This is a genomic window from Bacillus sp. RAR_M1_44 (assembly GCF_020165935.1).
Lineage (GTDB): Bacteria > Bacillota > Bacilli > Bacillales > Bacillaceae > Bacillus > Bacillus altitudinis.
In genome coordinates, this window is the sequence record NZ_JAIUKX010000001.1 from 514,432 (window position 1) to 975,804 (window position 461,373).

At 41.3% G+C, this 461,373-nt stretch carries 465 protein-coding genes, 22 tRNA genes, 3 rRNA genes, 1 other RNA gene, 5 pseudogenes, 4 riboswitches and 9 other annotated features (2 of these 509 cut by a window edge); of the genes and pseudogenes, 107 read left to right on the forward strand and 389 right to left on the reverse strand.

The window, feature by feature from the left end; genetic code table 11:
• The 3 genes in view from LCD34_RS02790 to LCD34_RS02800 are tightly spaced (at most 12 nt apart) and all read left to right on the forward strand, a layout consistent with a single transcriptional unit that may run on beyond the window.
• A protein-coding gene (locus LCD34_RS02790; protein WP_056705373.1) for an amino acid ABC transporter substrate-binding protein crosses the window boundary here: on the forward strand, window positions 1-243 show its 3' end. Its footprint begins 618 nt before the window's first position; only the last 243 of its 861 coding nucleotides appear in the window; its start codon lies beyond the left edge, outside the window; it ends in the stop codon at window positions 241-243.
• Entirely contained in the window at window positions 240-938 is a 699-nt protein-coding gene (locus LCD34_RS02795) for an amino acid ABC transporter permease (protein WP_041506838.1), read from the forward strand. The genes LCD34_RS02790 and LCD34_RS02795 overlap by 4 nt, the downstream gene beginning before the upstream one ends.
• Before the next feature lie 12 nt (window positions 939-950).
• Entirely contained in the window at window positions 951-1,664 is a 714-nt protein-coding gene (locus tag LCD34_RS02800) for an amino acid ABC transporter permease (protein WP_008342619.1), read from the forward strand.
• A gap of 39 nt (window positions 1,665-1,703) precedes the next feature.
• Here the strand turns inward: LCD34_RS02800 and LCD34_RS02805 are convergent, their stop codons facing one another.
• From LCD34_RS02805 to LCD34_RS02825, 5 genes are all read right to left on the reverse strand, one after another.
• Window positions 1,704-2,744, reverse strand: coding sequence for a 2,3-butanediol dehydrogenase (locus LCD34_RS02805; RefSeq protein WP_125589851.1), 1,041 nt, complete (start codon window positions 2,742-2,744; stop codon window positions 1,704-1,706).
• A 70-nt stretch (window positions 2,745-2,814) separates the two neighbouring features.
• A complete protein-coding gene (locus LCD34_RS02810; RefSeq protein ID WP_224558484.1) occupies window positions 2,815-4,035 on the reverse strand; it encodes an MFS transporter in 1,221 nt (406 codons plus the stop codon).
• Between the two features lie 371 nt (window positions 4,036-4,406).
• Window positions 4,407-5,156: an SDR family oxidoreductase gene (locus LCD34_RS02815; RefSeq protein ID WP_224558485.1), complete on the reverse strand. Its 750-nt coding sequence runs from the start codon at window positions 5,154-5,156 to the stop codon at window positions 4,407-4,409.
• Window positions 5,157-5,350: 194 nt separating this feature from the next.
• Entirely contained in the window at window positions 5,351-6,550 is a 1,200-nt protein-coding gene (locus LCD34_RS02820) for an iron-containing alcohol dehydrogenase (protein ID WP_224558486.1), read from the reverse strand.
• A complete protein-coding gene (locus LCD34_RS02825) occupies window positions 6,547-7,989 on the reverse strand; it encodes an alanine/glycine:cation symporter family protein (RefSeq protein WP_182489298.1) in 1,443 nt (480 codons plus the stop codon). Before LCD34_RS02825 ends, LCD34_RS02820 begins: the two co-directional genes overlap by 4 nt.
• Before the next feature lie 130 nt (window positions 7,990-8,119).
• Between LCD34_RS02825 and LCD34_RS02830 the strand changes: the two genes are divergently transcribed.
• Complete coding sequence (locus LCD34_RS02830; RefSeq protein WP_008342630.1) at window positions 8,120-9,013, forward strand: LysR family transcriptional regulator; 894 nt, start codon at window positions 8,120-8,122, stop codon at window positions 9,011-9,013.
• Between the two features lie 138 nt (window positions 9,014-9,151).
• On the opposite strand, the gene LCD34_RS02835 is transcribed toward LCD34_RS02830, so the two are convergent.
• The 5 genes from LCD34_RS02835 to LCD34_RS02855 form a co-directional block, all read right to left on the reverse strand.
• Window positions 9,152-10,273: an ABC transporter permease gene (locus LCD34_RS02835; RefSeq protein WP_099496632.1), complete on the reverse strand. Its 1,122-nt coding sequence runs from the start codon at window positions 10,271-10,273 to the stop codon at window positions 9,152-9,154.
• Window positions 10,266-11,432, reverse strand: coding sequence for an ABC transporter permease (locus LCD34_RS02840; protein ID WP_099496633.1), 1,167 nt, complete (start codon window positions 11,430-11,432; stop codon window positions 10,266-10,268). The genes LCD34_RS02835 and LCD34_RS02840 overlap by 8 nt, the downstream gene beginning before the upstream one ends.
• Before the next feature lie 19 nt (window positions 11,433-11,451).
• On the reverse strand, window positions 11,452-12,396 hold the full coding sequence (locus tag LCD34_RS02845; protein ID WP_046526826.1) for an ABC transporter ATP-binding protein: 945 nt from the start codon (window positions 12,394-12,396) through the stop codon (window positions 11,452-11,454).
• 209 nt (window positions 12,397-12,605) lie between these two features.
• The gene (gene fdhA / locus LCD34_RS02850; protein WP_017358089.1) at window positions 12,606-13,820 is read right to left on the reverse strand and encodes a formaldehyde dehydrogenase, glutathione-independent; all 1,215 of its coding nucleotides are present in this window, start codon (window positions 13,818-13,820) and stop codon (window positions 12,606-12,608) included.
• A 428-nt stretch (window positions 13,821-14,248) separates the two neighbouring features.
• A complete protein-coding gene (locus tag LCD34_RS02855; RefSeq protein WP_017367683.1) occupies window positions 14,249-14,851 on the reverse strand; it encodes a class I SAM-dependent methyltransferase in 603 nt (200 codons plus the stop codon).
• Window positions 14,852-15,118: 267 nt separating this feature from the next.
• Here LCD34_RS02855 and LCD34_RS19665 point away from each other — a divergent pair, with 267 nt between their 5' ends.
• Window positions 15,119-15,244, forward strand: a complete 126-nt coding sequence (locus tag LCD34_RS19665) for a YjcZ family sporulation protein (protein ID WP_008342643.1) — start codon at window positions 15,119-15,121, stop codon at window positions 15,242-15,244.
• 43 nt (window positions 15,245-15,287) lie between these two features.
• On the opposite strand, the gene LCD34_RS02865 is transcribed toward LCD34_RS19665, so the two are convergent.
• The 7 genes from LCD34_RS02865 to LCD34_RS02895 all read right to left on the reverse strand — a co-directional run bounded on the left by LCD34_RS02865 (window position 15,288) and on the right by LCD34_RS02895 (window position 19,964).
• The gene (locus tag LCD34_RS02865; RefSeq protein WP_154666048.1) at window positions 15,288-15,449 is read right to left on the reverse strand and encodes a hypothetical protein; all 162 of its coding nucleotides are present in this window, start codon (window positions 15,447-15,449) and stop codon (window positions 15,288-15,290) included.
• Window positions 15,450-15,608: 159 nt separating this feature from the next.
• On the reverse strand, window positions 15,609-15,743 hold the full coding sequence (locus LCD34_RS02870; RefSeq protein ID WP_008342648.1) for a YrzI family small protein: 135 nt from the start codon (window positions 15,741-15,743) through the stop codon (window positions 15,609-15,611).
• A 445-nt stretch (window positions 15,744-16,188) separates the two neighbouring features.
• On the reverse strand, window positions 16,189-16,419 hold the full coding sequence (locus tag LCD34_RS02875; RefSeq protein WP_017358091.1) for a YrhC family protein: 231 nt from the start codon (window positions 16,417-16,419) through the stop codon (window positions 16,189-16,191).
• A 72-nt stretch (window positions 16,420-16,491) separates the two neighbouring features.
• Window positions 16,492-17,640, reverse strand: coding sequence for a bifunctional cystathionine gamma-lyase/homocysteine desulfhydrase (locus LCD34_RS02880; RefSeq protein ID WP_224558487.1), 1,149 nt, complete (start codon window positions 17,638-17,640; stop codon window positions 16,492-16,494).
• A 1-nt stretch (window position 17,641) separates the two neighbouring features.
• Window positions 17,642-18,565, reverse strand: coding sequence for a PLP-dependent cysteine synthase family protein (locus LCD34_RS02885; RefSeq protein WP_224558488.1), 924 nt, complete (start codon window positions 18,563-18,565; stop codon window positions 17,642-17,644).
• A 46-nt stretch (window positions 18,566-18,611) separates the two neighbouring features.
• Complete coding sequence (mtnN, locus tag LCD34_RS02890; protein WP_019743016.1) at window positions 18,612-19,307, reverse strand: 5'-methylthioadenosine/S-adenosylhomocysteine nucleosidase; 696 nt, start codon at window positions 19,305-19,307, stop codon at window positions 18,612-18,614.
• A gap of 15 nt (window positions 19,308-19,322) precedes the next feature.
• Entirely contained in the window at window positions 19,323-19,964 is a 642-nt protein-coding gene (locus LCD34_RS02895) for a class I SAM-dependent DNA methyltransferase (RefSeq protein ID WP_041506826.1), read from the reverse strand.
• A 187-nt stretch (window positions 19,965-20,151) separates the two neighbouring features.
• Here LCD34_RS02895 and LCD34_RS02900 point away from each other — a divergent pair, with 187 nt between their 5' ends.
• The gene (locus tag LCD34_RS02900) at window positions 20,152-20,358 is read left to right on the forward strand and encodes a DUF2536 family protein (protein ID WP_046344992.1); all 207 of its coding nucleotides are present in this window, start codon (window positions 20,152-20,154) and stop codon (window positions 20,356-20,358) included.
• A gap of 115 nt (window positions 20,359-20,473) precedes the next feature.
• Here the strand turns inward: LCD34_RS02900 and LCD34_RS02905 are convergent, their stop codons facing one another.
• The 11 genes from LCD34_RS02905 to LCD34_RS02955 form a co-directional block, all read right to left on the reverse strand.
• Window positions 20,474-21,136, reverse strand: coding sequence for a YrrS family protein (locus tag LCD34_RS02905; protein WP_007501430.1), 663 nt, complete (start codon window positions 21,134-21,136; stop codon window positions 20,474-20,476).
• A gap of 67 nt (window positions 21,137-21,203) precedes the next feature.
• Entirely contained in the window at window positions 21,204-22,946 is a 1,743-nt protein-coding gene (locus LCD34_RS02910; protein ID WP_224558489.1) for a peptidoglycan D,D-transpeptidase FtsI family protein, read from the reverse strand.
• A 50-nt stretch (window positions 22,947-22,996) separates the two neighbouring features.
• On the reverse strand, window positions 22,997-23,470 hold the full coding sequence (gene greA, locus LCD34_RS02915) for a transcription elongation factor GreA (RefSeq protein WP_007501433.1): 474 nt from the start codon (window positions 23,468-23,470) through the stop codon (window positions 22,997-22,999).
• Window positions 23,471-24,118: 648 nt separating this feature from the next.
• Window positions 24,119-24,751: a uridine kinase gene (gene udk, locus LCD34_RS02920; RefSeq protein ID WP_007501435.1), complete on the reverse strand. Its 633-nt coding sequence runs from the start codon at window positions 24,749-24,751 to the stop codon at window positions 24,119-24,121.
• 7 nt (window positions 24,752-24,758) lie between these two features.
• Complete coding sequence (locus LCD34_RS02925; protein WP_159144954.1) at window positions 24,759-26,027, reverse strand: peptidase U32 family protein; 1,269 nt, start codon at window positions 26,025-26,027, stop codon at window positions 24,759-24,761.
• 20 nt (window positions 26,028-26,047) lie between these two features.
• Window positions 26,048-26,977: a peptidase U32 family protein gene (locus tag LCD34_RS02930; RefSeq protein ID WP_224558490.1), complete on the reverse strand. Its 930-nt coding sequence runs from the start codon at window positions 26,975-26,977 to the stop codon at window positions 26,048-26,050.
• Window positions 26,974-27,639, reverse strand: coding sequence for an O-methyltransferase (locus LCD34_RS02935; RefSeq protein ID WP_008342672.1), 666 nt, complete (start codon window positions 27,637-27,639; stop codon window positions 26,974-26,976). The genes LCD34_RS02930 and LCD34_RS02935 overlap by 4 nt, the downstream gene beginning before the upstream one ends.
• 212 nt (window positions 27,640-27,851) lie before the next feature.
• Complete coding sequence (gene mltG, locus LCD34_RS02940; protein WP_224558491.1) at window positions 27,852-28,934, reverse strand: endolytic transglycosylase MltG; 1,083 nt, start codon at window positions 28,932-28,934, stop codon at window positions 27,852-27,854.
• Between the two features lie 73 nt (window positions 28,935-29,007).
• The gene (locus LCD34_RS02945) at window positions 29,008-30,096 is read right to left on the reverse strand and encodes an acetyl-CoA C-acyltransferase (RefSeq protein ID WP_224558492.1); all 1,089 of its coding nucleotides are present in this window, start codon (window positions 30,094-30,096) and stop codon (window positions 29,008-29,010) included.
• The gene (locus LCD34_RS02950) at window positions 30,084-31,541 is read right to left on the reverse strand and encodes an acyl-CoA synthetase (RefSeq protein WP_224558493.1); all 1,458 of its coding nucleotides are present in this window, start codon (window positions 31,539-31,541) and stop codon (window positions 30,084-30,086) included. Before LCD34_RS02950 ends, LCD34_RS02945 begins: the two co-directional genes overlap by 13 nt.
• The gene (locus LCD34_RS02955; RefSeq protein WP_224558494.1) at window positions 31,541-32,107 is read right to left on the reverse strand and encodes a biotin transporter BioY; all 567 of its coding nucleotides are present in this window, start codon (window positions 32,105-32,107) and stop codon (window positions 31,541-31,543) included. Before LCD34_RS02955 ends, LCD34_RS02950 begins: the two co-directional genes overlap by 1 nt.
• 302 nt (window positions 32,108-32,409) lie before the next feature.
• Here LCD34_RS02955 and LCD34_RS02960 point away from each other — a divergent pair, with 302 nt between their 5' ends.
• Window positions 32,410-33,498, forward strand: a complete 1,089-nt coding sequence (locus LCD34_RS02960) for a hypothetical protein (protein ID WP_224558495.1) — start codon at window positions 32,410-32,412, stop codon at window positions 33,496-33,498.
• Between the two features lie 60 nt (window positions 33,499-33,558).
• Here LCD34_RS02960 and LCD34_RS02965 read toward each other — a convergent pair whose 3' ends face one another.
• From LCD34_RS02965 to LCD34_RS02985, 5 genes are all read right to left on the reverse strand, one after another.
• The gene (locus tag LCD34_RS02965) at window positions 33,559-33,843 is read right to left on the reverse strand and encodes a DUF1292 domain-containing protein (RefSeq protein WP_017358102.1); all 285 of its coding nucleotides are present in this window, start codon (window positions 33,841-33,843) and stop codon (window positions 33,559-33,561) included.
• A gap of 15 nt (window positions 33,844-33,858) precedes the next feature.
• Window positions 33,859-34,275 carry a Holliday junction resolvase RuvX gene (gene ruvX / locus LCD34_RS02970; protein ID WP_003216519.1) on the reverse strand — a complete coding sequence of 139 codons (417 nt, stop codon included), beginning with the start codon at window positions 34,273-34,275 and terminating at the stop codon, window positions 33,859-33,861.
• Window positions 34,276-34,278: 3 nt separating this feature from the next.
• The gene (locus LCD34_RS02975) at window positions 34,279-34,545 is read right to left on the reverse strand and encodes an IreB family regulatory phosphoprotein (protein ID WP_024718370.1); all 267 of its coding nucleotides are present in this window, start codon (window positions 34,543-34,545) and stop codon (window positions 34,279-34,281) included.
• Between the two features lie 89 nt (window positions 34,546-34,634).
• On the reverse strand, window positions 34,635-37,271 hold the full coding sequence (alaS, locus tag LCD34_RS02980; RefSeq protein ID WP_017358103.1) for an alanine--tRNA ligase: 2,637 nt from the start codon (window positions 37,269-37,271) through the stop codon (window positions 34,635-34,637).
• 79 nt (window positions 37,272-37,350) lie between these two features.
• Window positions 37,351-37,558 (reverse strand) — a binding site (T-box leader).
• A 43-nt stretch (window positions 37,559-37,601) separates the two neighbouring features.
• The gene (locus LCD34_RS02985; protein WP_076822327.1) at window positions 37,602-38,666 is read right to left on the reverse strand and encodes an AI-2E family transporter; all 1,065 of its coding nucleotides are present in this window, start codon (window positions 38,664-38,666) and stop codon (window positions 37,602-37,604) included.
• A gap of 225 nt (window positions 38,667-38,891) precedes the next feature.
• Here LCD34_RS02985 and LCD34_RS02990 point away from each other — a divergent pair, with 225 nt between their 5' ends.
• The 4 genes from LCD34_RS02990 (at window position 38,892) to LCD34_RS03005 (ending at window position 41,844) form a co-directional block, all read left to right on the forward strand.
• Window positions 38,892-39,620, forward strand: coding sequence for an amino acid ABC transporter ATP-binding protein (locus LCD34_RS02990; RefSeq protein ID WP_007501456.1), 729 nt, complete (start codon window positions 38,892-38,894; stop codon window positions 39,618-39,620).
• A gap of 14 nt (window positions 39,621-39,634) precedes the next feature.
• The gene (locus tag LCD34_RS02995) at window positions 39,635-40,444 is read left to right on the forward strand and encodes a transporter substrate-binding domain-containing protein (RefSeq protein WP_224558496.1); all 810 of its coding nucleotides are present in this window, start codon (window positions 39,635-39,637) and stop codon (window positions 40,442-40,444) included.
• 80 nt (window positions 40,445-40,524) lie between these two features.
• A complete protein-coding gene (locus LCD34_RS03000) occupies window positions 40,525-41,178 on the forward strand; it encodes an amino acid ABC transporter permease (RefSeq protein WP_007501460.1) in 654 nt (217 codons plus the stop codon).
• Between the two features lie 15 nt (window positions 41,179-41,193).
• Complete coding sequence (locus LCD34_RS03005; RefSeq protein ID WP_017367699.1) at window positions 41,194-41,844, forward strand: amino acid ABC transporter permease; 651 nt, start codon at window positions 41,194-41,196, stop codon at window positions 41,842-41,844.
• 38 nt (window positions 41,845-41,882) lie between these two features.
• Here the strand turns inward: LCD34_RS03005 and LCD34_RS03010 are convergent, their stop codons facing one another.
• The 8 genes from LCD34_RS03010 to cymR form a co-directional block, all read right to left on the reverse strand.
• A complete protein-coding gene (locus LCD34_RS03010) occupies window positions 41,883-42,014 on the reverse strand; it encodes a YrzQ family protein (RefSeq protein WP_008362324.1) in 132 nt (43 codons plus the stop codon).
• A 20-nt stretch (window positions 42,015-42,034) separates the two neighbouring features.
• Window positions 42,035-42,226 (reverse strand): hypothetical protein, encoded by a 192-nt coding sequence (locus LCD34_RS03015; protein ID WP_003216308.1) that lies wholly within the window; start codon window positions 42,224-42,226, stop codon window positions 42,035-42,037.
• Window positions 42,227-42,239: 13 nt separating this feature from the next.
• Entirely contained in the window at window positions 42,240-42,698 is a 459-nt protein-coding gene (locus LCD34_RS03020; protein WP_224558497.1) for a PRC-barrel domain-containing protein, read from the reverse strand.
• A 287-nt stretch (window positions 42,699-42,985) separates the two neighbouring features.
• Window positions 42,986-45,370, reverse strand: a complete 2,385-nt coding sequence (locus LCD34_RS03025) for an ATP-dependent RecD-like DNA helicase (RefSeq protein ID WP_224558498.1) — start codon at window positions 45,368-45,370, stop codon at window positions 42,986-42,988.
• Window positions 45,371-45,389: 19 nt separating this feature from the next.
• Window positions 45,390-46,043 carry a tetratricopeptide repeat protein gene (locus tag LCD34_RS03030; RefSeq protein ID WP_048001807.1) on the reverse strand — a complete coding sequence of 218 codons (654 nt, stop codon included), beginning with the start codon at window positions 46,041-46,043 and terminating at the stop codon, window positions 45,390-45,392.
• Window positions 46,044-46,104: 61 nt separating this feature from the next.
• Window positions 46,105-47,223, reverse strand: a complete 1,119-nt coding sequence (gene mnmA / locus LCD34_RS03035) for a tRNA 2-thiouridine(34) synthase MnmA (RefSeq protein WP_008342709.1) — start codon at window positions 47,221-47,223, stop codon at window positions 46,105-46,107.
• Between the two features lie 94 nt (window positions 47,224-47,317).
• On the reverse strand, window positions 47,318-48,460 hold the full coding sequence (locus LCD34_RS03040; protein WP_224558499.1) for a cysteine desulfurase family protein: 1,143 nt from the start codon (window positions 48,458-48,460) through the stop codon (window positions 47,318-47,320).
• 18 nt (window positions 48,461-48,478) lie between these two features.
• A complete protein-coding gene (gene cymR, locus LCD34_RS03045; RefSeq protein WP_008342713.1) occupies window positions 48,479-48,898 on the reverse strand; it encodes a cysteine metabolism transcriptional regulator CymR in 420 nt (139 codons plus the stop codon).
• Between the two features lie 207 nt (window positions 48,899-49,105).
• Between cymR and LCD34_RS03050 the strand changes: the two genes are divergently transcribed.
• Window positions 49,106-50,371 (forward strand): replication-associated recombination protein A, encoded by a 1,266-nt coding sequence (locus tag LCD34_RS03050; protein ID WP_224558500.1) that lies wholly within the window; start codon window positions 49,106-49,108, stop codon window positions 50,369-50,371.
• A gap of 32 nt (window positions 50,372-50,403) precedes the next feature.
• Here the strand turns inward: LCD34_RS03050 and LCD34_RS03055 are convergent, their stop codons facing one another.
• From LCD34_RS03055 to LCD34_RS03075, 5 genes are all read right to left on the reverse strand, one after another.
• Window positions 50,404-51,168 (reverse strand): ThiF family adenylyltransferase, encoded by a 765-nt coding sequence (locus LCD34_RS03055; protein ID WP_008342718.1) that lies wholly within the window; start codon window positions 51,166-51,168, stop codon window positions 50,404-50,406.
• 92 nt (window positions 51,169-51,260) lie between these two features.
• Window positions 51,261-51,441: non-coding RNA, 6S RNA (ssrS, locus tag LCD34_RS03060), on the reverse strand.
• A gap of 77 nt (window positions 51,442-51,518) precedes the next feature.
• Window positions 51,519-53,297 (reverse strand): aspartate--tRNA ligase, encoded by a 1,779-nt coding sequence (gene aspS, locus LCD34_RS03065; protein ID WP_224558501.1) that lies wholly within the window; start codon window positions 53,295-53,297, stop codon window positions 51,519-51,521.
• 18 nt (window positions 53,298-53,315) lie between these two features.
• Window positions 53,316-54,590, reverse strand: coding sequence for a histidine--tRNA ligase (gene hisS / locus LCD34_RS03070; protein ID WP_017358112.1), 1,275 nt, complete (start codon window positions 54,588-54,590; stop codon window positions 53,316-53,318).
• Window positions 54,591-54,663: 73 nt separating this feature from the next.
• Window positions 54,664-54,903 (reverse strand) — a binding site (T-box leader).
• A gap of 58 nt (window positions 54,904-54,961) precedes the next feature.
• Window positions 54,962-55,132, reverse strand: coding sequence for a YrzK family protein (locus tag LCD34_RS03075; protein ID WP_003216250.1), 171 nt, complete (start codon window positions 55,130-55,132; stop codon window positions 54,962-54,964).
• A 137-nt stretch (window positions 55,133-55,269) separates the two neighbouring features.
• On the opposite strand from LCD34_RS03075, the gene LCD34_RS03080 reads away from it, so the two are divergent.
• A complete protein-coding gene (locus LCD34_RS03080) occupies window positions 55,270-56,850 on the forward strand; it encodes an SH3 domain-containing protein (protein ID WP_224558502.1) in 1,581 nt (526 codons plus the stop codon).
• Between the two features lie 97 nt (window positions 56,851-56,947).
• Here the strand turns inward: LCD34_RS03080 and dtd are convergent, their stop codons facing one another.
• From dtd to LCD34_RS03120, 8 genes are all read right to left on the reverse strand, one after another.
• Window positions 56,948-57,391: a D-aminoacyl-tRNA deacylase gene (gene dtd / locus LCD34_RS03085; RefSeq protein ID WP_008342725.1), complete on the reverse strand. Its 444-nt coding sequence runs from the start codon at window positions 57,389-57,391 to the stop codon at window positions 56,948-56,950.
• Window positions 57,392-57,409: 18 nt separating this feature from the next.
• Complete coding sequence (locus LCD34_RS03090) at window positions 57,410-59,620, reverse strand: RelA/SpoT family protein (protein ID WP_008342726.1); 2,211 nt, start codon at window positions 59,618-59,620, stop codon at window positions 57,410-57,412.
• 142 nt (window positions 59,621-59,762) lie between these two features.
• Window positions 59,763-60,275 (reverse strand): adenine phosphoribosyltransferase, encoded by a 513-nt coding sequence (locus tag LCD34_RS03095; RefSeq protein WP_008342729.1) that lies wholly within the window; start codon window positions 60,273-60,275, stop codon window positions 59,763-59,765.
• Between the two features lie 23 nt (window positions 60,276-60,298).
• Window positions 60,299-62,632: a single-stranded-DNA-specific exonuclease RecJ gene (gene recJ / locus LCD34_RS03100; protein WP_224558503.1), complete on the reverse strand. Its 2,334-nt coding sequence runs from the start codon at window positions 62,630-62,632 to the stop codon at window positions 60,299-60,301.
• Window positions 62,633-62,713: 81 nt separating this feature from the next.
• Window positions 62,714-63,070 carry a lipopolysaccharide assembly LapA domain-containing protein gene (locus LCD34_RS03105; protein ID WP_017367707.1) on the reverse strand — a complete coding sequence of 119 codons (357 nt, stop codon included), beginning with the start codon at window positions 63,068-63,070 and terminating at the stop codon, window positions 62,714-62,716.
• A gap of 99 nt (window positions 63,071-63,169) precedes the next feature.
• Window positions 63,170-63,658 (reverse strand): cation:proton antiporter regulatory subunit, encoded by a 489-nt coding sequence (locus tag LCD34_RS03110; RefSeq protein ID WP_008342734.1) that lies wholly within the window; start codon window positions 63,656-63,658, stop codon window positions 63,170-63,172.
• 200 nt (window positions 63,659-63,858) lie between these two features.
• A complete protein-coding gene (secDF, locus tag LCD34_RS03115) occupies window positions 63,859-66,087 on the reverse strand; it encodes a protein translocase subunit SecDF (RefSeq protein ID WP_017358118.1) in 2,229 nt (742 codons plus the stop codon).
• A gap of 41 nt (window positions 66,088-66,128) precedes the next feature.
• Window positions 66,129-66,425, reverse strand: a complete 297-nt coding sequence (locus tag LCD34_RS03120) for a post-transcriptional regulator (protein WP_003216788.1) — start codon at window positions 66,423-66,425, stop codon at window positions 66,129-66,131.
• Between the two features lie 116 nt (window positions 66,426-66,541).
• Here LCD34_RS03120 and spoVB point away from each other — a divergent pair, with 116 nt between their 5' ends.
• Window positions 66,542-68,092, forward strand: a complete 1,551-nt coding sequence (gene spoVB / locus LCD34_RS03125) for a stage V sporulation protein B (protein ID WP_056705836.1) — start codon at window positions 66,542-66,544, stop codon at window positions 68,090-68,092.
• A 1-nt stretch (window position 68,093) separates the two neighbouring features.
• Here spoVB and LCD34_RS03130 read toward each other — a convergent pair whose 3' ends face one another.
• Window positions 68,094-68,756 carry a DUF421 domain-containing protein gene (locus LCD34_RS03130; RefSeq protein ID WP_056705838.1) on the reverse strand — a complete coding sequence of 221 codons (663 nt, stop codon included), beginning with the start codon at window positions 68,754-68,756 and terminating at the stop codon, window positions 68,094-68,096.
• Between the two features lie 165 nt (window positions 68,757-68,921).
• Here LCD34_RS03130 and LCD34_RS03135 point away from each other — a divergent pair, with 165 nt between their 5' ends.
• The gene (locus LCD34_RS03135; protein WP_007501492.1) at window positions 68,922-69,299 is read left to right on the forward strand and encodes a TIGR04086 family membrane protein; all 378 of its coding nucleotides are present in this window, start codon (window positions 68,922-68,924) and stop codon (window positions 69,297-69,299) included.
• A 49-nt stretch (window positions 69,300-69,348) separates the two neighbouring features.
• On the opposite strand, the gene yajC is transcribed toward LCD34_RS03135, so the two are convergent.
• The 7 genes from yajC to LCD34_RS03170 form a co-directional block, all read right to left on the reverse strand.
• Window positions 69,349-69,615, reverse strand: a complete 267-nt coding sequence (yajC, locus tag LCD34_RS03140) for a preprotein translocase subunit YajC (RefSeq protein ID WP_003216659.1) — start codon at window positions 69,613-69,615, stop codon at window positions 69,349-69,351.
• A gap of 47 nt (window positions 69,616-69,662) precedes the next feature.
• Window positions 69,663-70,808: a tRNA guanosine(34) transglycosylase Tgt gene (gene tgt, locus LCD34_RS03145; RefSeq protein WP_008342748.1), complete on the reverse strand. Its 1,146-nt coding sequence runs from the start codon at window positions 70,806-70,808 to the stop codon at window positions 69,663-69,665.
• Window positions 70,809-70,839: 31 nt separating this feature from the next.
• Complete coding sequence (queA, locus tag LCD34_RS03150; RefSeq protein ID WP_007501498.1) at window positions 70,840-71,868, reverse strand: tRNA preQ1(34) S-adenosylmethionine ribosyltransferase-isomerase QueA; 1,029 nt, start codon at window positions 71,866-71,868, stop codon at window positions 70,840-70,842.
• A 34-nt stretch (window positions 71,869-71,902) separates the two neighbouring features.
• Window positions 71,903-72,103: a DUF2905 domain-containing protein gene (locus tag LCD34_RS03155; protein ID WP_008342752.1), complete on the reverse strand. Its 201-nt coding sequence runs from the start codon at window positions 72,101-72,103 to the stop codon at window positions 71,903-71,905.
• Window positions 72,096-73,100, reverse strand: coding sequence for a Holliday junction branch migration DNA helicase RuvB (gene ruvB, locus LCD34_RS03160; protein WP_007501501.1), 1,005 nt, complete (start codon window positions 73,098-73,100; stop codon window positions 72,096-72,098). The genes LCD34_RS03155 and ruvB overlap by 8 nt, the downstream gene beginning before the upstream one ends.
• 11 nt (window positions 73,101-73,111) lie before the next feature.
• Window positions 73,112-73,717 (reverse strand): Holliday junction branch migration protein RuvA, encoded by a 606-nt coding sequence (gene ruvA, locus LCD34_RS03165; protein WP_017358123.1) that lies wholly within the window; start codon window positions 73,715-73,717, stop codon window positions 73,112-73,114.
• Between the two features lie 147 nt (window positions 73,718-73,864).
• Window positions 73,865-74,377 (reverse strand): intercompartmental signaling factor BofC, encoded by a 513-nt coding sequence (locus LCD34_RS03170; protein ID WP_025207711.1) that lies wholly within the window; start codon window positions 74,375-74,377, stop codon window positions 73,865-73,867.
• A 226-nt stretch (window positions 74,378-74,603) separates the two neighbouring features.
• Here LCD34_RS03170 and LCD34_RS03175 point away from each other — a divergent pair, with 226 nt between their 5' ends.
• Window positions 74,604-75,248, forward strand: coding sequence for a protein kinase family protein (locus tag LCD34_RS03175; RefSeq protein WP_224558504.1), 645 nt, complete (start codon window positions 74,604-74,606; stop codon window positions 75,246-75,248).
• 233 nt (window positions 75,249-75,481) lie between these two features.
• Here LCD34_RS03175 and LCD34_RS03180 read toward each other — a convergent pair whose 3' ends face one another.
• Window positions 75,482-75,664, reverse strand: a complete 183-nt coding sequence (locus tag LCD34_RS03180; RefSeq protein ID WP_008342761.1) for a hypothetical protein — start codon at window positions 75,662-75,664, stop codon at window positions 75,482-75,484.
• Between the two features lie 192 nt (window positions 75,665-75,856).
• On the opposite strand from LCD34_RS03180, the gene LCD34_RS03185 reads away from it, so the two are divergent.
• Complete coding sequence (locus LCD34_RS03185) at window positions 75,857-76,006, forward strand: hypothetical protein (protein WP_164704278.1); 150 nt, start codon at window positions 75,857-75,859, stop codon at window positions 76,004-76,006.
• Window positions 76,007-76,036: 30 nt separating this feature from the next.
• On the opposite strand, the gene thiC is transcribed toward LCD34_RS03185, so the two are convergent.
• Window positions 76,037-77,797, reverse strand: a complete 1,761-nt coding sequence (gene thiC / locus LCD34_RS03190) for a phosphomethylpyrimidine synthase ThiC (RefSeq protein WP_224558505.1) — start codon at window positions 77,795-77,797, stop codon at window positions 76,037-76,039.
• A 126-nt stretch (window positions 77,798-77,923) separates the two neighbouring features.
• A riboswitch (TPP riboswitch) is annotated at window positions 77,924-78,033 on the reverse strand.
• Window positions 78,034-78,271: 238 nt separating this feature from the next.
• Here thiC and LCD34_RS03195 point away from each other — a divergent pair.
• Window positions 78,272-78,904: a LysE family transporter gene (locus tag LCD34_RS03195; RefSeq protein ID WP_008342767.1), complete on the forward strand. Its 633-nt coding sequence runs from the start codon at window positions 78,272-78,274 to the stop codon at window positions 78,902-78,904.
• 46 nt (window positions 78,905-78,950) lie between these two features.
• Here the strand turns inward: LCD34_RS03195 and LCD34_RS03200 are convergent, their stop codons facing one another.
• From LCD34_RS03200 to nadB, 5 genes are all read right to left on the reverse strand, one after another.
• Window positions 78,951-79,571 (reverse strand): YhcN/YlaJ family sporulation lipoprotein, encoded by a 621-nt coding sequence (locus LCD34_RS03200; RefSeq protein WP_017358126.1) that lies wholly within the window; start codon window positions 79,569-79,571, stop codon window positions 78,951-78,953.
• 133 nt (window positions 79,572-79,704) lie between these two features.
• Window positions 79,705-80,895 (reverse strand): SafA/ExsA family spore coat assembly protein, encoded by a 1,191-nt coding sequence (safA, locus tag LCD34_RS03205; protein ID WP_224558506.1) that lies wholly within the window; start codon window positions 80,893-80,895, stop codon window positions 79,705-79,707.
• Window positions 80,896-81,026: 131 nt separating this feature from the next.
• Window positions 81,027-82,136 (reverse strand): quinolinate synthase NadA, encoded by a 1,110-nt coding sequence (gene nadA, locus LCD34_RS03210; protein WP_052320804.1) that lies wholly within the window; start codon window positions 82,134-82,136, stop codon window positions 81,027-81,029.
• On the reverse strand, window positions 82,123-82,986 hold the full coding sequence (nadC, locus tag LCD34_RS03215; RefSeq protein WP_171465627.1) for a carboxylating nicotinate-nucleotide diphosphorylase: 864 nt from the start codon (window positions 82,984-82,986) through the stop codon (window positions 82,123-82,125). Before nadC ends, nadA begins: the two co-directional genes overlap by 14 nt.
• The gene (nadB, locus tag LCD34_RS03220) at window positions 82,968-84,539 is read right to left on the reverse strand and encodes an L-aspartate oxidase (protein WP_224558507.1); all 1,572 of its coding nucleotides are present in this window, start codon (window positions 84,537-84,539) and stop codon (window positions 82,968-82,970) included. Before nadB ends, nadC begins: the two co-directional genes overlap by 19 nt.
• Window positions 84,540-84,631: 92 nt before the next feature.
• Here nadB and LCD34_RS03225 point away from each other — a divergent pair, with 92 nt between their 5' ends.
• Both LCD34_RS03225 and LCD34_RS03230 read left to right on the forward strand, forming a co-directional pair.
• Window positions 84,632-85,780: an IscS subfamily cysteine desulfurase gene (locus tag LCD34_RS03225; protein ID WP_318010716.1), complete on the forward strand. Its 1,149-nt coding sequence runs from the start codon at window positions 84,632-84,634 to the stop codon at window positions 85,778-85,780.
• A 3-nt stretch (window positions 85,781-85,783) separates the two neighbouring features.
• Window positions 85,784-86,323, forward strand: a complete 540-nt coding sequence (locus tag LCD34_RS03230; protein ID WP_065460808.1) for a transcription repressor NadR — start codon at window positions 85,784-85,786, stop codon at window positions 86,321-86,323.
• Between the two features lie 24 nt (window positions 86,324-86,347).
• On the opposite strand, the gene pheA is transcribed toward LCD34_RS03230, so the two are convergent.
• The 20 genes from pheA to LCD34_RS03330 form a co-directional block, all read right to left on the reverse strand.
• Window positions 86,348-87,226, reverse strand: a complete 879-nt coding sequence (gene pheA / locus LCD34_RS03235; protein ID WP_017358133.1) for a prephenate dehydratase — start codon at window positions 87,224-87,226, stop codon at window positions 86,348-86,350.
• An 18-nt stretch (window positions 87,227-87,244) separates the two neighbouring features.
• Window positions 87,245-87,688, reverse strand: a complete 444-nt coding sequence (locus tag LCD34_RS03240) for an ACT domain-containing protein (RefSeq protein ID WP_008342790.1) — start codon at window positions 87,686-87,688, stop codon at window positions 87,245-87,247.
• Between the two features lie 55 nt (window positions 87,689-87,743).
• A complete protein-coding gene (gene obgE, locus LCD34_RS03245) occupies window positions 87,744-89,030 on the reverse strand; it encodes a GTPase ObgE (protein ID WP_007501521.1) in 1,287 nt (428 codons plus the stop codon).
• A gap of 21 nt (window positions 89,031-89,051) precedes the next feature.
• Window positions 89,052-89,645: a sporulation initiation phosphotransferase B gene (locus tag LCD34_RS03250; RefSeq protein ID WP_007501522.1), complete on the reverse strand. Its 594-nt coding sequence runs from the start codon at window positions 89,643-89,645 to the stop codon at window positions 89,052-89,054.
• Window positions 89,646-89,922: 277 nt separating this feature from the next.
• Window positions 89,923-90,207 carry a 50S ribosomal protein L27 gene (gene rpmA / locus LCD34_RS03255; RefSeq protein WP_003216586.1) on the reverse strand — a complete coding sequence of 95 codons (285 nt, stop codon included), beginning with the start codon at window positions 90,205-90,207 and terminating at the stop codon, window positions 89,923-89,925.
• A 12-nt stretch (window positions 90,208-90,219) separates the two neighbouring features.
• The gene (locus LCD34_RS03260; RefSeq protein WP_007501524.1) at window positions 90,220-90,558 is read right to left on the reverse strand and encodes a ribosomal-processing cysteine protease Prp; all 339 of its coding nucleotides are present in this window, start codon (window positions 90,556-90,558) and stop codon (window positions 90,220-90,222) included.
• A gap of 14 nt (window positions 90,559-90,572) precedes the next feature.
• Entirely contained in the window at window positions 90,573-90,881 is a 309-nt protein-coding gene (rplU, locus tag LCD34_RS03265) for a 50S ribosomal protein L21 (RefSeq protein WP_003216781.1), read from the reverse strand.
• Window positions 90,882-90,893: 12 nt separating this feature from the next.
• Window positions 90,894-90,967: a sequence feature (ribosomal protein L21 leader region), on the reverse strand.
• A 66-nt stretch (window positions 90,968-91,033) separates the two neighbouring features.
• Complete coding sequence (locus LCD34_RS03270; protein WP_041506793.1) at window positions 91,034-91,903, reverse strand: M50 family metallopeptidase; 870 nt, start codon at window positions 91,901-91,903, stop codon at window positions 91,034-91,036.
• A complete protein-coding gene (locus tag LCD34_RS03275) occupies window positions 91,896-92,687 on the reverse strand; it encodes a M23 family metallopeptidase (protein WP_008342800.1) in 792 nt (263 codons plus the stop codon). Before LCD34_RS03275 ends, LCD34_RS03270 begins: the two co-directional genes overlap by 8 nt.
• A 109-nt stretch (window positions 92,688-92,796) precedes the next feature.
• Window positions 92,797-93,600 carry a septum site-determining protein MinD gene (gene minD, locus LCD34_RS03280; RefSeq protein ID WP_017358134.1) on the reverse strand — a complete coding sequence of 268 codons (804 nt, stop codon included), beginning with the start codon at window positions 93,598-93,600 and terminating at the stop codon, window positions 92,797-92,799.
• Window positions 93,601-93,602: 2 nt separating this feature from the next.
• The gene (gene minC, locus LCD34_RS03285) at window positions 93,603-94,286 is read right to left on the reverse strand and encodes a septum site-determining protein MinC (RefSeq protein ID WP_224558509.1); all 684 of its coding nucleotides are present in this window, start codon (window positions 94,284-94,286) and stop codon (window positions 93,603-93,605) included.
• A 54-nt stretch (window positions 94,287-94,340) separates the two neighbouring features.
• A complete protein-coding gene (mreD, locus tag LCD34_RS03290) occupies window positions 94,341-94,859 on the reverse strand; it encodes a rod shape-determining protein MreD (protein WP_048002775.1) in 519 nt (172 codons plus the stop codon).
• Complete coding sequence (gene mreC, locus LCD34_RS03295; protein WP_007501536.1) at window positions 94,856-95,755, reverse strand: rod shape-determining protein MreC; 900 nt, start codon at window positions 95,753-95,755, stop codon at window positions 94,856-94,858. The genes mreD and mreC overlap by 4 nt, the downstream gene beginning before the upstream one ends.
• A 27-nt stretch (window positions 95,756-95,782) precedes the next feature.
• On the reverse strand, window positions 95,783-96,802 hold the full coding sequence (locus LCD34_RS03300) for a rod shape-determining protein (RefSeq protein WP_007501538.1): 1,020 nt from the start codon (window positions 96,800-96,802) through the stop codon (window positions 95,783-95,785).
• Between the two features lie 90 nt (window positions 96,803-96,892).
• Window positions 96,893-97,567 carry a RadC family protein gene (gene radC / locus LCD34_RS03305; RefSeq protein WP_026050121.1) on the reverse strand — a complete coding sequence of 225 codons (675 nt, stop codon included), beginning with the start codon at window positions 97,565-97,567 and terminating at the stop codon, window positions 96,893-96,895.
• A 48-nt stretch (window positions 97,568-97,615) separates the two neighbouring features.
• Window positions 97,616-98,185 (reverse strand): Maf family protein, encoded by a 570-nt coding sequence (locus LCD34_RS03310; RefSeq protein ID WP_224558510.1) that lies wholly within the window; start codon window positions 98,183-98,185, stop codon window positions 97,616-97,618.
• A gap of 177 nt (window positions 98,186-98,362) precedes the next feature.
• A complete protein-coding gene (locus LCD34_RS03315) occupies window positions 98,363-99,379 on the reverse strand; it encodes an SPOR domain-containing protein (protein WP_224558511.1) in 1,017 nt (338 codons plus the stop codon).
• Window positions 99,380-99,536: 157 nt separating this feature from the next.
• Window positions 99,537-100,268: a prepilin peptidase gene (locus LCD34_RS03320; RefSeq protein WP_025207723.1), complete on the reverse strand. Its 732-nt coding sequence runs from the start codon at window positions 100,266-100,268 to the stop codon at window positions 99,537-99,539.
• Window positions 100,269-100,417: 149 nt separating this feature from the next.
• Window positions 100,418-101,722 carry a bifunctional folylpolyglutamate synthase/dihydrofolate synthase gene (locus tag LCD34_RS03325; RefSeq protein WP_224558512.1) on the reverse strand — a complete coding sequence of 435 codons (1,305 nt, stop codon included), beginning with the start codon at window positions 101,720-101,722 and terminating at the stop codon, window positions 100,418-100,420.
• 65 nt (window positions 101,723-101,787) lie between these two features.
• On the reverse strand, window positions 101,788-104,430 hold the full coding sequence (locus LCD34_RS03330) for a valine--tRNA ligase (RefSeq protein ID WP_224558513.1): 2,643 nt from the start codon (window positions 104,428-104,430) through the stop codon (window positions 101,788-101,790).
• A gap of 59 nt (window positions 104,431-104,489) precedes the next feature.
• Window positions 104,490-104,719: a binding site (T-box leader), on the reverse strand.
• A gap of 169 nt (window positions 104,720-104,888) precedes the next feature.
• Here LCD34_RS03330 and LCD34_RS03335 point away from each other — a divergent pair.
• The gene (locus tag LCD34_RS03335) at window positions 104,889-105,077 is read left to right on the forward strand and encodes a hypothetical protein (RefSeq protein WP_003216497.1); all 189 of its coding nucleotides are present in this window, start codon (window positions 104,889-104,891) and stop codon (window positions 105,075-105,077) included.
• An 82-nt stretch (window positions 105,078-105,159) separates the two neighbouring features.
• On the opposite strand, the gene ysxE is transcribed toward LCD34_RS03335, so the two are convergent.
• The 8 genes from ysxE to hemA form a co-directional block, all read right to left on the reverse strand.
• On the reverse strand, window positions 105,160-106,191 hold the full coding sequence (gene ysxE / locus LCD34_RS03340; protein ID WP_008342818.1) for a spore coat protein YsxE: 1,032 nt from the start codon (window positions 106,189-106,191) through the stop codon (window positions 105,160-105,162).
• Between the two features lie 37 nt (window positions 106,192-106,228).
• Complete coding sequence (locus tag LCD34_RS03345) at window positions 106,229-107,473, reverse strand: LysM peptidoglycan-binding domain-containing protein (protein ID WP_213406891.1); 1,245 nt, start codon at window positions 107,471-107,473, stop codon at window positions 106,229-106,231.
• A gap of 331 nt (window positions 107,474-107,804) precedes the next feature.
• Complete coding sequence (gene hemL / locus LCD34_RS03350; RefSeq protein ID WP_017358142.1) at window positions 107,805-109,097, reverse strand: glutamate-1-semialdehyde 2,1-aminomutase; 1,293 nt, start codon at window positions 109,095-109,097, stop codon at window positions 107,805-107,807.
• A 27-nt stretch (window positions 109,098-109,124) separates the two neighbouring features.
• Window positions 109,125-110,096, reverse strand: a complete 972-nt coding sequence (gene hemB, locus LCD34_RS03355) for a porphobilinogen synthase (protein WP_217815995.1) — start codon at window positions 110,094-110,096, stop codon at window positions 109,125-109,127.
• Window positions 110,093-110,884, reverse strand: a complete 792-nt coding sequence (locus LCD34_RS03360; RefSeq protein WP_007501556.1) for a uroporphyrinogen-III synthase — start codon at window positions 110,882-110,884, stop codon at window positions 110,093-110,095. The genes hemB and LCD34_RS03360 overlap by 4 nt, the downstream gene beginning before the upstream one ends.
• Complete coding sequence (hemC, locus tag LCD34_RS03365; protein WP_061419821.1) at window positions 110,881-111,816, reverse strand: hydroxymethylbilane synthase; 936 nt, start codon at window positions 111,814-111,816, stop codon at window positions 110,881-110,883. The genes LCD34_RS03360 and hemC overlap by 4 nt, the downstream gene beginning before the upstream one ends.
• A 37-nt stretch (window positions 111,817-111,853) precedes the next feature.
• Complete coding sequence (locus LCD34_RS03370; protein WP_217815996.1) at window positions 111,854-112,684, reverse strand: cytochrome c biogenesis protein; 831 nt, start codon at window positions 112,682-112,684, stop codon at window positions 111,854-111,856.
• A gap of 7 nt (window positions 112,685-112,691) precedes the next feature.
• The gene (gene hemA, locus LCD34_RS03375; protein WP_008342832.1) at window positions 112,692-114,059 is read right to left on the reverse strand and encodes a glutamyl-tRNA reductase; all 1,368 of its coding nucleotides are present in this window, start codon (window positions 114,057-114,059) and stop codon (window positions 112,692-112,694) included.
• Between the two features lie 240 nt (window positions 114,060-114,299).
• Here hemA and LCD34_RS03380 point away from each other — a divergent pair, with 240 nt between their 5' ends.
• Entirely contained in the window at window positions 114,300-114,785 is a 486-nt protein-coding gene (locus LCD34_RS03380; RefSeq protein ID WP_008342834.1) for a hypothetical protein, read from the forward strand.
• A 43-nt stretch (window positions 114,786-114,828) separates the two neighbouring features.
• Here the strand turns inward: LCD34_RS03380 and yihA are convergent, their stop codons facing one another.
• The 14 genes from yihA to ilvE form a co-directional block, all read right to left on the reverse strand.
• Window positions 114,829-115,416, reverse strand: a complete 588-nt coding sequence (gene yihA / locus LCD34_RS03385) for a ribosome biogenesis GTP-binding protein YihA/YsxC (RefSeq protein WP_007501562.1) — start codon at window positions 115,414-115,416, stop codon at window positions 114,829-114,831.
• Window positions 115,413-117,737, reverse strand: coding sequence for an endopeptidase La (gene lon / locus LCD34_RS03390; RefSeq protein WP_007501564.1), 2,325 nt, complete (start codon window positions 117,735-117,737; stop codon window positions 115,413-115,415). Before lon ends, yihA begins: the two co-directional genes overlap by 4 nt.
• Before the next feature lie 171 nt (window positions 117,738-117,908).
• A complete protein-coding gene (gene lonB / locus LCD34_RS03395; protein ID WP_113747119.1) occupies window positions 117,909-119,570 on the reverse strand; it encodes an ATP-dependent protease LonB in 1,662 nt (553 codons plus the stop codon).
• 139 nt (window positions 119,571-119,709) lie between these two features.
• Window positions 119,710-120,975 carry an ATP-dependent protease ATP-binding subunit ClpX gene (gene clpX, locus LCD34_RS03400; protein WP_007501568.1) on the reverse strand — a complete coding sequence of 422 codons (1,266 nt, stop codon included), beginning with the start codon at window positions 120,973-120,975 and terminating at the stop codon, window positions 119,710-119,712.
• A 251-nt stretch (window positions 120,976-121,226) separates the two neighbouring features.
• Window positions 121,227-122,501 carry a trigger factor gene (gene tig, locus LCD34_RS03405; RefSeq protein WP_008342839.1) on the reverse strand — a complete coding sequence of 425 codons (1,275 nt, stop codon included), beginning with the start codon at window positions 122,499-122,501 and terminating at the stop codon, window positions 121,227-121,229.
• Window positions 122,502-122,741: 240 nt separating this feature from the next.
• Window positions 122,742-123,749 carry a DNA damage checkpoint antagonist DdcA gene (ddcA, locus tag LCD34_RS03410; RefSeq protein ID WP_008342841.1) on the reverse strand — a complete coding sequence of 336 codons (1,008 nt, stop codon included), beginning with the start codon at window positions 123,747-123,749 and terminating at the stop codon, window positions 122,742-122,744.
• Between the two features lie 123 nt (window positions 123,750-123,872).
• Window positions 123,873-124,472, reverse strand: coding sequence for a 3-isopropylmalate dehydratase small subunit (leuD, locus tag LCD34_RS03415; protein ID WP_060781249.1), 600 nt, complete (start codon window positions 124,470-124,472; stop codon window positions 123,873-123,875).
• 15 nt (window positions 124,473-124,487) lie between these two features.
• Entirely contained in the window at window positions 124,488-125,903 is a 1,416-nt protein-coding gene (gene leuC / locus LCD34_RS03420; RefSeq protein WP_007501575.1) for a 3-isopropylmalate dehydratase large subunit, read from the reverse strand.
• Window positions 125,904-125,945: 42 nt separating this feature from the next.
• Window positions 125,946-127,043, reverse strand: coding sequence for a 3-isopropylmalate dehydrogenase (gene leuB, locus LCD34_RS03425; RefSeq protein WP_224558514.1), 1,098 nt, complete (start codon window positions 127,041-127,043; stop codon window positions 125,946-125,948).
• Window positions 127,044-127,061: 18 nt separating this feature from the next.
• A complete protein-coding gene (locus tag LCD34_RS03430; protein WP_008342850.1) occupies window positions 127,062-128,615 on the reverse strand; it encodes a 2-isopropylmalate synthase in 1,554 nt (517 codons plus the stop codon).
• Complete coding sequence (gene ilvC, locus LCD34_RS03435; RefSeq protein WP_007501581.1) at window positions 128,602-129,630, reverse strand: ketol-acid reductoisomerase; 1,029 nt, start codon at window positions 129,628-129,630, stop codon at window positions 128,602-128,604. The genes LCD34_RS03430 and ilvC overlap by 14 nt, the downstream gene beginning before the upstream one ends.
• Window positions 129,631-129,648: 18 nt before the next feature.
• Window positions 129,649-130,167 (reverse strand): acetolactate synthase small subunit, encoded by a 519-nt coding sequence (gene ilvN / locus LCD34_RS03440; protein ID WP_007501584.1) that lies wholly within the window; start codon window positions 130,165-130,167, stop codon window positions 129,649-129,651.
• A complete protein-coding gene (ilvB, locus tag LCD34_RS03445; protein ID WP_008342854.1) occupies window positions 130,164-131,888 on the reverse strand; it encodes an acetolactate synthase large subunit in 1,725 nt (574 codons plus the stop codon). Before ilvB ends, ilvN begins: the two co-directional genes overlap by 4 nt.
• Window positions 131,889-132,010: 122 nt before the next feature.
• Window positions 132,011-132,258 (reverse strand) — a binding site (T-box leader).
• An 8-nt stretch (window positions 132,259-132,266) separates the two neighbouring features.
• Window positions 132,267-133,181, reverse strand: a complete 915-nt coding sequence (ilvE, locus tag LCD34_RS03450; RefSeq protein ID WP_060781250.1) for a branched-chain-amino-acid transaminase — start codon at window positions 133,179-133,181, stop codon at window positions 132,267-132,269.
• Between the two features lie 432 nt (window positions 133,182-133,613).
• Here ilvE and LCD34_RS03455 point away from each other — a divergent pair, with 432 nt between their 5' ends.
• Entirely contained in the window at window positions 133,614-134,657 is a 1,044-nt protein-coding gene (locus LCD34_RS03455; RefSeq protein WP_008342861.1) for a lactonase family protein, read from the forward strand.
• A 195-nt stretch (window positions 134,658-134,852) separates the two neighbouring features.
• Here LCD34_RS03455 and LCD34_RS03460 read toward each other — a convergent pair whose 3' ends face one another.
• The 7 genes and pseudogenes from LCD34_RS03460 to LCD34_RS03490 all read right to left on the reverse strand — a co-directional run.
• Entirely contained in the window at window positions 134,853-135,272 is a 420-nt protein-coding gene (locus LCD34_RS03460; RefSeq protein ID WP_058213892.1) for a YkvA family protein, read from the reverse strand.
• Between the two features lie 95 nt (window positions 135,273-135,367).
• Window positions 135,368-136,534 carry a D-alanyl-lipoteichoic acid biosynthesis protein DltD gene (dltD, locus tag LCD34_RS03465; RefSeq protein WP_017358151.1) on the reverse strand — a complete coding sequence of 389 codons (1,167 nt, stop codon included), beginning with the start codon at window positions 136,532-136,534 and terminating at the stop codon, window positions 135,368-135,370.
• Window positions 136,534-136,770, reverse strand: a complete 237-nt coding sequence (gene dltC / locus LCD34_RS03470) for a D-alanine--poly(phosphoribitol) ligase subunit 2 (protein WP_003216498.1) — start codon at window positions 136,768-136,770, stop codon at window positions 136,534-136,536. The genes dltD and dltC overlap by 1 nt, the downstream gene beginning before the upstream one ends.
• 21 nt (window positions 136,771-136,791) lie before the next feature.
• The gene (gene dltB / locus LCD34_RS03475) at window positions 136,792-137,976 is read right to left on the reverse strand and encodes a D-alanyl-lipoteichoic acid biosynthesis protein DltB (protein ID WP_224558515.1); all 1,185 of its coding nucleotides are present in this window, start codon (window positions 137,974-137,976) and stop codon (window positions 136,792-136,794) included.
• On the reverse strand, window positions 137,973-139,478 hold the full coding sequence (gene dltA / locus LCD34_RS03480; protein ID WP_224558516.1) for a D-alanine--poly(phosphoribitol) ligase subunit DltA: 1,506 nt from the start codon (window positions 139,476-139,478) through the stop codon (window positions 137,973-137,975). The genes dltB and dltA overlap by 4 nt, the downstream gene beginning before the upstream one ends.
• A 14-nt stretch (window positions 139,479-139,492) precedes the next feature.
• Window positions 139,493-139,642 (reverse strand): teichoic acid D-Ala incorporation-associated protein DltX, encoded by a 150-nt coding sequence (locus LCD34_RS03485; RefSeq protein WP_024427820.1) that lies wholly within the window; start codon window positions 139,640-139,642, stop codon window positions 139,493-139,495.
• A 254-nt stretch (window positions 139,643-139,896) separates the two neighbouring features.
• Window positions 139,897-140,037: pseudogene (locus LCD34_RS03490) on the reverse strand (DUF1668 domain-containing protein); the annotation flags it as partial.
• Between the two features lie 185 nt (window positions 140,038-140,222).
• Between LCD34_RS03490 and LCD34_RS03495 the strand changes: the two are divergent.
• Together LCD34_RS03495 and LCD34_RS03500 are read left to right on the forward strand one after the other, a co-directional pair.
• On the forward strand, window positions 140,223-141,794 hold the full coding sequence (locus LCD34_RS03495; RefSeq protein ID WP_411910424.1) for a T7SS effector LXG polymorphic toxin: 1,572 nt from the start codon (window positions 140,223-140,225) through the stop codon (window positions 141,792-141,794).
• Between the two features lie 20 nt (window positions 141,795-141,814).
• Window positions 141,815-142,204, forward strand: a complete 390-nt coding sequence (locus LCD34_RS03500) for an immunity 50 family protein (RefSeq protein ID WP_224558517.1) — start codon at window positions 141,815-141,817, stop codon at window positions 142,202-142,204.
• 154 nt (window positions 142,205-142,358) lie between these two features.
• Here the strand turns inward: LCD34_RS03500 and LCD34_RS03505 are convergent, their stop codons facing one another.
• From LCD34_RS03505 to LCD34_RS03570, 14 genes and pseudogenes are all read right to left on the reverse strand, one after another.
• Window positions 142,359-143,765: a restriction endonuclease subunit S gene (locus LCD34_RS03505; protein ID WP_224558518.1), complete on the reverse strand. Its 1,407-nt coding sequence runs from the start codon at window positions 143,763-143,765 to the stop codon at window positions 142,359-142,361.
• The gene (locus tag LCD34_RS03510; protein ID WP_224559329.1) at window positions 143,762-145,192 is read right to left on the reverse strand and encodes an N-6 DNA methylase; all 1,431 of its coding nucleotides are present in this window, start codon (window positions 145,190-145,192) and stop codon (window positions 143,762-143,764) included. The genes LCD34_RS03505 and LCD34_RS03510 overlap by 4 nt, the downstream gene beginning before the upstream one ends.
• A 113-nt stretch (window positions 145,193-145,305) precedes the next feature.
• The gene (gene hsdR, locus LCD34_RS03515; RefSeq protein ID WP_224559341.1) at window positions 145,306-148,512 is read right to left on the reverse strand and encodes a type I restriction-modification system endonuclease; all 3,207 of its coding nucleotides are present in this window, start codon (window positions 148,510-148,512) and stop codon (window positions 145,306-145,308) included.
• A 312-nt stretch (window positions 148,513-148,824) separates the two neighbouring features.
• Entirely contained in the window at window positions 148,825-148,929 is a 105-nt protein-coding gene (locus LCD34_RS03520) for a DUF4241 domain-containing protein (RefSeq protein ID WP_224558519.1), read from the reverse strand.
• 76 nt (window positions 148,930-149,005) lie between these two features.
• On the reverse strand, window positions 149,006-149,809 hold the full coding sequence (locus LCD34_RS03525) for a hypothetical protein (RefSeq protein ID WP_224558520.1): 804 nt from the start codon (window positions 149,807-149,809) through the stop codon (window positions 149,006-149,008).
• Window positions 149,810-150,037: 228 nt separating this feature from the next.
• Window positions 150,038-150,111 (reverse strand) — tRNA-Arg (locus LCD34_RS03530).
• 120 nt (window positions 150,112-150,231) lie between these two features.
• Window positions 150,232-150,756, reverse strand: a complete 525-nt coding sequence (locus LCD34_RS03535; RefSeq protein WP_144716602.1) for a YfcE family phosphodiesterase — start codon at window positions 150,754-150,756, stop codon at window positions 150,232-150,234.
• A gap of 14 nt (window positions 150,757-150,770) precedes the next feature.
• Window positions 150,771-151,373, reverse strand: coding sequence for an XTP/dITP diphosphatase (locus LCD34_RS03540; protein ID WP_144716601.1), 603 nt, complete (start codon window positions 151,371-151,373; stop codon window positions 150,771-150,773).
• A gap of 10 nt (window positions 151,374-151,383) precedes the next feature.
• The gene (gene rph, locus LCD34_RS03545; RefSeq protein WP_007501599.1) at window positions 151,384-152,112 is read right to left on the reverse strand and encodes a ribonuclease PH; all 729 of its coding nucleotides are present in this window, start codon (window positions 152,110-152,112) and stop codon (window positions 151,384-151,386) included.
• 151 nt (window positions 152,113-152,263) lie between these two features.
• On the reverse strand, window positions 152,264-153,325 hold the full coding sequence (locus LCD34_RS03550; protein ID WP_017358166.1) for a GerMN domain-containing protein: 1,062 nt from the start codon (window positions 153,323-153,325) through the stop codon (window positions 152,264-152,266).
• Between the two features lie 101 nt (window positions 153,326-153,426).
• Window positions 153,427-154,245, reverse strand: coding sequence for a glutamate racemase (gene racE / locus LCD34_RS03555; RefSeq protein WP_206677428.1), 819 nt, complete (start codon window positions 154,243-154,245; stop codon window positions 153,427-153,429).
• Window positions 154,246-154,252: 7 nt separating this feature from the next.
• Window positions 154,253-154,693 (reverse strand): MarR family winged helix-turn-helix transcriptional regulator, encoded by a 441-nt coding sequence (locus LCD34_RS03560; protein WP_007501606.1) that lies wholly within the window; start codon window positions 154,691-154,693, stop codon window positions 154,253-154,255.
• Between the two features lie 149 nt (window positions 154,694-154,842).
• Window positions 154,843-154,929, reverse strand: a pseudogene (locus tag LCD34_RS03565) (hypothetical protein); the annotation flags it as partial.
• A gap of 31 nt (window positions 154,930-154,960) precedes the next feature.
• On the reverse strand, window positions 154,961-156,484 hold the full coding sequence (locus tag LCD34_RS03570) for a recombinase family protein (RefSeq protein WP_224558521.1): 1,524 nt from the start codon (window positions 156,482-156,484) through the stop codon (window positions 154,961-154,963).
• Between the two features lie 158 nt (window positions 156,485-156,642).
• On the opposite strand from LCD34_RS03570, the gene LCD34_RS03575 reads away from it, so the two are divergent.
• The 5 genes from LCD34_RS03575 (at window position 156,643) to LCD34_RS03595 (ending at window position 159,346) form a co-directional block, all read left to right on the forward strand.
• A complete protein-coding gene (locus LCD34_RS03575) occupies window positions 156,643-157,617 on the forward strand; it encodes a hypothetical protein (RefSeq protein ID WP_224558522.1) in 975 nt (324 codons plus the stop codon).
• Window positions 157,618-157,689: 72 nt separating this feature from the next.
• Entirely contained in the window at window positions 157,690-157,881 is a 192-nt protein-coding gene (locus tag LCD34_RS19620; RefSeq protein WP_224558523.1) for a hypothetical protein, read from the forward strand.
• Between the two features lie 187 nt (window positions 157,882-158,068).
• A complete protein-coding gene (locus LCD34_RS03585) occupies window positions 158,069-158,311 on the forward strand; it encodes a hypothetical protein (protein ID WP_224558524.1) in 243 nt (80 codons plus the stop codon).
• 2 nt (window positions 158,312-158,313) lie between these two features.
• On the forward strand, window positions 158,314-158,934 hold the full coding sequence (locus LCD34_RS03590; RefSeq protein ID WP_224558525.1) for a type II toxin-antitoxin system HicB family antitoxin: 621 nt from the start codon (window positions 158,314-158,316) through the stop codon (window positions 158,932-158,934).
• Window positions 158,924-159,346, forward strand: coding sequence for a hypothetical protein (locus LCD34_RS03595; RefSeq protein WP_224558526.1), 423 nt, complete (start codon window positions 158,924-158,926; stop codon window positions 159,344-159,346). The genes LCD34_RS03590 and LCD34_RS03595 overlap by 11 nt, the downstream gene beginning before the upstream one ends.
• Before the next feature lie 4 nt (window positions 159,347-159,350).
• Here the strand turns inward: LCD34_RS03595 and LCD34_RS03600 are convergent, their stop codons facing one another.
• The 45 genes from LCD34_RS03600 to LCD34_RS03820 all read right to left on the reverse strand — a co-directional run bounded on the left by LCD34_RS03600 (window position 159,351) and on the right by LCD34_RS03820 (window position 193,421).
• Window positions 159,351-160,172 (reverse strand): N-acetylmuramoyl-L-alanine amidase, encoded by an 822-nt coding sequence (locus LCD34_RS03600; protein ID WP_224558527.1) that lies wholly within the window; start codon window positions 160,170-160,172, stop codon window positions 159,351-159,353.
• A 45-nt stretch (window positions 160,173-160,217) separates the two neighbouring features.
• Complete coding sequence (locus LCD34_RS03605) at window positions 160,218-160,637, reverse strand: holin family protein (protein WP_224558528.1); 420 nt, start codon at window positions 160,635-160,637, stop codon at window positions 160,218-160,220.
• Window positions 160,638-160,681: 44 nt separating this feature from the next.
• Window positions 160,682-160,861, reverse strand: coding sequence for an XkdX family protein (locus tag LCD34_RS03610; protein ID WP_224558529.1), 180 nt, complete (start codon window positions 160,859-160,861; stop codon window positions 160,682-160,684).
• Entirely contained in the window at window positions 160,858-161,157 is a 300-nt protein-coding gene (locus LCD34_RS03615) for a hypothetical protein (RefSeq protein WP_224558530.1), read from the reverse strand. Before LCD34_RS03615 ends, LCD34_RS03610 begins: the two co-directional genes overlap by 4 nt.
• A gap of 17 nt (window positions 161,158-161,174) precedes the next feature.
• Complete coding sequence (locus LCD34_RS03620; RefSeq protein WP_224558531.1) at window positions 161,175-162,533, reverse strand: phage baseplate upper protein; 1,359 nt, start codon at window positions 162,531-162,533, stop codon at window positions 161,175-161,177.
• Between the two features lie 13 nt (window positions 162,534-162,546).
• On the reverse strand, window positions 162,547-164,421 hold the full coding sequence (locus LCD34_RS03625; protein ID WP_224558532.1) for a right-handed parallel beta-helix repeat-containing protein: 1,875 nt from the start codon (window positions 164,419-164,421) through the stop codon (window positions 162,547-162,549).
• A gap of 37 nt (window positions 164,422-164,458) precedes the next feature.
• The gene (locus LCD34_RS03630; protein WP_224558533.1) at window positions 164,459-166,207 is read right to left on the reverse strand and encodes a phage tail protein; all 1,749 of its coding nucleotides are present in this window, start codon (window positions 166,205-166,207) and stop codon (window positions 164,459-164,461) included.
• Between the two features lie 11 nt (window positions 166,208-166,218).
• Window positions 166,219-167,055: a phage tail domain-containing protein gene (locus LCD34_RS03635; RefSeq protein WP_135226629.1), complete on the reverse strand. Its 837-nt coding sequence runs from the start codon at window positions 167,053-167,055 to the stop codon at window positions 166,219-166,221.
• Window positions 167,055-171,503, reverse strand: a complete 4,449-nt coding sequence (locus tag LCD34_RS03640) for a phage tail tape measure protein (protein WP_224558534.1) — start codon at window positions 171,501-171,503, stop codon at window positions 167,055-167,057. Before LCD34_RS03640 ends, LCD34_RS03635 begins: the two co-directional genes overlap by 1 nt.
• A gap of 212 nt (window positions 171,504-171,715) precedes the next feature.
• Window positions 171,716-172,060: a phage tail assembly chaperone G gene (gene gpG / locus LCD34_RS03645; protein WP_057079045.1), complete on the reverse strand. Its 345-nt coding sequence runs from the start codon at window positions 172,058-172,060 to the stop codon at window positions 171,716-171,718.
• Window positions 172,061-172,116: 56 nt separating this feature from the next.
• Window positions 172,117-172,731, reverse strand: coding sequence for a major tail protein (locus LCD34_RS03650; RefSeq protein WP_057079044.1), 615 nt, complete (start codon window positions 172,729-172,731; stop codon window positions 172,117-172,119).
• 2 nt (window positions 172,732-172,733) lie between these two features.
• A complete protein-coding gene (locus tag LCD34_RS03655; protein ID WP_224558535.1) occupies window positions 172,734-173,132 on the reverse strand; it encodes a DUF3168 domain-containing protein in 399 nt (132 codons plus the stop codon).
• Window positions 173,129-173,533 carry an HK97-gp10 family putative phage morphogenesis protein gene (locus LCD34_RS03660; RefSeq protein ID WP_156060418.1) on the reverse strand — a complete coding sequence of 135 codons (405 nt, stop codon included), beginning with the start codon at window positions 173,531-173,533 and terminating at the stop codon, window positions 173,129-173,131. The genes LCD34_RS03655 and LCD34_RS03660 overlap by 4 nt, the downstream gene beginning before the upstream one ends.
• Complete coding sequence (locus LCD34_RS03665; protein ID WP_213406906.1) at window positions 173,533-173,847, reverse strand: phage head closure protein; 315 nt, start codon at window positions 173,845-173,847, stop codon at window positions 173,533-173,535. Before LCD34_RS03665 ends, LCD34_RS03660 begins: the two co-directional genes overlap by 1 nt.
• Window positions 173,837-174,139, reverse strand: a complete 303-nt coding sequence (locus LCD34_RS03670) for a head-tail connector protein (protein ID WP_213406907.1) — start codon at window positions 174,137-174,139, stop codon at window positions 173,837-173,839. Before LCD34_RS03670 ends, LCD34_RS03665 begins: the two co-directional genes overlap by 11 nt.
• A 12-nt stretch (window positions 174,140-174,151) precedes the next feature.
• Window positions 174,152-174,559, reverse strand: coding sequence for a collagen-like protein (locus tag LCD34_RS03675; protein ID WP_224558536.1), 408 nt, complete (start codon window positions 174,557-174,559; stop codon window positions 174,152-174,154).
• 26 nt (window positions 174,560-174,585) lie between these two features.
• On the reverse strand, window positions 174,586-175,881 hold the full coding sequence (locus LCD34_RS03680) for a phage major capsid protein (protein ID WP_224558537.1): 1,296 nt from the start codon (window positions 175,879-175,881) through the stop codon (window positions 174,586-174,588).
• A gap of 39 nt (window positions 175,882-175,920) precedes the next feature.
• Window positions 175,921-176,544 (reverse strand): HK97 family phage prohead protease, encoded by a 624-nt coding sequence (locus tag LCD34_RS03685; RefSeq protein ID WP_213406910.1) that lies wholly within the window; start codon window positions 176,542-176,544, stop codon window positions 175,921-175,923.
• Window positions 176,507-177,787, reverse strand: a complete 1,281-nt coding sequence (locus LCD34_RS03690; RefSeq protein WP_224558538.1) for a phage portal protein — start codon at window positions 177,785-177,787, stop codon at window positions 176,507-176,509. Before LCD34_RS03690 ends, LCD34_RS03685 begins: the two co-directional genes overlap by 38 nt.
• A 183-nt stretch (window positions 177,788-177,970) precedes the next feature.
• Window positions 177,971-179,662 (reverse strand): terminase large subunit, encoded by a 1,692-nt coding sequence (locus tag LCD34_RS03700; RefSeq protein ID WP_224559344.1) that lies wholly within the window; start codon window positions 179,660-179,662, stop codon window positions 177,971-177,973.
• Window positions 179,663-179,676: 14 nt separating this feature from the next.
• Window positions 179,677-180,192, reverse strand: a complete 516-nt coding sequence (locus LCD34_RS03705) for a phage terminase small subunit P27 family (protein WP_224558540.1) — start codon at window positions 180,190-180,192, stop codon at window positions 179,677-179,679.
• A 227-nt stretch (window positions 180,193-180,419) separates the two neighbouring features.
• Window positions 180,420-180,785 carry an HNH endonuclease gene (locus tag LCD34_RS03710; protein ID WP_057079035.1) on the reverse strand — a complete coding sequence of 122 codons (366 nt, stop codon included), beginning with the start codon at window positions 180,783-180,785 and terminating at the stop codon, window positions 180,420-180,422.
• The gene (locus LCD34_RS03715) at window positions 180,775-181,131 is read right to left on the reverse strand and encodes a hypothetical protein (RefSeq protein WP_057079034.1); all 357 of its coding nucleotides are present in this window, start codon (window positions 181,129-181,131) and stop codon (window positions 180,775-180,777) included. Before LCD34_RS03715 ends, LCD34_RS03710 begins: the two co-directional genes overlap by 11 nt.
• 84 nt (window positions 181,132-181,215) lie before the next feature.
• On the reverse strand, window positions 181,216-182,430 hold the full coding sequence (locus tag LCD34_RS03720; protein WP_057079033.1) for a PIN-like domain-containing protein: 1,215 nt from the start codon (window positions 182,428-182,430) through the stop codon (window positions 181,216-181,218).
• A gap of 194 nt (window positions 182,431-182,624) precedes the next feature.
• Window positions 182,625-183,170: a hypothetical protein gene (locus LCD34_RS03725; protein ID WP_224558541.1), complete on the reverse strand. Its 546-nt coding sequence runs from the start codon at window positions 183,168-183,170 to the stop codon at window positions 182,625-182,627.
• A 231-nt stretch (window positions 183,171-183,401) separates the two neighbouring features.
• On the reverse strand, window positions 183,402-183,683 hold the full coding sequence (locus LCD34_RS03730; protein WP_057079032.1) for a hypothetical protein: 282 nt from the start codon (window positions 183,681-183,683) through the stop codon (window positions 183,402-183,404).
• A 322-nt stretch (window positions 183,684-184,005) separates the two neighbouring features.
• A complete protein-coding gene (locus tag LCD34_RS03735; RefSeq protein WP_057079031.1) occupies window positions 184,006-184,482 on the reverse strand; it encodes a hypothetical protein in 477 nt (158 codons plus the stop codon).
• A 326-nt stretch (window positions 184,483-184,808) separates the two neighbouring features.
• Complete coding sequence (locus LCD34_RS03740; protein ID WP_224558542.1) at window positions 184,809-185,351, reverse strand: site-specific integrase; 543 nt, start codon at window positions 185,349-185,351, stop codon at window positions 184,809-184,811.
• Complete coding sequence (locus LCD34_RS03745; protein ID WP_224558543.1) at window positions 185,348-185,794, reverse strand: ArpU family phage packaging/lysis transcriptional regulator; 447 nt, start codon at window positions 185,792-185,794, stop codon at window positions 185,348-185,350. The genes LCD34_RS03740 and LCD34_RS03745 overlap by 4 nt, the downstream gene beginning before the upstream one ends.
• A 13-nt stretch (window positions 185,795-185,807) precedes the next feature.
• The gene (locus LCD34_RS19535) at window positions 185,808-185,930 is read right to left on the reverse strand and encodes a hypothetical protein (protein WP_260857579.1); all 123 of its coding nucleotides are present in this window, start codon (window positions 185,928-185,930) and stop codon (window positions 185,808-185,810) included.
• Window positions 185,931-186,019: 89 nt separating this feature from the next.
• Complete coding sequence (locus LCD34_RS03750) at window positions 186,020-186,457, reverse strand: hypothetical protein (RefSeq protein WP_151284814.1); 438 nt, start codon at window positions 186,455-186,457, stop codon at window positions 186,020-186,022.
• An 89-nt stretch (window positions 186,458-186,546) separates the two neighbouring features.
• Window positions 186,547-186,972 carry a hypothetical protein gene (locus LCD34_RS03755; protein WP_224558544.1) on the reverse strand — a complete coding sequence of 142 codons (426 nt, stop codon included), beginning with the start codon at window positions 186,970-186,972 and terminating at the stop codon, window positions 186,547-186,549.
• Window positions 186,969-187,241, reverse strand: a complete 273-nt coding sequence (locus LCD34_RS03760; protein ID WP_224558545.1) for a hypothetical protein — start codon at window positions 187,239-187,241, stop codon at window positions 186,969-186,971. The genes LCD34_RS03755 and LCD34_RS03760 overlap by 4 nt, the downstream gene beginning before the upstream one ends.
• Window positions 187,238-187,414 carry a hypothetical protein gene (locus LCD34_RS03765; RefSeq protein WP_224558546.1) on the reverse strand — a complete coding sequence of 59 codons (177 nt, stop codon included), beginning with the start codon at window positions 187,412-187,414 and terminating at the stop codon, window positions 187,238-187,240. Before LCD34_RS03765 ends, LCD34_RS03760 begins: the two co-directional genes overlap by 4 nt.
• 10 nt (window positions 187,415-187,424) lie before the next feature.
• Entirely contained in the window at window positions 187,425-188,165 is a 741-nt protein-coding gene (locus LCD34_RS03770; protein WP_224558547.1) for a hypothetical protein, read from the reverse strand.
• Between the two features lie 28 nt (window positions 188,166-188,193).
• Window positions 188,194-189,450 (reverse strand): DNA cytosine methyltransferase, encoded by a 1,257-nt coding sequence (locus LCD34_RS03775; protein WP_224558548.1) that lies wholly within the window; start codon window positions 189,448-189,450, stop codon window positions 188,194-188,196.
• Window positions 189,447-189,695, reverse strand: a complete 249-nt coding sequence (locus LCD34_RS03780) for a hypothetical protein (protein WP_224558549.1) — start codon at window positions 189,693-189,695, stop codon at window positions 189,447-189,449. Before LCD34_RS03780 ends, LCD34_RS03775 begins: the two co-directional genes overlap by 4 nt.
• Window positions 189,696-189,728: 33 nt before the next feature.
• Window positions 189,729-189,947, reverse strand: coding sequence for an XtrA/YqaO family protein (locus LCD34_RS03785; protein ID WP_411910425.1), 219 nt, complete (start codon window positions 189,945-189,947; stop codon window positions 189,729-189,731).
• Between the two features lie 61 nt (window positions 189,948-190,008).
• On the reverse strand, window positions 190,009-190,182 hold the full coding sequence (locus LCD34_RS03790) for a hypothetical protein (RefSeq protein WP_186306829.1): 174 nt from the start codon (window positions 190,180-190,182) through the stop codon (window positions 190,009-190,011).
• Between the two features lie 15 nt (window positions 190,183-190,197).
• Complete coding sequence (locus tag LCD34_RS03795; protein ID WP_224558551.1) at window positions 190,198-190,338, reverse strand: BH0509 family protein; 141 nt, start codon at window positions 190,336-190,338, stop codon at window positions 190,198-190,200.
• A gap of 108 nt (window positions 190,339-190,446) precedes the next feature.
• Entirely contained in the window at window positions 190,447-190,977 is a 531-nt protein-coding gene (locus LCD34_RS03800; protein ID WP_224558552.1) for a hypothetical protein, read from the reverse strand.
• On the reverse strand, window positions 190,974-191,129 hold the full coding sequence (locus LCD34_RS03805) for a DUF6906 family protein (RefSeq protein ID WP_162837042.1): 156 nt from the start codon (window positions 191,127-191,129) through the stop codon (window positions 190,974-190,976). Before LCD34_RS03805 ends, LCD34_RS03800 begins: the two co-directional genes overlap by 4 nt.
• A gap of 108 nt (window positions 191,130-191,237) precedes the next feature.
• Window positions 191,238-192,104, reverse strand: a complete 867-nt coding sequence (locus tag LCD34_RS03810) for an AAA family ATPase (RefSeq protein ID WP_224558553.1) — start codon at window positions 192,102-192,104, stop codon at window positions 191,238-191,240.
• Window positions 192,043-192,888 carry a conserved phage C-terminal domain-containing protein gene (locus tag LCD34_RS03815; protein WP_224558554.1) on the reverse strand — a complete coding sequence of 282 codons (846 nt, stop codon included), beginning with the start codon at window positions 192,886-192,888 and terminating at the stop codon, window positions 192,043-192,045. The genes LCD34_RS03810 and LCD34_RS03815 overlap by 62 nt, the downstream gene beginning before the upstream one ends.
• Window positions 192,889-193,217: 329 nt before the next feature.
• Window positions 193,218-193,421: a helix-turn-helix domain-containing protein gene (locus LCD34_RS03820; protein WP_224558555.1), complete on the reverse strand. Its 204-nt coding sequence runs from the start codon at window positions 193,419-193,421 to the stop codon at window positions 193,218-193,220.
• A 156-nt stretch (window positions 193,422-193,577) separates the two neighbouring features.
• On the opposite strand from LCD34_RS03820, the gene LCD34_RS03825 reads away from it, so the two are divergent.
• On the forward strand, window positions 193,578-193,976 hold the full coding sequence (locus LCD34_RS03825; protein ID WP_058015859.1) for a helix-turn-helix domain-containing protein: 399 nt from the start codon (window positions 193,578-193,580) through the stop codon (window positions 193,974-193,976).
• A 197-nt stretch (window positions 193,977-194,173) separates the two neighbouring features.
• Here the strand turns inward: LCD34_RS03825 and LCD34_RS19540 are convergent, their stop codons facing one another.
• A complete protein-coding gene (locus LCD34_RS19540) occupies window positions 194,174-194,299 on the reverse strand; it encodes a hypothetical protein (RefSeq protein WP_263490599.1) in 126 nt (41 codons plus the stop codon).
• A 20-nt stretch (window positions 194,300-194,319) separates the two neighbouring features.
• Window positions 194,320-195,414: an AimR family lysis-lysogeny pheromone receptor gene (locus tag LCD34_RS03830; protein ID WP_109718376.1), complete on the reverse strand. Its 1,095-nt coding sequence runs from the start codon at window positions 195,412-195,414 to the stop codon at window positions 194,320-194,322.
• Between the two features lie 282 nt (window positions 195,415-195,696).
• On the opposite strand from LCD34_RS03830, the gene LCD34_RS03835 reads away from it, so the two are divergent.
• Entirely contained in the window at window positions 195,697-196,131 is a 435-nt protein-coding gene (locus LCD34_RS03835) for a helix-turn-helix domain-containing protein (protein ID WP_224558556.1), read from the forward strand.
• Here LCD34_RS03835 and LCD34_RS03840 read toward each other — a convergent pair.
• From LCD34_RS03840 to LCD34_RS03850, 3 genes are all read right to left on the reverse strand, one after another.
• Entirely contained in the window at window positions 196,114-196,383 is a 270-nt protein-coding gene (locus LCD34_RS03840; protein WP_224558557.1) for a LuxR C-terminal-related transcriptional regulator, read from the reverse strand. The two genes, LCD34_RS03835 and LCD34_RS03840, sit on opposite strands and share 18 nt — an antisense overlap.
• Before the next feature lie 206 nt (window positions 196,384-196,589).
• On the reverse strand, window positions 196,590-197,906 hold the full coding sequence (locus LCD34_RS03845; protein WP_017358236.1) for a CitMHS family transporter: 1,317 nt from the start codon (window positions 197,904-197,906) through the stop codon (window positions 196,590-196,592).
• 155 nt (window positions 197,907-198,061) lie between these two features.
• The gene (locus tag LCD34_RS03850) at window positions 198,062-198,922 is read right to left on the reverse strand and encodes a LysR family transcriptional regulator (protein ID WP_007501609.1); all 861 of its coding nucleotides are present in this window, start codon (window positions 198,920-198,922) and stop codon (window positions 198,062-198,064) included.
• A 135-nt stretch (window positions 198,923-199,057) separates the two neighbouring features.
• Between LCD34_RS03850 and LCD34_RS03855 the strand changes: the two genes are divergently transcribed.
• A complete protein-coding gene (locus LCD34_RS03855; RefSeq protein WP_144716600.1) occupies window positions 199,058-200,188 on the forward strand; it encodes a 2-methylaconitate cis-trans isomerase PrpF family protein in 1,131 nt (376 codons plus the stop codon).
• 139 nt (window positions 200,189-200,327) lie between these two features.
• Here LCD34_RS03855 and LCD34_RS03860 read toward each other — a convergent pair whose 3' ends face one another.
• The 5 genes from LCD34_RS03860 to LCD34_RS03880 form a co-directional block, all read right to left on the reverse strand.
• A complete protein-coding gene (locus LCD34_RS03860) occupies window positions 200,328-201,044 on the reverse strand; it encodes a biotin--[acetyl-CoA-carboxylase] ligase (protein ID WP_224558558.1) in 717 nt (238 codons plus the stop codon).
• Window positions 201,045-201,115: 71 nt separating this feature from the next.
• Window positions 201,116-201,574 carry an acyl-CoA thioesterase gene (locus LCD34_RS03865; RefSeq protein WP_007501614.1) on the reverse strand — a complete coding sequence of 153 codons (459 nt, stop codon included), beginning with the start codon at window positions 201,572-201,574 and terminating at the stop codon, window positions 201,116-201,118.
• A 123-nt stretch (window positions 201,575-201,697) separates the two neighbouring features.
• The gene (gene sdhB, locus LCD34_RS03870; RefSeq protein WP_072367454.1) at window positions 201,698-202,462 is read right to left on the reverse strand and encodes a succinate dehydrogenase iron-sulfur subunit; all 765 of its coding nucleotides are present in this window, start codon (window positions 202,460-202,462) and stop codon (window positions 201,698-201,700) included.
• 1 nt (window position 202,463) lies between these two features.
• Window positions 202,464-204,224: a succinate dehydrogenase flavoprotein subunit gene (gene sdhA, locus LCD34_RS03875; RefSeq protein ID WP_008345971.1), complete on the reverse strand. Its 1,761-nt coding sequence runs from the start codon at window positions 204,222-204,224 to the stop codon at window positions 202,464-202,466.
• A gap of 37 nt (window positions 204,225-204,261) precedes the next feature.
• Window positions 204,262-204,870 (reverse strand): succinate dehydrogenase cytochrome b558 subunit, encoded by a 609-nt coding sequence (locus LCD34_RS03880; protein WP_007501622.1) that lies wholly within the window; start codon window positions 204,868-204,870, stop codon window positions 204,262-204,264.
• Window positions 204,871-205,153: 283 nt separating this feature from the next.
• Here LCD34_RS03880 and LCD34_RS03885 point away from each other — a divergent pair, with 283 nt between their 5' ends.
• Window positions 205,154-205,597 carry a YslB family protein gene (locus LCD34_RS03885; RefSeq protein ID WP_008345974.1) on the forward strand — a complete coding sequence of 148 codons (444 nt, stop codon included), beginning with the start codon at window positions 205,154-205,156 and terminating at the stop codon, window positions 205,595-205,597.
• 168 nt (window positions 205,598-205,765) lie between these two features.
• On the opposite strand, the gene LCD34_RS03890 is transcribed toward LCD34_RS03885, so the two are convergent.
• The 15 genes from LCD34_RS03890 to zapA all read right to left on the reverse strand — a co-directional run bounded on the left by LCD34_RS03890 (window position 205,766) and on the right by zapA (window position 222,641).
• Window positions 205,766-207,001: an aspartate kinase gene (locus LCD34_RS03890; RefSeq protein WP_113747106.1), complete on the reverse strand. Its 1,236-nt coding sequence runs from the start codon at window positions 206,999-207,001 to the stop codon at window positions 205,766-205,768.
• A gap of 131 nt (window positions 207,002-207,132) precedes the next feature.
• Window positions 207,133-207,310, reverse strand: a riboswitch (Lysine riboswitch).
• Between the two features lie 61 nt (window positions 207,311-207,371).
• A complete protein-coding gene (uvrC, locus tag LCD34_RS03895) occupies window positions 207,372-209,144 on the reverse strand; it encodes an excinuclease ABC subunit UvrC (RefSeq protein ID WP_007501627.1) in 1,773 nt (590 codons plus the stop codon).
• Between the two features lie 139 nt (window positions 209,145-209,283).
• Complete coding sequence (gene trxA, locus LCD34_RS03900) at window positions 209,284-209,598, reverse strand: thioredoxin (protein ID WP_007501629.1); 315 nt, start codon at window positions 209,596-209,598, stop codon at window positions 209,284-209,286.
• Between the two features lie 246 nt (window positions 209,599-209,844).
• A complete protein-coding gene (locus LCD34_RS03905; RefSeq protein ID WP_224558559.1) occupies window positions 209,845-211,323 on the reverse strand; it encodes an alpha-N-arabinofuranosidase in 1,479 nt (492 codons plus the stop codon).
• A 75-nt stretch (window positions 211,324-211,398) separates the two neighbouring features.
• The gene (locus LCD34_RS03910; protein WP_224558560.1) at window positions 211,399-212,376 is read right to left on the reverse strand and encodes an electron transfer flavoprotein subunit alpha/FixB family protein; all 978 of its coding nucleotides are present in this window, start codon (window positions 212,374-212,376) and stop codon (window positions 211,399-211,401) included.
• A gap of 44 nt (window positions 212,377-212,420) precedes the next feature.
• Window positions 212,421-213,194: an electron transfer flavoprotein subunit beta/FixA family protein gene (locus LCD34_RS03915; protein ID WP_146270705.1), complete on the reverse strand. Its 774-nt coding sequence runs from the start codon at window positions 213,192-213,194 to the stop codon at window positions 212,421-212,423.
• A 31-nt stretch (window positions 213,195-213,225) separates the two neighbouring features.
• The gene (locus tag LCD34_RS03920) at window positions 213,226-214,005 is read right to left on the reverse strand and encodes an enoyl-CoA hydratase (RefSeq protein WP_017358245.1); all 780 of its coding nucleotides are present in this window, start codon (window positions 214,003-214,005) and stop codon (window positions 213,226-213,228) included.
• A 25-nt stretch (window positions 214,006-214,030) separates the two neighbouring features.
• Window positions 214,031-214,615, reverse strand: a complete 585-nt coding sequence (locus LCD34_RS03925; protein WP_017367816.1) for a TetR/AcrR family transcriptional regulator — start codon at window positions 214,613-214,615, stop codon at window positions 214,031-214,033.
• 174 nt (window positions 214,616-214,789) lie between these two features.
• Window positions 214,790-216,499, reverse strand: coding sequence for an AMP-binding protein (locus LCD34_RS03930; protein WP_171465651.1), 1,710 nt, complete (start codon window positions 216,497-216,499; stop codon window positions 214,790-214,792).
• Between the two features lie 100 nt (window positions 216,500-216,599).
• Window positions 216,600-217,055 (reverse strand): Imm63 family immunity protein, encoded by a 456-nt coding sequence (locus LCD34_RS03935; protein WP_156060306.1) that lies wholly within the window; start codon window positions 217,053-217,055, stop codon window positions 216,600-216,602.
• Between the two features lie 162 nt (window positions 217,056-217,217).
• Window positions 217,218-217,622, reverse strand: a complete 405-nt coding sequence (locus LCD34_RS03940; protein ID WP_007501637.1) for a DUF350 domain-containing protein — start codon at window positions 217,620-217,622, stop codon at window positions 217,218-217,220.
• Between the two features lie 14 nt (window positions 217,623-217,636).
• A complete protein-coding gene (locus LCD34_RS03945; protein ID WP_224559346.1) occupies window positions 217,637-219,994 on the reverse strand; it encodes an endonuclease MutS2 in 2,358 nt (785 codons plus the stop codon).
• A gap of 21 nt (window positions 219,995-220,015) precedes the next feature.
• Window positions 220,016-221,728 carry a DNA polymerase/3'-5' exonuclease PolX gene (polX, locus tag LCD34_RS03950; protein WP_146270707.1) on the reverse strand — a complete coding sequence of 571 codons (1,713 nt, stop codon included), beginning with the start codon at window positions 221,726-221,728 and terminating at the stop codon, window positions 220,016-220,018.
• A 114-nt stretch (window positions 221,729-221,842) separates the two neighbouring features.
• Window positions 221,843-222,376, reverse strand: coding sequence for a CvpA family protein (locus LCD34_RS03955; protein WP_025207758.1), 534 nt, complete (start codon window positions 222,374-222,376; stop codon window positions 221,843-221,845).
• Window positions 222,377-222,383: 7 nt separating this feature from the next.
• Window positions 222,384-222,641 carry a cell division protein ZapA gene (gene zapA / locus LCD34_RS03960; RefSeq protein WP_008345998.1) on the reverse strand — a complete coding sequence of 86 codons (258 nt, stop codon included), beginning with the start codon at window positions 222,639-222,641 and terminating at the stop codon, window positions 222,384-222,386.
• Between the two features lie 134 nt (window positions 222,642-222,775).
• Here zapA and rnhC point away from each other — a divergent pair, with 134 nt between their 5' ends.
• The gene (gene rnhC, locus LCD34_RS03965) at window positions 222,776-223,699 is read left to right on the forward strand and encodes a ribonuclease HIII (RefSeq protein ID WP_008346000.1); all 924 of its coding nucleotides are present in this window, start codon (window positions 222,776-222,778) and stop codon (window positions 223,697-223,699) included.
• A 41-nt stretch (window positions 223,700-223,740) separates the two neighbouring features.
• Here the strand turns inward: rnhC and pheT are convergent, their stop codons facing one another.
• The 3 genes from pheT to LCD34_RS03980 all read right to left on the reverse strand — a co-directional run bounded on the left by pheT (window position 223,741) and on the right by LCD34_RS03980 (window position 228,325).
• Entirely contained in the window at window positions 223,741-226,155 is a 2,415-nt protein-coding gene (gene pheT / locus LCD34_RS03970) for a phenylalanine--tRNA ligase subunit beta (protein WP_224558561.1), read from the reverse strand.
• A 15-nt stretch (window positions 226,156-226,170) separates the two neighbouring features.
• A complete protein-coding gene (pheS, locus tag LCD34_RS03975; RefSeq protein WP_224558562.1) occupies window positions 226,171-227,205 on the reverse strand; it encodes a phenylalanine--tRNA ligase subunit alpha in 1,035 nt (344 codons plus the stop codon).
• A gap of 376 nt (window positions 227,206-227,581) precedes the next feature.
• Window positions 227,582-228,325, reverse strand: a complete 744-nt coding sequence (locus tag LCD34_RS03980) for a TrmH family RNA methyltransferase (protein ID WP_224558563.1) — start codon at window positions 228,323-228,325, stop codon at window positions 227,582-227,584.
• 113 nt (window positions 228,326-228,438) lie between these two features.
• On the opposite strand from LCD34_RS03980, the gene sspI reads away from it, so the two are divergent.
• Complete coding sequence (gene sspI, locus LCD34_RS03985) at window positions 228,439-228,660, forward strand: small acid-soluble spore protein SspI (protein ID WP_008346010.1); 222 nt, start codon at window positions 228,439-228,441, stop codon at window positions 228,658-228,660.
• Between the two features lie 45 nt (window positions 228,661-228,705).
• Here sspI and cstA read toward each other — a convergent pair whose 3' ends face one another.
• Both cstA and LCD34_RS03995 read right to left on the reverse strand, forming a co-directional pair.
• Window positions 228,706-230,502 (reverse strand): carbon starvation protein CstA, encoded by a 1,797-nt coding sequence (cstA, locus tag LCD34_RS03990; RefSeq protein WP_039168858.1) that lies wholly within the window; start codon window positions 230,500-230,502, stop codon window positions 228,706-228,708.
• Window positions 230,503-230,851: 349 nt separating this feature from the next.
• Window positions 230,852-231,940, reverse strand: a complete 1,089-nt coding sequence (locus LCD34_RS03995) for a M42 family metallopeptidase (protein WP_017358255.1) — start codon at window positions 231,938-231,940, stop codon at window positions 230,852-230,854.
• A gap of 179 nt (window positions 231,941-232,119) precedes the next feature.
• On the opposite strand from LCD34_RS03995, the gene LCD34_RS04000 reads away from it, so the two are divergent.
• The gene (locus tag LCD34_RS04000) at window positions 232,120-232,524 is read left to right on the forward strand and encodes a hypothetical protein (RefSeq protein ID WP_008346017.1); all 405 of its coding nucleotides are present in this window, start codon (window positions 232,120-232,122) and stop codon (window positions 232,522-232,524) included.
• A 17-nt stretch (window positions 232,525-232,541) separates the two neighbouring features.
• Here LCD34_RS04000 and LCD34_RS04005 read toward each other — a convergent pair whose 3' ends face one another.
• The 4 genes from LCD34_RS04005 to infC all read right to left on the reverse strand — a co-directional run bounded on the left by LCD34_RS04005 (window position 232,542) and on the right by infC (window position 234,004).
• On the reverse strand, window positions 232,542-232,808 hold the full coding sequence (locus LCD34_RS04005) for a DUF1294 domain-containing protein (protein ID WP_008346019.1): 267 nt from the start codon (window positions 232,806-232,808) through the stop codon (window positions 232,542-232,544).
• 63 nt (window positions 232,809-232,871) lie between these two features.
• Window positions 232,872-233,231 carry a 50S ribosomal protein L20 gene (rplT, locus tag LCD34_RS04010; protein ID WP_007501659.1) on the reverse strand — a complete coding sequence of 120 codons (360 nt, stop codon included), beginning with the start codon at window positions 233,229-233,231 and terminating at the stop codon, window positions 232,872-232,874.
• Between the two features lie 31 nt (window positions 233,232-233,262).
• On the reverse strand, window positions 233,263-233,463 hold the full coding sequence (gene rpmI / locus LCD34_RS04015; RefSeq protein WP_003216324.1) for a 50S ribosomal protein L35: 201 nt from the start codon (window positions 233,461-233,463) through the stop codon (window positions 233,263-233,265).
• Between the two features lie 25 nt (window positions 233,464-233,488).
• Window positions 233,489-234,004: a translation initiation factor IF-3 gene (gene infC, locus LCD34_RS04020; RefSeq protein WP_024718649.1), complete on the reverse strand. Its 516-nt coding sequence runs from the start codon at window positions 234,002-234,004 to the stop codon at window positions 233,489-233,491.
• A gap of 71 nt (window positions 234,005-234,075) precedes the next feature.
• Window positions 234,076-234,207, reverse strand: a sequence feature (ribosomal protein L20 leader region).
• A gap of 337 nt (window positions 234,208-234,544) precedes the next feature.
• On the opposite strand from infC, the gene LCD34_RS04025 reads away from it, so the two are divergent.
• Window positions 234,545-235,120: a DUF4352 domain-containing protein gene (locus tag LCD34_RS04025; protein WP_217816500.1), complete on the forward strand. Its 576-nt coding sequence runs from the start codon at window positions 234,545-234,547 to the stop codon at window positions 235,118-235,120.
• A 136-nt stretch (window positions 235,121-235,256) separates the two neighbouring features.
• Complete coding sequence (locus LCD34_RS04030) at window positions 235,257-236,036, forward strand: HAD family hydrolase (protein WP_217816499.1); 780 nt, start codon at window positions 235,257-235,259, stop codon at window positions 236,034-236,036.
• Window positions 236,037-236,090: 54 nt separating this feature from the next.
• Here LCD34_RS04030 and LCD34_RS04035 read toward each other — a convergent pair whose 3' ends face one another.
• From LCD34_RS04035 to LCD34_RS04130, 20 genes are all read right to left on the reverse strand, one after another.
• Complete coding sequence (locus LCD34_RS04035) at window positions 236,091-237,011, reverse strand: methyl-accepting chemotaxis protein (RefSeq protein WP_224558564.1); 921 nt, start codon at window positions 237,009-237,011, stop codon at window positions 236,091-236,093.
• A 170-nt stretch (window positions 237,012-237,181) separates the two neighbouring features.
• On the reverse strand, window positions 237,182-239,122 hold the full coding sequence (gene thrS, locus LCD34_RS04040; RefSeq protein WP_007501674.1) for a threonine--tRNA ligase: 1,941 nt from the start codon (window positions 239,120-239,122) through the stop codon (window positions 237,182-237,184).
• Between the two features lie 45 nt (window positions 239,123-239,167).
• Window positions 239,168-239,415, reverse strand: a binding site (T-box leader).
• A gap of 43 nt (window positions 239,416-239,458) precedes the next feature.
• Window positions 239,459-240,328 carry a putative sporulation protein YtxC gene (ytxC, locus tag LCD34_RS04045; RefSeq protein WP_008346029.1) on the reverse strand — a complete coding sequence of 290 codons (870 nt, stop codon included), beginning with the start codon at window positions 240,326-240,328 and terminating at the stop codon, window positions 239,459-239,461.
• A gap of 60 nt (window positions 240,329-240,388) precedes the next feature.
• A complete protein-coding gene (locus tag LCD34_RS04050; RefSeq protein ID WP_017358261.1) occupies window positions 240,389-241,027 on the reverse strand; it encodes a TVP38/TMEM64 family protein in 639 nt (212 codons plus the stop codon).
• A gap of 32 nt (window positions 241,028-241,059) precedes the next feature.
• Window positions 241,060-241,989, reverse strand: coding sequence for a primosomal protein DnaI (gene dnaI / locus LCD34_RS04055; protein ID WP_008346034.1), 930 nt, complete (start codon window positions 241,987-241,989; stop codon window positions 241,060-241,062).
• A gap of 17 nt (window positions 241,990-242,006) precedes the next feature.
• Window positions 242,007-243,428 carry a replication initiation and membrane attachment family protein gene (locus tag LCD34_RS04060; protein ID WP_017367826.1) on the reverse strand — a complete coding sequence of 474 codons (1,422 nt, stop codon included), beginning with the start codon at window positions 243,426-243,428 and terminating at the stop codon, window positions 242,007-242,009.
• Window positions 243,429-243,527: 99 nt separating this feature from the next.
• Window positions 243,528-243,986, reverse strand: coding sequence for a transcriptional regulator NrdR (gene nrdR / locus LCD34_RS04065; RefSeq protein ID WP_003216720.1), 459 nt, complete (start codon window positions 243,984-243,986; stop codon window positions 243,528-243,530).
• Between the two features lie 4 nt (window positions 243,987-243,990).
• Entirely contained in the window at window positions 243,991-244,377 is a 387-nt protein-coding gene (locus LCD34_RS04070) for a hypothetical protein (RefSeq protein WP_017358264.1), read from the reverse strand.
• Between the two features lie 185 nt (window positions 244,378-244,562).
• Window positions 244,563-244,943, reverse strand: a complete 381-nt coding sequence (gene speD, locus LCD34_RS04075; RefSeq protein WP_003216492.1) for an adenosylmethionine decarboxylase — start codon at window positions 244,941-244,943, stop codon at window positions 244,563-244,565.
• A 235-nt stretch (window positions 244,944-245,178) separates the two neighbouring features.
• The gene (locus tag LCD34_RS04080) at window positions 245,179-246,201 is read right to left on the reverse strand and encodes a glyceraldehyde-3-phosphate dehydrogenase (RefSeq protein WP_008346043.1); all 1,023 of its coding nucleotides are present in this window, start codon (window positions 246,199-246,201) and stop codon (window positions 245,179-245,181) included.
• A gap of 172 nt (window positions 246,202-246,373) precedes the next feature.
• Entirely contained in the window at window positions 246,374-246,979 is a 606-nt protein-coding gene (gene coaE, locus LCD34_RS04085; protein WP_224558565.1) for a dephospho-CoA kinase, read from the reverse strand.
• A 13-nt stretch (window positions 246,980-246,992) separates the two neighbouring features.
• Window positions 246,993-247,625: a sporulation membrane protein YtaF gene (gene ytaF / locus LCD34_RS04090; RefSeq protein ID WP_007501684.1), complete on the reverse strand. Its 633-nt coding sequence runs from the start codon at window positions 247,623-247,625 to the stop codon at window positions 246,993-246,995.
• A 174-nt stretch (window positions 247,626-247,799) separates the two neighbouring features.
• On the reverse strand, window positions 247,800-248,633 hold the full coding sequence (gene mutM, locus LCD34_RS04095) for a DNA-formamidopyrimidine glycosylase (protein WP_224558566.1): 834 nt from the start codon (window positions 248,631-248,633) through the stop codon (window positions 247,800-247,802).
• 25 nt (window positions 248,634-248,658) lie between these two features.
• Window positions 248,659-251,298 carry a DNA polymerase I gene (gene polA / locus LCD34_RS04100; RefSeq protein WP_224558567.1) on the reverse strand — a complete coding sequence of 880 codons (2,640 nt, stop codon included), beginning with the start codon at window positions 251,296-251,298 and terminating at the stop codon, window positions 248,659-248,661.
• 254 nt (window positions 251,299-251,552) lie between these two features.
• Entirely contained in the window at window positions 251,553-253,295 is a 1,743-nt protein-coding gene (gene pnpS / locus LCD34_RS04105; protein ID WP_224558568.1) for a two-component system histidine kinase PnpS, read from the reverse strand.
• Window positions 253,288-254,016: a response regulator transcription factor gene (locus LCD34_RS04110; protein ID WP_007501691.1), complete on the reverse strand. Its 729-nt coding sequence runs from the start codon at window positions 254,014-254,016 to the stop codon at window positions 253,288-253,290. Before LCD34_RS04110 ends, pnpS begins: the two co-directional genes overlap by 8 nt.
• A 392-nt stretch (window positions 254,017-254,408) precedes the next feature.
• Window positions 254,409-255,347 (reverse strand): malate dehydrogenase, encoded by a 939-nt coding sequence (gene mdh, locus LCD34_RS04115; RefSeq protein WP_008346058.1) that lies wholly within the window; start codon window positions 255,345-255,347, stop codon window positions 254,409-254,411.
• Window positions 255,348-255,381: 34 nt separating this feature from the next.
• Complete coding sequence (gene icd, locus LCD34_RS04120) at window positions 255,382-256,653, reverse strand: NADP-dependent isocitrate dehydrogenase (RefSeq protein ID WP_008346060.1); 1,272 nt, start codon at window positions 256,651-256,653, stop codon at window positions 255,382-255,384.
• A gap of 149 nt (window positions 256,654-256,802) precedes the next feature.
• The gene (gene citZ, locus LCD34_RS04125) at window positions 256,803-257,921 is read right to left on the reverse strand and encodes a citrate synthase (RefSeq protein WP_008346063.1); all 1,119 of its coding nucleotides are present in this window, start codon (window positions 257,919-257,921) and stop codon (window positions 256,803-256,805) included.
• 375 nt (window positions 257,922-258,296) lie between these two features.
• Entirely contained in the window at window positions 258,297-258,761 is a 465-nt protein-coding gene (locus LCD34_RS04130; protein ID WP_017367832.1) for a DUF441 domain-containing protein, read from the reverse strand.
• 100 nt (window positions 258,762-258,861) lie between these two features.
• Here LCD34_RS04130 and ytvI point away from each other — a divergent pair, with 100 nt between their 5' ends.
• Complete coding sequence (gene ytvI, locus LCD34_RS04135) at window positions 258,862-259,980, forward strand: sporulation integral membrane protein YtvI (RefSeq protein WP_025207772.1); 1,119 nt, start codon at window positions 258,862-258,864, stop codon at window positions 259,978-259,980.
• A 24-nt stretch (window positions 259,981-260,004) separates the two neighbouring features.
• On the opposite strand, the gene LCD34_RS04140 is transcribed toward ytvI, so the two are convergent.
• The 7 genes from LCD34_RS04140 to dnaE all read right to left on the reverse strand — a co-directional run bounded on the left by LCD34_RS04140 (window position 260,005) and on the right by dnaE (window position 270,434).
• Window positions 260,005-260,394 carry an FxsA family protein gene (locus tag LCD34_RS04140; protein WP_007501703.1) on the reverse strand — a complete coding sequence of 130 codons (390 nt, stop codon included), beginning with the start codon at window positions 260,392-260,394 and terminating at the stop codon, window positions 260,005-260,007.
• A gap of 100 nt (window positions 260,395-260,494) precedes the next feature.
• On the reverse strand, window positions 260,495-262,255 hold the full coding sequence (gene pyk / locus LCD34_RS04145) for a pyruvate kinase (RefSeq protein WP_008346071.1): 1,761 nt from the start codon (window positions 262,253-262,255) through the stop codon (window positions 260,495-260,497).
• Between the two features lie 27 nt (window positions 262,256-262,282).
• Window positions 262,283-263,242, reverse strand: coding sequence for a 6-phosphofructokinase (pfkA, locus tag LCD34_RS04150; protein WP_017358271.1), 960 nt, complete (start codon window positions 263,240-263,242; stop codon window positions 262,283-262,285).
• Window positions 263,243-263,581: 339 nt separating this feature from the next.
• Entirely contained in the window at window positions 263,582-264,559 is a 978-nt protein-coding gene (accA, locus tag LCD34_RS04155; protein WP_008346075.1) for an acetyl-CoA carboxylase carboxyl transferase subunit alpha, read from the reverse strand.
• Window positions 264,544-265,419 (reverse strand): acetyl-CoA carboxylase, carboxyltransferase subunit beta, encoded by an 876-nt coding sequence (accD, locus tag LCD34_RS04160; RefSeq protein ID WP_008346077.1) that lies wholly within the window; start codon window positions 265,417-265,419, stop codon window positions 264,544-264,546. The genes accA and accD overlap by 16 nt, the downstream gene beginning before the upstream one ends.
• A 305-nt stretch (window positions 265,420-265,724) precedes the next feature.
• Window positions 265,725-266,957 carry an NADP-dependent malic enzyme gene (locus tag LCD34_RS04165; protein WP_007501712.1) on the reverse strand — a complete coding sequence of 411 codons (1,233 nt, stop codon included), beginning with the start codon at window positions 266,955-266,957 and terminating at the stop codon, window positions 265,725-265,727.
• Between the two features lie 141 nt (window positions 266,958-267,098).
• The gene (gene dnaE / locus LCD34_RS04170) at window positions 267,099-270,434 is read right to left on the reverse strand and encodes a DNA polymerase III subunit alpha (protein WP_224558569.1); all 3,336 of its coding nucleotides are present in this window, start codon (window positions 270,432-270,434) and stop codon (window positions 267,099-267,101) included.
• 137 nt (window positions 270,435-270,571) lie between these two features.
• Between dnaE and LCD34_RS04175 the strand changes: the two genes are divergently transcribed.
• The 3 genes from LCD34_RS04175 (at window position 270,572) to LCD34_RS04185 (ending at window position 271,708) form a co-directional block, all read left to right on the forward strand.
• A complete protein-coding gene (locus tag LCD34_RS04175) occupies window positions 270,572-270,913 on the forward strand; it encodes a YtrH family sporulation protein (protein ID WP_007501717.1) in 342 nt (113 codons plus the stop codon).
• Window positions 270,910-271,413, forward strand: coding sequence for a sporulation membrane protein YtrI (gene ytrI, locus LCD34_RS04180; protein ID WP_007501718.1), 504 nt, complete (start codon window positions 270,910-270,912; stop codon window positions 271,411-271,413). The genes LCD34_RS04175 and ytrI overlap by 4 nt, the downstream gene beginning before the upstream one ends.
• Before the next feature lie 109 nt (window positions 271,414-271,522).
• Window positions 271,523-271,708, forward strand: a complete 186-nt coding sequence (locus LCD34_RS04185; RefSeq protein WP_008346082.1) for a hypothetical protein — start codon at window positions 271,523-271,525, stop codon at window positions 271,706-271,708.
• A 49-nt stretch (window positions 271,709-271,757) separates the two neighbouring features.
• On the opposite strand, the gene LCD34_RS04190 is transcribed toward LCD34_RS04185, so the two are convergent.
• On the reverse strand, window positions 271,758-272,699 hold the full coding sequence (locus LCD34_RS04190; RefSeq protein WP_007501719.1) for a DHH family phosphoesterase: 942 nt from the start codon (window positions 272,697-272,699) through the stop codon (window positions 271,758-271,760).
• 147 nt (window positions 272,700-272,846) lie between these two features.
• Between LCD34_RS04190 and LCD34_RS04195 the strand changes: the two genes are divergently transcribed.
• Window positions 272,847-273,149 (forward strand): YtpI family protein, encoded by a 303-nt coding sequence (locus tag LCD34_RS04195; RefSeq protein ID WP_008343164.1) that lies wholly within the window; start codon window positions 272,847-272,849, stop codon window positions 273,147-273,149.
• A gap of 55 nt (window positions 273,150-273,204) precedes the next feature.
• Here the strand turns inward: LCD34_RS04195 and LCD34_RS04200 are convergent, their stop codons facing one another.
• The 15 genes and pseudogenes from LCD34_RS04200 to sppA form a co-directional block, all read right to left on the reverse strand.
• Window positions 273,205-273,351, reverse strand: a complete 147-nt coding sequence (locus LCD34_RS04200) for a hypothetical protein (protein WP_224558570.1) — start codon at window positions 273,349-273,351, stop codon at window positions 273,205-273,207.
• Window positions 273,352-274,674: a CBS domain-containing protein gene (locus LCD34_RS04205; RefSeq protein ID WP_017358275.1), complete on the reverse strand. Its 1,323-nt coding sequence runs from the start codon at window positions 274,672-274,674 to the stop codon at window positions 273,352-273,354. It lies immediately after the preceding gene.
• A 144-nt stretch (window positions 274,675-274,818) separates the two neighbouring features.
• Complete coding sequence (locus tag LCD34_RS04210; RefSeq protein ID WP_035391153.1) at window positions 274,819-275,502, reverse strand: metal-dependent hydrolase; 684 nt, start codon at window positions 275,500-275,502, stop codon at window positions 274,819-274,821.
• A 66-nt stretch (window positions 275,503-275,568) separates the two neighbouring features.
• Window positions 275,569-276,324, reverse strand: coding sequence for an SDR family oxidoreductase (locus LCD34_RS04215; protein ID WP_008343153.1), 756 nt, complete (start codon window positions 276,322-276,324; stop codon window positions 275,569-275,571).
• Between the two features lie 95 nt (window positions 276,325-276,419).
• A complete protein-coding gene (locus LCD34_RS04220) occupies window positions 276,420-277,325 on the reverse strand; it encodes a phosphotransferase (RefSeq protein WP_224558571.1) in 906 nt (301 codons plus the stop codon).
• A gap of 119 nt (window positions 277,326-277,444) precedes the next feature.
• Window positions 277,445-278,818, reverse strand: coding sequence for an argininosuccinate lyase (gene argH / locus LCD34_RS04225; protein ID WP_224558572.1), 1,374 nt, complete (start codon window positions 278,816-278,818; stop codon window positions 277,445-277,447).
• Window positions 278,815-280,028, reverse strand: a pseudogene (locus LCD34_RS04230) (argininosuccinate synthase). Before LCD34_RS04230 ends, argH begins: the two are co-directional and overlap by 4 nt.
• 172 nt (window positions 280,029-280,200) lie before the next feature.
• Complete coding sequence (locus tag LCD34_RS04235) at window positions 280,201-280,716, reverse strand: molybdenum cofactor biosynthesis protein B (RefSeq protein ID WP_144684145.1); 516 nt, start codon at window positions 280,714-280,716, stop codon at window positions 280,201-280,203.
• A gap of 99 nt (window positions 280,717-280,815) precedes the next feature.
• On the reverse strand, window positions 280,816-282,000 hold the full coding sequence (locus LCD34_RS04240; protein WP_007501728.1) for an acetate kinase: 1,185 nt from the start codon (window positions 281,998-282,000) through the stop codon (window positions 280,816-280,818).
• Between the two features lie 229 nt (window positions 282,001-282,229).
• On the reverse strand, window positions 282,230-283,204 hold the full coding sequence (locus LCD34_RS04245; RefSeq protein ID WP_224558573.1) for a class I SAM-dependent methyltransferase: 975 nt from the start codon (window positions 283,202-283,204) through the stop codon (window positions 282,230-282,232).
• Between the two features lie 88 nt (window positions 283,205-283,292).
• A complete protein-coding gene (gene tpx / locus LCD34_RS04250) occupies window positions 283,293-283,793 on the reverse strand; it encodes a thiol peroxidase (protein WP_007501731.1) in 501 nt (166 codons plus the stop codon).
• Between the two features lie 112 nt (window positions 283,794-283,905).
• Window positions 283,906-284,358 (reverse strand): GerW family sporulation protein, encoded by a 453-nt coding sequence (ytfJ, locus tag LCD34_RS04255; RefSeq protein WP_007501733.1) that lies wholly within the window; start codon window positions 284,356-284,358, stop codon window positions 283,906-283,908.
• A 14-nt stretch (window positions 284,359-284,372) separates the two neighbouring features.
• Window positions 284,373-285,080 (reverse strand): DUF2953 domain-containing protein, encoded by a 708-nt coding sequence (locus LCD34_RS04260; protein ID WP_017358280.1) that lies wholly within the window; start codon window positions 285,078-285,080, stop codon window positions 284,373-284,375.
• Window positions 285,081-285,181: 101 nt separating this feature from the next.
• Window positions 285,182-285,706 carry an RDD family protein gene (locus LCD34_RS04265; protein WP_008343136.1) on the reverse strand — a complete coding sequence of 175 codons (525 nt, stop codon included), beginning with the start codon at window positions 285,704-285,706 and terminating at the stop codon, window positions 285,182-285,184.
• Window positions 285,707-285,720: 14 nt separating this feature from the next.
• Window positions 285,721-286,722 (reverse strand): signal peptide peptidase SppA, encoded by a 1,002-nt coding sequence (gene sppA / locus LCD34_RS04270; RefSeq protein WP_135009397.1) that lies wholly within the window; start codon window positions 286,720-286,722, stop codon window positions 285,721-285,723.
• 447 nt (window positions 286,723-287,169) lie between these two features.
• Between sppA and LCD34_RS04275 the strand changes: the two genes are divergently transcribed.
• The 8 genes from LCD34_RS04275 to LCD34_RS04310 all read left to right on the forward strand — a co-directional run bounded on the left by LCD34_RS04275 (window position 287,170) and on the right by LCD34_RS04310 (window position 295,543).
• Window positions 287,170-287,973 (forward strand): NAD kinase, encoded by an 804-nt coding sequence (locus LCD34_RS04275; RefSeq protein ID WP_017358281.1) that lies wholly within the window; start codon window positions 287,170-287,172, stop codon window positions 287,971-287,973.
• 117 nt (window positions 287,974-288,090) lie between these two features.
• Entirely contained in the window at window positions 288,091-289,533 is a 1,443-nt protein-coding gene (locus tag LCD34_RS04280) for a DEAD/DEAH box helicase (RefSeq protein ID WP_224558574.1), read from the forward strand.
• A gap of 189 nt (window positions 289,534-289,722) precedes the next feature.
• Complete coding sequence (locus tag LCD34_RS04285; protein WP_050827552.1) at window positions 289,723-290,778, forward strand: fatty acid desaturase; 1,056 nt, start codon at window positions 289,723-289,725, stop codon at window positions 290,776-290,778.
• A gap of 117 nt (window positions 290,779-290,895) precedes the next feature.
• Window positions 290,896-292,032, forward strand: coding sequence for a sensor histidine kinase (locus LCD34_RS04290; protein WP_108611312.1), 1,137 nt, complete (start codon window positions 290,896-290,898; stop codon window positions 292,030-292,032).
• Window positions 292,029-292,628, forward strand: a complete 600-nt coding sequence (locus tag LCD34_RS04295) for a response regulator transcription factor (protein ID WP_035391139.1) — start codon at window positions 292,029-292,031, stop codon at window positions 292,626-292,628. Before LCD34_RS04290 ends, LCD34_RS04295 begins: the two co-directional genes overlap by 4 nt.
• Window positions 292,629-292,819: 191 nt before the next feature.
• Window positions 292,820-293,740 (forward strand): iron-hydroxamate ABC transporter substrate-binding protein, encoded by a 921-nt coding sequence (locus LCD34_RS04300; protein ID WP_017367846.1) that lies wholly within the window; start codon window positions 292,820-292,822, stop codon window positions 293,738-293,740.
• A gap of 109 nt (window positions 293,741-293,849) precedes the next feature.
• Window positions 293,850-294,539 (forward strand): response regulator transcription factor, encoded by a 690-nt coding sequence (locus LCD34_RS04305; protein WP_017358287.1) that lies wholly within the window; start codon window positions 293,850-293,852, stop codon window positions 294,537-294,539.
• On the forward strand, window positions 294,539-295,543 hold the full coding sequence (locus tag LCD34_RS04310; protein ID WP_224558575.1) for a sensor histidine kinase: 1,005 nt from the start codon (window positions 294,539-294,541) through the stop codon (window positions 295,541-295,543). The genes LCD34_RS04305 and LCD34_RS04310 overlap by 1 nt, the downstream gene beginning before the upstream one ends.
• Before the next feature lie 74 nt (window positions 295,544-295,617).
• Here the strand turns inward: LCD34_RS04310 and LCD34_RS04315 are convergent, their stop codons facing one another.
• Complete coding sequence (locus tag LCD34_RS04315) at window positions 295,618-296,862, reverse strand: FtsW/RodA/SpoVE family cell cycle protein (protein ID WP_224558576.1); 1,245 nt, start codon at window positions 296,860-296,862, stop codon at window positions 295,618-295,620.
• Window positions 296,853-297,197, reverse strand: coding sequence for a PadR family transcriptional regulator (locus tag LCD34_RS04320; protein WP_035391131.1), 345 nt, complete (start codon window positions 297,195-297,197; stop codon window positions 296,853-296,855). The genes LCD34_RS04315 and LCD34_RS04320 overlap by 10 nt, the downstream gene beginning before the upstream one ends.
• A gap of 298 nt (window positions 297,198-297,495) precedes the next feature.
• On the opposite strand from LCD34_RS04320, the gene LCD34_RS04325 reads away from it, so the two are divergent.
• Together LCD34_RS04325 and LCD34_RS04330 are read left to right on the forward strand one after the other, a co-directional pair.
• Window positions 297,496-298,257, forward strand: a complete 762-nt coding sequence (locus tag LCD34_RS04325; RefSeq protein WP_017358290.1) for an ABC transporter ATP-binding protein — start codon at window positions 297,496-297,498, stop codon at window positions 298,255-298,257.
• Window positions 298,247-300,184, forward strand: a complete 1,938-nt coding sequence (locus tag LCD34_RS04330) for an ABC transporter permease (RefSeq protein ID WP_039168900.1) — start codon at window positions 298,247-298,249, stop codon at window positions 300,182-300,184. The genes LCD34_RS04325 and LCD34_RS04330 overlap by 11 nt, the downstream gene beginning before the upstream one ends.
• 39 nt (window positions 300,185-300,223) lie before the next feature.
• Here the strand turns inward: LCD34_RS04330 and LCD34_RS04335 are convergent, their stop codons facing one another.
• On the reverse strand, window positions 300,224-301,576 hold the full coding sequence (locus tag LCD34_RS04335; RefSeq protein ID WP_108611313.1) for an amidohydrolase family protein: 1,353 nt from the start codon (window positions 301,574-301,576) through the stop codon (window positions 300,224-300,226).
• Window positions 301,577-301,681: 105 nt separating this feature from the next.
• The gene (locus LCD34_RS04340; protein WP_017358293.1) at window positions 301,682-302,269 is read right to left on the reverse strand and encodes an NAD(P)H-dependent oxidoreductase; all 588 of its coding nucleotides are present in this window, start codon (window positions 302,267-302,269) and stop codon (window positions 301,682-301,684) included.
• A 119-nt stretch (window positions 302,270-302,388) separates the two neighbouring features.
• Between LCD34_RS04340 and LCD34_RS04345 the strand changes: the two genes are divergently transcribed.
• Window positions 302,389-302,820 carry a MarR family winged helix-turn-helix transcriptional regulator gene (locus tag LCD34_RS04345; protein WP_008343103.1) on the forward strand — a complete coding sequence of 144 codons (432 nt, stop codon included), beginning with the start codon at window positions 302,389-302,391 and terminating at the stop codon, window positions 302,818-302,820.
• Between the two features lie 419 nt (window positions 302,821-303,239).
• Here the strand turns inward: LCD34_RS04345 and LCD34_RS04350 are convergent, their stop codons facing one another.
• The 5 genes from LCD34_RS04350 to LCD34_RS04370 all read right to left on the reverse strand — a co-directional run bounded on the left by LCD34_RS04350 (window position 303,240) and on the right by LCD34_RS04370 (window position 308,446).
• Window positions 303,240-303,854, reverse strand: a complete 615-nt coding sequence (locus tag LCD34_RS04350) for a LysE/ArgO family amino acid transporter (RefSeq protein WP_046526495.1) — start codon at window positions 303,852-303,854, stop codon at window positions 303,240-303,242.
• A gap of 136 nt (window positions 303,855-303,990) precedes the next feature.
• A complete protein-coding gene (mbcS, locus tag LCD34_RS04355; RefSeq protein WP_017367855.1) occupies window positions 303,991-305,571 on the reverse strand; it encodes an acyl-CoA synthetase MbcS in 1,581 nt (526 codons plus the stop codon).
• A 220-nt stretch (window positions 305,572-305,791) separates the two neighbouring features.
• The gene (locus LCD34_RS04360) at window positions 305,792-306,004 is read right to left on the reverse strand and encodes an alpha/beta-type small acid-soluble spore protein (RefSeq protein ID WP_003216385.1); all 213 of its coding nucleotides are present in this window, start codon (window positions 306,002-306,004) and stop codon (window positions 305,792-305,794) included.
• An 89-nt stretch (window positions 306,005-306,093) separates the two neighbouring features.
• Window positions 306,094-307,299 carry a tRNA uracil 4-sulfurtransferase ThiI gene (gene thiI, locus LCD34_RS04365; protein ID WP_008343092.1) on the reverse strand — a complete coding sequence of 402 codons (1,206 nt, stop codon included), beginning with the start codon at window positions 307,297-307,299 and terminating at the stop codon, window positions 306,094-306,096.
• Window positions 307,300-307,303: 4 nt separating this feature from the next.
• Complete coding sequence (locus LCD34_RS04370; protein WP_046526496.1) at window positions 307,304-308,446, reverse strand: cysteine desulfurase family protein; 1,143 nt, start codon at window positions 308,444-308,446, stop codon at window positions 307,304-307,306.
• A 202-nt stretch (window positions 308,447-308,648) separates the two neighbouring features.
• On the opposite strand from LCD34_RS04370, the gene brnQ (LCD34_RS04375) reads away from it, so the two are divergent.
• A complete protein-coding gene (gene brnQ / locus LCD34_RS04375; protein WP_008343088.1) occupies window positions 308,649-309,992 on the forward strand; it encodes a branched-chain amino acid transport system II carrier protein in 1,344 nt (447 codons plus the stop codon).
• Window positions 309,993-310,206: 214 nt separating this feature from the next.
• Complete coding sequence (brnQ, locus tag LCD34_RS04380) at window positions 310,207-311,550, forward strand: branched-chain amino acid transport system II carrier protein (protein WP_224558577.1); 1,344 nt, start codon at window positions 310,207-310,209, stop codon at window positions 311,548-311,550.
• Between the two features lie 40 nt (window positions 311,551-311,590).
• Here brnQ (LCD34_RS04380) and ezrA read toward each other — a convergent pair whose 3' ends face one another.
• Entirely contained in the window at window positions 311,591-313,294 is a 1,704-nt protein-coding gene (gene ezrA / locus LCD34_RS04385) for a septation ring formation regulator EzrA (RefSeq protein ID WP_007501773.1), read from the reverse strand.
• Window positions 313,295-313,630: 336 nt separating this feature from the next.
• Between ezrA and hisJ the strand changes: the two genes are divergently transcribed.
• On the forward strand, window positions 313,631-314,446 hold the full coding sequence (gene hisJ, locus LCD34_RS04390; protein WP_046344221.1) for a histidinol-phosphatase HisJ: 816 nt from the start codon (window positions 313,631-313,633) through the stop codon (window positions 314,444-314,446).
• On the opposite strand, the gene refZ is transcribed toward hisJ, so the two are convergent.
• On the reverse strand, window positions 314,416-315,081 hold the full coding sequence (refZ, locus tag LCD34_RS04395; protein WP_008343081.1) for a forespore capture DNA-binding protein RefZ: 666 nt from the start codon (window positions 315,079-315,081) through the stop codon (window positions 314,416-314,418). The genes hisJ and refZ overlap by 31 nt on opposite strands.
• A gap of 126 nt (window positions 315,082-315,207) precedes the next feature.
• On the opposite strand from refZ, the gene LCD34_RS04400 reads away from it, so the two are divergent.
• The 3 genes from LCD34_RS04400 to LCD34_RS04410 all read left to right on the forward strand — a co-directional run bounded on the left by LCD34_RS04400 (window position 315,208) and on the right by LCD34_RS04410 (window position 317,418).
• Window positions 315,208-315,708: a GAF domain-containing protein gene (locus tag LCD34_RS04400; RefSeq protein WP_041092574.1), complete on the forward strand. Its 501-nt coding sequence runs from the start codon at window positions 315,208-315,210 to the stop codon at window positions 315,706-315,708.
• 310 nt (window positions 315,709-316,018) lie between these two features.
• Window positions 316,019-316,621 carry a 30S ribosomal protein S4 gene (gene rpsD, locus LCD34_RS04405; RefSeq protein WP_007501777.1) on the forward strand — a complete coding sequence of 201 codons (603 nt, stop codon included), beginning with the start codon at window positions 316,019-316,021 and terminating at the stop codon, window positions 316,619-316,621.
• 236 nt (window positions 316,622-316,857) lie between these two features.
• On the forward strand, window positions 316,858-317,418 hold the full coding sequence (locus LCD34_RS04410; protein WP_008343075.1) for a hypothetical protein: 561 nt from the start codon (window positions 316,858-316,860) through the stop codon (window positions 317,416-317,418).
• Between the two features lie 8 nt (window positions 317,419-317,426).
• Here the strand turns inward: LCD34_RS04410 and LCD34_RS04415 are convergent, their stop codons facing one another.
• The 3 genes from LCD34_RS04415 to LCD34_RS04425 all read right to left on the reverse strand — a co-directional run bounded on the left by LCD34_RS04415 (window position 317,427) and on the right by LCD34_RS04425 (window position 319,931).
• Complete coding sequence (locus tag LCD34_RS04415) at window positions 317,427-318,026, reverse strand: cysteine hydrolase family protein (RefSeq protein WP_224558578.1); 600 nt, start codon at window positions 318,024-318,026, stop codon at window positions 317,427-317,429.
• Between the two features lie 361 nt (window positions 318,027-318,387).
• The gene (locus LCD34_RS04420) at window positions 318,388-318,936 is read right to left on the reverse strand and encodes a hypothetical protein (protein WP_163116459.1); all 549 of its coding nucleotides are present in this window, start codon (window positions 318,934-318,936) and stop codon (window positions 318,388-318,390) included.
• A gap of 416 nt (window positions 318,937-319,352) precedes the next feature.
• Window positions 319,353-319,931: an esterase/lipase family protein gene (locus LCD34_RS04425; RefSeq protein ID WP_373368006.1), complete on the reverse strand. Its 579-nt coding sequence runs from the start codon at window positions 319,929-319,931 to the stop codon at window positions 319,353-319,355.
• A gap of 271 nt (window positions 319,932-320,202) precedes the next feature.
• On the opposite strand from LCD34_RS04425, the gene LCD34_RS04430 reads away from it, so the two are divergent.
• Window positions 320,203-320,544 (forward strand): antibiotic biosynthesis monooxygenase family protein, encoded by a 342-nt coding sequence (locus LCD34_RS04430; protein WP_017358308.1) that lies wholly within the window; start codon window positions 320,203-320,205, stop codon window positions 320,542-320,544.
• Window positions 320,545-320,672: 128 nt separating this feature from the next.
• On the opposite strand, the gene tyrS is transcribed toward LCD34_RS04430, so the two are convergent.
• Both tyrS and acsA read right to left on the reverse strand, forming a co-directional pair.
• On the reverse strand, window positions 320,673-321,941 hold the full coding sequence (tyrS, locus tag LCD34_RS04435) for a tyrosine--tRNA ligase (RefSeq protein ID WP_025207805.1): 1,269 nt from the start codon (window positions 321,939-321,941) through the stop codon (window positions 320,673-320,675).
• Window positions 321,942-321,994: 53 nt separating this feature from the next.
• Window positions 321,995-322,230, reverse strand: a binding site (T-box leader).
• A 59-nt stretch (window positions 322,231-322,289) separates the two neighbouring features.
• On the reverse strand, window positions 322,290-324,014 hold the full coding sequence (acsA, locus tag LCD34_RS04440) for an acetate--CoA ligase (protein ID WP_113747090.1): 1,725 nt from the start codon (window positions 324,012-324,014) through the stop codon (window positions 322,290-322,292).
• 155 nt (window positions 324,015-324,169) lie between these two features.
• Here acsA and LCD34_RS04445 point away from each other — a divergent pair, with 155 nt between their 5' ends.
• Genes LCD34_RS04445 through LCD34_RS04455 form a run of 3 tightly spaced genes read left to right on the forward strand, consistent with a single transcriptional unit; the run spans window position 324,170 to window position 326,639 of the window.
• Window positions 324,170-324,802, forward strand: coding sequence for a GNAT family N-acetyltransferase (locus LCD34_RS04445; RefSeq protein WP_008343062.1), 633 nt, complete (start codon window positions 324,170-324,172; stop codon window positions 324,800-324,802).
• A gap of 38 nt (window positions 324,803-324,840) precedes the next feature.
• On the forward strand, window positions 324,841-325,482 hold the full coding sequence (locus LCD34_RS04450) for a CBS and ACT domain-containing protein (RefSeq protein WP_171465672.1): 642 nt from the start codon (window positions 324,841-324,843) through the stop codon (window positions 325,480-325,482).
• Window positions 325,479-326,639, forward strand: coding sequence for an acetoin utilization protein AcuC (locus tag LCD34_RS04455; RefSeq protein WP_024718705.1), 1,161 nt, complete (start codon window positions 325,479-325,481; stop codon window positions 326,637-326,639). The genes LCD34_RS04450 and LCD34_RS04455 overlap by 4 nt, the downstream gene beginning before the upstream one ends.
• A gap of 43 nt (window positions 326,640-326,682) precedes the next feature.
• Here the strand turns inward: LCD34_RS04455 and ccpA are convergent, their stop codons facing one another.
• The 11 genes from ccpA to LCD34_RS04510 form a co-directional block, all read right to left on the reverse strand.
• Window positions 326,683-327,684 (reverse strand): catabolite control protein A, encoded by a 1,002-nt coding sequence (ccpA, locus tag LCD34_RS04460; RefSeq protein ID WP_224558579.1) that lies wholly within the window; start codon window positions 327,682-327,684, stop codon window positions 326,683-326,685.
• Between the two features lie 450 nt (window positions 327,685-328,134).
• Complete coding sequence (locus tag LCD34_RS04465) at window positions 328,135-329,211, reverse strand: bifunctional 3-deoxy-7-phosphoheptulonate synthase/chorismate mutase (protein ID WP_017358315.1); 1,077 nt, start codon at window positions 329,209-329,211, stop codon at window positions 328,135-328,137.
• A 214-nt stretch (window positions 329,212-329,425) separates the two neighbouring features.
• Window positions 329,426-329,749: a bacillithiol system redox-active protein YtxJ gene (gene ytxJ, locus LCD34_RS04470; RefSeq protein WP_224558580.1), complete on the reverse strand. Its 324-nt coding sequence runs from the start codon at window positions 329,747-329,749 to the stop codon at window positions 329,426-329,428.
• Between the two features lie 30 nt (window positions 329,750-329,779).
• Complete coding sequence (locus LCD34_RS04475; protein ID WP_007501807.1) at window positions 329,780-330,250, reverse strand: YtxH domain-containing protein; 471 nt, start codon at window positions 330,248-330,250, stop codon at window positions 329,780-329,782.
• 29 nt (window positions 330,251-330,279) lie between these two features.
• Complete coding sequence (locus LCD34_RS04480; protein ID WP_008343048.1) at window positions 330,280-330,696, reverse strand: DUF948 domain-containing protein; 417 nt, start codon at window positions 330,694-330,696, stop codon at window positions 330,280-330,282.
• 223 nt (window positions 330,697-330,919) lie between these two features.
• On the reverse strand, window positions 330,920-332,218 hold the full coding sequence (gene murC, locus LCD34_RS04485; RefSeq protein WP_008343047.1) for a UDP-N-acetylmuramate--L-alanine ligase: 1,299 nt from the start codon (window positions 332,216-332,218) through the stop codon (window positions 330,920-330,922).
• Window positions 332,219-332,520: 302 nt separating this feature from the next.
• The gene (locus tag LCD34_RS04490; RefSeq protein WP_318010717.1) at window positions 332,521-335,277 is read right to left on the reverse strand and encodes a DNA translocase FtsK; all 2,757 of its coding nucleotides are present in this window, start codon (window positions 335,275-335,277) and stop codon (window positions 332,521-332,523) included.
• Between the two features lie 196 nt (window positions 335,278-335,473).
• Window positions 335,474-336,079 (reverse strand): YtpR family tRNA-binding protein, encoded by a 606-nt coding sequence (gene ytpR / locus LCD34_RS04495; RefSeq protein WP_050827573.1) that lies wholly within the window; start codon window positions 336,077-336,079, stop codon window positions 335,474-335,476.
• Between the two features lie 16 nt (window positions 336,080-336,095).
• Window positions 336,096-336,908 carry a DUF1444 domain-containing protein gene (locus tag LCD34_RS04500; protein WP_007501814.1) on the reverse strand — a complete coding sequence of 271 codons (813 nt, stop codon included), beginning with the start codon at window positions 336,906-336,908 and terminating at the stop codon, window positions 336,096-336,098.
• Between the two features lie 18 nt (window positions 336,909-336,926).
• The gene (locus LCD34_RS04505; protein ID WP_003217665.1) at window positions 336,927-337,247 is read right to left on the reverse strand and encodes a thioredoxin family protein; all 321 of its coding nucleotides are present in this window, start codon (window positions 337,245-337,247) and stop codon (window positions 336,927-336,929) included.
• On the reverse strand, window positions 337,234-338,262 hold the full coding sequence (locus tag LCD34_RS04510) for a PTS transporter subunit IIC (RefSeq protein ID WP_019743715.1): 1,029 nt from the start codon (window positions 338,260-338,262) through the stop codon (window positions 337,234-337,236). Before LCD34_RS04510 ends, LCD34_RS04505 begins: the two co-directional genes overlap by 14 nt.
• A 200-nt stretch (window positions 338,263-338,462) precedes the next feature.
• Between LCD34_RS04510 and LCD34_RS04515 the strand changes: the two genes are divergently transcribed.
• On the forward strand, window positions 338,463-338,909 hold the full coding sequence (locus LCD34_RS04515) for a YtoQ family protein (RefSeq protein ID WP_007501817.1): 447 nt from the start codon (window positions 338,463-338,465) through the stop codon (window positions 338,907-338,909).
• Window positions 338,910-339,127: 218 nt separating this feature from the next.
• On the opposite strand, the gene LCD34_RS04520 is transcribed toward LCD34_RS04515, so the two are convergent.
• Window positions 339,128-340,201: a M42 family metallopeptidase gene (locus LCD34_RS04520; protein WP_159159894.1), complete on the reverse strand. Its 1,074-nt coding sequence runs from the start codon at window positions 340,199-340,201 to the stop codon at window positions 339,128-339,130.
• A gap of 199 nt (window positions 340,202-340,400) precedes the next feature.
• Between LCD34_RS04520 and LCD34_RS04525 the strand changes: the two genes are divergently transcribed.
• Complete coding sequence (locus tag LCD34_RS04525; RefSeq protein ID WP_003217759.1) at window positions 340,401-340,715, forward strand: PepSY domain-containing protein; 315 nt, start codon at window positions 340,401-340,403, stop codon at window positions 340,713-340,715.
• Window positions 340,716-340,756: 41 nt separating this feature from the next.
• Here the strand turns inward: LCD34_RS04525 and LCD34_RS04530 are convergent, their stop codons facing one another.
• From LCD34_RS04530 to trmB, 3 genes are all read right to left on the reverse strand, one after another.
• A complete protein-coding gene (locus LCD34_RS04530; RefSeq protein WP_008343042.1) occupies window positions 340,757-342,454 on the reverse strand; it encodes an NAD-dependent malic enzyme in 1,698 nt (565 codons plus the stop codon).
• Between the two features lie 73 nt (window positions 342,455-342,527).
• Window positions 342,528-343,376: a YtnP family quorum-quenching lactonase gene (locus LCD34_RS04535; protein WP_008343041.1), complete on the reverse strand. Its 849-nt coding sequence runs from the start codon at window positions 343,374-343,376 to the stop codon at window positions 342,528-342,530.
• A gap of 115 nt (window positions 343,377-343,491) precedes the next feature.
• Entirely contained in the window at window positions 343,492-344,133 is a 642-nt protein-coding gene (gene trmB / locus LCD34_RS04540) for a tRNA (guanosine(46)-N7)-methyltransferase TrmB (RefSeq protein WP_025207815.1), read from the reverse strand.
• 188 nt (window positions 344,134-344,321) lie between these two features.
• Here trmB and LCD34_RS04545 point away from each other — a divergent pair, with 188 nt between their 5' ends.
• The gene (locus LCD34_RS04545; protein ID WP_024719286.1) at window positions 344,322-344,597 is read left to right on the forward strand and encodes a YtzH-like family protein; all 276 of its coding nucleotides are present in this window, start codon (window positions 344,322-344,324) and stop codon (window positions 344,595-344,597) included.
• Here the strand turns inward: LCD34_RS04545 and LCD34_RS04550 are convergent.
• The 4 genes from LCD34_RS04550 to thpR all read right to left on the reverse strand — a co-directional run bounded on the left by LCD34_RS04550 (window position 344,594) and on the right by thpR (window position 348,168).
• Window positions 344,594-345,394 carry a phosphotransferase family protein gene (locus LCD34_RS04550; protein WP_205627782.1) on the reverse strand — a complete coding sequence of 267 codons (801 nt, stop codon included), beginning with the start codon at window positions 345,392-345,394 and terminating at the stop codon, window positions 344,594-344,596. The genes LCD34_RS04545 and LCD34_RS04550 overlap by 4 nt on opposite strands.
• Before the next feature lie 284 nt (window positions 345,395-345,678).
• Window positions 345,679-346,608 (reverse strand): YegS/Rv2252/BmrU family lipid kinase, encoded by a 930-nt coding sequence (locus tag LCD34_RS04555; protein ID WP_057079190.1) that lies wholly within the window; start codon window positions 346,606-346,608, stop codon window positions 345,679-345,681.
• A gap of 47 nt (window positions 346,609-346,655) precedes the next feature.
• A complete protein-coding gene (locus LCD34_RS04560; RefSeq protein ID WP_008343036.1) occupies window positions 346,656-347,591 on the reverse strand; it encodes a hypothetical protein in 936 nt (311 codons plus the stop codon).
• 25 nt (window positions 347,592-347,616) lie between these two features.
• Entirely contained in the window at window positions 347,617-348,168 is a 552-nt protein-coding gene (gene thpR, locus LCD34_RS04565; RefSeq protein ID WP_060781647.1) for an RNA 2',3'-cyclic phosphodiesterase, read from the reverse strand.
• 93 nt (window positions 348,169-348,261) lie between these two features.
• On the opposite strand from thpR, the gene cysK reads away from it, so the two are divergent.
• Window positions 348,262-349,191 (forward strand): cysteine synthase A, encoded by a 930-nt coding sequence (gene cysK, locus LCD34_RS04570; protein WP_411238087.1) that lies wholly within the window; start codon window positions 348,262-348,264, stop codon window positions 349,189-349,191.
• Between the two features lie 52 nt (window positions 349,192-349,243).
• Here the strand turns inward: cysK and LCD34_RS04575 are convergent, their stop codons facing one another.
• Both LCD34_RS04575 and pepV read right to left on the reverse strand, forming a co-directional pair.
• Window positions 349,244-349,861: a Type 1 glutamine amidotransferase-like domain-containing protein gene (locus LCD34_RS04575; protein WP_017367872.1), complete on the reverse strand. Its 618-nt coding sequence runs from the start codon at window positions 349,859-349,861 to the stop codon at window positions 349,244-349,246.
• Window positions 349,862-349,888: 27 nt separating this feature from the next.
• Window positions 349,889-351,289 (reverse strand): dipeptidase PepV, encoded by a 1,401-nt coding sequence (gene pepV / locus LCD34_RS04580; RefSeq protein WP_212338386.1) that lies wholly within the window; start codon window positions 351,287-351,289, stop codon window positions 349,889-349,891.
• 94 nt (window positions 351,290-351,383) lie between these two features.
• Between pepV and LCD34_RS04585 the strand changes: the two genes are divergently transcribed.
• Window positions 351,384-352,682, forward strand: a complete 1,299-nt coding sequence (locus LCD34_RS04585) for an NCS2 family permease (RefSeq protein WP_017358329.1) — start codon at window positions 351,384-351,386, stop codon at window positions 352,680-352,682.
• 369 nt (window positions 352,683-353,051) lie between these two features.
• Complete coding sequence (locus LCD34_RS04590) at window positions 353,052-353,273, forward strand: DeoR family transcriptional regulator (protein ID WP_008356419.1); 222 nt, start codon at window positions 353,052-353,054, stop codon at window positions 353,271-353,273.
• A gap of 264 nt (window positions 353,274-353,537) precedes the next feature.
• On the opposite strand, the gene LCD34_RS04595 is transcribed toward LCD34_RS04590, so the two are convergent.
• Entirely contained in the window at window positions 353,538-354,254 is a 717-nt protein-coding gene (locus LCD34_RS04595; protein WP_224558584.1) for a pseudouridine synthase, read from the reverse strand.
• Between the two features lie 16 nt (window positions 354,255-354,270).
• Window positions 354,271-355,893, reverse strand: coding sequence for a polysaccharide biosynthesis protein (locus LCD34_RS04600; RefSeq protein WP_224558585.1), 1,623 nt, complete (start codon window positions 355,891-355,893; stop codon window positions 354,271-354,273).
• A 175-nt stretch (window positions 355,894-356,068) separates the two neighbouring features.
• On the opposite strand from LCD34_RS04600, the gene LCD34_RS04605 reads away from it, so the two are divergent.
• From LCD34_RS04605 to LCD34_RS04620, 4 genes are all read left to right on the forward strand, one after another.
• The gene (locus LCD34_RS04605; protein WP_224558586.1) at window positions 356,069-357,340 is read left to right on the forward strand and encodes an NAD(P)/FAD-dependent oxidoreductase; all 1,272 of its coding nucleotides are present in this window, start codon (window positions 356,069-356,071) and stop codon (window positions 357,338-357,340) included.
• On the forward strand, window positions 357,337-357,534 hold the full coding sequence (locus tag LCD34_RS04610) for a hypothetical protein (RefSeq protein ID WP_019743705.1): 198 nt from the start codon (window positions 357,337-357,339) through the stop codon (window positions 357,532-357,534). Before LCD34_RS04605 ends, LCD34_RS04610 begins: the two co-directional genes overlap by 4 nt.
• A 140-nt stretch (window positions 357,535-357,674) precedes the next feature.
• A complete protein-coding gene (locus LCD34_RS04615; protein WP_224558587.1) occupies window positions 357,675-359,207 on the forward strand; it encodes a BCCT family transporter in 1,533 nt (510 codons plus the stop codon).
• A 134-nt stretch (window positions 359,208-359,341) separates the two neighbouring features.
• Complete coding sequence (locus tag LCD34_RS04620) at window positions 359,342-359,866, forward strand: CbrC family protein (protein ID WP_224558588.1); 525 nt, start codon at window positions 359,342-359,344, stop codon at window positions 359,864-359,866.
• 31 nt (window positions 359,867-359,897) lie between these two features.
• Here LCD34_RS04620 and LCD34_RS04625 read toward each other — a convergent pair whose 3' ends face one another.
• The 7 genes from LCD34_RS04625 to LCD34_RS04655 all read right to left on the reverse strand — a co-directional run bounded on the left by LCD34_RS04625 (window position 359,898) and on the right by LCD34_RS04655 (window position 365,181).
• Entirely contained in the window at window positions 359,898-360,080 is a 183-nt protein-coding gene (locus LCD34_RS04625) for a sporulation protein Cse60 (RefSeq protein WP_003217582.1), read from the reverse strand.
• A gap of 101 nt (window positions 360,081-360,181) precedes the next feature.
• Window positions 360,182-360,493 carry a rhodanese-like domain-containing protein gene (locus LCD34_RS04630; protein ID WP_061419953.1) on the reverse strand — a complete coding sequence of 104 codons (312 nt, stop codon included), beginning with the start codon at window positions 360,491-360,493 and terminating at the stop codon, window positions 360,182-360,184.
• Window positions 360,494-360,547: 54 nt separating this feature from the next.
• Complete coding sequence (locus tag LCD34_RS04635; RefSeq protein WP_144610529.1) at window positions 360,548-361,231, reverse strand: YesL family protein; 684 nt, start codon at window positions 361,229-361,231, stop codon at window positions 360,548-360,550.
• Window positions 361,232-361,255: 24 nt separating this feature from the next.
• Window positions 361,256-362,545, reverse strand: a complete 1,290-nt coding sequence (locus LCD34_RS04640; protein WP_144610527.1) for a Gfo/Idh/MocA family protein — start codon at window positions 362,543-362,545, stop codon at window positions 361,256-361,258.
• 18 nt (window positions 362,546-362,563) lie between these two features.
• On the reverse strand, window positions 362,564-363,088 hold the full coding sequence (locus LCD34_RS04645) for a hypothetical protein (RefSeq protein ID WP_025207829.1): 525 nt from the start codon (window positions 363,086-363,088) through the stop codon (window positions 362,564-362,566).
• Window positions 363,085-364,197 (reverse strand): glycoside hydrolase family 88 protein, encoded by a 1,113-nt coding sequence (locus LCD34_RS04650; protein WP_076822457.1) that lies wholly within the window; start codon window positions 364,195-364,197, stop codon window positions 363,085-363,087. Before LCD34_RS04650 ends, LCD34_RS04645 begins: the two co-directional genes overlap by 4 nt.
• A gap of 18 nt (window positions 364,198-364,215) precedes the next feature.
• A complete protein-coding gene (locus LCD34_RS04655; protein WP_008343019.1) occupies window positions 364,216-365,181 on the reverse strand; it encodes an ABC transporter permease in 966 nt (321 codons plus the stop codon).
• Between the two features lie 231 nt (window positions 365,182-365,412).
• Between LCD34_RS04655 and LCD34_RS04660 the strand changes: the two genes are divergently transcribed.
• Complete coding sequence (locus LCD34_RS04660; protein ID WP_019743703.1) at window positions 365,413-367,713, forward strand: helix-turn-helix domain-containing protein; 2,301 nt, start codon at window positions 365,413-365,415, stop codon at window positions 367,711-367,713.
• Window positions 367,714-367,748: 35 nt separating this feature from the next.
• On the opposite strand, the gene LCD34_RS04665 is transcribed toward LCD34_RS04660, so the two are convergent.
• Window positions 367,749-368,120, reverse strand: a complete 372-nt coding sequence (locus tag LCD34_RS04665) for a winged helix-turn-helix transcriptional regulator (RefSeq protein ID WP_008343017.1) — start codon at window positions 368,118-368,120, stop codon at window positions 367,749-367,751.
• 148 nt (window positions 368,121-368,268) lie between these two features.
• On the opposite strand from LCD34_RS04665, the gene LCD34_RS04670 reads away from it, so the two are divergent.
• Together LCD34_RS04670 and LCD34_RS04675 are read left to right on the forward strand one after the other, a co-directional pair.
• Window positions 368,269-369,462, forward strand: a complete 1,194-nt coding sequence (locus tag LCD34_RS04670; RefSeq protein WP_411910431.1) for an MFS transporter — start codon at window positions 368,269-368,271, stop codon at window positions 369,460-369,462.
• A gap of 13 nt (window positions 369,463-369,475) precedes the next feature.
• Window positions 369,476-370,315 carry an aldo/keto reductase gene (locus LCD34_RS04675; RefSeq protein WP_046527555.1) on the forward strand — a complete coding sequence of 280 codons (840 nt, stop codon included), beginning with the start codon at window positions 369,476-369,478 and terminating at the stop codon, window positions 370,313-370,315.
• A gap of 44 nt (window positions 370,316-370,359) precedes the next feature.
• On the opposite strand, the gene LCD34_RS04680 is transcribed toward LCD34_RS04675, so the two are convergent.
• From LCD34_RS04680 to LCD34_RS04705, 6 genes are all read right to left on the reverse strand, one after another.
• The gene (locus LCD34_RS04680) at window positions 370,360-371,859 is read right to left on the reverse strand and encodes an extracellular solute-binding protein (protein WP_007501870.1); all 1,500 of its coding nucleotides are present in this window, start codon (window positions 371,857-371,859) and stop codon (window positions 370,360-370,362) included.
• Between the two features lie 25 nt (window positions 371,860-371,884).
• A complete protein-coding gene (locus tag LCD34_RS04685) occupies window positions 371,885-372,745 on the reverse strand; it encodes a carbohydrate ABC transporter permease (protein WP_224559348.1) in 861 nt (286 codons plus the stop codon).
• 218 nt (window positions 372,746-372,963) lie between these two features.
• Complete coding sequence (locus LCD34_RS04690; RefSeq protein WP_224558590.1) at window positions 372,964-373,716, reverse strand: NAD-dependent epimerase/dehydratase family protein; 753 nt, start codon at window positions 373,714-373,716, stop codon at window positions 372,964-372,966.
• A 52-nt stretch (window positions 373,717-373,768) separates the two neighbouring features.
• Complete coding sequence (locus tag LCD34_RS04695) at window positions 373,769-374,671, reverse strand: dienelactone hydrolase family protein (protein ID WP_007501875.1); 903 nt, start codon at window positions 374,669-374,671, stop codon at window positions 373,769-373,771.
• Between the two features lie 130 nt (window positions 374,672-374,801).
• Window positions 374,802-377,216: a leucine--tRNA ligase gene (gene leuS / locus LCD34_RS04700; RefSeq protein ID WP_058213933.1), complete on the reverse strand. Its 2,415-nt coding sequence runs from the start codon at window positions 377,214-377,216 to the stop codon at window positions 374,802-374,804.
• Between the two features lie 97 nt (window positions 377,217-377,313).
• Window positions 377,314-377,535: a binding site (T-box leader), on the reverse strand.
• 102 nt (window positions 377,536-377,637) lie between these two features.
• On the reverse strand, window positions 377,638-377,967 hold the full coding sequence (locus LCD34_RS04705) for a DUF4257 domain-containing protein (RefSeq protein WP_008343006.1): 330 nt from the start codon (window positions 377,965-377,967) through the stop codon (window positions 377,638-377,640).
• 425 nt (window positions 377,968-378,392) lie between these two features.
• Between LCD34_RS04705 and LCD34_RS04710 the strand changes: the two genes are divergently transcribed.
• Both LCD34_RS04710 and LCD34_RS04715 read left to right on the forward strand, forming a co-directional pair.
• Window positions 378,393-379,196, forward strand: a complete 804-nt coding sequence (locus tag LCD34_RS04710; RefSeq protein ID WP_041093392.1) for a PAS domain-containing protein — start codon at window positions 378,393-378,395, stop codon at window positions 379,194-379,196.
• An 84-nt stretch (window positions 379,197-379,280) separates the two neighbouring features.
• Entirely contained in the window at window positions 379,281-379,979 is a 699-nt protein-coding gene (locus LCD34_RS04715; RefSeq protein WP_136944721.1) for a hypothetical protein, read from the forward strand.
• A gap of 60 nt (window positions 379,980-380,039) precedes the next feature.
• Here LCD34_RS04715 and LCD34_RS04720 read toward each other — a convergent pair whose 3' ends face one another.
• From LCD34_RS04720 to LCD34_RS04745, 6 genes are read right to left on the reverse strand one after another with little or no spacing between them, the layout of a single operon-like run.
• Window positions 380,040-381,350, reverse strand: coding sequence for an ABC transporter permease (locus tag LCD34_RS04720; RefSeq protein WP_008342997.1), 1,311 nt, complete (start codon window positions 381,348-381,350; stop codon window positions 380,040-380,042).
• Window positions 381,340-382,038 (reverse strand): ABC transporter ATP-binding protein, encoded by a 699-nt coding sequence (locus LCD34_RS04725; RefSeq protein WP_007501890.1) that lies wholly within the window; start codon window positions 382,036-382,038, stop codon window positions 381,340-381,342. The genes LCD34_RS04720 and LCD34_RS04725 overlap by 11 nt, the downstream gene beginning before the upstream one ends.
• Before the next feature lie 21 nt (window positions 382,039-382,059).
• A complete protein-coding gene (locus LCD34_RS04730; protein ID WP_017358352.1) occupies window positions 382,060-383,055 on the reverse strand; it encodes an ABC-2 transporter permease in 996 nt (331 codons plus the stop codon).
• Window positions 383,049-383,927 (reverse strand): ATP-binding cassette domain-containing protein, encoded by an 879-nt coding sequence (locus tag LCD34_RS04735; RefSeq protein ID WP_007501894.1) that lies wholly within the window; start codon window positions 383,925-383,927, stop codon window positions 383,049-383,051. The genes LCD34_RS04730 and LCD34_RS04735 overlap by 7 nt, the downstream gene beginning before the upstream one ends.
• Window positions 383,920-384,312 carry a GntR family transcriptional regulator gene (locus tag LCD34_RS04740; RefSeq protein ID WP_017358353.1) on the reverse strand — a complete coding sequence of 131 codons (393 nt, stop codon included), beginning with the start codon at window positions 384,310-384,312 and terminating at the stop codon, window positions 383,920-383,922. Before LCD34_RS04740 ends, LCD34_RS04735 begins: the two co-directional genes overlap by 8 nt.
• Before the next feature lie 17 nt (window positions 384,313-384,329).
• A complete protein-coding gene (locus LCD34_RS04745) occupies window positions 384,330-384,509 on the reverse strand; it encodes a hypothetical protein (RefSeq protein WP_008342991.1) in 180 nt (59 codons plus the stop codon).
• A gap of 204 nt (window positions 384,510-384,713) precedes the next feature.
• Between LCD34_RS04745 and LCD34_RS04750 the strand changes: the two are divergent.
• Window positions 384,714-384,874 (forward strand): annotated as a pseudogene (locus LCD34_RS04750) (IS1595 family transposase); the annotation flags it as partial.
• A 35-nt stretch (window positions 384,875-384,909) separates the two neighbouring features.
• Here the strand turns inward: LCD34_RS04750 and LCD34_RS04755 are convergent.
• Together LCD34_RS04755 and LCD34_RS04760 are read right to left on the reverse strand one after the other, a co-directional pair.
• On the reverse strand, window positions 384,910-385,242 hold the full coding sequence (locus LCD34_RS04755; protein ID WP_224558591.1) for a hypothetical protein: 333 nt from the start codon (window positions 385,240-385,242) through the stop codon (window positions 384,910-384,912).
• A gap of 150 nt (window positions 385,243-385,392) precedes the next feature.
• Window positions 385,393-385,668, reverse strand: a complete 276-nt coding sequence (locus tag LCD34_RS04760; RefSeq protein WP_019743687.1) for a YtzC family protein — start codon at window positions 385,666-385,668, stop codon at window positions 385,393-385,395.
• 152 nt (window positions 385,669-385,820) lie between these two features.
• Here LCD34_RS04760 and LCD34_RS04765 point away from each other — a divergent pair, with 152 nt between their 5' ends.
• Entirely contained in the window at window positions 385,821-386,786 is a 966-nt protein-coding gene (locus tag LCD34_RS04765) for a TIGR01212 family radical SAM protein (protein WP_224558592.1), read from the forward strand.
• Window positions 386,783-387,361 (forward strand): tRNA (mnm(5)s(2)U34)-methyltransferase, encoded by a 579-nt coding sequence (locus tag LCD34_RS04770; RefSeq protein WP_224558593.1) that lies wholly within the window; start codon window positions 386,783-386,785, stop codon window positions 387,359-387,361. Before LCD34_RS04765 ends, LCD34_RS04770 begins: the two co-directional genes overlap by 4 nt.
• Window positions 387,362-387,380: 19 nt before the next feature.
• Here the strand turns inward: LCD34_RS04770 and LCD34_RS04775 are convergent, their stop codons facing one another.
• The 3 genes from LCD34_RS04775 to LCD34_RS04785 form a co-directional block, all read right to left on the reverse strand.
• Window positions 387,381-388,157: a sporulation protein gene (locus LCD34_RS04775; protein ID WP_035702113.1), complete on the reverse strand. Its 777-nt coding sequence runs from the start codon at window positions 388,155-388,157 to the stop codon at window positions 387,381-387,383.
• A 265-nt stretch (window positions 388,158-388,422) separates the two neighbouring features.
• Window positions 388,423-389,502 carry a tetraprenyl-beta-curcumene synthase family protein gene (locus tag LCD34_RS04780; RefSeq protein WP_224558594.1) on the reverse strand — a complete coding sequence of 360 codons (1,080 nt, stop codon included), beginning with the start codon at window positions 389,500-389,502 and terminating at the stop codon, window positions 388,423-388,425.
• Between the two features lie 29 nt (window positions 389,503-389,531).
• Window positions 389,532-390,311, reverse strand: coding sequence for an alpha/beta hydrolase (locus LCD34_RS04785; RefSeq protein ID WP_019743683.1), 780 nt, complete (start codon window positions 390,309-390,311; stop codon window positions 389,532-389,534).
• A 45-nt stretch (window positions 390,312-390,356) separates the two neighbouring features.
• Here LCD34_RS04785 and LCD34_RS04790 point away from each other — a divergent pair, with 45 nt between their 5' ends.
• A complete protein-coding gene (locus tag LCD34_RS04790) occupies window positions 390,357-390,872 on the forward strand; it encodes a gamma carbonic anhydrase family protein (protein WP_224558595.1) in 516 nt (171 codons plus the stop codon).
• A gap of 141 nt (window positions 390,873-391,013) precedes the next feature.
• Here the strand turns inward: LCD34_RS04790 and asnB are convergent, their stop codons facing one another.
• Together asnB and metK are read right to left on the reverse strand one after the other, a co-directional pair.
• Window positions 391,014-392,912, reverse strand: coding sequence for an asparagine synthase (glutamine-hydrolyzing) (gene asnB / locus LCD34_RS04795; RefSeq protein WP_017358361.1), 1,899 nt, complete (start codon window positions 392,910-392,912; stop codon window positions 391,014-391,016).
• 148 nt (window positions 392,913-393,060) lie between these two features.
• Window positions 393,061-394,263 carry a methionine adenosyltransferase gene (metK, locus tag LCD34_RS04800; protein WP_008342973.1) on the reverse strand — a complete coding sequence of 401 codons (1,203 nt, stop codon included), beginning with the start codon at window positions 394,261-394,263 and terminating at the stop codon, window positions 393,061-393,063.
• A gap of 195 nt (window positions 394,264-394,458) precedes the next feature.
• Window positions 394,459-394,593, reverse strand: a riboswitch (SAM riboswitch).
• 226 nt (window positions 394,594-394,819) lie between these two features.
• Between metK and pckA the strand changes: the two genes are divergently transcribed.
• The gene (gene pckA / locus LCD34_RS04805) at window positions 394,820-396,406 is read left to right on the forward strand and encodes a phosphoenolpyruvate carboxykinase (ATP) (protein ID WP_007501908.1); all 1,587 of its coding nucleotides are present in this window, start codon (window positions 394,820-394,822) and stop codon (window positions 396,404-396,406) included.
• A 40-nt stretch (window positions 396,407-396,446) separates the two neighbouring features.
• Here the strand turns inward: pckA and LCD34_RS04810 are convergent, their stop codons facing one another.
• From LCD34_RS04810 to LCD34_RS04835, 6 genes are read right to left on the reverse strand one after another with little or no spacing between them, the layout of a single operon-like run.
• A complete protein-coding gene (locus LCD34_RS04810) occupies window positions 396,447-396,689 on the reverse strand; it encodes a DUF2584 domain-containing protein (RefSeq protein ID WP_017358362.1) in 243 nt (80 codons plus the stop codon).
• A gap of 39 nt (window positions 396,690-396,728) precedes the next feature.
• Window positions 396,729-397,523, reverse strand: a complete 795-nt coding sequence (locus tag LCD34_RS04815) for an alpha/beta hydrolase family protein (protein WP_017367901.1) — start codon at window positions 397,521-397,523, stop codon at window positions 396,729-396,731.
• A 26-nt stretch (window positions 397,524-397,549) separates the two neighbouring features.
• Window positions 397,550-399,031 (reverse strand): phytoene desaturase family protein, encoded by a 1,482-nt coding sequence (locus LCD34_RS04820; RefSeq protein ID WP_224558596.1) that lies wholly within the window; start codon window positions 399,029-399,031, stop codon window positions 397,550-397,552.
• The gene (locus LCD34_RS04825) at window positions 399,028-400,155 is read right to left on the reverse strand and encodes a glycosyltransferase (protein WP_224558597.1); all 1,128 of its coding nucleotides are present in this window, start codon (window positions 400,153-400,155) and stop codon (window positions 399,028-399,030) included. Before LCD34_RS04825 ends, LCD34_RS04820 begins: the two co-directional genes overlap by 4 nt.
• Window positions 400,140-400,886, reverse strand: a complete 747-nt coding sequence (locus LCD34_RS04830) for a lysophospholipid acyltransferase family protein (RefSeq protein ID WP_224558598.1) — start codon at window positions 400,884-400,886, stop codon at window positions 400,140-400,142. The genes LCD34_RS04825 and LCD34_RS04830 overlap by 16 nt, the downstream gene beginning before the upstream one ends.
• Complete coding sequence (locus tag LCD34_RS04835; RefSeq protein WP_052320820.1) at window positions 400,855-401,583, reverse strand: carotenoid biosynthesis protein; 729 nt, start codon at window positions 401,581-401,583, stop codon at window positions 400,855-400,857. The genes LCD34_RS04830 and LCD34_RS04835 overlap by 32 nt, the downstream gene beginning before the upstream one ends.
• A gap of 173 nt (window positions 401,584-401,756) precedes the next feature.
• Here LCD34_RS04835 and LCD34_RS04840 point away from each other — a divergent pair, with 173 nt between their 5' ends.
• From LCD34_RS04840 to LCD34_RS04850, 3 genes are read left to right on the forward strand one after another with little or no spacing between them, the layout of a single operon-like run.
• On the forward strand, window positions 401,757-402,758 hold the full coding sequence (locus LCD34_RS04840) for an ABC transporter substrate-binding protein (RefSeq protein ID WP_046527566.1): 1,002 nt from the start codon (window positions 401,757-401,759) through the stop codon (window positions 402,756-402,758).
• 15 nt (window positions 402,759-402,773) lie between these two features.
• Window positions 402,774-403,544: an ABC transporter ATP-binding protein gene (locus LCD34_RS04845; protein WP_046527567.1), complete on the forward strand. Its 771-nt coding sequence runs from the start codon at window positions 402,774-402,776 to the stop codon at window positions 403,542-403,544.
• A 34-nt stretch (window positions 403,545-403,578) separates the two neighbouring features.
• Window positions 403,579-404,325, forward strand: a complete 747-nt coding sequence (locus LCD34_RS04850; protein WP_370648334.1) for an ABC transporter permease — start codon at window positions 403,579-403,581, stop codon at window positions 404,323-404,325.
• Between the two features lie 30 nt (window positions 404,326-404,355).
• Here LCD34_RS04850 and ytkD read toward each other — a convergent pair whose 3' ends face one another.
• Complete coding sequence (ytkD, locus tag LCD34_RS04855; protein ID WP_008342951.1) at window positions 404,356-404,832, reverse strand: RNA deprotection pyrophosphohydrolase; 477 nt, start codon at window positions 404,830-404,832, stop codon at window positions 404,356-404,358.
• A gap of 246 nt (window positions 404,833-405,078) precedes the next feature.
• Between ytkD and LCD34_RS04860 the strand changes: the two genes are divergently transcribed.
• Together LCD34_RS04860 and LCD34_RS04865 are read left to right on the forward strand one after the other, a co-directional pair.
• The gene (locus LCD34_RS04860; RefSeq protein WP_138826312.1) at window positions 405,079-405,732 is read left to right on the forward strand and encodes a TerD family protein; all 654 of its coding nucleotides are present in this window, start codon (window positions 405,079-405,081) and stop codon (window positions 405,730-405,732) included.
• Between the two features lie 22 nt (window positions 405,733-405,754).
• A complete protein-coding gene (locus LCD34_RS04865) occupies window positions 405,755-406,537 on the forward strand; it encodes an AIM24 family protein (RefSeq protein ID WP_008342947.1) in 783 nt (260 codons plus the stop codon).
• A 205-nt stretch (window positions 406,538-406,742) separates the two neighbouring features.
• On the opposite strand, the gene LCD34_RS04870 is transcribed toward LCD34_RS04865, so the two are convergent.
• The 4 genes from LCD34_RS04870 to LCD34_RS04885 form a co-directional block, all read right to left on the reverse strand.
• On the reverse strand, window positions 406,743-407,051 hold the full coding sequence (locus tag LCD34_RS04870) for a hypothetical protein (RefSeq protein WP_017358369.1): 309 nt from the start codon (window positions 407,049-407,051) through the stop codon (window positions 406,743-406,745).
• Window positions 407,052-407,094: 43 nt separating this feature from the next.
• Entirely contained in the window at window positions 407,095-407,499 is a 405-nt protein-coding gene (locus LCD34_RS04875) for a holin family protein (protein WP_008342944.1), read from the reverse strand.
• Between the two features lie 157 nt (window positions 407,500-407,656).
• Window positions 407,657-407,848, reverse strand: a complete 192-nt coding sequence (locus LCD34_RS04880; protein ID WP_008342942.1) for a hypothetical protein — start codon at window positions 407,846-407,848, stop codon at window positions 407,657-407,659.
• A gap of 124 nt (window positions 407,849-407,972) precedes the next feature.
• Entirely contained in the window at window positions 407,973-408,410 is a 438-nt protein-coding gene (locus LCD34_RS04885; protein WP_007501934.1) for a Dps family protein, read from the reverse strand.
• A 131-nt stretch (window positions 408,411-408,541) separates the two neighbouring features.
• Between LCD34_RS04885 and ytzI the strand changes: the two genes are divergently transcribed.
• Complete coding sequence (gene ytzI / locus LCD34_RS04890) at window positions 408,542-408,688, forward strand: YtzI protein (RefSeq protein ID WP_017358370.1); 147 nt, start codon at window positions 408,542-408,544, stop codon at window positions 408,686-408,688.
• 8 nt (window positions 408,689-408,696) lie between these two features.
• On the opposite strand, the gene LCD34_RS04895 is transcribed toward ytzI, so the two are convergent.
• Together LCD34_RS04895 and LCD34_RS04900 are read right to left on the reverse strand one after the other, a co-directional pair.
• Entirely contained in the window at window positions 408,697-409,134 is a 438-nt protein-coding gene (locus tag LCD34_RS04895; RefSeq protein WP_017358371.1) for a FixH family protein, read from the reverse strand.
• 122 nt (window positions 409,135-409,256) lie between these two features.
• Window positions 409,257-409,730 (reverse strand): S-ribosylhomocysteine lyase, encoded by a 474-nt coding sequence (locus LCD34_RS04900; RefSeq protein ID WP_008342935.1) that lies wholly within the window; start codon window positions 409,728-409,730, stop codon window positions 409,257-409,259.
• A gap of 128 nt (window positions 409,731-409,858) precedes the next feature.
• Here LCD34_RS04900 and yidD point away from each other — a divergent pair, with 128 nt between their 5' ends.
• Complete coding sequence (yidD, locus tag LCD34_RS04905) at window positions 409,859-410,083, forward strand: membrane protein insertion efficiency factor YidD (RefSeq protein WP_008342933.1); 225 nt, start codon at window positions 409,859-409,861, stop codon at window positions 410,081-410,083.
• A 1-nt stretch (window position 410,084) separates the two neighbouring features.
• Here the strand turns inward: yidD and LCD34_RS04910 are convergent, their stop codons facing one another.
• Window positions 410,085-410,651 carry a beta-class carbonic anhydrase gene (locus LCD34_RS04910; RefSeq protein ID WP_017358372.1) on the reverse strand — a complete coding sequence of 189 codons (567 nt, stop codon included), beginning with the start codon at window positions 410,649-410,651 and terminating at the stop codon, window positions 410,085-410,087.
• Window positions 410,652-410,864: 213 nt separating this feature from the next.
• Here LCD34_RS04910 and LCD34_RS04915 point away from each other — a divergent pair, with 213 nt between their 5' ends.
• Complete coding sequence (locus LCD34_RS04915) at window positions 410,865-411,857, forward strand: metal ABC transporter solute-binding protein, Zn/Mn family (RefSeq protein WP_224558599.1); 993 nt, start codon at window positions 410,865-410,867, stop codon at window positions 411,855-411,857.
• A gap of 77 nt (window positions 411,858-411,934) precedes the next feature.
• On the opposite strand, the gene LCD34_RS04920 is transcribed toward LCD34_RS04915, so the two are convergent.
• A complete protein-coding gene (locus LCD34_RS04920) occupies window positions 411,935-412,177 on the reverse strand; it encodes a type B 50S ribosomal protein L31 (RefSeq protein ID WP_017358374.1) in 243 nt (80 codons plus the stop codon).
• A gap of 175 nt (window positions 412,178-412,352) precedes the next feature.
• Between LCD34_RS04920 and LCD34_RS04925 the strand changes: the two genes are divergently transcribed.
• The 4 genes from LCD34_RS04925 to LCD34_RS04940 all read left to right on the forward strand — a co-directional run bounded on the left by LCD34_RS04925 (window position 412,353) and on the right by LCD34_RS04940 (window position 415,197).
• Window positions 412,353-413,684, forward strand: a complete 1,332-nt coding sequence (locus LCD34_RS04925) for a cytochrome ubiquinol oxidase subunit I (RefSeq protein WP_035391038.1) — start codon at window positions 412,353-412,355, stop codon at window positions 413,682-413,684.
• A gap of 22 nt (window positions 413,685-413,706) precedes the next feature.
• Complete coding sequence (locus tag LCD34_RS04930; protein WP_169476099.1) at window positions 413,707-414,753, forward strand: cytochrome d ubiquinol oxidase subunit II; 1,047 nt, start codon at window positions 413,707-413,709, stop codon at window positions 414,751-414,753.
• Between the two features lie 68 nt (window positions 414,754-414,821).
• Window positions 414,822-414,980, forward strand: a complete 159-nt coding sequence (locus LCD34_RS04935) for a DUF1540 domain-containing protein (protein ID WP_008360682.1) — start codon at window positions 414,822-414,824, stop codon at window positions 414,978-414,980.
• 25 nt (window positions 414,981-415,005) lie between these two features.
• Complete coding sequence (locus LCD34_RS04940) at window positions 415,006-415,197, forward strand: hypothetical protein (RefSeq protein ID WP_017358376.1); 192 nt, start codon at window positions 415,006-415,008, stop codon at window positions 415,195-415,197.
• Between the two features lie 105 nt (window positions 415,198-415,302).
• Here the strand turns inward: LCD34_RS04940 and menC are convergent, their stop codons facing one another.
• From menC to LCD34_RS04970, 6 genes are all read right to left on the reverse strand, one after another.
• On the reverse strand, window positions 415,303-416,427 hold the full coding sequence (gene menC / locus LCD34_RS04945) for an o-succinylbenzoate synthase (protein WP_224558600.1): 1,125 nt from the start codon (window positions 416,425-416,427) through the stop codon (window positions 415,303-415,305).
• The gene (locus LCD34_RS04950; protein WP_224558601.1) at window positions 416,414-417,874 is read right to left on the reverse strand and encodes an o-succinylbenzoate--CoA ligase; all 1,461 of its coding nucleotides are present in this window, start codon (window positions 417,872-417,874) and stop codon (window positions 416,414-416,416) included. Before LCD34_RS04950 ends, menC begins: the two co-directional genes overlap by 14 nt.
• 70 nt (window positions 417,875-417,944) lie before the next feature.
• Entirely contained in the window at window positions 417,945-418,763 is an 819-nt protein-coding gene (gene menB, locus LCD34_RS04955; protein ID WP_039168312.1) for a 1,4-dihydroxy-2-naphthoyl-CoA synthase, read from the reverse strand.
• A 14-nt stretch (window positions 418,764-418,777) separates the two neighbouring features.
• Window positions 418,778-419,608, reverse strand: coding sequence for a 2-succinyl-6-hydroxy-2,4-cyclohexadiene-1-carboxylate synthase (gene menH / locus LCD34_RS04960; protein ID WP_216099474.1), 831 nt, complete (start codon window positions 419,606-419,608; stop codon window positions 418,778-418,780).
• Window positions 419,593-421,335: a 2-succinyl-5-enolpyruvyl-6-hydroxy-3-cyclohexene-1-carboxylic-acid synthase gene (gene menD, locus LCD34_RS04965; RefSeq protein WP_224558602.1), complete on the reverse strand. Its 1,743-nt coding sequence runs from the start codon at window positions 421,333-421,335 to the stop codon at window positions 419,593-419,595. Before menD ends, menH begins: the two co-directional genes overlap by 16 nt.
• On the reverse strand, window positions 421,328-422,746 hold the full coding sequence (locus LCD34_RS04970) for an isochorismate synthase MenF (RefSeq protein WP_224558603.1): 1,419 nt from the start codon (window positions 422,744-422,746) through the stop codon (window positions 421,328-421,330). The genes menD and LCD34_RS04970 overlap by 8 nt, the downstream gene beginning before the upstream one ends.
• 383 nt (window positions 422,747-423,129) lie before the next feature.
• Between LCD34_RS04970 and LCD34_RS04975 the strand changes: the two genes are divergently transcribed.
• The 3 genes from LCD34_RS04975 to LCD34_RS04985 all read left to right on the forward strand — a co-directional run bounded on the left by LCD34_RS04975 (window position 423,130) and on the right by LCD34_RS04985 (window position 425,484).
• On the forward strand, window positions 423,130-424,068 hold the full coding sequence (locus tag LCD34_RS04975) for a 1,4-dihydroxy-2-naphthoate polyprenyltransferase (RefSeq protein WP_017358382.1): 939 nt from the start codon (window positions 423,130-423,132) through the stop codon (window positions 424,066-424,068).
• A gap of 117 nt (window positions 424,069-424,185) precedes the next feature.
• Window positions 424,186-424,920, forward strand: a complete 735-nt coding sequence (locus LCD34_RS04980) for a TraR/DksA C4-type zinc finger protein (protein WP_017367914.1) — start codon at window positions 424,186-424,188, stop codon at window positions 424,918-424,920.
• Between the two features lie 87 nt (window positions 424,921-425,007).
• The gene (locus LCD34_RS04985; RefSeq protein WP_008342900.1) at window positions 425,008-425,484 is read left to right on the forward strand and encodes a TspO/MBR family protein; all 477 of its coding nucleotides are present in this window, start codon (window positions 425,008-425,010) and stop codon (window positions 425,482-425,484) included.
• A 76-nt stretch (window positions 425,485-425,560) separates the two neighbouring features.
• Here LCD34_RS04985 and LCD34_RS04990 read toward each other — a convergent pair.
• The 24 genes from LCD34_RS04990 to LCD34_RS05105 all read right to left on the reverse strand — a co-directional run bounded on the left by LCD34_RS04990 (window position 425,561) and on the right by LCD34_RS05105 (window position 432,891).
• Window positions 425,561-425,632, reverse strand: a tRNA-Glu gene (locus LCD34_RS04990).
• Between the two features lie 7 nt (window positions 425,633-425,639).
• A tRNA-Ser gene (locus LCD34_RS04995) sits at window positions 425,640-425,730 on the reverse strand.
• A 3-nt stretch (window positions 425,731-425,733) separates the two neighbouring features.
• Window positions 425,734-425,808, reverse strand: a tRNA-Asn gene (locus tag LCD34_RS05000).
• 6 nt (window positions 425,809-425,814) lie between these two features.
• A tRNA-Ile gene (locus LCD34_RS05005) sits at window positions 425,815-425,891 on the reverse strand.
• 16 nt (window positions 425,892-425,907) lie between these two features.
• Window positions 425,908-425,981 (reverse strand) — tRNA-Gly (locus tag LCD34_RS05010).
• An 11-nt stretch (window positions 425,982-425,992) separates the two neighbouring features.
• Window positions 425,993-426,068 (reverse strand) — tRNA-His (locus tag LCD34_RS05015).
• A gap of 24 nt (window positions 426,069-426,092) precedes the next feature.
• A tRNA-Phe gene (locus LCD34_RS05020) sits at window positions 426,093-426,165 on the reverse strand.
• Between the two features lie 16 nt (window positions 426,166-426,181).
• Window positions 426,182-426,258: transfer RNA gene (locus LCD34_RS05025), tRNA-Asp, on the reverse strand.
• A 15-nt stretch (window positions 426,259-426,273) separates the two neighbouring features.
• A tRNA-Met gene (locus tag LCD34_RS05030) sits at window positions 426,274-426,350 on the reverse strand.
• 22 nt (window positions 426,351-426,372) lie between these two features.
• Window positions 426,373-426,465: transfer RNA gene (locus LCD34_RS05035), tRNA-Ser, on the reverse strand.
• 7 nt (window positions 426,466-426,472) lie between these two features.
• A tRNA-Ile gene (locus tag LCD34_RS05040) sits at window positions 426,473-426,549 on the reverse strand.
• A gap of 4 nt (window positions 426,550-426,553) precedes the next feature.
• Window positions 426,554-426,627: transfer RNA gene (locus LCD34_RS05045), tRNA-Met, on the reverse strand.
• 26 nt (window positions 426,628-426,653) lie between these two features.
• Window positions 426,654-426,726, reverse strand: a tRNA-Ala gene (locus tag LCD34_RS05050).
• A gap of 8 nt (window positions 426,727-426,734) precedes the next feature.
• Window positions 426,735-426,811: transfer RNA gene (locus LCD34_RS05055), tRNA-Pro, on the reverse strand.
• Window positions 426,812-426,818: 7 nt separating this feature from the next.
• A tRNA-Arg gene (locus tag LCD34_RS05060) sits at window positions 426,819-426,895 on the reverse strand.
• An 11-nt stretch (window positions 426,896-426,906) separates the two neighbouring features.
• Window positions 426,907-426,992, reverse strand: a tRNA-Leu gene (locus LCD34_RS05065).
• Window positions 426,993-427,004: 12 nt separating this feature from the next.
• Window positions 427,005-427,076: transfer RNA gene (locus LCD34_RS05070), tRNA-Gly, on the reverse strand.
• 30 nt (window positions 427,077-427,106) lie between these two features.
• Window positions 427,107-427,189, reverse strand: a tRNA-Leu gene (locus tag LCD34_RS05075).
• Between the two features lie 7 nt (window positions 427,190-427,196).
• Window positions 427,197-427,272, reverse strand: a tRNA-Lys gene (locus LCD34_RS05080).
• A gap of 37 nt (window positions 427,273-427,309) precedes the next feature.
• Window positions 427,310-427,385: transfer RNA gene (locus tag LCD34_RS05085), tRNA-Thr, on the reverse strand.
• Between the two features lie 33 nt (window positions 427,386-427,418).
• Window positions 427,419-427,494 (reverse strand) — tRNA-Val (locus LCD34_RS05090).
• A gap of 558 nt (window positions 427,495-428,052) precedes the next feature.
• Window positions 428,053-428,168: ribosomal RNA gene (gene rrf, locus LCD34_RS05095) — 5S ribosomal RNA — on the reverse strand.
• A 61-nt stretch (window positions 428,169-428,229) separates the two neighbouring features.
• Window positions 428,230-431,160 (reverse strand): 23S ribosomal RNA (locus LCD34_RS05100).
• A 182-nt stretch (window positions 431,161-431,342) separates the two neighbouring features.
• Window positions 431,343-432,891: ribosomal RNA gene (locus LCD34_RS05105) — 16S ribosomal RNA — on the reverse strand.
• Together the 16S, 23S and 5S rRNA genes form the textbook arrangement of a ribosomal RNA operon.
• Before the next feature lie 438 nt (window positions 432,892-433,329).
• Window positions 433,330-433,432: riboswitch (TPP riboswitch) on the forward strand.
• A gap of 96 nt (window positions 433,433-433,528) precedes the next feature.
• On the opposite strand from LCD34_RS05105, the gene thiT reads away from it, so the two are divergent.
• On the forward strand, window positions 433,529-434,104 hold the full coding sequence (thiT, locus tag LCD34_RS05110) for an energy-coupled thiamine transporter ThiT (RefSeq protein ID WP_007500615.1): 576 nt from the start codon (window positions 433,529-433,531) through the stop codon (window positions 434,102-434,104).
• 240 nt (window positions 434,105-434,344) lie between these two features.
• Here thiT and LCD34_RS05115 read toward each other — a convergent pair whose 3' ends face one another.
• Window positions 434,345-434,899: a GNAT family N-acetyltransferase gene (locus LCD34_RS05115; RefSeq protein ID WP_017367915.1), complete on the reverse strand. Its 555-nt coding sequence runs from the start codon at window positions 434,897-434,899 to the stop codon at window positions 434,345-434,347.
• Between the two features lie 169 nt (window positions 434,900-435,068).
• On the opposite strand from LCD34_RS05115, the gene LCD34_RS05120 reads away from it, so the two are divergent.
• The 3 genes from LCD34_RS05120 to ftsW are packed head-to-tail and all read left to right on the forward strand — an operon-like array spanning window position 435,069 to window position 438,015.
• The gene (locus LCD34_RS05120) at window positions 435,069-435,707 is read left to right on the forward strand and encodes a DUF1232 domain-containing protein (RefSeq protein ID WP_017367916.1); all 639 of its coding nucleotides are present in this window, start codon (window positions 435,069-435,071) and stop codon (window positions 435,705-435,707) included.
• 14 nt (window positions 435,708-435,721) lie between these two features.
• On the forward strand, window positions 435,722-436,876 hold the full coding sequence (gene rodA / locus LCD34_RS05125; RefSeq protein WP_017367917.1) for a rod shape-determining protein RodA: 1,155 nt from the start codon (window positions 435,722-435,724) through the stop codon (window positions 436,874-436,876).
• A gap of 5 nt (window positions 436,877-436,881) precedes the next feature.
• Window positions 436,882-438,015 carry a putative lipid II flippase FtsW gene (gene ftsW, locus LCD34_RS05130; RefSeq protein WP_411910426.1) on the forward strand — a complete coding sequence of 378 codons (1,134 nt, stop codon included), beginning with the start codon at window positions 436,882-436,884 and terminating at the stop codon, window positions 438,013-438,015.
• Between the two features lie 31 nt (window positions 438,016-438,046).
• Here the strand turns inward: ftsW and LCD34_RS05135 are convergent, their stop codons facing one another.
• Window positions 438,047-439,594 (reverse strand): flotillin family protein, encoded by a 1,548-nt coding sequence (locus tag LCD34_RS05135; protein WP_007500611.1) that lies wholly within the window; start codon window positions 439,592-439,594, stop codon window positions 438,047-438,049.
• Between the two features lie 11 nt (window positions 439,595-439,605).
• Complete coding sequence (locus tag LCD34_RS05140) at window positions 439,606-440,136, reverse strand: hypothetical protein (protein ID WP_017359006.1); 531 nt, start codon at window positions 440,134-440,136, stop codon at window positions 439,606-439,608.
• 205 nt (window positions 440,137-440,341) lie between these two features.
• Between LCD34_RS05140 and LCD34_RS05145 the strand changes: the two genes are divergently transcribed.
• A complete protein-coding gene (locus tag LCD34_RS05145; protein ID WP_224558605.1) occupies window positions 440,342-440,821 on the forward strand; it encodes a DinB family protein in 480 nt (159 codons plus the stop codon).
• Between the two features lie 239 nt (window positions 440,822-441,060).
• Here LCD34_RS05145 and LCD34_RS05150 read toward each other — a convergent pair whose 3' ends face one another.
• Both LCD34_RS05150 and betB read right to left on the reverse strand, forming a co-directional pair.
• Window positions 441,061-442,269, reverse strand: coding sequence for an iron-containing alcohol dehydrogenase (locus LCD34_RS05150; protein WP_008344050.1), 1,209 nt, complete (start codon window positions 442,267-442,269; stop codon window positions 441,061-441,063).
• Between the two features lie 27 nt (window positions 442,270-442,296).
• A complete protein-coding gene (betB, locus tag LCD34_RS05155; protein WP_224558606.1) occupies window positions 442,297-443,766 on the reverse strand; it encodes a betaine-aldehyde dehydrogenase in 1,470 nt (489 codons plus the stop codon).
• Window positions 443,767-443,972: 206 nt separating this feature from the next.
• Between betB and cudC the strand changes: the two genes are divergently transcribed.
• Window positions 443,973-444,530: a choline uptake/conversion transcriptional regulator CudC gene (cudC, locus tag LCD34_RS05160; RefSeq protein ID WP_072368320.1), complete on the forward strand. Its 558-nt coding sequence runs from the start codon at window positions 443,973-443,975 to the stop codon at window positions 444,528-444,530.
• A 284-nt stretch (window positions 444,531-444,814) separates the two neighbouring features.
• Here cudC and LCD34_RS05165 read toward each other — a convergent pair whose 3' ends face one another.
• Window positions 444,815-444,976 carry a RapH phosphatase inhibitor gene (locus LCD34_RS05165; protein WP_117616612.1) on the reverse strand — a complete coding sequence of 54 codons (162 nt, stop codon included), beginning with the start codon at window positions 444,974-444,976 and terminating at the stop codon, window positions 444,815-444,817.
• Window positions 444,966-446,084: a tetratricopeptide repeat protein gene (locus LCD34_RS05170; RefSeq protein WP_224558607.1), complete on the reverse strand. Its 1,119-nt coding sequence runs from the start codon at window positions 446,082-446,084 to the stop codon at window positions 444,966-444,968. Before LCD34_RS05170 ends, LCD34_RS05165 begins: the two co-directional genes overlap by 11 nt.
• 288 nt (window positions 446,085-446,372) lie before the next feature.
• On the opposite strand from LCD34_RS05170, the gene LCD34_RS05175 reads away from it, so the two are divergent.
• A complete protein-coding gene (locus tag LCD34_RS05175; RefSeq protein ID WP_224558608.1) occupies window positions 446,373-446,708 on the forward strand; it encodes a YolD-like family protein in 336 nt (111 codons plus the stop codon).
• A 32-nt stretch (window positions 446,709-446,740) separates the two neighbouring features.
• Here LCD34_RS05175 and LCD34_RS05180 read toward each other — a convergent pair whose 3' ends face one another.
• From LCD34_RS05180 to LCD34_RS05265, 17 genes and pseudogenes are all read right to left on the reverse strand, one after another.
• A complete protein-coding gene (locus LCD34_RS05180; RefSeq protein WP_138278013.1) occupies window positions 446,741-447,241 on the reverse strand; it encodes a hypothetical protein in 501 nt (166 codons plus the stop codon).
• Between the two features lie 602 nt (window positions 447,242-447,843).
• Window positions 447,844-448,656, reverse strand: coding sequence for an N-acetylmuramoyl-L-alanine amidase (locus LCD34_RS05190; RefSeq protein ID WP_224558609.1), 813 nt, complete (start codon window positions 448,654-448,656; stop codon window positions 447,844-447,846).
• Window positions 448,657-448,714: 58 nt separating this feature from the next.
• The gene (locus tag LCD34_RS05195; protein ID WP_224558610.1) at window positions 448,715-448,978 is read right to left on the reverse strand and encodes a phage holin; all 264 of its coding nucleotides are present in this window, start codon (window positions 448,976-448,978) and stop codon (window positions 448,715-448,717) included.
• A 12-nt stretch (window positions 448,979-448,990) separates the two neighbouring features.
• Window positions 448,991-449,203, reverse strand: coding sequence for a BhlA/UviB family holin-like peptide (locus tag LCD34_RS05200; protein ID WP_025092921.1), 213 nt, complete (start codon window positions 449,201-449,203; stop codon window positions 448,991-448,993).
• A gap of 64 nt (window positions 449,204-449,267) precedes the next feature.
• Entirely contained in the window at window positions 449,268-449,456 is a 189-nt protein-coding gene (locus LCD34_RS05205) for an XkdX family protein (protein WP_224558611.1), read from the reverse strand.
• Window positions 449,446-449,793, reverse strand: a complete 348-nt coding sequence (locus LCD34_RS05210) for an XkdW family protein (RefSeq protein ID WP_224558612.1) — start codon at window positions 449,791-449,793, stop codon at window positions 449,446-449,448. The genes LCD34_RS05205 and LCD34_RS05210 overlap by 11 nt, the downstream gene beginning before the upstream one ends.
• Window positions 449,794-449,812: 19 nt before the next feature.
• A complete protein-coding gene (locus tag LCD34_RS05215) occupies window positions 449,813-451,006 on the reverse strand; it encodes a hypothetical protein (RefSeq protein WP_224558613.1) in 1,194 nt (397 codons plus the stop codon).
• Window positions 451,007-451,023: 17 nt separating this feature from the next.
• A complete protein-coding gene (locus LCD34_RS05220) occupies window positions 451,024-451,407 on the reverse strand; it encodes a phage tail protein (protein ID WP_096881285.1) in 384 nt (127 codons plus the stop codon).
• A 495-nt stretch (window positions 451,408-451,902) separates the two neighbouring features.
• A pseudogene (locus LCD34_RS19625) lies at window positions 451,903-452,343 on the reverse strand (YmfQ family protein); the annotation flags it as partial.
• Window positions 452,330-453,376 (reverse strand): baseplate J/gp47 family protein, encoded by a 1,047-nt coding sequence (locus LCD34_RS05230; RefSeq protein ID WP_224558614.1) that lies wholly within the window; start codon window positions 453,374-453,376, stop codon window positions 452,330-452,332. The gene LCD34_RS05230 and the pseudogene LCD34_RS19625, both read right to left, overlap by 14 nt.
• A complete protein-coding gene (locus LCD34_RS05235) occupies window positions 453,369-453,797 on the reverse strand; it encodes a DUF2634 domain-containing protein (RefSeq protein ID WP_216099064.1) in 429 nt (142 codons plus the stop codon). The genes LCD34_RS05230 and LCD34_RS05235 overlap by 8 nt, the downstream gene beginning before the upstream one ends.
• Window positions 453,797-454,078, reverse strand: coding sequence for a DUF2577 family protein (locus tag LCD34_RS05240; RefSeq protein WP_003212795.1), 282 nt, complete (start codon window positions 454,076-454,078; stop codon window positions 453,797-453,799). Before LCD34_RS05240 ends, LCD34_RS05235 begins: the two co-directional genes overlap by 1 nt.
• On the reverse strand, window positions 454,075-455,172 hold the full coding sequence (locus LCD34_RS05245) for a phage portal protein (RefSeq protein WP_224558615.1): 1,098 nt from the start codon (window positions 455,170-455,172) through the stop codon (window positions 454,075-454,077). Before LCD34_RS05245 ends, LCD34_RS05240 begins: the two co-directional genes overlap by 4 nt.
• Before the next feature lie 12 nt (window positions 455,173-455,184).
• Window positions 455,185-455,847, reverse strand: coding sequence for a LysM peptidoglycan-binding domain-containing protein (locus LCD34_RS05250; RefSeq protein ID WP_224558616.1), 663 nt, complete (start codon window positions 455,845-455,847; stop codon window positions 455,185-455,187).
• Window positions 455,840-460,816, reverse strand: coding sequence for a transglycosylase SLT domain-containing protein (locus LCD34_RS05255; RefSeq protein WP_224558617.1), 4,977 nt, complete (start codon window positions 460,814-460,816; stop codon window positions 455,840-455,842). Before LCD34_RS05255 ends, LCD34_RS05250 begins: the two co-directional genes overlap by 8 nt.
• Before the next feature lie 3 nt (window positions 460,817-460,819).
• Window positions 460,820-460,966, reverse strand: a complete 147-nt coding sequence (locus LCD34_RS05260) for a hypothetical protein (protein WP_106156954.1) — start codon at window positions 460,964-460,966, stop codon at window positions 460,820-460,822.
• A 29-nt stretch (window positions 460,967-460,995) separates the two neighbouring features.
• Window positions 460,996-461,373 carry the 3' portion of a phage tail assembly chaperone gene (locus tag LCD34_RS05265; protein ID WP_056702424.1) on the reverse strand. It continues 72 nt past the right edge of the window, so 378 of the gene's 450 nt are visible here — the last part of the coding sequence; its start codon lies off the right edge, out of view — the gene reads right to left on this strand; it ends in the stop codon at window positions 460,996-460,998.

The window sequence follows — 461,373 nt, forward strand, 5'->3', positions numbered from 1 at the left end:
CAAAAACATCTTCACCTGAAAGTCAAAGTGGGCGGCATTGTCTCAAAGGAACCTATTTATCTTGTCTTACAGCCTAGTCAAAAGAAACTAGCATCACAATTGGATCGAGTGACACAAGAGATGATCGAAGACGGAACATTACCTGACCTTGCGAAGAAATGGTTTGGCGTTGATTTCTTTCAAGATATTGACTATATATCAGAGCAAGGCTATCAATATGAAGAAAGGAAGGAAGCGCCATGACGTTTACAGCTGGAGATTGGCTAAGAATCTTTTTACAGGTGGTTGATCGCCTGCCACTCACATTTCTTATGATTGTGGTGTCGTTGTTTTTTGCCATCATCATCGGATTGCTGTTTGCTTGCATTCGAATCAAACAAATTCCAGTGCTGAAACAATTGGCGGTCATTTATTTGTCATTTACACGAAGTACGCCGCTCATTGTTCAGTTATTCCTCATTTATTTTGGCCTGCCTCAGCTTTTACTCATGGCCGGAATTCAAATCAATCATTGGGATCGTGTGTTATTTGTGATGATCACATTCTCGTTACATACGGGCGCTTATTTATCTGAAGTCTTTCGCAGTGCATATTCCTCTGTTGGGAAAGATCAGCTTGAAGCAGCTTACATTGTTGGGATGACAGATTCGCAGGCATTAATGAGGATCATTATTCCGCAAGCCTTTCTCATTGCACTTCCGAACCTCGGAAATTACACCATTGATCTCGTGAAAGATACCGCCATTGCATTTACAATCGGACTCATTGATATGATGGGGCAGGTCAAAATCATCCTAGGCAATAACTACGGGATAGGGATGTTTGAAGTGTACGTCATCATTGCAATTGTGTATTGGCTGATTTGCATCAGTATTGAACTGATCACGATGCTACTGGAAAGAAAATTTGTGAAAGGCCGCACCAGCCTGTCACGCTAAGGAGGCGATTTGATGCAAACCATTGATATATCATTTGCGATTGACCAAATACCACATATTCTAAAAGGCGTTCCCTTTACCTTATTGATTGCACTTGTTTCAATGGCTGTGAGCCTTTTGATTGGATCTGTTTTTGCTTTCATTCGCCTCTTTCGTATCCCTGTGCTCCGCCAGCTGGTCACGCTCTATGTCTCATTTTTTAGAGGAACACCTCTCATTGTTCAGTTGTTTGCTTTCTTTTATGGCATTCCATTTGTTCTGACCAAAATGAATAGCACTTTTGGGTTGACCTTTCACCCGGATATGGTCTCCCCGCTTACCGTTGCCCTTATCACCTTCAGCCTGCATTCAGCCGCACATTTAACAGAAGTGGTCCGCAGCGCACTCCTTGCGGTAGATAGAGGGCAGCTTGAAGCGGCGAAAATCGTTGGCATGACCACCAGACAGGCGATGATTCGCATTATTTTACCGCAAGCGTTTGTGGTTGCCCTGCCAAACCTAGGGAATCAGCTCATTCAGCTGTTAAAAGCCACATCCCTTTCGTTTACAATTGGTGTACTGGAAATCATGGGAATCTCTCGCATCATTGCAAATGACGGCTACAAATTTTTAGAAACGTATCTGGTCTCTGCTTTGATCTATTGGATGCTTAGTATTTTCTTTGAACTCGCTTTTGCTTTGTTAGAGAAACGAGTCAGCGTGTACGGAAAATCTCTTGGACGTTAAAAAAGAGAACGGCATCTGCCATTCTCTTTATCGTCCTACTTATTCAGCACTGACTAAAATTTTCACTTGATCTTTTTCATTGATTAATGCATGGAAGCCATCTTCGATCACATCGTCCAGCTTGATTTTCTTCGTGACGAGTGTATCTGCAGAGAAATAGCCTTTTCTCATTAAGTTTAATACAGATGGGAAAACATCTCTGTAGCCGATGATTCCTTTGACTGTACGTTCTTTAATGACAATGTCATTCGGCATAATTTCTGCGCCTTTTTCCCAAATGCTCACAATGACTGTTTCACCTGAAATTCTAGTTGATTGGATTGCTTGCTTCAATACAACAGGTACACCTGTCACTTCAAAAGAAACATCGACTCCACCATTTGTACGGTGTGCGATTTCTTGAACAACATCTTCATACTGAGAAGGATCTACAATGATCGCTCCAAGTTCTTTTGCTTTTTCTTGGCGCTCTTTTGATAATTCCACTGCATAAATGTCAGTAGCACCAGCTGCTTTTAATGCTTCAATGACAAGTAAACCGATTGGCCCACAGCCAAACACAGCTGCTGTATCCCCAGCTTGCACTTTACTAGAACGAACCGCATATAAAGCAACTGCAGAAGGTTCAACAAGTGCACCTTGCTCATATGAAATTTCGTCTGGTAACAAATGAAGTAATTCTTCATCGACAGATACATATTCAGAGAATCCTCCACCGCCACCAGCAAGTCCTAAGAAGCCCATGTTTTCATCTAAGTTGTAAGCACCTTGGTGCCCGTGAGTTGCAAAAATAGGTTCAACAACCACTCGATCGCCTACTTTGTAATTACTCACGCCTTCTCCAACTTCTACAACTTCACCAGAGAACTCGTGTCCCAGTGTAATGGGTGCTTTTTCTTTTGTAAGTGGATGAGGTTCATTCACAGGAATAAAGATCGGTCCGCCTAAATATTCATGTAAATCACTACCGCAAATGCCGCACCATTTTACTTTCAGTTTCACTTTTCCTGGAGCAACTGTTGGTTCATCAATTTCCTCTAGTCGAATGTCCTTTTGATCGTGCCAGCGTAGTGCTTTCATTTGTAAGACTCCTTTTCTCATCAATTTAATTAACTTACTTAAATAATGATAACATAATTTTTTTAATTTTCTAAGTAAGATGCACTATTTTTTTGACAGTCAATGGACGAAAAATGACAAAACATAGCAACAGACAAATAAGAAGCATACATAGGCAGCCAATTATGACAGAAGTACGTATCGATAAAACATGCGCCAATGCGCCGCATATTCCTGTCATCATCATCGTCAGAACTGCTTCACATAACGCATAAAAACTTGCCACTCTCCCCATAACCTCTACCGGGATATTCGTTTGATAAAAAGTCATAAAACCGGTGTTTGCAAATGCTAAAAAGAAAGCGAGAACAAAAAAGCCAGCTGCTGCGACAGTCAATGTGCTTGAAAAAGCATAGATCAAGTATCCAAAAGCCACAAACAAACTTCCCGCACCAAGCATCACTGAAATAGGCAGCCTTTCGACAATGACTGTATTGAGACATGCCCCTGCGATAATCCCTGCTCCAGCTACACTGACAAGAAACCCATATTCGGTATTGGTCAACATCAGCACTTCCTTTGCAAAAGCTGCTTCAAGTGAGTCAATTGCAGTCGGCAGCACCGTGATGGCGGCACTAAATAATAAATACACGGCCATCACTTGACGGGATGTGAGACTGAAACGAAAGACAAGTTTTGCATCTTCCTTTAATACCGAGAGAGAAAAGCCCTTTTGTGCCCCGTCTGCTTTTGACAAAATCGGTAAACACATCGTCAAAACAGCAGATATCAAAAGGCAGATTGCATTTACATAAATTGAAAGGACTGGTGTACCAATGAGAAAAAGCAACCCTGCTACGGCGGGTCCGAGTAAAAATCCACCAGACTGAAGCAAAGATCGAATGGCATTAAACCGTTTTCGTTTATCCGCCGGGATTAGTGCTGTCATATACACCATCGAAGCTGGATGAAACATGGCTTGTGCCATATGAATGAGAAATAGCATCACATATACGATCAATAAGTGGCCTGAAAATAAGGCAAAGGGTAAACAAGCAATCAGAACGGCCCGGCATAGATCTAGACTGATCATGACATTCCGCTGATTCAGTCTATCTACTAAACTACCAGACCAGCTATTTGTTAAAAGAGCCGAGACAGGTTTTAACATATAGACGGCTGTTACAGCAAGAACGGAGCCCGTTTCCTGAAAAATCAGTAGATGGAGAGCAATCAAATAAATCCATTCTCCTATATTCGCAATACCAATCGCTCCAAGTAACATGCTCATATCCCGCCAATGTTTTTTCATCGTGGTGCCCTCCTTTTTGTCATAAAAAAATCCCGCCCCCAAGACATTTCTGTCTTGAGGACGGGATTGACTCCGCGTTGCCACCTCAGTTCATTCACCTGTTACCAGATGAACCTTAGCAGGTTATCGCTAACCCTTCTCTATAACGGGAGAATGCCGCTTCACCACCATCACAATGAATCCGGTGCAGAGCTAAGAGGCTTGGTTCTGTAACGCTTCCCAGCTCCTTCTCAGCTTCACGGAGTTCTCTGTGTGAGGCAGCCATTACATACTCTTCTCTATTTGCGCTTTATCTTTTTTTCATCACGATCTTCAGCTGAATTGTTCTATATTGTACTGCGCCTCCGTCAAGACGTCAATGTTTTTTCATGTTAATCCGCATAAATCATTTTTCTAGTCATGCCGCCATCAACAACCAAATCGGTTCCTGTCACAAATTGATTGTCTTCATCTGTTAAATAAAAACAAGCTTTGACAATATCCTTTGGCGTTCCTACTCGATTGGAAAGGTGCTGCTGATGGTCAATTTCTCGCAAATTTTTCTCATCCTTCGTTTCAATCCACCCAGGGGAAATGCTGTTTACTGTTATGTGATCCTGACTAAAAGAAGCAGCCAGCGCATGAGTAAGTGCTGATATCCCGCCTTTTGATGCAGCATACGCTTCTGTATGAGGCTCTGACATGGTCGCACGGGTAGATGAAATATTCACAATGGAACCGCCGTTTGGATTCTCTTTGATATAACGTGCCGCTTCCCTTGCACATAAAAAAGCACCTCGTAGGTTTGTATGCAGCACATGATCAAACTCATCAACCGTTAGCTCATAGGGCGATTTTGTACACATAACCCCTGCATTATTGATGAGAATATCGATCGTTTGATAACGAGCCACAGCAGCCGACATGATGTCTTGAATATCCTTCTCTTGTTTCACATCCGTTTTTTTAAAAAAAGCCTCAAAGGACTCCTTTTTCAGCTGATCTTCCAAGCGCTTGCCCTTCTCTTCGTCAATATCCGCAAGCACAACAAGCGCCCCTTCTTTCGCATAGCCATACGCGATCGACTCACCAATTCCATTGGTTGCGCCAGTGATTACGACTGTTTTATTGTGAAAATTCATCGTTTATCCTATCCTTTCTCTCATGAGATGTTGTCGTCTATCATACCACTCATGTATACACGATACCTAGTCAAATGGGACATAGAAAAACCACCACCTAAATCATACATTAGGAGGGTGGTATATTTGTAATTCTCCATATTGACGACATAGTCGTTTGCTTCTTGTGTAAAGTCTGGGAAAGTTTGTGTTTATCATTCAGTCAGTCTATTCGGCTCTTTATCTGTATGACTATATGAAAAAGCAGCCTTTAGTATATCTAAGTAGTCCGCTTTCGTAACGGCACGAACATTGCTTTTTGTAGAGTTATTTTGTTCTGCTAGTTCAGCCATTTTTTCAAAATCCTCTACTTTTACATAAGATAATTCTTTTAGTGATGGAATACCTAAATTCTTTGTGAATGTATACATACCATCCATTAATTTTTGAATCGCCACATCATCTGCATCCGTTTTATCTGCAAAGCCCATAATGTTTGCAAGCTCTATGTGCAATGATTTGTTTTCAGCTGCATTAAATTGTATGACATAAGGTAAAAACACAGCATTTGCGATACCATGAGGCGTATCATAAAGACTGCCGAGCGCTTCGGCTAAACAATGTACGGCTGCTACATCAGCGGAACCGAAGCATAAGCCAGCGAGTAAACTGCCTTCCTGCATTTTGTATCTTGCTTCTAAATCAGAACCGTCTTCATACGCCTTCGGTAAATAGGTCACAATGGTTTTCATTGCGCTTGCCCCCATCGCCTTAGAAATAGGGTTTGTTTCTTTACATGTATAGCCTTCAATCGCATGGACCAGTGCATCAACACCTGTTGCCGCTGTTATACTTTTTGGCACCGTAGAAGTAAGAGCAGGATCCAAAATCGCAATAGTTGGCCGAAGCAAGGCATGTTTTAAGGTGATTTTTTTATGTGAAGTAGCTAACGTAATCACAGATGAACGGGTCACCTCAGAGCCAGTTCCAGCAGTGGTTGGAATACAAATTAAGGGTGATACATTTGTATACGCCTTCTTCCCTGCAATATACTCTTCAGGATTACCGCCATTTGGACCTAATAAAGCAATGGCTTTTGCCGTATCCATTGGGCTTCCTCCACCAATCGCAATTACCGCTGATGCTTGTACTTTTCTAAAGAGCTCTGCACCCGTTAGACATTCATGATCTCTTGGGTTGGGAGATACTTGATCAAAGACAACAACGGAATAACCAGCTTCTTGCAAATATGCTTCAATAGGCGTCACCAATCCTGCGCTTTTTACACCAGGGTCAGTCACAATCATAATTGTAGCACTAGGCAATACAATGTCCTCTACAATAGAGGCAATATCTTTAGATTTTCCAGTCCCCATGATCATTTTCGTATGACAATCATATTCAAAATTTATCATAGATTTTCTACCCCTTCATTTGTTGATTTAATCGCTTGTTTTTCTGCTCCCCACCATTCTATTCCTTTTAAACCAGGAATGGTAGAAGCGTAAAAAACAGGGTTTTTTCCTACCTTTCTTTGTCCCATGTAATCATTAAGAGCCGCAAAAGCAAATTTGCCTAAAATCGCAATGGCAACCAAGTTAACAATAGCCATAATCGCCATCGACAAGTCCGCTAACGTCCAAACGATTTGTAAGTTGGCGAGAGCACCAAACATGATCATCATTAAAACAGTGATTCGATACACGAATAGCGCGGTTACACTGTGATGAATAAAACCGATATTGGCTTCACCGTAATAGTAGCCACCTACAATGGAGCTAAATGCAAAAGTAAAGATCGCAAATGCTAAGAAAATACTAGCCCAAGAACCGAAATGCTGCGCCATTGCAGCTTGAGTAATTTCAATACCTGACAAATCACCTGCTGTTTCTACTGTTGATAGCATAATAATAAATGCTGTACAACTACAAACAACTAATGTATCAAAAAATACGCCTAATAATTGAACAAACCCTTGTTTTACTGGGTGTGAAACATGGGCAGCAGCAGCTGCATTTGGCGCACTTCCCATCCCTGCTTCATTGGAAAATAAACCGCGTTTGACACCGTTCATTATTGCAGCGCCGATTCCGCCTCCAACCATTTGCTCTAATCCAAACGCGCTTTTCATAATACTTGCTAATGCTGCGGGTACATCAGCGATATTTGTGACAATCACATAAAGTGCTAAGATAATATAAAACGAGGACATGATTGGCACAATGATTTGGGTAAAGCGGGCAATTCTCTTTACACCACCAAAAATGATGAGAGCCGTAAGAATGGTTACGAATACCCCCATGCCAATTGGACTGATACCAAATGAATATCGAAAGGCATTTGTGATGGTGTTCGTTTGTACTGCATTAAAAATTAAGCCAAAACTAAGAATAACAGAAAAGGCAAAGATCCTACTTGGCCATTTCAGTCCAAATTGCTTTTGTATATAATAGCCTGGCCCCCCTTTAAAACCATCACTTGTTCTCACTTTATATATTTGAGCGAGTGTACTTTCGACAAATGCAGAAGCTCCCCCTAAAACTGCTGCAAACCACATCCAGAAAATAGCTCCAGGACCACCAACTGTGATGGCAATAGCAACACCTGCCATATTTCCAGTTCCAATCCTCGTCGCTGCTCCGATAAAGAAAGCTTGCATTGAAGAAATATCTTGACTCCCTTTTATTTTTGGAGCTTTTTCAAAAATAGAACGGAAGATCTCTTTTAGTAAGACAATTTGCATAAACTTCATTCTCACCGTAAAGTAGATTCCTATTCCTATTAACATAATGACTAAAATATATGTCCATAAAAAGTCATTTATTGAATTGACAATCGTTTCAAACAAAGCCATCCCCCCTATAAAATCTGAACATTCTAAATAATGAAAGCGCCTACTTTTATCATAGTAAAAATGATATGATCTATCTATAGAAGTTTTCTGATTGCATCAATCGGCTCATCCGATTTAGGAGGGATTGACGTTGGAAATAAAGCAACTGATGATGTTCCAAACAGCATCAAAAGTATTAAACTTTACAAAAACAGCACAAATACTTGGCTATGCTCAATCTAGTATCACGGCAAATATCGCTGCATTAGAAGAAGAGTTAGGAACCCCTCTATTTGAAAGGCTTGGAAAAAGGGTCATTTTAACTGAAGCTGGCATGAAGTTTCAAGATTATACGGATAAGATTTTAGGTTTAACAGGAGAAGCATTAGAGGCTGTTGGCGGGATGAGTGAGCCAAGCGGCATTTTGAGAATATGTGCATCTGAAACACAATGTACCTATCGACTTCCTCATATTTTAACGGACTTTCAAACAACGTATCCTAAAGTAGAACTGATTTTCCGTCCCGGAATAGCTGAAAAGGATGTTTTAAATCTATTACTGGAAGGACAAATTGATGTCGCCCTATTATCGATGAATCCTGTCGTATCCTCACATTTAATTGTAAAAGAATTAAAAGATGAACCGATGGCCATTGTATGCTGTCCAACAAATCCATTGAGCAAAAAACAAAAAGTATATCCTATCGATTTAGACGAGCAAAGATTGTTGTTAACCGAAGACTGCGATTATCGTTATGCCTTCGAACACTCTTTGACACAGGCAGGAGCAAAACCGAGAAGTAAACTAGAACTAGCAGATGTAGAAGCCATAAAAAAATGTGTAATGGCTGGTTTAGGAATTGCTGTACTTCCCGAAATTTCTATAAAAAGGGAAATAACAGAAGGCCATATGATTAAAATCAATTGGATGGGACCCTGTCTCACAACGAAAATCCAACTATTCTGGCATAAAAATAAATGGATGTCTCCTGCTTTGAAGGCGTTTGTTGATTTAACAGAGGAATATATCCTTCTCAATGGGTAATGTGAAATATTTACTTGGGCAGCCTTCAATTTCTTTCACCATTAAATATTAACGAGTTATCCAATCATTTAAAGTAAATCACGTGTATACAAAAAGCCCTCTACATAGCTATAGAGGGCTTTTTAGAAGAACAAAGGATTAATAGGATCTGATACTCTTCAAACCAATGATCATAAAGACCACCGTAAAAGCAATTAAAACCGTCGCATCTAATAATAAGATAGAAAGATTAACATTGCCGCTCATGATCTCACCAAAACCAGACATCATCCATGTTTGCGGTATAGTCAAAGAAATCTTCTTCATAATGTCTGGAACGATATCTAAAGGCCAATAAATACCACCCAGCATGCACGATCCTACAATGACAATTGCACTAAAGATTTCAGCTTGTTTTTTTGTTTGTGATAAAGTAGCTATCATAAATCCTAAACTTACGACAAGGCCTATAACAAATGATCCGAACAATAAGATAAGAAACAGGTTGCCTAAGTAGACATTAAAGAAAATAGATAAGATGGTCAAAAGAACACCCAATTGTATCCATCCAAGAAGGAAATATGCCATTAAATAGCCCAGAAGTACATATATTTTATGGATTGGACTCGAAAGCAATCTTTGCCATGTATAATTTTTATACTCCGAATGTATAGATGACAAAGAGCTTGAAATCGCAAACATCATAAACATAATGGTAAAGCCAAGCGGTATCAAATTTGGTTGTTGGCTTGCTTGACCATTTTGATTTTTTTCGGCCAATGAAATCGTACCAGATTCATTTAACTTGTTCAATGCATTGGTGAGAGAAACACTTTTCTGCTCTTTCACACCCTGATTGATTTGATAAATGATGGCAGCTGTCTCTTTTAAATAGGGAGATAAGACTGCATATTCTTCAGTTTTTTTATAAACTGTCACATCAAAAATCTCTTTATTTTCTTTTAAATGGGACTCTAATTGATCAGAGACTTTAACCGACGCAATTACCTTTTCATCAGATACTAATTCTTCCGCTTCAATTTCAGACGCCTTTATCCAAAGAAATGTCGTGTTCTTTTTGAGCAGTTTTAATATTTCCTGATTGAGTTCGTTTTGTTGAGGATTTTGAACAAAAGCAACTGTGGGTTTCTTTGTATCTGATGCCGTGCTGCCAAAGATAAAACTAAATATGATTGGCATAACAAATAAAAAAATGAGAGCCAATGGAGACTTTAATGTTTCTTTTAACTTTAACGTGATAATGGCTAATATTTTATGCATAGCGATGCTTCCTTTCAAAAGACATTCTTAATAAAGCAATGATGAAGAAAGCTAGTCCCATCCCGCAGCTAATTAATAATCCGCTTTGAATTTCACTAAAATCAGCACCTGCCATACTTTTCAAAAACATTTGAAGTGCAAGAGAATTAGGTAAAAAATAGCTGATATCAATCACCCATTGTGGGAATAAGTATAAGGGCACCATACTCCCGCCTAAAGCAGCTAACACTTGAGTGCCTAAAATCCCCACACTATTAAACGTTTTTTCTCTTTTGATAAAAGAACCAATCAGCACCCCGAAACCCGCAGCATTTAATATAAAACTACATCCGATCATAACAACAGTAAAAGGCTCTCCCCAGTTCACCTTAAAGACAAAGCTAGTAAATAAAATAATGACCGCAAGTTGAATCATACTCATTAAAATAATGCCCAATAACTTTCCAATGATATAACTAGTATTGTTTAATTTTGATACTAGTAGTCTTTTATAAACTTCTTCTTCTTTTTCCTCTATCATACTGCCAACCAAGAAAACAACAGTCATTAATAAAAAAAGCACACCCATCCCGCCTGCGTAGTATTGGAAGGATGTAATCGGCTGGCTGTTGATATGAATATTCCTTTCGTTCACTAGTTCTTTTTTCAGTTGATCAGACACGACCTCCACTTCTTTACCTTGATTCAACGGCACCAGAATACGATTCATATGATAATTTTGAAAGAATTGCAAAATCACATTTTCTAGGACCATTTCCTGTAAGCTTGAATTAGGTCCTTTCAAAATATTCAATTGCACATGATCATGATTTAATAGGCTTTTTTCAAAATTCGGCTTGATGATTATACCCATTGTAATGTCTCTACTATTTAAATCTTTCTCTAGCTGATTTTTCGAGGTGACCTTCACTTCAAATATGTCACTGAGTTCACTCTTAGACAATGTTGAAAGAAACATTTTACTTGTAGCGGACTTATCTTGATCTGTTATTCCTACTCGAAATGAATTGATCCTAATTTCGCTATCTTTCTTCATGTTATCTCCAAATGCTGCACCTAAAATAGCAATTAATATGATAGGCATAAAAAAAAGTGTAAAAAAGCTTTTCTTATCCCTAAAAAACAATAATAGATCTTTCAGTACAACCCAAATACTCATATACTTACCTCTATTCGGTCTAGTCTCGTAATTTCTTACCTGTTAAATACAAGAATACATTTTCTAAATTTGGTTCTACAACTTCTGCTGAAATTAATTGAACATGTAATGCGGTTACACCTTGAATAAGTTGACTTAGTAAATGCTGAGGATTGTCATCAAATAATTTGATTTGATTTTCCTGCACCGTAAAGTCATTCAATGGGTGGTATTCATTTATATATCGGCACACTCGCTCCATATCCTTTTGTCCTTGTTCACATTTAATCGTAAAAATGATTTCTCTCTTTTCTCCAACAAGCTCAGCCAATTCACTTAAATCACCTACCTTAATGAAAGAACCTTGATCCATAATAGCTATTTTTTCACATAGATATTCGACTTCCTCCATGTAATGACTCGTATAAATAATCGTCATTCCTTCACCATTTAACGTTTTAACTGTTTCTAATATATGATTTCTGGATTGCGGGTCTATACCCACTGTAGGTTCATCCATTATTAATAGTTTTGGCCGATGCAAAATCGCACATCCGATATTCACTCTTCTTTTCATCCCTCCTGAGAATACTTTCACCTTATCATTCGCTCTATTGCCCAGACCAATTAATTCAAGGATTTCTTGTACTCTGCTTTTTAATTCTTCTCCTTTAAGTCCATACATTTTCCCCCAAAACGTTAAATTTTCTTTTGCTGACATATCTAAATATAAAGCGATCTCTTGTGGAACAATACCAATCAATTGCTGTGCATGCTTTGTTTCTTTATGTAGATCAATGCCTCCAATCGTAACAGTCCCGCTCGTTGCATGTATAAGTCCTGTCATGATACCGATTAAGGTTGATTTCCCTGCACCATTAGGGCCCAAAAGCCCAAATGATTCACCAGGTTTCAAGTGGAAGTTAACCCCTTTTAATACTTGTTTACCCTCATAATTTTTGATGATGTTCTGTACTTTTAGCAATTGTAATCTCTCCTCTATTCTTCCTATCTATCATAATCCTGTCCAATCATTGCCAACTGTTTTATGGTATGTCTTTCAACTAAAGATCATTTTTTCCAATTTACTCATTTTACCACGTTATGAAATGTAGAAGAACAGTATAGGTCTTTTTATATTTATAAACAAAAAAACTTACAGGAAAAATCCTGTAAGTTTTTTTCGATGGATCATTATTTAGAAATCATGCCATGCGGGTCAATCACAAATTTCTTCGCCACACCCGAATCAAAATCGCTATATCCTTTAGGGGCTTGATCAAGGGAAATGACGGTCGCATTAACGGCTTTGGCGATTTGTGCCCTTCCGCTTAAAATAGATTTCATCAAGCTGCGGTGATATTGCATGACAGGGGTTTGGCCTGTCACAAAGGTATGGGCTTTGGCCCAGCCAAGTCCAATTCGCACTTTCAGAGATCCAACTTTTGCATCTTCATCCACAGCACCTGGATCTTCTGTGACGTAAAGTCCTGGAATTCCAAGTTTACCGCCAACTTTGGTAATATCCATAATTGTATTTAAAACGGTGGCTGGTGCTTCTCCTTGATCTCCATGACCCGAAGCTTCAAAGCCGACACAATCGACCGCACAGTCGACTTCTGGCTCTCCAAGGATGTTAGTCATTTGTTCACCGATTCGATCATGTTTTCGTAAATTAATCGTTTCGCAGCCAAAGCTTCTCGCCTGCTCGAGCCTTTGTTCATTAAGATCGCCGACGATGACAGCAGATGCGCCAAGGAGCTGAGCGGAATGCGCTGCTGCAAGACCTACTGGCCCTGCACCAGCAATATAGACGGTAGAGCCCGGCTTTACGCCAGCCGTATAAGCACCATGAAAACCTGTCGGGAATATATCAGAAAGCATCGTCAAATCAAGTATTTTTTCCATCGCCTGATCTTTGTCCGGAAATTTGAGTAGCTGGAAATCAGCATATGGCACCATGACGTACTCCGATTGGCCGCCAACCCATCCGCCCATATCTACATATCCATAAGCTGAGCCAGGTCGATCGGGGTTCACATTTAAACACACATGGGTTTTTTGTTCTTTACACATGACGCAGCGACCACAGGCAATATTAAATGGAACTGATACGAGATCACCCTTTTGGATAAACTCTACATCTCGTCCAACTTCAACGACTTCACCAGTAATTTCATGACCAAGGACAAGTCCTTCAGGCGCAGTTGTACGCCCTCTTACCATGTGCTGGTCGCTCCCGCAAATGTTTGTTGTCACCACTTTTAAAATGACGCCATGCTCACACTTACGTCCAACATTGGCTTTAGGTACACCAGGGCCATCTCTTAAAACCAAATCAGGGTATCCAATATCCTCAACTGCTACATTTCCTGCTCCTTTGTAAACGACACCTTTGTTTCCCGACATGTTTTCATTCCTCCCTTTTTGTTTAAAAATGAAGTCTCTCCAAAATTCTCTCTTTCTCGGGCTTTTTCCTTCTTTTAACCGCACATTGACTCAAAAAGTAAGTGACAAATGTCTATCTAGGAGAGAAAAATGTACTTTCCAGTCAAATAAAAAAGAAAATATTGAAAAAAAAGCTAAACATTTGCAGAACATTGTCGATATAAGGAATAAGCCAGACAGGTATCCTTAATCGACAAACAAATTCCTTATATATACTATCATTCCTTACACACCTGGCTGGCCCCTACATATGAAATGAATGCAAAAGACTCTTCTTGTGAAGAGTCTTTTTTATTGACGAATGGTCCATTTCATCGCATGCAAAAAGGCTCCTCTGACGAAGAGCCTTTTTTAATTGCTTGTTCATTACCTGGGAAATATTTTCATCATCATTTTAAGGCTTTGATACAGATGTATGTATCATAATGGTAAACAGAGACGTCTCTAAAGTGATACGCTGAAAAAAGACAGCTGATGTCTTCTTCACTGTACGTTGAAAGAGACTGTGAGCGTTTTTGTTCCTTCATTAGTTCCTGCTTTTGAAAAGATAAGAATACTTCTCCATCCACTTGAAGAACACGATATACCTCTTTCATAACTTGTTCGATATCTGGCAAGTAATAGATGGTCTGCACTGTGAACAATTTATTGAATGATCTGTCTTCAAAAGGTAATTGCTCAGCTTTTCCAAGTGTGATAACGGCTTTTTCCTGCTCGACAAGCCTCTTATGTTTTCTTTTCGCGTATTTTACCATATGACGCGAAGCATCGATTCCATATACTTTTCCTCGATCAAGTTTTTCCGCTACTTTAGATAATGTCATACCTCTTCCAGTACCAATTTCTAAAATCCGGTCATTTTCTTGTATATTTAAGAGTTGAATCGTCCATTGATTGATATTATGATGATTTTTTTCCATATAGCGGGCAACCCATTTTGAGAACAAGCCTTTTGGTTCCCTCATTTGTTTTCCAATCCAGCTTTGAATCAATGTCAACACCTGCTTTGCACCAGTAAATAAAACTATTTACGAATTTTCTTACTTTTCATATCGGCTCTCGCCTAACAAAAGTTAAGACCTAGTCCTAATTTCTTTGTCTTTTATTAGACGGCACCTTTTCTGAAAATGTTTCGCACGTCATGAAAAATATTTAAACAAATAGGCATTTTCATTAATTGTGCTCAGATTGATTTCGTTTTCCGCATGAGCTGCATATTTTATGAATGTATCTTGATTAGATAAAGGTGGTGCTAGATTATGGGCTTTGGCGGTTATTCTGGAGGCTACTGCGGTGGCTACGGTGGCGGTTTTGCAGGCGGATTCGCATTGCTTGTTGTACTGTTCATTTTGTTAATCATCATCGGTGCAAGCTGGATTTGCTAATGTAAAAGGAGCAGGAAACGATAACGTTTCCTGCTCCTTTTCTTTAATACCAATAGGTTGGATAATTGTACATATAGCGTCTGAGCATTTCTTCTTGCTCTCTTTGCATTCTGTATGGATTGCCGTACCCGTGCTTTAAAGAATGCGGAATAGACGCATACCCGTGCCCCACTGACGGAAACCTCATATATGGTGACATTGACATTCATTGATCACCTCACAATCTCCTTTTACGGTTATCATATGTGCAGGTGATCAATGTGGAGCGTGTCTAAACCTGGTCCTTCTCCCTTGTATAACAATCAAGCATTGCAAGCATCATAAACATGTCAATCTCCTCCTTTTCATGTTTTTATTGTCCTTTTTAGTTCATGTACTTTAGTTGTTTCTGCTTCATTTCTTCATAAAACGTTTCGACTTGTTGTTCATAAAGAACGGTTTCAATGTCTTTGTATTTACGTTGGATCGTCAAAGTAATAAAAAATAAATGGATTGTCATATACGCTCACCTCCCTTCAGTTCGCAGCACGCGAAATAGCCCGCAGATCTTCTTTATCAGTTGACCTGCGGGCACACAAAAATGCAGATCAAAAGACAGTGTCTTCTAACCTGCGATGGATGATACGTGAAATCCTCGTTTACTTAAACAGTTTTGTAGCGTGAACCGTAAAAGGTAAAGGAAGGACACGAGCTCTTCCACAGGCTGATGACATGATGAAATTGGTTGTTGAATTGATCACAAGTAGATACGAATAACATATTCTTCAGCCTCCTTTACGTTTTTTATTACTTTGTAAGTATATCCAGCAAGCACCATTTTGTAAACCTGTTTTTAGTAAATTAGATGATTTTTGTGTGTTTGACTAAATTTCTACAGTAATTCTTGTCCGATTATCCAGTGCAATTTAAAAAAGTCTCCTCATCACATGAGGAGACTTTTCGACTTAATCTTCATCTAGTTCTTGTAGCTTTTTTTGAAAAAAGATCGCACGTTTCACGCAAAGGAAAGCAGCCAATAGGAAAACACAATCAACTGCCAGCATCAGCATTTTTGGTGATGCTTCTATGTGCTGATTCGGTAAAATCGTACCAATATATAAAAAGGTGCTGACAGCAAGCAAAATAAAAGCGTATTGCTTGTAATCTGTCACTAAACCATCCCACTTTTTCTTCACTTGATTCACCTTCCCGTTATCAATGTCTATTGATAGCTTACCATAGTGAGAGAAAGCGGGGGGCATGTAAATCTATCCATTCGTTACTGCGTCGAGCCCTTGTTCAATATCATGTAATAAGTCATCAATATCTTCAATACCGACAGAAATACGGATTAAACCATCTGTGATGCCAAGCTCTTCTCTGCGCTCTTTTGGAATGGATGCATGGGTCATGCGAGCAGGAACAGAGATTAAACTTTCAACCGCCCCTAGGCTTTCTGCGATTGTAAACAATTTCAATTGGCTTAAAAACACGTCGACGTTTTCTTCTTTTCCAATATCAAAAGAAATCATACCGCCAAAGCCTGTTGCTTGAGTTTTTGCAAGCTCATGACCTGGGTGAGCGCTTAAACCTGGGTAATAGACACGTGTAATCGCAGGATGTTGTTCTAAAAACTCAGCGATTTTCTGCGCGTTTTGTTGATGTGCTTCCATTCTTAGTCCGAGCGTTTTCATCCCTCGCATTAGAAGCCACGCATCTTGCGGTCCAAGAATACCGCCTGTAGAGTTTTGAACAAAGTGCAGTTCTTCACCAAGCTCTTCAGTAGCTGTCACGACAAGTCCGCCCACCACATCACTATGGCCGCCTAAATATTTTGTGGCACTGTGCAAGACAATGTCAGCCCCATATGAAATCGGCTTTTGAAAATATGGGGTAAAAAACGTATTATCGACAATCATCCAGATGCCAGCTTCTTTTGTGATCCGGCTTATGGCTTGTAGATCGGTCATTTTCAGCAATGGATTGGTTGGTGATTCAATATAGACGGCTTTTGTTTCTGGTAAAATTGCTTTTTTCACCGCTTCAGGATCACTTGTGTCTACAAATGTGGCTTTAATGCCAATCCGGTTGAGCACCTTTGTCATCACACGATAGGTTCCGCCGTACACGTCATCAGTCAGTACGATATGATCTCCGCTGTTAAACAGCATCATCACGGCTGCAATTGCAGCCATCCCTGAACCGAATGCATAGCCGTTTGCCCCGCCTTCAAGATCACGAATGACTGTTTCCAGTGCTGTTCTTGTTGGATTCGCAGTTCTGGAATATTCATATCCAGTGTGCTCGCCTGCTTTAGGCTGCTTATAGGTGCTGACTTGATAAATAGGAACAGACACGGCTCCTGTTTTTTCATCACCAGTGATTCCACTATGAATCATCATTGTTTTTGGCTTCATTTTATTTTCCTCCCTCATAAATACCTTTACTTAGATAACGCTCACTGCTATCAGGAAAAATGGTCACGATCACCGTCCCAGGTGATGCCTTTTTCGCTTCCTCTAAAGCGGCAAATAGAGCGGCTCCAGACGAGCTTCCGATCAGAACACCTTCCTTTTCAGCTGCTTCTTTCACCATTCGGAAAGCATCATCGTCACTGACGGTATAAATTTCGTCAAATAAAGTCGATTCCATATAATCTGGAATAAATTCAAGGCCAATTCCTTCCGTTCTATGCGGTCCCGGCTTTCCGCCATTTAAAATAGATCCTTCTGGTTCCACGATCACTGTTTTTATCGCTTCTTTTTGCTCTTTTAAATAGGTAGCACAGCCTTGAAACGTTCCGCCAGAGCCCGCTCCTGCTACAAACACGTCTATGTTCCCCTGGAGGTCAGACCATATTTCTGGCCCGAGTGTTTTATAGTAAGTCAATGGATTTACTTGGTTTTTAAATTGTAAGACACAATAAGCATTGTCAAGGCTTGCCTCTAGTTCAAGGGCTCGATCAATCGCACCCTTCATCCCATCTTTTCTTGGTGTATGAATAATTTCTGCACCAAGCGCCTTCATGAGCTGTTGTTTCTCTTGACTAAAATGTTCTGGTACACAGAAGATCGGATGCAATTGATGTTTTCTTGCACTTAGCGCAAGCCCGATGCCTGTGTTTCCTGCAGTTGCTTCAATAATGGTTCCGCCTGGGCGCAGTTTGCCCGATGCCAGCGCTTCTTTAATCAGCATATCACCTAAGCGATCCTTAATACTTCCGCCTGGGTTCATCATTTCAAGTTTTGCATAAACATCAACACCTGCCGGCACACCCATCCCTGACAGTTTTAAAAGCGGTGTGTGGCCAATTAATTCCGTAATATCATGTATGACAGCCATATAAATCCCTTCCTTTGTATGGAAAAGAAGGGGGAAACCCCTTCTTTTATTGTGTTTGCTTTATCATACGCAGGACAAGGTCTGTTGAGTGAATCGCTGCTTGCTCTAGAAATTGATCAAAAGAGATATTGGATTCTTTCCCAGCAATATCTGACAACGCTCGAACGACCACAAATGGCGTTTCAAATAGATGGCAAACTTGCGCAACTGCAGCTGCCTCCATTTCCACTGCATACAGCTCTGGGAATTTCTCTCTCACAAACGCGACACGACCAGGATCATCCATAAATGAATCTCCTGTTGCAATCGTTCCTTTTGCCACTTGAATATGATCGATTTCTGAAGCAGATTCCTCTGCCAGCTTCACAAGCTGATCATCTGCGATGAAAGCAGCTGGTAATCCTGGCACTTGTCCATATTCGTAATTAAAGATCGTCACGTCCACATCATGATGTCTAACATCAGTAGAGATGACAATATCACCTACATTTAATGAGTGATGGAAACCGCCAGCTGATCCTGTATTGATCACATAATCTGGCTGAAAGCGGTCAAGCAGAAGTGTTGTGCTGACCGCTGCATTCACTTTTCCAATCCCTGATTTTAATAAAATCACTTCTTTATCTTCATAAACACCTGTTGTAAATTCACACCCAGCGATGTTTTCTTGTGTGGCATTCTTTAGTTGGTCTCTTAAAATCGTCACTTCTTCTTCCATTGCACCTATCACTGCGATTTTCAAATCAAAAACATCCTTTCATTCCCTTTTCTTCGCTTCTACGATCCACACAAAATCATTCATTTGATGAAAAGATGTGCTAAAACCTTCTTCTTCAAAGATTTGCTTTAACACACCTATGGATGGATAGTATTCCGTTTCTAAATCCTCTGCAAGCTGATCGAATCCAGCGGCTTTCGCTTTGTTCGTTGCAGCTTGATGTGCTGCTTGATTTTGAAACATTGTATCAGCAAAGACTATTTTACCACCTGAGGGAAGGATGTTGCCATAGGTGTGGATGGCTTGTTTTTTTTCTTCGTCCGTTAAATGATGGAAAGCATATGAACTGACGATCGTATCAGGCTCAAAAGGTGGAGCTGGAAACGATAAAAAATCTCCGTCATGAAATACATTTGGTATTCCTTTTTGAAGAGCCGCTTTCTTCATGGCCTCTGAAGGTTCAACGCCAAACACTTTCTTATCTGCTTGAAGCAGTGCCGCCGTTAGGTTTCCTGTGCCGCTTCCAAACTCAATGACATGTTGACCTGCACGGCGAGTAATCTCTTTTAGAATGGCCGGATACCGGCGAAATACTTCTTTATACTGCTCGTCATGACCACTTACAGTGTCATCATAAGATTCAGCCCAATGATCAAATAAAGAAAGAAACTCACGTCCCATTTTTCTTTCCCTCCACTTTATCTATTTATTCCTATCCGTATAGTATGTTTTATTCCGTCGAACAGTTCCTATCCTACCACATCTTCTGATTCTTTCCTACTAAAAAATACTGGGCGGGGTAGAAAAATATTTGCCCTTTTGAATGGGAGAGATTATGATGAATCTAGAGCATGGAGGGATGAATGAAATGGATTTTCAACTGGATTTTTTAAAGGACAAAATTGAATTTTTTGAAGCAACGTCTTTAAAAAAACTTGAACAAAAGATCCAAAAACAAATTGAACATAATCAGGCGATCTTGCTGACTGTTCATTCTGTGAGTCATCAAACGACTGTCATTGATGATAAGATTTTGTATACAGCAGTTGTTCATTTTAAAGCGAATGTCTCATAAAAAAGATCAGCGTGTAGGCAGTCAGGTCTGTGCGCCCGGTGCTAGTCCTTCCTAGACTGAAAAGAAGAAAAAGGCTAAAATGAAGTTCATTTTAGCCTTTTTGCATGCATCTTTTTTATTTTAATTTTTCAACCTTCACAGGTTTCCAGCCTTTTTCGTCCACCCACGTAATTTCTACACGGTAGCGTTCACCTGTTGATTTATCACGGATGGTTCCTTTTGCATCTTGAGGTCCTCCGTTATTTCCTAACCAAATAACAGTCATTTGATCTTCTGAGATTCCTGTCGCATAGGACATGGCTTTGATCATTTCTTTCCAGTCTTTTGAGTTAGCATCATAGGTTGCTGTATGTGATCCCGATTGCTCTGTTCCTACAGGCTCCCAGTTATCGTTTTCATATGTTTTGTCTACGTCACTTGTTTTACCGCCATCTGTTTCTGTGGCATCTTTTAACGCATCTTTGTTTGGCTCTTCTTCATCATCTGTTTTCTTTGTATCATCTTTTTTGTCAGATGAATCGTCTTTTTTCGCATCCGCATCATCGGATGTATCTTTCTTTTGATCTTTCACATCTTCTTCTGAGTTTTGTTTATTTTCACTCGATGCAGGTGCTGTTTTGGATGGTTCGTTGGCTACATCTTTCGGTGGTCTATTAAAAATTAACAAACTCGATGCGACAACCAAAATAAGCACCACAACGATACCAATTAATATGTTAAGCACCATATTCGCCTTTCTGCGCTTATCACGATGTTCAAATCGAGAATTTCTACTCAAAATCTCTGCACTCCTTTGCCTCTGTTCCCTAAGTCGTTACTATTCTAACATGACATGAAGGGATGTTCTATGTCTGTTTCTTTTCAATTTCATTGACCTTTTTTACAATATCATAAAACGCTTCATTTGTCTTAGCCCGGCCACTTGCCTCATCAAGGTGAACAACGACGAGAGCGTATTTTGGTTTCTCTGCCGGAAAGTATCCGGCAAACCACTTGTGATAAAGTGGATTCCCCTGTTTATCTTTGCTGCCGGTTTGGGCAGTGCCTGATTTCCCTGCTATATGGAACGGCAGGTCTTGAAATCTTCTTCCTGTTCCTTTGTCAGACGTCACCACCTGCCTTAAGTACTTTTGCAAGGTTTGAGCTGTATAGCGGTCAATACTGTCACCATCAGGTCGTTTGTTTTGAAAGGATAGCATCGTTGTTCCGTTTTGATACATCACTTTATCTGCAATCCTCACTTCTTTTCGTTCTCCGCCCCTTGCAATCGTTGCCATCATATTGGCAATTTGTAAGGGGGTTGTTTTGACATTTTTTTGACCAATCGCCGTTTGCGCAATGGCTTTTTTGACATGCTTGTCTCTTTTATCTCCCCACACACTGCCTGTTTCTTCACGATCAAACTGTTTGAATTGTTGCTTATGGTATACATCCCCTTCCCAGCCGGCTCGATCCACAAGCCCAAGCTTTGAAGCTGTCTTTTCAAGAATTTGATCATCTGTTTGGATGAGCTGCTCAGCGAGTGTCGCAAATGTATAATTACAGCTTTGTGCAAAGCTTTCAGACAGATTCAGTACTTCCTGCTTTCCTTCTGGCTCTCCATATAAATTCTTTCGACAATCATACATCGTTTGTGGCTGGTTCAAGTTTTTTTCAATCGCTGCGGTAAGTACGACCGTTTTAAATACAGAACCGGGAGCCATTGCGGTCAGCATGTAATTTCTTGCCTCATGCCGGTTTTTGCTGGTCACATTTGGAACACTCGCCATCGCCAGCACACTGCTATTTTGAATGTCGAGCAGAACCGCTCCGCCTTTTTCAACACCTTGTGCTTTGAGAACATTCTCCATTTCCCTCTGCATGTCTTCGTCCATAGTTGTCTGCACTTGCAGCGGATAAAACGAATGAGCTTCTGCTGTATATTTGACGTCCATCCCAAACAAAGGGTTTCCCCTTCCGTCCACATGATATAACAATTTTGTGTCTTGCTCTGGTAATAGAAATTCGTCAAATGTACTTTCCAAACCAAATGTACCGATCTCAGTGCGAATCGAAAGCTCTTTTTTGTCCGGATAACGTTTTCTCAAGAGTTCTGGATTCTCGCTTGTGAAACCTAATGTGTGGAGGGCAAGTCTTTTTTTGTCCTTCTCTTTCATATATACGCCGTAAACACCTGAATATTTCATATCATTGATGTCTTTCAGCTTTTTTTTCGTGATATCATCTTTTAAAATGAGTGGTTTCTTCGTTTCTGTCAGCTGGCTCTTCAATTCATCTTCTTCCATCTCAAGTATAGAAGCGGTTTGTTTTAAGTGAGGGAGGTCATATTGCAGGAAAGGAAATATGATGACTGCAGGCTCTTCTTTTGTGAGAAGTGCCTTCCCGTTTCGATCTAAAAATTCGCCACGTCCGTCTGAAATGACTACTTCTTCTGTCCGCTGCCTGACACTTTCTTGGATCAAATTAATATCAAGCTTTGAAAAAGATTCTGTGAAAAACAACTGAATTTCCGCTAGTCTAAATAGGAGACCGAGCAATAAGATAAAAATAATGACACCTGTCCATTGGATTCTTCTTGTTTTCAGCATAAAAACACCTCGTCCCTATTGTGGACGAGGTGTTTATCGTATAAACGTAATTATGAAATTTTTACAATTTGGACGAACATTTCTCCGCCAGGTGTTTGAACCGTGACTTTGTCGTCTACTTGTTTGCCTAAAAGGCTTTTTGCAATTGGTGAATCGTTTGAAATTTTGCCTTCAAACGGATCAGCTTCTGCACTTCCTACAATCGTATAAGACTCTTCTTCACCGTCCGGTAATTCAACGAATGTCACCGTTTTACCGAGTGAAACAATATTTGAGTTACCTTCATCTTCAATAATTTTGGCATTACGAATCATATTATCAAGCGTTGTAATACGACCTTCTACAAACGCTTGCTCTTCTTTAGCAGAATCATATTCCGAGTTTTCAGAGAGGTCTCCAAAACTTCTAGCGATTTTAATACGCTCTACAACCTCTTTACGTTTAACCGTTTTCAAATATTCAAGCTCTTCTTCTAATTTGCGCTTTCCTTCTTCTGTCATTGGAAATACTTTCTCTTGTGCCATGAATCATTCACTCCTTCTATTAATCCTCATCATACAAGCTTTCTGCATGTGAGTGACGACTGAAATATACAAGAATGAGGACATATTCCGGCCCTCATTCCTTCTGTCCCATATTCGTAAAAGTCCATCTTACATGGCGTCCCTTTTAGATGCAACTATTATGCCTTTTTATTAGGCAGGAACAGCAGCGGTCTCATGATGATGTATTATCTTCATCGCACAAACTGTGGAAAGGCACAGGAAGCTCCTGTACCTCGTTCGGCCATTTCGATCATATGTAGAAGAATAGCTTATCCATTCTCCATCTTCCAATACATAATATGGTCAGTGTACGATATGTCTATGCTATATTATTACAAAATTGCATTTTGATCAAGAATTGTTTGAAAATTTGTGATGATTTGTTTGTCGTTTTTTTAATATACTTTTACAAAGCAGGAATAACTGAAACTTTCAGCATCCCATCGTGATTTTCCTGTCTTCATTTCGCAGCATTGTTTTCCTATCATATCAAATCTTTTATTCAGAGGGCTGCTTCTTACAATGCTCACCGATGATTTCGGACTAGCCATTACTAAAGTATTGACTACAAGAGCATGATGTTGAAAAGACCTTTACGTCGTAAAGGTCTTTGTTCTTCTCCACCATTTACTCTCCGCGGTTTTGAAGAATCGTTTGAATTTTTGTCACCATGAGATCAATGGCCACATGATTTTGACCGCCTTCTGGGATGATGATATCCGCGTATCGTTTTGACGGTTCAATGAATTGATTGTGCATCGGTCTGACGACAGATACATATTGTTCAATCACGGAATCAATCGATCTGCCTCTTTCTTTCGTATCACGTAAAATACGGCGAATGATCCGAAGATCTGCATCTGTATCCACATACAGTTTAATATCCATTAAGTTTCTTAGACGTTCGTTTTCAAGAGCAAAGATTCCTTCAACGATGATGACATCTTTGGGTTCAACATGTACCGTCTCTTCTGAACGTGTGTTTAGTTTAAAATCATAAATCGGTTTTTCAATGGACTCGTACTTTAGCAGCGCTTCTACATGCTCAATCATCAGGTCATTGTCAAAAGCAAGCGGATGATCATAATTGGTCAGCAGGCGCTCTTCAAATGGCATATGACTTTGATTTTTGTAATATAAATCTTGCTGAAGCATGAGGATTGAATGCCCTTTAAATTTTTCGTAAATGGAATTGGTGACGCTCGTTTTACCTGAACCCGAGCCGCCAGCGATTCCAATCACCACTGGTTTTTTCCCCATGTGCCGGTTATTTCCCCTTTCTCATCATGTTGCTAGGGTATACTTTTTGATCAAGCTTAAATTTCACAATTTGCAGTGGATGACGAGCGGCATCGAGTTCGTTCCCTTTTTCGTCCCAAATCGTCTCAATCTTGCATGTGAAATTTTCGATTTCTGGACCGAAAAATTCAACTTCGTCGCCAGCTTTAAAGAAATTACGCTGCTGTAATGTGACAATTTGTTCTTGTTCATCATAATGAAGTACAAGTCCGACGAAATCAAAGGTCGTTTTCTTTCCGTGAATGCCAAACATTTGTTCATCCGTCCCTGGTACACCTTCAAAAAAGGCAGGAGCCGTGTCACGGTTGGCACATTTGTCTAATTCATCGAGCCATTCTTGTTGAATGACGAAATTGTCTGGATCCGCACAGTAAGCATCAATGACTTTACGATAGACACTGACAACTGTTGCTACATAATGAATGGACTTCATTCGTCCTTCGATCTTTAAGCTATCAATTCCCATTTCGATCATTTGCGGTATGGATTCGATGAGTTTTAAATCTTTTGGACTCATCGCAAATGGTGCATCTTCTTCACCGAATAAAGGCGCTTCCTCAGAGCCTTCTAGTTTATAAAGATCATAATCCCAGCGGCAAGATTGGCAGCAGCCTCCGCGGTTTGAATCTCTCGCTGTCATATGGTTACTGAGCACGCAGCGGCCAGAATAAGCAATACACATGGCCCCGTGAATGAACGTTTCGATTTCAATATCCACTTTTTCTTTCATTTCTTTAATCTCTAGGGCGCTTGTTTCACGTGCAAGGACCACACGCTCAAGCCCTTCTTCCTTCCAAAACTGCACCGCTTTCCAATTTGAAAGAGACTGCTGTGTGCTTAAGTGAACTTCAAGCTTTGGAGCTACTCGTTTGCATGTTTCAATAATGAGTGGATCAGCGACAATAATTCCCGCAACACCGGCTCCTTCAATCCCTTGAAGATATTCTTCCAGCCCGTCCATGTTTTCGTTGTGGGCGAAAATATTCGTTGTCACATAAATGCGAGCACCGTATTTGTTCGCAAATGCGACACCTTCTGCCATTTCTTCGATTGAAAAGTTATCTGCATTTGAACGAAGTCCAAATTCTTTCCCGCCAATAAAAACAGCGTCCGCTCCATAATGCACAGCAATTTTTAGTTTTTCTAAGTTTCCTGCTGGCGCTAGCAGTTCTGGTTTTTTTGTAATGACACGTTTTCCATCGATCATTTCAGAAATTCCATCTTTTAAAAGTGCCATTTCCTCTGCCTCCTTTTATCTTAATAAACCGTTTCTTTAAAGAAGAACCCTGTATCGATTGAGCGGTTGACAGGCTGGATCTGTTCAATACGCTCCAGCCATTCATCTTTCTGATCTTCATAGGCTTCCTTATCAGTCACTAGTAAATCAATGGCTTTTCGATAGAGGGATGTCACCTCTGTCATATAAGAAAGTGACTTTAAAATTCCGTCAATTTTAAATGAGTCAATGCCTGCGTCGACAAATTCTTCTAATTCATCAATCATACATACATCATTTGGACTCATAATGTGTGTGCCATTTTCATCCTCAAAAATAGGATATTTGTTTTGACGCTCCTGGTCGTGAAGGAATAGACCTTCTTCCATATTTCTGCCTTCCACGTCCATTTGTTTGCCTTGATATTCAAAATAGTTGCCAACAAGTGTCCGTTTCGATTGGAACATACAGGTCATGCCGTGGACTTGAATTTCAATCTCCACTTCAGCGTTTTCTTTGATATCAATCACGCTATCCATATTGAGTTCTTTGGCAAGAACAGCACGTGTTGCGCCTTTTCTGCCCCAGTAGTTACAAGTGTAATAGTTTGTCCCAGTTGTTTCTGTACTCCAGTGCAGATTCAAGTTGACACCTGTTTCTTTTGCGGCCATGATCACTGCCGGATCTCCAAAAACGACACAATCCACGTTTAATCCATCGAGAAAGGTTAAATAATCTCCAAGCAGTGCCACACGGTCATTATGAAAAATCGCATTCATGGCGACATATACTTTTTTGTGATGTGCATGTGCGAGTTGAACCGTTTGTTTCACATCTTCTCTTGAAAATTCACCTGCAAGACGGATTCCATATGTTTGTTCACCTATTAAAAATGCGTCAGCACCCGCTTCAATGAGCGGCAGTACATCCGACACCTTGCTTGGTGTCACAAGCAATTCTGGTTTTTTCATGATTGGTCACCTCTTTTTGTACTAATAGCGATCCCATCTCCAACCGGAATGATACACGTTTGGTAGTCAGGGTTTGACATCAGCCATTGATTGTATCGATCAATTTTTCCTATTAATTGTTTTTTTCGTTTATCTTCAATTTCTTCTTCATAATTTGTCGCAACTAAGCCTTTAAATAATACGTTGTCTGTAATAATCATTCCGTCATCGGACAGCATCGGTTCAAACAGCTCAAAAAAGCGTTGATACTGACCTTTTGCCGCATCAATGAAGATCACATCATAGGGCGCCATCGTCTGAACCGTTTTAGCTGATTCGATCGCATCGCCAAAAAACACGTGAATTCTATCTTTGAAATGTAATTCTTCAATATTTCGTGTCGCTTCCTCATAACGTTTTGCATTTCGCTCAATCGTATAGATTTCAGCATCTGGCAGAGCTTCTGCCATTCGAATCGCTGAATAGCCAATCGCTGTCCCAACCTCAAGAATCTTCTTCGGTTTTTTCAAAGAAAGCAGCTGCAATAACAGTTCAATGCTCACCTTTTCCATGATTGGCACATGATGCTCTTTCGCATACTCCTCTAATTGAGCGATGGCATCAGGACTCGGCTCAATTAAATCTTCAATATAATCATTTATTTGATCATCTTCGATTGTCATTATATGTCTAGCTCCTTCATGACCTGAAAAAGAAGAGTCCTGCCTGCTGCAGCTCTCTTTCTCGTCAATCTTTCGTTCATCTAAGTAAAAACAACCCGATATATTTTACCACAAAGATGTGGTAATTGCGAACCTATAAAATGGATATAACAACGAAAAAAACTGCAGGCAATTTCACCATTGTCTACAGTCTTTTTCCTCTCACATGGGCGTTAGTTGCTGCCTGTGATGTATTTCGCTTTTGCTTTGTTGTGATCATTTAACGTTTTCGTAAAGACGACTTCGCCATTTTTCTTTGCTAGGAAGTAAACAAAATCTGTTTTCTCTGGATGGAGTGCTGCTTTCCAAGAAGATTCTCCAGCATTGGCAATAGGTCCAGGCGGAAGCCCTTTGTTTGTATACGTATTATAAGGTGATTTCACTTTTAAATCTTTGTAATAAACACGGGACTTATGCTCGCCAAGCGCATAAAGAACGGTTGGATCTGTTTGAAGCGGCATGTCCTTTTTCAACCGGTTATAAAACACACTTGAGATTTTTGCCCGGTCTGTTTTTTCGGTTGCTTCCATTTCTATTAGGGATGCCATCGTTAGGACATCATGGATGGACATCTTTCTCTTTTTCATGTCCTTTTCGTACGTTTTCACATATTGATCTGTTTGTTTAATCATCGTGTCAATGATTGTTTCAAGTGATTCATCCTCACGATAAAACGGATACGTCGCCGGGAATAAATATCCCTCTAACGGATGCTTGACTTGTTTCCCGTTCACTTGTGATGTCACCGTTTTCGGGTATTTTTTCATCAATTTTTTAATAAAGGCTGGATCATCCAGCTTCGCTTCAACTTCTTTCGCTGAAAAATTCGTCTGGTTTGCAATAATAGCTGCAATATCAGACAACTGTTTCCCTTCAGGTATCACAAGCTGAAATGCGTAATCTGTCCCGCCAGATGTCAGCTTTTGAATCAGCTGATCCGCATCCATTGTTTGTTTGAGATGAAAATAGCCCGCTTTAAAGCCTGACGCTTTTTTGTACTTTGCATAGTAAGTGAAAATCGTGTCATTTGAAATCAGCTCATTTTCTTTTAAAATGCTCGCAATTCCACTGACAGATGTTCCATTTGGAATATGAATATTAATGGTTTGTTTGCTTTTTTGATCGACCGGCCCGAGTGCTGATTTTACATATAAAAAACCTGATAATGCTGCAATGATGATCACAGCAAGTACAGATAACAGGACGATCCCCATTTTTCGTTTAAAAAATGGTCGTTTCTTTTGTTCTGAAAACATGCATGGCCCTCCTCACATCTAGCTTTTATAGTACATGATTCGACGGAGTTCGGCAATTACTTGCTCATGCATGTCATGACAGAACTTGCCATAGTGTGGCTAAACCGACACCGCCTCCACTTCCAATTGCAGCCATGACATAGCTTCCATTCGGTAGGGCGCGGGCTTCGTAAAACAGTCTCACCATCATAGCAGCTCCCGAGGCGCTATATGGATGCCCAAGACAAAGCGCACCGCCTCTTTTATTGATACGGTCATAAGGAATACCTAGTGTCCGGGCAATGAGCACTACTTTGAGCGCAAACGCTTCATTGATTTCAAAAAGTGCAACATCTTCTATCTTCACCTGTTCTTTATGTAAAAGTTTCTTGATTGCATCAATTGGTGAAGCAGCAGGATAATGCGGGTCTATAGCGGTCACGGCACTCCCGATATACCGCAGCATAGGGCTGAAGCCTTTTGCCTCCGCTTCCGCTCTTTCCATCACAACGACGGCAGCTGCACCATCTGCTTCTTTACAGCTATTGGTCACAGTCACAGTACCTTTGCCTGGTAAAAAGACAGGTTTTGCCCGCTTTATCAAGCTTGCAATCGGTCTTATTTTAGCTGCCGCTTCATCTGTACTCATCCCGCCAATCGGAACAATTTCTTCTGAATACGTTCCTTGCTTGAATGCGGTTATACTTCGTTCCCAGCTTAAAAGTGCATAGTCATCTTGCTCTTGTCTCGCAACTGAAAATTTCGACGCCGTCAGCTCTGCCGCTTCCCCCATATGAGGGTCCCCTATCCACTCTGGAGAAAAGCGGGCCCTTTCTTTCATTGGTGACCGAGAAATGCTTTCCGTTCCACCAGCGATATACATTGATCCCTCCCCCGACTGAATCATGATGCACGCTGTTCTAATGGCTTCAAGACCGGAAGCACACTGCCTATCAATGGTCATACCCGGAGTATGTAATGAAAGCCCTGCTTCTAACGAGGACAGACGGGCAATGTTGCCACCACCCCCGACGACATTGCCTAAAATGATGTCATCTGGCTTGGTCACGTTTGAAAAATGCTGGATCAAGGGCGCAGCTAGATGCTCTGACCGGTAATCCTTCAACATTCCATTTTTCTCACCGAAGGGCGTCCGCTTCGCTTGTACAATCACGGCTTGCATGATAATTGTTCCTCCGCCCACTTTTTCATACTGGCACGAGCGATTTTCCCTCCTGATGTTTCGATCATTTTGTCCGTGACGAGCCATTTTTTTGGTACTTTGTATGCCGCTAATGTTTCTTTTACAGCTTGCCGAATAGTTTTTGTTTGTTGTACATTCTCAATAATGGCAACAGGGATTTCCCCCCAATATGGATCAGGAAGTCCAATCACGATTGACCGATTCACCTCTGGCTGTTCATTCAGCACACGCTCAATTTCCTCTGGAAAAATATTCAGTCCCCCATAGACAATCATGCCATTCTCGCGGCCGCTCATATACAAGTAACCATCCTCGTCAAGCCACCCCATGTCATATACGGTCAGCCACTCTGCGGGCGGCTTTTCATCTTGTAAATAGCCTGAAAAAGACATTGGGCTTTTCACATAAATTCTCCCGATTTCATTTGGCTTGCAAACGGTTTGATCTGCCCTCCTGATTTCAACCTGAATAGAAGGAAAAGGCTTTCCGACAGAAGTAGGCTTTTGCAAAAAATCATCTGAAGATAAATAGGAGACAAAGCTCAATTCTGATGTTCCATAAAAATCAAAAAATGTGATGTGGGGATTGCGGTTGACGAGCTGTTTTTTTGAAGAGTTTCCCCAATCTGCACCAGAAGACAGGACAAGAAGCGGATGTTTTCCGAAGGCATCCATTTGCAGTAACGATTCTGTCATGGTCGGAACCGTATAAATAGCCGTGATGTCTCCTCTTTCTAAGATGTTCTTTGCTTTCTCTGGCACAAATTTTTCTAACAATGTCACGGTGCCCCCGAAATAAAGTGTGCTGATCGCACCGTATAAAAAATGAGAGGATAAAAGTGTGCCCAAAATCAGTACATGATCTTGATGTGTGATCCCAAAGACGGAAGCTGTCATTTGAAAGCTCTCGATCCATGACTGCTGGCGTCTTATAAAGGCTTTGGGCGATCCCGTTGATCCTGAAGTAAATCCCATATAAAAAGCAGGATCTTCCTCCGTATTACTTTTGTTTGATTGAACGATTATGCTGAGACTGATTCTTTCTTTCCATTCAGATAAAGAGAGCACTGGCATGTCCAGCTTGTACTTTTCAATCCTTTTGATAAATCGATCTTCCACAATGACAAAGTCCGCGTCGCTTAATAAGAGCTTTTCTGCGCATTCCTTGTCACTCCACCGCGGATCAAGAGGCACCGCTGTCCATCCTGCAGAAGCTGCGCCAGCAAATAGTTGGAGAAACGGAACACCATTTGATACTAAAAAAGCGACTCTTTTTTGCTGATGAGGCGTTTCTTTTAACCATTGTGCAGATGACTGCACACGCTCATGCCAATCTTCATAAGTGATCTTCTCTTTTTCATCTATGATCGCCATCTGACCTGGCTTCACTTTTGCATGAGCTGCATAGCTTTCCGTCATTCTCATCAAACTGCTCGCCTCCCTCCATGTAAGTCCCTTTTTCGATATGACATCGCTTGAATGATTTTCACCGTGAAGACGGCACATATCCCTGCTTTGATCAGATCACCCGGTAAATAAATGACGCTGAACAGAGCTGCTTGCGTGATCTTTATATGCATCATCATAGCTTGAAAGGGAATTCCGCCTATATATAATATCCCGATACTGCATACCGCATAGATCAAAAATAGTCGTAAGGCCGTCACTTTCTTCAGCCGGTTCAGCCACAGGCTGATCATAAAGGCAGCCACTGGATAAGCAAGTAAAAAACCACCGCTTGGCCCAAAAAAGACCCCTATTCCGCCTCTCCCTCCAGATAAAAGAGGTGCGCCTGCTGCCACTATTAGAAGAAACAGAAGTAAACTAATCAGCGCTTGCTTTGGTTTTAACAGCCCTCCAGCAAGCAAAAGACCTGCGGTTTGTAAGGTGATTGGTACAGGTGTAAACGCAAGAAAAATAGGCGGAATCAATCCTAACATCCCAATAACTGCTGTCATTAATGCCATTTGCATCATATCGTGAATTTTCAATTTTCATACCCCTCACTCGATTCATTGTTAAAAATAGAGTAAAAGGTACAGATCATTATGTCAACTTAAAATAATTTAAAGTTTACATAATGAATGTAAAAAAGAATTAACTTAATATAAAACTTTAATTCCTCTAGGCTTGAAATTGAATGTCGGCATTAACATCATGTCTTTAAATTAAACTTAAATTAACTGTAGATCTATTTATTTCCTGATTAACTAAATGCTATTATTTTCTTGATAAGGATATATTTCATTAATACCTATATCTTAGTGAAAGTACATACTGGAGGAAACACATTTTGCGTAAAATCTTTTATATTTTAATGATACTAATTGGTTCAGTAACTCTTTTATATCTAGGCGGATGTAGTCAAAAAAAGACCGTTTCAGAAGATCATAAAATAGAGTTTAAAATTGAGGACAAAGAATTTGGTCATACAACTATGCTCAACTATCTTGTGACAAACTCTGTTTCAGCCATTGGTGATCGTTTAATTTTAAGTGTAGATGACCATAGTCCTTCAAAGATGGCAAATAAAGTAGTTGAATTTAATAGAAAGACACAGAAAAGCAACATACTATTTACAACCACTTTCGAGCGTTCTTCCATTCAAGGTTTAAAAGCTAATAAAGACTGGGTCGTTTGGATTGACAGTGATGAATTAGGCGGACAGATGAATTATTACGTCATGAATTTGAGCACACAAGAGATAGAGTCGATCAAAAAGAATAACACTTCGGAGACATTAAGTGACACTCTTGAATTAACAGGTCATCGTGCAGTGTGGATATCTCATGATGAAGAAAAGGATGCTACTCACATTTATATGAAAGATCTCAAAAAAAAGCAGACAAAAAAGCTCTTTAAACTAGACTCAATGAATAACGCCCATCTCTCTGTTCACAATGATAAGCTTCTCTTTTTTAATAAAGACAATGGAAAGCAGCAAGCATACATTTACAATCTGACTACTGAGTCGCTTAAAAAAATCCCATTAAATCAAAGTTTAATCAATAATAGTCAACTCATTAACGACCATCAATTTGTTTACGAGAAGGCTTTTACTGACTCGGAAGGAACAATCAATAAAAGCCAATTAATCTTTTATGACATAAACACAAAACAATCTAAACTAATTAAGAACACTGACTCGGGTATCGGATCGATCGTGATTGATGATCATAATCGATTTTTCGTCGAAACAGATGAACCTAAAAAGAGTGGTTACACGATACTTAAAGAGAAGAACGATTCCATCAAAAAAATTGGTTCCATAAAGAAAGAAAATTATTTTCATTTAACATTTGATCATGGTCTTTATTTACTTAACTTTCAAAATGCACAACGAAATAATCAAAAGTTAACCATCACTTCAAAGCTTCCATAAATAAAAAGGCCTGTGATCATGCAGATAACTCTCATCTGCTTCACAGGCCTTTTGTTCGTTCTATTCTTCTTCGTCTTCTTGATCTAAGAACGTATTTAACGTTTCTTCAATCATGTCCCACTCTTCATCCGTTTCAATTGGCTCTAATTCGCCATCTTCACCGTCTTCGTTTGGTGTGAAGCTTGATGCATGAATTTCAATTTCTTCGTTATCTTGTTCAGAAATTGGGTAGTAAAGAACATATGATTTGTTAAAATGGTCGCTTTCAAAAGTAAATAGTACTTCGCAAAGCTGCTCATTTCCATTATCATCAACGATTGTAATTTGCTTTTCTCCGTGTTCCATTTGATTCACCTCATTTTAATTTAAGCTGTCTAAGTACCCTTGAAGGATCATAACAGCCGCCATTTTATCAATGACTTTTTTACGCTTTTGTCTGCTCACATCTGCAGAGATGAGCATTTTTTCTGCTGCCATCGTTGACAGACGCTCGTCCCAAAGCACAACAGGAACATTGTAAGTGTTTTCTAACACTTTCGCAAATGATTGGCTGGCCTCGCCTCTTGGACCGACCGTACCGTTCATATTTTTTGGAAAACCAAGGACAATTTTATCCGTTCCATATTGCGAGACGATCTCAGACAGGCGGCTGAGACCAAAGTCTCCGCCTGCTTCATCAATTTTAATGGTTTCAATCCCTTGAGCTGTCCATCCCATTTCATCACTGATTGCCACACCAAGGGTTTTCGTGCCTAAATCTAAGCCTAAAATTCTCATGTTTTACGCCTCTTTATGTGTCTCTAAGTACGATTTAACCAATTCCTCAATTAATTCGTCTCGTTCTAGTTTACGAATTAGGTTGCGTGCATCCTGATGTCTTGGAATATAAGCAGGGTCGCCTGACAGCAAGTATCCGACAATTTGATTGATCGGGTTGTATCCTTTTTCTTGGAGTGCGTCATAAACTGTTATGAGCACTTCATTCACATTGGTTTCAGCTGAATCATCAGAGAAGTTAAACTTCATTGTCTTATCAAATGAACTCACTGCTTCTTGCACCTCTCTTCCAACATTCTACTAGCAAGCTTTTTTCTAACCGCTCATCTAATACCATTATTCTACACTACATTGACTGATTATAAAACGGATTTGACAGATTCTTCGACAGTTGCCAGTGCTTCTTCAAGCTTTTCTGGCTGTTTCCCGCCTGCTTGTGCCATATCTGGGCGTCCGCCTCCGCCTCCGCCGCAAATTTCAGCTGCCTGCTTCACAAGTTTTCCTGCATGAAGACCTTTTTCAATGACGTCTTTTGTCACACCGGCTGAAATGTTGACTTTTCCATTTTGAACGGCACCAAGTACGATGACAGCTGAACCTAATTTCGCTTTTAAGTCATCAACCATCGTTCTTAAATGGTTCATGTCTTTGGCGTTTACTTTTTCAGTTAACACGTTCACTCCGCCAACTTCGATGACTTTTTCTAAAATAGAGCCAGCTTCTGCTTGACTTAATTTCGCAAGAAGTGATTCGTTTTCTCTTTGAACTTCTTTTAAATCAGCCTGCAAGGAAGCGATGCGTTTTGGTACATCTTTTGTATTTGATTTCAGTTCATTAGCTGCCTTTTCTAAAATCGCAAGCTGATCATTTAATTCTTCATAAGCACCTTTACCTGTTACAGCCTCAATACGGCGTGTTCCAGCACCAATACCCGATTCAGATGCAATTTTAAACAATCCGATCTCCGCAGTGTTTTGAACGTGACAGCCTCCGCATAACTCGATGCTGTAATCACCCACTTGCACCACACGGACAATATCGCCATACTTCTCGCCAAACAGCGCCATTGCGCCCATTTCTTTTGCTTCAGCAATTGGTTTCAGGTCAATGGCAACCGAAATGCCTTCCCAAATCTTTTCGTTGACGATTTTTTCAATTTGTGACAATTCTTCTTTTGTTACTTGTCCAAAGTGAGAAAAGTCAAAGCGAAGTCTGTTTTCATTCACAAGTGAACCCGCTTGGTTAACGTGGCTACCCAATACATCTTTTAGCGCTTGGTGCAAAAGATGTGTCGCTGTGTGATTTTTCACAATGCCTTTTCGAAGCGCTGATTCGACTTCTGCAGTGACTTCAATGCCTTTTTGAACCGTACCACTTACGACGACTCCTTCGTGGACATGCTGGCCGTTTGGCGCCTTTTTCACATCTTTGATATCAATGATCGCTTCGGCACTTTTTAACGTTCCTTTATCCGCCACTTGTCCGCCGCTTTCCGCATAGAAAGGTGTTTCATCTAATAAAATTTGCACCGTTTCCCCTTCGTGTGCTTCTGTGACAATTTCACCGTTTTGAAGCAATTCGATAATACGAGCATCTGCAGTTAAATTTTCGTAGCCCACAAACGTACTTTCTGCTTTTATATCGCCTAAAGCCCCGCCTTGAACCTGCATACTGCCCACATCTTGTCTGGCATTTCTTGCACGTTCACGCTGCTTCTCCATTTCTAGCTGGAAGCCTTCACGATCGACTGTCATGTTCTCATCTTCAGCATATTCTTCTGTGAGTTCGACCGGGAATCCATATGTGTCATAAAGCTTAAACACATCTTTACCGGAAATTTGTGAGCTGCCATTGTCTCGTTCTTTTTTGATCACTTCTGATAAAATGGCTAACCCTTCATTCAGTGTCTCATGGAAACGCTCTTCTTCATTTTTGATCACTTTTGCAATAAATTCTTCTTTTGCTTGAACATCTGGATAGAAATCCTTCATGATCTCCGCAACAACTGGAACTAGATCATACATGAATGGACGGTGGATATGGATCGTTTTTGCATAACGCACAGCACGGCGCAGCAAACGTCTTAACACATAACCTCGGCCTTCATTAGAAGGAAGTGCTCCGTCACTGACGGCAAAGGCAACAGTACGAATATGGTCAGCAATGACTTTAAATGCTGTGTCTTTTTCTTTTGACTCCCCATAGCTTTCTCCAGAAATCGTTTCTACTGCACGAATAATCGGCATGAACAGGTCTGTATCAAAGTTCGTCGGTACGTTTTGAATCACAGAGACCATACGCTCAAGACCCATTCCTGTATCAATGTTTTTCTTCGGAAGCGGTGTATATGTACCATCTGGATTATGGTTAAATTCAGAAAAAACAAGATTCCATACTTCTAGATAACGTTCATTTTCTCCGCCTGGATATAATTCAGGGTCGTTCATGTCGTTGCCATATGCTTCGCCGCGATCATAGAAAATTTCTGTATTCGGACCACTTGGCCCCTCGCCAATATCCCAGAAGTTGCCCTCTAGACGAATAATTCGTTCCTCAGGGACACCCATTTTATCTCTCCAAAGAACATATGCTTCTTCATCCTCTGGATGCACTGTTACAGATAACAGATTCGGATCAAAGCCAATCCACTCGTCACTTGTGAGGAATTCCCAAGCCCATTCGATTGCCTCTTCTTTGAAATAGTCTCCAATAGAGAAGTTGCCCAGCATTTCAAAAAACGTATGATGACGTGCTGTTTTCCCTACATTTTCAATGTCATTTGTACGAATTGATTTTTGTGCGTTGCAAATACGCGGATTCTCAGGCACGACGCGGCCATCGAAGTATTTCTTTAATGTTGCCACCCCGCTGTTAATCCATAAAAGTGTTGGATCGTCATGCGGTACGAGGGACGCACTCGGTTCGACAGCATGTCCTTTTTCTTTGAAAAAATCTAAAAACATTTGACGTACTTGAGCTGAAGTTAAAGTTTTCATCATAAATCCTCCCTTTTTTATTCTCAATCTTCACACAAACGAAAAAACATCCCGCCCTATGCAAGCAAAAAACTACTTACACAGGGACGAGATGCTCTCGCGGTACCACCCTGATTATAGACATATGCGTCTATCACCTTCACATCCGATAACGCCGGAAGAGAGCGGCAGTGTTTATCTGCACTCGGGACTAGCTTCCGTTAAAGGTCTGATAAGGCTTTTCTCAGCAAACAAAGCCTCTCTCTGCAACAGCTTTTTAACGTACTCGGGTCCGTCATTGAATTCAATATGTATGAATCGAAATTATTATAGACAACTCGGCTCGTCTTGTCAATGAACGCTTCGTCTCATGAGAATATATTGCACAATGATGACCCTCATAATGGCTGCGGACGGCACGGCTAAAATCATCCCAATCAAGCCAAACAACTCACCTCCAGCGAGTAACACCAGCATGATTACGACAGGATGCATATGCAGGCTTCTCCCGACAATGATCGGACTCAGTACATTGCTTTCTAAAAATTGAAGCACGGCTACTGTAATTAGCACAATGATCACTGACTTCACTGAGATGGTAAAAGCGATAAAGACAGCTGGAATCGCTCCAATAATCGGGCCAAAATACGGAATGACATTCGTTGCGCCGATTAACATACCTAGTACAAGCGGATATGGAATATGAAACAGCCAAAGAACAATGGCAGCAGCACCTCCAATTAAAGAACAGACAAGCAATTGCCCTCTAATATAATCCCCAAGTGAGTCATCCACTGCTTTCACAAAGGCATGTCCCCTTTTTCGAAAGCTTGGCGGGGTTAAATACCATGCTGCCCGCTTCATCGTGTTCATATCTTTCACCATATAAAAGACAAGAAAAGGAATAAGTGCAGCAACTAAGGCGTAATCAAGCAATACTTTACAGCTAAGAATCATCCGCTCTGCCCCATTTGCGGCATACGTCTCAGATTGGACAATAAAACGATCCAGCCGTTCATGTAGTCCATCAGGCCAGTGGCTTGTATGACGATGAACATGTGATAAAGCACCATTATACGTTTCGGCAAGCATGGGAATTTGCTCCGACAATTCATTTAATTGAGCGATTAAAACCGGTGCCCCTTTATACACAGCCAAACCAATGCCGCCAAAAAACAGCACATATATCAATAAGAGACTGACCGTCCTTGGCAAACCTCGCTTATGTAGTCTTTCAACAATTGGATAAAGAAGATAAGAAATAAAAATAGCGATAAGAAGCGGGATCAAAACCGCTTTAAGCAATAAAAAAATAGGCATCCATAACTCGTCGAGCTGAACCAAAATGAGTAAAGACGCAAGGACAAGCAGTACACCTGCAGCATATATTAGAAACTCGATCGGACGTTTCTTCACCTTTTTCACCTCTCTTCTTATTGTTTAACCAACTTCTGCAATTATCCATGTAAATAAAATTTGTCCTAACTTTGTTAAAAATGAATACACATGAAACATACGGCTCCATCCAAAGTCACTGTTTGCTGTAAAAATCTCGTTAGAAAATATTCCATTATTTTCTTATTTTCGCCTCATTTATGCTAGAATCCGCTTTAGCTCAATCATTAGAAGAGGAGGTTCTTCATGATCACATTCGAAGAAGTCAACAAGCATTACGGCCAGTTCCATGTACTTAAGGACATTAACCTACATATTCAAAAAGGTGAGGTTGTTGTGATCATCGGTCCTTCAGGGTCTGGAAAAAGCACGATGCTCAGGTGTATCAATCGTCTTGAAAGCATTGATGAAGGAAAAGTCCTTGTCAATCAAGTGTCTGTTCAGCATCCGAAAACAAACATCAATCTCATCAGGCAAAATATCGGGATGGTGTTTCAGCACTTCCATCTTTATCCGCATAAGACGGTGCTTGAAAACATTATGCTTGCGCCGATGAAGGTTAAAAAAGTGAGCAAAGAAGAAGCAAAGGAAACAGCTGAATTTTATTTAAATAAAGTTGGCATTCCTGAAAAAGCAGACACCTACCCTTCTAGACTCTCAGGAGGACAGCAGCAGCGTGTGGCAATCGCAAGGGGACTTGCAATGAAACCTGAGGTCATGCTTTTCGATGAACCAACATCAGCTCTTGATCCAGAGATGATTGGTGAGGTGCTAGATGTGATGAAACAGCTGGCAAGGGAAGGAATGACAATGGTCGTTGTCACGCACGAGATGGGGTTTGCCCGTGAAGTCGCAGACCGTATTGTGTTTATTGATGAAGGAAGAATTCTTGAAGAATCTACACCAGCTGCCTTTTATGAAAAACCGCGCGAGAAACGCGCTCAGCTCTTTTTAAGCCGTATTTTAAATCACTAGGGGGAATGAATTTGATGAAAAAAATGAAACGCTTTGGCCTATTACTGTTGATGACTTGCTGTATGATCGCTCTCGCTGCCTGCGGCTCTGCCGAGAAAGGCTCAACCGATGCAAAACAAGGCAGCTCATTAGAAGCCATTAAGAAAGACAAAAAAATCGTTTTCGGTGTGAAAAATGATACTCGTTTATTTGGTCTAAAAAATCCTAGCAGTGGGGATATCGAAGGGTTTGATATTGATATAGCAAAAGCGATCACTAAAGAAATGCTCGGTGATGAAGGAAAAGCAGAATTCAAAGAAGTGACATCTAAAACAAGGATTCCTTTACTGCAAAAAGGAGATATTCATGCCATTGTTGCCACAATGACGATCACAGAAGAGCGTAAAAAAGAGGTCAATTTCTCAGATGTATACTTTGAAGCAGGACAATCACTGCTTGTGAAAAAAGGCAGCGACATTCAATCGATTGATGATCTTAAAAAAGGTACGAAGGTGCTTGCAGTGAAAGGGTCCACTTCTTCTCAAAACATTCGCGAAAAAGCACCAAAAGCATCCGTTTTAGAATTTGAAAATTATCAAGAAGCCTTTACAGCCTTAAAATCAAATCAAGGGCAAGTTCTGACAACTGATAATGCAATTTTATTTGGCATGGCAGACGAAGATTCAAATTATGAAGTCGTTGGCGGAACATTTACCGATGAGCCTTATGGCATCGCTGTGAAAAAAGGCGATGAAGAATTGACAGAAGTCATTAATAAAGCGTTAAAGGCATTAAAAGACAATGGAGAGTATGACAAGATTCATAAAAAATGGATCAAAGAATAATCAATTGACTCGATCAACCTCAACACCCTCAGGAGAGCCGCTTGCCGGCTCCTCTGTTGATTAGGAAGGAAGTGAACTGATTGCTGCGGTTTTCCATTTTAACTGAGAACTTCCATCTTTATTTAGAAGGGTTTAAATATACGATTGGTGCAAGTGTCATTGCGTTGATTGGAAGCTTTTTCATCGGTACACTCATTGCCATTATGAGAATTGCGCCACTAAGGCCGCTCAACTGGTTAGGGACGGCTTACGTGGAATTTATTCGGAATATTCCGTTATTATTGATCACCTTTGTGTTCTTCTTTGGTTTACCGGTACTTGGCATTGTGGCAGATGGCTTTACAGCAGGAACCATTGCCCTCTCCATTTATACGTCTGCTTTTATCGCTGAAGCCATTCGTGCAGGTATACAAGCTGTACCGCTTGGACAAATGGAAGCAGCTAGAGCTTCTGGCCTGTCATATGGCGGAACGATGCGATATATTATTCTGCCGCAGGCAATCAAAATTGTCATTCCCCCACTTGGGAATCAATTTATCAATCTTGTGAAAAACTCGTCTATTTTAGGTGTCATTGCAGGGTTTGATCTGATGTACCAAGGAGACCTTATCGCTTCGAGAACGTTTGTGACATTTGATGTATACATCTTTGTTGCCATGTTCTATCTTCTATTGACCATTCCGCTTAGTCTAGGCGTTGGTTATTTAGAAAAAAGATTAGCCCGAAGCCACTAGAAAGGAGGAAACACAATGGATTTTATAGGTGCCTACCAGCCCGATCATCTCGCCTTTTTACTTGAAGGATTTGCTGTCACCTTAAAAGTGGCTTTTATCTCCATCATTTTAAGCTTTATCATCGGATTAGTCGTTGGCACATTGAGGTTCGCACAAATCCCTATTTTATCAAAGGTGCTTGCGGTCATTGTTGAAACCGTCCGGAACCTGCCGCTTTTGCTGATCATCTTTTTTACGTATTTCGCCCTGCCTGAAATCGGTATTAAGCTGAGCATCACCGCCTCTGCCATTGCGGCTTTAACCGTGTTTGAATCCGCCATGCTGTCAGAAATCATTCGCAGTGGGTTAAAATCAATTGATAAAGGACAAATCGAAGCGGCCAGGTCCTCTGGCTTAACGTATATTCAAACGTTAAAAATGATTATCATGCCACAGGCGTTACGCCGAATGGTACCGCCGATTGTCAGCCAATTTATTTCTCTTTTAAAAGATACATCGCTTGCCGTTGTGATTGCCCTTCCAGAATTATTGCATCACGCACAGATTTTAAATGGTCAAAGCCAATCTTATTTACTTCCTATTTTCCTCTTGGCGGCCATGATGTATTTTGTTGTTAACTTCAGCTTGTCCTTACTTGCACGGAGATTAGAGTACAGGCAGGCATAAAAAAAGGACATCCGCTCATGGTGGATGTCCCTTTTTGTTTAAAACATTCGCATAACTCGTTTTCTCATCTTTTTCATATCCCGCTTAGATGGCATATCATATCGACTTGCAAAGTGATATGCGAGTGCACCTGCACCAAGCGTTAATAGTGAAGAAGTCATTTTGCCCATTCGAAATTCCCCCTTAACACTTATAGTTGAATTGAACGTTCATCATCACTAAACAGGTCGTCTAAACTGCTTAGTGTACCGTCTTCCTCCACTTGGTGAGTAGATATTTTGCCTTTTGACAGCGTCAATTCAATAAAACAGCCCCAGCAATAATATTGATTGACCCCAATTTTTCCGATGTCTTTACATTTGCAATTTGGGCAAATGAGCATATTCAGCACCTCTTTACGTTCGGTTTAGAACAAGTGCTTCCTTTTGAACGTCCATCAAGGTTCCGGCAGCATGCAGCTGCTTTCGAATCCCTGATAGCTCTGTAAAGAAGCCGTCCGAGAGTTCATATGCTACGATTGTGCCCGAATTCATGCAAAAGTATACATCTTCCAAAACACCTAATGTTTCACCATCTGGCGTATGGATCATTTTCTTTTTTAATTTCGAAAAGAAGAAGGATGGGGCGGAGGCATCTATTTCGACTCCCTTCTGGCAGCTCACATATAGACCTTCGTCTGTCAGTTTGTCGCCAGCTGAGAATGGAATGAAAGCACAGTCTTTCTTTTTCCCATCTAATACATATCCTCCGCAGCTGCCGCCGGCTAAAAAGCAAATATCTTTGATCGCCCCAAGTGAATGAGACAGCTCGTCTGTATAGATCGTCAGTCCTTCAAGCTCTCGACATGTTCTCAAAATGTGATCAACCACCTTTTCGGAACAGTCTTATCGTGTGCGTTTCCTCTATGACTCATACGAAGAAATGGCTTCCATGAAGGAAGCCATCAGCGTGTAGACAAACCCTCGCATTCTTTGTCAGTCCTGCGTGCTGGTGCTCACGAATGACAAATTCGCTCCACGCCAGTACTCGTCCTTCTTAGGGCTGCAAAGGTTTTCTTTCACGCTGAAAAAAAAACAAAGGGCTAAAATCAAGTTCATTTTAGCCCTTTGTTTAACAATATGATGGCTTCCATGGAAGCCATTTACTCTTGCATAAAATCAAACGGAGTGATTCCCTCCATGCCAATATTGGCATCGTGTACGCTGAAAGGAAGTTCTTTTTGGAGGGCTGCTAGCTCAGCATCCATGACTTCTTCCGTTTCAGTAAGACGCATGGTTAAAGACGTTTGTCTGAGGGAGTCTTCATTATTTTTCACGCCCCACTCTAATGCTGATTCCTCGCCGCACAAAATTAAAAACTTTTTACTTCGTGTAATGGCCGTGTAGAGCAAATTTCTTCGAAGCATTCGATAATAACTTCTCACGACTGGCAGCACCACGATTGGGAATTCACTGCCCTGGGATTTATGAATTGAGCAACAATAAGCGTGTGTAAATTGATGAAAATCTTTTTTCGTAAACGTGATTTCATTTCCATCAAAGGAGATGACCGCCATATCTTCTTTTTCTGTGTTTTCTTTCGCATAAAAGATCGAGACAATTTCGCCAATATCTCCATTAAAAATGTTATTCTCGGGCTGATTGACAAGCTGAAGTACCTTATCACCTGTCCGGTAGACGACATCACCAAAAGGAATTTCTCTTCCTTTTGGCTTTTTAGGATTCAGAATTTGCTGAAGCATTTTATTCAGTTCATTAATGCCTGCTTTTCCTTTATACATCGGGGCAAGCACTTGAATGTCCTTTGCTGAATAACCCTTTTGAGCAGCATTACTGACCACTTTCTCGATGACTTCTTTCATTTGGTCACTAGAGCATTGAATAAAGGATCGATCCTTCGAGCGTGCAGTAATATCCTTTGGCAAAACACCATTTTTCATATCATGCGCAAGCTCAACAATTGTTGAACCGTCTGCCTGCCGGTAAATATCAGTTAATGTAACTGCCGGTATAGCTTGTGACGCAAGCAGGTCTCTTAACACTTGACCAGGCCCGACAGATGGAAGTTGATGTTCGTCTCCAACCATAATGACTTGAATATGATCTGGGATCGCCTTAAACAAATGGTTCGCCAGCCAAATATCCAGCATACTCGATTCATCAATGATAACAAGCTTTCCTTCAATCGGCTGGTCTTCATCATGTGAGAAGCCTTCTGATCCATTCCAGCCTAGCAACCGGTGAATGGTCACAGCAGGAAGTCCAGTGGATTCTGTCATTCGTTTCGCAGCACGTCCAGTTGGTGCGGCAAGCACGAACGGAAATGCTTCATCCTTTTTATAATCACCCGGGTCAAGAGATACGCCGTGAAGATCGCTGTAAAGCTCGACAATCCCTTTAATGACCGTCGTTTTCCCTGTACCCGGTCCGCCTGTTAAAAGCAGCATTGGAGACATGAGTGCCTTTTGAATGGCTTCTTTTTGGGTTGGTGCATACTGGACACCAAGCCGTTCCTCCAGTTCACCGAGTGCAAGCAGAAATTCTGATTCAGGAAATTGATCTGCATATTCCGTTTGAGCGACAATTTTTTGAATGCGTTTTGCCACACTTTGCTCCGCATAAAAGAGCGACGGATGATAACAGCGCTCATCTTCAATGATCATGTCTTTCCCTTCACCAAGTGCAATAATCTGATTGGCAACGTCCATTTCAGTCACTTTGTAGTCATTGCCGGTTTGATTCAGTAGTTTACGGGTTTCGACGATCAGATCTTTCGTTTGTATGTACGTATGACCGTCTTGCAGGCTTGCTGTCTCAACGGTATACAAAAGGGCTGCACGAATGCGGTCTGGATCATTTCCAGATATCCCTGTTCTAGCGCCGAGTTCATCTGCTTTAATAAATCCAATCCCCTCTACGTCTTTGACGAGCTGATAAGGATTTTCTTCAATTTTCTGCAACGTTTCACTCTCGTACGCTTGGTAAATCTTCATGCTAAGCTGAGGACCAAAGCCATATTGATTCAGGCTGATCATGATTTGCTCAAGCCCTTGATGCTCCTGAAGTGTGGCAGCCAGCTTATCTGCCTTCTTTTTTGACAGGCGAGGGACGTCATACAAAACAGACGGATCACGCATAATTTGATGAAGCGTCTGATTGCCAAGCTTGCCGACGATTTCTTCCGCCGTCTTTTTTCCAATCCCTTCAAACAAGTCACTAGAGAGATAATGAATGATGCCTTGCTTTGTTGTAGGGACTTCCTTTTGAAAATGAGTGGCTTGAAACTGCTCGCCAAACTTCGGATGACTTGTGACCTTGCCATAGAAGGTGTAGGTTTCCTCCTCATGAAGCGCTGGGAAGTAGCCTGTGACAGATGCTGTTTTTTCCTCTAAATTCTCTGATGTTTCAATGACTTTTACTTTTAACACCGAGTATAAATTACTTTCGTTATGGAAAATAACGGCTTGAACCGTCCCTTTTAAAAACGGTTCGTCTTCAAGCTTCATTTGATCTGGATGTTCCTGCACAGGTCTTCCCTCCTTCCGGTTATTCTGCCTCTTGAATTAGCTTTTGCGCATGCAATGCAAGCATATGATCAGGCTGCACGTCAATGGCTTTTCCTAGCATTTCAAGCGCTTCATCTTTTTTTTCTAAATACGCATACGCAACGCCTGCATTATAAAAGGCGTCTGCATGCTGCGGATCTCGCGCAATCACTTCAGTAAAGACTGCGACCGCTTCCTCCAGCAGATGTTCATTCGCTAAGCACATACCAAATTGAAATCTTGCTTCGTTATCTTCTTCGTTTAGCTCAACTGCACGCTGAAGATAAGGCATCGCAAGCTTCGGCTGCTCTAATTTCATCAGTGTCTGCCCTAACATATAAAACAAATCACTGTTTTCCATTCCAGCTTGTAGCGCTTGCTCAAAATAGTCTTTCGCTTTCATAAAGTCTTCTTTCATCGTGTAGACATTTCCTGCTCCGTAATAGGCTGCAGCTGCTGTATGATCAAGTTCAATGGCTTTTTGAAAGAAGTTCAAAGCACGTTCAAATTCATGAACACTTGAAAGTAAATTCGCAAAGTTAATATATGGAACCGGGTCCTTTGGGCTTTCTTCAATGGCTTTCGTAAAAGCTTCAGCTGCCTGTTCGATGTTCCCTTGATTTAAAGCTTCAATACCGATTTCGTTATGATTCATTCGCTCTCTTCATCCTTTCATTAAAAAACCTCAACAGCGACGTTGAGGTTTTTAACACATGTTACACATACGACAGCTTTTGGCCATCTTTAAAGACATCGTCAATGGTCCCGCCGCCAAGACATTCTTCGCCATCATAAAAAACAACAGCTTGTCCTGGAGTGACAGCACGAACGGGTTCATCAAAGATCACCATTGCTTCCTGCTCACCTGTCATTTTGACTTTTACATGATGGTCTTCTTGACGGTATCGGAATTTTGCTGTGCATGTGAGTTCACCGTTTTCGCCGACAATATGAGGACGAGTCCAGCTGATGTTAACAGCTGAAATACTTTCAGAGTATAAAAGCGGATTGTGGAAGCCTTGTTCAACAAATAAGATATTTTTCTCTAAGTCCTTCCCAACAACGAACCACGGATCACCGCTTCCGCCAATGCCAAGTCCTTGGCGTTGACCGATCGTGTAATACATGAGTCCATCATGTTCACCTTTTACTTCTCCGTCCATTGTCTGCATCACACCGGGCTGTGCAGGCAAATATTGGCTAAGGAACGTTTTAAAGTTTCTTTCCCCAATAAAGCAGATGCCCGTAGAATCTTTTTTCGTTGCTGTTGCGAGCTCTGCTTCTTTCGCTAATTCACGCACTCTTTTTTTCTCTAAATCGCCGATTGGGAACAACACTTTATCAAGTTGTTCTTGAGTCAGCTGATTCAAGAAATAAGTTTGGTCTTTGTTTGTATCAAGACCTCTTAGCATTTTGACTTCATCGCCGGTTCTGTCGACACGGGCATAGTGGCCTGTTGCCAAATAATCCGCTCCAAGCGACAATGCATGCTCAAGAAATGCTTTGAACTTAATTTCTTTGTTACACATGACATCTGGGTTCGGCGTTCTGCCTGCTTTATATTCATCAAGAAAATATTGAAACACTTTGTCCCAATACTGTTTCTCGAAATTCACTGCATAATATGGGATTCCAATCTGGTTACAAACACGAATGACATCCTCATAGTCCTCCGTTGCTGTACATACACCATTTTCATCTGTGTCATCCCAGTTTTTCATAAATATGCCGATCACATCATAGCCTTGCTCCTTTAACATGAGCGCAGCAACTGATGAATCGACGCCTCCGGACATACCGACCACAACTCTTGTGTCTTCAGGTCTTTTTGTCATCTTCATCAACTCCAATTTCAATGAAACAACGTGCGCGTTTCGTTCTTCAGGTGCCTAGCTGTTTCATTTTTCACACACGAACAAAAGGGAGCATTTATTTGGCTAGGCGTTTCACGACAGCCGCTATCTTATGCGCCGCCTGCTTCACATGTTCCTCTTCATTTCCAAGACCGAAGCTTATTCTGACTGAGGATGTCAGCTCTTTTGCTTCTTCACCATACATGGCGCTTAATACGTGCGAAGGAAGGACAGATCCAGCCGTACATGCTGACCCGCTTGAAACAGCAATCCCTTCCATATCTAAGTTCACAAGTAACGATTCAATAGAAACGCCCGGGAAGTGGACATTTAAAATATGCGGCAATGTCTCTTTCGGGTGTCCATTGATAGAGAAATTGAGTGATTCCTCTTCGAATACTTGCAGCATCGCTTCTTTGAGCTTACCATAATGCACTGCTTTTTCTCTTCTATTTTGCTTTGTTAATTGAACTGCTTCTGCAAGCCCAATGATTCCCGCCACATTTTCAGTGCCAGCACGGCGTTTTCTTTCTTGTTCTCCTCCGAATAGCTGCGGAGAAAGTTTTACACGCTCATTGACGTATAAAAAGCCTGTTCCCATAGGGCCATTTAGTTTATGACCGGACGCAGATAAGAGGTCGATATGAAGTTCTGTGACATCAATTGATATTGTCCCAAATGCCTGTACTGCGTCTGTATGAAAATAAGCAGTGTGTTCGTGTAAAAGTTGACCAATTTCTTTGATTTTCTGAATCACACCCGTTTCATTATTGCCATACATGATGGTCACAAGAATTGTATCGTCTCTTAGTGCTTGTTTTAATTGATCAAGATGAATCAATCCAGTGTGATCCACATCTAAATACGTCACATCAAAACCAAGCTTCTCTAAGCGTTCGCATGTATGCAGCACTGCATGATGCTCAGTTTTTGTTGTGATGATATGTTTTCCTTCATGCTGCCTTGCCATTGCAACACCTGTAATGGCCAAGTTGTCTGCCTCTGTTCCCCCGCTTGTGAGGATGATCTCCTGCTGCTTACAGTGTAATTCTCCTGCAATGACTTCCCTTGCTTCATCGAGCCACTTTCTTGCCTCGCGCCCATATGAATGAATACTAGAGGGATTGCCAAATATCTCTGTAAAGTAGGGCATCATCTTGTCCACAATTCGCTGATCCATCGGCGTTGTGGCTGCATGATCTAAATAGATACGTTCCATTTCCGGTACACCTCTGATCTAAATATAGAACATATACGCCTCTTGATCCTCGTCATCTTTATAGCTTGCCAAGTCTTCAAGAGTTGTATTGTCTAGTACGTCTTTTACTGCATCACGAATACGAATCCAAAGTGCACGCTTTGCTGGCTCTTCGTTTTCGATCACTTCTACAGGACTAATAGGTCCTTCTAATACTCGAATAATATCACCGGCTGTAATCTCGTTTGGCTCATGGGCAAGCACATAGCCGCCATACGCTCCACGGATACTTTTCACAAGACGTGCATTGCGAAGTGGTGATACAAGCTGCTCTAAATAATGCTCAGACAAATCATTGTTTTGAGCGATTGATTTTAATGATGTAGGGCCTTCGCCATGTTTTTTGGCTAATTCGATCATGATCGTCAGACCATATCTGCCTTTAGTAGAAATTTTCAAGTTAAACACCTCTGCGTTTTCTATTTCTATGTCATCAATTATTTTTCTGATTTCATATACGCTTATATAGACCAAAAGCAATTATATCATACTTTTAGCCAACTTTCATTTGCGGGTTCTGAGCTCAAAACGAGGACGCATCCCTTTTCTATTTGAAGAAATTTCGGTACTCTATACAAACAAGACATTGCTTTAGGAGAGATAATCATGAAACCTTTAGCGTATCGGATGCGCCCAAGTCATATTGGAGACATTATTGGGCAGGAGCATCTCGTTGGAGAAGGTCAAATTATTAGACGAATGGTCGAGGCAAAACATTTGTCCTCGATGATTTTATACGGACCGCCGGGAATCGGCAAAACATCCATTGCCACTGCAATCGCTGGCAGTACAAGCATTGCCTTCCGTACATTGAATGCGGTGATTCATAACAAAAAAGATATGGAAGCTGTCGCCGCTGAAGCGAAAATGAGTGGTCAAGTCATCTTGATTTTAGACGAAGTCCACAGACTCGATAAAGGGAAGCAGGATTTCCTTCTTCCGTATTTAGAAAATGGCATGATTATTTTAATTGGCGCGACAACAGCTAATCCGTATCATGCGATTAACCCAGCCATCCGTAGCCGGACACAAATATTTGAGCTGAAGCCGCTGGAAACAGAACAAATCAAAGCTGCATTATCTCGAGCTTTACAGGATGAACATCGCGGGCTTGGCGGTTATTCGGTCAAAGTTGATGAGGAGGCAATGAATCATTTTGCAAATGGATGCGGAGGAGATGTGCGTTCCGCTTTAAATGCGCTTGAACTAGCCGTTTTATCGACAAAATCGGATGAATCTGGACAGATCACGATCACTCTAGCTGCAGCAGAAGAATGTTTACAAAAAAAGAGCTTCTCGCATGATAAAAACGGTGATGCCCATTATGATGTCCTCTCGGCTTTTCAAAAATCCATTAGAGGGTCTGACGCAGATGCGGCACTTCATTACCTTGCAAGACTCATTGAAGCGGGAGACCTTGAAAGCATTTCGAGACGATTACTTGTGATGGCTTATGAAGATATTGGCTTAGCCAGCCCGCAGGCAGGGCCACGTGTGTTAAGCGCTGTTCAAACAGCTGAGAGAGTTGGTTTCCCAGAAGCACGAATTCCACTCGCTAATGCCGTGATTGAACTGTGTCTTTCTCCAAAGTCAAACTCCGCTTACCAAGCGATTGATGCGGCACTGCATGATATTCGCACGGGGAAAATTGGTGAAATTCCCGTTCATTTAAAAGATGCCCACTATAAAGGAGCAGCAGCACTTGGAAGGGGCGCCGATTACTTATATCCGCACGATTATGAAAATGGCTGGGTGAAGCAGCAATATTTACCTGATCCGCTGAAAAACAAACAATATTATGAACCAAAGCAAACTGGAAAATTTGAAGGTGCACTAAAGCAAGTGTATGAAAATTTAAGACGGCAAAAATAAAAAAAGCCCCCTGCTCTAAGCAGGCGGGCTGTTTATTTATCTTTCACACGTGTAATCGGAATATCTTTTAACAGTTTCATAATGACATGACCACCCATGATCAGTCCAGCCACAGATGGAACAAACGCATTGGATGAAGGCGGCATTTGCGCCTTACGAATTTTCGCTTCATCATTTCCAACTTCTTTTCTCACATCTTCACGAATGACAATCGGACTTTCATCAGAGAAAATAACTTCAATTCCCTTACGAATGCCTTCCTTCCGCAGGCGTGTTCTGACGACTTTCGCAATTGGGTCTGTATGTGTTTTCGAGATGTCATCAATTTTAAAACGTGTCGGATCTGTTTTATTTGCAGCACCCATACTCGAAATAATGTTCACATCGCGTTTCAGGCACTCTTTCATTAAATGAATTTTATAATGAATTGTATCTGATGCATCAATAACATAATCAAGTGGATACTCAAAGAATTGTTCATATGTTTCTTCTGTATAGAACATTTTGAGCGCAACAACTTCACATTCTGGGTTGATGTCAGCAATTCTTGCCTGCATTAAGTCAACTTTAGGCTGACCAACCGTTGATAGCAAAGCTGGTAGCTGCCTATTTACATTTGTAATATCAATATCATCTTTATCAACAAGAACAATACGGCCAACACCTGAACGAGCAAGGGCTTCTACTGCAAAAGAACCTACGCCGCCTACTCCAAGCACTGCAACTGTACTGTTTTTTAATATATTTAAGCCTTCCTTGCCAATGGCAAGCTCGTTTCTTGAAAACTGATGTAACAAGTGCCTCACTCCACCTTTATTTAAAATGAATCGAAAGAATCATATCATATTCAGCGTTCTCCGTCATCCTTCTCAAATAGAAAAAAACACAAAAAAGTCCCGATCACGCCGCCAGCTTTTCCTTCGTTTTGAACCCCGCACCATGCAGGTGGGTGCTTTCTTCCTCACTTTATAAGTCCTCAGAAGAGGCATTTATGCAGAAAGGAAAGGCAAGCTCCCGTAGAAAAAAATGTTCGGTCAAAACTAGGTAACCACCGTACGTATCAGGACTTTATTTATTGGTTGATGAAAGCATATCATAGGCATGTCCCTTTTTCAAGCGTTTACATGCCTATAAACATGCGCCTATTTTACTGTTTTACTTTTGTTTTAATCGCCAAACTCAGTTCATCTAGCTGCGCTTCGCTTACAGTGCCAGGAGCATCTGTGAGAACACAGCTTGCACTTGCCGTTTTCGGGAACGCAATGGTATCTCTTAGGTTAGATCGGCCGGCAAGCAGCATCACTAAGCGGTCAAGTCCAAGCGCAATTCCGCCGTGCGGAGGCACACCATGCTCAAATGCATCAAGAAGGAAGCCGAACTGATCGTACGCTTCTTCTTTAGAAAAGCCAAGTAAACCAAACATTTTCTCTTGAATGTCCTTTTCAAAAATACGAATAGAACCTCCGCCAAGCTCATAGCCGTTCAGCACAAGATCATACGCTTGAGCTTTCATATCTTCTGGACTTGTTTCAATTAATTCAAGATCATCACGAACTGGCATTGTGAAAGGATGGTGGGCAGCATAGAAGCGGCCTTCTTCTTCATCTTTTTCAAGCAGCGGCCAATCGACAACCCATAAGAAATTGAAGACAGACTCATCGATGAGTTTAAGCTCTTTGCCAAGTTTTAAGCGAAGTGCGCCAAGCGCATCATGGACAACAGACGTCTTATCTGCAACAAAGAGTAAAAGGTCGCCTTCTTCAACTTGAAGCTGTTCTTTTAATTCTGCTTGTTTTGACTCATCAAAGAATTTAGCGATTGGTCCTTTTAACTCTGTCCCTTCAGCTTTTAGCCAAGCAAGACCTTTTGCACCATAGTTCGCTGCAAATGCACCAAGTGCATCGATGTCTTTTCTTGAGTAGTTTGCTGCAGCCCCTTTGACATTAATCGCTTTGACAGCTCCACCATTGTTTACAGCACCGCTGAAGACTTTGAAATCTGAGTCTTTTACCGTGTCTGAAATGTTGACAAGCTTCATGTCAAATCGGGTATCTGGCTTGTCAGAACCATAGGAATTCATCGCTTCATCATACGTCATACGAGGTAATGGCAATGTCAGGTCAACACCTTTGACATCTTTCATCACCTTTGCCATCATCTCTTCAGCAAGCGTCATGATGTCTTCTTGGCTCATAAAGGACATTTCAATATCGACTTGTGTAAATTCCGGCTGACGGTCAGCACGTAAGTCTTCATCTCTAAAGCAGCGAGCGATTTGATAGTAGCGGTCCATCCCAGACACCATGAGCATTTGCTTAAATAATTGCGGAGACTGCGGCAGCGCATAGAATTCTCCTTCGTGTACACGGCTTGGCACAAGATAGTCACGAGCACCTTCTGGCGTACTTTTTGTTAAAATTGGCGTTTCAATGTCTAGAAAGCCGTGATCATCTAAGAAATGGCGGAATGCTTTTGTGACTTCATGTCGCATTTTCATCGTTTCAAACATCGCAGGGCGGCGAAGATCTAGGTAGCGGTATTTTAAGCGCACATCTTCTGATACCTCATCTGCTTGATCAGAAATCACAAATGGAGGCGTCTTGGCTTCATTTAAAACAGTGACCGTGTCGACTTGAATTTCAATTTTGCCTGTTTTTAAATTTGGGTTGATCGTGGCTTCTTCTCTTGCGACCACTGTCCCTTTAATATCAAGGACATATTCATTCCGAATCGATTCTGCTGTCTCAAGAGCCTCTTTTGATTGGTCTGGATGAAAGACAACTTGCACAATGCCTGTACGATCACGCAGGTCAATAAAGATTAATCCACCAAGGTCACGACGTTTTTGTACCCATCCTTTTAATACAACTGTTTGACCGATTTGGTCTTCTGTTACTTCTCCACAATAAAAAGTTCTACCAAACACAAACATTCCACTCCTTCTTTACGCTTTCTGGTGGGCTTTCATCATTTGAATCAGCTCATCAAGCTTCACTTCAATTTGTTCACCCGTTGTCGTATCTTTTACATTTACAATTTGCTGCGCCAGCTCATCTTCACCAAGAACTGCAATAAACTTGGCTTTCGAGCGGTCTGCGGCTTTAAATTGTGCTTTTAGCTTTTTCCCTGTATAGTCCATTTCACTTGAAATGCCTTCTTTTCTTAGGCGATTCAATAAGCCAACAGCATAATCTTTTGCTTGATCTCCTAATGCCGCAATATATAAATCAATGCCGTCTTGAACAGGAAGCTCAATCTTCTCTGCATCAATCGCTGATAGGAAACGTTCAATACTCATCGCAAAGCCGATACCTGGTGATTCAGGACCGCCAATTCCTTCAACGAGTCCATCATAACGGCCGCCGCCGGCTAATGTTGTGATCGCGCCAAAGCCTTCTGCATTACTCATAATCTCAAAGGCAGTGTGATTGTAATAATCAAGACCGCGCACTAAGTTCGGATCGACGACATATTCAATGCCTAGATCGGTTAAGTACTGTTTTACTTTTTCAAAATAAGTCCGTGATTCTTCATTTAAGTAATCTTGAATGGATGGTGCCGTTGCCATCAGTTCGTGGTCGCGGTCCTTTTTACAATCAAGAATACGCAATGGATTTTGATGCAAACGAATTTGGCAGTCATGACAGAATTCATCAATTCTTGGTTCAAAGTGCTCGACAAGTGCTTGACGGTAATCTGCACGGCTTTCTTTGTCACCAAGGCTGTTAATGACGAGTTTTAAGTTGGAAAGACCCGCTTTCTCATACACACTCATCGCTAATGAAATGACCTCTGCATCAATGGCAGGATCTTTTGAACCGATCGCTTCAATTCCGAATTGATAAAATTGACGATATCTTCCCGTTTGCGGACGCTCATAGCGGAACATTGGTCCAATGTAGTACAGCTTTGTAGGCTGTGCAGGCTGTGCAAACAGTTTATTTTCAACATAAGAACGGACAGTTGAAGCTGTTCCTTCTGGGCGAAGTGTGATGCTACGTCCTTTTTTGTCTTCAAATGTGTACATCTCTTTTTGAACGATATCTGTTGACTCGCCTACTCCTCGTGCAAACAGTTCCGTATGCTCAAAAATCGGTGTGCGGATTTCTTTGTATTGAAAGGCTGCACATGTATCTCTCGCAATTTGTTCAACATACTGCCAGCGTTCTGATTCTCCCGGTAAAATATCCTGTGTGCCTCTTGGAATATTAAAACTCATTTTTCGTCCTCCTACGACCATCATTCATTTTTTATGTGGACATATAAAAAACCCCCGCCTCTACTATGTGTATAGTAGGGACGAGAGTTATACCCGTGGTGCCACCCTAGTTGGAACATGATCTAGCCATGTTCCCGCTCAAATCCTTAACGCAGATTCACGTTCTCCGCCTAATGACTCATTTTTTGAGTGTTCAGCAGGAAACCTACAGAGTGTTCTTTCGTGATAAATGCCATGCGGATTCGCTTTCAGCCTAAGGCGATTCCTCTCTGCTCACGCAATTTACCCTACTATTCTCTATCATCAGTTCCACATTTTAAATTTTCAAGTGTGTTGATTTATATTATAATAAGGTCGGTGCTGCCACTCTGTCAACCCTTGCCGTGTCTCTTTTTCTTTTCCAGCTCTTCTTTTGACGTGCATCCGTACTCAGATGCCGTTTCTTCAAGGAAGCCTGGTTGATCCATTTCGTCGTGCTGCCAGCGATCGATATCACGATGTCCATTATATTGCACTCGTCCTAATTTTCTGCTTAATCTCATGTTTGTACATCCTTTTATCACATTTTTATCTAGTATAAACAGATTGATTCATTTTTATTAGGGAAACCGCAAGGAATTCATCCATTACATAACGAATTAACATTCATCGGTTTTACAAGGGAGGGGAAAACACCGTTTTGAATCTGAAAACACACCATCACATGATGTTGCTGCTCACCTGTTTTGTCCTCATTGCCAGCACTTGGCCAATGACACATGCGACGGCTCAAACAGATCGAGCTGTCGTTGCAACAGATGAAATCAATGTGCGAACCGGACCTGGTTTAAGCTACGGGATCGCAGCAGTTGTGAAACGAGGAGAAAGCTACCCGATTCTCACTGAACAAGGAGAATGGGTACAGATCGGGCTATCGAACGGACAAAAAGGCTGGGTCGTCTCATGGCTGATTACTAAGTCATCTGATGCACAAAAGCCTGCTAAGCAAAAGACGCAAGGTCAAAGTACGCAAGGAAGCAGTTCGATTACGTCAACAGCCTCCGACCTTCGCATTCGGACAGGCCCAGGGACTTCCTATCAAGTCATTGGCACTTTTCCGCAGGGCGCTTCCGCTAAAAAGCTGGACACAAGCGGCGAATGGACAAAAATATCGTACAAACAAGCGGAAGGCTGGGTCCACTCTGATTATATTTCTGGCGGACAAAACGCTTCTTCATCCAGTTCAGCTGAGCCCGCTCGTTCTAAACAGTCCGGCACAGTTGGCGTATCAAGCTTGAATGTTCGAAAATCGGCGGCACCAAACGCACAAGTGGCCGCTTCACTTTCCCGCAACACTCAAGTCACCATTTTACGGGAGCAAAATGGCTGGTATGAAATCGAAGCAAAAGGCGTTAAAGGCTGGGTTGCAAGTTATTATATTGTCTCAAACCAAGGAACAAGTGCAGCACCTGAAAAGAATTCTTCCTCTTCGTCATCTCATCAGAAAGCGTACATCGTTTATGATGGAACGAATATTAGAAAAAGCGCTTCTACCTCTGCTGGAATTGCAGAAAGAGCAACAAAAGGAGCTGCTTATCAAATTGTTCGTACACAAGGTGACTGGTACGAGGTGACATTATCAAACGGCGGAACAGGCTACGTGGCGAGCTGGGTCGTTCAAACAAAGAAAAATAGCAGCGAAGCACCAAGACCTCAGCAGGATTCATCGTCTAGCACTGGATCTTTAAAAGGCAAAACAATTGTTCTTGATCCTGGGCATGGCGGAAAAGACAGCGGCACGATCGGCGCAGACGGTGCATTTGAAAAGAATATCACGATCAAAACCGCTCATTTGCTGGCGGGTAAGTTAAGAGCTTCTGGAGCAAATGTCTATTTAACAAGAAGTGATGATACATTCATCAGCCTTCAATCGAGGGTTGCCACTTCACATTACCGAAATGCAGATGCATTTATTAGTCTTCATTATGATAGTTTTATGGACCCAAGTATCAGAGGGAGCACCGCATATTATTATCAGGCATCCAAAGATCAAAGCCTGGCGACAAGCGTTCATACGGAAGTCGCAAAACGATCACAGATCCCTGATAAAGGAGTCAAATTTGGAGATTATTTTGTTTTAAGAGAAAACAAGCGCCCTTCCCTTTTATATGAACTCGGCTATTTAAGCAATCCTCAAGAAGAAGCGATCATTTATAGCGCCTCTTACCAAGAACGAGTGACAGAAGGAATGACAGAAGGATTAAAACAATATTTCCGATAGAAAAAAGAGGCCGCTGCGCCTCTTTTTTGTTTGATCGCAAAAGAAAAAGACTCTAAACAAACTCTCAGCAAGAGTTTATCTACAGTCTAATGTCTTTCTATTCTTTGCTGTCCATCAACATGGTGACAGGCCCCGAATTGGTCAATGAGACGTCCATCATCGCCCCAAAACGTCCTGTTTCAACATGGATGCCTTTTTCTCTAAGCGTTTCATTGAAGCATTCGTAAAGTGAATTCGCCACATCCGGTTTGGCAGCTTTCATAAAGTTCGGCCGTCTGCCTTTTCTCGTATCACCATAAAGGGTAAATTGAGACACAGACAGTACACTTCCTTTTACATCTAACAAAGAATGATTCATTTTCCCGTTTTCATCTTCAAAAATACGCAAGTGTGCGAGCTTTTCAGCTAAGTAATGCACATCTTCTTCTGTGTCTTCATGTGTAACCCCAACGAGCACCATATAGCCTTCATTGATGGCACCTGTGATCTCTTCTTCTACTTTCACAGATGCACTCGTCACACGCTGAACAACAAGCCTCATAGACGATATACTTCCTTTCTAATTCATGAATCGGCGAACAGAGTAAATGTCTTTGATTTGTTTAATGCGTTCTACCACTTTGTGCAAATGGTTAATATTTTGGATAAAGATCGCCATATGGATCGTCGCCACTTTGTTACGATCAGACTTCCCAGAAACAGAGGAGATGTTCGTTTTGGTTTCGTTGACTGCTTGAAGCACTTCATTAAGTAAGCCGCGCCTGTCATATCCTAATATTTCAATTTCCACATTGTATTCTTTACGGTTTCGAGCAGGCTGTTCATGCTCCCACTCAACCGGGATTAACCGTTCCTGCGCTTCTCCTGTCTTCACGTTCGGACAGTCATCACGGTGAACAGATACGCCACGGCCTTTTGTAATAAAGCCAACAATGCTATCACCAGGAACTGGATTACAACACTTAGATAAACGGACAAGCAAGTTATCAATGCCTTTCACTCGCACGCCAGCTTCCCGTTTTTTCCCGTGATATGGTTTTGACTCTACAGACACTTCTTGAACGGTTTTCTCTTGTTCTTCCTGATCTCTTTGTTTTCTTTCTTTTTCCGTTAAACGATTCGCCACTTGGAGTGCCGTAATTCCGTTATAACCGACAGCTGCATACATGTCCTCTTCATTTGAGAAATTAAACTTATCGGCCACTTTTTGCAGATTTTCAGCGGTCAAAATGTCTTTGACATCGAACTCAAGGTTTTTGATTTCTTTCTCCACAAGTTCTCGGCCTTTTTCGACATTTTCTTCACGGCGCTGTTTCTTGAAAAACTGTCTGATCTTGTGCTTCGCTTGGGAGGTTTGGGCAAGTTTGACCCAATCCTGGCTTGGTCCATAGCTATGCTTAGATGTCAGAATTTCAATAATGTCACCTGTTTTTAGCTTATGATCAAGTGTGACCATTTTACCGTTGACCTTGGCTCCGATTGTTTTATTCCCAATTTCCGAATGAATCCGGTATGAGAAATCAATTGGAACAGAACCAGACGGCAGCTCTATGACGTCTCCTTTTGGTGTAAATACAAACACCATATCAGAGAAAAGATCAATTTTTAACGATTCCATAAATTCTTCCGCATCTGTGGATTCATTTTGGAATTCAAGGATTTCTCTAAACCAAGACAGCTTCTTCTGGAAAACGGCTTCTTCCGTCGATTCTGCTGACTCTTTGCCTTCTTTATACGCCCAGTGTGCGGCAATTCCGTATTCCGCAATTTCGTGCATTTCCACTGTACGAATCTGAACTTCAAGCGGGTCCCCTTTTGGACCAATCACCGTTGTATGAAGAGACTGATACATGTTCGGCTTTGGCATCGCAATATAATCCTTAAATCTGCCTGGCATCGGCTTCCAGCACGTATGAATAATACCAAGTACCGCATAGCAGTCTTTAATGCTGTCAACCAAAATACGTACAGCCAGCAAATCATATATTTCATTAAACTGCTTATTTTGCATGACCATTTTGCGATAAATACTATAAATATGTTTCGGTCTGCCGGAGAATTCAGCCTTAATGTTCACCTCAGACACGCGGTCTTTCACTTCATTGACAACCTCGTCCAAGTATTCTTCACGTTCCGCTCGTTTACGCTTCATGAGATTCACAATCCGGTAGTATTGCTGCGGATTTAAATAGCGGAGGGCTGTATCTTCAAGCTCCCACTTAATCTTTGAAATCCCTAATCTGTGCGCAAGCGGTGCAAAGATCTCAAGGGTTTCATTTGAAATTCTTCGCTGCTTTTCCTGCGGAAGATGTTTGAGTGTTCTCATATTGTGAAGACGGTCTGCCAGCTTAATTAAGATGACGCGTATATCCTGCGCCATTGCAACAAACATTTTACGATGGTTTTCAGCCTGTTGTTCTTCTTGTGATTTATATTTAATCTTTCCGAGCTTTGTCACACCATCAACAAGCATGGCCACTTCTTCGTTAAAATGCTCTTTTAAATCTTCTAATGTCACATCCGTGTCTTCGACAACATCATGCAAGAAGCCGCCTGCAATGGTCGAAGGGTCCATTTCAAGATCAACAAGAATTCCCGCCACTTGAATAGGATGGATAATATAGGGCTCACCGGATTTCCGGTATTGTTCCTTGTGAGCATTTTCAGCATATTCGTATGCACGCTCTATAAATTGAATATGTTCAGCGGACAGGTATTCTCTTGCCTTATCAATGACCTGCTGCGCCGTTAAAACTTGTTCGTTCGCCATGGAATCACCTTTTTAAATGAAAACTGTATTGTAGTTTATTATCAAGAAAAATTCGATAGATGTAAAGAGAAGAAGTCCGCTAAAAGATTTTTGATAGGAAAAAAGCACCCTTCTTACTGAGTGCTTTTTGCGTAAAACTCCATTAGTATTGCATTAACGTCAAGATGTCGTAACCGTCAAGCTTCTTTCTACCATCAAGATACGTCAGCTCAATTAAAAATGCAATCCCTGCCACAACGCCGCCTAATTCCTCAACCAGCTTGATGGACGCTTCAATCGTTCCACCTGTCGCAAGCAAATCATCTGTGATCAGTACACGCTGACCAGGACGAATTGCATCTTTATGAATCGTTAATACATCTTTACCGTATTCCAAACCGTAATCGACTTTGATGACTTCACGAGGAAGCTTTCCTTCTTTACGAACTGGGGCAAAACCTACACCAAGTGCGTATGCTACAGGGCAGCCAATAATGAATCCACGCGCTTCAGGTCCAACAATGAGATCAATGTCTCTTTCCTTCGCGTATTCAACGATTTGATCCGTTGCATAACGGTACACTTCGCCTTTATCCATTAACGTTGTAATATCTTTAAATTGTACACCTTCCTTTGGGTAGTCAGGTACAACTGTCACATATTGTTTTAAATCCATCTTTTCCTTTTCCTCCTCGTACGTCAAAGCACAGGTGAGACTTCGCTCATCATGCTATTCAGCCATTCCTTCAGCTCTTTGGCTGAAGAATATGTTAGTGTTTGATCGAGTTCCATCAATCGTTGTTTTGCTGTATAAGACGATGATGCGGTTAAATCTTTTTTAGGGGCATCACGCACTATTGACAGCACACCATTCTCTATTTTAACAAAACCGAGTTCAAAAAACACCTTTGTCATAAAAATGATTGTATCTTTTGTCCAACCTCTATGTTTGGCAAGCTCCATGCCTTGTTCTTTAATAGGAAAACTTCCCCGTTTGAACAAGAACCCATAAAACCATTTGAATTGATCACGGCTCGGGAATGAGGACATAAAGTGATCTTCTTTCCGCTGAAACACCGTATAAATTCTTGCTGGTTGTTGATTTTCTAAAAGCAGCTTGAGCAAGTGTTCATCGGCAGGAACATCGGCAAAGATCACATACTTTTCCTGCACATCAAACGTGGATACATTTTCTGCATCAATAAGGTGAATCGGAATATCCACCAGCTCCGATTGCTTTTTTGTTTCTTCGTCAAAACAGAAGACCATTGTTTTTGCTGGATCAAGTGTTGATACTTTCTTTTCCCAATCTTTTTTCCCGCGTAAATCAAACAGCTGCCATTCATCGACTCTAGCGTCTTTTAGCATGAGCTGAGGTTTCTTTCGGTTATTCCATTCATTAATCGAGACCTCGCCAACGACAGAGATTTGACTCCCTGGGACAAGTTCTTCTTTTAGCTTGCCTTGGTGAAAACCGACACAGTCGAGCAGCTTGTCTTCGTCTTTTAGTGACATTTTAATGTGATTTTGATTGGCCCCGATCGTTCGGATGTCTTCAAGCTGGGCGTCTTCAATCATAATGAACGGCTTAGGATTCTGCATGCCAAACGGGGACAGCAGTCCCACTTCTTCAATGGCTTGCACCGTCATTTCGTCCACTTTACATACTGCATCGACCCGTTGAATTGGAATGAAATCTTCTTCTGTCAATGTTTCATTTGCATATTGATTCAATCTTTCCCTAAGTAAAGGAACATCATCCGCTTGAAGTGTCATTCCTGCTGCCATCGGGTGTCCACCGAAATGCGGCAGGATGTCACGGCACTTGCTCAAATGGAAAAATAAATCAAAACCAGGAATACTTCGAGCTGACCCTTTCGCCATCTGCGTTTCTTCATCTATTCCAAGCACAATCGCCGGACGAGAAAATGTATCCGTCAATTTTGAGGCAACAATGCCGACAACGCCTGGATTCCAGCCAGCTTTTGCTACGACGATAGCAGACTGGTCAGCGCCTGTCTCTTCAACCATTTGAATGGCTTCTTCCGTGATCGTACTCACAATTTTCTGCCGTTCTTTGTTCAATTCTTGTACAAAACGAGCGAGTTCTTCTGCTTCATCCATATCCTCAGTCATGAGAAGATGAACAGCCGGATCTGCCTGCTCAATTCGTCCAACAGCATTCAGCCTTGGCGCAATTTGAAAGCCGACCGTTTCCTCATTTGCTTCTTCAAGAGTGGCGCCTGCTTCTTTTAATAACGCTTTTAACCCAAGCCGTCTAGATTGACGAAGCTGCAGAAGACCTTTTTTGGCAATCCATCTATTTTCATCATGCAGCGGGACAAGATCCGCAATTGTACCGATTGCAGCAAGATCTAATAATTCTACTGGGAGTTTACCGAGGAGTGCATGTGCCACTTTAAACGCAACACCGACACCCGCCAGCTCTTTAAACGGATACTCACACCCAGGCTGCTTAGGATGTACAATTGCAAGTGCCTCAGGCAGTTCCTCGCTTGGTTCATGGTGATCTGTGATGATCAGGTCTAATCCTATTTCTTTTGCAATACGTGCTTCATTTACAGCAGCGATCCCTGTATCCACGGTGATAACAAGCGATGCTCCTTGCTCTTTGATATATCGGAAAGCCTGTTCGTTTGGCCCATATCCTTCTTTAAATCGATCTGGAATATAAAAGTCTACCTTCGCAGATCGTTCTTTAAGTGTATGTAAAAGTACAGACGTACTTGTCACACCATCTGCATCATAATCTCCGAAGATCACAATCGATTCCTGCTCTTCGATCGCTTTGTTGATGCGCTCTACTGCTTCTTTCATTCCTTTTAATAAGAATGGATCATGAAATTCGGCTTTTTGATCAAATAAAAAAGACCTCGCTTCTTCTACTTCTTCGAGCCCTCTTTGTACAAGAAGTGATGCAGTCAGCGCTGAAATATTCAGATTTTCAGAGAGTGATTTCACTTTTTCTTCGCTAGGATGTTCATATTCCCAACGCATTTTGGATAATAACATAAATTCACCCCTCAACCACACTATTATACTAGAGTGGACTGAGGGGTTTCAATTTTTATTTTATGAAATTGTACTGGAAGATTATTTTTCCTTCCGGTCAAAAGACGCTGGCTGTTCTTTTAAAGGTGTGACATTCGTTTTCTTTTGAACGTCTTTGTCCGCCTTTTTATGAGAAGAAGCAGGGCTTGCTTTAGCGGCTGCATGTTCAGCTTTTAATGTTTTTAATTCACGTTTTAGTTTCACAATTTGGAAAATCCCCGCAAAAGCCACAATGAGTCCGCCCATAAGAACAGAACCGATAATGACAAGGATCAGCGGCCATTCAGCCGTTCCAAATAAGTAGTCTACCTGTACAGGCCGCACGTTAATAACAGCAAATACTGAGACAATTAATACGAAAATAAATGCGAGTATGATGGTCCATTGTTGTTTATTCATCTACAAATCCCCCAAGCTTTTTCTTTTATTCTTCCCTCTTTCTTGTCCTTTTTAAACACCGAAAGAACATGGCGGAAGGTTTTCTATCAGCATGGGCGCTTAGCTGCTGAGTTTTTCTTTAATGAGGCTCTTTAATTCTTTTCTTTCTCCAGAGATGACAAGGGTGTCTCCTTCTTCAATCACCGTATCTGGTCCTGGATTTAAAATTTTCTCATGTGATTTTCTCACAATGGCGATGACTGTTACTTGATAGTTTTGGCGAACACTCAGGTCTCCGATCGTCTGGTTAACAGCCGGTGCGTTCTTTTCAATCTTAAACCATTCAATGATGAGTTCATCAATGGCCACCTCCACTGTCTCAAGCGCTTTTGGTTTATAGACCATGCCGCCTAAAATAGCCGAGATTTGTCTTGCTTCTTCATCGCTAAGCAAGATACCAGAAATACATTCTTCGTGATCATCTTCTTGAAAATGATACATCTCTCTTCTGCCGTCATCATGTGTGATAATGGCAAGCTTCTCATTATTTCTTGTGATCATTTCGGCTTTGTGACCGATACCTGGCAGTTCAGTTTCCCGAACCTTCATAACAGCCCCTCCAATGAATAAAAGCCAAATGCCCCAAACGGACACTTGCTTTCTATACTGATCTAAACGTATGTCATTATAGCAAAAGACCATTTCAAGATCAATGAAACCCGAAATGTTTTTACATATCATCTTATTGTTGTGACGATGACAAGTATGATGCATGAAAAAAAGACTGCCAAGCTGGCAGTCTTTCTTGTTTAAATATCTTGTTCTGTGTCGATTTTAGCCGGCTTTTTCAGCTCACGACCTTTCCATATCAGCCAAATTTGTGCCGCAATGTAAAGGGATGAATACACCCCTGTTAATAGGCCGACAAGTAAGGCAATAGAGAAGTTTGTAATAGATGCTGAACCGAAAATGAGAAGTGCAATCACCACTACAAGTACAGTGAGTACAGTGTTCACAGAACGCGTAAAGGTTTGCTGTAAACTTAAATTCACAATGTACGATAAATCTTCGATCGTTTTCGGTTTGCGTTTCTTCATTTGCTCACGCACCCTGTCGAAGGTGACAATCGTGTCATTGATTGAGTACCCAATGACCGTGAGTATCGCTGCAATGAAGGTGACATCCACCTCTAAGCGCGTAATACTAAAGAAGGCAACGATAAAGAATGCATCGTAAAGCAGAGAGACAATGGCTGCAATCGCCATTTTATACTCAAATCGGACGGATACATATAAGATAATCCCGATAGAAGCAATGATGACAGCGTATAATGCGTTACGCGCAAGCTCTTTTCCAACCGTCGGAGACACTGTACTTACGTTAGGCTCCGTTCCGTATTTATCTTTGAAGTAATCTTTCACTTCAGCAATTTTTTCTTTATTCGGAACACCGACAAATCGAGCTGCTGCTTGATTTTCTTTTTGCCCCGATAACACAACACTGTCTGTCTCAAGGTCTAGCTTTTTAAAATCTTGCTCCACCTGTTCTGTTGACAGTTTATGGTCACTTTGAATATCAACTCTAGTACCACTTGCAAAGTCAATACCTGCATTGAGCTTGAAGATCGACAGCACAATGATTCCAGCAATGGTAATGGCTGCTGAGAAAATCATAAAGCCTTTACGTTTGCTGACGAAATCCCATTTATCAAATGGTGTTTTCGGTTCAGTATTTTCAGTTGTTTCATGAATATCAATGATGTCTTTCTGACGAACACCAAACCAGCCTTTTCTGCGATCGAGATAACGGCTTTCTACAAGTAAGCCAAGAAGGAATCTTGATAGGAAGACAGCCGTGATAAAGCTTGTCAAAATTGATAGGATAAGCATGGTTGCAAACCCTTTGACAGAGCTTGTTCCAAAGAAGAATAGAACCCCGCCGGCAATAATACTTGTTAAGTTTGCATCAAAGATCGTGGCAAACGATCTGCGGTTACCCGATCTGAAAGCAGAACGGACAGATTTACCGAGCTTAAGCTCTTCTTTAATCCGCTCATACGTAATAATGTTGGCATCGACAGCCATCCCTACCCCAAGAATCAATGCAGCGATTCCAGGCAGTGTCATGACCGCCCCCATCCAGTCAAAGACTTGCAGTGTGATATAGATATAAGCTGACAGTGTAATGACAGCAACAAGACCTGGTAATCGGTAATAAAACAGCATGAATAAGAAGATAAATGCTATTCCTACAATTCCTGCGAAGACTGTTTCGTTTAGTGCTTGCTCACCAAACTGTGCACTCACAGATGTTGAATATTTTTCGGTTAATTTTACTGGCAATGCGCCGGCATTTAAAATGCTCGCAAGGTCTTTTGCCTCTTGAACCGTAAAGTTTCCTTCGATTTGTACGTCACTGCTGTTAATTTCTTGGTTTACATTCGGCGCAGATACATACTTATGATTTGATTTAGAGACTTCTTTTTTGAAGGAATCTCCCTTATGATAATCAAGCCAAATGACAAGCTGATTGTTTGGTGCCATCGCCGCTACTTTTTTAGTCACGTCACCAAACTTTTTCGCATCCTTTAGTTTGACCGTCACAATCGGCTCATTCGTTTGATTGAATGTTTGTTTTGCACCATTTTCAACAAGATCAGATCCGTTTAGAAGCTCTTTGTCATTCGTATCTCTGAAGGAAAGCTGTGCTTCAGTCGATAGAATCTCCCGTGCTCTGTTTTGATCTTTTACACCCGCAAGCTGTACGCGAATACGGTTGTTTCCTTCAATCGAAATGTTCGGCTCACTGACCCCAAGCACGTTGGCTCTTCGGTTTAAAGCCTCTACTGTACTGACGAGAACACCATTTGTGATCTTGTCTTCTTTTTTCACTGGGTGTACATCATACAGAACCTCAAATCCACCCTGTAAGTCCAGCCCTAGCGTCATATCTTTCGCAACAGGCTTCGTTAATAAGCCCACACCAGTTCCGATTAACAGAACCACTAAGAAAAACGCAAGTATGCGCCCTTTTTTCATTATGTATTTCCTCCTTAAACACCTGAATCCATTTAGATGGCTTATTTCAACAGTTCGTCCAGCATATTCTTGCCATCTTCACTGTCCAAAAAAGCAGACGTTTTAAACGACTGAACGGTTGCATAGTTCATAAATTCGCCAATTTTCACAGATAAAATATCTGCAACCATTTCATGAATCGGATACTCTTGTTTTTTCTTCCACTTCTTATTCTCTAAGTATGACCATAATTCCTCTAAATCTACATCTTTATAGCCCAAAACGATGAATTCTTCAAGCTTACTGAACAGAAAAGGCTTTAAATGGTCTTTGTATATAGCAGCCGGATGTTGTGTCAATGTGAGGCTCCCCCTTTTCAGTTTTTTATCGAGAGACTTGTCATGCTTGGACGATATACACGCATATCTTATTGTATATGATTCTATGTCGTTTGAGAAGGCAGGTGATCTGTGATTTGACGAAGCAAACGTTTTTAAAAGGGACGATTATTTTAATTTTAGCAGGTTTTATTACAAGAATATTGGGTTTTGTCAATCGAATTGTGATTGCAAGGTTCATTGGTGAAGAAGGCGTAGGGCTTTATATGATGGCAGCGCCTACCTTTTTTCTCGCCGTGACGCTGACACAATTCGGACTTCCTGTTGCGATTAGTAAGCTAGTCGCAGAAGCAGAAGCCCGTGGTGACAAACAGAAAACAAAACGCATTCTAGTGATGTCCCTTGCAATAACAGGAACACTCAGTCTGATTTTCACGCCGCTCTTTTTATGGTTTGCCCCTATTATGGCCGAAAATATGCTGACAGATCCTAGAACGGTCTATCCTCTGCTTGCCATTACACCAGTCGTACCCGTTATTGCAATCTCAAGTGTGTTAAGGGGCTATTTCCAAGGAAGACAGCAAATGAGCCCGCTTGCGATGTCGCAAGTACTAGAACAGGTCGCAAGAATTTCACTCGTGGCAGTATGTACAACAGCGTTCCTGCCTTATGGAATTGAATACGCAGCAGCAGGCGCCATGATTTCATCTGTCATCGGGGAAATGATTTCACTTGCTTACTTACTGATTGCCTTTCGTTATAAAAAGACCATCCGTATCCGAAAACGTTTTTTCAAGGCAATTCATGATGGGAAGGATACGTTTAAGCAGCTCATGAGTATTGCCCTGCCAACGACAGGCAGCCGTTTCATCGGCAATATCTCTTGGTTTTTAGAACCGATTGTCGTCGCGCAAAGCCTTGCGATTGCCGGTTATGCAGCTGTGGAAGCAACAAGGCAGTACGGAGAATTGACAGGACTTGCGCTCACCCTTTTGACACTTCCTAGTTTTATCACGTATTCTCTCTCCACCGCACTAGTTCCAGCGATTAGTGAGGGGATGGAACAGAACAAACGCAAAACGGTCGAATACCGGCTCAAGCAGGCGATGCGCCTTTGTTTATTAAGCGGGGGCATTTCATGTATTATCCTTTTCGTGTATGCAGAAAATTTAACCCTCTTCATGTATGGTTCATCTCATGCCGCTGTCTATGTAAAATTCATGGCCCCTTTCTTTTTGCTCTATTACTTTCAAGGGCCGTTGCAGGCTGTCCTTCAAGCATTAAATTTAGCTGGGGCAGCGATGACCAACAGCTTGATAGGAGCTGTTGTGAAAACAGGCATGATCTTTGTTCTTGCTTCACAGCCAAGCTTTGGCATTATGGGCGCAGCGCTTGCGATACTCATCGGCATCGTTCTTGTCACGTTGCTCCATGCGGCAACTGTCGGTAAAGTACTGCCTATTCATTTACCATTAAAAGAATATGGACTTTGCGTCCTTGTGATCATCGGTACTGGGGCGGTCAGCTTATGGATGAAACATCAAGCGAGCGGACTCTTTTCCGCACCTTTAGAGCTTGTCATGATGATCTTTTTGACGTGCATGCTGTATGTCATTCTATTAATCTGTCTTGGGCTAGTGAAACGAGAAGAGCTACGCCGCATCCCGTTTATTGGGAAGCTGCTTTAGCTCATTCTTTCTTGATCACTTCATCTTTCAAATCAATATAAAAATCCTTCTGATTAAAGCTGCAGTAAGAGATTTGCTCGATGTCATGATAGCCTCTTTTGACAAGCTCCTTTATCAGCCACTGTTCATCATGGTTGATCTGCTTGAGATGATCATGCTGAACCACACCGTCTGCAATAAGCGGGAGCTCAAGCGCTGCATGTTTGCGCTTGTTTTCTTTTTCAACAACGGCGAGCTTTCCTGAAGGCTCCAAGATGGCATATGAGACATCCTGGATACTATCGATGTTATTTTCTCTTAATTGAATCAGCAAATCATCAAAATTGTATCGCTGTTTTCTCATCGCACCCTCATCTATTTTTCCGTTGATGATGAGCAGGGCCGGTTTACCGTCGAGAAAACGCCGGACACCTTGAAATTTTAATGACAAATAGGCAAGGGTGATTTGAATGAAGGTTAACAGCAGGATCGGCCATACTGTATGTAACATGTGATCCTCTACTTCTTCTATGGCGAGCACCGCAATTTCAGCGATCATCATAAAAATAACAAGATCTAAAATACTCAGTTCCCCAATCTCCCTTTTGCCCATTAAACGAAAGATAAACCAAATGAGAAAATATAAAATGATCGTTCTCATGGAGATAATTAAGATGTCCTGCATATGATGTAACCCCTCCTTCTCCACCATAGCTTGTGTCAAAACACTTTATTTATGTAGAAAAGAAAGCCTCGGTTTTTATCACGAGAAACATGTCTATTTTTTCTTCTCCGTGAATACATTTTAGTAAAAGACAAGCTTCGGTCAATTGGAGAGGAGACGAATCACATGCAGGAAACGAAACAAATAGGAAAAGGCATTTTATCTGGCTTAATTGCTATTTTTGTCGTGATGATTGTCACAAGCTTACTTGTATCACTGATGCTTACCTTCACAAGTATGCAGGAATCATCGTTTAAATGGATGATCATGATCTTGTCCTTTGCGGCACTTTTTCTAGGAGGAATGATTTCTGGAGGGAAAGCAAAGGAACGGGGCTGGCTCATTGGCGCCATGACCTCTTTTATCTTTTCACTCACTGTTTTTTTATTTCAATATTTAGGGTTTGGAGAAACCTTTTCACCAGAACAATTCATCTATCATGCAGCCTTTTTGGGAATTTGTATGCTAGGGGGAATGATTGGCGTTAATCTTCGGGGCAAATAAAAAAAGAGCGAATGATATCGCTCTTTTTTTATCGCTATGTATTGGAGGATTAACCTTTGTCAGCTAATTCTCTAATAGCACGTCGGTCGAAAGTTAAACGGTTGTTTTCGCTTGTTTTGATGACCACTTTTGATTCATCAATGTAGTCGATTTCACCGTGTAAACCACCGATTGTGACGATTTTATCGCCTTTTGATAAAGATTGCTGCATCTGACGCACAGCTTTTTGTTGCTTTTGCTGTGGACGGATTAACAAGAAGTAAAGCACAGCAAACATGACAACAATCATAATGATTGAACCCATACCACCATCCATTCTATCTCACCCCTTTCTAAAGCATTGTAAAGCTTTTCGTTTATGCGTTAAAAGTTTTTCGCATTCGGCTTGTTAAAGCCATAACGCTCAAAAAACTCTTCTCTAAAATCACCTAAACGATCCTCACGGATAGCTTCTCTCACTTGCTCCATTAATTTTAACAGAAAATGAAGATTATGATAAGTTGTTAATCGAATTCCGAACGTCTCATTTGTACGGATTAAATGTCTAATATAAGCACGTGTGTAGTTTTTACATGTGTAGCAGTCACAGTTTTCATCGATTGGTCTGAAATCACGCTCATATTTAGCATTTTTCACAACAAGGCGTCCTTCACTTGTCATCAGCGTACCGTTTCTTGCAATTCGCGTTGGCAGTACACAGTCAAACATATCGACACCGCGGATCGCACCGTCAATTAATGAATCTGGTGAGCCAACACCCATTAAGTATCTTGGCTTGTCATCCGGTAAAAATGGCGTTGTGAACTCCAGCACACGGTTCATCACATCTTTTGGTTCACCAACAGATAAACCTCCAATGGCGTAGCCTGGGAAATCAAGTGAAACAAGATCTTTTGCACTTTGTTTACGAAGCTCTTCGTATTCTCCGCCCTGCACAATGCCAAACAGCCCTTGATCCTCTGGACGCTGGTGCGCTGTTAAGCAGCGCTCTGCCCATCTGCTTGTCCGTTCTACAGACCGTTTCATATAATCGTACTCTGCTGGGTACGGAGGGCATTCGTCAAATGCCATCATAATATCTGAGCCGAGCGCATTTTGAATCTCCATCGCTTTTTCAGGAGAAAGGAACAACTTATCTCCATTTAAGTGATTACGGAAGTGAACGCCTTCTTCTTCAATTTTTCTAAATTCACTTAAAGAAAACACTTGGAAACCGCCTGAATCTGTTAGAATCGCTCGATCCCAGTTCATAAATTTGTGTAGGCCGCCTGCTTCTTTGACAATGTCATGCCCCGGGCGCAGCCATAGATGATACGTATTGCTTAAAATGATGCCTGCTTCCATTGCTTTTAACTCTTCAGGCGCCATTGTTTTCACTGTAGCCAGTGTACCAACTGGCATAAATACAGGTGTTTCAAAGGAGCCGTGCGGTGTATGAACGCGTCCAAGACGTGCACCTGTTTGTTTGCATGATTTAATGAACTCATAACGTATCGGTAATTGCGACAAAAATGAGCCCTCCTGTCTTTGTTGTATGATGTTATTGAATCAGCATGGCATCGCCAAAACTGAAGAATCGATATTCCTCTTTTACAGCCTCATTGTACGCTTTTAGGACGTGTTCTCGTCCAGCTAATGCACTGACAAGCATAATTAAAGACGATTTTGGCAAGTGGAAATTCGTGATCATGCCATCAATTGCCTTAAATGTGTAGCCTGGGTAAATAAAAATCGATGTCCAGCCGCTTGACGCTTTGAATTCACCATCATAAGCACTTGCAATGGTTTCAAGCGTTCTTGTCGAAGTTGTTCCGACTGAAATAATTCGCCCGCCTTCTTTGCGCACTCGATTAAGCTCTTCTGCCGTTTCTTCATTCATTTCGTAAAACTCTGCGTGCATTTCATGTTCTTCAATGCGTTCAGCACTGACCGGTCGAAATGTGCCAAGTCCTACATGGAGCGTAATAAACGCAATATGCACTCCTTTTGCTTTCAGTGCATCCAGCAGTTCATTTGTAAAGTGAAGACCGGCAGTAGGCGCAGCAGCGGAACCAACCTCTTTGGAATAGACGGTTTGATAACGCTCACGATCGTCAAGCTGCTCTTTAATGTACGGAGGCAGCGGCATTTCACCTAAGGATTCAAGTACTTCATAAAAAATGCCTGTATACTGAAACTCAACTTTTCTTCCGCCATGTTCCAGTTCTTCTGTACATACCGCTTTTAATCGTCCATCACCAAATGTAATGACTGTTCCGTTTTTCACACGTTTTGCTGGTTTCACGAGCGTTTCCCATTTGTCTCCTTCTTCTTGTTTCAAAAGAAGCAGCTCCACTTTAGCACCCGTATCCTCTTTCGTTCCAAACAGACGTGCAGGCAATACACGTGTATTGTTTAAAACGAGACAATCACCCTTTTGAAAGTAATCTGTGATTTGCGAGAATGTATCATGTGTGATGTCACCTGTTTGTTTATTTAAGACCATCAGTCTTGATGCATCTCGTTTTTCAAGCGGCACTTGTGCAATCAATCTTTCTGGTAAATCAAAATCAAATAGTTCTAACTTCATTTCCTTCACCTATTCTGTAGTTAACTAGTTAACGTTATTTCATCCGTCCGAAGACATTGAGTAAAATGGTTAGGACGATGCTAATGACAATGCATGTAATCACAGGAAAAAAGAACGTTACATTCCCTTTTTTCACGAAAATATCGCCTGGAAGTTTCCCAACCAATTGAAACACTAAACCTGCGGCAAAAAGGACACCACCTAAAATCATCAACATTTTAGGGAATTCAGTCACGAATCGGAACCTCCATATGAAAATGTTCATACGCTTCTCTTGTGACGACCCGCCCTCTTGGTGTTCTTTGCAGAAAACCAATTTGCAGTAAATACGGTTCGTACACATCTTCAATCGTATGTGATTCTTCTCCAATTGTCGCTGAGATCGTATCAAGTCCAACAGGACCGCCTCTAAATTTTTCAATCATACTTAAAAGCAGCTTATGATCGATATGATCAAGTCCGAGTCTGTCAACTTGCAGACGCTCAAGAGCATCTTCTGCAATGTCTTGTGTGATCGCATGATTTCCAAGCACCTGCGCAAAATCTCTTACTCTTCTGAGCAGACGATTGGCGACCCTCGGTGTGCCTCTAGATCTTCTTGCAATCTCTTCAGCTGAACGAATGTCGATCCCAATCTCAAACAGCTCGGCTGTTCTTGCTACAATGTGAGCCAAATCTCTTTGCTCATAGTATTCCAATCTTGCATGAACCCCAAACCTATCACGAAGCGGCGCTGTTAAAAGCCCAACACGGGTTGTAGCACCTACAAGCGTAAATGGCGGTAAATCAAGCCGCACAGAGCGTGCTGTATCTCCTTTTCCAATCACGATATCTAGACAAAAGTCCTCCATCGCTGGATATAGCACTTCCTCTATTGAACGCTGCAAGCGATGAATTTCATCAATAAACAGAACATCGCCAGGTTCAAGAGATGTTAAGATCGCCGCCAAATCGCCAGGGCGTTCAATCGCTGGTCCAGACGTTGTACGCAGCTGAACATTCATTTCATTGGCAATGATCGACGCAAGCGTTGTTTTCCCAAGTCCCGGCGGCCCATATAAAAGAACGTGATCCAGCGTTTCCTGCCTCATTCGGGCAGCTTCAATAAATACGCTGAGATTATCCTTTACTTTCTGCTGGCCAATATATTGACTAAGCGTCTGTGGACGCAGACTTTGCTCAATGGCTGATTCATGGTTGTCTGCTTCAGTTGAGACGAGCCGTTCATCCATGAGACATCACCCTATTTCAACATTTTTTGTAAAGCTTTTTTCACATATTGATCGGTTGTAAGATTCTTCTCTTCTTTTAATAAAGGAAGAACCTTTTTGATTTCACGATCACCATACCCAAGGACACTTAAGGCTTCAACCGCTTCATCTAAAGCGCTTTGCTGCGTTTCAATCTGGATATGATCCTCGTGGTTAAATAAGTTTCCTATCATTTCAGGCACCACATCTGCGAGCTTCCCTTTCAGATCTAGAATGATCTGTCGTGCTGTTTTTTTGCCAACACCCGGGAATTTAATGAGAAAAGCTTCATCCTCTCGTTCGATCGCTGAAATGACAGCGCCAGGGTCACCGGAAGCAAGAATCGCAAGCGCACCCTTCGGTCCAATCCCTGTGACATTTAACAGTTTTGTGAACAACGCTTTTTCTTCTCGTGTTTGGAATCCATATAACGAAAAAGCGTCTTCCTTTATGTAATGATACGTATAAATCGTTTCTTGTTTTGTTACTCGATAGATAAACGGATTTGGGGTATAGACTTGATATCCCACTCCGCCGTTTTCAATGACAACATATTGCGGGCACACATAATCAATGGTCCCTTTTACAAACTCTATCACCGTTTTCACCTCTTTGACTGTTCTCCATTGTAACATAAATCGAAGAGAAAACCGTAATAAAAGTTAACATACGTTCGCTCAGCCTTTTTTCATCGTCAACCCATGAAAAAGAGCTTGCGGTCTTCACACCAGCAAGCTGTCATACGATTAAAACGATTGTTCATTTCGGTAAGGTTTCATGACTTCAAGCACATGCTCAAATTCATCTTTTGTTCGAAACGGAATGCCTTGTGCAAGCTGCTGCTCTACATGACTTTCCAAGCGGGACGTATCAATTTGAAAAAAGAGATGAATAGGCTCCGCCCACCCGTCAGGCCTTCCATGAAACGTAGAAATCACGCCGTCTTCTGATAATCCGATATATCCATTTGCTTTACTCAAAGGCGATATATCGTCAATTTGCTTTCTAAAAAGGGCAAAATCCTCTCGCTGTTCTACCAATGTCCAGCCCTTATACTGGGCCCAAAATGTGTCTTTGTCTTCTAATGATGCCCGCTGTCTTTCAATACTTACATCGCCGTCTAGATAGACCTTTTCAAGCTGAACGTTGATGGTTTTTGACTCTTTTTGCAAGTGTTCTGCTGCTTCCATATCAAGAGCGAAAAAGAGTACACTTGTCATGATAAGTCCTGTAACGAAATACTTTATTTTCACTTTCACTATTTACACCTCTTTAGAACATAAGATCGATGCATGACATATGTAGTTTGACCCATTTTGCTCCACATTAACCAAATCGATGTCTTGACACATATTGAGCGTCTTTCGTTGTATCCTTCGTGCGTAAATGTTATGTTTTATACAATCCATTGCTCTACCGAATCACATGGTTTTTTCATCATTCGTTTTTCAGCCGCATAAACTGAAACCAAAGAAGGTGAAGTCAATGTCAGATGTCAAAAGATTAGCCGAATCGATTCAATATCAAGAAGAAAAGCGTTTTAATAAGCTCGTCTTTAAACCGGCTGAGCTTGAGCTGTGCGGCAAAGGAAGAAGTGCCTATGTATTTTCATACAAAAAAGACGACAAGAAAATGGCGTTAAAAGTCTTTTTTCCTTCTTATCGAAACATCGCCCGCAAAGAGGCTGCAATTTATGAAAAACTTTCCGGCTCCTCATATTATCCTGAGATTTACGAGTCTGGAGATCAGTATATTTTAATGGAATATATTAAAGGTTATACTTTCTATGAATGCCTGACAAAAGGAATTCCGATCAAAAAACAAATGATTGAACAAGTAGATGATGCATTGGAAGAAGCACGCGCGAAAGGTTTAAATCCTTCTGATATTCATCTGCGAAATTTAATTTTAACAAAGGATGGCCGCGTCAGGGTCATTGACGTCGCCCGCTTCACGCAAACGAAAACATGTCATCAATGGGATGATTTAAAAGCTGCATACGTCTATTATCAAAAACCTTTTTTCCCTAAAAAAGCGCCGCGTCTGTGGCTTGAAGTGATTGCCTATTTGTATAAGAAAAACTGGCTGTCTCGAGGTCAGCTGAACAATCGAAATGATTTTACTGCATAATGAAAGCCGCTCGAAAAGAGCGGCTTTCAGATTGTTGACAAAGGGCTAAAATGAACTTTATTTTAGCCCTTTGTCTTCTTTTCAGCGTGATAGAAAACCTTTGCAGCCCTAGGAAGGACGAGTACCGGCGCGGAGCGAATTTGACATTCGTGAGCACCGGCACGCAGGACTGACACCGAATGCGAGGGTTTGTCTACACGCTGAAAGCCGCTCTCTTTGAGCGGCTTTCTGTTTTATTCTGTTTCTACATGGATACTATTCACATTTAATAGGTTAATGATTTCATTATTCAGCTTAAACCAATGATTGGCTTCCTCAATTTTTTTATACACATCATAGGTAGCTGGACGTTTCAGCTCGAAATCGAGCACTTCCCCATTGTTCATATGAAATGTTACCTTAAATACTTTCATCATAAGATCACCTTCCACTCTGTCTTGTTCACTAACCGAATCGGTCAGCTCTTTTCATTCATTCTCTATTCAATCCGTTTCCCCTGCTTCTTTCCTTCTAAACACAAGAAGTTTAAATTTTGTTTAAATTCGCACAACATATCTATCTAGATACGCTTCAAAAGAAGTATATTGAATGAAAAGGAGGCTGTCTTTATGAAACAAAAGAAAAAACGAATATCTCCAGAGAGACAAACAGTTCTATTTCATTTAACAGATGCCTTCATCCCAAGTGTTGAAACGATGGCGATTGCAGTAAGAGCATTTTTGCACCTCGTAAGAAAAGCCATTTCAGCCGTTTTATAAAACCCCGCACTAGAGGAGTGCGAGGTTTTTTTAGGATTGATAGATTTGGCTGCCTTGATTGATAAACTCTTTTGCCTTCTTCTCCATCTCTCTTTTCACTTCTTCTGATTGGTTGCGGATGTCATGGGATATTTTCATACTGCAAAACTTTGGTCCACACATGGAACAGAAATGAGCGGTTTTAGCACCTTCAGCAGGCAATGTTTCATCATGGAATGCCAGCGCTCGTTCTGGGTCAAGTGACAGATGAAATTGATCCCGCCATCTGAATTCAAATCTCGCTTTTGATAAGGCATCATCACGCTTTTGAGCAGCAGCATGTCCTTTTGCTACATCAGCTGCATGTGCGGCGATTTTATAGGCGATGACGCCTTCTCTTACATCTTCTTTGTTCGGCAGACCTAAATGCTCTTTTGGTGTCACATAGCACAGCATGGCTGTTCCGTACCAGCCGATCATCGCCGCACCGATCGCGGATGTAATATGATCATATCCCGGTGCAATATCTGTTGTTAGAGGACCTAACGTATAAAAAGGTGCCTCTTTGCATATCTCCATCTGCTTATCGACATTCTCTTTGATTTTATCCATAGGAACATGACCAGGTCCTTCAATCATGACCTGTACATCATGTTTCCAAGCGATCTCTGTCAATTCCCCTAACGTTTCCAGCTCTGCAAACTGCGCTTCGTCATTTGCGTCCGCAATGGATCCAGGTCTGAGCCCGTCCCCAAGCGAAAAGGCAATGTCATACGTTTTCATGATTTCACAAATTTCTTCAAAATGGGTATACAGAAAGTTCTCTTGATGATGAGCGAGACACCATCTTGCCATAATGGCTCCGCCTCTTGAAACAATTCCTGTGACACGGTCGACTGTGAGCGGAATATACCTTAACAGGACGCCCGCATGAATGGTGAAGTAGTCAACCCCTTGCTCTGCCTGTTCAATTAATGTGTCTCGGTATACTTCCCACGTCAAATTTTCTGCGATTCCATTCACTTTTTCAAGTGCCTGATAAATTGGGACCGTTCCTACTGGGACTGGGCAATTGCGGATAATCCATTCTCTCGTTGTATGAATGTCCTTTCCTGTAGACAGGTCCATCATCGTATCTGCCCCCCATCTAATTGCCCATGTCATCTTCTCCACCTCTTCTTCAATGGACGACGTCACAGCTGAATTGCCAATATTCGCATTAATTTTCACGTGAAAATTCTTTCCGATGATCATCGGCTCACTTTCAGGATGGTTGATATTCGCTGGAATGACCGCTCTTCCACTAGCCACTTCCTCTCTAACAAACTCAGGACTTAGCTGTTCTCTCAAAGCGATAAACTCCATTTCAGGCGTAATGATGCCCTTTTTCGCATAATGCATTTGCGTCACACAAGCACCTTGTTTCCCGCGGAGCGGCACATGATGAAAATCTGTATGGGCCGCTTGATAGGATTCTTTCCCATTCAAGCGATATCCATTATCTTCTGGCTTTACTTGACGCCCTTCATAACTTTCAGTATCTTCTCTTTCTTTAATCCATTTTGATCTCAGGCGCTTTAATCCCTTTGTGACATCAATATGAGCCTCCTCATCTGTATACGGTCCACTTGTATCGTACACACGAATCGGTTCATTTTGGATATCACCTGCTTGTGTCACTGTATTTGTGAGCACAATTTCTCTTTTTGGCACCAAAATGTCAGGTCTTGAGCCTTGTTCATATACCTTTCGACTACCTTCAAAGTTTGATAATAAAGATTGCGTTGATGGAACATTTGTCTTTTCATTCATTTGCTGTTCTCTCCTTCTTTTCGTGTGACCGGTCAGGATGGAATCAGCACCAGCAAAAAACCAGATTCTATGTAAAGAACCTGGTTTCGTCGTCAGAAAAAAACATGTATGCCATTCATATGGCACATGTATCATCTTCAACTTCCCCACGCTGGTACGAGCCAGATCAGGTCCAAAGGGTTAAGAAGCTTGTCTTCTCTCTCAGCCCGCATTTCCGGGCACCCCTAGTCACTTATATTGATTTCCACAACAGTGTAGCATAGCTGAGAAATGAAAAAAAGAAGTTTTAGGAAAATAGTTCCTTTCCCCTACAATGAATACACGATCTTCACGATATACATCTTTCTATACACGATTTATCTCTCTCATTTCGATTAAATAAGAAATAATCATTGATCCTTTTCTCCTAATATGTATAATTAATCTAAACGGAGAATTTTTATACAAACATGATTCAAAGGAAGTTCTAGTCGATTGCAAACATTTCTTACATTTATCGTCGTTGGATTCTCAATTGCTCTACCTGTTGGAGCGATCACGGTTGAAATGACAAAGCAGGGATTGAAAAACGGATTCTTTCATGGATTAACTGTAGGCGCTGGTGGTATGACCATCGATATATTGCTCATCTTGGCTTTATATGCTGGATTTGCTCAATTTTTATCTTTGCCCTTTATCCAAATTCCGCTCTGGCTGATCGGTGCCATCTTTTTAATGATTCTTGCCTACGATTCGATTAAAAATGCGGATCAAGACATCCATTTAGCAGGAGAAAAAGTGAATAAATCATTCGCTAAAACATACCGAAATGGGCTGCTCGTCGCAGTATCCCCTGGAAACCTTGTGTTCTGGGTATCTGTGTTTGGTGCTGTACTGGCAGATGCTTATACGAATACAAATTCATCTGAATTTATATTGGCTGCTGCGGGTATTTTGGCAGGGATTCTTCTTCATGACATCGGTCTTCTCACGATTGTTTCCCTAACAAGAAAAGTGATGAATCGAACAATGATCAAGTGGACATCCATTATTGCCGGTATTTTATTACTTGGGTTTGGCTGTTATTTCTTTTATGAATTTTATATCGGGATCAAAGTTTATTTTTAAAGAAAGGCTAAAGTTCGTCATGAACTTTAGCCTTTTTTATTCCCGCCTAGCGGGTCATGCCTGTCTGACCTGTTTCAAATTGCGTTTTTCTCATATCTCTGAAGCGTGTAAATACGCCTTCGTCTTTAATGACTTGGACAGCTCTACCATCTGCATAACGAGTCGCTGCTTCTTCTACTTGTGATACACCCTCTGATGTCAAGCGCCCATCTGTTTTAAGAGCAATATACACATTTTCATCCGTCACCATGACTTGTGAGTCTGTCACATGGTTCATTTTGTTCACTCGGTTGGCGATTTTTCTTGAACGCTGGATGTTCTCTTGTTTATCGTAGCCAGAGAACGACATTTGATTATGATAGTTCATATCTCCATGACTGTAGCGTCCATCTCCACCAGTCAGCGGCATTCTCACTTGATCCTGTGTAGGGCGTGAACGATAATCAACATTCGTTGTATTTCTTCCGTTCATTCCCTCCATAAGCTCAGAAACCGGTCCTTGATGATCTTGATTGTTGTCTGTTGCCTGTTGATTGGAGTGGTATCCAACTGGCTGGCCTGATTGATTATGACGTGTATCTACACCCGCATTGTTATTTGTACCACATGCCGTTAATCCAATAGGTAGAAGCACTAAGGCGATTGCTTTTTGCCATTTTTGTCTCAAACGAAAAACCCCCTGTACAAATTGAATCTCATGAGCACAAAACAGGCTCTGTTTTAGCATGTACAGTTGAGGACAAAAACAAGCTGTCAGTTATAAACAAAAAAAGGAACGATTGAGATCGTCCCTTGTGTCATTAATCTTCTTCGTCTTCTTCTGGTCTTGCAAAGACAGATGGGTTTTGATAAGGCTGCTGCATATAAGGCTGAGCTGGATAAGCACCCATTTGACCATATGGAACAGGGTTTGGATAATGTCCAGGCCATGGCTGATGATGCTTCATCCCATCATCGCATCCGCAGTCTTCCTTGCCATATGCTTCATTTGGAGCGTTTGGATAAAAGCCTTGATTGGCATTCGCATTCGCTCCTGCATTTGGATGCATATGGTGGTGCCAGTGATGCCCATCGTTTGCATGATGCTCATGATGTTCACCGTAATAAGCCGGTGCTTGATACGCAGGATAATACGGCTGAGCCGCCGGGTAAGGGTACGGCATCATGTGATGGTGATAATACGGCTGTACCGGATAACAAAGGCCTGATCCCGGTAAAATAGGAGAAACGGGTACCATTTGTTGCGGATATGGATACATTGCTGGCATGTAATGACCATAACCATAATAAGGATCATATGACTCTTGATGATGGTGGTGATGCTCTTTATTTTCAGCCATGCCCCCTACTGCTGCCCCTCCAACATTCGGCATTTGCGGGAAATTAGGAAGGTTTGGGTAATTACTATGCTCCATTTCTTTTCCCTCCTCTTTTTGATGTGGGATATGAATGAATGGATCATATCCCTTTGCCACTTCATCTTTGAAATGATCCTTATTTTCATGATGAAAATGGTCCTTGTGATCTTTATGATCCTTTTTCTCATGAACATGATCTTTCTTTTCATGAACGTGATCTTTTTTCTCATGATGTTCTTTTTTGGGAGGAGGCGTGAATGGCTGGTAGAGATTCGTCTGATAATAGTTTACATCAACTTGTGGAAAAACTGGCTGCTCAATCTTTGGTACTGGTGGCACATAAGGTACCGGTTCATTCGGTTTTTCCTTCGGCTTCGTATCTTGAACTTGCACGACATCCTTTGGCTTTTCTTTTACATACGGGTGTTCTTTTGCTTTTGGCATTTCTTTTGCTTTGTGATGATCGGTTTTTACAGGAACACCACTAGATGGAATTTTGATTTTCATTCCTGGCATGATCAAATCTGGATTACTGAGCTGTGAATTTAATTTTTTCAATTCTTGAAAGTCGACTCCGTACTTCTTTGAAATTTTCCAAAGGGAGTCTCCTTTTTGCACAATATGAATTTTCAACGTTTTCCCCTCCTATGCAAAACGTGAACGTAGCGGTTATGTCAGAAGTACAATATGTTTCAACATAAATTTATGCCTATTTACAAGCCGATATGATAAAAACTTGTTTTCTGATAGGAGGGGACACTTCATTATTTAATGGTCAGCATCTTATTTAAAGCGAGCAATGCCTCTTTTGTCGTCTCTTCATTCACTTGAATCAAACCGACCGGCTCCCCTTTTTCAATGCTTTCAAGTGACCATAGTAGATGAGGCAGGTCAATACGGTTCATTGTCAAACATGGACACATATCTGGATTGAGGGATTCAATTTGTTTGTCAGGGTGCTGGTCAATGATGCGTTTCACTAAATTCATTTCTGTTCCAATGGCCCACTTGCTTCCTGCTGGTGCCTGCTTGATCGTATCAATAATAAATTTTGTTGAACCAGCTAGATCAGATGCCTTTACGACTTCATGCGTACACTCTGGATGAACAAGAATCTGTATGTCACGGTCACGTTTTCTCATTTGTTCAATATTCTCAATGGTAAATTTCTCATGAACAGAGCAATGACCTTTCCATAAAATCATTTTGATTCGATGAAGCGGTTGGTCGGTGATGAGCTTTTCTTCTATTTGATCCCAGACAGCCATTTCCTCTAGCGGAATCCCTAAATCATAGGCCGTGTTACGCCCTAAATGCTGATCAGGAAGAAAAAGAATCCGCTCTTTTTGGGTCAGCGCCCACTCCAATACTTTTTTAGCGTTTGAAGATGTGACAGTCGATCCGCCATGTTTGCCGACAAATGCTTTAATATCAGCCGTTGAGTTTACATAAGTCAGCGGAAGGATCGTATCTCCAAACAGCTCAGTGAGCTGATCCCACGCCCTGTCTGTTTGTTTCATATTCGCCATATCTGCCATTGAACAACCTGCTCTCATATCTGGCAAAAAGACGTGCTGATTCTTTTTTGATAGCATATCGGCCGTTTCTGCCATAAAATGAACCCCGCAAAATACAATGTATTCTGCTTCGTGATTGTCAGCAGCAATTTGTGCAAGCTGCAATGAATCACCTGTCACATCAGCAAATTGGATGACTTCATCTTTTTGATAATGATGACCCGGTATAAAAAGCTTTGATCCAAAGGCGCGTTTAATCTCTAATACTCTCTCTTTCATTTCATCATAAGAGCGCTGTTTATATTCATCTGGCATCATGGCTGTATGCTGCGCTGCTAACACATCAAGCATGGACATGAGTCGTTCCCCCTTTATGGCTGAATTCCATATTCATACTAAAATCGAATGATGGAGCAGAATGTGTGAGGAATCCAAGTGAAATAAGGTCTACACCTGTCCCCCGGTAGTTAGCCACATTCTCTAACGTGATGCCGCCTGATGCCTCTGTCAATATAGTTTCAGGGGTCATTTGTTTAAAGCGCTTCACTTCGTCTGGAGAGCAGTTGTCAAACATGATGACATCTGCTTTGGCTTCAATGGCTTCCATCAGCTGTGCTTCTGATTCAATTTCCACTTCAATTTTCACCATATGACCAGCGTATGCTCTTGCTTTTTCCACAGCTTCCCTGATAGAACCACAAGCCGCAATATGATTATCTTTAATCATCACCCCATCGGATAAGCCAAAACGATGATTCTTTCCGCCTCCGACTTTTACTGCGTACTTCTCCAGCATGCGCAAACCGGGTGTCGTCTTTCTCGTATCACATATCGTAATAGATGGATCAGCTAATCGCTCTACTGCTTCATTCGTTAGTGTAGCAATCCCTGTCATTCTTTGCAGGATATTCAACACCACCCGCTCCCCTTTCAGCAAGTCGTTGACGGGGCCTGTTATTTGTGCCAGTACAGCCCCTTCCTGAATCCAATCACCTTCCTGGAAAAACAGCTCAGTTTGAACTTGTTCATTCAGCAGTTTGTATCCCATATCAATGACTTGTGTCCCGGCCAATACGCCTGATTGTTTCGCCATGATGTAAGCTGTTCCTTTCTTGTCTCCAAAGATGGCATCAGCGGATACATCTCCAAACCCAATATCTTCTTTTAAAAAATGAGTGAGCATTTGCTTTAACTGTAAACGTTCCATTTGGCACCAATCCTTTCATTTTTTACGGTATAAATATGGCCCTGTTCATGTACAATCTGTTTTGCTCGCCACGAAGCATCGTGCCGATTTGGATAATCGGTGCGATAATGACCGCCCCTGCTTTCTGTTCGGAGTAATGCGGATTTGACAAGGCATATGGCTAAAGCCCATTGATTCGTTATTTCGATCTGTTCATTTGTGATATTCTTCACATTGATTTGCTGAAAAGAGACTTGTTCTAAATGATCGAGCAAAGTCTGTAAGCCTTTCTCATCTCTCACAATTGCGGCATATGCTGTCATCCATTTTCTGAGCTGAGCCTGTGACACCGTTGGGACAGACCATACTTCTTGAATGGAAAGAGCAGGGTTTTTATCTTGCTGGGCTTGCAACCGCTCAACATACCGTGCCGCCTTGTTTCCTAAAACGAGACCTTCTAAGAGCGAATTACTTGCCAGTCGATTGGCGCCGTGTAAACCTGTACAAGCTGCTTCACCAATGGCGAAAAGTGATGGAACTGTTGTTTCTCCATGTTCATTCACCTTAATTCCACCCATTAAAAAGTGCATACCGGGTGAAACTGGCAGCCTTCCGCTTGCCATATCAACTCCCGCACGCTGACACATCGAAGCAATCGCAGGAAAACGTGAAGAAAAATGCGGAATATCACGGATGTTCAGATAAATGGAATGACCGAGTTGCTGCTCATGGAAAATGGTCCTTGCCACCACATCTCTAGGCGCTAAATCGCTCTGCGGGTGGATTCCTTCCATGATCCGCCTGCCTGATTCATCTTCTAAATAGGCGCCCTCTCCCCTGACTGCCTCTGATACGAGACCGATCGCTTTACCTGAAGTGGTCAAAAGGGTCGGATGGAATTGCACAAATTCGAGATCTACTAGCTGTGCCCCTGCGCGATAGGCCATCATCAGACCATCTCCTGTCACAGACGGATCATTTGTGTTTGTTTCATATAAGGATCCACAGCCGCCAGTGGATAATACAACTGCATCTGCGGTCATTGTATGTACATGACCTTTTTCGTCTTTCCACACAACACCGGTACATATCCCTTCATGAACTAATAGATCCATGACATGCTGGTTTTCGTATACATGAATGTGTGAGCCGAGCTTCTCTTTCAAAAACTGCACGAGGGTTTTTCCCGTTTGATCTCCTCCTGCATGCAGAATACGATGGGTCGTATGGGCTCCCTCTTTACCTAACTGCGGAATTCCCGTTTCATCTCGATCAAATGGGCAGCCCTCTTCTACGAGCTTCTTTACAAGATCTTTTCCATGACGGACGATCTCCTGTACAGTTTTGTCATCATTGTGACCACACCCCGCAGCTAAAGTGTCTTGCACATGCTGATCGACAGAATCATGTACGGAAAAGGCTGCAGCGATTCCCCCTTGTGCAAGCATGGAATTACTAGAGGAAAATTGTTTTTTTGTCATCATGATGACTTGGCAGTTCTCTGAGATCGTATTCACAAAGGAAAGAGCCGCAATGCCCGACCCCACCACAATGACTTTTTTGATAGATGACACAATCGCCCCTCCTGTCATTTACACCTGTCTTGACACATATCATTACATAACACTACAATAAATACAAGAAAAAATTTTCACACAGGAGATGGATGGATTTGATTTATTTAGATTATGCAGCTTCTACACCTGTTTCTGAGGAATCACTGCATGTATTTCAGCAGTTGAGCAAAGAATGTTACGGAAATGCGAGCAGCCTGCATGATGCAGGAGGAAGAGCAAATGAAATCTTGGCTTACAGCAGACAATCACTTGCAGCGATTCTTGGAGGCGAACCTGATGGTATTTACTTTACAAGTGGCGGAACTGAATCCAATATCCTTGCGATTCAATCGATCATAAATGGGCTACCTCCACATAAACAGCATGTCATTACCACATCAGTAGAGCACCCTTCCGTTCATCATGCGGTCAATGCCTTGCAGCGTCTCGGTGTGAAGGTGACGTTCATAGAACCGAATCAAGAAGGAATCATCACAAAGGAGATTCTCAAACAGGCTCTATTGCCTGAAACCGGACTAGTATCCATCCAGCATGCCAACTCAGAAACTGGGATTATTCAGCCATTAGCTGAATTAGCAACGCTCTTAAAAGAAAGAGATATTCTTTTTCATACAGATGCAGTGCAGACATTCGGAAAAATGCATGTGTCGATTAAAGACCTTGGGGTTGATGCCCTCTCCATTTCGAGTCATAAAGTGTATGCACCTAAGGGCGCCGGTGCTGTCTATATGGGGGCACATGTCCCTTGGAAGCCTATATATCAAGATACTGTACAGGAAAATGGTCTACGCCCAGGGACAGTGAACGTTCCATGCATCGGTGCTTTTGTTGCCGCGAGCGAGCAAATCATGTTGAAAATAGATCAACAGCAGCAGCTGGATATTCAGCTTCGTGATTATTTTCTTCAGCAGCTAAAAAAACGGAAGCTGCCTGTCCGCATGCTGCAAGAAAGTGACCAGCGCCGCATGCTGTCTCATATTATTGGTTGTTTTTTTGAAGGGTTTGAAGGACAATATGTAATGTTAGCTTGTAACCGGCATGGGATTTGTATATCCACAGGAAGTGCGTGCGCTTCTGGTTATCACCACCCTTCCCCTGCTGTGAAGGCATTACATGTATCAGATCGTGATGCCCTTCAATTTATTCGACTATCATTTGGACGAGGATCATCAAAGGATGACATCGATCAGCTTTTGCATACATTTGAGCGCTTGCAAAAGGAGAAGAAAGGAGCATAAAACGTGGAACGAGAGAGAAAACTCATTGGCGAAGAAAGAAGAACCGCCATTTTAAAGTGGCTACAAGAGACTGATACACCACTCACCGGAAGTTTTTTAGCTAAAAAAGCCGCTGTCTCACGACAAGTCATTGTACAAGATATTTCATTACTAAAAGCAAAAAACGAACCCATTATTGCTACAAGCCAAGGCTATGTGTATATGGCACAGCATACACCGGAAACTGAAATTGAACAGATTATCGCTTGCAAGCACGATCCTCATCGTACAGAAGAGGAGCTGACACTGATTGTAGACTACGGTGTAACGGTGAAAGACGTGATCATTGAGCACCCTGTCTACGGGGAGCTGACGGCCTCTATTCGAGTGAGTACGCGCAAACAAGTGGCTGACTTCGTTCATCATATTTCTAATACGGGCGCCTCCTACTTATCAGAGCTGACAGACGGCGTACACTTACATACCCTTACTTCATACAGCCAAAAGCAGCTTGACCAAGCCATTCAAGCGCTTGATGACGCTGGATTTCTCATTAAAGACTAAAAAAATAGTGTCCCCAAGAGGACACTATTTTTCATTCGTTAATTCATATGTTTGATAGCTGCCGAGTAATTTCACTTCACAGCCAATCGCTTCTAATTCTTGAATGGCGCCAGGGACAAGTACATCATCCATCTCTTTTTCGATATCAATGATAAATAAATAGTGTCCAAGGCCTGTTTTTGTCGGACGCGATTCAATTTTGGACAAATTGAGATTCCGCCATGAAAAAGCTGATAACACGCGGTGCAATGCACCTGACTGATCATCCTTTGGCAGGCTGACAACAATGGTCGTTTTTGGCTTTGAAGAAAAACCTGAATTCATTGGGAACGATGCCTTCGCCTCTTTATGTAAAATGACAAAACGTGTATGATTGTGCGGATAATCATGAATGTCTTTTTTCGCAATCGTCAATCCGTACGTTTTTGCGGCGATTTCATTCGCAATCGCACCAACAGCTTCATCTGGATGCTCACTGATGTATTTCGCTGCATAGCCTGTTGATTCCACTGGCCGATGCGGGATATTAGGAAACTGTCTCTTCAAAAATTGATGACACTGCGCAATGGCGTGCGGATGTGACTGAATCACATCTAATGTCTCCCAGCTCTCCGCTCTCGATGGATGGACAAGCAGGTGCTGGCGAATTGGTGCTGTCATTTCGCCCACAATGGACAAAGCGTCCTCATGAATTAAATAATCAATCGTTAAGTTCACAGATCCTTCGAGTGCATTTTCAAGTGGAACGACCGCCAAATCTACTTCTCCCTTTGACACGGCATCCATACATTGCGGAATGGTTGCATAAGCCCGCTGCTCTGCATCTTTTGGAAAACAAGAACAGACAGCCAAATGAGTAAATGTGGCCTCTGGTCCAAAGTAACCTACCGTTAATTGCTTCATCTGCTATGATCTCTCCTTTTACGCCCCAGAACCTAGAATTTCAACTTTTTCGACAAATTCAAGTTTTCTTAATTGATTCATGACTGTATTAATATCATCTGCCATGCCGGCCGTACTGATCGACAGGGTAACATTCGCTCTTCCTTGCAGCGGAATCGTTTGGTGAATGGATAACACATTACAACCAGAGTCAGCCACAATTTGCAGTAGCCTAGACAGAGCCCCAGACCGATCCTCCAGGTGGAAAAACAATGTGATGATCTGCTCTTTGACCATCGTATAAAATGGAAAAACAGCATCTCGATATTTATAAAAAGCACTGCGGCTTAAATCCGCTTTTTGAACAGCATCGGCAACTGAATCCGCTTTTTTGCGATCGAGAAGCTTTTTGACTTCAAGCGTTTTTCGCATCGCATCCGGAAGTACATCCTCTCTTACTAAATAGAACGTTTCTTCTTTCACCTGTTTTCTCCCCTTTTAAAAACGGGAGAGCCCATGAACTGGACCCTCCTTTTGATCAATCGATAAATTCAAATTCAAATTCAAGCAGACGAATGATGTCTCCATCTTTTGCACCACGTTCACGCAGGGCATCATCAACGCCCATTCCGCGCAGCTGTCTAGAGAATCGTTTCACTGACTCGTCTCTTGAGAAATCTGTCATCTTAAACAGTCGCTCAAGTGCTTTACCAGTTAAGACAAACGTACCATCAGGATCTCTTGAGATCTCAAATGCTGCTTCTCCTTCATCAAACTTGTACATCACACGGTTATCAGAGAGCTCTTCTTCATTGTAGAGCGGGAATTCCGGTGTTGTTTCAAGCTGATTGGCGATTTCAAATAAGAGCTCACGAAGCCCTTCTCTTGTGATCGCACTAATTGGGAACACTTTATAGTCATCTGTTAATTTTTCTTTAAATGCCGCTAGATTGTCAGCTGCATCCGGCATGTCCATTTTGTTCGCTACAATGATTTGCGGACGCTCTGTCAATCTCATATTGTATTGCTCAAGCTCCTCGTTAATCGTCACGTAATCTTCGTATGGGTCACGCCCTTCAAGTCCAGACATATCAATGACATGGACAATGACACGTGTACGTTCAATGTGGCGTAAAAATTGATGACCTAAGCCAACACCCTCGTGCGCTCCTTCGATCAGTCCTGGCAGATCCGCCATGACAAAGCTTCGGTTATCGTCTGTTTCAACAACTCCGAGGTTTGGCACAAGCGTTGTAAAATGATAATCCGCAATTTTTGGTTTCGCAGAAGAGACAATCGAAAGCAGCGTTGACTTCCCGACACTTGGGAAACCAACAAGTCCAACATCTGCAAGTACTTTTAATTCTAAGATGACGTCACGTTCTTTACCTGGCTCACCGTTTTCAGACAGCTGTGGTGCAGGGTTTGCTGGTGTTGCGAAGCGTGAATTTCCACGTCCGCCACGTCCACCTTTGGCAATCACAGCCCGCTGTCCATGCTCTGTCAAGTCAGCTAGTACTTGTTCCGTCTCAGCATCTGTCACAACTGTACCCGGCGGAACTTTAACAATCATTTCTTCCGCATTTCGGCCATGCTGGTTTTTACTCATTCCATGCTCACCGCGGTCCGCCTTGAAATGACGCTTATAACGAAAGTCCATTAACGTTCTGAGTCCTTCGTCTACTTCAAAAACTACATCTGCACCATTTCCGCCGTCGCCGCCAGCTGGCCCGCCTTTTGGCACATATTTTTCACGACGGAACGCCACCATACCGTTTCCGCCGTCACCGCCTTTAACATACACTTTAACCTGATCTACAAACATAACTTCCTCCGTTTCTCTGCATCACATATCTCGTTCTTGCCTCAAACAAAGCTCAATCATGGACTCGTGATTCGTCACATGAAATTGCGTTATACTCATACATGGATAGTTTGCGTCATGAAACGCATTTAACGCATCCAAACTTGTTAATTTTCCTTTGAAATCAAAATATAAGATCACATCATTCTCTTCATGATCCGTTTGGAAAGTGACCGTTAAATGATTTTCAGTTTTTTGGCAAACTGATTGATCGAATATCGAAAACAACTCCCGTGATACCGTTAGCAGCTGCGATTCATATGCTGATAAGTCTCGGGTTTCACCAAGCACTTCATATTCTAGGGTGATAAAATGCGACTCCCAATTAAAGGTTAGAAAGTAATAGGCCAATTGGGGAATTTTTAAATTTGAGAGTTTGGATTCATGCTGTGCTTCAATGACCATTTCTTCTATTATTTCGAACACTCGGTCATATTTTTCTAATGTCAAGTTGCCTTTGATTAACTGCAATTTATTCATCCAGTCGTGTCTTGAACGACTAAGCAGATGGATCAATTCATTCGTTAATGCAACGTGAGTTAATTTTTCGTTTTGTTTACTTGGTATCTCTTCCATTATCGCACTCCCAATCGTTTGGTCTCTCTTTTAGGAGTCTTATCATCAATATGTCTCCCTGAATTATAACAGAGAAGACAGCTTAGAAAAACACTAGTTATGTGAGGAAAGGTTGTTTTTTCTGATCGTATAGGAGAAAATGAGGCAAAGTCAGCAAACATTCTTTGATATTTATGGAGTGCATCTTCTTTTATCATCTTCGGTACTACTTGTAAAAAGCGCAAAAGCTCCCTGAATAGTGAAAAAAACTCCAGTCAATGACCGGAGTTTTTAGCAATTATTGTGCCGCAGGATATACGCTCACTTTTTTACGGTCACGACCGAAACGTTCGAATTTAACTGTTCCGTCGATTTTAGCGAAAAGAGTGTCGTCGCCTCCGCGTCCAACGTTTTCACCTGGATAGATTTTCGTTCCACGTTGACGATAAAGGATAGAACCACCAGTTACGAATTGACCATCAGCACGTTTAGCGCCTAAACGTTTAGACTCAGAGTCACGTCCGTTCTTTGTAGAACCTACCCCTTTTTTAGATGCGAAAAATTGAAGATCTAATCTAAGCATGAAGTTCACCTCCTATTTTTTTGTAGATATTCTCACATAATCGTGATAATCTCGTTCAATTGTTTCTAAGGAAACGACCATGCCTTCTAAAAGCAACTGGGCTTTTTCAAAGGTGACTGGATCTGTATCAGCTGGCAGTTCAAAAGAGAAATACCCGCCTTCATCTCCAATATCAAGCAGTGGATCCATTCCTGTCAGTGCAATAATTGAATTGACTGACCCGAAAACAACAGCAGATACACCTGCACAAACGAGATCCTGACCTTTTTCAGCAAACTCGGCATGTCCAGTCATCTGAAAAGACGTAATGCTTTCATCTGCTGGCGACCGAGTAATGGTTGCTTTGATCATATCACTCACACGCCTTAAGCGTTGATTTTTTCGATAACAACTTTAGTGTAAGGTTGACGATGACCTTGTTTCTTGTGGTTGTTTTTCTTCGGTTTGTACTTGAACACAGTAATTTTCTTACCGCGACCTTGTTTTTCAACTTTAGCCGTTACTGTTGCTCCAGCAACTGAAGGGTTACCCACTTTGACAGTGTCTCCGCCGACAAACAATACGTTTTCGAAAGTAACTGTTTCACCTGCTTCAGCAGCTAGTTTTTCAACATAAACAGTTTGACCTTCTTCAACTTTTACTTGTTTACCACCAGTTTCGATAATTGCGTACATCTCTGCACCTCCTAATAAACTCAGACTCGCCGAATACAGGGGGCCAATAGGCACTTTACACCTGCTCCGCGCGGTTGTAGCACGGGTGCTACATATCCATAACATTAAAAAATATATCAAATTAGACGCTGAATGTCAATGTATTTTCACCATTAGTACGGTAAAAGAAGATCTTCCATGGAAGAGGTGGTTCTTCGATCTGAAAAATAAGCATGGAGCAATTCATTTTCATCAAGCTGGCTCATTTTCACACCATTCCGTTCGATAATAATGGGATGCTTACAGCCCCTTTGGAATCGCGCCATCACTTCATATATTTTCTCCTCAGCACCCGCTCTCAGCGGAATGAGTTTCTCTACCTTTTGCTCTTTTTTACCGTAATAACGTTCTAGTAAAAAACGTACCCTGATATAATGCCGCTGCCGGTGCTCCATCACAAGCGAGTAGGCTAAAAAAGTGAGCAGGATCCAGCCGTTGAATTGCAGCGGAGCAAAACAGAGCAACCCTGCTGTTAAAAGACCAAAAAAAATGAGAGAGCCTTTTATTGCAAGGGCATGTGCCTGTTGAAAAGGGTAAAAAACAGATAAGAGCAAAAAGAATAATTTTCCGCCATCAAGTGGCCAAATGGGCAAAAGGTTCACTAGAAAAATCGCTACATTATAAAAAGTAAACATCGTAAAGACGTCATATGAAATAAGTGAGGCTTCCATGAGAAGCCAGGCGACGAGCTGGAGCGGGACATGCTGAAGAGGTCCGCATAAAATGACCGCCAGCTCTTCTTTTAGCGGACGGTTCCCGTGCTCTTCTACTTCTACCGCCCCGCCAAATGGCAGTAAAAAAATCCGCCGAATCCGCCAGTGATAATAACAAGCAGCCGCTGCATGTCCAAGCTCATGGACACAGACGATAATGAGCAGACAAAGCAGCGGCTTAATTTGACCTGATAGCATGGCAAATGCCATGACTATCCAAAGGAGCGGGTGAACATGGACCTTTGTCAGCATGAGCAGCCATCTATTCAAAGGTCATCACCTGAATGGGATCAATAAACTGTTCATTTTGCTTAATCGCAAAGTAATATGTCCCCTTGCCTTGTTCATCGAGCGCAATTTGACCAATTTTTTCCCCTTTATCGACAAAATCGTATAAAGCCACATCAGCTTCTTTTAGTTGGCCGTACCAGCTGTAGCTGTTATCTGCATGCTGCACCACGACTGTGAGCCCCGTATCACTTTTCTTTTTCACTTCTACGACATAGCCTTCTTTCATACTATCGATGGCTTCAGCAGATGTTTCAACTTTCACTCCGGCACCATTTTGCGTAAAGGATTCCTGCACTTTGCCAGAGGCAGGGACAGCCAGCTCTTGATTGGCTTGTACGTCCTTTTGTCCTTCTTTTTTATCGGTCAAAAAGGCAAGTGGGTTTCCGACAGTTTTCTCAAACCACCGGTTGGCGGCGGCAAATTGAAAATCTTGTTCAAAGGTTTGACTGATCATCGGCTTCAGCTGCTGAAAAGGCCCCGCCTGTCCTTTAAATGAAATAGCGGCAATCAGTACTAGAGAGGCAGAAAGTAAACATTTAAGCACAAACGTATTTGAATGAAATAACGGATGGCGAAATTTTTTCGTTTGGTGAGACGTTGACTCGTAGGAAGCCGAGCCAGAATGCTTTTCTTCTTCTGTTAACATGACCCATGGCGGAATATCATCTTTCTTCTTGAAAGCTGCCTTCTTAGGGGCAGCAGCTGGCTGCTTCATTTTGCGGCGCTGCGCTATTTTCTTTCGATACTCGTCCACTCTTTTCATAAGATCACCCTTTACATACAAACAGTTTGTACATTTTATGTGGCGACCTCATATGATATGCAACAAAAAGACCGATTCTCATCGAATCGGTCTCATCTCACGTGAATCATTATGCTCTTACACCGAAAAATGCTTTCAGCTTTGCAAACATCCCTTTGTTTTCTTCTTCAAAGGATTGAAGAGGAACAGATTCACCTAGTACGCGGCGAGCAATATTGCGATACGCAATGGAAACTTTATTTTTAGCATCCATGACAATCGGTTCACCATTGTTTGAAGCCTTAATAACATCATCATCATCGGCTACAATGCCGAGAAGATCAATTGATAAATGATGAACAACTTCATCCACATCCATCGAATCGCCATTTTTCGCCATGTGTGTACGAATGCGGTTCACAATCAAACGAGGCGGTTCAATATCCTCTTGTTCCAGCAAGCCGATAATTCGGTCTGCATCTCTCACAGCTGAGATTTCAGGTGTCGTGACCACAATCGCTTTGTCAGCACCTGATACAGCATTTTTAAAGCCTTGCTCAATTCCAGCAGGGCAATCAATGACAACATAATCAAAGTCTTGTTTCAATGATTGAATTAATTCTTTGATCTGCTCCGGCTCTACCGCCGTTTTATCGCTTGTTTGAGCAGCAGGTAAAAGATACAAAAGATCCTCGAACCGCTTATCCTTCACAAGCGCTTGGTGAATCTTGCATCTTCCTTCTACTACATCGACTAGATCATAAATAATGCGGTTTTCAAGCCCCATCACGACATCTAAATTCCGAAGGCCGATGTCGGTATCAACTAGACACACTTTTTTCCCTTGAATTGCTAGTGCTGTGCCTAAGTTTGCAGATGTTGTTGTTTTGCCAACGCCGCCTTTTCCTGAGGTAATCACAATAGCCTCGCCCAATTTCACATTCCTCCCTCAAGCCTTGTCAGATTAGGTCTTATATGAGCCAATTGCTGCAGGCGTTCAATGATCATATTGCCATCTATATCTAAATAAGCACATTCCATTTCATTTCCATCTTCTTTTTGATCCGGTGCACGGTTAAACACTTGTGCGATGCGAAGCTGGGTTGGAATCATATGAGATGCCGCAATCACAGCTTGTTTGTTTCCATTACATCCAGCATGCGCTACACCTTTTAATGCACCGAGCACAAAAATATTCCCCCCAGCACGAATGGTTCCACCAGGGTTGACATCTCCTATTAATAAAAGATCCCCTTCGACATAAAGCACCTGTCCAGAGCGTACAATTTTTGCTACAGAAGTAATCTCAGCCTCTGCTTTTAAACGTCTCGCCTCTTCAGTTGACATGACGTCACTTTCAATAGAGTGAATGACAAGATGTTCATTTTCAGACACCGCTTCAGTCAAACGCTTCTCCTGATTCTCTGTTAAATATCGAAAACCAAGTTTAATATGCACATTGACTTTATGTCCTTCTCTTCCATCTGTATATTGCTCAAGTAAAAGAACCTCTCGCAAGCCAGAAAGAAGGTCTTCAAACGAACAGTCATCATTTAACTGTAATGTTAATCCGTTTTTTGTACCTTTTATTGTCACATACTGCTGTTTTTGAGTTTTCAAGATGCTCACCTCAACAACATACTCATTTCGCCGTAATTGGACAAACTCCTGCTTTTATTCGTCGATCAGTCCTTGTTTCACATTGATGAAAAAGAGCCTAAGCGGCACAACAAGTATGAGAGACGCAGCAGTATTTAAAAGAATCGTTGGAATAAAGCGTTCGATGACATACGTATTAAAAGGCATAATATTTGGTTGAATCGTCGCTTGAACACCGTACACATAAAACTCCATCACTGCAACAGCAATCACCGACAGAAAGACAACGACTAACATATTCGTTTGGAGGACTTTGAAGGCTTTTGCTAACAAATAGCAGAGCGCACCAAAGCCAAACATATGAACACCAAGAATACCTGTATACGAAATATCATATAAAAGTCCAAAGACAAATCCATAAATCACACCATATTTTTGATTCACAAAAGCTGTCATAAATACAAGTGCGAGTAAGATGAAATGAGGTGCTAAAATTTGATTATCTGAAACAAATGGGAGCTTCACTAAATCGACAAAAATACTGTCAAATACGAAAATAAACAACATGACGAAAGCAAGAAGGACACGTTTCACGAGCCTTCCTCCTTCGTTAATTGAGATGCATCTGCCGTACTTGTGCTGCGATTCACAACAATCACGCGGTCTAAATTATTGAGTTCAGCAGCTGGTTCTACATAAATAATTTTTGTCAGTCCGTAATGGTCAGGCTCAATTTCGCTTACCTTTCCAATCGTCAAGCCCTGCGGGAATACGCCCCCTGCTCCAGATGTTTCAACAAGATCTCCTTTTTTGACATCCCCATCAGCATCGGATTTTAAAATGTTCATTGTCAGCATTTTTTTCTTGCTGTCATAACCGTTAATAATTCCATTGAGTTCTTCTTTGCCCTTTTTCGCAAAAATTTTCGTTGAAATTCTATTATTTTGATCTGTAGAGCTTAGCAACCTTACAGTCGACGTAAAATTGTTGAGCTTATCACTTTCAATTTTCCCAATTAACGCACCACTCTCATTGGTGACCGCCATATCTTTTTCAACGCCTTGTTTTTTCCCTTTATCAATCATGACAAAACTATCCCAAAGGGACGGGTTTCTCGCAATGACTGTTGAAAGAATGGGCGTGTAGTCACGAATAGAGTTCACATACCCGAGCTGCTTGCGAAGCTTTTTGTTCTCATCTTCTAGTTCTTGAAGTTTCGCCTCATATTGGGTTTGTCCATCAAGTTTTTTTCGAAGTCGCTCGTTTTCATCATATGTGTTCTTTAAATCTTGTACGTTCCCATAAATACCGGCAATAAATTGTGATGGTTTATGAAAGACACCTTGAAAAAAGCCTGTCGTATCCCCCACTAATTTTTCCGGCCATGAAGCACCTCTGCCGCTTTTCACTGAAAAACCAATCATGGCCACCAGTACGATGACACAGACAAGGAGCAACATTAATCTTTTATTCATAAAAAACTGCGGCATGTCTTACACCTCTTTATTTACGCCCAATTATCGATTATCTTTAGATTTTCCTTTGAACAAGTGAATATGTTCTAGTGCTTTCCCTGTTCCGATCGCCACACAGTCAAGCGGATCTTCAGCAATAATGACCGGCATTTTTGTTTCATCACTAATGACTTTGTCAAGATTACGTAGCAATGCACCGCCGCCTGTTAACACAATTCCACGGTCCATAATATCTGCTGCTAGCTCAGGTGGCGTTTTTTCAAGTGTCATTTTGACCGCATCGACAATTGTTTCCACCGTATCGCGAAGCGCTTTTGCAATTTCTTCTGCCGTAATAGAGATCGTTTTTGGCAGGCCTGTTAAAAGGTCACGGCCGCGAATGTCCATCTCATCATGTACGTCAGGCTGCGCAGAACCGATTTCCATTTTAATCGCTTCTGACGTGCGATCACCAATCATAAGATTATACGTTTTACGAATGTAGCTGCTGATCGCATCATCCATTTCGTCTCCTGCAACACGGATCGATTGAGATGTCACAATACCGCCAAGTGAAATAATGGCTACTTCTGTTGTACCGCCGCCAATATCTACAACCATGCTTCCAGTTGGCTCCCATACAGGAAGGTTAGCACCGATTGCCGCAGCAAATGGCTCTTCAATAGGGTATGCGTCACGAGCACCAGCTTGTCTTGTTGCATCAATGACTGCACGCTCTTCTACTGCTGTAATACCAGATGGTACACACACCATCACGTAAGGTTTACGAGCAAAAAGACCTTTACCTTTTAATGCTTGATTAATGTAATATTTCATCATTGTTGCTGTCGTCTCGTAGTCTGCAATGACTCCGTCTTTCATTGGGCGCAGTGCCACAACATTACCAGGTGTACGACCGATCATGTTTCTAGCGTCATTTCCAACCGCCACTATAGACTTCGTATCAGTTTCCAAAGCTACGACCGAAGGTTCTCTCACAACAATGCCTTTTCCTTTAATAAAAACAAGCGTATTCGCTGTTCCAAGATCTATTCCAAGGTCTTTTGTACCAATTCCAAACATATGTATGTATCTTCCTTTCTTAAACCAAAATTCCCTTTAGGGAAAAACTCATAAACTCTATTATATCGTAAAACATTGAAAAAAAAAGTGTTACAAATACCCTTTTTCCTTCAAACTCACAAATTTTTGATCACCGATCACTAGATGATCAAGCAGCTGTATTCCAATCAGCTTCCCACATTCAAAAAGTCGCTGTGTGACTTCAATATCTTCCCTGCTGGGCGTCGGATCTCCAGATGGATGGTTGTGCACACATATAAATGAAGCGGCCGAACGTTTAAAGGCCTCTTTAAAAATTTCGCGCGGGTGAACAATCGACGAATTTAGACTTCCGATAAACACAGTATGTTTATGAAGAACTTGATTTTTGGTATTGAGATAAAGACAAACGAAATTCTCCTGCGTCAAAAATCTCATATCTTCCATCACAAAATTCGCACCATCTTCCGGCGTGCGGATCACATAACGATTGTCCGTCGTTTGATGGTGTAATCTAGTGCCGAGTTCTAAAGCAGCTAAAAGAGAGATCGCCTTCGCTTTTCCAACTCCTCGAATCTTTGACAATTCTTCAATCGAAGCTTCCTTCACAGAACGAAGACCACCAAATGTTTGTAAAAGTCTTGCGGACACTTGAAGAACTGATTCCTTTTTTGTGCCTGTTCTCAAAAGAATCGCGACAAGTTCATGGTTTGATAAGCTGCTTGGACCATATTTGACAAATCGTTCGCGCGGCTTTTCATCATGAGGAAAATGCTTTAGCAGCATAGGGAAATGATTCAAGATCTACACTCCTTTTTTGATTCCTTCCCGTCATCAAAAAGGGGTGATACCAAATGTTTCAAGCACTCTGACTGTTTTAGCAATAGGGAGTCCTACAACGGAAAAATAATCACCGTCTATTTTTTGTACAAATAGGGCACCTTTTCCTTGAATGCCGTAACTTCCAGCTTTATCAAGAGGCTCACCGGTTTCAATATAGCGGTCTATTTCATCTTGTGTAAGCGGCCAAAATGTCACGTCTGTCTGTTCATAAAATGTTTCTTTTCTATTCTCTGATTGAATCGTGACACCAGTCAAGACTTGATGTGTCTTACCTGACAATAATTGAAGCATTGAGACTGCATCTTCCTTGTCTTTTGGCTTTCCAAGACATTTGCCATCAATTGCAACAATTGTATCTGCACCAATGATCACAGCTTTGGGATGTATTTTTTGAATATCATTTGCTTTTTGTTCTGCCAACCATTGGACGTTCTCAGCAGGAGAAAGGTTTCGATTTATTTCTTCTTTTAAATCACTTGCTTGAATGTCATAAGAAAACCCTGCTAAATCAAGCAATTCTTTTCTTCTAGGTGATTGAGATGCGAGTATTAACTGGTTCATGTTTGTTCATCCTTTCAGGGTTTAGCCTAAGAAGTAAGATACCCATTCATCCTATCAAATGAACATCTTACCGACAATTAACGAAAATGCCATTTTCATGTTCCTACATCATTATGTTGGAAGCAAAAGAAAAAAACTAGTCATTTTTTGACTAGTTTGGCTGTTAAAAACATGATTTTACGTATTTAGTTGATCCAATAGCGCTTGCTGAGATTTCCAGCCATTTTCAGCAGATGGGTCATTTAAAAGCTGTACAGCTTTCAGCAAACTGCTTTTAGCTGGTGCGTCAGTTGTTTTGGCATTTTCAAGTTCAGAAATCAGCTGAGTGACTTCTTTTTGATCCACATCTTCTCCTGCAATCACCTTAGAGGATAAGACAGATGCCTTCTCTATTAAACCTGTCAGCTCATCCGGCACTTGAAATGAGAGCTCTTTTCCTCCCCATGCTTCAAAGTGCTGATCGATCAATTTTTTCCCAACGGCACTTGTCATCCCTTGTTCTGAGGCAAGCCCGGCAATCACATAATATCCATCATCCATTGATACCTTTTTACCTGCATATCCTGCCTCTTTTAAACTGTCCACTAAGTCATCTGCTCCTTTTTCAGAAGAAAACTTCCCAGCCTGCACCACAAAGGTTGAAAAATGACCTGATGCACTTTTTTCACCTTCATTGTCCTTTGACGTATCTGCAAGATCAGCCGGTGGCGCATCTCCCCCAGCTTTCGCCGAAGGTCCGCTTCCAGATGCTGAGACGCTGATATGATCGCCTCCTGATGGATTGGCAGACCCATCTTTACTTAAACTTAATGCAAATACACCGAGGCCTGTCCCTAGAACGACTGCAAACACAATCGTTGTCATCACTCGTTTGAAGGGACCGCGGTTTTTACTGAACTTCTGGTCAAAAGAACCTTTTTTCTTTTGATAAGGTGTGACGACCTTTGGATCCGAATGATAAATGTGATCAGCCGCATCGTCCCATTGAAAATCTTCTTCTTTCGGTTTAGACGGTTCTTCCCCGGAAGCAGCTGTCTCCTGTTCCGACTGCCTCTTTTCCTCCCAGTTCGAAAACGTCACTTGATCCTCTTGCTGTTTTTGAGGTTGATGCTCTTCTCCATGCAGCATTTCTTCCTTGCCATTAATATTGACCTTTAACCCTTGTTTTTTTGCCTGCCTTTTTTTCACTGTCATTCCCCGCTTTCTGACATTGTTTGTAAGAAAGACCTTTCTGTCCAATGAAATAGCGCGAATGTAACCCGTCCTTCTTTCTGTTTCACACTTTAACATAGCCAATAAAAAAAAGAACAAGACTTTTGTCGGCAGGTTCAAAAAGTGTTCGCCAATTTTCTCATCCGAAAAAATCGCGAATTGGGTTTAACAGATCACCACAAAAAAGATAAAACCAGAAAGAACAAGCGATGGCAGGAACAAAAGGAAAGGGTTCATTTGCCTTGTAAGAAAACACCTTTGCGTAAACCATTCCCGTGACAGACGAAAGAAAAAGAATGATCAGAAACGGTTTAAATCCGAAGCAAAATGCAAGCACACCAAATAGTTTGACATCCGCTCCCCCCATACTATTTGGCTTAAAATGTTCTAAACTATAAAACAAAAGAAGACAAATAAGAAGGGATGCCGCTCCTTCCCACCAAATAAAAAGTGGTTCTAGCATGCGGTATATGACGAAAAGAGGAAAAAAGAAGAGAAAGAGCTCGTTGGGTACTCTCATATAAAAAAGATCGCTCACGACAGCAATCACGAATAAACTACATAGACTCACAAGAAAAAGGCCCTCATAAGAGAAACCAGCATGTCTATAAACGAGTAAAAAAAGGACGCCTGTCAACAGCTCAACCAGTGGATAAAGCAAAGAGAGCCGGGTTCCACAATGCTTACATGACCCTTTCAATACAATATAAGAAACAAGCGGGAGCATGTCGTGAAAAGAAAGCGGCTCTTTACAAGCTCCGCAGTGTGAACGAGGAAAAAGAATGGACCGCTTCATCGGAAGCCTCTCACCAACTAGATGAAAAAATGACCCCATAACCATGCCTGTGAAAAACATAAAAAAATCAATCAAATTAGGTAACTCCTTCCGGAAATAGAATAGACCGGATTGTACCATAGCGATTCACCTTTGATCACCTTGCGAAAAAGTGAATTTCCCCCTCTCCTACATATCAAAAGAAAAAAGACGCACACTGCATAGAAGCAATTTGCGTCTTTTCCTTACTGTAAAATACGACTTCGTACATCTGAGATAAAATAAAGCGAACCTGTCACCAGAATCATTGCTGCAGGGTCAGCGCTTTTTTTCTGAATAAAGTCAAGCACTGTACGAGGGTCTTCATCAAACGATTTTGCTTTTAAATGGCTGCAAGCATAAAGCTTTTCCGCTGATTCAGCTCTTGGAAAGTCAAAGGAAACAAAATGAATCGATGAACTAATCCTTTCAAGCTTTTCGATCATTTGTTTGTAAGGTTTATCTTTTAACGCACTAAAACATACATGAACCTGTTTACTAGAAAAATGAGCTTGTACAGTTTCGATTAAACGGTCCATTCCTTCTTCGTTATGAGCACCATCTAAATAAACAAGAGGCTCATCTTGGATCTTTTCAAATCTTCCAGCCCACACCGCTTGCCGAATTCCTTCATACACTTGCTCATCTAGCACATGGATATATCCTTCTTGCTCCAGCCATTCGATCATTAGAACGGCAAGGGAGGCGTTCTGCATTTGATGCGTTCCGATCAACCCTGTCTCTAGCTGCGAGTACTCCCTTTTTGGGGTAGTGAATGTGAAGCGTTCACCTGTTTCCGTCGGCTGCTGGTCCTTAAAGGTACAAGTATCATATAACGAGATAAACGGCGCATTCTTTTCTTTGGCTTTGTGTTGAATCACAGTAAGAGCTTCCGCTTGATGAACGGCCGTGATCATCGGAATCCCAGTTTTAATAATGCCAGCTTTTTCTGCGGCAATCTGATCAAGTGTGTCGCCTAAAATGGCCATATGATCGTGACCAATCGACGTAATTGCTGTTAAGATGGGAGCTGCCACATTTGTAGAATCAAGTCTTCCGCCAAGTCCTGTTTCCAAGAGGACAAAGTCTACTTGGTGCACATGGGCAAAATAAGCAAACGCACATGCTGTAATGATCTCAAACTCTGTTGCTGCACCAAGCTCTGTATCATCTAATTCATCAACTAAAGGCTTGATGTCGTTCACCAAACTCAGCCACTCTTCGTCCAAAATCGGCTCCCCATTAACACTAATTCGTTCATTGAACGTTAAAATAAATGGTGAGGTGAAGGTTCCAACTGAATAGCCCGCTGACTGTAAAATGGATCGCGTAAATGCAATCGTTGATCCTTTTCCATTTGTTCCAGCTACATGCACCGCTCTTATTTTTTGTTCAGGATGGTCTAGTCTGTCCATCAGCCATTTCATTCGTTCAAGTCCCGGTTTGACACCGAAAGCGAGTCTGCTATGAATCCATTCAATGGCTTCATGATAGGTTATAAACAATGTCATCTCTCATTTCATACGAAATTTTCAAAAAAGACGACTCCATTCCGTTAGGAGCCGTCTTTTAAACATTATGCTTTCAGCTCTTCAATACGCTTTTGAACAGCTTCGCGTTTTGCGACATAATCACGTTCTTTCGCACGCTCTTCTTCTACGACACTTTCAGGCGCTTTTTTCATAAAGCCTTCATTGCCAAGCTTTTTCTGAACTCGTTCCACTTCTTTTGTCAGTTTATCAAGCTCTTTTTGCAGACGAGCAATTTCTTCATCTAAGTTGATTAAGCCTTCAAGCGGTAGAATGAGTTCTGCTCCAGAAATAACAGCCGTCATCGCTTTATCACTAGCAGGAACATCCGTGCCAATTTCAAGCACACTTGGATTCGTAAAGCGTTCAATATATGAACGGTTCTTCTCTAAACGTTCCTGTACATCAGATGTGGATGCTTTGATATATAGCTCGACTTGTTTGCTCATTGGTGTGTTGACTTCACTGCGAATGTTACGAACAGAGCGAATCAGTTCAACAAGCAGTTTCATATCAGCAGAAGCTTGTTCGTTGGAAAGCTCCGGCTTCACTTCAGGCCATGCCGCTACAGTAATGGACTCACCTTCATGAGGTAGATGCTGCCAGATTTCTTCTGTTAAGAACGGCATAAACGGATGAAGAAGTCTCATCGTTTGATCTAATACATACGCAAGGATCGAACGAGTCGTTTTCTTCGCTGCTTCATCTTCTCCATAAAGCGGAAGTTTCGCCATTTCAATGTACCAATCACAGAAATCATCCCAAATGAAGTTGTATAAATGTCTGCCCACTTCACCGAATTCATACTTGTCAGCAAGCTGTGTGACACTTTCAATCGTTTCATTTAAGCGTGTTAAAATCCATTGATCAGCAACTGATTTTTCTCCTGTCAAATCAAGCTCATCGTACGTTAAACCATCCATATTCATGAGAGCAAAACGGGATGCGTTCCAAATTTTGTTCGCAAAGTTCCAAGTGGATTCAACCTTTTCAAAGCTAAAACGTAAATCTTGACCTGGAGAGCTTCCAGTCGCTAAGAAATATCTCAATGAATCCGCTCCGTACTTGTCGATGACCTCCATTGGATCAATTCCGTTGCCAAGTGACTTACTCATTTTACGCCCTTGTTCATCGCGAATAAGACCATGAATGAGGACGTCTTTAAATGGTTTTTCTCCTGTGAATTCAAGACCTTGGAATATCATACGAGATACCCAGAAGAAGATGATGTCATAGCCTGTTACAAGCAGGTTTGTTGGATAGTAGCGCTTGAAGTCTTCACTGTCTGCATCCGGCCAGCCCATTGTAGAGAAAGGCCAAAGCGCTGAACTAAACCATGTATCAAGTACATCGTTATCTTGCTCCCAGTTTTCAATATCTTCTGGAGCATCAAGTCCCACGTATACTTCCTTCGTTTCTTTATGATACCAAGCCGGGATGCGGTGGCCCCACCATAGCTGACGAGAAATACACCAGTCACGGATATTTTCCATCCAGTGTAAATACGTCTTTTCAAATCGGTCTGGAACAAATTGAACTTGCTCATCACCTTTTTGCAGATTGATGGCTTCATCTGCGAGCGGCTGCATTTTCACAAACCATTGTGTTGATAAATATGGCTCCACTACAGCGCCACTGCGCTCACTGTGACCAACTGAATGCATGTGGTCCTCAATTTTGAACAAAATGCCTTCTTCTTGAAGATCTTTCACAAGCTGTTTACGACATTCGAAGCGGTCCATTCCTTTGTATTGAAGTGCGTTTCCATTCATTGTGCCATCTTCATTCATCACAAGAATGCGCTCTAGGTTATGACGGTTTCCAAGCTCGAAGTCATTCGGGTCATGAGCCGGCGTAATTTTTACAGCTCCTGATCCAAATTCCATATCGACATAGTCATCCCCGACGATTGAAATCTCTCGGCCTGTAATTGGTAAAACAACTGTTTTCCCAATCAAATGCTGATAGCGTTCATCTTCAGGATGTACAGCGACTGCCGTATCTCCCAGCATCGTTTCAGGTCTTGTTGTCGCAATTTCAATCGAACCTGATCCATCTGCAAGCGGATATCTCAAGTGATAAAACGCACCTTGTACATCCTTGTAGATGACTTCAATATCAGAAAGGGCCGTTTTTGTTGCTGGGTCCCAGTTAATGATGTATTCTCCGCGATAGATCAATCCTTTTTCATACAATTGAACAAACACTTGGCGGACCGCTTTATTCAAGCCTTCATCTAATGTGAAACGCTCACGCGAATAGTCTAGACCTAGACCCATTTTCGCCCACTGGCTGCGAATAAAATCGGCATACTCTTCTTTCCATTTCCACGTTTCTTCTACAAATTTTTCACGTCCGAGATCATAGCGGCTCACACCTTCTTCGCGAAGCTTCGCCTCTACCTTGGCTTGTGTTGCAATACCCGCATGGTCCATTCCTGGCAGCCATAAAACATCATAGCCCTGCATCCGTTTCATACGAGTCACGATGTCTTGAAGGGTTGAATCCCAAGCATGCCCTAAGTGTAATTTTCCTGTCACGTTTGGTGGAGGAATGACGACTGTATATGGATCTTTCGTTTTGTCATTTTGTGCTTCGAAGAATTTCCCTTCAAGCCAGTACGTATAGCGGTCTTTTTCAATCGCATTTGGATCGTACTTTGTTGGCATTTCTTGATTATTTGTTTCCATTTGTGTTACCTCCACATTTTTTCGGCTGATGAAACATAAAAAAAGCCTTCTCATCCTTATAAAAGGACGAAAAAGCTTTTTCGCGGTACCACCTTTTTTCACGAAACACTTAGACGTGTCCCGTACTCTCTAAAGGATAACGGGGATCTCCCGAATTTCTCTACTACATGTTTCAAGAAATTAAGCTCACAGGCGACCTTCCAAACAAGTGCATCCTAGAAAACCTTTCAGCTATTGGTTTCCCTCTCTTTAGGGTCTTGCTCGTACTCTTCCTGATCCACGCTTACGATATATCACGTTCATCAGCTTATACTCATCTTTTATTAATATTACTAAATGCCTTTTGTTTTCGTCAATCATCTTTTCCGCTTTTCTTCTTCTTTATACAAATTGGGCAGGCACCCTTTGCCTCTTTGCCCATATGATAATAACAAAATAAAGAAGGAGGGCGTTTTATTTTGAAAAAGATCAATCCTTACACACTCCCCCCATGGCTTAGACAAATTCGGGCAGTTGCCTCCCAAGTCGTTCTCCCGATTGCCATATTTCAAGGCTTTCGTACGATCATTTTTCCCACAACATTTGACGTCCTCATCTTAGGAATTCTCATATTTCTCGCCTGTGCCTTTCATCTTGATTGGTTTTAAGAGAGCTGAATGTTGCAGGCTCACTCTTATGTATAGGTCATCCCTCGTTAGACATTTCATAGCGCAACAGCAAACAACCTCGTCACTCTTCTGATGACGAGGCATTTTGTTCTTCTTCAAGGCGTCTAGCCTGCTCAATTTCGTGTATTTTCATGACGGTCGGCTCAGAATTTTTCATTTGCCAATACGCCCTTAACAGCTCCTGACAACTTTCCATCTCATCCTGTCCGCCTGCTTCATAGGCTTTCACCGTATCAAACAAACCCTGCGGATAAGCGAGGTAGCTCAAGAACAAATGAATCTCTTCCTCACGAAGTTTATTTCCCTTTTGATACGTATAAAACAAAGATGTGCATTCAGGACAAGGAGTAGGGTAGGTTTTGAATGTGCGATAGTAAAAGGTCAAAAGGTCATAAATGGGGGCAGCCTTTTTAGACCGCTCAAAATTGGTGAAATGTCCTGTACCTACATCATTGTACAAAAAGTGATGGATTGACAGTTGCCCATGGTTTAACACAATACGTGTCGTCTCTTGGTCTTTCATTTCCTCATGCCAATCCTCTAAACGTTCAAGTGCAAATTCACTTGCAGACATCGCTTCTGAAAAATACATAGCAGCAGCCAGCTCAAATGGCGACATATACCATGTTTGTTCTGCCCGCTCGATAAATCGTTCATACATGTCTTTCTCTGTTTCCCATTTGCTTTTCATTTGAGTGTAGTGAGCCTCTATTTCCTGCTCAGTAATGTCCATCATAACTTCTGTTCGTTTATGAAGTCTTGCAATCTCTTGAAATAAATATTCATGTTTATCGTCCTGCTCTTCTCTCTTTTCATTCGTCAGCCATGGCATGAGATAATACGTGTACTGGCTTTCTCGATGATTAGAGAAAAAGGAACCGCTCTTCGTGCGATAAATCGGCACAAAGGAGCGATAGCCTTTTGATTCTAGTTCAAGCATTTGCTCTGTAAACTGCATGTGTCGATGGGGTTTTACTCGCTTTAGTGCAAATACGCCCTGCTTTGTATACACTCTAACGACAGCTGGACTGACAGGTTCGATATATTCAGCCTCAAGCCCATATTCGTATAGGACAGATTGGATTTCATCCACGTTCTCTCACCACATTTTCTCGGTCCATCATCTCATACTATGCATTGCTTTTTTGATATTCAGGAATATAAAGAATCTGCCCTTCTTCAAGCTCTGCATCCACCGACAATGAATTCGTTCGAAGGAGCTGCTGCACATTCAACTGATATCGCTCACAAATACGATCGACCGTATCTTCTTGCTGAACTATACATATTTTCATGCGAGAAAAATCTTCCTCCTCCTGCTTAGCGAACAGCTTCGTTAAATAAAGAGAATTCTCACTGCCAGACGCTTCTCTCTGGTCATGTTCAAACTCCTCAGCTTCTTGAGCTGATTCATACACCTTTGGTGCTTCACGTTCATATAATCGTTCGAACTGATAGCTGTCATCCCGCTCTTCCTGTGTCTGTTCCATCTGATAAGCAGGTGATTCAAAGGCTGGATAAGCTGGCGGCTCTTCTTCTTCCTTGCTCTCTGCTTCAGGGTCTTTCCTCACTTCCACCTCAAAGAACGTATCATCCCGCTCCTCTTCTTCTAACAGTTTAGGCGGGTCAAAGAATGGCGGCTCTTGTACTTGAGCTTCTGGGAAGGAACGATACCCAAGCGCCACGGCTTCTTCTTCCTCATATTCCTCCTCTTCTTCTGCTTCTTCCACCATCACCGTCTCGATGTCTATTTCATCCTCTTCTTGTTCAGTTCGCGCTTCATGTTGCAATACGGCCTGCTGTTCTGCATTTTCTTCATGCTCTTCACGTGGCAGCATTTCTTGCTCTTCATATTCAGACTGCGCCTGATATTCATAAGTGACATCGCCATATTCCTCTTCAGCACGATGGACAAATTCATATGGCTCTTCTACAAGCGATTCAGGCGTTCCTTCATCTAACAGACCTTCAATGGCCAAATCAGCCTGAATCGTGAGCAAACGGCTTTCTGTCAGCTGGTAATCAAATGCATCAATAAACACAAATACATCATTTAAATGACTAATTTTGTTCTTGGGGATCGTGATATCCACCGGAAATTGATGCAGCAGCTCCGCCGTTCCGTCCTCTCTTACCTTCACCTCATCAGCCTGCCTGTATGATGCATAGGAACTGGATTCACCCATTAGCTCCTCTTGATTTATGTTGTATTCTCCTGTTAGCTCGAGTGAACCTCTAATGGAAACATAATCATTCACTTCTTGAACGAGAATGTCAGGATCGAGAGAAATTGACAGCAACTCACTGACTTCCTGTCCGTTTTTGAAATAAATGGACTCTTCTACCGAAAACTGTAATCGATTGTTTTGAGACAAGTCGGTGTCCTCCTTTCATCTAATCCTTCAAAATAAAATTAGATGTCAATACAGGTGTATGAAAGAGGCGGTGAAAATATGATTGGTTTTATGCAAAGCAAAAAGCCGATATGTCTCCATATCGGCTCAGCGTGTAGACAAACCCTCGCATTCGGTGTCAGTCCTGCGCGCTGGTGCTCACGAATGTCAAATTCGCTCCGCTCCAGTACTCGTCCTTCCTAGACTGCAAAGGTTTTCTTTCACGCTGAAAAAAAGACAAAGGGCTAAAATAAAGTTCATTTTAACCCTTTGTCAACGATCTAAGCCGATATGTCTCCATATCGGCTTTTGGTTACTGAGCTAATTTTTGAAATACCTTTTCAACTGTCTCAATCGTATACTCGATGTCTTCATCCGTATGAGCAGTTGATAGGAACAGCCCTTCGAATTGTGAAGGTGGAAGGAAGATGCCGTGATCAGCCATTTCCTTGTAGAATTCAGCGAATAAAGCGAGGTCAGCTGTTTTCGCTGTATCGTAATTGACGACTTGTTCGTTTGTAAAGAAGAATCCAATCATGGAACCTGCACGGTTAAATGTTAATGGAATCCCATGTGCTATCGCCGCTTTTGAAATGCCTTCTTCCAAACGATCTCCTTTGCGTCTAAACTCTTCATAAGACTCAGGTGTCAGCTGTTTTAATGTTTCAAGACCTGCTGTCATCGCAAGCGGGTTACCGGATAACGTTCCTGCTTGATAAATCGGGCCGCTTGGCGCAATTTGTCTCATAATGTCCGCTCTACCGCCATAGGCACCAACTGGCAGACCGCCTCCGATGACTTTACCAAGACATGTCAGATCAGGCGTAATGCCAAAATAGCCTTGTGCACAATGATAATCCACACGGAAGCCTGTCATGACCTCATCAAAAATGAGTAAAGAGCCATATTGCTCAGTGATGTCTCTCAATCCTTGCAAGAAACCTTCCTGCGGAGGGACAACACCCATATTTCCTGCAACTGGTTCTACAATGACACCTGCAATGTCGTCTCCAAATTCTTCAAAAGCGACTTTGATGCTTTCTAAATCATTGTATGGAACGGTGATCGTATTGCTTGCTGTACCTTCAGGGACACCAGGGCTATCCGGAAGTCCAAGCGTCGCCACACCCGAACCAGCTTTAATAAGCAAAGAATCACCGTGGCCATGATAACAGCCTTCAAATTTCACAATTTTGTTTCTGCCTGTAAAACCACGTGCTAGACGAAGCGCACTCATCGTCGCCTCTGTTCCAGAGCTGACCATACGAATGACCTCAATAGAAGGAACTCGTTCTGATACAAGCTTAGCTAATTCATTTTCAACTAAAGTAGAAGCACCGAAGCTTGTACCATGTTCAGCTACTCGTTGAATACTTTCAACCACACGGTCATTCGTATGCCCTAAAATAAGCGGTCCCCATGATAAGACGTAATCAATATATTCATTTCCGTCAATATCGTATATTTTTGCGCCTTTTCCTCGTTCCATAAAAATCGGGTCTGTATTGACTGATTTAAATGCGCGCACAGGGCTGTTCACACCACCCGGCATTAACTGCTGCGCTTCTTTAAATGCTTGCTTTGACTTTTCATAGCTACGTCCCATTTCAACGTCCTCCTGTCTATCCGTTCTTTATTCTGAGAGCCATTTTGCTGCATCTTTTGCATGATACGTAATGATTAATTCTGCGCCTGCACGTTTCATGCTAGTCAGCATTTCAAGAACAAGCTCTTTTTCAGAAATCCACCCATTTTGAGCTGCTGCTTTCACCATTGCATACTCTCCGCTCACATTGTACGCAACAACAGGAAGTGTAAATTCATTTTTCACATCACGCATGATATCTAAGTATGAAAGTGACGGCTTCACGATCAAGAAGTCAGCGCCTTCTTCTACATCAGACTGCGCTTCTCTTAGTGCTTCTAAGCGGTTTGCAGGGTCCATTTGATACGTTTTACGATCTCCAAACTGCGGTGTGCTATGCGCCGCATCACGAAACGGACCGTAAAAAGCACTTGCATATTTCACAGCATATGACATGACAGGCACATGAACAAAGCCGGCCTCATCAAGCGCCTCACGAATTGCGATAACAAAGCCATCCATCATGTTTGATGGAGCAATGATATCTGCACCTGCACGAGCCTGACTGACAGCGGTTTTCGCTAAGAGCTGAAGAGATTCATCATTTAAAATTTCTCCATCTTCAACGATTCCGCAATGTCCGTGATCTGTATATTGGCATAAGCAAGTATCAGCAATGACCACAAGCTCAGGGAAATGCTTTTTGATTTCAAGCGCTGCTCTTTGAACAATCCCATGATCGTGATAAGCTTCACTGCCTACATGGTCTTTATGGTCTGGTACCCCAAAAACAATGATAGATTTAATCCCAAGGTCAACAAGCTCTTGGACTTCTTCTTTCACAAGATCAACTGAAATGTGATAGACACCCGGCATTGAAGGGACTTCTTTCCGGACATTCTCTCCCTCTACAAAAAAGATCGGATAAATGAAATCAGAGGGTCTTAAAAATGTTTCTCTCACCAATTCTCTCATTCCTGCGCTTGTACGCAATCTGCGGTGTCTGTTAAATTTCATCATTGGTTCAACTTCCTTTCAGATAAACGGCACATCAAATCAAGCATCCCGTCTATCGTATAAGTATCTGGGGTTTCAGAAGAAATCCCGTATTGAAGCAGTGCCTCTTGTGTAAGAGGACCGATGCTCACAAAACATGTGTCTGATGCAGCTAATCTATCGATATCAGCCTCCATGGCGTGCATAAAAGAATGAACAGTGGAGGAGCTTGTAAATGTAATAAAATCAAATGATTGCTCCATCATTGCCGACTTGAGTGCGATAATTCCGTCCTCATCCTTCACTGTTTCATATATAATCCACTCTTTTACGTCAATGCCAAGCGGAACGAGGGTATTCTTCACCACATCTCGTGACAGATGGCCTTTTGCTACAAAGACACATTCTTCTGGGTGTACATGATCAATTAAAGCATCTGCCAGTTCTTCTGCTATAAATCGCTCTGGAACCACATCCACTTTTAGGCCGTGCTGCATCAGATAGGCAGATGTTTTTTCACCTACGGCCGCCACTTTCAAGTGGGATAAGCTTTGATGTAATTGATGCTTCTCTATATAACTAAGAAAAAAAGACGCACCATTTACACTCGTAAACACAAGCCAATGGCTTGCTTCTAAATCTTCTAAAAATGCCTTCGCTTTTTCTTTTGTCAGCGTTGGTTCAAACCTGATAAGAGAGGTTAAAACAGCATGGCCGTTCAGCGCTTCAATTTTCTGCTGAAACGCACCCGCTTGACGTTCATTTCGAGTGACAAGCACCGTCTGTCCGTAAAGCGATTTGGCTATCGTCATTGGGAAGACAGATCCTTTTTCACCTTGTCGATCAAATCTTTTGCTCCCTTATCCGCCATTTGCTTCGCACATGCTGTTCCGATTGCCTCAGGGTCAGTACCTGTTACGGTTTCTCGAATAATCGTATGGCCGTCCGCAGATGCCACAAGACCTGTCAATTCAATTTCATCACGCTCATTCATCGTTGCGTAACCAGCGATCGGCACTTGACAGCTTCCATCCATTTGCTTAAGGAAGGCTCTTTCAGCAAGGACCGTTTTCTTTGTATACTCATTTGTGAATTGAGCTAACAGCTGCAAGAGCTCTTCGTCATCTCCCCGACATTCTATCGACAATGCGCCCTGCCCCACAGCAGGAAGGCAAGTATCAGGAGATAAAAATTCCGACACGACTTCTTGACTCCAGCCCATTCTAGACAATCCGGCAGCCGCTAGAATAATCGCATCATACTCTTCATTTTTCAGTTTTTCGAGTCTCGTATCAATGTTTCCACGGATCCATTTAATCTCAAGATCTGGTCTCTCCTGAAGAAGCTGGGCACTGCGCCGTAAGCTGCTCGTTCCCACAACCGCTCCCTTTGGCAGTTCATGAAGACGGAGATGATCCTTTGAAATCAATGCATCCCGCACATCTTCACGCTCAGGAATACAGCCGATGACTAAACCTTCCGGAAGAGAGGCCGGCATATCTTTCATGCTGTGTACCGCCATGTCAATGTCATGGTTCAGCATTGCCTGTTCAATCTCTTTAACAAACAGACCTTTTCCGCCAACCTTTGATAAGGTCACATCTAAAATTTGATCACCCTTTGTCACAATCTCTTTAATTTCAAAAGAATAAGAAGGGTTTAGTTCAGACAACTTTTGAATGACCCATTTTGTTTGTGTAATCGCAAGTTTGCTTCGTCTAGAACCTACTTTAATTGTACGCATTACGTCTTCCTCCCGACAATGCCCTTAAGACTCATCATTATTGAAACCAATGAAAGGTTGATAAGCTACCAAGCAGAAAATAATTGATCATCAGCACAAGAAATGAAGCGACATTCCATCGCGCCACGATTTTGCCCTGCATATTTCTCACCAGTCTAATGTATAAGTAAAAGCCGTATAAAAACAGCATAATAAACGAACCGAGCACCTTTGCATCTGTCCAGTACAACGTATCATACGAAATATATGCCCATATAATGCCAAGAATTAAACTAAGCAAGAGCATCGGCACGCCAATAATATTTAAGACATACGCCATGTGATCAAGCTTTGATAAGTCTTCAATTCTCAAAAGCCATTTTCCCCACTTTTTCTTTTTCAGCAAACGATATTGAAATAGATAGAGTAGTGAAAAAGCAAATGAAAGTGAAAAAGCGCCGTATGATAAAATGGCCATCGTAATATGAATGACGAGCAGCTCACTCGTCAGCTTTCCCGTCAGTTCGGCAGAATGAAGATCGGATGGTGTAAAGGTGTGAATCGCCATCATGGAAAAACCAATCACATTTGTAAAAAAGACAATAAATTCAATACGTAATACTTTTGTCAAAACAAGTGACAATGTCACAAGCACCCACGTATAAAAATATAACCCCTCTGCTACATTCAACACAGGGAATCGGTCTGTTTCCATCATAATATAAAACATGTAGACTGTTTGCAGCAACCAGACAATAGAAAGCAACCAGAAAGCCATTTTTCCAGCCTTCCGGTTGTGTTGAAGAAAATCTATGAAATAGAACAAGACACTGAGTGCATAGATCAAGATCGTCGCTTCACCTAGTCTCGCTACAATGGATTCCATCATCGCCTAATCACTCACTGGCAACTGTAGCAAGGCCTTGTGCCATATTTGATTTGAACAGTTGAAATGCCCCTTGCTCCACCTGCATCGGCTCTGCCTTTTGCTCTTCATCTTCAACCTGTAAATCAAAGATTTCTTTAAAGAGTAAAAGTTTTTCCTCTGCATTCGGCTCCCCGGCAATTTCTTTAGCCTTTAAGATAGGATCTTTCAGCATTTGATTGATGATGCTTTTCGTATGTTTATTTAACAGCTTCATTTCACGATTTGTGAGGTTTGGAAGCTTTCGTTCGATGCTTTGCATCGTATCCGCTTGAATCGAGAGTGCTTTTTCTCTTAAAGCAGAAATCACAGGAACCACTCCGAGCGTATTAAGCCATTGCTTAAATTCCACAATTTCAGCTTCGATGAGAAGCTCCACCTCTTCAGCTACTGCACGGCGCTCTTTCAGGTTAGCTGCCACAATGCCCTCAAGGTCATCAATGTCATACAAAAAAGCACCTTCTACTTCAGAAATAGCTGGATCTAAATCACGTGGTACTGCAATATCCACCATGAATAGAGGTCTGCCTTTTCTCTGTTTGTTCGCTTTTTCGACCATTTCCTTTGTGATCACAAATTGTTTAGCCCCAGTAGAGCTAATTAAAATATCCGCTTCAGATAAAGTTTTTTCTAATTGATTCAAGCTCTTAGGCTCTCCTGAAAAACGACCGGCAAGTTCTTTGGCCTTTTCAAACGTTCGATTGATGACTGTTACCTGGCCAATCCCTTGACCTTGAAGGTTTTGAGCCGCCAGCTCGCCCATTTTACCCGCACCAAGAATAAGGACATGCTTATCAGAAAGACGTCCAAAGATTTTTTTGGCAAGTTCCACTGCCGCATAGCTGACAGATACAGCATTAGACGCAATATCTGTTTCCGCATGAGAGCGCTTCGCAACTGTTACCGCCTGCTTAAATAAATAATTGAAAACGGTACCAATGGTCTTCTCCTCTTGAGCGACTTTAAAGCTTGAGCGCACTTGACCGAGTATTTGTGTTTCACCAATGACCATAGAATCAAGTCCACAGGCAACCCGGAATAAATGCTCAACTGCTCCATCATTTTCATAAAACTTCAAATATGGAGAGACATCTTCTTTTTCTAAACCGAACCAATCTGCTAAAAATCTTTTTATATAAAACCGACCAGTATGAAGCTGATCTACAACTGCGTAGATCTCTGTTCGATTACATGTTGAGATGACGATATTCTCTAGAATGCTTTTTTCTTCTTTAAGCTTGGACATCGCTGTTCCGAGCTCGCTCGGTTCAAAGCTCAGCTGTTCCCGTATCTCAACAGGGGCTGTTTTATAATCTAAACCCACAACAAGAATATGCATAACTTCAGCTTGCACCCCCAACGCCCTGTCTAATTTATAATAATTACAATATAGAATTTATTATTTATAATGATTATAACATATATTCATTTTTAACTGGATAAAAATTGTGAACAGATTTCAAAAATGTTGTGATATAGTAGAAAAATGTTCGACATCGAATGCCATATCATCACTTCAAGCAATTTACCAGATTTGGCGCGTGCGGACAAATGATCTGCTTATAAGAAGGTGACATCTTTGAAGAAGAAATCTATTTTGCTACCGCTCACTTTGCTGGCTGTAGCGCTATATGCCATTCTCTCAGGAGATCAATTTGACATTTGGAAAGATCAGGAGAAATGGTATACACTTGTACTGCTTTTTGGCCTTGCTTTCTTATATCAAGGAAAGAAGGAGCAGGAAACCTCTCATGTGTTTATCGGTATGCTCATGACAGGCCTTGCGCTACACTTTATCCTTCAGCCGAAATTAGAACACTGGCCAGATACATTTACGATGATTGTGTTCATCATCGGCCTCGCACTTTTGATGAAATCATCACAGAAAAAGGAATATCAAATAGAAAGTGTTGTTCTCATTGCACTCGGTCTATTCCTTTATTTCTTTCAACAAATTACGAAGCAACTTAGCACACTTTCCATCCCTACTTCCGGTTTTGAATTGTACTGGCCATATGTATTGATTGCCGTCAGTCTCCTCTTATTATTTTTAAAAAGGAAATAACTTATACAATAAAAAGGCATCTGCATATAGCAGATGCCTTTTTTTAGCTGTTAATCTTCGCAAGGATCGCATTCCAGGCTTCGTCTTTTCCCTTTTTTGTTTCAGAAGAGAAAAGGATTAATTCATCTGAAGGGTCAATGTCGAGTGTCTGTTTGACGACTTTCGCATGCTTTTCCCATTTGCCTTTTGGAATTTTATCGGCCTTTGTTGCAATAATGATCACAGGAACTCCATAATATTTAAGAAATTCATACATGTTCACATCATCTGCGGATGGCTTATGACGCAGATCCACAATTTGGACGACTGCTTTTAACTCTTCACGCATTGTAATATACGTTTCGATCATTCTCCCCCATGCTTCGCGCTCTGTTTTTGATACTTTGGCAAAGCCATAACCTGGGACGTCCACAAAATGGAGCATATCATTAATAATGTAAAAATTAAGCGTCTGGGTCTTTCCTGGTTTAGAAGACGTCCGCGCTAAATTTTTCCGATTAATCAATGAGTTAATGAACGAGGACTTTCCAACATTTGATCGTCCAGCAAGTGCGATCTCAGGCAGTCCCCCGCTCGGGTACTGCTCTGGTTTCACCGCACTAATGACGATATCTGATTTTGTTACTTTCATCTTCCCTCTCCTACTAACGCTTTCTCAAGCACCTCATCTAAATGTGAAACCGGAATAAAAGTTAATCCTTCTCTCACACTTTCAGGAATGTCATCAATATCCTTCTCATTGTCCTTTGGAAGAATAATCGTTTTCAGTCCTGCACGATGTGCGCCTAATGCTTTTTCTTTTAATCCGCCAATCGGAAGCACTCTTCCTCTTAACGTAATTTCTCCTGTCATGCCAACCTCTTTTGAAACAGGACGTCCTGTGAGTGCTGATACAAGAGCCGTCGCAATGGTAATACCAGCTGATGGCCCGTCCTTTGGAACCGCACCCTCTGGAACATGGATATGAATATCGTGCTTTTCATTAAATTGAGGATCAATGTTCAGTTCATCTGCTTTTGAACGAATATAACTGAATGCCGCCTGCGCAGATTCTCTCATGACATCACCGAGCTTACCTGTTAGCAAAAGCTTGCCTTTACCCGGCGAGAGTGAGACCTCAATGGACAAGGTGTCTCCGCCAACTGTGGTATATGCAAGGCCTGTGACAACGCCGACCTGATCGGTCGTTTCCGCCTGACCATAACGGTAAAGTCTTTTTCCGAGGAATTCAGATAAGTTCTTTTCCGTCACTGTGATACGTTTGCGGTCTTCAGCCACAATTGCTCTTGCCGCTTTTCGGCAAATCGCCGCAAGCTGACGCTCTAACCCGCGGACTCCTGCTTCTCTCGTGTAATAGCGAATCATATCATAAATCGCTGCTTCACGAAGCTGCAAGTTCCCTTTCTTTAATCCGTGCTCCTTTAGCTGCTTCGGCAGAAGGTGATCTTTCACAATTTCTGCTTTTTCAACTTCCGTATACCCTGCAATCGTGATAATCTCCATTCTATCACGAAGTGGACCCGGAATGGTTGCTAAATTGTTGGCAGTTGCGATAAATAAGACTTGAGACAAATCAAATGTCTCTTCAATATAATGATCGCTAAAATTATGATTTTGCTCTGGATCTAACACTTCAAGCATCGCAGAAGACGGATCTCCCCTAAAGTCAGAAGACATTTTATCAATTTCATCTAAAAGAAAGACCGGATTCATTGTGCCCGCCTTGCTCATCCCGCGAATGATACGGCCCGGCATCGCACCTACATAAGTTCTTCGATGACCACGGATCTCAGATTCATCACGTACACCGCCAAGAGAGATACGGATAAACTTTCGATCAAGTGATTTGGCAATGGATTTAGCAAGTGACGTCTTCCCTACCCCAGGAGGTCCTGCCAAGCAAAGAATCGGTCCCTTTAATGAATTTGTCAGTTTCTGAACAGCAAGATATTCGAGTACCCGCTCTTTTACTTTTTCAAGCCCGTGGTGCTCGTCATCTAGAATTTCGCTTGCAAGCTTTAAATCTAGACGATCTTCTGTATAAGTGCCCCACGGCAGATTGATCAGCCAATCAATATAATTGCGAATGACAGAACTCTCAGCAGAGCTTGAAGGGATTTTTTCATAACGGTTCAGTTCTTTTAAAGCCGTTTCACGAACGGAATCTGGCATGCCGGACTCTTCAATTTTAGCCATAAGCGTACTGACTTCGCCTGTTTTCCCCTCTTTGTCTCCAAGCTCTTTTTGAATAGCTTTCATTTGTTCGCGCAAATAATATTCTTTTTGCGTTCGCTCCATTGAACGTTTGACACGCTGGCCAATTTTCTTTTCAATCTCTAGCACTTCTTTTTCATTGTGAATGAGACTGATGACCCGATTCAACCGTTTTTTGACATCGACTGTTTCCAGCACTTCTTGCTTGTCTTTTAATTTCAAAGGAAGGTGGGAAGCGACGATATCCGCCATTCTTCCAGGTTCTTCAATATCCGTCACCGTTGCATATGTTTCAGCTGAGATTTTTTTTGAAATTTTTATGTACTGATCAAAGTGATCTAACAAAGTGCGCATGAGTGCTTCTGCTTCTGCGTCCTTTAATTCTTCTTCTGTCAACTCTTTAATATCGACTGACGTATAGTCTTCTAGCTCCATGTAGGATTCGATCTGCGCTCGATTTAAGCCTTCGACGAGCACACGGATCGTTCCATTTGGCAGCTTCAGCATTTGTTTAATTTTTGTGTAGGTGCCGACTTTGAAAATTTCCTCTTCACCTGGTTCATCTATTGAAATTTCCCGCTGTGTTGCTAGAAAAATCATATGATCGTTCATCATGGCCTGTTCTAATGCTTGAACAGACTTTTCGCGCCCAACGTCCAAATGCAAGACCATTGTTGGATAAACAAGCAAGCCTCGCAGTGGAAGGAGCGGAACATTCTTTTTGATTTCATCTGCCATGTTGATAGACACCTCCGTCACTAGTATGAATCATTATAATATACCTGTTTCAGTCTTGTACAATGTAAAAGACTTGAGAAATGATGATCTTACCGTAGTATACCCTTTCTTTTTATCTTGAAAAAGAAAAAAAGATCTATTTCACTAAAAAATCCCCATATGAGATGGGGATTAAACAGATTTCCTTTTCATTTCTTCTTCTAGTCCATCTTTCTTCTCATCTGGCGGATTGACCAAACACTGATCCAGCACTTCTTGGAAGTGCTTTACAGGCACAATCGTAACCCCTTCAATCTCTTTTAAGATCGACTGCTGATTGTCATAAGGGATGATCACTGTTTTGACACCTGCTTGTTTGGCTGCCTTGATTTTTGGTATGACACCGCCGATCGGCTTCACCTGACCTTGTAATCCAATCTCACCGGTCATCGCCGTTAAATGATCAATCGGGATTTGATGAATGGCTGAGAAAATGGCTGTGGCCATCGCAATTCCAGCAGACGGCCCATCAATCGGGGCACCAGCCGGAAAATTAATGTGGATATCATATTCATTTGTTCGTATGCCTAAGTTTCGAAGCACGGTTAATACATTTTCAACTGAGCCCTTCGCCATACTTTTCCGTCTGATCGATTTAGACTGATTGCCGATGCTTTCTTCTTCCGCAATACCTGTAATATTGATACTGCCTTTTTCAAGCGCTTTACAAATGTTCACTTCAATTTCAAGCAGAACCCCGCTGTTCGGTCCATACACGGCAAGACCATTTACTACTCCTACCTTTGGCTTTTCCGGTACTTTTTGTTCATATCTTGGTGTCAGCTGGCTTGAATGAATGACCCATTCTACATCGGCGATCGTAATATCTTTTCGGTTTTCAGTGACAGCCATACCTGCGGCGATCTGTACCATGTTGACCGCTTCACGTCCATTTTTCACATAAGATGTTAACAGGTTCAGTCCTTCGTCACTTAATTCCTTCTGTATTTTCTCGACTGCTTTAGCTGCAACAATTTTCAGCTCATGCTGATCCAAATCCTTGAAGAAAATCTCCAAACATCTTGATCGAATAGCCGGCGGAATTTCGTCCGGTGTTCTTGTCGTGGCGCCAATCAGTCGAAAATCAGCGGGCAACCCATTTTGAAAAATATCATGGATGTGATTCGGGATCTGCGTATTTTCTTCACTGTAATAAGCACTATCTAAAAACACTTTTCGATCTTCTAGCACTTTGAGCATTTTGTTCATTTGAATCGGATGCAGTTCTCCAATTTCATCGATAAAGAGAACGCCGCCATGAGCATGTGTGACGGCTCCTTGTTTCGGCTGCGGAATGCCGGCCTGTCCCATGGCCCCTGCTCCTTGATAAATGGGATCATGTACAGAACCAATCAAGGGGTCTGCGATGCCTCGTTCATCAAATCTTGCCGTTGTAGCATCAAGTTCAACAAATACTGCATCTTTTTTAAATGGTGAATCAGCGTGACGCTTCGCCTCTTCCATCACTAGACGGGCAGCAGCTGTTTTTCCAACACCAGGCGGCCCGTAGACGATGACATGTTGCGGGTTCGGTCCACACAGGGCTGCTTTAAGTGCACGTATACCGTCTTCCTGCCCTACAATATCTTGAAACCCCTTTGGCCGGACTCTCTCTGATAAAGGTTCACTCAGTTTAATGGATCGCATCTTTCTGAGTGCTTCCATTTCTTTTTTTGATTCTTTATCGATCGTCACCTTTTGTGTGCGCTGATTTTTCAGTAAGTTCCAAAAGTACAACCCGATGACGATACCAAAGAACAGTTGTATGAATAATACGATTCCTGTCCAGCTCAATCGGTGCTCCCTCCTTCATCTATCGTTATGTATTGGTTTCTGTCTGCTAGTATTTCCTAGAGCTGGACGGAATAAACACAACTTCCACGATAAATAAAAAACTCCTGAATCAAAAGATTCAGGAGTCATTCAAATGGGCTTATGCTGATGTTTTTGTATCTTTATTCACGACTGTACCGTCTTTTAAGACAAGACGTGGCGGCTCACCATCAGCAACCGTTGCACCAGTAATGACACATTTCTCAATATCATCACGAGATGGAAGATCAAACATCACATCAAGCATGATGCCTTCAATGATGGAGCGAAGACCACGAGCTCCTGTTTTACGCTCAATTGCTTTTTTCGCAATTTCGCTAAGAGCATCTTCTTCAAACTCAAGCTCAACATCATCAAGCTCAAGCATTTTTGTATATTGCTTAACGAGCGCATTTTTAGGCTTCGTCAAGATTTCTACAAGTGCTTTTTCATCTAACGGCTCTAGGCTTGCAATAACCGGAAGACGACCGATGAATTCTGGGATTAAACCGAAGCGAAGTAAGTCTTCTGGCAGAACTTTTGATAGAAGGACTTCTTTCTCAAGATCTTCAATTTTATTTTCCGCACCGAATCCAATGACTTTTTGACCTAGGCGGCGTTTGATGATTTGCTCAATGCCGTCAAAGGCTCCACCACAAATGAAGAGGATATTTGTTGTATCAATTTGAATGAATTCTTGATGAGGATGCTTACGTCCACCTTGAGGCGGTACACTAGCGACTGTTCCTTCAAGAATTTTCAAAAGGGCTTGCTGTACACCTTCCCCAGATACATCACGAGTGATAGAAGGGTTTTCTGATTTTCTTGCTACTTTATCGATCTCATCAATGTAGATAATGCCTTTTTCAGCTTTTTCTACATCATAATCTGCTGCTTGGATCAGCTTTAGTAAAATATTCTCTACGTCTTCCCCAACGTAACCTGCTTCTGTTAAAGACGTCGCATCTGCAATCGCAAATGGAACATTTAAAATACGTGCAAGCGTTTGAGCAAGTAATGTTTTACCGCTTCCTGTAGGTCCAATCATAGAAATGTTACTTTTCGAAAGCTCAACATCATCAATCTTACTGTTGGAATTAATCCGCTTGTAATGGTTATAAACCGCTACAGCTAAGGATTTCTTCGCATTCTCTTGTCCGATGACATATTCATCAAGAATTTCCCGGATTTCATGAGGTTTCGGAACATCCTTGAATTCAACTTCTTCCTCAGTACCGAGCTCTTCTTCAACTATTTCCGTGCAAAGCTCGATACATTCATCACATATATATACGCCAGGTCCTGCGACCAGTTTACGCACTTGATCTTGCGTTTTTCCGCAAAACGAGCATTTTAATTGACCTTTTTCCTCGTTGAATTTAAACATTCTTTCACCCCTTATTCTTCTTCACTTGCCTGTAGCTAACAGTCAGCTACCCTTCTGGGTCCAGTATGTATGCATTTTACCATACTTTCCTAAAAGACGGTAATGATGTGTTTGTAACACTGCACATTGAGATATGTATGACAGAAAGATGCGACTTACACTATCGTTTCCAAAAGAAGCGATGATAAGTCAAAAATTGTACAAAACAAGGCACGAGTCACTCGCGCCCTGTTTTATTATTATGCACCATATTAACGGTTTTCTACAAGAAAATCAATTGCTTTACGAACTTTTAAATCTTCTTTCATTGCTTCAGTAGAACCGATCGCTTGTTTGATATTTTCAATAGGCATGTTGTATGCTTCAGCCATTTTTGAAAGTTCTTCTTCCACTTCTTCATCAGACACTTGTAAGTCTTCTGCAGCAGCAATTGCTTCAAGAGTAAGATTAGATTTTACGCGTTTAGCAGCATCTTCTTTCATTTGCTCTTTTAGCGCATCTTCATCTTGTCCAGAGAACTGGAAGTAAAGCTCAAGGTTCATCCCTTGCATTTGAAGACGTTGTTCGAATTCTTTCATCATGCGGTCTAGCTCAGTGTCAACCATCGCTTGAGGAACGTCAACTTCCGCATTTTCAGAAGCTTTTGCTACTAGCTCTTCACGAAGTTTGCCTTCTGCTTCGTTTTCTTTTGCTTCTTCAAGACGTTTCTTCGTTTTTTCAGTTAATTCAGCAATCGTTTCTACTTCTTCATCAACATCTTTAGCGAACTCATCGTCAAGTGCTGGAAGTTCTTTTGCTTTGATTTCATGAATTTTCACTTTGAATACAGCTGGTTTACCTGCAAGGTCTTCAGCATGATATTCTTCTGGGAATGTCACTTCAACGTCTTTTTCTGCACCTGCTTCAAGACCAACCAATTGCTCTTCGAAACCAGGGATGAATGAACCAGAACCTACTTCAAGAGAGTAGTTCTCAGCTTTTCCACCTTCGAATGCTTCTCCATCAACGAATCCTTCGAAATCAAGAACAACTGTATCGCCGTTTTCAATTGCGCCTTCTTCTTTGACAACAAGCTCAGCTTGACGGTTTTGCATAGCTTTTAACTCTTCTTGGACATCTTCATCAGATACAGATGTGTCGTCTTTTTCTACGTTAAGACCTTTGTAGTCACCAAGTTTTACTTCTGGCTTCACTGTTACTTTTGCAGTGAAGATTAAGCTTTCGCCTTTTTCGATTTTCTCAACATCGATTTCAGGGCGGTCAACCGGCTCGATACCAGCTTCGTCGATTGCTTTCGGATATTCAACTGGAAGAAGAATATCTAGTGCATCTTGATAAAGAGATTCTACTCCAAAACGCTGCTCGAAAAGACCACGTGGTACTTTCCCTTTACGGAATCCAGGGATTGATACTTGCTTAACTACTTTCTTAAATGCATCATCAAGTGCTTTGTTAAATGTTTCAGCGTCAACTTCTACTGTTAAGACACCTTCGTTACCTTCTTGTTTTTCCCATTTTACTGACATGTGTGTTTCCCTCCAAAAATCTATTCAGATTGTGCGTTGTTACATTCTAAAGCATCATAAAGAGTTCGTCCAATCAAAAACCACGCACTCCGCTAAAGAAGCGGTCTTATGTATACAACATTTGACTTGATTATACATAACGTCTTTCAACCGTTGGAATCTTACAACCGCACGATATATGCACAAATACAACCATTATATTATAACATAACAAGTCCGTCTTTCAACTAAATCGACAAATTACAAATAAGAAATTTCTTCAATATCTTTCAGCATTGTACAAGCTTCTCTCAGCTCTCGTTCGTTAAAATCATACAATAAATGCAATTCTTCGAGGTCAATCTCGATACCATGCATTTCATAGCCGACTTTATGAAGTGCCGCAGCCCAAAGATTCGGATCCGTATATTTAGGAAGAAATGGATATAGCACAAATAAGTGCCGGCGCCATAACTCTTCAACCCCTTGATAAAGGGTTGGGTTCTCATTGCCGAGAGTGTCATCGAGCTTTCGAAGGACTTGCTGAAGCAGTGGCATTTGCTCTGGCTTGACAGCCTCAGAAGGAACAAGCGTTAAAGAATCACCGAACTTCGTCACATGAACCGGCTTTGCCACATCATGATCTGACAGAAGTTGCAGGATCAATGATTTGACCAAAGGGTTTCCATCAGGCTTTTGTAGGATCGTATTTAATAGACCCATATGTGGCGTGATGTTTCGGTCTTTCAGCGAATGGATGAACTGCACCTGCTCTTCTGGCCGCTCGAGCATTTCATCTATATTGATTTCTCCGCTGCCTTCCTCGTCTTCGTCTAAAATCTCTTCTGGTGATTCAATCATCTTTCTGCTAAATTCAAGCAGTTTATAAAAATGCTCCGCGCTTTCTGCTGGAAGGTGATTTTCTTCAAGGACAGCCTCAATTGTTTGTTTGACTTCCTCGTACTCTTTCAGCTGAATTAAGATGGTCATATACACTTGAAGCACAGTGAAATAGTGTCCATATCCTTCATGTAGCATCTTTTCACATACTCGCTTTGCATCCTGCAGCTCACCAAGCTCTAGAAAACAAATCGCCATACCGAGATGAATATCGGATTCTTCATCGTCATCATACGATTTCGCTTCTGAAAATAAGTGAAGCGCCTCTTGATACTGTTTATCTTTTAATGCTGCCATTCCTTTTTCAATCAGTCTTTCTTTCAGACCAGGAAACAAAATGACATTATCTTTCTTCTTGTCATGTTTCATGCTTACGTTCCTTTCGGGCGCATATTTTTTATCAGTTTACCAACGAAGGTTAGTAAACACAAGTAACGAGAGGTTTTCATGCAAAAAAGAAGCCGTCACACCACGGGGACGGCTTCTCGTTGTTTATGCACGCAGCCAGTTGCTACGTTTCTCTTCAAATGCCTGAATCTCATCTTCTAGTAACAATGTTAATGAAATCTCATCATAGCCATTCAGGAGCATTTCTCTCCAGTGTGGATCTACATCGAAAGGAGTAACATTCCCTTCATGGTCTTGAATCTGTTGTTTTTCCAGATCAACTGTCATTTCATATCCTTTGTTTTCATATGATGCAGCAAACGTTTTCCACACATCATAATCAAGGCGGATCGGAAGCATCCCGTTTTTAAAACAGTTTTGATGGAAAATATCGGCGAAAGATGGGGCAATGACAATTTTGAAGCCATAATCATCAAGTGCCCAAGGCGCATGTTCCCTTGATGATCCGCAGCCAAAGTTTTCGCCTGCGATCAAAATAGAGGCTCCTTCATAAATCGGCTGATTGAGTTCAAAATCTGGATTCGGACTGCCATCTGCTAAATATCGCCAGTCGAAGAAGGCAAATCGGCCATATCCTGTTCGTTCGATTCTTTTCAAAAACTGTTTCGGAATGATTTGATCTGTATCTACATTTATACGGTTAAGCACAGCGGCTTTTCCTTTATGAGTGACTAAAGGCTCCATCTATGACACAACTCCTTACACGACTGTTTTCTCTTGATTAAACTTCCTGACATCGACAAATCGGCCATGTATGGCAGCCATTGCAGCCATTGCCGGGCTGACAAGATGCGTCCTTGCACCCTTCCCTTGACGTCCCTCAAAGTTACGGTTTGATGTAGATGCACAACGTTCACCTTCTGGCACCACATCGTTATTCATGCTGAGGCACATACTACAGCCAGATTCTCTCCATTCAAATCCTGCTTCTAGGAAAATTTCATGAAGACCTTCTTCTTCTGCTTGCAGTTTGACACTTTGTGAGCCAGGAACCACAATCGCTCTGACATGATCGGCTACTTTTTGGCCTTCAATCATAGAAGCGGCTTGGCGTAAATCAGTCATTCTTGAGTTCGTACATGAGCCAATAAACACATGCTCAATCGTAATATCTTCAATACGCTGATGCGGGTGAACCCCCATGTATTCATAGGCACGTTTTGCTTCTTTTTGGTCATCTTCTTGTGCAAAGTCTTCAGGTCCTGGAATGGCTGCATCCACAGGTAGCACCATTCCTGGGTTAATTCCCCACGTGACCATTGGTGAAATATGATTTCCATCTAAAACAATGGTTTTATCATAGGTCGCACCCGGATCTGTTCTTAGTTCTTTCCATTCTTTGATCGCTGCTTCAAAATCTTCACCCTGCGGTGCGTATTTGCGTCCGCGGCAATATTCAAAGGTCACTTCATCAGGTGCGATCAATCCTGCTCTTGCGCCTGCTTCAATTGACATATTACAAACGGTCATCCGCTCATCCATTGACATGTTTCTGAATACTTCCCCAGTGTATTCAATGACATAACCTGAACCGAACTTCACGCCATGTGCACCAATGACTGCTAAAATGACATCTTTGGCTGTTACCCCTTTTTGAAGCGTTCCGTCTACTCTAATTTCTAGTGTCTTCGGACGCTGCTGCCAAAGTGTTTGTGTGGAAAGCACATGCTCAACCTCACTTGTGCCAATCCCAAAGGCAAGTGCACCAAATGCACCATGAGTAGATGTATGACTATCTCCACACACGATTGTTTTCCCCGGAAGTGTTAAACCAAGCTCTGGTCCAACGACATGAACGATTCCTTGGTCTACACTGTGAAGGTCAGCTAGACGGACCCCAAATTCAGCACAGTTGCGCTCTAGAGCACTGACTTGCTTCTTCGCAATCTCATCTTTGATCACAAATCGATTCACAGTCGGAATGTTGTGATCCATCGTCGCAAATGTGTTTTGTGGTCTTCGCACCTTGCGCCCTTTTTGTCTTAATCCTTCAAATGCTTGAGGTGACGTCACCTCATGCACCAAGTGCAGATCAATATATAAAAGGTCTGGTTTTCCCTCGCCATTTTTGACAACATGCTGATCCCATATTTTTTCGATGATTGTTCGAGGCATAACCCTTTTTCCTCCCTCTACCTAATTCAACAAGATTTCTATTTATACAATGGTTTTCGCCCGTTGTTTGAGTGCATCTACAACGGCTTTCGTGATATCATCAGTCGTTTCATACGTTCCCTCTTTTGATGCTAGGTCCTTTGTTCGTTTGCCAGAGGCAAGGACGGCTTCCACAGCTGCTTCAATTGCAGCCGCTTCTTCTTCTAAAGCAAAGGATGTTCTAAGCAAGCTGGCTGCTGACAATATAATAGCCAGAGGGTTTGCGACATTTTGCCCCGCAATATCGGGTGCTGAACCATGAATCGGCTCATATAAATGAAGGCCGGTGCTTGATAAACTAGCAGATGGCAGCATGCCGAGTGAGCCAGTAATCATAGATGCTTCGTCACTTAAAATGTCACCAAACATATTCTCTGTCACGATGACATCAAATTGAGCGGGCTTATAAATCAGCTGCATCGCGGCATTATCGACGAGCATGTGCTCATATGCGACATCTGGATATTGGGATGCAACTTCTTCTACCGCATCCCGCCATAGTTTACTCGAAGCGAGAACATTTGCTTTATCCACAGACGTTACTTTTTTCCGTCTCGTTAATGCCATGTCGAACGCTTCTTTTAATACACGAACAATCTCTTCCTTTGTATAAAGAAGTGTATCAACCGCAGCTTCTTTTCCTTCATCATCCGTGTAGCGCTCACTTGGTTCGCCAAAGTAGAGGCCTCCAGTTAATTCACGAACGATGACGAAATCTACTCCGCTAATGTGATCTTGTTTTAACGGTGAAGCCTCACTCAAGCTATCAAATACTTTGACAGGGCGGATGTTCGCAAATAAGTCCAGCTGCTTGCGAATGGAGAGCAAGCCTTTTTCTGGGCGAAGTTCTGGCGGGTTTTGATCCCACTTTGGTCCGCCAACGGCTCCTAATAAAATCGCATCTGCGCTTTTGCACACTTCTACTGTTTCTTTAGGGAGCGGATTGTTTTTTTCATCTATCGCTATACCGCCAATGAGAGCTGTTTCGAATTCAAATTCGTGTTGAAATTGAGCCGCTGTCTCTTTCAGGACAGCGACAGCTGATGTGACGACTTCCGGTCCGATTCCATCGCCGGGCAAAAGTGCAATTTTCTTTTTCATGAGTCCCTTCCTCCTTTCTTATGAGATGGCGTGATGTTTCTCAATTTCTATTAGGTTTGATTTAAAGATTAAATGTCTATTCACTGCATTGACGTAAGCTTTAGCCGATGCTTCCAGCACATCTTGCGCTACACCGCGTCCTGCTGTTTCTTTTCCTTCTATTGAAACAGTGACATATACTTCCGCTAGTGCGTCTCTGCCTTTTCCATTTGATTGAATGCGATAGTCTAGCAAATGAATTCTTTCCTCCATACAGCGCTCAAGCGTGTTGTACACAGCTTCTACACTGCCTGCACCTGTAGCTGCTTCTTGAATGACTTCCTGCGTTTCTTGATTTTTAAGAGAGACTGTTGCTGTCGGCATTTGCTCTGTTCCATAGTGAACTTGAAGACTTTCAAATTCATAGCCGATTTTCCGGTCTGCTACTTTTTCTTCTAATATAATAGAGATCAAATCATCATCTGTGATTTCTTTCTTCTTCTCTGTTAAGTTCTTAAAAGTTTCGAAGAACTTATTGATCTCTTCTTCAGTCAATTTAAAGCCGAGTGTTTTTAAGCGGTCTTTAAACGCGTGTCTTCCGGAGTGTTTACCAAGGACAAGCACATCTGTTGTGACGCCTACAAGCTCTGGAGAGATAATTTCATAGGTTGTTTTTTCTTTGAGGAATCCATCTTGGTGAATACCTGATTCATGGGCAAATGCATTGTTTCCAACGACTGCTTTATTACGCGGTACAATCATACCTGAGTATTTGCTCACTACATCACTTGTGCGCTTAATTTCATTCAACTGAATGGTTGATTCGACTTGGTAAAAGTCTTTGCGAATATGAAGGGCAACTGCAATTTCTTCTAAAGCAGCATTTCCTGCGCGCTCTCCAATACCGTTGACAGCTGTTTCAATTTGATCTGCTCCATTTTCAATGGCAGCAAGTGAGTTCGCTACAGCCATTCCTAAATCATCATGACAGTGTGCTGACAAGATGACTTGATCGATATTTGGAACGTGTTCCTTCATATATTTAAAGATATTTCCGTACTCTTTTGGTGCTAGGTATCCAACAGTGTCAGGCAAGTTAATGACACTTGCGCCTGCGTCGATCACTTTTTCTACAATTTCTGCTAGGAAAGAAAGATCTGTTCGGCATGCATCTTCTGCTGACCACTGAACAACTGGGAAGCGCTCTTTCGCGTATTTCACCATTGAAACAGCTTGTTCAACCACTTCTTCACGTGTTTTCTTTAGTTTATGCTTGAGGTGAATGTCAGAAGTCGCAATAAAGACGTGTATTCTTGGTTGAGCTCCATCTTTTAATGCGTCCCATGCAGCATCAATGTCACCTTTCACACATCGTGCAAGTCCTGCAACTGAACAGTTCTTAATCGTTCTTGCAATTTCTTGTACGCCTAAGAAATCCCCTCGGGATGAAGCGGGAAAACCCGCTTCAATGATATTAACCCCAAGGCGCTCAAGCTGCTTAGCAATGATTAGCTTTTCTTGTGCATTTAAGTTCACTCCTGGTGATTGCTCTCCATCTCGAAGTGTTGTGTCAAAAAAATTAATTTTTCGCACCGACGCTCACCGCTTCCTTTTTCTTTCCTTGTTTAACGAAAGGCATCATTTCACGAAGCTTTCTTCCGACGATTTCAATTTGGTGCTCATTTTCATTTGCATTGATCGCATTGAAACGTGGACGATTCACTTGGTTTTCAACAATCCATTCTTTCGCGAATGTTCCGTTTTGGATGTCAGTCAAGACTGCTTTCATTGATTCTTTTACTTTTGCATCCACAACGCGTGGTCCTGATACGAAGTCACCCCATTGCGCTGTATCAGAGATTGAATATCTCATACCTTCTAATCCTTCTTCATACATAAGGTCAACGATCAATTTCAGTTCATGCAGACACTCGAAGTATGCAAGCTCTGGCTGATACCCAGCTTCTGTTAATGTTTCAAAACCTGCTTTAACTAATGAAGTAAGACCTCCACAAAGAACTGCCTGCTCACCGAATAGATCCGTTTCTGTTTCTTCTTTAAATGTTGTTTCAAGAACGCCTGCTCTTGCTCCGCCGATTGCTTTTGCATAAGCAAGTGCTTTGTCTTTCGCTTGACCTGATACATCTTGATAAATAGCAAATAGTGCAGGTACACCAGCGCCTTGCTCATATGTTCTTCTGACAAGATGTCCTGGACCTTTTGGAGCCACAAGATACACATCTACGTCACTTGGAGGAACAATTTGATGGAAGTGAACGTTGAATCCGTGTGCGAATACAAGAGAGTTGCCAGCTTCTAATTGATCTTTGATTTCTTCATCATATACTTTCTTTTGCTGTTCGTCAGGAAGTAATACCATGACGACATCTGCTTGTGCTGCTGCTTCTTTTACTGTGAATACTTGATGACCGTCTTCTTGTGCTTTTGTATAAGATCCGCCTTTTCTCACACCGACAATCACATCTACGCCGCTCTCTTTTAAGTTCAATGCATGTGCATGACCCTGTGATCCGTAACCAATGATAGCTACCTTTTGACCGTTTAATACGTTTTCTTGAATATCACCGTTATAATATACTTTTACCATTTGACTCTCTCCTTTTGTTTAGACAATTGAAATTGTTTTATTTGTTTGCGGCTTTTGCTGATTATCTCTCGCAAAGGCCGTGGTGCCAGTTCTGGCGACTTCTTTAATGCCGTATGGCTTAAGTAATTCAATGAGTGCTTCAATTTTTGAAGACTCACCTGTCACCTGAATGACGACACTCTCTCTGCTCACATCTACAATAGAAGCCCTAAACGGTTCAATGACCCCCGTGATCTCCATTCTAGATGCTGGTGCAGATACGACTTTTATCAAAGCCAGCTCTCGCTGAACGATTGATTGGTTTGTAATATCCGTTACTTTGAGGACATCGATTTGTTTGTTCAGCTGTTTTGTCAGCTGTTCGATGTCTTTCTCTTGGTCTACATGGACGACGAACGTGATGCGTGATACATCTTGAATCTCAGAATGGCCGACCGTAATGCTTTCAATGTTGTAGTGTCTTTTAGTAAAAAGGCCTGTGATTCTGTTCAGTACGCCTGATCGATTTAATACAGTCAACACAATAATTCTTTTCAAGGTTTCACCCCCACCATCTCATGAAGTCCTTTCCCCGGTGCTACCATCGGGAATACTTTCTCATCTCTCGCTACATTGACATCGATGAAAACAGGCTCTCTAGACGTTAATGCTTCTTCGAGCTTTTCTTGCGCCTCTTCGTCTGATGAGATTCTGATCCCTTTAATGCCATAAGCTTCAGATAATTTCACGAAGTCTGGCTGCTCTGAAAATTTAGAATGTGAGTAGCGTTCTTCGTAAAAAATTTCTTGCCATTGTCTTACCATTCCAAGACTGTGATTATTGAGAACAATCACTTTCACTGGAAGGTTCAGCTCACGGATAACGGCAAGTTCTTGCAGGGTCATTTGAAAACCTCCGTCTCCTAAAATCGCCACAACCGTTGCCTCTTGATCAGCTAGCTGCGCGCCAATCGCTGCCGGTAAACCAAATCCCATTGTGCCAAGCCCACCAGATGTCACCCACTTATCGGCATTTTCAAATGGATAGAACTGTGCAGCCCACATTTGGTGCTGTCCGACATCAGTTGCCACAATGGCTTCACCTTTTGTAAATTGATGAATGTATTCGATCAGCTTTTGAGGCTTAAAGCCTTCAGCTTCGTTTTCGACATACCAGAGTGGATATTCTTCCTTCCACTGATTTAGCTGGCTCTTCCACTCGTCTGATTCACCTTGTTTCCCGTCCTGCTTGATAAGTTCTTGAAGCACTAGCTTACTGTCACCAACAACTGGGATATGGGTGTGAATGTTTTTACCAATTTCCGCTGGGTCGATGTCAATATGAGCCACCTTCGCATGCTTTGCAAAATGATTGAGGTTGCCGGTTACCCTGTCATCAAATCTCGCTCCGATTGAAATGAGTAAGTCACATTGATGTAGTGCCATGTTCGCTGCATATGTGCCGTGCATACCCGCCATTCCTAGGAAAAGAGGATGCTTTGCCGGGAATCCGCCAAGCCCAAGCAATGTATGAGCGACAGGGATTTGCTGCTGCTCTACATATTGCCTTAATTCTTCCGACGCTTTGCCATGAAGAACGCCAGCTCCTGCTAGAATAACTGGTTTCTTTGCTCTGCTTACAGCTTCTACTAACTTGCGAATTTGCAAATAATTCGGCTCAATTTTCGGCTGATAACCAGGCAAATCAATTGGCTGATCGTATTCAAATGTCCCTTCAATACCAGCGACATCTTTTGGAATATCAATCAAGACTGGACCAGGTCTGCCGGTTGTTGCGATGTGAAATGCCTCTTTAATGACACCCGGTAACTCTTCTGGACGTCTCACTTGATAGCTGTGTTTTGTGATTGGCATTGTGATACCAAGTACATCTGCTTCTTGGAATGCATCTGATCCAATGACTGAGGTTGCCACCTGTCCAGTGAAGATAACCATAGGTAGTGAATCAATCATCGCATCTGCAATTCCTGTGACTAGGTTTGTTGCCCCCGGTCCTGATGTGGCAATAACAACGCCTGGTTTACCAGATACTCTTGCGTATCCCTCCGCTGCGTGAATCGCTCCTTGCTCATGTCTTGGCAGAACATGAAATAAACCAGAATCGTAAATTTTATCGTAGATTGGTAAAACGGCTCCGCCAGGATAACCAAAAATGACTTCTACTTTTTCTCTTTTGAGTGCTTCAATTAACATGAGTGCACCGTTCATCGTTTGTGGTGCATTTGATTTTTCCGTCTCCATTTGTACATTTGTCCCCATTTGATTTCCTCCTCTTTGTCTTGCTTCAGTCAAGTCCTTTCACCCTTTTCCATTCAAGATAGAGATATGAGACCATATAAAAAAGCCTTCTCACCCCACAATGACACTACTTTTCACTAGGTCAAAGGGGCGAAAAAGCTTTGTTTTTCGCGGTACCACCCTTGTTCACGGCAAATCATGCTGCCGTCTCATGGACATCTTTCATCCATTTTGGTAACGAGTGATGCAATGTCACTCGGTCTGCCCTACTATCATTTCAAGCAGACACTCAGAGGTGAGTTCACTTTAGAAAGTAACACCGGTTTCCAGCTAGCACCGGCTCTCTGTAGATACTGACTCTAAAGCTACTAGTCCTCTTCAACGTTTATCGATATCTATTTAGCTTGCGTGAATGTTTTCATCGGTAAAGACTACTTTTTCTCCTTCTTCAACGACTCGCTTGCGGAATTGTTCAAGAAGTTTGTTTGTGTGGAACCCTGGTTTTCCTTCGCCAATGATACGGCCGTCAACTTTTACAACAGCGATGACTTCGGCAGCGGTTCCTGTCAGGAAGACTTCTTCAGCTGTATACACATCATGCCTTGTGAAAGGTTCTTCTTTCACTTCGTAGCCTAAGTCTTCTGCGATTTCCATGATGGCATTTCTTGTGATGCCTTCAAGTGCGCCGATATAACCTGGCGGTGTATAAAGCTTGCCTTTTTTATAAATAAACACGTTGTCCGCTGAACCTTCAGCCACATACCCTTGATCGTTCAGCATCAGCGCTTCACTCACACCGGCCATATGGGCTTCAATTCGGACAAGAATGTTATTCAAATAGTTTAATGATTTCACTTTCGGACTCAATACGTCAGGACGATTTCGTCTCGTTGGTACTGTCACAATATCAATACCTGTTTCATATAGGTGCTTTGGAAAGATGGCCAGCGGCTCTACAATGATCACTGTGTTGGCTCTCCCGCAGTTGTTTGGATCTAAGCCAAGATCACCGGCTCCTCTTGAGACAACAAGGCGGATATAGGCATCTTTTAGGCCGTTCCTTTCAACTGTATGAATCATTTTTTCAGTGAGCTCCTCAAGTGAATATGGAATGTTCAGCATAATGGATCTAGCGGAATCATACAGGCGATCTAAGTGTTCTTTCATTCGAAAGATATTTCCGTTATATACACGTATTCCTTCGAACACACCGTCACCATATAAGAAGCCATGATCATAAACTGAAATTTTCGCATGCTCTTTTTTCACGAGTTCATCGTTTAAAAAGATCCACTGTTCCTTTTGGTCTTCCATCTTCAGTGAGCACCCTCTCTTTCAAACAAAAAGTAGTTGAATTTTCAGACACTTTATATTGAAGTGTCTCACGCTTACTCTGCGTGTCTGTTTGCTTTTGTTGAACCCATCTTACGCCGCTTTCCATACAGTGTCAACAGCATTTTTAAAATTATTAGACAATTTAGACTAATCAAAATAAAATGTATACGCTTACACCTTTGCTAGACAAGGAATGAAAAAACTTAAAATTTTTTGTATTTTTTCTTCAATTTATTTACTCTACATGAACGGTTTTCTTTTGAACAAGCTTTTGTGATATTTTTTCACATGGTTTTTGAAGAATATTGTGAGATTTCATTGCGTTTGTTTTTTCCTTCAGCATGCCTTTCTAAAGCGTTTTCCTATGAATTTGTGATAGAATGAGAGCATCTAATAGAAGGAGGGCAATACATGGCTAACATCAGAGGTTATATCGGAACGTATACAAAGGGAGACAGTAAAGGAATCTATTCTTTTACTTTAAATACGGACAAGCAGCAGATTGAACAAGTAGAAGTGGCTGCAGAACTTGAAAATCCTACATATTTAACTGTCTCAGATTCTCAAAAGTTTGTGTATGCTGTTGTGAAAGAAGGGGCACAGGGCGGTCTTGCTGCGTATCAAATTGATGCCGACACCGGCGCACTTCGTTTCATCAACCAAGAGCTTGCCGATGGGGCTTCTCCTTGTCACGTCAGCGTGGACAGCCAAACGAAAACGGCGTTTACAGCAAACTATCATAAAGGAACAGCAGAGATGTATGAAATTGATGCTGAAAACGGCTCAGTGATCCGCACACTGTCACAGGCGCAGCATGAAGGCACTGGACCAAACGAAGACCGTCAAGAAAAACCGCACACCCACTTTATGGGTTTGACGCCTGATGAACAATTTGCGGTGGCTGTTGACCTTGGCACAGACGGTATTTATACGTATAAGAAAGAAAACGGCAAACTTGAGCTTGCCCATACATTTGAAACAAAACCAGGCAGCGGCCCTCGTCATATCACATTCCACCCAACGAAACCTGTGGCATATGTCATGACAGAGCTCAGCTCAGAGGTCATTGTACTTCGTTATTTTGAAGATGGTCATTTCGAAGAGATCCAAACGATCGCAACCATTCCTAATGACTTCACAGAGAATAATCAAGGCAGCGCCATTCATGTGTCTTCTGACGGTCAATTTGTGTATGCAGGAAATCGTGGACATGACAGCATTGCCATTTTCAAAGCAGATCATGACGGCAAACTAAGCCTCGTTGAAATTGCTTCATCTGAAGGAAATTGGCCTAGAGACTTTGTCCTTGATCCAACAGAAGAATTTCTCGTTGGTTCAAACCAAGAATCTAGCAATCTTGTGTTATACAAACGTGACAAAGAAACCGGTCGACTCACTGTCTTACAATCAGACATCACCGTTCCGCATCCGGTTTGCGTGAAATTTTTAGGGTAATGAAAAAAGCCTCCGTTTAGGAGGCATTAGATTGTTGACAAAGGGCTAAAATGAACTTTATTTTAGCCCTTTGTCTTTTTTTCAGCGTAGTTGAAAACCCTTGAAGTCTAGGAAGAACGAGCACCGAAGCGCAGGACCGACAAAGAATGCGAGGGTTTGTCTACACGCTGAAGCCTCCGTTTAGGAGGCTTTTCTTTAAGCAGACGGCATACCGCCATCTTCAAGCTTTTGATCAATGAAAGACGTATCGCTTTTTTCACCGAACCATTTTCCCAGCCTGTCTTTCGCTTTTCCTTTGACATCGTCATCAATGTACATTGCCACTTGAAGCAGAGCAAATGTGATGGCGCCTAGATCATCTGTGTAGCCGATCCCCACCAATGTATCAGGGATCAGATCAATCGGAAGGATAAAGTACCCTAGCGCCCCAATGATGAGGGTTTTCGCTTTAACCGGTACTTCGGGTTTTTGCAATGTATAATAAAGTAATAACACAGCATAGACAAGAGAAACTCCAGCTTTTTGTGCCGTCTTTTTTAACTTTTTCCAAAAGGCATGATCATTAAAATGCTTCTTTGAACGCTTTAATAGTTCTTTTTTCTCAGAACGATTCATCGTATCGCCTCCATATTCAGCATAGCCCTTCCACCTTATTTATACAAGAAATCCACTCATTCGACAAACAAAAAGCAGCAGAAAGCTGCTGCGTTCTACTGCTCTTTGTAAAATTTTTCGATCGCCTTATCGATGTATACCCATCCTTTATACGACACATGAATCGTATCCTTAAAGAAATATGGGTCATACTCATGAGAAGTCAAATCTGCGACTTCATACCCATTATCTCGAATTTGACGATTGATTTTTTGATAATAATCTGTACGTCCCTCTTTCGGAAAACCAGTGTAATCATACCATTTTCCGTTGACGGGAATCGTCACAAATAAAGGCTTCGCCCCTGCCTGTTTTAAAATATCCAGCATGATCTGGAAATCTTTATATTCAGGTGATTCTGCATAAGAATTGTCGCGACGAGAATCCTTCATCTTTTTCATGATCGGCTTCAGCTTGCGATCAAACAGTCTCTGATCAATATAAAACGGGTTGTCCCCTGCTTTTTCAGATCCTAGGACGCTCGCTTCTTTTTCAAGCTCAGTCCATGTTTTCCCTTTCACTGAAGGAGACGGACGAAGCTTGCGCTCATGCCCAGACCCGATCGTATAGTACATGTCTTTCTTTTGAAGCATGCCATAATACATTTTTGCAATAGGAGAAATCGCGCCATAGGCGAATTTGTTCCCAGAAAGCTCTGCTTTAAAAAGCTCTGTGATGACCATGTCGTTCTTTACTGCCTTAAACTTCATGATTCTTTTGATGAGCTCTTTTTTAACAGCTGGATCAATTTCTTTATTATAAGCGAGATCAAGCGCCTGAAGCGCTGAATAGTTAGGAGCAAAGTGATTCTCGTCTGATCCCCATTTGACAAACCACTGCGGGGACACGATAAACACAAGCTTTTTCCCTTTTAATTCATCCATATGCGCTGCAAAGTTCATGGCATGAATTAATGATTGCGATCCACCTTTTCCAACAAGATAAGGTGTAAACCCTTGAGGATTTTCATGAAAGAAATTCGAAGGGTGATATGGATCAAAACGTGATAGTTCAGAAGATCCATAGATCGGCAAATAAGTTGGATCTTTTAGCATTTCATCTTGTAAATAAAGCCCTTGGAACATCCCTGGATCTAATTCTGTGGCTGACTTTTGTAATTTGTCTTTTGGGATCAGATGTGAGAGCCATGCATTTGGTACAAGAAGAACACCAATGAATAGAACAGCCGCTAAAATAAGCGGCCCAAAAAAACGCTTTTTCATTACTTCATCTCTGCCAGCTGCTCAGCAATGTGATTCGGTGTATCCCACACATCACGATCAAATTCTGTAATCGGAACAGTAATTCCAAGTTGACTTTCAATTGCCATAAGTAGTTCTACTGTACCAAATGAATCTAGAAGACCTTCGTCAAAAATTGCAATCTCTGGATTTTCTTTCACAACGTCGTCCTGACAAACCTCTGCAATAATACCGTATACTTGATTTTTAAATTCCATAATTTTCTACTCCCTTAATCATTAATGATGAAATGGTTTTCCTGAAAAAATATAAAATCCGAAACAAATCACATGGAATGTAATAATGATCGACACAACCATTGTGACCTTATTATCCGGCCACCACTTGTGCTTTTTATTCCACTTCTCAAATAAATTGTAACCGGACATCACAACTGCATGGTATAGTCCGTAAATAATATATTGAAGGGCGAGACCATGCCAAGCACCCATCAATAGAAAGAGGACAAAGTACCCAATATTTGATACAGCCATCCGGTTCTTGATCCACTTCTTCTTTGTCATAAAGAACACAAATCTCATAAACACATAATCTCTGAACCAAAAGGATAGCGACATGTGCCAGCGATTCCAGAAGTCTTTAATATTACGGCTGATAAACGGTTTATTAAAGTTTTCTGGTGATTTAATGCCCATGATATAACTCACACCTACAGCAAATGCTGTATATCCAGCAAAGTCAAAGAACAAATACATACTGTACGCATACATATACGTTAACTGTTGAACAAAGTGACTGCTGCTAATGTGATGAATATTCATGAGAATATATGTGTGAATGAGATAACCAATAATGAACTTATATAAGAAGCCAATAAAAATTTTATGAATCCCTGCATATAGAAGGTCACTGTACGCTTCTTTTTCAGGCGGTGTATCCATATCCTTTTCAAACCGGCGATAACGATCGATTGGACCGGATGAAATCGTCGGGAAAAAGACGATGAAATAAACCAAACGGTGAATCGGGATTTTCTTTTTAATCAAGCCGTCTCTTGTCTCGATAATTAACTGAACACCTTTAAATGTTAAGTACGAGATCCCCAAAAAGCTCAGCCAGTTCATTGGCGGCGGTTGATGCGGCTGATGAGTTAAAAAGAACGGTAAAACCTTTGATAGCACAAGCGGCAAAATAGATGCCACCACTGCCATATAGAAGACAGACGCCTTGTTCGCCTTCAACCGGTACGCAAGGTATAGGCGGATGATCAAGACTTGCCATACTGTAAACAAGAACAGCAGCAAAGCGCCATGTGCATCCTTTGAGAAAATAAGCGCGAGTGCCACAACCGTTGCAAACATGTTGTAGCCCTGCATTCTTTTGCCGCGAAGACCAAGAATCATCGTCGGCAAAAGAAGAATACCAATTAGAATGAAGAAAAAGAATGAACTAAACGGAATCATAGAAGAACCTCTTTCGCGATTCTTTTACGGTCAACCTTCCCGTTTGGCGTCATGTACAGCTGCTCAAGATAAACAAACTTTCTTGGAATCATGTACGCAGGCAGTGAATCCGCCATTTCTTTCTTAATCGCACTTGTCAGCTGATATTCTTTTTCAAAGGAATGCTCAGTTGGGACAATGGCTGCAATTAAGTACTCCACATGCCCGTTTGGCTGGAATGGCACAATCACACAAGCATTGACATACGTTGTCTCGCTCACATGATATTCAATTTCTTCAAGCTCCATCCGGTATCCATGTAGCTTAATTTGGTAGTCCAGACGACCGTGGCACGTAATCAAACCATCCTGCGCCACACCTGCGTCACCTGTGCGGTAAGCAGGGCGTCCTTCGTATTCAAAGAACACTTTATCCGTTAAGGCTTGTTCACCTAAGTAGCCTCTCGTGACGCTTGGCCCCACGATGACAATTTCCCCTTTTTCCCCATCAGGGAGTGTCTTGCCTTCTTCATCTAAAATGACGATATCTGTATCCGGTTTGGCATAACCCACTGGTAAAGAATCGTGCTGATCAAGAATCTCCTGCGTGACTTCAATCGATGTAATCGCAACAGTTGCTTCAGTTGGACCATACGTATTAAAGACCTGCGCCTTAGGAAAACGCTCAAGAAGCGCACTTGCTACAGAGACAGGAAGTGCCTCACCGCAGAACAAGAAAACTTTCAACTCTAGTAAAAGCTCTCCTGTAAAGGAAGGGTCCATTAAGCACATTTGCACAAAGGATGGTGTTGATGTCCACACTTCAACGTCAGATTGACCAAGTGCTGCAAACATATCCTTTGGCTTATTGACAAGATCTTTTACTAAACAGTAAAGCGTGCCGCCTGATTGAAGCGCTGGATAGAGATCCATCACTGATAAGTCAAAAGAAAATGGTGCTTGATTTAAGAATGTGCGTCCCTCACCAATTGGGAAGTCGCGGCACATCCACTCTGTAAAGCTTTCTAAATTATTGGCTGTTACCTGAACGCCTTTCGGTTTTCCGGTACTGCCAGACGTATAAATAATGTAGAAAACATCATCTTGTTGAACCCACTGCGTGGATGGCGGTGCTTCTTTTTCAAGTGCTAAAAGCGATGCCGCACTCTTCACTTCAATGTGTTCTTCTACATCTGGTATAGCCTGCTCATTTGCACAAATCAATAGACTGGCTTTTGAGCTTTCAATGATTGAGACGATGCGCTCGACAGGTATTGAGATATCGACCGGAATATAGGGTCTGCCTGATTTCACAGTACCTAAGAAAGAAATCAGCATCTCTGGCTCCATATGACCGTAGACAATGACAGGTTCACTGCCAGCTGCGACTGCATCGATCGCACCAGCCATTTGGTCTGATAGACGCCAAAGCTCATCATATGTGATCGAAGCATGTTGAGAAACAAATGCTGGCTGTGTCGGTTTCGTTTGTTGGTATTCATGAATCGTGTGTAATAGTTTCATAGTTTAATCTCCAATTAAAAATCGTTGTAAATGAATGATCCCGTATTTGCTGTATGGAATCCGTAAATAAAGAACAATAATAGCAAAATAAGTAAGTAAAAGCTTGTATATCCTATCCATTTTACAGACTTATTTTCTGATAGCTTTTTGAATAACATATTGATAACCTCTTTTCTTTTGACACTTATAAAGACGCATGGATCATCAAAAGAGTTTCATATCAAAACATAAAAATTTTAAGAATTGATGAAAAAAAGATGTCCAAAGTATGAACGTGTCTTCAGGCAAAGCTGTCTTATTGTAACAAAGATTTAATGTAATTGAAATGAAATAGAAGCTTAAATTTGCCTTAAAATTGGTGAAAGCTGTCGAACAAACGCAAAAGCCACCTAGTTAGACTAGATGGCTTTGATGTTATTTACTTTTTATATTTATTCACTTCGAACATGAGAATGTTGTTGAATACCACATAGTCCTTTTTACTTTCAAAAGGACCTTTGTTGTTGTCATGCTCGTCAATTTCATAAAACCCAGGACCTTCGCCGGCATCTCGCTTTTTGCCAGGATGGAAAGGTCAAATTACTTCAGCAGTGTGTTGACCAATCTAGTATTTAGAGCTTTAGCACTCACTACTTTTTTCCTATTCATTACATTTTTTTATATTGTTAAAATAAACATACTTATTTGAGAAGGGAGTGAACCTTTCTGGGTAAAATACTTGATGCAAAAGCACTAACCAGTGCCATGGATACAAGGGCAAAACACTATCAGGCACTCCGCGAACAAATGATAGATTTAAAAAAAGCACTTCAAGGTGTTGCCAATCTCGGTGACGACTTCACTGGAAAAGGTGCCGATAACATTAAAAGCTTCTACAAAGAACTCGCCGGAAATGTGGACATGTTCATCAGCTTCATTGATAAACAAAAAGCCTTTCATGAAGGTGTTTCTGGGACACTTGATGATACAAACTTTGGCGGCGATACCTTCGTAGAAGAACACTTTTTAGAGAATGCTGTCCATATGGGTATAAAAAATGCTAAAAGCATTGTAAAAGATCAAAAAAAGGCACTCAAAACGATTTTTCAAGATATTGATGACCTCATTTCACTGGAGGTATTTGATAGCCAAACCTTTGATGAAAAGATCGAAGATGCGGAAGATGAACGAAAAAAGACAGTAAAAGATTTAATAGAGCTTGATCAAAATCTAAAAGATGAATATGCTTTGTCAGAGACGGAGCAGCAGGCTACAATGGCATTGTACGCAGAAATGATGAATGCGACAAATGACGGAAAATCCATTTCGCCTATGAATTTTGACAAGAAAGCGTATCAAAATAGCGAAATCTACAAGGCAAAAAGCGATATTGAGAAGCAAACTTCTGAATATCTAAAAATCAAAAAAGATCAAGGAGAAGCCCGCAAGATCGCAAAGGAACAAGAAGCGCTCGCCAACCGTCCGTGGTATGAAAAAGCTCTTGATTACGGAGGAAATATCGTCAATGAACTGACAGGCGTGAACGATGCAAAACGTGCCGCAACAGGTGTCGATCCAATCACAGGAGAAGAACTCACCGCAGGACAGCGAGTCGCCTCAGGCGGCATGGCAGCAGCAGGCTACATTCCGATTGTCGGCTGGGCAGGCCGGATTTTCAAAGGCGGAAAAGCCGTCTATAAAACGACTCAAGCCACGTCAGCCGCAGTCAGAGCAGTCGACATTTACAAGACATCACAGAAGTCTTTCGATGCGTTGAAAACATCACAAAAAGGCTTATATGGACTCACCGCAACTAACGGCTTCAGCGAAGCGATTACGGGTCGAGACATGTTTGGAAATAAGATCTCAAAAGAACAGCAGGAAGCGAGTATGAATGCGGCGCTGGGGATGCTTTTGCCCTTTGGGCTAAATGGTGTAAGTAATAAATTAAAAACTAAAGCAACACTAGACGTACAGAAAAACTTAAATAAAAACCATCATGAATCTAGAAAAGCTAGTTTAAAAGAAATTAAACGCCAATTAAATATACCAAGAACACAGAATCCTGAAAGTCAAAAGATGGTGCCCTTAACAGATAAGAATGGAAAACGAATATTAAATGAAAAAAACCAACCCATCCTTACGAGAGAACTTACGTATGATGTTAATGGTAAAAAGATTGTTATTCAGGATCATTCAAATGGTCACGATTTTGGAGAAGGAGGCGTCGGAAACCAACCTTCACACCACAATGTAAGACCTGAAAACAACACACGCAATGGTAAAGTTGAAGGTGTAGAAGACCATTATTATTTTGAAAGAAGAAACAATAAATAACCCAAACGAGGAGTTTCCAAATGATTAGAGAAGAAAAGTTTATGAACCCACAAGCGATGACTCAAATTTTTGGGGAGATCCCACAATTTAAAAATGCAGAGATCATGAATATTGATTTAAACAGAGATGGTCCTACCCTATTTATAAGACTAATGACAAAGGACTCCGTGAAGAATAAACCTAAACGTTGGGGGAATTTTGATGTTGTCTACGTTGAATTATCATTCATTGGTGTAACAGATTTAAAAATTAATCATTTAGGAAATAATAATATAATTGATCATTTTGAGATTAGCACAACAGAGAATGAAGGATTTCTAAAAATAAATTGTAAGAATCAAATGCAAATCGAAACCATATTTGATTGGGCAAGGGTTGAACAAATTTCTCCGGGGCTAATTGGTTCTTAAGATAACTTTCGTTTTCATAAACACCAAATATTTAATCGACTCTTAGAGAGCCTCTCTTTATTAAGGGAGGCCCTTCTTAAATCCATTTCCATTAACCAATACACTCTAATAACATTCATAAGATGCATTTTTGATTATCAACATCTTCTAATAATTAATTTAAATTCTGTTGTAAAACTTCTTTTAACAATTCAATACAACTTTCTTCAATGAGGTCATTCGTTCCTAGTTCACCACGGAAGGCTTTCGATAAAAGCGATTTTTTTAAAAGCTCTATACTTTTTTCAAGGGATAAATATTGACTTGCTTCATATTCTTTATCTAGTAAACTCTTTATTTTATGCATTATAACATCATGTTCTTTTAGCGATGGAACTGGAACTAAAACTTCATTTAAAATTTTTAAATTTATGTTTTTTTGTGCGGTTGCAGGAGCGTAATGTTCTAAATCATTTTTAATTGTGCTTATATAGTAATGGACAAATTCTGAAGACACAATCTCCTTAAACGGAACAAAACCGACAACACTATCTGGAAAGCAACAAGGGAACTTCAAAATAGCTGTATCTGCGATATTAGCTGCAATTGTAATACATACAGTACCTATAGGAAATAATTTACTCTGGTTATAACCAAACTCACTTAATGTTTGAGAGAAATCCTCTACATAGTCACTCGATCTAGCTATATCACCAGTTTGAATAAACGGATAATCCCCTCCAAATAACTTAGGATCATTTCTAGGTCTATGTTTAGATTTTCCTCTTTGTAATTCTCCTATTTCACCAAGTTTCTTCCATTCCCAACCATGAGGTAGTTTAAAAGGACCTATATTACCAGATTGTTCTATAGGCTCTAACTTATCACACTGATTTTCTTCTCTCCACTTTCTAGTTAAATCCCCACGAAATGCCTTATCCAAAATAGCCGCCCGACGAAGTTCAAACGTTTTCTTCGCTTCCTCAATCAACTGCTTTGCTTCATCAACTTTACTTAAAAGACGCTCTACTTTTTCAGCAATTCGTTTTTGTTCATTTAAAGGAGGGAAAACATAAGGAATCAAAGACATTTTTCCTTTATTAATTATTGAAACTGTTGTGGCAGAAGAGCGATTCCAAAGCTCATTTTGATAAGTTCCATTTAAAATTTGATAATAATTAAACTTTGGATCAATCATTTTCTTATTAGGAACAAGTGAATTTATTTGTTGATTAGTTGTACATTCAACAGTGTTAAATCCAGCCTTTCCAATAGAACCAATACAACATACCATCGTAGATTCTTTTGGTATAATTCTAGAAACATCTTTGCCCTCTTCAGTCAAATATTCAGAAGCATGAATAACCTCACTACCTTGTTCTAAATCTGCTGGCTTCACAAATGGAAAGTCACCACCATAATACTCACTTTTTTTCTTAGCTGGGGTAGAACCTGTGACTATGTCATTTGTTGTTTGAGTTCTTACCCAAATCCAGTTCTCAGGTACTAGAAATGGCTGCTCATCTTCTGGTACTAATACTCCTTCTAATAATTCCTCAATGGCCTGTTTTTTCTTAATCATTTTACGACCACCTCGTCACTTTCAACCGCCCGCAACTCTTCCACTACCTCATTTAATAACCCCATAGCCTGCTGAAGTTTCGCAATCGCCTCTTCTGCCGATTCAATTGGATCTGGTAAGTTCTCATAGGAAGATAATGATTCATCTGCAATCAATCCGATATCTAAAATGTCACCTTTTTTTGCAATTTCTTCTCGAGTAAACACATTCCAACGCTCATCTTCCACTTTTGAGCGGTCTTCTGCTACATATGCTTTCATGAAGTGTTCAAAGTGTGCCATTGTTAGCTGATTCCGTTTTCCGAATGACGTCATATTGGTGCGGAGATCATATACCCAAACATTCTTTGTATTATCTTGGTCTGTTGTTCCTCTTGTGAAAAATAAGACGTTTGTTTTCACACCTTGGGCATAGAAAATCCCCGTTGGTAAGCGTAAGATTGTATGCAGATTGCATTTATTCATTAAATCGCGTCGAATCTGTGCACCAACCCCGCTTTCAAACAAGACATTATCAGGTAATACAACTGCTGCCCTTGCATGACCATCGTCTTTTAAAGCGTTATAAATTAACTGTAGAAAATTAAGCTGTTTATTGGAAGTTTCAAACGTCAGGTCATCACGGGAGACACTCTCTCCACCTTTTTTCGTCCCAAATGGTGGATTGGTTAAAATGACATCAAAGTTTTTCATCCATTTTCCATTATTAGATAATGAATCCCCTTGTTCCAACCGCCCTTCGATATCATGAAGTAATGCATTCATTAGAGCAAGACGATGGGTCCCCGTGACGAGTTCCATGCCAGTAAACGCTTCTTTCTTTTGGAAAACGCCCAGTTGTGGATCTAAATCATAATAGTTATCTGTCTTATTTTTCAGATACTGGTCTGCCGCAATCATAAAACCAAATGTACCAGCTGCAGGGTCATTGCATCTTTCTCCAGGTTTAGGGTCAATCAGCTGCACCATTACATCAATTAATACACGCGGTGTAAAGTATTGACCAGCACCTGATTTTGTCTCGCTTGCGTTTTTTTCTAACAAGCCTTCATATAAATTACCTAAACCTTCTTCTTTTGCGTTGTACCAATCAAGGCCATCAATGGTCTTCAGAATTTTCTCTAGATTCTTTGGTTCTGTAATACTTGTAGCAGCATCCGTGTAAATCTGACGCAATTGAGCATTCTCGCTATTACCCAACTTAATTAAAAGATGTTGATAAAATGTTTTGAGTTCTACCCCTTCTTTTTCTAGCAAATCATCCCATCTATATCCTTCGGGTATTACATTTTCTGTTTGCTGTTCTTTCATCATTTTTAAAAATAAAATATAAGTTAACTCCGTGACATATTGTTGATATGTAATACCGTCATCACGAAGCACATTACATAAATTCCATAATTTTCGAACGATATCTTGGTTATTCATCTTTTTTCCTCCTGGAAATCTTCTATCTATTAAATCAAATTTGATGATTTTTAGTTGAAAGCGAACCTTTTCATTATAACCCAAAAAAGTGCCTCAATGAAGAGGCACCGTCGTTAGCTGATATAAAGGTTCTCATTGATCGTATTGACAATATGATCAATATGATCACCGAACTCACGTTTCAGTAATTTGTAGCCACCAGACGTTCTAAAAGGTTCTTCCGAGAATGCCTCTTCTGCGGTAGGCGCAAGAACAGGCACTTGAAGTAATTGCTTTTCTATTCTCTCTAACCACTTCTTTTGCCTTGGTGTCCAATCATGCAGTGAATACACTTTGTGCATTGCCTGTTTAATACGTGCTTCATGGTCAACTAGTGCTTCACCTAATGCAGCTTGACGGATAAAACTAATAATATCTGCTGCAATGTCCTCATTTTTTGTCTGTTTCCAAGCGGTTTGTAAATGAGATTGCTTAAAGCCTTTTGTTTCTAAAATCGTCATAAGTTCTCGTAAATCTTGTCTTGTTAGATTTTTTGGTCGTGTACAGATCAGATGCAAAGCGGGAATTTCATTGATATTTTCTTGGATAAATCGAACAAAACCATCCAGATAATCTTCTGGTCGCTTGTTCCCTTCACCATACCCACGAATGACGTCTGTTACTTCATCTTCCTTATCAGATATATAACGTTTTTCACGTGTTACTTGGTACGTTTCCATGTATTCAAATAGAATATTATGTTGTGTGGCTTCTTGCGGTGAGTATGTTTGAATTTCTTTCACCCATTCATCCACATGTTTTCCATTTGATAATTCTTCAAACTTCCCCATGCCTTCTTCGTCAAATCTTTGTTTGCGACGCTGGATTTTTGCTACTAATTGATCACGATAAAACGAAGCTTCCTCATCAGTCGTCGCATTAACAAGAGAATCATACAACTCACCAATACGAAAGTTTTGTTTCTTCACAACTGGTTTCATTTCTGTATAATGTTGCAACTTGTCATATATTCCAACGGCATCGTAGATGTTAAAGTGTGTTTTCCCAATCTCTGGGCAGAGACGAGTCGCACGGCCAAGCATTTGATCATAGAGAATACGAGATTGTATTCTTCTTAAAAACACCAAATTTGTGATCGGCGGCACGTCAATACCTGTTGTGAGTAGATCAACTGTAACAACGACATTAGGTAGTCGCTCATTTTTAAACCGTGTAATGGCATCTAATGGCTTGTAGATATATCCAGTAATTTTCATAATGGCATCATCTTCAATTTCATCGCCACGTTCTTTAAAGGCTTCTTTTAACAAGCGAACAACAAGATCTGCGTGTTGATCAGTAGCTGCAAAGATGAGCGTTTTTTCTTTACCTGCAGGATCAATATAATCAACTAATTTATTTAAAACTGCACGGTTAAACGGTTCTGTAATGACTTTTTTATTAAACTGCTCCACTTCAAAGTGCACAGTATCTTCTAACTTTTCTAGTTGAATCTCCCCTTTATCAACATCATACACTTCTACTTCCTCATCTTTTTCAAAGGTGATGCCCACTTGTGAAAGTTCTGTTTTAAACAAATAAGGGGGCTCATGGTCCACTAGATATCCGTCCAACACTGCTTCGCTATATGAATATTTAAAAATTGGCATACCGAAAATGTCTGTTGTATGTAGAGCAGGTGTTGCGGTAAGCCCTAAACATGCCGCATCAAAATAATCGATAACGCGCCGATATTGACTAATATAATCATTCTGATCACGGAATTCCAATTCTTCCTCTGTCATTTCTCTATCACTTGTATATCCTCGATGCGCCTCATCTACAATGATGAAATCATATTGCCCTACGCTTGGAAGTTTTTCGCTATCGTTATAAAAAAGTCTGCGAACCATTCCCTGCACGGTTGCAATCTGCACCTTCGTTTCAACTTCCGGTGTGAGATCGCCTAATGACTTCACATCATATATATCAGCAAACGAGTAACCTTCAATTTTCGTATCTTTCAGTGAATCCTCTGTTTGTTTACCGAGTGAATTACGATCGACAAGAAAAAGAATGCGGCGACACTTTTTAGACTTAATTAAGCGATACATAAGCGCAATAGCGGTACGAGTTTTTCCAGTTCCTGTAGCCATTGCAATAAGCATTCTTCTGTTTCCTTCTTTTAACGACTTTTCTGCAGCCAGAACCGCATTCTGCTGATAGTGACGCAATCCAAACTTCGTTATATCATCTTCTTCTAGACGCTTATCCGCATCCTTATCATCTTGGCTAAGAAGAAGCTGTAAATCTTCTGGTGAATGCCACCCTTCAAGCGGACGTGCATGTTCAAATGGTTTGCGTGAATCCCAGAACCAAATACCCGATTCCTCTTGAAGCTGTCTTAAATAAGGGCGACCATTTGTTGCATATAAGAATGGGACTTGATAATCACCAGTTGTTGGTGTAATCTGTTCATCTTCTACTTGCATGACATTTTTCGCGTACACTTTTGTTTGACTATCTAATGCCCCAGGAATCGTTTTCTTTTCTGCTTTTGCTTCAATGAAACCAACAAGCTTGAGTCCAATAAACAATGCATAATCAACCCAGCCGCCATCGACCTTCCACTCAGCAATGGCCATATGTTTGTTTTTCTCTGGTAGCGTCCTGTTTTTTTTATAGTTTAGTAAATTCGTGTCTACTTCCCATCCAGCAGCACGTAACTTCTGATCAATGATGATACGTGTTTCATCTTCAGTCAGCTGCTGCCTACGCATGAAGTTTTTGGACGCTTTTCTACGTTTCATTTTCTCATCTGCTTGCTCTAATTCAGCTTGATGGCGAATTGTCTCTAATTCCTCTTCAAGCTGCCTCACTTTCACTTCATACTCTTGTTGGAGCTGTCGTGTATCTATTCCTGTTTGTTTATTTGGCTCTATGTACTCTGGAGCTTGAAAATTCCAATCACCGTATACCTCCATAAACCAAGTCGACAAACGAAAAGCCAAATGCAATAAAGATTTCGCTTCTTCTGTTTTTTGATAACCTGCTTCATGCATGGCCACATTCCCTTTGCGACGAAGCGTTTCAACGATATCTATTAACTCTGGTTCAAGTATTCCTTCTCGACGTAATATATTGATGCGCTCAACTTGTTTCGTGCCATATGCTTCCTTAATATTTTCAGCGGCTAGAATAAATTTTGTTAATGTTTCGGCAAATAACCGTAGTTTCATTACTGTTGTATGTGGGTCATGATATACATTTTTCTCAGCTGTTTCTCCTAAATTGGAAAGTACTGCCCACTTCCCTTGAAAAAATGAAAAATTGCTATTCATCATTATCACCGTTTCCCAAAAGGTTTTATATGTTTATTATACTATATTTATACAAAAATTAGGTAGTCTTAATCCACAACTGACAAAGTTAAGTTAATTAACGTTTATTTAACAAATTTCATATCATTCTTTTTGTGCTTTAAACTTTTTATCGGCAAAAAGAATATTGTTTCAAATAGCCAGCAAGATTTGCCGACAGAAAAAACGATCTGTTATCGCAAGTCTTCAACACTTTATCCTCTTTACTAGACCTCGCTACTAATACTCTATAATCAGAGAACAATAAAAACCCATGTTTTCATGGGTTTCTCATCAGTCCACTAATAAAAAGTCTGTCACAAGGCAAGCAGGTTCTCCGTTTTGATCTAGCCCCCAAAAGCTGGGGTACATTCCGTCACCGAAGCCTGTTGTAAACATAGCCTCTTAAAATAGCTTATTATTTCTGTGCTCTTGGGTTAATAACGTTTTATGATTAGTTGCAAATATTTTTTGTTTATTTTCTCTTCTTAGACTTTTTTGCTTTTTTATTTACTGAAGCATTCAAGTTTTTCTCTAAAAGATAGCTATAAAAAAGTTTTTCTAATAATTTATAGTTTTTGTTCGAACTTAAAATTTTTTGGGCATAATGTATACCAGTATACAAAAAAGCTCCGACAACCATTACTTGAATCCCAAGTATCAACCATAAACCTAGAACTTGATTGAACTCTTCATCTTTTAGAGATGGTTCTTCAACAGCAGTATTTATAATAAGAGTAAACCAACTCGCGATCATCGAAACTAGAATAGAAGGAATAGAAATTTTCAAAAATGTTGTTATAGAAGCTTCTCTTCTATCTTTATTTATTTCTTTTAGTTGAGGCAATATATATTTTTCAATTTGAGTTGTTGAAAAATTATGTTTATTCAGCTTTTCGTTAAAAGCTGAATAAATAACATTTTTTTTTAACTCATCAAAAGTCTTAAAGCCTGACAATTCAGAAAAATAATTCAAACCTTTTATTATACAGTATATAGCTATAAATAATAGTAGCAAGAAAACAATCACAACTGCAATCAAGAATACTTTTCCATGTGAAAATTTATTTAAGAGGAAAATAAATAATATAAATACAATTAAACATGAGACTATTTTTAATATACATTCCACAAAAATCTTGGTCTTTTTTTGCGCCTTCATTTCCGATTCTTCTTTCACTTCATTTAAAAAAGGAGAATCTATTAATAAGTATTTCATTGTATTCACTTTTCTCACTTCTTGTTTAAGTTCAAATAAAATATCATCTACATCAATCAAAATTTCATCACCTCTATTTCTATTACGAAAAAAACAAATAAAAGTTTCATCTAATTTAATATAAGAATGACTATCCTAGGGATAAAACAAATCTTTAAGAACTCTCTAAATCAATATTTTAATTATATTCATAGGAAAGATCAGAACAATATTTAATAAATACTAACAAAAAAGCCAGAAACATTGTTTTATCAACGTTTCTGGCTTTTTAACGGTTTTAAATAAATACGTCCCAGGAGAGATTCGAACTCCCGACCGACGGCTTAGAAGGCCGTTGCTCTATCCTGCTGAGCTACTGGGACATGTTGTTATGTAGTGTGCTGTGGTGTATTACCTCAGCGACAAGATTTATTATATTACTATTGTTCTTTAAAGTCAACGGTTTTTCGAAAGTTTTTTCATAAGGGGCAAATGCTGCACCCTTATGAAATACCTTCCAATGTGACAGTGTTTTCGAGGTCTTGTATGACGTGACCTTCGTCCGTGAAAAACTGTACGTTTGCTTCGCTTCCATCTAGTGTCAGTATAGCATAGCTGCGCTCTTTGCGCACTCTTGGCAGGTGTACGCTGCCTGGGTTAATGAGCAGTTTTCCTCTTAGCAGCTCACTGCCAGGGATGTGCGAGTGGCCAAAGCAGATAATGTCTGCGCCTAGCTCTTCTGCACGGTAGTAGACTTGGAGCAAGGATTGTTTGATGCCATGCAGATGTCCGTGAGTGAGAAATAGTTTTCCGCCTCCGTCCAGTGGGAGCAGGAGTTCTTCTTCAAAATCGCCCATAAAGTCACAATTTCCTTTGACGACTTTGTATCCTTCGAGTGCTGAGTGGTTCGTTTCGAGTTCTGAATCTCCGCAGTGAATCATCATGTCCACTTCAGCCGCATGCCGTTTAGCAATGGTTTGAAGTTCGTCTGTGAGTCCATGACTGTCACTAATGATGAGTATCTTCATGGCTTCATTCCCCCTTATTCATTTGCGTCTAGCAGTGATGAAAGCTTTTGAAGCGCGACCGCTCGATGGCTGATCTTGTTTTTTTCCTCTGGTGATAACTCGGCCATCGTCTGGTCTTTGTCTTTGACGATGAAAATTGGGTCGTATCCGAAGCCGTTTTCGCCGATCGGTTCTTCTGCGATAAAGCCTTCTACTGATCCTTCTACCGTTTTTGTTTCTTTCCCCGGTATACTGACAGCCAGGGCACATCTAAATCTAGCAGTGCGGTCTTCTTTTTCAATGCCTTGCAGCTCACTTAGCACCTTTTCCACGTTCTCGGCATCGTCTTTATGCTCGCCCGCGTACCTCGCTGAATAGACGCCAGGCTTTCCGCCAAGGTAATCAATCGACAGACCCGAGTCGTCTGCAATCACCATTTCACCTGCTTTGGCTTGAATGGCCTCGGCTTTGATGATCGCATTTTCTTCAAAGGTATGTCCTGTTTCTTCGATCTCTTCCGTAAATCCGATGTCCGCTAGTGTTTTGACCGTGAATCCTTTTGGCTCAAGAATGGCTTTGAATTCTTTCGCTTTGCCCGCATTGTGCGTTGCGATGATGGCAGTTTTCATCCTGATCAAACCCTTCTCTTTATTCGATAACTTCTCCTGTCACTGCTTTTTGCTTTTCAATTAATTCTTTGATACCTTTTTCGGCTAAATCAAGCAGTCCGTTTAGTTGTTCTCTTGAGAATGTCGCTTCTTCGCCAGTGCCTTGAAGTTCAACAAAGCGTCCAGCGCCTGTCATGATGACATTCATATCCACTTCAGCTGAAGAATCTTCTTCATAATTTAAATCTAACAGAAGTCCCTGTTTAGAATCAATTCCGACGGATATCGCGGCTAAATAATCAGTGATCGGATTTTCTTTCAAAACGCCTTCTGATTGAAGCTTTTGAATCGCTAGTGTCATGGCCACAAATGCACCTGTAATAGAAGCTGTGCGTGTGCCGCCGTCTGCTTGAATAACATCACAATCAATCCAAATGGTGCGTTCACCAAGCTTTTCTAAATCAACGACTGCGCGCAGAGCTCGTCCAATTAAACGCTGGATCTCCATTGTACGTCCTGTGACTTTTCCTTTAGATGATTCTCTTATCGTTCTTTGAGCCGTTGCTCTTGGAAGCATGCTATATTCTGCTGTAATCCAGCCTTTTCCTTCTCCTCTTAAAAAAGGAGGTACGCGGTCCTCGATAGATGCGTTACAAATCACCTTCGTATTGCCCGCTGAGATTAAGACAGAGCCTTCTGGATGCGTAATGTAGCCTGCCTGTATTTCAATTTTTCTTAATTCGTCGTATTGTCTTTCATCTAATCTCATGTTTTACCTCCGTTACAATATACATTCCGCGCGGGTGTCAGCGGGGTTCTCCTATTAACTTTGACAACCTCGATCCGTTCTAATCGCTTGGAATAAAAAAGAGGCAGCGAATGTGCATGCCTCTTTTTATCCATTATATCAATGTGTGACGTTAAAAACTACCTGTATTCACTTGTTCTGGTCGTGAAACCGGCTTTGTAAGCTCTGTTCCTTTTTCGTTCACAAGCTCTGCCTTTCCGTTTACCTTCACAGACACGCTTTTCACATCTGGCAGCTCTGTTAATGTCAGCACAATGCTATCAAGAACTTTTTGTGATATGACCTTTTTCTTTTCATCTGCACTACCAAAAATGGATTCATTGAAATCAAGGGTCACATGACCGTCTTTTACTTTCGGAACATCATTGAGCTTCACATCTTGATCAAAGTCTGTCAGCAATTGGCTTGTTTTGCTTGGCCCAGAGACGAGCTCATCAATGGCTGCTGTAATTGGATCATCCTCGTCTTTTGGTGCTCTTTTGGTCACCGGGACATAGTACGTCTGTTTGTCAGATTCAGCTAAATAGTAGACGGTCACAGGCTTTGTCGATGTCATATCAGCCGCAGCCTCGTGCTGAATATTAATGCCGTCCTCTCTGCTTAAATCATCTGAAATCGGTGTCCCATTCACAGGCATTTCTTTTAATTCATGGCCATTCATCTTTAATTTGACTTTCGCTACCGAATCAAACTGCGTTAATGTCCAAGTGACTGATTGTAAAATGCGCTGTTCGTCTTCTTTTTTATAGTTTTTGAATTCATTTGAGAAATCAACAACCGCAGTGCCATCTTTAATATCGACAGATACGCTCGTGTCCGCCGGCAGCACGGCTCTGAACCCATTTGGCATCAGGTTAGAAATCGGTCCCCCGTCTACGAGGTATTCAAGTGTTTGTTTCGCACTTCCTTCGTTCTTCGGCAGCGGAATGGATTGAGACACAACATATCCATTTTTATCAATTAAATATAATTCTCTCATGACGGTATCTGCTTGCTTCTCTTCTTTTCCTTCTTTCGCTGTTTGTTTCTCTTCTTTATTTTCTTTCACAAACGTGACATTTTGTGGTGGATCAATCTCTGTTTTCGCTTGGTCTGTTTGAAACAATCCGCATCCTGATAAAAGCATGGCTGACGCAATACACGTAACAGCTGCTGTAGTTCCTTTTTTCAGCATACTTCACCCTCCTCTAGTGGTTTGTACTAGTATGTATACGAGCTCCCTCAGAGGATTAGACCCTTTTCATAAAAAAATAACCCACTTCCATGAGAAGTAGGTTATTGCTGATATACGTGTTCAAGCGAAACCGTTTCGACCTTTCCTGGCAGGTAGCCGAACCAGTCTTGAGCGATGTTTTGAAAGTTTTGTTGCTGCCCTGTTGTGTAAATCGTATGAACAGGCTCTTCCTTCGAGTCATTTAACAGCCCTTTATATGAAAGAATGGTGCTCGCTTCTCTCGCTGTCTCGTCTCCTGAAGAAATGATGTTGACGCCACTGCCCATAAAGCGCTGAATCGGTTCTTTTAAAATCGGGTAGTGTGTGCAGCCCAGAATGAGTGTATCAATGCCTGTTTCTTTCATCGGTTCAAGAGAAGCTTTTACGACTTCATCTGCTGCATGATCTAAAAACGTACCACTTTCCACAAATGGCACAAGCAATGGACATGCCAAACTTTGAACAGTTAGTCCTGCTTTTAAAGAAAGCAGTGCTTCTTTATAGGCCTCACTTTTGATCGTATTGACTGTGCCGATGACGCCAATATGCTGATTGTTTGTGACCTTGATCGCTGTGCGGGCTCCGGGCTGGATTACGCCAATGACCGGGATATCAAGTGTTGCTTTAATTTCATCAAGTGCTATCGCCGTCGCAGTGTTACACGCAATGACAAGCATTTTAATATGGTGATGTCTTAATAGGTAGTGTGCCATTTCCCATGTATATTGAAGAACCTCTTCTTCTGCTCGAGGGCCGTATGGACATCGTTTTGTGTCGCCTACATAAATAATCTTTTCTTTTGGCAGTTGTCTCATGATTTCCTTCGCAACGGTTAAACCGCCTACACCGGAATCAATCACGCCGATGGGTTGATCCAACAAAATCGCCTCATTTTCTTTTCATTTGCTGCTGTAGTTTCGTTAAAGATTGGTTGAAAACGATGGCTTCTTCTTCTGAGAAAGCCCCTAGAAGTTCACTGACGTATTCTTGGCGTTTGACAATCACTTCTTGAATGATCCGCTCACCTTCAGGTAATAAATGAATGCGAACCACGCGGCGGTCAGACGGATCTTTCACCCGTTCAACAAGTTCACTTTTTTCCATTCGGTCAATTAAATCGGTTGTCGTGCTGCAAGCCAAATACATCTTTTGTGATAGCTCACCTATTGTCATATCTCCGAATTCATAAAGCCACTGAAGCCCTACAAATTGAGGAGGTGTAATCGTATATTGATTCAGAATTTCTCTACCTTTTTGCTTAATGATTGCAGCAATATGGCGCAATGATTTTTCAATTTCTGCAACATGGCCTGACTCATTCGTTTCCATTTCATTGATACCTCACTATAGCATCTCACTTTGATTAAAACGTACATTCCTATTTTCCTCGTTTTTCAATGAAATTGCAAGAAGAGACTCATGGAAACCATATAGAAATAACCGGCTCCTCCCTGGTGCGGAAGGAAAACCGGCTGACGTTAGAGCTCTAGCTCACCCATACGCAGAAGCTCGACTACGGCCTGTGAACGACCTTTGACTCCTAGCTTTTGCATGGCATTTGCTAAGCGTACCTTTTGCAAAACGTTATCCGTGCTGTCATTTGAATCTATAATAGATGTTTATTTTCCCATTTGGATCAATAACGATACGATCAATCAGCTTTTCAAACACATGCTTTAAGTCTTTTTCTCTATCCTCAAGTTCTTGAATGACTGCTTTCATTTCAATAATTGAATTCTTCTCATTTTGTACATGTTGTAATGAAAATAAACTCTGTTCAAGATTTGTTATTTTGGCCTGAATGTCGTTCCGTTTACTTTGAAATTCGGCTTTTGTAATCATTTGATCTTCTAAGTACAGTTCTAACAATCTTTTGTTTTGTGTCTCTAAAGATTTCAATTCTGCCTTTATGGCTTTAATTTGTTTTTCCTTTTGTTCAAGAGCATTTTTCTTGAAGTCATGTGAAATGCCCTCTGAAAATGTAATGAGATTTTCAACCACAAAATCTCGAAGTTCTTCATATTTGATCGGAACATGATTCACACATCCATCTTTCCCCGATCTTCTGAAATTACTACATTTTAGGTATTTCCAATAAGTTCGCTCTCCATTTTTCTTGTCTCGATGAGTTTGAATGATCACCATTTTAGAACCACATTTCCCACAAATAATTAACTTTCTCAACTCATTCCAAGGTGTGAATTTTCTCTTTTTATTGACAGTTTTTTTATTGTTAGCTTTTTCCCAATCTTCTCTAGAAACAATTGGCGGGCAGAAATCTTCATAAACAGTCCATTTTTCAGGTGGATTTCTAATGAATTTCTTTCGTCCATCTACCTTTATCGTCGTATGTCTATTAGCAATGTGAACTCCACAATAAATAGGGTTTTTTAAAATAGTCTGGACAGTTGTGAGCTGCCAGTTACTTCTTTTTCTAGGCGGAGGTATTTCACCAGCTTTACACTTCTCCTGCAAAGCGTATGTAACTCTTTTCTGGCCTAATCCCTCGTTGTTATATAAATGGAAGATTAACCTTATGACATCTGCTTCATTTTCATTAATAACGAGGTATTTCCCCTCTTTCATATAACCATACGGTATTCTTCCAGAATGCTCTCCTCGTCTGGCCTTTGCTGCAAGTACCCCACTTATGTTTACGGACATAGATTTAGGTAACTGCTCTGCGAAAAGGGCCGACATTTCAAATTTCATCGAAGCTTTGCTTTCGTACAGACTATCATAATCTTCTTCAAGCGTCACGACACGAACACCGTTAGATACTAAAATCTCTCTAATATAGAGGGCATCTTTCAAATCCCTGGCAAGACGTGTAATGGATTTGAAAATAACCATTTTTATTTCTTTCTTTTCAGCCAATGAAAAAATGTATTTCATTGCTGCCCTATCTTCAAGGACTGTTCCGCTGATACCATCATCTAACAAAACAGAACGGTCATCCCATTCATAGTTGTGTTGCTCGATCCAATATCGACAAACGTCAATTTGGTTTTCCTTAGAACTTATTTGCTCGTCGCGGTCTGTCGAAACCCTTGTATAGACTTTATAAGGGTAATCGTCATATTTGATGATTTCTTCAACTGATTCTTTGCGGAAATGCATATAACACACCCCAATTGTGAATTGTTCTTACTAAATTATAACATCTCGAATGTCAATTCCGTAATATTCTTAATTTGGAAAAAACATTATTTCATCCTCTTTTTAATCCAATAATATGATAGACTTATTTGGAAAATATTTGTTTTGGAGGGTCTATATTGAATCTTATTAAAACTTTTCTCCTTTTAATTTTATGTACCTTATTCATTACTGCTTGTGGCAAAGCAGAAAACACATCCACAAGTAACTCCAGTAAAAAAGAAGAAAGCATTGAAACTAAAAAAAAATTAAACGTAAAGATCACTTTGGATAAAGAAATCACAAACAATAAAATTATTATCCTTAGCGGGAAAAGCAACTTACCTAAAGATACGAAACTAAGGATTCGTCTTGAACAAAAAAATTCCCATAAAAACTCAATAGTTAATACAGCTGTTCAAAAGGATGGATCTTTCGAGTATAAATTCTTTAATGAAGATGACACAGTATTTGATGATGGGAAATATTTTATATATGTTGAAACATTACCGGTTCTTGAACAAGCTGAAGTTATTCAAGAAATTTTTGGAGATAATGGATCTAACCTCACTGGTCCACAGATTAGCGGTGACTCAGAACTAAAAGCAACTGCTGAAATAGATTTAAAAATAAACAATTCTGAAGTTATAACTGAGGAGGAAACTTTGCCTAAAGATAAAGATGCAGAGGAAGAGAAAAATGAAGTTTATACCTCAGAAGAAGTTGAAGATAACAGTGAAGAAGATGAGTTAGATATGATTAAATATGATGCAGAAATAGAAATCAAAAAAATTATCGAAGAGAACTATAAAACCACATCGATTGAAAAAATTGAAATTAACGAAGATATGGGTGTGAGTGAGAAGAACAAGTTAATTGCTCTTGTTTACTTATCTTTTGATGCATTGAACACAAGTAAGACAGCTTATAACATGGTTGAAATGTATAGTGATGACTTAGCTGCAAACATTGGCAAAGATAATGATACAGTCAATCAGATAGCTGTATTTTGGAAAGTTCCTTATATAGATGAAGATGAAACAGTGGCTAAATTCTCGTATGAACGTTCTGGAAATCAAATGAAAATTACCGATAAAGTATCTTCTTTAAAATGACCCTTCAAGTTGAAGGGTTTTTTATTACAATTTATAATCGAACATATATTCTCTTTATAGGGAGGGTACACCGTGACCGATCTTGAAAGGAAGTTATACCGAATCATCTATAACATGAGCAGATTCAGAAAGAACCCCACACTGGAGGACTTAAAGATAAAAACTGGTAAAGACGAACAATCTATAACAAAAGCCGTTAAAAATCTTATGTCAAGAAATGAGCTGGCATGGGATAAGGAGAAGAAGGAATGGCGGTTTAAATGATAATAAAAAGAAATACATGAGGGGTGCCTCGTCTAAGTAATTTAAAGGAATGTTATTCATTGAAATTCAAATCGCTGGATTTTTTTTGAAATAAAAGATGTTTTTATTGACTATAAAGTAAAAATTGATATGATTTATTTATGGTATCATATGTGGTGCCCCCTTCATAGTATAAGGAGAGGAACGGATGTCAAGAATAGAGAAGATGTTTTCAAAAATTACACGTAGCCCAGCCAATACAAACTGGCACGAACTAAAAACATTAGCTGAGTACTATGGGTGTGAAGTTGAAGATGGTGCAAATCACAAGAAAATTTATCACCCATCCTTAAAAAGGCCTCAAACAGTTCCTGTTCATAACAACCGAGTTAAGACTATCTATGTGAAAAAGCTAATAAAGCTTATTGAAGACATTCTGGAGGAGGAATAAGAATGTTGAAAGAATTAGATTACTACATGTCCTTGAAGTATAAAATTGAACTTAGTGAAATATCAGAAGAAGATGGAGGTGGGTGGCTAGCTACCCATCCTGAATTAGAAGGCTGTATGTCTGATGGAGAAACTACAGAAGAAGCAATACAAAATTTAAACGACGCTAGAAGAGAGTGGATCGACTTCTGTTTAAGAAAAGATCTTTCAATTCCTGAACCTAAACGTGCAGATGATCAAGAATATAGCGGCAAATTCACATTACGAGTATCAAAAAGTACTCATAAAAAACTAGTTGAAAAATCTGAAGAAGAAAATATAAGCTTGAATAATTTGGTGAACCAATATATTACTGAAGGATTATCTGGAGGGGTGATGCAAACTCTTTTCCAAAAATCAATTAAACAAATACAACAAGAAAAAATAAATGTAAGCATTAAATTTGCAAATAAAAGTATAAAAAATATAAAAGATTCATCAAATGATAATTGGAACGGTCTTCCTGATGGATTATCTAATTTAAAACAAATAGGAACATATAATAGATTTTTACGTACACACCATTCAAATAGGTTAAACTTCTTTAACTTAGAAGAAGAGGATGATTACAAATATGAGCAATAAAAATATAAATGTAGAAATGCAATTTATAGAAACTAAACTTATTAAATTAAATTTTGATTATAATGATTCACAAACAGAAGCTGCAGAGGTTATAAGAGAAAATAATATAAAAGATTACGCCTATGATAAAGAAAATGAATTGTTATTTATAGAAATAGAAGATAAAATATCTGGTCCTTTTAATTTGAATATAGTAGTAAAAGGTGTATATAATGTTTCATTCGATAAAGATGATGAGGAATTACAAGAAAGAAGTATTGCAAAGTTGTTTGAAAGTACTCAGGAATTAGCAAAATTATGCTATCCTTTACTTGCTGAAACCACTTTACTAACTGGCCAAATATCTGGAAAATCTATTGGAATGCCAATTATAATTAGACCAAAATTACAAGAAGATGATGATAAAGAATAACCCCTCAAATATGAGGGGTTTTTACTTTTACCTGGACGTATTTCGTGGCAGCTGTGATATAAAGACCTGATTTAAGCTTATACATTTTTGACCCGTTGACTGTCACACTCTTATCAATCGTAAATGCTTCACCAGGTTTCACCCTTTTATGCTTTGCTGACCAATTGGCTTTATTATAAACCCATAGCCACCCATCAGCATTCGGCTTCACTACGGCCATTTTAACGCCTTTTGGCGCCGTTTCCTTTTTAGGCTTTGTTTTAGTTGCAGAAGACACCTTTTTTAAACCGACGGCTGCCGCGATTCCTTCCGCATGCCCCTCGGCCAACAAATTGAGGAATGAATCTTGTTTGAGCAGCGCAGCATCTTTTTCCCGATCAATAAAAAGGTTCTCTGTCAAAATTGCTGGCATGTTTGTTTCTCTTAATACAGCAAGATTTTTAGACTTTTTACCGCGGTCTGATGTTTTTGCTTTGATCTTGTTATAAATGAAATCATGCACGGTTTTTTGCTGCTTGCCAGTGCTGGACGCTGCAGATAATTTATCGAAACGATACGTCTCAAAGCCTGTGCCGCCAGCTGCATTGATATGGATGGATGCAAAATAATCAGCGCCCCAATTATTTGCTAGTCTTGCTCTTTGAGACAGATCAATATAAACATCGGTTGATCGTGTGAGCTTGACTGTTGCCCCGTACACCTTTTCGAGAATCGCTTTAGTTTTCTTGGCAATCTTTAATACAAGATCCTTCTCTTTCAAACCATTTTCTGCTGCGCCCGGATCGTGTCCGCCGTGTCCTGGATCAAGCATAATTTTCTTTGTCATATTCAATCTCTCCAATCATTTTTTTGTATAGAAAAAAGCCGCCGATTACTCAGCAGCTTTCTTTTCTGATTCATCTTTTTGACTGTCGTTTTCAATGACGTGAAGACGGTCTGTGATGGAAGCTGGAATTTTAACCCCGATCTGTGCAAGGTTTTCTGTGATAGAAAGCCCTTCATTTGCAATATAGAAAAGCACTGTCCCGAAGGTCAGCACTCCATTTAAGCCCATGATCTGATCGATGATGTTAGCAACAATCACGACAACAAAACTAAGCATTTTCCGCACGTAACCGAACCATGCCGTTCGGCTTCGCAGCTTACCGATCTTCCATGCTTTGATGATACCCGTCAGAACGTCAATAACGCTTAGCAGCAAGAGCAAGTCCAAAAATTTCACTCCGCCGAATAGATATGTTCTTGCAAGATCCAAAGTTTCAAAGTTAATAAACACTATCGTTTCCTCCATTTCGTTAATCACCTCCTTTAAGAAGGCAAAATAAAAAGCACCTGTTAAGATGCTGTTGAACCTAAATCCACTGAGACAGCAGACTTATCAAACTTCAATCCTGTTATCTTTTCAAATTCTTCTTTTGTAATGACTCTTAAAGAAACATACTCCCGCATTATTTCGGGCGTATAAACACCCCAATCCCAAAACACTTTAATGTCGGCCGCCGTTGGATAAATCATGATGCCCCGCCTCTCTGCAGCTGCGAAAGCTGCAATGTAAGGAGAGCGACTTGTTTTTTTAGCAGCGCTACATCATCTGGTGGCGGTGGATCAGGCTGCAAACTATCAATGTATTCTTGTGTTGCTGATTCAAACCACTCTTCTTTTTTGGGATCGTACTTTGCAATAAATAACCCATCTGGTGGCTTTTTATCTGTATAGCCTTTGGGGATTTCCTCTCCGTTTTCTACATCTACTAAGATGTCCTTGTCTGCTTGCCAAATGTGATTTTCATCATATTTATACACCCAAATCATGTTCGCACCTCCCACGCTTACTTTGCTGTAAAACGGACCCCAAACGTAATAAATTCATTGGGGTTAACCGTATTAGAACAAGATTGAACACAAACTCGACCGTCAGTACCTATATAGGTGCGGTGATATTGTGGAACACCCGGTGTCCCCAAACTAGATGCTACACCAATAAAGTGAAATGACTGCAAAGGAAAGAATCCTTCAAGTAATGTAAACGCCTCGACATCATTACCAATCACACCACCAGTAATAGACCCGATGATCTCCACCTCTCCCGAAGCATCTTTTGAGTAGCGTAATGTGTGCGGAAATCCATCTGATGAAACATATTGCTTCCATCCTTTGGACAATGAAGGTGTTTTCCAAGTGACTGCAGCATCTCCGGCTGTTATGAGACGTTTCCAACCTCGAAAGCCTTGTGCATGGAACGTGCCAATCCAAGTCATATTATCAAATGATCTCGTGGCAATAATCCTTTTGTAATTAATTTCATTTTGGACATATGATGTTTCTAAAACTTCAATGTAATAGAAACTGGAATCAATCTCTACAGGCAGATTTAACAGATTTGCTCCCATATAAAAACCCGTTGGCAGTAAAAAAATATCAGTACCGTTTGGCAACCTTGCAACTTTACCGTCGTTAGGTGTAAGCCTGTGCAGCTGGCCGTTATTCCAGTTACTTTTTTCTGATTCTGTTACGTGAATCTTTTTGTTTTCAAGGTGCGGATCGACGTATTCTTTTGCCGTTTCCAGTGCCGCCGCTACTTTATCTTTTGCACCTGCAGGTGTTTCCGCGTGAGCATCCGTGTATTTTTTAGCTGCCGCAAGTGCTGCATCTGCTTTAGTCTGCGCGCCTTCCTTTGTTTCGATCTTATCCAAGTCCTCAAACTTAGCCCTCAGATCATCAATCGTTTGTATAGACTCTTCGTAAAGCTCATTTATCTTTATTCTTAAAGCCTCGAACTCGTCCACGTAATACTCAGTGATCGGCACAAAGTCTTGATCTATAAGCGACTTAGATATATTGAAAGAGAACTGATGCACAGACATAGATTGATCATTTGTATAGTACAAATTCAGCTCAGCTTGTACATTTCCATAATGCTTGATTTCTTCATCTGTCAAAACGTACTCGGCGTGTCCGTTCACTCTATCAACTATCGTTACGTCTCGAATGAATCGGCTGCCGTCGGCCATAACTAATACAAGTTTTCCTGTGACAGCTGCAAGAGACAAAGGTACGCCATCTTTCGTGAGCTTGAAAGTTAGCCTTGCTGTCTGTCGATCCTGTGTCCAAAAATTTATGCTGGTTGATACACTTGAACTGGTATATGCGTTCACATCAAAATCAAGTGGTCCATTCTTTCGAATCATGTTATCACCTCTCTCATGTCACATTCTCTATTGTTTTAATAGGATCAACGCTGTTATCTTTCAAGCTGCCTTCTGCGCCAGCTCCTTTGAGTCTATTTCCAAAATGCTGAATCCTTGAACACTTGCTAGTCAAATACATCGCGAATCTGCATTTTTTCCCTCGCACTTTGTTGAATCTTGCTGCCGATTCTGTGACTCCATCCATGAAGATAATTCCGTAATACGGGTTTGATGAAGAAGTCCTTTTACCAGCATTCTGAATATCGCTGAAATCAACGTTTATGTCCTCTGAATCTCCTGAAACAGAAATCCCCGAATATCCAATTTCACGTAAAGTTGTGTTTGTGACATCAATGTTCTTACATCCTAATTCCACACGCACGCCATTTCCTTCGATGTCTCGTCCAATGCTTAAATCGACTTTGCCATTGCTGCACCGAGTTAAGAGCACCCCATGATGCTTGATGTCTCTAAATTGATTGTGAGACACCAAAAAGCCATCCACATCCGATAAATGGATAGCATGCTTGACCTTTACGCCATTTATTTTGTTTCCTGAAACTTCAACGTCGTCAATTTTTTGAATCCCTTTACGGCCATATACCTGAATAGCATGACGCTCTTTGATATTGGTAAAAGTGTTATCTTTGACTGAAAGACGCTTTACCTTGTTGACCCTGTTCGTAGGATTGCCGTTTGCGTCTTGCGTGTAGACCGATTCAACTCTTGGGATCATTAGTCTTACGCCGGATGCACAATCCTTAAATCTGTTTCGGCTTATTACAACGTCTTCCCATTTGTTCCCTGAAATTGCGTACTCGGTCGTATCTTCAAAATCGTTGTTTTCGATACGAATATCAGAATACCAAAAGCCATCTGTGCTGGTGTGAGAATCTATCCCCCGTGCATATCCTTTTAAGCTTTCGGATCTGCTGAAATAGCAGTCTCGAATAGTGACATGCTTGCTCACAGTTTGATCATAAGCTCCAAATGCGCCGAAGTTGCCCGCCGATCTCATTAAGTCCAGCTGAATCGCAGCAGAAAACCATCTGTCGCCTTTATAATCAGCGAAACCTTTAAACCAGACATTTTCAACTAAGACGTGCTTATTGCCTGCGCAGTCAAAGGCATGACCGCCGCACACATCCTTGATAGTGATGTCCCGTATGATAATGCGCTCAGCATGTGCAAAGCCTATGACTGAACATTGTTCTTTAATCTCTCCCCCTGCGCTATCAAACATTCCCTGACCGTCAATCAGCAAATTCCCATGTCCTTCATAGCCTTTGGTTTGATCGTCTTTGTCACCATTTACAAGCATTGACCCTACAAATCCGCGCCTTATAACGGCACCAGCTTGTAAGGTCAAATGAGTATTTTTATATATGCGGGCTGTCTCCGTCAGCTTGTAATTACCGGGTGGCACTACAATATGCACAGGATATAATTTTGCAAGGCTTAGTGCAGCCTTAAAGCCCGCTGTGAAGCTCCCGTATTTCTTGATGAACTTTTTGAGATTGAGAGAAACTGCAGAATCTTCAATTTCTTGCTCAAGTATTTGGAAATCATAATCAAGACGATCTTTTGCGGTGGGATGAATGGATGCATCCCTAGCGACACGAATATCAACCACTTCTTTAACATCTTTTCCATCGTGATTTAATACTAGATTGATAATCCTTGACCACATGTTGTCTATTCGATTGGCAACAGAGAATAACCCATGTTTGATTTGATTCGACGTATGAGCTATATCGTTTGTTTTATGCCGTTTCAAATCATCTGCATTCTGATTCAAATGAGTTTCTATAGACTGCATATCCTCTCGCAGCTGCTCTGCGTATTTCGAGTTTCGTCTAGTGTCATAGTCCTTTCTAAGCCTCACCATGTTCTCACTCTCCTTTTTTGGCAAAAATAAAAAGACCCTATCTAAGCGTCTTGAGCATGTCGTTTATATATCGTTGTAAATTCTTCATTTTCTTTACTTGATCTACATTAATACGCTGAATGTCCTTGCGGAAGTTCGCAAATGTTATCGTTGGGCTGCTATACGGATTGAGAGGGTTATGCTGAATTGAGACAACTCTCAAATCGTCCTCAAAGGTTATTCCGTCTGCTGTGTCAGCGATGACGTGAATCGTGTCACCTAGCCAAAAATCTTGTTCAATTTCAAGCAATTTCGGTTCATAGATTTTTTGGAATTCTACTTCCACAGTCATTTCCGGGTAAGGATTAACATGTTTCTTTAACGCAGAAATGATACTGCTAGATTTTTTGTATCTCTCATCTTTTATCGGCTCCGCCCAGCGTGGTTTACCTTCGATCAAAAATTTGTCTTCATCAGGATGAATATATAGAACTGGTTCAAATACATACTCAGGCTCTTTCTCTTCTTTTGACTCTTCTTTACCATCTTCTGTAGTTTTGCCATCACCTTTTGATTCAGAGACGGAATCTGTTTCTTTTTGTGCGCCGTATCCCCACGCACGAGTGGTACAATTCTGAGAATCTGTCGTAATAGTAATGCCTGGCATGTTATAACGACTATCAAGCACAAAGTCTATTACTTGACCCATTTTTTTGTAAACATGGATTTTGTAATTATCCACGTCTAACTCTATGCCATAATCTTCAATGATTTCATCCATCAATTCTGTGGAATTCTTTTCACCGAAGTTTTCTTGTTCTGCGGAAGGAATTTCACCCGCTTTTGCATGTATGACATACTTGAAATCAGTTCCTTTAAGAGCAATATCAAGCGCTTCTTTTATGCTTAATTTCTTAGAAACTGTTTTTTCAATTCTGTTATTAATTAACAGAACGGAGAAAATATGCGCAGCTGTAACCGTTTTTGTTAGCACTCCATTTTCCTGATGCAAACTTACATTCGTAATGTAGTATTTTTGATGATTATATTTCTTTTCATCAAGATATAAAACATTATCAACAATTAATAGCTCAAACTCTGCACCATTTTCCTGTGTGCGTGGCAGTGTAAAACTAAACGATTTTTTACCTGTTGGATCGGCTGTAAAATCAACAGACACGCCCGTGATCTCTATGACATCCTTTCCATCCTTACTTGATACGTGAAGCTGTGGAAAATCCACATCAGACGGCAAATTTTGATTGAGTGGCATGTCTATCCCATCGTATTCCTTACTTGGAAACTCAGAGCCCGTTGGTGTTTCTGGTTCACTCGGTTCTTCTGGTAGATCATCCAAATTATCATATTGTGTGAGCTTGTAAGTAAAGATGATGCTGTTTAATTTTGTAGCATAATTGATATCAGTCGCATAACCACCCTTTGCAACAGCAGCAGTAGCTTTTTGGTAGTCTTTTTCACCCACCACATCTTTATAGTGACTAAGCCTAGTGTATAGACTTCCTAGATCAGCAAGGCTCTCTGCATATGATGGATACTTTCTAAAGCGCGCTTGTACTCTAGTTTCATTGCCGTGCTTGTCCTGTTCTTTGGTCCACATTAATACATATTTGCCGTTATAAGTCCCTTTGACTCCAAAGAGGTTGTAGGCTTGTTTAGATAGATCACTCGATCCGAAACCACTCTCAAGGCAACCTTGAGCGATGACAAGGCTTGCAAGCACCTTGTATTTTTTTTGGACCTTTTGCGCTCCCGGCGCTAATTTCTTGATAAAGTCAACCGCAGCCATGTCACCCCTCCTTATGCATAATAGAATCTTGTGTCAAACACAATTTCAATGTCACTTGCGTTTTGAATTTCAAAGTCGTTTCTGCCGATATCGAGTGATGGAAGTCTACCAGATGTCTTGAGCCGTTTCTTGTTAGCGACGGTGTACTGTTTAATAAAAGAAACCTCTCTTGATTTGGATATTTCATCTTCAATTTTCAAACGTTCACCTGTTGTATGATTGATGATTGTTACACCTTTTCCTTTTGCTCTCAACGTCACTTGATAATCATGCCTCAAAGGGTTGATTCTAAAATCTCCGATGTTGTAGATGCTGAACGTTTTTTTGTTCTTGAAAGAATACTCTAGGTCGTCACGCATCTCAATATTCATTCCGGGACTCCATCGTTCACCCTCAAATGTTTGAGGATTAAGCGATGTACTTTTCGATTCAGCAGCACCCAAAACATCGGTGAATTCAACGCTAAAAACAACATGGTTCTTTTCTTTTTCCTTCGGAGTAGTGAAATTCCCCTCACACGTCACTAAAAATCTTCTGTTCGGAAGCAGGTCACATGAGATGTAGTATGGGAAAGGTTTAACTAATAAAGCATATAGTTCACTTCTATAACTGTAGAAATTTTCAGCAATGATTGAGTTCATATATATTTCAAGCTGAATCTGTCTTTCTTTGTACTTCACATCCCGCGGATGTTGTGGCAATACAATTCCGTTAATTCGTTGTAATGACACCGTCTCAAATTCTACGATTGGTGAGGCAGGTGTCAGGCTTAACGGATGGAAATGAGGAAGCAAGTCATTTAGACTTTGCTCACCTAATCCATTGTTAAAATCAATATATAACTCCATTACCTCACCCCACTCATAAATGCTTCTTTTCTAAAACGTTCACCTGTCGTTTGATCTAGCTTTCGACCATCCATGTAGTTGTTGCTATCTTTTGAGATTAATTGTTCAAAGCCTTTTTGCATCATCATTAATCCTTGAGACAGCAGGTCTATTTGTTGAGCCATAAGACCAATTTGCTTGTTTTGGTTCTCGATCATCTGTCTCATATCAGATCCATCTTGCTGCCTGCTCTGAGGCTTGTCTCGTTTATTACTGATGCGATCAAGCATTTGTAAAGCCGTGGAGATCATGCCCTCCCCAAAACTAGGCACTCCAAGCTCTTTGCCGAGATTAGAATACAGCTGTAAAGAGCGCTTACGGTACTTTGGCTCAGTCGTGATAGCATATTCTCGCCAGCCATTTTCCCCTAATTGAGCGATCTGATGATTGTCAATCACACCACCAGATGCATAACCGATGTAAGGGCCACCGCGCGCCATAGACTTTAATCCCGGATGGTTATAGATACCGCCATAACGCTTGTTAAGATAGTTAATTGCAGCAACAATTTGATGAACTGGATGTTTGATGTTTCCATATCCGGGCTTTTTGTAAGCAGCAAATGTGCTTGGTATGAATTGCATAAGCCCTTGTGATGGATGACCAGCTCTGGCGTTGCTATCCCATCGGTTAACTAAGGTCGGGTTTCCACTTGATTCCTTCATGGCAATGGTTTCTAATGCTTTTGCATAGGATGGAGAAATACCTGTGATGCTGATGGCTTGTGCAACCCACTTTTTGACTGCAGCACTACCCCCTACACCTTTGAATGATCCTCCGTCTCCTCCAAAATCACCTAATGATTTTGTTAAAAATCCTAAAGCGCCTTTTTGAATCGTCTTTAAAATACCTGTTCCCAAACCGTCTATCCCTTTGCCGGATTTAAAGGGAATAAGACCGCCGAATATATTGCTGATAATTTTCTTTGGTCCAGCCATCACAAGGTCAAAGATATCTGATCCGAAATCTTTCACCTTGCCGACTGCTTCACCAGCTTTTTTAACGCCTTTTTTAAAGAAATCGCCAACGCCGCCAGCATAACCCGGTAAGCCCTGTGAAGTGATTTTCTTGGTCTGATCATGAGGCAGTACCGATGTTCCACGAGGTAAATCCCAAATTTGCGGACCACCAACGCCAACCATATATGTTCCAACACCCGGAGTATGAGCAAGCTCATATCCTTCCTCGCCAACCAGTGCACGACCGCCCGGGTGGTAGTCAGTACCTTTTGCATATGCCTTACCGGGCGCAACATTCATCTCTTTTTTTCTGCCACCATGTCCACTTGGCTTCCATTCTTTTATAGGTCGACCCATCCCTAAGAATTCTAGAACGTCATTGATACCGCCTGTAATGGTATTTACTACCCCAGCAAGATCCACTAAGAATGTATCCCATTTTCCAAGTGCTTCTCCTGTTTCCCAGTTAACTTGTTCAATATGACCTTCCGCTTGTTTCTTTGCTTCTTCAACAACACCTTTATGAGTTTTTTTAGCTTGCTCTATTGTTTTTTCTTTTTGTTCTTTTGCAGCTTTAACTGTTTCGTCATGTTGCTTTTTACTAATTGTCTTTTTGACGTACCGTTGATCATCCGCCTCTCTAATAACTGCAGCTGCTTCCTTTTCAGCATTACTAATAACCTTATCCTTGGCATCTTTACTATGTTTCACTGTTGCAGCTGCTTGTTTGGCCGATAAATTAGACGATTCTGCTTTTAACTTTTTGGAGATGAGTGTTTGCTCATCTTTGCTTTTCGTAAGAGCCGTTTCAATTTCTTTGCTCATTTCCTTTGTATGTTTTTTAACTTCTTTCCATTCTTCTTTAGTCAATTCACGGTGTTCTTTAGCTGCTTTTTCATAGATTTTTTTTACTTTATTCTCGTGTTTCTCTATTGCCTTTTGCTTTTTCTGATTACCTTCTTCGATGCTCTTAAGAATTCCCTTTTCGTCTTTATCTTTAAGAGCATCATTTTCCGCATAGAATTTACCCAAAACATCTAAGGCTTTATCAGCACTGTCTTGGTAACCTTTTTTCAACGTGCCTGCCATCTCTGAGAATTTACCTGTCATATCTTTGGCTAGATCATCTGTGATCTTTGTTTGATTTCGATAAAGGCTGTCTAATTTTGCATTGGCTTTTGTCTCCATATCTTTATAAGCATTTATAGCTTTAGAAGTGGATTCAGATACTTTATCACCAAAATCTATCGTCGCTGGTAAGACGCGTTTTTTCAGGTTGTCATAATATTTAAACCCTGCTTCGCCTAGAAGCGTGACACCCGTTATTAACATACCTACAGGACCACCAAGCACAGATAAGCCGCCTCTAAGCAAACTCACAACACCTGCACCTTTTTTAAGGATGTTAAACAGGCCAAAACCGCCCTTTGCAAGTTTCAAAAATCCTCCTGCACCTTTTACGGCGTTTACTCCTGCCATGACTATACCTTTACCAAATTTAAGTATCTCAGGAAGAAAAGAGAGCGCAAGACCGCCAACCATACCCATTGGCCCACCAAACATCATTAAACCGCCGCCAGCAATTCGAGACGCACCGCCAAGTCCACGCATTGTCCTTGATGTTCTTGTGGCCGTTTGATTTAGACGGCCCATACGTGTAGTCGCTAGACCAGTGTTTTGTTGTAAACGACCCATGCGAGTAGACATAACGGCCGTTGATGCTGCAGCTGTGTTAATACCTGTCGCCGCAGTTCTTGAAGCGACACCCGCAGCAGTAACTTGTGTCGTGTATACTCCTAGACTTGCTGATGATCCTCTGACAGTGCCTGTCAGATACGTGCCAGCAGTTCTAAGCACTCTCCATCCCTCGGCCATTCTAGGGATGAGACTCAATAACAATAACGAAGCCCCGCCTAAAAGACTGAAAGCTGTAACTGCTGCACCAGTAACGGCGATAGTTCCCATAACAGATGGAGGAAGATGATCAAACCAGTTAACGACTTTTGTTAATCCATCTACCACTTTGCGCACTGTAGGAATAAATTGATTCCCTAATGAAATAACTGCGTTATTTACGGCAGAACGTAAGTATTCCACAGATCCCGCAAGGTTGTCCATTTGCTCTTTGGCAACTTTTTCAGCTATACCGCCACTGTTTTCTATTTCTTTTGTGAATTTGTCGATCTTATCACCGCCTGCATGAAGCAAAGTGATAAAACCAGATAAGGCATGTTGACCAGCCAATTGTTTTGCAATACGAATTTTTTCAGTTTCCGTATAGTTTTTCGTCTTTTCGTTAATCTGATCTATGATGTTTGATAAAGGTTTCATGCGGCCGTTTGCGTCAGTAATACTCAGGCCAAGCTCGTGAATTGCGTTACCAGCTGGCTTGGGAGGTGCCGCAAGCCTTGTTAATGTGGATCGTAATGCGGTACCCGCCATATCTGCTTTGATTCCACTGTTCGCCATGATACCCGTTGCGGCCGCTAATTCCTCCATGCTGACACCTGCAGTTTTTGCTGCTGGCCCCGCGTATTTCATTGTTTGTCCAATCTGTTGCAGCGTGGCGTTTGAGTTGGTGAACGTGTAGGTCATGGCGTCCGCCACACGGTTTGTATCTTCTGCAGCAATGTGAAATTCCGTTAAGATATCAGATACAATATCTGCTGTTACACCTAAATCTGTTTGCCCTGCTGCCGCAGTAGCAAGCAAGCCCGGCATGGCACCGATAATGTTATTTGTCTTATAACCAGCCATTGCAAGGTATTGCATTCCTTCGGCAACCTGTCCGTCTGTAAATTGTGTCGTAGCCCCCAAATGACGCGCCGTTTCCGTGAGACGGCCCATCTCGTCATTCGATGCATTCGCCACAGCACCGACCCTGCTCATAGCCTTTTCAAAGTCTGCGGCCACTTTGACAGCTCCGCCTATTGCGACGGTACCTGCTACACCGATACCTGTTAATGCCTTCCCTGCCATTCCCGCAGCAGAGTAGACAGATTGCAACTCTTCTGATACTTCTCCGGCGTTCTTCTTAAAAACAGAAAAAACACCGGCTGCTTTATTGCCGGTGCTTTGCAAATGCTCAAATTCTTTAGATACATCTCGTAATTCTTTTTCTAACTTTTGATGAACCGCGATGGAGTCATTGAGTTTGCGGGCGTGCATTTGTGTTTCTCGCGCATCACGTCCCTTTTCCCTGACAAGCTGTTCATATCGTTTTCGGTGTTCTTGAACAATTCGCCCTTGAAGACGATATTTGTTGTTAAGGCCCTCTACTTGTGATTGTAATTGTTTTGATCTATCACCAGTATTTTTATATATGGCCGCAGATGCCTTCATTTCAGAGTTGGTCAATCTCAATTGCCTTTGAAGCCCTGTTATGCCTCTATTAAAACCCGAATCATCCAGATTGACCTTAGCGACCATATTGCCAATTGCTTGAGTCATTTATGTACCACCCCGCTTCCCTGACATGGATTTCAAGACTTAGAATATTTGATCAATCGTTACTTCTTTTGTTTTGCTAGTGCTAGATTCAGCGTTCAATTCTAAGAAATGAAAAATATCCATTTGATCAATTTCATGCATCTTCCAACCTTGCTCAAGTAAAGTGGTATAGATTTTATTTAATTGATCTTTGCCGTTTTTTAATGGCTCATTTACGCCTTCATGTCGGGCAAAAAATCTTTTTCTTCCTGCGTTTCCGCCACTTTAAATCCCATGATTTCCATCATGATTTTTCTTACTGCATCCGCAATTTCAAAAGATTGAAAGCCTTCTAGAAACTGATCGTAAGTAAATTGATTCTGAAATACACGTACAATGAATTTGATTCGTTCATTCATGCTTTTAACAATCTCTTTTGCATTCTCCGCTGCTGCTGCTTTTTCATCTAAATCAAAAGCCTCATAGAGAGTTTTTGCGTTTGTTCGTGGCGCAATAAACGTTTTGTGCTTTTTTTCTTCTTCGAACCAAATAGAGATAGAAATTTGTTTTTGAGTCATAGTGACTCCCCCTTATTTTTTATTTTCCAATTAAAAAAGAGAGCTTTTCAGCCCTCTTAAGCACCTTTTCCAATATCAACACTGCTGCTGTTTTCCGTCTTGTCATCTTTGTATGCATCACCAAAAACTGATTTGTAAAAAGCATCAAGATTAAAGTTTTCAGCATCTTCATCAGTAACAACCTTGAAAACGTCATCCTGCTCACGATCAACAAATTCAGCAGATAATTTAACCGTTTGGAAGTCTGTCTTTTCTTCTTTTGTCTTCCACTCATCACCCGGTAAAGAAAAACGACCTTTTACTAAACCAACATGACGAGATTTACCGTTTGCCTTTGGACCTTCAAACGTCATTGCGACCCATGGAGGAATAATGTTCTTTTTGAACAAGTACAACCCGTTTTTGTCCTGTTCAATGCCTAACAGCTTCGCAAGAATTTCCATAGGGAGATCCCGCATTTCAATTTCTAGTTTTGTTGAACCTGTTGAAACAACCAAATCAACAAGTTTGTCATCTGCATACTGCTTTTCAGTTGATGTTTCAGTTTCCACTTTCATATTCATTGCATATTCGTATTTTAAAACCTCGGTTGGCACATAGAATTTACCTTGTTTTTGCAAAGGTGCAAAACGAGCGTTTTTTAGACCAGTTACTGAACTGTACTCAGTCATAGTTAGCCTCCTAGTATTATATTTTTTTCAAAACGATACCCTTTTCTTATCAATCTCTCTTTCTCTAAAAAGTCATTGATGGGTATAGTTGGCGTAAAATCTAAACGCTCCATCACATCCCCGATTGCAGCCATGATGGGTTGCGGATCGGCATTGTGATAAACATCTATTTGGTAGATTGCGCTATCTTGTATGGGCCTGTTATCAGCCCATTTGATCGGTTTGTAGTTGATTTCTTGCAGCACGATATAGGGTGGTTTCAAGCCTGTTCCTTCTGGCACCGCAAGTTCATGGATGTCACTTTCATATATCAAAGACAAAAGCGCTGGATCATTCTCCAACGCTTTAAAAATGGTTTCTTTATAATCAGCTGCACGCCTTATTAAATTTTGATCAATCATAGGTTGCTCAACACCTGTCTGTATTTTTCTGCTACTCTTCGTATAGCCTCGTCCCACTTTTCTTCTACAGTACGCGTGAAGAATTTTTGCGCAGGCTGATGTAAAGTGCCGAATTCAGGAAAATGGATTCTCCATTGCGTATCCTTACGCGACTTCGATTTCGGCCAACCAACAGCCACATATTTCACTCCGTCACCATCAGTGCGAAGCCGGGTAATATCAAGATCATCCTGCATGTGTTTTTGGGCCTTGTCTGATCTCGGTGTATTTGGGTGAAGTTCATCTTTTATCACTGTTGCGCCAGCTGTGAGAGCTTCTTTATGCATTTTGCTTACTTTTCTCTGCATGTTTCCAATGGCGTTTTCTAATTCCTCTAAGCCGTCAATTTGAAGGTTAAACATCACGTCACCGCCTTTGCCCTCACTGTGAGGAAATGAAGCCTTGAATAATTGGGTGTTATAGACTCAATTTCGTAAGTTTCCCCTTTGAATAAGAGCTTCATATGTTCGTCAATGTCTTCCCGGTGGCGAATGGTGAACTTGATTGTATGTTCTTTTTGGATAGCAGCTGCCGCATAATATTCAGCACCTTTTAAACCCTCTGCTTTGGCCCAGCATTCAACCACGGTTTCCCAACCGTTGTCACCATCGACAGGTAAACGAGTCTTTTCTTTTTTCTGCTGAAATTGGATGCGGTGTCTCATGTCATTCAGCATTTACTTCACCGTCCACAACCACGTATTTGAGTTGATTGACCATCGTCGTGAGCACCCCATCAAGATTCGATGTCGTGCCTGATATTTGCCTATTCTCATACCAGTGAGTTGTAAATGACATGACCGCCAGCTCTGCTTGAGCTAAATTGTTAGGGAATTTTATCCCCGTTGCATGCGTGATGTACTCCTTTGCTGCAGCGATGAAATGTAAAATCAAATCATCCTCCGCATCACCATCAATGCGGAGGTATTTTTTCGCTTTTTCAAGCTCTTTTTGTTCTGCCTCATTCATCCGGCATCACCTTTATTCGGATTTTTGATTTTCTATTGCTTCGACTTTTTCTTGAAGGTCAGTGATCATTTTCTGTACTTCTGAATTGATATTGTCCCACTTGACACTACCTTTACCGATTGTCCGGGAATTAACTGAACCATCACCTAAATGTTCATTTTTAATTGAGCCAGCCTCAATTACTGCAGAATCACCCTTATCACCTTTCGGCCCCTGCTCTCCCGGATCGCCTTTTTCTCCTTTTGGACCTTGAGGACCAGTATCACCCTTTTCACCTTTTTCACCTTGCATACCTTGAATAAAGAGAGGGTTTTCTTTACTATTTCCTTTTACGTAAACAGGCGTGATAGGTTTACCGTCAGGCCCAGCCTCTGCAGATGTGAATACTCCATTACTTTCATTCAAAAAATCTTTAGCCATGATACATCAATTCCTTTCAATTTTTCTTATTTTCCAGCGTCTACGGACTTATCTTCAGAAGGTGTTTCAACTGCTGCTTCTTCACCTACAACTAAATCAGTCACAATTACTGCGGCTTCTGGATCAACTACTTTTCCGTCAAATCGTTCAATACCTCTGAAATATGTTTGATCTGTTAGGAATGCATCTGAGCCGATGTCAGTTGATTTGATCTCGAATTTTTGACGATCAAACATAAAGTATGCATTTTTAAAATCTCCGAATAGAATATGAGTTTTTTGTTTATCGTCTGTTACAATCTCGTCATACACTTCAACAGGTCTACCGAATAGAAGGAAGCTATCCTCATTGCGCGGGTCCTCGGCTAAAATCCCGCGGCCGTTTTTATCTTCAATGTTTGCTAGCGTTTCAAATGCCTCTGTATTCATCACCCATTTTGCATTTTTTCGATAGCCTCTTTTGATTTGGTTTTTAACTTTTCTCAAAAACTTAATTGTAATTAGAGAAGGGGCTTTGAGAGATTTATATTTTTTGCTTGTTATAATCCCCTCTACGTTGTTTTCTCCGCCTTTTCCATAGAAGACTTCATCATTTTCAGTTACAGTTGCAGATTCAGAGAGCCATTCTACAATCTCCCTCACAAAATTAATGAAAGAATCATTCAATAATTCGTTTGGGATAGGCAAAAAGCCAGCAAATTTTTTGACGTTGTATGTGATTTGGTCGAACTCCATATTTTTGAGTTCTTTGATCGCTTCTTTTTCAGCAATGTTATATAACTTCCCTGCCGCACCCTTTCTTACTGGATAGCTACCTCCTGGTGCCGTCTTTGGTACAACCCGTACCAAGTTACGAACTGAATTTAATTCTTGAATAGACTTAATTATCTGTTTTGAAATGTCATCCGGTACTGTATACCCGCCATCCTTATCACTTTTGGATGAAAGTTGTCTGTTTTCTCTTAGAACTTCCTGCAGCATTTTTCTTTCTTCGTTACCTAATTCATCATCACGACCAGTCAAGACCTTGAACCATGCATTTCTATATTCTTGCGTTCCTGTTAAGCTGCGCTCTTCATCAGAAAAATCAGATTCAGGATCTCTTTTCTGTTCTGGGACATAATGTCGGTCTTCAATTTCTGGTGCATCGAGTTCTCTTTCCTCAGACATCATTTCAATTCTCTTTTGCAAAGACTTTGCTTCATCCAGCATAGAACGTGCTTCTTCGTCTTTTCCTTCACTTAGTAAATTTCTAGCTTCTTGTTTTTTCTGTGTAAACTGCTGGCGCAATTGACGTTCCTCTTTACTCATCATTACTGGCATAGATTTTCCTCCTTGATTTTGAGCATAAAAAAAGACCCGCTATATAGTCAGGTCTAATAAGTCTAGTTCCAGCCCAATCCTCTTATTTGTTGTGCTTTTTTGTCTTTTTAAAACTTCTACTTTTTCTAGACTTCTTTCTCCTACAACAGCTTCCGTATCGCTATATGCAGGAGTTGTGACAAGTGAAATGTCAAAAATGCGATTGATTCGATTGATTCGGCGCTCATATAACTTTTCTTCTTCATTTCTTGTCCATTCATCAGGTTCTTCATCACCTGAATGATCAAGAGAAAACGAAAAAGAACATTGATTGATCACACCTGCTCTCAAATTTTTCATCAAATCTTGTCCGTAAGTGGTGTCTGTTGGCTCAAATCTAAATTTCAGCCCTATTGCATCAACAGTTAATTGGAGACTACCAGCACCCGTTGAAACAGTGTTTCTTGCTAATGGATAATCAATTTTATGATTAAATAAAGCAATTACATTGGACATATCTGCTTCGTCCAACGCTCCACGGCTGATGATTTCCTTAAACCACCCAAGACGCTCAGACCATTTTTCAAATTTAAGGGCATAACCCTCTACATATTCACTTTTGCTTTCATCATCAAGTGACCTAACTTCAATTTCCGTCGTTAGCTGTCTGATTTCCTTCGGCATTATTCGGATCACCTCCTTTATGGCCAGCTTTAGCCATCTGATATTGATCTAACATATCTAAGAAAGTGTAATTCAGTGAAACTAGGTGTCTGTCCCCATCAGGAATAGCATTCTTTGATTCAAGAGCACGAATTTCATTTATATTCATAGCTCCAATTCGTTCCATAATTTCATAGAATTCAGCTCTTGATTTTGAATCACCGCGTAATTCACTATTAACGTTAAATTGAACATATAGCCCTTGCCTTATTTCATCATCAGTAAACAGCTTTGTATTGATTTCTTGTTCAAAGGAAACGATCCACGGCTGTAAAGTGTTCTTCACATATTCTATAGATTGATGTTCGATATTACTGAATGTAGCGCGGTCCAATTCATTTATCTTATGAAGAGGCACCTTGAATATGGAAGCGATTTGAGCCTTATTGAATTTCATAGACTCTACAAATTCGGCATCTTTTAGAGGCATTGAAATAGATTGATAATCAAGTCCAGCATCAACAATCGCAATACTTTCACCTGCATTTACTCTCTGCCATTCTTTTCTTGCAACCTCTTTTGCCTCTGGTTGTAACAAGGTTGGGATCTTTAAGATGCCTCTTGGAGTTGCATCATTTTTGTACAATTTTGCGTTAAACTTTGTTGCAGCAGATTGAGCACCAATATGTTCCCTTGCAACTTGAATTGGACTGAGGCCTACTATTCCATCTTCCGTCATTCCTTTAAAGTGCAGAACTTCTTCCGAATGCAATTCAGCTCGTTTGTTATTAATGATTGTTTCGTACCACAATATACCTGAGTTAGGATCGAGGTACGGATTTGTATTCGCTGGATTCAGAGGGATTAATGTTTTGATATCACCTGTTTTATCTGAAAGAATCAAAGAATATGCATTTCCCCACGTACAAACATGCGTCATCATTACTTTTTTCCAAGTAAAAGCTGTCATATATTGATTGGGCTTTAAATAGAGCAATTTAAAAACAGGATGGTCACGCTCTCCTGAAATATTCTCTCCCAGCCTCCGAAACATATGGACAGATAGTTTTGCTATATCATCTGACAAAACATTGATACAAGAAAAAACATCAGGATGTTTTAACGAGGTCGATTCACTCACTTTCTCCCCGCTTGCCGTTTTATCACCACCGAAAATATCAAACACCCATTGCGGGACCTGTGACATTCCCCAGGCACTGTCTGAATCTGCTGATCTCTTAGAAAACATACCTTCTAATAACAATTAATCACCTCCTTCGGCTCATTAAAATTGCTGTAAATATAAAAAAAACACCAGTCACTAAAAGACCGATGATTTCATGTATTTTATAAGCTGCTATTGTAATAAAGATTGCCCCAGCAAAAAATACTAGGTCATTTAAGATTGAGTACAGAAAAATCATAACTTGCTTAATGATATTTTTCATTAGAATGAAAAGCCTCCTGACAAAATATACTCATTCAAATCTAAATGATCATCATTTTGACTCGCTCTCACATGAGCATTTATAAGTGCAGCTGCTGGATCAATACGTTGTGACGATTTTGATTTATCAAGCATGATGTTCTCCTGCGCGTCAATCTTTGTGACGGCATTCCCCATCGCCCACGTTAAAAGATCATTGTTGTCATGGATTAATTTTCGCGCTTTAGCTTTCTCACGTAAATCTTTGGTCGGCTCGGATAATGTTTGCACCCCTTGCCTGATCTCGATCATGACATATCCATCAGCTTCCATCTGTTGCGCAAACTGCGTTGCGTTATATGGATCATATCCAATCTCTTTGATTTTCCAACCTTGATCCTTTTCCATTCTTTTAATGTACGCACGGATATAATCATAATCAACGACAGCACCATCAGTAAGAGTTAGCCAACCTTTTTTGACCCACAAATCATACGGTACCTTGTCAGTTTTCATCCTTTCATGAAACGTATCTTCTGGCATAAAGCCATGCGCTGTAACATAATACATCCCATTTTCGAGTGGAAATTCAAAACTGGCCGCTGTTAAATCAATACGTTTTGATAGGTCAATCCCTGCATAACATTCCTTACCTTTTAAATCTGGTAGATCTTCACTCAACCCGCAATCAGACCATGCTTGCATATCCATATATCCGTTTGATCGCATGTTCACCCAAATATCCATATTTTTTGTGAGGAAATCACGCATTTTTTCCGGTACATTCAAAGCCATTTCCAAACGTCGTCTTAAATAATTTATGCCAAACTCGTGTTTTGCAAGTATCGGATTTGCTTTTTCCCATTTACTCTCGTCTTTAATATCATCATCTGCATCTAACTCATTAATCATTGCAAAGTAATGGTCATTTTTCTCTACCATATTTGGATCTAAAAGACGAGAAGCAAAATTGTACTCGACACGGTAAGCAGGATTATTCAATTCAGGTCCAGCAGTTGTGATAATTACCATTAAAGGTTGTGATCTTGCTCCCATACCCGATTCAATAACATCATATATTTCTGATGTTGGATGAGCATGATATTCATCAATAATTCCACATTGAGGGTTAAATCCATCTCCGGTTTTCCCGGCATCTTTTGCAAGTGGTGTGATAATTGATTTTGTTTTAATATGTTCAATTGTCCCATATGCCACCTTATATTTTTTTGATGGTTTATTGAGAAGATCGCTACCCTCAATTTGAGCATTTATTTCTTTCCAGCAAATCTTAGCCTGCTCTTTTTTGGTTGCACCTATATAAACCTCCGACATACTTTCTCCAAGCGCCATTGCTTCATATGACCCAACAGTTGCTAAGCTTTGAGTCTTTGCATTTTTACGGCCAACTTGCCAATACACAGTTGTAAAACGGCGAATATCGGTATCTTTGTGGACCCATCCATAGACATTGCCAAAAATGAAAATCTGAATAGGATCAGGATCAATATTTTCCCCTGCTAATGGTCCTTTGGTATGTTTAAATTGAGTCATCCAAAAAAGAAATCTTCGGGCCTTTTCTTCATCGAATACATATGGAAACTCTTCTTTTCCTTCTCGTTCAACATCATTCAAAAAACGCTGACAGGCCCAAATGTGTTTTTGACAAGCTACAATTTTCCCTTGTAGAACATCATTTGAGTAATCAATCATAAACTGCTTAATTGTCACACGTTATCAAACTCCTTTTCAGCAGCCGTCTTTTCCCGAATCTCCTGTGTTTTGGTGATCGCTAGTTTTGCGCGGGCTGATGGAGTAAGACCAAAATCATTTGCAGCAGACTTCATTTGATCAAAGAAGTTCTTTTGTCTTTTCAATAATGGGTGTTCTTCTCCAATCAATTCAATTGGATTTCCGTCCTCATCAAATCCATCTTTATGAACCATGAGTCCGTCTTCCTCTATCACCTTGGTAATAGAAATATATTGAGAATAGGCATTACAATAGGCGGCCAACATGCTGATGTCTGCCTCCGTTATAATGTCCACTTCCTTTAATAGCTCGGCAATCCGTTTGAATTCCTTTTTAGCCACTTTATCCAACCAGGATGGAGGTTTAATGTTGCTTGATCGCATTTTCATTTTCTGTTCTTGTTCGGCACGCATCGCTAGTTCATCTGTGTTTTTCTTATTTGGATTGCCCTGTATTAATTGAAGAGTTGCGGATTTTGCAGGTCTCGGCATATTTTTCACCTCATTCCGTTTCGATTTTTTCAAATTTATGCTTGTTTTTGATCAAATTCGTGATATGATCGAATTAACAACAAAACCAGTCGTACCAAGCCCTCTCGGCATTTTCGCCGAGGGGGGTTTTCTGTTTTTCGGAAACTTTGAAAAGCGGTGTTTGTTTGCAGATGACGGCTCACCGATCTTCACGAAGCCGTTTCCTAGGGATTTAATGCCGGGGGGTACTATGACCCTCGCTTGCCATGAACCTTGTTGTGACAGCTATTACACATGCTTTCGAGGTTATTTAAATCTAATCGTTTGTTCCAATCCTGCTTTAGCTCCACTATGTGATGAACCATCACAGCAGGAACGACACGATCTTGTTTTAAACAGCTTTGACAAAGGTAATTGTCTCGCAATAGAACAAGTTGTCTTGTCTGTTTCCATTCTCTTGATTTATAAAAACTTGTTGATTGTTTATCGCGAACATGTTTGTTGTAATACTTCGCTTCCTGCTGCTTACCGTCAGCATGAGCAGGACAATAACCATCCCTTGTTAACTCCCTGCACCCTCGCACCTTACACTCTCTCAATGGTTTAGGTGGCATCTGATTCACCAGCTTTTCTCTCATCTATCATTGCAAACAAAACAAAGGCATGAAGATGCCCCACTTTCTGTACAGCATAAAACTCCCTGTACTCTCTTTGATATGATGCTAGATAGGATCGAGCTGCTTCATAGGTCAGAGTCTGGCTGACATGTAGGAGACTGTCTATAGCTTGCCTATCCCTCACACCATAAGACCCAAGCATCCCTAACCCTCTGATGATCTCCCCATCCGCCCATATGCATCCCCTTTTATTAAGGGCTTTGAGACCGTTATACAATTGGTCTGTCCTTATTGCGTGTCCAATTGCTGTGTTAATGATTAGTTCCCTGAGTGAGTTGTCCACGTTGTGTCCCTCCCCAAAATAAAAAGCACCCCGAAGGATGCTTAAAAAATCTTTATGTTACAATCTTATATTAGTCTTTATAATTCAACTGCTTAAATTCAATATAGTTTCGTGGACTCTAGCCTTTAATTGATCCATCTTAATATACATTTGCTGTTTTATAACGTCTTCTTTCACTAAATTCTCTTTGTATAAGAAACTCATAATTTTTTTTGCCGTGTAATCGTCAAACTCATTCTCAATAATTTCATAAATAGTACTGAATTTAATTTTTTTGAATAATGATTTTGAAAACTTTTTATCAAACCAAAAGCAAAATGCAGCAAGAGTATCTTGATCTAAATAATCCGGTATAAATGGCTTTGAAAACCTTCTACCCATTCTCAGGCTTTCAGTTGATCTGTAATATTCGTCTAATTCCCTCACTTCAGAAACCGTATCGTCATTAATAACATCTCGATGTCTTTTCACGAAACCTAAAGAATTAAACATATGGAATTCCTTATTAGTTTCATTAGTAAATTCATTTAACAATTCCACTTTAGGACCTATTATTCTGCTTTTTAAATCGTACCACCAATCTTCTTTCTGTTCATCAGTCAGAAATATAACACTAGTGTTCTTATCTTTAGCATAACGCAATAATTGTTTCCAAAGTATTAAGTCACCATATTTATTTTGTATCATAACACCATTATGAAATTTATGACCTTTTTTCTTATTATAATCTTTATATCCTGGTGGTATCTCTTTTTTCAAACGGTCATCTGCTTCTTTTTCTAATGCTTCCATTTCATCTTTGGTATAGGGATCACCTACTTTGCCATTATAAAGTTTAGTGATTTCTAATTTAATTGAATCCTTATCTGTTAAATTATATTCAGTATTCTTTTCGTTTTTTGCATTTAATTCTTCTATGTGTTTATTGGTTGCAGCCTGGATAATTTCAATGAAATTCTCCACATCACCTTTGTGCCGTTTCTTATAATTACTCAAATCTTGATTCAGCATGTCCCTTATTTTTTCTGGAATTTCATTTAAAGCATTACATACTTTCTTATATGATCCACTCTGTTCTACTAATACTGATTTCCTATTATAATGATATTCCAATGCAACTTGATGAGGCATCCATAAGTTATCTCTATATTTATTTAATAACCCTATTATTTGATCCGATGTTTCTTTAGAATATCTATATAAGTTAAGTAAAACATTTGTATCTAAAACAATGATGGATTCTTCCCATATTTTTTTATCATCTCTGTCAAAATAAAACTCTCGAAACTTTTCTCTCATTGTAAATTCCCCCAATACACAAATTCATATTAGTATATCGGACTAAAACTGTTAATTTTAATCGAATGCAACTTTTGTCGAACGAAAAAGCGACCTCCACAATGGAAGCCGCTCTCAATTTATCACCTAATACCATCATAATCGCTTTAAGACAGAATGCTTTGCTAAGATCGTGCAAAAAGTGTGTCACTAATTTAAAAGAAGCTTATCACCTGGTGTGAATAATCCTTTTGATATCTATTTAAACAAAGTTGATAACCTTTCTCAAATCTATGGAATTCATCGTCTGGCATGTTTTTGCAAACACCATCGTAAATAATAAGAAGACGAAAAGCATCATAAATCTCTATCACTTCATTAATCAGAGCACTTTTATACTTTATTAGATCGTATTTGTTTTTATCAAACTCTGTAAAATTCAAACCACTTTCGTTAAAAAGTTGATTTCTTAGATTTTCTGTGTCAGTAATCATTATTCCCGCATGATTTCTTTTAATGTTATTGAAGTTATCATGAACCTCAAAATCAATAAATCTCTCAATTATTTGTTTTTGATATTCAAGAGACTCTTGTTCTATTTGCTTACGCTCATTCTCTTTTTGTTCACGCTTTTTTTCAAAAGTTTCCTCATTCTTTTTAATTTGAATCCTTACACCAAAGTACGTAGCTCCTGCTGTTATTAGGCCAACTATTATTGTCACTACACCACCAATAACTGCAATTATAATTTCCTGACTCATGAACACACCTCTTCAAGTAAATTTAATTTATTATACAACATTTCCCTTAATATCCAATAATGTTTATCCACACAATCTACAATTTACCATATCTATTAATGCTCCAATCTCTTGCCAATAAAAAAGCGGTCTCCACAATGGGAGCCGCTCTTCAACTTATCACCTAATACCATCATAACCGCTCTAAGACAGAATGCTTTGCCAAGATCGTGCCAAAAGTGTGCCATTCATTTAGCTTTTTCTAATAGCATCAATATCTACATATTCTAATCCGTCATTCCTTTTAATGAAAATATAATTTTTAGACCTTAAAGTTTGTACTAAACGGTTCGTTAGACTCACACCATATTTTGAATTAGATTTTTTCTTCAGATCAGATAGTTTAACATCTTTTATACTTATATCAGGATAAAAATCTTCAATTACCTCTTTAAGATTTCTCACCGAAGGTAGCATCATATCAAAAGAAGATTCTAAACGTTCCTCAGATCCTATCTTTTCATTTTGTTCCATAATAACCCATCCTTTTTTTAGATTATTATACAACTAGATTACTCATTTATCCACCAATTAACCATATCTATTATTGTGTCTTACTGAAAAAACGTTGAAAGCTTTGCTACTCTTATTATTCAGACATTTTCCTAAAATGAGTTGTACAGCTTCTCATTATGAATAGTTGATGAGAAACACCAAACAGATAGTTAGCCGTTATTCCTGTTTATGAAATGACCACAATTGATCTTGTAAAGAAATAATAACTCTTAAATTAAATAGAATAAGCACCGCCTAAAAGGCAGTGCTTCCGATGATCAAGAACTAACCATTTATTTAATTAAAATTGATCAACTTTAATAATTGAATTTTTTTGTAACGGAAAAACTACTTCATATTCATTATAAGTATTCACTGTATTTAGCATATAATCAGGAGAGTCTAATTTTATAGCATCTATAAATCCTCTTATATTAAATCCAGGATTATCATTAGTCGCTTCTGCTGTAATGACTGTATAAGGTGATGATATTAAATTAAACCAATATATTTGATTTAAATCTTCAGCTGATGTCCAAGAAACATAGTGATTATCATAATGAATATCTTTATGACCCCTATGTAATCTTTTTAATTCCCCTTTATATATTATATACTTTGCAAGTTCATTTTTATTGAAATCGTCACTAATTTCCCACTCTTTAAACAGTCGTATATAATCTATCCAAATCTTGTCTGTATGCTCTAAGTCACTTCTCTTTGGTCCCTCTTTGGTGTGATTAACCCAATCGATAAGAAACCTCTCTAAACTCTCCATTTTCCCACCCTTTTTTATCCATTATCTGCTGTAAAATACATTATTACAATCTTTTTCATAAGATTACACCAAAGTAGTCTAATTTTGAAATCCTCACTCCTCATAATTTCTAAAGGATGACTGTATTTGTAACATATTATGATATTGGTATTTCGCGAATTAACTACAATCCATCACTACCATACTTCTCTCCTTCTCACTACACCATAACATATAGTGTGTTGTACTCCCGCAATCGCTGAAATCCTTGTCACATAAAGGTTTCTCTATATCCCTTTAATGACTGCACTCCTTGATATTTTTTGGTGCAGATATATCTAAAAAAATTATATCTTAAACTTCATCATTGCGGAATCCATGTTGTCTTGATTGATTCCAATGTATCTTAATGTGATATCTGGGCTGGTGTGATTGAATATTTCTTGCAGCATGGCCACATCCTTTGTCTGTTTATAAAAATGATAGCCGAAGGTCTTCCTTAATGTGTGCGTGCCTATTTCAGTAATTTTCACTTGCTCAGCCGCTTCCCTAAGAATGCGATATGCAACCGATCTATCAATAGCTTTATTTTCCCCTTGCCTGCTTTTAATCACGTATGAACCGTCTTTGAGATCCTTAGCGTAAGCGATTAATTCATTTCTAACTGATGGCGGTACACGAATCCTCTTTTGCTTCTTTGTTTTTGTTTCTCTGAGGACCAGATGTGTTTTCAACAAGTCTTCTTTTTTGATCTTGAGAATATCAGATATCCTTAAGCCGGTACTGATCCCCAATATGAACAATATATAATTTCTTCTATTTTTCTTTTTTAGATAGGCCTTCATTTGCTCCACCTTTTCAAAGTCTCTTATCGGCTGAACAAAATTCATGAATTGTCCCCCTTGTACACTTCTTCTCTAAGTGCGAAAGCTAAACGGTAAAAGGCTTTATTTTTGAATCGGTAATAGTTCCGCTGGCTGAGGCCCATATCTGCGTAAATCTCATAATCATACATTTCTTCATCCTGCATATAGAGCATAACTAAAATGCGGCGCTCTTTTTGCGTAAGACGATTGATTGCACGCTGAATCCGTTTCATGAATTGATCACGCTCGATTTCCCAATCTATTTTTTTAAGGGCTGCATCCTCGGTCGATGAATGAAACTGATTTGAGAAACTAGGCGGCGTAATGGTGTATGTTGTAGTGATTTTTGGGAGAAAGTCTTCCGGCGTTTGAAGCCTTAACATCTTATACTTATCAAGCATTCTTTCCATCTTTTCTCTAGTTTTTTCCTCGTCGATCTGCGGAATGTCTAAACTTGTTTGATTCATGATAATTCCCCCTTTATTTTCTGCGCATTGCCCCGCCTTTGGCTCTTTTCAGCCTTTGCATGTTTTGCCCCATCAATTCTCTTAAATCTCTGTCAGTGAGCTTCTGCGTGTTCTTTTTCGGCTTTTCCTTCTTCATGGCTGCTCCTTTCCGACAAAAAGAAAAAGGACACCAACCAGCACCCGTAAAAGGTGTTGATCAGTGTCCGCAGGCTCTCCGTCTTGGACTTATTTAGATGTAGCTAGTTTCAGTTTTAACTCTTCGAATCTTTTTACAACATAATCGTAGAGTACTTGGTTATCATCGACTTTTTGGTGTTCACTCAATCCCATTTCATGCATTCCTCTTAATTTCATTGAATCATCGAATCTGTCATTAACTAGATGTATCAAATCAATAGGACAATATTCAGGGAAGTTATCTATAAACCCTTTCATTTGTGTAATTTGTTCATGATCCAATCCGTCGTATCCTTTTGGCGTGTATACATCTTTCATGGCGATTTGATACAATGGCTTATAAATTTTTTCAAATGCATTTTCATCATTCTGTATTGCTTTATTTTCTTCACGAATCTTCTTTTCTTTGAAGTACACTGCAAAGTTAGCAGCAACTGCTGAAAGAATAGCTGTAATAGCAATGGTCAAGATTTTTTCTAATTCCATGATAAAACCCCTTTTTATTTTAATTATACCATGAAATGTAAATCTAACCTCTATTTCCTTTAACATCCTGATAATTGAAAACGAAAACCTTAATTTATCTTGAATCTAACCGACTGGAAGGTACCGATGTATTTTGTCTTTGCTGAATCGGTGTAGCAGTCAAGCTGGATCACGTATGTTCCTCTGCCGGTACGCTTGCGAATTTCTTTAACACTAAACGACTTTAGCGGCGTGGACACTTTGAAGCTGCCCCTTTGCACTAGATTAGTATCTGTTAAGCCGCCACCGCTTCGCTTTTTGTAAACTCCAGCGGTGCAGTATAGCGTGCTCGATCCTTTCTTCTCTGCTCTCCAATCAACAGTAGAAGCGCCTGCATAGTAATTGGTGTCATCCGTAAAGACTCGTGCTTGGTGACCATATCCCTCAGTTTGCCAGTTTGACCATACTGCTTGAGCAGATGGCGCATAAAGCACCGCCGCAATAATAATAGTGAGTGTGATTAGTAGTTTTTTCATTTGTCATCCCTCATTTCGTTCATTTCATATATCTCTATTTCTGCACTGTGAGGACTTCTTAAGTCATCGTCTGCATGCTCCAACACTTTTAATCCTTCAATCTTTTCAAGAGCATATGACACATCTAGTCCACTCGATGCTGTCTTTTCAACCTCATCAAGTACATCATCTAAGACATCTTTCGGAAAATCTTCTGGAATCTCAATAAGCATGCTGCGGTGGTATTTTAGTATCTCTTCTATTTCTAGTTTGATTTTTTTAGTTTTCATCGTGCTTCCTCCTTTAGTGATTCCATATCAACGTTTAAGACCTGTAGCATCCAAAGAAGAGTAGCCATTCCGGCAACAGCTTCTTTATCCGCTCCGTTCGATTTCACGCCTCTTTCTCCAAAATCGTTCATTCGTTCGATGATTTGATTTTGTTGCTTTTTATTGAGCTTCATGTGTTTTCTCCTATCCGAAAGTCGGTTCTGGCTCTTCATCCGGCGTCACTTCATCCTCTTCCCACTCAATATCAAGGTCGAGCTTCACACCGTTTTGACTTAATCTCATTAGCAAGATTTCAAAGTCATTTAGATGTCTTAGCGACTTCAATTCGTTACTTGTTCGATAGTCAATATCCCATTCCTTATCTTTTTTATAGATAGAAATTGGTATCTCAAAATTCAAATCTTCGTCATGCTCACATTCAAAGAATATTGTGGCGTATTCAAAACTGCTCCACGATCTGTCCTCATTACGCTCAACTTGAACACTAACCTCCACCGCTTCATACTCTGGACCAGCTTCAAATTCAACTTCAAGGCCGTCAGTTTCTACTTCCTTTGCCACATACTTCTTCCATTCATTAAAGAGGTCAGACAGTTTGATAGTCTTTTCTTTTTCTTCAATCATTAAATTCTTGAAGTTCTCAAGCAGTTTGCGGTTATCAAATGAAGCTTCTTTTATCGTTTCGACTAGCACATGATCCAGCTTAGTGATGTATTCTGAGTAATCGTAAGTTTCAAGGTACGGGACAATGACACTTTTCAACTTGTTTTCAATGACTTTTCTTGCTTCTCCACCATATGAAGTAAACAGGTCTTCAAGCGCTTTTGAAACGCCTTGTTTCAATTGCTCTGCGATCAGATTTTCAACGATTCCATTTTCTAATTGTTGTGCAATAACATCTTTAATATTTTTTTCAAGGTTCATTATTTTTTCCTCCTAAGCCGCTAGGCTGTTAGTTTGCTTTGCTATATTTGTTCATGTGTTCAGGTACACATAATTCAGGTAAATTCGCCCTGACCAGCTGCTCTGCGAATTGCGGCGGAACACTATTCCCCACCCTGCGTATTTGGTCTGATTTATTACCGATGTTAAATGTATATCCAGGCGGGAACCCCTGCCCTGCAAATAGTTCGTTTGGTTGCAACATACGCAATCCGATGTCTGCGATCCTCTTACCATTTGTGCAAACTGTTGTTAATGCGAAACGGTCTTTGGTTGTAATGGTATGCAATGGCTCGTCTAGCCGCTGACCTACGCCTTGACCGTAATACTTAGTCAAAAATGCAACGGTCACTAATCCGAATCTATTGCCGCCAGCTGTGATTGTGTGTAATGGACGATCAAGCGAAAGGCCTCTTACATCCTTTTCTGATTGCTCTGTGTAATAGCTAATCAAGAAAGCCGCTTTGCTCTTATCCGGCACCATTACAGGACTTGGATTGTTCACAATGAACTTATCAATACCTCGTTTGATTCGTTTCATCGTATTTTCAACAAGGGGCCGTTTTCTGCTGAATATACTAGGGACCCCTATGGACCAATCTATAATCTCGTAAGACGATCGCCACGGCTTGAGCTTTCCTGTTTGAACAAGAAGACTTTTGGGATCACCATGTGTTGGCTTTGGCCATATGATTTCTTTTCCGTCACATCTTGCAACCATGAAGAACCTTTTTCGTATTGTTGGCGATCCATAGTCACAAGCCGTTAACTCTCTGAACTGCACTTCATATCCAAGTGATTCCAGCGTTTTGACGAATGATTGAAATGTCTGCCCCTTTTGCTCTTTGATGGGTTTACCTTCTCTAGAGATAGGCCCCCAGTCTTTAAATTCCTCAACGTTCTCAAGCATGATGACGCGTGGCTTAACTGCAATCGCCCATCTGACAGCGATCCACGCAAGCCCTCTGATGCTCTGTTTTACAGGCTTGCCGCCTTTCGCCTTTGAATGGTGTGTACAATCAGGGGAAAACCATGCTAGACCAACTTTTCGTCCCTTAACTGCTTGTTTAGGATCAACATCCCATACTGACTCACAGTAATGTTCTGTGTCAGGATGGTTCACCTCGTGCATTGCAATGGCAGCAGGATCATGATTGATAGCTATATCTACTGATAAGCCTGTCGCAAGCTCGATGCCTGTGCTTGCTCCACCTCCTCCTGCAAAGTTATCTACAATGATTTCACGGAATAGATTGAGCTGTTTCATTGCATCAACCCAGCAATAACAATGACCGCCATGAAACCAAGCACCGTGAGAATGACAGGGCCGTTTGATTCCCTTTTCGCCATGACGACATTCCCCTCTATGATCAGATCAGGACAATAATCAGCAAGCACCGGTACGAAAAATTTCGGTACGCCTATATATGCAGCTGCATCATCAATCGTCATCGCTTGATTTTTGCAGGCTTTGACGGCTTGCGACAGTTCGATATGTTTAGGTAAATTCATGGTATATCCTCCCCCACAGGGGATAAACCCCTGCTATGGTTTAGTTTTATAACTGAAATCAAATCTAACTCGGTCAAAACTTCCTTTAATCGTTTCGATGATTGTGTGACCATGTTCGGGAGCTTCTATGTAATGCGCAGTGTTGTTGACCCCGTCCAGCACGATCACTTTTACCTTGCCTTGTTCAACTAATGTTGTGAAAGGCTCGTTTTTTGTTAATGAGATAGTCTGCGGTCTATTCACAATCTTCACTCCAATGTGATATAATTAAGGTTCCTAAGCTTAATTACTCACATTGAACTGATGTGAATTCTTACCGCTGAGACTCGACGGATTGATCTGTGCGCTGCCAACGCCAGTCTTTTCGTTTGAGTCTCTTTTTATATGGCTTGGGTGGATGTTGCTGTCTATATGCTGCTAGTTCATCCTCTGACATAACCCACGCTTTCACTGGACCTGCTTTGTATGGATTCACTACAGTTTCCAATATGCTCACCTCCTTTTATTCGTCACGCTGCGGAACGTTGAGATTAAAGATTCTTTCGAGTTCTTCGTCAGTCAGTTTCTCGCAATGCTCCCGCCCATAAGCCCCATTTTTAAGACTCAACCACTCAATCAAAAATTCTCTTTCTGATATTGTCATCACTTGATGCCTCCCCTCTTCTTGAGGTGGCGCATGGCTGCTGTCTTGATCCGTTTTGGACAATTTTCATACCGCGCAATCACTTCCAACTGCCGTGCTGTCGCTTTCTCAAATGGCAACAAGATGCTTTTTCTTTTCATGCTGCTTGTACTCCTTTCCTAGTGCGCCGCCTTTACGTGGCTCGATCTTGCCTAATTCGGCTTGATCTATAATCAGCAACAGGACATCATCAACCTTGCGTGCTAAACGGTTCGCGATGTGTCTGACCGGTTCATGGTCCTGCCACATCTTTCGAAAAGCTATGATGTCCCTCTCGCACCAGATGAAATTGTTTTGCGGGCAAGCATAGTAAACCGGTTGTTGTTCAAACAGCTTTCGTAAATCTCTCTTTTTGTAGCTCATTGTGCATTTTTTGATATACATAGGCTCGTTTGCTCCGACACCGTTCGGACGCTCCTTGATCTTTCCACGCTTGCTAAAATCAATCATTAGCAGCAACACTTCTTCTGATGGTCGGTTAAATAACTCCGCCATTTCAACGACCGATCTTCCTTCGTACCAGTAATCCAAAAACCGTTTAAGACCTACGATCGTCCATTCAAAATTCACATGTTCTAAGATGATTCTAGTAGCGCTCACTTTGCAATTTCCTTTCTTCGCCCAACCTCTTTATGCACAATATGCATGGATGCTGCCAGATTCTTTTCCACGTGCCAGTAACGAGGGTTTAACCCATTCACTACTAGGATTTTTCTTTCTGAGCGTGTTGGCTTTCTGCCGCCTTTTTTCATATTCAGCGCGCCTCCTTATGTTTTTTATATTCGTTCAGACTTACTTCCAGCTGATCTATTAAACTATCAACTTTCTCAGATGTGATTTTGCTCATGTTTTACACTCCCTTAGAACGGCAACACTTCTTTACGCTTGTCCGATGTGTCTTTAAAAATGATGTACTGCTGCTTTTGGGTGATGCGTGATACTAACTTGCTGTCATACATTTGATACAGCTTTTCGCTAGTGAGGTTTGTTGTATAAATCGTCACTTTATCCTGCCGAGCAGATGTTACTTTGTAGATGAGACGATGAATGAAATCACTGGCTTTACTATCCGAATGTTCTGACCCTGTTTCTGCACCGATGTCATCTATCACGAGATAATCGGCTTCACCCATCAACTGAGTCACATACGCTTCTGTGTACTTGCTCTCTTTGTTGCTGAATGAATCTTTAATTGCCGTAGCCGCATCTTCCATATTGATAAACAAACATGATAGGCCTATGTCTTTAGGGTTGTCGGGATCAGGAGGAACATTAAGTTCTCTAAGTGCTGCATATGCAAGATGACTCTTCCCCACTCCCGGATGGCCCTGCAAAAATATGTTGAATACTTCACCTTGTTGCAAGTGTTTAACAAGATCCATCATGCGCTTTTTATTCTTTGTCTCTTCTGGCTCAGATACATCGTAATTATCAAACGTTGCTCGTGAGACAGTTCGATCCCTGAACATGCTGTGCTTTTCCAACATGTTAAATTTCTTCTGACGCTGGCTATATTCAATCTGACTTTCTAAGTCTTTTTGCAATTTCTTGGACTCTTCTTCCAGTTCACATCGAGGGCAAATAACTTTCCCGTTCATAACCATCATTCGCACAGGTTTTACAACATCTTTACTGCCACGAGTGTATGTGTGCTTATTACAGTAATCAGAATGGAAGGTCATTTTGTCGTTTATGACTTCGGCTGCCGCCGCCTTTATGCTGCGCACGCTTTATCACCTCATCACTGTTGTTTAAGTAGCCTTCGAATTTTGTCCCAAAAAGTGTTTCGGGACGAAGGAATTTACTCATGTCAGGGTTATCACGCCATTCAAAGCATTTTGCTAAGATGACCTTTTTAAAATCATCGAATCTGAATCCCTCGTTCCATCTTGCTTTTATTAGTTGCTGTGTCTTTGGTGTGGTGTGACGGTAATTTTTCTCTGACATTTGATTGAGAAGATCCGTTATGAGTTTGAATGGGATTTCTGATTCATCCGCAGTCGGGTTTCCCGACAATATATCTTTATTATTCTTCTTATTCTTCTTATTCTTCTTATTGTCCACTTGTCGTTGACGTATCGTTGACGAGTCGTTGACGTATCGTTCAAACAACTCCCTTATACTGTCATTTTTCACATATGCATAAACCAGTCGTATTAGCGATTTATCTTTGATCTCTCTTAATTCCTTTGCAATACAATCCAGTACTGGTTTTCCACCTTTATTCAGGTTGTATTTAGCCCAATTTTTTATAGCTAATTCTCTTGTTTCGTTGTTATAAACAATTAATTCATGATGGTTTTCGAATCGATCCATAAGGCTGTTTATTGACTCGATGGAATACCCTAAATCAAAAGCCATTTGTTTTTTTGTAATTGAGTACACACCAATTTGAGTAGTGTTTGGATTAGTGATGAGATACAAATAAAAGTATCTGTCCTCTGGTGTCATTTCTTCAGTAACCTTCGGATCATTCCAAAATGTTGTATAGACTTGGCGAAATTTTGCCACGAGTTACTCACCTCTTTTTATGATTAGGCTTGTCCTTCAAAAAAGGTGAAACAAAATGTTTCAAGCCTCTTTAGATTTTTTTGTCTTTTCTTTTTTTACTGGTGTGTAATAAGGCGCCACAGCCTCAGTAAAAAGTTTTTCTCTGTCTTCTGTTCCAAAGAAAACTTCTCCGAGGAACAAGTTGCTTTTCCTCTTTTGCTTTTTGTTAGCCATAAAGATCACCTCGACACATAATATGCAATGTGGACAGTAGGACTACCCACCAAAAAATCAGCAGTTTCAAATTTAATATTAAAAAACCCCAACCAATATTCCTGACAGGTATTAAATTATTCAAAAAAAAGCTTGGCTTTTATGCCAATTTGTTCTGAAATTCTCTCTAAGCTTTTAAAAGTAGGAGAAATTTTTCCGTTTTCTAGTCTCGATATATAAGAACCCGTAAAACCCATCACTTCTGCGAATTCTTCTTGAGAAAGACCACTATCTTTTCTTTTCGTTTTCAACATTTTAGCTAGTTCATCAAGGTCAATCACACAGCACCTCCTAATATTCCTGTCAGGAATGAATATACCACACAGGAATATTATTGGCAAGTCTTTTCCAAAAGAAATATTCCCGTCTGGAAAGTCAGTATGCTATAATTATTATGTAATTTTGGTTAAACTGTTACGATCAAAGGTGGTTTAAAAATGGAGAATAGAAAAATCGGTTTTGCTGTAAAGCGTCTACGTTTAAAAAAGAAGAAAACGGTAGAAGAGGCAGCTAAGGAAATTGGTATATCTCAAAGCTATTTATCTAGAATTGAGAATAACTCACAAATTCCCTCCGTTAAAGTTATAAATAAAATAGCAGATTATTTTGATGTACATAGTTCATATTTATTTTTGGATGAAGAAAGCATAAATAGCTTTACTGAAAAAGAGAACGAATTATTCTCAAGCAAACATATTAATATAAATGACCTTGAAAAATTAAACATTGTTCATGACAACGGCTCTAAAATCACAAAAGAAGAAATTAATTATGTAATTGATCGCCTAAAGGAACTAAGAGAGTTAAGAGAAAATTATTTAAAAGGAAAAGAATAATTTATTTTTTTTTGCTTTCTTCTTCAAGTTTCTTTATTTTAGATATTTCTCTCTCTATTTTTTCAATAAGTTGTTCGTAACTAGACAATATACTTTCCCCCTAATTTAACTAGTGTTTCCTGTTTTTTTGTTTTCCCAAAACAGGAAACACCTCTTTAAAACACGAAAGACGATACCATTTCTGGTAACGTCTTTTTTTACATCCCTACTCTTACTTCTTTCGTTTGAATAATCATTTCTTTTTCACTCTTCATATCAGCGTCCTTCACTCCGGCTGGTAAAAGAAAAATTGTAATTATAAATAAGCTAGTTAATACTTTCATACTTTCACCTCCCCTGACCTTTAAAGTGTAAGATCTAAATCCATTTTTTTCAACTGGATTTTCGGGATATTAGCTCTAAAGTAATCACGCTGTTCAGAGAAAAAGTGTAAAGATAATAAAATTTTATCTGTCCTTACCTCTCTAATTCCATCAAATAGATATGCATAGGGGCGTAAGGATTTATCTAAGTAATACAGTTTAAGTGAACTGCCTTCACTTAGAACCTGTGTAAAATGTGTAACATTATAATCTTCATCAATTTTTTTACACCAGTAATACTGAAGAATAGCAATCTCTTCTTTATTTTGGATAACTTCTTCTTCTCTCTCTGGAAACTCTTCATATAATTTCAAAAGTTGCTTGTAGTAATTTAGTGATTTCTTATACGACTCAAAAAAATAGGATAGGCCAAGTAAATATGTTGCGGTCATGACATGGCTTTTGCTAATACCTGTTTTCATTAAAGACATTGCAGAATCTCTTGCTTTTTCAATATTATTTTCTTGTTTCAGGTACGTGTTTGCAAGAATCTCATCAATTCTCGCTTTAAAGCTCTTCTTTAGAAATGGATCATTAATTTCTTTTAAAAATTCCTTGGCTCTATCAATTGAATACAAACTTAAATCGTACTTCCCGATATTGTAATAGACATATGATTCAAATATTTCAAGTAATGTTTTACCTTCTATAGTTTTTGCTTTAAGATTACTTAATGCTCTTTGGTGTTCAAGCGGTTTAAATGATTCTCTAAAGTCCAAAACAAAGCGGTAAGCATTACAAGCGTCTGGTGCTACAGAAGAATAATTATCAATAATATATCTTATTTCATTAAACATCTGATTGGTGTAATAATATTCCAAAGCGCTATAAATGTATTTCTTATCGAAGCCACTTTTAGAGTATTCTTTCATCAATTGTTTTTCTTCACTAGGTGAAATTTCCCTTACTGTTTCTATGACCATCCAAAAAGCTATTTCTTTTCCCGAAAAAAATTTACTCATATAACCTTTTGTAATCCCGATCGCTTTGGCGATACTATTTTGCGATTTCTCCATTTTATCCAGGTGTTTTTTCAGAACGTCTCTTATATCATCATTTTTAACTGTAATGTGCATACGCTCACCTTTCAAAATCAATTTAGCACTCTAAAGTCGAAAATGCTGTCACAAAATGTCGAATAAGTATGAATTTTTAATCTAAAATTAAAAACAATCCTTTTCTGTTAATTCAATTATAATCCTTTTAAGGTTTATATTAACATATAACTTTTGGAGGAGTTATATGCTGCGAGCTTTATTTGTAAATATGATTAGGATTATTAGCAAGTAATTTCCAACATGATATAATTATTGTTGTTGATTAAATTTAAGTGGTATTAAATTGGGGTGTCTTTATCTATGGATTATAAAAAAAACGAAATAATCGGAATAAACTTAAACAGACTAAGAAACAAGCAAAAACCTAAACTATCAATAAGACGTCTCGCTGAAGAAGTTGGTTTGAGTAATGGGTATTTATCAAAGCTTGAAACCGGTAAGATTAAAGGTCCGTCTTTGGAAGCCATGATGAAACTTTCCGATTTTTTCAATGTGGATCTCAGCTTTTTTATTACCGATCCTAGATATATTGATAACAAAGGCAAAGATGTAGAGACGAATCAAGTTTATGTGAATGGACTGACTCTTGATACAATCAAAAATATTAACATTATAGATGATGATGGAAACCCATTAACAGATGATGAACGAAATTTCATGCTTGAAGCATTAAAGAGTTATAGAGCCTCTAAGGTCAAATTCTTCACAAGCAATATTTCATCTAATGACGATTGATTTTAAGCTTTTTTTTCCACTCCTATTTCTTTCCCCTTCCTCTAAGCACTTTGTTTCTACACTTATTCGAGGATTTATTGTTCGTTTGTAAAAGGTATGCTTAGCATTCGAAATATGATTTCGAACAGTCTTTTCGCTAATAAAAAGCTCGCTTGCAATTTCTTTTGTTGTTTTATCTTGGACGAGCAATTCGAATACTTCTCTTTCTCTTTTGGTTAATAGCGGCTTGGATTGAAACTCTTTCTCCTTCAAGTATTGTAACCCTCCTTGCTAAGGTGAGAGCTCTAGTCTCTATAGAATGGGATTCTGTATAGTCGAGATATCATATGCCGGGTACTTGAGGTAGGTGACGTTAAAATCGAGAATTCCCGCAGATGAGCGTCCAATTTCCTCCCCTTCAAGCCGCACAAAAAAGGACGAGTCCCCTATAGAGACATCGTCCTTGATCAAACAAGCTTTTAAAATATCGAAATGGCTCCTGTTAAAAGAGCAATAAGTGTTGTAAACAGGGCTGTGAGTACGGTCCATAGCAGTGCGTACTTTTGCAAATCACCAATATCTTTATTCAGCATACTCACAAGCAGTAATGTTGAAGCCACAAGCGGACTCAGCAAATGGACAGGCTGTCCGATAATAGAGGCGCGCGCAATTTCTACTGGATCAATTCCGTAAGCTGCGCCGGCTTCAGCTAAGATTGGCAGCACCCCGAAATAATACGCATCATTTGAAAGAACAAATGTAAATGGCATACTCGTCAAAGCGACAATGAGTGGAAAAAATGAGCTGTATGAATCTGGAATCATGTAAATGACCAAGTTAGCAATGGACTCCACCATTTTTGTTCCCGAAAAAATGCCTGTGAAAATTCCTGCTGCAAACACAAGGGTAATGACCGTTAAGGCATTTCCTGCATGCGATAAAATCCGCTCACGCTGATCTTCAACTTTTGGATAGTTGATCATAAGCGCAATGACAAAGCCAATGAGAAAGAGTACAGGAATCGGTACGATATCCAATACAAGTGTTACCATGACAGCAATCGTCAGGAAGAAGTTAACCCAAATCAAGTTTGGTCTCTTCATATCTGCAACGCCATCTTCAATTGATGCCGCCAATTCAGGAGAGATCGAGACCTCTTCTTTATACTGAATCTCGGCAACCCCAATGCGCTTCCGTTCTTTTTTTCCAAGAACATACGCTGTAAAAAGGATAAAAAGACCGCCCCCTATCATCGTCGGGAGTAATGGAATGAAGAATTCCGCTGCATCTAAACCAAGTGCAGCAATCGCACGAGTGGCTGGACCGCCCCAAGGCGTCATTCCACTCATAATGCCTAATGATAATAATGAAATCGTCCCTAAAATCAGTGGGTTCATCCCAATTCTTAAGAAAAGTGGCAGCATAGCTGATACGGTAATCATGTACGTTGTCGTTCCATCACCATCTAATGCAACAAGCATAGACAAAATCGCTACCCCAAAAGCAATTTTCACCGGATCGCCTTTCACAAGACGTAAAATCAGTTTGATCAATGGGTCAAACAATCCAGCATCCAGCATGACACCGAAGAATAAGATGGCAAATAACAATAAAGCAGCAGATGGTGCAACGGTCTTGAGTCCATCAAGCATCATGTCCCCTAATCCGCTGTAAAATCCACCGATTAATGCAAAGATGATTGGCACAACGGTTAGAGCCACCACCGGATGCATACGTTTTGTCATAATAAGAAATGTAAAAGTCACGACCATCAAGATCCCTAAAATAGCTAGCACTTCATATCCCTCCATCCTCTTCTTTACACGATCCACAAGCGCCCCTTTTGCACTTGCGGCCCGAAATGTTAGCGCTTTCTATTTCAAGGATATAATAGCTTTTTTTATAATGAAAATATCGATTTTTTCGTCTATTCAATAAATTTTTTTTATAATTAGCCTTGCTGACTTCTTAAAAACTCAATGAATGCTTTCACAACAGACAAATGAAGGGAATCCGGCTGGTACATGAGCCATGTATCTCTTAAAACAGGCTGTCCATCTTTATACGAAAGACCTTTTACAAATAGCTCATCACTTGGTCTGAGGCAAATTTCCGGGACAATGGCATAACCTAAACCATGCTTCACCATCTCTTTTGACGTATCTTGCCTGTCTGTCTCCATTGTCACAAGCGGAGGCATCGTGAACGTCTCCTGCCACCATCTGTTAATCAATCGTTTTAATGAACTATCCGTGTGATAGTCAATGAGCGGCAGCTTTGGTAGGTCCTTTAGCTGTATTTCTGATTTTGAAATGATACAAAGGCGTTCTTTATCAAGCAAAAATCGCTCTCCATTCCAGTCGTAATCTCCTCTTAAAATCCCTAAATGTACACTTGATGTCCCTAATAAATCCATGACTTTTGTGCTCCATCCTGTGTTCACCATAAATTGAACATGTGGATATTGCTTAGAAAACTCTCTTAAAATTTCCGGCAGTTTATATTGAGCAAAGTTACTCGACACCCCTAACCTGATCGTTCCTTTGACCTTTTTTTGCATATTGAGCATGCCATCTTTCGTTTGCTGGAGCTGCTTGAGCATGTCATTTGCGTATTTAGCCAAGTATTCGCCCTCTGATGTAAATTCAATCCCTCGTTTTCTTTTAAAGAAAAGCTTCATGTCAAATTCCTCTTCAAGCTGTTTCAATCGATAACTTAAGGCAGGCTGCGAGACAAATAATTTTTCTGCCGCTTTTGTAATGTTCTTCTCTTCATATAGCACCTTTAAAAACCGCCAGTCTTTCTCATCCATTGTGTGCCCTCCTTTTGACCTTGTTATAAAAATATTTTATCAGTTTCTCTTAAAATAATGTATTTAACTTATTTCTTATTATACTTTACCATTTTGATTAGATAAATAGTAACTAAACAATTGAGGGTGAGAGCAATGAGAAAAGTTCCAATCACAATCATGCGAGGCGGTACAAGCAAAGGGGTTTTCATTCAAGCCAATGATGCACCTTACGAACACGATGAGCTCGAAGAATTTCTATTAGACATTATGGGTAGCCCTGACCGGCTGCAAGTTGATGGAATCGGGGGCGGTAATTCTTTAACAAGTAAGGTGGCCATTATCGATAAAGCCACTCGTCCAGATGTGGATGTGAACTATACGTTTGCACAAGTCAGCATCAATGAAAGATTTGTCGACTTTAAAGGAAACTGTGGGAATATCTCATCAGCAGTTGGACCGTATGCCATCATTAAAGGACTTGTCCAAGCAGTTGAGCCTGTCACAACAGTACGTATTCTGAATACCAACACGAATAAAATCATTGTGGCAGAGGTAGAAGTCGAGAACGGAGAAGTAAAATTTGAAGGACAGGCAGAAATTCCAGGAGTGAAAGGAACAGGTTCTCCCATTTATTTATCCTTTGAGAAACCTGAAGGCGCTGTCACAGGTAAAACCTTTCCGACTGGAAACAAAATGGATACGATCCAAACAAAGTTTGGAGAGATTCCGATCTCAATCGTTGACATTGCAAATCCAATCGCCTTTGTCCGTGCCAAAGATATTCAATTAAAAGGAACTGAATTGCCTGAGGAGTTTACAGACGAATTGCTGGATGATTTAGAAGTGATTCGCTCCATCGCTGCTGAAATGTGTCACTTTGCACCAAAAGAACTGGCCACATTACAGTCTCCAGCTGTTCCTAAGCTTGCAATTATTAGCGAGCCTGCTGATTATGTAGATACAAATGGAATATTGAGAAGAGCAGCAGATATGGACATCATCGTTCGGATGCTATCGATGCAAAGACCGCACCAAGCACTTGCCATTACCGGATCTGTCTGTGTGTCATCCAGCTGTTTCATGGATCAAACGCTTCCGGCACAGCTGTTTGAAGGTCAAGATGATACACTTCGAATTGGTCATCCTGCTGGTATTATGCAAACTGAAATTGATATCTCTGAAAACAGAGTCAAAGTTATTCGAACCGCAAGAGAAATCCTAGATGGAGTGGTCTTTACAAAAAAAGACTACATGGTTCAACCTCAAATAAAAAAAGAAGCATAAATGAGACGTCATCTTGTCGACAAAGAGCTAAAATGAACTGATTTTAGCTCTTTGTCTTTTTTCAGTGTGAAGATCTTAAAGCAACTCCGTTCTAACATCGAATGCAACGGTTTTCTACACTCATCGAACGAGAAATTGTCTACTTGGGCGGTGCATCAATATCTCCTGCTGAATGGGCTTTTATATGTCCTTGATCATCTTTTAACTGAATATGACCATATCGGTTCACACCACAGCAAATCCCTTCCTGCCATGTTTGCTTTTCACGATCTAATGAAATACGAAGCGGTTGATTCAGCCGATATAATCGTTTGTTATAAAGGGCAGTGAGGGCTTCAAATCCTTCCATTTGCCAGCGTGCATGGTATTTTTCAAAGGCAGCTGCCAAATCTTTCACTAGCTGGTCGGCTTTCACCTCAGTGAGTTCTGATAGGCAAATGGTTTTATACGGAACGTGCTCCGGCTTTGTTTCTACATTGATGCCCACACCGATGTAAATGGCGCTGCGGTCTGCTTCAATTAATGTGCCAGATACTTTCGCTTCATTAATCAATAGATCATTTGGCCATTTGATTGCCAGCTGATCCTCTGCTCTCATAAGTGGTTTGAGTACATCATAAATGGCGAGTGCCGTCAGCGGGGCAATCGTTGATTGGGTGGAGATATCTACTGGCGGTTTTACTGTCATTGTGACAGCCACATTCCCTGTAGGCGTTTCCCACGGTCTGCCAAGCCTGCCTCTCCCTGCTGTCTGCTGCCGGGCATATACGGCAAATGAAGGGATTTCTCCTTGCTGAATAAGCCTTTTCGCTTCATTATTTGTACTATCAATGGTGTCGTATTGAAAAATCTTCATGTGATCTCCTTTTGTTTCTTCTTCATCTGATTTTTTTATTATAACAAAATGAAGCATCTACCCGTGATTCTTTAATGTCGCTGGGCTTGAAAAGTTTCTTTTTCCTCTTCTGTAAACGGCACAGGGGCACCGGTGTCTTTACTTATTTGCACCATCGTAACAGAGCCTGTAAAACACGGTTCTTGCTGCTCATTTTCTCCTAAATAATGAAGGATGAGAGAGCTTGATCCAACCTTTTCCGGCTTTACATACACACGCAGCCTCTCACCGATCTCCACTTGCTTGATGTAATCACATTGAAGGTTTGCCACGACCGTAATCGTCTCTCTCGCGCGCTTCATTCGTTTATCTACAATTCCCGTTTTTTGAAAGAAGGCAATCCGCGCCTCTTCAAAATACACAAACGGGGTGACATTGTTCATGTGACCAAACATATCCGTTTCTGAAAAACGGACGGTTGTTTCCACATAAAATCGAAACGATGCCCTCCACTCTTCAAACGGTTCTTCAATATATGACGGCAGCCTCATTTGATCCACTCCTTATTCGCAAACAAAACGCCTCTCCCGTATTGGAAGAGGCGTTTGTTATGTTATTGCATCCAGCCTCTTGTAAACACTCATCATGATTGGCAAGGAGGACTGAATGTGATGTTATTCTGCGTGATCGCTTCCGAAGAAGTTACGGAAAGCTTGTAATGTTGTATCTCGGTTAAGTGCTGCAATTGATGTTGTGAGCGGGATTCCTTTCGGACAAGCCTGCACACAGTTTTGAGAGTTCCCACAGTTTGCAAGACCGCCATCACCCATAATTTCTTCTAAACGGTCAGACTTATTCATTGCACCTGTCGGATGTGCGTTAAATAGACGAACTTGTGAAAGCGGTGCAGGGCCCATAAAGGAAGACTTATCATTCACGTTTGGACAAGCTTCAAGGCAGACACCACATGTCATACATTTTGAAAGCTCATACGCCCATTGACGCTTTTTCTCAGGCATTCTTGGTCCAGGTCCAAGATCATATGTGCCATCGATCGGCACCCATGCTTTGACTTTTTTCAATGAATTGAACATACGGCTTCGATCAACCTGCAAGTCTCTCACAACCGGGAACGTTTTCATTGGCTGAAGACGAATCGGCTGCTCTAACTTGTCAATTAGTGCTGTACATGACTGGCGAGGCTTTCCATTAATGACCATGGAACAAGCGCCGCATACTTCTTCAAGGCAGTTCATGTCCCAGTTGATCGCCGTTGTTTTTTCACCTTTTTTATTGACCGGATTACGTCTGATTTCCATGAGTGCAGAAATCACGTTCATATTCGGACGGTAAGGGATTTCGAATTCCTCATCATAAGGCTTGCCATCTGCTGTATCTTGACGTGTGATAATAAATTGAATCGTGTTTTTTTCACTCATCTTATTTCTCCACCTTTTTCTTCGAGTAATCTCGTTTACGAGGTGCAATTAACGATACATCGACGTCCTCATAGTGGAATGCAGGTTTTTGGTTTTTCCCTTTGAACGTAGCCATCGTTGTTTTTAGGAATTCTTCATCGTTTCTTTCTGGGAATTCCGGTTTATAGTGTGCGCCTCGGCTTTCATTCCGGTTGTAAGCCCCAATCGTAATGACGCGTGCCAGCTGAAGCATGTTGTCAAGCTGACGCGTGAAGGCAGCGCCTTGGTTGCTCCATGAAGCTGTATCGTTGATGTTAATATGCTTATAGCGCTCCATTAGTTCTTCAATCTTCTGATCTGTTTTTAAGAGCTTCTCGTTGTAACGAACCACTGTCACGTTGTCCGTCATCCATTCTCCAAGCTCTTTATGAAGCACATATGCATTTTCTGTGCCATCCATGCTAAGGATGTTGTCCCATTTCTCCTGCTCTTTCTTCACGGCACTGTCGAATGTTGCAGATGATAAATCTTCTGCAGACTTTTCAAGACCGCTAATGTATTTCACAGCATTTGGTCCAGCAACCATTCCGCCGTATATCGCAGAAAGCAATGAGTTTGCACCAAGTCTGTTTCCGCCGTGCATAGAGTAATCACATTCTCCGGCAGCAAACAAGCCTTTGATATTCGTCATTTGATCATAATCAACCCATAATCCGCCCATTGAATAATGAACAGCCGGGAAAATTTTCATCGGAAGCTTACGCGGGTCATCACCCATGAATTTTTCATAGATTTCAATGATTCCACCAAGCTTAATATCAAGCTCTTTTGGATCTTTGTGAGAAAGATCTAGGTACACCATGTTCTCTCCGTTGATGCCAAGCTTTTGCTCAACACATACGTCGAAAATTTCACGCGTTGCAATGTCACGCGGTACAAGGTTCCCGTATGCTGGGTACTTTTCTTCAAGGAAGTACCAAGGTTTTCCGTCTTTATATGTCCAAACACGTCCACCTTCACCACGAGCTGATTCACTCATGAGACGCAGCTTGTCATCTCCTGGGATCGCTGTTGGGTGAATTTGAATGAATTCTCCATTAGCATAATGAGCACCTTGCTGATAAACGATCGATGCAGCTGATCCGGTATTAATCATGGAGTTCGTTGATTTACCGAATACGATACCAGGGCCACCTGTTGCCATGATGACAGCATCTGAACGGAAGGATTCGATTTCCATTGTCGTCAAGTTCTGTGCGACAATGCCTCGGCATACTTCTTCGTCATCTAAGACAGCGCCAAGGAATTCCCAGCCTTCATATTTCGTCACAAGCCCCGCTACTTCATAGCGGCGAACCTGCTCATCTAGTGCGTATAATAACTGCTGACCTGTTGTCGCACCAGCAAATGCTGTACGGTGGTGCTGTGTTCCCCCGAAACGGCGGAAGTCCAGTAATCCTTCTGGTGTTCTGTTAAACATTACACCCATACGATCAAGTAAGTGGATAATGGACGGCGCTGCTTCACACATTGCCTTTACTGGCGGCTGGTTAGCTAAAAAGTCTCCGCCATATACCGTGTCATCAAAATGCTCATAAGGTGAATCTCCTTCACCTTTTGTATTGACCGCTCCGTTAATTCCGCCCTGTGCACAAACAGAATGCGAACGTTTCACAGGTACGATTGAAAATAGTTTAACAGCTGTTCCCGCTTCTGCTGCTTTGATAGTTGCCATGAGACCAGCTAAGCCGCCTCCGACAACGATGATGCTAGAATTACTCATTGTAGCCCCTCTCCCTCTTCTACTAATCTATTTCCTCTTAAACAAAAGCGAAAATTGCTCTTAGCCCTACATATGAAAGCGCTATAAATATACCTAATGTCACATATGTGGAGATTCTTTGTGAGCGTGGTGAAACTGTAATTCCCCAGCTGACAGCAAATGACCACAAGCCATTAGCAAAGTGGAAAATAGTAGATAAAACGCCGACAATATAGAAACCTAGCATAAATGGAGAGCTTAAAATATTCGCCATCATGTCATAGTTTACTTCAGCTCCAAGCTGCGCTTGAATGCGTGTTTCCCATACGTGCCAAGTGACAAAAATCAATGTGATGATACCTGTAATCCGTTGCAGTCTGAACAACCAGTTTCTTAAGTAACTGAAGCGAGACGTGTTGTTTTGTGCCGTAAAGGCTATGTACACCCCATAAACAGCATGATAGATCAGTGGTAAGAAAATCACGAACAGCTCAAGTGCATATCTGAATGGAAGCTGTTCCATAAAGTGTGCAGCTTTGTTAAACGCCTCTGGTCCATTCGTCGCAAAGTGGTTAATCACTAAGTGCTGTACTAAAAATAGACCGACCGGAATGACGCCAAGCAAAGAATGCAATCTCCGATAAAAAAATTCTTTGTTCCCCGACATTACTTTACCCCCTAGTAAAAAAAGTGCAATTGCTTGAAAATTGTCTTACCCCCGCTTCTTTCAATTGTAAGCACTTTATTCAAATTTATTGACAATTTCATTTTACTCCTATGTCAAAAAAGCGTCAAGAAACCGCGTACATAAATTAAAATTTTCCGAAATTTAAAAGTTTTAAATCAAAATTCGTTTTACTACAATAAGAATTTCTTAGACTTCAGGGAAAACTCTGTCATCATATGCCCACATAAGCTATAATAAATTGTTGAAAGAGGGGAGCCATACAATGAATAAATTCGAATCTAACTTAGAACAGCTAAAAGAAATTGAAGTCAATGGATTTGCCTACGAGCTGATACGCGAAGTTCTGCTGCCTGACATTCTTGGTCAGGATCATTCATCTATGATGTATTTTGCGGGTAAACTGCTTGCTCGTAAATTTCCTCAAGAGTCATGGGAAAAGATCCCCGAATTTTTCCATGATGCCGGATGGGGAACTCTCACGATGGTCCATTCTAAAAAACAGGAAATTGAGTTTGAGCTCGAAGGTCCACTTGTATCGAATCGACTCAGCTATCAAAAGGAGCCATGCTTTCAAATGGAAGCAGGTTTTATCGCTGAACAGATTCAGCTTCTCAATGAGCACGTGGCTGAATCCTATGAACAAGTAAAAAAGCGTGCTGATAAAGTCATTTTAACCGTTAAATGGGATTTAAGAGACCCTAGCTAACACTGTTTATGAAAGGCGATGACTTCGTGTCACGCCTTTTTTATATACCCTTCTATCATAGCACAGTTGGCGTACCGGTTTACGCATGTTTTTCTTTCTTCATATGCTGATGATTTCCAATATAAAAAAGAGGTGTATCTTTTTATGGGATACACCTCTTTTAAAGATTTAAGAATGAGCAGCGGCGCTCACCTTTGATAATTCAAACGCATCATGAAGGGCTTCTACAGCTTTCACCATATCTTCACGATCAACGACTGTTGAGACTTTGATCTCAGACGTACTGACCATTTTCACTTGAATGTCTTTTTGAGCTAACACAGCGAACATTTCAGCCGCAACGCCTGGGTTTGAGACCATACCAGAGCCAACGATAGATACTTTGGCTAATTTGCTTTCTGTCTCAATCTGCTCATAACCAAGCGCACCTTTGTATTCTTCTAATACTTCAACTGTTTTAGACAAATCATCCGTTTTCACAGAGAAAGAGATGGAGGTCTGATTGGTGCTTGTGACAGACTGAATGATGATATCAACATTGATATTTTGCTTTGCAAGTGTCGTAAAAATCGTCGATAGCGTTGTTAAACCGCTTGAAAGGCCGCATACCGTCACGCGTGTCATCTGATCTTCAAATGCAATGCCTCTTACAACTAAATTTTGTTCCATAGATGATTCCTCCTCAATTAACGTACCCGATTCATTTTCAATACTAGAACGGACTTCTAGTGGGATTTGATAATTTTTCGCAAATTCGACCGCTCTCGGATGCAGCACACCTGCTCCTAAATTGGCTAACTCAAGCATTTCATCGTATGAAATTCCTGCAAGTTTTCGCGCAGACGGCACATAACGAGGATCTGTTGTAAACACACCTGGTACGTCCGTATAAATATCACATTTGTCCGCTTTGAGTGCCGCAGCTAGTGCCACTGCTGTCGTATCTGATCCACCACGTCCAAGTGTTGTAATATGTAGATCATCCGCAATTCCTTGGAAACCTGCTACAACGACGACTTTTCCCGCACTCAGTTCTTCTTGGATTCTTGCTTCATCGATGTCCACGATTCTTGCATTTCCGTGCACCTTCTCTGTTTTCATCCCAGCTTGCCAGCCTGTAAAGGAAATGGCATCATAACCTTTTGCTTGCAGTGCCATCGCTAATAATGAAATGGTCACCTGCTCACCAGTTGTCAGTAGCATATCCATTTCTCTTTTGCTTGGATCATCTGTGAGTTCTTTCGCTAGGTCTACTAGAACATCCGTTGATTTGCCCATCGCAGACACAACCACGACCACATCATTTCCTGCCTCGCGTTCAGCGATGACTCTCTCTGCGGCATTGCGAATTTTTTCTGTCGATCCAACAGATGTTCCACCAAATTTTTGTACAATTAGTCCCATGTCTACCACCCTTTTTCAAAAGATCACGTGTGAGAGAAGAGGCTGCGGAGACTGCTCTCTGCACTGCAAATAAAAAAGCAATGAGAGAACAAATCTCCCATTGCTTTAAAATCATCATCAAACGATGCAAACAATGAGATAGCCCTCCAAGAAATACATTCTTGACAGCCCTACATTTCTTCAATGTACAGCCAGCGAATAAAATGAGTGGATTTTATTCACTTCGGCGACGCTCCCCTTTCAGCCCTCTTCCTAGATCCCCTCGATCTCTGAAGGCTTACTCTTGAAGTTCGCACCTCTATCTTCAACAAACAACACGTTCATTTATTAAATTAGTCACATCTTAACAGACTTTTGGAAAAAGTACAATCTATTTTTTTAATGCCTCCATTAAAAGTTCAGCCGTTTGTTTCGGAATACCAGCGTCCTGAAAATCCTGGATAGAGGCTTCTTTCATCTTTTTCACAGAGCCAAAATGTTTAAGCAACTGCTTTTTACGCTTTTCCCCGATACCTGGGACATCGTCTAGAATAGACTGAAAAGCATTCTTCCCTCGCAGCTGCCGGTGAAAACTAATCGCAAACCGGTGCACTTCATCTTGAATACGCTGCAATAAATAAAAGGCCTGACTATTCCGTTCGAGCGCAACAATTTCAAGCGTATCACCCATCATAAGATTCGATGTCCTGTGTTTTTCATCTTTCACAAGACCTGCCACAGGAACAGACAGATTTAATTCATTTTCGAGCACATCTATGGCTGCGTTGATTTGTCCTTTTCCTCCATCGATTAAAATCAAGTCAGGAAGCGGCAGTTCATCTTTTAACACACGGGTATACCGCCTTCTAATGACTTCACGCATGGAAGCATAATCATCAGGCCCCTCAACGGTTTTAATTTTGTATTTTCGGTATTCCTTTTTATACGGCTTCCCGTCTTGGAAGACAACCATAGCGGAAACGGGGTCTGCTCCTTGGATATTGGAGTTATCAAACGCCTCAATCCGGTATGGCATATAAATATTGAGTGCATCTCCAAGCTGCTTCACTGCACCAATTGTCCGTTCTTCATCACGCTCTATAAGCGAGAACTTTTCTTTGAGAGCAATTTTGGCATTTTGATGGGCAAGTAAAAGTAAATCCTTTTTCTTTCCTTTTTTCGGCTGGTGAACGTTCGTCTCAAGCAATTGTTCAATCATCTCTTGATCGACACTGTCCGGCACCAAAATTTCCTTCGGCAGAAAGTGGTTGTTCTTTTCATAAAACTGCCCCATAAACGTGAGAAATTCTTCCTCAGGGTCTTGATACATCGGAAATAGGCTGACATCACGTTCAATTAATTTCCCCTGTCTGATGAAGAAGACTTGGACACACATCCAGCCCTTATCATAAGCATAGGCAAACACATCGCGATCAGATAAGTCACTCATCGTCATCTTTTGCTTTTCCATCGTTGAGTCAATGTATGCGATTTGATCTCTCAGTTCTTTTGCCCGCTCAAATTCTAATTGTTCGGCCGCTTCTTGCATTTTCTCTGTTAATTCTTTCTTGATTTGCTGATGACCTCCGTTTAGAAATCTTGTGATTTCGTCCACGAGCTGTTTATTCGTTTCTTCAGAAATGTCATACACACACGGAGCAAGACATTGTCCAAGATGATAATAAAGACAGACTCGGTCAGGGAGTGTTGCACATTTTCTAAGTGGATATAAACGATCGAGCAGCTTTTTCGTTTCTCTTGCTGCTTGTACGTTCGGATATGGACCGAAGTATTTCCCTTTATCCTTTTTCACATTGCGGGTGACAATCAGCTTAGGGTGACGTTCATTCGTAATTTTAATAAAAGGGTACGTTTTGTCATCCTTGAGCATGACATTGTATTTTGGGTCATATTTTTTGATTAAATTCAGCTCTAAAATGAGCGCTTCGATATTAGAAGAGGTGACAATGTATTCAAAGTCTTCAATTTCACTGACAAGCCGTTGCGTTTTGGCGTCATGTGATCCAGTGAAATAAGAGCGTACCCTGTTTTTTAAAACTTTTGCCTTACCTACATAAATGATCGTATTTTGTCTATCTTTCATTAAGTAACAGCCTGGTTGATCCGGCAGGACTGACAGCTTTTCTTTAATTAATTTGTTCATATTTTCATCCGTCCTTGTTTTCCTCTTTCACTCCTTCTAGTGTATCACGAACACTTGTTTTATACCACGCTGAAAGAAAAGCGGCTCTCGTCTTTACGAGAACCGCTTCAATGATTATGCCGCTTGGGCGTAGATTGGTTTATAGATGTTTGTTGACAAGCTCAGCAAGTGCTTCTTTTGGTTTGAAACCAACAGAAGTTTCTACAACTTCACCGTCTTTTAAAACAAGAAGTGTTGGGATACTCATAACGCCGTATTTACCAGCAGTTTCTTGGTTATCGTCTACATCAATTTTTACAATTTTCATTTTGTCGCCCATTTCTTGATCAAGTTCTTCAAGAACTGGAGCAATCATTTTACAAGGTCCGCACCAAGGTGCCCAAAAATCTGCAAGAACAACACCTTCTGCAGTTTCTTGTGAAAATGTTGCGTCAGTAGCTTTTACGATTGCCATTATTCATTCCTCCAATGTAAATTATGCTTTTTAGTATAGCATCTACCAAAGTGACTTGCGAATGAAATGCTTACGAATCATTTTTTATGAAATGAATTAAAAAACAAACCGTATAATCGCACCAATAACAACAATCGCACCAATGATCATCAGAATGGTTCTAAGCATATGACATAACTCCCTTTCCGCTTCATTTACAATGTATGATGCCCCAACATTCTTCTCATCAAACATTGAAATATGCGATTAAGCCAGATCGACAGTCAACATGACAACCGACATAGGCGGTAGATCAATAGTCAGCTCGCCGTGCTTAACAGCAAATTGCCGAAAGTCCGCAGGCTGAACGGAATGAGGATCATCGAACGTGTTGTGCGCATTCATCCGATCAGCAGTCAGCACACGGCCAGTGACCTTCGTTTTTGCATCGATTCCCTCTATCTCAAGAGATACGTCTGCTTTTTCATGGGGATTCACATGACAGAAACTAATATGCATCTTGTCAGATGACCGCGAGGCTGACACACTGACTTGAGGGATTTTTTCACCCCGGCGTTCATACGAAGGCGCATTCAATTCTACTTCAAGCGCTTCTTCTTCTTGATGCACTTGAAACATGTGAAATACATGATAGGTAGGTGTCAGAAGCATCTTTTCGTCCTGCGTTAACACCATCGCTTGCAGCACATTGACGGTCTGGGCAATATTCGCCATATGAATCCGCTGGCAATGGCGATGAAAAATATGAAAATGCAAGGCACAGACTAGGGCATCTCTTAATGTGTTTTGCTGATACAAAAACCCTGGATTTGTCCCCGGTTCTGGATCATACCATGTCCCCCATTCATCAATAATCATCCCGATTCGCTTGTCTGGATCATAACGATCCATGATTTTTCCGTGTTCCACGACAAGCCGCTCCATTTCAGACGCCTTTTTCAGCGTTGTAAACCACTCATCCTCGTCAAAATCGGTCGCTGACCCTTTTTTCTCCCATGTTCCTGGGACCGTATAGTAATGCAAACTGAGCCCATCCATCCACGGCGCTGCACGCTCCATTAATACTTTTGTCCAATTCACATCATTTGAATTCGCACCGCATGCGATTTTGTAAATGCGCTGACCAGCAAATTCTCTCACATACGTTTGGTAGCGTTTATATAAGTCTGCATAATACTCTGGCGTCATATTTCCACCACATCCCCAGCTTTCATTGCCTACACCAACATACGTCAGCTCCCACGTTTCTTGTTTTCCATTTTGAATCCGCCAATCCGACATAGGTGTCCCTTTAGGAAATGTGATATATTCAATCCATTCTGCTAATTCTTGTACAGAGCCGCTTCCAACGTTTCCACAAATATAAGGCTCACATTCAAGTAATTCACACAGTCTCATAAATTCATGTGTACCAAACGCATTTGATTCAACGGTGCCACCCCAATGAGTATTCACCATCGGCTTACGTTCACTCAGATCCCCGACGCCGTTTGCCCAATGATACTCGTCTGCAAAACAGCCACCCGGCCACCTAAGCACCGGGATATGTAACGCTTGAAGGGCCTTTAGCACATCAGTACGAATCCCCTCAACATGATCAATCTCTGAATCTTTCCCTACCCAAATGCCGTCATAAATTCCTCTTCCTAAATGCTCTTGAAAGTGTCCATAGATGTGTTTAGAAATGCGTCCAATCACTTCATTGACTTTTACTGTCCCATTCACTTATAAACCGCTCCTTTGTTTCGTGATAACATACAAAAAAACCCAGAATACCTAGGCATTCTGAGTGTATGAGCGTTAAGAATGGATATTCATCTTTTTTAACTCTTCATTTAAAAGCGGAACGACTTCGAATAAGTCACCAACTATTCCGTAATCAGCGATTTTGAAGATTTCAGCTTCTGGGTCTTTGTTGATCGCAACAATGACTTTACTGTTGGACATACCGGCTAAATGCTGAATAGCTCCTGAAATCCCGCAAGCAATGTAAAGGTCAGGTGTGACGACTTTACCGGTTTGACCAATTTGCAGGGCATAATCGCAGTAGTCAGCGTCACATGCACCACGCGAGGCACCGACTGCTGCGCCAAGCGTTTGGGCAAGTTCTTTCAGCGGTTCAAAGCCTTCTTTGCTCTTGACCCCCCTGCCTCCTGCCACAATAACCTTCGCTTCAGATAAATCTACACCTTCTGATGTTTTTTTAATGACTTCCTTCACGATCGTTCTTAGGTTTTGAATATCGACAGAAACTTGCGTCACTTCTCCGCTGCGTGACGCATCACGCTCCAACGGTGCCACGTTGTTTGGACGGATAGTAGCCAAAAGCAGACGATCTGTTGAAATGACTTTTTCAAAAGCTTTTCCTGAATAAATCGGTCTAGTGAAAACAAGGTGTTCACCGGTAACGCTTACATCTATTGCATCTGAAATTAAGCCTGTTTGCAGGCGTGCAGCTATTTTTGGTGACAAGTCTTTTCCGATCGATGTATGACCGAAGAGCACTGCATCAGGATTGACTTGATCTAATATTGCCTGAAGCGCCTGCGCAAAACCATCAGACGTATAATATGAAAGATGTGGGTGCTCGACGATCATCACATGATCCGCTCCATAATAAAGCAGCTCATCCGCTTGGTCTTTGACGTGATCCCCTATTAAAATGCCAATCACTTCACCGCCATCAGCCACCTCGTGAGCGGCAGCAATCGCTTCAAATGTCACATTTCTTAATTTACCGTCACGACTTTCTCCAAGTACAACAACTTTTTTACTCATCCTATAAGCTCCCCCTTGTTCTCGTGATATCGTAAAGTGGATGTTTAGATGACTTTTGCTTCATTTCTTAGCAGGTCTGTCAGTTCCTTGACCTGATCCTGAAGCTCGCCGCTCAACACCTTGCCACCCTCTTTTTTCTCCGGTAAGAAACGTTCGATTGTTTTGATTTTAAATGGCACATCGTCTTCATCTAGATCTAGATCGTCTAATTCCAGTTCTTCTAAAGGCTTTTTCTTTGCCTTCATGATGCCTGGTAACGATGGATAACGAGGCTCATTGAGACCTTGCTGCGCGGTGACCACTAGCGGGAGCTCGGCAGAAATCACTTCCACATCACCCTCTGCATCTCGTTCAATTGAAGCTGAGCCGCCGTCGATTTGAATACTTGTAATGGTTGTGACATATGGAAAGCCGAGTAATTCAGCAAGACGCGGGGCCACCTGTCCAGACCCGCCGTCAATCGCTACATTCCCTGCTAAGATCAAGGAAGCTTCTTTATCCTTGAGATAGTGATATAGAATTGTAGAAGCGGAAAATTGATCCCACTCCTCCAAATCATCTTCAACATTTAATAAAACGGCTTGATCGCAGCCCATTGCAAGTGCTGTTCTAATTTGTTTCTCCGCATCTTCATTGCCAACTGTCACGACCGTTACTTCTCCCCCGTGCTCATCCCGAAGCTGAATCGCTTCTTCAATTGCGTACTCATCATAAGGATTAATAATGAACTCTGCCCCATCTTCTTGAATAGCACCAGACTGAATAGAGATTTTCTCTTCCGTGTCAAACGTACGCTTCATTAAAACAAAAATATTCATTCATTTCTCCCCCTTGTGTCGTACTAATCCCTTATTCCCCTTTAAAATTCGGTTTACGCTTTTCAATAAAAGCTTGGATGCCTTCTTTGGCATCATTCGACTGGAACACCTCAGCAAACTTTTTGGCTTCCAGCTTCATTCCGCCATCATATGAGTACACTTTTGTCGCATTCAATAACTCAAGCACATACTCAAGCGTTTTAGGGCTTTTCGCTGCAAATTTCGCCGCCAATGTTTTCGCTGTTTCCAGCGCTTCTTCCTCTGTTTCCGCAAGTTTTGAAACAAGTCCGCAGGCAAATGCTTCTTCTCCTGTAATTGGCTCAGCTGTTCCCATCATTTCAAGTGCTTTAGCTGATCCAACATAGCGAGGCAGGCGCTGCGTTCCACCGAATCCTGGGATAATACCGAGATTTAATTCCGGCAGTCCCAGCTTTGCATCTTTTGTTGCGATTCGAATATCACACGACATTGCCAGCTCAAGCCCGCCGCCTAATGCTGCCCCGTGAATGGAAGCAATCACCGGTTTTGGACATTGTTCAATTCGTTCAAACACTTGCTGTCCTCTGTCTGCAAGGCTGGCATAATCAGACTCTTCCTGCAAGGTCGTAAATTCTTTAATATCAGCACCTGCTGAGAAAAATCTACCTTCTCCATGAATGACAATTGCTCTCACTTCACTGTTTTGTTCAAGCTGATCAAACATGTCGTTGAGTTCAGTGAGAAGCTGAGAGGATAAGGCATTTGCAGGTGGGTGTTGAATCGTGATGAGTGCTGTCTGTTCGTCTTGGTGTAAGCTAAGTATTTTTTCCATGTCAATCATCCTTTTTCAATTGTCTTTAAGATTGATGTATTCCGTTTAAGAGAAGATCATGTACACTTTCTGCGAGTGCAGGCAGGTCATACTTTTGATCATTCATGACCCATGTTGTAGCGGTTTCATCAATCGTCCCAAATACCATTTGTCTCGCTAAGCGGACATCTAGATTTTGTCTAAATTCTCCTGTCTTCTTTCCCTCGGTTAAAATGGAGTCTAGCATATTTAAATACCCTTTCAGCACCTCATTGATTTTTTGGCGCAGTTCAAGGTTTGACTGCCTGAGTTCAAGCTGTGTCACAAGGGCCAAATGATGGTCTTGCGATAGCAGGCGAAAGTGTTCTCGAATGAGGAGAAGAAGCTTTTCTTTCGCAGACGGTTTCTTTTGAATATCGTTTTCCATCCGTTCGATGAATTGTCCCATTTTTTCTTTAAACAACGAGATCAGAATATCCTCTTTGTTTTTGAAATAGAGATAAATGGTTCCGTCAGCTACTCCTGCTTGTTTGGCAATCTTTGAAACTTGTGATTGATGGTAGCCGTTCTCTGCAATCACCACAACGGCTGCATCAATAATTTGCATGTACTTCGGTCTTTTCTGCTTCAATGTGCTTCGTCCCTTTCTAAATTGAATGAGCGTTCATTCATAACTTTATGTTAAAAAGAAACGAGTGATTTGTCAAGTGATGTTCTTCTTTCTTTTCAACCTTTAGCATACCAGAGCAGACACGTACAATTCAAATCATCCGGCCGCTTGACCGGATGATGCTGGTTCATTCTCTCATCGATCGACTGGTTCTTCTGTTGAAGATGATTGCTTTCTTTTTTCTTCTTCAATTAACACTCTGCGCAAGATTTTCCCTACAGCCGTTTTAGGCAGTGATTCCTTAAATTCGTAGACACGCGGCACTTTAAATGAGGCTATTCTTGTTCTAACAAAACGATCCAGTTCATCCTCTGTTACATAGGCATCCTTCTTCGGGACAACAAAGGCTTTTACTGTTTCCCCTCTATACGGATCTGGAATACCCGCCACAACAACTTCTTGTACAAGCTCATGCTCATAAAGGGCTTCTTCAACCTCTCTTGGGTAAATATTATAGCCGCTCGCGATGATGACATCTTTTTTCCGGTCTACGATATAGAAAAAACCATCCTCATCCATATACCCAATGTCTCCTGTGAAAAACCAGCCGTCTCTTAACACTGCCGCTGTCTCATCCGGCTGATTCCAGTACCCTTTCATGATTTGAGGACCTTTGACGATAATCTCTCCATGCTCATATGGCGCTTTGAGTCCACCCGTTTCTTCACAATAAATACCGGCATCCGTATTCGGCCAAGGGCACCCGATACTTCCTATTTTGTTCGCTCCCCATAAGAAATTGGCATGAGTGACAGGAGAAGTTTCTGAAAGTCCATACCCCTCCACCAGCCTTCCTCCTGTTAGTTTTTCAAAACTCTGTTTGACTTCAACAGGAAGAGCGGCCGATCCGCTTAAGCATGCGGTGATGGATGATAGGTCATACTTCTCAATATTAGGATGATGAAGCAGGGCAATATACATCGTTGGTGCTCCTGGGAACAGCGTCGGTTTCTGTTTTTCAATGGTCTTCAAGGCATCCGCTGCATCAAAACGCGGAAGAAGAATCATTTGATGACCTTCTTTGACTGCAAGGTTTAGCACGGTCGTCATGCCGTATACATGAAAGAACGGAATGATTCCAAGAATCCGCTCTTTTCCGCGGTTCGTTTTATACATCCAGGATGTACACATTTCTGTATTGGCTACTATATTTTCGTGTGTGAGCATAACCCCTTTTGGTAAACCGGTCGTTCCGCCTGTATATTGCAAAACTGCGACATCCTCTTTCGGTTGAAAGGATATTTGCGGAATCTGTTCTCCTGACGACTCTTTCATGATCTGTGAGAAATGATGAATGGAATCACTCTTCTCCACTTGGATGACCATGTTGTTTTTCCTTCGCTGGACAATCGGAAACAATATGTTTTTCGGAAATGGCAAGTAATCTTGTAATTTTGTGATGATCAAATGTTCCATACTTGTCAGCGCTTTCATTTTATAGGCCTTTGGATACAGTAGATCGAGAGTGATCAGCACCTTAGAGCCGCTGTCCTCCATTTGATATTCCAGTTCTTTCTCCGTATAAAGCGGATTGGTTTGAACGACAATGCCGCCTGCTATTAAAACCGCATAATAAGAAATCACCGATTGCGGGCAGTTTGGCAGCATAATCGCTACTCTGTCGCCTTTTTTGACACCGATGTCAATCAAGTGACTGGCTAATTTCAGTGCATCTTCTTGTAACTGCTGGTAGGTGATGTTTTTTCCTAAAAAATGAATGGCTGTATGCTCAGGTGCTGCCTCTGCGGAGCTGAATAAGTAAGATTGCAACGTTTCATTTGGGATGGTGAGTTCGTGGGGAATTTGATTCGGGTAATGCAGAAGCCAACGTTTATCTGACTGCATAAAAACCCTCCTTCCTGAACTTTCGTACTATTTTATTATAGCAAACTTTTCCTTATGGCTGTTTGCTTTTTTCAAATCGAGCTCGTTCCATGACACATCTTCATTTTTTCGACGGTGTTTCTATAGAGGCTCTTTTCCCTTCATGATGCCACTTTTCGTATAATCCACCGATCGCACGAAATGACTCATGGACTCTCTCCACGATCTGTTTATGGATACTAGGGTCATTAGGTAAATGTGTGTGGATGTTGTCCACTTGATATTGTCTCATCATGTCTAGATACACAGTTAGAAAGATGGTGTCTTCTAAAATCCAATAAATGACTTCATCCGCCTCTTTTGTTCTTTTATGAAGCACTTTAATCCCTCGTTCATATTGAATAAGAAAATAGCCGGCTGGATCAATTTCAATATAGGGGCTCAAATCATCAAAAAAACCAGTCGTTTGAAAAGGACGTGCAATATACGGTTCATATATGTCTTGGGGAAGAGATGTCTTTTTGAGACAACTGTCAATGCGCTTTATGAGTTCGTCTTTTTGCAAGATTTGATTCATTCTGATTCGCCGCCTTTGATGAGTGAAAAGCTGTCAAGGTTTTCCCTGACAGCTTTCTAGAATGTATTCTTCATTTTACAGGAACATGTAAACGGCACCAATAACCGCAAAAGTGCAGGCAACTACAATTAATACTTTGGCTAGTTTTTCCATGTCGTCTCCTTAAATGCCGGCTGCTACTACATAAGACAGCCCAACAGAAATAATGAGTGAAATAAACCCGACCGCTCTATTATCATTCTCAATCTCTTTGTCTACTTTAAATCGTGGTGTTAAAAATTCAAAAATGAAATAGCTGACGAGCAGCATCACAAAGCCGTATACGCCCCATCCGACCATTTGAAGAAGCGAGTTGTGCTGGGCGATGGAATGCTGAAAGACATTGGCAATCCCAAAAATCTTCCCGCCGGTTGCCATAGCAACAGCTAAGTTCCCCCGCTGAATCTCTTCCCAGTTTTTATAGGAGGTCACGAGTTCAAATATGGTCAGAAATAAGACAAGACATAGGACGGCCACGCTGTAATAGGCGGCAATTTCCACAAGTTCATTTTCCCAAAAGGCTTTCATGCGTTTTCTCCTTTTTACTTTAATTCGACGATGGTGACGCCTGATCCTCCCTCGCCTTGTTCTCCAAAACGAGCATTTTTTACACTACGGTGCTGTTTTAATAATTCCTGGACCCCTTTTCTCAAGGCGCCAGTGCCTTTACCGTGAATGATCGACACACGCGGATAGCCAGCTAAGACGGCATCATCTAAGTATTTCTCGACTCTGCTTAAGGCATTCTCATACCGCTCTCCTCTTAAATCAAGCTCAAGTGATACATGATAGTCTTTTCCTTTGACCGCCGTGATGGCTTTCTCTTGCTTAAATTCCGGTGCTGATTTGATAAATTCCATATCTTTTTCTTTTACTTTCATTTTCAGAATGCCCATTTGGACACTCCATTCTTTGTTACCCGTTTGTTCGATGAGCGTTCCTTTTTGGCCAAACGTCAACACTTTGACTTCATCGCCTGGCTTTAGCTGTCTTGCTGCTTTTTTCACTGGCTCTGATTTTTTCTTACGGTCAAACTCAGGGACAGCTTCTTCAAGACGCTTTCTCGCATCAATGAGTTCATGTTCTTTGAACGAACGATGCTCACTTTTAATGGACCGAAGCTCTTGAATAATCTCTTCTGCTTCTTTTGTTGCTTGTTCAATCTTTTCTGCCGCTTTTTGTTCAGCTTCTTCCAGCAGTTTGTCCTTTTGTTCATTCCATTCAAGGATTTGTTTTTGCAATTCTTTATGGAGCTTCTCTGCTTCTTTTCTATAGAATTCCGTCTCATGCAGTTCTTCTTCTGCTTGTTTTTTGCTGTCTTCTAATGAAGCAATCATCTGATCGACTTCATTATGTTCTGCGTGCATATCTGCTTTTGCACGGTCAATTAAATGATGAGGCAATCCTAGACGCTTGGAAATTTCAAATGCATTACTTCGTCCCGGCACCCCGATGAGCAAGCGATATGTGGGGGATAAGGTTTCAATATCAAATTCTACACTCGCATTTGTGACGCCTTCTCGGTTATACCCGTATGCCTTCAGCTCAGGATAGTGAGTCGTTGCGATGACGCGCGCATTTGTTTGATGAACTTCATCTAAGATGCTCATCGCAAGTGCTGCACCTTCAGCAGGATCTGTCCCCGCACCTAATTCATCAAATAACACGAGTGAATTAGACGTTAAATGCTTTAAGATATCCACAATATTGACCATATGAGATGAGAATGTACTCAAGCTCTGTTCAATAGACTGCTCGTCTCCAATATCAGCAAAGACTTGATCGAATACAGCCACTTCTGATCCTTCTTCGACTGGAATATGAAGACCTGCCTGCGTCATCAGCGTAAGAAGTCCAAGTGTTTTTAAAGTGACGGTCTTACCGCCTGTATTTGGACCTGTGATGACGATCGTAGAAAAATCTTTGCCTAGCTCAATATCATTTGCCACAACCTGATCTCGTGGCAATAGGGGATGTCTTGCCCGTTTTAAATAAATCTCCCCTTGGTTATTCACAGTAGGTTTTGTGGCTTTTTCTGCTTTTGCATATTTGGCTTTGGCGAAAATAAAATCTAATGTCTGAAGTTCATTCACATTATGAAGCAATTCATCAATGTGCTCTGACACACTCGCTGTTAGCATTTGCAAAATCTTTTCAATCTCTTGCTTTTCTTTTAGGCGAGTTTGCTGCAAGGTGTTATTTAAATCCACGACCACTTGCGGCTCAATAAAAAGAGTTGCGCCTGAAGAAGATTGATCGTGAACAATCCCTCCATAATTCGAGCGGTACTCTTGTTTTACGGGAATGACAAACCGATCATTACGAATGGTCACAATGGTGTCTGACAGCATTTTCGAGGCAGATTGTGAACGAATCATTGATTCTAATTTATCTCGTACTTTTGATTCTAGTGATCGTAGTTGCGTTCGTATGGTGCGGAGTGCAGGCGTTGCGTGATCAAGCACTTCTCCATTGTCACCAATACAGCTTTCGATTTCTTTTCTCACGTCTGGCAGTAAAATCAGCGATTCTGCATATGTATGAAGACGGGGTATCTCTACTCCGTCCTCATACATAGAGGTGAGAAAGTGCTTCATGTTTTTTGTGGTATATAACAGCGCCGCAATTTCCATCAGCTCAGCAGGGCTTAATATACTGCCTATTTCTGCTCGTTTGACGCCTCGTCTAATATCCGTTAACCCGCCAAACGGCGCAGATCCTTTTAAACGAATCACATCTTGCGCTTCTGCTACCTCTTCTAGCAGATGCTGAATGCTCTTGATATCTGTGAGTGGTATTAAGTCCTGCGCTTTTTCTTTCCCTAAAGTCGAAGCAGTATAGGACATGACTTTTTCTTTTACTTTATGAAATTCTAATGATGCTAACACTTTTTGTTGCAGCATGGTCCAGCCTCCTAACGACTACCTGTCACGCGTTAAAAACTTTTTCATCTCATTGAGTGAAAATGTATTCACGACATTTGCTTTTGGTGTCCATCCTTTTCTTGCAGCTGTGACACCGACGTCCATATGATCGAGCATGGCGATGTTGTGTGCATCTGTGTTGATCATGATGTTCACACCCGCTTCGTTTGCTTTCATTAAATGCTCTGTTTTTAAATCAAGTCTTGATGGGTTGCTGTTGAGTTCCAGTGCAGTGCCCGTTTTTTTCGCAAGCTCTATGAGCTGATCAATATTTAAAGCATAGCCGTCTCGTCTACCGATCAAACGGCCAGTTGGATGGGCAATTAAATCCACATGCTGATTATTCAAGGCATTTTCTAGGCGCTCCATAATGACTTCCTCCGGCTGAGAGAAGCTAGAATGAATAGACGCAATGACAAAATCCATGTCTGCTAGAAAGTCATCATCATAATCTAACGACCCATCCGGCAAAATATCCATTTCGACCCCTTTGAAAATGTGAAAATGTTCGAATTCTTGATTCAGCTTGTCAATTTCTTTTGCTTGCAAACGCAAACGTTCTTTTGTTAAACCGTTTGCTACTTTTAAATATTGTGAGTGGTCTGTGATCGCCATGTATTCATAGCCTTTTGCGATACATGCCTCTGCCATTTCGCGAATAGAAAAAGCGCCATCACTCCATGTTGAGTGCATATGAAGATCGCCTTTGATATCTTTTCGCTCCACAAATTGCATACTTTCTTTATACGAATCAATCTCTGCTCCGGTTTCACGAATTTCTGGCGGAATGAGCGGAAGTTGGAAATGTGCATAAAAAGCGCTTTCGTCTTCAAATGTTTTCACATCCCCAGTTTCGATCGTTTCAACCCCATATTCACTAATACGCTCACCGCGCTCCTTCGCAAGCTGTCGCATACGAATGTTATGATCTTTTGAGCCAGTGAAATGGTGCAGCGTTGTTGCAAATTGGTCTGTTGTCACAAGCCGGAAATCTACACTGATTTCAAAATCAAGTGCAAGCATGACCGATACCTTCGTATCACCGCTCGCAATGACATCTTTGACATCATCAAGAGCAACAAGCTGCTTTCTCACTTGTTCAGGGTTATCAGTCGCAATGATGTAATCTAAATCTTTAACCGTTTCACGCGCACGTCTTAAACTGCCCGCTCTTGAAAAACGGATGATTCCCTCCATCTGTTCCAGCGCATCATCAATTCGCTCTGCCACATCTAATGCAAAGCCAATTGGCAGTCGTTCTGGCTGCTTCCCTGCCTCCTCAAGAGCGGCAAGAATCTTTTCTTCTGTTTTTTTGCCAAACCCAGCAAGCGTTTGTACTTTTTCCGCTTCACATGCTTCTTTTAAAGACTGTGCATCGTGAACACCAAGCTCTTGGTAGAGCTTAGCAATCTTCTTCCCGCCGAGTCCTTGCAATTTTAAGAGCGGGACAAGTCCTTCAGGCACTTCTTTTTTTAATTGTTCGAGTGTTTCAGACTGTCCTTTTTCGATATACTCTGTGATCACAGCAAAGGTCCCTTTTCCAATGCCGGGTAATGCTAATAGGTCATCTATTTGAGAAAGACTGCGGTCATCTTGTTCCAGTGCCGCAGCTGCTTTACGAAAGGCAGAAATTTTAAAAGGATTGTCTCCTTTTAGCTCCATATAGACTGCAATTGTTTCAAGAAGTTTGATAATATCTTTTTTATTCATCTCTCATCCTCCAGCCGCTTTGGCATCTTCCTATATAAATATACAAACTTTCCCTTCATCCGACAACTTTCTGTCATGGAATGAGAAAAAACTTCTCCAAGAAAGGAGAAGTTCTTAAACTCCATACGTCGACCAGAGGTCTTTGACAAGACCGGACAGGTAAGGGGTGCTATTTACGATCACATCTGCTAACATTGATTTGCTCATCATCGTTTGAAGCGCATCGACTGGAAGTAATGCGGCCACAAACAATAAAATAAACACAAATAGATAGGTTTCAAGAAATCCTAAAACAGCGCCAAGCAGTTTGTTGACCTGTTTAATCACAGGGATACTTGCAATGGTTGTGAGCAATCCGCCGATGATAGCGAGCAGGATTTTGGTCAAGATAAACAGAATGATAAACGCAATGGTATTATAATAAGCTGTTTCTAGATTCCCACTAAAGAAAGCAAGCTGCGCTTGACCGCCGCTAAAATTAGGTGCTGGAATCCACGTAAGCTGTGGTGCAAGTGACTGATAAAACAGAGAAGCCACTAAAATAGAAACAACAAAGCTAATCAATTTAATAAATTGAAGAATAAACCCGCGTTTTAGACCGACAAGCGTTCCCATAAGAAGCAAAAACAAAATGATGATATCGATCACGGTAATTTCATTCCTTTTCTTTTAGATGAAGCTCTAGTTTTTCGTATTGCTCTTTTAATTTCAAGTAGTCGTGGACGACATTGACTGCTGTCAGTACAGCTAATTTGTTTATATCAAGGTATGGATTTTTTTCATTGATTTCTCTCATTTTATCATCAACAATTGAAGCAACATGTCGCATATGCATCTTCGTTTCTTGACCGATGATCGTATAGGACTGTCCGTAAATCTCAACTGTTGTTTTCGTTTTACCGCCGTCAGACAACGTTTCTCCTCCATTCCACGAGAATCCTAGTCTCTATCATAACATGTTTAGACATTGAATGGAAAGACGAGCCCTTCCCTGTTATGGTACACTTTAGAAATCAATGATATCAAGGTAAAAAGGAGTTATCCACTGTGCCCCAATCCGTCTTAAAAGCAACATCAGAAGACATGAAAAAAATGAAGAGCGTGTACGCTCAGCATTTAACTGACACTTTGCCGCCAGGCGCTCTATTTCAAGCAAAGGTTCCCGGCTGTACGATTACAGCTTACAAATCTGGAAAAGTGCTGTTCCAAGGACAAAAGGCAGAAGCTGAAGCGAGTCAGTTCAACCATTTACAAGCAACTGAAACAAAAAGCAAAAAAACACCATCCATCACACAGTACAGCCCACCACCCGGCATTGCTTCCATGTCGGTTATTGGCTCAGATGAGGTCGGTACTGGCGATTATTTTGGACCCATTACGGTCTGTGCGGCTTATGTTGATTCCAGTCAGCTTGCTCTCATGAAAGAGCTCGGGGTGAAAGACTCAAAAGGACTCAAAGATCCGCAGATTATCAACATTGCCAAAGACTTGATCAAAACCATCCCGTTCAGCCTTCTCGTGCTTCGGAATGAAAAATACAATGCGATGCAGGAAAAGGGTATGAGCCAAGGAAAAATGAAGGCACTGCTTCATAACCAAGTCATCACCTCCGTGCTAGAAAAACTGGATGGCAAGAAACCAGAAGCCATTCTCATTGACCAATTTGCCGAACCAGGCATTTATTTCAGGCACCTTGCGGGGAAAAAGATCATTCGGGAGCGTACATATTTTAGTACGAAAGCAGAAGGCATTCACTTATCAGTTGCTGCAGCTTCTATTATTGCAAGGTATGCTTTTTTAATTGAAATGGATAAATTATCAAAAGCAGCGGGCTTTGACATTCCAAAAGGGGCCGGTCCGCATGTTGACAAAGCGGCAGCAAAGCTGATGAAACAGCACGGCGAAGAGGCTTTACGCCAATTTACAAAACTTCATTTTGCCAACACCCAAAAAGCGAAAAAATGGTTATAATTAAAAAAAAGCTATCGCCCATAAAGCGATAGCTCTTTTGATTATCCGCGCAAGACGGCTTGATACGTATCTTCTAATGCTTTCAATACGTTTGTATGAACAGCCGTGACTTCTTCCTCGGTCAACGTTTGTTCTGGGTTTAAATACTGCAGAGAGAATGCAACAGATTTCTTACCTTCTTCCATATGCTCACCCTCATACACATCAAAGACGGAAAGATCTGTGAGCAATTGGCCGCCAGCTTCATAAATGACTTGCTCCAGCTGTCCGCTTGAAATATGCTGATCGACGACAAGTGCGATGTCTCTTGTCACTGCTGGGAATCTCGGAATTGCCGTATATTTCATATCCTCTGTTTCAGACGTCATCACATCTGTTAAATCAAATTCAAATACATACGTTTCTTTTAAATCTAATTCCTTTTCCACTACTGGATGAAGTGCAGCTACAAAGCCAATCACTTTTCCATTTAAATGAACATCGGCTGTACGTCCTGGGTGAAGGCCCTCACGCTCTGCTTGAACATACGTGATCTCTTCTGATACACCAAGCTTTTCAAACAGCCCTTCTGCAATACCCTTCGCAACATAAAAATCGACAGCTTTTTTCTCGCCCTGCCAAAGATTTTTATGCCAAAGACCTGTTAACGCACCTGCCACATGCTCTTTCTCTACTGGTTTTGCGCCTTCCGTTTCCGCTAAGAAAACAGAACCTGTTTCGTAAAAGGCAAAAGAATCAGCTTGTCTTGCTAAGTTATATGCGACAGAATCAAGTAAGTTTGGCAGAAGGCTTTGTCTCAGCACACTTCGTTCCTCACTCATCGGCAAGGAAAGTCTTGTTTGATAAGCTGGATTTAAAGCAAAGGCTGTGGACTTATGCTGATTCGTTAATGAATACGTAATCGCTTGAGAAAGCCCTGCGCCCTCTAAGAAACGTCTCACCTTTCTGCGCTTCACTTGGTATGGCGTAAGACCACCAACGGTACCAGCTGTCGCAGGGAGTGTAGATGGAATATTGTCGTAGCCGTATAATCTCGCGACTTCTTCAATGAGGTCTTCTTCAATCGTAATATCCATTCTGCGGGAAGGAACCGTTACGACAAGCACATCATTTGATTCGCCAACTGTAAAGCCTAGTTTGTTGAAAATCTGAATCATATCTTCTTTTGAAATGCTCATGCCAAGCACCTTGTTCACACGCTCAGTTGATACGTGGATGACATTCATACTTGTTTCAAGGTGATTTTCCTCAACTGTACCGCTTAGCACTTCGCCGCCTGCATAGGTGCTGATCAATTGCGCTGCTCTTTCGGCTGCTGATTTCGTCCGCTGCGGATCGAGCCCTTTTTCAAATCGTGTGCTTGATTCACTGCGAAGCCCTAAGTCTTTAGATGCTTGACGGACGGTTTGACCGTTGAAATATGCCGCTTCTAAAAGAATCGTTGTCGTCTCATCACGCACCTCTGATTCAAAACCGCCCATGACGCCTGCAACAGCATGCGCTTTTGTGCCATTTGTAATGACAAGATGCTTCGAAGACAATGTACGTTCTTGTTCATCCAGAGTTTGAATCATTTCATTTTCAGCCCCTTTTCGTACGACCACCTGCTTTGAACCAAAGCGGTCATAATCAAAGGCGTGTAGAGGTTGACCGTATTCAAGTAAGACAAAATTCGTAATATCCACGACGTTGTTAATTGGGCGGATACCTGCATTCATCAATCTTGTTTGCATCCAAAGTGGTGCTGGCCCAATCTTTACATTTTTAATGATCTTCGCTGCATAAAGTGGATTCGCTTCTTGATCCTCAATTTTAACAGAAATATAGTCTGCTGCTTTTTCAGAAGAAGTGTCATGCGCTGTATCAGGAAGCTTGATGTCTCTCCCTAAAATGGCGGCAACCTCATAAGCGACACCTAGCATATTAAGGGCATCGGCACGGTTTGGTGTTAAGCCAAGCTCAAGTACCGCGTCATCTAATTGAAGCGCTTGAAGGGCATCATCTCCTGGTTTCACGTCATTCGGGAAAACAAAGATACCTTCTGCATATTCTTTTGGTACGAGCTTGCTCTCTACGCCTAATTCTTGCAGAGAACAAATCATGCCATGAGACTCTTCACCGCGCAGTTTTGCTTTTTTAATTTTAAAGTTTCCAGGAAGGACTGCACCAACCGTTGCGACAGCCACATGCTGTCCTTTATCCACATTTGGAGCCCCGCATATAATTTGCACCGGTGCGTCTTCGCCGATATCAACAAGACATTTGTTTAATTTATCCGCATTCGGATGCTGTTCACGTTCAATGACGTGTCCAACGACAACGCCTTTGATGCCTTCGCCTTTATACTCAACGGCTTCCACTTCAATTCCGCTTCTTGTGATTTTCTCTGCTAATTCATCCGGCTGAATGCCTTCTAAATCGACATAGTCCTCTAACCATTTATATGAAACAAACATGTTGATTTCCTCCTCTTAGTCCTGCTTAAATTGCTTCGTGAATCTAATATCATTTGTGTAGAAATGACGAATGTCATCTATGCCGTATTTCAGCATGGCAATACGTTCAACACCCATTCCAAAAGCAAAGCCTTGGTAAGTATCTGGATCAAATCCGCTCATTTTCAATACATTCGGGTGAACCATTCCTGCACCTAAGATTTCTATCCAGCCTGTTCCTTTACATACAGAACAGCCTTTCCCGCCGCATTTAAAGCATGACACATCAACTTCAACGGAAGGTTCTGTGAATGGGAAAAAGCTTGGGCGCAGTCTAATTTCACGATCCTCACCAAACATTTTTCTTGCGACTGTCTCAAGCGTCCCTTTGAGGTCACTCATGCTAATATTGTGATCGACCAAAAGTCCTTCAATTTGCATGAATTGATGGGAGTGAGTGGCATCATCGCTGTCACGTCTATATACCTTACCAGGGCAGATGATTTTCACAGGGCCTTGGCCTTTATATTTCTCAAGTGTACGTGCTTGAACGGGTGATGTTTGTGTTCTCATGAGTGTGTCTTCAGTAATATAGAAGCTGTCCTGCATATCACGTGCCGGATGTTCTTTTGGAAGATTGAGCGCTTCAAAGTTATAGTAATCTGTTTCCACCTCAGGGCCCTCTTCAACGGTATAGCCCATGCCGATAAATAAATCTTCAATATCTTCTACGACAATCGTTAATGGATGTCTTGCCCCGATTTTGATCGGACTTGCTGGTAATGTGACATCAATGGTTTGAGAAGCCAGTTTCTTTTTCACTTCTTCTGCTTCTAGCTGCTCATTTTTTTCAGCAATGGCACCAGCAATCTGCTCTCTCACTTCATTTGCAAGTGCGCCCATTTTTGGTCTTTCTTCAGCGGAAAGCTTGCCCATTCCGCGCAGCACTTCTGTAATCGGACCTTTTTTCCCTAAATATTGAACACGAATATCATTGACTTCTTTGAGCGAGCTGGCTGCTTCAACCTTTGCTATCGCTTCTGCTTCAAGCTGTTTTAACGTTTCTTGCATGAGTGTGATCCTCCTTTTAATATACAAAACCGTCTGAATAAACGGGTGTTTGATTGTTTGAAGACAATAAAAAAACTCGTTCCTCCATAAAAGAAGGGACGAGTTGTGGTCGCGGTACCACCCTTGTTAAGCACAAATATATGTGCGAATAAGCTTCATTGACATAACGGAATCAAACGAATCCGGTCCACCTTTACGCAAAACCTGCGGTCCCGGTGACAACTCCAGAGGTGAATTCCTGTTTCAGCATTCCTTAAATGCACTTTCAGTCTACGATGCATTCTCCCTATTAGGACGCTCCGTGAAACAATCTTCCTCTATCATGGTTTTTAAAATATTAGTTTCATTATAGTGAAAAACAGGACGTGTTGCAACACTATCCGCGCAAATGATAGACAAGAACCGCTGCTGCCACAGCCACATTTAATGATTCCGCTTGTCCGTACATTGGAACATATAAATTTTGATCTGTCATTTGAAGAATCTCTGGATCAATACCTGCTCCCTCGTTGCCTACAATTAGCGCAAATGGACCTTCTGATGCTATGTGTCTATACTCTTTCGCATTTTTTAAAGCAGTGCCATATACAGGTATACCTTGCGCCTTTAATGCTGGAATTGTCTGTTGAAGTGTTTGTTTTAAGATAGGCAGGTGAAAATGAGACCCTTGTGCTGAACGGAGCGTTTTTCCGTTAAACGCATCAACGGTTCCATCCCCTAGGACCACAGCATCAAGCCCCGCTGCATCTGCTGTCCGAATGAGTGTGCCTAAATTCCCCGGATCCTGCACTGCATCTAACAGAAGCATTCGTTCATACTTTTTCTCCTCAAATACAGGAATGGTACAAACCGCTGCGATTTGCTGAGGTGTTTCCGTTTCCGTCATCGCAGTAAAAGCCTCTTCACTTAATTCATACAGCTCAATGTCAGGCTCGATGTCAGCAGGGAGCATGTCAGGTGTTGCGACCATTAACTCTTTTACAACCCCGCTTTTCAATGCTTCTTCTACTAAGTGTTTTCCTTCAACAAGGAATAGCCCTGTTTTCGTTCGTTCTTTTTTTGTATGGAGCTTTTTCCATTGTTTAATGTGTGCGTTTTTAGCTGATTCTATATATTTCAAGCGACTTTAACTCCTTTAAATATCATGAATTTATTATATCTCAAGCACACTACATAATAAACCTGTCTTTGAGACAGAATAGGGCTATCACCATCAAAAAAGGAGTGTGGGCAATGGATTTTAATTTAAGAGGCGCAGTGATTCAAAACATTACTGGCCATAATCAAGAGCAGCTTGAGCATACGATTTTAGATGCGATTCAAAGTGGCGAGGAAAAAATGCTACCAGGGCTTGGCGTTTTGTTTGAGGTGTTATGGCAAGAGGCATCAGAAGATGAAAAAAATGAAATTCTTGAAACATTAGAGCAGGGCTTAAAGCCTGAACATCAGCAATAACAAGAAGCCGGTTTGCTTATTTATGAGCAAGCCGGCTTTGTTCATTTAGCCAGTGATTGGCGTCTCCATTCGAAGAGCTGGATCGCGCCAAATCTCGATCCATTTTTTAATAGCGAACACGATAATGACAAAACCTAAAATCAGCATAATCATCGAAAGCACGGCGTTCAGTACACTGTAGCCAGATGCTTCAGGGTTGAGATAGACATTCGCAACCATCCAATAACCCGCATAATTCACCGTCACATATAAGTAAGCAAGTGGAATTAAACAAGTCAACATATACCGCCTTTTATCCGCAATTTTTAACACAACCGTCGCCCCAATGATTAATCCGACCGAGGCCATTAGCTGGTTTGACACGCCAAAGAGTGCCCAAATCGACCCAATGTCTCCAGAGTAAAGCAAGTATCCCCACATAAAACAAGCAAGTGCACTTGCAAAGACTGACCCTGGTACCCAGTCATTTCGTTTCAGCGGTTTATATGCTTCTCCAAAGAAGTCTTGGATCAAATATCGCGCGACACGGGTTCCTGCGTCAATCGCCGTTAATATAAAGACGGCTTCAAACATAATCACGAATTGGAAGAAATAAGAGGCCAAATGACTAAAGAACGGAATACCCGTAAAGATGTACGCCATCCCTACAGCTAATGTAACAGCTCCACCTGTTCTTCCTTCTAAGTCAAGACCGATTTCTTTGCTTAGTTGAGGAAGATTCTCGACACTCATACCAAGCGTACGGAACACTTCAGGTGTACTATTAATTGCAAAATAATCTCCCGGATGAAGCGCAGTAGCGGCAATTAACGCCATGATTCCTACTAAACATTCTACGAGCATCGCGCCAAACGCTACCGGCTTCATGTCACTCCAACGATCTAGCATTTTTGGCGTTGTGCCAGAGCCAACAAATGCATGAAAACCAGAAATCGCGCCACAAGCAATGGTAATCGAAATAAAAGGCCAGACAGGTCCAGCTAAGACAGGCCCTCCTCCATTTACAAACTCCGTAAACGCCGGAAATTGGATGGTTGGATTAACCACAAAGATTCCCGCAATCAGCGCGATGAAAACACCAATTTTCATAAAACTGCTTAAATAGTCTCTTGGTGCCAAAAGCAACCAAACCGGCAGGGCCGCAGCAAAAAAAGCATAGATTGGCAGGGCAAGAGCAAGCGTTTTTGTATCAAGTGTTAACAAATCTCCAAGTGCTGTTCCTTGAATATTCGGCCCTAGGAATACCCCCAACATCAGTAATATGAATCCCGCAGATGTCGCCAGCTTTAAATTGCCAGTCTTTTTATAATAAAGGCCGACTCCCATCGCTATTGGAATGGTAATACCAACTGCAAAGGTTCCCCAAGGATTTCGTTCTAAAGCATGAAGCACAACCATGGACAGTCCTGCCATTGTAATTGTAATAATAAATAACATGGCGAGCCCTGTGCAAAATCCTGCCACAGGACCAAGCTCCTCTTTCGCTACCTCGGATAGTGATTTCCCCTTTTTTCGCATCGAAGCAAACAAGACCACAAGATCATGAACAGCTCCGCCAATCACCGCCCCAATTAAGAGCCAAAGGAGACCAGGTAAATACCCAAATTGTGCGGCTAAAATCGGACCAACTAATGGACCAGCAGCCGCAATTGCAGCAAAGTGATGCCCAAATGTGACCCATTTGTTTGTTGGCACATAATCTTTCCCATCCTCGAGTGCATGAGCCGGTGTAGGATGATCATCTGTGACCTTTAATACCTTCACCATCATAAACGTGCCATAGAGGCGATAGGCAATCGCTAAAATACACATCGATCCTATCACAATTGAAACCGCATTCATTTAACCATCCCCTTTGTATAAACAATTTGTTACAAATATAACATAAATTGATTGATTTTTCTTTCTTTTAAAACCGAGTTGACAAATAGGAATAATTGATTTAATCTAAAATAAGCTTCACCTACTTCCATAAACTCTCTTTTGACAGAGCCTCAATTGGCTCTGTCCTTTTTATTGATTTCATCTTACATAAATACAAGATGGATCACATGTGCCTTCCTCACTAGAAAAATATCACTTCATTTACTGAAAACAGTTCTTTTGACACAACTTACATTCCAGATTTCATTTCCTGGGAAATTCAACGCAATTAAAAAACCTTTCCCCATACTGAGGAAAGGTTTCATCATTAAGAACCGTACGTAATTTGTTCGACCGTTTTTTGATCAAGTCTTTTGATGACTTCTGTTAAAAGCTTCACCGCATTTTCATAATCATCTCGATGAATCATGGCTGCATGGGTATGAATATATCTGCTTGGAATCCCGATGGATAGTGATGGAACACCATGTCCTGTTAAGTGAATACCTCCAGCATCTGTTCCTCCACCTGGCATGGAATCATATTGATAAGGAATGTTTAATTCATCTGCAGTTTGGACAACAAAATCGCGAAGCCCTTTATGAGAAACCATGGAAGCGTCGAATACGACAATCGTTGGTCCTTTGCCAAGTTTGCTTGTTGCTTCTTTTTCAGTAATACCTGGTGTATCACCTGCTACTCCAACATCAATAGCAAATCCAATATCAGGCTGGATGGTAGCTGCAGCTGTTTTAGCTCCTCGCAAGCCAACTTCCTCTTGGACAGTTGCTACACTGTATGCAATATTTTCATGCTGAGTATCCTTTAAATTCTTCATGACATCAATCGCTACTGCACAGCCGATACGGTTGTCCCAGGCTTTTGCAAGAAGCATTTTTTCGTCATTCATTACTGTAAACTCAAAGTAAGGTACGATTTGATCTCCAGGGAGGACGCCCCATTCCATTGCCTGTTCTTTGCTCGAAGCCCCAATATCAATGAACATATCTGTGATTTCGATTGATTTCTTTCGTGCTTCTGGTGATAAGACATGTGGCGGTTTAGAACCAATCACACCTGTAATGTCTCCTTTTTTCGTCACAATGGTGACACGCTGCGCCAACATAACTTGTGACCACCAGCCACCGACCGTTTGAAAACGAATATAGCCTTTGTCATCGATTTTTGTCACCATGAATCCTACTTCATCTAAGTGACCAGCAAGCATCACTTTAGGCCCATTTGCATTTCCTTCCTTCTTAGCAATTAAGCTGCCAAGGCGGTCTGTAGAGACTTCATCCGCATATGTTTCTATGTATGACTGCATGACTTTTTTTACATCACGTTCATTTCCTGGAATCCCTTTTGCATCCGTTAGGTCTTTCAGCATAGTTAATGTTTGATCTAGTTTTGTCATTCTGTGTATCCTCCTTTTTCTTCATGGTGCATTCTTATTATACAAAACCTCTTTCGTTCAATACGATCTTTTTATGAATATTTTTTCGTTAATCGAAATATTTTTTTAAAAAAAGTTGAAACCTTTTGTCTTTCTCATTCGTAGTACATCAGATAACGGTATTGGAGGTGCATCCTGTCATGTTTGTCATCCTCATTAGACTTGCTCTTGTTGCATTGCTTGTCTATATTTTCTACATGGCGGTAAAATTCTTCTCAAACCCGAGAAGAAAGCTGAAACAAGCACAATTAAAAGAAGGCTTTTATTTTATGGACGAACAGCAAAATGCCCGTAAAAATTTTAATTTCGTCTATAAAGGTGTCTTGTTTGAAGGGGAGAAGCATGTTCCTTCTAAGGATCATCCTCTGTTTGTCCACTCCATTTACGTTTGGACGGAGTCACCTGAGAAGCTAAATGAATTCACATTAGAAGACTTTGAAAAACTTGAGGAAAACATCATTGAACGGTATCCTCAAACAAAAATTGATTGGGATCAGCCCATCAAAAAAATCAAACAAAAAAAGGGAGCAGACACGCCGACTTAACGGCGTCTGCTCCCTTTTCAGATGAGATTGAGATAGACCAATATCACCAATTGGACAACAATTAAAGCAGGCATACCCATTTGAAAGGCAGGATGCTTCGTTTTATGACGGAAATACTGCATGCCAAGAAATGACCCAGCAGCACCAAAAAGTACTGCGGCACTCCATAAGTGCGCTTCTGATATTCTCCATTTGTGTGCTTTCGCTCGGCGTTTATCCTCTCCCATGAGACAAAACCCATAGACATTGACCAAGATAAGCAGCACGATCAGAGCGATATTCATTGATTTCACCTCACATGATGAGAAAAAAAGATCACTCCTTGGCGGAATGATCTTTTATATGACTTACTTGTCTAGTTGTGCTTTTGCAGCATCAGCAAGCTGGTTGAATGCGTTTAGGTCATTCACAGCAAGATCAGCAAGCATTTTGCGGTTTACTTCGATACCAGAAAGCTTTAAGCCATGCATTAAACGGCTGTAAGAAAGACCGTTCATACGAGCTGCAGCATTGATACGAGTGATCCATAGTTTACGGAAGTCACGTTTTTTCTGACGACGGTCACGGAAAGCGTAGTTTCCAGATTTCATCACCTGTTGGTTTGCTACTTTATATAATCTATGTTTTGAACCGAAATAACCTTTTGCTAATTTAAGAACCTTTTTACGACGCTGACGCGACACAGTTCCGCCTTTTACTCTTGGCATTGTAATTCCCTCCTATGTTTCCTATTCCAGATTACTTGATGTTTGCAAGTTGTTGTTTGATACGTTTGAAATCTCCAGCACTTACGATTGCGCTCTTACGCAATTTACGTTTTTGCTTTGTAGATTTGTTAGCGAACAAGTGACTTGTGTACGCATGAGAACGTTTAAGTTTACCAGAACCTGTTTTTTTGAAACGTTTAGCAGATCCGCGGTGAGTTTTCATTTTTGGCATTGGATGTTTCCTCCCTCTGTTACTTTTACTTTTCGACTTTTGGTGCAAGCATGAGGAACATGCTGCGTCCGTCCATCTTAGGTTTTGTTTCTACTGTTGCTACTTCAGCGCAAGCTTCAGAGAAACGGTCTAACACGCGCTGTCCGATTTCTTTATGCGTAATCGCACGGCCTTTAAAGCGGATAGAAGCTTTCACTTTATCTCCCTTTTCAAGGAATTTGATTGCATTACGGAGCTTCGTGTTAAAATCATGTTCATCGATTGTCGGGCTCAACCGAACTTCTTTTAAGCTAATGATTTTTTGATTCTTACGTGCCTCTTTTTCCTTCTTCTGTTGTTCGAATCGGAACTTACCGTAGTCCATGATTCGGCAAACAGGTGGTTTTGCATTTGCAGCAACTAACACAAGGTCAAGATTGGCTTTCGTAGCAATTTCCAGAGCTTCCTGGCGGGTTTTAATCCCAAGCTGATCGCCATTTTGTCCGATCAAACGAACTTCACGCGCACGAATACCTTCATTAACTAATTGATCTTTGCTAATAGTGAGCCACCTCCATGAGATTTTGAATTGAGTTCACAATTCATTTTGACCATTTCGTTGTATGTTTTACAGGCAAACAAAAAGTGTGGGCATATAAAACACCCACACTGCGAACATTTGCATGAAAAAATAAATGTACGGTCAACCTGTCAACTACAAACATGTGTCAATCAGGTGAGAAGCGGGTGCTTCTGCTTGTGATATCTATTCAATTCGTTAATTATTCTACACAATTTTCATTTGTCCGTCAAGTAACCGAACTCTTGAAACAACTTTTTCATTTTAGCATGACGAAATGATTTGGGCAAGCCTTATTTAAAAAGAAATAAAGTCTCTTCAAATCCTTCAATTTTTCATTATCACACCGATATAAATCAAGTTGTATACATAAATAAACAAAAATATAAATCATATTCCATATAAAAAAGGATTATATTTCTATTTTTTTAAAAAAAATGATTGATTTTATAATTCTTTAGACTTATTATTGGAGAAGTATTCAAATTCATTTAATAAATTAAGGAAAAGTAGGGGATTTATTTGAAAAAGTTTTTTAAGATTGGGTGTCTTAGTATCATTATTCTCATTTTGATTATTATCTTTGTATCTTGTATGGCTGGGGGCGGCAGCAAAAAAGATAATACATCAAATACTGGTTCTAAAAATGCAGTAACGAGTAACGAAAAGAAAAATGATAAAGAAAAAACGCATAAAATTGGAGATAAAGTAGCAGTCGAAGATTTTACTTATCAAGTAAACAGCGTAACAGAAGCGAAATCTTTACAAAAACAGTATATGAGCGATGTAACGACAGACGGCAAATTTGTGATTGTTGAAGTAACGGTCAAAAATACAGGTAAAAAAGGCAGAATGGTAGATACTGAGATGTTCAGGTTAATTGGCAAAGACGGCACAGAATACAAATCACTTGCAACAAATAATATGTATGTAAATGATACCGATTCAAGTTTCTTCTTAAAACAAATAAATCCTAAATTATCTAAAAAAGGCAGAATTGCTTTTGAAGTTCCAAACGAAAAGAAATTCTCGCTTCAAGTCTCATCAGGATTAGGATGGACTGGCGGTAAGTATAAGACCATTGATTTATCAAAATAATGTAAGAGTGCACATTTTTGTGCACTTTTTTTATTACTAAATAATCTATTTAAACTCTAAAACTTCTATTGTAAAATGAACATGAGCCTGTCACATGCAATTGAGGGTAACTACATACATAACAAGGGAGAAGATCATGAAAGCCGTATTTTTCGATTTAGATGATACTTTGCTTTGGGATGAAAAAAGCATTCATACCACTTTTCAGGAAACATGCAGGGAAGCGGAAAAGAAATATGGACTTGATCCAGAATTGTTTGAACAGATTGTGCGTGAAGAAGCAAGAAAGCTGTACTCTTCTTATGAAACATATGATTATACTGTTATGATTGGCATTAATCCTTTTGAAGGACTGTGGTCTAATTTTAGTGAGCCGATTAGTGAAGGCTTTCAAAAGCTAAACGCCCTTGCACCAGAGTATCGCAAAAATGCTTGGACGAACGGCTTAAAAGAGGCAGGAATTGACGATGAAGTATTTGGTCAATACTTAGCAGATTTCTTTGCAGCAGAGCGCAGAAAACGCCCGTATGTCTATGAAGAAACGTATCCTGTTTTAGAGCGCCTGAAGGGCAGCTATGAATTACTCCTTTTAACAAATGGAGATCCTAGTCTGCAAAAAGAAAAACTTGCAGGTGTCCCGGAACTTGCCCCTTACTTTAATGAAATTGTGATTTCAGGAGATTACGGGAAAGGAAAGCCTGATCCTGGCATCTTTGAGCACTGCCTTCAGCTGTTAAATCTCACAAAAGATGACGTCATCATGGTAGGAGATAATCCAAAAACAGATATTCTCGGCGCTTCTCGCGCTGGCATCCAAACCGTTTGGATCAATCGTCATGGCAAGAAAAATGAAACAGATGTGACACCAGATTATGAAATTAAAGACTTACACGAATTGTTTGATATTTTAAAATAAACCATAGGAAAAACACCCTTCTCCTGATCGAGATTGGTGTTTTTTCGTTTTCGGCTATACAATTGCTGCTAGACTTTGTGCTTGACGATCTAAGCCGCGTGCTGCATCTCCTACATTCATGAATTCCTCGCTTGCTTGCTTGACAAGATCCCGGTTTGTAAACACGCTTGTCTTTGCACGGCTTGTTCCGTTGCTGACCTTTTCAACTTCTAAATGGATCGCCTTCACATAACGATCCACCTTTACAATCGCTTCCTTTGAATCTGTCGCAAGCTTACGGATTTCTGCCGCGACGACACTAAAGCCATTTCCATAGGAACCCGCATGCGCAGCTTCTATGGCCGCGTTCAATGCGAGCAGCTGTGTTTGGGAAGCGATACTGTTAATCGTTGTAGCAATTGAGCTGATCGACTCCACCTGCTCTGTTAACCCTTCTAGCAAACTCATGTTTTGATCCGTTTCATTCGCAATATGTTCAAAAGAAGCATTTACACTTTGACTATGCTGGATGCCGATTTCCGCTCGCTCCATTAATTTAGCAGACATATCCTTTAGGTCTTCTACTACCTGCTTCATTGTGTTTTCTCTCTCCGTAATATCTGTTGCCACTTTCACGACAGCCACTACGTTCCCCTCTTCATTGAGCACTGGTGTATACGTCGCTTCAAGCCATAAGGTGTCACCGTACTTCGTGATCCGCTGCACCTTTTCCTGAAACACTTGACCATTCTTCAAACGCTTCCAAAACATTTGATAACTTGCGTCTTCTGCAATATGCGGAGGACAAAACTGTCTATGCTTTAAACCAATCATTTCTTCCTTTGAATATTTCATGGCTTTTGCAAAAATATCATTGACCCATAGGACCTTACCTGTGACATCAAATTCAATCATCGCCAGTGAGTGCTCTAACGCACGAAGCACAGCTGATTGCTCCAATACTTGTGTTGATGAAGTGTTTGTTGTTTGAATCATCGCTTTCATTCCCCCAATTTGCCTCTCTCTAATAGTACATACTTACCCATACTTTCGTACTATCTAAACGTATCATTTGCGCAAATGGATCACTAGTGGAGAATTTTTTCCACAAGAAAAAAGCCAGCAACCTCAATAGATGAGATCACTGACTGTTTCGTGCGCCTTCATTATTTTTTTGCTTCTGCGACTGCATGTTTCACAAAAGCTTCGAGGTCCATTGTTTCTGAATCTTGTTCCCCATATTTTCTTACATTGACCGCGCCATTTTCTGCTTCTTGATCACCGACAACCAGCATGTACGGAATCTTTTGCATTTGCGCTTCTCTAATTTTGTATCCTATTTTTTCATCACGACTGTCTAGTTCTACACGCAGTCCTTCAAGCTGCAAACGTTCTTGCACTTTTTTCGCATAGTCTAAATGGACAGATGGTGAAACCGGGATGACTTGGAATTGTACAGGTGCCAGCCATGTTGGAAGAGCTCCTTTGTATTCTTCAATTAAGAAGGCAACGAAGCGTTCCATTGTGGATACAACTCCTCTATGAATGACAACTGGACGATGGTGTTTTCCATCTTCTCCGATATATGTGAGATCGAAACGCTCTGGAAGTAAGAAGTCTAGCTGTACAGTAGACAAAGTCTCTTCTTTTCCAAGAGCTGTCTTTACTTGGACGTCAAGCTTCGGACCATAAAATGCCGCTTCGCCTTCTGCTTCATAGTAGTCATGTCCAAGCTCGTCCATTGCATCTTTCAGCATAGACTGTGCTTTATTCCACATCGCATCATCGTCGAAATACTTCTCAGTATCTTCTGGATCACGGTAAGATAAGCGGAATGTGTAGTCATTCAAGCCAAAGTCTTGATACACTTCTTCAATTAGGCGAACTGTACGAATGAATTCGTCTTTGATTTGATCTGGACGAACAAAGATATGAGCATCGTTTAATGTCATCCCGCGAACACGTTGAAGGCCGGATAAAGCACCTGACATTTCATAGCGGTGCATTGTACCAAGCTCTGCAATCCGAATTGGCAATTCGCGATAGCTATGCGGCTCGTTTTTGTAAATCATCATATGGTGCGGACAGTTCATTGGACGGAGAACAAGATCTTCGTTGTCCATTTCCATGACTGGGAACATATCTTCTTGATAATGCGCCCAGTGGCCTGATGTTTTATACAATTCCACACTCGCAAGAACTGGTGTATACACATGCTCATAACCAAGGCGTACTTCTTTATCAACAATATAACGCTCAATGACGCGGCGAATTGTTGCCCCTTTTGGCAGCCAGAGCGGAAGACCTTGGCCCACCTTTTGAGAGTTCGCAAACAGTTTCAATTCTTTGCCTAGTTTACGGTGATCACGCTCTTTTGCTTCTTCAAGCAGACGTAAATGCTCGTTTAATTCTTCTTTGCTGAAGAAAGCTGTTCCGTAAATACGCTGAAGCATTTGGTTGTTACTGTCGCCTCTCCAGTAAGCACCTGCAAGGCTTAACAGCTTGAATTCTTTGATTTTCCCTGTAGACGGCAAGTGAATACCACGGCATAGATCGAAGAATTCACCTTGCTCATAAATTGTGACGGCTTCGCCTTCTGGGATTGCTTCTAACAGCTCTAGCTTCAATTCATCGCCAATTGCTTCAAAGCGTGCTTTCGCTTCTTCTCTTGAAACTTCAATGCGCTCAATCGGCAAATTGCTGTTAATGATTTTTTTCATTTCTTTTTCAATCTTTGGTAAATCTTCAGGTGTAATCGCTACATCGATATCGACATCATAGTAAAAGCCATTTTCGATGACAGGGCCTACGCCAAACTGGACGTGATGCTCTTTTCCATAAATGCGTTTGATTGCCTGTGCAAGCAAATGCGCTGTGCTGTGGCGCATAATATCGAGCGCTTCTTCACTCTTATCTGTGATGATCTCGATTGTTCCACTTTCTAACAGCGGCGTACGCAGATCTATTTCTTTGCCGTTCAATTTACCGGCAAGCGCTTTTTTCTTTAGGCCTGGGCTAATTGATGCCGCGATGTCTTCTGTTGTAGCTGTTTTGTCAAACTCCTTGACTGCTCCATCTGGAAATGTAAGTTGAATTTGTTCTGACATCTCTAGTCACTCCTTTTTTTGGCAATATAAAAACCCCGCCCCCTGGAAAGGGACGAGGTTGAATAAACGGAATCGTGGTTCCACCCTTTTTCCCGTATTTGCAGCTTGCTTTGTCAAAAGCAAATACGGCTTGTGGTTCAATAACGGGAATTCCCGTCAGCTATTACTAAACAGTTCACAGCTGATGTTCAAAGGTGGTAAAGCAAATGGTCCTCTGCTAGGAAGCTTTCAGCCACGGCTTCCCTCTCTTTAAGCGGGTGTTCATTTGTTCATGTCCTTATCAATACGGTCTCTGTATGAAGTTACACCGTATTATAAAACGTTTTTTCGTGAAAATCAAGAAAGCTTTTCACTTTTCTTTTCCAAATGACTAGGAACAAATTGAACATGCTGTTCCTGAAACGAATGAGGAGGGAATACCTCAACTCTTTCTTGAAAAATATTTTGAATGGTTTGCACCATCGAGTGACCCGTATCATCTGTAAATAGGTCAATCTTTTGTGGCGCAATGGATACAAGCGGTGCAATCAACTGCGAATCAATATACATTGGATGCTCTCTTACAAACTGTCTGTCTATGTATTGTTTTTGATCACGCTCAGAAGCGTACCGAAATTCCCAAATCATCAGGCGGTCCTGATGTACAACATGTACTTTTTCAAGCTTAGGTTCTCTTGACATCACATAGTCTCGAAGGGATTGAATAAAGTTTTGATATTCTTGTTCCATTTTATATTCTTCGATGGATACTTCAACATAGTTCTTCAGCCTTCTGTCATACGCTGAGAGCCTAAATGTCATAAATGAACCAATGGAAAAAACACCTTTCTGTAAAGAAATCGTCTCAAGCTCTTTTTTTAACAGATCCTCCCTCGGCGGGTCTTGATGAATTCCAGGGATATCATCTAGATCCCCTTTCATGATGCTATGTGCGATTGAAAGAATTTGGTGCTGCTCTTCTGGATCTTTAAATAAGTATGTGTTTTCAAGGATGCTGCGCATGCGTTCATTTTCTTTGCATTCCAAAAAAAAGTGAATCAGTAATGTCCGCACAATGTGCTCAATGGCTTCTCCTGATTTTTTTGCTTCTATGAGAAGCCGATCTTTCCCTTGTTGAATCGAAATGTGATGCCGACTGTCCAAGTGTTCAGCAAGATGTAAAAAAGCGGCGGTATCATATTCATCTTCAAAGATTATTTCAAGCATGTTTGTCCCCCCTAACGACATCTGTTACATATATATGGGGGGAACATAAAAAATAGACGCCTAAAATAAATCAGGCATCTTTCTTTTTAAAATCAGTGGCACTGAGATAAAGATCAAATAAATCAAACAAACAATCGCTAAGGCGGCATAATTTCCGCTCACAAAGCTTGATCCAAGGACATTTAACGCCACAGTACCAGGTATTAACCCTAAAAAAGTCGCTGCAGCAAATGCACGATAATTCGCACGTGAAGCTGCTGCGGCATAACTGACAAAATCAAAGTGAATGGGTGCAATGCGTAATAAGAGGATATAAAGAAATCCATGCTCTTGAATACGGGACGTCACCGCTTTTAGCTTCCGATTGCTTGATTCGGTTTCCTGCTTGTTTGAACGGAAGGTTGAGGCAAGCAGGAAAGATCCTGTTGCACCTGCTGTCGCACCAGCTAAGGCATAAATGGTCCCAAGGACACTGCCGAATGCCAAACCTGCTGCTAGCGAAAAGACGGTGAGAGGGACAAGCACAAATGGACGAAAAAGTGATAAGAAAAGAAAGACAAAGGGAGCCAGCATCCCAAATTGAAGAATCCAATTCTTCACATCTTTCGGCGACAGTTGAAGATGCTGTTTGTTGAGCCACCATAGCACAGCAGCTACAACCCCAATCACGAGGAAAAGCAGCCATTTTCTTTTATTCATTGCATCCGCTCCCCTTCACGTGACCTATCTTTTTATAAATGACGGCGATTTTCCCCTTCAAGCAGAACTGGTTCAGCTAGGTAGAGAATACGTTCCATTAATCGAGCTGCCTTCACCTCTTCTTTTTCCCCGCGCTGTGAGTACGTAAAGTGATGCTTTAACTCATTCGGTGAGAAATTAGAAGAGAAAAAAGTCGGCAACTGCTCTGCCATGCGGTATTGCAAGATTGTTCCTAAAAGCTCATCTCGTACCCAGCTTGTCATCGACTCTGCTCCGATATCATCAAGCATTAAAATTGGTGTAGATTTGACCATATTCAGCTTTTCTTCGAGTGTATGATCAGCTAACGAATTTTTTAACTCTCTCACAAATTCAGGCACGTATACAAGGAGAGATGGATACTCTTTTACCGCTAGCTGCTGCGCAATCGCTGCCAGAATAAATGTTTTTCCGACCCCAAACTTTCCATGTAAATAGAGGCCTTTGCCCTTACCTGTTTCATCATAACTTTGCAGGAATTGACCTACTTTTTGAATGACTTCTTGTCTTCCAACCACATTTAAATCAGCAAACGTCGCTTGAAGAACATTCTGCGGAATATACATACTTTTCATAAGTTCTTGCTGTTTTTTCTGTCTATCAAGTCGCAGTTTGACAGGACAAGGGGAATATTCAATATCAATGCTCTGACCTTTGATCACAAGCTTCGGGTGATACCCGTCTAAAATGACATTTACATTCTCTTCCTCTAAGCAGTAAGAACAGCCCTTTGATTGTTGTACATATTCAAAGAGTCTGTTCAAACTGCGATTGATCATGTCTTCTTGGATGTCCTCTTGATGCTCCTTTAAAAAAGCTTTTACATCTTCATCAGCTAGGACACTTTCTTTAATCTGATTGTATCTCACGCGAAAATCTACCCGCCCTTTTAGCTGATCAAATGAACGACCGATCGGTTTCATCTCCATCTCACCTCACATTAATGTGCATTGTACTTTTTCATATTATTAAACTGATCTAACAATTTTTCTTTTTCTCGTTCGAGGTCCTCTGTAGACAAGTTATCTGTCTGTTCTTTTGGCTGTTCTTTCGTTTCAGCTTCTTTCATCCAGTCAGGCAGCTTCTCCTCGCGGATCACTTTTCCTGATCCATATGATTGACGCTTATTTTTTTGCTGCGCCCATTCTGTCATTTGCCTATTCTCTTCTTTGGCAATTTTCATAGCAGCTGCCACGGTTTTAATTTTCTTTCGCACCCAGTGGGCGGCAATTTTCTGCATATATGTTTTGGACAGCTTCATATCCGTTTTTAGCAGTGTATAGTAGATCAAGACATTCATGACCCCAGGCTCTAGCTGCTGCTCAAGCATAATATCTTCAACAATTCTTAAGTCTGCATACGTCGGCTCAATGCCATCTGCCATATCTTTTAGAAGCTCTCTAGGCGAAATATGATCAAGCTTTTCAATCAATTTCGCATCAGGCGCATCTGCACCTGAATTCTGCGTGACATTGTGACGTAAATGTCTTGGCTGTTTTTGATCAATCAGCTTCGGCTGTTCACCTCTGTATTCAATTTGATACCAGTCTCTCGCTGCTTTTCGCAGATCCTCAGTTGATATCATCTGATCTGAACCACAGGCACCTGCGACAATATTTTGCATTTGCAGTGGGGTGATGCCATAGACGACCGCTAACTTCTTAATTGTCTCTTTCACTTGCTTTGTCAAAGCCTTTCTCGGAATCATCATATCCGACATGCCTGCTAACAATAGATCAAAATCAAAAGATTCATCTGAAAGCGGTGCAGGCTGACTTGAGCCAACTGTCACATATTCGTAGCCCTCGTCAAGCGATGACGCCTGATTGATTTCCTCTGTCATCTTGCGCTCTCCTGGCTGCAAGACGTGAAACACTTCTTCAAACGATCGGGAGATGTTCTTTGCATCAGCAGGAACTCCTGGATAAGAAAAATAATCACGAAGCTGCATATATTTTGCTTTCTCTACCCGATGATACAAAAGGACATTCAGCATACCGTCTTGGAAAAATTCATCCGGTCTCAGCGGCGGCACGAGCTCATATGTAAACAGTCTGCCTTCTTCCGTTTCCTGTTCATATGTGCGGAGTAATCCGATCGCTTCAAGCTTTAAGCGCTCCTCAAAAATATCATTTAAATTCGTTTGCAGCATCACCATCAGCTGACGGTGAGGTGCGGGTTTCCCCCACATTCGATTTTGTTCCAGCTCTCCCCACAGCGTCATGTATAAACTGAAAGCGGACATGCCAATAAGCGGCTGATATAAAAGAGTAATAAGCTGTCTATCGATGTCACCGAGCAATGAAGCGCTTTTGACGACATACGGATCGACGGCTAGCACTTCCTTCCAATGCTCTGTCATATGCTGATCCTCCCTTAATACGGTTGTCTTCATTGTACACTCTTTTTGCGTTTTACGCTTTACGCAGGAAAAAGAGCATGAAGAATCTTCAGCTCTTTTTTAGCGTTCTTTCTTTAATAAATCTTTTAATTCATCAATAAATACATTGATATCTTTAAATTGACGGTATACCGACGCAAACCTGACGTAAGACACTTCATCAATTTTCGCCAGCTCGTCCATCACCATTTCCCCTACAAGCTCGCTTTTCACCTCTGACATGCCTTGGTTACGCAATTCCTTCTCGATGTTAAAGCAGACATCCTCGAGCTGTTTTAAAGCGACAGGACGTTTTTCACACGCTTTGATGAGGCCTCTCAGCATCTTTTCCCGGCTGAATTCTTCTCGAATTCCTTCTTTTTTCACCACAATCAATGGCAATTCTTCTAATTTTTCAAACGTCGTGAAGCGATATTGACAGCTTTCACACTCTCTTCTGCGACGGATGGACTTCCCTTCATCTACTGGTCTTGAATCAAGCACCCTTGTGCCAAGGTGCTGACATGTGGGACATTTCATTTCATCAGCTCCGATCTCTTCTTGGAAGTTGTTTGTCTAGTTCTTTATAGAGGGACAAAACAGCCTTTTGACTGTAGCCAAAGTCCGTTGGCAGCGCTGTTTCTGTTGTCACATTAAAATCGACAGCTGTTTCAAAAGGACGAATTGAAATGACAGTCGCCACGAGAAAAGCTTTTTTCGGCGTTCGTATGTTTGCGCTGATTTCACCTCGTTCTGCTGAAACAGATGTCACTTGATAGGAATCGTTTCTTGAAAGAACGGCTTCTACCGCTTGGAAAACTTGAGTTTGTGTCGATTTGTAGTAATGGCTTTTCAGCTCTGACACTGGATGATGGTCAGATGTTTCTGTATGATTTGAAATGAATCGTTTGAGCTTTTGTCCTAAAGTCATACACGTATCCCCTTTGTCATAAACCCTCTTCTTTATTTTATAAAAAAAACCTTTGTTTTCCTAGAACAAAAGTATAGACAGGTTGGATCATGCTGGATGCCCGTGTATGGAACAAATATAAAAAGGAGCATAACACAAAGGCATTTAATGCTTTTGGCCAGCTCCCATTGCAATCTTTTTTATGTTTACAGTGCTTTGGCTTGCGCCTGTTTCACTTGTACAGGTCCCATGCCTCGAGGAATTTCGATGTTTTCTCTTGTTTCAGCACCTAGTTCATCTCCGATATGATCTGCTGCAATATTCGGATCTAGATCGCCGCAAGTATAAACATCTATGCTCGCATAACCATGTTCAGGAAAGCTGTGAATTGTCAGATGAGATTCAGAAATAATGACAACTCCACTTACTCCTTGAGGTGCAAATTTGTGAAAAGCAACCTCTCTTACTTCAGCTCCTGATTTCAAAGCTGCATTTACAAACGTTTTTTCAATAAAATCCATGTCGTTCAGTTTATCACAGTCGCATCCCCATAACTCGGAGATAACGTGACGTCCGATTGTTTCCATCATGGACCCCCCTTAAACAAGAATGAAAGAGTGAAGTTCTAAGCAGCCGGACCGGACATATACCACGGGGGAAAGTTAGTCCAAAGAGGTCCTAACCCTTTAAGTATACCCGAATGAGTCTGCGAACAAGAAGTTCACGAAAAATAGTATACTTTGTTTAGACCCATTTTGCAAGCTGTGTTTTTAGTGGGATTTTCTCTCATTTCTTGAAAAGGGACGTTCAGTCTTCTTCATTTCAAACAGCTGAAAGCTCTTTCATCTGTGAACCAACAAACTTTACAAGATCAACCACTCTGCAAGAATAGCCCCATTCATTGTCATACCATGCAAGAACTTTTACTTTTCTGCCTTCCATCACCATCGTTGTAAGTCCATCAACGACAGCAGAATAAGGGTTTGTGTTAAAGTCTGTGGAGACAAGTGGTTCATCGGTGTAATCTAATATGCCAGCAAGAGATGTTTTTGAAGCCGTTGCAAAGGCAGCATTTACCTCTTCTGCTGTGACATCTTTTTTCAAGTCGACCACAAGATCAACCATCGACACATTTGAAACCGGTACGCGAAGTGCAAGTCCATGTAATTTCCCTTTCATGTGCGGCAGCACTAAAGAAAGCGCTTTAGCGGCACCCGTCGTCGTTGGAATGATGGACTGGGCACATGCTCTTGCCCGGCGCAAATCCTTGTGGGGGTTGTCGATATTTTTTTGATCATTTGTATAAGCATGAACCGTTGTCATTAAGCCGTTGTCGATGCCAAATTCATCATCTAACAGCTTGACAACTGGTGCTAAGCAGTTTGTTGTACAAGATGCGTTTGAAATAACTACGTGCTTTTCAGGATCAAGATCATCCTCATTGACACCCATCACAATTGTAACGTCTTCATTTTTACCTGGAGCTGTAAGTACGACCTTTTTCGCTCCAGCATCTATATGGCCCATCGCTTGATCTTTTGAATTAAATTTCCCTGTTGCTTCGATCACGATATCAATCCCAAGCTCTCCCCATGGAAGCTGCTTTGGGTCTCTATTATTGAGCAAAAGCACTCTTTTGCCATTGACAATCAACGCGTCATCTTCTGCTGTCACATCGCATTCGTAACGTCCATGATTTGTGTCATATTTAATTAAATGTGCTAGCGTTTCGGCAGGATAGCTTGCGTTCACCGCTACAATTTGAATTTGATCATCAAGCATTGCTTTTCTGAAGACCATGCGTCCAATTCTGCCAAACCCATTGATCGCTGCTTTTACCTTCATGAACAGGTCACTCCTCTATTATGTGTTATACTCAATAAATTTATTTATGAAATTAGTATATCACATTAGAATGTAATTGCCAGTATATAAACGTATATTTTCAAAAAAGGGCTGTTCTTTGCAATGAAATTGACGAAAAAAGCATAAAAAAAGAAGAGTACTGTATGTACTCTTACTTATCTGTATGTTCCCATTCGTTTAATATGTTCTCTAATTGCTTTCTAATAAAAGCGAGATCTTTTGTGTTTTCTATCACACGGTCTGCTTTTTGGCATTTCTCCTCAAGAGGCTGCTGGGAGTGAATGCGCTTCAGCGCTTCTTCCTCACTCAGGTCGTTTCGATTCATGAGCCGCGACAGCTGCAAATCAGGCGTCGTGTACACAACAATGATACGGTCGACTAGCCCTTCCAGCTTGCTCTCGAATAGGAGCGGGATATCAAGCACAACAAATGTTTCATTGTTGCTCACCCCTTCATCACGCTGCTCGAGCATTTCCTTTCTGACTTCAGGATGAACGATGGCATTGAGCTTTTTTCTTTTCTCTTCATCAGAAAAAATGATCGCTCCAAGCTGCTGCCGGTTCAGTTCACCATTTGGCAGAAGAACCTCTTCACCAAAAGTTTGAACGATTTGATGAAGGGCAGGCGCTCCTTTAGAAACCGCTTCTTTTGCAATGATATCTGCATCCACCACCCGAATGCCTTTCTCTTTTATCATCTGCGAGACTGTGCTTTTTCCGCTAGCAATCCCGCCTGTTAATCCAATGACGAGCGTCAATTCGTTTCCTCCTTTACAGCTTCCACACCCCAATTAAAATGAGCAACAGCCCTGGTAAGCATGCGAGTTTATCGATCCAGCGCCAATTGGCCAAATAATGACCTGCACGCAGTCCGATGCATACAAAAAGAGAACTCATCACAGCGACCGTGATGCTCATGACAATTGGAGAAAAACCAAGAATCGCTGCACCAATTCCTGCACCAAATGCATCGATGGATAAAGCAATTCCAAGAAGCACCGCTTCCATTCCATTAATGGTGCCAGAGCGGTCAATATCTGCACTTGTAGGCTTTCGCAAAATATGAATGACAAGCCCAAGAGACTGCACTTCTACATTGAGAAGTGTTTTTTCATGAAGGAGCAAATCACGCTCTTTCGCTGGTTTATAAAATTGATACAGAACCCAAAGTCCGATGGCAATTAAGATGCCTCCACCCAGTTTATCTGTCACTGAGACAGGGAGGAATGTCGTGAGCAGGCTGCCAATCAGCATGGAAATGAGCAACACAATTCCTGAACAGCAAGCAATAATAACGATGGCTTTAAATGGAATCCTCATCTTGCGAAGACCATACGTAAAACCTACAGAAAAGCTGTCAATGCTGACGGCAATAGCTAAAAACAGAAGCGAAAACGAAATCATACCTGTACTCTTCCTTTCTGTTCATGCAACGATGATCAAGAGTCTCTAGGCGTCCTTAGACTCTTCTTCACTATATGAAGAGCAGGTGGGCTGTGTGTCAGTCTACACCTTGCTGAAAAAAGAATGTTTTTTATCGTATGCATGGCAAAAAGGAAGCATGCTGACGGCTTACTTTTATGAAGGGCGTTTTTGGCAGGTCACACAAAAATGAGTGCCGCGCCCTCCAACCACTGTTTTTTCTATGATACTTCCGCACGTCTGGCAAGGTTCTCCCCGCCGGTCATATACAAGAAGCTGTAATTGAAAAGTCCCAATATCACCTTGTGAATTGATGTAGGAACGAATGGTGCTACCTCCTGCATCAACAGCCACTTGAAGCGTATCAATAATATGTTTGTGGAGCACCTTGCAAGATGCAAGACTTAGCTGATTCGCTTTTGTTTCTGGATGAATGCCTGATTTAAACAGCACTTCATCTACATAAATATTACCAAGGCCAACCACAATCTTTTGATCAAGTAAAGCCGTTTTGACCACGCGGGAGGTTTTCTTTAATTGCTCCCATAAATATTCTGGTGTAAATGAGTCTGAAAAAGGTTCATACCCCAGCTGTGATAGCGGAAGTTCTTTTTCTTCTTCGCCTGGCTGAAATAGATGCATCGTCCCAAATTTACGGACATCATGGTACCGAAGTTCGGTACGATCTGTGAACGTAAAGACGACGTGTACATGTTTATCATAAGGCTCACCAGTTTCATGTACACGGTATTTCCCTTCCATTCTTAAATGGGAGACCATCACATAGTGGTCTAAATGAAAGAGTAGAAACTTCCCTCTTCTTTCAATGGTTTGAATGGTTTCTCCTACCATCCTTCTAGCGAACTCTTCCGGTTCCCCAGGACGTTTGATGATATTTGGCCATTTGATATCGACCGTTTCAATCGTTTTTCCTTTGACTAACCGCTGAAGAGTGCGCCGGACGGTCTCAACCTCTGGTAATTCCGGCATGCTCCTCGCTCCTTTTTCTCTCTCTTTATTTTGCGTCGTACCAAGATGGACCTGAAGCGAAATCGACTTTTAGCGGCACATCGAGCTGAAGTGCATTTTCCATGACTTCAGGGACGATTTTTTCTAATATGGCGATTTCTTCTTTTGGCGCTTCAAAGATCAATTCATCGTGCACTTGCAATAACAGATTTGTCTGCAGGTTCTCTTCTTTTAACTTTCGTGCCATATCAATCATCGCTTTTTTGATGATATCGGCGGCACTGCCTTGGATCGGTGTGTTCATTGCCGTTCTTTCCGCAAAGCTTTTCACATTAAAATTGCGACTTGTAATATCTGGAATATATCGTCTACGTTTAAGAAGCGTGGTCACATACCCTTTTTGTTTTGCTTCCTGCACGATGTCCTCCATATAGGTTTTCACGCCTTTAAAGCTTGTTAAATAACGTTCAATGAAGGCCGCTGCTTCTTTTCTTGTGATCCCAAGGTTTTGAGACAGTCCATAATCACTAATTCCATACACGATTCCGAAGTTGACAGCTTTGGCCTGTCTTCTCATAGAGGAAGTCACTTCTTCTTCTGAGACATGGAACACATCCATTGCTGTTTTCGTGTGAATATCCATATCTTGCGTAAAGGCTTCAATCAAGTTCTCATCTTGAGAAATGTGCGCGAGTACACGCAGCTCAATTTGAGAATAATCAGCCGCAAACATGAGCCAGCCTTCTTTTGACGGGACGAACGCTTGACGAATCTTTCGGCCTTCTTCTAAACGAATCGGGATGTTTTGAAGGTTTGGGTCTGTTGAGCTTAGTCTTCCTGTTTGTGTAAGTGCCTGATTAAATCTTGTGTGCACTTTATGCGTATCTTTGCGCGTCACTTTCATTAAGCCTTCCACATAAGTGGATTGCAGCTTTCCTATTTGACGGTAATGCAGAATGGACCGAATAATTTCGTGCTTGTCTTCAAGCTTTTCAAGGACATCCGCAGACGTAGAGTAGCCTGTTTTGGTCTTTTTGATCATGGGTAGTCCTAATTTTTCAAATAAAATCACACCAAGTTGCTTCGGTGAATTGATGTTAAATGTTTCTCCTGCTAACCGATGAATGGTTTCTTCATATTCCTTCAGCTTCTTCGTGAGTTCTTCACCCATTTTCTGAAGACGTTCAACATCCACTTTTACCCCAAGAGATTCCATTTCACCTAAGATGAGGGCAAGTGGCAGCTCTAAATCTTCATACAGCTCATGCTGATCATTTTTTTCTAACGCTTCAAGGGTCAAATCATGCAGCGCAGAGATCGCTGCTGCTTTTCTTCCAAGATGGTCTTTTAGCTCTTCTTCAGGTGGAATCGCCTGTTTCGCTCCTTTTCCGTAAACTTTTTCATCGGAAAGGGCAATGTTCAGGCCATATTCCTTCGCCACACTTGCAACGTCCTCATAAGATTTCTGCGGATTGACCACATAGGAAGCGAGCAGGACATCGTTATCGACACCTTTAAGATCGACATCATGCCATCTGAGGGCAACAACCGCTCTTTTGGAATCAAAGACCCATTTCTTCTTCGTTTCATCCTGTACCCATTGTTTAAATGCTTCAGATTGCAGAGCATCTTCTTTTGTCATAAAAAATGCACCGTTCTCATTATGGATCGCAAACCCTATCAAATCGGCTTCGTGATAATTGTCTCCTAGCTGTTCTACCACAAGTGCAGCGTGATCTGTCAGCATGTCCTCCGTAACATCTGCCATTTTCTTCACATCTATTTCATCTATTTCAACTGGTTCATCTGATTCTGGCGCTTCTCCTAAACGCTCTAGCAGCGTTTGAAAGCCCAGTTCTTTATAAAGCGAGATGACCTGCTCCATGTGAGGACCTTCATAGGCGAGCTCTTTGCTTGATACATCTATTGGTGCTTCTACGAGAATCGTCGCCAGCTTTTTACTCATCACCGCTTGTTCTTTATATTCTTCAAGCTTTTCTTTTAGCTTTTTCCCGCTGACTTCGTCAATATGATCAAGCAGATTTTCAACCGTTTCAAACTGCTTTAGTAATTTGATCGCTGTTTTTTCACCAACACCAGGCACGCCAGGAATATTGTCTGATGAGTCTCCCATCAGCCCTTTCATGTCGATGATTTGATCTGGCCTGAGTCCGTATTTCTCTTCAATATGTGCCGGTGTGTAATATTCTACTTCTGTGATACCTTTTTTCGTAATGGCTACTGTTGTATGGTCTGTTGAAAGCTGCGTTAAGTCTTTATCTCCTGAGAAGATCTTGACCTCAAAGCCGTCCTTTTCTGCCTCTACAGCCAGTGTGCCGATAATGTCATCCGCCTCGTATTGCGGAAGCTCGTACCTTTTCACTTGATAAGCATCTAATAGCTCACGGATGAATGGCATTTGTTCTGATAGTTCTGGCGGAGTTTTTTGTCTTCCGCCTTTATATTCCTTAAACGTCTCGTGACGGAAGGTGGTTTTACCCGCATCAAATGCTACGAGCATATGAGTCGGCTTCTCGTCTTCAAGCATCTTCATTAAGATCATCGCAAAGCCATAAATGGCATTTGTATGTACGCCTTTATCATTGGATAATAGCGGTAAAGCAAAAAAAGCTCGATAAGCGAGGCTGTTTCCATCCACAAGTACTAATTTCTTTTGATCTGTCATCTTTTAATCCTCCATCGACTGAGCCGGCTCAGCCGTCTCTTTCGCACATTGTATGTTCATTTTATCAAAGTTTATTTTGAAAAGAAAATAGACGAGCCTGCATAAAAAAGGGACGAAAACAACAAGTGTTTTCGTCCTTCCAAAATTGGCTCCTTGGATGAAGGGGTTCCTATACATCCTACCAATGATTGATTAACAAAACATGAATTCATTGTAAAGATCATGTAAATTTTAACGCCACTTTCCATTCTTCTCTATTTTGACTTTAAACTCACGGTAAACGTCGTCCCTTTGCCTTGTTTGCTATGAACAGAAATCGTTCCTTCATGTGCTTCGACAAGGTGTTTGACAATGGCAAGACCCAGCCCTGTACCGCCTGAGTTTCTACTTCGATCTTTATCAATTCGATAAAACCTCTCGAATATTCTTGGAATTTCACTCTTTTTCATACCGATCCCTGTATCTGCTACATCAAATTCATAGCTGTCTTTCCTCTGTCTTGCTGTGATCGTGACACTTCCTCCCTCTGGTGTATAGGTGAGAGCATTATTGATCAGGTTGAGGAAAATTTGTTTTAATCTCAGCGGATCTGCCATGACATAGACCGGCTCTTTCGGGACACGCACTTGTAGGTCAATGCCTTTTTCAGCAGCCTTTTGTTTTAGCAGCACTTCAATCTCTTGAATGATTTCTGTCGCATTGGCTTCTTGAATATTCAGCTTAAAATGCTGCTGTTCAATTTTCGAGAGATCAAGTAAGTCTTGGATGAGCGTTTCTAAACGAATACTCTCTTTTAGGATGATAGACAAAAATTGTGTCAGCGCTTCTTTGTCGTCAATGGCACCATCCAGAAGTGTTTCAGAAAAGCCTTTAATTGACGTGATCGGTGTCTTTAATTCGTGTGACACGTTAGCGACAAAGTCTTTTCGCATCTGTTCTAGCTGCTTTGTTTCTGTCACATCATGAAAGACAAGAACAATTCCTTTCCATTCATCGTCCGTACTTAAGATCGGAACACCATCGACTTGGAAATAACGCCGCTCGATGTCAACAGCGAGACGTAAGAACTTTCGGACCTTGGTTTCTGTCATGAAAATTTCGTCTATTAATTCAATAATCTCTTCATGGGTAAAGGCTTCATGATACAGCTTGTGCATGTAAATGTGTTTTTGCACTTTGAATTGCTTGCGGAATGTTCGATTGACTAAGTGGATATAGCCCATTTTATCAATCAAAATAATCCCCGCTCCAATGTTTTCAATGACTGTTTGCAGACGATCTCGCTGCATTTCGCCAGCGCTTGTCATGTCTTGAAGACTTTCTGCCAGACGCTTCATTGATGTATTGAGTTCACTTGTTTCAATGATCAGCTCTTCAAAGTTATTTGTATCATAGTTCCCTCGTTCAAGCTGTTTGGCCACCTTTGTGGCATAATCAATCGGCTTTACATACTTCATCGACATGCGATAGCCAAAAAAGACGATGATAATGATGGCTGAACCAAGACAAAAGGCTAATGCAAGCCAGAGCTGACCATCAATCTCATTCAAAGGCTGGAATGAAGCATGAAGAAATAAATATCCCGCCGGTTCGTTTTGTTTCATCATTGGAACTGCATAATGAAACAGCGCATCCTTCTCATCCTCAATGAACGTTCCTTTTGTTTGGAGCTGCTCACTTTTCAGTGTGTTTAAAATGACAGCCCTCTGTTCTGCTTGACCCGTTGTATGTATGATATTCCCCTTCACGTCCACAATCGACGCATTCATATCGAGATGCTGCTTTGCTTGATTGAGAATTTTCTTGTTTTGCTCCGCATTCAAATCTTCCACATTCATTGAAGAAAGGAGAAAACTCGATTCCTTTTCCATTCGTTCGGTTAATTTTGTTTCATAAAAAATATGAAACATATGATCCAAGAAAAGACCAAGCGCAACAAACACAATAAACAGGAGAAAAATGAGCCCAGAAAAAAGGCGGGTTCTCACTTTACTCATTTGGCTTTGGCTCCTCCAATTTGTAGCCTAAGCCTCGAATGGTTTTAATATATGTTGGTTTTTTCGTGTTCTTTTCAATTTTGTCCCGCAAGTGGCTGATATGCACATCCACAATACGAGTATCACCTGCAAAGTCATAATTCCAAACCGCACTTAACAATAGATCACGCGTAAGGACACGGCCTTTATGCTTAGCCAAATAAAGAAGCAGTTCAAATTCCTTTGGCGTAAGCTCTAGACGTTCTTCTTGGAAATAGACTTCGTAATGTTCAGGTAAAATGCGCAGGTCTCCAATTTTGATTTGGTCTGCAATGATCTCTTCCTTCTCTTCTTGCACGGGAGCCGGCTGAGATTGCTGTGCTCTTCTCAAAATGGCTTTTACCCGAGCACCCACTTCTCTAGGACTGAAAGGTTTTGTCATGTAATCATCGGCCCCAAGTTCAAGACCGAGCACCTTATCAAATTCATCGTCCTTTGCTGTCAGCATTAAAATAGGGAACATCATTTTTTGAATTCTCAGTTGTTTGCACACTTCAATGCCGTCCATTTTCGGAAGCATTAAATCAAGCACAATCAGATCAGGCTGTTCACTTGCTGCTTTTTCAAGCGCTTCTTCTCCGTCTCTTGCTGTGACGACATCGTAGCCCGCCCTTTCAAGGTTATAGCTTAGAAGTGTTACAATTGATTCTTCATCATCCACAACTAATATTTTTTTATTCATGTTGTGCCTCCAATTAGTGATTTCCCCTGCATCCGGTTTTTTGTATCTTATGTGAAAAGCGAGAAGTCATGCTTTCTCTTTCATTTTAACGAAAGCTTAACAAGAGAACAATTTAAAATTTCGACAAGATTGGCTTTGTAAACAAAAAGAAGACTCCTCATACGAGAAGCCTTCTCAGCGTGTAGACAAACCCTCGCATTCGGTGTCAGTCCTGCGCGCTGGTGCTCACGAATGTCAAATTCGCTCCGCGCCAGTACTCGCCCTTCCTAGACTGCAAAGGTTTTCTATCACGCTGAAAAGAAGACAAAGGGCTAAAATAAACAACATTTTAGCCCTTTGTCAACAATCTGAAAGAAGACTTCTCTTACGAGAAGCCTTCTTTTTTATTCATATTAAGACAATACTTTCATGACGTTCTTTACAGATTCAACAGAACGGTCAAGCTGACTTCTTTCTTCTTCTGTCAGCTCAAGCTCGATGATCTGCTCAAGGCCGTTTCCACCTACGATTGTTGGAACTCCAAGGTAAATGCCTTCGTAGCCATATTCACCTTCAAGGTATGCAATCGTCGGCATGACGCGGCGTTGATCTTTTAAGATCGCCTCAACCATTTCAACGAGTGAAGCAGCAGGTGCATAATATGCACTACCGTTACCTAATAGGTTGACGATTTCACCGCCGCCTTTTCTTGTTCTTTCAACAATTGCATCAATTCGCTCTTTAGGAATTAATGTTTCCAGCGGGATACCGCCTGCATAAGAGTAACGTACAAGAGGAACCATGTCGTCCCCATGTCCGCCAAGAACAAAGCCCGTCACATCTTTCACAGATAGGTTTAATTCTTGAGCAACGAACGTACGGAAACGTGCTGTATCAAGAATTCCTGATTGTCCGATGACTCTTTCTTTTGGTAATCCTGATTCTTTATAAACTGCATATGTCATTGCATCAACAGGGTTTGTTAACACAACAATGATCGCTTCTGGAGAATATTTAACGATTTCACGTGTCACACTGCGCATGATTTTTTCATTTGTTGACACGAGGTCGTCACGGCTCATTCCCGGCTTTCTTGCAATTCCTGCCGTAATGACCACGACATCAGAACCGGCTGTATCTTCGTAGTTAGAAGTTCCTGTAATATTCGCATCGAAGCCTTGAACAGGACTTGCTTCCAGCATGTCAAGTGCTTTCCCTTTTGTCGGGTTCTCAAGCTGAGGGATATCCACTAATACGACATCCGCTAATTCTTTTTGAGCTGTTAGAAATGCTGTAGTTGCTCCAGTAAAGCCTGCTCCGATGACAGATACTTTTTTACGCTTGTTTGCCATTTCCTTTTTCCCCTTTAACTTTAAAGTTTAAGAATCAAGACAAGTTTTTGATGAGCTCGTCAGCAAACTCAGAACATTTCACTTCTGTTGCACCGTCCATTAATCTAGCAAAATCGTACGTGACGACTTTAGATGCAATTGTTTTTTCAACAGATTGAATCACTAGATCAGCAGCTTCTTGCCATCCAAGGTGCTCAAGTAAAAGCACGCCTGATAGAAGAACAGAAGATGGATTCACTTTATCAAGACCAGCATATTTCGGTGCTGTTCCGTGAGTCGCTTCAAAAATAGCGTGTCCTGTTTCGTAGTTGATATTTGCACCAGGTGCGATACCAATTCCACCAACTTGTGCTGCAAGTGCATCAGAGATGTAGTCTCCGTTTAAGTTCATTGTTGCGACAACATCGAACTCAGCTGGACGAGTTAAAATTTGTTGAAGGAAAATATCTGCAATGCTGTCTTTGACAATGATTTTGCCAGCAGCTTCTGCTTCACTTTGCGCTTTGTTTGCCGCATCTTTTCCATCTTGTTCTACAATACGATCATATTGTGCCCATGTAAAGACTTTGTCGCCAAACTCTTTTTCAGCCACTTCGTAGCCCCAGTTTTTGAAGGCTCCTTCTGTAAATTTCATGATGTTTCCTTTGTGAACAAGTGTCACAGATTTACGGCCTTGGTCAATCGCATATTGGATCGCTGCTCTGACAAGACGAGATGTTCCTTCTTCAGAAACTGGTTTGATTCCGATACCTGATGTTTCTGGGAAACGGATTTTATTCACACCTAATTCGTTTTTCAAGAAGTCGATTAACTTCTTCACTTCGTCTGATCCTTTTGCATACTCGATTCCTGCATAGATATCTTCAGTGTTTTCACGGAAGATGACCATGTCTGTGTCTTCTGGACGTTTCACAGGAGATGGTACGCCTTGGAACCAGCGAACTGGACGTAAGCATGTGAATAAATCAAGCTCTTGTCTTAGTGCCACGTTCAATGAACGGATTCCTCCGCCAATTGGTGTTGTCAGTGGTCCTTTGATCGCGATTAAATATTCACGAATGTCTTCAAGTGTTTGCTCTGGAAGCCACTCGCCAGTTTTATTATAAGCTTTTTCACCTGCATATACTTCTTTCCAAGTGATTTGCTTTTCACCTTTATATGCTTTTTCTACAGCTGCTTCAAGAACTCTTGATGCTGCTTTCCAAATGTCAGGACCGATTCCGTCCCCTTCGATAAACGGGATAATTGGATTATTTGGTACATTCAATACGCCGCCAGTAACTGTAATTTTTTCGCCTTGTGACAATGATATTACCTCCCAGGTTATGTAGTGAATATTTGAAACTTCCAAGCTTGATGTCTGCAAGCCAAGAAGTTTTTCACGTGATTCGTTTTTTGTTGATATGGAGGCTGATTATTGGTTTAGATGGATCAGCCTCCACTATTCTATAAACATTAGTCTCTTTCACTGATCGGAACAAACGTTTGAAGATCAGGTCCAATATAGTCAGCTCTTGGACGGATCAGACGGTTGTTGTCATATTGCTCTAAAATGTGAGCAATCCATCCAGAGAATCGGCTGATCACGAAAATTGGTGTAAACAAGTCATGATCAATCCCAAGACTGTGATAGACAGAAGCAGAATAAAAATCAACATTTGGTGGAAGATTTTTCTCTGATGTCACGATTTCCTCTGCGCGTACAGACATTTCATACCATTTTGGCTCGCCTGTGAGATTTGTTAAGCGCTGGCTCATTTCTTTTAAATGTTTTGCACGCGGGTCACCCTGGCGGTAAACGCGGTGGCCAAAGCCCATAATTTTCTCTTTCTTCTCTAGCTTACCATGAATATAGGAATCTACGTTTTCAACTTCGCCAATTTCTGACAACATCTTCATTACGCCTTCATTTGCGCCGCCATGAAGTGGTCCTTTCAATGCGCCGATAGCTGCTGTTACACCAGAGTAGATATCTGATAGTGTAGCAACACATACACGTGCTGTAAATGTCGATGCGTTTAATTCGTGATCCGCATGTAGAATGAGCGCTTTATCAATCGCTTCAATTTCTACTGGTGAAGGCTCTTCGCCGTTTAGCATATATAAGAAGTTTGCAGCATAGCTGTATTCTTCTTTTGGCTGTACAGGCTCAAGTCCCTTTCGAATACGTGAGAATGCAGCGACAAGTCCAGAAATTTTCGCTTGTAAGCGAATGGCTTTTCTGTAATTCGCTTCTTTGTCCATAATCTCTGATTCGTCATCAAGTAAACCTAATAAGGATACCGCTGTACGAATCGCAGACATTGGATGAACCCCATCCAGCGAATAAGATTTAAAGTGCTCAATGATCTCTTGCGGAATATGAGCATTTTCATTGAGCTGCTGCTTTAACTCGCTTAGCTCCTGCTCATTCGGCAGCTTTAAGTGCCATAACAGGTAGACAATTTCTTCGAAAGTCGCTTTTTCAGTTAAATCATCGATATTGTACCCTACATAAGTAAGAGTATCATCAATAATTGAGCTTACGGATGAAGTTGTTGCCACGATACCTTCAAGACCTCTTGTTGCTGTCATGTTCAATCTCCCCTTTTTAAAAAGATTCCCCTTCGTTGCAAAATTCTCGCTTTTTGAAAGCGCTATCCAACCAAAATAGGCTGGCAGGTTTAGAAAAGAAAATGCTTACATTTACCTATACGGTTAGAGCGCTTTTAGCCTCATATCTCTTGTTTGATCAATGAGTTCAAAATTAAGCCTATTCCCATTATAAACAATAATCAGACATTTGTTAAATGTTTAACTATAATTTTTTTTGATATTTTTTTTTCCAGCCTTCCGGTTCGGGCATGGAATAAAGGGATTTTGCTTCTTTTAATATATTTAATTATGTTTTTTTGCAAAAGCTCACGTCAGAAAAAATATCAAAAGAAAGTGGCATGAGCCACTCTCTTTTTAACCGCTGAAAAATTTCACTGCTTGCATCGCTAAATAGGCAATTCCAGCACCAATCAGCGGGCCAACAGCCACACCTTTGAATAAGCTGACTGCCAAAATCGTACCGAATACAAGTGCTGCTGTGATATGCGGATCGTTTTCGAGTAGCACAATGCCGTTTTTTGCAATTAATGCTACTAATATACCCGCTCCGAGTGCAATCCAAGCATAAGAGGATTTCATTGCTTCTCCAAGCTGTTTAAATCCAATGTCCCCTGTTGCGATCGGTACAAGCACTGCGATCGTGATGACCGTCACACCCCAATTGATACCTTTTGATTGCAAAACCGGGAAAATTTTTTGGTCCAATCCAATGAGTTTAATCGCAATCAGCACAGAAACCGCTAAAATTAACGAATTGTTCTTCGCTATGAGTGCAATGACGAGTAAAAGAATTAAAAATAAATTGGCTTGAGTGAACATATGCCGCCCCTTCCTTTCTTTTTATTGCGACCTTTTCATATTACTAATCTTTTTGAATAAAATGAAGTATCGGACATGCTTGTTTTTTGGAGGGGATTGTGTGAATCACACGTATGTGGCCATTTTTTTGCGAAGTTTGATGATTTTCAGCATCGCCGTTTGTGCGGTTGTTTTTTTATATCAGTCTTTTCCGTTTTTATATCCATTTTGGATTGCATTTGCCGTGTCGTGTTTGATTCATCCAGCCGTATGTAAAATCGAAAACATGACCGGGATGCCAAGAGGTTTTGTTGTCATCATTGTGCTATTACTCTTTTTAGTGGCAGCAGCCGGATTCATGACACTTTTAGTGGCGGAAATCATTTCAGGAAGTGCTTATTTAGCAAAGGTACTGCCAGGTCATCTTGATCAAATGATTGGGATTGTGGAACGTTTTTTCACGGATCAGATTTTGCCTTTATATCATGATTTGACTGCTCAATTTAATACACTTCAAGCAGGTCAAAAGGAGTCGATTTTAGGACAAATCCAAGCACTTGGTGACGAAGCAGCGGCAAAAATCGGGACTTTCCTTTCAAAAACTCTTGAATTCATTCCAGCTTTTTTAGGTCTTTTGCCTGATGCAGCAGCGACGCTTTTATTTTCCGCACTAGCGACTTTTTTTATCACAAAAGATTGGTTTACATTAAAAAAATATGGTTCTCGTATCTTTCCCGCCAAATGGATGCTTCATACACGTGCCATTTTATCTGAAATCAAAAAAGCCATTTCTGGCTTTATGAAGGCCCAGCTTCTCCTTGTTGCCATGACCATTGGGATCGTGCTGATTGGGCTTTTCATCTTAAAGGTCGAACATGCGATTGTGATCGCTCTATGTATTGGTCTAGTTGATTTACTTCCTTACATCGGGAGTGGCACCGTTTTTCTTCCGTGGATCATTTACTCCGCCATGACAGGAAATCTTTCACTCGCCATTGGACTGGGCATTTTGTATATTGTGGTGCTCATTCAAAGACAAATATCAGAGCCAAAAGTCTTAAGTAAATCAATTGGTCTTAATCCTTTAGCAACACTTGTGGCACTGTTTGTCGGGTTAAAATGCTTTGGTTTTCTTGGACTTGCACTCGGTCCCGCTTCTCTTGTCGTTTGGCAGGCGTTTCGTAATGCAGGGGTTTTCAGAGACCTTTATCAGTACATTCGGTATGGTGCGCAAAAGTAAAAGAGACCTGATGCGAAGGTCTCTTTAGCGTATAATCGTATAGCGTTTGCGATTGGACATGTTTCTAAGCCAGCGCTCAAAGAGCGGTTTGATCCGTTTTCTTGTCATGGGAATGAGCAACACAGCACCAATCAGATCAGAAAGGAATCCAGGTATGAGCAGCAGCAAACCACCGATCAGAATGCAGAAGCCATCGACAATGGTGGCCCCTGGCATTTTGCCATATTGTAAATCTCGCTGCACTTTCTGAAATGCCTCTATTCCTTGTTTTCTTGCAAAGTAAGCACCTAATGCGCTTGTTAGCACAATGACTAGCATCGTTGGTAAAATACCAATGATGTTACTTGAGATTAAAAATAAACTAATTTCCACTGCTGGGAACAGAATCAATAATAGTAGAAAATATTTTTTCAAGCCATATCACCTCATGGGGTCTCTTTCATCGAAAGCTGTTTACTTTTTTTAGTGTAACATAAAAAAAGAGAGGAGTCAGACAACTCCCCTCGTGTGTGATTTAAAGGACGCTTGCACGGCCTTTGTAGATCGCTCCGCGTGCTGGATCTACTGTAATCTCTTCGCCTTCTTTTAGAAGTGTTGTGGCACTGTCAAGACCGACAATGACTGGAATACCAAGACTAAGCCCAACGACTGCTGCATGGCTTGTTAAACCGCCTTCTTCCGTGATAAGTGCAGATGCTTTTTCTAAAGCACCCATCATGTCACGATCTGTGCAGTTTGCGACAAGAATCGCACCATCGTACATTTTTTCCTCTGCTTCTTTTCCGCTTTGTGCAATAACAACCGGTCCAAATGCAGATTTGCGGCCAATTCCTTGACCCTTCGCAATGATGTCACCGACAACATACACTTTCATTAAGTTGGTTGTACCTGTTTCACCAACTGGCACACCAGCTGTAATCACGATTAAATCACCATGTCTTACATAGCCTGTTTCAATTGACTTTTCTACTGCATTCTCAAGCATTTCATCAGTAGATGTCGTTTTTGAACCGCTCTTTGCAAATACACCGAATACGAGTGAAAGTTTTCTTGCCACTGATTCGTTTGCTGTGACTGCTACGATTGGTGCTTTTGGTCTATATTTTGAAATCATTCTCGCTGTATGACCGCTCTCAGTAGGTGTCACAATTGCCGCCACATCAAGCTTCATAGCTGTGTGCGCAACAGATTGACCGATCGCATCTGTAATGCTGACTTCTACTTCTTCGCTTCTGCGAGAAAGGATCGCTTTATAGTTAAGTGCTTCCTCTGAACGTGAGGCAATGTTGTGCATCGTTTGCACAGCTTCAACTGGATATGTTCCTGCTGCTGTTTCACCAGATAGCATGATCGCATCTGTACCATCAAAAATAGCATTTGCCACATCACTTGCTTCTGCACGAGTTGGACGCGGGTTACGCTGCATGCTATCCAGCATTTGAGTTGCTGTGATGACAGGCTTGCCTAAACGGTTGCATTTTTTGATTAGCATTTTTTGAACAAGTGGTACTTCTTCTGCCGGAATCTCTACACCAAGATCTCCACGCGCGACCATCAGTCCATCTGATACCTCAAGGATTTCATCGATGTTATCAACGCCCTCTTGGTTTTCAATCTTCGGAATGATTTGAATGTCAGCTGCGTTGTTCTTTTCAAGCAGCTCACGAATCTCAAGAACATCAGAAGCTCGTCTTACAAAAGAAGCTGCGATGAAATCGACACCTTGTTCAATTCCAAACAGAATATCATTGGCATCCTTTTCTGTAATACCCGGCAAGTTCACACTCACACCTGGTACGTTGACACCTTTTTTGTTTTTCAGTGTACCTGTATTCATCACTTTTGTGACGATTTCTTTTCGGTCCTTATTTAATTCTTTTACTTCTAGACCAATCAGACCATCATCTAATAAGATGGTTGAGCCCACTTCTACATCATGAATTAAATCTTCGTACGTCACACTGATTTTTTCAGTGTTTCCCACAATGTCTTCCATACTCACGATAAGATCAGCACCAGCAACTAACTCAATTGAGCCGTTTTCAACTGTACGTGTACGGATCTCTGGACCTTTTGTATCAAGAAGGATCGCAATGTCCTTGCCTAAAGTTTTACCTGCTTTGCGAATGTTTTCAATTCGTGCACCATGCTCTTCAAAATCTCCATGAGAGAAGTTTAGTCTGGCTACATTCATTCCTGCTTCAATCAATTCAGTCAGCTTTTCAATGCTTTCACTTGCTGGACCGATTGTACAAACGATTTTTGTCTTTCTCATTACTGTTCCTCCTAAGGTCTTCTCGTTTTATATAGAGAGCTCTTGTGAAAGTCGGTACATATTTTGATCGACTGTATGCTTTTTATCTAAGATGTCTAAAATATCGTGATGAACGAGTTCGTTGCTTTGAATGCCTACACAGCGTCCGCCTCTTCCTTCAAGAAGAAGTTCTACTGCATACGCTCCTAAGCGACTTGCGAGCACTCGGTCAAACGCACTTGGAGAACCTCCACGTTGAATATGTCCTAAGACAGATACACGCGTTTCAAGGCTTGTCTCCTCTTCAATTCTCTTACCAAATTCGACACCGCTGCCTACGCCTTCTGCGACGATGATGATACTGTGCTTCTTGCCGCGCTCATGTCCTCTTCTCAATCTGGCAATAATTTCGTCCATGTCATAGTCTGCTTCAGGAATCAAAATCGATTCAGCTCCGCCTGCAAGACCTGACCAAAGGGCAATATCCCCTGCATGTCTTCCCATTACTTCCACTACGTATGTACGTTCATGAGATGTGGCTGTATCACGAATTTTATCAATGGCATCAATGACTGTATTTAGTGCTGTATCAAAGCCAATAGTGAAATCAGTACCAGGAATGTCATTGTCAATCGTGCCAGGGACACCTACACATGGAAAACCGAGCTCTGTTAACTTCTTCGCTCCCATGAATGAGCCATCTCCACCGATGACAACAAGTCCTTCAATACCGAATTTTTTTAAGTTCTCAATCCCTTTTTCACGACCTTCAACTGTCTTGAATTCAGGACATCTTGCCGTGTAAAGTTTTGTTCCCCCGCGATGAATGATATCGCCTACTGAACCTATTTCGAGTTTCTCAATTTTACCGTTAATTAGACCTGAATATCCATTATAAATACCGTAAACTTCTACATTATGGTAAATTGCTTTCCTTACAACTGCGCGCACAGCTGCATTCATTCCTGGGGAATCCCCACCGCTCGTTAAAACTCCTATACGCTTCATCTTTTTCACCTCAGAGACCATATATGAATTAAACATACCATTTCCACTGCTTGAAAACAATCATGAGCAAAACCGGATGTTTTCAATACGAATTTCTAAAACCGTACTTATTATACAATTAAATAAAATGTTTTTAAACAAAAGTTAAGAAAGTCATGAAAGCACTTTGTTCAAAAAACAGTTGATTCAAGTGCTCTAAACCTTGTCAAATCAACGTTTTCAGACGTTTCAAATTTTATGAAAACAAAAAAAAATTATTTTCAAATAGCGCTTACATCAGATCGTTTTGATGAAAAAAGACGAAAAAAATAAACGCCAGCCAAAAGGCTGTACGTTTATTTAGTTTACCCCAATATATTGATTTTCAATCGATACTTTGCCGATTGCTTTGTATTTTTGATATCTTTGTTCGACTAATTCTTCAGGCGATTGTTTGAGCAAAGATGTAAGTGACTGTTTTAATGTTTTTTCAATGTAGGCTGCTTGTTGTTTCACGTCTCGGTGTGCTCCACCTTGCACTTCTTTAATAACATCATCTATAATATCTAATTCTTTTAGGTCTGGAGCGGTAATTTTCATTGATTCTGCAGCTTTTTTTGCAAGTGATGAGTCCTTCCAGAGCAGTGCTGCTGCACCTTCAGGTGAAATCACTGAATATGTTGAGTTCTCTAGCATAAATAGGTGGTTTCCTACGCCTAAGCCTAGTGCTCCGCCACTTCCGCCTTCTCCAATGACAATACAGACAACCGGTACACGAAGTCCTGCCATTTCGAAAAGGTTTTTCGCAATTGCTTCACTTTGCCCGCGTTCTTCAGCTGCTTTACCAGGATAAGCTCCTTTTGTATCAATAAAGCAAATGATTGGACGATTAAATTTATCTGCTTGTTTCATCAAGCGCAATGCTTTACGGTAACCTTCTGGATGCGGCATCCCGAAATTACGGCGCAAGTTTTCTTTTGTGTCTTTTCCGCGCTGATGACCAATGACTGTGACAGGAAGTCCTTTAAACGTGGCAATTCCTCCAACGATGGCTTCATCGTCACCATAAAAACGATCACCGTGACATTCGAAAAAGTTATCAAACAGCTCTTGAATGTAATCGAGAGTTGTTGGGCGCATCGCATGACGAGCAATTTGCACTCTGTCCCACGGCTTTAAATTTGTATAAATGTCTGTTTCAAGCTTACTCAGACGTGTTTCAAGGCGCTCAATTTCCGCACTTAAATCCATCTCTGAGTTTTGTGTGAACTTTTTCAATTCATCAATTTTCGCTCGAAGTTCAATGACAGGTTTTTCAAATTCTAGTTCTCCAGCCACTCTCGTTCACCTCCTGTGCTGTGTAATGCTAAGATTTGGCCTAATGTTTCTTTCATTTCTGCACGGTGAATCACAGCATCTAGCTGACCATGCTTCATTAAAAATTCAGCCGTTTGGAAGTCCTCTGGTAGGTCTTCACGAATGGTTTGTTCAATGATTCTGCGACCAGCAAAACCAATTAATGCACCAGGCTCTGCAAAGTTGTAATCACCGAGAGACGCAAAACTAGCTGATACACCACCAGTTGTCGGATTGGTCATCACAGAGATAATCAGACCTTGATCCTCGCTGAACAGCTTTAATGCTGAACTTGTTTTTGCCATCTGCATTAGACTAAGAATCCCCTCTTGCATTCTTGCTCCTCCAGATGCAGTGAAGATGATAAATGGCACCTTGTCCGCTTTTGCTTTCTCAATAGCTAATGTAATCTTTTCACCAACGACTGAGCCCATGCTGCCCATACGGAACGTGGCATCCATGACAGCAATGACAGCACTTTGACCTTTAATTTCACCTTTTCCTGTTACGATGGCTTCATTCAAAGATGTTTTTTCTCTGTCTTTCTGAAGCTTTTCTTCGTAGCCTGGGAAACCGAGCGGATTCTCAGAAATGAGGTGACCGTTAAATTCTTCAAATGTGCCTTCGTCTACAAGGCTTTCAATACGTTGTTTTGCATTCATTTGCAAATGTCTGCCGCAATTCATGCAAACACGTAAATTTTTATCTAGTTCTTTGGTGAGCATTATTTTTTTACATTGCGGACATTTGGTCATGATACCTTCAGGCACATCTTGACTTGCCTGTTCAGAGGGTACAGATGCATATTTTTTCTTTTTACTGAAAATATTCTTGATTGACAAATGACTACCTCCCTTTTTGAAGGGTTTTTTCTTTACACGCACATCCACTATTATAGGACATGTCATAACTGTACCGAAACTATTGTACTTTTTTTGTCAAACGCTGTCATCCTTCATTCAATTTTTTCAGTGGGGAATTGATGAGAAATGAGTATAGGTTTGGGGCGCTGAGTAGTTGGTATATGTGAATTGTGAACGTCTACAAAAAAATCTCATTTAGGATGAAAAAAATTTCGTGAAAGAGAGGAAATGGTGCACGTTTTTCCTCCAAATTCAGAAAAAACGTGCACACTTTTCCAATTCGATTACTCGCCGATAATCGTTAATTTTCTTGTTTTTTCTGCAACAGCTTCTGGGTCTACCTTGATTCTTGAAACGCCCGTTTCCATTGCTGCTTTTGCCACTGCTTTGGCTACCGCTGGCGCTACTCGTGCATCAAATGGTGCAGGGATAACGTATTCCGCTGACAATTCTTCATCTGATACAAGAGAAGCAATCGCTTCAACAGCTGCAATTTTCATTTCTTCGTTAATGTGTGTCGCACGTACATCAAGCGCTCCGCGGAAAATACCAGGGAATGCAAGGACGTTGTTCACTTGGTTCGGGAAGTCAGAACGGCCAGTTCCTACAACACTTGCACCTGCTGCATGTGCATCTTCTGGCATGATCTCTGGGTTTGGATTAGCCATTGCGAAGATGACAGGATCTTTTGCCATTTTCCCAACCATTTCTTTAGTTAAAGCACCTGCTACTGAAACGCCGATAAAGACATCTGCGCCTTCAATCACTTCTTCTAAAGAACCTTCTTTACGATCTTGGTTCGTGAATTTAGCTACTTCATTTTTCACTGCATTCATACCATTCGGACGACCTTCATAAATAGCGCCTTTTGTATCACACATGATGATATCACGTACACCGAAATGATAAAGAAGTTTGATAATCGCAATTCCTGCTGCTCCAGCGCCGTTTGCAACCACTTTAATTGAAGACATTGATTTTCCAGACAGCTTCAGTGCATTCACAAGTCCTGCCACTGTTACAATCGCTGTCCCGTGCTGATCATCGTGGAAAACAGGAATGTTTGTCTCTTTTTTCAAACGCTCTTCAATGATAAAGCAGTTTGGTGCTGCAATATCTTCAAGGTTCACGCCGCCAAACGTCGGCTCAAGAAGCTTCACTGTTTCAACGATTTTGTCTACATCGTTTGTTGCAAGTGCGATTGGGAATGCATCAACACCTGCAAAGCTTTTGAATAAAACAGCTTTTCCTTCCATTACTGGAAGAGATGCTTCTGCCCCAATGTTTCCAAGCCCTAACACAGCACTTCCGTCTGTGACAACAGCGACCATATTGCCTTTCATTGTATAATCATACACTTTGCTTGTATCGTCATAAATATCTTTACATGGCTCCGCTACACCTGGTGAGTAAGCCAAGCTCAAGTCTTTCGCATTTTTCACTTGTACCTTTGATTTTGATTCGAGTTTGCCTTGATTCTCTTTGTGCATATGTAATGCTTCTTCTCTTAATGACATGTGATGAACACTCCTTCAAGTGGAAAATGATTTAATGAATTGCTAAGTTGATAAGCACATACTTGGCAGTTTAAATACACAGAATCTTTAAAATGATAACACAATAGGTGAAATTGTAAAACATATTCAGACGATTTGTCATCATTTAATCACAACGTTTTGTTCACCTAGCAGCTCTTTTAACTGGAAAATGACCGCATGATCTGCATGAACTTTGTATGCATCTGGAAGTCTCATCGTCTTTTTTTGCTTTTCATAATACAAATAGACATCTGCTTCTCCCCTGTGCATGGAGATTACTCGCTTCACTTGTTCTAGCAGCTCCTGCGTATGGTTCTCTTCTTTGACTCGAATGTAGACAGATTCTTTTCTTTTAGAGCCCATCTCTTCCAGTAGAACAGCTTCTTGTACGATGATTTGACTGCTCTCATTCCTGACATCTATTCTGCCTTCAACATAAAGCATTGCGCCCTCCTCAAGTAAGGGGGACAGCTTTCTAAATTGCTCTGGAAAGACGACACCTTCCATTTCTCCCGTTTCATCCCCGAATGTGACAAATGCCATCGATTGTCCATTTTTTGTCCGAATCGATTTCACCTTTGTCAAAAGACCACCCATTGAGATCTTTCGCTTTATATAGGAAGAAAGTCTGATGATTTCCACCGCACCATTCTCTCTTAAGCGATCTCGATACGCTTGTACAGGGTGATTTGATAAATATAACCCGAGTGCCTCTTTTTCAAATTGCAGGAGATCAACAAGCGGCAGTTCGTCTATCTCCGCATATTTTGGCTTAATGGAGAACGTTGTATCCCCAAGAAAGTCCAGTTGATCCTCAGGTGTTAAAAATGACACATGGTCTAACGCAATATCTATCGATGCTAATAACGAAGCACGATTTGGATGAAGCTCATCCATTGCCCCTGAGAAAATGAGGGCTTCAATCGTTTTTCGGTTGACACTCTTTGTTGATACCCTTGCGCAAAAATCAAATAAATCTTCAAATGGCTTTTCCTGTCTTGCTCTGTATATATCCTTTACAGCTGACACTCCGACATTTTTAATCGCTCTTAAGCTGTAGCGGATCTCCCCTTTTTCAACCGTGAATGGAAATTCGCTCTTATTAATAGAAGGCTTCAACACAGATATCCCTTTTTCCTTTGCCTCATAGAAATATTGAGCCACTTTGTCTTCATTTCCAATCACACTCGTTAAAAGACCGCACATAAAATATAACGGATAATGCGCTTTTAAATAAGCAAGCTGAAAGCCGATCATGCTATATGCAACAGCATGGCTTCTATTAAAACCATAGTTTGCAAATTTGACGATTAGGTCATAAACGTCATTTGCAATGTTAACAGGATACTCCTTTTTTAGGCATCCTTCAACAAAATGGCTTCGCTCTTCATCAAGCACCTTTTTATCCTTCTTTGAAACGGCTCTTCTTAGTAGATCGGCCTCGCCCAGCTTAAAGCCTGCCATCTTTGCTGCAATCAGCATGATTTGCTCCTGATAGACGATGACCCCATATGTATCCTTTAAGATGTCATACAAATCTGGATGCGGGTAGGAGACTTTCACTCTGCCATGCTTTCGGTCGATAAAGAGGGGGATATTCTCCATCGGCCCCGGGCGGTATAAGGCATTGACAGCCACGATATCTTCTAGACTAGAAGGTTTCAGTCGCCTCAGCACCTGACGCATACCTTGTGACTCCAGCTGGAAAATCCCCGTTGTATCTCCCGCTGATAACAAATCAAACGTTTTCTGATCTTCATATGAAATGTCACTAAAGTTAATGTGGACGTTTTCCTGTCTTTCAATCTGGTTTTTAATGGATTCAATTAATGTTAAGTTTCTCAAACCTAAAAAATCCATTTTTAAAAGACCGAGATCTTCTAAATAATTCATCGCATATTGCGTCAAATACACTCCATCATGCCCTTCTTGAATAGGCACGACTTGTGTGAGCGGCTCCTCACTTAGGACAACGCCGGCTGCATGTGTTGACGTATGTCTTGGTAATCCTTCTACCTTTAAAGCGGTTTGAAACACTCTTTGCAGCTCTTCAGATTGCTGGAGCAGTGTTTTTAATTCTGAGGAGACTGTCACCGCTTCTTTCAGTGTCGTCCCTGGCTTTGATGGGATGAGCTTTGCAAGGCGGTCTGCTGCTTTTGAATCAATTCCCATCACACGTCCGACATCTCTTAAAGCTGCCTTTGCGGCAAGTGTTCCAAACGTGACAATTTGCGCCACATGCATATCCCCATATTTGTCTTTTACATATGAAATGATTTCATCTCTTCTCGTGTCAGGAAAATCGATATCTATATCTGGCATGCTGATGCGTTCAGGATTTAAAAAACGCTCAAATAAAAGCCCGTGACGGATCGGATCGACATCTGTAATAAACAGAACATACGCAACTAAAGAGCCTGCTGCTGATCCCCGGCCAGGACCTGTGACAATGCCATGATCATGAGCATACTTCATAAAATCCCACACAATGAGGAAATAATCACTGAAATTCATTTTTTGAATGATGCTCAGCTCATACTCAAGCCTTTTGATATATGTGTCATTTGAAGCAATCTGTCTTCGTTTCATGCCTTCTTGGCACACTCTTCGTAAAAATTGATCAGCTGTTGATTGATCAGGCGTCGGATAGGTTGGCAGTTTCGTCTGGCCAAGATTTAAATCGACCTCGCAGCGGTTTGCAATCTCAACCGTTCTTGCCAGCAATTCTGGTTCATCACCATACCACTTCATCATTTCTTCGATCGATCTGAAATGCTTGTCTCCTTGGTCTTCCTCAATTTCTGATAGCTGCTGGCCTGCTTTAATGGCTTTTAAACATGTATATGCGGTTTTGTCCTCTTGATGGATATAGTGGACATCACCTGTTGCCACAAGCGGGATGTTCGCTCTTTTTGAGAGTTCCCTTAGCTTACGAGACAGCTCTTCGCCCTGCTGAAACGGCTGAACGGCTAAATACACATGTTCCTCACCAAAAAGATCTTTTAAATGGCTGGCTGCATCCCTTGCTTCATCTAGCTGATCATGTTGCAGCAGCGTTTCAATATAGCCGGATACGCCTGGTGTGATGGCAATAAGGCCATGATGATAGGCTTTCAGCCATTTCTCTTTCAGGCCGGTTTTTGACTTTGATTTCAAGACACTGCTAATTTTGATCAAGTTTTGATAGCCTTCATTGTTTTTGGCAAGGAGGATCAAAGGATAAGCCTCTGTCTCTTGTTCATCTATGAAGACAGAAGCTGTTAAACCGATAATCGGTTTGATGCCATGTGTTTTACATTCCTTATAAAATTCAACCGTTCCATACATCACATGGTCATCGGTAAGAGCGAGCGCTTGATAGCCAAGTTCTTTCGCCTTTAATACGAGCTCCTTGACCTTCGCTGCACTGCTCAACAAGCTGTATCCACTGTGGACCTGAAGATGAACATAGGACATGCTTAATCCACTCCTTTCGTCTAAATTCATTCTTTCATTATAAAACGCGATGCGGTGAGAAACAAATGTTCTTTCTTTTCCGCTCGTTCATACTTGTCCAGCATTCGCCATATATTGAATAGAGTGAGGTGGGAAAAATGGATGTGAAGGAAGCCTTTATTCCAAACTTTATTAGCTGTTATTTTATCGCACTGGGGGTTATTTTGGGCGGTGCCATTATCGGCGGGGTAGGTGCATATTTATCTGGTCAGCCACCGCTATCAATTATTTCAAGTCTTGCCAACCGCTTAAAAATTTGGGCACTTGTTGCGGCAATCGGTGGAACTTTTGATGCGGTCTATAGTTTTGAAAGAGGGATTTTCGAAGGGAACACACGTGATATTTTCAAGCAGATCTTGTTAATTATCTCTGCTATGGGCGGTGCGCAAACGGGGTATCTCCTGATTACGTGGCTCACTCAGGAGCATGTGTCATCATGAGGGTGCCTGAGCTGTATAAACGTCCAGGCTGGCAGCGTTTTTTTGCTGGGATGATGTTCGGCGCAATTATCAGCTGGCTGATTTTTCTCTTTACGTATGGCACCTTTCAAGAGAAGCAAGTGACACTGCTCAGAAGCCAGCAGCACCATATGGACAGTCTGAAAGAACAAATCACACTCTATCGGGAAGATTTGCATAAATTAAATGAAGACAATAAGCAGCGTCTGCTTATTCAGAGCGTAGATGTTCACCTCGTCAACCGTGAGCAGTACAAAATCCCGGAGCCAGATACCTTGAAATTTGAAGATCAGGTGAAAGAGGATATCTCAGAGGTGATCACAAAGGATATTGAAAGTGTCTATAAAACAAAAGAGCTCTTAAAACGGACCGTGGAAAATAAAGAATATACGATTAGAGAAAAGGCATACCGCGCCAAAGTCACTGAGCTGACCATTTATACAAAGCTATCGCTTGAAGTGCGTATTTCCTTTGCTGAATAATAGATGATGTGGAATTTTTATGAATTTCTGCACTCAATGATCGCTTTTCACTTGTTATTTTTATACACTAAAAGAAGAACGAGATCATCACAAGAAAGAGGTGAGAACAATGGAGGTTTACAGCTATCGTCAAATGGCACGAGACAAAGCAAGCCGGATTAAAGACGGCATGTGTGCTTATGCCGAGACAGAAATGATGGCCCATTTAATTAAAAAAGAATTAAAGCATCAAAATCTCCAAGCCTATGAAGATTCAACTGACATCGGCTGCTGGTTTATCCCTGTATCCAAGTAACCCTTTTCTCAAAGTTCAAAAAAGAGAGGGGGGACTTGAAGCCCCTCTCTCACGATGATGATTTACATACTTCTTCTAAATCACGCAAAATCTCATCTGCAACTGCCCAATCATATATGGACGCACCGGCTGCAAGCGGGTGACCTCCGCCATGATATTTTTTAGCAATGGTGTTAATGACGACGCCTTTTGAGCGGAATCTCACACGAATCTGATCGTTCTCTTCCACAAAAAAGACCCATGCCTTAATCCCTGCAATATTTCCAAGTGTTCCAACAAGCTGTGAGGCTTGCTGCGCTGTTGTTTGGAACGACTCCAAAATGTCACGTTTAATAAAAACAGAAGCTACGCCATTCTCTGATAAGGAGATATGTTGAAAAATATAGCCATTTAATTTCACGACATTCAAATCTGTCTCATACAATTGATTGAAAAGGTCTGATGATGAAAACGGATATTCGATGAGTTCACCCGCATATTTGAGTGTCTTTTTCGTTGTGTTTGGGAAAAGGAAACGGCCTGTGTCTCCTACAATGCCGGCATAAATGAGTTCTGCCGCCTTTGTATTCAGCTGATATCCTTCTTCTTTCCCCTCTAAATACAGCTCATAAATCATTTCACTAACAGAGCTTGCTTCTGTATCAACCCAAAGCAAATCACCATACGGATCTTCATTCGGATGATGATCAATTTTCATCAGCTTATCGCCCATTGAATAACGCTGATCATCAATTCTTGCTTGATTCGCAGTGTCACAGACAATAACAAGGGCACCTTTGTACACTTCATCTGGCACCTCATCTAATTCATATAAAAATGAAAGGGATGGCTCAGGGGTTCCTGTCGCATAAATATTTTTTTCTGGATAGGTGGCACGCAAGATTTCCGTAAGGCCGCACTGCGATCCATATGCGTCTGGATCAGGTCTTACATGTCTATGAATGATGATGGTGTCATATAATGATATGGTTCTAATCAGTTCTTTTTTCATAAATACTCCTTCTTATGCGATACTCTTTTTATTATTAAATCATAATCTACCCAGACAGAAAAGTGAGGAATAGACAATTTATTCTAGTAAGCAAGCCTATTTACGTTTAAAATAGGGTTGTAACCACTTACAATGGAGGCTTGGCACATGCTTGTTTTGATTGTGTTTATTATTTGTTCTGCCATGTTTTATTTATACTACAAAGCAAAGAATGTCCGTACGAACCGGCCGGTCGAAAAGAAATTCTGGTCTGCCAAATCAAGTATGGCACTTGGCTGCTTTGTCCTGCTCTTCGGTGTGAATCAATTATTTTTAAACCGCTCGTCACTGGCATTTGTCATTGGGTTTGTTTTTGTTGCAGTTGGTATCGGCAGTACATGGGCCGGATATAAAGCCTATAAGCACTATCTTCCGCTCTTTTTAAAGGAAGGCGAAAAAGACCACGCATAATAGAGAAAGGGCTAAAATGAACTTTATTTTAGCCCTTTCTCTTCTTTTCAGCGTGTTAGAAAACCTTTGCAGCCCTAGGAAGGACGAGTACTGGCGCAGAGCGAATGTCACATTCGTGAGCACCAGCACGCAGGACTGACAAAGAATGCGAGGGTTTGTCTACACGCTGAAAGGGCGCATTCATGCCGCCCTTTTTTGCCATTTATCCTCTCTCCATCAGCTGCACCATCAGCATCGCTTTGCCTACAATATTTGACTGGTGGTAAACTTCCACTTCCAGCTTTCCAAACTTGCGCCCAACTTCTAAAATATTCGGTTTGATCTGTATCGTGGATTCCATTTGAACCGGTTTTAAGAAATAGACAGAAAGACTTTCTACAATTAGCTCGCCTTTTTTATGAGACTTTAAGAAGCGGTTGGCTGATTCGATTAAAATTTGTGTAAACACACCATACGAAATATTACCGAGCTGATTTGTCATTTGTGGTGAGACTTCATATTGGTACACCGCATCTGTTTTTGGTTTTTCTGTCTCAGTCTCCTTAAATCCTCGTGACACGACATCATCCAGCTTTTCACCGACCTGCGGCTGCTTTTGAATCATTTGCAGCGCCTTCAGCACGTCCTGACGGCTAATCATCCCAATCAGCTTCGCATGATCATTTACAACTGGCAGCACCTCAATACCTTCCCACACCATCATTTGTGCAGCTGAAGCGACAGATGTTTTGCCAATAACGGTCAGCGGATTTTTTGTCATCACCTTTTCAATCGGTGTAGAACGGTCATGGCCTGCAATATCTTTTGAGGTCAAAATGCCGTGAATTTTCATTTGATCGTCTGCTACCGGGAACCGGCCGTGCCCGGTTTCATAATTCTTTTCATACCATTTCTCAAGTTTGTCTTCTGGCGATAAATAGACGGTCCGTTCTATCGGCGTTAAAATATCCTCCACAAGCACAATTTCTTTTTTAATCAACTGGTCATAAATGGCCCGGTTAATGAGAGCCGCTACGGTAAATGTATCGTAGCTTGTTGATAAAATGGGCAGCTCAAGCTCATCTGCGAGCTGAATAATTTCATCATCTGTTGAGAATCCGCCCGTGACCAGCACAGCCGCTCCCGCCTCTAATGCTTGCCGGTGAGCATTGATTCGGTTTCCTACGATCAACAGGTTGCCTGCTGCTGTGTAACGCATCATTGCATCCAGTTCCATTGCACCGATGACAAATTTATTTAACGTTTTATGTAAGCCAGCTCGTCCACCAAGCACCTGGCCATCAATGACATTGACCACTTCCGCATATGTCAGCTTTTCAATATTTTCTTTTTTCTTCTGTTCAATTCGAATGGTACCGACTCGTTCAATGGTGCTCACGAACCCTTTATTTTCAGCATCCTTAATAGCCCGGTAAGCCGTGCCTTCACTGACTTTCATTTCTTTCGCTATACGCCGGACAGAAATTTTCTCTCCGACATCTAATGAATCAATATACGATAAAATTTGCTCATGCTTTGTCGCCAATCCCGTTCACCCTTTTTGTTTTCAGCGTTTTCATCTATATTTCATTATAAAGGCAGGAGGCTTTTAATAGCAATTTGTCTTTTACACGAGCACGATACAGGCAAATAAAAAAGCCGGTAGGGTGCCGGCTTTTGTTTATCATGATTAAATATCGATGGATTCTCCGCTGTTTAATACATGACCCACGCCGCCATGCAAGCTGTCTGCAAAGGCATGAGGATCTTGCTCAATCGGCGGGAATGTACTGTAATGAATCGGTACGACTTGTTTCGCACGAAGCCACTCTGCTGCGATTCTCGCATCGTCTGGTCCCATCGTGAAGTTATCACCTATTGGCAGGAAGGCAAGCTCAATATGATTCAGCTCCCCAATGAGTTTCATATCCGAGAAGAGAGCCGTGTCTCCAGCATGATAAATTGTTTTGCCTTCAGCAGTAAATAAAATACCGGATGGCATACCTGTATACGTAATCGTTTTGGATTCTTCATCAATGACCGCTGAGCCATGGAACGCTTGTGTCAGCTTGACTTTACCAAATTCAAATTCACGTCCGCCGCCTATAGAAAGCGGGTGCGTTTTCACCCCTTGCCAGCCTAAATAAGTGGCAAGCTCGAATGGCGCAATCACGAGTGCGTCATTGTTTTTAGCGATTTCAATCGTGTCTCCGACGTGATCTCCATGCCCGTGCGTGAGCAAAATGACATCTGCTTTCACATCTTGCGGTTTGATATCCGTGTGCTTATTTCCATTTAAAAATGGATCAATCCAAATATGGTATCCGTTTGTTTCAATGTGTACGACTGAATGTCCATGATATGTAGCTTTCATGTAAATATATCCACCTTTCGAATTTGATCTCATTTTGTCTATTCCCTCTATAAAAAGCTGAAAAACTTAGTGCCTGTGAATGACATTAAGACCACCTGTTGCTTCAATGACGGTTCCTGTAATGAGGTCTGAACGGTCATCACATAGAAATGAAATGATACGACCGATATCCTCACCTGTCCCAGACCGACCAATCGGTGTTTCATCGTCTTTTATCTGACGTGCTTCTTCTATCGTTGATTCTTTCATGTCTCCAACGATTTTGCCTGGACACACCATATTAGCGGTGATGCCGTTTTCGGCTTCTTCAATCGCAATGGTTTTCGTCAATGACGCAAGGCCCACTTTTGCCGCTCCAAAGGCTGATCTGTGCATCCATCCTGGCGCATGGTCTGCACCTTGGAAGCCATATGTGATAATCCGGCCAAAGCCTTGTTTTCTCATCATAGGGATCACCATTCGGAACAAATGGAACACTGCGGATAGGTTGCCTTCCATCATTTGATACCATTCGTCTTCAGAGTAATCCGCGAGTTTTTTTCGTTCAAAAATATAAGGTCCAGCATTATTGATCAAGGCATCAATCCGCCCAAATCGCTCTGCTGCCAGCTCGACCATGTTTTTTAAATCTTCTTTGTTTGTCACATCGCCTTGGACAAATTGAAGCTTTTCTTCGTATTCTTGCAGTTCTTCTTTCATCTGCCGGACAGCTTCATCATCACTTCGATAATTCACTGTCACAGAATACCCCATATTCAGTAAAGACTCGGTGACTTTCCTGCCAAGTCCTTTAGAACCCGCTGTTATTAATGCGTGTCGCACACAATCTCCTCCTAAAACAAAGGTTGCAAGTTCATGTGTTTCTTTTATTATCTTTACTTTACTATAAACCGGCTCCCTTCGCACTTTTGAACCCTTTAACAATGAGGGGAAAACCGTATAGGGTGATTCATCCACTTTTTCATATCCCATGAACCATGGATATCGAGAAGCAGCGAAACAAACCGATAGCATTCTCTCACCTCATGAAGCTGGCGAGGAAGCGGGCAAATCTCTTCATATCCTAATTGAACCGCTTGTGCAGCTTCTTTCGTCAAAAGGTATTCGAGTGCAATCAAATCAAACGCAGCTGGTCCAAATACGACATATTCCGTATCAACTAGACTCGCCACTTGATCATCGTCTTCAATATATTGCGATGGATCTAAATCAATTAAAATGAGACTGGCTGAATCAGGAGGACTTAGCGTTTCAAGCTTTTGCTGCACCTTTTCTGCATAATCCTGATATTCAGGCTGATCAGCGTAATAGCGGCTGATGAGTTTGGAGACTGTCTTTTTTAACAGCGCATGGAATTCTCTCAAATGTCTCTTTTCTCCCCCGTATACTGCACCGAAAAAGTTTGTTTGATATGAATGAAAATGCGCTAGTTTCCTCCCGTAATCCCTATAGAATTGTGCTGAACGGCCCTCAAAAGATGTTAAAGGGATTCCTTCTACTTTTTCCATGACATAAAAGTGTTTCCCCGCCTTCTTCACTTTACGAACAACTTTCGGAATATGAAAGGAATTCGTATGAGCCAGCTTTTCATTGATTTCATCAAGATGCTCTTGTACAGTACGGGCATCTACTCCATAAATCATGTTGATCCCATACACAAATTCACTTTCTTCTCTTGCAGTTTTTGGAGATTTCACTACATATTCCGTTTGGTCTTGTAAGGAAATCAGCCACACATCATTAGCCCTGCCGTCGTATGGTTCTCCTAACGTTTTCACTGATACGATAGGCTGATCAAACAAAGCCTGCAGCGTTTTCTTCATGAACTGTTGTCACTCCTTATTCAGCTTGACACTGGTATGCTTTCATTTTCTCCAGTGAAGATCAATCTCCTTTTTCCCATGACAAAAAACCATCCGTATAAACGAATGGTTTTGGCGAATTATGCTAGGCAGGCTTTTGCTTTTTCTAAAGCGAGCTGAATTTGTTTGAATCCAGTTCCACCTGCACTTGTTCTTTTTTCAACAGCAACATACGGATCAAGAACAGTGTAAATATCTTGTTCAAAGTGGCCGCTTGCTTCTGTAAATGTTTCAAATGGAAGGTCACTTAAATAGATGCCTTTTTGAATGCATGTATACACAAGCTTCCCTACGATTTCGTGTGCTTCACGGAATGGCATACCTTTTTTCGCAAGGTAGTCTGCCACTTCGGTCGCATTTGAGAAATCTTCTTTTGTTGCTTTTTTCATGACATCTTCGTTCACTGTCATCGTTTGAATCATGCCTGTGAAGATTTGCAGGCTGCCAGCGATCGTTTTCACCGTATCAAACATGCCTTCTTTATCTTCTTGCAAGTCTTTGTTATACGTAAGCGGCAAGCCTTTCATAATCGTGAGCAGCCCCATCAGGTTGCCATATACCCGCCCTGTTTTGCCGCGGATCAATTCAGCCATATCCGGGTTTTTCTTTTGCGGCATCATGCTGCTGCCTGTTGCGTACGTGTCATCAAGCTCAATAAATTTGAATTCTTGAGAGCACCATAAAATGATTTCTTCACAAAGACGTGAGAGGTGCATCATCACAAGACTGCTATTAGACAAGAACTCTAAAATGAAATCACGATCACTCACGCCATCAAGGCTGTTCTCGTAAATATGGTCAAAGCCAAGAAGCTCTGCTGTATATTCACGATCAATTGGGAATGTCGTTCCTGCTAACGCCCCGCATCCAAGTGGTGACACATTAATCCGCTTCAATGAATCTTGAAAACGCGCTTTGTCCCGCTCAAGCATCCAAAAGTAGGCGAGCATATGATGGGCAAAGGAAATAGGCTGTGCACGCTGTAAGTGCGTATATCCTGGAAAAATCGTTTCAACGTGCTGTTCAGCTTTTTCTACAAGCACTGTTTGAAAAGAAGAGATCAGCTCAATGATATGCTCTACTTGGTTATTCAAATATAAATGCATATCGGTTGCGACCTGATCATTCCGGCTTCTCGCTGTGTGCAATTTGCCGCCAAGCGGACCAATCTCATCAATGAGCATTTTTTCAAGGTTTAAATGAATGTCCTCATAATCCACTGAGAATTCAAGTTCATCCGCCTCCGCCTTTTTCATGAGCGTATTCAGTCCGTCTTTGATCGCAGCGGCCTCCTCATCACCGATGATACCGCATTTATTCAGCATACTTGCATGGGCAAGGGAGCCGGTCAGATCTTCTTTGACTAATTGTTTGTCGAAATGAATGGATGCACCAAACTCATCGACCCATTTTTCTGGTGTTTTTTGAAATCGGCCTCCCCAAAGCTTTTTCATGCTTTAACCTGCTCCTTTTTGTTCACGATGCTGTTTACTTTTGTTGGTAAACCCCAAAGGTTAATAAATCCTACAGCTGCATCATGATCGAATTCATCTGCTTTTGTGTAAGTTGCTAGATTTTCATCATAAAGTGAATATGGTGATTTACGTCCTTCTACAATGGCATGGCCTTTAAATAGTTTCACACGTACAACACCTGTTACGTTCTTTTGCGTTTCTTGTAAGAATGCATCTAGTGCTGATTTAAGTGGTGAGAACCATAAGCCGTTGTATATTAATTCAGCCATTTTTTGTTCAACGATTGGCTTAAAGTGTGCTACTTCTTTAACAAGCGTTAAGTCTTCAAGTTCTTTGTGTGCTTTTAATAGGGTAACTGCACCTGGGCACTCATATACTTCACGAGATTTGATTCCAACAAGACGGTTTTCAACATGATCGATTCTGCCTACACCATGCTGGCCAGCAACTTCATTTAAATGAAGGATGAGATCAGATAATGAATACTGGATTCCGTCAATGGCTGTTGGTTTTCCTTTTTCAAACGTGATTTCAATGATTTCAGGTGTGTCAGGTGTTTTTTCAAGTGGATTTGTCAGATCATAAGCACCTTCTGGCGGCGCTGCCCAAGGATCTTCTAAAATACCACATTCGTTACTTCTGCCCCAAAGGTTTTGGTCAATTGAATATGGGCTGTCTAAGTTAATCGGAATTGGAATCCCGTGCTTTTGTGCATAGTCGATTTCTTCATCACGAGACCATTTCCATTCACGCACTGGTGCAAGAACTTCTAGGTCTGGATTCAATGCTTTGATTGATACTTCAAAACGAACTTGGTCGTTTCCTTTACCTGTACATCCGTGTGCAACGGCTACTGCATTTTCTTTCTCTGCGACTTCCACTAACTTTTTGGCAATGAGCGGCCGAGATAGTGCAGACACGAGTGGGTATTTCCCTTCATACATCGTGTGTGCTTGTGCAGTGCAACAAGTGCAAATTCTTCAGCAAACTCTTCTTTTGCGTCGATCATGTAAGATTGAACAGCTCCGACTTGAAGTGCTTTTTGTTGAACGAATGCTAAATCTTTTCCTTCACCTACGTCCAGGCAGCAAGCAACAACTTCGTAACCTTGCTCCTGTAACCATTTAACTGCAACAGAGGTATCAAGACCTCCGGAATATGCTAATACGACTTTTTTATTTTGTGACATGTTTGAAAAGCTCCTCTCGCTTGTTTTGATTCTGTGAATGTTTTTGCATAAAAATAAGTTTTAATTTATAAACATGCATTTAGTATGTATACACTGTAACAAGGAAAAATTGTTTTTTCAACCCCTTTATGAAAAAAACTCTGCCAAATTTTCTTGGCAGAGTCATTTTGGGCTATTTTTGATCTTTTTCAAGCTCTCGCAAGACATGAGGAAGCTCTGGAATAATGAGTTTGGTCATGGCTAACCGAACTGCTCCGGTAGAGCCTGGTGTGGCAAAAACGGCTTTTTGGTTAATCACCCCTGCCGTCGCTCTAGATAAGATAGCGGCTGATCCAATATCTTCTGTATAGCTCAGCATGCGAAAAATTTCTCCAAAGCCCAGCAGTTCTTTTGAGAAAAGAGGTGTAATGGATTCAATCGTGACGTCCCTTGCTGCAATACCAGTTCCCCCGTTTAACAAGACGGCATCAATCTTCGCTTCACTTGTTCCTTCTAAAACGGCGTCTTGAATCGCCCCAATATGATCTTTCACAATATCATATGCAAGAATAAGATGCCCTTGTTCTTTGAGCAAATCAATCATCAGACGGCCGCTTTTATCTGTTTCTTTTGTCCTTGTATCACTGACGGTAATGACTTTTACATGAAGCCTCGTTTTCGCTTCGCGTTTATGTTCTTGGGCGCTCATCTCTTCACACCGCTCCTTTCATATTGCCTCACATTATAGCATGCTGATTTCAATAGAAAAAAGCCCTTTTCCGCTGAGGAAAAGAGCTTTAAAAGGATGTTACGCTAAACGCATAACGTCTCTTGCAATCATGACTTCTTCGTTCGTTGGAATCACGATGACTTTTACAGGAGAGTGAGGGTAGCTGATGAATGCTTCTTCGCCTCTCATGTTGTTAAGAGATGGATCCCAATATACGCCCATGAATTCTAGACCACGAAGTACACGTGCTCTCACTTCTGAGCTGTTTTCACCGATTCCAGCTGTGAAGATGATGGCATCTACACCATTCATTCTCGCTGCATAAGAACCGATGTATTTATGAATACGGCTTGCAAAAATATCTAGTGCTACTTCTGCACGGTCGTTTCCTTCTTCTGTCGCTTCTTCGATATCACGAAGATCACTTGAAAGACCAGACACACCTAAAAGACCACTCTTCTTATTCAAAGTAGAAAGTACTTCTTCAGCTGTATGTCCTGTTTTCTCCATAATAAATGGAATAAGGGCAGGGTCAATGTTACCTGAACGTGTTCCCATTGCAACACCCGCAAGTGGTGTGAAGCCCATTGACGTATCGATTGATTTTCCGCCTTCAACTGCTGCGATACTTGCACCATTTCCAAGGTGGCAAGAAATCAAACGAAGCTCTTCAAGAGGACGGCCTAATAGCTCTGCTGCACGCTCTGTTACGAACTTATGACTTGTCCCGTGGAATCCGTATTTACGAATACCAAAGTTTTTGTAGTAGTCGTACGGAAGGCTGTATAGGTAAGACTGCTCTGGCATTGTTTGGTGGAACGCTGTATCAAACACAGCAATCGCTGGTACGTCAGGCAGAATTTGTTTAAATGCTTTGATTCCTACAACGTTTGCAGGGTTGTGAAGTGGTGCAAGCTCTGAAAGCTGATCAATGTCATTGATGACTTCATCTGTTAAAACAACAGAATCGCTGAATTTTTCTCCGCCGTGAACGACGCGGTGTCCTACGCCATCAATTTCATTAAAGTCTTTGATGATGTTAAATTCAATTAGTTTTTCAAGCAGCATTTTAACCGCTACTGCATGATCTGGAATATCTGTGACTTCTGTTTTCTTTTCTCCATCTACAGAAATCGTGAAGATACTGTTGTCCATTCCGATTCTTTCAACAAGACCTTTTGTTAAAACGGTTTCTTCTGGCATGTCGAACAATTGGAATTTAAGAGATGAGCTTCCTGCGTTGATTGCAATAATTTTGGACATTACTGTCGCTCCTTTTACTCAGTTGTTATATAAGGTTTCACGTTTTTTCGGTGCTATATTCAACCTGTTTGAACGGGTCTTTTATAGTTTAACGATAAGTCCGAAAAATATCTGACTTTTTCATTTAAACATTGAAAACTTTGCATTTCAAGTACACCTTCGAACTGTTACCGCTTACATCAATAAGTCGTTATTTTCTGAATAATAAAATAGCCAGACATCACTCTGGCTATTCTTTCGTTTCTTTTTCTTCTATAAACCATTGGTCTAATTTTCTCATGACGCCAACCATTGCTTCCTTCTGTGAGAAAGATGGCAGATTGGCAAATAGCATACGTTTCGGTGCTTCGAGCCCCTCTTTTTTCTTTTGCATCACAAATAAGCTTTTGGCATGCTTTTTGTCTTTGAACATAGAGACTGGCAGCTGAATTAACGCATTCATATATGCATGTTCTTTGATGAAATCCTTTAATTGTACGCTTTCTTTTCCTTCAAACAAATCGTTTGGAATAATGAAGAATAAGAAGCCGCCTTCTTTCGTGTAACGAAGACTTTGCTCAATGAATAAATAATGCGCAAAGGAATGACCTTCTTTTGCCTTTAATTCATAGTCTTTAGCGCGCTCATCATTTGGATAATACCCGACAGGAAGACTGCATACAGCAACATCTGCTGGTGAGATAAGAAGCGGCTCAAGGCTGTCCTGGTGGAAAAGCTCTACTTCTTTTTCTTCTAAGTTCGCTTGTGCCCACGCAATTTTAATGAGCACGTCATCAATTTCAGAGGCAAAACCGCGTTTTGTTTCTGCTGTTAGATTGTTGAGGACCGCAAGCAGTAAATTCCCTGTTCCCGCTGCTGGATCAAAGACAACCAGCTCTTTTTGTCCTTCTAAAAATTTATTGACCAAATAGCTGACAAACAGACCAATTGTATCAGGTGTCATCTGCCGGTTTGGATGTGAAATATCCTTTTGTCCTTTTAATACGGCGAGCTGAAACGCTTTACGAATCTGCTCATGATCATAAGAGGCGAAATCTGCTTTCTCTATTAAATCTTTTAGTAAACCGTTTCGATCATTTGCTTGGAAAAAGGCTTCTCCTGCTTCTGCCAATGCTTCAATATAGGAAATGTTCTGTTCCTTTTTTAAACGAATTGAAGCTGTATCGAGCAGCTCAAAAATCGTACTCACTTGATCTTTCTGCAATGCTTTTCTCTCCTCGCTTTGTTAAAAGCTATATGTTCTCATTGAAAAGAGCCCCAGTATGAAGCCGGAGCTCTTGTCGATGCTGCTTTTATAACAGTGATTTCGCAGCCTCAATGGCTTTTTCATAATTTGGATGATTGGTTGCTTCGCTTACATACTCAGTGTAAACCACTTTTCCGCTTGGGTCTAATACGAAGACCGCACGCGCCAATAAACGCAACTCTTTCATATATAAACCAAACGCTTCACCAAATGACATATCTCTATGATCAGATAATGTTTCGACATTTTCAATTCCGTTTGCTCCGCACCAGCGTGCTTGTGCAAATGGTAGGTCTGCACTAATGGTATAAATATTGACCGGACCTAAGCCGGCTGCCTCTTCATTGAAACGTCTTGTTTGTGCGTCACACACACCTGTATCAATAGAAGGAATCACTGAGATAATCGTCACTTTTCCTGTTAAATCAGAAAGTGAAACTTCCCCTAGTGAGTTCGTTAATACCGTGAAATCTGGAGCCTGCTCGCCTACTTTCACTTCATTTCCTACAAGCGTTACTGGGCTCCCTTTAAATGTGATCGATGCCAAAACAATTCCTCCCTTATCAAATGTATGGTTCTATCATAGTAGAGAAAGCAAAAAACTGCAAAGCCTAATCGTCCATTTTGAAAAAAAAGTTAACTGCAGGGCAGCTAACTTTTTAAAGGTCTATGTCATCTAGTTTTCGTTCTTTGTGACGATGCTCCCGTTCATCCTTCTTAAACATGTGCTGAAGACGTTCAATTGCTTGAGGAGCAGAATCCAATATTTTATCGAGCAGATGTGTGTGTTCATCCAAATGAAGCATTCTAACGCCATTTGTTCCCACAATTAAAAAGGCGATTGGTGTAATCGATACTCCCCCACCGCTTCCGCCTCCAAATGGGAGTCTCGGTTCTTTTCGTTCTTGTTCATCAGACCGTTTTTCTTTCTTTTGGTTACCGTTGAATTCACTGCCGCCGGCTGCAAATCCAAAACCAACCTTTGACACAGTGAGAATGACACTGCCGTCAGGGGTTTCGACTGGATCGCCGATGATCGTGTTCACATCAATCATTTCTTTTAAGTTTTCCATCGCTGTCTTCATCAGACCTTGGATTGGATGATCTGCCATTTTCGGGTTCCTCCTTAAACAGATGATTCATTCTTCGTTGCTTGAAGAGAGGCATTCTTTCTCGCCTTTCTCCCTTTTAACCAATGGACAAGTAATCGAATGGCTGCAAGCATAGCATGTCCAATCCGAAAATAAGCTATACATGCAAAGTGTGTCTGTGATACTTTGTGCTGAAAAGCGGGAATCACTTCATAGACGGGTTTGTGCTTAAAGGTGAGGTGCTCCTGCATAAAGGCAAGAAGTGCTCCTTTGACTGACCACACACCACCGGCTGCTACACCTGTTAAAGCTGCGTCATGAAAACCAATCCATGTGGACCAGTGAAATGAGACGATTTTTATATGAATGAAGAACTTTCGCATGATCCGGTTTAGATCGACAATCTCTTTTGTAATACGCTCCATTTGATGAAGGATTTCTTTCACATCACGTTTTCCCACTTTTTTATGCATGGTTTCTTTTTCTTGATTAGGCGTTTTGGTGCTGGCCATTTTCTTTTCACGAATATCAATCGTTTGATCTTCCGTATTCACTTTCACCATCGGAATGTCTTTCTTCAGTCTGACGATTCCATATAAGGTGATGATCTTCACCGCAATATGGTCATTGTCATTTGCATGTGAATAGTCCAGTGAAATGGTCACTTTCATAAAGATCAATAAGATCACAAGGAACAAAAAAGCTGCGATCCAAACGTACAGCACTGTGCTCACTTCCTCCATAACAAATGATGCTTCCTCTACGATTATGGCTCTCCTTCTGGATTTTATACCCAATCACCCAAAAAAAGAGTTTGACCGGTACCCGGCCAAACTCTCTTTGGTTATGCGTTTGATTCTGTTTTTTCATATAAATGTTCATGAACAACCACCGTATCTGCAAAGTAGTCATGAACCCCTTGCTTTTTCGGCGTGAACCCAACCACAGCATAGAGAACAAAAAGCGTATTAATATATCTCCCCACAATTTCTCTAAAGAAAATGACATCCCATGGCAGCTTCTTCTCCGGCTGAAGTGAGACGACTTTGATTCCAAACACCATCTTTCCAAGTGTTTGTTGGAAAATCTTCGTCATGATCGCAAAATAAAGCAGAAAGACAATTGTGGTTGTGACGGAAAATGGGGAAAACCAGCCTCCACCTTTTGACCAGCCAAAGAGACTAAAGATTGGAGAAACCGTCAAATGGTTAACACCCCATACGACGAGCCAATCTAGGATAAATGCCCAAAATCTAATCCAGAAACCTGCAAAGGCCTGCGCTTCAATTGAAGTGCGCTTCGCAAGAGTCGGCCTTGATTCTCCCTCTTGGCTGCGACTTTCCGTTACTTCATCGAATGTAGAATCCATCTATGATCCCTCCTTTATTTTGAATAGAGATACATCGGTTTAGACCCATTTGAGCCAGCCAGTGTTTCTTTTAAGTTCAGAAAATCAATTTCGCTTTTAAAGAGCTTGCTTGCACTCATATTGAAAAGAGAGTTCCAGCCAAAGCTTTGTGAATAGCTGATTACTGTTGCTCCTTTTAGGCCTTTTTCATTTTTCTTCATTGCTTTTAGTGCATCTTCATAGTACCCAAGCTCATCCACTAATCCGTTCGATTTCGCCTGTGTTCCGTCATAGACCCGGCCGTCAGCAATTTTCTTGACGTCCTGCTTAGACATGCCGCGTCCTTCAGAAATGACTTTCACAAAGCCTTCATAAGAGTTGTCAACCATGCTTTGCATGATAGCACGCTCATCTTTTGTCATATCACGATTTGGAGACATGATGTCTTTGAATTTTCCACTTTTAATGGTTTCATATTTGATGCCTAAATTATCTGCCAGCTTTGCATAATTCAAACTTTGCATGATGACCCCTAGAGAGCCTGTTAACGTTTCAGGTGAAGCAAAGATTTTTTTCGCTGGAGTGGATACATAATAGCCGCCAGAAGCCGCCATTGAACCCATGGAAACATAAATTGGCTTCTTCGCTTTCTTTACTTCTTCTAATTTTTTATGTATTTCAGCACTTTCATAGACACCGCCGCCAGGAGAGTTGACACGCAGCAAGACACCTTTCACAGACGCATCGTCTTTTGCTTTATCTAATTCTTTTAAGAACGCACGATGATCATATGCTTCCCCGCCTAAAAGGCTGGATGCACCACCGTTATCTTGAATCGTACCATTAATCTCAAGTACAGCAATTTTACTCGCTCCGCTGCCATCCTCTAGTACCTTTTCTTCGATTTCGTCCCCGAATTGATAGCTCATCTTATTATCATTGAAGCTTTCATACAAGGCCGTCGTGATACTAATCACAATCGAAAAGCCGAAAACACCAAGTGCAATGATTAAGGCTACCCATCTTTTCGCATTCATTTCTTTCTCCTCCTTTTTGTCTCACTTCGTTCATACGAATACACACATGAAATGTTTCACAGGAACTGTGGTTTTTTTACATTTCATTTCAACATATGATAGCACCGATGTGAAATGACGATCAACTTTACATCTTCTATCATTTGCTCATCATGACGAAAAATTGGTTATTTTATCCTCTTCCTACATCTAATAGCTCAGATCATCTCCACAACGAAACGCCCAGACCTCTCTAGCCTCCAAAATGAGCTATTAAATTATGCTCAAAGTCAGCGTTGTCTAATCACTTACAATGACTCATTTCTCAAATGGAAGCCTCTATCATGATGAAGCGTCTTTCTAATATTTTTACTTTCATATGAAAAAAGTGTAAAATGTGAGCAAGGGTTTTTATGTAAGCCCTTTACTACTCGAAATCTATTTTTGACAACAAAGGGGAGAACGTCAATGACAGACAATCGTCGCAATGTATTTTTCTTTTACAAAAAAGATCATGAATTGGATGGACACATTTCTTCTCTGGAGAAGCTCGCTACCGATCAAGGCTTTCACGTCGTAAAGCGTGCAGAAGATGCCCATATCATTGCTTCAATTGGTGGAGATGGTACATTTCTTCAAGCGGTCCGCAAAACGAACTTCCGGGATGACTGCTTGTATGTAGGGGTATCAAAAACAGAGAATTCGCACCTATACTGCGATTTTTCGTTAGAACATTTTGATCAAATGATTGATGCCATGAACACTGAACAAATTGAAGTGAGAAAATATCCGATCATCGATGTAAGCGTTGACAGTACAAACCAGTTCCATTGTTTAAACGAACTGTCGATCCGCTCTAGCATCATTAAAACATTTGTCATCGATGTGTATATAGATGATTTCCATTTTGAAACCTTTAGAGGCGACGGGATGATTATTTCCACTCCGACCGGTTCAACGGCCTACAATAAATCTGTCAACGGCGCCGTGGTGGATCCGATGCTTCCGTGTATGCAAGTAACCGAGCTGGCATCGCTGAATAACAACTCATACCGTACACTTGGAGCTCCTTTCATTTTAAGCAGTGATCGCAAGCTGACACTAAAGGTTGTTCAGGACGGTAACGACCATCCGATTATCGGTCTTGATAACGAAGCGCTAGGTACAAAACATGTCAAACAAATTGACATTGGCCTTTCTGGTAAAGTGATCAAAACGGTCAAATTAAAAGATAACTCCTATTGGGAAAAAGTAAAACGCAGATTCCTTTAATCATTGACAAGCTCCTTTACGGGGCTTTTTTTTCATGCCTTTTTATTCAAGGTCATGGTGTCTTTGAAAAGATATGGTATGATGTCACAAGTATACATGTACGAAAAGGAGAACACGATGCCATTACAACATTTTGATCAATATCCATTAAGCGATGAATTGAAACAAGCGCTAGAAGCGCTTCATTTCCATACACCTACACCCGTCCAGCACGAGACATTATCCGTTGCTTTTTCAAAGCAGGATCTCATTGTCAAATCTCAGACAGGCAGTGGCAAAACAGCAGCCTACGGTCTGCCAATTTGTGAAATGGTGGATTGGGCTGAGAATAAACCTCAAGCCCTCATCCTCGTCCCAACAAGAGAACTTGCCATGCAGGTCAAACAGGATCTGACCAGCCTCGGACGATTTAAACGAATCAAAGCGGCCGCCATTTACGGGAAAGCTCCATTTCAAGCACAAAAAATAGAGCTTGCACAAAAGAACCACATTGTGTGCGGAACGCCAGGACGAATATTGGATCACCTTGAAAAAGGGACACTTTCTTTAGACAATCTGTCATTTTTCGTGTTAGATGAAGCAGACGAAATGCTGAACATGGGATTTATTGATCAAGTCTCTTCTATTATTCAGCATCTGCCGCCAAAGCGGATGTCGATGTTATTTTCAGCGACGATGTCTGATGAAATGAAGGATTTGAGTGAGCAGTTTTTACAATCGCCAAAAGTGATAGAGATTGCTCGGGCGGAAACGACGAAGCAGCAAATCACCCACACGTTGATTGAAACCGAGGAAGAAGGCAAGTTTTCATTACTTCAACGAACGATTGTCATTGAAAATCCAGATAGCTGTATCATTTTTTGCAATACGCAGGAGCGAGTGAATGAGCTGACGATGAAGCTGGATGAGTGGGATGTTCCTTGCGATAAGATTCATGGCGGGATGAGGCAGGAAGATCGCTTTGCCGTCATGGATGAATTCAAAAACGGGGAATTCCGTTATTTGATCGCAACAGATATTGCAGCCCGAGGAATTGATGTCAGTGATATGACACATGTCATTCATTACGACTTGCCATATGAAAAAGAACGCTATATTCACCGGACCGGAAGAACTGGCAGAGCGGGTAAAAGCGGAAAAACGATTGCGTTTATGACAAGGCACGGGCAGCCGCTCATTGAAGACTTAAAAGAGGAAGCTGGTATTCATTTTCAAATTCAGCCTTATCCTACAAAAGAAGAAGCAGAACAGCATGTGGCAAGCTTTGAAGAAAAAATTGAAACACCGATTCAAAAGGAAAATAAGCAGGCCGGCATAGAGAAAGATATTATGAAGCTGTATTTTAACGGCGGGAAGAAAAAGAAACTCCGAGCAGTTGATTTCGTTGGAACGATCGCCAAAATAGACGGCGTTGCGTTTGATGACATTGGGATTATTACCATTCAGGAAACAAAAACATATGTAGATATTTTAAATGGCAAAGGCCCTATTGTGCTAAAAGCCATGCGCCACACAACGATTAAAGGCAAGCAGTTAAAAGTACATGAAGCACGTCAATAAAAAGTGAAGGCTAAGCGCCTTTACTTTTTTTATTTAAAATAAAATAAGCTTACAACCCTTGAACCATCAGCCTTTCCCGCATTCAACATGACAAATGTCATATTGAATACATGATGGGTGCTACTATGAGCATGACACCTTTCCTTCTATACTTTGAAGTAGAAAGAAACGGAAAGGACTTGAACGTTCATGACGACTTCAACAAACACACAGCAGCAAGCCACTTTAAGAAAACAAGTTGGCCAATTCTCTGGTGCTAATTCGAAAAAAAGTATCATTCAACTCTTTAATACATTCATTCCATTTTTGGGGCTTTGGTTTCTTGCCTATTATAGCCTGAACATCTCCTATCTTTTAACCCTCTTCTTTGCGGTGATTGCAGCTGGTTTTTTAGTACGTGTCTTTATTATTTTTCACGACTGCTGCCATCAATCCTTTTTTAAACAGAAGCCGCTGAATCACCTGTTTGGTTTTGTAACGGGCGTACTCACCCTTTTCCCTTATCTTCAATGGCAAAGAGATCATTCAATTCACCATGCCACAAGCAGTAACCTAGACAAACGAGGAACTGGCGACATTTGGCTCCTGACAGTCAAAGAATATCAAGAAGCTTCAGCTTGGACGAAATTTCGCTACAGATTTTACCGTAATCCTTTTGTGATGTTTATTTTAGGACCGATCTTTGTTTTTCTCTTAAAAAACCGTTTCAACGTCAAAAATGCTCGTAAAAAAGAGCGCTGGAACACGTATTTCACAAACGTGAGCATCATTGCGCTAGCAGCTGCAACGTGTCTTCTTTTTGGCTGGCAGGAGTTCCTGCTTGTCCAAGGTCCAATCTTCCTGATCTCAGGATCAATCGGCGTATGGCTGTTTTATGTGCAGCATACATTTGAAGATTCTTACTTTGAAGCAGATGAACATTGGAATTACGTGCAGGCAGCTGTAGAAGGCAGTTCTTTTTACAAATTGCCAAAGCTTCTTCAATGGTTAACAGGCAATATCGGCTATCACCATGTTCATCATTTAAGTCCGAGGGTACCGAATTATCACTTGGAGCATGCACATGATCATAGTGAGCCGCTTCAAAATGTGCCAACCATCACTTTAAAAACAAGTATCGAATCAATGAAATTTAGACTTTGGGATGAAGAAACGAAAGCATTTGTTACCTTTAAAGAAGCACGGCAATCTAAGAAGGTGCCCGCACCTGTTATAAAAGGAGACATTCTGAAGAAAAATGCATAATTGGCGCAAGCTCTTTCTTACAATAGAAGGAGCTTGTTGTATTTGCAGGATGCGCTCATCTGTTCAATTTGATAAAGTAGTGAAAAAGACTGAAAAAATGAAAAAGGTGAATCACGGATGAAAAAACAACTGAAAATTCAAAAACTGCATGGGATTTCCCCATATATTTGGGCGATTTTTTTCATCCTGCCCTTTTATTTTATCTTTAAGACCCCTTCGACTTTAGGCATTGTGATCGGCATTATTTTAAACGTCGTCTTTTTTGCGGTCTACCGTTTTGCCTTTGTCTCAAAGGGCTGGTCGTTATATGTATTCGGCCTTCTATTAATCGCCATTTCGACTGGTTATGTGATGCTCTACAGCTACATTTATTTTGCTTTTTGTATCGCCTATTTCAACGGGCATATCAAAAGAAAAGTCCCTTTCTATATCTTATACTATATCCATCTAGCGAGCGCTGCCGTAGCGGTGAACTTTAGCCTGATCTTAAAAAAGGGCTGGTTTCTCACGCAAATTCCGTTTGTCGTGATTACACTGATCAGCGCCATCCTCCTCCCTCTTAGCATTAGAAGCAGGAAGGAACGTGAACGGCTAGAAGAGAAATTAGAATATGCCAATGAACGGATCGCCGATCTTGTCAAACTTGAAGAAAGACAGCGAATTGCTCGCGATCTGCATGACACACTTGGACAAAAACTCTCTCTCATTGGATTAAAAAGTGACCTTGCCCGTAAGCTCGTGTATAAAGACCCTGAACAGGCTCGTGCCGAACTAAAAAGCGTCCAGCAGACAGCTAGAACGTCTCTAAATGAAGTGCGAAAAATTGTTTCTTCCATGAAAGGCATTCGGATCAAAGATGAAATATTGAACATCAAGCAAATCCTTGAAGCCGCCGATATTGACATGATTTATGATGAAAAAGAAGCGCCGAAACACATCTCTCTTCTTAACGAAAACATTGTGAGCATGTGCATCAAAGAGGCCGTGACGAATGTCGTCAAGCATAGCGACGCCACTGTCTGTCAAATCACGATTCATCAAAAGTCAAAGGAAGCTGTCATTACAGTTGAGGATAACGGCACATTTAAAGGCAGTCATCCATCCTCTCAATCGAAGGGACATGGCCTTGCAGGGATTAGAGAAAGATTGGAATTTGCAAATGGACGCCTGCACATTGAGACAAAAAACGGGACGAAGCTGATCATGAGCATTCCAAATGATTCAGCAGCGAAAGATAAGGAGGAAATAAAATGATTAACATCTTTATCGCAGAGGATCAGCAAATGCTGCTCGGTGCTCTTGGATCGCTTCTCGATTTAGAAGACGATATGACGGTTGTTGGAAAAGGTACAAACGGCCAGGATGCCATAGATTTTGCTAAAAAACACCCGGTCGACATTTGTTTAATGGATATTGAAATGCCCGGGAAATCTGGGCTCGATGCCGCTGAAGAACTTAAAAAGTCTGATGTGAAGATCATCATTTTAACAACCTTTGCTCGTTCTGGCTATTTTCAAAGAGCACTGAAAGCTGGCGTTAGCGGCTACATGCTGAAGGACAGCCCAAGCGAGGATTTAGCAAGTGCCATCCGAAGCGTGATGAAAGGGAAAAAGGTGTACGCCCCTGAATTAATGGAAGACTTGTACAGCGACGAAAATCCTTTAACTGAACGAGAAAAGTCGGTTCTAGAACTCGTCGCAGACGGAAAAAACACAAAAGAAATCGCCAAGGAACTCAGCATTAAAAGCGGCACTGTCCGAAACTACATATCCGTTATTTTAGATAAACTAGAAGTCAAAAACCGAATTGAGGCCATTACTCGTTCCAAAGAAAAAGGCTGGTTTAAATAAGAAAAAAGATCAGGTCATACCACTGCCTTGATCTTTTTTTCTTTTTATCAGAATTCCTCTATCCACTGCTAAAATATCATTGACAACAAACCTCACTTCTATGGTATGATATCTGAGTGATAATAATTATCATTATCACTCATACAACCAAATACACGGCTGATGTGCCGATTTCAAAGGAGTTTACATTCATGAAGAAAATATTGTTCCCTCTGATGCTCATCTTCGTACTTGCGTTGAGCGCATGTGGCAATAGCAGCAACTCTTCCTCAAATAAAGGAAAGCAATCAACGTCATCGGACACGATTACATATCAATCTGAAAATGGACCTGTGAAGCTGCCAGCAAATCCAAAACGTGTTGTTGTTCTCGCCTCTTATACAGGAAATGTCTTGTCACTTGGTGTGAACCTTGTGGGTGTTGACTCTTGGTCAAAAAAGAATCCACGTTTCAAAAAGAAATTAAAAAATGTGGAAGAAGTATCCGATGAAAATGTGGAAAAAATCATGAAGCTAAAGCCTGATGTCATCATCGGTTTAAGCGGTGCAAAAAATGTAGAAAAACTGAAAAAAATCGCCCCTACCGTTTTATTCACGTATAACAAAGTCGATTACCTTCAGCAGCATATTGAAATTGGAAAAGTCTTAAACAAAGAAAAAGAAGCAGAAGCATGGGTCAAGGATTTCAAACAGCGCGCAGCTGAAGCTGGCAAAGAAATCAAAGCAAAAATCGGTGAAGATGCAACCGTATCTGTCTTTGAAAGCGGCACAAAAGATCTTTACGTCTTTGGAGATGCATGGGGACGCGGAACAGAAATCCTCTACCAAGCAATGAAACTAAAAATGCCTGAAAAAGTAAAAGAAAAAGCATTAAAAGCTGGTTATTATGCGGTATCACAAGAGGTCATCCCTGAATTTGCCGGAGACTATATGATCATTAGCAAAAACAGCGAGATGGACAATTCCTATCAAAACAGTGAAATCTATAAGTCCATTCCTGCTGTGAAAAAACATCGTGTGTATGAAGCAAATGCGGAAGAGTTTTACTTTAATGACCCACTCACACTTGAATATCAATTATCATTCTTTAAAAAGCACTTTTTAGGTAAATAAACCGAAGCAAGGGATCTCTTCCCTTGCTTTTTTACTGTCTGCTTCTAGCGGGAGTGCCTGTTTTCCGCTACAATGATGTACAAGTAATTCAAAAAGTGTGGTGCTCGTTTTGTTTAAAATTTTGCTGATTGAGGATGATACAACCCTCTTCCAAGAAATCAAAGAACGTTTAGTCAACTGGTCTTATGATGTGTATGGGATCAACAATTTTCAACAGGTCATGCAGGAGTTCACTTCCATCCAGCCTGATTTAGTCATTATTGATATTCAGCTGCCAAAGTACGATGGCTTTCATTGGTGCCGGATGATTCGGCATCATTCTAATGTGCCCATCATCTTTCTTTCATCTCGTGATCATCCTGCTGATATGGTCATGTCGATGCAGCTTGGAGCTGATGATTTTGTACAAAAGCCCTTTCACTTTGACGTTCTCATCGCCAAAGTAAGTGCTGTTCTTCGCCGAGTCCATGATTATAATGCGGAACCAGCCAACTTAAAAGTCTGGTGCGGCGCTACCCTTGATCTCGAAAATAATACAGTGACAAATGAAAACGGTGAGATTGAATTAACAAAAAATGAGTTTTTTATTCTCAAAGAATTGATTCAGCATAAAAATCATATCGTCAAAAGGGAATCTCTCATCCAAGCTTTATGGGACGATGAACGATTCGTGAGTGACAATACACTCACTGTAAACGTCAACCGCCTTAGAAAAAAACTAGACGAAATCTCCCTTGGCACCTTCATTGAAACAAAAGTGGGTCAAGGTTATCTTGCAAAAGAAAAGGATGATCAATGATGCTGCAAGCATTTCTAAAAGAACGAAGAAGCTGGATCTTGTTCTTTCTTAGTTTGCAGCTTCTCATTCTCTTTGTTGCATATTTGGATACAACGATTCCACTCGCTTCTCTTTTTTATATCGTGCTTTTGTCTACATTACTCTTCATTGTTTTTCTTTTTTTTCGTTACCGGAAAGAAACTGCTTATTACATGCAACTGAAAGCATGGGACGAAAATATAGACCATCAAATACGTCTCAAACCCTCTTCCCCCTTTGAACAAATTGTACAGGAGGCAACGTCAGAGCAAATCGACCGATACCGCCAGATGACGGCTAAGCAAAAGACTGCGCTGGAAGAAGAAAAAGATGAACTACTCTCATGGATACATGAGGTGAAAACGCCGCTCACGGCGATGCACTTAATGATTGACCGCATAACAGAACAGCCGCTCAAATCAAATATGACATATGAATGGCTTAGAATACATTTACTCCTTGATGCACAGCTGCATCAAAGCAGGATCCAACATATTGAAAATGATTTATTTATTGAAAAACTGGATCTCCAAAACATGCTAACGAAAGAAATCAAAGCGCTCCAATCGTGGTGTATGCAAAAAGGAATTGGCTTTGACCTTTTATTAGAAGAGCGAGATGTATTAAGTGATACAAAATGGTTATCCTTTATGATCAGACAAGTGCTGACAAACGCCGTCAAGTACAGCCAATCATCTGACATTATCATCGAAAGCAAACAAATGAACGAACAAGTGGTGCTCACCATCACAGATCAAGGCAGAGGAATTGACCCAAGAGACGTGTCCCGTATTTTTGAAAAAGGCTTTACCTCCACAAGACATCACAATGACGCGGCCTCCACAGGCATGGGGCTCTATTTAACAAAAAAGGGAGCTGACGCTCTTCATATCACGATCGAGGTCAACTCCACGTTAGATCAAGGGACAACATTCACCTTTATTTTTCCGAAAAAGAATGATTTTGTCCATATTGCGAGCATGTGAACATGCAGTTCAAGAAACCCAATCTCTTCATCCAACGACGCATTGAAGAGATTGGGTGATTTTATACAGCCATATCACGCTACTTCACGGCACATTTCTCCTAGCTGTTTCCTTCTATAAATACTCATTAGCAGCCCGACTGACATCATTTCTAGAAGAATATGAGATCCCCCATAGCTCATAAAAGGCATGGAAACTCCTGATATAGGCAATAATCCAAAGTTTGTGAAAATACTTAAGATAAATTTTGCTGCAAATGTGGTTGCCAAACCAATCATTAATATTTTGCCATAAGCAGATTGAACTCGTTTCGCTGTATGAACTACTCTATAAATCAAAGTCACAAACAACATAAGAACGGCCAATCCTGCAAACCATCCGAATGAATAAATGATATACGTCAACATCCAATCAGTGTGAACATCATACAATGCGTACGGATTTATCTGAAAACCATTTGAGCTAAATTCATGAAGTGAGTATTGGTAAAAGTGGGCCATATCAGCTTGATACAGAGAAAATAATTGAACAATGAGATAGACAATACCTGCTGCTGTAAACGGAATAAGCTGTCTCATTCTTGCATGAGATACATACATCATCGTTATGCATATGATCATAAAGGTGATGGTTGCAGAAAGAGATCCGACTATATGTAATAAAATAATGGGTAAAGTGACAATCGCTAACCCTAGCCAGGACTTGAAACCATTCTTCCAATTCCAAGATTGATAAATGCCAGCTAACGAAATAATCATCAGAAATGGAAAAATTTCAGTCAGATTGATCGATCCATTATTTAAGCTTAAAAAGAGAATACCGTTCACTCTTGTCCCAATCATCATTGTAAGAATCAGCATTCCAATCGTTCCTATGTATAAATGCCATGAATAGGGTAAAAAGCGCCGATAATCAAAAGCAAACAGTCCAAGCATCAACGCAAGACCAAATACATAGTAAATGAGACTTTTATAAAAGATATTCGTGTCTTGAAAATGAAGTAAATGAGAATGAAACTGAAAATAATACATTACAAACAGCCCAAATAAACAAGTAGCTAATACAAGAAGTATCGTTTTAAAGTCAACTTGAGTTTTGTGTGTTTCATGAAGCTGCATTCCGAGTATGGCTGCATCTCCAATTTGATCGAGCGCTTGATCTACCGCCTCTTCTTCTGACATGCCCGCACTGACCGCTTCCTCTTTCAGCGTGTATAAATGATCACGAAGCTCAAGCTTTATACTTGCATGTACGTCTTTATTTTTGATTCGTTTACACACATTTTTGATATATTGTTCAAACTTTTTCTCTAGTCCCATACGACTTTCTCCCCGTTCAAAACGCCATCTACTGCATCTTTAAACACAGTCCATTCTTCTTTCTTTTCCTTCATAAACGCTTTGCCTTGTTCATTAATCCGATAATACTTCCTTTTTCGATTGCCATTCCCTTCGCCCCAGTAAGACACAATAAATCCTTTCCCCTCCAAAGTGTGCAAAATAGGATATATCGTCCCCTCTTTAAAGCTAAAAATTCCTTCGGATTTCGACTCCAATTCCTTAATCATTTCATATCCATACATCGGCTTTTCATTTAACAAGCTTAAAATAAGGGTAGCAGTACTCCCCTTTAGAAGCTCTTTACTCACTTTCATCCATCGTCACCTCTAATACATAGATTTACTATGCATATATTTGATATGCATATCTTACATGAAATCAAATACTCTGTAAAGGTTCATCAGAAAAAAACAAGAAATTTGATACATCATAGCGAAAAACAGATAAAATAATTGAATAACAATCTGAATTCTACATAAGGCTTTGACATATGAAACAAGCATGTGACAACAATGTCACATGCTCGTCTGTTTTGTTCGCCAAATCGCAGGAAGTCTGATCGGCTTCTTTTTATACTAGAGATATCAATTAAATAAAAAAGGGGTTCGACAGATGAACATTTTAGAAGCTCGCAAGTTATATAAAAGCTATGGAAATAAATTCAATAAACAAGAGGTGCTGAAAGGCATTGATTTGACGATAGAAGCTGGAGAATTTGTCAGCATCATGGGGCCATCAGGTTCGGGGAAAACGACCCTTTTGAACGTATTGTCATCGATTGATCATGTGTCCAGCGGATCGATTCGGATCGCAGATGCAGATATGACGCAAATGAAAGATCAGCAGCTCGCTGAATTTAGAAAGAAACAGCTTGGCTTTGTTTTTCAGGATTACAACTTACTTGATACACTCACGGTTAAAGAGAACATCCTCTTGCCATTATCCATCTCCAAAACGCCTAAAAAAGAAGCTTTTGAACGCTTTCAACAGCTTGCAGAGGATATGGGGATTTATGAACTAAGAGACAAATATCCAAATGAACTGTCTGGTGGACAAAAGCAACGGACATCTGCGGTACGTGCCTTTATTCATGAACCAAGCCTTATTTTTGCTGATGAACCAACTGGAGCACTTGATTCCAAATCTGCTTCTGACTTACTGAACAAGCTGCAAGAATTCAATCACAAGCGCAAAGCAACCATTGTCATGGTGACGCATGACCCTGTTGCAGCCAGTTATTCAAGACGAGTGATTTTTATCAAAGATGGACAGATCTATACACAATTGAATAAAGGCGCTCTAGAGAGAAAGATGTTTTTCGAGGATATTATGAAAACGCAAGGTGTTTTAGGCGGTGTGAAGCATGAACATTAATCAGCTCGTCTTCCGCAATCTGAAGAAAAACTTAAAAAATTACTATTTATACGTGTTTGCACTTGTATTTAGTGTGGCGCTCTACTTTTCTTTTGTCACCTTGCAGTACTCACCAGCACTTGATGATGTAAAGGGGTCCATTAAGGGCGGTGCGTCGATTAAAGCCGCTTCAGTACTACTCATTGCCATTGTTGGAATCTTCCTGTTATATGCGAACAGCATTTTTATTAAACGAAGAGGGAGAGAAATAGGTCTCCTGCAGCTCATTGGCATGACGAAACAAAAAATTGCCAAACTACTCAATGCAGAAAACTTTATCCTATATGTGGTCTCCATGGCTATTGGTATCATAGCTGGATTTATCGGTTCAAAACTCATGCTGATGGTGCTATTTAAAGTAACCGGCGTGAACGCCATCGCCAACCTGCATTTTTCAGGCATGGCCCTTTTGCAGACACTGATCGTCTTTTTCGTCATCTATGGATTAATTATGTTAAGAAATCGATGGTTTATTAATAGACAGACGATTTTATCTTTATTTAGAACCACGTCTTCTACAGAACAGCGTGTGAAAAAAATCTCTGTGTTTGAAATCATCATTGGGGTTCTAGGCATTGCATTCATCAGCTCAGGCTATTATATTTCTTCTCAGCTTTTTACCGGCACATATACGTCCATGCTTGCGTTACTTTTAGCGATGATTTATATTCTAGCCTCTGTCATTATCGGTACCTTTCTTTTCTATAAAGGCTCTGTTTCGTTCATTGCCAATATCGTACGCAAACGAAAAAATGGCTATCTCGCCATTCATGAAGTCCTGTCTCTGTCATCTATTATGTTCCGGTTAAAATCAAACGCACTGCTTTTAACGATTATTACAACGGTATCTGCGCTTGCCATCGGGTTGTTATCTTTAAGCTACATTTCCTATTACTCAGCAGAAAAAACCGCTGAACAACAGATCCCATCACATTTCGTCATGGGTTCTGAGAAAGATACCGATACCTTCACTCGTGCACTTTCTGACAAACATATTGCGTATGAAACAAAGCAGTTCAAGGTCATTCAAGCGAAGTTTGACGCAAAAAAGATCATGGATTCAGAGATTAAAAATATGAATAATGATCCAGGCGTCTTAACTCTACCTGTGATCAGTGAGAAAAACGCACCAAATATTCATGTGAAAAGCAACGAAGTCACCTTAAGCGGCTACAGTGATTTATTGAAGAAATTCATGCCGATTCAAAGTTCAGGTGATGTGAAACTACTTATTAAGAAACCCCTTGATTTAAAGGTCATTGATATGAAGAAAGATTACCTCATTTCTTACAACTTTACGTTTGGTGGTCTACCTGTTGCTGTCGTCAGTCAAAGTGTCTTTGAACAGCTTGACCAGCAGAAAGACCCTAAACTTCAGATTGAGAATAATCAATATCACGCAGTCAATATAAAAGATGATCAAAACCTTGAACAAGCGAATGATGTGTTTACCTCTTTAAAACTAGGTGACAACAGCATGTCTCAATTGGCTACCACTCAGCAACAAAAACAAACCATCGGACTGATGATGTTTATAGTCGGATTTTTAGGTCTCAGCTTCCTTGTCACATCAGGCTGTATTTTATACTTTAAGCAGATGAATGAAAGTGAAGAAGAACAAAGCTCTTACACGATCTTGCGTAAGCTTGGTTTTACTGAGAAGGATCTATTAAAAGGTATTCGGCTCAAACAGCTATTTAACTTTGGGATTCCGCTCGTTGTCGGGTTGCTTCACAGCTACTTTGCAGTACAGTCAGGCTGGTTTTTCTTCGGCGGTGAACTGTGGACACCAATGCTCATCGTCATGTCGATTTATACGGTGCTATATTCTATCTTCGGATTCCTATCTGTCCAGTATTACAAAAAAGTCATTAAAGAATCCTTGTAATCTCATCCCCATAGGCAGCTGCCTATGGGGATTGTTTGTTTATGATGGCGTTGATTCAAACTTGTGCGATAAAATATGATCTCTTGCCGCATAAGCTTTTTGTTTGATCTCTTCTACGTTCACTCCAACTAGCTTCCCATTTTGTTTCACTGCTTTTCCAGCCACATAGACAGAATCAACATTTGAAGGGTGTGCCGTTTGCACAACTGCCCCAGCTGGATCTGTCATCGGAAGAAGATTCATGCTTGTCCGATCGATCAAGATAAAATCAGCTTCTTTTCCAGGTGTGAGTGAGCCGATTTTGTCATCAAGCTTCAAGGCACGAGCCCCGTTTATTGTGGCTGCTTCAAGCATTTGCTGTGCAGACAATCCAAGTTCAGGCCCTGGCATCGTCCCTTCCATCAATAAAGATTGATTTTGAATCGCCCGCTCCGCCTGTAGTCCGAATTTCATTTGAGTAAATAAATCTCCGCCTGTCGCTGTCACCACATCTACACCAAGCGTTGGCAGAACGCCATTTTCAATGGCGAGCCCTGTGACAGGATATCCGTGTCCCATCATCATTTCAATCTCAGGTGTAATCGAGATGGAGCTTCCGCTGTCAGCTAACATCTTCATTTGATCTGCATCAATTGCATTGATATGCACCATATTCAAATCAGGCCCGAGCAGCCCTGCTTGATGAAGCCGCTCAATCGATCGATCCGCTGCTCCCCAATTTCCAAAGCCAATGTGCATACTGCATAATGCATCTAGTGATCTCGCTGTTTCAATTTCAAAAACGGTCGTCTCCCATGAAGAAAATTCAGGTCCACGAATGGCAAGTCCCATCGTCAACAGCTGATCCGAAGATTGAAAATGTTTTTGTTTCACGCGGGCTGCGTCTTCCATATTCGTAAGCGTACTCTCTCTGTCCCAATACGCTGCATCTCCAGAGGTACCAAAACCAAAGACCGCTCGAATACCCGCATCTTTTAAACCTCCAATGAGTTCTTCTGTATGATCCATAGAATTGATCATCGTCCAGTCGAAAAACGTGGTTACTCCTGCATCTAATGCCTCTAATGCGCCTAAATAATTAGCAATTCGATCATCTGATGGACGTCTCATCGCCCCATAGTTGCCATAATAAATTTTGCTCAAATACGTTTGCAAAGACCAATCTGTTCCGATTCCCCGTATGACAGACTGCCACACATGACGATGGGTATCCACAAGCCCTGGCATGATGACCATGTCAGACGCATCCACAACATCAGCACCGCTTGCTTCAATCGAAGGTCCGACTTCTACAATATGTGCCCCTTCAATTAATAGATCTCCCTTCTCCAGAAAACCTAAAGATGGATCAAGTGTGATAAGAGCCGCATCTTTAAACAATGTTTTCTTCATCCATATCCCCCTTTTCAAATAAAGAGAATGAGTCACTCACTCTCTCTGTCATTTTAAGACATAACAGGTTCAAATTAGAAGAAAAGTGACTCAAGGAATGTGGTTTTATGAGCTGATATTCCGAAAATAGTTGTATATCCGTTTTAATTTCACGTCATGCTTCCCTTTTGGACTTTCCATCATGCCAAATTCAAAGAACTTCACCGGTTTAATCCCGACATATTGCAAAAGAGCTCGTTTCATTAACACCTTGTGGGCATTTTGCAAAAAGAAGAAAGGATAGTGGGTCGGTCCTTGCATTGTCGATACACATACAGCCCTCTTTCCTTTTAACAAGCCTTCTGGAAGCAGCCCGCCTGTTTGACGGTAAGCAAAATTCGCTGCAAACATTCGATCAATAAAACCAAGTAGCATGGCTGGCGGCCGCCCCCACCAAATCGGATAAACAAACACGATGTTGTCTGCCCATTTGATTTTCTCTTGATATTCTTGAATCTCAGGGTCCTTATGCATATCACGTCTTTTTTTCTCTTCATTAAAAATAAGTACAGGATCAAATTTGTCTTGGTATAAATCGATGATTCTCACTTCTTGAACGTTTGGATTTTCTTCACTGCCCTTTAGGATTTCTTTAAAAAAAGCACCATTTAAACTATTGTGATGGGGGTGGGTATAAATAATGAGTACATTCATGGCTTGGCTCCTTTAGTTATCATTTGATAACCAAAAGCATACACCCCTCTTTTTTAGTTGTCAAATGATAATTGTTTTTTGATAATAAATTTGGTATGGTACGTAGGAGGTGAAACAGGATGAAAAACCCACATTTTTTCAAAGAGTTTGTCACATTTGCTTCTACTTTTTCTGAGCTGAAACATGCTATGATGAGCAAGATCAAACCCTCTGATCTAACCACTCTACAATATTTGATTCTGGAGCAGTTAGCCGTCAGTGAGCCGCTAACACCTAGCGAAATCGCCGATTGTCAGCACATGTCTCTTCCGAATGTCAGCAGAGAATTGAAAAAGCTTCACGAAAAACAATTCATTGATAGACAAGAAGATAAAGATGACAAGCGAAAACATGTCATTATGCTGTCTAAAAAAGGCCGTGCGTGTATGGACAAAGCATTTCAACAAATTGAATCCATGCTCATGGACAGCCTTTCTTCCTCTGACCGAAATCAAATGGATGATATCGTACAAGCCCTCCGTCTATTAAATCAAACCATCTTCAAAAAATGATCGAATGAAAAAAGCATGAGCGTATCGCTCATGCAAATGATTTTTGAACACATTAGTAAAGAGATGCTAAAAGATACGTGATGAAACCTACTATGTTTTATTCGTATTCTTATATAAATTTCACAGCAAAACTGGTACACCAAACGTCAATGTATCAAAGACAGCAAGCACTGCCCCTTTACGCTGTTCTTTATGAGCCATTTAAAACCTCTAAATTACATTTTTATAATGTAGCATAGATCCTATTTTGATCATTTCCTACAGGTAATTGAACCATCAGCATGTCTGATGAAAATGAACAGGATGTAACTGATGCTTGCCCCGAGACAGTAGACAACAAAAAAACGCCGGATGTTTTCCATCCAACGCTTCTTCAAATGACATGTTCAACATCACGTCTCTTTTGCTCTATGTATCCTTTATCCAATAAGCTGATAGGCGATATATAATGCAACCAGCCAGATCATGACCGCAGAGGCTTTATTGATCCGGTTCATCCACTTGCCGTTTGTATCTAGCTTTCCTAACATTTTCCCGAGAAGGGCAAGACCCATAAACCATAACCACGAGACAATGATACAGGCTGCGGTAAATGCCAATTTTTCCGCCCCATGATATTGAAGAGAGTTCGTTCCTATCACTCCTATTGTATCGAGAATCGCGTGAGGATTTAAAAGTGAAACGGAACAGGCAAATATGATTTGTTTTCTCACGGGCATCAGGTCCATCTTTTCTTGATTACCTGATGCAGAGCTCGTGTTCCAAACTGACCACCCCATATAAAGTAAAAAGAAAAATCCAATGATAAAAAGACCCATTTGCAAGATAGGAATGGTGAGTACAACAACCGAAACCCCAATGACAGCTAAAGTAATTAAAAGTGTGTCGCAGAGAGCAGCTGTAATGACCACAGGCAGTACGCGATATAATCGAGGCTGAAGGGCTCCTTGCTGAAATACAAATACATTTTGTGCGCCCAAAGGTAAAATAAGACCAAAAGCAAGCACAATCCCATGAATTATCGCAATCGACATTTTCAGAACATTCTCCTTTTCAAGTCATCCTTACACATTTTAACATAAAACATCATGAACGAATTTTACATATTTGATTTGTCCAATAAAAAAAGCGCTGGATGATTTTCCATCCAGACGCTTATTGTTTCTACTGTTATGATGATTTTCGTGCAAGCTCTCTTTCTCTCAGCTCGACACGTCGAATTTTCGCTGACGGAGTTTTTGGTAGCTCGTCAATGAATTCGATTTCTCTTGGATATTTGTACGGTGCTGTTGTATTTTTCACGTGTGTTTGCAGTTCTTTAATCAGCTCATCGCTTTGTGTAGATGCATCACGCAGGACGACGTATGCTTTCACGATTGATCCTCTGATTTCATCTGGACTTGCCACGACCGCACATTCTTTCACTGCTGGGTGTTTAATCAGTGCATCTTCAACTTCAAATGGACCAATTGTATAACCTGAGCTGACAATGATGTCATCCCTGCGGCTTTCAAACCAAAAATACCCGTCTTCATCTTTTTTCGCACGGTCACCGGTAATAAAGTAATCCCCTCGGCGCTGCGCCTTTGTACGCTCTGCATCTTTGTAGTATTCCTTGAATAAAGCCGGCGTTTCAAGATGAACGGCAATGTCACCTATTTCTCCTGGAGCACAGATTTGGCCATTCTCATCAATGATCTCTACTTCATTGCCAGGTGTTGGTTTGCCCATGCTGCCTGGCTTGATGTCCATTCCTTTCAGCACCCCGACTAGCAGCGTGCTTTCTGTTTGCCCGTAACCATCTCGCACTTCGATATTGAAATGTTTTTTGAACGTATCGATGACTTCACGGTTAAGCGGCTCTCCCGCAGAAACAGCACTATGCAATTTCGGCAGCTCGTACTGACTAAGGTCATCTACTTTTGCCATAAACCGATATTCCGTTGGTGTACAACATAAAACATTGATTTCATTTTTTTGAAGCAGCTCTAAGTACGTATCCGGATTAAACTTTCCTCCATAAACAAAACCTTCTGCTCCACTTCCTAAAACAGATAAGAGAGGACTCCACACCCATTTTTGCCAGCCTGGTCCTGCTGTTGCCCATACTTTATCCCCTTCATTAATGGAGAGCCATGCTTTGGCCGCTGTACGTAAATGTGCATACGCCCAGCCGTGTGTATGAACAACCCCTTTGGGATTACCTGTTGTGCCTGATGTATAAGAGAGAAATGCCATGTCCGTACGTGTTGTGTCTGCCAATTTCAACTCGCTTGACTGCTCTTCCTTTTGCGCAACAATGTTTGTCCAGCCATGATCATTCTCACCAATCGAGAATGTTTTGAAATCTTTTGGCTGGTTGGTTCCTTCAAACGATTGAATGAATGATGCGTAAACAATCGCTCCTTTTGCTTCTGCATGTTCAATTCGGTAATCTATGTCTTTAGCGCGAAGCATTTCTGAACAAGGAATTACAACCATTCCTGTTTTTAAAATGGCTAAATAAATGCTGTATGCCTCTAGCATACGAGGCACCATCACAATGATTTTATCGCCTTTTTTAAAGCCTGCATTTAATAGAACATGACCAATTTTATTCGCCTCTTCTACTAATGCTGCATATGTCACATGCGCTTCATGGCCATTCCCGTCCTGCCAGTGCAGGGCGATTTTCTCCTGGTCATGACTGAACGCTTCAATCTCACTGACTAAGTTATATTGTTCTGGTGCAATTAAGTCTTCTCTTTTCATGGTACAGCTCCTTTTAGCCTCTTTCTATGAAACGAATCATGTTTCAATTTACCTATTCTAACACTCATAACTGAAAAATGCTTGAATTAGGACCTACTCCTAGTATTATGCCATAATTTTTTCATTTCGTCTTCTTTTTTAAAAATATTCTAACAATTTATGTACAAAAAAAGAGCGGGAATGAACCCGCTCATAAGCCATAGCTTTTTAATTGTGTGTCTTAGAAAGATCCGCCACCCATATGTTGTTGAGCGTAAGATACAAGACGCTTAGTGATTTCTCCACCAACTGATCCGTTAGCGCGAGCTGTTGTTTCTGGTCCAAGGTTTACGCCAAATTCTGAAGCGATTTCGTACTTCATTTGGTCGATCGCTTGTGCAGCGCCTGGAACGACTAATTGATTAGAACTGCTTTGTCTGTTTTGTTGAGCCATGTGTTCTCACCTCCTTGTGAATATAGAATGTGTAGAAACACATGACTTCATGCGATTGATTTTATGGTAATTATTATGAAATTTTTTATTTAGAATAAATCAGCGAATTTGTCAGCTGCTTTCTTTTCATTTGTGACAACGATTGTTTCGATCTGCTCCACTGCCTCATCAAGCATTGGCTCGAATTCAGCAAAGCTTTCGTAGCGTTCTACTTTTTCAAGTTTTGGTTTTGTTTTTGGAGATGGCGGCGTAAAGATCGTGCAGCAATCCTCAAATGGCTGAATGCTTGTCTCATATGTGCCAATTCGTCTCGCTTCTTCGATAATGTCATTCTTATCCACGGCAATCAGCGGGCGAATGATCGGTGTGTTTGTGACATGATTAATGGCATACATGCTTTCAAGTGTCTGACTTGCCACTTGACCAAGGCTTTCACCTGTAATAATGGCAAGCGCATCACGCTTGGCTCTTATTTTATCTGCAATTTTGAGCATCATTCTTCTCGTTGAAGTCATCGTATAGTTTTCTGGTACTTGTTTGTGAATGAGCTCTTGGATTTTCGTAAAAGGAACGATGTGAAGCTTGACTTCGCCTCCATAAGCAGCTAAGCATTCCGCTAGATCAATGACCTTTTGCTTGGCACGTTCACTTGTATAAGGTGGGCTAAAGAAATGAACAGCTTCAATTTGAATGCCTCGTTTCATTGCCTGATAGCCGGCCACTGGGCTGTCAAAGCCGCCAGAGAGCATCAGCATCGCTCTTCCGCTTGAACCAACTGGTAGTCCGCCTGCACCTTTTACATCTTTAAATGTAATGTACGACGCGTGTTCTCTTATTTCAATTCGCAAGTGAACATCTGGCTGTTTCACATTAACGGTTAAGTTGTCTGTATTCCTTAGAACATGTCCACCAATTTCTCGGTTCATTTCATTTGAATCAAGCTCAAATTGTTTATAAGAGCGTTTCGTTGAGACCTTAAATGTATTTCCTTGTTCATACACTTCCTGAACCGCTGAGAGTGCCGCTTCTTTGATGGCATCAAGATTTGTCTCACATTTCACAGCCAGGCTAAAGCTTTGAATGCCAAATACACCTTTAAGCTGTTCTGAAATCGGTTCAGGGTCTTCTCCGTTTAGCATGATCGTAATGCGGTCTCTGTCAGATGCATACTTTAATGCTTCAAAGTCTTTTAATACAAACCGGATATGCTGTCTTAGTTTTTCGATAAATTTCTTTCTATTTTTCCCTTTTGTTGAAATCTCACCAAAACGGACTAAAATATGGTCATACTTCATGTTGTTATCTCATTCCTTTTAATTTTTTCACACTTTGTGCGATCGATGTGATGATTTGCGGCGCTAGCTCTGGTCCTTGTCCATATGTCAAACTGATTCTCATACTGCTTTTGGCTGCTTCTTCTGATTTCCCCATCGCCAGCAGGACACGGCTTGGTTCCTTTTTCTTAGCAGAACAAGCAGACGTTGTCGAAACGTAAATGCCTTCTTTTTCGAGCATATGCAGAAGGACTTCAATTTGAATACCAGGAACTGAAAAATTCACAATGTGCGGTGCACTATGTGTCAGCGGTGTGTTTATGACGACGCCTTCTATCTTTCCAAGCTGTTGCTCTAGCTCTGTTTTTAAAGCGATCATCTCATCATGATGCTTGTTTAAATGTTCAAATGATTGCTTGATGGCTTTTGCTAAGCTGACAGCTCCAGCAGGGTTCTCAGTCCCTGAGCGAAGGCCAAGTTCTTGCTCTCCTCCTGTGATAAAAGGGGCAAGCACGATCTCTTTCTTTAAAAAGAGGGCACCTGTTCCCTTCAGGCCGTGAATCTTGTGGCCTGACATCGTTAAAAGATCAATATCCATCTCTTTAGGCAGCGGAACCTTGCCAATTCCTTGTACGCCGTCGACATGAAAAATCGCCTCTTTGGCATACGTCCGAATGATGCTTGCAGCTTCCTCTATCGGCTGAATCACGCCTGTTTCATTGTTTACATGCATGAGACTGACAAGCACTGTATCAGGGCGAAGCACTTCTTTTAAATGCGTCATATCTGCACGGCCATGCTCATTTACTTGAATATAGGAAATATCAAAGCCAAATAATGTTTTCAGCTGTTCAAACGATTCGATGACAGATGGATGCTCAATCGCTGTTGTGACAATATGTCTGCCTCGGTTCATCTTGGCAAGAGCAGCCCCTTTGATGGCAATGTTATTTGCTTCTGTTGCACCTGAAGTAAAAATAATCTCATATTGTGTAAAGCCTGTATAGTGAAGGATTTGTTTTCGCGTTTCACTTAATAGACGGCTCGCATCAATTCCAAGTTGATGCAGCGAAGACGGATTCCCAAAAAAACGCTCACTCACTTGCTGATGTACTTTTAAAACCTCTGGATAAGGCTTTGTTGTGGCACTATTATCAAGATAAATCATATCTTAAACTCCTTACAAAAAAACTTAAAAAATAAATGCATTTATATGTTACCATAATGAAGTCAGACAGAGAATTTTCTGAAAATGGCAGTTGACAACTTTTCATTTTCACTATATCATCCATAGTGCAATTGTCATATAAACACCTAAATTGTCAGAATATTTAAATTTGACACAATACACTGATTGAGGAGGGACTATTTTGAAAAATAGTTTAAGTATAAAAGAAACATTGGCTATTGGACTAATGCTTTTTGCATTATTCTTTGGCGCAGGAAATATGATTTTCCCGCCTGTTCTTGGACAATATGCTGGTGAAAACGTATGGCTTGCCATCGGCGGATTCCTACTTACAGGCGTAGGTCTTCCACTATTAGGGGTTATTGCTGTCGCCCTTACAGGTACCGGAGCCAAAGGCCTTGCCGATAAAGCACACCCTAAATTCGGGACTATCTTCACCGTGATTCTGTATTTATCCATTGGACCATTTTTCGCCATTCCGCGAACTGGTACGGTTTCGTATGAGATAGGATTAGCTCCATTTCTCTCAGGTGCCCAAGCCACTTCATGGGTACCACTATTCATCTTTACCGTAGTGTTTTTCACTATTTCATACTTGCTTGCGTTAAATCCTTCAAAGCTGGTTGATCGTATTGGTAAAATTTTGACACCGATCTTATTAACTGTTATTGCTATTATTGTCATTAAAGCCATTGCTACGCCAATGGGAATGATCGGTGCTCCAGATAAAACATATGAGGCAAATCCGCTTTTCACTGGATTTTTAGAAGGCTATAAAACAATGGATGCACTTGCTTCTATCGTCTTTGGAATCGTCGTGGTGACAGCTGTTAAGGACAGAGGCATCACAGAGCGAAAATCTCTTGCAGCAGCTTGTATTAAGGCAGGACTCGTAGCAGCTGTTGGACTGGCACTCGTGTACATTTCACTTGCTTATGTGGGCGCTTCAAGCCCCGATGCCACGGGAATGGTTGGAGCAAATGAAGGAGGAAAACTACTTTCACTTTCTGCCAACTTTTTATTCGGTTCTGCTGGTAACATTGTTCTTGGCGCAGCCATTTTATTCGCTTGTTTAACGACTAGTGTTGGACTTATTTCATCTTGTGGAGAATATTTTTCAAAGCTCTTCCCTAGCCTGTCTTATCGCACAGTCGTTCTGATCGTCTCTTTATTTAGTACACTGGTTGCAAACCTCGGACTGGCACAAATCATTTCTCTGTCGGTGCCTGTACTCGTAGCGATCTATCCACTGGCCATTGTCATTATTTTATTATCGTTCCTTGACCGCTGGATTAACGGCAGAAGAATCATTTATATTACTTCTCTCATCTTTACTGGTTTCTTTGCCATTATTGATGGATTATTAGCTGCCGAAGTGAATCTAGGCGGATTGCCTGGCATCTTGAAATCAATTGTTCCGTTTTACGATTTAGGCATTGGCTGGATCATACCAGCTATTATCGGTGCTGTGATTGGTGTACTTATTTCCATGTTTACCAGCCCACCAAAGCAACTTGCCTCATAATCATCGCAAATCAAAACATCCCCTTCCAAAGAAGAAGGGGATGTTTTTTTATTGTTCTTCATATACTAAAATAGAAAAATTCATGACTTTTGTACGAAAACACATGTTGACATCAGGCGTACATCCTTTATAATTAGTGATTGTTAATGATGAACGGTTACCTAGCAACTAATTAACAGAATATTTCAACATAATAATGGAGGCTTTAAATGCAATGAAGGCAACTTTGTCGACGAAAGATACGGTTATCATAGGTTTTATGCTGTTTGCTCTATTCTTCGGCGCCGGTAATATGATTTATCCACCAGAGCTTGGGCAATATGCTGGGCAAAATGTGTGGAAAGCAATGGGCGGATTTTTATTAACAGGTGTCGGTTTACCTCTTCTAGGGATTATTGCAATCGCTTTGACAGGTCGAGATGCAAAAGGATTAGCTGATAAAGCTCACCCAGCTTTTGGTACAGCGTTTACCGTCATTTTATATTTATCTATCGGGCCACTTTTCGCTATTCCTCGTACAGGAACGGTTTCATATGAAATTGGTGCACTACCCTTTTTAGCTGGTGTACCAGCTTGGCTCTCACTTTTTTTATTTACACTGGCCTTTTTTGGTATTACGTATTATCTTGCGCTAAATCCAACGAAAATTGTGGATCGTGTAGGGAAAGTGTTAACACCGATTAAATTTACGATCATTTTGATTATTATCGTCAAAGCCATTTTGACACCGATGGGCGTCATTGGCACACCTGATGTGTCCTATAGCAATGGATCATTTTTCAAAGGGTTTTTAGAAGGCTATAAAACCATGGATGCTCTTGCATCTATTGTGTTTGGGGTTGTTGTCATCAACGCCATTAAAGGACGTGGTATAACAAGTAAAAAGGCACTCACTTCTGCTTGTATCAAAGCAGGTCTCATTGCAGCTTGCGGATTAACATTTGTTTATCTATCACTTGCTTATTTAGGTGCTTCAAGTACACACGCCATTGGTTTTGTTGGAGATGGTAGTAAAATCTTGGCTCAGTCCTCGCAATTTCTTTTTGGCAGTTTAGGTAATATTGTGTTAGGCGCGGCGATTACGGTTGCCTGTTTAACTACAAGTATCGGTCTCGTGACATCGTGCGGAGAGTATTTCTCAAATTTATTACCTAAACTTTCTTATAAAATGGTCGTTACACTCGTCACATTATTCAGTTTTATCATTTCAAATTTTGGACTTGCTCATATTATCGCTTTTTCAGTACCTGTGTTAACTGCGATTTACCCGTTAGCGATTGTGATTATCGTCTTATCACTTGCTGACAAATGGCTTGGTCATAGAAGACCTGTGTATGTCCTTACTTTGATTTTAACTGGCTGCGTCAGTTTGTTTGACGGCTTAGCAGCGGCGAAACTGCCGATTGGTCCTGTGAAAGATCTCTTTCAAACGATCTTGCCGCTATATGACCTTGGCATAGGCTGGATTATGCCTGCCATACTCGGAGTCGTGATTGGATTTGTCATCTCTCTTTTCACTTCTTCTGCTTCAGAAGAACGCCAAAAACAAGTTTCATAACATGGAAAAAGCTGAAGTCCTAAAATGGACTTCAGCTTTTTTATTGATGCTGATATTCTTTTTCTTGCTGAGTTAAAAGCTTCTGGACGGCTCCAGGTGATGCTTTTTCGACAGCTGCTGCTGCCACTTCAAATGAATCGTTATAATCATAGGCATAAAATCTTCGTTCTGCCTCTTTTAATTGCTCTGAAAGAATGTGGTTTTGACTTCTAAACCGGTTGCCGTATTGTATAATCCGTTCAATTTGATCCACTTTACGAAGCATGTCATGTGTTTCATCAACCACATGTCTGACTGTTTCAGAGGCTTCTTTTAATTGCTGGTTCACTGCTGGCATATTCAGCGGCAAATTCTCTAGCTGCTCCTGCACTTGCTGAATCATCTCCTGCGCTTTTTCAGCACGGTCTTTGATGTCAGCAGGTACACCTGGAATGTTGCTTTTGTGCAGCTGGCGCACTGTATCTGTCAGCATGGTTTTAAGTTCAGCCAATGTTTCTCTTGCCTGTAATTCTTCTTTTCGTAACGATTGAAGGTGATCTTTAAACGCTTCATGAAGCGTTTTGGCATCCTCGATAAAGGTCTCAAGCTGATTGATTTCATCCATTAATAATGTGTATGCGACATGGTCACGATCAAGTTTCTCTCGTATTTGCTTCATGAGCTTTTCAATTTCTTCTAATCGTTTTTCGAATGCTTTCTGCTGATCCAGCTCTCCTGCTGTCAGCTTGTAGCTTTCTTTCACAAGAGCCGTTTCTGCCTTTGTCTGCGTGTGGTCTTGTTCAAGTTTTTCAAATGCTTCTGTCAGCTCAGGCATTTTGCTCTTGATTTCCTGACCTGCTTCTACTTCTGCTTCTAGCTGATCATACAGCGTCTGAATCGCATCATCAATCATTTGCAGAATGCTTGATGCTTCATCTAAGTTGAGTTCATCAATCAGCAGCTTCTCCGCACGGGTCAGCTGTTTATTCAAGTTCTCCAGCTCTTTTGTGATCTGGATGTGCTCTAGCTTGTAGCCTTTGTCTGTCATTTCTTTATAACCGTCTTTCAGCTTCGTCAGCTGACCTGGCACAGTTTGTTTACAGTCTGCGATGAGCTTCGGTACATCATTGATATATAATTGCAGCTGATCGAGTCTGCGGTCTTGCTCAAGCAAAATTTTCCTTGCTGTCATGTAGTTTCCGTTTTCTGTCTCTTCTTCATACTGCTTGATCCCTTCCCAGGCCTCGTCCAAGTCCTGCTCCATTTTGTCATAAAGGGTGCCATATAAATGGCTGTAAGCAAGTAGATTTTTTCGTACCGTTTGATATTGCTCTTTGACCTTCTCGATGTCTTTTCGGTTTTGCTCTTCACTTGTGACAAGGTCTGCAATCTCTTTTAAAATGTCTTCGATGTTTGAATCAGCAGCGGTGAGCAGATCTCCTATATGTGCAAGAACTTGCTTCGCTTTGGAGAATCGATATTTATCAGAATACTCCTCTGCATCATATAATAGCTCCTCTACCTTTGGAAGATGGGCTGTGACGATATCGTCCCACTCTGCACGCCATCTTTCAAAAAACTGCTCTGTTTCTCCGGTCATTTTTAAATGTTTGATTTTTGAAATTTCTTCTACAATTGATCTGTTTAAAATTTCAATTTTCCATGCTTCCAACCGGTCAATCTCTTTATATATATTTTTTCTGAGGAAATAACCGACTGAAAACAAAGCAAGCAAAATGACAATTAAACCGATGATAAACTCCATAATGAGCCCCCTTGTTGTGATCTAAGTGATGTCAGGGTAGTGTCCCGAGTAGACCTGAGAACCCTTTCGTGTCCGCTTTGCATTTGTTTTTTATAAGCAGGATTGTATTTTTGCCAATACGATCCATTCACCGTTTTATGTATGTTTTTTCAAGAAAGTCATTCAGGCTTTCTATCATTTGGCCACATGTATTGATGTAACCTGTTTTTATGTATGCGGAAGCTGTCGTTTTCATTGTTATTATGATACCATGTAACCAGCATTTTTGGTCATGATTTTTCATTATTTTCGCTGATAAACATGACGTTTTTCAAAATATCGACAAGAGGTGACGACATGTTGAAACAAGATGCACATTTACATACGCCATTTTGCCCGCACGGTACGCTTGATCCTTTTCATTCTTATATTGAAAAAGCAATGAAAAAGGGATTTGATTCCATCACCTTTACCGAGCATGCCCCGCTGCCTCCTTCGTTTCGAGATCCAACGCCTGAGCAGGATAGCGCCATGAAGCTTCAAGACCTTGAAGCCTATTTGACGAAGCTGGATCAGCTGAAACAGGAATATAAAGGACAGTTAATAGTAAAAACTGGGCTTGAGGTCGACTATATCAAAGAGTATGAAGAGGAAACAAGTGCCTTTTTAGACTGCTACGGCCCTGAACTAGACGATAGCATTTTATCTGTTCACTTTCTTCCTGCTGGCAATGATTATATTTGTCTTGATTTTGATGAGCACGCCTTCAAGCAGCTGATCAGCATCTATGGCAGCACCGAACACGTCTATCAAAGCTACTATGAACAAATTCATTCTTCTATTCTATCATCTTTAGGTCCATATAAGCCAAAGAGAATCGGTCATATCACCCTTGTCCAGAAATTCAAACAACTTTTTCCATACGAAATGTCGCCAGAACTATGTCAAAGGGTCACCCTTTGTCTTGAAGAAACGGCAAAAAAAGGCATGTCCTTAGATTTTAATACATCAGGTCTTCGTAAAACATATGCCAGAAGTATCTATTTAGATCAATGGATGATTGATCTTGCAAAACAGAAAAAAATTCCGCTCATATTCGGGTCTGATGCCCACCAAGCGGAAGATCTCGGGTATGCGTATGATCAATTTGAAGACATCATGAGTTTCAGGTGAGGATCAAGTGCGGGTTCATTTGGTTCTAACAGATGATGAAGCGACCGGCTCAGTTCCTTATAGTACGTTTGATAAAAGTAAGGCTCGTTTGGGTTGATATAAAGCACCTCTGTTAAATATTGCGGCTGCAAATAAGGCATCATCAGAAGTGATTTTAGCTGGATCATAAATGATGAGAGTGACAGCTGCTTACAAATCACATGGGTGCTTTTTCCTTTTTCAATGATGAGCTGAAACAAGTATTTTTCCTTTGTTAAATAGGTGGACATGATTTCCCTGATCAGCGTTGAATCAATGGTCACTTCTCGATAAACGAAACGGGTTAATTGACGATTTTCATGCTGATAAGATAAAATATCAAAAACCACATGAAGTAAACATTCTTTTGCATGACGGGTTTCCATGTGCTGGATGTGCGATTCAATCATCTGAATATAGCCTTCATAAAAATCGGATACGAGCTGCTCGAGCAGCCCTCCTTTTCCTTGAAAGTAATAAGATATATGGGCAACGTTGACGTTTGCTTCCTTCGCAATCTCACGGACAGAGGTTCCAGAAAATCCTTTTTGGTTAAAAAGTCTGATGGCAGCTTCAATAATACGGTCTTTTGTTTGCACGGTTGTTGATGTTTTCATCCGCTCACCCCTCTTCATGTGTACATACTTCAAGGTGAAGGCGGAAGTTCCTTTAATCATTGCTCGACAAATCCCACATGCGAAACGCAAGTTATGTATTTTTGAGATAGAAAGTAGGAGATTTTCATGTTTCATGTCGAAAAACAGTCTGGCGATCCATCGAAAGACTATCAATTACTCATCAAGCAAGTAGAAGCGATTACGGATGGTGAACCTGATCTCATTGCCAACCTAGCCAATGCTGCGGCGCTACTTTATCACTCGCTTCCTGAAGTCAATTGGGCAGGATTTTATTTAGCAAAAGGCGGAGAACTTGTGCTTGGTCCATTCAATGGACTGCCCGCATGTGTACGCATTCCTTCTGGAAAAGGGGTTTGCGGTACAGCATTTGCGACAGGTGATGTACAGCGTATCGCTGATGTCCATGCATTCCCTGGTCATATTGCATGTGATGCAGCATCGCAATCTGAAATTGTGATCCCACTTAAAGTAAATGGACAAATCATTGGGGTACTCGATATTGACAGTCCAGTGAAAGATCGTTTCAATGAAGTGGATGAAACGTACTTAGTTCAATTTACAGAGGTTCTCCAAAATGCGTTATCAGCCTCTACTGATGCGTCATGATGCTTGAAAAGCAGACAATGTGTCTGCTTTTTTGTTTTGCTTTCTTCCCGGATGAATGCCGACCACGTTTGACATTCTTCTCTTTAAATAGGTTGACTTCTCCTATCTGGCGTCATATAATAGAGTTTGTGTGAAATATGGCAGCCTTTTTGTTCGGCTTTTTTGTATCATTTTGTTCCTTCTATATGGAGGTGCATCTTGTAACTCCCTGCTGCTGGAGCGAGGATGCATGAAAACATAATGACGGAAAAGACAAAGAACAGACGGTTTTTATTTTTCACAAATAAAAACAATAAGGAGGAGTCACATTATGGCTCGCTATACAGGTCCAAGTTGGAAGATTTCCCGCCGTTTAGGCATTTCATTAAGCGGAACAGGTAAGGAACTTGAAAAACGCCCTTACGCTCCAGGCCCACATGGTCCAGGACAACGCAAAAAACTATCTGAATACGGTTTACAATTACAAGAGAAGCAAAAGCTTCGTCACATGTACGGTGTCAACGAACGTCAATTCCGTACTCTTTTTGACAGAGCTGCTAAACTTCCTGGTAAACAAGGTGAAAACTTCATGATCCTTCTTGAAACTCGCCTTGACAACCTAGTATACCGTCTTGGCCTTGCTCGTACGCGCCGCCAAGCTCGTCAGCTAGTAAACCATGGTCACATCCTTGTTGATGGAAGCCGTGTAGACATCCCATCTTTCTCTGTGAAACCAGGTCAAACGATTGCTCTTCGTGAGAAATCTCAAAACCTTGCAGTTGTGAAAGAATCAGTTGAAGTGAACAACTTCGTACCTGAATACCTTACTTTCGATGCTGAAAAGCTTGAAGGAACTTTCACTCGTCTTCCAGAGCGTTCTGAATTAGCGCCTGAAATCAGCGAACAACTAATCGTTGAGTTCTACTCTCGTTAATTTCATGACTCTCTCAGAGAGTGATCAAACAAACCCTAGAGACCTTGATTGTTCAAGGATTTCTAGGGTTTTTTATTTGGTCTTTTGTACGATACTCTCTAGCTACAAATTTACACACAAGAAAATTAGAACACCGATTACTCTTTACTCTTTTTCGTTTTCCTCTTACAATTACATTTACTGGATAACTCACAACTTAAAACAATAATGTAAAGAACGTTAAGGAGGAAAGCAATTTGTCGATTATTTCATTTATGTTAGCACTTATGCTCTTTTCAATTATTATCTATGCGATTTTGAGAAAGACAAAAGTTGTCGATGAAGCGCCTGGAGCTATCGCTGAAATTCTCCTCATTTTACTCATCTTTTTTGCGATTAGTTTTGTCATCATCATTCCAAGTTCTGTACTTTATGTTGTTTCATTAGGAGTGAATTTTCTTTTTGGAGAATATATTACCTATGCATCATTTCTTTCATTATTGACCTTCTGTCTATTCGTCAGTGGGATTGTTCTTTTTTGGTCGATCTTTTTAGTATTCATTGGTAAAGGAATTTCCTCTTTGCTAAGATTTCCTCAATGGTTCACGTTTATCTTTGAATTTCTACTCTCATGGATCGTTGTGCATTTCTCAATTAAGTTTGTCCTTAATATGAACATAGTCAATGTCTCCATTTTGGAGCACGGCACACTCATTTTATCTTTCTTTGTCAGCTTCTTATTTATTGGAATAGATCTCATATACTCAAGTATTGAACAACGAAAACAGCCGCTGGATGAACAAGCAAAAAGCTCCTAGAGATGATTCTAGGAGCTTTTGCTTGCCCAATTTGTGATGAGCTGCTCTGTTGTCAGGACAGTCGCAAATTCATCATGCAGTGTTGCAAGTGAGAGGCGATGGATCGTTTCTGCGTCATAATATGTACCGGTTTGATCTGCGAGTCCAAAGGCGGCTGTCGCATCCGAAATGAGGTATGTATCAAAGCCTAGGTTTCCACTCATTCTTGTTGTGGTAGATACGCAGTGCGGTGTTGTGAGTCCAGCGATCACAACAGTGTCGATCTCGTTTGATCTTAGTTGTTCCTCTAAGTTTGTACCTATAAAGCTGCTGTTGACTTTCTTTTGTATGACCGTTTCTTCATCTAGCGGTTTGGTGACCTCTTTGAAGGAGTGCCCTTCATTTGCTGGATGAAATAAGGAGTGCGGCTGATCCGATGTATGCTGAATATGAATGACTGTCCAGCCTTTTTCTCTCCAAAACGTCAATAGACGATTGATATTCTTCTCTGCATCTACGTTATTCCGTTCTCCCCATTTTTCGTGCTCGAATGCTTTCTGTACATCGACCATAATCAAAGCCTTTTGATGATGTTGCACAAATCCCCACCTCCAAAGAATCTCGTTCATTAAATGTAGTGTAAGGAATGGTGGTTGATTTGTACATACTTTTATTAAATTGAAAAAAGAAACTAGAAGACATATACAGCCTTACTAGCTTCTTTTTATTTTCATTTTATCTAACATCTTTAAATTTGGTTTGAAGTAAAATAACAAAAAACACACTGGCAATTATATAATAAATTCCAATGATTGATGTACTGTTAGAAATAACATCAAATAGTTTAGCTGATTTAACCATAAACATCCATATGAAATAAATGATGTAAAATGATAATGGGAAATAAAAAAAGTATCCTAAGAAATATAACTTTAGTTTTTGTGTCATTTTTTTCCTCCTATTATGTTAAGACGATGGATTATCAACTTATTATGCCCATGGTCCTCTTCCCTCCATGCATTTAGCTGAATACCAAGTAAGGAAAGCTACTAAACCGATAACATTCCCCCCAATTCCAATCTTCAGCAAAAGCTTAGCAGCTTCTTTATAAGCCTTCTTTTCTAGATAGCTCCAAAGGCCACCAGTTAAGGCCACTTCTATCATTGCCACACCAAAATGATCTTTTAATGAATCAATCATACAATCGCCCCAAGTTCCTTTAGCAGCCTGAGTCTTTAAAACTGATGATTTTTCTATCTTAATTCCGCTTTTTTTTATTTCATTTTCTAAAATCTTAAATTCTTTCTTATCTCCAAATCTATCTCTTAATTTCTCAAAATCAAAACCAATCAATTGATTATTTTGGTCATATATACTAGCTCTCTCCATTAAAAACTCTAAATCTTTAGCTAGTAAATTCACATTTTTTTCATTTGAGTTTGTTTTGGCAGTTGCAATTGGTGATGCAATAACGGAAAAACCCAGAAATAATGCTATCATAATAAAAATTGTTTTTTTAAAGAATACTCTGTTTCTCATTATATCCCCCTTGAAATACAGTATTTTAACTTTCTCGTGTAAAATTAAGAAAGAACTTCTTCAATTAATAAAGAAGCACATAAAAATCACGTTAGCTTCCCCCCTAACATCTACACACTATAACATCCTTTTCCAATTAATTATTGAGATAAAAGTTGTATTCTACATTGTGTTAACTTTATATTTATATGCTTAAACTACAATTAAACCAAAAAGCAATTATAGAGGTTTTCGCACATCTTTTCTCTTAAAGCAGCTGGTTATTAATCACTATTTAAAATACCTACTATTATAATGATAACGGTTTTCTGGAATAGGTCATTAATCTCTTTCTAAATTAATTAAATATAAAAAATAATCTTTTTTTCATAGATAACATAAAAAAGACAGCACAAATCGCTGTCTTTTTTCATGATTCAATTCGTATTCTGTCCTCCGCCATTCAATCCTTCTTTCACATAGCCTTTGACTTGGCTTGAGGTTAATAGACCGATATGTCCAACGCCGTGGATGAGGACGTTTCTTGCGCCAATCAAGCGTGAGAGGCTGTTGACGACAATGAGATCGGCTGAGCTATAGACAGATGTGTAAAGAATTTTTTGGTTTGGATCGGTGCCTGGTAATGCTCTGAGTGAAACGAGCCCGTTCGCTCCACCAAGTGTGACGACGTTTTCAATTTTATCTCCGCCGTCTAGGTTTTTAATATAGTATAACGTGTTCGCACCACCCATACTATGAGCCACAATATCTACTTTTTTGGCGCCCGTTTTGGCTAGTACATCTTTGACGAATCTCGAGAGACGCGGGCCATTGTTCAGGTTATTACCTGTTTTGTCTATGAAATCGATTGCAAAAAGCTGGTTTTGATCCCATCCCTGTGATACCAAGTATCGTTTGATCGAAGCAAAGTTATAAGACGCACCGCCCATGCCGTGTACCATTACAACCGGATTATGCGCAGCCGCTTTGGCTTCTTTCGGCTGGATGAAGGCCATTGATCCAACCACTAATGCAAGCGCAATCAGAATTTGCAAACTCCTTTTCTTTAAAACGATCATGTTCATTCCCCCTTAATTTTCTGATACGTCTCTATTTTAAACAAGAAAAATATGACAGAAAAGTGAACAAGGTAATATTTATCAGATGATTTCACAGCACAATACCTAATGAAAAAGCACCATGGTCTTTTTGAAATTAAAACAAAAAGACTACGGGCCTCTCTATCTTTCATATATAATGTGAATAGACAAAAGGAGGTTCTACTAGATGCTATTTACCCAAACACCTGCACCACCTTACTATGCAGTCATTTTCACATCAAAACGAACGAATGTTGAGCAGAAAGAATACGCTGCTGCTGCTCAAAGAATGGAACAATTAGCGAAAGACCTAGACGGGTTTCTTGGAATTGAGAGTGTACGAGATGAGCATGGTGTTGGGATCACTGTATCGTATTGGGATTCATTAGCAGCAATTAAAGAATGGAAAGCACATACAGCACATCAGCGTGTTCAAAAAAAAGGAAAAAAAGATTGGTATGAATCCTATACAACCCGAATTTGTAAGGTAGAACATGCTTATACAAACGAAGATTCACTTCTTGAATAAGAAACAGACAAATGAGAGAAAACCGCTCTGTAAAAGCTTAATTCCTACTTCTGAATAAAAAAGAAAAGCACCTCAATGTATATGAACATTTGAGGTGCTTTTCATGATACTTACTGTTTCATAAGGATTTATTTATACGTTACAAGGAAGTATTTCTTTTTCCCTCTTCTTAAGACGGTAAATTGGTTTTCAATTCGGTCTTCAGCTGAAAGGACATAGTCTTTGTCGGTTTGTCTCTCTCCGTTGATGTAGACGGCACCGTTTGTGATATCTTCACGTGCTTGACGTTTTGATGGAGACAGTTTTGATTCGACAAGAACATCAACAAGTGTTAATTCTTCTCCACTGTCTTTCTCCATTGATGGCACATCTTTAAAGCCTACTTTCACTTCTTCTGCTGTAAGAGATTTGATCTCGCCTTTAAATAGCGCATTTGAGATGTTGACAGCCTGTTCTAGTGATTCACGGCCATGCACAAGTGTTGTGACTTCTTCTGCCAAACGGCGCTGTGCTTCACGTTTTTCAGGGGCTGTTTGCACTTTTTCTTCGTACGATGCGATCTCTTCTTTTGATAAGAACGTAAAGTATTTTAAGTATTTCACGACATCACGGTCATCTGTGTTAATCCAGAATTGGTAGAATTCATATGGTGATGTTTTTTCTTTATCTAACCAGATGGCACCGCCTTCTGTTTTCCCAAACTTCGTGCCGTCTGCTTTTGTGACAAGCGGCATGGTGAGACCGAATGCTTTAGCCCCTTCTGCTTCTGACTTACGGATCAACTCAAGTCCAGATGTGATATTTCCCCACTGGTCACTTCCGCCGATTTGCAGCTTACAGTTTTCATTTCTGTAAAGGTTCAAAAAGTCTAATGATTGCAGAATCACGTAGCTGAATTCTGTGTACGAAATCCCTGTTTCAATACGGGAGCTGACGATATCTTTTGCGAGCATGAAGTTGACACCGAAGTTCTTTCCAATATCACGAAGGAACGTGATGACATTCATTTGACTGATCCAGTCATAGTTATTCACGATAACAGCTGGGTTGTCACCTGCTTCAAAATCAAGGAATTGAGAGAGCTGGCCCTTGATTTTCTCTGACCACTGTTCGACGATTTCTGCTGGGTTTAGTGAACGTTCTGCTTTTTTGAAACTTGGGTCACCAATCAGTCCAGTTGCGCCGCCAACAAGTGCAATGGGATGATGACCTGCTTCTTGGAATCTGCGCAATGTTAAAATTGGGAGTAAGTGACCAATGTGCAAGCTGTCAGCTGTTGGATCAAAGCCGGAGTATAGCTTGATTTTTTCTTCTGCTAATAATTTTGTTAAACCTTCTTCATCTGTTTGCTGCTGAATTAATCCTCTGAACGATAAATCTTCCATCAATTGACTCATATCCAAATCTCCTTTTTTTACAATTCAACATAAAAAACGCCCCTTCGAATGAACGAAGGGACGATATATATCGCGGTACCACCCTGCTTAAAAGACAAAACAACACGTCTTTTCACTTACACTGATAACGGACAGATCCGTTCTTTCACTAATCAGATAGCATATGCTCCTTTTCGTAAAAGCGGTTCGTGAGGGTAATTCGAATATCTCTTTGTACTGACTCGCACCAGCCGTCAGCTCTCTTGGACAGGGAAAGATGATTCTACTGAATCTCAGTCAAAACCTTTTCATATTCAACTAAAGTCATTTTTAACATACTTTTGATATCAAGTCAACTGACGGAAGTGATTAATCTTCCATTGTCGAGAGATCGCCAGCAGGTAAATTCAATTCCCACGCTTTTAGCACACGTCTCATAATTTTACCGCTGCGTGTTTTTGGCAGTTTGTCTTTAAACTCAATTTCTCTCGGTGCTGCATGTGCAGCGAGTCCTTTTTTCACAAACGTACGAATTTCTTCTTTCAGGTCATCAGACGGTTCGTATCCGCTTCTAAGCGCTATAAATGCTTTAATAATTTCACCGCGCACAGGATCTGGTTTTCCGATGACACCAGCCTCTGCAATGGCCGGATGTTCCACCAGTTTACTTTCTACCTCAAATGGACCGACCCGCTCTCCTGACGTCATGATGACATCGTCGACACGTCCCTGGAACCAGAAGTATCCGTCTTCATCCATATAAGCAGAATCTCCTGAAACATACCAATCTCCCGGCATAAAGTAAGATTCATATTTTTCAGGATTGTTCCAGATCGTATGCATCATAGACGGCCAACCTTTTTTGATGGCAAGGTTCCCCATCCGGTATGGCGGAAGTTCATTTCCGGCATTATCTACAATCGCAGCTTCAACGCCTGGAATTGGTTTCCCCATTGACCCTGGTTTGATATCCATGCATGGATAGTTACAAATCAGTTGTGCACCTGTTTCTGTCATCCACCAAGTGTCATGAATTCGTTTACCGAATACAGCGTCTCCCCAGCGGATCACTTCTGGATTAAGTGGCTCTCCTACACTTAACACATGACGGAGTGAGCTGAGATCATATTTTTGAATGAGATCGTCTCCTGCTCCCATCAACATTCTGAAGGCTGTCGGTGCACTGTACCAAACGGTCACACCAAGCGATTCAATGGTTTCGTACCACGTATCAGGGTTGAACCGGCCGCCTAAAATGACATTCGTCGCTCCATTCAGCCACGGAGAAAAAATACCGTACACCGTTCCTGTTACCCAGCCTGGATCAGCTGTACACCAGTAGACATCTTCTTCTTTCAAATCAAGTACCCATTTACCCGTCTGGCCTTGCTGCACCATTGCGCCATGAACATGGAGCACACCTTTTGGCGTACCAGTGGACCCTGACGTGTAATGAAGCAGGTATCCATCTTTTTCATCCATCCACTCAATTTCAAGTTCCTTCGCTGCCTGCTCAAATGCTTCTTCAAAGTGAATTGTCCGCACACCATCTGCATCCTCTTTTTCACCACCGACAATGATGACGGATTCAAGCTTTGGAAGTTCTGCAAACGGAATCCGCTCAAGCAGATCAGGCGTTGTCACAATCACTTTTGCCTCACTATTTTCTAAACGATCTTTGACGGCACCTTCCATAAATGCCTCAAATAACGGACCGACGATCGCACCAATTTTGACAGCACCAAGCAGTAGAAAATAGAGCTCAGGTGATCTTGGCATAAAGATAAACACGCGATCCCCTTTTTGCACATGTGCCTGTTCTCTTAATAGATTTCCTGCTTTGTTTGTCTTGATTTTCATATCCCTGAACGTATACTTTTCATCCCGCTGTGAATCTTTGTAGTGAAGCGCCACCTTGTTTTTACGAAACGAGTCCGCATGTCTGTCAATCGCTTCATAAGCTGCATTTACTTTTCCTGTTTCATACCAAGAGAAATTTTTTCTCGCTTCCTCCCATGAAAATTCCTTGTATGCTTGCTCATAATCATTTAAATGATAGTCCCCTTTTACTGATGGTAGCGTTTCCACTTTCATCAAACAGTCCCCCTTTGCATACGTTTACAATGACCATTATAGTATAGATGACTTTTTTTCTCAATTTTTAAAAAACTTCTGATGAAACCGTTTTAATTATTGTCAGATTTAAGATAAAATAGAGACGACTCACTAGAATTTGAGGCGGTGGATACGTGGAGCATCCTAAAACTTATTATTCAAAAACAATTACGAGAGAAACAGGCACCATCCTGATTGAAGGACCGGTACCTGCATCAGAGCTGGCGAACTATACGTTTCATGAAGGACTAACGGCATTTCGCACGCCTGAGGAACAGAAACAAGCACTTGTTGAAATAGCAGATCTTCCTGAAGGACGTATTATCATTGCTAGGGTGGATGAGCTTGTCGTAGGCTATGTCACGTATTTGTACCCTGATCCGCTTGAACGCTGGTCAGAAGGCAACATGGACAATTTAATTGAGCTCGGTGCCATTGAAGTCGCTCCTCCATTCAGAGGCTGTTCACTTGGCAAGCATTTACTGGATGTGAGCATGATGGATGAGCAAATGGAGAATTACATTATCATTACAACTGAATATTACTGGCATTGGGATTTAAAGGGGACGAAGAAAAACGTGTGGGAGTACCGCAAAATGATGGAGAAAATGATGAACGCCGGCGGTCTTGTCTGGTTTGCAACAGACGAGCCAGAGATTAGCTCACATCCAGCCAATTGTTTAATGGCACGGATCGGAAAAAATGTAAGTCCTGATTCGATCGAGCGTTTCGATCGTCTTCGCTTCCATCAGCGCTTTATGTATTAACGTTCAATTCGTTTTTTTGGCAAAGGGGATTGGTAAACATGATGATTGAACAAATTATGGAACGTGATGTGATCACGCTGCGCAAAACCGATACGATTGAAGAAGCCATTCAAAAAATGAGTGCACATCACATTCGGCATATTCCCATCGTATCTGAGCAGGGATCTGTCATTGGGATGGTGACAGATCGGGATATTAAAAATGCCAGTCCAAGTATTTTTGAAACAGAGAAAAGGCAGCTTTTTATTCAGCGGCCGGTTGAAGACATCATGGTGCTAGAGACGATTACCGCTCATCCGCTTGATTTCGTTGAGGAGATTTCAAGTGTCTTTTTTGAACACGGAATTGGCTGTCTTCCCGTTGTGAGACGCGGCAAGCTTGTAGGGATCATCACAAAAACAGATTTACTTCGTACGTTTGTAAGACTAACAGGTGCAGATCAGCCTGGATCACATTTAGAGGTTGAAGTAGCGCAAGTGACAGAGGGTCTTGCAGACATTACGTCCATTTTAAAAGAGCAGCATATTCAAATGCTGAGTGTACTTGTGTACCCACATGCCAATGAAGCCTCTAAAGTGCTCGTCTTCCGCCTTCAAACGATGCATGCTGATCATGTGACGAAGCTAATTCGTGCAAAAGGCTATAAGGTGCTATGGCCTATGGAGCAGACGATCAAATGAAGGAAGCGACCTTTGTTTTTTCACCATCTTTTCAAACGTACCAGTTTCATCAAGATCATCCCTTCAATCAGCTTCGCGTCTACTTAACTTATGATCTTCTTCAAAAAATGAAGGCGTTAACGGATGATGAGATTGTCGCACCTCGTATGGCGACGCTGGAGGAATTAAAGCTTGTCCATACAGCAGACTACATTCAAGCAGTACAGAGGGCAAGTGAAGGAAAACTGTCCACTGCAGAGGGGGAACGTTATGGTCTTGGCACTGAGGACACCCCGATGTTTGCAGGGATGCATGAGGCTGCTTCTCTCCTTGTTGGCGGAACATTAACAGCGGTTGATCAAGTGATGCTTGGACATTCGCAGCATGCGCTCAATCTTGGTGGCGGGCTTCACCATGGATTTAAAGGGCGTGCTTCTGGCTTTTGTATTTATAATGACAGCTCTGTGGCCATTCAGTATATTCAAAAGACATATGGCGCTAGAATTTTATATATTGATACCGATGCTCATCATGGCGATGGTGTACAGTTTAGCTTCTATGATGATCCAGAGGTATGTACTGTTTCCATTCATGAAACAGGGCGCTATTTGTTCCCTGGAACTGGACAAGTACAGGAAAGGGGTCATGATAAAGGCTATGGCTATGCATATAATATCCCGCTTGACGCATTTACAGAAGACGAATCATTTTTAGAAGCCTATCGAACAGCAGTGACAGAGATTGCTGCTTTTTTTAAACCAGATGTCATTTTGACGCAAAATGGAGCAGATGCCCACTATTATGACCCTTTGACGCATCTATCTGCTACCATGAAAATATATGAGGAAATTCCTAGAATTGCCCATGAGCTGGCGCATCAATATTGTGATGGAAAATGGATCGCTGTGGGCGGAGGCGGCTATGATATTTGGCGTGTCGTCCCAAGAGCATGGAGCCGCATTTGGCTTGAGATGAAAGGCATTACACCACCAGATGCGCTTCCTCAGGAATGGATTCGGGCATGGGAAAAACAATCTCCTGTTCCGCTTCCATCCACATGGCTAGATCCTGACGATTTATATCCACCGATTCCAAGAAGAGCAGAAATTACAGAAAAAAATGCGCAAACGGTAGAAAAAGCACTCATGCCTGTTAGACGAGAAAAGAAAAAGGCATAAAAAAAAGCAGGCGTCCACTGATCAAGTGAGCCTGCTTTCTTTTTTATTTCGTCGATTGTCTTTCTTCAATTCTATGTGGTAATTCAACAATTTGATCTTCTACTTGTTCTTTGTTCATGAGCTTTGTCAAAAGTCTCATCGCAACAGCGCCAATATCGTAAGTCGGCTGAACAACTGTTGTCAATTGAGGGCGCACCATGAGGGATAGTCTTGTGTTATCAAAGCCAATCACTTCTAAATCTTCAGGAATTGATACGCCTCTGTCCTGCGCTCCATGAATGACACCTAGCGCCATTTCGTCAGTCGCTGCAATCACAGCCGTCGGCTTGTCAGATTGCTCAAGCAGATTAGCGAGCGCTTCAATACCAGAGTCATATGAGTAGTCTCCTTCAGCAACAAGCGCTTCGTCAAACGCGATACCAGCTTCTTCAAGCGCACGCTTATAACCAGCAAGCTTTTTCATAGAGTTAATTGGTTCTGACATTGGTCCAGATACAAACGCAATTCGTTTATGTCCTTTTTCAACTAATAGCTGAACTGAATCATAAATGGCTTGTTCATAGTTAATGTTGACTGATGGTGTTTGTGCCTGCTCTTCGACAGATGCAGCAAGTACAATTGGTACAGGAGAGCGCTTAAATTCTTCCACATGCACATCTGTAATGTTTCCGCCCATAAAAACGATTCCATCTACTTGTTTGCCAAGCATTGTGTTTAACAAATGAAGTTCTTTATCAGTATTTTGGTCTGAGTTGCTCAAAATAATGTTGTACTTGTACATCGTCGCAATATCTTCAATTCCTCGTGCAAGCTCTGAATAGAAGATACTTGAAATATCAGGGATGATGACCCCAACTGTTGTGGTTTTTTTACTTGCAAGGCCTCGTGCGACTGCGTTCGGACGGTAGCCGAGACGATCAATTGCTTCAAGCACCTTTTTTCTTGTTGTTGGTTTTACGTTTGGATTACCATTAACAACGCGTGATACCGTTGCCATACTTACGTTTGCTTCTCTTGCTACATCATATATTGTAACATTATTCACATAAATCACTCCTTCAAATACACTTCATATCTATAGCATTCACCAATTGGATAGAGACATGTCAGATACGAGGAAAATAATATCCTATTTGTCATTAAAACGATGAAAAGAGACACATAATTTTTCAATCTACATCAAAATGACATTCTTTTATGAAATTATACACGTTTTTTCTTCATATGAAAACGTTCCCTTTCTTTTTATAACTAAATTAAACAAACTTTAATGAGCTTGTTACCTGTAAATTGAATCATATTTCACCAAAAATCGTCGCGAACGTCAGCTATGACAATGATCTTAGCAGATTCTATCGAATTTTAAAAATGAAAACATTGTGAACAAGCATATTTTTAGCTTGCAATGTGCTCTCTTCCTTTCATTGCCAATCTTAATCGTATTTTTTCATGAAAAAACCGCCGGGCTGTCATCCGGCGGCTTTTCTATTTATGATTATGCGTGAATGTTGACAAGTGGTCTTAACGCATCTAACCATTTTTCGAATTGTGGAATGTCCATTTGCTGCGCTGAGTCAGATAGGGCAACAGATGGATCTGGATGCACTTCTGCCATCACACCGTCTGCTCCAATCGCAAGAGCTGCTTTAGCTGTTGGAAGAAGTAGATCTCTGCGTCCTGTTGAGTGTGTCACGTCAACAAAGACTGGTAAATGTGTCTCTTGTTTCAAGATTGGCACAGCCGAGATATCTAGTGTATTTCTTGTGGCTGTTTCGTATGTGCGGATGCCTCGCTCGCAAAGGATGATTTGGTCATTTCCTTGTGCGATGATGTATTCAGCTGCATTGATGAATTCTGAAATTGTTGCTGCTAGACCGCGTTTTAAAAGAACTGGTTTGTTCACTGATCCAGCTTCTTTTAAAAGCTCGAAGTTCTGCATGTTACGTGCTCCAATTTGGATGACATCGATATGCTCAATCGCTTCTTCAATATGAGCAGGATTCACGATTTCACTAATAACTGCAAGACCGTATTCATCTGCTACACGTTTTAGAATTTTTAGACCGTCTACGCCAAGTCCTTGGAAGTCGTATGGACTTGTGCGAGGCTTAAATGCGCCGCCACGAAGAAGTTTTAGTCCCTGCTGTTTCGCTGCTGCCGCTACTTCTGCAACTTGCTCGTAGCTTTCAACGGCACATGGTCCAACGATGAAACGTTGTTTTCCGTCACCGATCGCTTCTCCATTGATATTTACAATTGTATTTTCAGGTTTTTTCTTACGAGAAACAAGAAGTGCTTTGCTGTGGTCATCTTCTTGAAGCTCTAAACCTGCTTTGAAAATTTCTTTGAAAATATGTTGAATCGTTGAATTTTCAAATGGGCCATCATTTTCTTCAAGAATTTGATTTAGCATTGTGCGCTCTCTGACAGGGTCATAACGGTTGACACCTTGCGCTTCTTTTGCCTTTCCAATTTCTTTTACAATGTTTCCTCTTTCATTGATCAGTTTTAAGATTTGAAGATTTAGTTCATCTGCTTGCTGTCTCAATTGTTCCAATTCATTGTTGCTCATTTTTGTCATCCTTTCCTCTGCCCGCTCTCGCTTTTTATTTTTGATCTCTTATAATAGGGTTTATTATAAACAAAGATTTCGGAATTGTCACGAAAAAATTCTTTATTACCCAAACGCTTTTAAGCGATAAAGTATTATGTGTAAGATTATAGCATACTTTTGATACAAGTAAACCTTTTTTATAAAAAAAACGTCAGCAATCGCTGACGTTTTTCTACATGTTATGTTCAAGCGCTTCTTTTGTAATGCTTGAGTGAGAAGCATGCCACTTTACTTTGCCACCGCTAAAGATGAGTGCCTGCGGGCTTTCGTGCTTGATCCCTGACTTTTCAGTCACATAGGATGAAAGCTCTCTTGTGTTTTGAATTTGCAAGAAATAAGCAGGAACATCCTGATGTTCTGACGCAAACGCTTCAAACTCTTGAAAAGCAGCTTGGCTGATTGGACATGTCAAACTGTGCTTAAAAAAGACAAAGGTTCCGTCTTGATTTGTTAGTTGATCAAACTGTTCTTCTGTTTCTATGAGTTGTTTAGACATGATGTGCTCCTTCCTAACTTAAGCAGCGAGTTAGCCTTTCGTAGATTGTTCTACTTTTTCTTTGACATCTTTGATGCCGTCTTCAATGTCTGCTTTTGCTTCTTGTGCTCTTACTTTTGCTTCATCTGCTACATCTGAAGCTTCATTTGCAATATTTGCTGCAGCATCTTCTGCTTCGCTTTTTACTTGTTTAGCTTTTCCAGCTGTACGATCTTTTATGTCTTTTACTTTGTCTAAAATCTGGTTTGACTGCTCTGCTACGAGCTGAGACAATTCAGATGTTTTGTCTTTCGCAATCGTCACATATTCAGTGCCTTTTTCCTTTGCATCTGTTGTAAGACGATCTGTTTTTTCTTTTAGGGCATTCGCTTGGGTGTTCAAATCATCGCGAAGCTCTTTCCCTGACTTTGGTGCTAAAAATAATGCCGTTGTTGCACCGATAATGCCACCGATAAGTGTTCCGATCAAAAAGTCTTTGCTATTGATTCCGTCTTTGCTCATGATTATTCCTCCTATGCGAAAATGGTTGATTATTGTTGTTTACGCTGTTTCCATTTTTTATAGATTTCAAGTGCTGCGTTACTCCAGCTTACCACATCCGTGACTTTCTCTTGATTTCGTTCAACGGATGAAGTAACCGCACCAGCTGCCTGCTTTATGCTTGTATTAAATTGGTTGATCGAGCCGCCAATTCCCTGCACCGCATCCACAACTGTGTTAAGTTTTGCCGATTTGTCTTGAATATCTTCAGCAAGCTGATTGGTCTTATGTAGCAACTGTGCTGTCTCTGTGGTGATGCCTTGCATCTGTCCTTCAAGACCTTCTAAAGTTGATGCGACATTCTTTAATGTCAGCTGTAAGGATTTCAATGTTTTGGACAAGTAGATGACAAGAATGAGGAAAGCAATTGCGATGAGTGCAACGCTTAAATAGAGAATAATAATCATCTGATACCTCCTTTGCTGCGGGCATATTCAATTCAATACCCTCTCGTTGTATCATTCAAACATCGCCTAGAATGACCGATTGAATAATAATTCTACACTTATTCGCCAATTCCTGTCCACAGCGAACGAAAAAAAGCGGCACATCTTGTCACATTTAGCCCCTTTGTCACATTTTATTCAAAATAAAAAAGTGCCGATTGAATCGGCACTTTTTGACAGGCAATTATACTGCGACTTTCTCATAAGCACGAAGATACTTTTGAATATCTCCTGCCCCCATAAAGACCAAGATCGCATTTTCATGTGCTTTTAGCACAGATGTCTCTTCTTCTTCAATCAATTGGGCTTGCGGAATTTTTTCCCGCAAATCTTCAATGCTTAGTTTCCCAATGTTTTCACGAGCTGAACCGAAAATATCACAGAGGTATACATAGTCTGCTTTTTTCAGACTGTCTGCAAATTCACTTAAAAATTGCTGTGTACGAGTGAAAGTGTGCGGCTGGAAGACTGCTACAATATCACGGTCTGGATACTTCTGGCGAGCTGCTTCGATCGTGACTTCAATTTCAGTCGGATGGTGCGCATAATCGTCAATTAAGACTTGTTCACCGACTACTTTTTCATTAAAGCGTCGTTTCACACCGCCAAATGTCGTTAAAGCACCTTTGATGAGCTCTACATCAATGGCCTCATAGTGGCATAATGCAATGACCGCTAATGAGTTAAGGACATTGTGGTTTCCGTAAGCAGGAATGTAGAAGGTATCATAAAACGTATTACGTACAAATACATCAAATGTGGTGCCTTCTGTGTTTTTCACAACATTTCGTGCTTGGAAATCATTTTCTTCATTGAATCCGTAGTACACAACAGGTACTTTTGCTTGGATCTTGAGAAGATGCTCGTCATCACCGCAAGCGATGATAGCTTTTTTCACTTGAAGTGCCATGTTTTGAAACGCATCGAACACGTCATCAATATCCGTGAAATAATCAGGGTGATCAAAATCAATATTGGTCATGATCGCATAATCTGGATGGTAGCTGAGGAAATGTCTGCGGTATTCGCACGCTTCAAATACAAAATACTCGCTGTTTTCTTTCCCCATTCCAGATCCATCACCGATTAAGTAGGAAGTTGGTTTTGCCGCTTGCATCACATGTGCAAGCAGACCTGTTGTCGATGTTTTACCATGAGCACCAGTAATTGCAACGTTTGTGAATGAATCCATGTATTCTCCAAGAAATTTATGATAACGAATAACAGGAATCCCTTCAGAAAGAGCACGCTCAATCTCAGGGTGTGTATCTGGGAATGCATTTCCTGCAATCACCGTCATCCCTGGCTGAATATTATCTGGGTCAAATGGAAGAATTTTAATATTTCGTTCTTCTAATGCTTTTTGTGTAAAGATATGTTTTTCGATATCCGATCCTTGGACAGTATACCCAGTATCATGAAGAATTTGGGCCAGTGGACTCATACCTGTCCCTTTTATTCCAACAAAATGATAAACAGTCATAATTGTACCTCCAACAAACGTCTATCTGACTTACAGTATATGACGCTCATTTCAATTTGCAACTTGTGATTTTTGTCTCTAGCTGATCACAAATCGCAGCTCCAAATAAAGATTTTTTTCCGATCTTCCTATTCTAATCAATATTAACTATGATTAGTATCCGACAACTTTCCCATTTCTAACACCTGCTTTCGCTCATTTTCATTAAAAAGCGTTCAGACAGGCATGCGAAAAGCGTCCAATTCAAAAATTGCACCTATGTGCTATCATACCATGTTTATCAAAAAAATGAAGTGGTTTGTTTAGATCAATTGTTCTAAGTCACTCAGTGTCATGAGGACCTCTCTTGGCTTACTACCTTTTGCACCAGAGATCATCCCTTCACGTTCCATCATATCAATCAATCTCGCTGCTCGATTGTAGCCAATTCTAAACCTTCTTTGCAAACTGGATGTACTTGCACTATTTTGCTCGATGGCAAATCTGCATGCGTCCATAAACAATTCATCTTCGTCTGTAATGGCAGAGCCTTGGAGCATCAATTCTTCCTGTTCAAAAAGGAACACAGGTTTGCGCTGTTTTCTCACATGCGCTACCACTTCATCAATCTCTCGATCTGATACAAAGTTCCCTTGTAACCTTGTCGGTTTGCCAGAGCCATTTTCTAAGAACAGCATGTCTCCTTTTCCGAGAAGCTTTTCAGCACCTGCCATATCAATGATGGTTCTTGAATCCACTTGGCTTGAAACAGAGAAAGCAATTCTTGTTGGGATGTTTGCTTTAATGAGGCCTGTAATGACATCAACAGAAGGTCTTTGCGTCGCAATGAGTAAGTGAATCCCGCATGCTCTTGCTTTTTGGGCAATTCGGCAAATGCTTTCTTCGACTTCATTTGGTGCGACCATCATTAAATCAGCCAGCTCATCGATGACAACGACGAGATATGGCAGTTTTTCACCCATTTGTTTTTCTTTCACCAGTTCGTTAAATCGTTTGATTTCTCTCACACCAGAGTGTGCAAACAGTTCGTAGCGTCTTTCCATTTCATCTACTACCCATTTCAGGGCAGCTGTTGCTGTCTTGGCATCAGTAATAACTGGGCTCACAAGATGCGGAATGTGATTATACGGCGCGAGTTCGACCATTTTAGGGTCGATTAACAGCATTTTCACTTCATCAGGTGAGGCTTTAAACATCAGGCTCACGAGAATGGTATTAATACAGACACTTTTCCCTGAACCTGTTGCTCCAGCAATTAAGCCGTGCGGCATTTTTTGCAAATCAACCACAACGGGCTGACCGGAAATATCCAATCCGAGCGCCGCCGTTAATGGAGATGGATTGTCTCTAAAGGCACTGCTTCTGATCATTTCTCTCAAGAAAACCATTTTACTGTGAAGGTTCGGCACTTCGATTCCAATCGTGTTCTTCCCAGGAATCGGCGCTTCGATTCGAATATCTTTTGCAGACAAACTGAGTTTGATATCATCTGACAGGTTTGTAATTTTGTTCACTTTCACGCCTGGTTCAGGATGCACTTCAAATCTTGTAACAGAAGGACCTTGCGTCACATGAACAACACTTGCTCTGACATTGAAGTTTTTCAGTGTGGCATTGAGCAGTTCTGCCCGTTCTTTCACCCATGTTCCGTCCTCTTCTTTTTGTGCTGGCGGAACGTCTAAAAGGGCTAAACTAGGAAATACATATCCTTGTGCATCTGCCGTTTTCTTCTGTCCTTGCACGCGCTGATCACTTTTTAACATCATGACGTTAAAAGGAACGGTGGAGGTTTGACCGCTTGAGCGCTTTGGCTGTGGAGAAGACGGTTTTGGTTCTTCACGATTCGGTGCTTCTCGTTTTACTTCGGGCGTTTCTTCATGCTGCTCTGCCATATCCGCGGCGATCTCTGCTTGCCCAGAGTCAGCGAATTCATCTGATGCTTCTTCAACTGGCATGACTTCATCATCTGTTATTTCTTCTTCCGGCATAGAATCATCATCTTGCGAATCCTGTATGATCACCGGTTCTTCATGTTCAAATGCTGCCGCTGACACGTCTGCTTGACTTTCTTCTATCCATGCAGCCTCTGTTGTTTCTTCCATAGCCTCTATGTTCTTCTCTTCCAGCACCGCAGTTTCTTCTACTGGGCTTTCTATCTCCATGTCGAGTGCTGGTGATGCGCTTTCAGCTGTTTCAAATGTAAAGCTCTCTTTTTTCTCAGCATCATCTTCAAGCGGAATCATCGGCTCTTCTTGTTCAACGGTGACTGCCTGTTCTTGCTCCATCTCTAGAGGCTCTTTAGATGCTTCAGCTTGCTCCATATGTAAGAATGCTTCCCGATCGTCTTTGGTCTGTGACAAAGCTTGATCTTGATCCTCTGTCTCACTGAAAGGCTCGTCATATAAACGTTCCATCGTTGATTGAACATGATCTTGATAAGCGAGTTCCTCTTGCAAAGTAAACGGCGTCGTGACAGGTTGCTTCTCTACTTGTTCTTCTGTTTGGGCTGACATCATGTCTTCCAACCGTTGTTCTTTTCGTATAGACGGGATGTTCATTTGCTGTCTTACATTCCGTTCACGCTCTGCTTCTTCTGATAACAGTGTGACACGCTGTGACGTTTCTTCTGCGGATTTCATTTTGACAGAAGATGTGTCTTCTTTGGCTGCTGCATGTTTTGGACGCATATCCTGGTGGTAGCCATAGATGGGTGAAGGGATTTGCTCTGGTTTAAAAGGCTTTTTATTGAGATCAGGCTGCACCGTTTGTTTTGGCTGATAGGTCGTCTGCTTTGCCTTTGGCTGACTTGGCCGCGTGCGCCTTCTTTCTTGCTGCTTTGCTGCCTCACGTGCAGGTTCATCTGGAACGAGAGGAAAGCGGAAATTGCCTTTTGGATATTCATAATACACTTTCGTATCTTCAACTTTTTTATATTCTTTATGCTGTTCAACAGCTGGCTGCTTTGGTGCAATCGGACCTGTTTCAGGCCTCTCAGCTTTTTCTTCTTTTTTTTCTTCTCCTAAAAATACACTAAAAAATTTATCTAACCAACTCATCATTTATCACTCACTTTAACTCCCCTTACGTTTTCTTGGGCGATTTTTAGTATACCATTGCTTTTTCATGCAGAAAAGCGAGAAAAGTGCTACACTTTGCTGTTCATGCTGTCTGTAGATGAAAAAAAGTCACTAAGTACATACTTAGTGACTTTTGGTATAACACATTCTTCGCTCATTTGTACCCGTTTATGGGAGGTTACGCTTCAAATGGTTCGCCAGCTTGGCGGCTTCCTTCTAGAACAAGGATCCCTTTTTCAGCAGGCGCATTCGGAAGATCTAATTCTTTTGCAGAACAAATCATTCCGCTTGAAGGAACACCTCTTAGTTCAGCATCTTTGATCACCAAACCGCTCGGCATCACAGCACCAACCTTTGCAACCACAACATATTGACCTTGATCAACGTTTGGTGCACCGCACACGATTTGTAAGGTTTCATCGCCAACATCTACTTGGCAAATGTTCAGTTTATCTGCATTCGGATGTTTTTCTTTTTCCTTCACATAACCGACCACAAACTTAGGTGATAGATCAACTGTTAATGTTTCACTGACACCGTTGCGGTTCAAAATTTCATTGATATCTTGAACAAGCGTTTCAGAAAGCGGTACAGATCCGTTTTCATCAATTTTCATGTAAGTAGATGCATTGAAAATATTAAAACCTGTTGTTTCTTTTGTGTCTTGATTGAAGATTCTTACGACATCTCCAAACGTTTCATGACCTACTTCTTCTCTTGTTACATCTTTCAATGAAATAAGGAGTGTATCGCCGACACCTTCTGCATTATAAAAAACGTTCATTCTTCAAAATTCCCTTCTACTGCTGTTTTGGTCTGCTTTTTGCAAGAATAAAGATCGGTTCAAGCTTGCCTTCGTCATATAAAAATGACAAGGCCGTAATCGGAACCGTGCCACTGGCGAAGAAGCTCATCGACATTTGCCCTAAAATATCATAGCCTGATTCATTGCGTACATCTGCAATGATGAACACATCTTGATGGGGAACGGAAATAGCCATTTGCCCCTCTACTTTTTGCGCGTATTCTTGTAAAATCGATTCATTTAATATTCTGCTTGCATCGTACCCGTCGTTTGCACGGAAGAAATAAAAACGGTTGCCCGCCACTTCATCCATTTTCACGACAGTCTTTAGTGAACGGACGTTAAAACTTGCGGTTTCTCTGATTCGTTCTTTTGTCCAGTTTTCCTTTTGCAGCATCTTCTCGTCAATTAATCTGTAGGTGCTTCCAAGGTCAAGTGCATAGTAGATTCTTGTCTCTGCTGTATGCTCATCAAAAACGAGCGGAATCTTATCACTTGATGTTTCTGGAAAGGACGTTGAACGAATGACCGGATAAATGTGCTTCTCTTTACCTGAGATGTGCTGCGCTTCACCTTTCATAGCGCTGAGCGCCTCTTTCACATAATAAACGATCTCATCCAGTGTTTCATCAGGCTTTACTTCCCACTTTGCAATAATCGGCGGGAGCTCAAGCGTGATGCCCTTTCCTGTATGTTTATCTTCCACACGAAGCGTATCTTTTTCCCTGTCAAACTGGTGGGTCCAGCTGTCGTTCGTCAGACGGCTTTTCAATTGATTGGCAAGCTGTCTTGATGTCATTTTCGCCATGATAAGACCCTCCTTTCGTTATTTAGAAAGAGAATCTGTTAAAAATGCTTCAATCTCTTCCTTTGTCTTACGATCTTTGCTGACAAAACGGTTGATCTCTTGTCCGTTTTTAAAGACTAAAAAGCTTGGAATTCCGTAAATTTCCCACTCTGCACAAGTGTCGATGAACTGATCTCTATCCACATAGAAGTATTCAAATTCTGGATAGTTTGCTTCAAGCTCTGGCAAAAACGGCTCAATAAATGTGCAGTCAGGGCACCAGTCAGCTGAAAATAGTAATACGGTTAAGTCTTCTTGAATCACTTTTTGTAATTCTTCGTTTGATTCAATTTTTTTCATGTTTGATTCCTCCAGTTTGTATACTTAAATCTCCGAATTGTATATAGCCTTTCTTTCTCATCCATTCTGATACTACCAAACTAATCACTGCCGGGCCAACGATATGCAAAAGAGCAATTGCGAGGAAAACGGATGGATGAAATCCCATGACTGTGAGTGTCATGAGCTGGCCGACAAGACCGCTCGTTCCCATACCCGCTCCTGCCGCATTATTGACCATCCCAAAGCCAATAATACCAATTGGCGCAAGAATCAGTCCTGCAATCGTCGGCGGAATGAGAATGAGCGGATTTTTCACAATGTTCGGCAGCTGTAGTTTTGATGTTCCAATGCCTACCGCAGCAAGACCGCCAAAACGATTTTCTCTAAATCCTGCAGCAGCAAAGCCGACCATCTGCGCACAGCAGCCAATCGTTGCCGCACCAGCAGCAAGACCGCTTAAATCAAGCATCAGCGCAAGCGCAGCGCTTGAAATCGGTGAGCTAAGAGCAAGTCCAACAATGGTTGCAACCAGCATGCCCATGATGAGTGGACTTTGATCAGTCCCCCATACGATCAGCCTGCCGAGCCCTGTCATCACCGCCTGAATCCCAGGGCCGATGAAAGCAGCGGTGAGAAAACCTGTGATAATGGTCACAAGCGGCGTTAAAATAATATCAATTCTTGTCTCACCACTGATCAGTTTGCCTAATTCCACACCAATGAGAGCAGCCACGAAGCTTCCAGCAGGTCCCCCAAGCTCTGCTCCAGCGGCACCTGAAACAACACTTGCGAAAATAATTAAAGGAGAAGCGTTTAAGCGATAAGCAACCGCTACGCCAATTGCTGGTCCCATCAGCCCCATTGCGAGCGTTCCCATTTCCACGATGAGAGGAAATGATAACAGGCCGCCTGCTGTTTTTAAAATCAGCCCTACCACTAATGTAGCAAATAGACCTAAAGCCATATAAGAGAGTGCATCAATAAAATACACCTTTGGCGAAAGGGAAATACCCTTTCTTTTTAAATAAGTCATCAACGTCGTCTTCCTGCTTTCTCATAGGAAAGACGAAGAGGCCTGTCCTTCCCATTATATGTAGTCTTCTTACGATGAAAAATAGTCTCTACCATGAATATCATAATCATATTTTTTTTGCTTTATCAAGCACTTCTTGTGTAACATGAAAAGAAACAGGGCAAACCTTTACTAAGTTTGTGCACAAGGAGGAGATTGTTATGCAATTAACGGTTTATTTAGCTGGAGAAATTCATAGCCAGTGGCGCGATGAAATTAAGGAAAAAAGCCAGTCGTTGAAACTCCCAGTGACGTTTGTTGGTCCAATGGAGAATCATGACCGATCAGATAACATCGGAGAAGATATTTTAGGCGGGCAGCCAAATGCCATCTTGAAAGACGATGCGGCTTCTGATTTGAACAATTTCCGCACCGAACTATTATTAAATAAGGCAGACGTCGTCATCGCCCGCTTTGGTGAGAAATATAAACAGTGGAATACTGCAATGGATGCTTCTTCTGCCATCGCCAAAGGAAAACCCCTTATTTTGATTCGTCCTAAAGAATTACATCATCCACTAAAGGAACTATCAAACAAAGCAAATATCACTGTCGAAACAGTGAATCAAGCGATTAAGGCGTTGTCATACGTGTTTGAACAGGAATAAGAAAAAGGCTGTGCTCTTAATGAGACAGCCTTCATATTATTGACAAAGGGCTAAAATGAACTTTATTTTAGCCCTTTGTCTTCTTTTCAGCGTGATAGAAAACCTTTGCAGCACTAGGAAGGACGAGTACTGGCACGGAGCGAATTTCACATTCGTGAGCACCAGCTTCTACACGCTGAAGGCTGTGCTCTTAAAAGAGGCAGCCTTTTTCTTATCGTTTACACTTGTTGATAAATCGAATCCACCGTGCTTTGATCACAATTTTTCACAAGACGAACAATTAATTCTTTTGCCGCTGCATAATCGTCCACATGCAAGACAGAGTGACTTGTATGAATGTAACGCGCACATACACCAATAACAGCAGACGGTACACCTTGATTTGAGATATGAACACGTCCAGCATCCGTACCGCCCGGCGATACGAAATATTGATATGGAATATTGTTTGTTTCGGCTGTATCGAGGACAAATTCTCTCATGCCTCGGTGCGTAATCATCGTGCGATCATAAATACGAAGAAGTGCACCTTTTCCAAGCTGGCCAAATTGTGATTTGTCTCCCGTCACATCATTTGCAGGACTCGCATCTAGAGCAAAGAACAGATCCGGCTGAATCATATTCGCAGCTACCTCAGCCCCTCTGAGCCCTACTTCCTCTTGTACGGTTGCACCTGAATACAATTGACATGAGAGGGTTTCGTCTTTTAATTCTTTCAATAATTCAATGGCAAGTCCGCACCCATAGCGGTTATCCCAAGCTTTGGCTAAAATCTTTTTTGGATTGGCCATTGGGGTAAAGACCGTTGCAGGAACGATTTGCTGCCCTGGGCGGACGCCAAGCTCTTTCGCTTCTTCTTCACTGTCTGCACCAATATCAATGAGCATATCTGACGGTTTTACTGGTTTGCTTTTTTGTTCTGGTGTCAGAAGGTGAGGAGGTGTGCTCGATACAACTCCCGGAATTGGTCCGTGATCCGTATGAACATCCACGCGCTGCGCAAGCATCACTTGACTCCACCAGCCGCCAAGTGTTTGAAAACGAATCATTCCATTTTTCGTAATGGATGACACCATAAAGCCGACTTCATCCATATGACCAGCCACCATAATCTTAGGTGCCTTCTCTGGACCTTTGCGGACACCAAACACTCCGCCAAGACGATCCTGTATGAGTTCATCGGAATATTTCTCAAGTTCCTTTTTCATAAAAGCACGCACATGGTGCTCATTACCTGGAGTCCCCTGTAGTTCTGTTAAATTTCGGAAAAGCGACATTGTTTCTTCGTTCATTTGACAGTTACCCTCATTTCTATGTAATGACCATATAAATTCCTATAAAAATAACACTCACTTTATACTATAAGAATTCTTTCGGTTTTCCAAGTATCTCTCCAGAAATTTTGAATATGCTTTCAAGTATTCGGATTTCTTAACATCGCTGGACAAGTTTTGTATAATGGAAAAAACAGCAATACGGAGGTGCAGCACGTTGAAGTTAAAACATGTTCTGATTGGTGCGAGTATTGGCGTAGCCGCTGCAATTGTTGCAAAGAAAGTCTTTTTCCCGACGTATATCTCGTCTGAAAAAGCGTTAAAAATTGTGAAATCCGCTTTTAAACAGCGCGGCCCGATTGATGGCTCTTGGATTTATACTGTACCTGAACCGTATACCGTAAATGGTGAAACGATTGATGTGTACAAATCTGGCATTACACGCTCCGCCTTTGGCGAGCTTGAACAGTATGAAGTCATGATTGATGCAAAAACAGGCATGATCGTTGATGTCATTGATTCTGTTGCTTAATTAAGAAAGCTTCGCAAAGACAAGTCCTTGCGAAGCTTTTTTTAGATGGCTTTGATTTTTTTGTATACAGGGTGCCACATGGCGTCTTGCACAGCCTGAATGAGATCATCAGGGGTTTCTTCCGCAATTCCTTCGTCAATCGCTGCTTGTGCCACACGGACAGCCACTGTCGCTGAAACTGTTCGAAGCTGATCAACACTTGGAAGCATCGCAGCACCCGGTTTTCCGACATTGACCATGCTCGCAATCGCTTCAGCACTCGCAACAAACATGCTGTCTGTCATGAGGCGGGCTTTACACACAATCGTTCCAAGACCAAGCCCTGGAAACACAAGGGCATTATTTGCCTGCCCAATTTCATATGTCACACCGCCATATTCAACTGGATCAAACGGGCTTCCCGTTGTGACAAGCGCACGTCCTTCTGTCCACTCAATGAGATCTTCTGGCTTTGCCTCTGAAAGAGGTGTTGGGTTAGACATCGGTAAAATCGCTGGCCGTTCTACATGTGACGCCATTTCTTTCACTATTTCCTCTGTAAATGCCCCACCTACAGTTGAGGTACCAATTAAGATCGTAGGTTTCGCCTGCTTCACGACCTCTAACAAATCAATTGAATGCTTTGGACCATTACGTGCATAGTCCTTCACTTCATCAGAACGTCTTGCATACGGCTTTTGGAATGGCTGAATGTCAGGTGAATCATCTGTGAGCAGTCCCGTTTTATCAATACACCAGAAATGATCATATGATTCCTCTTCTTTGACACCATCTCGCACGATGGCATCACGAATTTGCTCGGCTATACCAATCCCTGCTGTACCTGCTCCAAAGATCACGATTCGGTGATCTTTCAGCGGAACCTTCGATGCTTTTGCACAAGCCAGAACGGCAGCAAGTGAGACAGCTCCAGTTCCTTGAATATCATCATTAAACGTACAAATACGGTCCTTATATTTTTCCAAAATGGCGCGCGCATTTTTTGTACCGAAGTCTTCCCAGTGAAGAAGTGCATTTGGAAAAGTCGCACGGGCAAGCTCAACATATTGATCAATAAACTGATCATAGCGCTCTCCTCGAACGCGGGAGTGCTGATTTCCCACATAAAGCGGATCATTTAAAAGGCTTTCCTGGTTGGTCCCAGCATCAAGCACCACTGCCAGCACACGGCTAGGATCAATACCTGCTGCGGCTGTATAAACAGCCAGCTTCCCGACTGAAATGGCAATTCCGCCAACACCCCAGTCGCCGATGCCTAAAATTCCTTCTGCATCTGTTGCGACAATGAGATCAATTGATTCATCCACTCCGTAAGATGCAAAAATTTCTTCCATTCCTTCTAGGTCATCAATAGATAAATAAATTCCTCTTGGCTTTCTATACTCGTGGCTGTAACGCTGAATCGCTGTTCCTACGGTCGGTGTGTAAACAATCGGCAGCATTTCTGCCAAATGCTCATTTAATAATTTATAAAAGAGCACTTCATTTCTGTCATGAAGCGCAGTTAAATAGACATTTTTCCCAAGTGCGTCTGGCTGTGCTTTGAACTGCTCATATGCACGCTTTGCTTGATCCTCTAGTGTTAACACCTTCGGCGGCAGAAATCCCTTTAACCCAAGCTCTTCCCGCTCTTCCTTTGTAAATGCGACCCCTTTGTTTAAATAAGGGACAGACATGACTTCCATCCCTCTTAACGGTGTCTCGATGACATCACCATGTACACGATAAAATTGATTCACCTGCACTCTTCCTTTCACAAGTTCATTTTGTCGTTATTTTGTGTGAAAGGCGAAAAAACATACAGATGATCTTTTATCTTCCGGTTTCTCTTTTGACCTCATGGGTCATTGCCCCGTCTTCATCCCACTTTACAGCACGGTAGATGGCATCATGATAAAACAAGTACCATGCATTGTTTTCTTCGGCGAATGCCTGCCATTTTTGCTTCGCTGGGATCGAGGTCATTGGATAATCATCGTATGCCAAGACCCATAGCGGGTTTTTATGAGCGTGTGTCGGCATGATATCCGCTAAATGTATAGCCGTTTCTCCCTGACTTGTGAGCGTTAAGATGCTATGCCCATCGCTATGTCCGCCTGTATGATGCAGGCGGATGCCTTCTGTTACTTCGATGCTATCTTCAAATGTCATGACTTGATCGGCAACAGGCTCCCAGTTTTCTTTCCAATATGTATTTCTTGAGCGGATGTTCGGCGCTCTCATTTCGTCCCATTCAATTTTGGACGTGATGATTTTTGCCTGCTGAAAAACAGACACGAGCTCATCGCCTTCACGTTTTGTCAGCCCGCTTGCATGATCAAAATGCAAATGAGTCATTAAGACGTAATCTATATCAGATGGGCGCAAACCGAGAGCCGCAAGTGATTCTTCTATTTTCGTTTCCTCTGTGACGCCATAATTGCGTTTTTGTTTCTCTGTCAGCTTCCCTGACCCGATGCCGGAATCTACTAACAGATGAAGACCGTTCCACCGTATGAGCATTGGATCACACCGTAATTCAATTTGATTTCGATCATTCACAGGGTATTTTTTTGACCATAATGGCTTTGGCACCACGCCAAACATGGCACCGCCATCCATGTGTGTATCTCCCCCATTTAACCAGAACAGTTCCATTTCACCTATTTTCATTGTCTCCATTGCTGTCATCCCTCCTTTTTCTATCGTAGCAAATACAAAGGAAAATCGCATGTGCTAATCTTTTCATCAAAAAAGCTGACCGCAATCGTTCGTTGCAGCCAGCTTTGTTCGCTTTTTATTCAGGGAATTTTACTTCTGATCGATAGATCGGTTGTCCCATGGAAGAGAATTTCTCTTCATATTCTGTCATGACATTTCCTTCGAGACCATCCTCATGTAAATCAAGGCTCACATACGTTAAAAGGAGTCCGTAAGACGAAAAGCTTTTCAAGGAATATTCAAATAGTCCGCGGTTATCGGTTTTGAAATGTAATTCACCGCCTGGACGGAGGATCTGTTCATATCGCTTTAAAAAAGCTTTAAATGTCAATCTCCGTTTTTCATGCCTTGATTTTGGCCACGGATCAGAGAAGTTCAAATACACCCGATCAATCTCATTTTCCGCAAAGACATCTGTCAGTGTCTCTGCGTTGATGTTTAGAAGCTTTACGTTTTCTACATCTGTTTCTTTGATTTTATCGACTGCCGTCACAATGACACTTTTAAATAATTCAATGCCGATATAGTTTATCTCAGGATGAAGCTTGCCCATTCCGGCAATAAAACTCCCTTTTCCTGTACCGACTTCGATATGGATTGGATGATCATTTCCAAACAGCTCATGCCATTTCCCTTTGTATTGTTCAGGGTTGGCTAAAGCAATATGAGCATTTTCAGCTAAGTAATCATCCGCCCACGGTTTATGTCGCATTCTCAATTTGATACACCTCTATTTTCTTTACATTTTATCAAGATACCATGAAACATAAAGAGCCGCAAGACAGCAACTTATCCGCACATATGAAAAAGACCAGCTGCTATTTGGGCTGGTCTGCTTCATGTATAAAATCAAAGCTGAATGCACAGTTTAACCACATAAATGACATGCTTGAAAGGAGCATACGTATGGGATTAAACCGCCAACATCAGCTTCAATTAATCAAAGATATTTTAACTGATCACCAGCTGGATTGCTGCGGGACTGTTGCAGAATATGAACAGGTGGGACGAGTGATTCAATTAATGCTGGCAAAAGAAGATTTGGATGCTGACGTTCGTCAGCTACTAACCGATATTTATGATTACAGCCAAAAAGGCACTTCTGTCAGTTCAATTGATGCACATATCGAAGCGCATCAATCGCATCTATCTGACTGGGTCGAGAACATTCCACTGTCTTAATGGATGTTTAACCGTTTTAAGAGTGCATGTAGCTCGGCTTGCACTTCTTTTTGCGCCTTTTCATTTCCTTTTCTTTTATGCCAAACGACAAACGATACGGTTTCAGCCAGCACATACCATGCCATGCGTTTTCGCAAGTTGTCAGTCAGCGGAGCACCATACATAGAGAGCCAGCTTTCCCAGTTCTCTTCTTCAACATAATGGTATAAGAGCGGTCCAAGATCAATCGCTGGATCTGCAATCATTGCCCCATCCCAATCAATTAAAAAGAGCTGATTTTCATCTGTCAGCAGCCAATTATTATGGTTGAGGTCACAATGGCATACGACCTTATCCTCGAAATGAACTGCCTCCACATGTTTCTCTAAATACTGGATAGCACGCGTGATATCATGTGAGTCAATCTGCTCTTTTAAGATCGATGCCTTGAGATGCATCAAGATCGATGCCGGGTCAAGCGAGTGCTTTTCTAATCGTTTCAGCATATCGAGCAGCTCTTTTGATGTATGAATTTTTCTTAGCTGCTCCGCTACAGGACGGTCATTCATGTCCTTTGGCTTCAGCTCTCTGCCGCTCAGCCAGTGCTGCGCAGTAATGACATCCCCATTTTCCATCCGTTTTGTCCAGACAAGCTTCGGCACAATGCCTTCAGCTGACAAAACCGCAAGAAACGGTGACGTATTGCGTTTTAAAAATAGCTTTTGGTCATTGTGTGTTGCGAAGTACGCATCTCCCGTAGCGCCTCCAGCAGGAGAGATGTGCCATTCGCTACCTAATATTTGTCCCAACCAGTTCATATCAATTTTCAACCCATCATTTCTTAAAATATTTTAAATCATGCTTTTTTAGTCGACAAAATTCAGCCGATTGAGATCAATTGGCTGTTTATTTTTTATTTATATGATCATAAAAACAAAAAGGACAGCTATTGAGAATGAGATGCTAAACAATAGCCGTCCTATAGATTTTATCGCTACCTTCTTATACTCGTCAAGCAAAACTAGAAAATCAGGACAAGAACCTTATGAAAAAGGAAGTCTTTTTTCATGTTTCTTTTGCTCGTGCGCACACTGGCTGCTTCTTAGCCACGTAATTTTAACGATCGATCACTAGCCTTAACAAACACTGGAGTGGCGCCAATCACTTCTCCATCGGCGTGAAATAAGATTTTTTCATCTGCCTCCAAGTAGGCTTCTTCATGCTGAAAAAGGGTGACTCCCTCCATTACAAGGTGCTTTTTAAAAACCATTGCACTTAAAAATAAGAGAACTTTCAATGGATTCAAATCCGTGACAACGAGCGTTTGAAATCCTGATTGCCTCGCACTCGCTTCGGGCGCTGCTTCCAGCCCGCCCCCATAATAAGGGTGATTACATACGATCACAAACCACACTTGGCGAAATACTTTTCTCTCATTTTCAATAAAAAGAGCAAGGTCAAACGGTTTGAATGACCATAACGAATGTAGAAAAGACAGCGGGTAGATGATAAACCCGAGTTTGAGTCGGTTGAGCCACTTTTTCCCTCTAAAATGTACCGTTCTCTTCAAAACATGCGCATCAAACCCAACACCAATATGATTGAGAAAAAGAACAGATTGCGGACTTTCTGCATGATCTTGAAAGGAACCGAGAGAAAATGTTTTCGTCAGCATCCTCTTTTGTTTTCTCACTTCTTTGATCACATCATGACGCTGGATGCCCAGCCCCTTCGCAGCATCATTCCAATGACCTGCTGGGACAAAGCTTAGCTGCACATGATCGATTTCTTTTAAACCATTTAGCACTTCATGAATTGTGCCGTCACCGCCAATGACGATCAACCGTTTCAATCTGTCGTCTTGCATAGCGCTAATCTGTCTCGCCAAAACTTCGGCATGTCCTTCATGCTGGGTAAGAAACGATCTGTATGAGATCTCTACCTTTTGTAATTCTTTCTCTATGCTTCTCCAAGTGCGGAGTCCTTTTCCTTGTCCTGCTGCTGGATTGACGATAAAGTACCATTCATTCATATATTAGCTCCACTCAGGTCTCATTTTTTGGTGACCTTGATATGCCTTTAATCAAGCCATTCCTGCCTTCTTTTGCTGTCTGATTCACCATAAGCGAGCAATGCCTTTGTCGCCTTAAATTGCTGGTGCTTTGTCGGCGCGGTGTTTTTCCGCTGCTTTTCAAACCAATCCTCCGCTTTCTTCTTATCGACAACCTCCATCCCGAATGGAACTTCGGGCAAATCAATATACGAGGTGCGGCTGATGAGGATTTTTTTCACAGGAAGCTCCACACCACTTTGCTGTAAAATTTTTGACACAACAGTTCCAGAGCGAAGAAGGCTTGCGCAAGGGTTCAAGACGGATTGAACAGCTTTTCCAGTCGCCCGCTTTTCCCAAAAACGTTCCTTCGATCCAATATATACGCTGTCTGGCTCTGCTTCTAAGAAAGATAAACAGATGACTTCAAGCGGCGTAATGAGCACTGGACACAATTCCATCTCAGCTTTTTGAATGAGCAGCACCGGCTTGTACATCACAAAATAAGAATCTGGCAGCTGCCTTGCAAGCATCCGCAGCTTTTCATCATATCGAATGTGGTGAGAGACAGTTGAAATATGAGAGATCGTCGAGCTGGCCCATTTTAATTGAACATCGTAAAGATGATCCTTAAAAAAGTGAATCAGCTTCGTTTCATCGGTAGGAACGTTTGTAAAAACACCTTGTTCTATATCTGTTGGCTCGTTAAAAAGACTCAGGTCCCGTTCCTTTTTCATATCGGCTTCTTTTTGCTTTCTTTTTAAGGAGAATTTCTTTCTCTTTTCTTCCTCTTGCTCAGGTGCTTGCTCGGTGGCTTGGTCAGCCTGCTTTTGCACCTGCTCTTTTGAAGCCTTTTTTAACTCGTCCCACCTTTGTTTTTTCAACCGAATAAACTGATTGATGTAATGATGCGGGTCTTGTTCATATCGTGATATATAATCTTGGATTTTAATAATTTGCGCCATCTGCTGCTCACTCCAACCTCTAGAATCATTTATGTAGTGTAAATTGTTTGATCGCGTGATAACGTGGGGTTTCTTTTAGACGAATTTCAAATAAAGCGATACTAGAAACCTCCATCGAATATGGTTCTTTCCGTAAGGGCGCTTGTTCTATATAGGACTGTTCTCTATTCCATTTGCGCGCAATCGTCATATGTGGATGAAAGGGTCTCTTTTCGACAGGATGACCTGCTGTCAAAACGGCTGTTTTTACCTTTTCTCTTAGATCCATCAAAGGCTTACTTTCACTAGGCTTTGCAAAAAAGACTCTCGGCCGCTCCTTTTGACCAAATATTCCTACTTCATTCAGCTTCAACGGGAAAACAGACACCTCATGAGACAGCTGTTCAAGCAGCTCAGATATCTTATTTAAACGGTCCTCTGGAATCGCGCCTAAAAACACAAGGGTGACATGATAATCAGTGGGTTCTGTCCATTTTTGAAAGGAAAGTCCGCTCCTCTTGTCTATATCCGCTTTCATTTGATACGCGAGTTGTTCAGGGATTGGAATCCCGATAAAATAATGACGGCTTTCGGCCATATTTTCACCTGTCCTTTTTAACAAACTTTACGAATCCCCATTGATGATAGTATAACTAAAGTAATGCGGAATGAGAAGAAAGGGTGTCACATGATGAAGGTTGCACAAAATATAGCTGAATTAATAGGTCATACACCACTTGTAAAATTACAGCGCCTTCAGCCAGAACATGGCGCTGCTGTTTATTTAAAACTGGAATCATTTAATCCTAGCGGAAGTGTAAAAGATCGGGCTGCTTACAATATGATCCTTGAGGCAGAAAAACAAGGAAAGCTCACAAAAGGGGCAACAATTATTGAACCAACGAGCGGGAATACAGGAATTGGCTTAGCGATGAACGCTGCTGCAAGAGGCTACAAAGCCATTCTGATCATGCCTGATTCGATGACCCAAGAAAGAATCAATATTTTAAAGGCATACGGCGCACAGGTCGTCTTAACCCCAGGGGAGGAAAAAATGCCAGGCTGTATTCGCAAGGCAGAAGAATTAGCTGCTCAAATTCCTAACAGCTTTATTCCCATGCAATTTGACAACGGTGCGAACCCCGATGCTCATAGAGGGACAACGGCTGTAGAAATTATCGATGCAGTGCAACAGATCGGGCAGCCCCTTGCCGCTTTTGTCGCAACTGCTGGAACGGGCGGAACCATTACAGGCACTGGAGAGGAACTCAAAAAAGCATTCCCGGAATTGACGATACATGTGGCAGAGCCAAAGGGGTCTCCTGTTTTATCAGGCGGGAAACCTGGCAAACATAAGCTTGTTGGCACAAGTCCAGGATTTATCCCACATATTTTAAACGAACAGGTGTATGATGAGATTGTGCAAGTGAGTGATGAAGATGCTTACGACATCACACGAAAGCTCGCCCGTCTTGAAGGTATTTTAGTCGGTCCATCATCTGGTGCGGCATGCTATGCAGCGATTGAAGCGGCCAAGCAAATGCCAAAGGATCACATTGTCATTTGTATGACAGCAGACACGGGTGAACGTTATTTATCAAGTGATGTGTTTCAAGATTAAAAAAGGAACAGGGCGTATGCTCCTGTTCCTTTTTCATCGTCATATGAACAACTCAGACCGTCTTGACCTCAGTCTGTTCGCCTGTCACAAGCAAAACTTGTTCATCAGTGAGCGGGCATAAAGAGAGCGTATTTTGATCTTTCTCTATGATATGCTGCGCGGCTTCACCTAAATAAGGATTGTTTATATGCGGTACCGGATAGCTGTTGATCTCATCGAATCCTTCAAAGGAGGATAACTCTAGTGCTTTCTCCTGATCATCCATCAGTGAGATGTATTCAATGCTTGGCGCCATGATAATACTCCCCGCGGATTCTCCGATATACAGCTTGCCTTTGCCGATCTCTTCTTTCAATACACGATCGAGTCCGTGCTTTCTTAATTCTTGCAGCAAATAAAAAGTATTGCCGCCAGATACATAAATGACATCATTCTTTCCAATGATCTGTGTGATCTCCTGAACCGTTTGCTTGGGCAGATGAACAGTCTCTACACGCATTTCTAATTGATGAAAGGCTTCTTTTGCTGCATCGACATAGTGCGTGACTTCTTCCACTTCACTGGCTGCCGGAATGAATGTCACACTTTTTCCTTTTAAGGTGTCACCTGCAAAGTCAGACAAGAGAGAATAGCTGTCTTTGAATGAAGAGCATAAGAACATTTTTTTCACGGTGAATCCCCTCTTCTCTTTTCTTTCTTATTTCGCCAATTCATACATGGCTTGTGCATATAGCGCAGTTGCTCTTAGTAAATCATCGATTTCGATATATTCATCCTTTTGATGTGCGCAATCAGGTCTTCCTGGGAATAGAGGACCAAAGGCAACACCTGCTTCTAATGACCTTGCATACGTTCCTCCCCCAATTGCAATAAGATGGGCAGGATCTCCTGTTTGTTCTTCGTAGACACGCTGTAATGTTTTCACAAGTGGATGGTCTTTTGAGACGTGATGAGGTGGACTGTCATCAAATTTCTCAATCGCTGCCCCTTTTATTCGTTCAATCCCTTTTTTGACTTCCTCACCGTCCGCAGTTACGGGATAGCGGACATTCAGCCCAAGCTTCGCTTCTTCGTTTTGCGAATAGCGGATTGTGCCAACATTCAAGGTCAAGTCACCACTAATATCATCCTTACAAGCGATGCCGAGTTTTTGTCCTCTTGTGTCTTGATCAAATAAAGCCTTTATTTGTGATGTAAATGCGAGCCCTCTTTCATCTAATTCATGCTCACATAAGAAATTCGCCATATGAATGCCCGCATTTGTGCCATTCGCCGGCTCCATTGCATGAACTGATACACCTTTTAATGTGAATGTCAGTCCATCTGCTGTATGGTTTGCCTCACCGGTTAACTGATTTTCCGCAAGATAGGCTGCAAAAGCCGTTTTTAATGCTTCAGCATCGTGATCGTTTGCTGCTGCCACAATTGCGCGAGCCTCATCTGGAACCATATTGAGACGCATGCCTGATGTGAATTGCTTGAGGATGTAACGCTTGTTTTCTTCTGATTGTTCGTATGTAAAGGATACGATGGCATCTATGATCCCTTTTTCAGCATGAATAATTGGAAAATCAGCATCTGGTGCAAACCCAATTTGTGGCATCGCCTCATGCTTGAAATAGTGATCGACGCAGCGCCAATCGCTTTCTTCATCTGTGCCAATGATGATTCGAATCTTTTTCGACAGCGGCAGACCGGCATCTTTTAACATTTTCAATGCGTAAAACGCCGCCATGGTCGGCCCTTTATCATCAATGGCTCCTCTTGCAAAGATTTTATTTTCTCTTATGTCCGCTGAAAATGGTGGGGTTGTCCAGTCGTCACCCGCAGGCACGACATCCACATGGCATAGCACACCGACGATGTCTTCGCCTTCTCCATATTCAATATGACCAGCATAACCATCAACATTTTTCACTTTGAAGCCCTCGTCCTGCCCTTTTTTGAGCAAATACTGAAGAGCCTCATCCACTTTTTCACCGAACGGTTTTCCTTCTGTGCCGCCTTCTTCATCCAAGACACTTTCAATTTGTAAAAAAGATTGTGTATCTTGAATCAAACTGTCTTTTTTTCGTATGACTTCTGCTTCCCAATTCATTTTTCCATTCCTCCTTGAAAAAAGGTTGCAATCCACCCTTAAAACGAATATTATATTAAGTGTTTTGTAATAATGTTCGTAAATGGAGGATTTTATGTTTCAGTTAAAAGAGAACCAAACCAACATAAAGAAAGAATTACTCGCTGGTATGACGACATTTTTTACGATGGTATATATTGTAGCCGTCAATCCAGGAATCCTTTCAGATGCAGGCATTCCTTTTGACCAAGTCTTTACTGCAACCATTATCGCTGCTGTTGTCGGTACACTCTGGATGGCACTCTTTGCAAACTATCCAATTGCCATTGCACCAGGTATGGGGCTGAATGTCTATTTCACCGTCACTGTTGTCGGTGGTGGGGGTCTCAGCTATCAAACAGCATTTAGTGCGGTATTTGTTGCTGGAATACTCTTTATTATTTTATCGTTAACATCCCTTAGAAAACAACTCATTGAGGCGATTCCAGATAATTTAAAGTACGGGATTACAGCAGGTATCGGATTATTTATTGCATTCATTGGGCTAAGACAGTCTGGAATCATCACTGCTGATCCACAAAATCTTGTGAAGCTTGGCAATTTAAGCTCACCTGTTGTCATTTTGACACTCGTTGGTTTAATGATTTCTGTCATATTAATGGTTCTTCAAGTGAATGGAGCGCTGTTTATCGGCATGTTAGCAACCACATTAATTGCACTTGCAACAGGCCAGCTTCATTTTCCTAAAGTGCTAGTGGATACCCCAGCACTGCCTGAAGGAATGCTGATTACAAACCCATTCGCTGCGTTTGGCGATGTATTTTCCCATCACTTGTATGCTGTTGTCTTCTCCTTTTTACTTGTGACGATTTTTGATACAACAGGAACAATGATCGGGGTTGCGGAACAAGCAGGTTTAATGAAAAATGGTCAGCTCCCAAAAGTACGCAGAGCCTTACTTGCTGACTCTGCTGCAACGACAATTGGCTCAATGTTTGGAACAAGCCCAACCACAGCTTACATTGAATCATCATCAGGAGTTGCTGCTGGCGGAAGAACTGGACTGACCTCTTTAACCGTTGCTGCATTGTTTATTGTGGCCTTGTTTTTTGGTCCACTCGTTCAAGCCATTTCGTCTTTGCCGTCCATCACTTCACCTGTCTTAATCATTGTCGGCTGTTTGATGATGAATTCAGTGTCACGTATTCGCTGGAATGAGCTTGACGAAGCATTTCCTGCTTTTCTTGTGATTCTTTCCATGCCGCTGACATCTAGCATCTCTACTGGGATTTCACTAGGATTTATTTCATATCCTCTTGTGAAGCTGGCAAAAGGAAAATGGAAAGAAGTGCATATTCTTGTGCTCATTTTTGCCGTCTTATTTTTCGTGCAGCTCTTTTTCTTAGAAGGATAACCAAAATAAAAAGACACATTTCTCATTTGAATGTGTCTTTTTTGTATAAATGATTTTTTATTTTGTAAATTTTCTGTGTTTATTTTTTGATCTTTCTTAAGTGATAAACTTCTTTATACGCCTTGTGTTTATTGGGTTGTAACCGGATTCAAATCATGATATATAACATAATTTCATTCATGAAGACAAGTTTAAAAACACGTAAAGTTGACTTTTTGGTGGAACTAGATGCATAATAACGTGTATAATAGAATAAAACATTAAGAAACACGAACATTTACCATTGTTGCATGTCCTTATGTCGCAGTTTTAGTGTAGTAAGTTGTGGTTAGTCAAGTCCATCCGATCTTATTGATAGGGAGTGGTTTTTTGAAACCTTCAACAAACCGTATGATGACTCGAATAAAATCAGTTTATATGTTCATTCAAGAGAAAGGTCTTGTGACGACACAAGAGCTGGTTGATGAATTCGGGATCACACCTAGAACCATCCAAAGAGACTTAAACGTGCTTGCCTATAACGATCTTGTTCATAGTCCAAGCAGAGGCAAATGGGAAACAACGAGAAAAAAAGTAAAAATATCATCATAAGCGAATAATGAACTTCCATATAACAAAAAGAACCGGCGGTCGCCGGTTCTTTTCATTTTGTTGACGAAGGGATAAAATGAACTTGATTTTAGCCCTTTGTCTTAGCGTGATAGAAAACCTTTGCAGCCCTAGGAAGGACGAGTACTGGAGCGGAGCGAATTGGACATTCGTGAGCACCAGCACGCAGGACTGACACCGAATGCGAGGGTTTGTCTACACGCTAAAAGAACCGGCGATATGCCGGTTCTTTTCATTTTCTCTATATTAATCACGATTGATTAAGCTGTCTAACTCTTCCTCCGTCAATTCACGGTATTCTCCTGGCGCCAAATCTTCGTCTAATGAAACAGCCCCCATCGAGAGCCGTTTTAAAAAGATCACTTCATTGCCCACTGCTTGTGCCATCAGCTTCACTTGATGGTACTTCCCTTCTGTAATCGTTAAACGGATTCTTGTATCTGCCTCTTGGTTGGCATCTACTTCAACCTTCGCCGGCTTCGTTCGGTAGTCGTCTAAAATCACAACTCCCTCTTCAAGACGAGTGATGTCTTGATCTCCAAGCGGGTATTTCAGATGAACTTCATACGTTTTCGGGACATGCTTTTTCGGAGATAACAATTGATGAGCAAGCTGACCGTCATTTGTAAGGAGGAGGAGACCGACTGTATCCTTATCCAGTCTCCCCACAGGGAATGGCTCCCTTGCCATATCCTCTGGCTCTAGTAAATCAACAACCGTCTCATCTCGCAGATCCTCCGTTGCTGAAATGACACCATCTGGCTTGTTCATCATGAGATAAATGAATTCTTTATACTCTGCACGCTCTCCATGCACGAGCACTTCATCATTTGTTGGATCGACATGATCTTTCACCTGCTTCGCCACTTCTCCATTCACTGTGACAGCCCGGGCCTTGACCAGCTTCTTTACATCTTTCCTTGAACCAAAGCCGGTATTGGCCAGCAATTTATCAAGCCTCATGCTTCTCCACCTCTTCTTAACTCTTTTTTCTTAAAAATGACGGCATCCGGCTGCCAAGTACACGCTCTAACAATCCAACTTTATAAGATAAGAATATATACACACCGCCGCCAGTAATCATTGAAATCAAAATAACAATACCTGCTTGTACGATTCCTCCTTCATATGAAATGACTTGACTCACAAGCTGACATGTCACATAAGCCACTACAGCCATGATTGCTGTTAAAATACCAATTAAAATAAACCGTTTGAAAATCCTGCGGAACGAATAGCCTGCATGGCGCTTGATCATGATGAACATATACAAAATCGAGGCACTGTAGCCTAATGCCGTTGCAAGCACAGAACCGTTTCCTTGCAGCCAGCTAATCAGCGGGATATTGAGAACCGTTTTAATGATGATCCCTAACAAAAGACTGACGATCGCAAATTTTTGTTTGTTAATCCCTTGTAAAATCGCTGCGTTAATGGTGAATAAAGAAAACAGTAACGCAACAGGTGCATACCAAAACAAAATAGAAGTCCCAATCTCAGGATGCACAGACGGATAGAAAAACCAATAAACTGGTCCAGCCAATGCTGAAATGCCAAATGAAGCAGGCAACACGAAGAATAAAATGACCTGCATCGTTTGATCAATTTGCCGATTCAGCAGCTTGTAATTTCGCGCTGTAAAGGATTCCGTTATGGTTGGAATCAATGTTAAACCAAACGCAGTTGCAAGTGACACAGGAATCATGACAAGCTTCGGTAAATATAACGTCACAATAGACAGAACCGCTGTACTAATATCCTGATGTCCTGATGCAATCATCGCTCTGTTAATTGTATTTGTATCAATATAAGAATAAATCGGAATGGCAAGCCCAACAAACACATAGGGTGCTGCATAACTGAACAGCTCTGTAAACATTTGTTTATAAGATAATCCAGAATAGTCCCCTGTATTCGGCTGCATTGCCAAAAGCCGATCTTTCCGCTTCAGCCAATATAAATAAAGCGTAAATAGACCGCCAAACGCACCAATGAGTGCGGCAAATGTGGCATAACCAACCGCAATAACAAGACCACCGTCAAGCACTTTTAAAATGATAAACGTCGCTGTTAATAGGAAGATGATTCTGACAAGTTGTTCGATGACTTGGGAAACAGCTGTCGGGCCCATCATCGAGTGCCCTTGGAAAAACCCTCGCACAAGACTCATAATGGGTACAACCAATAGACCCAAACTGACCATCCGAATCACATAAACCACTTGATCGACCGTCAAACCGCCCGTTTCATTCGATCCTCCAAGCTGAATCTTGGCGAAAATCGGTGCGGTCAAATATAAAATAGAAAAGGCGATAATACCGGTGACAAGCATGACCGACATACCCGCCCTGAACATTTTTCTTGTTGTCTCATAATCGCCGATTGCATTATATTTAGAGACGAATTTCGATACCGCTGTTGGAAAACCGAGCGTAGCAATACTTAAAAAGATCGTATACTGATTGTATCCATATTGGAATAGCGCACCACCAGTCGCTCCGACCATTGCGCTAAATGGAATTAAGTAAATCATACCAAGAATACGAGAGAGATAAGTCCCTATCGTTAAAACCAACGTACCACGAAGCAGTTTATTAGACATGCGCTTAACCACCATTTTTCTAATGAATATTCAACTTAACTATTTTAACACATCATTTCATCGCACAGGTAACAAATCCAATACAGAAGTCACAAAACCAATCAATTCATATTTCAGCCTTCCCCAATCTTCGTTATAATAGAGAAATGACTGAAAGTAGAAAGAGGAATGTAACATGAAACATTATGATGTCATTGTCATTGGCGGTGGACCTTCTGGACTGATGGCCGCGATTGCATCGGCAGAACACGGTGCATCGGTTCTGTTAATTGACAAAGGAAACAAACTTGGCAGAAAGCTCGCCATTTCTGGCGGTGGACGCTGCAATGTGACCAATCGCCTTCCAGTAGAAGAAATCATCAAGCATATTCCCGGAAACGGCCGTTTTCTATATAGTGCATTTTCTGAGTTCAATAACGAGGATATTATTTCGTTCTTTGAAAAACTAGGTATTGAACTAAAAGAAGAAGACCATGGACGTATGTTCCCTGTCTCAAACAAAGCACAATCTGTTGTGGATGCCCTATTGGATAGGCTCCGCGCGCTCAATGTGACCATTCGAACGAATGAAAAGATTAAAACCGTTCTGTATCAAGACGGACAAGCAGCTGGAATTGTTACAAATAATGATGAAAAAATTTCAAGTCAGGCCGTTGTCATTGCTGTTGGCGGGAAAAGTGTGCCGCATACAGGCTCTACTGGCGATGGCTATGCATGGGCAGAAGCCGCTGGTCATACCATTACAGAGCTCTTCCCAACAGAAGTACCCGTCACGTCAGACGAGCGTTTTATTAAGGACAAAGTGCTTCAAGGTCTTTCATTAAGAAGTGTGGCCGTGAGTGTTTTAAATAAAAAAGGAAAACCCGTCGTCACTCATGTCATGGATATGATCTTTACACACTTTGGCTTATCAGGTCCTGCCGTTCTGAGATGCAGCGGATTTGTTGTGAAGGAACTGAAAAAGCAACAGACCGTCCGTCTTCAAATTGACTTATACCCAAAGCTCAATGACGAGGAGCTATTCCAAAAGCTTCATCGTGATTTAAAAGATGAACCAAAAAAAGCCATTAAAAATGTCCTGAAATCTTGGATGCAAGAGCGCTATTTATTGTTCCTTTTAGAACGAAATGGCATTGATTCGCAGGAGACATTTTCTGGTCTCGCTAAAGATAAACTGCGCGCTTTTGCTCATGATTGTAAACATTTCATCGTCCATGCAAATGGGACGCTTTCTTTAGATAAAGCCTTTGTTACAGGAGGCGGCGTTTCTGTTAAAGAAATTGAACCGAAGAAAATGGCATCCAAAAAAATGGCCGGTCTTTATTTCTGCGGAGAAATTTTAGATATTCACGGTTACACAGGCGGTTACAATATTACGTCAGCACTTGTGACAGGCAGGTTAGCTGGCATGAATGCCGCACTAGAAGTAAAGGAGAGATTTCAATGATTAGACGCGCACTTCCGATTGTCCTTGCAGTTGTCATTAGTTTGACAGCCGCTTTCTTTATGAAGCTGTCCATTACCCCGTTAAAAGTCGCCATTGTTTTAGCGTTTACGATTTTCGCTGTTTGTTTAAAAGAATATGTCTACCGTCTGCGCAAACGAATTGAAGAAAAGTCATCTTCACATATCGATGGTTGATAAATGGAAGGAAAACATGTTACGGTAAAATAGAGGTCGAGTGAGAAACTCGCCTCTTTTTGTTTGAAAATAGTTGAGACAGGGGATATTAAATTAAATCCTCTGCTTAAACGTGTAGAACAACAGGAGAGTGAGATGGTGTGAAAAACGTATCAAGTGTATTTTGGATTGTGATTGCTATCACATTTATTGCCGTTCTATGGGGAGCCCTTTCTCCAGATACGCTACAAAATGTGACAGATCATATTCAAACATACATTACAAATGACTTTGGCTGGTATTATTTATTAGTCGTATCGCTGCTAGTCGGCTTTTGTCTATTCTTTATCTTTAGCCCTATCGGAAAAATTACGTTAGGAAAGCCAGGTGAAGAGCCTGAATTTGGTCTTTTTTCTTGGTTCGCCATGCTGTTTAGTGCTGGAATGGGCATTGGGCTTGTTTTTTACGGAGCCGCTGAACCGATCAGCCACTTTGCCATTCAATCCCCAACAGGCGAGACGGAAAATGCACAAGCCTTCCGTGATTCCCTTCGTTATACCTTTTTCCACTGGGGACTTCATGCATGGGCCATTTATGCAATTGTCGCCCTTTGCATTGCATACTTTAAATTTAGAAAAGATGCACCTGGATTAATCAGTTCCACCTTATACCCAGTATTCGGAAACAGAATTCATGGATGGATTGGAAAAACCATTGATTGCATCGCAGTATTTGCAACGGTGGTCGGTGTAGCTACTAGTTTAGGACTAGGTGCCGCACAAATTAATGGCGGATTAAACTATTTATTTGGAATTCCAAATAACTTCCTAACTCAGCTCATTATTATTGCAATCGTCACGGTCCTGTTCCTCCTCTCTGCTTGGAGCGGTATTGGTAAAGGGATTAAATATTTAAGTAACACAAACATGATTCTTGCTGCATTACTCATGATCTTTTTACTCATTGTTGGACCAACTGTGTATATTTTAAATTCATTTACTGATTCAATCGGACAATACTTATCAAATATTGTACAAATGAGCTTTAGATTATCACCAAATGATCCTGAAAAGAGAGAATGGATTAATGGATGGACCATCTTCTATTGGGCATGGTGGATCTCTTGGTCGCCATTTGTCGGTATTTTTATTGCAAGGGTTTCACGCGGGAGAACCATTCGAGAATTTTTAATTGGTGTCTTAGTGGCTCCTTCCATCCTCGTGTTCCTTTGGTTCTCGATCTTTGGTGTATCTGCAATGGACTTACAACAGAACAATATCGTCGATGTTGCAAACATGTCTACTGAAACGATGCTGTTTGGTGTTTTAAATGAATACCCACTCGCCATGATTACATCCATTCTGGCACTGATTTTAATTGCGGTATTCTTTATCACATCAGCAGACTCAGCTACATTCGTTCTCGGAATGCAGACAACCTATGGATCATTAAATCCAGCGAATAGTGTAAAAATCAGCTGGGGTATTATCCAGTCAGCAGTAGCGGCAGTGCTCTTATTTTCAGGCGGTCTTCAGGCCTTACAAAACACAGCCAAACTTGCTGCTTTACCGTTCTCTGTTGTCATCATTTTAATGATTGTATCCCTGTACAAATCATTAAATGAAGAACGAAGAGCAATTAAACAAGCAAATAAGTATAACAAACCAAGAAGTCCAAGAGTAAAAAAAGCATAATCATCACAAGAGAAAAGTCGTTCCTCATCCGAACGGCTTTTTTTTCTCGTTGAAATAATTGAAGATTGTCATGACATCGCGTATTCCGATAAAATAGTGTTGAATCATCACTTTTCTACATAATGGAGGTTTATATGACGTTACCTACGTTCAAGTACAACCCAGACCCAGTTTCATTACATGTAATTAAAAAAGAGCAGACGATATGCCCCGTTTGTGAGAGAGAACGAGATTATGTATATCATGGTCCCTTTTATTCTGTTGAAGACGTTTCTGGCATTTGTCCTTGGTGCATTAAAGATGGATCAGCTGCTCAAACATATAATGGAATGTTTCAAGACGATGTGAGTTGTGATGACGTCGATCATGAAGAATATATAGATGAACTGATCTACAGAACGCCGGGTTACCGCGGATGGCAGCAGGAATATTGGTTAAGCCATTGCGGGGATTTTTGCGCGATTGTGCAGTATGTTGGTTGGAAAGAAATTGAGCATTTAGAGGAAGAACTCTCAGAGGATATTGAAGAGATTTGCAGTGGTGGACATTTCACAAAAGAGAACTTGAAACAATGGCTCGTGAACGGAGGAGACTTGCAAGGCTACCTCTTTCAATGCGTTCACTGCAAAAAGCATCGTTTACATATTGACGCTAGTTGATCATGGCAAAAGGACCTTTCAGCAGGTCCTTTTATTTTTTATATAAAATGAGCGCTGAAAAACAGTAGAGTTGCTCTCCTCCTTGCTCACAGATCACCGCCACATTGTATTTGATGTCAATAATTTGGTCGTCGTCCATTCCTTTTAAAAAAAGATTGATTTCGCTTTGCAAATCTTTCTCGTGTTCTTCATCAAATACAGCTACCTTCAGCACATATGCCACTCTCCCTTCTCTTGCTACTCTATTTTTATGCAAATAGAGACGGACATATGAACAAAAAAAGCCTTCCATCTTGTCGATGAAAGGACTCCTTTTTACAGCTTCGGTTTTGTTTCTCCTGTCCATGCAAGCATGCCGCCAACGACATTGGTTGCTTGATAGCCTTGGTCTTCTAAGAAATAGCAGACATTCTCACTGCGTTTACCAGAACGGCAAATAATATAATACTCTTGTGTCTTATCAAACGCATCTAGCTTCTCAGGAATATCGCCCATTCGAATATGGACTGCCTCTGGAATCATGCCTTCTGCTACCTCTTCATCCTCACGCACATCGACGAGTTGAATGGCTTTTTCTTGCTCTAGCTTTTGCTTTAATTCTTCTATTGAAATTTCTTTTACTGACACGACTCTCATCTCTCCTTTTATTCACGGTGACACCATTATAGCAAATCATACACATCACTGCGTATTCACCCGCTTGGATTGAAGGAAAGACGGGAATCGTTTCTTCACATCAACTGCCGGCTGCTCGCTTTCAAACTCTATCTTTTTAAACACTTGATAGGCTAGCCACATGTGGCCATATGCGAGAATGCTGATGCTAAAAAACGGCACGATCCCTGGCAAATAAGCAAATAGGATAAAGAGAACAGCCGAGAAAACGAGCATAGAGAGCGTATATTGCAAATACGAGATGCCAAGCAGAAGGGAAAATTTCAAATAAAGACGCTTTTTCCAATCATAATGAGCCAGCAGCGGAAAGATATAAAACAAGCTGACAATAAACAGAAAACCAAAGATATAGATCGCAAAGCGAAGCACGTGTAAAAACCAGCTCGTTGGATAAATATAAGCAAGGTCTACATAAATAATCGTCCCGATGATGACCAGCACCACTCCAATGACATTAGAGCGTACAAATTCTTCGCGGTATACTTTCCAAAAGGTTTGAAAGACGCTGACTTGCTCATGCCCTTGTATCCACTTTCTCATCACAGAAAATAACGCTGTTGTTGCAGGCATAAAGCTAAAGATTCCAAGCCCAAGTAAAGTGAACAAAAGCCATAACAAATTCGTATAGGCGAGTCTCATCACCCACTCACACATGCGCAGCATTCTGCTCATTGATCCATCATGATCCATCTCTCGTCCCTCCTCTCTTTCTCGTTACACCGTCTCTTTTTGAAACAATTCTTCTATTTCAATCGGGCGTTTTTCTGCAACTGAGCGCCACATGCCTTCGCCAAGTGCAATGGAATAAGCACCCGCCTCTGCTCCTGCTGAAATGTCATAAGGAATGAGCGGATCTTTTCCTAAAAATAAATCTGCTAATAATAGCGGATCTCCGCCTCCATGACCACCTGATTGCTTCACAACTTCAATCGTTTCTTTTCCACCAAACATCGGGTAGTATGCAATTGTCTGTTCAGGGAATTGAAAAGGGATTCTCGACGGCACATGAAACTCATTTGTTTCAATCCGTCCCTTCGTCCCGTTAATCGCAAGCCGGTAGCCTTCATATGGCGCTGAAAATTGAATCGAGTAACTTAACAAAGCTCCCTGATCATAAGCCACTGACGCCACGTATGTATCCTCAATATCAATTTCTTGATCAAAAATACAGGCATCCGGGCGATAATTCGAGTATTGCTTTGACTGCTGCTTACCTGATTCAATATGGTCATCCTCCACCTTTGAACGCTCTACCCGCGGATTCCACCTTGCTTCATAATGACAGGTATCTCTTACATGACAGGTTCCGCAATATCGATTCCCTTCACCCTGCAAAGGATTCCAAGGACTTTCATTCCCATAATAATTCAGTGCGCCATAGGCAAATACTTGCTTCGGCTTTTGATCAATCCACCAGTTGACCAAGTCAAAATGATGGGTCGATTTATGAATAGACAGTCCGCCAGAATATTGACGCGAGCGGTTCCACCTTTTGAAATAACTCGCTCCATGATACGTATCAATGAGCCAGCTTAACTCAACAGACGTGACCCTTCCAATCTTTCCATCTAAAATGAGCTCTTTTATCTTTCGGTGGAATGGATTGTAGCGATAATTAAAGGTGACGGTGACCTTCCCTTTGCTTTCTGCCTCTTTTTCCATCACCTGTTTGGCATCTTTTGCTGTTGTGACCATCGGCTTTTCCGTTATGACATCCAGATCATGATCCAGTGCCTGCAGGATATATGTGACATGTGTATCATCTCGCCCCGCCACAATGACGATATCTGGTCTTGCTTCCTTCACCATCTGACCAAATGCATCCTCATGAAAAAATGAGACGCCCCTTAGTGATGGAAAACGCTCCTGACAAAGTGTATACCGCTTCTCATCTACATCTAGGAGCCCTGTAATCCTGTAATGCTCATTGAAATCCTCGGTGAGCGGTTTGATAAACATATTGAAAGCACGGTGACTGAGCCCGCAAACGGCGACCCTTTTCACATTCCCCCACCCCTTTTTCTATTGGTTTTCACGAAGCTGCTTCATGAGAGACAGTGCCTCTTTAGATTTCTCCGCATACACAGGAATGAAGGCGACCATATCTCGATGTAATCGAAAGGTATAGCCATTTAGCTGCTTTGTTCCTTTCTTGATTTGGACCGCATAATCGACTGTATTTCCCGTCTTTGCATCTTCTACCGTATATGGTCCTGCCCCTTCGCCATCTACCCGCATCTCTTCAAGCAGCTGAAAGCTTTCAGGATCATCATATGTTCTAAACATTTCTTCCGGGACAAACATCACGTCCCCCTCTTTTGCAGTTATTTCAACAAGAAGTTTTTCAGGAATTGCAGGGAAGATGTGAACATCGTATGTCTCCTGATTTGGTTGAAAAGCTTTCTCCACTAATTGGTCTTTCATTGCTTTTGACATGTCAGAAAAAATAAGGACATCAATCCCCTCTGTTTTCCCCTGACAGGCGGACAAATAAAAGGCAGCGATGAAGCTGAGGAGCCATGCCGCAGCCCTTTGATGCCGCCTCATACCTTTTGAAACACAGACAGCTTTTCTAGTTCAGTTAACGCCATAATAAAAGCGCCTGCTCCATGCAAATCATTCGTGCTCCGCTCTCTGCCAACGTAATAGTCATAAAATCCCGCAGATGTTCCAATACAAATATCGTTCACCGTAAAATCGCCGTTGTCTTTTTCCTCCGTTTTATATTCAATCAACCCTTGATACGCTTTGACCACGTGATCAACATATCGAAGACTGACATATCCTTCATTCATGGCTTTTGCCATCGCATACATGAATAGACATGACCCTGAGCTTTCAAGCCAGTTGTCGCTATGACTTCCTTTATCAATGATTTGATGCCATAGACCCGTTTCGTCGTCCTGATATTTTGCCACACTTTCCAGCATATCTGTCAGTGTGTCCTTCCACACTTTTCGTCCTTCATGTCCTTCTGGTAAATCTTCGATCATATCGGCTAACGCAAGGACATACCAGCCAAAGGATCTTGCCCAAAATTCTGGGGAACAGCCCGTCTGTTGATCAGCCCATGGCATCACTTTCCGTTCATCCCATGCGTGATAGTAAAGGCCCGTTTTTTCATCTTTGGTATGCTTTCTCATGAGATGCTCTTGATGGATGACCATGTCCACCAGCTCCAATTCTCCTGTCAACTGGGCATACTTTAAAGCAAAAGGTCCACCCATATAAAGACCATCTAGCCACATTTGATAAGCATAATTGTCTTTATGCCAGAAACCGCCCTCAGACGTGCGATTCAGCGTCCGATAAAGCCCCCGAAGCTTTTCTGCTGCCTTCACATACCGCTTCTCTCCCGTTCTTTCAATCAGCGGGAATAAAATGAGCCCTGCTTGAATAGCATCAAGCTCGTCTCTGCGGAATAACAGATTCCCATGGTCATCAATGAGTGAGTCAGCATAATTTTTCACATAATCAAAGTACGCCTCGTTTTCTGTTGCTTCGTAAAGCTTCATCACTCCGCAAAGGAAAACCCCTTGATGATAGTGCCACCTTCCAGCTGGCGGAAGTTCAATCGGTGTATACGCTTTCATTATTGTTTGTGCTAATTTCTCTGCATGCTCAAGCGGTGATCCCTTTTCAATCGATAATGTCATTGGTCTTCATCTCCCCTTTTAATAAATCCCTTCTTCTCCAAACTTCTTCGCTAAACGGTTCGCCATCATGACCAAAATAAGTCCAACGGCTGCTTTAAATAAACCAACTGCGGTACTATAGCTGAATTGTCCTTGCTTCAGACCAGCTGTATACACATACGTATCAAAAATCTCTGCGACTTCCCTGTTGGTCGCATTGAGTAATAAATAGACATGTTCAAATCCAAGCTCTAATGTATCACCAATTTTTAAAATGAGCAGTACAACAATGACACTTTTAATCGCAGGAAGGGTGATGTGCCACATTTGTCTAAGTCTGCCGGCTCCATCCATTTTTGCTGCTTCATATAGCTGCGGATCCACTGCTGTAATCGCAGCAAGATAAATAATGGTTGACCAACCCGCTTCTCTCCAGATTACCTGCAAAATGTACATGGGTCTAAACCATTCTTGACTAAGAAGGAAGTTAATCTTTTCTCCTCCAAAGAAAGCAATCAATTCATTGATCAACCCGCCATCTACCGTTAACAAAACAAAAGATAAGGACACGACAATCACCCATGACATGAAATGAGGAATATAAATCATTGTCTGAACAAATTTCTTAAACAGTGCCAATCTGACCTCGTTTAAAAGAAGGGCTAATAAGATCGGAATCGGAAAGAAAATCACGACATTCATGGCAAATAAAATGAGCGTATTTTTTAATAAGATGAAAAATGTTGGTTCTGTAAATAAGCGAATAAAGTGTTTGAAGCCAACCCACTCACTGCCAAGAATTCCGAGAAACGGCTGGTAATCTTGAAAGGCAATGATCAGCCCCCACATAGGGACATATTTAAAGACAAGAAAATAAAGGAGCCCTGGCAAAATCATTAAATACAGAAATTTTTGACTAAGTAATTGGTTAAGTAAGCGCTTTCTCTTTTCTTTTTTCAAAGCTGCCGCAGGCACACCCTTGGCAGTGACATCCTGTGTTTTCACAGATAAAGCCTCCCCTCATGCTGATGCATGTGTTAACTGTATCTTAAGGATGAAAAATCCGTCTACAATCATATCATCAGATCATATTTACTCAGGGGAAGCTACTCAAAACGTTACATAAAACATAAGAAAATGATCCTAATCTCAGAAAATGATTATTGACAAACCTACCAGATTTTTGGATTAATAAACTAAGGGGAAAAGATTGTTTCGTTTGAAATGGGGGGTTTTATGAAAAGAAAGCAGTATAAATTTTATTACAAGCTGGTGACGTTTTTTTTCGTGCTTAGTACGATTCCTGTTATTATTGTCGGTATTTTTTCTTATCAGCATTCGCAAAAAACTGCACTCGAAAATATTTCAAATGAAAAGCTGGACAGCGTCAAACAAACGCAATCCAATATTGAGCATATTCTAAAGACAGTAGATCATTCTCTCACTCACTATGTCAGTTCGCCGCCTCTCCTTCAAACACTGGCAGAACCTTTAAATCCAGACCAATTCCAACTTTATAATCAAGTCCAGCAAGAACTGAATTACCTGCAAACCTTCGACACTGATCTCTCCAATATTACACTTGTTAGTAAAATGGAAGATTGGTATATGAACAATTCTGGTCTTTATCATGTCTCAAACGGGGATCAAGAGAAAGCGTTAACCTCTTACCTCAATATTCCGAGTCATTCCAGCTGGGCACTTGAAGAAAATAATCCACTTGTCTCAACAAAAGAAGGAAAGACATCCTTTTGCAAATACAATGTGAATTTAATCAAGCAGCTGCCGATGAATAGTGTCCAAAAAAAGGGGATCGCCGTCGCCAGCATTCCAAGCTGCGTGATTGCTGACAACATGCCTGACTTCTCTCAATCTGATAGTATGTTTGTCATTGATACAAACGGAAAAGTGCTGCTACATAATCGAAAAGAACAAATTGGTGACTCGTTAAAAAATCAAGATTTCGTCAAACATGTCCTGTCACTTGAAGAACGATCCGGACAATTTGATATGAAAATCGATGAACTAAACTATCAAATTACGTTTCAAAAATCAGATTATAACGAATGGACATACTTATCCTTTGTCTCCATTCCAGAACTAAAGCAGCAAACGAAATCAATCGGGTGGATCACCTTTATTATTTGCTTTATTTTGTTAGCGCTTTCATTATTATTTTCATGGTTTGGCTCTAGACACTTTTATAAACCGATTCGCTTATTATACGAATCCTTTGCACGTAATGAGTCGTTTTTGCATAAACAGCCTTTCCAAAATGAATTTGAGCTCATCGAATCGAGCATTAAACAAATGAAAGATCAAAACAATGATCTAGAGGAACGGATTGAGCAGCAAGTGACACACTTACAGCAATACTTTATGGTGCGGCTGCTGCTTGGCAAGCTGACGGAAGAAGAGATTCACAACCGATTTCAAAGTCTAGGCTTTCCTCGTGACTGGTCCCATTTGTCCATGCTTGTGACCCAAATCGATACACTAAAAGGAACGCCGTATGAAAAAAAGGATGCAGACTTGCTTTTATTTGCGATAAATGGACTGATTGAGCAAATTATTCCGCTAGAGGAGCATCTTCAGCCAACCGTTGTCAATCAGCATCAAACGACGATTGTTCTCAATCAATCGAAGTCAGAAGAGGAATTTACTGAATATTTAAATCAATTAGCCGAAACAATTCAGCAGCGGATTGAGGAAGAGCTGGGCTTGTCGATCAGCATTGGGATCAGTCGCTCATTTAAAGAGCTCTCTATGGCCAAACATGCTTATATTGAGGGAAAAGAAGCCTTAAAATACAGGCTCAAAGCAGAGAAAAAATCTATTCTTTTATACGAACACATTCAGCAAGGAAAGACGTTTAAAACTCATTTCCCAAAACAGCTGCAGCATGATTTATTTGATGCCATTAAAGCAGGCGATCAAGGCAAGGCAGATCACTATTTACATGTGCTTCTGCAATCCATTTTTTCTAAAAATGCTGGACCACATGAGTACCAGATTGCTCTCGCTCGTTTTTTAAACAATCTCATCGAGCTGATGCATTTGCTAGGCATTGAATTGTTTGAAGTCGAAGATAATAAAATGCTCTATGATACGATCTTTGAGTTTAAAACGTTTGAAGATACAGAAGCGTGGCTGAAACATGAGATCATTCGACCCATCATTGATCAGCTCGGCGCACGTGAAGACTCTCAATATAAAAATATCTCAGAGAAAATCATTCATATCATTCATCAAGAATTTGACTCAGATTTGACATTGGACGAAATCGCTACACGCCTGCACTACAATCCAAATTATTTAAGTAGTATTTTTAGAAAGGAAATGGATATCTCCTTTAGTGAATATCTCTCGTCTTACCGACATCATGTCGCCAAAAACTGGTTGGTGGAGACGGATATGTCGGTGAAAGAAATTTCGGAAAAGCTAAAATACAAAAATCCGCAAAATTTCATCCGCTCCTTTAAAAAGCTGGAAGGCACGACACCTGGGAAATACCGTGATCAGAAAAAAGGCACATAAAGCAAAGTCCCGCTCTCACAAGAAGCGGGACTTTTTTATTTAAACTGTTCATTTAGAATACTGTCTTCCAGCACTGAAAGCGGCTCGCCATACACTCGTTCAATATGGGCTGCACCCCAATCACATAACGCATTCAAAATTCGCTCAAGTGACTGTCCGTATTCACTTAATTCATACTCCACTTTAGGCGGCACTTGTTCATATACAATGCGGTTAATCACACCGTCATTTTCAAGCTCTCGCAGCTGCTGTGTGAGCATTTTTTGCGTGATATTTGGCATGAGACGCTTCAGTTCACTCGTCCGCTTTTTCCCATGTGTTAAATGACATAAAATGACACACTTCCATTTCCCGCCGATCACCTCAAGCGTTGCCTCCACAGAGATATTATATTTCTTCTTTTCCAACGTCTCTTCACTCCTTTTGATGCTGTACAGGCACTTTTTAGTACCTATATTACAAAAAAGTACGTACTTTTTTTTCTGTCATCTATGTTAGATAATAACTCTTGCCGATCGGCTTCGTCTATTAAAATGTCATGAAAGAAGGATGTGAATCACGATGCAAAACAAACAAAATCACTTTGCCCTTCTCGCACTAGCGATTAGTGCATTTGCTATAGGTACAACTGAATTTATCTCTGTAGGTCTTCTGCCGATGATCTCAGAGGACTTTGGCGTGAGTGTCAGTCAGGCCGGCTGGACCGTTTCTTTATATGCGCTCGGTGTTACCTTTGGCGCACCAATTCTAACCTCACTTACGTCAACGATGAAAAAAAAGACATTGCTTTTGCTCATTATGCTCGTCTTTCTCATTGGAAATACACTTGCCACGATTGCCCCGACTTTTTCTGTGCTCTTAATCGGACGAGTGATTTCAGCCCTATCACATGGCGTATTTATGTCGATTGGTTCGACCATTGCCGCAAGCCTTGTGGTGAAAGATAAGCGGGCAAGCGCTATTGCCTTTATGTTCACTGGTTTAACAGTCGCTACTGTGACCGGTGTGCCATTCGGTACGTTTCTTGGTCATGAGCTCGGCTGGCGGACGTCATTTGGTGTGATTGTCATGATTGGCCTAATCGCACTGATTTCTAACTATTTCCTTGTTCCGTCTCAATTGAAACAGGGCGTGAAAACAACGTTTAAGGATCAAGCAGCCTTATTAAAGTCGAAAAGAATGTTGCTTTTATTTGTCATTACTGCTACAGGGTATGGAGGAACCTTTGTCGTCTTCACCTATTTATCCCCTCTCTTACAGCATGTGACAGGTCTTGCGCCTGGAACAGTTGCCTTGATCCTGCTGTTATACGGGATGACCATCGCCGCTGGGAATGTCATTGGCGGAAAAGCAGCGAATAAACAGCCAATGAAAGCACTGATTTATATGTTTATCATTCAAAGTCTCATCTTGTTTATCCTTAGCTTTACTGCTGGATTTATGGCACTCGGGATTGGAACTGTGATGCTGATGGGACTGTTTGCTTTCATGAATGTCCCCGGCCTTCAAGTTGCCGTCGTTGATTTTGCAGAAAGGTATACACCTGGAGCTGTCGATGTTGCTTCCGCTCTGAATATCGCTGCCTTTAATGCAGGTATCGCCATTGGTTCATTTTTAGGCGGCATCGTGACAGATACCCTTGGGCTTGTGCATACTGGCTGGGTTGGCGGCATCATGGTGCTCATGGCTGCCTTACTCACAATGGTGAGTCATCAAATCGAACAAAAAGAATACAAACAAACCATGTAAAGGAGTCTTTCATATGAACAATTTACAAAGTACAAAAACATTAAACAACGGGGTCCGCATGCCAGGATTTGGTCTTGGGGTCTTTCAGGTTGAAGAGGGAACGGAATTAATTGAAGCTGTTAAAACAGCCATTCAATTAGGATATCGCAGTATTGATACAGCTTCTATTTACGGCAATGAAGAAGGTGTTGGACGAGGCATACAACTTGGTCTAGCAGAAACAGGCCTTCGCCGCGAAGACATCTTTGTGACATCCAAAGTGTGGAATGCCGATTTAGGATATGAAGCGACACTAAAAGCATACGAAGACAGCCTGAAAAAACTTCAGCTTGATTACCTTGATCTGTATTTAATTCACTGGCCAGTTGAAGGGAAATACAAGGAAGCATGGCGCGCGCTTGAAACGCTGTACCGTGAAGGAAAAGTCAGAGCCATCGGTGTGAGTAACTTTCAGCCGCATCATCTAGACGAATTATTGAAAGATGCGGACATCATTCCAGCAATTAATCAAGTCGAGTTTCATCCAAAACTCACGCAGGAAAGGCTGTTTACGTATTTGAAAACACATGGCATCCAAATGGAAGCCTGGTCACCACTTATGCAGGGAGAGCTGCTGCACCACCCGCTGATCATGGAGCTTGCAGGCACATACAGCAAAACACCTGCTCAAATTATTTTGCGCTGGGATGTGCAAAAAGGCGTCATTACGATTCCTAAATCAACGAAAGCCCATCGTTTAAAAGAAAATGCCGATATTTTTGATTTTGTCCTATCTGATGAGGATATGAAGCGCCTGTCTGACTTAAATGAAAATAAACGAATTGGTCCTGATCCAGACAACTTCGATTTTTAATGAAAACACCCCCGCTTTTTACTAAGCGGGGGTCTTCATGTTCATCATTTTGATTTTTTAAAGGAAGCTTCATATTCTTCTATGATTTTATTTCCACCATTTGATTTCCACTTCTCTACATCTTTCTTAAATTGTTCTTCGTTGATATCACCAAGAATGAACTTATAGGTCGCATCATCGATGATTTTCTTCAATTCATTTCCTCGCTCTGATGCTGTTTCTGAATACAGGCTTTCAGCAGGGTTAGCGACAATGATGTTTTTATTGTCTTCTTCCAGCTCTTCATATTTTGTACGAACTGCATCGCCTTTATTTTTCAAGTAACGTTTATCAATCCCTACGAGGCTGACAAGCGGCTGTACATCTGTCTGCCAGCTTTTCACTTGGCTTTCTTCCCTCACAAATGTATTTCCATCTTGTTTGTTATAATGCTTTCCATCAATCCCGTATGTCATGAGACCATACACGTCTTCTTCTGCAATTCGGTCAAAGAAAGCCAAAATTCTCTTTAACTCTGCTTCTGATTTGACGCTTGTTTTTGGGAAGGCGAAGATGCCATTATGGCCGCCTGATGCCCATACACGTTCTTTTCCATCTGGGCCTTTGATTCGGTTGATAATATCCACTTCCATGTTTTTATCTGTTGCATCATCTCTTAAGTTCACTGCATCTACCATATTTCCTACATAGATACCCGCTTTTCCTTGTGAGAACAATTCTTGCTGCTGCGTTTTGCTTGTGACTGGGAAGTCTTTGTTTATATAGCCATTGTCACGCAGCTTTTTCATATATTTCATTGTATTCATATACTCATCTGTCATAAAGTCTGGCGTAAATTTGCCGTTTTCCTCTTTCCAATCTGTTGGCATGCCTTCATAAGAACCAAGCGTTTTAAATGCACCGTAAATCAAATCGTTACGGTCTGTAAAACCAATTGTATCGTCCTTGCCATTTTTGTTCGGATCTTTTTCAGTAAATGCCTTGGCTACTTCATAAAGGTCATCCAGCGTTTTTGGTGTATCCAAATTTAAATTTTCAAGCCAATCCTTTCGAATGACAATCCCTTGTCTTGAAAGTGGTCTCTCTCTATAAATGCCATAAAGCTTCCCATCGATAGAGGCATTTTTATTAATCAGTTCGTTCATCTTACTTAAATTTGGATAATCCTTTAAGTATGGACCGATTTCCCAGAACATGCCTGATCTGAACGCATTGATAGCAGATGAATTCTTAATGTCTTGAATCGTCACAATTTGCGGGAGGTTCCCTGCGGCAAGTGCTGAATTTAAACGGTCTTCTTTCACCGCATCAGGCACCCACGTAATATCAAGCTCTGTATTTGTAAGCTTCTCAATCTCTTCTAACACTGAATCTTTTGGCGGCTGCTGATGATACAAAATCGCCATCCATGACAGCTTCACCTTTTTGTCTAAATCAACCTTTTCATCTGATGAGCTTGCCCCTTTACTTGAACAAGCTGACAGAATACCGCTTGCGGCAAATAACAAAACAAAGGCAATCAGCCATAATTTCTTTCTCCCCATAAGATCCCTCCGTTATTCCATCTTTTTAACCCTTTACAGAACCTAGTAATGCCCCTTTGTTGAAATGCTTTTGAATAAATGGATAGACAAGCAGAACGGGAATGGTCGCCACGACGATGACCGCCATTTTAATGGTTTGGTCTGGCGGCGGTGTGGATGAGCCCATATCTGACATATCTCCCTGCATACCGCTTGATACAATGACGATTTGTCTTAACAGGACCTGAATTGGCCATTTCACCGAATCGTTTAAATATAAAATGGCTGTCATGTACGTATTCCAATACGTCACGGCATAAAAAAGTGAAATCGTCGCAATAGCTGGCAAAGAAAGTGGCAGCACGATTTTAAAGAAGATCCCTAAATCGTTACAGCCGTCCATCTTCGCTGATTCTTCAAGGCTTGCCGGAATGTTTTGAAAGAAGTTTTTCAAAATGATCAAATTGAATGCATTGATGGCCACTGGCAGAATGAGTGACCAGTAAGTATCAAGCAGCCCAAGTGTTTTGACGACGATAAACGTCGGAATCATCCCTCCGCTAAACAGCATCGTGAAGACAACGAGAAACATGAGGGTTCTCCTGCCCTTTAGCTCCTGACGAGACAGCCCATACGCCATGAGTGACGATAAAAACATGCTGACCGCTGTTCCAAGTAATGTCACAAGAATGGATACAATCAGGCTGCGATACACAATATCTGTAGAAAAGATATAGCGATAGGCCTCTAGAGAAAACGTCGTTGGAAACAAAATAAACTTCTTTGAGATGACCTCTTCTACTGTCGCAAAAGAGGCGGCAATGACATGGATGAACGGGAGCACACATATTAATGCGAACATGAGTAGAAAAGAGTAATTAAATACATTGAACAATCGGCCTTTAATAGAACGATCTATGTTCATCACGCCCTTTCTTTGTAAGCGTTATCATTTCGTCTGAACATAAGCTGCAGCCTTTGACGATATCGTGATTAAAATGTAACAAACGGGGGAAGAAAGCGTCTATAATCATCATGACAGACCACAGAGATGATCATGCCATTCGTGCTTTTAGCCTCATCGATGAAAAGAAAAAGATCATCAGCTAATGTCATGATTATGCCCTATGCCTGATCGTTTTCTTTCAGAATTTCTGCCGTATTGACATCTGGCCTGTAGCCTAACTCCTGCTTCGTTTTTTCAGTAGACCAAGGTTTTCCTTCGTTTTCTGATGCGGCATAATAAGTCCCGAATGGAACGTCCGTTTCGATGGCAGCCTTGATCATGCCGAAAAGGTCTTCATGTGAAAGAAGCGTTCGTTTCGTTCTTTTTTTAGTGTGCAATCCTTCCATCTCATCTGTCACGACGGTTCCAATTCTCAAATTGATGACAGACATACCTGTTTGATCGTGAAACAAACGCCCAAGCTGTTCGGAAGCAAATTTTAAAATGCCATACACATTTTTCGTTGCTGGTACATCATCAGTCGTAATTTCTCGCCCTAGTAAGGAGTGACCATCTTTTTCATAGCGATCTGTCACATGATTACTGCTTGCAAAAATGACTTTTGGAATGCTTAACCTGGCCGCTGAACGAAACATATTATACGTGCTTATCCAAAACACCTCATTCATTTTTGCAAACTCCTTTTCATTCATCACATCATGCGTCATGTCTATGTTTAAAAGATGAATGATCACATCTGTATCTCTTGGAATGGCTTGAAACAACTCATCATCATTTGCCGCATTTGCAAAAATGACTTCTTCTACACATCTTGTTTGATCAATGATGGTCAGGTCATACTCCGAAGAGAGCTCTTTAGTTAATAAACGTCCGATGACACCACATCCGCCAATCATGGTGATTTTTTTCATCTGTTTCCTCCTTCATCTTCTATCGGAGTAGTATGTCCATGCCGTCTATTGATTACAGCCACTTTTTCAAAAAACGTGTAGCCTCGTGGCGCATAGCAGCCGTTTCAAAATGACCTGCATGTAGACCTATAAGCTGATAACGTTCCTTTAAGGAAGCAGCTTGATAGGCTTGACTTAATGTCTGTTGAATTCGTCCAACACCTTCAGCAGGTGTAAGCTGATCATGCTTTCCAACTAAGCTTAAATGCGGTCTTGGGAAAATCATTTCTTGGATGTCAGCTGCTGTAAAGTGCTTAGCTAAGCTCGGTACATAATAGTAAAAACCGTGTCTATCTAAATGATTCTTTTCAATCAATGTGTGATGATCAACCTGTGCGCAAAGATCCACACACACACTGACCCTCTCATCAAGTGCTGCCGTCCACCATGAAAGAAGGCCGCCCATTGACATCCCAAAAACAGCTAAACGCTCTGGAAGCACATCAGAGCGGGACAGCAAATAATCAATTGCACACATGCTCTCATACAGCATCATGCCCCACATCACTTTTCCTGTTAACAGCATTTCTTTGAAAATTTCACTTTCTGTTCTCCCCCTTCTTTCACCAAATCCCGCATGATCAATCGCCAACACACTATAGCCTTTTGAAGTGAATTCTTTTGCGTATGAAGGCGCTTGCAAATAATGAGCCCCCTTCAATAACTCTTCTTTCCCATCCACATAATTCCCACCATGAGAATGCTGGAACAAGACAACAGGCCTTTTTTTCACTGTATCTTTCGGCTTCACAAAATAAGCCGGAACTTCCTCCACCCCATGAATAGAGAGAATGAGTGTTTCTACTAAGTACGATTCACGTTCCTCAATCTTTAACGTATACGCCTCTACACGATGGCGCTCCGGCATTTCCCCTAATAAACTGAGCAGTTGTTCACGTTTGCTTTCCTTTTCCATTGACGTCACTCCTCATTTTCTTGATCAACTTGTTAAATACGAGATTGATGGAGGAATCACCTTGTTTTCGACAAAATTATGTCCCGGGAAATAAACAACACCCATCGGCTGATACCGATGGGTGCGTTCATTAGTTTGCGACAATATTGACAAGTTTTCCAGGAACCGCAATCACTTTACGGATTGTTTTCCCTTCAAGCTGTTCTTTTATCCGTGCATCATTTTTCGCAAGCTCTTCTAGCTGCTCTTTTGTTGCATCAGCAGGAACCGTTAATTTTGCTTTCACTTTTCCATTTAGCTGTACGACAATTTCCACTTCATCATCGACAAGTTTTGACTCATCATATTGCGGCCATGCTTCATAAGAAATAGACCCTTCATGACCAAGTTTATTCCAAAGCTCTTCCGCTACATGCGGTGCAATCGGAGAAAGAAGTTTCACAAATCCTTCTGCATATTCTTTCGGCAGTGTGTCAGCCTTGTATGCATCGTTGATGAACACCATTAATTGTGAAATCCCAGTATTGAAACGTAAGCCTTCATAATGATCCGTTACCTTCATGACGGTTTCATGGTAGCTTCGCTCTAATGGCCCGCCAGATTGCTCTGTCACTTTATCACTGATGGAGCCATCTTCATTTGTAAACAGACGCCATACACGATCTAGGAAACGACGAGCACCATCAAGACCTGTTTCAGACCAAGCAATCGACGCATCTAAAGGTCCCATGAACATTTCGTACAGTCTTAATGTATCTGCACCATGAGATTCTACGATATCATCTGGGTTGACAACATTCCCTTTTGATTTACTCATTTTTTCATTATTTTCACCAAGAATCATTCCTTGGTTGAACAATTTCATGAACGGTTCTTTTGTTGGAACAACACCAATATCATACAAGAATTTATGCCAGAATCGTGCATATAGCAGATGAAGCACAGCATGTTCTGCTCCACCAATATACACATCAACCGGAAGCCATTTCTTCAGCTTTTCAGGAGATGCAAGTTCTTCTGTGTTATGTGGATCAATATAACGTAAGAAGTACCAGCAGCTACCTGCCCATTGTGGCATCGTATTGGTTTCACGGCGTCCTTTTTTACCTGTCACTGGATCGACAACCTCTACCCAATCTTTAATATTCGCTAAAGGTGATTCACCTGTTCCGCTTGGCTTAATCTCAGTCGTCTTAGGCAAAATCAGTGGAAGCTCTTCTTCTGAAACAGCTGAAGATGTTCCGTCCTCCCAATGAATAATTGGAATTGGCTCTCCCCAGTAACGCTGACGGCTGAACAGCCAGTCTCTTAAACGATAAGTGACTTTCTTTTCACCTTTTTGATGTTCTTCCAGCCATGCAATCGCTTTTTCAATTGCTTCTTCTTTCCCTAAGCCGTTTAAGAAATCAGAGTTGATGTGCTTTCCATCACCTGTGTAAGCTTCTTTGTCAATGTCTCCACCTTCGACAACCTCTTTGATTGGAAGATCGAATGTTTTGGCGAATTCATAATCACGCTCATCATGAGCAGGAACTGCCATGATCGCTCCAGTGCCATATGTGGCTAACACATAATCTGCAATCCAGATCGGCATCTTTTCCCCATTCAATGGATTGATGGCATAAGCACCTGTGAAAATGCCCGTTTTCGTTTTAGCAAGATCTGTTCGCTCTAAGTCACTCTTAGACTGAATTTCTTTGATATATGCTTCAACTGCTTCTTTTTGAGCAGCTGTTGTAATTTTTTCAACTAGTGCATGCTCTGGTGCAAGAACGGCATATGTTGCACCAAATAGTGTATCAGGACGTGTTGTAAACACAGTAAACTGTTCGTCATGTCCTTCTACTTCGAAGTGAACATGTGCACCTTCAGAACGTCCAATCCAGTTGCGCTGCATGTCTTTGATGCTTTCAGGCCAATCAATGTCTTCTAAATCTTCTAACAGCCTGTCCGCATATGCTGTAATTTTTAGCATCCATTGCTTCATTGGACGTCTTTCAACAGGATGCCCTCCGCGCTCACTTTTCCCATCAATGACTTCTTCATTTGCAAGGACTGTACCGAGTGCTGGGCACCAGTTTACAGGTACTTCATCAATATACGCCAATCCTTTTTCGTACAATTTCAAGAAAATCCACTGGGTCCATTTATAATAATTCGGATCTGTCGTGTTAATTTCTCGATCCCAATCATACGAGAAGCCCAATGATTGAATTTGGCGGCGGAAATTATTAATGTTCTCTTCTGTAAATTCAGCTGGATCATTTCCTGTATCCAGCGCATATTGTTCCGCTGGAAGACCAAATGCGTCCCATCCCATTGGATGAAGAACATCGTATCCCTGCATACGTTTCATACGTGATAAAATATCCGTTGCTGTGTATCCTTCAGGATGCCCTACATGAAGCCCTGCTCCTGATGGATAAGGAAACATATCTAGCGCATAAAACTTTGGCTTATCTTCCGAGTCAGATGTGGCGAATGTTTTATGTGTCAGCCAATAATCCTGCCACTTTTTTTCAATTTCCCGATGCTGAAAACTCAATGTGAAAACCTCCTTTAATATGTACGGCTTTATCTGCTCAGATGACCACTGCAAGAATTCAGATTTTTCTAAAATCAACAAAAAACCCTCATCCCTGGAAAGGGACGAGAGATTTTTTGGTTCCCGCGGTACCACCCTTGTTAGCGTCATGAACTGTTCATACGCTCACTTAATATCTTTAACGCAGACATGCGACAGAAGCTTTAACGCAACTGCAACTCTGAGGCGAGTTCAGAAGCAGATTTGATTGACTTTCACCAGCCGTCAATTCTCTAAAGACAAATACTGCTTTCCTACTACTCCTCTTCACTGTTCTTATCGTAACCGTCATCTAAGTAGTATTTTATAGAATTATGATCATAAGTGCAAGCAGGTTTGTATACAATGGGAATGTACCCTAGACTAGGGTAAAGTGAGGATATTATTCGTGTGGAGATCGGTTATGACGGTTGGAGCCTGCATCCTGTGAACGTTCTTCTCTCACAAAATCGAAGCTTCGCAGAACTGCTTCTCCTCCGTAACCTGAAATAATGGATAAGATGATCAAGTGCAGACTAGATTCGGGATTTGAGGATAAGACAAGCAGTGTAGCAGCAATCATCCCAACGAGCCAATCTTCAATAAACCCTAGATAAATAAACTTCTTTGTCATTCTGGGCTTCTCTAGCCTGCCTTTTTTCTTTACGTGACCGAGAATGCCCATGACCCCTCCAATGGCGCAAGCAATAATGACTTGTTGCAGCATTTTCATCACCTTCCTAAAGCCCTTAGAATAGTAAAGCGACTTCAGGCTGTCCAGCCCCCTGTAATGCCATTCTGCTGTTCCGTCATAATCCATGTAAAAGGTCTATTCTCTCTAACGAAGAAAAAAAGCTTGTTTCTTCCATTATATGTGAATGACCCAAAAACAATCTTGATGCATTGGAATCATTTTCACCTAATCCATATTAACTATTTTTGTCATTTTATGAATTATCCTCAAATGATCCCTTCTTTTTCTAATGAAAAGTCTCCTTACTTACTCTATTCTAATGGAGGACAAACTATGATGACAAATTTAACAAAGCGATTGCAATCATTGAAACAGAACATATGTTATGTTACGTTTAAAAAGAATTCATTTGGTTTCAAAAAAACCATCTTAAATGTCTAATAGTAGCAGCAAAGGAGGGTAATATGGTCAGCTCGAACATCTTCGGATTGCAAAAACAGCTTGAACTCATAAAAAAAGCGCTGGATCATGCGCGGATTGGTGTTGTCATTACAGACCCTTCTTTAGAGGATAACCCTATCGTTTATGTGAATCATGGCTTTACACAAATGACTGGATACAAACCAGATGAGATTCTTGGACGTAATTGTCGATTCCTCCAAGGAAAAGACACAAATCAAGAGCAACTTGCCTTAATACGTCACGGAATTCAAAACAAAACACCTATTACCACACAGCTCAAAAATTATAAAAAAGACGGTACTTTTTTTTGGAATGAACTCAATATAGATCCTCTATACATTGAACAAGATGACAAAACATTTTTTATTGGCTTTCAAAAGGACATTACAAAGCAGAAAGAATATGAACAACTCCTAGAAGATTCCTTACAGGAAGTCACCTCTCTGTCGACGCCAATTGTCCCAATCAAAAATGGTGTTTCCGCTCTTCCACTCATCGGAAAATTATCAGAAGAACGCTTTGATGCCATCGTCGCGAAGTTAACTTGTATATTAGAAGATTCAAAGGATGATTATTTAATTGTCGATCTTTCTGGTTTAATTGATGTCGATGATTCCGTTGCAGCGCGAATTTTCAAACTGCATCACCTGCTGAACTTAACTGGAACTGAACTCATCATCACTGGGATCAAACCACAGCTTGCGATGAAAATGAAAGACTTAGATACAGACTTCCAGAGTACGATCACTTATTTAACGGTAAAAGAAGCAATCAAAGGATTGCCATTAGCTGAAAACCCTGTATAAACAGGGTTTTTTTAATTGAACCGCTCCCCAAAATGGAAAAATGAGGTATGATAGGTATAAATAGCGATATAGGGGGGCTGCCAGATGATGATGTTACTCATCATAGGTCTTTTATGTATTTGTTTCGCCATAGGATATGCCGTCAATTTCTTATTACTTAAACACCAAAATCAACCAATCTTTTCAAAAAAACTCTTCTATCCTTTTTTGACCATTGGTCTTGTTTTTTCTATTATGTCATTACCGTTTGCCGGCACAGGTGCTCCGAAGGCACAAGCAGATCCATCTTCTGAACAGCTGCTGAAAGAGCAAAAACAATTAGCATCTGACATTTCTCGTCTAAAGGAAGACAAAGAAACGCTGACAGCCTCTTTAGAAGACGTGACCAAAGAAAAAGAAAAGCTATCCAAGAAATTAGAAAACATCACCTCCGAAAAGAAGACAGTCAAACAGCAAGAAAAAACCATCCATGAGCTTGAAGAGAAAATAGACAAGCTAACCTCTACAAACGAAACACTCAAAAAAGAACACCAGAAAGTAAACAAAGACACCACGTCATCGGCCCAGCGATCTGCTCCTAAAGATGATGGGGCCAATACTAGCGGTCATGAGTCACAAAAAGAAACAAAAAAAGAATCTACCGCCTGTAATATTAAAGGAAGTGTCAACGGCATCTATCACACACCGAGCAGCAGATACTACTCACGGACAAAAAACGTGACCAAAATGTTCTGCTCCGTAGAAGAAGCTGAGCGTGCAGGGTACCGGGCACCAAAACAATAGACATCTTTTGACGATAAAAAAACCTCCTGTCAGCCCACTATAGGTACAGGAGGTTCTTCTTTAAATTTCTCTTCTTAATGCTGTTAATACATTCGTTTTTGTCGCCTTACGTGCTGGGTTCAGTCCAGAAATAATGGCAACTCCTGCACTAATCACTGTTGCTGTGACCACAAGGCTTAGCGGAATATAGGAGAAGGTGATCGAGAATTGATCACTGGATCCCCCTTCAGACATGGAAGACAAAATCGCTGGAATGATTAAATTCACTGCAAAACTAACGATGTACGAGATAATGATCCCGATGATCGATCCAATCACCCCAATATACGCACTTTCCATGAGGAACATTCGCTTAATAATGGAAGGATTCGCACCGATGGCTTTCATGATCCCAATCTCTTGTGTCCGCTCTGTAACGGCCATTGTCATCGTATTGAAAATGCCAATCGCCGAAATAATGACCGCAATACATCCAACAAAGATGAGTCCAATTTTAAAGACTGTAAAGAACATATCCATTCCTTCAAGCTGATTCGTCACAGAGATGACTTGATAGCCGTCATCTGTCAGCTTATCTGTGAGCGCACCGACATTGTCGAACTTATCAGCATAGACAGACGTCATTTTTTCAACATTTCCTGCATCAGGAGACAGATCGAGCACTTGACTAAATTCTTTTTCATAAGCATTCGGAATAAGAATTTTATGATCCTGCTGCCACTCCAAATTCGGTTTCTTCAATACACCGACGACACGGAAATCGAACGTCTTTTCTTTCACCACTTCATTTTCTTCATTCAGTTTTGGCACCTTGATTTGAATGACTTTGTTTAAAATTTCCTTCGTATAGCCTTTTGGCTCTTCCGGTGTCTCCTCACCATTTGATGTCTGATTCATTTCTTTTTCATAGTCTTTTCGTTCTTTTTCCGTCCAAAGTTGTTCTGCCATTTGATACCCAACTACAATTTCATTCGCCGATGTTGGGACTTTTCCACGGTCTAGTTCAAGGCCTGCCTCTTTTTCTTCTTTCATATCTGTCAGTACAGCCTGCGTATCACTTGAGCGATTATCGAGCTCGACGTGAACCGATGGAATGATTGACGTTCTTGCAACGACAGATTTCGCATGATCATATTTCTTTAGATCGTCGACCTTGACGTCCCCTTTTTCTTTGCCTAACACTTTAATTTCTGTGATGATTTGTTGTTTCATGATTTCATCTTGAGCCGATTTTTGCAGACCAAAACCAACCGACGCTAGAACGATTAAGAAAGAGCATGCCATTGTCGTTGCAAGTATGGTCATAAACACACGCAATCTATTTTTCTTCATATTTCTTCTGATGAATTTGACCTGATCTCTAAATTTCAATGGACTGATCCCCTTTCTTTAATACACCATCATGAAGCTGGAACGTTGTGTCTGCGATTGAAGCGACTTCATCGTCATGTGTAATGATGACAAATGTAATTCCTTTTTCACGATTAAGCTGCTGGATAAAGGCTAGAATTTCGCCTTCAGTTTCTGAATCCAGACTGCCTGTTGGCTCATCCGCTAAAATAATAGACGGATTAAGGATCAAGGCTCTTGCAATACTCACACGCTGCTGCTGTCCACCTGACAGTTCATTAGGATAATGTCCTGCGTGATGTTCAAGACCAACTCGTTTCAGCATTTCCTTTACTTTCACTTTTCGCTCAGACGGTTTCACACCTTTTAAAGTGAGCGGAAGTTCAACGTTCTCATATGTTGTTAAACTCCCGATCAATTGAAAGCTTTGAAAGATAAAGCCAAAATGATCTAACCGAAAGTCTGCCCATTCTTTCTCATTAAAGCCGGTCACATTGGTGCCATCAACCATAATTTGTCCGCTTGTTGGCGTAATATATCCCGATATTAAATTCAGTAAAGTTGATTTCCCCGAACCGCTTCGTCCGACGATACATGCAATTTCGCCTCTTTTAATAGACAAATCAATGTCTTTGAGCACAGGAATCTCGTTCTCCCTGCCCTTTTTCCCAATTTTAAACACATGATCTAACGATTGAATTTGAATCATCTCTACTCCCCTGCTCTCTGTTTATCTTTTTCGATAGATTAAGAAATAACTCGTCAGCGCGCCTACAGCTCCACCGATTAACATGCCAGCGATATAACCAAAAATGGAATTGTCTGAAGAAAATCCAACCCAGCCAAATCCTAGAACACCGAAGGCAATGACCAATATCTGAATGGGCCTATCCATTTTAGGGTAAACAAAGAATCGTCCATTTCGTTCAACTGGATGTTTAATAAAACTAAACAAACCAATGAGATAAAATACGATTAGCATCACAATTGGCACGATGAATTCTACACCTGTAAACCAAATTGGATTTTCAACTAAATTTCGAAATTGAAAACGGTCTGTTATATAAGTAATTGGAGCTATGGGCATAATAAAGTAGTCATAACTGATATCAACCCAACTTCTATCCGTTTTTAATAAATAGTCTAAATGAAACATCGGTAGCCAAATTAATAAATAAGGTAAAATTGATGTACTGAATGTAACAATGGCTTGACTAATTGCGCTTCCTGTTAAAGCACCTGCTGCAAGACACAAACTATAAAACATTAAGGTGGACACAAGTGCAATCAAATAACCACTGTTAAACGCAATCGTATATTGTGGTTGAATGCATAAAATGAGTATATAAGTAAAGACATATGACAATACATGAACAAGCGTGATAATTCCGGCACCTAGGAAAAACTTTGTGTGATAAATGGTCGTTCTGCTAAACGGCAAAGATAAAGTAAAATCAATTTGCCCTTTATTTCTTTCAAAACCCAACTGGGTAATTGCAAAAATTAAACTCATCGTCCATGAAAAGGTGATAAACATATCAGAACCGAAATCATAATAAAAGTAATTATCGAGTGGTGTACAAGTCGGATCGTTTAAACAAGTTTGAAAGGATGAGTATCCCATTAAAAAGGATAATGGCGTCGCAAAGACCGCAACAAGCATCACTAAAATGAATGTCAGCTCAGACTGCTTCCATTCCTTATATAACAATTGCCGCTTTACCATCTGCGTTTCCCTCCAAACTTTGCAATGAATACTTCTTCTAAATTTACAGGCAGTTCATGCCAGACTTTTGGTTCAAGCGATTTCAAATACTCTTTTGCTTCTTCATCTGTTTTGAGTACAAGTGCTGTATAGAACACACCCGCTTGATCTAAGATGGCAACGCCTTTTTTTCTAATACTTAAGTTCATATCCTCTTCAAATGCCATCTGGATTTTAACGTAGTCATTCTTTAATTCGTCTAAATCCATAACACTTGTGAGCTGATTTCCTTCCAAAAACCCGATTCGGTTACACATACGCTCAATATCCTCTAAACGGTGAGATGTAATTAAAATCGTTGTTTGTCGTTCTGCCACCTCGTCAATCATCAGCTGAAGAACGTCATTTCTTGTGACTGCATCAATCCCATCTGTCGGCTCATCTAACAAAATGACTGCTGGTTTGATGGCAAAACTTAAAATGAGGGACAGCTGTTTCTTTAAACCTGTCGACAATTCACGGTATTTCACTTTTTCCGGAATCTCATACCGGTTCACAAGCTCATTGGCATATGTCACGTCAAACTTTGGATACAGTTGTTTTAACAGCTTCACAAGCTGTCCATAATTGTACCGGTCAAAGTAGGGATTTACGACTGGCATATACACAATATTTTGCTTCACTAACGGGTGGTCTTTTACGAGTACATCTTTAAAATAAATCTCTCCTTCATCTGGAAGAAGGATTTGCTGAATCAAGCGAAGAAGTGTTGTTTTACCAGAGCCATTCCGGCCAAGCAGGCCAAAGATCTCTCCTTCGCCTATCTTGAAGGAAACGTTGCTGAGTACTTCGCGTCCATTTAATTTCTTTGATACATTTCTGACCTCAATCAACTTGGTTTCCTCCTTTTAGACTTGAGCCGATCTCCTCCAACCACTCTTTGAGTTGATGAATATCAATACCGGCATAATGAGCTTCAATAATGAGTTGCCTTAATTGCTCCTTCATCTCTAACACCTTCCCTTCATTCAGCTTTAACTGTGCACCTTCTGTCACATACGTTCCACGGCCTCTTAATGTTTCAATAATTCCTTCCCGTTCAAGCTCTTTATACGCTTTGCTGACGGTGTTTGGATTCGCAATAATAATGGTGGCAAGCTCTCTCACAGAGGGCAGTTTGTCACCTGGTTTCATCACGCCTTTTAAGCACAAAATTTTTAACTGCTCAATGATTTGTTCATATATTGGTGCAGCGCTTCTTGGATCTATTTGAATCATGATGGCTCCCTCTTTTCTCATTCATGCTTTTGCAGTCCTATCGCTTGATCATGTCCTTGCATTAAAGGGACCGAATTTGGAATAAAATCTTTTTGAACTTCAAAACCAATGAAAACGAGAACGAAAAAAAATGTACATGCTAACGCAACAGCCAGCACCATCCACTTTAAATTGATTGGTTTTTTTTCTTTTTTCATGGTTAAACACCTTTCTTCACGTTTAAGTGTCTATAGTGTATTAGTTGATATAGTACACTTAATACAATATAGACACTTGATTGAAAAGTCAAGGGACTCTAAAAAAAAATAGGCAGACGAACCAGATAAAATTTACGAAACTACTCAAAAGCATTCGTGAAGTCAGATTTGCTTCTGGTTTAGGGTGTTCAACACGTTCATAACTTTCATAATCGCCTGAAAAAGTGGATGGAGCGTTTTAAGGAGTTGCAACAAAATATTTGGAAAACTACCTCTGCTGGTTCCGATGGCTTGATAAGGAAAAGAATGTAGCATTTGAAAAACGAGTAGAGCAAATGCTTGTTTTAGCGTGTCAAAGTGCATAATAAAAGACCCCGAATATTGAGGTCTCTACAATGTTTTAATTAGATACTATTACTTTGTTTTTGGACTTGCTTTTGAACAGTATTAGCACCCACCATACTAATAAAAATATATAGCCTATAACTGTAAAGATAGACCAAACTGCCCCCTGTCGCAATTGACTAAATAAGTGTTCAAATTCATTCATTCCTTCTACTCTACCAATGCTATTTATCAGGCTAATAATCGGAATTGTAACAGTAAATCCAATGGTTAGAATGGACAATCCCCTATGTTTATTTTTCACAACACTGAATATTGCGGTTCCTAATGTTGCTAAGAAAAACAAGTAATATAATGCCCAAAACCAATCAGGAAGAGTCTCCCACATTTCTTCTACCCCCTTGAAGATATTTGCAATTTCTATATATAACATACTTTAACAGAACAAAAACCTATTACAAATATATATCCAAAAACAACAATCTTTGCGAAAACAGCCAAAAAATAAAAACAGACCCTTAAAAGAAGGATCTGTTCATCATTCGTTCTCGTATGAAATACCTAAAATCATTTGGTTTTGCAGACTTTGAATTTGTACACGCGTTCTGTCTAAACGTTCTCTTTGCTGATCATTGGCGACATCTTTTAACTTTTCTAATTCATTCACTGCGTCCTCTAGCATGAGCTGCGCTTTTGAAAATTCTTCTTCGTTATAATGTTCTTGGCGAGAGCTCAAATCAAACTGTTCGCTTGCAAACTCGAGAGTCTCAGTGCTTTTTTGGACAAATTCATCGATTGATTTTCTTGTTGCCATCTTGCCATTCCTCCATTTCATCATCGTTCTCGCCTATTTTGCCCACGTAAAGCTTTTTCACTAAAGAAAATGTTGGACAGATTCAATTGTCCTCTTTCGTGATTTTTGTTAAACTTTAAGGATGCCTATTATTATGCAAGGAGGTTACTGACTTGGATCAGCATAACCCTTTTTTATATTCAAACAGCGAAAAACGTTATCACACATGGAATTATCATTTGCGTGAGCACTTTGGTCATAAAGTATTTAAAGTCGCATTAGACGGCGGCTTTGATTGTCCAAACCGTGATGGTACTGTCGCACATGGAGGCTGCACATTTTGCAGCGCAGCAGGATCTGGTGATTTTGCAGGGAACCGGGCGGATGATCTCATCACTCAATTTAATGAAATCAAGGACCGGATGCATACAAAATGGAAAGACGGAAAATACATGGCGTATTTCCAAGCTTACACAAATACACATGCGCCGCTGCCTGTTTTAAAAGAAAAATACGAAACCGTTATGAATCTGGATGGAGTGGTTGGTTTATCGATTGCCACAAGACCTGATTGTCTGCCAGATGACGTGGTGGAATATTTAGCTGAGTTAAACGAACGGACGTATCTATGGGTTGAACTTGGTCTACAAACTGTACATGAGCGGACAGCGATGCTCATCAACCGTGCTCATGATTATGAATGCTACGTAGAAGGTGTAGAAAAACTGCGAAAACATGGCATTCGAGTCTGTTCACATATCATCAACGGTCTTCCTCTTGAAAACCGAGATATGATGATGGAAACAGCAAAAGCTGTCGCTGATTTAGATGTACAAGGAATTAAAATTCATCTACTTCACCTGTTAAAAGGAACACCGATGGTGAAGCAATATGAGAAAGGCAAACTAGAATTTCTCAGCCAAGAGGAATATGTTCAGCTTGTCTGTGACCAGCTGGAGATCCTGCCGCAAGAAATGATTATTCATCGTATTACAGGCGATGGTCCCATTGAATTAATGGTAGGTCCAATGTGGAGTGTGAATAAATGGGAAGTGCTCAATGCCATAAATGCTGAGCTTGAAAGACGTAACAGCTACCAAGGCAAACGCTTCGTCAGATTGGAAGAAGCGGCAAAATGATTTTAAAACGGATGCTCCCTTTTAGTAAAGAGCTGTTAGAACGTGCTTGCCAAAAAGGCGATATTGTCATTGATGCAACGATGGGAAATGGCCATGATACACACTATTTAGCTGACCTTGTCGGGAAGGATGGACAAGTTTTCGCATTCGATGTACAGAAGGAAGCCATCGAGCAAACAAGCAAAAGACTTGGTGAGCACTACCCTTACGTTCACCTTATCCATGACGGACATGAACAACTTGCTGAGCATCTGCCAGCCGAAGCTTATGGTCACATATCTGGTGCAGTGTTCAATCTTGGGTACTTACCAGGAGGCGATAAAACCGTCACAACTCATGCCCCTACGACCATTGAAGCGATCAAACAGCTCATTGACTGGCTAAAACCTGGTGGTCTGATCGTTCTTGTGATTTACCACGGGCACCCCGAAGGAAAAAAAGAGAAGGACATCCTTCTTGATTATTGCAAAACACTCCATCACGAAGAAGTACAGGTGATCTCTTATCAATACATGAATATTCAAAACGATCCGCCCTTCGTGGTAGCCATCGAAAAAAAACTCAAATCCTCTTAATGGATTTGAGTTTTTTTATTTAATAAGCGTATTGGTCAATGATTTCTTCAAGTACTACTTCCAGCTCTTCTACATCTGCAAGCTCTGATTGAGTAAAGCGGACACGTACAAGCTGTTCTCCGTCATTATACATTTCTTCCAGCCAGCCACGCAGCCCTCTTGCTCTACGGTCGACTTCAAAAATGATATCTAACCCCTCTTCATCAATGAAGAAAATCACCTCTAACTCATCAAGCATTTGACGATAATAGTCGGAAGTCGGTATGAACTCAAATTCTTGAACAAAGGGAAGGCGGCGCCTAAAATAAGGTGCTTCTTCGCAGTCTGCTTCATGAAGGTGAAAGCCTAAGTTTCCAACAGCTTCAAGCACACGATTCACCCAAGGGTGTGCGTTTACAAAAATGCGGTCATGATCAAATTTATCAATACCACCTTGAATATCAAGGTCTGTCACAACAGCAACCTCTACTTTACCTACAGTCATTGGTGTATCAAGAGGAAGGTGAAACGAGAATGTAAACTGCTGAGCTTCCCCAGGCTGAATCGTGAATGATTCAGTCACTCGGACAGAATGGATGGTTGTGTGTTTTCGTTGCTCTTCATCATCTTTTACAATGGTGTACCATGTTTTCAACTTTAAATCAATATAGCGGATATCTTGAGGCACTTTTCCGCCCTTCACATGGACTGTTCCCTTTACTTCTTCTCCCGGTTCATACGCATCTTTCTCCAAAATTGTATCCACTTTTGCTGCACCGATTCCTACACTTGCTGCAAACTTTTTAAAAAATGACATATTCGACCTTCCCCTTTTTTAAGTTTTTCAACAAATATACGTCATAAGGAGTAGATACGATTCATTCAATCCATACTTTTCTCCTATTTTTCGTACACTAAGAATATTATCGGCAGCAAATAAGAGGATTGTAATGAAAAAAGAGGATACGTCTGATCATGGTTCGCCTTAAAAAGTGTACATCGCCCAAGCAAAACCGTTCAAAACAAAAAAGCTTGTAGAAAACCATTTTGTTTTCTACAAGCTGATGAGCTTACTTTATCCTTTATGAAGATTTCATCCAAGGCATTTTCTGATAGGTGCGATAAGCTCTGCCATTGATATAGAAAAAGAACGATGTTTTCCCGCTTGATTTGATCAACCGCTTTGCCAGCTTGTTCATCTCTTTTTGGGCTGTCACTTTTTCATCAGACAAATAGACCGCAAGTAACCCTCTATTGATTAGTTTGTGAAAATTCTCGTGTGGAATGCCTTTCAGCTGTTCATCCGCTTTTTCAATAAAATGCTGTAGTCTATCCATCATCTCATGATGAGAGTTGTAGTACGAGCAAAAATTCAAATCGCCTTCCAGCCTGTCCTCTTCTTGGTCGATTAAATAGTCCAGTAAGATGTGCAGACCTTGAATATAAGGAAAATAGCTTTCGTAAATTTGCTTCGCCTGCTTCTCTGTAAAATCAGGCTGCAGTGCATAAGCCACAAGACAGAAAATGCCCAGCGTTGATCCTGCACATGCGGAAAACTCATACCACTCCATCTTCGGTAAATCCTTTTCATACTGGCGGAACCATGACTCTAATCGAGGTTCACGCTCATGAGGAACCACATGCTTATGTACTTGTAAATCACTATAATAATCACACAGCGTATGTAAATAGGGCTGAATGATCGGATAATGCGCTAGACGTGATAACACATTTTGGCATGTCCTAACAAGCGCATGCAGATATCCATGATCCTCTTGATCATCACGGAATTGATAGTACGGCTTAAGCTCCGCATGAATATCGAGTGCATCTCTCATCGCTTGATGCAGCATATGAAAATCCTTTGGATCAAGTGATGTACTGCGGTCACACAAGTTATCTAAGTAATCGCTAATCGTTTGGTACGCCACAATGAATTCAATACACGTTTCCTTCGCTTCACCTGCAAGAAGAGATAAAATTCCCCCGCCTTCACAGTGAAAGGTTTTACTGGATATGCTCGCTAGTGCCTGCGTTCTCAGTTCTTCATTTTCAATCATTTCTGCATAAGCCCGCCACTTTTTTAGCTCCTGATGAACTAGCGGAAAAATATCTTTATACACCTTCGTCATCAGTGCAAAAGGACGTTCTGGTACTGACAAATCAATCCACCCCCAACTTAAGCTCACAATCAAATATATTGATCAGTAAAGGCTCTTGCCGCCTTAAACACATCTTCTCGCTCGGGCTCATTAAAAATTTCATGATAAAGCCCTTCCCATTCACGGTATGATTTATTGGTTGATTCAATGCCATTGAACCATTTCATCACTCTTGTTTTATCTACAATCTTGTCATCACCTGCCTGCATGAGCAGGAGCGGAATCGACCGAAAGACATTCGTAGGCTGCATCGCCGCATCGATATTTTTGACCAGTTCTCGATACCAGCGAACCGACACCTTCGTCACATAAAGCGAATCATTCGAATCCGCCTCAATCACATCTTGATTCCGTGTGGCAAGTTCGATCGACAGCCCAGATTCGACTTTAAAAGACGGCGCCAGCACATTTAGCCCTTTTGACGCAAAATCCATCAGCTTCTTCGGTTTAAATTGCAGACCTAAACAAGGTGATGATAAAATAAGGCCATCAATCTTCGTATGGGTATACTGCTTGAACCATTCAATCGAAATCAGTCCCCCCATACTATGTCCAAGTAAAAATGTCGGAAGTCTGAACGACTTCGCATGTTCAATCCATTCATCGACTGTATCAATGTATTCTTGAAAAGAACGAATGTGGCCTCTCGCACGTGTCGATGTCCCTTGCCCAGGCAGGTCACCCATGACGACGTGATAGCCTGCATTTCGCCACATTTCGATCAGCCATTTATATCGGCCATGATATTCACTAGCACCATGTACAATGACAATTGTACCAACCGGTCTTTCAGCATGCCAAGTCCACAAAGTAAACACCTCACAAATGTTGTATTAAGAAAGGAAGTCGAAAAAGTGATTTATCCATATCATCAGTTTACACCTGAGATTCATGAATCGGTCTTTGTTGCAGAAAACGCCACCATTACAGGTGATGTCACAATTGGAGAATATTCAAGCGTTTGGTTCCAAACGGTCATTAGAGGCGATGTAGCTCCTGTAAGAATTGGAAAAAACGTCAACATTCAAGACTTATCCTGTCTGCATCAAAGTCCTAGAAAAACACTTCTTATTGAAGATGGTGCTACCATTGGACACCAAGTCACATTACATAGCTCTATCATTCGAAAAAATGCCCTCATTGGCATGGGATCCATCATTCTCGATGGTGCGGAAATTGGCGAAGGAGCCTTTATTGGTGCAGGTAGCCTTGTCCCGCAAGGAAAAGTCATCCCAAAAGGTTCACTCGCTTTTGGCCGTCCAGCCAAAGTCGTTCGCCAGTTAACAGATGAAGATATCCAAGACATGGATCGTATCCGCAGAGAATATGTAGAAAAAGGACAATACTATCGTTCCCTTTTATCGCGTTAACATCATACATGTATCTTCACTTTATCATGTTTTTTTCAGGATATTAAGCAATAACTGTGTACCGCTTGTTATTTTACCCTTTTCCACCACTTTCTATCATGACAAAAAAGGTTTTCAGCACAAAGCTGAAAACCTTTTTCATTAGCTAAAAATAACTTCTTTCGGCTGGTGATTCAACTGCTCTGGATCAATGCTGCGCTCTACATAGATGCTATGCCAGATCATAAAGATCAGGACAGTCCAAATCTTACGGCTATGATCGGCTTTTCCAGCACAATGATCATTTAATAAATCAAGAACATATGCCTTGTTAATGTATTCATCTGTTTGACTGTTTTTAATGATATCTTTCGCCCAAGCGTTCATCTCATTTTTCAGCCAATGACGAATTGGCACAGGGAAACCTAGTTTTTTACGGTTTAACACATGGTCCGGCACAATGCCTTCTGCTGCTTTACGCAATAAATATTTCGTTGTGCCGTCTTTCGTTTTCAGCTCTTCTGGAATTTTAGAAGCTGCTTCAAATACGACCTTATCAAGGAATGGAACACGAAGCTCAAGAGAATTCGCCATTGTCATCTTATCTGCTTTCAGCAGGATATCCCCGCGCATCCACGTATGAATATCAACATATTGCATTTTGTTAATATCACTGTAGCCTGCACTTTCCTCGAAGTATGTTTTCGTCACGTCACGATACGTGATGTTCGGATCATACTGCTTTAAGAGGTTTTTCTTCACTGGCTCTTCAAAGATTTTTGCATTGCCGATATAACGTTCCTCTAATGGCGTACAGCCGCGAACGATAAAGCTTTTCCCTTTCATTCCTTCTGGCATTAAACGAGCCAGACGAAGAAGAAGCTTTTTCAGCATGGATGGTACAGATTCAAAAGGCTTTAGAGATAGCGGCTCACGATAAATATTATATCCACCGAACAGCTCGTCTGCTCCCTCACCTGAAAGAACAACTGTGACTTGTTTTTTCGCTTCTTTTGCTACGAAATACAATGGAATCGCCGCTGGATCAGCCAAAGGATCATCTAAATGCCAGACGATCTTCGGAAGCTCATTCATATATTCCTCAGGAGAAATCACAGCACTAAAGTTTTGCAATCCCAGCTTATCAGCTGTTTCTTTTGCTACATCCACTTCACTGAATCCATCCTGCTGGAAACCAACAGAGAATGTCTTCAGTTCAGGGTGAAATTCCTTTGCGACCGACACGATGAAAGAAGAATCGATCCCGCCTGATAGGAATGAACCAACAGGCACATCACTTCTCATGTGGACTTTTACAGAATCATAGATAGCATCACGTACTTCTTCTACTAATTTCTGCTCTTGTGTTTGTTCAGGTTTGAATTGAACTTTCCAGTAAGTCTTAAATGCAATGTCTTGGCCTGGACGCAGTGTAAACTGATGACCTGGCTCAACTTTGTGCACTTTTTGATCAAGTGTATTTGGCTCAGGAACGAACTGAAAAGACATGTACTGCTGCAAAGCAGTCTCATCAAATAAAATGTTCTCATTCACAGCCATTAAGCTTTTGCGTTCAGAAGCAAAGTACACTTGGTCATCTATTTGTGTAAAATAGAGCGGTTTAATGCCGAAAGGATCTCTTGCGCCATATAATAACTGCGCTTCTTTATCCCAAATTAAAAAGGCAAACATGCCGCGAAGCTTCGATGCCGCTTCTTCTTTATAGTGGCGATATGTGGCAAGAAGGACTTCCGTATCAGAATCTGTGCTGAACGTATAGCCTTTTTTCACAAGCTCTTCTTTCAGCTCCACATAGTTATAAATTTCTCCGTTGAAAATAATCCAATATTTTTCATCTTCATAAGAAAGCGGCTGCTTTCCGTGTTCAACATCTATAATACTTAAACGTCTAAATCCAAATCCTACATGCTCATCATGAAAGTACCCCTCATCATCCGGACCTCGATGAACGATGAGACGATTCATTTGCTTAATTAACTCTTCCTGCTCAGTAGTTTCGGACAATGGACGGTGATTAAATACACCAACAAACCCACACATATTATTGCCTCCACGTTATGTTATTTCTTAAAAGTAGACCTATAATTAGACAGTATTTTGTCCAATTTTGTTTCACATTTTTACGCTTTTTGTAGAATTTTTTTTAATCAAAAGGAAAACCGCTTAAAATAAGCGGTTTTGTATGTTGTTATTCTCCTAATGCTTCCTTGCGAAGCGTGTCGGCTTTATCCGTTTTTTCCCATGGAAGATCCAAGTCATGACGGCCAAAATGTCCGTATGCAGCGGTTTGTTTATAGATCGGACGACGTAAGTCAAGCATTTTAATAATGCCAGCTGGACGAAGATCAAAGTTTGCACGTACCACTTCAATTAATTTCTCTTCAGAGGCTTTTCCTGTTCCAAATGTATCAATTGAAATGGAGACAGGCTGTGCAACACCAATTGCATAAGCAAGCTGCACTTCACATGAATCTGCAAGACCAGCTGCTACGATGTTTTTCGCTACATAGCGAGCCGCATATGCTGCAGAACGGTCAACCTTCGTTGCATCCTTACCAGAGAAAGCACCGCCACCGTGACGAGCATACCCGCCATAAGTGTCAACGATGATTTTACGTCCAGTTAAACCAGCATCCCCTTGAGGTCCACCGATAACAAAGCGGCCTGTTGGGTTGATGAAGTATTTTGTTTCTTCATCGATCAGTTCACTTGGAACGACAGGGCGGATGACATGCTCTTTTAAGTCGCTTTGAATTTGTTCAAGCGTCACTTCTGGTGCATGCTGTGTAGAAATAACCACCGTATCAATACGAACTGGTTTGTTTTGTTCATCATATTCAACTGTTACTTGAGTTTTTCCGTCTGGACGAAGGTATGCAAGTGTTTCATTCTTGCGTACTTCTGTTAAACGGCGAGATAATTTATGTGCAAGAGAAATCGGCAGTGGCATAAGCTCTTCAGTTTCGTTATTTGCAAAACCAAACATCAGACCTTGGTCACCTGCACCGATCGCATCAATTTCTTCTTCAGTCATTGTTCCTTCACGTGCTTCAAGCGCTTTGTCTACACCTTGCGCAATATCAGCAGACTGTTCATCAATTGATGTGAGAACCGCACATGTTTCCGCATCAAAACCATATTTCGCACGTGTGTAGCCAATTTCCTTAATCGTGTCACGCACCGTCTTTGGAATATCGACATAAGTAGACGTTGTAATCTCACCGCTTACTAATACGAGACCGGTTGTTACAGAAGTTTCACAGGCAACACGTGCATTTGGATCTTTCTTTAAAATTTCATCCAAGATGCTGTCTGAAATTTGATCACAGATTTTATCTGGATGTCCTTCGGTCACTGATTCTGAAGTAAATAAACGACGATTTTGACTCATAATGGCTATTTCCTCCTGTACAAGACCACATCATCCCAAGATGAGGCCTCCAATATGATACGGAACTCGTTCCCTCTTATATTTCAACATGTTTATATTAGAGATGTTATTGGCAATTTGTTCATATGATATCCCAAAAATAAAAAAACCATTTCCTTCATTGCGAGGAAAGGGTCTGAGATCGCATGCCTTTCACTCTTATCGCTCAAGGTGTTCTTGTACCTTGCATCAGGTTAGCACCTTGGTTTCTCAGCATGTTCATGCCTTTTTCATAAGAAACCGGTTGCTGGGCTTCATCGGGCCTGTCCCTCCACCAACTCGGGATAAGAGTATCCGTTCAATAAGATATCTTATCTTAAACCCTTGCGTCATGTCAATGGTTCATAGGAATTATCTCCCCTTTTTTTCACCTCATTATTAGCATCACCAAAAAGCATATTTTCATAGCAGAAATGAAAAAACACACACAAAAATGTTTAAATAGTATAGACTATTATTATCAATGTGTTATACTAATCAAAACAAACAAATTCAACGGTAAAGGAAGGGTTTTTTTATGAACTCAGTGGATTTAAAAGAAGATTTGCAGTCATTGCTCTCATTAGAAAATACGCACCAAAATTTATCTGTTCCGAAACTTGTTGAAAAGATTTTGGCACGTAATGAAGGCGTTTTAACTTCAACTGGTGCTGTCCGCGCCACAACGGGTGCCTACACTGGACGTTCGCCTAAAGATAAATTCATCGTAAAAGAAGAAAACTCTGAACATAAAATTGATTGGGGTCAAGTCAATCAGCCGATCTCGAAAGAGGCATTTGATCGTTTATATACAAAGGTTGTGTCATACTTAAAAGAACGTGATGAACTATTTGTCTTTGATGGTTTTGCCGGTGCTGACGAAAAATACCGTATGCCCATTACAGTTGTAAATGAATTCGCTTGGCACAATCTTTTTGCAAAGCAGCTATTCATCAGACCTGATGGATCAACACCATCATCAAACGAAAAACCTTTTACCATCTTATCTGCACCTCACTTTAAAGCAGATCCTGAAACAGATGGCACAAACTCTGAAACGTTTATTATCGTTTCTTTTGAAAAACGTACGATTCTGATCGGTGGAACAGAATATGCAGGAGAGATGAAAAAATCCATTTTCTCTGTTATGAACTACCTGCTTCCTGAACAAGATATTTTATCTATGCACTGCTCTGCTAACGTCGGTCAAGAAGGCGATGTTGCTTTATTTTTCGGCCTTTCAGGTACTGGAAAAACGACGCTTTCTGCAAGTGCAAGCCGCAAGCTGATTGGAGACGATGAGCACGGCTGGTCTAACACAGGTGTTTTCAATATTGAAGGCGGATGCTATGCAAAATGCGTGAACTTAAGTGAAGAAAAAGAACCCCAAATTTACAAAGCCATCAGCTTCGGATCAGTGCTTGAAAATGTAGTACTTGATGAAGAAACACGTGAAGCAGATTATGATGACACATTCTTTACTGAAAATACACGTGCGGCTTACCCAATCGAAATGATTGATAACATCGTGAAACCAAGTATTGCAGGTCACCCATCTGCCATTGTCTTTTTAACAGCTGATGCATTCGGCGTTTTACCTCCAATCAGCCGTTTAACGAAAGAACAGGCGATGTACCACTTCTTGAGCGGTTACACAAGTAAATTAGCGGGAACTGAGCGTGGCGTGACGTCACCAGAAACAACGTTCTCTACTTGCTTTGGTTCACCATTCTTGCCACTTCCTGCTCATGTCTATGCTGAAATGCTTGGTAAAAAAATCGATGAGCACGGCGCAAAAGTATTCCTTGTGAATACAGGCTGGACTGGCGGCGGCTACGGTACGGGCAAACGAATGAATCTTGCTCATACAAGAGCAATGGTGCAGGCAGCGATCGAAGGCGATCTTGACAACGCTGAAATGATCACTGACGACATCTTCGGATTACACATCCCGCTTCATATTCCAGGAGTGCCAGATGAAGTGCTTCAGCCTGCTAAAACATGGGACGATCAAGAGGCTTACAAAGAAAAAGCAAACTTCCTTGCAAATGAATTTAAAAAGAACTTTAAAAAATTCAGCCATGCAGCAAGTGATATTGAAGCAAAAGGCGGACCACTCGTCTAATCAAAAGGAAAAAGCTGAGGGAATGAATCCCTCAGCTTTTTTAGTTCGTTGAATGCAATGACACAAGACGGTACGTCACCTTCGTGATATTGTCTGTGAGCTCCAGCTTTTCAACATGTGCTGTTCCTGTTTTTTCTCCGTCTTTCGTTTTACGCACCTCAAGCGGAATATTTAATGGATAAATGCGGTACCCTTCCTTCATGAGCTCAAACACATTTTCTTCAATTCTTGTCTCTTTTCCTTTTGTGACAATCATTGTATTAAATTCAACAGGCATTCCCATAATGAAAATCCCCCTACTTTCTATATTTCTTTCTACCGTTTATTTTACCACATTTCCGCCTTTTCGGCTGTGCATCCATGTCGTCAGCCGTCTGACAATCTCCCGGTTATGCTGTGGCGGGAAATAATGATGATATCCATGAAAATACCATGTTTCCACAGATTTGCCATGCTGACGCAGGGCATCTTCTAATAAATACGCATGCTCAATGGATACATTCTCATCCAGCTCCCCATGAATGATTAGGACAGGTGCTTCAATTTGGTGCACATGATTCAAGGGCGTTCTAGCCTCATATGCTTCTGGTACCTTATGCGGAGGACCTCCTATTACACGCTTCATCATTCTTCTCATATCCACACGTTCTTCATAGGTGAGCTTCATATCACTTACGCCTCCCCATGTCACAAAGGAAGCGGCCTCATGCTTCATTTCAACAGCGGTCCATATGCCCATAATTCCGCCACGGGAAAAACCAAAGATATGAATGCGCTCCTGCTTCACCTTTTGATGATGTTTCAACAGCTGAAATGCAGCAAATGCATCTTTCCGATCTTCTCCGGCAAAATCCTCGTTCCCTTCGCCTCCTTGATTCCCTCGGTAGAAGGGCGCAAAGACGACAAACCCTTGCGCAGCAAATTGCACAATTCGGCCAGGTCTAACCATTCCCACATTTTTAATGCCGCCCCGTAAATATAAAAAACCGTCATAGAGACCTTCTCCGGCCGGTTCAGCGAGCAGCCCCTTCATCCGAAGTCCATCGGCCTCATATGTCACTGTATATAAGTGAATATGCGGATGTGGCGACGGGAACCTTCTCTTTTCCACAATCACTTGAATTCTCTCCTTTTCATTCGGTGTTACGTTAAATGCTTGATGATGGCTTCTGCGACGAGCTGTCCTGATTTTGTCACCATCGGAGTGCCGCCGCCTGGATGACTTGTGCCGCCAACAAACCAAAGTCCTTCAATATCCTTTGATTGATTATTGATGCGAAAAAATGCCTGCTTGAATGAGTTTGACGACATGCCATAAATGGCCCCATGATACGCTCCCGTTTTTTGCTGTAAATCAAGCGGGGTTTGTACCGCTTCAAATTCTACAAGCTGGTCAAGATCAAAGAGACCCTTTTCCTTTAGTTTTGTTTTCATATGCTGGCCATATGTCTCCTTTAGCATGTCCCAATTTTGCTCTTTTGTCACATATGGCGCATTGGCCAATACAAACAAGTTACTTCTTCCTGGCCCTCCGTTTAAAGCTGGCTCTGAATGACCTGAATAACAGATGTAAAGCGTCGGATCATGAGGAAGCTGTTTTTTCTGAAAAATATCCTTGAATTCTTGTTCATAATTCTCTGGAAAAAACACGTTGTGATGAGACAATTGTTCATAGACTTTAGGGACGCCCAACAAAAGAACAAAACCTGATAACGATGGCTCAATGTTTGCCAGTTTTTGATTTCCAAAGCTCGGGCGGTCTTCTTCATCAATTAATTGGCGATAAACAGTCAGTGCATCTGCCCCCGCAATGACTTGATCTGCTTCATATAACTGCTGATCCGTTTCAACTCCTTGGATTCGCTTATTCTTCACATGAATCTTTTTGACTCGTTCATTGAGATGAATTTGGACACCCAATTCCTTTGCCAGTGTCTCAAATGCCTCAACTAAACGATACGTACCGCCCTTAATACCATAAATGCCTTTTTCTCCTTCTAAATAAGCCATCATATTAAAAATAGCAGGTGCCTCGTATGGAGAAGAGCCAATGTAAGTCGCATACCGGCCAAACATCGCCAATGTATGAGGATGACGAAAATATTGACGTAGCAAGCGCTGAACGGATGTAAAAGGTTTGACTGCAAGAAGGGCTTTCATTAACTTGATATCCGCTTTATCCTTCCAGCTCAATAATAAACGATTTAAAAACTGATCCTCTGCCATTTGAAAAAGCTTCTTCGATTCCTGTAAAAATGCCCGGTATCGCTTTGCATCCTCTGGACTAAAAACTGCAATTTGTGATTCCATTTGCTCAATATCTGGCGTAAACTCGACCGTATGTCCATCTGAAAAAACGTTTTTAGTAAGGGGGAAAATCGGATAAAACGTCACATAATCCTCCATTCGTCTATGACAGGAGGTAAATACTTCTTCAAAATACGCCTTCATTGTAATGGTACTCGGTCCTAAATCAAAAGAGTAGCCAGACGCTTGATGGCGTTGTAATTTCCCGCCTAATGCAGCTTCTTTTTCTAAAATGGTGACCTGGAAACCACGTGACTGTAAGCGAATCGCAGCCGATAACCCGCCAAGTCCGCCGCCAATAATGATCACTTTTTTCATTCGTACCTTCTTCCTTTCCATTCATAGCCTTCTTTTTTCAGCCCAATTTTCATAGAAGCAAAACCAATGGCCATCAGGCTCATGATACTGACAGGCAATAAAAAGGCCATCGTAGACGTTCTTCCATTTTCGATATCAATGACCGCTTTAATGGATACACCAAGCCCGTAGCAAAGAAGGGCTAAACAGAGATTGACCACATCAAAATGAATCAGTGCGATCATAAAGCAAATAACAGGAACTACATAAAGGACGGAGTATAAACAAAAGACACTGCTTAACAAAGCAATGCTTCGATTCACTCCCGGGAACAAATTTTTCCGATATCCTTCCCATACTTCCTGTCCACTCTCATACATTCTCATGTAGACAAAAGAATGAATACTTGCCAGTGTGAACGGAAAGCCCTTCGCTTTCACTCGTTTAGCCAAAGCCATATCATCCACAAGAGAATCCTTGATCGCTTCATGACCACCTATTTCGTGATAACAGTTCTTTTCAATGGCAATAAAGCCGCCATGTGCTGCGGCAAAAGCAGGATGTTGAGATGTTCTGACCCACTTCACTGGCAGATGACAGCCAATCGTAAACATCATCATAGGAACGACAAGATGCTCAAAAGGCGTTCCCGTTTTTTGCTCTGGGAAACCTGAAAGCATGCCCGTTTTTTGTATGCATAACTGCTTGTACACCGCTTCAATAGCACCTTGTTTTAAGCGGACATCTGCATCTAAAAATAACAGCCAATCAGAAGATGCTGCCTCAGCAAGCTGGGAACAAGCATATGATTTTCCAAGCCAGCCGCGCTTCAATACTTGACCTGACTGCACACGAATCCATGGATATGTCTCTGCGAAGCCCTCTGCAATCATTCTCGTCTGATCTGTCGAGTGATCATCCAGCACGATCAGCTCTTTCGGATGGAGACGCTGATCAACAATCGACTGAAGGCAGGCTTCCAGCCGTTTTTCTTCATTTCTCGCTGGAATGAGGATCGATAATGAAATGGGTTCATCAGGTGAAAGAGATGCCGGCTTGAGTACAGGAAATTGCTTCATATTCCAAATCGTAAACATCAATTGGCAGAGCAGCAAAACACTGATGACAATTAAGAAGACCGCCATGTTTTCACCCACTTTTTAAAGGAATCAAACGCATCACTAGTTGACCGGCTTGTCCTTGTCACCTGCCTAAATTGTTCGTTTGTTGAAAAATCTGGATCAGCAATAACCTGTGCTTGATGTGCGTTTAACTGTGTTTCAAGCAGGTCTCCGAGTAAACTTGTTACTTCCTTACTGTGAAGTGATCCGCCAGCTACTAGGACATCTTCTCCAAACTCAACCGATACCGTCGGTTTTTGAAATTGATTAAATGTATAATGCAGCGTCACAGGTTTGATGACGACCTGCTCAAATTGCCTGACTAAAAAAGAAGCTCCGCCTTCCAGTTCAAGCGGCCGTGTGTCTTGGTGCATAATTTTCCCCTGCGGGAAGAGCCACACAGCCCCGCCAGCCTCCATCTTCTCCTTTGCGGTCATTAATGCCTGCTTGACACTTTTCAACTTCTCTTTATGAACTGGAAATGCACCAAGTTTTTGAAAAAAAGCATATTGCTTCAACTGCTTCTCTTCCATCATCATGGCATGATCCAGCTCAGACATTTGTTCTATTAAAAGAAAAATGATCAGTCCATCCCACCATGAACTGTGATTAGCAAGATAAAGAACAGGATGCTTCTCCTTTGGGTCAACCGTACCTTTCATCATGACACAGCGAAAATGTTTGTTCAGTAAATATCGTTCAAGATAAAAATAAAAGAGTCGTCTAAACGATCGGTTTTTGTCGCTTTCTTTCAAATCGAACCCTTCCTTCACACAAGATGACAATGATCAGTGCTAAATAAAAAATGACATCCAGCCCGCCCTTTAATGCTAAAAGACCAAAGAAGAACACCATGGCCTGATAAATACGCCCATTCCAGCGCAATGCCTGCTGATCAATGGATACGAGCGGGAACAGAAATGAAAGTCCTGCTCCAATGATACCCCAGCTGACAAAATTCTCAAAAGGGATACCAAAGAAACCTCCGCCGTCATACCACACCCAAAACTTTCGTTCAGCCGCTACCGGATCTAATATGAGATCAAGCAGCACAATCCATATACCCGTTTCGACGGCTCGCTTCCACTTCGATTGTTGTCTTGATAAAAAAAGACTATTTAAAAACACACCAACCCATGCAAAAGCGATCGTCAAAGGCACTCCCGCCACAAGAAATCCTAGCGTCGGATAATAATCATAGGCCCCAAAAGGAAAATCAGTTGTGATTCCCACCCATTCAACCGTAAACGTCAACACACCCACAATGGCTGCTCTTACGATTACAAAGCTCCATGCCCCGTAGATATTTCGGCCAATCTCAATGACGCAGCAGGCGTAAAGCACAAGAAAGATACCATTCGCAAACTGAAGCCATGCCGGCACTTCAAAAAAGACCATTAAAATAAGACCTACTACATACCAACCAACAAATATCCAACTCAATCTATACACGAAACCGCTCCTTTATTTCTACCAAATTCAAGAAAGCATTCATGCTTCTAGTATAGAAAAAAAGACACGTTCTATAAATAAACAATGCGCTTCTTATTTCATCTAGGCACTCACCAAAAATCCCTTTTGACATACTTTAATTAGTGACCTAGAACAAAGGAGGCGAATTACTCTTGAATCGTTCCATTAAAGTCAGACTGGCATTCATATTCGTTGTCCTGCTCTTTATTCCATTTGTCGCCTGTAAAAAAGACCAAGAGCAGACCGTACAAGTAGCCGAGGTGACCCATTCGGTCTTCTATGCACCGCTTTATGTCGCCCTATCCGAAGGATTTTTCAAAGATGAAGGCTTAGAGGTTGAATTAAAAACCACTTGGGGCGGCGATAAAACAATGACAGCTCTCTTATCCGGCGGCGCTGATATCGCTCTGACCGGATCTGAATCTTCTATTTATGTGGAAGCACAAGACACGAAAGACTCTGTCATGAACTTTGCACAGCTGACACAAACAGACGGTACATTTCTTGTTTCAAGGGAAAAAATCAATCAATTCTCTTGGGATCAATTGAAAGGAAAGGACTTTCTCGGTCAACGAAAAGGCGGCATGCCGCAAATGGTCGGTGAATATGTCCTGAAAAAAGAAGGCATTGATTTGAAACAGGATCTTCGCATGATTCAAAATATTGATTTTGCCAACATTTCAGGTGCTTTTTCCTCTGGAACTGGCGATTTTGTGCAGTTATTCGAACCGACAGCTTCCTTAATTGAAAAAGAAGGCAAAGGGTACATTACCGCCTCCTTTGGTGAGGCTTCCGGCAAGGTGCCTTATACCACCTTTATGGCAAAGAAGAGTTACTTAGAGGAAAACAAAGAGACAGCTGAAGCCTTTACTCGTGCCATTTACAAAGCGCAAAAATGGGTCAAAGCAAAGAGCCCAGAGGAAATTGCCGAGACAATCCAATCTCAATTTCCTGATACAGACCTTGATGTCTTATCAACAGCCATTAAACGCTACAAGCAGCAGAACTCCTACGCAACAGATCCCCTTCTAAATGAAGAGGAATGGAACAAATTACAGGAAATCATGAAGGCAAGTGGTGAACTACCGGAATTTATCCCGTACAAACAACTTGTCGATTCATCCATTGCAAGGAAGGTCACAGATCACAAATAGAACAGGAGGTAGCACATGTCTTTCCTTCAAATTGACCATGTGACCCACACGTACTTCTCTTTAAAAGAAAAAACCACGGCCATCAAACACATCAATATGGAGATCACTCAAGGTGAATTCATCTCATTTATTGGTCCCAGCGGCTGCGGGAAAACAACCTTGCTGTCCATCATCGCAGGCATTACGCCACCCTCTGAAGGTCGAATTTTAATCGAAGGAAAAGAACCGAATCAACAGGAGCATCAAATCGGTTATATGCTCCAGCAAGATTATTTGTTCCCATGGAAAACGATCAAGGAAAATGTCATTCTCGGGTTAAAAATTGCAAAACAAGATTCACATGAAGCCACCTCAGCTGCCCTTAGCTTACTGCCAAAGCTTGGACTGCATGATGTCGAAGAAAAATACCCGAAGGAGCTGTCAGGCGGGATGAGGCAGCGTGCGGCTCTCGCCCGAACGCTTGCAGTTGATCCCGGCCTGCTTCTGCTTGATGAGCCATTTTCAGCACTAGATTACCAGACGAAACTGACATTAGAAGACCTCGTCTTTCACACATTAAAAAACTATCAAAAAACGGCTGTTCTTGTCACGCATGACATCGGCGAAGCCATTGCGATGAGTGATCGCATTTTCTTATTCTCAAAGCATCCCGGCTCTATCCAGCGAATGTTTACCGTTCCAGATGATCTGAGGACGCTCTCTCCTTTTGAAGCGAGACAGACAGCAAGTTTCCAAGAGCTCTTTCAAACGATTTGGAAGGAGCTGAAGACAGTTGAAACACAGTGATCTTTTACATGAAGCCTATCGAAAAAAAATTCGAATGGAAAAACGCATGACGCGAGTCTACCAGTTGATCATTTTCGCCAGTTTCTTTTCGCTTTGGGAGCTTGCGAGCCATTTCAGACTGATTGACCCGCTCATTTTCAGTTCACCATCTGCTGTCTGCCAATTGTTTTTACAAAAATTATCAGATGGTTCATTAATCAATCATATGAGCATTACGCTATTTGAAACAGTGCTCGGCTTTCTACTTGGTACTTTTTGCGGCATTTTATTAGCCGCCGCCTTATGGTGGTCCACCCGTCTTGCAAATGTCCTTGATCCTTATTTGGTTATTTTAAATGCGATGCCGAAAGTCGCTCTCGCCCCCATTTTAATTGTTGCCCTTGGACCAGGCATGATCAGCATTGTCGCGATGGGTGCCATTATCAGTGTGATCATTACCACCATCGTCATTTATACAGCCTTTCAAGAAGTCGATGAGAATTATTTAAAAGTCATGAAAACCTTTGGCGCAAAAAAAAGAACGGTCTTCCGTGAGGTCATTTTGCCAGCAAGTATTCCAACGATGATCTCTGCCATTAAGGTCAATGTTGGTCTTTCTTGGGTTGGGGTCATTGTGGGAGAATTCCTTGTATCCTCAAAAGGACTCGGCTATATGATCATCTATGGCTTTCAAGTCTTCAACTTTACACTCGTGTTCTTAAGTCTTTTCATTATCGCCGTCTTCGCCACCATCATGTATCAGCTTGTTGAATGGCTGGAGCGCCGTTTTCTGCAAAAATAAAAAGCGCAGGGTCATGTCCCTGCGCTTTTTTTAACGAATCAAACCGTTCTTTTCTAAATAAGCAAGACTTTGTCTCAAGACATCATCTTTCATAATAAAACTGAAATTTTTATTTTTTGCGATGGATCTTGGTAAGTCTGCGAAAAGAACGGGTCCTTTCGTTTCAAAATACGTGTCCTGCTTGACGAGCCTTTCAATATCAGCGAAATAAATATTTTTGACAATGACTTTCTCTCTGCCAAGCACCTGATATTGACCAATATACGTTAATTCACGAACAACAGCACCCGTCTCTTCGTGAATTTCTCGTATAGCGGCTTGATCTGCTTCTTCATTTGGCTCTACTTTCCCTCCTGGAAACTCGTAGCCTCGATCCTCATGTTCAGTAAGTAGCCATTTTCCTTGATAGCGGCAAATAGCCCAAACATGCTTAGGATGACTTGAAAAAGGCTGCTCTTCAAAAGAGAGCTTGACCGTATTATGATAATAGTCTTTAAATACATGCATGTGAAATCCCTCATATCCTGTCCTTGCTTCTTGTAAAACATCATACCACAGATCACATTTCTCTGAAGAATTTTTATGAAAAGTGAAACAAACGAGTACTTCTATCTCGTCTGTATGTAAAATAAGTATTCTTGCTAAAACCTTTTTATCATCTCCATCCTCATCCCATTTTAATCATGAAACCTTTTGCCCATGATGACGTAAATCAATAAGTGTTTGTCCTACACAGACGAGGAGGAAACCAGCATGAGCATCACAAATGGATCAAAACAAGAAAATAACAAAGCATGGCCAATGAGGCAACATGAGAAAGAAGACGCTTCTCTTGAGGCAGTGAAGAAACACCTCATGAAAGGACAAAAGTTAGATTTAACAAAAGACAATCCAAATGTAGATCAAATTCAAATCGGACTTGGCTGGGACTTATCTGGTCAGCCAATTGATTTAGATACGCAAGTGTTTCTCTTAAATGAAGAGGACAAGCTTCTGTCTCCAAAACACCTCATCTATTATCATCAGCAGCAAAGCTTAGATGGAGCTGTTCGCCATCTAGGTGATCATCAGGTCGGCGGAGGCTATCGGGATAATGAGATCATCATTATGCAGCTGAGCAGAGTCTCACCCGATATTCAGAAAATCGTCGTAACAGCCACGATACATGATGCACACGAGCGGGCACATCATTTTGGACAGGTGAACAATGCCTACTTGCGCCTTTCCGATCAAATCACACAACAGGAGATTTGTACCTTTCAGTTAACAGAAGATTATTCATTTTGTACATCCATCATTTGTGCTGAACTAACGAGAGTTGAGAACGAATGGAAAATTACCGCAACCGGACAAGGTACGACCCTTGATTTAAACGACCTATGCCGCATCTACGGATTCACATCTTGACAAAGGAAAGGAGCTGGCACAAATGGGATTTCATTTCAACACGATCGAAGAACTGACTTTACAAGCAGAAGGCAACGGGATCTTTTTTGCCAAAAAAGGCGCTATGATTGCCGATCAAGGTACATTTCAATACCGTAAACGATTACTTGGGACGAATAAAGGAAATATGGTCAGCCAAGTATTTAATCATATTAGCAGAAAATTAACAGGTGAAAACCTTGAGATGATGGAAGTGAGTGGACAAGGCACTTGCTACTTGGCTGATTCTAGCGAGCATGTGACCGTCATCAATCTTGAGCCGAACGGTCCTTGGCAACATGTTAGCGTGGAAAGTGAAGATTTACTTGCCTTTACTGAAGAATGTCACTATGGCGTGACACCAGTAGGCGTTGGGATTTTATCACAGAAAGGGCTGTTTACTTCAAAGCTCTCGTATCAAGGTCACGGGGCGCAGGTTGCCATCAAAACAAATGGAAACCCGCTGATTTTAAAAGCACCTTGCCGTGTAGATCCTGACGCCATTGTCGCTTGGACGGGCAAAGCACCGAAAGTCAAATTAGATGTGAACTGGAAAACGTTCATTGGACAAACATCAGGCGAATCCTACTTGTTTGAATTTCATGAACAGGACCAAATTGTGATTATCCAGCCATCTGAACGAACATCTGGAATGCGGGTCGGGATAGATGATAACCGGTACAAACCCCAGAGTCAGAGTACCTCACACGAAATCACCAACTCACAGCAGGAAAATAGAGGCGGAATCAGTGATCTGATCGGCGGCATCTTACAGCCTCGAAAATAAAAGCATGTAGAATGTCTCTACATGCTTTCAGATCGTTGACAAAAGGCTAAAATGAACTTTCTTTTAGCCTTTTGTCTTCTTTTCAGCGTGATAGAAAACCTTTGCAGTCTAGGAAAAACGAGTACTAGCGTGGAGCGAATTTCACATTCGTGAGCACTAGCACGCAGGACTGACAAAGAATGCGAGGGTTTGTCTACATGCTTTTTCAATTCATCAGTCCATTGGTCTCAATAAAGTTCTTTGTCTCTTCGTTACCGAGATCATGAATCATCGAGTAAATTTCTTTTCTTTTCCTATCCATTTCGTCGTTTGGACTATCATAATGATATTCAAGAAATGGAACATGCGCCCGAAAGAAACCTTTCCAATCTGTCATATACTGTTCATCAAAATACTCTCTTAACTGCAAGATTTGGTCATCATCTGCTTCTATCTGAAATTGCCAAGCAGCCGCGTCTCTGTGCTGTGAGATTGATCCGTCTTGAACGGATACATAGTATGTGTGTGTCGCCATCTGATTCATCCTTTTTCCTTTAGTATGACCAGATATGAAGAAATTACGGCTTTTTGCGCAATTTATTTTTAATCATGTCTAACACATCAATAAACAACTGTGGAATGGGAATTCCGAGAGCTCTGGCTGTTGAGACAATCTGGTACGATTCATAAATAATATAAAAGATGAGCGCTAAATCCTTAATTGTCCCCCCAGTCTTCAGCATGACATCGAAGAAATGTGCCATGGATATTAAAGAGATCGTCACAACCTTTCGAACAAGCCTGGTCAAAAAACGCTTCATCGTAAGTTGTCCAGTCACAGATTCTCTTAGGCTTGAACAAATTAATTCTATAGCCATGAGTGTCACTAATATCATGAGTAAATATCCTGCTCCACCAAACAGAAAGCCCATTGCCGACAAACTGACTGTAAACAACGAAAAGATGCCTAAATCCTTGCTCACTTGGCATCAACATCCTTTCATAGTGGAACTTCTTACCTCAATAGTATATGCCGCATTTGATGAATAGCTTGGACGACAAAAAATAAAGGCATGGTTAGCTGTGCAAAAAATTCGTGAAGCGCATAAAAAGAGCCGCCTGTGACGGCGGCTTTCTTGGTTAAACTCTGACATCAATAAACGTAGCGTCTGAATCTTTGGGCTGAACAGCTTGAGGCTGCTGCTGCACTTGATCGAGCATCACCATAGCTTGGGCTGTGTTCGTGGCAAGCTGTGAATTCAATAAACTGATATTAAGTGTTTTTTGAATACTCGCCACTTGCTGGCTCATCATTCCTGCAATTGAGGACATTTTCTCCCCTCCCTTCCCTTTTCTCTTCGGCTGAAAGCCCCATCAATTCAATGGGCTGTCTGTCACAAATCCACAAAAAAAGAATGCCGATCTGTTTAATGATCGACATTCCTTTCACATTCGCTTATCCTAAGTATGCTTTGAGCATCCAGTTGTGTTTTTCAATGGATTGATGAATCGCAAGCAGCATATCACCTGTTGTTTCATCGCCAACTTCTGCAGCCAGCTCCATGCCTCGCTTAAGTTCTTCTGCAATATTAGAGAAATCATCATACAGATTTTTCACCATTTGCTCGGCTGATTCATTGCCTTCCGCTTCTTGAATGCTAGAAATTTCTAAGCACTCTTTCATTGTCGCAACAGGTTGTCCATTTAATGCGAGCATACGCTCAGCCAAATCATCGATATAAGTGGCTGTTTCTGTATATAATTCTTCGAATTTTTCATGGAGTGTAAAGAAGTCTTTTCCCTTTACATACCAGTGATAGTTATGTAATTTTACGTAAAGCACAGTCCAATCTGCTACTTGTTTATTGACGACGTTTAATAATTTTTCAGACATGTTGATTCCTCCTTATGTAGTTGCGTTTAGTATGGGATTACCCTTTTTTTATTATACTGAAACCTGCCATCATTTTCTTCTATTTTGACCGCATGAAATATATGTTAATATGGAAATAAGGAGGGAGTTAGATGCTGTTACTTGGGATTATCAGCTTTATCATTATCTCAATCGTTGTCTTTTTATCACTGTGGACGACATCAAAGGCTTATGATTACAAGCATAAAGTCGATTCACCACAGGATGCTGAACCAAACCAACGTCCTAACCCAAAATAAAACCGCTTTCAATGATGTGAGGTATCTTCTTCTTCAGTAGATGAACTCTCTTTTTTCACATCACCTACATGGATGTTTGTCTTCGGCATATTATGCTGCTGTTTAGCTGTCACATGGACTTGTATGATATAAAGGCCATCTTGTTTGAAAGCTGTATGCAATTCATATACACCTTTCTCCTTTTTCTTTGGCTGAATCATCTTGCTGTTATCCTTGTCGCCATCTTTCCACACTTCAAATTGAACATCATCTGCATCATCAACAGGCGTATCACCATATGTGACAGCTGCTTTTACGATAACGTTTTCATTTTTCTCCACTTGCTCCGGCCCTGTTAGTTTGACTTCTAATAGCTCAGGCACTTCTCCCTTGTCATTGCTCGCTGCCGAGTTTCCACATGCACTAAGTAATGCGAGCATCAAAATGATTCCTACCATTTTCCGCATTCGTGTATCCCCCTTTTTTACTGACATGTCCATTTTAACAAATATCCCCTATTTTAACAGCTCTCGTTTCATTTCATATAAAAAACCGGACATTCAATATGTCCGGTTCATCATCTTACTGATTATCCAAATACTTTTAATAGCTCTTCTTGATCCTGAGACAGCCAGAAACGCATTAAACGTTTTGCTCCTTCAAGATCATGAAGCTTCGCTTGACCGCACTGCTCTTCATTTGCAGCAGGAATTTCTGTTACTTCCACTGCATCTTTGAATGTTGCATCAAGCAGTTCAACGATCTCTCTTGGTGTCGGTGCACCGCTGACAACTAAATAGTAGCCAGTCTGGCAGCCCATCGGAGAAATATCAATGATATCAAAATGATCGTATTTCTCTGAGTGTGTTCTAATATTAAACGCAAGTAAATGCTCTAATGTATGAATCGTATCAGGTTTCATTGCCTGCTTGTTTGGCTGACAAAAACGGATATCAAATTTGTTCACTTCCCCATCTGATCCCACTTTATGAACGCCGCAATGACGAACGTAAGGTGCTTTTACAGCATTATGGTCAAGTTCAAAGCTTTCGACTGAAGGCATTAATCACCACTCCTATAATTGCAATTTCCTATATTATAACATATTGTTCCGACCAGTTTAGTTTATAAAACTTCCCTTCCTTGTCCTTTTTTCTTATACTGTGAAAAGACAGACAAGGAGGAACCTCTATGAAACAAATTTTTATCGGCATCATTCGCTTTTATCAAAAATGCATTTCCCCTCTAACACCACCGAGCTGCAGGTTTTACCCCACTTGCTCAAACTACGGGCTAGAGGCGATCAAAACGCATGGCGCTTTAAAAGGCGGCTGGCTCACGATTAAACGAATTTTAAAATGTCACCCGCTGCATCCTGGAGGCATGGATCCGGTCCCGCCTAAAAAGGAAAAATAACTTACTTTTCTTCATAACCATTGACAACTAAGTCAAGCTTACCTGTTCCAGGATCAATGACAAGACCATGTACAGGCACATCAGATGGAAGAAGCGGATGATTTTTAACGACAGATACACTGTCTTTCACACTTTCTTCAACTGAGCTAAAGCTTTTGAGCCACTGTTGAAAATCGATTCCTGAGTATTCCAGTACTTCAATCCGTTTTTCTGGAATACCACGCTCAATGGCTTTATTTAAGAGTGTTTCGCTGTCTATTTTACTCATACCACAATCGTGATGCCCAATGACGTACACCTCGTCAGCATTCAATTCATAAACAGCCACTAAAATGCTTCGCATAATACTTCCAAATGGGTGAGAAACAAGAGCGCCAGCACTTTTGACAATTTTAATATCGCCATTTTTCATGTTCATGGCGCGTGGAAGCAGTTCAACAAGTCTTGTATCCATACATGATAGAATGACAGCTTTTTTCTGTGGAAACTTCGTTGTTGTAAACTCTTCATATCGCTTCTCTTCAATAAATTGTTGGTTATATTCGATGATTTCGTCTAAAAGTTTCATAAGTTTGTCCATTCCTTTTTCTTTTTTTAAAAATAAATATAGCACAATGTTTTAAATTTCGTCACGTTTTGACGTCTATTTTTTTAGAGGAAACATCTTCTGATGAAAATTTTTTATTTTCCTCTTTTCAAATCGTAATTATTACGATACAATAACTCAGGACATTAAATCGTAATCATTTCTATCTAATAGGTTGAGAGGAGACATTCTTAGATGAAAAAAATCTTTTTTATTTTAACAGCTGCTTTATTAGCGGTCGGTCTTGCCGCTTGCTCAAGCAGTGCGGGGACAAATGCTTCAAAAGGAAAAGCAGACGGGAAATTAACCATTTACACGACGATCTTCCCTATTCAAGATTTCACTGAAGAAATTGGCGGCTCTCACGTGAACGCTCAAAGTGTGTACCCTGCCAATGCAGATGCACACAGCTTTGAACCAAGTTCAAAAACGATGGTTGAAATGGCTGAAGGAGATGCCTTTATTTACAGCGGAACAGGTGCTGAAGCATTTGCTGATAAAACGGCTTCTACGTTAAAAGACCAAGGCGTGAAAACAGTGAAAGCAGCCGAAGGCATCAAGCTATTATCAACACAAGAAGAACATGCTCATGAAGAAGGGGAGGACCATGATCACGATCATGAAGGTGAAGATCATGACCATGATGGACACGACCACGGAGATAAAGATCCCCATGCATGGCTAGACCCTGTTTATGCACAGCAAATGGCAAAAAACATTAAAGACACACTCGTTTCACTAGATCCAGATCATAAAGACGAATACACAAAAAACTATGAATCACTAAAAAAAGAATTACAATCGTTAGATCAGGAATTCAAAACAACGTTATCTAAAGCAGAACATAAAGAAATTCTTGTTTCTCACGCTGCATACGGCTACTGGGAAAAACGCTATGGCATTGAGCAAATCAGTGTACTAGGACTCTCTGCTTCTGAAGAGCCTTCCCAAAAACAGCTTGAAAATATCGTACAACAGGCAGAAAAGCATCACATCAAGTATGTCATTTTTGAAAATAACGTCAGCAGTAAAGTATCAGATACGATTCGCAGTGAAATTGGGGCAAAAAGCCTTACACTGAAAAATCTAGAATCCATTACAGAAGATGATGCTAAAAATGGCGAAAGCTATGTCAGCTTAATGAAACAAAATTTAAACACATTAAAAACAGCTTTAAATGTTGAATGAATTCATGAACCCCGTGCGATCAGCCGGGGTTTTTTACTGCACAAAAAAACACACCATGATCAGGTGTGTTTCTTTGTCTACATTTGGTATTTTTTCTTAAACTGCTCCGCTCTGCCGCCTTTTTCTCCGAATTTCTGGCGTCCTGTATAAAATGGATGCGTATCAGAGCTTGTCTCTACTTTAATGACAGGATAAGTCTTCCCATCTTCCCACTCTACGGTCTCATGTGATGTCTTTGTTGATCTACTTAAGAAGCGGTAACCGCTGTTTACGTCCATAAATACAACTTCATGTGAGGTTGGATGAATATCTCTTTTCAATGTCAAAACTCCCTTCATCATCAAAACGTAACGATTACGTTTTATAATTATATTCTACTCCCTCTTTTACAACTTGTCAAAAAACAAGCTTTCTTAGTCAGGAAGAATAATCTAAAAATGGTGGAGAATAATAAACACCATCAAAAGAGATGCGATAAGAAAGGCGGAGAAAAAATTGACTGATCTCGTTTTAGCTAGAAGTCTGTTCGGCACAACAATGGGCTTCCATATTATTTATGCCTCGCTTGGCGTAGGCATCCCGCTAATGATTTTGTTAGCTGAACTCATCTTTCAAAAAACGAAGGACCCGCATTATGCCATCATGGCCAAACGATGGACAAAAGCGCAGGCTGTTCTGTTAGGTGTTGCCATTCCAACCGGTACCATTGCTGGTACGCAGCTTGCCCTTCTATGGCCTGGTTTTATGGAGGTCATCGGAAAAGTCATGTCACTGCCATTTCAAATAGAAATTTATGCTTTCTTTATTGAAGCATTATTTATGTCTATTTATGTGTACGCAGCAGATCGTTTATCACCAGCCATGCGCATCATTACCGTTATTTTCGTTGTCATTGGTGCAGCAGCTTCAGCGATTCTCATTACAAACGTACATGCTTTTGAAGGAACACCCGCTGGCTTTCAAATGGTCAATGGAGAAATAACGAATATCGAACCTTGGAAGGCATTTTTCAATCCAAGTTTTGTTGTAACTGCTACTCACGTCGTACTGTCTGCTTTTACAACAGGCGCTTTTGTCATTGCTTCTGTCGCTGCATTTAAAATGTTGAAAACAAGAAAAAACGAAAAGCTCTATACCTTTCATCGAAAAGCCCTTTTTCTTGGACTGATTGTAGGCGGACTTTTCTCTTTTCTCACAGCCTTAAACGGTCACGAATCAGCTCAGCTTCTGTATGAATATCAGCCTGAAAAATTAGCGGGTGCTGAAGGTTTATTTGAAACGCAATCACATGCGCCTCTGGCCATTGGCGGTTTTACTGATGCCAATACGCAAGAAATCAAAGGAGCTATCGAAATCCCTTGGGCACTTAGTTTTCTTGCAGGAAATAGCTTTGATACTGTGGTTAAAGGGTTAAATGATTTTCCTAGGGACGAGTGGCCGCCTTTATTTATTCACACATTATTTAATGGAATGGTCATTATCGGCTCATTGCTCATTTTCTTTGCTGTGTTAGCACTGTTTTACCGCAAAATTTTAAAACGCGAACATTATCCAAAATGGCTGCTTGTCCTTTATTTATTTGGCGGGCCTCTTAGTCTCTTGGCGATTGAATTTGGCTGGATCTTTGCCTGTACAGGCCGTCAGCCATGGGTGATTTATCGAATGCTCAAAACCTCTGAAGTCGTCACATCATCAGGATCTATCGGTACACTTTTCATCCTTTTTGCCATTGTCTATCTCATTTTAGGCATCGCAACTGTGATTGTACTGACGTACTACTTTAGAAAACATTCAATTGAAGAAGACTTACGGTTAACAGAATCTTAAAAAGGGAGCGATCTTGATGCAAATGGATGTAACAACTGATGCACTCATTGCAATCACCATCTTATGGGGATTCGTGTTTATCTATGCAGTGATGGCATCAATGGATTTCGGTGCAGGATTTTGGTCAATGATTTACATGAACAAAGAGCAGACAAAGGCCGCAAATATCGCAAATAAGTATCTTTCTCCCACTTGGGAAGTAACTAACGTGTTCATTGTAGCCATCGTCGTTGCCTTGTTTAGCCTGTTTCCAGGTGCAACATTTGTGCTAGGCACTGTTCTATTAATACCCGGCAGCATTATTTTATTGCTTCTTGCACTGCGAAGCGGATTTCTCGTCTTCTCTCATTCACTGCCTAAAAAATATAGAAAAGCCGTTACATATATTTCAGGAATTAGCGGCTTTATTATTCCGTCCATTCTCATCATGGTTCTCCCCATTACACATGGTGGATTCATCTTTCAGGAGAATAATGTCTACTCATTAGATTTAGGATTGGTCTTTACAAGCGCAAATGTCTATTCTTTCGTAGGTTTTGCGATTTTCAGTACCCTTTTCCTCTCATCTTTGCTTTTAGCTGATTTTTCTAATGTTGCAAACGAAGATGAGGCTTATAACATTTATAGAAGAGGAGCACTGATTACGGGTCCACTTTCTCTCATGATGGCTTTCTTTATCATGCTCACACTGAGAAGTGAGGCCAATTGGCTGTTCACAAAAATGATGCAGAACATCCCGATCCTTCTTGTTTCTCTACTCATGTTTTTGCTTGCAGGTTTGGCTCTATTTTTACCAAACAGTCGCTTTAAACATCGGAAAGGGAGACCACGTTTAGCGGTTATCGCCATTACAATTCAATATTTCTTAGCAAGCTATGTGTATGGACATGCGCATTTGCCCTATATGGCCTATCCTGATATTACCATCATGTCTGGGTTTACAGATCCCGTCACATTTAGGGCATTATTTATTACGTATATTGTAGGGTTTATCATCCTATTCCCTGGGTTCTACTTCTTCTGGAAATTGTTTATGAAAGATAAGCGTTATATTCGTCAGGAAGATTAACATGAATGAACGCCCCTTACTTCGGTTACATTATAGATGAAAGACATACTCAAAAGGAGGTCATCTGTATGAGTCAAAAAATCCTTTGTGAAGTAAACAACTGTTCCTACTGGAATGCTGGAAATCGTTGTGGTGCAGATGCAATTTATGTCGTCAGCCATACAGGAAATACGGCTGAGAAAAGTGAAGAAACTGACTGTAAAACGTTTAAACCTCAAGACCTTTAAGTCTCATTAAAGGAGGCGCTTCGCTTTGAAAAACGATCGGCTTGCTCAAACGTTTCTTGAAGAAATTCAGGACGCGGACGAGGCTGCATTTTATCAAGCAGCTCACTCCTTTTTAAATCTTTGGGATTATGAATACGGACATGTTTCCGACATGCCCAATGACATGCATCAGTATATTGGACAGCTTGCTTACGACAGCGGGCTTGTAGAAGAGTAAGAAAGAGCGGATGACCGCTCTTTCTTTTTGTTCAGACAGGAAGGAAAAACTTTCCTCAACTATACAGTGGTTCTATGGATGGTGCAAATGGCTATTCATTCGTTTTCATTTCACAAAATCATGTTTTGTAAACACATCAATTTTATCTGAGAAAGAACGAAGCGCTTGATAATCAACTTCTACGCCCATACCTGGAGAACGAGGCACCTCAATAAACCCATTTTCAACTTTGATTTCAGGAAAAATGATATCCTGCTCCCAATATTTCGACGATGCTGAAATATCCCCAGGAATCGTAAATTGCGGAAGTGATGCAAGTGCCACGTTTTGCGCGCGAGAAATGCCTGTTTCAATCATCCCCCCGCACCATAACGGAATCTGCTGCTCCTTGCAGAACGCATGAATCTTAAGAGCTTCAGTCAGCCCTCCAACTCGTGAAGGCTTCACATTAATAATCTGACAGCTTCCAAGTTCTACAGCTTTTCTCGCATCATCTAAAGAACAAATACTTTCATCCAAACAGATTGGTGTTTTTAAATGCTTTTGCAAATGCCGATGATCGACAATGTCATCTGCGGCTAATGGCTGTTCAATCATTAATAAACGAATATCGTCGAGCTGCTTCAGTTTGCTAATATCTTTTAATTCATAAGCAGAGTTTGCATCCGCCATTAACGGAAGGTGAGGGAAAGACTCTCTTATCTTTTGTAGAAGTCCAATATCTTGTCCCGGCTTAATCTTCACTTTCACACGCTGATAGCCTTGATCAACAAACTGCTCGATTTGCTGAATCATATCATCTACTGGTCCTAACCCCGCAACGATACCAGATGGAATTCTATCTCTAGTACCGCCTAAGACGTCACGTAAGGACTTATTTTCTCGCTTCGCATAAATATCCCACACAGCTGCCTCAATTCCCGCTTTGGCCATTCTATTGCCTTTAAAATGGTACAAGCTGTCTGGTATGTCCGAAGGATGTGTAAAAGATCGGGTCAGCACGTTCGGGATAAAGAAAGCCCTCAGCATGTGATAGCAGGTCTCGATGGTTTCTTCTGTATACCACGGAGAAGAGAAGGCAGATACCTCTCCCCATCCAGTTAATCCTGTTTGATCTTTGACCTCGACAATAATAAACTCACGCTCTGAAATGGTCCCAAGGCTCGTTGTAAACGGCTGTTTGAGTTTCATCGTGACATGATATAAGATCACACGTTCAATTTGAATCATCTAAAAACCCCTTTGATTTGAGTCTGTGCCTCTGCAATTTATTCGACGCATTCCTTGGCAGCTCATCCACAAAGTGAAAAGCGGCGGGCCATTTATACTTGGCTAATTGCGACTGACATAAAGCATAGAGCTCATTCTCCGGAATCTGCTCATCTGTCACAAGGAAGGCAGCAGGTACCTCTCCCCATTTTTTATCATACATACCCGTCACTCCGGCTTCCTTTACATTTGGATGTGTTAAAAGAACTGCTTCAATTTCTGCTGGATAAATATTTTCTCCGCCAGAAATAATTAAGTCTGACCGCCGATCAAGCACAAATAAGAATCCGTCCTCATCTACATAGCCAATATCACCCGTTTTCAGCCAGCCCTGCTCAAATGCAGTAGCTGTTGCCTCTTGACGATGAAGGTAGCCTTTCATGACATTTGCACCTTTTACCATGATTTCACCATGCTCAAAAGGACGACACGGACGGTCCTCATCTTGAATCTTTAATTCACACCCAAAAAGGGGCTTTCCCGCTGATCCAAGCTTTTCCACACTAAATTCTGGCGCAAGTGTCACAATTTGCGAGCAGGTCTCCGTCATACCGTACGATTGAAACACAGGAAATCCTTTCTCCTTACTCTCTTGAAGCATCGCATAAGGCGCAGGGCCTCCGCCTAACAGCAGGCAGCGCAAAGAAGACGGACATTCTTCAAGTCCACTTAATAAACGGGACAGCATGGTTTGAACAACTGACAACATCGTCACTCGATGCTGTTCAATAGCATTCTTGACTTCATCGACATCAAACTTTTGATGAAGCACGACAGTCATACCGTATATGACAGATTTAAATATAGCGGATAAACCGCTTATATGAAAAAGAGGCAAGGCAATGAGCCAGCGGTCGTCCTCCCTGATCCCTAAATTCAATGCCGAGGAAACAGCACTATGAAAATGATTACCAAACGTTTGCTCCACCCCTTTAGGGCGTCCTGTCGTTCCAGATGTATACATAATCGTCGCCGTCTCATTTAAATCAATATCATGTTCGACCTTCTTTTCCATATCATGATCTGCATCAGGTAAAGTCTCTATTGTATAAACAGGTAAATCACCATGATGCTCATTTGCATATGCAGGCTCTGTTAATAAAGCCATGACTTTCGCATCTTCCAACTGAAAACGTCTCTCTGCTTTTGTTAACTTATTGTTCAATAACACAATCTTGAAGCCTAATAAAAAACAAGCGTGAACAAGCATGACCATGTGAGGATGGTTGTTCATTAAAATCGCAACCGTATCTCCTTTTTTAAAAGGTGCACGTGTCAGTCGATTCGCAAGTTGGTCTACATCATTCGCTAAATCACGAAATGTCCACTCTTTGTCTTGATAAATGAGTGCGACCCGGTCTGGCGTTAAATACGCACGGTGCAGCAGCCAATTGGGTTGCTTCATCATGACACCTCCTTTTCATAAAAGAAAACAGCTCAGTCTAATGCACTAAGCTGTTTTCATCCATATCATTGAATCAAGGGAAACGAGGGAACTGACCGAAGTCTGGCTTCCGTTTTTCCTTAAAGGAATCGCGTCCTTCTTTTGCTTCATCTGTTGTGTAATAAAGAAGGGTCGCATCTCCTGCAAATTGCTGAATACCAGCTAATCCATCTGTGTCCGCATTAAATGCAGCTTTCAAGAATCGTAATGCAGTCGGGCTCTTTTCTAGCATGTCCTCACACCACTTCACTGTTTCTTCTTCCAGCTGCTCTAATGGTACAACTGTGTTGACAAGTCCCATATCAAGCGCTTCTTGTGCATTGTATTGACGACATAAGTACCAGATCTCTCTTGCTTTCTTATGACCCACAATACGTGCAAGATAGCCAGATCCATAACCAGCATCAAAGCTGCCCACTTTTGGTCCTGTTTGTCCAAAAATCGCATTGTCTGCTGCAATGGTCAGGTCACACACGACATGAAGCACATGCCCGCCGCCAATCGCATAGCCCGCAACCATCGCAATAACTGGTTTTGGAATGACACGAATTAAACGCTGTAAGTCTAGGACGTTTAGACGCGGAATTTGATCGTCTCCTACATAGCCGCCATGACCGCGTACTTTTTGGTCTCCACCAGAACAGAATGCTTTACCTCCAGCACCTGCAAGGACAATGACACCAACTTCTGAATTGTCACGAGCACGTGAGAATGCATCAATTAATTCACTTACAGTCTTTGGTGTAAATGCATTATGTACATGCGGACGGTTAATGGTAATTTTTGCAATCCCATTATATGTTTCATATAAAATTTCGTCATACTGACGCTCAGTTTGCCATTCAATAGCCATCAATATTTCCTCCTCTAATCTTGCGATAAAATAAACTCACTTACTATTTTACCAAAAAAATGTGGTTGTTCCACATGAACTGTATGCCCGGCATGCTCTACTACTGTGAATTGACTGTATTCAAGCGCCTGCTGCATACGTTTGGCGATGTCACAGAACTTTTTATCAAGTGTTCCGCAAATGAGTAAAACAGGCTGTTTTATCTGCTTTAATGCTTCCCACATAGACGGCTGTGAGCCGGTTCCTATACCTTCTAAGCTGCGAGCAAGCCCGTTAGGATCGGCTTTTAGCCTTCCCTCTCTCAGTTGCGTTAGCCTGTCCGCTGGCAAGGATTTCTGCGAAGCAAACAGCGGAATGTTCTCCCAAAAATCCACAAACTGTGCTAATCCTTCATGTCTGATCTTTTGAGCTAGCTGATGATCATGATTCAGCCTCGCCATCCGCTCTTTAAAAGAGTTCAGCCCTGGAGATGTACTCTCAAGAATCAGTTTGTTTACACGTTCTGGATAACGGGAGGCAAATGATAAAGCAATACGCCCTCCCATAGAATATCCGAGAATGTTCACTTTGTGAAGCTTTAATTGATCTAAAATCTCAGCAAGATCTGCCAGCTGCTGGGACATTGCATATCTTCTTATACTCTTTGGTGAGTCTGTGCGGCCATGTCCAAGCAAGCTGACCTGAATCAATCTCGTATGTTTTTCTGTATAAGTATTCAAAAAAGCCCAAGAAGCTGCACTCCCTGTAAAGCCATGTAAACATAACGTGGCATTTTCAGCAGATGGGTTATGGTCTATCACCTCATACGCCACACCATCGTGCATTCGTATTATGAGTGAAGGCATTCTTTTTTCACTTCCCTCAATATCTCGTCCATCATTTGGCGTTGTTTGCCAACGCGAGAATGCCGGTCAGTTTCAATCTCAATTAAATGAAGCCCTGGTTCTTGGATATGCGCCAAGTACACATCTTTTAACTCTTCTTTCGTTGTCGGCTTCGAATAGGTTCCCCCATATAGCTTTGATGCATACTCAAAATTCAACCCAGTCGGCGTACCAAAGAGCTTTTCATAATACGGTTCATCGGATGCCTGCGGAAGGAAAGAAAAGATTCCTCCACCATCATTGTTTAACAACACAACCGTGAGCGGAATGTCCATTAGCTTAGCTGCAAGAAGACCGTTCATATCATGATAAAAAGATAAATCGCCGATGACTAAAGTGATGGGTTGTTTCAAGGCTGCATATGTTCCAAGAGCTGTGGACACAACACCATCAATGCCATTTGCTCCGCGATTCGCCATCATCCGAAACGGTTTTGACTGCGTTTCAAAAAAGGTATCGACATCTCGAATAGGCATACTATTTCCGATAAAGAGCACGCTCTCTTTTGGCAAAAGGTGCTGCAGCTGCCGATACACATTTCCCTCAAATGTCAGGTCCTCATCATTGTATTGATTTACATTCATTCTAAAAGAAGAATTGACACTCTGCCAGCGTCGTAAATAAGATGTATCCTGACGCTTTTCCGCTCTCATCAAGACTTCTTCTACAAAAGAGGCTACATGACTTTCAATCATGTATGATGCGCTTAAACCAGGATCTCGATAACCACCCGCAGCATCGACGACAATCTGCTTCACTTCCGCATGCTTTTCTAGCCACTTAAATAAAGGCTTAGAAACAGGCATCGGTCCAAAACGAATGACCATTTCAGGCAAGAGGTGCTGCTGCAATGCCTCATCTTTTAACAAAGAATCGTATGCATCTATGATGTATTCTTCACTTTCATGTCCATTTCGCAAAAGAGAAAGCGGGTCAGCTAAAATTGGCAGATGCAAAGCTTTTGCAAGACGTAACACTGACGCCTGCTCTTCCGGCGAGTGAAGTTCACCAGCAACAATGATTCCTTTTGCCGCTTTGTTCATGATAGACACTAATTCTGACATAACCCGATCATCCGGACGAGCTTGACCTGCTGCTAAAACTTTGTTCGCAACTCCTTCTTCTCTATCAAAAGGATCAATAGACAAGTCAGGTAGCAATGGTTCTCTCAGCGGCACATTCACCTGAACTGGTCCCTTTGGCTCCTGCGTTGACACATGACTTGCCCTAGCAGCAGCAGTTTGGACATACCGCAGCATCGTTTGGCTTTCTTCTGGCAAGGCTAAGTCTGTGAACCATTTAACAAACTTACCGAATAAGAATTGCTGATCAATCGCTTGAGGTGCCCCAACCTCCCTCAATTCGTGCGGCCGATCAGCAGTTAAAACAATCAATGGTACCCGAGAATAATGTGCCTCGACAACAGCTGGGTAAAAGTTAGCTGCTGCCGTACCTGATGTACAAATGAGTAGCACTGGTGTTTGGCTCGCTTTCGCAAGACCCAGTGCATAAAAAGCAGCAGACCGTTCATCCACTAACACATGGACATTGATTTCTTGATGAGCAAGAGCGAGCATCGCAAGCGGTGTTGAACGGGAGCCAGGACAAACAACTGCCTCCTTCACACCACTTTGCACAAATTCATCCATTAATCTGCCAATATATCTTGTCATGATTTGATTATTCAATAGGACGACCTCCAAGAGCAGACAGCATTGGTCTTAATTTCACTTGCGTTTCTTCATACTCTTGTTTTGCAAGGGAATCCTCTACAATTCCACATCCAGCAAACAAACGAACTTGGTCTTCCTCAATAAGACCTGATCGAATGGCGACAGCAAATTCTCCATTGTCCTTAGAATCAATCCATCCCACTGGCGCCGCATACCAACCGCGTTTCAACGGTTCGATTTCACGAATCACCTCTACCGCTTTTTCCTTAGGATATCCTCCAAGCGCTGGTGTTGGATGAAGCTGTTCAATTAATGAAAAGAGTGAACAGCTGCTTTTAATTTCTCCCACAATGGGTGTAAATAAATGCTGAATGTTTTTCGTTTTATAAAGACTTGGTTGATTTGGCTTATGCACATGATGGCAGTTTGCTTCAAATGCCTGCTCAATCATATTCACGACAATTTGATGTTCAATCAAATTTTTCTCATCATGAAGTAGTTCCTCACCTAGTGCCTGATCTTCTACTTCATCTTGACCACGTACAATGGAACCTGCCAAACACGATGAAAACACTTCACCACCGCTTTTTTTCACTAAACGTTCAGGCGTCGCCCCGACAAATGCTTGTCTTCCCTGCTCTATAGCAAATACATAACTCGTTGTTTGATGTTTTAGTAATTCTGCTAATAGTGGAGCGAGTTCTATTTGATTTTTATAGTGAAGCAAGACTTCTCTTGCTAAAACAACCTTTTCATATTCGTTCACACGAATGTGTTCTGTCGCTTCATGGATTGCTTTCATCCATTCCTGGACATCTAACTCTTCCATATGAACAAGCTCAGCTTGTCCATGATTTCTGACAGGCAATGCATCAAAATTAGAAGCTTTCTGTTCTAACTCTTGAATGAGCTGATGAACATTCCCGTCCACCTCGTTCCATTCATTGATCGTTAGAAACGTGCCTTCTTTTGAAACAGTCAGCATCATCGATGGCACAAAAAAATGAGCCTCGCCAAATGCTTCCCAGTGACGCGCCTTCTCTTCGTATGGATCAAATGAAAATCCTCCAAATAAAAGCGGACCAACTGCCGCTTGCTTTAACTCCTTCTCATCATGAAAATGGAACATATGCTGTTTCAGCTGCTCCCATTCTTGATGGACGATATTGAATCGTTCTTTGCCTTGCTCTGATGATTTAATCACGGCCGCTCTGCCAAGTCCAGAAAATATCATTTGGCTTTCTGGATCAGACCAAAAAAACCGCTCGCCTAAAAAATCCGCTTCGCCGCTTTGGAAAAAGGCAAGAGGATCCAGATCGTCAACTCTTCTGGAGTAGCTTATCAAAACAGCATGGTTGACGTTATTCGCTTCTTCTAATTTCGCAAGCGCTTCCTGCCGGAAAGTACTTTGCACTGTTGTCACCATGATACATTCCTCCAAAATCCATGAAATAACATATAAAAATAAAACCATCATGTAAAAAAATACATGAACATTCGAGTATGTCGAATGACCTGCTTTTCTATTATAAACCTTAACAGATGAACTTAGTAAAGAAAACAGCTTTTAAAACCTCGAATCCTTATTATATCACGCTTTCAAGATTTTTTCGCTCCCGCTTATTGAAATGAGAACATCCCTTAAAAAATGGTAAGACCTGTTCGAAGATCAAGCTTTCTCTCTAGATGGGAACGATTAGCAAACATCTTTTTCTTGTTTCATCGCATCAATATATTGACACCTTTTTGAACTTTGCTAAACTGGAATTTGGACGTGTACGTATTTTTTTATTTAAAGGAGTATATTTTATGCAGCATCAATCGATATCAGATCAGCTTTCACCAATTAAGCCTGATAAGAACTGGCGGATTTGGTGGAATTTACTACGACCGCATACATTAACAGCGGCATTTATTCCCGTTACTTTAGGAACTGTCCTAGCACTTCCGAGTGGTCAAATACATGTTGGGCTATTTTTAGCTATGCTATTTGCATCGATGTTTATCCAAATTGCAACGAACATGTTTAATGAGTACTTTGATTATGTTCGCGGATTGGACAATGAGAAATCTGTCGGTATCGGTGGAGCGATCGTGAGAAACGGTGTAAAACCAAAAACAGTTTTAGGCCTCGCTTATGCCTTATTCGCGCTTTCTTTATTACTTGGTATCTATATTTGCATGATGTCTAGCTGGTGGATTGCACTCATAGGACTAATTTGTATGGCAGCAGGCTATTTTTATACCGGCGGTCCTGTACCAATTGCTTATACACCATTTGGAGAACTTGTATCAGGTGCTTTTATGGGACTAGGCATCATTTTAATTAGTTTCTATATCCAAACAGGAACATTGACATCAAAAGCTGTGCTCATTTCATTACCCATCTCTATTTTAGTTGGTGCCATCTTACTGTCGAACAATATCCGTGATTTAGACGGTGATAAAGAGAATGGACGAAAGACACTTGCTATCCTAGCTGGACGTAAAGCGGCAGTCAACATCCTACTTTCCATGTTTGTGATCTCATATGTACTCATTTTTGTTTATATCTTTATGGATATCGTGGGTCTTTGGAGTCTTCTTGTCTTACTCAGTGTGCCAAAAGCTTATACAGCCATTAAAGAATTTAAGCAAAAAGAAAAACCAATTGAATTAATGAATGCCATGAAGTCGACAGCACAAACCAATACGTTTTTTGGTTTCCTGTTAACGATCGCATTGATCTTACAATACTATCTCGCATAACACGAAACGCCTGCAGCCGCAGGCGTTTTTTATTGAAGAATTGCTTCAAATTGGCACAAGTCTTACATAAAAATTTGCTCATACTAACAATATGTTTGATATGAAAGGGTGATCGCTTTGTTATCTAAAAACGAATTACATCAGTTGAAGCAGCGACTTCTCGATGAAAAACAAGAAATTGAAGCCAAAAGCCATGACGATGAACAGAAAGTATCATTTCCTTATGATTCAGTGGGCGAACTGTCAGCCTATGATAACCACCCTGGCGACCAAGGAACAGAACTATTCGAACGCGGAAAAGACATTGCCTTAAACAGTTTGGAACATGAGCATCTGTCCGATATCAATGAAGCACTCCAAGCAATGGCAGACGGCTCTTATGGTTTGTGTAAAGTGTGTAAAGCCCCTATTCCTAAAGAACGCTTAGAAGCCCTTCCCACCGCCGTCACATGCACAGAGCATTCCAAAGAACAGACTGTTTCACAAAACCGTCCCATTGAAGAGGACTTATTAAGTCCGCCCTCAGGGCAATTTGAAAATGAAGAAAGTGCTGCATATGATGGCGAAGATGCCTACCAAGATGTAGAACGCTATGGAAACTCTGATACCCCATCCGATATGGAATTTCCTCCATTGACTTACGATGATGTGTATACACAATCAGAAGATGAAGATTATGTGGAAGACTACGAAGGATTTGCAGCTGCTGATATTGAAGGTAAAGCAAGCAAGGTCTATCCAAATAAAGCACACGAAGCTTATGAAGAAGCATTAGATGAAGAAGGTGTCATGACGGTGTTTGGTGACTTGAAGCCGTACGAAGAAGAACCTTATACTAAAAAAAATCATTAGTCCCCACATATTGGGGGCTTGATGTTTATATCATGTAATAATTGGGAAATAAGTTGAAGAGTGAATTGATTGGGAGGAGATTTCTGGATGGCTAAAAAAAGTATCATTTGGGCGGTTATCGTCTTCTTTATTACATACGCATTATTTTCTATTGCAGGGTTCCTGTTCCCTATCGACAGAGAATGGTATGACGCACTAAATAAACCTGAATGGACACCTAGTGGTGGTGTCATCGGTGCGGTCTGGGCTGTCTTATTCGCCCTCATTTCGTTATCTGCCGCCATCATTTATGCAAAGTATGGTTTTCAAAAAATCACATTACCATTTTGGATTCTTTTTCTTCTAAATTATGTATTCAATCAAGCCTTTAGCTTTTTTCAATTTACACAAAAAGATTTATTTGCAGCTACGATTGACTGCCTGCTTGTAGCACTGACAGCACTCGCGCTTGTCATCGTCTCACGTAAACTAAGCAATGTTGTCCCAATTTTATTGATTCCTTATGTTTTATGGGGATTCTTTGCGACATACTTGTCTTATACGATCTATTCCATGAATATGTAAGAAAAGACCGCTATGATGGCGGTCTTTCGTTTTGCGGAAAATAAAAAAGAGGTCTTTATTAGACCTCTTTAAAAAATGACCCGTACGGGATTCGAACCCGTGTTACCGCCGTGAAAGGGCGGTGTCTTAACCGCTTGACCAACGGGCCAGAAAAATGGCGGAGAAGGAGGGATTTGAACCCTCGCGCCGCTTGCGCGACCTACACCCTTAGCAGGGGCGCCTCTTCAGCCACTTGAGTACTTCTCCATTTGGCTCCGCAGGTAGGATTCGAACCTACGACCGATCGGTTAACAGCCGATAGCTCTACCACTGAGCTACTGCGGAAAGTCATGGTGGGCCTGAGTGGACTCGAACCACCGACCTCACGCTTATCAGGCGTGCGCTCTAACCAGCTGAGCTACAGGCCCATGAACGATATGCAAATGGAGCGGGTGATGGGAATCGAACCCACGACATCAGCTTGGAAGGCTGAGGTTTTACCACTAAACTACACCCGCAAAAATATGTATGGGGCGATTGATGGGAATCGAACCCACGAGTGCCAGAGCCACAATCTGGTGCGTTAACCACTTCGCCACAACCGCCATACTAATATTTATTTGTAAAAGTGGCTCGGGACGGAATCGAACCGCCGACACACGGATTTTCAGTCCGTTGCTCTACCAACTGAGCTACCGAGCCATGTATTCATTTAAAATGGCGGTCCGGACGGGACTCGAACCCGCGACCTCCTGCGTGACAGGCAGGCATTCTAACCAACTGAACTACCGGACCAATAGAGAAAAAATTTGGTTGCGGGGGCAGGATTTGAACCTGCGACCTTCGGGTTATGAGCCCGACGAGCTACCGAACTGCTCCACCCCGCGATGATATCATTTTTTAAAAATATGGCGGAGGAAGAGGGATTCGAACCCCCGCGGGCTTTGACACCCCTGTCGGTTTTCAAGACCGATCCCTTCAGCCGGACTTGGGTATTCCTCCGTATAGATGGTGGACCTTGTAGGACTCGAACCTACGACCGGACGGTTATGAGCCGTCTGCTCTAACCAACTGAGCTAAAGGTCCTTTATAGCGGCGGAGGGGATCGAACCCCCGACCTCACGGGTATGAACCGTACGCTCTAGCCAGCTGAGCTACACCGCCATGATATAAAATAATCTTTTAAAAAGTGGAGCCTAGCGGGATCGAACCGCTGACCTCCTGCGTGCAAGGCAGGCGCTCTCCCAGCTGAGCTAAGGCCCCATAAAAGATGGTCGGGAAGACAGGATTCGAACCTGCGACCCCTTGGTCCCAAACCAAGTGCTCTACCAAGCTGAGCTACTTCCCGATCTTAATGGCGCGCCCGAGAGGAGTCGAACCCCTAACCTTTTGATCCGTAGTCAAACGCTCTATCCAATTGAGCTACGGGCGCTTATTTTATAATGCCGAGGGCCGGACTTGAACCGGCACGGTAGTCACCTACCGCAGGATTTTAAGTCCTGTGTGTCTGCCAATTCCACCACCCCGGCGTGGATGGTATAAGCGGAAGACGGGATTCGAACCCGCGACCCCCACCTTGGCAAGGTGGTGTTCTACCACTGAACTACTTCCGCATTACAGGATTTCTTTATGTTGTTTGGCAATGCGGGTGAAGGGACTTGAACCCCCACGTCATAAAGACACTAGATCCTAAGTCTAGCGCGTCTGCCAATTCCGCCACACCCGCATGAAAATGGTGAGCCATGAAGGACTCGAACCTTCGACCCTCTGATTAAAAGTCAGATGCTCTACCAACTGAGCTAATGGCTCGCTTTTAAAGCGACTTGTCTATCTTACCATATGAAAGTGGTGCCGGCAAGAGGACTTGAACCCCCAACCTACTGATTACAAGTCAGTTGCTCTACCAGTTGAGCTACACCGGCTTTATCTATCCTAACATTATGTGAGAATAAATATGGTGGAGGATGACGGGCTCGAACCGCCGACCCTCTGCTTGTAAGGCAGATGCTCTCCCAGCTGAGCTAATCCTCCACTATGTAGGAATCTCTCGATCCGACAAAGATTATTATATACAGGTTTTACTCATTTGTAAAGGCTATATTAAAAAAATTTTATTTCATTTTTCATGACGTATTTCTTTTAACAGATGATGTTTATGTTACCAGTCAAAATAGCTTCAATTCAGCGATTAACAGCTGTATTTCTCTTCTCTATATTCTCTTTAAAAACGAGTAAATCCTTTAAAAATATCAGCAGCCTTTCAATTTTTATACTTTAATGATATAGATATTTCTTTATTTCAACTGTTAAACGCAATGAATGTTTTGATTTCAATAAAATAGCCTGATACAACTCCATTTAAATGAATGAATTTGTATCAGGCATCTATACACCTGCTATTCTTTCTCTCTATTACTTTTCTCCATACTTAAAAGTGAACATGCTTCACAGACTTTCACGTTAATTTAGAGCATCTCCACGCTTATAGTAAATTAAAACAACCTGATTTATACCACATATGTATCAAAGTAATCTTCTTTCAAACAGCACAAAAAAGACCAGTTCCGATTGGAACTGATCCTTTGAAAAGCTTGGCGGCGTCCTACTCTCACAGGGGGAAACCCCCAACTACCATCGGCGCTGAAGAGCTTAACTTCCGTGTTCGGTATGGGAACGGGTGTGACCTCTTCGCTATCGCCACCAAACCTGATGGAGAGAATGTTCTCTCAAAACTAGATAACAATGTTCATTTTTCACATTATAATATAGGTTAAGTCCTCGATCTATTAGTATCTGTCAGCTCCACGTGTCACCACGCTTCCACCTCAGACCTATCAACCTGATCATCTTTCAGGGATCTTACTTCCTTGCGGAATGGGAAATCTCATCTTGAGGGGGGCTTCATGCTTAGATGCTTTCAGCACTTATCCCGTCCGCACATAGCTACCCAGCGATGCCCTTGGCAGAACAACTGGTACACCAGCGGTGCGTCCATCCCGGTCCTCTCGTACTAAGGACAGCTCCTCTCAAATTTCCTGCGCCCGCGACGGATAGGGACCGAACTGTCTCACGACGTTCTGAACCCAGCTCGCGTACCGCTTTAATGGGCGAACAGCCCAACCCTTGGGACCGACTACAGCCCCAGGATGCGATGAGCCGACATCGAGGTGCCAAACCTCCCCGTCGATGTGGACTCTTGGGGGAGATAAGCCTGTTATCCCCGGGGTAGCTTTTATCCGTTGAGCGATGGCCCTTCCATGCGGAACCACCGGATCACTAAGCCCGACTTTCGTCCCTGCTCGACTTGTAGGTCTCGCAGTCAAGCTCCCTTGTGCCTTTACACTCTGCGAATGATTTCCAACCATTCTGAGGGAACCTTTGGGCGCCTCCGTTACATTTTAGGAGGCGACCGCCCCAGTCAAACTGCCCACCTGACACTGTCTCCCTGCCCGATAAGGGCAGCGGGTTAGAAGGTCAATACAGCCAGGGTAGTATCCCACCGATGCCTCCACCGAAGCTAGCGCTCCGGTTTCCAAGGCTCCTACCTATCCTGTACAAGCTGTACCAACATTCAATATCAGGCTGCAGTAAAGCTCCACGGGGTCTTTCCGTCCTGTCGCGGGTAACCTGCATCTTCACAGGTACTATAATTTCACCGAGTCTCTCGTTGAGACAGTGCCCAGATCGTTGCGCCTTTCGTGCGGGTCGGAACTTACCCGACAAGGAATTTCGCTACCTTAGGACCGTTATAGTTACGGCCGCCGTTTACTGGGGCTTCAATTCGCACCTTCGCTTACGCTAAGCGCTCCTCTTAACCTTCCAGCACCGGGCAGGCGTCAGCCCCTATACTTCGCCTTACGGCTTCGCAGAGACCTGTGTTTTTGCTAAACAGTCGCCTGGGCCTATTCACTGCGGCTTCTCGGGGCTTTAACACCCTAAGAAGCACCCCTTCTCCCGAAGTTACGGGGTCATTTTGCCGAGTTCCTTAACGAGAGTTCTCTCGATCACCTTAGGATTCTCTCCTCGCCTACCTGTGTCGGTTTGCGGTACGGGCACCTCTCACCTCGCTAGAGGCTTTTCTTGGCAGTGTGGAATCAGGAACTTCGCTACTAAATTTCGCTCGCCATCACAGCTCAGCCTTCACGGGAAACGGATTTACCTATTTCCCAGCCTAACTGCTTGGACGCGGATATCCAATACCGCGCTTACCCTATCCTCCTGCGTCCCCCCATTGCTCAAATGGTGAGGAGGTGGTACAGGAATATCAACCTGTTGTCCATCGCCTACGCCTTTCGGCCTCGGCTTAGGTCCCGACTAACCCTGAGCGGACGAGCCTTCCTCAGGAAACCTTAGGCATTCGGTGGACGGGATTCTCACCCGTCTTTCGCTACTCATACCGGCATTCTCACTTCTAAGCGCTCCACCAGTCCTTCCGGTCTGACTTCACTGCACTTAGAACGCTCTCCTACCACTGTTCGTAAGAACAGTCCGCAGCTTCGGTGATACGTTTAGCCCCGGTACATTTTCGGCGCAGAGTCACTCGACCAGTGAGCTATTACGCACTCTTTAAATGGTGGCTGCTTCTAAGCCAACATCCTGGTTGTCTAAGCAACTCCACATCCTTTTCCACTTAACGTATACTTTGGGACCTTAGCTGGCGGTCTGGGCTGTTTCCCTTTCGACTACGGATCTTATCACTCGCAGTCTGACTCCCAAGGATAAGTCATCGGCATTCGGAGTTTGACTGAATTCGGTAACCCGGTAGGGGCCCCTAGTCCAATCAGTGCTCTACCTCCGAGACTCTTACCTTGAGGCTAGCCCTAAAGCTATTTCGGAGAGAACCAGCTATCTCCAGGTTCGATTGGCATTTCACCCCTACCCACACCTCATCCCCGCACTTTTCAACGTGCGTGGGTTCGGGCCTCCATTCAGTGTTACCTGAACTTCACCCTGGACATGGGTAGATCACCTGGTTTCGGGTCTACGACCACGTACTCATGCGCCCTATTCAGACTCGCTTTCGCTGCGGCTCCGCATCTTCTGCTTAACCTTGCACGGGATCGTAACTCGCCGGTTCATTCTACAAAAGGCACGCCATCACCCGTTAACGGGCTCTGACTACTTGTAGGCACACGGTTTCAGGATCTATTTCACTCCCCTTCCGGGGTGCTTTTCACCTTTCCCTCACGGTACTGGTTCACTATCGGTCACTAGGGAGTATTTAGCCTTGGGAGATGGTCCTCCCGGATTCCGACGGAATTTCACGTGTTCCGCCGTACTCAGGATCCACTCTGGAGAGAACAACATTTCAGTTACAGGGCTGTTACCTTCTTTGGCGGGCCTTTCCAGACCTCTTCGCTTATATCGTTCCTTTGTAACTCCGTATAGAGTGTCCTACAACCCCAAGAGGCAAGCCTCTTGGTTTGGGCTGTTCCCGTTTCGCTCGCCGCTACTCAGGGAATCGCATTTGCTTTCTCTTCCTCCGGGTACTTAGATGTTTCAGTTCCCCGGGTATGCCTTCTCATACTCTATGTATTCAAGTATGGATACTACTCCATTACGAGCAGTGGGTTTCCCCATTCGGAAATCTCCGGATCAAAGCTTGCTTACAGCTCCCCGAAGCATATCGGTGTTCGTCCCGTCCTTCATCGGCTCCTAGTGCCAAGGCATCCACCGTGCGCCCTTTCTAACTTAACCATTTCTCACTTTAGAAAGAATCACTATGTGTGATGAACTTTGCATTGCATTCAATGTGAATGTATTACTTATTGTTATCTAGTTTTCAAAGAACAATCCTGTCTCGCTAGAGACATGTTTGAAGGAATGATCCTTCAAAACTAAACAAGACGAAAAACGTACGCTGCTCCATATATCCTTAGAAAGGAGGTGATCCAGCCGCACCTTCCGATACGGCTACCTTGTTACGACTTCACCCCAATCATCTGCCCCACCTTCGGCGGCTGGCTCCATAAAGGTTACCTCACCGACTTCGGGTGTTGCAAACTCTCGTGGTGTGACGGGCGGTGTGTACAAGGCCCGGGAACGTATTCACCGCGGCATGCTGATCCGCGATTACTAGCGATTCCAGCTTCACGCAGTCGAGTTGCAGACTGCGATCCGAACTGAGAACAGATTTGTGGGATTGGCTAAACCTTGCGGTCTCGCAGCCCTTTGTTCTGTCCATTGTAGCACGTGTGTAGCCCAGGTCATAAGGGGCATGATGATTTGACGTCATCCCCACCTTCCTCCGGTTTGTCACCGGCAGTCACCTTAGAGTGCCCAACTGAATGCTGGCAACTAAGATCAAGGGTTGCGCTCGTTGCGGGACTTAACCCAACATCTCACGACACGAGCTGACGACAACCATGCACCACCTGTCACTCTGTCCCCGAAGGGAAAGCCCTATCTCTAGGGTTGTCAGAGGATGTCAAGACCTGGTAAGGTTCTTCGCGTTGCTTCGAATTAAACCACATGCTCCACCGCTTGTGCGGGCCCCCGTCAATTCCTTTGAGTTTCAGTCTTGCGACCGTACTCCCCAGGCGGAGTGCTTAATGCGTTAGCTGCAGCACTAAGGGGCGGAAACCCCCTAACACTTAGCACTCATCGTTTACGGCGTGGACTACCAGGGTATCTAATCCTGTTCGCTCCCCACGCTTTCGCTCCTCAGCGTCAGTTACAGACCAGAGAGTCGCCTTCGCCACTGGTGTTCCTCCACATCTCTACGCATTTCACCGCTACACGTGGAATTCCACTCTCCTCTTCTGCACTCAAGTTTCCCAGTTTCCAATGACCCTCCCCGGTTGAGCCGGGGGCTTTCACATCAGACTTAAGAAACCGCCTGCGAGCCCTTTACGCCCAATAATTCCGGACAACGCTTGCCACCTACGTATTACCGCGGCTGCTGGCACGTAGTTAGCCGTGGCTTTCTGGTTAGGTACCGTCAAGGTGCAAGCAGTTACTCTTGCACTTGTTCTTCCCTAACAACAGAGCTTTACGATCCGAAAACCTTCATCACTCACGCGGCGTTGCTCCGTCAGACTTTCGTCCATTGCGGAAGATTCCCTACTGCTGCCTCCCGTAGGAGTCTGGGCCGTGTCTCAGTCCCAGTGTGGCCGATCACCCTCTCAGGTCGGCTACGCATCGTCGCCTTGGTGAGCCGTTACCTCACCAACTAGCTAATGCGCCGCGGGTCCATCTGTAAGTGACAGCCGAAACCGTCTTTCATCCTTGAACCATGCGGTTCAAGGAACTATCCGGTATTAGCTCCGGTTTCCCGGAGTTATCCCAGTCTTACAGGCAGGTTACCCACGTGTTACTCACCCGTCCGCCGCTAACATCCGGGAGCAAGCTCCCTTCTGTCCGCTCGACTTGCATGTATTAGGCACGCCGCCAGCGTTCGTCCTGAGCCAGGATCAAACTCTCCGAGGTATGCAGGATGCATATCACACATGCGTTGCTACACGATGTAGCGAACTTAGCATGTGATCATTTCCTGCCTCGTCAGCGTTTGACTGACTACCTATGATGTATCATAGGATTTTTTTATAAAAACTCGAATTAACAGGTACGTTTTGTCTTGTTTAGTTTTCAAAGATCATTTTCGTTATCGCTCAGAAGCGACTTTATTAATATAACATTCTATCAAGATGAAGTCAACAACTTTTTTCTCGAATGTTATTTCTCAACCGCGCTGTTTCAGCGGCGAATACAAATATAACACCTTTTAAAAGAAGAAACAAGTATTTTTTCTAAATAATTTATTTTTCCTGATCTCTTCCTATATATTCGTACAAAAAGGGCTTAACTCCATAATTCACTATTGTTGATCCTGTAGGTCTTTAGTATATTTATAATAGATTGAAATTTAATAACCGCAGGGGGAGCCTCGTGCTGAGAGTGAACAATTCGTTGTTCTGACCCTTTGAACCTGTCAGTTAATACTGAAGTAGGAATGTGGAATCACTTGCATACATGCATGTATGCAAGCCGATATGTTTTTCTATGAATCACATACTCATCCTGACATGGTCTCTCCTTGCACAATTCGTGAAAAGGGGATTTTTTTATGCAACAATCAAATCAATTAGTACGACTGATGGAGATCGCCATCATGACTTCTCTTGCACTTGTTTTAGATTATTTATCAGGTCTCTTTTTAAGAATGCCAAACGGCGGGTCAATTGCACTGATCATGATTCCTGTCATTCTCATGTCCATTAGATGGGGCGTGTCTGCTGGATTTATCATCGGTGTGTTAATCGCAGGACTGCAGCTGATGAACAATCCTATTATTGCTACACCTGTACAAGGATTTCTCGATTACTTTGTCGCATCTGTTGTGATTTGTTTAAGCGGGCTATTCTCAGGATCAATTAAAAAAGCCATTCAGGATAAAAAGCGAAAGAAACAATTCTTCTATATTATCCTAGCTGTATTTGTCGCCAGTTTCTTCAGACTGCTGACGTTCTTTATTTCAGGTGTAGTCTTCTTTTCTCATTATGCACCAAAAGGAACACCAGGTTGGGTGTATTCATTAGTTTATAACAGCACATATATGATTCCTTCATTTATCATTTGTAGTATTGTTCTTTGTTTACTCATCCCTAGTGCGTCTCGTTTGGTTTTTCCTCGACAAAAATAACCCAGCTGTTTCAGCGGGTTATTTTTTTATGCATAATTTGCTGCTCTATTGAATCTATTAATAGTAGAAGATTTCATGCTGGAGGTACGACAATGAATCCTTACTCCATTATGCTGTGCTGTTACATCCTCAGTCTCGCCTACTTTTTGGCCAGTTTCTATGAGGCATTAAAAATAGCAGGTGTGAAAGGAAAAGTAGAGGCTTCTCCTTTTATATCTTATATTTTACTCGCCACCCTTTTTACTTTTTTCTCTCATTATTACTGGAAGCTGACGATATAATCTGTTGAACATGAGCACTTAGTACAGATAGTTCCCATCCATACCCTATTTCTTCATGGTTCTCACCAGCCAGCTCGAACTGGCTGGTGACGGCAAAACTAGGTTGAAGTTTTTGATAAAATTGCTTAGCTGAATTTTGCTCAAATACCCAGAGCAGCATATTCTGATAGCCTTTCTCTATTAAATAATCCACACCTTTTGCAATCAAAGCCATACCCGCTCCTGATTTCTGTTTTCTCTGCAACAAATAGATGGCATAAAGCTCACCATCATATATTGAATATCTCTCATCACGCTGTTTTCCGAAGGAAGCAAAACCAAATACTCCGTCAGCATCCTCTGCGACAAACGTGCCTTCAAGCGACCTGCTTCTCCAGCTCTCTTCCCGCTCCCCTACATTCAAAGCATCTAAATACTCTTGTGAAATAATGCCGTGATAAGTCGTTTGCCAGCTCTTCACATGAATTTCGGCAATTTTAGGAATATCATTATGTACTGCATGTCTAACCTTCATCTGCACACCCCTTTTAGCCATTTCTTACTCTATGTTTCATATGATAAGTTTCTATTTTATAAAATTCAATCCCTAATGGATATTCGTTGACATTTTGTCAACACCCCTATATATTGGGTACGACTTCTTCTATTGAAGAGTTGAACTTTATGAAAAGGGGAAAGAAGAGATGGAATTTAAAACAACTGAGCTTCGGCAGTTTTTAAAAGAACAACTGCAAATACGTTCTCTTTCATTAAGAGAACTCAGTACACAAACAGAAATTGATAAAGCCACACTGTCTAGAATCATGAACGGAAAAAGAAAACCGACTTTGAACCATTTACAGCGGCTTTCAGATGCTCTACACATTTCTTTAGATCATCTATTGGCCACGGCTGGATTTTCAATTAAAAACGAAAGAGTTCACGGTAATACGTTCATTCAAGCCGTAGAAGAGATTGAGCGAACGCTGAAAGATCATGATGTCTATGACGGGACGTTCAGCGAGAATGAATTGAAACAGAAGTTAAATGAATATGAGATCTATAGTCAATCAGATGAGGGAAAAGAAACAATCTCAGCAAAGTTTGAAAAAAAGATAGACACGATAAGCGGTGTTGGGCCATTTCTTGATCAATTGAAAAGCATGTACAGCTCGTTCATGAGCGCACGGGGTACTTCTCGAGAATTGATGTTGATGGGAGGCGCATTACTTTACTTCATTATGCCCGTTGATTTAATACCAGATTATATTTTTCCGATCGGCTATATTGATGACGCTGCAGCGGTGCAGGTCGTATTAAACCAGCTGACAAATAGGTCATAGCAGGTGACGGAGACATGAAAAAACAGAACAGCATTGACTTCGCATTATTATTCACTGTCATTTGCTTCTTTGTGATCAGCCTGCTGGCTGTGTATAGCGGATCGGGCCAGTATGAAACGCAAGATATGTTTTATTTCGTCAAAAGACAAGTTTTCTGGTATATCGTCGGTTTTGGCCTTATGGCGGCAGTTGCTTACTTTGATTATGAACTGCTTGAGCGTTTATCTTTTCGATTATTTGCAGGTGGTCTTTTCCTCATCATTCTCGTTCATTTTTTTGGCACGAATCAAAATGGCTCCCAAAGATGGATCAGCTTGGGGCCCATGAAAGTGCAACCATCAGAATTTATGAAAATTTTTGTCATTCTTCTGTTAGCGGCTATTTTAAATCGATACAAACATCAGCGCTTTGCGTTTAAAGAAAGCATGATTCCCACAATGAAAATCATATGCTGGACCGCTGTTCCTTTTTTCCTGATTTTAATTCAGCCAGATTTGGGAACGGCACTTGTGATCTTGTCTATCGCTTTTACACTGATGCTTGTGTCAGGCATTTCAAGTAAGATGATCGCTGCATTAATCGCTTCTTTTCTTGGGCTTCTTGCATTTTTGACCTACTTGCACAATGAACATTTTGAGCACTTTACAAAAGTGATTAAACCTCATCAGCTTGATCGCATTTATGGGTGGCTTTCCCCAGATGAATTTGATTCGACATATGGGTATCAACTAAAACAAGCAATGCTTGGCATTGGGTCAGGACAATTATCAGGAAGCGGTTATACAAAAGGAAATCAAGTACAAGGGGGAAATATCCCTGAAGCCCATACAGATTTTATATTTGCAGTTATTGGTGAGGAGTTTGGTTTTATCGGCGCCTCCCTATTGATCTGTTTATATCTTATGATGATCTATCGAATGATTCATGTGGCTATGCATGCGAATACCCTTTATGGGCTGTATATATGTGCTGGGGTGGTTGGACTGATCGTCTTTCAAGTCTTCCAAAACGTAGGGATGACAGTAGGGCTAATGCCCGTGACTGGTCTTGCCCTTCCTTTTATCAGCTATGGGGGCAGTGCGCTTTTAACCAATATGATCGCCATTGGCCTTGTGTTTAGTGTCAATCTGAGGTCCTCATCCTACATGTTTGGACGTAACTGGGATTGAAGGTGATGTCATTGATTCTTTCTCACCTAAAAAAAATCGACCACATTCTTGCTGGGACGATTGTTTGTCTTTGTTTCTTTGGATTACTGATGGTGTACAGTGCGAGTTATCCTTTAGGCGAAATAAAATATGGACAGGGCAGCTACTTCTTCATGAAACAGTGGCAATGGCTTTTGATTGGGTTCTTCTTTTTCATCGCTGCGGCCCTGGTTCCATATCAAGCTTACCGTAAATATATTCGGTGGCTTGTTATGCTGTCATTGTTATGTCTTATCCTTGTCCTGCTTCCTGGAATCGGTGTTGTCAAAAACAATTCACAGCGATGGGTTCAATTGGGCTCTCTGATCATCCAGCCGTCTGAGGCTGTGAAATTAGTGATGATCATCTATTTTGCCTATGTATATGCAAGGAAACAAGCGTACATTACATCCTTTAAAAAAGGAGTACTGCCTCCACTTCTTCTTTTAAGTCTAGCTTTTTTATTGATTTTAAAACAGCCAGATTTAGGTACAGCAGTTTCTATTTTATTGAGCTGCGGTATCGTCTTATTATGTGCTGGACTTAAAACACGCCACCTCATTCTACTAGGTTCGACGGCTGCGGCAGGGATCACTTTTTTTGCTGTGACCGCTCCTTATCGCTTGAAACGAATCACTTCTTTTCGTGATCCTTTCATGTATGAGGATGGAGATGGTTATCAGCTGATCCATTCTTATCTCGCCATGAATTCAGGAGGGCTTACCGGGAATGGTTTAGGCGGAAGCATTCAAAAACTAGGATTTCTTCCTGAAGCCCATACAGATTTTATTATGGCCATCATCAGTGAAGAGCTGGGAATCATGGGGCTGTCGTTTGTGTTGGGTGCCTACCTACTCATCATGTATCGCGCCGTTCGAATCGTTCAAGGTTTACAAGATCCATTTGGAAAGCTATTAACGATCGGGCTTACTTTTCAAATTATGATTCAAGCAGCCTTTAATCTAGGAGCTGTCTTTGGGCTTCTCCCCATTACAGGCATTCCTCTTCCCTTTATTAGCTACGGCGGATCTTCATTGGTGTTCATGATGATATCTGCAGGCATTCTTGTGAATCTCTCTTCATCTATCAAAAGACACCGGCATGTACCCCAATTAAAATAGACACCCTCTATCAGAAGGTGTCTTTTGATTTTTATTCTTCTATTTGACGATCAGCGATTTCTTTTTTTCTTGGCTGTTTGATTTCATTCGTCAGTTCTTGGATGCTTTGTTTCACATTGCCTTTGCCAGAGAAATTCTCAATAATTTCTTTAACATCAATTCCAGAGGAAGCTTTCAGACTTTCTTGAAGACTGGACATAAGGTTTGTCGCATAGCTGGTCACTTTGTTGGCGCCGCTGCCTTCCCCGTTACCACCTGTATCAACAACTGTAATTTTATCAATGTTAGAAAGTGGAGCAGATACTTGTTTCGCATATTCAGGTAGCATTTTCACAATCATATCAAGAATCGCCGCTTGACCATACTGTTCGAATGCTTCTGCAATTTTCTCTTTCGCTTCTGCTTCCGCAAGTCCTTTCAACCTAATGACTTCTGCTTCTGTTTCCCCTTTTGCACGATCGGCTTCCGCTTTGGCAAGCCCGTCAATCCGAACTTTCTCTGCTTCTGCTTTTGCCATTGCTTCAATGCTGTATTTCTTCGCATCTGCTTCTGCAAGACGCTTCGCTTTTTCCGCCGCAGCCGACTGCTCAACAGCATAACGGTCCGCATCTGCTTTCTTTTTCACTTCAGAATCGTATTGACGCTCACGACGCTGGATCTCTTTTTCTTCTAATTCAATTTGCTTCTGACGTTCAATGATTTTGACTTGCATTTCTTGTTCAGTTACGTGCTGACGATTACGAGCTGTTTCAAGATCGTACGCTTGGTCAGCGCTTGCTTTTGCTGTATCTTGTTCACGTCTGAATTCTGCTCTTTTCAGCTCATTGATTTTTTCTGCTTCAGCGATTTCAGTGGCACGCTCAAGCTCAGATTTTTTCGCATCTTTATCTGCTTCTGCACGTTTGATACGTGTTTCTTTATCTGCTTCTGCTGTCGCAATATCTGCATCGCGTTTCACTTGAGCAATTCTAGGTTTACCTAGTGATTCTAAATAGCCATTTTTATCACGGACATCTTTGATTGTAAACGATACAATGACAAGACCCATTTTCGCTAGATCTTGAGAAGCGACACGCTGTACTTCTTGAGAAAATTTCTCTCTGTTTTTATAAATCTCTTCAACTGTCATTGACCCTAAAATGGAGCGAAGGTGTCCTTCTAGTACTTCTCTTGCTTCATTTTCACGATCTTCTTTTGTTTTCCCTAAAAACTGCTCTGCAGCAGTGGCGATTTCTTCAATTGATCCACCAATTTTAATGATGGCCGTTCCATCCGCCATGACCGGTACACCCTGCTCAGTATAGACTTCAGGCGTTGAAACATCTAGCTTGCTAGATAGTAAGCTGAGCGGCTCTGCTTGTTGAAAAACAGGGAGTACAAAGGTACCTCCACCTCTTACAATCTTAATCTTGTTTCCACCTTCATCCACGTGGACATTTTTACTTCCGAGGTAACTTCCTGTGACGATTAATGCTTCATCTGGACCAGCAGTCCGGTATTTCGAAACAAATACACCAATAAGTGCAATGAGAATCACAAGCACAATTCCAATAATAATTAATATGGTTGTTCCTGGCATAGCATTCCCTCCTAGATTTCTTCATTTGGTATAACAGATAACACGCCTTTGTTCACTTCGACGACCAGCACCCGGGTTCCATATGGAATCTCCTCTTCGTCGAAACTGACGGCAGGCTTTGAGATTTTTCCGCTGTTACTAATTAACAGCACTTCTCCAAACCCATCTTTTGGTACAGATACAATGATCTCCCCAGTTCTTCCTTTTAGGTCGGCCTCCGTATATGAAAGAGATTCTTCAGCAGAGGAAAGCGGGACTAAGACAAATACATTTAAACAAGTAACGAGAACCACTGCGAGGATGGCAGATAATACGGCGCCAAGTCCACTTCCTACAATTGCTGTTTTTTCAGAGATAAATCCTCCAGCCGAGAAAAAGGTAAGAAATGCGAGGATCAATGTTGGTTGAAGGAACGGGACAGGAATCGCTTCAAACAATCCATCAAATACATCGCCAAAAAAGACGAAAACAAGCGTCAGGATTCCTGATACCATCAATATGTATAAGTACAGCGTCTGAAGAGGCAGCCCAAACACATCCATCTTCCTCACCCTTTCTTTATGAAATGAGCAGCCTTTCATTCATTTAGACTATGCTCACATCCAAGTGTATTCCTTCTAACAGGTAATACGAACCACTTTTGTAAAGGTTTCATTTTTCATCACAATTCATTAAAGGATTTCTCGGATAGCTAAAGAATGATTGTCTTGTACCAGTATGATAAAATTTGATCTTGAGGTGAGAGAAATGAGTTTATTACATGAAGCAAGACAAGAATTGTGGCAGGAGCTGCAAGGATTGAGCGAAGAACAATTAAATCAAAAATTATCTGATGATACTTGGAGTATTCAAGAAGTTGCAGATCATTTAAAGAAGATGGACCTAGTTGCAGCAAAACATCTAGCTGCCGAGGGGAAAAAAGCACCGATTAAAGAATATGAGCCAAAGCCGGTGGAAATGGCAGAGGATCGTTCAAGAAAAGCCACCGCGCCTAGTATTGTTGAACCAGAGCGCAAGCATGTGACACCTACACATTTAAAAGATGAGCTTGATACAGCTCGTGAGAAATTAAATCAAATTTTATCAACGTTTACAGAGGAAGATTTCAAACGCGTGATTCCACATCCTGTGTTTGAAGAACTTTCATTAAAACAATACCTTGATTTTATCGGTGCACACGAAAAACGCCATATTCATCAAATTAAAGAAATTAAAGAACAGCTATAAAATGTAAAAAAGGCTCCCTTCTGGGAGCCTTTCAGATTGTTGACAAAGGGCTAAAATGAACTTTATTTTAGCCCTTTGTCTTCTTTTCAGCGTGATAGAAAACCTTTGCATTCTAGGAAGGACGAGCATCGGCGCGGAGCGAATTTAACATTCGTGAGCACCGAAGCGCAGGACTGACACCGAATGCGAGGGTTTGTCTACACGCTGAAAGACTCCCTTTTGGGAGCCTTTTTTCATTGTTACACTGTTTTAGGTGTTAAATCAAAGCAGCGAGCGTAAATCCAGTTGTATGCTTTTTCATTCAGGTCTCTTGGATTTCCAACTGTTTGCGGATCTTTCATTGCTTCTTTAGATAAGCGATCGATCATATCTTTTGGTACACCTTGTTCTTCTAATGAAGGAACTTCTAGGTCTTCCACTAAATCATACATCCAATTCACTGCTGCTTTTGCGGCTTCCTCTGTTGTCATTCTGCTTGTATCAATTCCGAATGCTTGCGCAATTCGAGCGAACTTCTCTGGGTACCCTTTCCAGTTATATTCCATGACAGGTCCCATCATTGCCGCTACACATTGGCCATGTGCGACAGGAATAATACCCCCAAGCGTTTGACTCATCGCATGGGCTGCACCAGCTGATTCACTTCCATAGGAAAGTCCTGCAAGCATCGCAGCTTGTGCCATGCCATATCTTGCTTCTAAATCCTCTCCATCAGCAAAGGCACGGCGAATATAATGAGCAGCATATTCAATGGCCATGAGCGCTACCGCATCTGTAATTGGCTGAGCAAACTTCATCGTATAGCATTCGATCGCGTGCGCAAGCGCATCAATCCCCGTCATTGCCGTCACATGCGGCGGCATAGATACATGAAGCTCAGGATCAATCACTGTTAGGTGAGCTGCAATGAGCGGTCCACCTGTGTTGAATTTAAATTCCCTTTCTTCGTCAGTGATCACTGCCCACTGCGTGACCTCTGAACCTGTACCAGCCGTTGTCGGAATTGTGGTTAACGGAGGGATTCTATTTTCAAGCGGTTTTTTCCCCTCAGCCGCTTCGTAATCAAGAACTGATCCTTCATGAGTCGCTTCCACACCGATAGCCTTCGCTGTATCCATTGAGCTTCCGCCACCTACTGCGACCAAACCATTACAACCTTCTTTTTCATATAACGCAGATCCTTCATTGACTAAACGGACTGGCGGGTTTGGTTCTACTTTATTAAATAGAACCACATCAACTTGTGCTTCTTTTAATGAAGCAATCACTGGATCTACAACACCTGCTTGATAAATACCAGGATCTGTGACAAGCAATACCTTTGAAACGCCGTATGCTTTTACTTCTTCCCCAACATGTTTCACTGCCCCAATGCCATGCTTGATGACAGTCGGAATTTCAAACGTATGGAATTTTTGCATGCTTTCAATTTTCATATTTAAAGTCATATAGAATCTCCTCCAGATAAGTGATATTTATTTAAACCAATGAACCGCTTCTGGTTTTGTATTTCGATATAAATGTTTTAGTTCCGTATATTCTTCAAGGCCCGTACGTCCTAATTCACGTCCAAGACCTGATTGCTTATATCCACCCCACGGTGCTTGGGCAAAATAAGGATGGAAGTCGTTGATCCATACCGTGCCTAATCTTAATTGACGAGCCACTCGTTCGGCTTTGCCGATATCAGAAGACCACACCGCTCCTGCTAAACCATAAATCGTGTCATTTGCCAGCTCGATGACTTCTTCCTCTGATCGGAAGGATTCGACAGTGAGGACTGGTCCAAACACTTCTTCCTGTACAATTCGCATCTCTGATGTACAGCCTGAGAAAATCGTCGGCAAGTAGAAGAATCCTTTTTGAAGCTCCTCTGCATCAGGTCGTTTCCCACCTGTTTCTAATGTTGCGCCTTCGTCTAAACCGATGCTGACGTATTTTTCTACTTTTTCTCGATGCTCAGCTGAGATGAGCGGTCCGCTCTGGGTTCCTTCATCAAAGCCGTTGCCTAGCTTGATTTTTTTCGTACGCTTCACCAGTTCTTCTAAAAATTCATCGTGAATGGATTCTTCCACTAACAAGCGTGAACCTGCTGAACACACTTGCCCTGCATGGAAAAACACAGCATTCATTGCCTGGTCAACCGCTACGTCTAAATCAGCATCTTGAAAGACGATATTCGGGTTTTTCCCGCCGAGCTCTAGGGCGATTTTCTTCACATTCCCGCTGGCTCCCTGCATGATTTTCTTACCTGTTTCAATACCGCCTGTGAATGAAATTAAATCGACTTGGTCATTGACAGCCAGCTCATCTCCAACAGTTGCTCCAGGTCCAAGCACTAAGTTGGCAACGCCTGCTGGAACACCCGCTTCTTCCATAAGTTTGAAAACTTTGATCGTGGTTAATGGTGTAATTTCACTTGGCTTTAGTACGATTGTATTTCCAGCTGCAAGGGCAGGAGCGATTTTCCAGCTCGCTTGAAGCAATGGATAGTTCCAAGGAGTGATTTGACCGCATACACCGACAGGTTCTCGGACTAATTCGCTTTTTGAGTTTGGAATAGGAGATGCAATGATTTCCCCGCCATCCTTATCAGCAAGACCTGCATAATATTGAAATACATTCGCAATATCGTCCATATCTGCTTTGCTTTCCTCTAATGTTTTACCCGTATCAAGTGATTCTAATTTGGCTAATTCATCAAGGTCTCGTCTAATCAATTCCGCAATTTTAAACACAATATTTCCTCTTTCAAGTCCAGGCATGTTTGCCCAATCACCTTGATCGAAGCTTTTTCTCGCTGCCTTAATGGCTAACTGCGCGTCATTTCTTGATCCTTCACTGACTGTCGCGATCACTTCTTGATTAAATGGATTGATGATATCTCTTGTGTCGCCACTCTTAGCGCCAACCCATTGTCCATCGATAAATAGTGTTTGACTCATAGAAGGAACCTCCTCTGATTCTCTTTGGTAAGTTTGTTAAATAAAATTTTAACGTTTTGAACATAATTAACTTAACATGTTCAAATTTTTCTGTCAAAGGGGGATATGCTTCTTTTATTTTGACATTTTGCATTCTTTCGTTAACATATAGTCCATAAAGATTTTTTTGAACGTATTGAATTCACTTAATAGAAAGCAGGGACAAGATGAAAAAGCAGGAACAGCCACAAGCAGAAGACCGCATTTTAGCTGCTAAAGATCTCGTCATTGATTCCATCGCTGAAACAATGGATCTCTATGGCATTACTAGAAGTGCGGGTATTTTATATGGAACGATGTATTTAAATGAGGAAATGACGCTGGATGAAATGCGTGAAGAGCTGCAAATGAGTAAGCCTAGTATGAGTACGGGTGTGAAAAAACTGCAAGACATGAATATTGTCAAAAAGACCTTTCACCGTGGCCGAAGAAAACACAGCTTTGTTGCTGAGAAAGACTTTTTTAAGTTTTTCATGAACTTCTTCCCGCAAAAATGGGAACGAGAGGTTGAGGTCAATCTAGCAGCGATTGAAGAAGCGCAAGAACGCCTTCAAGATGTAGCTCGTGATGAGCAGGCGGAGGAACATGAAAGAGAGGAAGCGAAACAGCTCATTGAACAGCTTGAAAGCTCAAAAGCCTATTATGACTGGCTTAGACGATTAGCCCACTCGGTTCATTCGGGAGACATCTTTGACTATATTCCGATTGATCAGAAAGAAAAATAGCCGAGGTGTTTGTGTTTTACAGCTTGAATTTTACAGGAGGATTGATTATAATAAGTTATGTCGTAATACTTCGGGGCATTAGCTCAGCTGGGAGAGCGCTACGCTGGCAGGGTGAACGACATAACCCGAAGCAAACAGACGTTCTCTGATAAAGACTGATTTAATAAGGTTCTATGATGAGCCTTTCTGAATAAATATTTTCATTTCTGAACAAAACTGAAAGGGTTGGTCCCCAATCCGTCCCCATAAAAAAACAGACCATGCAGGGTCTGTTTTAATTTTGCCTATACGTTTTGAGAAGTTGTGTTTCGATCGATCATCGTCGTGTTTCGATCGATTTTTTGTATTTCTATCGATGTCGTGTTTCGATCAGTTGCAATAGTGTACACTCCTGCAGCTGCAATCACAGTAAGAGCAATCATCGTAAAACCCTTCTTAAAACTCATACAAACAATCCCCTCTCTGAATTTTGAGTTGTGTTTCTAATACCTTTTGATAAGCAGCTGTTGCTTCTTCAAATTGACCTTGTTTCCCATACTCATCTGCATACACTATATAGCATGCCTCAGCGTAAGCGAAAAGCTGTTTCTGTTCTAGATACTGAAACACTTCGGCCAGCTGCTCCTCATTTATATTATTAACATAAACCGCTTCTAAGAAGGTAAATAGATTTTCATAAAGCTTATTAGGGGCATCCTCAAGTATATTAGTTCCTTGTATTAAAGATGCTTCTCCTTCTTTAAATCTTCCTGCTTTAAATTGCGTACAGCTAATCGCAAAATACAATTTGGTAAGAAGCTCCGAATCATCATCTGCCTTTTGAATAGCCTTCTCAAAATAATTGATAGCTTCATCCCATTGACCGTCTCTATCAAATGTATGGCCAATGTTCAAAAATGCTTTAGTTAAGATTTTTTGATCTCCAATTTCCTCTGCAATTTTAATTGCATTCTTTAGATGAGGAATTGATTTATCGTGTCGAGCCAAATCATCATAATTTCCTGCAATTACAAATAAGCATTGAATTTTTCTAATCTTGTATAACTCATACTGATCGTAAATTTCAAGCGCCTTAATGATATGATGCATGGAAACATGAGTTTGTTTCATAATATAGTAGGCTTCAGCCACCTTGAAGTGAAACTCGGCTTGCTCAATATCATCTATAACTAGCGTAAGTTGTTTCTCGGCTATTTTATAGTATTGGATGGCCTGTACATATTCTTTTATACTAAACTCATACATTCCGCGAAAAAACGCGTTGTAATACTGCAGCATGCCCGACAATTTATGATTGGAGTTTTCTATTTTATCAACTAATTCTGCAATGGATAAAGAGCGTTGATCTGAGGGTTTAATATAATCAAGCATAAGCTGATGACGAAAGCACATCAATTGATAGTAAATCAGTAAATCCTGGTCTTCTTCCATTCGTTCAATTTCTTGTTCTACCTCAGCTTTCAAAATCTCTGCATCCGGTACACTAAATTGACGAATCATTTTATACCATTCATTTATTTTCACACCAACATGTGAAGAAAGAACCTTCTCCATCCCCTTACTCCCCTTCCACAAAATTCCCTTATATTACATATATTATTACATACAGGAATTTACAAAGCACCGAAAAGAAACCGCAAAAAAGTACAAAAAAAGAGCTCCTGTAAAGGAGCCGTGTGAGTAATACATGAGTAATAGTGGTTTGATAAAGAAGTAAGTAAATCATTGAAATATACGAATTTTTTATCCCGTTTCCGCGGGTAAACCGTATATAAATTTATTATAACTCAAACTTAGACACAGAACAAACATTCGGTTATAATTTCTTTTGAGGTGGACTAAATGTGGAATACAGAAAAGGATCAAAACCGTTGGAAGATGAAGTTTATATTGCCTGAGCATAACGAAGCACTAAGGCAACTTCATCTTGCAAAACATAAGATTGAGCGACCAACATTAAGCTCAGAACAGATTGAGGAATTTGAATATACAATTGCCACAGCAATGAGTGAAGACTTGCCGCTGGACTTTGAGTTATATGATAACGGCTTTGTTCGCAAAGTAAGTGGGTGCGTTGTATACGTGGATCATCTACGAAAGGAATTTCGTGTGAAGGATGATCGTGGCGATACAAATTTCATTAAGTTTTCAGATATACTAAATGTAAAGACACCCTAACTAATGTTAGGGTGTTTTGATGTGTTTGTACATTATTCATGAGCAGGAGCAATTTTGGCTACTGGCGCACCACAAAAAAGCATGAATACGAATAACACGCTCGGCTTAATTGCAAGGCCCATACCGCCTAAGTATACTGCCACTGTCATCCAATCTCCCTTATCTATTGCTTTTTGCAGATGCTTTAAAGTACCTTTAGCGATACCAACTGCATCCTCAACACAGCGAGTTACCGTGTTACTTTTCGTGGTCACTTCTTGATTCATTAATTTTGCGAAAGCGATCATTCCATTTTTCTCTGCATCTGTATAAGGTGATTTTGCAAGCTCTTCTTCATTAATTGTGTAGCCTTTTTCTTTATCAGAAATGATAATCTTTGTGAAGATGTATTCAATTTCTTTTAAAGACTTCTCAATTTGCTCTTCTGTCAAACCTTCTAATCCCTTTGTGCTTTGTGTCTTTGCAGCAGCTGCTGGCGCAAATGCAGTTACAGCCAAAACTAATGCTAACATTAAAAAAACCAATCTTTTCATTTAATAACTCCCCCTTTTTTAAAGTTCGATATTACTTTATCATACATTTATGTAAAACAAAGGGTTTTAAAGGAGAGTTAAACCCATCAGACATAATCAGACATAAAGTGACATATTACCCCCACAAGTTTAAAGATAAAAACGAGAGAAAATAAATTACCATGCCCAACATTACAAAAAATTTAAGGAAATTTTCGTACTTAGTGAGGGGTCGCTCTTTTTTTGTTTTGACTAATTTCCAATAAAGAGCGTATCCAGAGAAGAAAAGAATTAATTGACCAAGTCTTGAAGCGTTCTCTAATATATCTATGCCATTCATTATAGTTCACCTCCACATCAGAGAAAAATCAAACATTACACACGTTAGGCTTTTAAAGACTATCCAACATGTTCATGTTTTCAATTTATTATCGCAAATATCCTATCACTTTCCAATATTTATGTAAAAATAAGTAATAAGAAGCATTATACTTGCTAGATAGAACATTACTTTTGTTACTTGTTTTGGGGATATACCGAGAAAATATAACAATTTTACTGATGAACATTTTGTATCTAATAAACACAAATCCCCCCTAACCTTCATGATTAGGGGGGATGACTTATTTCAATGATTTTTCAAGAGCCGCTTTAGTCTTTGGACCATATATGCCATCTGGGGTTAACCCATGCATCATTTGAAATCGAGACACTGCATTCGCAGTCTTGGGTCCGTAGTACCCATCGATTCCATTATTGATCGCTCCCTTATCAGGATAAAAATAAATCGATGCTAGGGCTTGTTGTACTGCTTTTACAGCTGCCCCCTTTGTAAGCGGCTTTGTAACTTTTAAAATGCCAGATGGCAAGTTAAACGATTTTTTAGGCTTACTCGCTTTTGGCTTGGATGGTGTATTTTTGACAGGTGTTGCTTCCACAGGCTTCGCTGTTGCCTTGTTACTTGTATGAGCGGTTGCAATACCCGCTTTGAAGCTGTCCCAGCGATTAAGCAACTTTCGTGGGCATTCTTTGCCGCTCCATCTCTTATGTGGCACAACGTTGGCCAATGGAATGCCTTGCTCAGTCATCAGCTGACGAATTAGCCATTGGGCGTTCTCAACTGCCTTTTCAAAGTCCCCATCAGCATTCTCACAAATTTCGATACCAATTGATCTCATATTGCCGGTTCCCCGACCATCTCCCGCATGCCAACCGTTTTCGTTTAGCGGCAAATGCTGATAGATACAATTTTCATCCACAGTAAAGTGCCAGCTTACCCCCGTGCTAGATCGCTTAACAAAACTAGCGTGATTAGCTGCGTCTGCTCCTTTTTTAGTATTAGCAGTATTGTGGACCGTAATATATAAAGGCTTCATGTAGTTGCCAGGACGGTTCTTGTTGCTTTTCGGAATATAATCTTTAATGATTTTTACCACGTTCATCGTCTCCTTTTTGGTCTATTAAATATAAAAAGAGCCACCTCATGGCAGCTCCTTACTTCGTTAATCCTTTTTGTTGCAGCGCTTCTTTTTGCAGCTTGCCTTTGTCAGTCACATAGTTGTTTTTAAACCATGCCACCAGGGTTGTTACGATTGTGAAGATCATTGAGAAAGCAAGATACAACGTTTCAGCCAGTGAAGTAACTTGATCTTCATCAATCGGCAAAACAGGTTTGCCGAACATTATAAGTCCTTGGTTGATCAATGCAATAAAAAGAAGCACCGTGCGGATCACAGTGCCTTTGTCGAATGTTTTCATGATTTTTTCCTCCTATTTTAAATTCCGTTCAATTTTATCGAGCTTGTCGATTACTACGTCGTACTTCTCACTAAACTTTGCTAACACTTCATTTTGCGCTTCGATTTGTTCATTGAGCTTGTTTTCTCGTTCCTTTGTTGTGTTTAATACGTAAAACAAAACCCAACAAAAAAGAACCGCAAAGGGTCCTTGTGTCATCAAATATTGAGCCAAATCCATTTCCACCATGCTCACCTACTCCCTCACTTTGTCCACCCCCTTAAAGAAGGCAAAATAAAAAACCTTTCTACTAGGCTTCTGACGTTTCTGTATATGCTTCACCTGTTATTTCCTTGTATTGATCCTGTGTAACATATTCCTCCTGAACGCCCTCTTCTAGATCTTCAATTGAACAATCCTTGAACGACATTGCTTGTTTAACCATTGCAGTTGTGGCCCATTTATAAAATAACGCTAACACCCAAAAATTAAGATTCATCTGTAAACCCTCCCTTCAATTTAAGGACGTCTATTCGCATTTCTGCCAGCTGCTGTCCTAACATCGCATTTACTCTTTCTGCCTGTTGACGAGCGATTTTTTCTTTCGCTAACTGTTCACCAATAAGAAGTAATTGCTTTTCGACCTGGGTCATAGGTTGTTCATTATCTAATTTCAGATACTCTTGCCAAGCAGCTTCCAACTCTTCAGCTGAAGGCTCAGGTTCTTCTAAAAACCATGTATCTATGAACTGTCCCTCTCCATCATCCCGAACCGAATAATCCTTACCTAGTTCCGCATTTGGATAAAGAAATTTTATCGCTAGTGCCTTATTCATCTTTTCCCTCCTATCCCATTTATCTCAATTGAGACATCGTTACATAAGCTGTGTTTATTGATACAGTCTTGTTGGTCCCTCTTGGTGTTATATAGAAAGTTACCTTATCCCCGGCTTTAAATTTTTGTAATAAATAAAGCACGCACGTACTTGATGATGTCGCTGGATTCCAGTTTCCGAACCTCTGGTATTCTGATCCGTTGACATAACAGGCCAAGATATTATCTGATCCGACTGTAATATTATTACTAGTGACATAAAGCCTGATTAAATAAAGACCACTGTTTTTCAGTATGATCTCAGCACGAGAGCGGTTATACTCTGATAAATCATCCGCTCGTGATGTCCCAAAAACAAGCTTTGTTGCAACATTTTCAGCAGCAGAAACCGATGAATTATTTTGATCATAAGTATCAACAAAGGTGCTGTTTGCCAAATCCTCCACTGTTAAAACTTTTTTCCAACCTGTGAAATTCCCCTCTGTATGAACAGTTCCGAACCAATGTAGATTATCAAAACTTCGACATACATGAATGTTTTTTCTTGTTACAGCAGTATCAACATCAATATTGAACCAACCTGAGTCGTTTACGGTCGGCATATTTGTAAGGTATTGACCTGCTGCATAATAACGACCAGGAGGCAATGATAAGACATCTGTTCCGTTTAATACTTTGGGGAGCGGTTTACGTTCACCTGAATCTTGCGTCAATTTATAGAGTTGTCCATTGTTCCATTTATCTTTTTCAGCTGTTGTCGGCAGCTGCGTCCACGTGATAGATATATGGCTAGAATTATAGTAGAAGTAGTAGGCATTACCTGATGTGTCTACCGCAAAACCGGTTCCGATGTTGTTTTGTCCCACCGTCTGAATACCTCTCAAATAGGCATTGCTGGGTGCTGGGGAATCTTCTACACCTGGGGATGCAATGAAAGTACAGGTCCCTTTGTCTTTAATCGCATCATAAATATTTTTGTCAGCTGGAACAGAGATCAAGTATTTGCCGTCATCAGCTGTGATTTTATATAACTGCGATTCATTCCATTTCTTTTTCTCCGCTTCAGATGCATGCGGCTTGGTATCGTCAATATGTCCAATGATCTGATCTAACAGTCCATAGTCATTTTCAAGCAACACTTTAACCATGTCATTGAACAGATCCGCATGAGCCTTGTCACTTGTTTCAAACACTTTAGGAGATTTAATATCCATCGATGAGCACTCCTTTCCTAGTAAATATCATCAATCTCAAAGATGAATTCAATGTCACCATCTTTTTGCTTGTCTGTCATAGTGCGGATGGCGGTGAATTTACCGTCTTCGTCGACAAGTGCTAGTTCGTTGATCACTTCTCCTGCCAGTTCTCCTTCGGCGATCGTGCAGGTGTAGCGGATTTTCGCCGGCTCCATAAACTCATATGAATCAATGTCCTTTTGAACAAGTTCACTCTTTAACTCTTGTTCTGTTCCATCCAGAGAGATTGGTTTTCCGTCTTTCGTTCCACCTTTTCCGAAAGCCATCTTGACCACTTTAGTTAGCCTTGTTCCCTCTGCTCTAGCCTTCGCCATTTGTTGGCGAGCATAAAGCGTTGTAACGGTTAATTGATCAGCCATAATGATCCTCCTTTATAAATCTATTTGTTTGGACGTGGCAGCTAGATATTTTGAACCGTCGAGCGGTACCGATCCATCAAGCGTCCAATATTTCTGCTTAATGATTACACTTCCGCTTTGCTCATTTGATACATGAGCAGCCATGCGGAATGTCATTTTCTTTTTTTCTTTCCTAACATGATTGAAGCGTGATCGAAGCGTAAGAGCAGCTTGTTGATCCGTTTCATGTTTGGCTCCTACCATGACATATCTTGTACGTCCAAGAACCTTCATTTCTTTTTTGAGCTTCATGGCCAATTTTAAAGACTGCCTAAACCGAACAGGAATGTCAGTAGAATTGCGCGATCCGCTCAAATAAAAAGTGCCATTCAGTAAAAACTCTCCATTTAACAGAATCGGGATGTGATCAAAAAAGCCCACTCTGCTGCGCAGTGTGAGCCGATTATGATAATCTTTGATTTCATGAACATCAGTATGATGAACGCTTGTGAATTTGTAAGCCAAGTGTGCAGGCTTTAAGTTTTCAAGCGTCTCCACAATGTATCTGGTGTTCTGCAGGTCATCCAAATTAACACGAAGGGAGAAATGATAGCGGCCTGTCGTTAGACGAACCACTGCGCTAGGTTTCTTCAAGAACCGGTTCACTGCTCTTTCTAGTGATGCATACGTGATCGGTGGAATGTTTGACATGAGATTCAATACACGTGCCCTTCTCAATTCAATCGAGTCACCTGACTCACGCTGCACCTTCAGCATTCTTTCCCATCGATCCAATCCCCATGTTGCTGTGATCGGAAAAAGCTGATCAGTCATATCAAAAATAGAATCATCTAGCCTTTCCATCTCAGGAGCCTCTGATTTCATTAATTCATCAAATTCAGTGATCTCCGTTAGATAAGCAGGCAGGTAAGCTTTCATTTCATCAAGCTTGCTCAATGACGTTCACCTGCCCTAGACGCGGAATTTCAATGTCTTGGAGGGGCAAGTTTTTGGGTTCGCCGTTTATCAAGACATCCGCATAATCAGAGACACTATCCGCATGATATAAAATGTCATTGATCGCTGACATTCTAATCACATTTTCTTCAAAGGCAAGTGATTTTAGAAGCGCTTTGACCTTCTCTTCAATCTCTTGTTGTGCATCTTCAATGGAGTAATCCATTTTAAGCTCCACAGATACAGACACCTCTACATCTTTCCACTTGGCGCTTTCAACAGTGGCAGTTGCCCCGATTGGTGCTTGGCCTTCTCCTTCGCCTGGAGCCGGATCAATGTACTCCTGCACCTTATTGACAAGCAGATCCGTCGCAACATCAAAATTACCATCTGTGATGACAACTTTCACTGTACCTTCACCATTCCAAAGCGGGAACACCTTCGCCCTGCCAACTCCTTCAACTTCTTCAGCCCACTTTTTATAGTGTGCTTTGTTGGCACTGACAGCTTCACGTCTTGCCCTCATCAAGTACCGTTCATAAAGAGCTTCATCGTCTTCTTCCTCTTGACCAGGTATTTTCAGCTCCTCGAAAATGACTGATTCTAAACCTGGTATGTTATCGAGCGATAGGAGCGGCAGCTCTGCAAAATTCCCATTGCCTACAACACCAGTCGTTTCACATTTCAAAGTTCCATCAGATTCAAACTGAAAATATAGACTATCAATGTAGAACCTTGATCCCGTTGGTATTCTTATACCTTCGGGCGAGACTTCAACGGACCATACAGCACTTGTGGCCGCTTTACGAGTGATCCCCACTTCTGCTGCTCGTCGATCTAAAAATTCCCCCTGCGCTGTATCTGCAAAGACAAGATCGAATACCTGATCTAGCCATATATAAGATTGAGCAAGTTCGGCAGCTGCAGGGGCCAACGCATTCCATATCACGCTGTTTTCACGTTTATCAATATCATCGGGTATACGTTCCAGCATTCGCTCCATGATGGCTTCATAAGACTGATCTTCAAACATCTTCGCCAATCACCTCCTCGATCTCCAAGGTTCCTTCATCTGTCACAACATCAAAGACCACCTTAAAGGCTGCACCCTCTTTAGTGATCTCAAAATCTTGAACACTTTCGATTCTTTCATCTACTAAAAGAGCTTCTTCAATGAGCCGCGGGATCTCCATTTCCTTGTATTCGTCCGTTGATTCTTCATCAGACACAGCTTCTTGAACCTCACATCCTACATCATGGCTATAAACAGCATGTGAATATCGTTCCGTTCGCAAAGCCATATAGACGAACTGGCGAATGGCATCAAGACCATTGATCTTTTCATTGGTTAGACGTCCTGACTCGAAGTCGATACGGTAGGTGGTCGAAGGTTCAACAATATCCTCTTCGTCCTCATCCAAATCCTCAATCTCTTCTTCAGGTGAAAGAGCCATTATGAACCACCTCCTACTACTTTATCTAAGATGTAAAACGTTTGTCCGCCTGTCATCGCAAGGACCATGACACTATCGCCTTCTTCTAGCTCATCATCTTCTCCCTCGTCTAAGCGGGCTGGCCAGATAAGAAGTTCTTCAGGAATGATGAGTTTATCATTCTCATTGAGTCGAACACTAAGAGGGGAAACAGACACCACATCACCAAGTATCAAGTCAGTTGGCGATTGTGCATCCACAGCATCGACAGCCAATCGCTTAATTGCCTCGCTTAGTTTCATGTCTGGTTCCCCGTTGGGATCGTATTCTTTTCAACGACATCAATCGTCATGGTGTGTTTGGTTCCTTTAAATTCATGGCTATCTTGATCGATCCAGTACGTTTTTTTGATACCGATATCAGGAATGATGATGCGTATTGGCATGCCGCTTTGTAATCCAGGAATACCTAGAGCTTGGATACTTTTGAGTTCTTTTTTCACGCCCTTTTTCTGTGAGAGACGAACATCAGCCCTCTTTTGCAGCTGTGCCTGATTGATTTCCCCTGACACTCTTTCGACGTGCTGCAGGATGCCGTATTTACTTCTAGCAGCACTATCATTCGCCACAGCCAACATCTCAATCTCTTTCTTTTGCGTAACAGTTTTCGGCTTGGTAGGTTTGGTCGTTTTCTTATCTTTTTCTTTATCTTTGTCAGTAGTCTTAGATTTCTTTTTTTCCTTCTTCAGCACCTTAATTTTTTCCACATGTGTCGCTCTCATCTTTACACGTGTGGCTGTTTCCTCAATCGAGGTGCTGTACTGATAATCAATGAGATTCACGCCTGATTCAATGACCCATACTTCGGACGGATCAGGCCACGCTCTCAGCCCCATCTTTCCTTTAGCAGAATAGATTTGATAGTTACGCCCTGTTTGCTTCTTTGTTTCTTTTAACGCCTGCAGGATGATGTCATAAAGGCTTGTATCGTTTTTGAATACAAGTGATTTAATGACATGGCCAGTGTTAGCGATCGACGTCATCGGGATCTGAAAATCTTGACCAAGCCGCTTCATTATCTGATCAGCTCTCTTATTGGAAAAGACATAGACATCCTGGTTCTTCACCAAATACTGAAGCATGTCGTAAGCAGTAAAAGTGATCTTTTCATCTTTGGGCGTTCTTGCAAATACTGTTCCTCGAAAGAGTTCTTTTCCTTTCCACTTGAAAAGAACAGTGTCTCCTTCTTTGATGCTGTAATATTTTTGTGAACCCTGTTTAGTCACGATAGTTGCTTGTATAGATCGGGGAGCTTGATACCTTTGACCACGAAGCGTGACGCTCTCTGTCACAAGCTCATACATGGTCCCGCTCCGCACTGCAAAGAGTTCTATCAATCGGATCACCCCCTATTGTGGTATTTTTAATTTTTGACCAGGGAAAATCCAATGCCCTGGTTGTCTAATATTGCGTCTACTTCGTTTGATCATCGCGGCTTTATTCGCATTCCAAATGCGGCGCCATTTTGTGCTATCACCATAGAAGCGGCCAGAAATATCCCACAAGGTATCACCCTTTTTAACGGTGTACACTTTTGGTGCGCCTTTTGAGCTGCGTTTTTTGCTGCTCTTTTTGGCTTTCCTTTTAATTTTTCTAGGTGATGCAGTTTTATATTCTTTAAGCTGCAGTGTGAATTCTCGATCACCAACATCATAAGTACCTTCATTGTGATTGAAGCTTTCTATGCTGCATTGCATATTTATTTTTGTCCCTGTGACAATAAAGCGTACAGGCTTTTTTGATTTCATGAATCGCTCTATTTTGGCAATCGCATTCTCTGGTGAAGGAATGCTTTTATATTCGGAAATCGGTGTATATTTCTTTGGAAAAAACGTTGCAAATGAAATTTGGCGAGCCCCTGGTACATCCAAAAATGTAAGCTCGCCAAATTTTGATACTTTGATAGATTCATTTTGTACGTTGTTGTTCAGTTCAAGTTTTTCAGGAAGGACAGGGAATCGTAATTTGTCCTTCCCTTGCGAAATCCAAAGTTGATATTTTGATTTAGCCATCGATCACGACCCCCTTCGTTCCTGTGTTGATTTCATTCTCTAACTCATCAATCAACATCTGTTTGATCTTCTCTGCAAGCCCTTCTGCATCTTGGCCATTATGATAATGCTGCTCACCATTAAAATTAATGATGATCTGTTTTGATCCACCAGAAGCAGAAGGTGCATTCGCTGTGCCAGCTGTTACTGTTTGCACCTGCCCTTGTGAAAGCTCAGATGATGCAGTGTTGGCCGGATCATATACGTCCATTCCTAAAGCCTGTGCAGCTTGAGCCAACAAGTAGCGACCACGTATGCCTCGTTCTTCAGGAATAATCCATTCACGCTTGTTTCCTTCACCGACTCTAGCTATCTGTTCCTGAGTGATCAGTCCCCCGTTTGCATAACCCTTATATGGTCCACCGTTTCTGATACTTCTCAATCCAGGCGTGTTGTACACATTCCCATATCTGCCTTTGATGTAATTGATAGCAGCTGCAGCATTATGAATCGGGTTCCAGATGTCGTTCATGCCGCTTGCCTTATTAGAATTAAAGGTCGGATCAATGGTCTGCATCAATCCTTTAGATGGCGTTCCTCTTTTGGCGTTTGAATCCCATAGGTTGATCGCTTTCGGGTTTCCACGTGACTCATGCTGCGCGATCGTCATCAAACCAGGTAACCAGCTCATAGATGTACCGGTTGCCATCAGAGCTGCCATAAGCCATTGTTGAACACTCAGATTAGATGCGCCCATTCCACTAAATGCAGCAATTAAGGAACCGGCTTGATTCTCTGCGAATTTCTTTACATCAACTGAATCAAGACCTTTGACGACACCGATTGATGCGAATTTCCCAAGACTCATCATGACACGTGAAGGAGAATGAATATCTAATTCTTCTCTAAACGCCTGTTCTACTTTCTTCGCCATGTCCTTGGCCGCTTGTGTCACTTCGCTTCCTTTTGACCTCATACCGCTATTGAATGAGTCAATCAGTCCACCGCCCCATGTAGGTGACTCTTGGCGAGCGGATAAGAAAGGTTGTCTTACATTTTGATCTAAGAATTGACCTGTGCCAGTTGGTGTCATGTTTTGACCTGCAGCAAAGCCGGTGACAGTTTGAGCTCCGTACTGCGGAGTCGATGTCTGAATTTGAGTAAATGGTTGATTAATATTTGCCTGTTTCCATTTCTCCATGGAAATGACTTTATTATTTAGTCCCTTCTCGAATTCAGACGTGAACTGTTCTCCGTATTTTGATGCGTTACCTGCGTCTCCAATTGATACTGATCCACTTGCAGAAGTGGAAACTGATGAAGCAGATGCCGGTGTCATTGGAGACGATGAGCTTGCTGGAGAGGTAGGTGATGAACCGTTTGGCACTACGGACATTCCAAGATGAGAAGCTGCTTGTGCAAGTAGCATCTTTCCTCGTCCTTTGTTGTTTTCAGTCGGGATGACAAACTCTTTCCCAGCCTCGCCGATCCATGATAAGGTAGGTTGGGTGATATAACCACCGGTGGCTTTCTGATCTGGTTTTTTCCCCTTAGTAGGGACTTTTTTCATACCTGTTTTTTCTTCACCTATTCCTTCAAAGAATTTAAATCCTTTTCCAGTAATCTCTTTTGCTTTACCAACCACTTTACCAACTAAACCGAAAAACCCATTCCATATTTCTGTGAGTTTTTCAGCATGACCCTTCAACGGTTTAAATACTTTCTCTTCAAACCATCCACTCACTGTTTTCCAAATACCCTTGATGATTTTCCATGCATCCTGAAATTTCTCCCACACGAATTCAATTGCTGGCTTTGCATATTTTTGATACGGCTGCCACACATACTCATCAAACCATTTGGCAAGTATAATCCAAGTGGTTTTAATCCAATTCCATGTATTTTTAAACAAATTCCATATAAAGATAATGGCTGGCAAAGCGTAAGTTTTAAACGGCTGCCATACATACTCATCAAACCAAGTTGCAAGTATCACCCATGTTGTTTTAATCCAGTTCCATGTGCCTTTGAATAGATTCCAGATAAACATGATGGCTGGAATGGCGTATGTCTTAAATGGTGTCCATACATATTCATTAAACCATTCAGACAATACTCCCCATGTCTCTTTGATCCAATTCCATGTATCAACAAGTTTATTCCATACCCATCCAATGGCTTCTACTGCATATTTACCATATGGTTTCCATACCTTTTCCATGAACCAAGTTGATGCAACACCCCATATGGTTTTAATAATGTTCCAAGCAACGGTGAAAACACCAACCACAAAGTTGATGATTGGTACAACAAAGTTATAAATAGGTATGAATACTTTTTCCATGAACCAGTTAGAGACTTTCTCCCAAGTGGTTTTAATTTTTGTCCATGCTTTTTCAAAAAAAACACCAATTGGTTCAGCCACGTTGTCATTGAACCAAGTAGAAATATCTTTCCATGTATCTTTAATCCACTTGATTGCATCCTCTGACCATTTGACGATCTCATCCCATTTTTTCTTGATGGTACCGTTATCGAACATCTTTCCAATCCATTTGCCAAGATCACCGCCAAAGATGCTTCCTAAGATTCCACCGATAGCTGTTCCGATACCAGGTGCGATCATTGTTCCGATTGCGGCTCCACCAATACCGCCACCTAGATTTCCTGTGAACCCACCGATCTTCTCGCCTTTATTATCATTGTTCATACCGATTAACTCTGTTGCGGCAATCAGTGTACCGAGAATAGGAATGCGTTTTCCAATACTCTTTGCACCTTTACCGAGATTTCCTAAGAATCCACCGCCACGCCCTTGGTTTGGCGTTGTTGGACGTACCGGCTCCCCTCTATTGATCCAAGGCTGACGATATTCAGGAGGTCGTTGGTTCCTTGGCGGTCGCCCGGCTCCTCCAGAACCTCCAATTACACCACCGCTCGTTCCTGCTCCCATTCCTCCTCTTAAACCTTTGCCCCATTTGTAGGCAGCAAAAGCGCCAGAAAGAATGGATTTGAGCGGCTTTAATAACGTGGCCACTTTTCCGAGGAATGCGAGTGCAAACGCATTGGCAATCAAAGCACCAGCAATTGATCCTTCTCCAGTAAGAGCATTCAAGTTGATCTCACCGATCTTCTTGGTGATACGAATTCCCAATTGCGCTGGATCAAGAGCTTCTAAAAATGATTCGATGAATATCCTTCCTGCTTTGGCTCCTGCATCAGTGAAACTGTCCTCGGATGATTTGTCATCAATACCAAGTAGACCGTTGATAACACCGTTTATGATACCGCCGTAAGTCTTCCCAACATTTTCAGCCATCTTAAAAAGACCTGGTTTCCCTGTCTTTTCCCACCATTGGCCAAAAACGTCTTTCGTATTATCAAGGACAAGCTTCCACCGAGTTTCAAAGTCCATTTCCCTGTATTTTTCTAGTTGTTCAAAGTGCTTCTTCAGCTTAGGGTTGTCCTTAAATTTCACTTTGAGTTCTTGTGTCTGCTTTTTGGTTAACTTCTCACCAGGAAACAGAATTTTAAATTGATCACCAATGAATCCGAAAACACTCTTTGTCGGATCAAGGAAGCTGTTAGCGAATTTCTTGCCCGCCTTTTCAGCTTTGTTTGATAGATCAGTCAGCACAAAGGAATATTCCCCGCGCCACGTTCTAAATGCTTCTAACGCAGGTTGAAACGCAGCTGCTAGTCCTTTACCCCAAGGCATAAGTATGCTGTTGTTGATGAATGATTTGACACCAAGGAATAAGTTGGCCAAGTTATCAGACATTTTGATCATCATGTCGTTGTATTTGCCAAATTCCTTCGTGACTTCTGGCCACGTTTTATTTATGTCTTTGCCGCTCTTTGCAAGTTTTTCGAGCTTACCTCTGGCATCACCAGAGATCGCCCCCATTTCCTGAAGCGCTGCGGTTGCGTCACCGATAGGACGCCCCGATTTAATGCCGTCATATAAACGCCCCATCCATAGCGCAACTTCTGAGAACGGCCGTTGAACACCTGCAGCAACATCCCCGACTAGCTTCATGCCTTCAGTCGTAGAAAGAGCATTTCCTGTAAATACTTGAAGGACACGACTTGACTCGAAAATCTCATCACGAGTAAATGGCGTTTGACCAGCAAAGGCCGTCAGCTCGTCCAGACGTGCATCTGCTTTTCCTCTGCTGCCGAGCAGTGTTTCAAAAGCCGTGGTCATGTTCTGTCGATCCGCTACCATTTTGAGCGGCACGACAATACCACCTGTTGCACCGGCACCGACTCCAAGCAATCCAAGTGTGCTAGTGACAGCTGACACAATCCCCCGTAAAGGCTTTGTTATAAGATCAAGGACCTTGATTGTGGTTGTGTAAGTCCGTCCCAAATGGGTATTTGCAAATGAGACAGCTCCACGTACTGGAGCCGTAAAACGATCAATCGCATTGATCGCCACCCTGTACTCAGTACCGAGGGTATTTCGAGTATAAGAAGCTATACGGCTTACCGTGCGCCGGACCATATCAACGGCTCTAATGGTATAGCTGTAGCCCCGGCCAAGCTGACGCGCTGCATATGAAGCAATACGTTTGATTCCCGCCGTTGCCCGATCATAGACCGTTATGGCAAACCGTTCTACTTTGCCAAACTTCCGATCGATGTAACGACGAAGCCTGACAAGCCCTGGTGTTGCCTGATCTTTAATGCGCATCAGCACGCTATGAGTACGCGGCATCTTGCGTTGTAAGAAGCCGTTGAACTTTTTCAATGCCTTTGTGGCCAGATCATTTACATCCAGCGTGAGCTGATAAGTTCGCGCAAGATCACGCAAAACAAACCGTTGCACACGTCTTAAAGCAATTGTGGCATTGTCGCGTACTCTCAATGTGATCGGCCGCTCTGATCTGCGGCGCAATCTATCAAGTCGTTCCATATCTCCTCTAATCAAACGCAATTTACGCGTGATCCGGTCTTGTAAATCAAACCGAGCTGTTAAACGAGCCATGTCTTATCCCCCTTTCTTCGATTCTTTTTCTAACACTTCAAGTTTGTGGGCAATCAACCCAAACAAAAAGGCCTTGAATTGCCTTGGCGCTTCATAGACCTCTAAGAGTTCAGACGGGGAGTAATGAAGCTCATGCATGCAGTAATACAGATACACAGCCTCTTTGTTCCCGTCCTTTATTAGTTTTTTGCTTCAGTTTCAAGATCCTCAATTTCATCTTCAAACCCGTTGACCTCAATGGCTTTGTTTAACCAGTTCGCATATTCACCGCCGACAGACAGGACACGCTTTGCCACTTCGACTGGATCTTGGGTGCTGTATGCTTCACGCAGTTCTTTTGATTTGAAGTCTGGGTAAATGGTTGATTCAACTGCGATACGTGCGTAGAACCGTTGAGAATCCAAGTCTTTTACACGTCCACGACCTTTAACATTTTTGAAAGTCGTGTTTTCTTTCTCCAGTTCATCGATGCGCTCTGTTGTGATCGCTTTGAATACGAATGGAATCACTTTACCTTCTTTATCAACGAAACGCTTTGAGATAATGGATTTGACTTC

Coding starts and splice junctions, on each gene's coding strand:
- polA (WP_224558567.1), bottom strand. CDS start 251,298: ATGACAGATCAAAAGAAATTAGTACTTGTGGATGGAAACAGCCTCGCT.
- tyrS (WP_025207805.1), bottom strand. CDS start 321,941: ATGAGTCAATTGATGGAAGATTTATCGTTCAGAGGATTAATTCAGCAG.
- hisJ (WP_046344221.1), top strand. CDS start 313,631: ATGTTGAAACAAGATGCACATTTACATACGCCATTTTGCCCGCACGGT.
- mutM (WP_224558566.1), bottom strand. CDS start 248,633: ATGCCGGAATTACCAGAGGTTGAGACCGTCCGGCGCACTCTTCAGCGG.
- LCD34_RS04030 (WP_217816499.1), top strand. CDS start 235,257: ATGAAAGCCGTATTTTTCGATTTAGATGATACTTTGCTTTGGGATGAA.
- LCD34_RS04185 (WP_008346082.1), top strand. CDS start 271,523: ATGGAGGTTTACAGCTATCGTCAAATGGCACGAGACAAAGCAAGCCGG.
- LCD34_RS04035 (WP_224558564.1), bottom strand. CDS start 237,011: ATGATTCAAACAACAAACACTTCATCAACACAAGTATTGGAGCAATCA.
- menC (WP_224558600.1), bottom strand. CDS start 416,427: ATGATTCAAATTGAACGTGTGATCTTATATCATGTCACGATGAAACTC.
- LCD34_RS03780 (WP_224558549.1), bottom strand. CDS start 189,695: ATGAATTTACCTAAACATATCGAACTGTCGCAAGCCGTCAAAGCCTGC.
- LCD34_RS03330 (WP_224558513.1), bottom strand. CDS start 104,430: ATGGAAACAAATAATCAAGAAATGCCAACAAAGTACGATCCAAATGCG.
- LCD34_RS03105 (WP_017367707.1), bottom strand. CDS start 63,070: ATGAATAAACAACAATGGACCATCATACTCGCATTTATTTTCGTATTA.
- LCD34_RS02925 (WP_159144954.1), bottom strand. CDS start 26,027: ATGGCACTTTTAAAAGATGGAATTTCTGAAATGATCGATGGAAAACGT.
- LCD34_RS04645 (WP_025207829.1), bottom strand. CDS start 363,088: ATGAGGCGGCATCAAAGGGCTGCGGCATGGCTCCTCAGCTTCATCGCT.
- secDF (WP_017358118.1), bottom strand. CDS start 66,087: ATGAAAAAAGGGCGCATACTTGCGTTTTTCTTAGTGGTTCTGTTAATC.
- LCD34_RS05165 (WP_117616612.1), bottom strand. CDS start 444,976: ATGAGTTTTAAGAAGGGTTTTACGATGATTGCTCTTACTGTGATTGCA.
- LCD34_RS03510 (WP_224559329.1), bottom strand. CDS start 145,192: ATGAATAACCAAGATATCGTTCGAAAATTATGGAATTTATGTAATGTG.
- LCD34_RS04680 (WP_007501870.1), bottom strand. CDS start 371,859: ATGGGGAGAAAGAAATTATGGCTGATTGCCTTTGTTTTGTTATTTGCC.
- LCD34_RS03720 (WP_057079033.1), bottom strand. CDS start 182,430: ATGAGAGAAAAGTTTCGAGAGTTTTATTTTGACAGAGATGATAAAAAA.
- LCD34_RS03595 (WP_224558526.1), top strand. CDS start 158,924: ATGAGCAATAAAAATATAAATGTAGAAATGCAATTTATAGAAACTAAA.
- LCD34_RS04220 (WP_224558571.1), bottom strand. CDS start 277,325: ATGAAGAAAACGCTGCAGGCTTTGTTTGATCAGCCTATCGTATCAGTG.
- LCD34_RS04690 (WP_224558590.1), bottom strand. CDS start 373,716: ATGAAAAAAATCACCATGATTGGCGGATGTGGTGTCATCGGACGTTTA.
- LCD34_RS03850 (WP_007501609.1), bottom strand. CDS start 198,922: ATGGATGAGAAAGACTGGCGGTTTTTAAAGGTGCTATATGAAGAGAAG.
- LCD34_RS04300 (WP_017367846.1), top strand. CDS start 292,820: ATGAAGAAAATATTGTTCCCTCTGATGCTCATCTTCGTACTTGCGTTG.
- LCD34_RS02820 (WP_224558486.1), bottom strand. CDS start 6,550: ATGATAAATTTTGAATATGATTGTCATACGAAAATGATCATGGGGACT.
- LCD34_RS04820 (WP_224558596.1), bottom strand. CDS start 399,031: ATGAAAAAAGTGATCATTATTGGCGGCGGACTTGGCGGGTTATCGGCT.
- LCD34_RS03920 (WP_017358245.1), bottom strand. CDS start 214,005: ATGGAAAAAATACTTAGCTTACACCAAGACGAACAGACAGCACTCATC.
- LCD34_RS02895 (WP_041506826.1), bottom strand. CDS start 19,964: ATGGGACGTGAGTTTCTTTCTTTATTTGATCATTGGGCTGAATCTTAT.
- pckA (WP_007501908.1), top strand. CDS start 394,820: ATGAACTCAGTGGATTTAAAAGAAGATTTGCAGTCATTGCTCTCATTA.
- LCD34_RS04465 (WP_017358315.1), bottom strand. CDS start 329,211: ATGAGCAACAATGAATTGGAACAATTGAGACAGCAAGCAGATGAACTA.
- LCD34_RS04290 (WP_108611312.1), top strand. CDS start 290,896: ATGAAAAAACAACTGAAAATTCAAAAACTGCATGGGATTTCCCCATAT.
- LCD34_RS04400 (WP_041092574.1), top strand. CDS start 315,208: ATGTTTCATGTCGAAAAACAGTCTGGCGATCCATCGAAAGACTATCAA.
- LCD34_RS02935 (WP_008342672.1), bottom strand. CDS start 27,639: ATGACAATCGAAGATGATCAAATAAATGATTATATTGAAGATTTAATT.
- LCD34_RS03250 (WP_007501522.1), bottom strand. CDS start 89,645: ATGGAAGAGATACCAAGTAAACAAAACGAAAAATTAACTCACGTTGCA.
- LCD34_RS05170 (WP_224558607.1), bottom strand. CDS start 446,084: ATGGAGAAGGTTCTTTCTTCACATGTTGGTGTGAAAATAAATGAATGG.
- LCD34_RS04870 (WP_017358369.1), bottom strand. CDS start 407,051: ATGGCGACACACACATACTATGTATCCGTTCAAGACGGATCAATCTCA.
- LCD34_RS02945 (WP_224558492.1), bottom strand. CDS start 30,096: ATGCAAGCCGTGATTGTACAAGCGAAGCGGACGCCCTTCGGTGAGAAA.
- LCD34_RS05220 (WP_096881285.1), bottom strand. CDS start 451,407: ATGGCTGATCAATTAACCGTTACAACGCTTTATGCTCGCCAACAAATG.
- LCD34_RS04315 (WP_224558576.1), bottom strand. CDS start 296,862: ATGGGACTAGAGAAAAAGTTTGAACAATATATCAAAAATGTGTGTAAA.
- LCD34_RS03795 (WP_224558551.1), bottom strand. CDS start 190,338: ATGACAATATCAGAAAGAGAATTTTTGATTGAGTGGTTGAGTCTTAAA.
- LCD34_RS03670 (WP_213406907.1), bottom strand. CDS start 174,139: ATGAATGAGGCAGAACAAAAAGAGCTTGAAAAAGCGAAAAAATACCTC.
- cudC (WP_072368320.1), top strand. CDS start 443,973: ATGAAAAAGCAGGAACAGCCACAAGCAGAAGACCGCATTTTAGCTGCT.
- ftsW (WP_411910426.1), top strand. CDS start 436,882: ATGTCATTGATTCTTTCTCACCTAAAAAAAATCGACCACATTCTTGCT.
- LCD34_RS03315 (WP_224558511.1), bottom strand. CDS start 99,379: ATGACAGTGAAAAAAAGGCAGGCAAAAAAACAAGGGTTAAAGGTCAAT.
- trxA (WP_007501629.1), bottom strand. CDS start 209,598: ATGGCAATCGTAAAAGCTACTGACGCAACATTTTCACAAGAAACTGCA.
- LCD34_RS04895 (WP_017358371.1), bottom strand. CDS start 409,134: ATGCGGAAAATGGTAGGAATCATTTTGATGCTCGCATTACTTAGTGCA.
- LCD34_RS19540 (WP_263490599.1), bottom strand. CDS start 194,299: ATGAAAGTATTAACTAGCTTATTTATAATTACAATTTTTCTTTTACCA.
- LCD34_RS03610 (WP_224558529.1), bottom strand. CDS start 160,861: ATGATTTATCCAACGGCGGCCGACATTAAAGTGTTTTGGGATTGGGGT.
- LCD34_RS03650 (WP_057079044.1), bottom strand. CDS start 172,731: ATGACTGAGTACAGTTCAGTAACTGGTCTAAAAAACGCTCGTTTTGCA.
- LCD34_RS03010 (WP_008362324.1), bottom strand. CDS start 42,014: ATGGGCAAAATGACTTCTTCACTATTAACGCTTGGTGCAGGTGCACTC.
- LCD34_RS03890 (WP_113747106.1), bottom strand. CDS start 207,001: ATGGGACTAATTGTACAAAAATTTGGTGGAACATCTGTTGGATCGACA.
- recJ (WP_224558503.1), bottom strand. CDS start 62,632: ATGTTATTATCCAAAATGCGTTGGGAATATGAACATCCTAGCGAAGAA.
- LCD34_RS04235 (WP_144684145.1), bottom strand. CDS start 280,716: ATGAGCGCCCAAGAACATAAACGCGAAGCGAAAACGAGGCTTCATGTA.
- LCD34_RS02900 (WP_046344992.1), top strand. CDS start 20,152: ATGGATTTTCAACTGGATTTTTTAAAGGACAAAATTGAATTTTTTGAA.
- LCD34_RS02800 (WP_008342619.1), top strand. CDS start 951: ATGCAAACCATTGATATATCATTTGCGATTGACCAAATACCACATATT.
- LCD34_RS04005 (WP_008346019.1), bottom strand. CDS start 232,808: ATGAATATCGCTCTGATCGTGCTGCTTATCTTGGTCAATGTCTATGGG.
- polX (WP_146270707.1), bottom strand. CDS start 221,728: ATGAATAAAAAAGATATTATCAAACTTCTTGAAACAATTGCAGTCTAT.
- LCD34_RS03505 (WP_224558518.1), bottom strand. CDS start 143,765: ATGATTAAGAAAAAACAGGCCATTGAGGAATTATTAGAAGGAGTATTA.
- LCD34_RS03700 (WP_224559344.1), bottom strand. CDS start 179,662: ATGATTGATTACTCAAATGATGTTCTACAAGGGAAAATTGTAGCTTGT.
- LCD34_RS03630 (WP_224558533.1), bottom strand. CDS start 166,207: ATGGCTGCGGTTGACTTTATCAAGAAATTAGCGCCGGGAGCGCAAAAG.
- ddcA (WP_008342841.1), bottom strand. CDS start 123,749: ATGAAACATGACAAGAAGAAAGATAATGTCATTTTGTTTCCTGGTCTG.
- LCD34_RS03325 (WP_224558512.1), bottom strand. CDS start 101,722: ATGACATTGTTTATAACCTATCATGAAGCCATTGAATGGATTCATAGC.
- dltA (WP_224558516.1), bottom strand. CDS start 139,478: ATGAAACTATTACACACGATTCATGAATACCAACAAACGAAACCGACA.
- LCD34_RS04200 (WP_224558570.1), bottom strand. CDS start 273,351: ATGGCAAAAAAGGGCGGCATGAATGCGCCCTTTCAGCGTGTAGACAAA.
- fdhA (WP_017358089.1), bottom strand. CDS start 13,820: ATGTCGGGAAACAAAGGTGTCGTTTACAAAGGAGCAGGAAATGTAGCA.
- mnmA (WP_008342709.1), bottom strand. CDS start 47,223: ATGACAAAAAGACCTGAAGACACAAGAGTTGTGGTCGGTATGTCCGGA.
- LCD34_RS03050 (WP_224558500.1), top strand. CDS start 49,106: ATGAAACCTTTAGCGTATCGGATGCGCCCAAGTCATATTGGAGACATT.
- LCD34_RS04620 (WP_224558588.1), top strand. CDS start 359,342: ATGACGTTACCTACGTTCAAGTACAACCCAGACCCAGTTTCATTACAT.
- LCD34_RS02865 (WP_154666048.1), bottom strand. CDS start 15,449: ATGTCAATGTCACCATATATGAGGTTTCCGTCAGTGGGGCACGGGTAT.
- LCD34_RS03660 (WP_156060418.1), bottom strand. CDS start 173,533: ATGTTTAACCTTCAAATTGACGGCTTAGAGGAATTAGAAAACGCCATT.
- obgE (WP_007501521.1), bottom strand. CDS start 89,030: ATGTTTGTAGATCAGGTTAAAGTGTATGTTAAAGGCGGTGACGGCGGA.
- LCD34_RS03935 (WP_156060306.1), bottom strand. CDS start 217,055: ATGAATCAAATCTTGCAAAAAGACGAACTCATAAAGCGCATTGACAGT.
- LCD34_RS03775 (WP_224558548.1), bottom strand. CDS start 189,450: ATGAAACAGCTCAATCTATTCCGTGAAATCATTGTAGATAACTTTGCA.
- LCD34_RS04545 (WP_024719286.1), top strand. CDS start 344,322: ATGGGATTAAACCGCCAACATCAGCTTCAATTAATCAAAGATATTTTA.
- LCD34_RS03635 (WP_135226629.1), bottom strand. CDS start 167,055: ATGGAGTTATATATTGATTTTAACAATGGATTAGGTGAGCAAAGTCTA.
- LCD34_RS03585 (WP_224558524.1), top strand. CDS start 158,069: ATGTCAAGAATAGAGAAGATGTTTTCAAAAATTACACGTAGCCCAGCC.
- radC (WP_026050121.1), bottom strand. CDS start 97,567: ATGCTGCTAAAGCATTTTCCTCATGATGAAAAGCCGCGCGAACGATTT.
- LCD34_RS04535 (WP_008343041.1), bottom strand. CDS start 343,376: ATGGAGACAATGAAAATAGGTGAAATGGAACTGTTCTGGTTAAATGGG.
- LCD34_RS02825 (WP_182489298.1), bottom strand. CDS start 7,989: ATGGCTTTGTTTGAAACGATTGTCAATTCAATAAATGACTTTTTATGG.
- metK (WP_008342973.1), bottom strand. CDS start 394,263: ATGAGTCAAAATCGTCGTTTATTTACTTCAGAATCAGTGACCGAAGGA.
- LCD34_RS04320 (WP_035391131.1), bottom strand. CDS start 297,197: ATGAAAGTGAGTAAAGAGCTTCTAAAGGGGAGTACTGCTACCCTTATT.
- LCD34_RS04740 (WP_017358353.1), bottom strand. CDS start 384,312: ATGATTCAAATAGATCCAAGAAGCGCTGCACCAATATATGAACAAATC.
- LCD34_RS03180 (WP_008342761.1), bottom strand. CDS start 75,664: ATGATGAAAGTATTTAAGGTAACATTTCATATGAACAATGGGGAAGTG.
- LCD34_RS03745 (WP_224558543.1), bottom strand. CDS start 185,794: ATGAATCAAACAAGTTTAGACATTCCGCAGATCGACGAGGAAAAAACT.
- LCD34_RS05205 (WP_224558611.1), bottom strand. CDS start 449,456: ATGAATCTTAATTTTTGGGTGTTAGCGTTATTTTATAAATGGGCCACA.
- LCD34_RS05135 (WP_007500611.1), bottom strand. CDS start 439,594: ATGCCAGGAACAACCATATTAATTATTATTGGAATTGTGCTTGTGATT.
- leuD (WP_060781249.1), bottom strand. CDS start 124,472: ATGGAGCCTTTAGTCACTCATAAAGGAAAAGCCGCTGTGCTTAACCGT.
- LCD34_RS04110 (WP_007501691.1), bottom strand. CDS start 254,016: ATGAATAAAAAAATATTAGTTGTGGATGATGAAGAATCAATTGTAACA.
- LCD34_RS03705 (WP_224558540.1), bottom strand. CDS start 180,192: ATGCCGAGACCTGCAAAATCCGCAACTCTTCAATTAATACAGGGCAAT.
- LCD34_RS04450 (WP_171465672.1), top strand. CDS start 324,841: ATGATGATTGAACAAATTATGGAACGTGATGTGATCACGCTGCGCAAA.
- LCD34_RS03090 (WP_008342726.1), bottom strand. CDS start 59,620: ATGGCGAACGAACAAGTTTTAACGGCGCAGCAGGTCATTGATAAGGCA.
- ytfJ (WP_007501733.1), bottom strand. CDS start 284,358: ATGGCAGATCATCCAATCCAAGGTCTGATGAAGACAGCGATGGAAAAC.
- LCD34_RS04480 (WP_008343048.1), bottom strand. CDS start 330,696: ATGATTATTATTCTCTATTTAAGCGTTGCACTCATCGCAATTGCTTTC.
- LCD34_RS03825 (WP_058015859.1), top strand. CDS start 193,578: ATGGAGAATAGAAAAATCGGTTTTGCTGTAAAGCGTCTACGTTTAAAA.
- LCD34_RS04555 (WP_057079190.1), bottom strand. CDS start 346,608: ATGAATGAATGGTACTTTATCGTCAATCCAGCAGCAGGACAAGGAAAA.
- LCD34_RS04520 (WP_159159894.1), bottom strand. CDS start 340,201: ATGAACGAAGAAACAATGTCGCTTTTCCGAAATTTAACAGAACTACAG.
- LCD34_RS04310 (WP_224558575.1), top strand. CDS start 294,539: ATGCTGCAAGCATTTCTAAAAGAACGAAGAAGCTGGATCTTGTTCTTT.
- queA (WP_007501498.1), bottom strand. CDS start 71,868: ATGAAGTTAGAACTATTTGATTTTGATTTACCAGAAAGATTGATTGCA.
- ytzI (WP_017358370.1), top strand. CDS start 408,542: ATGCTGTTACTTGGGATTATCAGCTTTATCATTATCTCAATCGTTGTC.
- LCD34_RS04900 (WP_008342935.1), bottom strand. CDS start 409,730: ATGCCTTCAGTCGAAAGCTTTGAACTTGACCATAATGCTGTAAAAGCA.
- LCD34_RS04330 (WP_039168900.1), top strand. CDS start 298,247: ATGAACATTAATCAGCTCGTCTTCCGCAATCTGAAGAAAAACTTAAAA.
- pnpS (WP_224558568.1), bottom strand. CDS start 253,295: ATGAGTAAAGTGAGAACCCGCCTTTTTTCTGGGCTCATTTTTCTCCTG.
- cstA (WP_039168858.1), bottom strand. CDS start 230,502: ATGAATGCGGTTTCAATTGTGATAGGATCGATGTGTATTTTAGCGATT.
- dnaE (WP_224558569.1), bottom strand. CDS start 270,434: ATGTCCTATGTTCATCTTCAGGTCCACAGTGGATACAGCTTGTTGAGC.
- LCD34_RS04915 (WP_224558599.1), top strand. CDS start 410,865: ATGAAAAAAATCTTTTTTATTTTAACAGCTGCTTTATTAGCGGTCGGT.
- pheA (WP_017358133.1), bottom strand. CDS start 87,226: ATGAAGCAATTAACGGTAGGTTACTTTGGACCAGAGGCCACATTTACT.
- lon (WP_007501564.1), bottom strand. CDS start 117,737: ATGGCAGATGAAATCAAAAAGAATGTTCCGCTCCTTCCACTGCGAGGC.
- LCD34_RS04265 (WP_008343136.1), bottom strand. CDS start 285,706: ATGGATTCTACATTCGATGAAGTAACGGAAAGTCGCAGCCAAGAGGGA.
- hsdR (WP_224559341.1), bottom strand. CDS start 148,512: ATGAATAGCAATTTTTCATTTTTTCAAGGGAAGTGGGCAGTACTTTCC.
- LCD34_RS03605 (WP_224558528.1), bottom strand. CDS start 160,637: ATGGAGGAAACGATAGTGTTTATTAACTTTGAAACTTTGGATCTTGCA.
- alaS (WP_017358103.1), bottom strand. CDS start 37,271: ATGAAAACTTTAACTTCAGCTCAAGTACGTCAAATGTTTTTAGATTTT.
- LCD34_RS03615 (WP_224558530.1), bottom strand. CDS start 161,157: ATGATTTGGGTGTATAAATATGATGAAAATCACATTTGGCAAGCAGAC.
- LCD34_RS04510 (WP_019743715.1), bottom strand. CDS start 338,262: ATGACTTATTTAAAAAGAAAGGGTATTTCCCTTTCGCCAAAGGTGTAT.
- LCD34_RS04970 (WP_224558603.1), bottom strand. CDS start 422,746: ATGGTGACAACAGTGCAAAGTACTTTCCGGCAGGAAGCGCTTGCGAAA.
- dltB (WP_224558515.1), bottom strand. CDS start 137,976: ATGATTCCGTTTAGTTCATTCTTTTTCTTCATTCTAATTGGTATTCTT.
- LCD34_RS05115 (WP_017367915.1), bottom strand. CDS start 434,899: ATGAAGGTTAGACATGCAGTACATAATGATATTCCTAAAATTGCCGAA.
- dnaI (WP_008346034.1), bottom strand. CDS start 241,989: ATGAAACCGATCGGTCGTTCATTTGATCAGCTAAAAGGGCGGGTAGAT.
- LCD34_RS04845 (WP_046527567.1), top strand. CDS start 402,774: ATGTCTTTCCTTCAAATTGACCATGTGACCCACACGTACTTCTCTTTA.
- rodA (WP_017367917.1), top strand. CDS start 435,722: ATGAAAAAACAGAACAGCATTGACTTCGCATTATTATTCACTGTCATT.
- LCD34_RS03750 (WP_151284814.1), bottom strand. CDS start 186,457: ATGGAATTAGAAAAAATCTTGACCATTGCTATTACAGCTATTCTTTCA.
- LCD34_RS03680 (WP_224558537.1), bottom strand. CDS start 175,881: ATGCCAGTAATGATGAGTAAAGAGGAACGTCAATTGCGCCAGCAGTTT.
- LCD34_RS05235 (WP_216099064.1), bottom strand. CDS start 453,797: ATGGCTCTTTCACCTGAAGAAGAGATTGAGGATTTGGATGAGGACGAA.
- LCD34_RS03730 (WP_057079032.1), bottom strand. CDS start 183,683: ATGGAACAAAATGAAAAGATAGGATCTGAGGAACGTTTAGAATCTTCT.
- LCD34_RS03760 (WP_224558545.1), bottom strand. CDS start 187,241: ATGAAAACTAAAAAAATCAAACTAGAAATAGAAGAGATACTAAAATAC.
- nrdR (WP_003216720.1), bottom strand. CDS start 243,986: ATGAAATGTCCCACATGTCAGCACCTTGGCACAAGGGTGCTTGATTCA.
- mltG (WP_224558491.1), bottom strand. CDS start 28,934: ATGTTTTCAGAACAAAAGAAACGACCATTTTTTAAACGAAAAATGGGG.
- LCD34_RS04130 (WP_017367832.1), bottom strand. CDS start 258,761: ATGTTCACTCAAGCCAATTTATTTTTAATTCTTTTACTCGTCATTGCA.
- acsA (WP_113747090.1), bottom strand. CDS start 324,014: ATGAAAGTGGAAACGCTACCATCAGTAAAAGGGGACTATCATTTAAAT.
- rpsD (WP_007501777.1), top strand. CDS start 316,019: ATGGCTCGCTATACAGGTCCAAGTTGGAAGATTTCCCGCCGTTTAGGC.
- LCD34_RS04770 (WP_224558593.1), top strand. CDS start 386,783: ATGATTTTAAAACGGATGCTCCCTTTTAGTAAAGAGCTGTTAGAACGT.
- LCD34_RS04080 (WP_008346043.1), bottom strand. CDS start 246,201: ATGAAGGTAAAAGCAGCGATCAATGGGTTTGGCAGAATTGGACGCATG.
- LCD34_RS03005 (WP_017367699.1), top strand. CDS start 41,194: ATGGATTTTATAGGTGCCTACCAGCCCGATCATCTCGCCTTTTTACTT.
- LCD34_RS03135 (WP_007501492.1), top strand. CDS start 68,922: ATGCAGGAAACGAAACAAATAGGAAAAGGCATTTTATCTGGCTTAATT.
- LCD34_RS04975 (WP_017358382.1), top strand. CDS start 423,130: ATGCAGCATCAATCGATATCAGATCAGCTTTCACCAATTAAGCCTGAT.
- LCD34_RS03130 (WP_056705838.1), bottom strand. CDS start 68,756: ATGCAGGACATCTTAATTATCTCCATGAGAACGATCATTTTATATTTT.
- LCD34_RS04715 (WP_136944721.1), top strand. CDS start 379,281: ATGATGATGTTACTCATCATAGGTCTTTTATGTATTTGTTTCGCCATA.
- LCD34_RS04695 (WP_007501875.1), bottom strand. CDS start 374,671: ATGGAAAAGGAAAGCAAACGTGAACAACTGCTCAGTTTATTAGGGGAA.
- LCD34_RS03260 (WP_007501524.1), bottom strand. CDS start 90,558: ATGATCAAAGCAACCATTACTCGGTCGCCAGCAGATGAAAGCATTACG.
- LCD34_RS05240 (WP_003212795.1), bottom strand. CDS start 454,078: ATGAAACTAAGCGAGGCAATTAAGCGATTGGCTGTCGATGCTGTGGAT.
- pepV (WP_212338386.1), bottom strand. CDS start 351,289: ATGAATTGGGAAGCAGAAGTCATACGAAAAAAAGACAGTTTGATTCAA.
- thiC (WP_224558505.1), bottom strand. CDS start 77,797: ATGAATGAAAAGACAAATGTTCCATCAACGCAATCTTTATTATCAAAC.
- nadA (WP_052320804.1), bottom strand. CDS start 82,136: ATGTCCATGCTTGATGTGTTAGCAGCGCAGCATACAGCCATGATGCCA.
- LCD34_RS04600 (WP_224558585.1), bottom strand. CDS start 355,893: ATGTCTAATAAACTGCTTCGTGGTACGTTGGTTTTAACGATAGGGACT.
- mreC (WP_007501536.1), bottom strand. CDS start 95,755: ATGCCGCAGTTTTTTATGAATAAAAGATTAATGTTGCTCCTTGTCTGT.
- gpG (WP_057079045.1), bottom strand. CDS start 172,060: ATGACTCAAAAACAAATTTCTATCTCTATTTGGTTCGAAGAAGAAAAA.
- LCD34_RS04175 (WP_007501717.1), top strand. CDS start 270,572: ATGGATGTGAAGGAAGCCTTTATTCCAAACTTTATTAGCTGTTATTTT.
- LCD34_RS03175 (WP_224558504.1), top strand. CDS start 74,604: ATGTCAGATGTCAAAAGATTAGCCGAATCGATTCAATATCAAGAAGAA.
- yidD (WP_008342933.1), top strand. CDS start 409,859: ATGAAACAAATTTTTATCGGCATCATTCGCTTTTATCAAAAATGCATT.
- LCD34_RS04880 (WP_008342942.1), bottom strand. CDS start 407,848: ATGTCCTCAATTGCAGGAATGATGAGCCAGCAAGTGGCGAGTATTCAA.
- LCD34_RS05210 (WP_224558612.1), bottom strand. CDS start 449,793: ATGAATAAGGCACTAGCGATAAAATTTCTTTATCCAAATGCGGAACTA.
- LCD34_RS02815 (WP_224558485.1), bottom strand. CDS start 5,156: ATGAATTTTCACAATAAAACAGTCGTAATCACTGGCGCAACCAATGGA.
- refZ (WP_008343081.1), bottom strand. CDS start 315,081: ATGAAAACATCAACAACCGTGCAAACAAAAGACCGTATTATTGAAGCT.
- cysK (WP_411238087.1), top strand. CDS start 348,262: ATGAAGGTTGCACAAAATATAGCTGAATTAATAGGTCATACACCACTT.
- hemB (WP_217815995.1), bottom strand. CDS start 110,096: ATGATGAAATTTAACAGACACCGCAGATTGCGTACAAGCGCAGGAATG.
- LCD34_RS04710 (WP_041093392.1), top strand. CDS start 378,393: ATGGTCAGCTCGAACATCTTCGGATTGCAAAAACAGCTTGAACTCATA.
- LCD34_RS03995 (WP_017358255.1), bottom strand. CDS start 231,940: ATGACAAAACTAGATCAAACATTAACTATGCTGAAAGACCTAACGGAT.
- LCD34_RS04340 (WP_017358293.1), bottom strand. CDS start 302,269: ATGAATGTACTCATTATTTATACCCACCCCCATCACAATAGTTTAAAT.
- speD (WP_003216492.1), bottom strand. CDS start 244,943: ATGGAAACAATCGGACGTCACGTTATCTCCGAGTTATGGGGATGCGAC.
- betB (WP_224558606.1), bottom strand. CDS start 443,766: ATGAGTCAAACACTATTTATCGATGGACAATGGGTTGGCGCTAAGAGT.
- LCD34_RS03040 (WP_224558499.1), bottom strand. CDS start 48,460: ATGGAACGTATCTATTTAGATCATGCAGCCACAACGCCGATGGATCAG.
- rplT (WP_007501659.1), bottom strand. CDS start 233,231: ATGCCAAGAGTAAAAGGCGGAACTGTGTCGCGTCAGCGTCGTAAAAAG.
- tig (WP_008342839.1), bottom strand. CDS start 122,501: ATGTCAGTAAAATGGGAAAAACAAGAAGGTAACGAAGGTGTCTTAACA.
- LCD34_RS04475 (WP_007501807.1), bottom strand. CDS start 330,250: ATGAGCAAAGACGGAATCAATAGCAAAGACTTTTTGATCGGAACACTT.
- rpmA (WP_003216586.1), bottom strand. CDS start 90,207: ATGCTTAGATTAGATCTTCAATTTTTCGCATCTAAAAAAGGGGTAGGT.
- clpX (WP_007501568.1), bottom strand. CDS start 120,975: ATGTTTAAATTCAACGAGGAAAAAGGTCAATTAAAATGCTCGTTTTGC.
- ruvB (WP_007501501.1), bottom strand. CDS start 73,100: ATGGATGAACGGCTCGTCTCAACTGAAGCAGACAACCATGAATCAGCC.
- LCD34_RS04675 (WP_046527555.1), top strand. CDS start 369,476: ATGAACAATTTACAAAGTACAAAAACATTAAACAACGGGGTCCGCATG.
- LCD34_RS02910 (WP_224558489.1), bottom strand. CDS start 22,946: ATGCTGAAAACAAGAAGAATCCAATGGACAGGTGTCATTATTTTTATC.
- LCD34_RS04500 (WP_007501814.1), bottom strand. CDS start 336,908: ATGGCGAAAATGACATCAAGACAGCTTGCCAATCAATTGAAAAGCCGT.
- rpmI (WP_003216324.1), bottom strand. CDS start 233,463: ATGCCAAAAATGAAAACTCACCGCGGATCTGCTAAACGTTTCAAAAAA.
- pheS (WP_224558562.1), bottom strand. CDS start 227,205: ATGCAAGAAACGTTAAAACAGCTTGAAGCAGAAGCGATAGCAAAGGTT.
- LCD34_RS05195 (WP_224558610.1), bottom strand. CDS start 448,978: ATGAAAACATTCGACAAAGGCACTGTGATCCGCACGGTGCTTCTTTTT.
- ilvE (WP_060781250.1), bottom strand. CDS start 133,181: ATGGAAGACCAAAAGGAACAGTGGATCTTTTTAAACGATGAACTCGTG.
- LCD34_RS05255 (WP_224558617.1), bottom strand. CDS start 460,816: ATGGCTCGTTTAACAGCTCGGTTTGATTTACAAGACCGGATCACGCGT.
- mdh (WP_008346058.1), bottom strand. CDS start 255,347: ATGGCAAACAAGCGTAAAAAAGTATCTGTCATCGGAGCAGGCTTTACT.
- LCD34_RS04755 (WP_224558591.1), bottom strand. CDS start 385,242: ATGTGGGAGACTCTTCCTGATTGGTTTTGGGCATTATATTACTTGTTT.
- menB (WP_039168312.1), bottom strand. CDS start 418,763: ATGGCTATTGAATGGCAAACTGAGCGTCAGTATGACGAAATTTTATAT.
- thrS (WP_007501674.1), bottom strand. CDS start 239,122: ATGTCAGAACAAATTCAACTTACATTTCCAGATGGAGCAGTCAAGGAG.
- LCD34_RS03770 (WP_224558547.1), bottom strand. CDS start 188,165: ATGAACCTTGAAAAAAATATTAAAGATGTTATTGCACAACAATTAGAA.
- LCD34_RS04285 (WP_050827552.1), top strand. CDS start 289,723: ATGACGACTTCAACAAACACACAGCAGCAAGCCACTTTAAGAAAACAA.
- LCD34_RS03910 (WP_224558560.1), bottom strand. CDS start 212,376: ATGAGTAAAAAAGTTGTTGTACTTGGAGAAAGTCGTGACGGTAAATTA.
- LCD34_RS02810 (WP_224558484.1), bottom strand. CDS start 4,035: ATGAAAAAACATTGGCGGGATATGAGCATGTTACTTGGAGCGATTGGT.
- asnB (WP_017358361.1), bottom strand. CDS start 392,912: ATGTGTGGGTTTGTTGGTGTATTTAATCACCGTCCATTGTCCGAAACT.
- argH (WP_224558572.1), bottom strand. CDS start 278,818: ATGAAAAAGCTTTGGGGAGGCCGATTTCAAAAAACACCAGAAAAATGG.
- LCD34_RS03550 (WP_017358166.1), bottom strand. CDS start 153,325: ATGCTGAAAAAAGGAACTACAGCAGCTGTTACGTGTATTGCGTCAGCC.
- sppA (WP_135009397.1), bottom strand. CDS start 286,722: ATGAATGCGAAAAGATGGGTAGCCTTAATCATTGCACTTGGTGTTTTC.
- LCD34_RS19665 (WP_008342643.1), top strand. CDS start 15,119: ATGGGCTTTGGCGGTTATTCTGGAGGCTACTGCGGTGGCTACGGTGGC.
- LCD34_RS04335 (WP_108611313.1), bottom strand. CDS start 301,576: ATGAAGAAAACATTGTTTAAAGATGCGGCTCTTATCACACTTGATCCA.
- rph (WP_007501599.1), bottom strand. CDS start 152,112: ATGAGATTAGATGAAAGACAATACGACGAATTAAGAAAAATTGAAATA.
- dltD (WP_017358151.1), bottom strand. CDS start 136,534: ATGAAAAAGCGTTTTTTTGGGCCGCTTATTTTAGCGGCTGTTCTATTC.
- LCD34_RS03110 (WP_008342734.1), bottom strand. CDS start 63,658: ATGAAGGTTCGGGAAACTGAACTGCCAGGTATCGGTCACAAAGCCGAA.
- LCD34_RS04760 (WP_019743687.1), bottom strand. CDS start 385,668: ATGGCAACAAGAAAATCAATCGATGAATTTGTCCAAAAAAGCACTGAG.
- ytkD (WP_008342951.1), bottom strand. CDS start 404,832: ATGCATGTATTTAAAGACTATTATCATAATACGGTCAAGCTCTCTTTT.
- LCD34_RS02880 (WP_224558487.1), bottom strand. CDS start 17,640: ATGAAGCCAAAAACAATGATGATTCATAGTGGAATCACTGGTGATGAA.
- LCD34_RS03805 (WP_162837042.1), bottom strand. CDS start 191,129: ATGAAAAAAGGCGGCAGAAAGCCAACACGCTCAGAAAGAAAAATCCTA.
- LCD34_RS02870 (WP_008342648.1), bottom strand. CDS start 15,743: ATGACAATCCATTTATTTTTTATTACTTTGACGATCCAACGTAAATAC.
- LCD34_RS03500 (WP_224558517.1), top strand. CDS start 141,815: ATGATTAGAGAAGAAAAGTTTATGAACCCACAAGCGATGACTCAAATT.
- pyk (WP_008346071.1), bottom strand. CDS start 262,255: ATGAGAAAGACAAAAATCGTTTGTACAATCGGTCCAGCAAGTGAAAGC.
- LCD34_RS03740 (WP_224558542.1), bottom strand. CDS start 185,351: ATGAATTTTGTTCAGCCGATAAGAGACTTTGAAAAGGTGGAGCAAATG.
- LCD34_RS04650 (WP_076822457.1), bottom strand. CDS start 364,197: ATGACATTATCGATTGAAAAGGGATCACCGCTTGAGCATGCAGAGAAA.
- LCD34_RS03865 (WP_007501614.1), bottom strand. CDS start 201,574: ATGAGGCTGCCGTCATATATTGAAGAACCGTTTGAAGAGTGGAGGGCA.
- LCD34_RS04725 (WP_007501890.1), bottom strand. CDS start 382,038: ATGATTCAAATTCAATCGTTAGATCATGTGTTTAAAATTGGGAAAAAG.
- LCD34_RS03590 (WP_224558525.1), top strand. CDS start 158,314: ATGTTGAAAGAATTAGATTACTACATGTCCTTGAAGTATAAAATTGAA.
- thiT (WP_007500615.1), top strand. CDS start 433,529: ATGCAACAATCAAATCAATTAGTACGACTGATGGAGATCGCCATCATG.
- LCD34_RS03625 (WP_224558532.1), bottom strand. CDS start 164,421: ATGGTGAGGCTTAGAAAGGACTATGACACTAGACGAAACTCGAAATAC.
- leuB (WP_224558514.1), bottom strand. CDS start 127,043: ATGAAAAAGAAAATTGCACTTTTGCCCGGCGATGGAATCGGACCGGAA.
- LCD34_RS03735 (WP_057079031.1), bottom strand. CDS start 184,482: ATGGAGAGTTTAGAGAGGTTTCTTATCGATTGGGTTAATCACACCAAA.
- LCD34_RS05215 (WP_224558613.1), bottom strand. CDS start 451,006: ATGGATATTAAATCTCCTAAAGTGTTTGAAACAAGTGACAAGGCTCAT.
- LCD34_RS04910 (WP_017358372.1), bottom strand. CDS start 410,651: ATGAAACTTTTAGACGAAATCATCGAATATAACCAACAATTTATTGAA.
- LCD34_RS04260 (WP_017358280.1), bottom strand. CDS start 285,080: ATGGAGGAAGTGAGCACAGTGCTGTACGTTTGGATCGCAGCTTTTTTG.
- hemA (WP_008342832.1), bottom strand. CDS start 114,059: ATGCATATTCTTGTTGTGGGTTTAGATTATAAAACAGCCCCTGTTGAG.
- ezrA (WP_007501773.1), bottom strand. CDS start 313,294: ATGGAGTTTATCATCGGTTTAATTGTCATTTTGCTTGCTTTGTTTTCA.
- LCD34_RS02835 (WP_099496632.1), bottom strand. CDS start 10,273: ATGCATAAAATATTAGCCATTATCACGTTAAAGTTAAAAGAAACATTA.
- LCD34_RS03075 (WP_003216250.1), bottom strand. CDS start 55,132: ATGAGATTAAGCAGAAAATTAGGACGAGTGCAATATAATGGACATCGT.
- LCD34_RS04605 (WP_224558586.1), top strand. CDS start 356,069: ATGAAACATTATGATGTCATTGTCATTGGCGGTGGACCTTCTGGACTG.
- LCD34_RS02930 (WP_224558490.1), bottom strand. CDS start 26,977: ATGAAAAAACCAGAATTGCTTGTGACACCAAGCAAGGTGTCGGATGTA.
- LCD34_RS03015 (WP_003216308.1), bottom strand. CDS start 42,226: ATGCTCATTTGCCCAAATTGCAAATGTAAAGACATCGGAAAAATTGGG.
- LCD34_RS03095 (WP_008342729.1), bottom strand. CDS start 60,275: ATGGATTTAAAACAATATGTGACAGTTGTACCTGACTACCCAAAGGAA.
- LCD34_RS04635 (WP_144610529.1), bottom strand. CDS start 361,231: ATGGATCATGATGGATCAATGAGCAGAATGCTGCGCATGTGTGAGTGG.
- LCD34_RS04050 (WP_017358261.1), bottom strand. CDS start 241,027: ATGAATAAAAGAAAATGGCTGCTTTTCCTCGTGATTGGGGTTGTAGCT.
- LCD34_RS04350 (WP_046526495.1), bottom strand. CDS start 303,854: ATGTCGATTGCGATAATTCATGGGATTGTGCTTGCTTTTGGTCTTATT.
- LCD34_RS05230 (WP_224558614.1), bottom strand. CDS start 453,376: ATGTTTGAAGATCAGTCTTATGAAGCCATCATGGAGCGAATGCTGGAA.
- LCD34_RS04585 (WP_017358329.1), top strand. CDS start 351,384: ATGTTTCAGTTAAAAGAGAACCAAACCAACATAAAGAAAGAATTACTC.
- LCD34_RS04865 (WP_008342947.1), top strand. CDS start 405,755: ATGGGATTTCATTTCAACACGATCGAAGAACTGACTTTACAAGCAGAA.
- LCD34_RS03885 (WP_008345974.1), top strand. CDS start 205,154: ATGAATAAATTCGAATCTAACTTAGAACAGCTAAAAGAAATTGAAGTC.
- LCD34_RS03915 (WP_146270705.1), bottom strand. CDS start 213,194: ATGAATATTTTTGTTTTAATGAAGCGTACGTTTGACACGGAAGAGAAA.
- LCD34_RS03300 (WP_007501538.1), bottom strand. CDS start 96,802: ATGTTTGGAATTGGTACAAAAGACCTTGGAATAGATCTTGGAACAGCG.
- LCD34_RS03570 (WP_224558521.1), bottom strand. CDS start 156,484: ATGCATTTCCGCAAAGAATCAGTTGAAGAAATCATCAAATATGACGAT.
- LCD34_RS02950 (WP_224558493.1), bottom strand. CDS start 31,541: ATGAGAATGACGGAAAGCTATGCAGCTCATGCAAAAGTGAAGCCAGGT.
- ytxJ (WP_224558580.1), bottom strand. CDS start 329,749: ATGTCTAAACAACTCATAGAAACAGAAGAACAGTTTGATCAACTAACA.
- ytxC (WP_008346029.1), bottom strand. CDS start 240,328: ATGCTTGAAATAATCTTTGAAGATGAATATGATACCGCCGCTTTTTTA.
- LCD34_RS03275 (WP_008342800.1), bottom strand. CDS start 92,687: ATGAAAAGAGTGGACGAGTATCGAAAGAAAATAGCGCAGCGCCGCAAA.
- sdhB (WP_072367454.1), bottom strand. CDS start 202,462: ATGAGTGAAAAAAACACGATTCAATTTATTATCACACGTCAAGATACA.
- LCD34_RS03835 (WP_224558556.1), top strand. CDS start 195,697: ATGGATTATAAAAAAAACGAAATAATCGGAATAAACTTAAACAGACTA.
- LCD34_RS03860 (WP_224558558.1), bottom strand. CDS start 201,044: ATGAAGATTTTTCAATACGACACCATTGATAGTACAAATAATGAAGCG.
- ilvB (WP_008342854.1), bottom strand. CDS start 131,888: ATGGGGACAAATGTACAAATGGAGACGGAAAAATCAAATGCACCACAA.
- hemL (WP_017358142.1), bottom strand. CDS start 109,097: ATGGGACGTAGCTATGAAAAGTCAAAGCAAGCATTTAAAGAAGCGCAG.
- thpR (WP_060781647.1), bottom strand. CDS start 348,168: ATGGCCGAAAGCCGTCATTATTTTATCGGGATTCCAATCCCTGAACAA.
- dltC (WP_003216498.1), bottom strand. CDS start 136,770: ATGGAATTTAAAAATCAAGTATACGGTATTATTGCAGAGGTTTGTCAG.
- LCD34_RS03685 (WP_213406910.1), bottom strand. CDS start 176,544: ATGCCGAAGGAAATCAGACAGCTAACGACGGAAATTGAAGTTAGGTCA.
- LCD34_RS04730 (WP_017358352.1), bottom strand. CDS start 383,055: ATGGTAAAGCGGCAATTGTTATATAAGGAATGGAAGCAGTCTGAGCTG.
- udk (WP_007501435.1), bottom strand. CDS start 24,751: ATGGGGAAAAAACCAGTGGTGATTGGAATCGCTGGCGGCTCGGGTTCA.
- ytpR (WP_050827573.1), bottom strand. CDS start 336,079: ATGAACGTTTTTTATAATGCAGAAGGTGTCGGCGATACACTCCTTATT.
- LCD34_RS04360 (WP_003216385.1), bottom strand. CDS start 306,004: ATGGCTCAACAAAACAGACAAAGCAGTTCTAATCAATTAGTCGTTCCA.
- LCD34_RS03535 (WP_144716602.1), bottom strand. CDS start 150,756: ATGAAGATACTCATCATTAGTGACAGTCATGGACTCACAGACGAACTT.
- LCD34_RS03185 (WP_164704278.1), top strand. CDS start 75,857: ATGAAACAAAAGAAAAAACGAATATCTCCAGAGAGACAAACAGTTCTA.
- ytrI (WP_007501718.1), top strand. CDS start 270,910: ATGAGGGTGCCTGAGCTGTATAAACGTCCAGGCTGGCAGCGTTTTTTT.
- dtd (WP_008342725.1), bottom strand. CDS start 57,391: ATGAGGCTTGTTGTTCAGCGTGTGACGAGTGCATCTGTGAAAGTAGAA.
- mbcS (WP_017367855.1), bottom strand. CDS start 305,571: ATGAAAAGAGAAGACTTAATTGCACCAGAACAATATAACTTAGTCAGT.
- LCD34_RS04060 (WP_017367826.1), bottom strand. CDS start 243,428: ATGACAGAGCATTGGAAGGAAGTGCTAGCCGTCGATCCGTATGTCGTC.
- LCD34_RS04935 (WP_008360682.1), top strand. CDS start 414,822: ATGAGTCAAAAAATCCTTTGTGAAGTAAACAACTGTTCCTACTGGAAT.
- LCD34_RS03460 (WP_058213892.1), bottom strand. CDS start 135,272: ATGAATCGTTCTGAGAAAAAAGAACTATTAAAGCGTTCAAAGAAGCAT.
- pfkA (WP_017358271.1), bottom strand. CDS start 263,242: ATGAAGCGTATAGGAGTTTTAACGAGCGGTGGGGATTCCCCAGGAATG.
- LCD34_RS03370 (WP_217815996.1), bottom strand. CDS start 112,684: ATGATGGAATCCATTGTAGCGAGACTAGGTGAAGCGACGATCTTGATC.
- LCD34_RS04505 (WP_003217665.1), bottom strand. CDS start 337,247: ATGAAAAAAATTGAATCAAACGAAGAATTACAAAAAGTGATTCAAGAA.
- LCD34_RS03560 (WP_007501606.1), bottom strand. CDS start 154,693: ATGGAAACGAATGAGTCAGGCCATGTTGCAGAAATTGAAAAATCATTG.
- LCD34_RS04430 (WP_017358308.1), top strand. CDS start 320,203: ATGCTATTTACCCAAACACCTGCACCACCTTACTATGCAGTCATTTTC.
- LCD34_RS03855 (WP_144716600.1), top strand. CDS start 199,058: ATGAGAAAAGTTCCAATCACAATCATGCGAGGCGGTACAAGCAAAGGG.
- LCD34_RS04195 (WP_008343164.1), top strand. CDS start 272,847: ATGCTTGTTTTGATTGTGTTTATTATTTGTTCTGCCATGTTTTATTTA.
- ruvX (WP_003216519.1), bottom strand. CDS start 34,275: ATGAGAATTTTAGGCTTAGATTTAGGCACGAAAACCCTTGGTGTGGCA.
- LCD34_RS02795 (WP_041506838.1), top strand. CDS start 240: ATGACGTTTACAGCTGGAGATTGGCTAAGAATCTTTTTACAGGTGGTT.
- LCD34_RS04810 (WP_017358362.1), bottom strand. CDS start 396,689: ATGGGAATGCCTGTTGAATTTAATACAATGATTGTCACAAAAGGAAAA.
- LCD34_RS04860 (WP_138826312.1), top strand. CDS start 405,079: ATGAGCATCACAAATGGATCAAAACAAGAAAATAACAAAGCATGGCCA.
- LCD34_RS04455 (WP_024718705.1), top strand. CDS start 325,479: ATGAAGGAAGCGACCTTTGTTTTTTCACCATCTTTTCAAACGTACCAG.
- LCD34_RS04190 (WP_007501719.1), bottom strand. CDS start 272,699: ATGAAAAAAGAACTGATTAGAACCATATCATTATATGACACCATCATC.
- LCD34_RS04000 (WP_008346017.1), top strand. CDS start 232,120: ATGTTTGTCATCCTCATTAGACTTGCTCTTGTTGCATTGCTTGTCTAT.
- LCD34_RS04595 (WP_224558584.1), bottom strand. CDS start 354,254: ATGAGGCTTGATAAATTGCTGGCCAATACCGGCTTTGGTTCAAGGAAA.
- LCD34_RS03675 (WP_224558536.1), bottom strand. CDS start 174,559: ATGGCTAAAGATTTTTTGAATGAAAGTAATGGAGTATTCACATCTGCA.
- LCD34_RS04705 (WP_008343006.1), bottom strand. CDS start 377,967: ATGAAAATGCTGCAACAAGTCATTATTGCTTGCGCCATTGGAGGGGTC.
- LCD34_RS04490 (WP_318010717.1), bottom strand. CDS start 335,277: ATGATGAGTTGGTTAGATAAATTTTTTAGTGTATTTTTAGGAGAAGAA.
- LCD34_RS04210 (WP_035391153.1), bottom strand. CDS start 275,502: ATGAAAGCTACATATCATGGACATTCAGTCGTACACATTGAAACAAAC.
- LCD34_RS03830 (WP_109718376.1), bottom strand. CDS start 195,414: ATGCACATTACAGTTAAAAATGATGATATAAGAGACGTTCTGAAAAAA.
- sspI (WP_008346010.1), top strand. CDS start 228,439: ATGGATTTTAATTTAAGAGGCGCAGTGATTCAAAACATTACTGGCCAT.
- LCD34_RS03710 (WP_057079035.1), bottom strand. CDS start 180,785: ATGCCACCTAAACCATTGAGAGAGTGTAAGGTGCGAGGGTGCAGGGAG.
- LCD34_RS04275 (WP_017358281.1), top strand. CDS start 287,170: ATGACAGACAATCGTCGCAATGTATTTTTCTTTTACAAAAAAGATCAT.
- LCD34_RS03765 (WP_224558546.1), bottom strand. CDS start 187,414: ATGAAGCTCAATAAAAAGCAACAAAATCAAATCATCGAACGAATGAAC.
- nadC (WP_171465627.1), bottom strand. CDS start 82,986: ATGGAACGTTTACAGTTAAAGCAAATGCTCACTCATTTTTTAAAAGAA.
- LCD34_RS04515 (WP_007501817.1), top strand. CDS start 338,463: ATGCAATTAACGGTTTATTTAGCTGGAGAAATTCATAGCCAGTGGCGC.
- yajC (WP_003216659.1), bottom strand. CDS start 69,615: ATGGATGGTGGTATGGGTTCAATCATTATGATTGTTGTCATGTTTGCT.
- LCD34_RS03520 (WP_224558519.1), bottom strand. CDS start 148,929: ATGTTTACAACAGGCTTCGGTGACGGAATGTACCCCAGCTTTTGGGGG.
- LCD34_RS04560 (WP_008343036.1), bottom strand. CDS start 347,591: ATGGCGCAAATTATTAAAATCCAAGATTATATATCACGATATGAACAA.
- murC (WP_008343047.1), bottom strand. CDS start 332,218: ATGACTGTTTATCATTTTGTTGGAATAAAAGGGACAGGTATGAGTCCA.
- LCD34_RS02995 (WP_224558496.1), top strand. CDS start 39,635: ATGAAAAAAATGAAACGCTTTGGCCTATTACTGTTGATGACTTGCTGT.
- LCD34_RS04415 (WP_224558578.1), bottom strand. CDS start 318,026: ATGAACGAGATTCTTTGGAGGTGGGGATTTGTGCAACATCATCAAAAG.
- LCD34_RS03620 (WP_224558531.1), bottom strand. CDS start 162,533: ATGATTCGAAAGAATGGACCACTTGATTTTGATGTGAACGCATATACC.
- LCD34_RS04550 (WP_205627782.1), bottom strand. CDS start 345,394: ATGAACTGGTTGGGACAAATATTAGGTAGCGAATGGCACATCTCTCCT.
- LCD34_RS04660 (WP_019743703.1), top strand. CDS start 365,413: ATGAAAAGAAAGCAGTATAAATTTTATTACAAGCTGGTGACGTTTTTT.
- LCD34_RS04420 (WP_163116459.1), bottom strand. CDS start 318,936: ATGAGAAACAGAGTATTCTTTAAAAAAACAATTTTTATTATGATAGCA.
- LCD34_RS04825 (WP_224558597.1), bottom strand. CDS start 400,155: ATGGCGGTCTTCTTAATTGTCATCAGTGTTTTGCTGCTCTGCCAATTG.
- yihA (WP_007501562.1), bottom strand. CDS start 115,416: ATGAAAGTAACAAAATCAGATATCGTCATTAGTGCGGTGAAACCAGAG.
- LCD34_RS04885 (WP_007501934.1), bottom strand. CDS start 408,410: ATGTCTGAAAAATTATTAAACGTCGTCAATAAACAAGTAGCAGATTGG.
- LCD34_RS03600 (WP_224558527.1), bottom strand. CDS start 160,172: ATGACAAAGAAAATTATGCTTGATCCAGGACACGGCGGACACGATCCG.
- brnQ (WP_224558577.1), top strand. CDS start 310,207: ATGAAGGCAACTTTGTCGACGAAAGATACGGTTATCATAGGTTTTATG.
- LCD34_RS05180 (WP_138278013.1), bottom strand. CDS start 447,241: ATGAAAAGATTGGTTTTTTTAATGTTAGCATTAGTTTTGGCTGTAACT.
- LCD34_RS02965 (WP_017358102.1), bottom strand. CDS start 33,843: ATGGAACACGGAGAAAAGCAAATTACAATCGTTGATGATAATGGAAAT.
- LCD34_RS04425 (WP_373368006.1), bottom strand. CDS start 319,931: ATGGCCTTCATCCAGCCGAAAGAAGCCAAAGCGGCTGCGCATAATCCG.
- LCD34_RS03880 (WP_007501622.1), bottom strand. CDS start 204,870: ATGTCGGGGAACAAAGAATTTTTTTATCGGAGATTGCATTCTTTGCTT.
- LCD34_RS04930 (WP_169476099.1), top strand. CDS start 413,707: ATGGATGTAACAACTGATGCACTCATTGCAATCACCATCTTATGGGGA.
- LCD34_RS02840 (WP_099496633.1), bottom strand. CDS start 11,432: ATGAGTATTTGGGTTGTACTGAAAGATCTATTATTGTTTTTTAGGGAT.
- LCD34_RS04165 (WP_007501712.1), bottom strand. CDS start 266,957: ATGTCATTAAGAGAAGAAGCATTACATATGCACAAAGAGAATCAAGGC.
- LCD34_RS05150 (WP_008344050.1), bottom strand. CDS start 442,269: ATGACTTTAAATATGAAAATTGAAAGCATGCAAAAATTCCATACGTTT.
- LCD34_RS04745 (WP_008342991.1), bottom strand. CDS start 384,509: ATGAAAAAAGAAAAAAAACCAATCAATTTAAAGTGGATGGTGCTGGCT.
- LCD34_RS05140 (WP_017359006.1), bottom strand. CDS start 440,136: ATGGATGTGTTTGGGCTGCCTCTTCAGACGCTGTACTTATACATATTG.
- uvrC (WP_007501627.1), bottom strand. CDS start 209,144: ATGAACAAATTAATTAAAGAAAAGCTGTCAGTCCTGCCGGATCAACCA.
- sdhA (WP_008345971.1), bottom strand. CDS start 204,224: ATGAGTAATTCTAGCATCATCGTTGTCGGAGGCGGCTTAGCTGGTCTC.
- rplU (WP_003216781.1), bottom strand. CDS start 90,881: ATGTACGCAATTATCGAAACTGGTGGTAAACAAGTAAAAGTTGAAGAA.
- LCD34_RS03640 (WP_224558534.1), bottom strand. CDS start 171,503: ATGACTCAAGCAATTGGCAATATGGTCGCTAAGGTCAATCTGGATGAT.
- LCD34_RS03725 (WP_224558541.1), bottom strand. CDS start 183,170: ATGAGTCAGGAAATTATAATTGCAGTTATTGGTGGTGTAGTGACAATA.
- LCD34_RS05145 (WP_224558605.1), top strand. CDS start 440,342: ATGAGTTTATTACATGAAGCAAGACAAGAATTGTGGCAGGAGCTGCAA.
- LCD34_RS04775 (WP_035702113.1), bottom strand. CDS start 388,157: ATGTCATTTTTTAAAAAGTTTGCAGCAAGTGTAGGAATCGGTGCAGCA.
- LCD34_RS03665 (WP_213406906.1), bottom strand. CDS start 173,847: ATGCTGAATGACATGAGACACCGCATCCAATTTCAGCAGAAAAAAGAA.
- LCD34_RS03360 (WP_007501556.1), bottom strand. CDS start 110,884: ATGACGATAGCCAAATCGCTTTACGGACAGACGGTGCTTGTCACTCGA.
- LCD34_RS03225 (WP_318010716.1), top strand. CDS start 84,632: ATGGATTTGATTTATTTAGATTATGCAGCTTCTACACCTGTTTCTGAG.
- ytaF (WP_007501684.1), bottom strand. CDS start 247,625: ATGATTTCGTTTTCGCTTCTGTTTTTAGCTATTGCCGTCAGCATTGAC.
- leuC (WP_007501575.1), bottom strand. CDS start 125,903: ATGCCTCGAACAATCATCGAAAAAATATGGGATCAGCATGTTGTCAAA.
- LCD34_RS03755 (WP_224558544.1), bottom strand. CDS start 186,972: ATGAAAAAACTACTAATCACACTCACTATTATTATTGCGGCGGTGCTT.
- LCD34_RS05250 (WP_224558616.1), bottom strand. CDS start 455,847: ATGGCTAAATCAAAATATCAACTTTGGATTTCGCAAGGGAAGGACAAA.
- LCD34_RS05120 (WP_017367916.1), top strand. CDS start 435,069: ATGGAATTTAAAACAACTGAGCTTCGGCAGTTTTTAAAAGAACAACTG.
- LCD34_RS03310 (WP_224558510.1), bottom strand. CDS start 98,185: ATGAACCAGTTAATACTCGCATCTCAATCACCTAGAAGAAAAGAATTG.
- pheT (WP_224558561.1), bottom strand. CDS start 226,155: ATGTTTGTTTCATATAAATGGTTAGAGGACTATGTCGATTTAGAAGGC.
- LCD34_RS03495 (WP_411910424.1), top strand. CDS start 140,223: ATGGATACAAGGGCAAAACACTATCAGGCACTCCGCGAACAAATGATA.
- LCD34_RS02805 (WP_125589851.1), bottom strand. CDS start 2,744: ATGAAAGCACTACGCTGGCACGATCAAAAGGACATTCGACTAGAGGAA.
- LCD34_RS19535 (WP_260857579.1), bottom strand. CDS start 185,930: ATGAAGAAGGAAAAGCCGAAAAAGAACACGCAGAAGCTCACTGACAGA.
- hemC (WP_061419821.1), bottom strand. CDS start 111,816: ATGCGTACAATTAAAGTAGGTTCTAGACGAAGCAAACTTGCGATTACA.
- citZ (WP_008346063.1), bottom strand. CDS start 257,921: ATGACAGCAACAAGAGGTCTTGAAGGTATCGTGGCAACAACTTCATCC.
- menH (WP_216099474.1), bottom strand. CDS start 419,608: ATGCCTTCACTCATAATACGAATGCACGATGGTGTGGCGTATGAGGTG.
- LCD34_RS02885 (WP_224558488.1), bottom strand. CDS start 18,565: ATGGCTGTCATACATGATATTACGGAATTAATTGGCCACACACCGCTT.
- thiI (WP_008343092.1), bottom strand. CDS start 307,299: ATGAAGTATGACCATATTTTAGTCCGTTTTGGTGAGATTTCAACAAAA.
- LCD34_RS02990 (WP_007501456.1), top strand. CDS start 38,892: ATGATCACATTCGAAGAAGTCAACAAGCATTACGGCCAGTTCCATGTA.
- LCD34_RS04850 (WP_370648334.1), top strand. CDS start 403,579: ATGGAAAAACGCATGACGCGAGTCTACCAGTTGATCATTTTCGCCAGT.
- LCD34_RS05175 (WP_224558608.1), top strand. CDS start 446,373: ATGTGGAATACAGAAAAGGATCAAAACCGTTGGAAGATGAAGTTTATA.
- LCD34_RS04240 (WP_007501728.1), bottom strand. CDS start 282,000: ATGTCCAAAATTATTGCAATCAACGCAGGAAGCTCATCTCTTAAATTC.
- LCD34_RS04295 (WP_035391139.1), top strand. CDS start 292,029: ATGATTAACATCTTTATCGCAGAGGATCAGCAAATGCTGCTCGGTGCT.
- LCD34_RS04070 (WP_017358264.1), bottom strand. CDS start 244,377: ATGACTTTAGGACAAAAGCTCAAACGATTCATTTCAAATCATACAGAA.
- greA (WP_007501433.1), bottom strand. CDS start 23,470: ATGGCACAAGAGAAAGTATTTCCAATGACAGAAGAAGGAAAGCGCAAA.
- LCD34_RS03930 (WP_171465651.1), bottom strand. CDS start 216,499: ATGCAGTCAGATAAACGTTGGCTTCTGCATTACCCGAATCAAATTCCC.
- LCD34_RS03655 (WP_224558535.1), bottom strand. CDS start 173,132: ATGATTGATCAAAATTTAATAAGGCGTGCAGCTGATTATAAAGAAACC.
- hisS (WP_017358112.1), bottom strand. CDS start 54,590: ATGAGTTTTAATATTCCAAGAGGCACACAGGATATTTTACCGGGAGAA.
- LCD34_RS04345 (WP_008343103.1), top strand. CDS start 302,389: ATGAAAAACCCACATTTTTTCAAAGAGTTTGTCACATTTGCTTCTACT.
- LCD34_RS04370 (WP_046526496.1), bottom strand. CDS start 308,446: ATGATTTATCTTGATAATAGTGCCACAACAAAGCCTTATCCAGAGGTT.
- LCD34_RS04325 (WP_017358290.1), top strand. CDS start 297,496: ATGAACATTTTAGAAGCTCGCAAGTTATATAAAAGCTATGGAAATAAA.
- LCD34_RS04985 (WP_008342900.1), top strand. CDS start 425,008: ATGGCTAAAAAAAGTATCATTTGGGCGGTTATCGTCTTCTTTATTACA.
- ilvC (WP_007501581.1), bottom strand. CDS start 129,630: ATGGTAAAAGTATATTATAACGGTGATATTCAAGAAAACGTATTAAAC.
- LCD34_RS04610 (WP_019743705.1), top strand. CDS start 357,337: ATGATTAGACGCGCACTTCCGATTGTCCTTGCAGTTGTCATTAGTTTG.
- LCD34_RS03940 (WP_007501637.1), bottom strand. CDS start 217,622: ATGAAAGCCTTTTGGGAAAATGAACTTGTGGAAATTGCCGCCTATTAC.
- LCD34_RS03030 (WP_048001807.1), bottom strand. CDS start 46,043: ATGAATCATAACGAAATCGGTATTGAAGCTTTAAATCAAGGGAACATC.
- LCD34_RS03455 (WP_008342861.1), top strand. CDS start 133,614: ATGGCTAACATCAGAGGTTATATCGGAACGTATACAAAGGGAGACAGT.
- LCD34_RS04280 (WP_224558574.1), top strand. CDS start 288,091: ATGCCATTACAACATTTTGATCAATATCCATTAAGCGATGAATTGAAA.
- LCD34_RS04950 (WP_224558601.1), bottom strand. CDS start 417,874: ATGATGAAGCAACCCAATTGGCTGCTGCACCGTGCGTATTTAACGCCA.